Source organism: Streptomyces sp. SAI-170, assembly GCF_049739565.1.
Lineage (GTDB): Bacteria > Actinomycetota > Actinomycetes > Streptomycetales > Streptomycetaceae > Streptomyces.
On record NZ_JBMGQD010000001.1, the window covers coordinates 7,354,925 to 7,816,297 of the forward strand.

The 461,373-nt window shown below is 73.0% G+C and carries 380 protein-coding genes and 11 pseudogenes (2 of these 391 only partly in view); 201 read left to right on the forward strand and 190 right to left on the reverse strand.

Annotated elements, in window-relative coordinates; genetic code table 11:
* Together RKD23_RS33140 and RKD23_RS33145 are read right to left on the reverse strand one after the other, a co-directional pair.
* Nucleotides 1-169, reverse strand: partial view of a DUF5134 domain-containing protein gene (locus RKD23_RS33140; RefSeq protein ID WP_424857042.1) — the 5' portion only. It extends 380 nt beyond the left edge of the window; the window shows 169 of its 549 coding nt (coding positions 1-169); its start codon is at nt 167-169; its stop codon lies beyond the left edge, outside the window.
* 142 nt (nt 170-311) lie between these two features.
* Nucleotides 312-704, reverse strand: a complete 393-nt coding sequence (locus RKD23_RS33145) for a VOC family protein (RefSeq protein ID WP_424857043.1) — start codon at nt 702-704, stop codon at nt 312-314.
* 69 nt (nt 705-773) lie between these two features.
* Here RKD23_RS33145 and RKD23_RS33150 point away from each other — a divergent pair, with 69 nt between their 5' ends.
* Nucleotides 774-1,319 carry a GNAT family N-acetyltransferase gene (locus RKD23_RS33150; protein WP_424857044.1) on the forward strand — a complete coding sequence of 182 codons (546 nt, stop codon included), beginning with the start codon at nt 774-776 and terminating at the stop codon, nt 1,317-1,319.
* A 3-nt stretch (nt 1,320-1,322) separates the two neighbouring features.
* Here the strand turns inward: RKD23_RS33150 and RKD23_RS33155 are convergent, their stop codons facing one another.
* A complete protein-coding gene (locus tag RKD23_RS33155; RefSeq protein WP_424857045.1) occupies nt 1,323-2,006 on the reverse strand; it encodes a glycerophosphodiester phosphodiesterase in 684 nt (227 codons plus the stop codon).
* A 232-nt stretch (nt 2,007-2,238) separates the two neighbouring features.
* Here RKD23_RS33155 and RKD23_RS33160 point away from each other — a divergent pair, with 232 nt between their 5' ends.
* The 5 genes from RKD23_RS33160 to RKD23_RS33180 all read left to right on the forward strand — a co-directional run bounded on the left by RKD23_RS33160 (nt 2,239) and on the right by RKD23_RS33180 (nt 7,447).
* Complete coding sequence (locus RKD23_RS33160; protein WP_424857046.1) at nt 2,239-3,636, forward strand: DUF6421 family protein; 1,398 nt, start codon at nt 2,239-2,241, stop codon at nt 3,634-3,636.
* Nucleotides 3,637-3,674: 38 nt separating this feature from the next.
* Nucleotides 3,675-4,421 (forward strand): SDR family NAD(P)-dependent oxidoreductase, encoded by a 747-nt coding sequence (locus tag RKD23_RS33165; RefSeq protein WP_424857047.1) that lies wholly within the window; start codon nt 3,675-3,677, stop codon nt 4,419-4,421.
* Nucleotides 4,418-5,488: a threonine aldolase family protein gene (locus RKD23_RS33170; RefSeq protein WP_424857048.1), complete on the forward strand. Its 1,071-nt coding sequence runs from the start codon at nt 4,418-4,420 to the stop codon at nt 5,486-5,488. Before RKD23_RS33165 ends, RKD23_RS33170 begins: the two co-directional genes overlap by 4 nt.
* 85 nt (nt 5,489-5,573) lie before the next feature.
* Nucleotides 5,574-6,149 carry a transglutaminase-like domain-containing protein gene (locus tag RKD23_RS33175; protein ID WP_424857049.1) on the forward strand — a complete coding sequence of 192 codons (576 nt, stop codon included), beginning with the start codon at nt 5,574-5,576 and terminating at the stop codon, nt 6,147-6,149.
* A 104-nt stretch (nt 6,150-6,253) separates the two neighbouring features.
* A complete protein-coding gene (locus RKD23_RS33180; protein ID WP_424857050.1) occupies nt 6,254-7,447 on the forward strand; it encodes a hypothetical protein in 1,194 nt (397 codons plus the stop codon).
* Nucleotides 7,448-7,462: 15 nt separating this feature from the next.
* Here the strand turns inward: RKD23_RS33180 and RKD23_RS33185 are convergent, their stop codons facing one another.
* The 3 genes from RKD23_RS33185 to RKD23_RS33195 form a co-directional block, all read right to left on the reverse strand.
* On the reverse strand, nt 7,463-8,461 hold the full coding sequence (locus tag RKD23_RS33185) for a hypothetical protein (protein WP_424857051.1): 999 nt from the start codon (nt 8,459-8,461) through the stop codon (nt 7,463-7,465).
* A 156-nt stretch (nt 8,462-8,617) separates the two neighbouring features.
* Nucleotides 8,618-9,346: a lysophospholipid acyltransferase family protein gene (locus RKD23_RS33190; protein WP_424857052.1), complete on the reverse strand. Its 729-nt coding sequence runs from the start codon at nt 9,344-9,346 to the stop codon at nt 8,618-8,620.
* Nucleotides 9,347-9,534: 188 nt separating this feature from the next.
* Complete coding sequence (locus tag RKD23_RS33195; RefSeq protein WP_424857053.1) at nt 9,535-9,951, reverse strand: DUF4395 domain-containing protein; 417 nt, start codon at nt 9,949-9,951, stop codon at nt 9,535-9,537.
* Nucleotides 9,952-10,026: 75 nt separating this feature from the next.
* On the opposite strand from RKD23_RS33195, the gene RKD23_RS33200 reads away from it, so the two are divergent.
* From RKD23_RS33200 to RKD23_RS33230, 7 genes are all read left to right on the forward strand, one after another.
* Nucleotides 10,027-10,449, forward strand: coding sequence for a TlpA family protein disulfide reductase (locus RKD23_RS33200; RefSeq protein ID WP_424857054.1), 423 nt, complete (start codon nt 10,027-10,029; stop codon nt 10,447-10,449).
* Nucleotides 10,450-10,512: 63 nt separating this feature from the next.
* Nucleotides 10,513-10,593: a putative leader peptide gene (locus RKD23_RS33205; RefSeq protein ID WP_399644847.1), complete on the forward strand. Its 81-nt coding sequence runs from the start codon at nt 10,513-10,515 to the stop codon at nt 10,591-10,593.
* Nucleotides 10,594-10,636: 43 nt separating this feature from the next.
* Entirely contained in the window at nt 10,637-11,146 is a 510-nt protein-coding gene (locus tag RKD23_RS33210) for a flavin reductase family protein (protein WP_424857055.1), read from the forward strand.
* 219 nt (nt 11,147-11,365) lie between these two features.
* Nucleotides 11,366-12,154: an electron transfer flavoprotein subunit beta/FixA family protein gene (locus tag RKD23_RS33215; protein ID WP_404039303.1), complete on the forward strand. Its 789-nt coding sequence runs from the start codon at nt 11,366-11,368 to the stop codon at nt 12,152-12,154.
* A gap of 53 nt (nt 12,155-12,207) precedes the next feature.
* Nucleotides 12,208-13,170 (forward strand): electron transfer flavoprotein subunit alpha/FixB family protein, encoded by a 963-nt coding sequence (locus RKD23_RS33220; protein WP_424857056.1) that lies wholly within the window; start codon nt 12,208-12,210, stop codon nt 13,168-13,170.
* A gap of 163 nt (nt 13,171-13,333) precedes the next feature.
* Nucleotides 13,334-14,629 (forward strand): DUF6986 family protein, encoded by a 1,296-nt coding sequence (locus tag RKD23_RS33225; RefSeq protein WP_424857057.1) that lies wholly within the window; start codon nt 13,334-13,336, stop codon nt 14,627-14,629.
* A 95-nt stretch (nt 14,630-14,724) separates the two neighbouring features.
* Complete coding sequence (locus RKD23_RS33230; protein WP_424857058.1) at nt 14,725-16,491, forward strand: serine/threonine-protein kinase; 1,767 nt, start codon at nt 14,725-14,727, stop codon at nt 16,489-16,491.
* Here RKD23_RS33230 and RKD23_RS33235 read toward each other — a convergent pair.
* Entirely contained in the window at nt 16,437-17,240 is an 804-nt protein-coding gene (locus tag RKD23_RS33235; protein ID WP_424857059.1) for a hypothetical protein, read from the reverse strand. The two genes, RKD23_RS33230 and RKD23_RS33235, sit on opposite strands and share 55 nt — an antisense overlap.
* Before the next feature lie 7 nt (nt 17,241-17,247).
* Nucleotides 17,248-18,324 (reverse strand): LacI family DNA-binding transcriptional regulator, encoded by a 1,077-nt coding sequence (locus tag RKD23_RS33240; protein WP_424857060.1) that lies wholly within the window; start codon nt 18,322-18,324, stop codon nt 17,248-17,250.
* Between the two features lie 192 nt (nt 18,325-18,516).
* Between RKD23_RS33240 and RKD23_RS33245 the strand changes: the two genes are divergently transcribed.
* Both RKD23_RS33245 and RKD23_RS33250 read left to right on the forward strand, forming a co-directional pair.
* Complete coding sequence (locus tag RKD23_RS33245; protein ID WP_424857061.1) at nt 18,517-19,464, forward strand: ROK family protein; 948 nt, start codon at nt 18,517-18,519, stop codon at nt 19,462-19,464.
* A 161-nt stretch (nt 19,465-19,625) separates the two neighbouring features.
* The gene (locus RKD23_RS33250) at nt 19,626-20,780 is read left to right on the forward strand and encodes an MFS transporter (RefSeq protein ID WP_424858389.1); all 1,155 of its coding nucleotides are present in this window, start codon (nt 19,626-19,628) and stop codon (nt 20,778-20,780) included.
* 33 nt (nt 20,781-20,813) lie between these two features.
* Here RKD23_RS33250 and RKD23_RS33255 read toward each other — a convergent pair whose 3' ends face one another.
* Complete coding sequence (locus RKD23_RS33255; RefSeq protein WP_424857062.1) at nt 20,814-22,352, reverse strand: MFS transporter; 1,539 nt, start codon at nt 22,350-22,352, stop codon at nt 20,814-20,816.
* A 174-nt stretch (nt 22,353-22,526) separates the two neighbouring features.
* On the opposite strand from RKD23_RS33255, the gene RKD23_RS33260 reads away from it, so the two are divergent.
* The 3 genes from RKD23_RS33260 to RKD23_RS33270 all read left to right on the forward strand — a co-directional run bounded on the left by RKD23_RS33260 (nt 22,527) and on the right by RKD23_RS33270 (nt 24,922).
* Nucleotides 22,527-23,441, forward strand: coding sequence for an RNA polymerase sigma-70 factor (locus RKD23_RS33260; RefSeq protein ID WP_424858390.1), 915 nt, complete (start codon nt 22,527-22,529; stop codon nt 23,439-23,441).
* A gap of 86 nt (nt 23,442-23,527) precedes the next feature.
* Nucleotides 23,528-23,737 carry a hypothetical protein gene (locus tag RKD23_RS33265; RefSeq protein ID WP_404039277.1) on the forward strand — a complete coding sequence of 70 codons (210 nt, stop codon included), beginning with the start codon at nt 23,528-23,530 and terminating at the stop codon, nt 23,735-23,737.
* A 144-nt stretch (nt 23,738-23,881) separates the two neighbouring features.
* Complete coding sequence (locus RKD23_RS33270; protein WP_424857063.1) at nt 23,882-24,922, forward strand: NUDIX domain-containing protein; 1,041 nt, start codon at nt 23,882-23,884, stop codon at nt 24,920-24,922.
* Nucleotides 24,923-25,149: 227 nt separating this feature from the next.
* On the opposite strand, the gene RKD23_RS33275 is transcribed toward RKD23_RS33270, so the two are convergent.
* The gene (locus RKD23_RS33275) at nt 25,150-26,505 is read right to left on the reverse strand and encodes a dipeptidase (RefSeq protein ID WP_424857064.1); all 1,356 of its coding nucleotides are present in this window, start codon (nt 26,503-26,505) and stop codon (nt 25,150-25,152) included.
* A 133-nt stretch (nt 26,506-26,638) separates the two neighbouring features.
* Here RKD23_RS33275 and RKD23_RS33280 point away from each other — a divergent pair, with 133 nt between their 5' ends.
* Nucleotides 26,639-27,943 carry a geranylgeranyl reductase family protein gene (locus RKD23_RS33280; protein WP_424857065.1) on the forward strand — a complete coding sequence of 435 codons (1,305 nt, stop codon included), beginning with the start codon at nt 26,639-26,641 and terminating at the stop codon, nt 27,941-27,943.
* Here the strand turns inward: RKD23_RS33280 and RKD23_RS33285 are convergent.
* Nucleotides 27,933-28,394 (reverse strand): nitroreductase family deazaflavin-dependent oxidoreductase, encoded by a 462-nt coding sequence (locus RKD23_RS33285; RefSeq protein ID WP_424857066.1) that lies wholly within the window; start codon nt 28,392-28,394, stop codon nt 27,933-27,935. The genes RKD23_RS33280 and RKD23_RS33285 overlap by 11 nt on opposite strands.
* Nucleotides 28,395-28,548: 154 nt before the next feature.
* Between RKD23_RS33285 and RKD23_RS33290 the strand changes: the two genes are divergently transcribed.
* Nucleotides 28,549-29,280, forward strand: a complete 732-nt coding sequence (locus RKD23_RS33290; RefSeq protein WP_424857067.1) for a TetR/AcrR family transcriptional regulator — start codon at nt 28,549-28,551, stop codon at nt 29,278-29,280.
* Here RKD23_RS33290 and RKD23_RS33295 read toward each other — a convergent pair.
* Nucleotides 29,264-30,049, reverse strand: coding sequence for an AfsR/SARP family transcriptional regulator (locus RKD23_RS33295; protein ID WP_424857068.1), 786 nt, complete (start codon nt 30,047-30,049; stop codon nt 29,264-29,266). The genes RKD23_RS33290 and RKD23_RS33295 overlap by 17 nt on opposite strands.
* A 108-nt stretch (nt 30,050-30,157) precedes the next feature.
* On the opposite strand from RKD23_RS33295, the gene RKD23_RS33300 reads away from it, so the two are divergent.
* From RKD23_RS33300 to RKD23_RS33310, 3 genes are read left to right on the forward strand one after another with little or no spacing between them, the layout of a single operon-like run.
* Entirely contained in the window at nt 30,158-32,293 is a 2,136-nt protein-coding gene (locus RKD23_RS33300) for an MMPL family transporter (RefSeq protein WP_424857069.1), read from the forward strand.
* A gap of 52 nt (nt 32,294-32,345) precedes the next feature.
* Entirely contained in the window at nt 32,346-33,548 is a 1,203-nt protein-coding gene (locus RKD23_RS33305) for a sensor histidine kinase (protein WP_424857070.1), read from the forward strand.
* Nucleotides 33,545-34,210 carry a response regulator gene (locus RKD23_RS33310; RefSeq protein WP_424857071.1) on the forward strand — a complete coding sequence of 222 codons (666 nt, stop codon included), beginning with the start codon at nt 33,545-33,547 and terminating at the stop codon, nt 34,208-34,210. The genes RKD23_RS33305 and RKD23_RS33310 overlap by 4 nt, the downstream gene beginning before the upstream one ends.
* Here RKD23_RS33310 and RKD23_RS33315 read toward each other — a convergent pair.
* On the reverse strand, nt 34,171-34,455 hold the full coding sequence (locus tag RKD23_RS33315; protein ID WP_424857072.1) for a DUF6332 family protein: 285 nt from the start codon (nt 34,453-34,455) through the stop codon (nt 34,171-34,173). The genes RKD23_RS33310 and RKD23_RS33315 overlap by 40 nt on opposite strands.
* Nucleotides 34,456-34,553: 98 nt before the next feature.
* A pseudogene (locus tag RKD23_RS33320) lies at nt 34,554-36,048 on the reverse strand (MFS transporter).
* Between the two features lie 85 nt (nt 36,049-36,133).
* Between RKD23_RS33320 and RKD23_RS33325 the strand changes: the two are divergent.
* Nucleotides 36,134-36,535: a MarR family winged helix-turn-helix transcriptional regulator gene (locus tag RKD23_RS33325; RefSeq protein ID WP_424857073.1), complete on the forward strand. Its 402-nt coding sequence runs from the start codon at nt 36,134-36,136 to the stop codon at nt 36,533-36,535.
* Between the two features lie 15 nt (nt 36,536-36,550).
* Here RKD23_RS33325 and RKD23_RS33330 read toward each other — a convergent pair whose 3' ends face one another.
* Nucleotides 36,551-37,291: a maleylpyruvate isomerase family mycothiol-dependent enzyme gene (locus RKD23_RS33330; protein WP_424857074.1), complete on the reverse strand. Its 741-nt coding sequence runs from the start codon at nt 37,289-37,291 to the stop codon at nt 36,551-36,553.
* Between the two features lie 270 nt (nt 37,292-37,561).
* On the opposite strand from RKD23_RS33330, the gene RKD23_RS33335 reads away from it, so the two are divergent.
* Nucleotides 37,562-38,014, forward strand: a complete 453-nt coding sequence (locus RKD23_RS33335) for a phospholipase (protein ID WP_424857075.1) — start codon at nt 37,562-37,564, stop codon at nt 38,012-38,014.
* A 41-nt stretch (nt 38,015-38,055) separates the two neighbouring features.
* On the opposite strand, the gene RKD23_RS33340 is transcribed toward RKD23_RS33335, so the two are convergent.
* From RKD23_RS33340 to RKD23_RS33350, 3 genes are read right to left on the reverse strand one after another with little or no spacing between them, the layout of a single operon-like run.
* Nucleotides 38,056-39,561 carry an amidohydrolase gene (locus RKD23_RS33340; protein WP_424857076.1) on the reverse strand — a complete coding sequence of 502 codons (1,506 nt, stop codon included), beginning with the start codon at nt 39,559-39,561 and terminating at the stop codon, nt 38,056-38,058.
* A gap of 21 nt (nt 39,562-39,582) precedes the next feature.
* Nucleotides 39,583-41,415 carry a glycoside hydrolase family 15 protein gene (locus RKD23_RS33345; RefSeq protein ID WP_424857077.1) on the reverse strand — a complete coding sequence of 611 codons (1,833 nt, stop codon included), beginning with the start codon at nt 41,413-41,415 and terminating at the stop codon, nt 39,583-39,585.
* 60 nt (nt 41,416-41,475) lie between these two features.
* Nucleotides 41,476-42,255, reverse strand: coding sequence for a DeoR/GlpR family DNA-binding transcription regulator (locus RKD23_RS33350; protein WP_424857078.1), 780 nt, complete (start codon nt 42,253-42,255; stop codon nt 41,476-41,478).
* A gap of 147 nt (nt 42,256-42,402) precedes the next feature.
* Here RKD23_RS33350 and RKD23_RS33355 point away from each other — a divergent pair, with 147 nt between their 5' ends.
* On the forward strand, nt 42,403-43,284 hold the full coding sequence (locus RKD23_RS33355) for an SIS domain-containing protein (protein WP_424857079.1): 882 nt from the start codon (nt 42,403-42,405) through the stop codon (nt 43,282-43,284).
* Between the two features lie 651 nt (nt 43,285-43,935).
* The gene (locus RKD23_RS33360; protein ID WP_424857080.1) at nt 43,936-44,793 is read left to right on the forward strand and encodes a class II fructose-bisphosphate aldolase; all 858 of its coding nucleotides are present in this window, start codon (nt 43,936-43,938) and stop codon (nt 44,791-44,793) included.
* On the opposite strand, the gene RKD23_RS33365 is transcribed toward RKD23_RS33360, so the two are convergent.
* Complete coding sequence (locus tag RKD23_RS33365) at nt 44,783-45,916, reverse strand: methyltransferase (RefSeq protein ID WP_424857081.1); 1,134 nt, start codon at nt 45,914-45,916, stop codon at nt 44,783-44,785. The genes RKD23_RS33360 and RKD23_RS33365 overlap by 11 nt on opposite strands.
* Nucleotides 45,917-45,983: 67 nt before the next feature.
* Here RKD23_RS33365 and RKD23_RS33370 point away from each other — a divergent pair, with 67 nt between their 5' ends.
* The gene (locus RKD23_RS33370) at nt 45,984-46,640 is read left to right on the forward strand and encodes an alpha-ketoglutarate-dependent dioxygenase AlkB family protein (RefSeq protein ID WP_424857082.1); all 657 of its coding nucleotides are present in this window, start codon (nt 45,984-45,986) and stop codon (nt 46,638-46,640) included.
* 25 nt (nt 46,641-46,665) lie between these two features.
* Nucleotides 46,666-47,907 carry an ROK family protein gene (locus RKD23_RS33375; protein WP_424857083.1) on the forward strand — a complete coding sequence of 414 codons (1,242 nt, stop codon included), beginning with the start codon at nt 46,666-46,668 and terminating at the stop codon, nt 47,905-47,907.
* A gap of 33 nt (nt 47,908-47,940) precedes the next feature.
* Here RKD23_RS33375 and RKD23_RS33380 read toward each other — a convergent pair whose 3' ends face one another.
* The 3 genes from RKD23_RS33380 to RKD23_RS33390 all read right to left on the reverse strand — a co-directional run bounded on the left by RKD23_RS33380 (nt 47,941) and on the right by RKD23_RS33390 (nt 50,966).
* A complete protein-coding gene (locus RKD23_RS33380; RefSeq protein WP_424857084.1) occupies nt 47,941-48,705 on the reverse strand; it encodes an SDR family NAD(P)-dependent oxidoreductase in 765 nt (254 codons plus the stop codon).
* Nucleotides 48,706-48,709: 4 nt separating this feature from the next.
* Nucleotides 48,710-50,305: an MFS transporter gene (locus RKD23_RS33385; protein ID WP_424857085.1), complete on the reverse strand. Its 1,596-nt coding sequence runs from the start codon at nt 50,303-50,305 to the stop codon at nt 48,710-48,712.
* Nucleotides 50,306-50,381: 76 nt separating this feature from the next.
* Nucleotides 50,382-50,966, reverse strand: a complete 585-nt coding sequence (locus tag RKD23_RS33390; RefSeq protein WP_424857086.1) for a TetR/AcrR family transcriptional regulator — start codon at nt 50,964-50,966, stop codon at nt 50,382-50,384.
* A 206-nt stretch (nt 50,967-51,172) separates the two neighbouring features.
* On the opposite strand from RKD23_RS33390, the gene RKD23_RS33395 reads away from it, so the two are divergent.
* The gene (locus tag RKD23_RS33395; RefSeq protein WP_424857087.1) at nt 51,173-55,732 is read left to right on the forward strand and encodes a DNRLRE domain-containing protein; all 4,560 of its coding nucleotides are present in this window, start codon (nt 51,173-51,175) and stop codon (nt 55,730-55,732) included.
* Nucleotide 55,733: 1 nt separating this feature from the next.
* Entirely contained in the window at nt 55,734-56,177 is a 444-nt protein-coding gene (locus tag RKD23_RS33400) for a hypothetical protein (protein ID WP_424857088.1), read from the forward strand.
* 51 nt (nt 56,178-56,228) lie between these two features.
* Here RKD23_RS33400 and RKD23_RS33405 read toward each other — a convergent pair whose 3' ends face one another.
* The 3 genes from RKD23_RS33405 to RKD23_RS33415 form a co-directional block, all read right to left on the reverse strand.
* Nucleotides 56,229-56,414: a DUF1272 domain-containing protein gene (locus RKD23_RS33405; protein ID WP_404039205.1), complete on the reverse strand. Its 186-nt coding sequence runs from the start codon at nt 56,412-56,414 to the stop codon at nt 56,229-56,231.
* A gap of 112 nt (nt 56,415-56,526) precedes the next feature.
* Nucleotides 56,527-57,111: a DUF4865 family protein gene (locus RKD23_RS33410; RefSeq protein ID WP_424857089.1), complete on the reverse strand. Its 585-nt coding sequence runs from the start codon at nt 57,109-57,111 to the stop codon at nt 56,527-56,529.
* A gap of 1 nt (nt 57,112) precedes the next feature.
* Nucleotides 57,113-57,691 (reverse strand): TetR/AcrR family transcriptional regulator, encoded by a 579-nt coding sequence (locus RKD23_RS33415; protein ID WP_424857090.1) that lies wholly within the window; start codon nt 57,689-57,691, stop codon nt 57,113-57,115.
* Nucleotides 57,692-57,829: 138 nt separating this feature from the next.
* Here RKD23_RS33415 and RKD23_RS33420 point away from each other — a divergent pair, with 138 nt between their 5' ends.
* Genes RKD23_RS33420 through RKD23_RS33430 form a run of 3 tightly spaced genes read left to right on the forward strand, consistent with a single transcriptional unit; the run spans nt 57,830 to nt 61,421 of the window.
* Nucleotides 57,830-58,117 carry an SHOCT domain-containing protein gene (locus RKD23_RS33420; RefSeq protein ID WP_424857091.1) on the forward strand — a complete coding sequence of 96 codons (288 nt, stop codon included), beginning with the start codon at nt 57,830-57,832 and terminating at the stop codon, nt 58,115-58,117.
* A complete protein-coding gene (locus RKD23_RS33425) occupies nt 58,114-58,863 on the forward strand; it encodes an ABC transporter ATP-binding protein (RefSeq protein WP_424857092.1) in 750 nt (249 codons plus the stop codon). Before RKD23_RS33420 ends, RKD23_RS33425 begins: the two co-directional genes overlap by 4 nt.
* Complete coding sequence (locus tag RKD23_RS33430; protein ID WP_424857093.1) at nt 58,860-61,421, forward strand: ABC transporter permease; 2,562 nt, start codon at nt 58,860-58,862, stop codon at nt 61,419-61,421. The genes RKD23_RS33425 and RKD23_RS33430 overlap by 4 nt, the downstream gene beginning before the upstream one ends.
* Before the next feature lie 175 nt (nt 61,422-61,596).
* On the opposite strand, the gene RKD23_RS33435 is transcribed toward RKD23_RS33430, so the two are convergent.
* Nucleotides 61,597-62,139, reverse strand: a complete 543-nt coding sequence (locus tag RKD23_RS33435; RefSeq protein ID WP_424857094.1) for an ATP-binding protein — start codon at nt 62,137-62,139, stop codon at nt 61,597-61,599.
* A 361-nt stretch (nt 62,140-62,500) separates the two neighbouring features.
* Nucleotides 62,501-62,824 (reverse strand): hypothetical protein, encoded by a 324-nt coding sequence (locus RKD23_RS33440; RefSeq protein WP_404039189.1) that lies wholly within the window; start codon nt 62,822-62,824, stop codon nt 62,501-62,503.
* A gap of 438 nt (nt 62,825-63,262) precedes the next feature.
* Here RKD23_RS33440 and RKD23_RS33445 point away from each other — a divergent pair, with 438 nt between their 5' ends.
* Nucleotides 63,263-64,387 carry a PLP-dependent cysteine synthase family protein gene (locus RKD23_RS33445; RefSeq protein WP_424857095.1) on the forward strand — a complete coding sequence of 375 codons (1,125 nt, stop codon included), beginning with the start codon at nt 63,263-63,265 and terminating at the stop codon, nt 64,385-64,387.
* Between the two features lie 7 nt (nt 64,388-64,394).
* Here RKD23_RS33445 and RKD23_RS33450 read toward each other — a convergent pair whose 3' ends face one another.
* Both RKD23_RS33450 and RKD23_RS33455 read right to left on the reverse strand, forming a co-directional pair.
* Nucleotides 64,395-64,865, reverse strand: a complete 471-nt coding sequence (locus RKD23_RS33450; protein ID WP_424857096.1) for an SRPBCC family protein — start codon at nt 64,863-64,865, stop codon at nt 64,395-64,397.
* Between the two features lie 59 nt (nt 64,866-64,924).
* Entirely contained in the window at nt 64,925-65,770 is an 846-nt protein-coding gene (locus RKD23_RS33455) for a DeoR/GlpR family DNA-binding transcription regulator (RefSeq protein ID WP_424857097.1), read from the reverse strand.
* A 279-nt stretch (nt 65,771-66,049) separates the two neighbouring features.
* Between RKD23_RS33455 and RKD23_RS33460 the strand changes: the two genes are divergently transcribed.
* Nucleotides 66,050-68,449: a hypothetical protein gene (locus RKD23_RS33460; RefSeq protein WP_424857098.1), complete on the forward strand. Its 2,400-nt coding sequence runs from the start codon at nt 66,050-66,052 to the stop codon at nt 68,447-68,449.
* 29 nt (nt 68,450-68,478) lie between these two features.
* Here the strand turns inward: RKD23_RS33460 and RKD23_RS33465 are convergent, their stop codons facing one another.
* The 4 genes from RKD23_RS33465 to RKD23_RS33480 all read right to left on the reverse strand — a co-directional run bounded on the left by RKD23_RS33465 (nt 68,479) and on the right by RKD23_RS33480 (nt 73,885).
* Nucleotides 68,479-70,908, reverse strand: coding sequence for a right-handed parallel beta-helix repeat-containing protein (locus RKD23_RS33465; protein ID WP_424857099.1), 2,430 nt, complete (start codon nt 70,906-70,908; stop codon nt 68,479-68,481).
* Nucleotides 70,909-71,804: 896 nt separating this feature from the next.
* Nucleotides 71,805-72,407 (reverse strand): Rv1733c family protein, encoded by a 603-nt coding sequence (locus tag RKD23_RS33470; protein ID WP_424857100.1) that lies wholly within the window; start codon nt 72,405-72,407, stop codon nt 71,805-71,807.
* 172 nt (nt 72,408-72,579) lie between these two features.
* Entirely contained in the window at nt 72,580-73,401 is an 822-nt protein-coding gene (locus RKD23_RS33475) for an MOSC domain-containing protein (protein ID WP_424857101.1), read from the reverse strand.
* A gap of 43 nt (nt 73,402-73,444) precedes the next feature.
* A complete protein-coding gene (locus RKD23_RS33480; protein WP_424857102.1) occupies nt 73,445-73,885 on the reverse strand; it encodes a DUF6643 family protein in 441 nt (146 codons plus the stop codon).
* A 319-nt stretch (nt 73,886-74,204) separates the two neighbouring features.
* Between RKD23_RS33480 and RKD23_RS33485 the strand changes: the two genes are divergently transcribed.
* On the forward strand, nt 74,205-75,530 hold the full coding sequence (locus RKD23_RS33485; protein WP_424858391.1) for a TerD family protein: 1,326 nt from the start codon (nt 74,205-74,207) through the stop codon (nt 75,528-75,530).
* A gap of 16 nt (nt 75,531-75,546) precedes the next feature.
* On the opposite strand, the gene RKD23_RS33490 is transcribed toward RKD23_RS33485, so the two are convergent.
* A complete protein-coding gene (locus RKD23_RS33490; protein WP_424858392.1) occupies nt 75,547-76,740 on the reverse strand; it encodes a glycosyltransferase in 1,194 nt (397 codons plus the stop codon).
* Nucleotides 76,741-76,779: 39 nt separating this feature from the next.
* Here RKD23_RS33490 and RKD23_RS33495 point away from each other — a divergent pair, with 39 nt between their 5' ends.
* Both RKD23_RS33495 and RKD23_RS33500 read left to right on the forward strand, forming a co-directional pair.
* Nucleotides 76,780-77,574 (forward strand): glutamate racemase, encoded by a 795-nt coding sequence (locus RKD23_RS33495; RefSeq protein WP_424857103.1) that lies wholly within the window; start codon nt 76,780-76,782, stop codon nt 77,572-77,574.
* Between the two features lie 106 nt (nt 77,575-77,680).
* Nucleotides 77,681-78,226, forward strand: a complete 546-nt coding sequence (locus RKD23_RS33500) for a hypothetical protein (RefSeq protein WP_424857104.1) — start codon at nt 77,681-77,683, stop codon at nt 78,224-78,226.
* Between the two features lie 5 nt (nt 78,227-78,231).
* On the opposite strand, the gene RKD23_RS33505 is transcribed toward RKD23_RS33500, so the two are convergent.
* Nucleotides 78,232-79,278, reverse strand: coding sequence for an O-antigen ligase family protein (locus RKD23_RS33505; protein WP_424857105.1), 1,047 nt, complete (start codon nt 79,276-79,278; stop codon nt 78,232-78,234).
* A 201-nt stretch (nt 79,279-79,479) separates the two neighbouring features.
* Here RKD23_RS33505 and lnt point away from each other — a divergent pair, with 201 nt between their 5' ends.
* From lnt to RKD23_RS33525, 4 genes are all read left to right on the forward strand, one after another.
* Nucleotides 79,480-81,090, forward strand: a complete 1,611-nt coding sequence (lnt, locus tag RKD23_RS33510) for an apolipoprotein N-acyltransferase (RefSeq protein WP_424857106.1) — start codon at nt 79,480-79,482, stop codon at nt 81,088-81,090.
* Nucleotides 81,091-81,147: 57 nt separating this feature from the next.
* Nucleotides 81,148-81,627, forward strand: coding sequence for an NUDIX hydrolase (locus tag RKD23_RS33515; protein ID WP_424857107.1), 480 nt, complete (start codon nt 81,148-81,150; stop codon nt 81,625-81,627).
* A 54-nt stretch (nt 81,628-81,681) separates the two neighbouring features.
* A complete protein-coding gene (locus RKD23_RS33520) occupies nt 81,682-82,491 on the forward strand; it encodes a 3-hydroxybutyrate dehydrogenase (RefSeq protein ID WP_424857108.1) in 810 nt (269 codons plus the stop codon).
* A 76-nt stretch (nt 82,492-82,567) separates the two neighbouring features.
* A complete protein-coding gene (locus tag RKD23_RS33525) occupies nt 82,568-84,511 on the forward strand; it encodes a helix-turn-helix domain-containing protein (RefSeq protein WP_424857109.1) in 1,944 nt (647 codons plus the stop codon).
* A 46-nt stretch (nt 84,512-84,557) separates the two neighbouring features.
* Here the strand turns inward: RKD23_RS33525 and RKD23_RS33530 are convergent, their stop codons facing one another.
* Complete coding sequence (locus RKD23_RS33530) at nt 84,558-85,946, reverse strand: MFS transporter (protein WP_424857110.1); 1,389 nt, start codon at nt 85,944-85,946, stop codon at nt 84,558-84,560.
* A 247-nt stretch (nt 85,947-86,193) separates the two neighbouring features.
* Here RKD23_RS33530 and RKD23_RS33535 point away from each other — a divergent pair, with 247 nt between their 5' ends.
* Nucleotides 86,194-87,114 (forward strand): universal stress protein, encoded by a 921-nt coding sequence (locus tag RKD23_RS33535; protein WP_424857111.1) that lies wholly within the window; start codon nt 86,194-86,196, stop codon nt 87,112-87,114.
* A 137-nt stretch (nt 87,115-87,251) separates the two neighbouring features.
* On the opposite strand, the gene RKD23_RS33540 is transcribed toward RKD23_RS33535, so the two are convergent.
* Nucleotides 87,252-89,375 (reverse strand): SpoIIE family protein phosphatase, encoded by a 2,124-nt coding sequence (locus tag RKD23_RS33540; RefSeq protein WP_424857112.1) that lies wholly within the window; start codon nt 89,373-89,375, stop codon nt 87,252-87,254.
* Nucleotides 89,376-89,768: 393 nt separating this feature from the next.
* On the opposite strand from RKD23_RS33540, the pseudogene RKD23_RS33545 reads away from it, so the two are divergent.
* The 3 genes and pseudogenes from RKD23_RS33545 to msrA all read left to right on the forward strand — a co-directional run.
* Nucleotides 89,769-89,855, forward strand: a pseudogene (locus tag RKD23_RS33545) (oxidoreductase); the annotation flags it as partial.
* Nucleotides 89,856-90,158: 303 nt separating this feature from the next.
* Nucleotides 90,159-91,349, forward strand: a complete 1,191-nt coding sequence (locus RKD23_RS33550) for a S8 family serine peptidase (RefSeq protein WP_424858393.1) — start codon at nt 90,159-90,161, stop codon at nt 91,347-91,349.
* Between the two features lie 204 nt (nt 91,350-91,553).
* Complete coding sequence (msrA, locus tag RKD23_RS33555) at nt 91,554-92,075, forward strand: peptide-methionine (S)-S-oxide reductase MsrA (protein ID WP_424857113.1); 522 nt, start codon at nt 91,554-91,556, stop codon at nt 92,073-92,075.
* A 7-nt stretch (nt 92,076-92,082) separates the two neighbouring features.
* Here msrA and RKD23_RS33560 read toward each other — a convergent pair whose 3' ends face one another.
* The 4 genes from RKD23_RS33560 to RKD23_RS33575 form a co-directional block, all read right to left on the reverse strand.
* Entirely contained in the window at nt 92,083-92,946 is an 864-nt protein-coding gene (locus tag RKD23_RS33560) for an SGNH/GDSL hydrolase family protein (protein ID WP_424857114.1), read from the reverse strand.
* 29 nt (nt 92,947-92,975) lie between these two features.
* Nucleotides 92,976-94,031: a rhamnogalacturonan acetylesterase gene (locus RKD23_RS33565; RefSeq protein WP_424857115.1), complete on the reverse strand. Its 1,056-nt coding sequence runs from the start codon at nt 94,029-94,031 to the stop codon at nt 92,976-92,978.
* 70 nt (nt 94,032-94,101) lie between these two features.
* A complete protein-coding gene (locus tag RKD23_RS33570; protein WP_424857116.1) occupies nt 94,102-95,145 on the reverse strand; it encodes a glycosyl hydrolase 53 family protein in 1,044 nt (347 codons plus the stop codon).
* Nucleotides 95,146-95,212: 67 nt separating this feature from the next.
* Entirely contained in the window at nt 95,213-96,295 is a 1,083-nt protein-coding gene (locus RKD23_RS33575; protein ID WP_424857117.1) for a cellulose binding domain-containing protein, read from the reverse strand.
* 438 nt (nt 96,296-96,733) lie between these two features.
* On the opposite strand from RKD23_RS33575, the gene RKD23_RS33580 reads away from it, so the two are divergent.
* The gene (locus tag RKD23_RS33580) at nt 96,734-98,578 is read left to right on the forward strand and encodes a rhamnogalacturonan lyase (RefSeq protein ID WP_424857118.1); all 1,845 of its coding nucleotides are present in this window, start codon (nt 96,734-96,736) and stop codon (nt 98,576-98,578) included.
* 63 nt (nt 98,579-98,641) lie between these two features.
* On the opposite strand, the gene RKD23_RS33585 is transcribed toward RKD23_RS33580, so the two are convergent.
* From RKD23_RS33585 to RKD23_RS33635, 11 genes are all read right to left on the reverse strand, one after another.
* Nucleotides 98,642-99,781: a cytochrome P450 gene (locus RKD23_RS33585; protein ID WP_424857119.1), complete on the reverse strand. Its 1,140-nt coding sequence runs from the start codon at nt 99,779-99,781 to the stop codon at nt 98,642-98,644.
* A gap of 95 nt (nt 99,782-99,876) precedes the next feature.
* Nucleotides 99,877-100,635: an FkbM family methyltransferase gene (locus RKD23_RS33590; protein ID WP_424857120.1), complete on the reverse strand. Its 759-nt coding sequence runs from the start codon at nt 100,633-100,635 to the stop codon at nt 99,877-99,879.
* Between the two features lie 14 nt (nt 100,636-100,649).
* The gene (locus tag RKD23_RS33595) at nt 100,650-100,859 is read right to left on the reverse strand and encodes an MbtH family protein (protein ID WP_424857121.1); all 210 of its coding nucleotides are present in this window, start codon (nt 100,857-100,859) and stop codon (nt 100,650-100,652) included.
* A 41-nt stretch (nt 100,860-100,900) separates the two neighbouring features.
* Complete coding sequence (locus tag RKD23_RS33600) at nt 100,901-103,591, reverse strand: amino acid adenylation domain-containing protein (RefSeq protein ID WP_424857122.1); 2,691 nt, start codon at nt 103,589-103,591, stop codon at nt 100,901-100,903.
* Nucleotides 103,588-104,304, reverse strand: coding sequence for a thioesterase II family protein (locus RKD23_RS33605; RefSeq protein ID WP_424857123.1), 717 nt, complete (start codon nt 104,302-104,304; stop codon nt 103,588-103,590). The genes RKD23_RS33600 and RKD23_RS33605 overlap by 4 nt, the downstream gene beginning before the upstream one ends.
* A gap of 25 nt (nt 104,305-104,329) precedes the next feature.
* Nucleotides 104,330-107,518, reverse strand: a complete 3,189-nt coding sequence (locus RKD23_RS33610) for an amino acid adenylation domain-containing protein (protein WP_424857124.1) — start codon at nt 107,516-107,518, stop codon at nt 104,330-104,332.
* Nucleotides 107,511-109,322 (reverse strand): non-ribosomal peptide synthetase, encoded by a 1,812-nt coding sequence (locus tag RKD23_RS33615; RefSeq protein ID WP_424857125.1) that lies wholly within the window; start codon nt 109,320-109,322, stop codon nt 107,511-107,513. Before RKD23_RS33615 ends, RKD23_RS33610 begins: the two co-directional genes overlap by 8 nt.
* A complete protein-coding gene (locus RKD23_RS33620; RefSeq protein WP_424857126.1) occupies nt 109,319-110,956 on the reverse strand; it encodes a PhpK family radical SAM P-methyltransferase in 1,638 nt (545 codons plus the stop codon). Before RKD23_RS33620 ends, RKD23_RS33615 begins: the two co-directional genes overlap by 4 nt.
* 55 nt (nt 110,957-111,011) lie before the next feature.
* On the reverse strand, nt 111,012-112,037 hold the full coding sequence (locus tag RKD23_RS33625; RefSeq protein WP_424857127.1) for a TauD/TfdA family dioxygenase: 1,026 nt from the start codon (nt 112,035-112,037) through the stop codon (nt 111,012-111,014).
* Nucleotides 112,034-112,729 (reverse strand): thioesterase II family protein, encoded by a 696-nt coding sequence (locus RKD23_RS33630; protein WP_424857128.1) that lies wholly within the window; start codon nt 112,727-112,729, stop codon nt 112,034-112,036. The genes RKD23_RS33625 and RKD23_RS33630 overlap by 4 nt, the downstream gene beginning before the upstream one ends.
* A gap of 218 nt (nt 112,730-112,947) precedes the next feature.
* Entirely contained in the window at nt 112,948-114,726 is a 1,779-nt protein-coding gene (locus RKD23_RS33635) for a condensation domain-containing protein (protein WP_424857129.1), read from the reverse strand.
* Nucleotides 114,727-115,155: 429 nt separating this feature from the next.
* Here RKD23_RS33635 and RKD23_RS33640 point away from each other — a divergent pair, with 429 nt between their 5' ends.
* Entirely contained in the window at nt 115,156-118,347 is a 3,192-nt protein-coding gene (locus tag RKD23_RS33640) for an amino acid adenylation domain-containing protein (protein WP_424857130.1), read from the forward strand.
* A gap of 107 nt (nt 118,348-118,454) precedes the next feature.
* Entirely contained in the window at nt 118,455-119,306 is an 852-nt protein-coding gene (locus tag RKD23_RS33645; protein ID WP_424857131.1) for an alpha/beta fold hydrolase, read from the forward strand.
* Between the two features lie 45 nt (nt 119,307-119,351).
* On the opposite strand, the gene RKD23_RS33650 is transcribed toward RKD23_RS33645, so the two are convergent.
* Nucleotides 119,352-122,558, reverse strand: a complete 3,207-nt coding sequence (locus RKD23_RS33650; protein WP_424857132.1) for a non-ribosomal peptide synthetase — start codon at nt 122,556-122,558, stop codon at nt 119,352-119,354.
* 242 nt (nt 122,559-122,800) lie between these two features.
* Between RKD23_RS33650 and RKD23_RS33655 the strand changes: the two genes are divergently transcribed.
* Nucleotides 122,801-124,069 carry an MFS transporter gene (locus RKD23_RS33655; RefSeq protein ID WP_424857133.1) on the forward strand — a complete coding sequence of 423 codons (1,269 nt, stop codon included), beginning with the start codon at nt 122,801-122,803 and terminating at the stop codon, nt 124,067-124,069.
* Nucleotides 124,070-124,186: 117 nt separating this feature from the next.
* Here the strand turns inward: RKD23_RS33655 and RKD23_RS33660 are convergent, their stop codons facing one another.
* Nucleotides 124,187-125,011, reverse strand: a complete 825-nt coding sequence (locus RKD23_RS33660; RefSeq protein WP_424857134.1) for an SDR family oxidoreductase — start codon at nt 125,009-125,011, stop codon at nt 124,187-124,189.
* 192 nt (nt 125,012-125,203) lie between these two features.
* Between RKD23_RS33660 and hchA the strand changes: the two genes are divergently transcribed.
* From hchA to RKD23_RS33690, 6 genes are all read left to right on the forward strand, one after another.
* Complete coding sequence (gene hchA / locus RKD23_RS33665; RefSeq protein WP_424857135.1) at nt 125,204-126,079, forward strand: glyoxalase III HchA; 876 nt, start codon at nt 125,204-125,206, stop codon at nt 126,077-126,079.
* Nucleotides 126,080-126,151: 72 nt separating this feature from the next.
* Nucleotides 126,152-127,327 carry a MalY/PatB family protein gene (locus RKD23_RS33670; protein ID WP_424858394.1) on the forward strand — a complete coding sequence of 392 codons (1,176 nt, stop codon included), beginning with the start codon at nt 126,152-126,154 and terminating at the stop codon, nt 127,325-127,327.
* Between the two features lie 153 nt (nt 127,328-127,480).
* The gene (locus tag RKD23_RS33675) at nt 127,481-130,543 is read left to right on the forward strand and encodes a type 2 lanthipeptide synthetase LanM family protein (RefSeq protein ID WP_424857136.1); all 3,063 of its coding nucleotides are present in this window, start codon (nt 127,481-127,483) and stop codon (nt 130,541-130,543) included.
* A gap of 123 nt (nt 130,544-130,666) precedes the next feature.
* Complete coding sequence (locus RKD23_RS33680) at nt 130,667-130,867, forward strand: hypothetical protein (protein ID WP_404039032.1); 201 nt, start codon at nt 130,667-130,669, stop codon at nt 130,865-130,867.
* 95 nt (nt 130,868-130,962) lie between these two features.
* Nucleotides 130,963-133,983, forward strand: coding sequence for a helix-turn-helix transcriptional regulator (locus RKD23_RS33685; protein ID WP_424857137.1), 3,021 nt, complete (start codon nt 130,963-130,965; stop codon nt 133,981-133,983).
* A 196-nt stretch (nt 133,984-134,179) separates the two neighbouring features.
* Nucleotides 134,180-135,961, forward strand: coding sequence for a BTAD domain-containing putative transcriptional regulator (locus tag RKD23_RS33690; protein ID WP_424857138.1), 1,782 nt, complete (start codon nt 134,180-134,182; stop codon nt 135,959-135,961).
* A 19-nt stretch (nt 135,962-135,980) separates the two neighbouring features.
* Here the strand turns inward: RKD23_RS33690 and RKD23_RS33695 are convergent, their stop codons facing one another.
* From RKD23_RS33695 to RKD23_RS33720, 6 genes are all read right to left on the reverse strand, one after another.
* Complete coding sequence (locus RKD23_RS33695; protein WP_424857139.1) at nt 135,981-137,366, reverse strand: MFS transporter; 1,386 nt, start codon at nt 137,364-137,366, stop codon at nt 135,981-135,983.
* Nucleotides 137,363-138,280 carry a DUF6895 family protein gene (locus RKD23_RS33700; RefSeq protein ID WP_424857140.1) on the reverse strand — a complete coding sequence of 306 codons (918 nt, stop codon included), beginning with the start codon at nt 138,278-138,280 and terminating at the stop codon, nt 137,363-137,365. The genes RKD23_RS33695 and RKD23_RS33700 overlap by 4 nt, the downstream gene beginning before the upstream one ends.
* Before the next feature lie 2 nt (nt 138,281-138,282).
* Entirely contained in the window at nt 138,283-139,494 is a 1,212-nt protein-coding gene (locus RKD23_RS33705) for a radical SAM protein (protein WP_424858395.1), read from the reverse strand.
* 68 nt (nt 139,495-139,562) lie between these two features.
* A complete protein-coding gene (locus RKD23_RS33710) occupies nt 139,563-140,525 on the reverse strand; it encodes a DUF6895 family protein (RefSeq protein WP_424857141.1) in 963 nt (320 codons plus the stop codon).
* A complete protein-coding gene (locus RKD23_RS33715; protein ID WP_424857142.1) occupies nt 140,497-141,717 on the reverse strand; it encodes a glycosyltransferase in 1,221 nt (406 codons plus the stop codon). The genes RKD23_RS33710 and RKD23_RS33715 overlap by 29 nt, the downstream gene beginning before the upstream one ends.
* A gap of 119 nt (nt 141,718-141,836) precedes the next feature.
* Nucleotides 141,837-141,959 carry a hypothetical protein gene (locus tag RKD23_RS33720; protein WP_404039011.1) on the reverse strand — a complete coding sequence of 41 codons (123 nt, stop codon included), beginning with the start codon at nt 141,957-141,959 and terminating at the stop codon, nt 141,837-141,839.
* Nucleotides 141,960-142,244: 285 nt separating this feature from the next.
* On the opposite strand from RKD23_RS33720, the gene RKD23_RS33725 reads away from it, so the two are divergent.
* The 6 genes from RKD23_RS33725 to RKD23_RS33750 are packed head-to-tail and all read left to right on the forward strand — an operon-like array spanning nt 142,245 to nt 149,102.
* Entirely contained in the window at nt 142,245-143,327 is a 1,083-nt protein-coding gene (locus RKD23_RS33725) for a radical SAM protein (protein WP_424857143.1), read from the forward strand.
* On the forward strand, nt 143,324-143,971 hold the full coding sequence (locus RKD23_RS33730; RefSeq protein WP_424857144.1) for a hypothetical protein: 648 nt from the start codon (nt 143,324-143,326) through the stop codon (nt 143,969-143,971). Before RKD23_RS33725 ends, RKD23_RS33730 begins: the two co-directional genes overlap by 4 nt.
* Nucleotides 143,968-144,177, forward strand: coding sequence for an aroma-sacti cluster domain-containing protein (locus RKD23_RS33735; protein WP_424857145.1), 210 nt, complete (start codon nt 143,968-143,970; stop codon nt 144,175-144,177). Before RKD23_RS33730 ends, RKD23_RS33735 begins: the two co-directional genes overlap by 4 nt.
* A 32-nt stretch (nt 144,178-144,209) precedes the next feature.
* On the forward strand, nt 144,210-147,668 hold the full coding sequence (locus tag RKD23_RS33740; protein WP_424857146.1) for an ATP-binding protein: 3,459 nt from the start codon (nt 144,210-144,212) through the stop codon (nt 147,666-147,668).
* The gene (locus tag RKD23_RS33745; protein WP_424857147.1) at nt 147,665-148,498 is read left to right on the forward strand and encodes a S8 family peptidase; all 834 of its coding nucleotides are present in this window, start codon (nt 147,665-147,667) and stop codon (nt 148,496-148,498) included. Before RKD23_RS33740 ends, RKD23_RS33745 begins: the two co-directional genes overlap by 4 nt.
* 25 nt (nt 148,499-148,523) lie before the next feature.
* On the forward strand, nt 148,524-149,102 hold the full coding sequence (locus RKD23_RS33750) for a GAF domain-containing protein (RefSeq protein WP_424857148.1): 579 nt from the start codon (nt 148,524-148,526) through the stop codon (nt 149,100-149,102).
* 62 nt (nt 149,103-149,164) lie between these two features.
* Here RKD23_RS33750 and RKD23_RS33755 read toward each other — a convergent pair whose 3' ends face one another.
* From RKD23_RS33755 to RKD23_RS33780, 6 genes are all read right to left on the reverse strand, one after another.
* Nucleotides 149,165-150,067 carry a squalene/phytoene synthase family protein gene (locus RKD23_RS33755; protein ID WP_424857149.1) on the reverse strand — a complete coding sequence of 301 codons (903 nt, stop codon included), beginning with the start codon at nt 150,065-150,067 and terminating at the stop codon, nt 149,165-149,167.
* Nucleotides 150,024-151,808: an ABC transporter ATP-binding protein gene (locus tag RKD23_RS33760; protein ID WP_424857150.1), complete on the reverse strand. Its 1,785-nt coding sequence runs from the start codon at nt 151,806-151,808 to the stop codon at nt 150,024-150,026. The genes RKD23_RS33755 and RKD23_RS33760 overlap by 44 nt, the downstream gene beginning before the upstream one ends.
* 8 nt (nt 151,809-151,816) lie before the next feature.
* Nucleotides 151,817-152,233, reverse strand: a complete 417-nt coding sequence (locus tag RKD23_RS33765; RefSeq protein ID WP_424857151.1) for a lasso peptide biosynthesis B2 protein — start codon at nt 152,231-152,233, stop codon at nt 151,817-151,819.
* A gap of 14 nt (nt 152,234-152,247) precedes the next feature.
* Nucleotides 152,248-152,523 carry a lasso peptide biosynthesis PqqD family chaperone gene (locus RKD23_RS33770; protein WP_424857152.1) on the reverse strand — a complete coding sequence of 92 codons (276 nt, stop codon included), beginning with the start codon at nt 152,521-152,523 and terminating at the stop codon, nt 152,248-152,250.
* Complete coding sequence (locus RKD23_RS33775; protein WP_424857153.1) at nt 152,514-154,361, reverse strand: asparagine synthase-related protein; 1,848 nt, start codon at nt 154,359-154,361, stop codon at nt 152,514-152,516. Before RKD23_RS33775 ends, RKD23_RS33770 begins: the two co-directional genes overlap by 10 nt.
* A gap of 81 nt (nt 154,362-154,442) precedes the next feature.
* Entirely contained in the window at nt 154,443-154,553 is a 111-nt protein-coding gene (locus RKD23_RS33780) for a keywimysin-related RiPP (RefSeq protein ID WP_399644456.1), read from the reverse strand.
* A gap of 305 nt (nt 154,554-154,858) precedes the next feature.
* Between RKD23_RS33780 and RKD23_RS33785 the strand changes: the two genes are divergently transcribed.
* The 6 genes and pseudogenes from RKD23_RS33785 to RKD23_RS33810 all read left to right on the forward strand — a co-directional run bounded on the left by RKD23_RS33785 (nt 154,859) and on the right by RKD23_RS33810 (nt 159,699).
* On the forward strand, nt 154,859-155,290 hold the full coding sequence (locus RKD23_RS33785) for a tetratricopeptide repeat protein (protein ID WP_424857154.1): 432 nt from the start codon (nt 154,859-154,861) through the stop codon (nt 155,288-155,290).
* Between the two features lie 181 nt (nt 155,291-155,471).
* Nucleotides 155,472-156,023 (forward strand): annotated as a pseudogene (locus RKD23_RS33790) (family 43 glycosylhydrolase); the annotation flags it as partial.
* A gap of 118 nt (nt 156,024-156,141) precedes the next feature.
* A pseudogene (locus RKD23_RS33795) lies at nt 156,142-156,243 on the forward strand (hypothetical protein); the annotation flags it as partial.
* A 33-nt stretch (nt 156,244-156,276) separates the two neighbouring features.
* Entirely contained in the window at nt 156,277-157,023 is a 747-nt protein-coding gene (locus tag RKD23_RS33800) for a hypothetical protein (protein ID WP_424857155.1), read from the forward strand.
* Between the two features lie 119 nt (nt 157,024-157,142).
* Nucleotides 157,143-158,900: a hypothetical protein gene (locus RKD23_RS33805; RefSeq protein ID WP_424857156.1), complete on the forward strand. Its 1,758-nt coding sequence runs from the start codon at nt 157,143-157,145 to the stop codon at nt 158,898-158,900.
* Nucleotides 158,901-158,952: 52 nt separating this feature from the next.
* Entirely contained in the window at nt 158,953-159,699 is a 747-nt protein-coding gene (locus tag RKD23_RS33810) for a hypothetical protein (RefSeq protein ID WP_424857157.1), read from the forward strand.
* 18 nt (nt 159,700-159,717) lie between these two features.
* On the opposite strand, the gene RKD23_RS33815 is transcribed toward RKD23_RS33810, so the two are convergent.
* Nucleotides 159,718-161,499, reverse strand: a complete 1,782-nt coding sequence (locus tag RKD23_RS33815; protein WP_424857158.1) for a hydroxysqualene dehydroxylase — start codon at nt 161,497-161,499, stop codon at nt 159,718-159,720.
* A gap of 272 nt (nt 161,500-161,771) precedes the next feature.
* Here RKD23_RS33815 and RKD23_RS33820 point away from each other — a divergent pair, with 272 nt between their 5' ends.
* Together RKD23_RS33820 and RKD23_RS33825 are read left to right on the forward strand one after the other, a co-directional pair.
* A complete protein-coding gene (locus RKD23_RS33820; protein ID WP_424857159.1) occupies nt 161,772-165,152 on the forward strand; it encodes a S8 family peptidase in 3,381 nt (1,126 codons plus the stop codon).
* Nucleotides 165,153-165,336: 184 nt separating this feature from the next.
* A complete protein-coding gene (locus RKD23_RS33825) occupies nt 165,337-165,747 on the forward strand; it encodes an SseB family protein (RefSeq protein WP_404038958.1) in 411 nt (136 codons plus the stop codon).
* Nucleotide 165,748: 1 nt separating this feature from the next.
* Here the strand turns inward: RKD23_RS33825 and RKD23_RS33830 are convergent, their stop codons facing one another.
* The 7 genes from RKD23_RS33830 to RKD23_RS33860 form a co-directional block, all read right to left on the reverse strand.
* Nucleotides 165,749-166,576 carry an arylamine N-acetyltransferase family protein gene (locus tag RKD23_RS33830; RefSeq protein ID WP_424857160.1) on the reverse strand — a complete coding sequence of 276 codons (828 nt, stop codon included), beginning with the start codon at nt 166,574-166,576 and terminating at the stop codon, nt 165,749-165,751.
* Nucleotides 166,577-166,610: 34 nt separating this feature from the next.
* On the reverse strand, nt 166,611-167,024 hold the full coding sequence (locus RKD23_RS33835) for a MarR family winged helix-turn-helix transcriptional regulator (RefSeq protein ID WP_424857161.1): 414 nt from the start codon (nt 167,022-167,024) through the stop codon (nt 166,611-166,613).
* A gap of 69 nt (nt 167,025-167,093) precedes the next feature.
* On the reverse strand, nt 167,094-167,444 hold the full coding sequence (locus tag RKD23_RS33840; protein ID WP_424857162.1) for a VOC family protein: 351 nt from the start codon (nt 167,442-167,444) through the stop codon (nt 167,094-167,096).
* Between the two features lie 212 nt (nt 167,445-167,656).
* Nucleotides 167,657-168,688 carry a LacI family DNA-binding transcriptional regulator gene (locus tag RKD23_RS33845; protein ID WP_424857163.1) on the reverse strand — a complete coding sequence of 344 codons (1,032 nt, stop codon included), beginning with the start codon at nt 168,686-168,688 and terminating at the stop codon, nt 167,657-167,659.
* Nucleotides 168,685-169,590, reverse strand: coding sequence for a carbohydrate ABC transporter permease (locus RKD23_RS33850; RefSeq protein WP_424857164.1), 906 nt, complete (start codon nt 169,588-169,590; stop codon nt 168,685-168,687). Before RKD23_RS33850 ends, RKD23_RS33845 begins: the two co-directional genes overlap by 4 nt.
* Complete coding sequence (locus RKD23_RS33855) at nt 169,587-170,510, reverse strand: carbohydrate ABC transporter permease (RefSeq protein WP_424857165.1); 924 nt, start codon at nt 170,508-170,510, stop codon at nt 169,587-169,589. Before RKD23_RS33855 ends, RKD23_RS33850 begins: the two co-directional genes overlap by 4 nt.
* Nucleotides 170,507-171,835 (reverse strand): ABC transporter substrate-binding protein, encoded by a 1,329-nt coding sequence (locus RKD23_RS33860; RefSeq protein WP_424857166.1) that lies wholly within the window; start codon nt 171,833-171,835, stop codon nt 170,507-170,509. The genes RKD23_RS33855 and RKD23_RS33860 overlap by 4 nt, the downstream gene beginning before the upstream one ends.
* A gap of 183 nt (nt 171,836-172,018) precedes the next feature.
* Here RKD23_RS33860 and RKD23_RS33865 point away from each other — a divergent pair, with 183 nt between their 5' ends.
* The 8 genes from RKD23_RS33865 to RKD23_RS33900 all read left to right on the forward strand — a co-directional run bounded on the left by RKD23_RS33865 (nt 172,019) and on the right by RKD23_RS33900 (nt 179,709).
* Entirely contained in the window at nt 172,019-174,040 is a 2,022-nt protein-coding gene (locus RKD23_RS33865) for a beta-galactosidase (protein ID WP_424857167.1), read from the forward strand.
* A 154-nt stretch (nt 174,041-174,194) separates the two neighbouring features.
* Nucleotides 174,195-175,754 carry a glycoside hydrolase family 53 protein gene (locus tag RKD23_RS33870; protein ID WP_424857168.1) on the forward strand — a complete coding sequence of 520 codons (1,560 nt, stop codon included), beginning with the start codon at nt 174,195-174,197 and terminating at the stop codon, nt 175,752-175,754.
* Between the two features lie 190 nt (nt 175,755-175,944).
* Nucleotides 175,945-176,232: an ArsR family transcriptional regulator gene (locus RKD23_RS33875; protein WP_424857169.1), complete on the forward strand. Its 288-nt coding sequence runs from the start codon at nt 175,945-175,947 to the stop codon at nt 176,230-176,232.
* A gap of 32 nt (nt 176,233-176,264) precedes the next feature.
* Nucleotides 176,265-177,248 (forward strand): SMP-30/gluconolactonase/LRE family protein, encoded by a 984-nt coding sequence (locus RKD23_RS33880; protein WP_424857170.1) that lies wholly within the window; start codon nt 176,265-176,267, stop codon nt 177,246-177,248.
* A gap of 75 nt (nt 177,249-177,323) precedes the next feature.
* Complete coding sequence (gene crcB / locus RKD23_RS33885; RefSeq protein WP_424857171.1) at nt 177,324-177,776, forward strand: fluoride efflux transporter CrcB; 453 nt, start codon at nt 177,324-177,326, stop codon at nt 177,774-177,776.
* Nucleotides 177,773-178,135: a DUF190 domain-containing protein gene (locus tag RKD23_RS33890; RefSeq protein WP_424857172.1), complete on the forward strand. Its 363-nt coding sequence runs from the start codon at nt 177,773-177,775 to the stop codon at nt 178,133-178,135. Before crcB (RKD23_RS33885) ends, RKD23_RS33890 begins: the two co-directional genes overlap by 4 nt.
* Nucleotides 178,132-178,506, forward strand: a complete 375-nt coding sequence (crcB, locus tag RKD23_RS33895) for a fluoride efflux transporter CrcB (RefSeq protein ID WP_404038922.1) — start codon at nt 178,132-178,134, stop codon at nt 178,504-178,506. The genes RKD23_RS33890 and crcB (RKD23_RS33895) overlap by 4 nt, the downstream gene beginning before the upstream one ends.
* A gap of 183 nt (nt 178,507-178,689) precedes the next feature.
* On the forward strand, nt 178,690-179,709 hold the full coding sequence (locus RKD23_RS33900) for a LacI family DNA-binding transcriptional regulator (protein WP_424857173.1): 1,020 nt from the start codon (nt 178,690-178,692) through the stop codon (nt 179,707-179,709).
* Here RKD23_RS33900 and rfbB read toward each other — a convergent pair.
* Nucleotides 179,704-180,678: a dTDP-glucose 4,6-dehydratase gene (gene rfbB / locus RKD23_RS33905; RefSeq protein WP_424857174.1), complete on the reverse strand. Its 975-nt coding sequence runs from the start codon at nt 180,676-180,678 to the stop codon at nt 179,704-179,706. The genes RKD23_RS33900 and rfbB overlap by 6 nt on opposite strands.
* Nucleotides 180,675-181,736 (reverse strand): glucose-1-phosphate thymidylyltransferase, encoded by a 1,062-nt coding sequence (locus tag RKD23_RS33910; protein ID WP_424857175.1) that lies wholly within the window; start codon nt 181,734-181,736, stop codon nt 180,675-180,677. Before RKD23_RS33910 ends, rfbB begins: the two co-directional genes overlap by 4 nt.
* Nucleotides 181,737-181,999: 263 nt before the next feature.
* Here RKD23_RS33910 and RKD23_RS33915 point away from each other — a divergent pair, with 263 nt between their 5' ends.
* From RKD23_RS33915 to RKD23_RS33980, 14 genes are read left to right on the forward strand one after another with little or no spacing between them, the layout of a single operon-like run.
* The gene (locus tag RKD23_RS33915) at nt 182,000-183,295 is read left to right on the forward strand and encodes an aspartate aminotransferase family protein (protein ID WP_424857176.1); all 1,296 of its coding nucleotides are present in this window, start codon (nt 182,000-182,002) and stop codon (nt 183,293-183,295) included.
* Entirely contained in the window at nt 183,292-184,329 is a 1,038-nt protein-coding gene (locus tag RKD23_RS33920; protein ID WP_424857177.1) for an ABC transporter ATP-binding protein, read from the forward strand. The genes RKD23_RS33915 and RKD23_RS33920 overlap by 4 nt, the downstream gene beginning before the upstream one ends.
* A complete protein-coding gene (locus RKD23_RS33925; protein WP_424857178.1) occupies nt 184,326-185,129 on the forward strand; it encodes an ABC transporter permease in 804 nt (267 codons plus the stop codon). The genes RKD23_RS33920 and RKD23_RS33925 overlap by 4 nt, the downstream gene beginning before the upstream one ends.
* On the forward strand, nt 185,126-185,932 hold the full coding sequence (locus tag RKD23_RS33930; RefSeq protein WP_424857179.1) for an ABC transporter permease: 807 nt from the start codon (nt 185,126-185,128) through the stop codon (nt 185,930-185,932). The genes RKD23_RS33925 and RKD23_RS33930 overlap by 4 nt, the downstream gene beginning before the upstream one ends.
* 7 nt (nt 185,933-185,939) lie before the next feature.
* A complete protein-coding gene (locus tag RKD23_RS33935) occupies nt 185,940-187,370 on the forward strand; it encodes a hypothetical protein (RefSeq protein ID WP_424857180.1) in 1,431 nt (476 codons plus the stop codon).
* A 2-nt stretch (nt 187,371-187,372) separates the two neighbouring features.
* A complete protein-coding gene (locus RKD23_RS33940) occupies nt 187,373-189,469 on the forward strand; it encodes a glycogen/starch synthase (protein WP_424857181.1) in 2,097 nt (698 codons plus the stop codon).
* On the forward strand, nt 189,462-190,595 hold the full coding sequence (locus RKD23_RS33945; RefSeq protein ID WP_424857182.1) for a sugar phosphate nucleotidyltransferase: 1,134 nt from the start codon (nt 189,462-189,464) through the stop codon (nt 190,593-190,595). The genes RKD23_RS33940 and RKD23_RS33945 overlap by 8 nt, the downstream gene beginning before the upstream one ends.
* Nucleotides 190,592-191,512: a carbohydrate kinase family protein gene (locus tag RKD23_RS33950; RefSeq protein ID WP_424857183.1), complete on the forward strand. Its 921-nt coding sequence runs from the start codon at nt 190,592-190,594 to the stop codon at nt 191,510-191,512. The genes RKD23_RS33945 and RKD23_RS33950 overlap by 4 nt, the downstream gene beginning before the upstream one ends.
* Nucleotides 191,513-191,527: 15 nt before the next feature.
* Complete coding sequence (locus RKD23_RS33955) at nt 191,528-194,575, forward strand: Cof-type HAD-IIB family hydrolase (RefSeq protein WP_424857184.1); 3,048 nt, start codon at nt 191,528-191,530, stop codon at nt 194,573-194,575.
* The gene (gene malQ / locus RKD23_RS33960; RefSeq protein ID WP_424857185.1) at nt 194,572-196,773 is read left to right on the forward strand and encodes a 4-alpha-glucanotransferase; all 2,202 of its coding nucleotides are present in this window, start codon (nt 194,572-194,574) and stop codon (nt 196,771-196,773) included. Before RKD23_RS33955 ends, malQ begins: the two co-directional genes overlap by 4 nt.
* Before the next feature lie 7 nt (nt 196,774-196,780).
* Nucleotides 196,781-197,947: a sedoheptulose 7-phosphate cyclase gene (locus RKD23_RS33965; RefSeq protein WP_424857186.1), complete on the forward strand. Its 1,167-nt coding sequence runs from the start codon at nt 196,781-196,783 to the stop codon at nt 197,945-197,947.
* Entirely contained in the window at nt 197,944-198,315 is a 372-nt protein-coding gene (locus RKD23_RS33970) for a cupin domain-containing protein (RefSeq protein ID WP_424857187.1), read from the forward strand. The genes RKD23_RS33965 and RKD23_RS33970 overlap by 4 nt, the downstream gene beginning before the upstream one ends.
* Complete coding sequence (locus RKD23_RS33975; protein ID WP_424857188.1) at nt 198,312-199,391, forward strand: ROK family protein; 1,080 nt, start codon at nt 198,312-198,314, stop codon at nt 199,389-199,391. Before RKD23_RS33970 ends, RKD23_RS33975 begins: the two co-directional genes overlap by 4 nt.
* Before the next feature lie 41 nt (nt 199,392-199,432).
* A complete protein-coding gene (locus tag RKD23_RS33980; protein WP_424857189.1) occupies nt 199,433-200,419 on the forward strand; it encodes an SDR family oxidoreductase in 987 nt (328 codons plus the stop codon).
* 44 nt (nt 200,420-200,463) lie between these two features.
* On the opposite strand, the gene RKD23_RS33985 is transcribed toward RKD23_RS33980, so the two are convergent.
* A complete protein-coding gene (locus tag RKD23_RS33985) occupies nt 200,464-203,430 on the reverse strand; it encodes a carbohydrate binding domain-containing protein (protein WP_424857190.1) in 2,967 nt (988 codons plus the stop codon).
* Between the two features lie 482 nt (nt 203,431-203,912).
* On the opposite strand from RKD23_RS33985, the gene RKD23_RS33990 reads away from it, so the two are divergent.
* The 10 genes and pseudogenes from RKD23_RS33990 to RKD23_RS34035 form a co-directional block, all read left to right on the forward strand.
* Nucleotides 203,913-205,613: a carbohydrate-binding module family 20 domain-containing protein gene (locus RKD23_RS33990; protein WP_424857191.1), complete on the forward strand. Its 1,701-nt coding sequence runs from the start codon at nt 203,913-203,915 to the stop codon at nt 205,611-205,613.
* Nucleotides 205,614-205,847: 234 nt separating this feature from the next.
* Nucleotides 205,848-208,964 (forward strand): annotated as a pseudogene (locus tag RKD23_RS33995) (alpha-amylase family glycosyl hydrolase); the annotation flags it as partial.
* Between the two features lie 103 nt (nt 208,965-209,067).
* Nucleotides 209,068-212,151 (forward strand): annotated as a pseudogene (locus tag RKD23_RS34000) (alpha-amylase family glycosyl hydrolase); the annotation flags it as partial.
* A 267-nt stretch (nt 212,152-212,418) separates the two neighbouring features.
* A complete protein-coding gene (locus RKD23_RS34005) occupies nt 212,419-213,096 on the forward strand; it encodes a FadR/GntR family transcriptional regulator (protein WP_404040081.1) in 678 nt (225 codons plus the stop codon).
* Nucleotides 213,093-214,577, forward strand: coding sequence for an amino acid permease (locus tag RKD23_RS34010; RefSeq protein ID WP_424857192.1), 1,485 nt, complete (start codon nt 213,093-213,095; stop codon nt 214,575-214,577). The genes RKD23_RS34005 and RKD23_RS34010 overlap by 4 nt, the downstream gene beginning before the upstream one ends.
* A gap of 44 nt (nt 214,578-214,621) precedes the next feature.
* On the forward strand, nt 214,622-215,632 hold the full coding sequence (locus RKD23_RS34015) for an asparaginase (RefSeq protein ID WP_424857193.1): 1,011 nt from the start codon (nt 214,622-214,624) through the stop codon (nt 215,630-215,632).
* Between the two features lie 123 nt (nt 215,633-215,755).
* The gene (gene aspA, locus RKD23_RS34020; RefSeq protein WP_424857194.1) at nt 215,756-217,168 is read left to right on the forward strand and encodes an aspartate ammonia-lyase; all 1,413 of its coding nucleotides are present in this window, start codon (nt 215,756-215,758) and stop codon (nt 217,166-217,168) included.
* 36 nt (nt 217,169-217,204) lie between these two features.
* Nucleotides 217,205-218,146, forward strand: coding sequence for a glutaminase (locus RKD23_RS34025; RefSeq protein WP_424857195.1), 942 nt, complete (start codon nt 217,205-217,207; stop codon nt 218,144-218,146).
* Between the two features lie 178 nt (nt 218,147-218,324).
* A pseudogene (gene mptB / locus RKD23_RS34030) lies at nt 218,325-219,739 on the forward strand (polyprenol phosphomannose-dependent alpha 1,6 mannosyltransferase MptB).
* 236 nt (nt 219,740-219,975) lie between these two features.
* Nucleotides 219,976-220,515, forward strand: a pseudogene (locus tag RKD23_RS34035) (glycosyltransferase family 87 protein); the annotation flags it as partial.
* Between the two features lie 336 nt (nt 220,516-220,851).
* Here the strand turns inward: RKD23_RS34035 and RKD23_RS34040 are convergent.
* Together RKD23_RS34040 and rho are read right to left on the reverse strand one after the other, a co-directional pair.
* Nucleotides 220,852-222,048: a D-alanyl-D-alanine carboxypeptidase family protein gene (locus RKD23_RS34040; RefSeq protein ID WP_424857196.1), complete on the reverse strand. Its 1,197-nt coding sequence runs from the start codon at nt 222,046-222,048 to the stop codon at nt 220,852-220,854.
* A gap of 102 nt (nt 222,049-222,150) precedes the next feature.
* A complete protein-coding gene (rho, locus tag RKD23_RS34045) occupies nt 222,151-223,290 on the reverse strand; it encodes a transcription termination factor Rho (RefSeq protein WP_424857197.1) in 1,140 nt (379 codons plus the stop codon).
* Between the two features lie 261 nt (nt 223,291-223,551).
* Here rho and RKD23_RS34050 point away from each other — a divergent pair.
* Nucleotides 223,552-224,794 (forward strand): annotated as a pseudogene (locus tag RKD23_RS34050) (cytochrome P450 family protein).
* Between the two features lie 19 nt (nt 224,795-224,813).
* On the forward strand, nt 224,814-225,575 hold the full coding sequence (locus RKD23_RS34055) for a class I SAM-dependent methyltransferase (RefSeq protein WP_424857198.1): 762 nt from the start codon (nt 224,814-224,816) through the stop codon (nt 225,573-225,575).
* On the opposite strand, the gene RKD23_RS34060 is transcribed toward RKD23_RS34055, so the two are convergent.
* The 5 genes from RKD23_RS34060 to RKD23_RS34080 all read right to left on the reverse strand — a co-directional run bounded on the left by RKD23_RS34060 (nt 225,553) and on the right by RKD23_RS34080 (nt 229,570).
* A complete protein-coding gene (locus RKD23_RS34060; RefSeq protein ID WP_424857199.1) occupies nt 225,553-226,296 on the reverse strand; it encodes a GntR family transcriptional regulator in 744 nt (247 codons plus the stop codon). The two genes, RKD23_RS34055 and RKD23_RS34060, sit on opposite strands and share 23 nt — an antisense overlap.
* Nucleotides 226,297-226,420: 124 nt before the next feature.
* On the reverse strand, nt 226,421-227,389 hold the full coding sequence (locus RKD23_RS34065) for an acetylxylan esterase (protein WP_424857200.1): 969 nt from the start codon (nt 227,387-227,389) through the stop codon (nt 226,421-226,423).
* Nucleotides 227,390-227,499: 110 nt separating this feature from the next.
* Entirely contained in the window at nt 227,500-228,084 is a 585-nt protein-coding gene (locus tag RKD23_RS34070) for an Rv1733c family protein (protein WP_424857201.1), read from the reverse strand.
* Nucleotides 228,085-228,213: 129 nt separating this feature from the next.
* A complete protein-coding gene (locus RKD23_RS34075; protein WP_424857202.1) occupies nt 228,214-228,972 on the reverse strand; it encodes a ferredoxin reductase in 759 nt (252 codons plus the stop codon).
* Nucleotides 228,965-229,570: a sulfite oxidase-like oxidoreductase gene (locus RKD23_RS34080; RefSeq protein WP_424857203.1), complete on the reverse strand. Its 606-nt coding sequence runs from the start codon at nt 229,568-229,570 to the stop codon at nt 228,965-228,967. The genes RKD23_RS34075 and RKD23_RS34080 overlap by 8 nt, the downstream gene beginning before the upstream one ends.
* A 155-nt stretch (nt 229,571-229,725) precedes the next feature.
* Here RKD23_RS34080 and RKD23_RS34085 point away from each other — a divergent pair, with 155 nt between their 5' ends.
* Nucleotides 229,726-230,427 carry a GNAT family N-acetyltransferase gene (locus tag RKD23_RS34085; protein WP_424857204.1) on the forward strand — a complete coding sequence of 234 codons (702 nt, stop codon included), beginning with the start codon at nt 229,726-229,728 and terminating at the stop codon, nt 230,425-230,427.
* A gap of 11 nt (nt 230,428-230,438) precedes the next feature.
* Here the strand turns inward: RKD23_RS34085 and RKD23_RS34090 are convergent, their stop codons facing one another.
* A complete protein-coding gene (locus RKD23_RS34090; protein ID WP_424858396.1) occupies nt 230,439-230,834 on the reverse strand; it encodes a MarR family winged helix-turn-helix transcriptional regulator in 396 nt (131 codons plus the stop codon).
* Nucleotides 230,835-230,988: 154 nt separating this feature from the next.
* Here RKD23_RS34090 and RKD23_RS34095 point away from each other — a divergent pair, with 154 nt between their 5' ends.
* The 3 genes from RKD23_RS34095 (at nt 230,989) to RKD23_RS34105 (ending at nt 234,044) form a co-directional block, all read left to right on the forward strand.
* On the forward strand, nt 230,989-232,026 hold the full coding sequence (locus RKD23_RS34095; RefSeq protein ID WP_424857205.1) for a hypothetical protein: 1,038 nt from the start codon (nt 230,989-230,991) through the stop codon (nt 232,024-232,026).
* 174 nt (nt 232,027-232,200) lie between these two features.
* The gene (locus tag RKD23_RS34100) at nt 232,201-233,001 is read left to right on the forward strand and encodes a putative protein N(5)-glutamine methyltransferase (protein ID WP_424857206.1); all 801 of its coding nucleotides are present in this window, start codon (nt 232,201-232,203) and stop codon (nt 232,999-233,001) included.
* A gap of 137 nt (nt 233,002-233,138) precedes the next feature.
* Complete coding sequence (locus tag RKD23_RS34105) at nt 233,139-234,044, forward strand: hypothetical protein (RefSeq protein WP_424857207.1); 906 nt, start codon at nt 233,139-233,141, stop codon at nt 234,042-234,044.
* A gap of 6 nt (nt 234,045-234,050) precedes the next feature.
* On the opposite strand, the gene RKD23_RS34110 is transcribed toward RKD23_RS34105, so the two are convergent.
* Entirely contained in the window at nt 234,051-236,129 is a 2,079-nt protein-coding gene (locus RKD23_RS34110) for a SpoIIE family protein phosphatase (RefSeq protein ID WP_424857208.1), read from the reverse strand.
* Nucleotides 236,130-236,403: 274 nt separating this feature from the next.
* Here RKD23_RS34110 and RKD23_RS34115 point away from each other — a divergent pair, with 274 nt between their 5' ends.
* The 4 genes from RKD23_RS34115 (at nt 236,404) to RKD23_RS34130 (ending at nt 240,476) form a co-directional block, all read left to right on the forward strand.
* The gene (locus RKD23_RS34115; RefSeq protein ID WP_424857209.1) at nt 236,404-237,276 is read left to right on the forward strand and encodes a hypothetical protein; all 873 of its coding nucleotides are present in this window, start codon (nt 236,404-236,406) and stop codon (nt 237,274-237,276) included.
* Between the two features lie 148 nt (nt 237,277-237,424).
* Nucleotides 237,425-237,793, forward strand: coding sequence for a hypothetical protein (locus RKD23_RS34120; RefSeq protein WP_424857210.1), 369 nt, complete (start codon nt 237,425-237,427; stop codon nt 237,791-237,793).
* Between the two features lie 99 nt (nt 237,794-237,892).
* Entirely contained in the window at nt 237,893-239,908 is a 2,016-nt protein-coding gene (locus RKD23_RS34125; protein ID WP_424857211.1) for an FAD-dependent oxidoreductase, read from the forward strand.
* A gap of 22 nt (nt 239,909-239,930) precedes the next feature.
* Entirely contained in the window at nt 239,931-240,476 is a 546-nt protein-coding gene (locus RKD23_RS34130) for a PadR family transcriptional regulator (protein ID WP_424857212.1), read from the forward strand.
* A gap of 6 nt (nt 240,477-240,482) precedes the next feature.
* On the opposite strand, the gene RKD23_RS34135 is transcribed toward RKD23_RS34130, so the two are convergent.
* Both RKD23_RS34135 and RKD23_RS34140 read right to left on the reverse strand, forming a co-directional pair.
* Nucleotides 240,483-241,019 carry a hypothetical protein gene (locus RKD23_RS34135; protein WP_424857213.1) on the reverse strand — a complete coding sequence of 179 codons (537 nt, stop codon included), beginning with the start codon at nt 241,017-241,019 and terminating at the stop codon, nt 240,483-240,485.
* Nucleotides 241,020-241,215: 196 nt separating this feature from the next.
* Entirely contained in the window at nt 241,216-242,190 is a 975-nt protein-coding gene (locus tag RKD23_RS34140; RefSeq protein ID WP_424857214.1) for a fibronectin type III domain-containing protein, read from the reverse strand.
* A gap of 384 nt (nt 242,191-242,574) precedes the next feature.
* Here RKD23_RS34140 and RKD23_RS34145 point away from each other — a divergent pair, with 384 nt between their 5' ends.
* Nucleotides 242,575-243,291 (forward strand): glycoside hydrolase family 75 protein, encoded by a 717-nt coding sequence (locus tag RKD23_RS34145; RefSeq protein ID WP_424857215.1) that lies wholly within the window; start codon nt 242,575-242,577, stop codon nt 243,289-243,291.
* Nucleotides 243,292-243,310: 19 nt separating this feature from the next.
* On the opposite strand, the gene RKD23_RS34150 is transcribed toward RKD23_RS34145, so the two are convergent.
* From RKD23_RS34150 to dhaK, 3 genes are read right to left on the reverse strand one after another with little or no spacing between them, the layout of a single operon-like run.
* On the reverse strand, nt 243,311-243,721 hold the full coding sequence (locus tag RKD23_RS34150) for a PTS-dependent dihydroxyacetone kinase phosphotransferase subunit DhaM (RefSeq protein ID WP_424857216.1): 411 nt from the start codon (nt 243,719-243,721) through the stop codon (nt 243,311-243,313).
* Nucleotides 243,714-244,313: a dihydroxyacetone kinase subunit DhaL gene (gene dhaL, locus RKD23_RS34155; protein ID WP_424857217.1), complete on the reverse strand. Its 600-nt coding sequence runs from the start codon at nt 244,311-244,313 to the stop codon at nt 243,714-243,716. Before dhaL ends, RKD23_RS34150 begins: the two co-directional genes overlap by 8 nt.
* Before the next feature lie 40 nt (nt 244,314-244,353).
* Entirely contained in the window at nt 244,354-245,346 is a 993-nt protein-coding gene (dhaK, locus tag RKD23_RS34160; protein WP_404038784.1) for a dihydroxyacetone kinase subunit DhaK, read from the reverse strand.
* A 148-nt stretch (nt 245,347-245,494) separates the two neighbouring features.
* Here dhaK and RKD23_RS34165 point away from each other — a divergent pair, with 148 nt between their 5' ends.
* A complete protein-coding gene (locus tag RKD23_RS34165; protein ID WP_424857218.1) occupies nt 245,495-246,796 on the forward strand; it encodes a zinc-dependent alcohol dehydrogenase in 1,302 nt (433 codons plus the stop codon).
* A gap of 40 nt (nt 246,797-246,836) precedes the next feature.
* On the opposite strand, the gene RKD23_RS34170 is transcribed toward RKD23_RS34165, so the two are convergent.
* Nucleotides 246,837-247,457, reverse strand: a complete 621-nt coding sequence (locus tag RKD23_RS34170; protein WP_424858397.1) for a dihydrofolate reductase family protein — start codon at nt 247,455-247,457, stop codon at nt 246,837-246,839.
* Nucleotides 247,458-247,622: 165 nt separating this feature from the next.
* On the opposite strand from RKD23_RS34170, the gene RKD23_RS34175 reads away from it, so the two are divergent.
* The gene (locus RKD23_RS34175; protein ID WP_424857219.1) at nt 247,623-248,654 is read left to right on the forward strand and encodes a LacI family DNA-binding transcriptional regulator; all 1,032 of its coding nucleotides are present in this window, start codon (nt 247,623-247,625) and stop codon (nt 248,652-248,654) included.
* A 36-nt stretch (nt 248,655-248,690) separates the two neighbouring features.
* Here RKD23_RS34175 and RKD23_RS34180 read toward each other — a convergent pair whose 3' ends face one another.
* The 3 genes from RKD23_RS34180 to RKD23_RS34190 form a co-directional block, all read right to left on the reverse strand.
* Complete coding sequence (locus RKD23_RS34180; protein WP_424857220.1) at nt 248,691-249,905, reverse strand: cation:proton antiporter; 1,215 nt, start codon at nt 249,903-249,905, stop codon at nt 248,691-248,693.
* Nucleotides 249,906-250,396: 491 nt separating this feature from the next.
* Nucleotides 250,397-251,287, reverse strand: coding sequence for a Gfo/Idh/MocA family protein (locus RKD23_RS34185; RefSeq protein WP_424858398.1), 891 nt, complete (start codon nt 251,285-251,287; stop codon nt 250,397-250,399).
* An 83-nt stretch (nt 251,288-251,370) separates the two neighbouring features.
* Complete coding sequence (locus RKD23_RS34190; protein ID WP_424857221.1) at nt 251,371-252,288, reverse strand: NUDIX hydrolase; 918 nt, start codon at nt 252,286-252,288, stop codon at nt 251,371-251,373.
* A gap of 198 nt (nt 252,289-252,486) precedes the next feature.
* On the opposite strand from RKD23_RS34190, the gene RKD23_RS34195 reads away from it, so the two are divergent.
* The 8 genes from RKD23_RS34195 (at nt 252,487) to RKD23_RS34230 (ending at nt 264,400) form a co-directional block, all read left to right on the forward strand.
* Nucleotides 252,487-253,641, forward strand: a complete 1,155-nt coding sequence (locus RKD23_RS34195; RefSeq protein ID WP_424858399.1) for an MFS transporter — start codon at nt 252,487-252,489, stop codon at nt 253,639-253,641.
* Between the two features lie 20 nt (nt 253,642-253,661).
* Nucleotides 253,662-255,425 (forward strand): glycoside hydrolase family 35 protein, encoded by a 1,764-nt coding sequence (locus RKD23_RS34200; protein ID WP_424857222.1) that lies wholly within the window; start codon nt 253,662-253,664, stop codon nt 255,423-255,425.
* A complete protein-coding gene (locus RKD23_RS34205) occupies nt 255,425-257,785 on the forward strand; it encodes a beta-galactosidase (RefSeq protein WP_424857223.1) in 2,361 nt (786 codons plus the stop codon). The genes RKD23_RS34200 and RKD23_RS34205 overlap by 1 nt, the downstream gene beginning before the upstream one ends.
* A 52-nt stretch (nt 257,786-257,837) precedes the next feature.
* Nucleotides 257,838-258,890 carry a LacI family DNA-binding transcriptional regulator gene (locus RKD23_RS34210; protein ID WP_424857224.1) on the forward strand — a complete coding sequence of 351 codons (1,053 nt, stop codon included), beginning with the start codon at nt 257,838-257,840 and terminating at the stop codon, nt 258,888-258,890.
* Nucleotides 258,891-259,198: 308 nt separating this feature from the next.
* Nucleotides 259,199-260,179, forward strand: coding sequence for an ATP-grasp domain-containing protein (locus tag RKD23_RS34215; protein WP_424857225.1), 981 nt, complete (start codon nt 259,199-259,201; stop codon nt 260,177-260,179).
* Nucleotides 260,180-260,207: 28 nt separating this feature from the next.
* Nucleotides 260,208-261,488 carry a TerD family protein gene (locus RKD23_RS34220; protein WP_424857226.1) on the forward strand — a complete coding sequence of 427 codons (1,281 nt, stop codon included), beginning with the start codon at nt 260,208-260,210 and terminating at the stop codon, nt 261,486-261,488.
* A gap of 29 nt (nt 261,489-261,517) precedes the next feature.
* Nucleotides 261,518-261,976: an RpiB/LacA/LacB family sugar-phosphate isomerase gene (locus RKD23_RS34225; protein ID WP_424857227.1), complete on the forward strand. Its 459-nt coding sequence runs from the start codon at nt 261,518-261,520 to the stop codon at nt 261,974-261,976.
* A gap of 54 nt (nt 261,977-262,030) precedes the next feature.
* Nucleotides 262,031-264,400: a glycoside hydrolase family 65 protein gene (locus RKD23_RS34230; protein ID WP_424857228.1), complete on the forward strand. Its 2,370-nt coding sequence runs from the start codon at nt 262,031-262,033 to the stop codon at nt 264,398-264,400.
* 70 nt (nt 264,401-264,470) lie between these two features.
* On the opposite strand, the gene RKD23_RS34235 is transcribed toward RKD23_RS34230, so the two are convergent.
* On the reverse strand, nt 264,471-264,821 hold the full coding sequence (locus RKD23_RS34235; RefSeq protein WP_424857229.1) for a hypothetical protein: 351 nt from the start codon (nt 264,819-264,821) through the stop codon (nt 264,471-264,473).
* 15 nt (nt 264,822-264,836) lie between these two features.
* The gene (locus RKD23_RS34240; RefSeq protein ID WP_404038709.1) at nt 264,837-265,187 is read right to left on the reverse strand and encodes a DUF6479 family protein; all 351 of its coding nucleotides are present in this window, start codon (nt 265,185-265,187) and stop codon (nt 264,837-264,839) included.
* Between the two features lie 96 nt (nt 265,188-265,283).
* Here RKD23_RS34240 and RKD23_RS34245 point away from each other — a divergent pair, with 96 nt between their 5' ends.
* Together RKD23_RS34245 and RKD23_RS34250 are read left to right on the forward strand one after the other, a co-directional pair.
* Complete coding sequence (locus tag RKD23_RS34245) at nt 265,284-265,661, forward strand: ferredoxin (RefSeq protein ID WP_424857230.1); 378 nt, start codon at nt 265,284-265,286, stop codon at nt 265,659-265,661.
* Nucleotides 265,662-265,756: 95 nt separating this feature from the next.
* Nucleotides 265,757-266,935 carry an acyl-CoA dehydrogenase family protein gene (locus RKD23_RS34250; RefSeq protein WP_424857231.1) on the forward strand — a complete coding sequence of 393 codons (1,179 nt, stop codon included), beginning with the start codon at nt 265,757-265,759 and terminating at the stop codon, nt 266,933-266,935.
* Nucleotides 266,936-266,942: 7 nt separating this feature from the next.
* On the opposite strand, the gene RKD23_RS34255 is transcribed toward RKD23_RS34250, so the two are convergent.
* A complete protein-coding gene (locus RKD23_RS34255) occupies nt 266,943-269,078 on the reverse strand; it encodes an ATP-binding SpoIIE family protein phosphatase (protein ID WP_424857232.1) in 2,136 nt (711 codons plus the stop codon).
* A gap of 124 nt (nt 269,079-269,202) precedes the next feature.
* On the opposite strand from RKD23_RS34255, the gene RKD23_RS34260 reads away from it, so the two are divergent.
* Nucleotides 269,203-270,816 carry a phytoene desaturase family protein gene (locus RKD23_RS34260; RefSeq protein ID WP_424857233.1) on the forward strand — a complete coding sequence of 538 codons (1,614 nt, stop codon included), beginning with the start codon at nt 269,203-269,205 and terminating at the stop codon, nt 270,814-270,816.
* Nucleotides 270,817-270,852: 36 nt separating this feature from the next.
* On the opposite strand, the gene RKD23_RS34265 is transcribed toward RKD23_RS34260, so the two are convergent.
* The gene (locus RKD23_RS34265; RefSeq protein ID WP_424857234.1) at nt 270,853-272,598 is read right to left on the reverse strand and encodes a serine hydrolase; all 1,746 of its coding nucleotides are present in this window, start codon (nt 272,596-272,598) and stop codon (nt 270,853-270,855) included.
* A 151-nt stretch (nt 272,599-272,749) separates the two neighbouring features.
* On the opposite strand from RKD23_RS34265, the gene RKD23_RS34270 reads away from it, so the two are divergent.
* Both RKD23_RS34270 and RKD23_RS34275 read left to right on the forward strand, forming a co-directional pair.
* The gene (locus tag RKD23_RS34270; RefSeq protein ID WP_424857235.1) at nt 272,750-273,859 is read left to right on the forward strand and encodes an NAD(P)H-dependent flavin oxidoreductase; all 1,110 of its coding nucleotides are present in this window, start codon (nt 272,750-272,752) and stop codon (nt 273,857-273,859) included.
* On the forward strand, nt 273,856-275,400 hold the full coding sequence (locus tag RKD23_RS34275; protein WP_424857236.1) for an acyl-CoA synthetase: 1,545 nt from the start codon (nt 273,856-273,858) through the stop codon (nt 275,398-275,400). Before RKD23_RS34270 ends, RKD23_RS34275 begins: the two co-directional genes overlap by 4 nt.
* Before the next feature lie 15 nt (nt 275,401-275,415).
* On the opposite strand, the gene RKD23_RS34280 is transcribed toward RKD23_RS34275, so the two are convergent.
* Nucleotides 275,416-277,827: a penicillin acylase family protein gene (locus RKD23_RS34280; protein ID WP_424857237.1), complete on the reverse strand. Its 2,412-nt coding sequence runs from the start codon at nt 277,825-277,827 to the stop codon at nt 275,416-275,418.
* A gap of 112 nt (nt 277,828-277,939) precedes the next feature.
* Here RKD23_RS34280 and RKD23_RS34285 point away from each other — a divergent pair, with 112 nt between their 5' ends.
* Both RKD23_RS34285 and RKD23_RS34290 read left to right on the forward strand, forming a co-directional pair.
* Nucleotides 277,940-279,463: an acyl-CoA synthetase gene (locus RKD23_RS34285; RefSeq protein WP_424857238.1), complete on the forward strand. Its 1,524-nt coding sequence runs from the start codon at nt 277,940-277,942 to the stop codon at nt 279,461-279,463.
* 144 nt (nt 279,464-279,607) lie between these two features.
* Complete coding sequence (locus RKD23_RS34290) at nt 279,608-280,525, forward strand: hypothetical protein (RefSeq protein WP_424857239.1); 918 nt, start codon at nt 279,608-279,610, stop codon at nt 280,523-280,525.
* Between the two features lie 12 nt (nt 280,526-280,537).
* On the opposite strand, the gene paaK is transcribed toward RKD23_RS34290, so the two are convergent.
* The gene (gene paaK / locus RKD23_RS34295; protein WP_424857240.1) at nt 280,538-281,833 is read right to left on the reverse strand and encodes a phenylacetate--CoA ligase PaaK; all 1,296 of its coding nucleotides are present in this window, start codon (nt 281,831-281,833) and stop codon (nt 280,538-280,540) included.
* A 211-nt stretch (nt 281,834-282,044) separates the two neighbouring features.
* Between paaK and RKD23_RS34300 the strand changes: the two genes are divergently transcribed.
* Entirely contained in the window at nt 282,045-282,896 is an 852-nt protein-coding gene (locus tag RKD23_RS34300) for an alpha/beta fold hydrolase (RefSeq protein ID WP_424857241.1), read from the forward strand.
* Here RKD23_RS34300 and RKD23_RS34305 read toward each other — a convergent pair.
* Together RKD23_RS34305 and RKD23_RS34310 are read right to left on the reverse strand one after the other, a co-directional pair.
* Nucleotides 282,868-284,589 (reverse strand): sulfatase, encoded by a 1,722-nt coding sequence (locus tag RKD23_RS34305; protein ID WP_424857242.1) that lies wholly within the window; start codon nt 284,587-284,589, stop codon nt 282,868-282,870. The two genes, RKD23_RS34300 and RKD23_RS34305, sit on opposite strands and share 29 nt — an antisense overlap.
* 116 nt (nt 284,590-284,705) lie before the next feature.
* Nucleotides 284,706-286,334, reverse strand: a complete 1,629-nt coding sequence (locus RKD23_RS34310; protein ID WP_424857243.1) for an acyl-CoA synthetase — start codon at nt 286,332-286,334, stop codon at nt 284,706-284,708.
* A 167-nt stretch (nt 286,335-286,501) separates the two neighbouring features.
* Here RKD23_RS34310 and RKD23_RS34315 point away from each other — a divergent pair, with 167 nt between their 5' ends.
* The 8 genes from RKD23_RS34315 (at nt 286,502) to RKD23_RS34350 (ending at nt 293,025) form a co-directional block, all read left to right on the forward strand.
* Nucleotides 286,502-287,302 (forward strand): crotonase/enoyl-CoA hydratase family protein, encoded by an 801-nt coding sequence (locus RKD23_RS34315; protein ID WP_424857244.1) that lies wholly within the window; start codon nt 286,502-286,504, stop codon nt 287,300-287,302.
* Nucleotides 287,303-287,320: 18 nt separating this feature from the next.
* Nucleotides 287,321-288,262, forward strand: coding sequence for a Zn-ribbon domain-containing OB-fold protein (locus tag RKD23_RS34320; RefSeq protein WP_424857245.1), 942 nt, complete (start codon nt 287,321-287,323; stop codon nt 288,260-288,262).
* The gene (locus RKD23_RS34325) at nt 288,259-289,308 is read left to right on the forward strand and encodes a thiolase domain-containing protein (RefSeq protein ID WP_424857246.1); all 1,050 of its coding nucleotides are present in this window, start codon (nt 288,259-288,261) and stop codon (nt 289,306-289,308) included. The genes RKD23_RS34320 and RKD23_RS34325 overlap by 4 nt, the downstream gene beginning before the upstream one ends.
* Entirely contained in the window at nt 289,305-290,471 is a 1,167-nt protein-coding gene (locus RKD23_RS34330; protein ID WP_424857247.1) for a thiolase domain-containing protein, read from the forward strand. The genes RKD23_RS34325 and RKD23_RS34330 overlap by 4 nt, the downstream gene beginning before the upstream one ends.
* A gap of 83 nt (nt 290,472-290,554) precedes the next feature.
* Entirely contained in the window at nt 290,555-290,797 is a 243-nt protein-coding gene (locus tag RKD23_RS34335; RefSeq protein WP_404038658.1) for a DUF397 domain-containing protein, read from the forward strand.
* 109 nt (nt 290,798-290,906) lie between these two features.
* Nucleotides 290,907-291,824 carry a universal stress protein gene (locus RKD23_RS34340; RefSeq protein WP_424857248.1) on the forward strand — a complete coding sequence of 306 codons (918 nt, stop codon included), beginning with the start codon at nt 290,907-290,909 and terminating at the stop codon, nt 291,822-291,824.
* Nucleotides 291,825-291,845: 21 nt separating this feature from the next.
* Entirely contained in the window at nt 291,846-292,418 is a 573-nt protein-coding gene (locus RKD23_RS34345) for a CGNR zinc finger domain-containing protein (protein ID WP_424857249.1), read from the forward strand.
* 109 nt (nt 292,419-292,527) lie between these two features.
* Nucleotides 292,528-293,025: a hypothetical protein gene (locus tag RKD23_RS34350; RefSeq protein ID WP_424857250.1), complete on the forward strand. Its 498-nt coding sequence runs from the start codon at nt 292,528-292,530 to the stop codon at nt 293,023-293,025.
* 69 nt (nt 293,026-293,094) lie between these two features.
* Here the strand turns inward: RKD23_RS34350 and RKD23_RS34355 are convergent, their stop codons facing one another.
* Nucleotides 293,095-295,026: an N-acetylmuramoyl-L-alanine amidase gene (locus RKD23_RS34355; protein ID WP_424857251.1), complete on the reverse strand. Its 1,932-nt coding sequence runs from the start codon at nt 295,024-295,026 to the stop codon at nt 293,095-293,097.
* 266 nt (nt 295,027-295,292) lie between these two features.
* Nucleotides 295,293-296,471, reverse strand: a complete 1,179-nt coding sequence (locus RKD23_RS34360) for an aminoglycoside phosphotransferase family protein (protein ID WP_424857252.1) — start codon at nt 296,469-296,471, stop codon at nt 295,293-295,295.
* A gap of 245 nt (nt 296,472-296,716) precedes the next feature.
* On the opposite strand from RKD23_RS34360, the gene RKD23_RS34365 reads away from it, so the two are divergent.
* Nucleotides 296,717-298,210, forward strand: coding sequence for a hypothetical protein (locus tag RKD23_RS34365; RefSeq protein ID WP_424857253.1), 1,494 nt, complete (start codon nt 296,717-296,719; stop codon nt 298,208-298,210).
* Between the two features lie 33 nt (nt 298,211-298,243).
* Here the strand turns inward: RKD23_RS34365 and RKD23_RS34370 are convergent, their stop codons facing one another.
* The gene (locus tag RKD23_RS34370; protein WP_424857254.1) at nt 298,244-299,650 is read right to left on the reverse strand and encodes a PP2C family protein-serine/threonine phosphatase; all 1,407 of its coding nucleotides are present in this window, start codon (nt 299,648-299,650) and stop codon (nt 298,244-298,246) included.
* Nucleotides 299,651-300,055: 405 nt separating this feature from the next.
* Here RKD23_RS34370 and RKD23_RS34375 point away from each other — a divergent pair, with 405 nt between their 5' ends.
* A complete protein-coding gene (locus RKD23_RS34375; RefSeq protein ID WP_404040069.1) occupies nt 300,056-300,469 on the forward strand; it encodes an SsgA family sporulation/cell division regulator in 414 nt (137 codons plus the stop codon).
* A 24-nt stretch (nt 300,470-300,493) separates the two neighbouring features.
* Here the strand turns inward: RKD23_RS34375 and RKD23_RS34380 are convergent, their stop codons facing one another.
* The 3 genes from RKD23_RS34380 to RKD23_RS34390 all read right to left on the reverse strand — a co-directional run bounded on the left by RKD23_RS34380 (nt 300,494) and on the right by RKD23_RS34390 (nt 304,381).
* Complete coding sequence (locus tag RKD23_RS34380) at nt 300,494-301,507, reverse strand: Gfo/Idh/MocA family protein (protein ID WP_424857255.1); 1,014 nt, start codon at nt 301,505-301,507, stop codon at nt 300,494-300,496.
* Between the two features lie 70 nt (nt 301,508-301,577).
* Nucleotides 301,578-302,672 (reverse strand): chemotaxis protein, encoded by a 1,095-nt coding sequence (locus RKD23_RS34385; protein WP_424857256.1) that lies wholly within the window; start codon nt 302,670-302,672, stop codon nt 301,578-301,580.
* Nucleotides 302,673-302,740: 68 nt separating this feature from the next.
* Nucleotides 302,741-304,381, reverse strand: coding sequence for an alpha/beta hydrolase (locus RKD23_RS34390; protein ID WP_424857257.1), 1,641 nt, complete (start codon nt 304,379-304,381; stop codon nt 302,741-302,743).
* A 299-nt stretch (nt 304,382-304,680) separates the two neighbouring features.
* Between RKD23_RS34390 and RKD23_RS34395 the strand changes: the two genes are divergently transcribed.
* The 3 genes and pseudogenes from RKD23_RS34395 to RKD23_RS34405 all read left to right on the forward strand — a co-directional run bounded on the left by RKD23_RS34395 (nt 304,681) and on the right by RKD23_RS34405 (nt 307,697).
* On the forward strand, nt 304,681-305,385 hold the full coding sequence (locus RKD23_RS34395; protein ID WP_424857258.1) for a chaplin family protein: 705 nt from the start codon (nt 304,681-304,683) through the stop codon (nt 305,383-305,385).
* Nucleotides 305,386-305,543: 158 nt separating this feature from the next.
* Nucleotides 305,544-305,696 carry an LPXTG cell wall anchor domain-containing protein gene (locus RKD23_RS34400; RefSeq protein ID WP_424857259.1) on the forward strand — a complete coding sequence of 51 codons (153 nt, stop codon included), beginning with the start codon at nt 305,544-305,546 and terminating at the stop codon, nt 305,694-305,696.
* Between the two features lie 218 nt (nt 305,697-305,914).
* Nucleotides 305,915-307,697 (forward strand): annotated as a pseudogene (locus tag RKD23_RS34405) (glycoside hydrolase family 15 protein).
* Here the strand turns inward: RKD23_RS34405 and RKD23_RS34410 are convergent.
* The 10 genes from RKD23_RS34410 to RKD23_RS34455 all read right to left on the reverse strand — a co-directional run bounded on the left by RKD23_RS34410 (nt 307,669) and on the right by RKD23_RS34455 (nt 319,969).
* Nucleotides 307,669-308,433, reverse strand: coding sequence for a class I SAM-dependent methyltransferase (locus tag RKD23_RS34410; protein WP_424857260.1), 765 nt, complete (start codon nt 308,431-308,433; stop codon nt 307,669-307,671). The pseudogene RKD23_RS34405 and the gene RKD23_RS34410 overlap by 29 nt on opposite strands.
* A gap of 12 nt (nt 308,434-308,445) precedes the next feature.
* Nucleotides 308,446-312,774 (reverse strand): aminotransferase class I/II-fold pyridoxal phosphate-dependent enzyme, encoded by a 4,329-nt coding sequence (locus RKD23_RS34415; protein ID WP_424858400.1) that lies wholly within the window; start codon nt 312,772-312,774, stop codon nt 308,446-308,448.
* A 187-nt stretch (nt 312,775-312,961) separates the two neighbouring features.
* Nucleotides 312,962-314,062 (reverse strand): UDP-glucose 4-epimerase GalE, encoded by a 1,101-nt coding sequence (gene galE / locus RKD23_RS34420; protein WP_424858401.1) that lies wholly within the window; start codon nt 314,060-314,062, stop codon nt 312,962-312,964.
* A gap of 5 nt (nt 314,063-314,067) precedes the next feature.
* Nucleotides 314,068-314,346: a hypothetical protein gene (locus RKD23_RS34425; protein WP_424857261.1), complete on the reverse strand. Its 279-nt coding sequence runs from the start codon at nt 314,344-314,346 to the stop codon at nt 314,068-314,070.
* Between the two features lie 154 nt (nt 314,347-314,500).
* Nucleotides 314,501-314,887 carry a hypothetical protein gene (locus RKD23_RS34430; RefSeq protein ID WP_424857262.1) on the reverse strand — a complete coding sequence of 129 codons (387 nt, stop codon included), beginning with the start codon at nt 314,885-314,887 and terminating at the stop codon, nt 314,501-314,503.
* Between the two features lie 4 nt (nt 314,888-314,891).
* Nucleotides 314,892-316,337 (reverse strand): hypothetical protein, encoded by a 1,446-nt coding sequence (locus RKD23_RS34435; protein WP_424857263.1) that lies wholly within the window; start codon nt 316,335-316,337, stop codon nt 314,892-314,894.
* Between the two features lie 400 nt (nt 316,338-316,737).
* Nucleotides 316,738-317,091, reverse strand: a complete 354-nt coding sequence (locus RKD23_RS34440) for a hypothetical protein (RefSeq protein ID WP_424857264.1) — start codon at nt 317,089-317,091, stop codon at nt 316,738-316,740.
* A gap of 5 nt (nt 317,092-317,096) precedes the next feature.
* Complete coding sequence (locus RKD23_RS34445; RefSeq protein ID WP_424857265.1) at nt 317,097-317,825, reverse strand: vWA domain-containing protein; 729 nt, start codon at nt 317,823-317,825, stop codon at nt 317,097-317,099.
* Between the two features lie 57 nt (nt 317,826-317,882).
* Nucleotides 317,883-318,989, reverse strand: a complete 1,107-nt coding sequence (locus RKD23_RS34450; RefSeq protein WP_424857266.1) for a hypothetical protein — start codon at nt 318,987-318,989, stop codon at nt 317,883-317,885.
* Nucleotides 318,986-319,969: a protein phosphatase 2C domain-containing protein gene (locus RKD23_RS34455; RefSeq protein WP_424858402.1), complete on the reverse strand. Its 984-nt coding sequence runs from the start codon at nt 319,967-319,969 to the stop codon at nt 318,986-318,988. The genes RKD23_RS34450 and RKD23_RS34455 overlap by 4 nt, the downstream gene beginning before the upstream one ends.
* A gap of 435 nt (nt 319,970-320,404) precedes the next feature.
* On the opposite strand from RKD23_RS34455, the gene RKD23_RS34460 reads away from it, so the two are divergent.
* Nucleotides 320,405-321,181 carry a GNAT family N-acetyltransferase gene (locus RKD23_RS34460; RefSeq protein ID WP_424857267.1) on the forward strand — a complete coding sequence of 259 codons (777 nt, stop codon included), beginning with the start codon at nt 320,405-320,407 and terminating at the stop codon, nt 321,179-321,181.
* Between the two features lie 78 nt (nt 321,182-321,259).
* On the opposite strand, the gene RKD23_RS34465 is transcribed toward RKD23_RS34460, so the two are convergent.
* The 3 genes from RKD23_RS34465 to RKD23_RS34475 all read right to left on the reverse strand — a co-directional run bounded on the left by RKD23_RS34465 (nt 321,260) and on the right by RKD23_RS34475 (nt 324,657).
* On the reverse strand, nt 321,260-321,700 hold the full coding sequence (locus tag RKD23_RS34465; RefSeq protein WP_424857268.1) for an SPW repeat protein: 441 nt from the start codon (nt 321,698-321,700) through the stop codon (nt 321,260-321,262).
* 164 nt (nt 321,701-321,864) lie between these two features.
* Nucleotides 321,865-323,247 (reverse strand): cryptochrome/photolyase family protein, encoded by a 1,383-nt coding sequence (locus RKD23_RS34470; RefSeq protein ID WP_424858403.1) that lies wholly within the window; start codon nt 323,245-323,247, stop codon nt 321,865-321,867.
* A 114-nt stretch (nt 323,248-323,361) separates the two neighbouring features.
* Nucleotides 323,362-324,657: a PQQ-binding-like beta-propeller repeat protein gene (locus tag RKD23_RS34475; RefSeq protein WP_424857269.1), complete on the reverse strand. Its 1,296-nt coding sequence runs from the start codon at nt 324,655-324,657 to the stop codon at nt 323,362-323,364.
* 120 nt (nt 324,658-324,777) lie between these two features.
* Here RKD23_RS34475 and RKD23_RS34480 point away from each other — a divergent pair, with 120 nt between their 5' ends.
* Nucleotides 324,778-325,698 (forward strand): aldo/keto reductase, encoded by a 921-nt coding sequence (locus RKD23_RS34480; RefSeq protein WP_424857270.1) that lies wholly within the window; start codon nt 324,778-324,780, stop codon nt 325,696-325,698.
* On the opposite strand, the gene sph is transcribed toward RKD23_RS34480, so the two are convergent.
* From sph to RKD23_RS34495, 3 genes are all read right to left on the reverse strand, one after another.
* Entirely contained in the window at nt 325,671-326,660 is a 990-nt protein-coding gene (sph, locus tag RKD23_RS34485; RefSeq protein WP_424857271.1) for a sphingomyelin phosphodiesterase, read from the reverse strand. The two genes, RKD23_RS34480 and sph, sit on opposite strands and share 28 nt — an antisense overlap.
* A gap of 140 nt (nt 326,661-326,800) precedes the next feature.
* Nucleotides 326,801-327,259: a pyridoxamine 5'-phosphate oxidase family protein gene (locus RKD23_RS34490; protein WP_424857272.1), complete on the reverse strand. Its 459-nt coding sequence runs from the start codon at nt 327,257-327,259 to the stop codon at nt 326,801-326,803.
* A 967-nt stretch (nt 327,260-328,226) separates the two neighbouring features.
* The gene (locus RKD23_RS34495) at nt 328,227-328,643 is read right to left on the reverse strand and encodes an ester cyclase (protein ID WP_424857273.1); all 417 of its coding nucleotides are present in this window, start codon (nt 328,641-328,643) and stop codon (nt 328,227-328,229) included.
* A gap of 270 nt (nt 328,644-328,913) precedes the next feature.
* Here RKD23_RS34495 and RKD23_RS34500 point away from each other — a divergent pair, with 270 nt between their 5' ends.
* Entirely contained in the window at nt 328,914-329,306 is a 393-nt protein-coding gene (locus tag RKD23_RS34500) for a VOC family protein (protein WP_404038581.1), read from the forward strand.
* A gap of 47 nt (nt 329,307-329,353) precedes the next feature.
* Nucleotides 329,354-330,418, forward strand: coding sequence for an adenosine deaminase (locus RKD23_RS34505; protein WP_424857274.1), 1,065 nt, complete (start codon nt 329,354-329,356; stop codon nt 330,416-330,418).
* Here the strand turns inward: RKD23_RS34505 and RKD23_RS34510 are convergent.
* Nucleotides 330,406-330,915, reverse strand: coding sequence for a mycothiol transferase (locus RKD23_RS34510; protein ID WP_424857275.1), 510 nt, complete (start codon nt 330,913-330,915; stop codon nt 330,406-330,408). The genes RKD23_RS34505 and RKD23_RS34510 overlap by 13 nt on opposite strands.
* Nucleotides 330,916-330,932: 17 nt before the next feature.
* The gene (locus RKD23_RS34515) at nt 330,933-331,826 is read right to left on the reverse strand and encodes a LysR family transcriptional regulator (RefSeq protein ID WP_424857276.1); all 894 of its coding nucleotides are present in this window, start codon (nt 331,824-331,826) and stop codon (nt 330,933-330,935) included.
* Between the two features lie 120 nt (nt 331,827-331,946).
* Between RKD23_RS34515 and mgrA the strand changes: the two genes are divergently transcribed.
* From mgrA to RKD23_RS34540, 5 genes are all read left to right on the forward strand, one after another.
* Nucleotides 331,947-332,939 carry an L-glyceraldehyde 3-phosphate reductase gene (mgrA, locus tag RKD23_RS34520; protein ID WP_424857277.1) on the forward strand — a complete coding sequence of 331 codons (993 nt, stop codon included), beginning with the start codon at nt 331,947-331,949 and terminating at the stop codon, nt 332,937-332,939.
* A gap of 200 nt (nt 332,940-333,139) precedes the next feature.
* The gene (locus tag RKD23_RS34525; RefSeq protein WP_424857278.1) at nt 333,140-333,550 is read left to right on the forward strand and encodes a hypothetical protein; all 411 of its coding nucleotides are present in this window, start codon (nt 333,140-333,142) and stop codon (nt 333,548-333,550) included.
* Nucleotides 333,551-333,608: 58 nt separating this feature from the next.
* Nucleotides 333,609-335,957, forward strand: a complete 2,349-nt coding sequence (locus RKD23_RS34530) for an FHA domain-containing protein (protein ID WP_424857279.1) — start codon at nt 333,609-333,611, stop codon at nt 335,955-335,957.
* A gap of 6 nt (nt 335,958-335,963) precedes the next feature.
* Nucleotides 335,964-336,587, forward strand: coding sequence for a hypothetical protein (locus RKD23_RS34535; RefSeq protein ID WP_424857280.1), 624 nt, complete (start codon nt 335,964-335,966; stop codon nt 336,585-336,587).
* The gene (locus tag RKD23_RS34540) at nt 336,577-337,551 is read left to right on the forward strand and encodes a serine/threonine-protein kinase (protein ID WP_424857281.1); all 975 of its coding nucleotides are present in this window, start codon (nt 336,577-336,579) and stop codon (nt 337,549-337,551) included. Before RKD23_RS34535 ends, RKD23_RS34540 begins: the two co-directional genes overlap by 11 nt.
* A gap of 65 nt (nt 337,552-337,616) precedes the next feature.
* On the opposite strand, the gene RKD23_RS34545 is transcribed toward RKD23_RS34540, so the two are convergent.
* Nucleotides 337,617-338,879 (reverse strand): streptophobe family protein, encoded by a 1,263-nt coding sequence (locus RKD23_RS34545; protein WP_424857282.1) that lies wholly within the window; start codon nt 338,877-338,879, stop codon nt 337,617-337,619.
* A gap of 190 nt (nt 338,880-339,069) precedes the next feature.
* On the opposite strand from RKD23_RS34545, the gene RKD23_RS34550 reads away from it, so the two are divergent.
* From RKD23_RS34550 to RKD23_RS34560, 3 genes are all read left to right on the forward strand, one after another.
* On the forward strand, nt 339,070-340,188 hold the full coding sequence (locus RKD23_RS34550) for a DUF6777 domain-containing protein (RefSeq protein ID WP_424857283.1): 1,119 nt from the start codon (nt 339,070-339,072) through the stop codon (nt 340,186-340,188).
* Between the two features lie 91 nt (nt 340,189-340,279).
* The gene (locus tag RKD23_RS34555) at nt 340,280-340,735 is read left to right on the forward strand and encodes an ATP-binding protein (protein ID WP_424857284.1); all 456 of its coding nucleotides are present in this window, start codon (nt 340,280-340,282) and stop codon (nt 340,733-340,735) included.
* 125 nt (nt 340,736-340,860) lie between these two features.
* A complete protein-coding gene (locus tag RKD23_RS34560; RefSeq protein ID WP_424857285.1) occupies nt 340,861-341,286 on the forward strand; it encodes a helix-turn-helix domain-containing protein in 426 nt (141 codons plus the stop codon).
* A 6-nt stretch (nt 341,287-341,292) separates the two neighbouring features.
* Here the strand turns inward: RKD23_RS34560 and RKD23_RS34565 are convergent, their stop codons facing one another.
* Both RKD23_RS34565 and RKD23_RS34570 read right to left on the reverse strand, forming a co-directional pair.
* Nucleotides 341,293-341,895, reverse strand: coding sequence for a ClpP family protease (locus tag RKD23_RS34565; protein ID WP_404038544.1), 603 nt, complete (start codon nt 341,893-341,895; stop codon nt 341,293-341,295).
* 2 nt (nt 341,896-341,897) lie between these two features.
* Entirely contained in the window at nt 341,898-342,536 is a 639-nt protein-coding gene (locus RKD23_RS34570; protein ID WP_424857286.1) for an ATP-dependent Clp protease proteolytic subunit, read from the reverse strand.
* A 169-nt stretch (nt 342,537-342,705) separates the two neighbouring features.
* On the opposite strand from RKD23_RS34570, the gene RKD23_RS34575 reads away from it, so the two are divergent.
* The gene (locus tag RKD23_RS34575; protein ID WP_424857287.1) at nt 342,706-343,188 is read left to right on the forward strand and encodes a VOC family protein; all 483 of its coding nucleotides are present in this window, start codon (nt 342,706-342,708) and stop codon (nt 343,186-343,188) included.
* A gap of 8 nt (nt 343,189-343,196) precedes the next feature.
* On the opposite strand, the gene RKD23_RS34580 is transcribed toward RKD23_RS34575, so the two are convergent.
* The 4 genes from RKD23_RS34580 to RKD23_RS34595 all read right to left on the reverse strand — a co-directional run bounded on the left by RKD23_RS34580 (nt 343,197) and on the right by RKD23_RS34595 (nt 348,323).
* Nucleotides 343,197-344,090 (reverse strand): SGNH/GDSL hydrolase family protein, encoded by an 894-nt coding sequence (locus RKD23_RS34580; RefSeq protein WP_424857288.1) that lies wholly within the window; start codon nt 344,088-344,090, stop codon nt 343,197-343,199.
* A 157-nt stretch (nt 344,091-344,247) separates the two neighbouring features.
* Complete coding sequence (locus RKD23_RS34585; RefSeq protein ID WP_404038534.1) at nt 344,248-345,120, reverse strand: geranyl diphosphate 2-C-methyltransferase; 873 nt, start codon at nt 345,118-345,120, stop codon at nt 344,248-344,250.
* A gap of 55 nt (nt 345,121-345,175) precedes the next feature.
* The gene (locus RKD23_RS34590) at nt 345,176-346,462 is read right to left on the reverse strand and encodes a family 2 encapsulin nanocompartment cargo protein terpene cyclase (RefSeq protein ID WP_424857289.1); all 1,287 of its coding nucleotides are present in this window, start codon (nt 346,460-346,462) and stop codon (nt 345,176-345,178) included.
* A gap of 418 nt (nt 346,463-346,880) precedes the next feature.
* On the reverse strand, nt 346,881-348,323 hold the full coding sequence (locus RKD23_RS34595) for a family 2B encapsulin nanocompartment shell protein (RefSeq protein ID WP_424857290.1): 1,443 nt from the start codon (nt 348,321-348,323) through the stop codon (nt 346,881-346,883).
* A 354-nt stretch (nt 348,324-348,677) separates the two neighbouring features.
* Between RKD23_RS34595 and RKD23_RS34600 the strand changes: the two genes are divergently transcribed.
* The 4 genes from RKD23_RS34600 to RKD23_RS34615 all read left to right on the forward strand — a co-directional run bounded on the left by RKD23_RS34600 (nt 348,678) and on the right by RKD23_RS34615 (nt 352,126).
* A complete protein-coding gene (locus RKD23_RS34600) occupies nt 348,678-349,478 on the forward strand; it encodes a VOC family protein (protein ID WP_424857291.1) in 801 nt (266 codons plus the stop codon).
* A 33-nt stretch (nt 349,479-349,511) separates the two neighbouring features.
* Nucleotides 349,512-350,198, forward strand: a complete 687-nt coding sequence (locus RKD23_RS34605; protein WP_424857292.1) for a ribonuclease H family protein — start codon at nt 349,512-349,514, stop codon at nt 350,196-350,198.
* Between the two features lie 149 nt (nt 350,199-350,347).
* Entirely contained in the window at nt 350,348-351,568 is a 1,221-nt protein-coding gene (locus RKD23_RS34610) for an FAD-dependent monooxygenase (RefSeq protein WP_424857293.1), read from the forward strand.
* 69 nt (nt 351,569-351,637) lie between these two features.
* On the forward strand, nt 351,638-352,126 hold the full coding sequence (locus tag RKD23_RS34615; protein WP_404038519.1) for a DUF6328 family protein: 489 nt from the start codon (nt 351,638-351,640) through the stop codon (nt 352,124-352,126).
* Nucleotides 352,127-352,138: 12 nt separating this feature from the next.
* Here the strand turns inward: RKD23_RS34615 and RKD23_RS34620 are convergent, their stop codons facing one another.
* On the reverse strand, nt 352,139-352,795 hold the full coding sequence (locus RKD23_RS34620) for a DUF2238 domain-containing protein (protein ID WP_424857294.1): 657 nt from the start codon (nt 352,793-352,795) through the stop codon (nt 352,139-352,141).
* Nucleotides 352,796-352,889: 94 nt separating this feature from the next.
* Nucleotides 352,890-354,002, reverse strand: a complete 1,113-nt coding sequence (locus RKD23_RS34625) for a hypothetical protein (RefSeq protein WP_424857295.1) — start codon at nt 354,000-354,002, stop codon at nt 352,890-352,892.
* 69 nt (nt 354,003-354,071) lie between these two features.
* On the opposite strand from RKD23_RS34625, the gene RKD23_RS34630 reads away from it, so the two are divergent.
* Nucleotides 354,072-355,520, forward strand: a complete 1,449-nt coding sequence (locus tag RKD23_RS34630) for a serine hydrolase domain-containing protein (protein WP_424857296.1) — start codon at nt 354,072-354,074, stop codon at nt 355,518-355,520.
* On the opposite strand, the gene RKD23_RS34635 is transcribed toward RKD23_RS34630, so the two are convergent.
* From RKD23_RS34635 to RKD23_RS34650, 4 genes are all read right to left on the reverse strand, one after another.
* Nucleotides 355,498-357,078 carry a protein kinase domain-containing protein gene (locus RKD23_RS34635; protein ID WP_424857297.1) on the reverse strand — a complete coding sequence of 527 codons (1,581 nt, stop codon included), beginning with the start codon at nt 357,076-357,078 and terminating at the stop codon, nt 355,498-355,500. The two genes, RKD23_RS34630 and RKD23_RS34635, sit on opposite strands and share 23 nt — an antisense overlap.
* Before the next feature lie 115 nt (nt 357,079-357,193).
* The gene (locus RKD23_RS34640) at nt 357,194-358,171 is read right to left on the reverse strand and encodes a threonine/serine dehydratase (protein WP_424857298.1); all 978 of its coding nucleotides are present in this window, start codon (nt 358,169-358,171) and stop codon (nt 357,194-357,196) included.
* 36 nt (nt 358,172-358,207) lie between these two features.
* On the reverse strand, nt 358,208-359,482 hold the full coding sequence (locus RKD23_RS34645) for a CAP domain-containing protein (protein ID WP_424857299.1): 1,275 nt from the start codon (nt 359,480-359,482) through the stop codon (nt 358,208-358,210).
* A 174-nt stretch (nt 359,483-359,656) separates the two neighbouring features.
* Complete coding sequence (locus RKD23_RS34650) at nt 359,657-360,901, reverse strand: serine hydrolase domain-containing protein (RefSeq protein ID WP_424857300.1); 1,245 nt, start codon at nt 360,899-360,901, stop codon at nt 359,657-359,659.
* Nucleotides 360,902-361,100: 199 nt separating this feature from the next.
* Between RKD23_RS34650 and RKD23_RS34655 the strand changes: the two genes are divergently transcribed.
* Nucleotides 361,101-362,846, forward strand: coding sequence for a M4 family metallopeptidase (locus RKD23_RS34655; protein ID WP_424857301.1), 1,746 nt, complete (start codon nt 361,101-361,103; stop codon nt 362,844-362,846).
* A 452-nt stretch (nt 362,847-363,298) separates the two neighbouring features.
* Here RKD23_RS34655 and RKD23_RS34660 read toward each other — a convergent pair whose 3' ends face one another.
* The 5 genes from RKD23_RS34660 to RKD23_RS34680 form a co-directional block, all read right to left on the reverse strand.
* Entirely contained in the window at nt 363,299-366,262 is a 2,964-nt protein-coding gene (locus tag RKD23_RS34660; protein WP_424857302.1) for a helix-turn-helix transcriptional regulator, read from the reverse strand.
* 84 nt (nt 366,263-366,346) lie between these two features.
* On the reverse strand, nt 366,347-366,697 hold the full coding sequence (locus tag RKD23_RS34665; RefSeq protein ID WP_424857303.1) for a UBP-type zinc finger domain-containing protein: 351 nt from the start codon (nt 366,695-366,697) through the stop codon (nt 366,347-366,349).
* Nucleotides 366,687-368,183 carry an ATP-binding protein gene (locus RKD23_RS34670; RefSeq protein WP_424857304.1) on the reverse strand — a complete coding sequence of 499 codons (1,497 nt, stop codon included), beginning with the start codon at nt 368,181-368,183 and terminating at the stop codon, nt 366,687-366,689. The genes RKD23_RS34665 and RKD23_RS34670 overlap by 11 nt, the downstream gene beginning before the upstream one ends.
* On the reverse strand, nt 368,180-369,859 hold the full coding sequence (locus tag RKD23_RS34675) for an FAD-dependent oxidoreductase (protein WP_424857305.1): 1,680 nt from the start codon (nt 369,857-369,859) through the stop codon (nt 368,180-368,182). Before RKD23_RS34675 ends, RKD23_RS34670 begins: the two co-directional genes overlap by 4 nt.
* A gap of 111 nt (nt 369,860-369,970) precedes the next feature.
* Nucleotides 369,971-370,324, reverse strand: coding sequence for a VOC family protein (locus RKD23_RS34680; protein WP_424857306.1), 354 nt, complete (start codon nt 370,322-370,324; stop codon nt 369,971-369,973).
* 60 nt (nt 370,325-370,384) lie between these two features.
* Here RKD23_RS34680 and RKD23_RS34685 point away from each other — a divergent pair, with 60 nt between their 5' ends.
* A complete protein-coding gene (locus RKD23_RS34685) occupies nt 370,385-371,254 on the forward strand; it encodes a universal stress protein (protein WP_424857307.1) in 870 nt (289 codons plus the stop codon).
* A gap of 13 nt (nt 371,255-371,267) precedes the next feature.
* On the opposite strand, the gene RKD23_RS34690 is transcribed toward RKD23_RS34685, so the two are convergent.
* The 3 genes from RKD23_RS34690 to RKD23_RS34700 all read right to left on the reverse strand — a co-directional run bounded on the left by RKD23_RS34690 (nt 371,268) and on the right by RKD23_RS34700 (nt 374,003).
* Nucleotides 371,268-372,503 carry a DUF4032 domain-containing protein gene (locus RKD23_RS34690; protein ID WP_424857308.1) on the reverse strand — a complete coding sequence of 412 codons (1,236 nt, stop codon included), beginning with the start codon at nt 372,501-372,503 and terminating at the stop codon, nt 371,268-371,270.
* Between the two features lie 43 nt (nt 372,504-372,546).
* The gene (locus tag RKD23_RS34695; protein ID WP_424857309.1) at nt 372,547-373,314 is read right to left on the reverse strand and encodes an MBL fold metallo-hydrolase; all 768 of its coding nucleotides are present in this window, start codon (nt 373,312-373,314) and stop codon (nt 372,547-372,549) included.
* Nucleotides 373,315-373,382: 68 nt separating this feature from the next.
* Nucleotides 373,383-374,003 carry an alpha-ketoglutarate-dependent dioxygenase AlkB gene (locus RKD23_RS34700; RefSeq protein WP_424857310.1) on the reverse strand — a complete coding sequence of 207 codons (621 nt, stop codon included), beginning with the start codon at nt 374,001-374,003 and terminating at the stop codon, nt 373,383-373,385.
* Nucleotides 374,004-374,109: 106 nt separating this feature from the next.
* Between RKD23_RS34700 and RKD23_RS34705 the strand changes: the two genes are divergently transcribed.
* Together RKD23_RS34705 and RKD23_RS34710 are read left to right on the forward strand one after the other, a co-directional pair.
* Nucleotides 374,110-374,739: a TetR/AcrR family transcriptional regulator gene (locus tag RKD23_RS34705; protein WP_424857311.1), complete on the forward strand. Its 630-nt coding sequence runs from the start codon at nt 374,110-374,112 to the stop codon at nt 374,737-374,739.
* 31 nt (nt 374,740-374,770) lie between these two features.
* Nucleotides 374,771-376,444, forward strand: coding sequence for an FAD-binding dehydrogenase (locus RKD23_RS34710; protein WP_424857312.1), 1,674 nt, complete (start codon nt 374,771-374,773; stop codon nt 376,442-376,444).
* A 72-nt stretch (nt 376,445-376,516) separates the two neighbouring features.
* On the opposite strand, the gene RKD23_RS34715 is transcribed toward RKD23_RS34710, so the two are convergent.
* Together RKD23_RS34715 and RKD23_RS34720 are read right to left on the reverse strand one after the other, a co-directional pair.
* Entirely contained in the window at nt 376,517-376,870 is a 354-nt protein-coding gene (locus tag RKD23_RS34715) for a DUF488 domain-containing protein (RefSeq protein ID WP_424857313.1), read from the reverse strand.
* 90 nt (nt 376,871-376,960) lie between these two features.
* Nucleotides 376,961-377,215, reverse strand: coding sequence for a WhiB family transcriptional regulator (locus RKD23_RS34720; protein WP_424857314.1), 255 nt, complete (start codon nt 377,213-377,215; stop codon nt 376,961-376,963).
* 207 nt (nt 377,216-377,422) lie between these two features.
* Between RKD23_RS34720 and RKD23_RS34725 the strand changes: the two genes are divergently transcribed.
* The 5 genes and pseudogenes from RKD23_RS34725 to RKD23_RS34745 form a co-directional block, all read left to right on the forward strand.
* Complete coding sequence (locus RKD23_RS34725; RefSeq protein ID WP_424857315.1) at nt 377,423-377,896, forward strand: carboxymuconolactone decarboxylase family protein; 474 nt, start codon at nt 377,423-377,425, stop codon at nt 377,894-377,896.
* Nucleotides 377,897-378,122: 226 nt separating this feature from the next.
* Nucleotides 378,123-379,088, forward strand: a complete 966-nt coding sequence (locus tag RKD23_RS34730) for an alpha/beta hydrolase (RefSeq protein WP_424857316.1) — start codon at nt 378,123-378,125, stop codon at nt 379,086-379,088.
* Nucleotides 379,085-381,136 (forward strand): hypothetical protein, encoded by a 2,052-nt coding sequence (locus RKD23_RS34735; protein WP_424857317.1) that lies wholly within the window; start codon nt 379,085-379,087, stop codon nt 381,134-381,136. Before RKD23_RS34730 ends, RKD23_RS34735 begins: the two co-directional genes overlap by 4 nt.
* Nucleotides 381,133-382,062 carry an AAA family ATPase gene (locus RKD23_RS34740; RefSeq protein WP_424857318.1) on the forward strand — a complete coding sequence of 310 codons (930 nt, stop codon included), beginning with the start codon at nt 381,133-381,135 and terminating at the stop codon, nt 382,060-382,062. Before RKD23_RS34735 ends, RKD23_RS34740 begins: the two co-directional genes overlap by 4 nt.
* A pseudogene (locus RKD23_RS34745) lies at nt 381,977-384,766 on the forward strand (SAV_2336 N-terminal domain-related protein); the annotation flags it as partial. The gene RKD23_RS34740 and the pseudogene RKD23_RS34745, both read left to right, overlap by 86 nt.
* 386 nt (nt 384,767-385,152) lie before the next feature.
* Here the strand turns inward: RKD23_RS34745 and RKD23_RS34750 are convergent.
* Nucleotides 385,153-386,079, reverse strand: coding sequence for a LysR family transcriptional regulator ArgP (locus tag RKD23_RS34750; protein WP_424857319.1), 927 nt, complete (start codon nt 386,077-386,079; stop codon nt 385,153-385,155).
* Between the two features lie 66 nt (nt 386,080-386,145).
* Here RKD23_RS34750 and RKD23_RS34755 point away from each other — a divergent pair, with 66 nt between their 5' ends.
* Nucleotides 386,146-386,760: a LysE/ArgO family amino acid transporter gene (locus tag RKD23_RS34755; protein WP_424857320.1), complete on the forward strand. Its 615-nt coding sequence runs from the start codon at nt 386,146-386,148 to the stop codon at nt 386,758-386,760.
* Between the two features lies 1 nt (nt 386,761).
* Here the strand turns inward: RKD23_RS34755 and RKD23_RS34760 are convergent, their stop codons facing one another.
* The 5 genes from RKD23_RS34760 to RKD23_RS34780 form a co-directional block, all read right to left on the reverse strand.
* Nucleotides 386,762-387,217 carry a cyclic nucleotide-binding domain-containing protein gene (locus RKD23_RS34760; protein WP_424857321.1) on the reverse strand — a complete coding sequence of 152 codons (456 nt, stop codon included), beginning with the start codon at nt 387,215-387,217 and terminating at the stop codon, nt 386,762-386,764.
* 258 nt (nt 387,218-387,475) lie between these two features.
* The gene (locus RKD23_RS34765; RefSeq protein ID WP_424857322.1) at nt 387,476-388,942 is read right to left on the reverse strand and encodes an aminotransferase class I/II-fold pyridoxal phosphate-dependent enzyme; all 1,467 of its coding nucleotides are present in this window, start codon (nt 388,940-388,942) and stop codon (nt 387,476-387,478) included.
* A 244-nt stretch (nt 388,943-389,186) separates the two neighbouring features.
* A complete protein-coding gene (locus RKD23_RS34770; RefSeq protein WP_424857323.1) occupies nt 389,187-389,441 on the reverse strand; it encodes a hypothetical protein in 255 nt (84 codons plus the stop codon).
* 31 nt (nt 389,442-389,472) lie between these two features.
* Nucleotides 389,473-390,855 (reverse strand): NAD(P)/FAD-dependent oxidoreductase, encoded by a 1,383-nt coding sequence (locus RKD23_RS34775; protein ID WP_424857324.1) that lies wholly within the window; start codon nt 390,853-390,855, stop codon nt 389,473-389,475.
* A 247-nt stretch (nt 390,856-391,102) separates the two neighbouring features.
* Entirely contained in the window at nt 391,103-391,567 is a 465-nt protein-coding gene (locus tag RKD23_RS34780; protein WP_424857325.1) for a MarR family winged helix-turn-helix transcriptional regulator, read from the reverse strand.
* 67 nt (nt 391,568-391,634) lie between these two features.
* Between RKD23_RS34780 and RKD23_RS34785 the strand changes: the two genes are divergently transcribed.
* Nucleotides 391,635-392,138: an SgcJ/EcaC family oxidoreductase gene (locus RKD23_RS34785; RefSeq protein ID WP_424857326.1), complete on the forward strand. Its 504-nt coding sequence runs from the start codon at nt 391,635-391,637 to the stop codon at nt 392,136-392,138.
* A gap of 16 nt (nt 392,139-392,154) precedes the next feature.
* Here the strand turns inward: RKD23_RS34785 and RKD23_RS34790 are convergent, their stop codons facing one another.
* On the reverse strand, nt 392,155-394,059 hold the full coding sequence (locus RKD23_RS34790; protein ID WP_424857327.1) for an AMP-dependent synthetase/ligase: 1,905 nt from the start codon (nt 394,057-394,059) through the stop codon (nt 392,155-392,157).
* Between the two features lie 152 nt (nt 394,060-394,211).
* Between RKD23_RS34790 and RKD23_RS34795 the strand changes: the two genes are divergently transcribed.
* The gene (locus RKD23_RS34795; protein WP_404038431.1) at nt 394,212-394,445 is read left to right on the forward strand and encodes a DUF6480 family protein; all 234 of its coding nucleotides are present in this window, start codon (nt 394,212-394,214) and stop codon (nt 394,443-394,445) included.
* A gap of 16 nt (nt 394,446-394,461) precedes the next feature.
* Here the strand turns inward: RKD23_RS34795 and RKD23_RS34800 are convergent, their stop codons facing one another.
* From RKD23_RS34800 to RKD23_RS34825, 6 genes are all read right to left on the reverse strand, one after another.
* Nucleotides 394,462-395,547 carry a glutamate--cysteine ligase 2 gene (locus tag RKD23_RS34800; protein ID WP_424857328.1) on the reverse strand — a complete coding sequence of 362 codons (1,086 nt, stop codon included), beginning with the start codon at nt 395,545-395,547 and terminating at the stop codon, nt 394,462-394,464.
* 57 nt (nt 395,548-395,604) lie between these two features.
* Nucleotides 395,605-397,824 carry a 1,4-alpha-glucan branching enzyme gene (glgB, locus tag RKD23_RS34805; RefSeq protein ID WP_424857329.1) on the reverse strand — a complete coding sequence of 740 codons (2,220 nt, stop codon included), beginning with the start codon at nt 397,822-397,824 and terminating at the stop codon, nt 395,605-395,607.
* Between the two features lie 5 nt (nt 397,825-397,829).
* Nucleotides 397,830-399,212: a maltokinase N-terminal cap-like domain-containing protein gene (locus tag RKD23_RS34810; protein WP_424857330.1), complete on the reverse strand. Its 1,383-nt coding sequence runs from the start codon at nt 399,210-399,212 to the stop codon at nt 397,830-397,832.
* A 28-nt stretch (nt 399,213-399,240) separates the two neighbouring features.
* Complete coding sequence (gene treS / locus RKD23_RS34815) at nt 399,241-400,959, reverse strand: maltose alpha-D-glucosyltransferase (protein ID WP_424857331.1); 1,719 nt, start codon at nt 400,957-400,959, stop codon at nt 399,241-399,243.
* Complete coding sequence (locus tag RKD23_RS34820; RefSeq protein WP_424857332.1) at nt 400,956-402,935, reverse strand: alpha-1,4-glucan--maltose-1-phosphate maltosyltransferase; 1,980 nt, start codon at nt 402,933-402,935, stop codon at nt 400,956-400,958. Before RKD23_RS34820 ends, treS begins: the two co-directional genes overlap by 4 nt.
* A 101-nt stretch (nt 402,936-403,036) precedes the next feature.
* Nucleotides 403,037-403,339 (reverse strand): DUF5133 domain-containing protein, encoded by a 303-nt coding sequence (locus RKD23_RS34825; RefSeq protein WP_424857333.1) that lies wholly within the window; start codon nt 403,337-403,339, stop codon nt 403,037-403,039.
* Between the two features lie 263 nt (nt 403,340-403,602).
* Here RKD23_RS34825 and RKD23_RS34830 point away from each other — a divergent pair, with 263 nt between their 5' ends.
* Both RKD23_RS34830 and glgX read left to right on the forward strand, forming a co-directional pair.
* On the forward strand, nt 403,603-404,115 hold the full coding sequence (locus tag RKD23_RS34830) for a pep a2 (RefSeq protein ID WP_404047707.1): 513 nt from the start codon (nt 403,603-403,605) through the stop codon (nt 404,113-404,115).
* Nucleotides 404,112-406,259 (forward strand): glycogen debranching protein GlgX, encoded by a 2,148-nt coding sequence (gene glgX, locus RKD23_RS34835; protein ID WP_424857334.1) that lies wholly within the window; start codon nt 404,112-404,114, stop codon nt 406,257-406,259. Before RKD23_RS34830 ends, glgX begins: the two co-directional genes overlap by 4 nt.
* A gap of 34 nt (nt 406,260-406,293) precedes the next feature.
* On the opposite strand, the gene RKD23_RS34840 is transcribed toward glgX, so the two are convergent.
* Nucleotides 406,294-407,091, reverse strand: a complete 798-nt coding sequence (locus RKD23_RS34840) for a VOC family protein (RefSeq protein WP_424857335.1) — start codon at nt 407,089-407,091, stop codon at nt 406,294-406,296.
* A gap of 126 nt (nt 407,092-407,217) precedes the next feature.
* Here RKD23_RS34840 and RKD23_RS34845 point away from each other — a divergent pair, with 126 nt between their 5' ends.
* Nucleotides 407,218-407,550 (forward strand): ANTAR domain-containing protein, encoded by a 333-nt coding sequence (locus RKD23_RS34845; protein ID WP_424857336.1) that lies wholly within the window; start codon nt 407,218-407,220, stop codon nt 407,548-407,550.
* Nucleotides 407,551-407,560: 10 nt separating this feature from the next.
* Here RKD23_RS34845 and RKD23_RS34850 read toward each other — a convergent pair whose 3' ends face one another.
* Nucleotides 407,561-408,355, reverse strand: coding sequence for an RNA polymerase sigma factor SigF (locus tag RKD23_RS34850; protein ID WP_424857337.1), 795 nt, complete (start codon nt 408,353-408,355; stop codon nt 407,561-407,563).
* A gap of 438 nt (nt 408,356-408,793) precedes the next feature.
* Here RKD23_RS34850 and RKD23_RS34855 point away from each other — a divergent pair, with 438 nt between their 5' ends.
* Nucleotides 408,794-409,309 (forward strand): hypothetical protein, encoded by a 516-nt coding sequence (locus RKD23_RS34855; protein WP_424857338.1) that lies wholly within the window; start codon nt 408,794-408,796, stop codon nt 409,307-409,309.
* A gap of 28 nt (nt 409,310-409,337) precedes the next feature.
* Here the strand turns inward: RKD23_RS34855 and hemC are convergent, their stop codons facing one another.
* The 5 genes from hemC to RKD23_RS34880 form a co-directional block, all read right to left on the reverse strand.
* On the reverse strand, nt 409,338-410,279 hold the full coding sequence (gene hemC, locus RKD23_RS34860; protein WP_424857339.1) for a hydroxymethylbilane synthase: 942 nt from the start codon (nt 410,277-410,279) through the stop codon (nt 409,338-409,340).
* 200 nt (nt 410,280-410,479) lie between these two features.
* The gene (locus RKD23_RS34865; RefSeq protein ID WP_424857340.1) at nt 410,480-411,496 is read right to left on the reverse strand and encodes a questin oxidase family protein; all 1,017 of its coding nucleotides are present in this window, start codon (nt 411,494-411,496) and stop codon (nt 410,480-410,482) included.
* Between the two features lie 86 nt (nt 411,497-411,582).
* Nucleotides 411,583-412,359 (reverse strand): NPP1 family protein, encoded by a 777-nt coding sequence (locus RKD23_RS34870; RefSeq protein ID WP_404047683.1) that lies wholly within the window; start codon nt 412,357-412,359, stop codon nt 411,583-411,585.
* Nucleotides 412,360-412,473: 114 nt separating this feature from the next.
* Nucleotides 412,474-413,454, reverse strand: coding sequence for an ATP-dependent DNA ligase (locus tag RKD23_RS34875; protein ID WP_424857341.1), 981 nt, complete (start codon nt 413,452-413,454; stop codon nt 412,474-412,476).
* A gap of 116 nt (nt 413,455-413,570) precedes the next feature.
* Nucleotides 413,571-414,680: an MFS transporter gene (locus RKD23_RS34880; RefSeq protein WP_424857342.1), complete on the reverse strand. Its 1,110-nt coding sequence runs from the start codon at nt 414,678-414,680 to the stop codon at nt 413,571-413,573.
* A gap of 105 nt (nt 414,681-414,785) precedes the next feature.
* On the opposite strand from RKD23_RS34880, the gene RKD23_RS34885 reads away from it, so the two are divergent.
* Both RKD23_RS34885 and RKD23_RS34890 read left to right on the forward strand, forming a co-directional pair.
* Complete coding sequence (locus RKD23_RS34885) at nt 414,786-415,529, forward strand: AraC family transcriptional regulator (protein ID WP_424857343.1); 744 nt, start codon at nt 414,786-414,788, stop codon at nt 415,527-415,529.
* 44 nt (nt 415,530-415,573) lie between these two features.
* Nucleotides 415,574-416,032, forward strand: a complete 459-nt coding sequence (locus tag RKD23_RS34890; protein ID WP_404047671.1) for a peroxiredoxin — start codon at nt 415,574-415,576, stop codon at nt 416,030-416,032.
* 6 nt (nt 416,033-416,038) lie between these two features.
* Here RKD23_RS34890 and RKD23_RS34895 read toward each other — a convergent pair whose 3' ends face one another.
* A complete protein-coding gene (locus RKD23_RS34895) occupies nt 416,039-416,476 on the reverse strand; it encodes a cupin domain-containing protein (protein ID WP_424857344.1) in 438 nt (145 codons plus the stop codon).
* A gap of 110 nt (nt 416,477-416,586) precedes the next feature.
* On the opposite strand from RKD23_RS34895, the gene RKD23_RS34900 reads away from it, so the two are divergent.
* On the forward strand, nt 416,587-417,621 hold the full coding sequence (locus tag RKD23_RS34900; RefSeq protein WP_424857345.1) for an alpha/beta hydrolase family protein: 1,035 nt from the start codon (nt 416,587-416,589) through the stop codon (nt 417,619-417,621).
* Nucleotides 417,622-417,624: 3 nt separating this feature from the next.
* Here RKD23_RS34900 and RKD23_RS34905 read toward each other — a convergent pair whose 3' ends face one another.
* Nucleotides 417,625-418,236: a DNA polymerase ligase N-terminal domain-containing protein gene (locus tag RKD23_RS34905; RefSeq protein ID WP_424857346.1), complete on the reverse strand. Its 612-nt coding sequence runs from the start codon at nt 418,234-418,236 to the stop codon at nt 417,625-417,627.
* Between the two features lie 119 nt (nt 418,237-418,355).
* Here RKD23_RS34905 and RKD23_RS34910 point away from each other — a divergent pair, with 119 nt between their 5' ends.
* Nucleotides 418,356-419,420, forward strand: coding sequence for a LacI family DNA-binding transcriptional regulator (locus RKD23_RS34910; RefSeq protein WP_424857347.1), 1,065 nt, complete (start codon nt 418,356-418,358; stop codon nt 419,418-419,420).
* A 44-nt stretch (nt 419,421-419,464) separates the two neighbouring features.
* On the opposite strand, the gene RKD23_RS34915 is transcribed toward RKD23_RS34910, so the two are convergent.
* Genes RKD23_RS34915 through RKD23_RS34930 form a run of 4 tightly spaced genes read right to left on the reverse strand, consistent with a single transcriptional unit; the run spans nt 419,465 to nt 424,065 of the window.
* Nucleotides 419,465-420,841, reverse strand: a complete 1,377-nt coding sequence (locus RKD23_RS34915) for a glycoside hydrolase family 32 protein (protein WP_424857348.1) — start codon at nt 420,839-420,841, stop codon at nt 419,465-419,467.
* Nucleotides 420,841-421,695, reverse strand: coding sequence for a carbohydrate ABC transporter permease (locus tag RKD23_RS34920; RefSeq protein WP_424857349.1), 855 nt, complete (start codon nt 421,693-421,695; stop codon nt 420,841-420,843). Before RKD23_RS34920 ends, RKD23_RS34915 begins: the two co-directional genes overlap by 1 nt.
* 13 nt (nt 421,696-421,708) lie before the next feature.
* Nucleotides 421,709-422,659 carry a carbohydrate ABC transporter permease gene (locus RKD23_RS34925; protein ID WP_424857350.1) on the reverse strand — a complete coding sequence of 317 codons (951 nt, stop codon included), beginning with the start codon at nt 422,657-422,659 and terminating at the stop codon, nt 421,709-421,711.
* On the reverse strand, nt 422,656-424,065 hold the full coding sequence (locus tag RKD23_RS34930) for an extracellular solute-binding protein (RefSeq protein WP_424857351.1): 1,410 nt from the start codon (nt 424,063-424,065) through the stop codon (nt 422,656-422,658). The genes RKD23_RS34925 and RKD23_RS34930 overlap by 4 nt, the downstream gene beginning before the upstream one ends.
* A 161-nt stretch (nt 424,066-424,226) precedes the next feature.
* Between RKD23_RS34930 and RKD23_RS34935 the strand changes: the two genes are divergently transcribed.
* Nucleotides 424,227-425,795, forward strand: coding sequence for a glycoside hydrolase family 32 protein (locus RKD23_RS34935; protein ID WP_424857352.1), 1,569 nt, complete (start codon nt 424,227-424,229; stop codon nt 425,793-425,795).
* An 80-nt stretch (nt 425,796-425,875) separates the two neighbouring features.
* Nucleotides 425,876-426,496, forward strand: coding sequence for a hypothetical protein (locus RKD23_RS34940; RefSeq protein WP_424857353.1), 621 nt, complete (start codon nt 425,876-425,878; stop codon nt 426,494-426,496).
* A 106-nt stretch (nt 426,497-426,602) separates the two neighbouring features.
* Here the strand turns inward: RKD23_RS34940 and RKD23_RS34945 are convergent, their stop codons facing one another.
* The 4 genes from RKD23_RS34945 to RKD23_RS34960 all read right to left on the reverse strand — a co-directional run bounded on the left by RKD23_RS34945 (nt 426,603) and on the right by RKD23_RS34960 (nt 431,593).
* Nucleotides 426,603-427,370, reverse strand: a complete 768-nt coding sequence (locus tag RKD23_RS34945; RefSeq protein WP_424857354.1) for a GNAT family N-acetyltransferase — start codon at nt 427,368-427,370, stop codon at nt 426,603-426,605.
* A 323-nt stretch (nt 427,371-427,693) separates the two neighbouring features.
* Nucleotides 427,694-429,196 carry a metallophosphoesterase family protein gene (locus RKD23_RS34950; RefSeq protein WP_424857355.1) on the reverse strand — a complete coding sequence of 501 codons (1,503 nt, stop codon included), beginning with the start codon at nt 429,194-429,196 and terminating at the stop codon, nt 427,694-427,696.
* A gap of 98 nt (nt 429,197-429,294) precedes the next feature.
* The gene (locus RKD23_RS34955; protein ID WP_424857356.1) at nt 429,295-430,590 is read right to left on the reverse strand and encodes an MFS transporter; all 1,296 of its coding nucleotides are present in this window, start codon (nt 430,588-430,590) and stop codon (nt 429,295-429,297) included.
* 301 nt (nt 430,591-430,891) lie between these two features.
* Nucleotides 430,892-431,593, reverse strand: a complete 702-nt coding sequence (locus tag RKD23_RS34960; protein ID WP_424857357.1) for an ArsR/SmtB family transcription factor — start codon at nt 431,591-431,593, stop codon at nt 430,892-430,894.
* 61 nt (nt 431,594-431,654) lie between these two features.
* Here RKD23_RS34960 and RKD23_RS34965 point away from each other — a divergent pair, with 61 nt between their 5' ends.
* Nucleotides 431,655-433,010: an MBL fold metallo-hydrolase gene (locus RKD23_RS34965; RefSeq protein ID WP_424857358.1), complete on the forward strand. Its 1,356-nt coding sequence runs from the start codon at nt 431,655-431,657 to the stop codon at nt 433,008-433,010.
* Nucleotides 433,011-433,021: 11 nt separating this feature from the next.
* On the forward strand, nt 433,022-434,293 hold the full coding sequence (locus RKD23_RS34970; protein ID WP_424857359.1) for an MFS transporter: 1,272 nt from the start codon (nt 433,022-433,024) through the stop codon (nt 434,291-434,293).
* On the opposite strand, the gene RKD23_RS34975 is transcribed toward RKD23_RS34970, so the two are convergent.
* Both RKD23_RS34975 and RKD23_RS34980 read right to left on the reverse strand, forming a co-directional pair.
* Nucleotides 434,266-435,465, reverse strand: coding sequence for a glycoside hydrolase family 64 protein (locus RKD23_RS34975; protein ID WP_424857360.1), 1,200 nt, complete (start codon nt 435,463-435,465; stop codon nt 434,266-434,268). The two genes, RKD23_RS34970 and RKD23_RS34975, sit on opposite strands and share 28 nt — an antisense overlap.
* A 126-nt stretch (nt 435,466-435,591) precedes the next feature.
* Complete coding sequence (locus RKD23_RS34980; RefSeq protein ID WP_424857361.1) at nt 435,592-436,350, reverse strand: dienelactone hydrolase family protein; 759 nt, start codon at nt 436,348-436,350, stop codon at nt 435,592-435,594.
* A gap of 233 nt (nt 436,351-436,583) precedes the next feature.
* Between RKD23_RS34980 and RKD23_RS34985 the strand changes: the two genes are divergently transcribed.
* Complete coding sequence (locus tag RKD23_RS34985; protein ID WP_404047627.1) at nt 436,584-437,204, forward strand: L-threonylcarbamoyladenylate synthase; 621 nt, start codon at nt 436,584-436,586, stop codon at nt 437,202-437,204.
* Nucleotides 437,205-437,233: 29 nt separating this feature from the next.
* On the opposite strand, the gene RKD23_RS34990 is transcribed toward RKD23_RS34985, so the two are convergent.
* On the reverse strand, nt 437,234-438,289 hold the full coding sequence (locus tag RKD23_RS34990) for a LacI family DNA-binding transcriptional regulator (RefSeq protein WP_424857362.1): 1,056 nt from the start codon (nt 438,287-438,289) through the stop codon (nt 437,234-437,236).
* Nucleotides 438,290-438,440: 151 nt separating this feature from the next.
* On the opposite strand from RKD23_RS34990, the gene RKD23_RS34995 reads away from it, so the two are divergent.
* The 4 genes from RKD23_RS34995 (at nt 438,441) to RKD23_RS35010 (ending at nt 442,161) form a co-directional block, all read left to right on the forward strand.
* Nucleotides 438,441-439,085: an LppU/SCO3897 family protein gene (locus tag RKD23_RS34995; protein ID WP_424857363.1), complete on the forward strand. Its 645-nt coding sequence runs from the start codon at nt 438,441-438,443 to the stop codon at nt 439,083-439,085.
* Between the two features lie 78 nt (nt 439,086-439,163).
* The gene (locus RKD23_RS35000; protein WP_424857364.1) at nt 439,164-440,642 is read left to right on the forward strand and encodes a PucR family transcriptional regulator; all 1,479 of its coding nucleotides are present in this window, start codon (nt 439,164-439,166) and stop codon (nt 440,640-440,642) included.
* Nucleotides 440,643-441,069: 427 nt separating this feature from the next.
* Nucleotides 441,070-441,306 carry a hypothetical protein gene (locus tag RKD23_RS35005; RefSeq protein ID WP_404047616.1) on the forward strand — a complete coding sequence of 79 codons (237 nt, stop codon included), beginning with the start codon at nt 441,070-441,072 and terminating at the stop codon, nt 441,304-441,306.
* 114 nt (nt 441,307-441,420) lie between these two features.
* Entirely contained in the window at nt 441,421-442,161 is a 741-nt protein-coding gene (locus RKD23_RS35010) for a Type 1 glutamine amidotransferase-like domain-containing protein (RefSeq protein ID WP_424857365.1), read from the forward strand.
* Between the two features lie 2 nt (nt 442,162-442,163).
* Here the strand turns inward: RKD23_RS35010 and RKD23_RS35015 are convergent, their stop codons facing one another.
* From RKD23_RS35015 to RKD23_RS35030, 4 genes are all read right to left on the reverse strand, one after another.
* Nucleotides 442,164-442,991, reverse strand: a complete 828-nt coding sequence (locus RKD23_RS35015; protein WP_424857366.1) for a chitosanase — start codon at nt 442,989-442,991, stop codon at nt 442,164-442,166.
* Between the two features lie 122 nt (nt 442,992-443,113).
* Complete coding sequence (locus RKD23_RS35020) at nt 443,114-445,918, reverse strand: SpoIIE family protein phosphatase (protein ID WP_424857367.1); 2,805 nt, start codon at nt 445,916-445,918, stop codon at nt 443,114-443,116.
* Between the two features lie 289 nt (nt 445,919-446,207).
* The gene (locus tag RKD23_RS35025; protein ID WP_424857368.1) at nt 446,208-448,787 is read right to left on the reverse strand and encodes a SpoIIE family protein phosphatase; all 2,580 of its coding nucleotides are present in this window, start codon (nt 448,785-448,787) and stop codon (nt 446,208-446,210) included.
* A 425-nt stretch (nt 448,788-449,212) separates the two neighbouring features.
* Entirely contained in the window at nt 449,213-450,067 is an 855-nt protein-coding gene (locus RKD23_RS35030; RefSeq protein ID WP_424857369.1) for a fructosamine kinase family protein, read from the reverse strand.
* 172 nt (nt 450,068-450,239) lie between these two features.
* Between RKD23_RS35030 and RKD23_RS35035 the strand changes: the two genes are divergently transcribed.
* Both RKD23_RS35035 and RKD23_RS35040 read left to right on the forward strand, forming a co-directional pair.
* The gene (locus RKD23_RS35035; protein WP_424857370.1) at nt 450,240-450,812 is read left to right on the forward strand and encodes a hypothetical protein; all 573 of its coding nucleotides are present in this window, start codon (nt 450,240-450,242) and stop codon (nt 450,810-450,812) included.
* Between the two features lie 136 nt (nt 450,813-450,948).
* The gene (locus RKD23_RS35040) at nt 450,949-452,328 is read left to right on the forward strand and encodes an FAD-binding oxidoreductase (protein WP_424857371.1); all 1,380 of its coding nucleotides are present in this window, start codon (nt 450,949-450,951) and stop codon (nt 452,326-452,328) included.
* Here RKD23_RS35040 and RKD23_RS35045 read toward each other — a convergent pair.
* Nucleotides 452,325-452,756, reverse strand: coding sequence for a DUF4440 domain-containing protein (locus tag RKD23_RS35045; protein WP_424857372.1), 432 nt, complete (start codon nt 452,754-452,756; stop codon nt 452,325-452,327). The two genes, RKD23_RS35040 and RKD23_RS35045, sit on opposite strands and share 4 nt — an antisense overlap.
* A gap of 173 nt (nt 452,757-452,929) precedes the next feature.
* On the opposite strand from RKD23_RS35045, the gene RKD23_RS35050 reads away from it, so the two are divergent.
* A complete protein-coding gene (locus RKD23_RS35050) occupies nt 452,930-454,219 on the forward strand; it encodes a phytase (RefSeq protein ID WP_424857373.1) in 1,290 nt (429 codons plus the stop codon).
* A 16-nt stretch (nt 454,220-454,235) separates the two neighbouring features.
* Here RKD23_RS35050 and RKD23_RS35055 read toward each other — a convergent pair whose 3' ends face one another.
* Entirely contained in the window at nt 454,236-455,309 is a 1,074-nt protein-coding gene (locus RKD23_RS35055) for a DUF6745 domain-containing protein (RefSeq protein ID WP_424857374.1), read from the reverse strand.
* A 91-nt stretch (nt 455,310-455,400) separates the two neighbouring features.
* Nucleotides 455,401-455,727, reverse strand: a complete 327-nt coding sequence (locus tag RKD23_RS35060) for a hypothetical protein (RefSeq protein ID WP_424857375.1) — start codon at nt 455,725-455,727, stop codon at nt 455,401-455,403.
* A 171-nt stretch (nt 455,728-455,898) separates the two neighbouring features.
* Here RKD23_RS35060 and RKD23_RS35065 point away from each other — a divergent pair, with 171 nt between their 5' ends.
* The 6 genes in view from RKD23_RS35065 to RKD23_RS35090 are tightly spaced (at most 31 nt apart) and all read left to right on the forward strand, a layout consistent with a single transcriptional unit that may run on beyond the window.
* On the forward strand, nt 455,899-456,858 hold the full coding sequence (locus RKD23_RS35065) for an STM4015 family protein (protein WP_424857376.1): 960 nt from the start codon (nt 455,899-455,901) through the stop codon (nt 456,856-456,858).
* A gap of 7 nt (nt 456,859-456,865) precedes the next feature.
* Nucleotides 456,866-457,816, forward strand: a complete 951-nt coding sequence (locus tag RKD23_RS35070) for an STM4015 family protein (RefSeq protein WP_424857377.1) — start codon at nt 456,866-456,868, stop codon at nt 457,814-457,816.
* Complete coding sequence (locus tag RKD23_RS35075; protein WP_424857378.1) at nt 457,797-459,071, forward strand: STM4014 family protein; 1,275 nt, start codon at nt 457,797-457,799, stop codon at nt 459,069-459,071. Before RKD23_RS35070 ends, RKD23_RS35075 begins: the two co-directional genes overlap by 20 nt.
* 31 nt (nt 459,072-459,102) lie before the next feature.
* Entirely contained in the window at nt 459,103-459,915 is an 813-nt protein-coding gene (locus RKD23_RS35080) for an STM4013/SEN3800 family hydrolase (RefSeq protein WP_424858404.1), read from the forward strand.
* Entirely contained in the window at nt 459,912-461,240 is a 1,329-nt protein-coding gene (locus tag RKD23_RS35085) for an STM4012 family radical SAM protein (protein WP_424857379.1), read from the forward strand. The genes RKD23_RS35080 and RKD23_RS35085 overlap by 4 nt, the downstream gene beginning before the upstream one ends.
* Before the next feature lie 10 nt (nt 461,241-461,250).
* On the forward strand, nt 461,251-461,373 hold the 5' end (the start) of the coding sequence (locus RKD23_RS35090) for an STM4011 family radical SAM protein (RefSeq protein WP_424857380.1). 738 nt of this gene lie beyond the right edge of the window; 123 of the gene's 861 nt are visible here — the first part of the coding sequence; the start codon lies at nt 461,251-461,253; its stop codon lies beyond the right edge, outside the window.

The window sequence follows — 461,373 nt, forward strand, 5'->3', positions numbered from 1 at the left end:
ACACCGCGGCGGGCACCGCCATCGCGGCCATCCCGAATCCCATGAGCGCCTCGGTGCCCGCGCTGCGGCGCTGTTCCTCGACCCCGCTGCGCATGCGCAGCAGGCAGTACGCGCCGGTCGCGGCACACAGCGCGACGAGCAGCCAGCCGGGCGACGCCGGTCCGTGCACACGTACCCCCTCGCTCGAAGGTCGCTCCAGCGAAGCGATGCCCGAGCCGTGCGGGGCGTACGCAAGCGCAAGGGTGTACACGGGGAGCACGCGAGGGAGCGCGGCGCCTGTCTTCCTCCCGCGGCCGGCGGCGCAGGCCGCCTCAGATGCCGGGCCGCAGGCGCAGCGGATGCTCGGCGGGTACCTCCACCAGCACGATCTCGGTGCCGTCCGGGTCCCTGATCCACATCTCGACCAGGCCCCACGGCTCGGTGACCGGAGGCCGTACGATGTCGACGCCCTTGGCGCGCAGTTCCTCGTGCGCCGCCGCCACGTCCGCGACCTGGAGCCACAGCCGCACCGCCGGCGACGGCCCCTCCTCGGTGCGCCCGGACACCTCCAGGAATCCGCCGCCGAGGAAGTAGACGGTCCCGCGCTCCGGCCCCGTACCGAACTCGCGGTACACGGCGAGGCCCAGATCACCGCCGTAGAAGGCCCGTGAGCGCTCGGGGTCGTGGGGGCGCAGGAGGATGCGGCTGCTCAGTACATGCACCATGGCCTCGGAGCGTAGTGGTGGAGTTAGGCTCGTCCTGCCTCAGCCGCGCCACAGAACGGAGCCGCCTCCATGGAATCCGCCGTCACCGCCACCGGACTGACCTTCCGCGACGCCACCGACGCCGATGTGGACGCCCTCGTCGCGCTGATCGAGTCGGCGTACCGGGGGGACGCCAGCCGGGCGGGGTGGACGACCGAGGCGGACATCCTGGAGGGGCAGCGGACCGATGCCGAGGGCGTGCTCGCGGTGATCAAGTCGCCGGACAGCAGGCTGCTGACGGTGGAGCGGGACGGCGAGGTCGTCGCCTGCTGCCAGCTCGAACACCGCGGTGATCACGCCTACTTCGGGATGTTCGCGGTCAGCCCCCGGCTGCAGGGCGCGGGTCTGGGCAAGGTGATCATCGCGGAGGCCGAGCGGCAGGCCCGCGCGACCTGGGGCGTGACCGAGATGCACATGACCGTGATCTCCGTGCGCGACGACCTCATCGCCTGGTACGAGCGCCGCGGCTACCGCCGTACGGGCCGGATGACTCCCTTCCCGTACGGCGACGAGCGCTTCGGCATCCCGCAGCGCGACGACCTCCAGTTCGAGCTGCTGGTCAAGCCGCTGGGGTGAGTCTCACGCGGTGAAGCGGCCGGTGCGTTTGATGTCCGGGTGGTCGGTGGTCGCGCCGTCCAGCTCCAGGGCGCGCACCAGCCGCAGATGGTCCTGGTTGTTGACCACCCAGCCGAAGATCCGCAGATGCGCCGCGCGCGCCCGCTCCACGACCTCCAGGGTGATCCTGCGGATGTTCAGACAGAGGGTCGGGGCACCGGCCGCCACCGCGCGGTCCACGATGTCGGTGCCGTAGTGGCTGCCGATGAGGGCGGTACGGACGCCCGGTACCAGGCGCGCGATCTCGGTGACCGCCTCGTCGTGGAACGAGGACACCTCCACGCGGTCCACGAGGCGCCGCTCGCGCAGCACCTCGGCCAGCGCCCGCGCCGCCGCCACGTCCTTGATCTCGGCCTGGAGCGGTGAGCGCACCGCGTCCAGCACCTCCTCGAAGACCGGGATCCGCTCGCCGCGCCCGGCGTCCAGGGCCCGCAGCTCGGCGAGCGTCTTGTCGGCCACGGCGCCGGAGCCGTCCGTGGTGCGGTCCACGTCCTCGTCGTGGATGACGACGAGGGCGCCGTCCTTGCTCAGATGCAGATCCAGCTCGATGACGTCCAGGCCGGCGTGCTCGGCGGCGACGAAGGACCTCAGGGTGTTCTCGGGCTCCACGCCCATGACTCCGCGGTGACCGATGGTGAGGAAGTTCAAGGCAGACCTCGCTTCCGTCGACGGCAGTCGGGGCCGCAGCCTAACCGCCCGCGCGCGCCGTGCACCCGGACGTGCAAGGAAGCGCGGAAGCATCCCTTCCCGGGCCGTGATGCAGAAAAACCTACGGTGACCAAGGGGGGTCGACAGAAGAATTTCCCGAGGTCCTCTTGCTGGACGCAACCGCATATGCCTACGGTGTCCTTACGCGAGGTTCTCCCGTGGAGGATGGGACATGACGGAAATTCTTGTGCAGGCGGCGACGGGGGAGCAGCTTTCTCCCACGGCCAGGGTGGTGGAGCACCCGGCATGGCCGGTGCTCAAGGATGCCGTGGAGCAGATCCGGCCCTGGCAGTCGAAGGACGGCTCCATCGACTTCGAGGCCGAGGGTGCCCCCGGGCGTGCCGACGCCGAGGCCGCGGTGCGCCGGATCACGGACGCCGTCGAGGCGCTCTCCCCGCTGCTCCCGCACGACGCCGAGTACCACAAAGCCCTGGTCACCGACCTGAGCCGGTGGGCCGCCGAGGGCTTCCAGGTGCCGGACTTCCTGGACTCGCTGCTGGCCTTCCACCCCGCGGCGACCCGCGCGGACGGCCTGCAGCACCTGGTCGTCTTCCCGATGTACACGCAGAACGGCAACCCCGACCGCAACCTCGAAGCGGTCGTGCTGCGCATGGTCTGGCCCGACTGGCTGGCCGAGTTGGAGCGCACCCGCTACGACAACCCGCTGTTCTGCGGCATCAAGTTCGAGGACTTCACGGCCGGCTACGACACCAACTCCGCCGTGCTCTTCCCGGAGACCATCGCCGTGCGCGAGGCGCCGGAACGATTCACCTGGGGCGGTATCTTCTGCGACCGCGAGGCCGCCCGCTTCCGCCGCGTCACCGACGCCGCCGTGGACATCCTGGGCCTGGAGCTGCCCGAGGACATCGCCGCGATGGTCCACGACCAGAAGCGCTGCGAGGAGGCCTTCGTCCTCTGGGACATGGTCCACGACCGCACCCACAGCCACGGCGACCTGCCGTTCGACCCCTTCATGATCAAGCAGCGCCAGCCGTTCTGGATGTACGGTCTGGAGGAGCTGCGCTGCGACCTCACCGCCTTCAAGGAGGCCGTGAAGCTGGAGGCCGACGGCGTCCCGCAGGCCCGTGACGTGCAGTACGCCGTGCTGTTCGACCGGATGTTCCGCTTCCCCGTCACCGGCGACCGCAACCGCAACTACGACGGCCTCGGCGGGCAGCTGCTCTTCGCCTACCTGCACAAGCACGACGTGGTGCGCTGGACCGACAACAAGCTGTTCATCGACTGGCAGCGCGCCCCGCAGGTCACCAACCAGCTGTGCGCCGACATCGAGAAGCTCTACCGCGACGGCATCGACCGCCCCAAGCTCGTGCACTGGTTCGCCGGCTACGAGCTGGTCTCCACCTACCTCGCCCCGCACCCCGGCTCCAAGTGGGCCAAGGGCCCGGACGCCCTGGACCTGACCCAGCCGCCGCGCAAGCTCGTCGATGACGTGCTTCCGGACGAGTTTCCGCTCAGCATGTTCTATGAGGCACTGTCCAAGAAGCTCAAGAACGTCATCGCGTCGACCCGCGGCATCACCGCGTCCGGCGCCGAGCGGGTCGCCGCGTGAGCGACCGCCTCCAGAACACGGCCGTGAAGGGGAAGAACATGGGGAACGGGGCTCTCGACGGTGCGGTGATCGCGGTGGCCGGCGCGGGTGGACCCGCCGGCCGGGCGGCACTGCTCCGCCTCGCCGAGGCCGGCGCCACGGTCATCGGCGCCGACAACGACCCGGAGCGGCTCGCCGAGGCCGTGGACGCGGCGCGCTACGCGTCCGGCGGCGCCACGGTGACCGGCGAGACGGTCGACCTGCTCGACCTGCAGTCCACCCGCGACTGGGCCGCGCGCACCGAGAAGGAGTTCGGGCGCGTCGACGGCCTGGTCCACCTGGTGGGCGGCTGGCGCGGCAGCGAGACCTTCACCAAGACCAGCCTCGACGACTGGGACTTCCTGGAGCTGCTGCTGGTGCGCACCGTGCAGCACACCTCGCTCGCCTTCCACGAGGCGCTCCAGCGCAGCGACCGCGGCCGCTACGTCCTGATCAGCGCCGCCGGCGCCACCAAGCCGACCGCGGGCAACGCCGCGTACGCCGCGGGCAAGGCCGCCGCGGAGGCGTGGACGCTGGCCATGGCCGACTACTTCCGCAAGGCCGGGGGCGAGCAGGGGGCGACGTCCGCTGCTGCGATCCTGGTGGTGAAGGCGTTGGTCCACGACGCGATGCGTGCCGAGCGGCCCAATGCGAAGTTCGCGGGCTTCACGGACGTCAAGGACCTCGCCGAGGCGATCGTGGGCGTCTGGGACAAGCCCGCCGCGGAAGTGAACGGAAACCGTCTGTGGCTCACCGAGAAGCCGTGAACCCGCCGAAGACCGACGCGCGTCGCCACCACGACCCCGAGGTCCGCGGTTTCGCCAGCGACAACTACGCCGGGGCGCATCCGGAGGTGATGGCCGCCCTGGCGCTGGCCAACGGCGGCCATCAGGTGGCGTACGGCGAGGACGACTACACCGAGAACCTCCAGGGCATCGTCCGCAGCCACTTCGGGCCCACGGCGGAGGCGTTCCCGGTCTTCAACGGCACCGGCGCGAACGTCGTCGCGCTCCAGGCGGTCACCGACCGCTGGGGCGCGGTGATCTGCGCCGAGAGCGCGCACATCAACGTCGACGAGGGCGGCGCACCGGAGCGGATGGGCGGCCTGAAGCTGCTCACCGTGCCCACGCCGGACGGCAAGCTCACCCCCGAGCTGATCGACAAGCAGGCCTGGGGCTGGGAGGACGAGCACCGCGCGATGCCGCAGGTCGTCTCGATCACCCAGAGCACCGAGCTGGGCACCCTCTACACGCCCGACGAGATCCGCGCGATCTGCGAGCACGCCCATGCGCACGGCATGAAGGTGCACCTGGACGGCTCCCGGATAGCCAACGCGGCCGCGTCCCTGAACGTGCCCATGCGCACCTTCACCAACGCGGTCGGCGTCGACATCCTCTCCCTCGGCGGCACCAAGAACGGGGCCCTGTTCGGCGAGGCCGTCGTCGTGATCAACCAGGACGCCGTCCGGCACATGAAGCATCTGCGCAAGCTGTCCATGCAGCTCGCCTCCAAGATGCGCTTCGTGTCGGTCCAGCTGGAGGCGCTGCTCGCCAAGGACCTCTGGCTGCGCAACGCCCGTCACGCCAACGACATGGCCCAGCGCCTCGCCGAGGGCGTCCGCGCGGTGCACGGCGTGGAGATCCTCTACCCGGTGCAGGCCAACGGCGTCTTCGCCAGGCTGCCGAACGCGGTCAGCGAGCGGCTGCAGAAGAAGTTCCGGTTCTACTTCTGGGACGAGGCCGAGGGCGTCGTGCGCTGGATGTGCTCCTTCGACACCACGGAGGAGGACGTGGACGCGTTCCTCGCGGCGCTCAAGGAGGAGATGGCCCGCTAGACGGCGCCCCACACGAGCGCATAGATATGCGGTCACCTGAAAAGTCATTGACTGTCGGGTGATCGCATTTCTATGCTCTGCAGCCATGGAGCTGATCCAGAACACGCCTGACCTGTCCGCGTACTTGGCCGCTGACGAGGTCATCGACCATCACCACCCGCTCGTCCGCGAGACAGCGGCACGTCTGGCCGACGGTGCCGACGACTCGTATGACTATGCGCGGAGGGCCTTCGATTTCGTCCGCGACACCATCCCCCACTCCGCCGACACCGGCGATCCTCGAGTGACCTGGCGCGCCTCCGACGTCATCGAGCAGCGCACCGGCATCTGCTACGCCAAGTCCCACGCTCTGGCCGCGCTGTTGCGCGCCGAGGACATCCCCACGGCCCTGTGCTACCAGAAGTTCGAGGCGGTCCACGGCCTGGTGGCGGTCCGGTTCAACGGTGCCTGGCATCGACTGGACCCGCGCGGCGGAGAGGCGGGGTCGCGCGCCCGCTTCTCCCTCACCGGGGAAGGACTGGCCTTCACGCCGGATGCCGAGGCCGACGAGGTCGACTACCCGACCCTGTACGCCGCCCCGCATCCTGACGTCGTCCAGGCCCTCAAGGCCGCCCCCGACTGGCCATACCTCTCAAGGACGCTCCCCACAGAACTCCCCTAGGGGCGCGGGGAACTGCGCGACCAGCCACGAACCACCCGCACCCGGCCACGCACACCAGACCCCCCGACGAAAGGCCGAAAAACCCTCCCGCTAGGGTCCACCGCATGAACGACGGGGGAGCGACACAAGACGTGGTGACGGTCGACGAACAGGGTGGCGGCCGGTGGTCGTGGCTGAGACGGCACCGACTGATGGCCTCGGCCATCGCCCTCGCCGTCGTCGCAGGAGGCACCACCGCCACGATCACGCTCGCCGCAGGCGAAGACACCCCGCCCTGCCAGACCGTCCCGGAATCCACCCGCACCCTCGCCGACCGGCCCGCGGCAGCGACCCGCGCACTGGACCCCGGCGACGACCTCTCCCGCTTCGACGCGGTACGCGAACTCCTGCGGTACGACAACCCCTGCGGCGACGGAGCCGAGGTGCTCGGCGCGGTCGTCGAGGCCGCCACCCGGGCGCCCGGCCCCGGCACCCCGCACAGCCTCGCCCAGGCGCGCGCCGCGTACGGGGTCGCCGCCGCCCTGGACGGCGCCGAGGTGCCCGAGGGCATGGCCCCCGCGGTGGCCCGGATGCTCGCCGACTATGTCGTGGACGAGGCCCGATACCTCATGCACGACGACGAGTCCGGCGGCCCCGCGGTGTCCGCCGAGGCCGCCGCGCCGGACCCGTACGGCTGGACGTCGTACGGCCGTTTCCTCGCCCCCGGCGAGGCCCACACGGACTTCGAGTACGACCAGCCCTACGGACCCGCCGAGGCCGACCCGGAGATGCTCGTGGCCGAACTCGCCGAGGACCCCGAGGCGTTGGCGATCCTCTACGACGCCGAGCGCGCCTACTTCGCGCACTACCTGGAGCGCCTGACCACCCAGGGCGGCGACCCGGCCTTCCGCCCCGACCCGAAGGAGAAGAGCGACTACGCCAGCACCCCGACGACCTGGCCGGACAACGACCTGGAGGACATCGCCGAACGCGTCGGCAACCTGATGAAGCACCGGGCCGCCCTGGCCCGGGAGGGCACGACCGACGACCTCGCCGCGTACGACGACGTCGTACGCCGGCATCTGCGCGGCACCTACCGGGCCGCGCCGGACCAGGTCACGACCCGTCCGCCGATGGCCGCCATCGCCGCGCGGCCGGTCGGCGGGCCGCTCGAGGGCGACCCGATGGACGGCCGGCACCAGCTGTTCACGGTGTTCGACGCCTGGGCGAAGGACCGTGGTGTGCCCGCGGGGCGGGCCGCCGCGATGCGGCAGATCATCGACGACGCCTATGTACGGGGTCTTTGGATGAGGTTCTGAGGCACCGCTCGGGTCTCAGCCCGTCACGCGCAGCCCGGTGCAGTCCCGCTCCCGGACCTGCGCCTGAGCGAACGCCTCCAGCAGCTCCCGCTGTTCGACCTTGCCGACGCCCGGGATGCCCTTGTCGGCGGAGAGGGCGAAGCTCGCGGTCTCACCGTCGCAGGTGGCGGTCGCCGTCAGGCTGCGCGGCACGCCCTCGTAGGTGACCAGACGCCCGCTCCAGTCGCCGTACCAGGCGGCGAACGTCATCCCCAGCTCGCCCTCGCCGTTCTCGTCGTCCTGTCCGGTGAGCAGATCACAACGGCCGGTGGGCGCGGCGGCGTTGAGCCCGTCGGCCAGCCGCCACTCGGACGGCCGCGGCAGTACGGCCTTCAGCGCGCGGGCACAGGCGCTGTCGGCCGCCTCGCCGAAGGGGACCGTGCGCAGGTCGTCCTCGGGGTCGGGCGGTGCGGCGTCGCCCTTCGGCGCGTCGAGCGGCTCGGCACCGCAGCCGAGCCGGTCGGAGGCGGCGGCGACCAGCGCGACGGCGGTCTCGTAGGCGGCGCGCTGCCCGGCGGCGGCCTCCCGGCCGAACGCCGTGCGCACCAGCATGCGGCGCTGCCGTCCGTCGTCGTCGCGGCCCAACTCCGGGCAGGGGACGAGGAACTGGAGGCTGCCGAAGCGGTCGGTGAAGCCGGGCAGTCCGTCGGGCAGGGCCGCCTGCGGGGTGAAGCCCTCCCCGTCGAAGAGGGACCTGTACTCCCGGTCCTGGTCGTCCCGCCGGGTGTACGCCTCGGCCCTCAGCAGCAGTTCGCTGTCGCCGTCCTCGTCCTCGAAGGACACGGAGCAGCTGAAGGAGCCCAGCCGTTCGTGCGTGGCCGACTCGGCCTCGGTGAAGTGCGAACCGTGCACAGCCAGTTCGCGGACCGCGTCACCGGGCAGGCCGCCCGCGCACGCGCTGCGCAGCAGCATCCAGTCCTGGACGTACGGCTCGGCGATCCAGCCGCCGATCCCCAGCACGGCCACAGCCGCCACCGCCACTTTGACCCAACGCCGCATCGAAGCGCCCCCGTCAGCCGCCGACCGTCCGCCTTACCGCGGGGACCCTACCGGCCGCACTCGGGCGGTACGGACGCGGGGTCGGCCGCCCGAACATTGCGCGCCGAGGTATCCGGGGTCCGCCGGCGCGGGTCAGCCGGCCTCGGCCGCGCGGACCTCTTCGGGCGTCGGCGCGGTGCCGCCCAGGTGGGCCGGGAGCCACCAGCTGTCCTCGGGGCCCTTGGGGCGGCTCGGGTAGGCGCGCTGGGCGGCCTCCAGCAGTTCCTGCACGCGCCCGCGCAACTGGCGGGTGATCGCGCCGGCGTACTTGTCCTTGGGCGCCTCGACCGCCTCGCCCACGCGGATGGTGACCGGGAGGTGGCTGCGCCGGAAGTTGCGGGGGTGGCCCTTGGTCCACAGCCGCTGGGTGCCCCACACGGCCATCGGGATCAGCGGGACGCCCGCCTCCTGGGCCATGCGCGCGGCACCGGACTTGAAGCTCTTGAGGGCGAACGACTGCGAGATCGTCGCCTCGGGGAACACGCCGACCACTTCGCCGGAGCGCAGCGAGCGCAGCGCGTGCTCGTAGGCCGCCTCGCCCTGCTTGCGGTCCACGGGGATGTGCTTCATGCCGCGCATCAGCGGGCCGGACACCTTGTGCCGGAACACCGACTCCTTGGCCATGAAGCGCACCAGGCGCTTCTGCGGCAGCGCCGCCAGGCCGTTGAAGACGAAGTCCAGGTAGCTGATGTGGTTGCTCACCAGCACGGCGCCGCCCGACCGCGGGATGTTCTCGGAACCCTCGCAGTCGATCTTGAGGTCCCAGACCTTGAACAGCGTCTGGGCGAACCCGATGACGGGGCGGTACACGAGCTCAGCCATAGGTGGGACGGGCCCTTTCTGCTCTGCCTGGGAAAGGGGGCTCCCGGCGGGAAGTTACGCAGCCGTAGGTTTTACGGCATGTCGCAGATCGTGCCCCAAGAACGCGTGGGGAGCCAGCCCGCGTGCCCCTCGAGGGCGAGATCCTCGTCACGTCGCCCCGTGATCCACCTCGGTGTTTTAACGGCCCTTTACTCCGGGCGTACCGTCAGCCTCCGGAGCAGCAGGTACATCTCGCACCCCAGGCAGTAGCCGAACGCCGCGTTGAGGAAGGCCGCCGCGAGCGCCGCCCCGGTCGCCGTGAGACCCAGCCATTCGACGCCCGCCGCGTACCCGGCAAGCCCCACGCCGGCGAAGACCAGCCCCACCGCCTGCGCGAACCTCGGCGGCTCGGGCGCCTCGAAGTCCGTGGGCGGCCCGAGCCGCGGCCGCACCAGCCTGCGGAACACCCAGCCGTAGGGCGAACGCCCCACCCCGCCCGCCGCGCCCAGCGCGAACGCCAGCGTCTGCCAGGCCAGCAGCCAGGCGCTCCCGGTGACCAGAACGGCCGCGAGCACCACGGCCGTCACGGCCGCGCCGAACCGCGGCCCCCTCACGTCGATGTCCATGAAGCAAGCATTCCGTATGCCGGACCGTGCCAGGGCCCGGGAATCTTTGCGGTCGTGTGAACGCTGCACCCGAGGATGACCGGACTTGTGGTGTGCGTGGCGGTGCTCGCGGCGGCGAGCGCCTTCGGAGTGCTGCATCGGCGGCGGAACGGGAGAGTACGGGTGCGCGGGCGCGACGAGGGCAAGCTGCTCGGGCCGGCCGAGCTGGGCGAGGAACTGGGCGAGCGCGCCACGCTGGTGCAGTTCTCCAGCGCCTTCTGCGCGCCCTGCCGGGCCACCCGAAGGGTGCTCGGCGAGGTCGCCGCGCTGGTGCCCGGTGTCACCCATGTCGAGATCGACGCGGAGGACCGCCTGGAGCTGGTCCGCGCGCTGGACATCCTGAAGACCCCGACCGTGCTGGTCCTCGACGCGAGCGGCCGCGTGGTGCGGCGGGCCGCGGGACAGCCCCGTAAGGCGGACGTCATCGCGGCCCTCGGGGAGGCGGTCGGGGCGCAGTGAGGCCGCTCCCATATCCCGGGACGTACTTGACTGGGCGTACCACATATCGCCAGCCTGGCCGGTATGCCTTCGGAACTCCTTCTCCACGGACGGGTGCACATCGACCTGGTCCGCACCGCGAGCGCACGCTGTCCGGGTTGCTGAGCACCCGCGACCCGCTCGTCCCCTCCAGCAGAAGGACAACTCCATGACGGCCACGTCCGACCTCGGCACCGTCCAGCTCGCCTCTCCCGACCTGCTGCGCTCCGTCTTCCGGCGGCACGCGGCGGGTGTCGCGGTGATCACCGCGCGCGGTGCCGCAGGCCCCGTCGGCTTCACCGCCACCTCCCTCACCTCGGTGTCCGCCGAGCCCCCGCTGATCTCCTTCGGCATCGGCACCGGTGCCTCCAGCTGGCCCGCGATCGCCGAGGCCGAGCACGTGGGCGTGCACATACTCGGCGAGCACCAGCAGGCGCTCGCCACCACCTTCGCCCGCAGCGGCGCCGACCGCTTCGGCCCCGCCACCGCCTGGCACGAGGGCCCCGAGGGCGTGCCGGTCCTGGACGACGTGCCGGCCTGGCTGATCGCCCGGGTCGTGAGCCGCGTACCGGCCGGAGACCACCGGATCGTGCTGGCCGAGGTCGTGCTCGGCGACCCCTCGGGCGCGGGCCGCCCGCTCCTCTACCACCAGGGCCGGTTCACCGCTCTGCGGGATTGATCACGCCTCGCCGCTTCTGCGAAGCCGTCCGATTCCGGTTACGCTGCGTTGCGAAGGTCACAGTTCAAAGCGCTTGCTTAGCGGGCAGGAACTGGGTGTACTGACGAGTAATATTTCGGTCGGAGCGCGGTGTCGCCCCGACCGGGATCGGCCACTTGAGGCGCCTATGCTGCCTGCAAGAGGCAGCCGAAAAATGACGATTGCAGTAGGAGAGCCGGCGTGAGCTTGAGGATCGTTGTCACTGTGAAGTACGTGCCCGACGCCACTGGCGACCGGCACTTCGCCGATGACCTGACCGTCGACCGGGACGACGTGGACGGTCTGCTCTCCGAGCTCGACGAGTACGCCGTCGAGCAGGCGCTGCAGATCGCCGAGAACTCGGACGACGACGTCGAGGTCACCGTCCTGACGGTCGGCCCGGAGGACGCCAAGGACGCCCTGCGCAAGGCGCTGTCCATGGGCGCCGACAAGGCGATCCACGTCGAGGACGAGGACATCGAGGGCACCGACGCCATCGGCACCTCCCTGGTGCTGGCCAAGGCCATCGAGAAGGCCGGCTACGACCTGGTCGTCTCCGGCATGGCCTCCACCGACGGCACCATGGGCGTCGTCCCGGCCCTGCTGGCCGAGCGCCTGGGCGTCCCGCAGGTCACCCTGCTCTCCGAGGTCTCCGTCGAGGACGGCACCGTCAAGGGCCGCCGCGACGGCGACGCCGCCTCCGAGCAGCTCGAGGCCTCCCTGCCGGCCGTCGTGTCGGTCACCGACCAGTCCGGCGAGGCCCGCTACCCGTCCTTCAAGGGCATCATGGCGGCCAAGAAGAAGCCGGTGGAGTCCTGGGACCTGTCCGACCTGGACATCGACGCGGACGAGGTCGGCCTGGAGAACGCCTACACGGTCGTCGAGTCGGCGGAGCCGCGCCCGGCCCGCACGGCCGGCACCATCGTCAAGGACGAGGGCGAGGGCGGCAAGCAGCTCGCTGAGTTCCTCGCGGGCCAGAAGTTCATCTGAGCCCGATCAGTCGCTGACCGCCCCTCAACTTCGTTACGCAGGAGAGCATTCCCATGGCTGAAGTCCTCGTCTACGTCGACCACGTGGACGGTGCCGTCCGCAAGCCGACCCTCGAGCTGCTGACCCTGGCCCGCCGCATCGGCGAGCCCGTCGCCGTCGCGCTGGGCAACGGCGCCGCCGACACCGCCGCCGCCCTCGCCGAGCACGGCGCGGTGAAGGTCCTCACCCACGACGCGTCCGAGTACGCCGACTACCTGGTCGTGCCGAAGGTCGACGCCCTCCAGGCCGCGGTCAAGGCCGTCGAGCCGGCCGCCGTGCTGGTCCCGTCCTCCGCCGAGGGCAAGGAGATCGCCGCCCGTCTGGCGCTGCGCATCGGCTCCGGCATCATCACGGACGCCGTCGACCTCGAGGCCGGCGCCGAGGGCCCGGTGGCCACCCAGTCGGTGTTCGCCGCGTCCTTCACCACCAAGTCCCGTGTCTCCAAGGGCACCCCGGTCATCACGGTCAAGCCGAACTCGGCTGCCGTTCAGGCCGCCCCGGCCGCGGGTGCGGTCGAGGCCCTCGCCGTGACCTTCTCCGACAAGGCCACCGGCACCAAGGTCACCGCGCGCACCCCGCGTGAGTCGACGGGCCGCCCGGAGCTGACCGAGGCCGCGATCGTCGTCTCCGGCGGCCGTGGCGTCAACGGCGCGGAGAACTTCGCGATCATCGAGGCCCTCGCCGACTCCCTCGGCGCGGCCGTCGGCGCCTCGCGCGCCGCGGTGGACGCCGGCTGGTACCCGCACACCAACCAGGTCGGCCAGACCGGTAAGTCGGTCTCCCCGCAGCTGTACATCGCCTCCGGCATCTCCGGCGCGATCCAGCACCGCGCGGGCATGCAGACCTCGAAGACCATCGTGGCCATCAACAAGGACCCCGAGGCCCCGATCTTCGAGCTGGTCGACTACGGCGTCGTCGGCGACCTGTTCGACGTCGTCCCGCAGCTGACCGACGAGGTCAAGGCCCGCAAGGGCTGATCGCCGCCGCCCGGCTGTCCGAGGCCCCCGTGACCCACGCCGGTCACGGGGGCCTCGGCGTGCCGGGGTGCTGTACTGAGGGTGTTGACCAGTCGGAGGTCCCCGGATAACTTTCATTCAACGGATTATTGATTCCGTACAGTGGAAAACAGGAGGGTGTGGGATGGGTCAGGGCCAGCAGGAGAAGGTGCCGACGAGCCTCGCGGGCACCGTCAGCGAGGAGATCAGCGCCTCCCTCGCCGAGGTCGACGCCGAACTGGAGCGCGTGTACCCCGGAGACCCCGGCACCCGCCAGCCCGTCCACACCGTCTACGTCCCCGGTGACGTCTTCGCCGCCGACACCCTGCGCACCTGGGGCGACCAGGCCCTCGCCGCCCTCGACGAACACGCCCCCGACGCGGCCTCCTTCGCCGCGGTGCTGGGCCTCTCGGACGAGCTGGCCGAGCCGGTGTACTCCCGCGTCCGCGCCAAGCTGGAGCGCGAGCCGATCGAAGACCTGCGCGTCGACTTCGAGGACGGCTACAAGGGCGCGGACGAGGACCAGGACGCGGCCCGCGCCGCCCGCCTGATCGCCGAGGCCTACGCGAACGGCACCGCGGCCCCGTACATGGGCATCCGCATGAAGTGCATGGAGGCCCCGGTCCGCGACCGCGGCATCCGCACCCTCGACATCTTCCTCACCGGCCTGATGCAGGCGGGCGGCCTGCCCGACGGGCTCGTCCTCACCCTGCCCAAGGTGACCTACCCCGAGCAGGTCACCGCCATGGTCCGGCTTCTGGAGTCCTTCGAGAAGGCGCACGCCCTGGAGCCCGGCCGGATCGGCTTCGAGATCCAGATCGAGACCAGCCAGTCCATCCTCGCCGCCGACGGCACCGCCGCCGTCGCCCGGATGATCCAGGCCGCCGAGGGCCGCGCCACCGGCCTGCACTACGGCACCTTCGACTACAGCGCCTGCCTCGGCGTGTCCGCCGCCTACCAGGCCAGCGACCACCCCGCAGCCGACCACGCCAAGGCGATCATGCAGGTCGCCGCCGCGGGCACCGGCGTACGCGTCTCCGACGGCTCCACCAACGTCCTGCCGGTCGGCTCCACCGCCAAGGTCCACGACGCCTGGCGCCTGCACTACGGCCTCACCCGCCGCGCCCTGGCCCGCGCCTACTACCAGGGCTGGGACATGCACCCCGGCCACATCCCCACCCGCTACGCCGCCGTCTTCGCCTTCTACCGCGAGGGCTTCGAGCAGGCCGCCGCCCGCCTCGCCCGCTACGCCAGCCACACCGACGGCGACGTCATGGACGAGCCCGCCACCGCCAAGGCCCTCAGCGGCTACCTCCTGCGCGGCCTGGACTGCGGCGCCCTCGACATCGCCGAGGTCGCCCGCCTCACCGGCCTCACCCGCGCCGACCTGGAAGGCTTCGCGGCGCCGAGGCGCGGTGACCTGACGGCTTCGGCGAAGTAGCGGAATCGTCACAGCAGCCACCGGCGACTGCCGCTGTCACCCCTGCCCCGTAGTCTGTACGGCACTCATGGACGTGTCACAGGAACGGGGCAGCGGTGTCTTCGGGGGAGTACGGCGAGCACGGCCGGTACGGCCACAGGGACGGGGTCGGCAGACTGCTGGCCGGGCGCTACCGGGTCACGGCGCGGCTCGGGCGCGGCGGCATGGGCGTGGTCTGGCGGGCCGTCGACGAGGTCCTCGGCCGTGAGGTCGCCCTCAAGGAACTGCGCACCTACACCGACTCCGGCGGGCCCGAACTCGCCGACCTGAGGCTGCGCATGCAGCGCGAGGCCCGCGCCGCGGCCCGGGTGCGCCACCCCGGCGTGGTCGCCGTGCACGACATCGCGGAGGTCGACGGCCGCCCGCTGATCGTCATGGAGCTGGTGGACGGCCCCTCCCTGGACGACGTCCTGCGCGAGCGCGGCACCCTCGACCCGCGCGAGGCGGCCGGGATCGGCGCCAAGGTGATGGACGCCCTGGCCGCCGCCCACCGCGTCGGCGTCCTGCACCGCGACGTCAAGCCCGGCAACATCCTCCTCGACCGTTCCGGCCGGGTCGTCCTCACCGACTTCGGCATCGCCGCCATGGACGACCCGGGCGACGGCTCCGCCACCCACCTCACCCGCAGCGGCGAGATCATCGGCTCCCTGGACTACCTGGCACCCGAACGCGCCCAGGGCGGCGATCCCGGCCCGGCCTCCGACATCTGGGCCCTCGGCGCCACCCTCTACGCGGCCGTGGAGGGCGACTCCCCGTTCCGCCGTACCTCGACGTTCTCGACCCTCACCGCCATCGTCTCCGAGCCGCTCCCGGAGCCGCGCAGGGCCGGCCCCCTGGGCCCCGTCCTGGCCGCCCTCATGGCCAAGCACCCCGACGCCCGCCCCGACGCCGACCGGGCCCGCGAACAACTGGAGTCGGTGGCAGCGGGGCCCGGCACGGACGTCCCCACGTCCTCCCTGCACGGCAGCCCGGCTTCCCCTCGCACCGAGACGGAACTGAGCGTGCCGTCGGTGCCGCCGGGGTTCGGGCCCGCGCAGCCATGGCCGGGTGCGGCCGGGCACACCCCCGCCGCCCCGACCGGTGTCCCGGCGACGAACCCCACCGCCACGACCACCCCGCCGCCCCGTCGGAAGCGCGGCCGCGCCCTTCTGGCCGCCGCGGCCGTCACCGTCGTACTCGCCGCGGCCGGGATCACGGTGGCGCTGCTGGACAGACCGGGCGACGCGGAGCCGGGAGCCGCGCCCGGCGCGTCGGCGGCGGCCATCAGCGGGTCGGCGTCGGTGGCCGGCGCGCAGTCGGCGAGCGCACGGGCCACCGACGCGAGCGCGAAGGCCGAGGCGTCCGAGAAGGGCGAAGCGGCGTCCCCGAGCGCTTCGCAGACACGGGCGGACAAGGACAACAAGGGGGACGAGGAGGACGAGCAGAACAAGGACGAGACGGGCGCAGGCACCTCCACCGGCCGGACCGCGAGCCCGGCCCCCTCCAAGACTCCGACGAGCGGTACGGGCGACGGCGGCGGCACCGCCACCCAGGAACCCGCCCCCGTCTGCCACCCGATCGACGGCGGCAAGTACAACTGCCAGGTCTGGCGCACCGCCAAGTCCTACACGGCGTCCGGCACCGAGGTCGGCATCCTCGGCGCGGGCACCAACTATTTCTACTGCCAGCAGAACCTGGGCCGCCGCGAGACGTACGGCGAGTGGACGAACGTGTGGTGGGCCAGGACGGACGACGACAGCGGCAACACGAACGTGTACGTCAGCGACGTCTACATCCAGGGCGGCGACAACGACGCCCCGGTGCCCGGACTGCCCGTCTGCTGAGGACGGACGTACGCCTCGAGGCCGGACGCCGTCACCAGCTTCTCCTCGGCGAACAGCAGCGTGCCGGCCTCGCACAGCGCCGCGTCGGCACGCGCCCGGGTGACGAACTCCTCGGGCGTCATCCCGAACAGCTCCCGCAACCGCGGGACGGCGAGGAGGAGTTCGGTGATCAGCGCCCGCTGACCCGGGTGCGAGCGCGGCGCGCCGGTGCCGTTGTGCAGGACGCCGCGCCGGTTGACGTACGAGTACACGCCCGGCAGCGCCTGCCCGTCCTCCAGTTCCACGCGCACGACGGAGTCGGGCAGCCAGGCCCGCCGGAAGTTGCCGGCCGGCAGCGGGACGCCCTCGCTGGCGTCGACCACCGCGAGCTGCTCGGCGTCCAGCCACGTCACGAACAACTCCCGTACCGCGTGCGGCACATGGACCGGCGAGGCGGAGACGTAGCCCATGCGGCTGACATGCGCGGAGACGCCCACGGCGATCCCGCTGACGCGCGCCCTGACCATCGGCAGGGGAGCGCGAATGCCCGACAGGGCCATCTTGCGGCGCAGTTGGGCGGGGGAGGCGTTGGAGCCGACGGCGAGCACGGGGGTGCGCTCGGGGTGGACCAGACGGTCCAGCGGTAACAGCCGGTCCCCGTCGAGGAGTCCGGACCGTGAAGGCCATACGCCCGGGTAGCTCAGCGGGTCGTCCCGCGGCACGCCGGCCAGCCCCAGGGCCTCCAGCGTGTGCACGTCCGGCTCGTCCATGGGCCGCTCAGTCCGCGGGCGGCAGCTCGCCGGAGCCGCGGGTGACCAGCCGGGTGGGCAGTTCGATCCGCTCGGGCGTGACCAGGGTGCCGTCCAGCTGGCGGAAGAGCCGCTCGGCGGCGGTACGGCCGAGCGCCGCCGCGTCCTGGGCGACCACGGTCAGTCCGGGCTGGAGCAGGTCGGCCAGCTCGATGTCGTCGAAGCCGACGAGGGCGACACGCCGGGTGTGCTCGGCGAGCACCCGCACGACGGTGACGGTCACCCGGTTGTTGCCGGCGAAGATCGCGGTGACCGGGTCGGGCCCGGACAGCATCTCCTCGGCCGCCCGCCGCACCCGCACCGGGTCGGTGACGCCCAGGGACATCCAGGACGCGGCGACCGGTATCCCCGCGTCCTCCATGGCGGCCCGGTAGCCGCGCAGCCGCTCGGCCGCGGTGTGGATACGGGGCATGTCACCGATGAACCCGATCCGGCGGTGCCCGTGCGCGATGAGGTGGGCCACGCCGTCGCGGGCGCCGCCGTAGTTGTCCGACAGCACCACGTCCGCGTCGATGCGCCCGGCGGGCCGGTCCACGAACACCGTGGCCACCCCCGCCCGGATCTCAGGCTCCAGATAGCGGTGGTCGTCCCCGGCCGGGATCACCACGAGCCCGTCCACCCGCCGCGCGCACAAGGCCAGCGCCAGTTCCTGCTCGCGGTCCGGGTCCTCGGCGCTGGAGCCGTTGATCAGCAGCGCGCCATGGGCGCGGGCGACCTCCTCGACGGCGCGGCTGAGCGGGCCGTAGAAGGGGTCGGCGAGATCCTCCAGGACCAGGCCGATGCTGGCGGTGCGGCCCTTGCGCAACACGCGCGCGCTGTCGTTGCGGCGGAAACCGAGCGCCTCGATGGCGTCCTGCACACGCCGTTCGGTGTCGGGCGTGACGCCCGGCTCGCCGTTGACGACCCGGGAGACCGTCTTCAGGCCGACCCCGGCCCGCGCGGCCACGTCCTTCATCGTCGGGCGGTTTCCGTAGCGGGCGGCGGTGAGTCCGTCTGCTCGGCGGATGGCATCGGCCACGGTGCGGTGTCCTGTCCTGTGATCCACGGTGATCACGTTCGATCTAGGGCGTGCGTCGATCCGAGGATTGTATGAGGATGTGGCGTCGAGCATAGAGCCTGGACAACGTTGTCATACGCAGGGGAGACTGTCCACCGCACTCTGCGGCCCCGCGCGCCCCACATCCGGACGGGACTGCACCTTTCCTGCACTGTCCCAGGTTGACGGGGAGAACTGACCTTGACGCACACCGCCCTCGTGGCCGCGCTCGACATCGGCGGCACCAAGATCGCCGGCGCGCTGGTGGACGGCGACGGCCGCCTTCTGGTGCGCGCTCAGCGCCCGACGCCCGCCCGGGAGGACGGTGACACGGTGATGGGCGCGGTCCGCGAGGTGCTGCGGGAACTGAGCGCCTCGCCCCTGTGGAGCCGCGCGAACGCCGTCGGCATCGGCAGCGCGGGTCCGGTGGACGCCTCCACCGGCACGGTGAGCCCGGTGAACGTGCCCGGCTGGCGCGACTATCCGCTGGTCGAAGGCGTCCGGGAGGCGACCGGGGGACTGCCGGTCCGGCTGATCGGCGACGGCGTGGCCATCACGGCCGCCGAACACTGGCAGGGCGCGGCCCGCGGCCACGACAACGCCCTGTGCATGGTCGTCTCCACCGGTGTCGGCGGCGGCCTGGTCCTCGGCGGACGCCTGCACCCCGGCCCCACCGGCAACGCCGGGCACATCGGCCACATCAGCGTCGACCTCGACGGCGATCCGTGCCCCTGCGGCGCGCGCGGCTGCGTGGAGCGCATCGCCAGCGGCCCCAACATCGCCCGCCGCGCCCTGGAGTCGGGCTGGCGGCCCGGTCCCGACGGCGACACCTCCGCCGCCGCGGTGGCCGCCGCCGCCCGCGCCGGTGACCCCGTCGCCGTCGCCTCCTTCGAACGCGCCGCTCAGGCCCTCGCCGCCGGCATCGCCGCCACCGCGACCCTCGTCGAGATCGACATCGCGGTCGTCGGGGGCGGCGTCGGCAAGGCGGGCGAGATCCTCTTCACGCCCCTGCGCAAGGCCCTCGCCGACTACGCGACGCTGTCCTTCGTCCAGCGCCTCACGGTCGTCCCCGCCCGCATGGGCACGGACGCCGGTCTGGTGGGAGCGGCGGCCGCCGCCCTGACGGGCCGTACGGCAGCGGGCGTCTGACACTCCGGCCCTTATTTCGGTTGCGGCTCGATCGATCCGCCCGCTGAGGTGGATTCATGGACCGGGCCACCGAGCAGGCGCAGCGGACGAGACCACGACGTGACCGCAAGGGCGTGCTGCGACCGTCTCCGTCGGCCAGGGTGGCTGTGCTCGGGGCGCTGATGCTCGGCGCGTTCACGCTGAACACGGCCGAGAGCCTGCCGGTCGGTCTCCTGGAGCAGATCTCCGACAGCCTGCGGGTGCCGGAGGCGGCGGTCGGACTGCTCGTCACCGGATACGCCGTGACGGTGGCTGTCGCCTCCGTGCCGTTGGCGCACGCGGTGCGGCAGGTGCCCCGGCGGCAGGTGCTCATGGGGCTGCTGGCCGCGCTGGTCGTGGCCAGCCTTGTCGCCGCCCTGGCCACCTCCTACGGGCTCCTCCTCGCCGCGCGGCTGCTGACCGCGCTCGCGCAGGCCCTGTTCTGGGCCGTGATGGGGCCGGTGGCGGTCGGGCTGTTCCCGGTCGAGGTGCGCGGGCGGGTCGTCGGGGCGCTGTCCATGGCCGGCTCGCTCGCACTCGCGCTCGGTGTGCCGGCCGGAACATGGCTGGGCAGGCAGAGCGACTGGCGGGTGCCCGTCGGGCTGCTCGCCGTCCTGGGCCTCGTCTCGCTCGTCACGATCGCCGCGCTGCTGCCGGCCTCCCCGCCGGAGGAGGAGCCCGCCGCCTACGGCACCCGCCCCGACGCGCGCCGCTTCAGGACCGTGCTGGCCGCCGGGACCCTGTCCGCCGCGGGAGCCTTCGCCGGATACACCTACGTCGTGACGTTCCTCGGCCGGGTGAGCGGCTTCTCCCCGGGCGCGGTCGACGTCCTGCTCGTGGTCCTCGGCGCCGCCTGCCTGGCCGGGGTGAGCCTCACCGGGTCGCTGCTGGACCGCTTCCCGCGCTCCGCGCTGACGACGGCCGTGGCCACCCAGACCGTGGGCCTGCTCGGGCTGTACGCGGCCGGCTCCCACCCTGTCGCGGCGGTGGTCTTCCTGGTGCTGACGGGCGGGGCGCTCGGCCCGGTGTTCATGGCCATCCAGAACGAGATGCTGCACTGCGCTCCGGGCCGCACCGACCTCGCCCTCGCGGCCAACTCCGGCCTCTACAACGCCGGTATCGCCGCGGGCGCCGCTCTCGGCGGACTCGTGCTGTCGCTCGCCGACGTGCGGGGCGCCTTCCTCGCCGGCGGGGTGCTGGGCGTGGCGGCCTGCGCGGTGCTGCTGGGGCCCTTCGCGAGGCCACGCCGGTCTGTGTCGTCGTACGGCAGGAAGGCGCCAGTGGGGCCCGTGCGCTGACGGCGTCTCGGCGCACGGGCCCCACGCCTGGGGTCAGCCCGCGTGGACCGGGGTCTCGAAGGCCTTGGTCCCGGGGCCGGGTTCAGGTGCTCCGGCCTGGCGGCCCGGTGCCTTGGCGTTGATGAGGACGCCCGCGACCAGCGCGGCCAGCAGCATGATGCCCGCGGAGATCCAGGTGGCCACGGAGTAGCCGTGCACCGTGGCCTCCGCGAGTGCCGCCCTCACCTGCGGGGTCTGCCGCGTGGGGTCGATCCGGTGGTCGGTCAGCCAGTCCGAGGTGGCGCCGGCCGCGATCGTGTTGAGCAGCGCGGTGCCGACCGAACCGCCCACCTGCTGCATGGTGTTGAGCGTCGCCGAGGCCGCCCCCTGCTCCTGCGGGGCGACCCGCCCGGTCGCCGTGGAGATCGCCGCCATGAAGGTGACACCCAGGCCGAGGCCCATCATGCAGATGCCCGGCAGGACACGGCCTGCGTAGGGCGCGTCGACATCGATGGTGGCCAGGACGGCCAGCCCGCCGGCGGCCAGCGTCAGACCGGGCACGATCAGCGTCCGGGCCGGCACCTTCTGCAGCAGCCGCGCCGAGATCTGCGTCGACCCGATGATCATCGACGCGGTCATCGGCAGGTACGCCACACCGGTCCGCAGCGGCGACCAGCCCTTGATGCCCTGCAGATAGAAGGTCAGGAACAGGAAGACGCCGAACATGGAGATGGTGACCAGGGCCATCGTCACGTAGGCGCCCGCCCGCTGACGGTCCCTCACGATGTGCAGCGGCAGCAGCGGCGTCCGGGCGCGGGTCTGCCACAGGGCGAAGAGCCCGAGGAGCGCCACGCCGCCGATCAGCAGCGTCAGCACCAGACTGTCGTCCCAGTCACGGGACTCGGCCTCGCTGAAGCCGTAGACGATGGACAGCACCCCTGCGGTGCCCAGCAGGGCGCCCACGATGTCCAGCCGGGCGCCCGCCGTGCGGCCCGGGTCCTTGAGCAGCACCAGCGCGCCGACCACCGCGACGGCGGCCACCGGCGCGTTGACGTACAGGCACCAGCGCCAGTCCAGGTACTCGGTCAGGGCGCCGCCCACCAGCATGCCGATGGCCCCGCCTGCGCCCGCGATCGCGCCGAACACACCGAAGGCCTTGCCGCGTTCGCGCGGGTCGGTGAACGTCGTGGTCATCAGCGACAGCGCGGCCGGGGCCAGCAGCGCGGCGAAGACGCCCTGCAGGGCCCGGGCCGCGAACAGCATGCCGGGCCCGGTGGCGGCGCCGCCCAGCGCGGACGCCACGGCGAAGCCGATCAGTCCGACGACGAAGCTGCGCCTGCGTCCGAACAGGTCACCGAGGCGGCCGCCGAGCAGCAGCAGACCGCCGAAGGCGAGCGTGTAGGCGGTGATCGCCCACTGCCGGTTGCCGTCGGTCATGCCGAGGTCCTGCTGCGCGGACGGCAGGGCGATGTTCACGATCGTCATGTCCAGCACCACGATCAGCTGGGCGAGAGCGATGACCACCAGCGCCCACCAGCGGCGGGGGTCGGGGGAGGGCGGGGAAGAGGCGCCTGTGCTCAGGTCTGTGCTCATGTCCATGCTCCTGTCCGTGCCTTTCGTGCAGCGACAACCACGAGACGTCGCCCGTGCCGCCCCTGTGACACCGCCGTCGTGTGACGTGGGCCACCCGCCGCGATGTCACAAAGCGGCGGCCACCGGCGTCTTGTGCGCATGGCAGTGCTGAGGACCGACAGTCAGGAGCGGGGCATGGGCAAACGCGGCGAAGGAACGACGGCCGAGCGGGTGGACCGCGCCACCGAGGCGTTCGTCACCCACCGCAACCTGCTCTTCACCGTCGCCTACGAGATGCTCGGCTCGGCCACCGACGCCGAGGACGTCCTTCAGGAGACCTGGCTGCGCTGGGCCGGCGTCGACCCCGGCGGCGTGCGCGAGGAGCGCGCCTATCTGGTGCGCATCGTCACCCGGCTGGCCCTGGACCGGCTGCGCGCGCTCGGCCGCCGCAAGGAGTCCTACGTCGGCCCGTGGCTGCCCGAGCCGCTGCTCACCGCGCCCGACGTCGCCGAGGACGTCGAGCTCGCCGAGAGCGTCTCCATGGCGATGCTGCTGGTTCTGGAGACCCTCACCCCGACCGAGCGGGCGGTGTTCGTGCTGCGCGAGGTGTTCGACCTCGACTACGAGGACATCGCCGAAGCCGTCGACAAGAACCCCGCCGCCGTACGCCAGATCGCCCGCCGGGCCCGCGCCCACGTCGCCGCCCGCCGCCCCCGGGGCACCGTCTCCCCGGCCGAGACCCGGGCCGTGATCCAGGCCTTCCAGCGGGCGGTCGAGACCGGCGACCTCCAGCGGCTGCTCGACATCCTCGCCCCGGATGTCGTCGCCCTCAGCGACGGCGGCGGGGTCAGACGCGCCATCCCGCGGCCGATCCGCGGTGCCGAGCGGGTGGCCCGGCTGCTGGCCACCGGCTGGTACCGGCGCGACGCCGCGAGGTCGCTGGAGCCCGTGCAGGTCAACGGCAGCCCGGGCCTGCTCGTGCGGCTCGACGGCGAACTCGACGGCGTGCTGGCCCTGCGGATCGACCACGGCCGCGTCACCGGCCTCTACCACGTGCGCAATCCCGAGAAGCTGTCGTGCGTGGGCAGGGAGACATCGGTGAGCCGCTGAGAGTCGTTTTGAGCGCCGCTTGGCTTGGAGCCGCCGCACGGGGCCTCGGGCGTGACCATCCCGGCCCGGACGCCGTTGGAACGGGCATGAAGAAGCGCAGCATGCTCGCCATCGCCTCCCTCGCCACCGGGTTCGTCGTCGCGGCGGTGAGCCCCTCCCACGCCCTCGGCGACTCCCCCCTCGGGGACCTCGACGTGCAGGACACCCTCAGCACCCTCGACCACACGATCGCCAGCGAGAGCCTGTCGGGCGTCGACGAGTCCGCCCTCGGCGGAGAGGCCGGCGCCGACGGCTGACTGCCCGCACGCCCCGCCCACAGGGTCCCGGACCCCGCAGAAGGGGCCCGGCACCCTGCTGTGCGTACACCCTCAACTGCGCCTGGTTTCCATGGCAGGGTGTTGCGGGCAAGCCACAGGGGGCCGAACTGAAGAGGGGGCAACGTGACCGTCGTCTGGATCAACGGCGCGTTCGGTGCGGGAAAGACGACCACCGCACGGGAGCTGATCGACCTGATCCCGAACAGCACGCTCTTCGACCCCGAGCTCGTCGGCGGGGCACTCACCCAGCTGCTCCCGGCCAAACGCCTGGCCGAGGTGACCGACCTCCAGGACCTGCCGATCTGGCGCAGACTCGTGATCGACACCGTGGCCGCGCTGCTCGCCGAACTCGGCGGCACCCTCGTGGTGCCCATGAGCCTGCTGCGCCAGGAGTACCGCGACGAGATCTTCGGCGGACTCGCCGCCCGCCGGATCACCGTACGCCACCTCGTCCTGACCCCGGCGGAAACGATCCTGCGCGAGCGGATCGTCCAGCGCGAGGTCCCGCCGGACCGGCCCGACGGCGAGATACCTCTGCGCCAGTGGGCCCTCGACCACATCGAGCCCTACCGCGCCGCCCTGGCCGGCTGGCTCGGCGCCGACGCCCACCCCGTCGACAACGGCACCCTCACCCCGTACGAGACCGCCGTGCGCATCGCCGCGGCCGTCGCCTCCGAGGCCGCGCCCGCCTGCGCCATCGTGCAGACCGCCGAACCCACCGCGGAGACCGTCGCCTCGGGTGTGCTGCTCTTCGACGAGCACGACCGGGTGCTGCTCGTCGACCCCACCTACAAGCCCGGCTGGGAGTTCCCCGGCGGCGTCGTCGAACCCGGCGAGGCACCCGCCCGCGCCGGCGTGCGCGAGGTCGCCGAGGAGACCGGCATCCGCCTGGACGACGTACCGCGACTCCTCGTCGTCGACTGGGAACGCCCCGCGCCGCCCGGCTACGGCGGACTGCGCCTGCTCTTCGACGGCGGCCGCCTGGACCGCGCGGCCATCGACGGACTCCTGCTGCCCGGCCCCGAACTGCGCGCCTGGCGCTTCGTCACCGAGGAGGAGGCCGCCACCCTGCTCCCACCCGTCCGCTACGAACGCCTGCGCTGGGCCCTCCGGGCGCGGGAACGGGGCGCGGCGCTCTACCTGGAGGCCGGGGTGCCCGTGTAGCGCTTCCTGAGCTGTGACCGAGCTGAGGGCCGGCGCTGTTCGGGGGTGGTTGCCGCCGTCCCCGGGCTGCGGCTGATCGTGGGTTGCTCGCGCAGTTCCCCGCGCCCCTGGGTGCGTCGCCCTAGGGGCGCGGGGAACGGCGCGACCGGCCACGACGGGCCCGCAGGCCCGAAACGGTCGGTCACCACGCAGCTCGGACCGGCCGGCGGCTCAGCGCGCAGCGGGCGTCAGCTCGCCGCGTAGTTCCGCAGGAACAGCGCCTCCGCCACCGACAGCCGCTCCAGCTCCTGCGGGGACACGCTCTCGTTCACGGCGTGGATCTGCGCCTCCGGCTCGCTCAGGCCGATCAGCAGGATCTCCGCCTGCGGGTACAGCGCGGCGAGGGTGTTGCACAGCGGGATCGAGCCGCCCTGACCGGCGTACTGCATCTCCTCACCCGGGTACGCCACCGCCATCGCGTCGGCCATCGCCTGGTACGCCGGGCTTGAGGTGTCCGCGCGGAACGCCTGCCCCTGACCGACCTGCTCCGTCACCACCCGCGCGCCCCACGGCGTGTGCGCCTCCACATGCGCCTGCAGCAGCTTCGTCGCCGCGGCCGCGTCCACGCCCGGCGGCACCCGCAGGCTGATCAGCGCACGGGCGCTCGCCTGCACCGACGGCGTGGCACCGACGACCGGCGGGCAGTCGATGCCGAGCACGGTGACCGCCGGCCGCGCCCAGATCCGGTCGGCGACCGTGCCGGAGCCGATCAGTTCGACCCCGTCCAGCACCTTGGCGTCCTCGCGGAACTGCTCCTCGTCGTACTGCAGCCCGTCCCACGCCGCCCCCTGGCCGAGCCCGTCGACCGTCGTGGAGCCGTCCTCCGACCGCAGCGAGTCCAGTACGCGGATCAGCGCGGCCAGCGCGTCCGGCGCGGCGCCGCCGAACTGGCCGGAGTGCAGGTTGCCCCGCAGCGTGTCCATCTGCACCCGCAGCAGGGTCATCCCGCGCAGCGTGTTCGTCACCGTGGGCAGGCCCACGCGGAAGTTGCCCGCGTCGCCGATGACGATGGTGTCGGCCTCGAGCAGCTCCGGGTGCGCCTCGGCGTACCGCTCCAGACCGCCGGTGCCCATCTCCTCCGAGCCCTCGGCGATGACCTTCACATGCACCGGTATGCCGCCGTTCGCCTTCAGCGCGCGCAGCGCCAGCAGGTGCATGATCACGCCGCCCTTGCAGTCGGCGGCACCCCGCCCGTACCAGCGGCCCGCACGCTCGGTCAGCTCGAACGGCGGGGTGTCCCAGCCGGCCTCGTCCAGCGGCGGCTGCACGTCGTAGTGCGCGTACAGCAGCACCGTCTTCGCGCCCGCGGGCCCGGGCAGGTAGCCGTACACCGACTGCGTGCCGTCCGGGGTGTCCAGCAGCGCCACGTCCTCGAAGCCCTCGGCGGCCAGCGCGTCGGCGACCCAGCGCGCGGCGCCCTCGCTCTCGCTCTTGGGGAACTGGTCGAAGTCCGCCACCGACTTGAAGGCCACCAGCTCGGCGAGCTCCGCCTTCGCCCTGGGCATCAGGGAGGCGACGGTCTCGGCGACCGGATTCGACGACATGGGCACGCTCCTCATGGGTGCGACGTCGGACATGTAGGTAACGCGATCCTCCCACAGTGGCCTGCGGTGATGTCGGTCGTAGGATGCGGGGGACAGATGCGGCAGGCGGCTGGACCGGGAGCGGTAGACCATCGTGAGCAGCGAGAACTCTTCGGCGGACTCTTCGGCGGACTTTTCGGCGGATCACGAGCGGCAGGTGTGGGACGTCGTCGTGGTGGGCGCGGGACCCGCGGGAGCCTCTGCCGCGTACGCGGCGGCGGTCGCGGGACGGCGCGTACTGCTGCTGGAGAAGGCCGACCTGCCCCGCTACAAGACCTGCGGCGGCGGCATCATCGGCCCCTCGCGCGACGCCCTGCCGCCCGGTTTCGAACTGCCCCTGCGCGACCGGGTGCACGCGGTCACCTTCTCCCACAACGGCCGCTTCACCCGCACCCGCCGCTCCAAGAACATGCTGTTCGGGCTGATCAACCGCCCCGAGTTCGACCAGCAACTGGTCGAGCACGCCGAGAAGGCGGGTGCCGAACTGCGCACCGGCGTCACCGTCTCGCGCGTCGAGCAGCACGGCTCGGCGGTGCCCGACCGGCGCACGGTCGCCGTGGTCCTCCAGGGCGGCGAGACCCTGCTCGCCCGGGCCGTGGTCGGCGCCGACGGCAGCGCCAGCCGTATAGGGGCCCACGTTGGCGTCAAGCTCGACCAGGTCGACCTCGGTCTGGAGGCGGAGATCCCGGTGCCGGAGACGGTCGCCGAGGACTGGAAGGGCCGGGTGCTCATCGACTGGGGCCCCATTCCCGGCAGTTACGGCTGGGTCTTCCCCAAGGGCGACACCCTCACCGTCGGTGTGATCTCGGCGCGTGGAGAAGGCGCCGCCACCAAGCGCTACTTGGAGGACTTCATCGGCCGGCTCGGCCTCGCCGGCTTCGAACCGAGCATCTCCTCCGGCCACTTGACCCGCTGCCGCGCCGACGACTCGCCGCTCTCGCGCGGGCGTGTGCTGGTCTGCGGGGACGCGGCCGGGCTGCTGGAGCCGTGGACCCGCGAGGGCATCTCCTTCGCGCTGCGCTCCGGGCGGCTCGCGGGGGAGTGGGCCGTCCGCATCGCCGAGGCGCACGACGCCGTCGACACCCGCCGCCAGGCCCTCAACTACGCCTTCGCCGTCAAGGCGGGCCTCGGCGTCGAGATGGCCGTCGGCAAGCGCCTGCTCGCGGCCTTCGAGCGCCGCCCCGGGCTCTTCCACGCCGCCCTCACCGGATTCCGCCCCGCCTGGCGCGCCTTCATGGACATCACCCGCGGCTCGACGTCCCTGGGCGAACTCGTCCGCAACCGCCCGATCGCCCAGCGCGCGCTCACGGCCCTGGACCGGCGGCCGGTGGCCGACCCGGCGAGTGAGCCGGTGACCGGTCCGGACAGGCCCGGTGACGCCGAGGACGTCACTTCCTGACCGTGATCCGGAAGACCGGGTGGTCCTGGGCCGCCGCGAGCAGCTCCTCGTCGGACGACTTCGCGGTGACGCCCTGGAAGTACTGGTCGACCTCCCAGCCCCACTTCTCCAGATAGGTCCGCAGGATCGGGAGCTTCTCGGCGTCGGGAAGCTCCCGCGCGGTGAAGGTGCGCACCTTCCGCCCGACGCGCAGCTCGCCCTCGCCGGCCGCGCGCATGTTGCGCACCCACTGGGAGTGCCCGCGGGCCGAGACCAGGTACTGCGCGCCGTCGTGGCTGTGCGGGTTGACGGGCAGACGCAGCATGTTGCCGCTCTTGCGTCCGCGCACGGAGAGCTCCGCGGTGCCGGCGAGGCTGATGCCGTGCCGGGCGAGCCAGCCGATGGCGCTGTTGAGGCGGGTGGCGACGGGGCCGGCCTTGAGGTAGTAGGGCGTGGGCGCTGATGACGACATGGTGGTCCCCCTGAGACCGGAGCCGATGAGAGCGGTGCTCGGTTTCGTGAGCAGTGCTCTCGCTTGAGAGCAGTGTGCACGGGAGCGGCACTCCAAAGCAAGAGCGGTGCTCTCGTTTGTGTGCACTGCTCTCCCCCTGTGGCAAACTGCCCCCATGAGCACCGCACAAGGAGCCCGCGCTCGCGCCAGGATCGAGATCACCGCGGCCATCAAGGACGAGGCGCGCAGGCAGCTCGCCGCGGAGGGTGCCGCCAAGCTGTCCCTCCGGGCCGTCGCCCGCGAACTCGGCATGGCCTCCTCGGCGATCTACCGCTACTTCCCCAGCCGGGACGACCTGCTCACCGCGCTGATCATCGACGCGTACGACTCCCTCGGCGCAGCGGCCGAGGCAGCGCACGACGCCGTCGCCGACGCCGGGCCCGTGCGCCGCTGGACGGCGGTCTGTGAGGCGGTGCGCGCCTGGGCGCTCGCGCATCCGCACGAGTACGCGCTGATCTACGGCTCCCCGGTCCCGGGGTACGCCGCGCCGCAGGCGACCGTCCAGCCCGCCTCCCGGGTCGGCCTGCTCCTCATCGCCATCGTCCGCGACGCCCACCACGGCCTCGGCGTGGCCCGCCCGAAGCTGCCGGCCGAGCTGCGCGCCGAGGCGGACCGGATGGCCGCCGATCTCGCTCCCGACCTGCCCGCGGAGGTGGTGGCGACGCTGGTCGCGGCCTGGGCGCAGCTGTACGGGCTGGTGGGGTTCGAGCTGTTCGGGCAGTTCAACCGGATCGTCGAGGACCGCGAGCCGTTCTTCCGCCACGCGGTGACCCAGCTCGCGCACTCGGTGGGACTGGTCTACCCGCAGGAAGGCCGCTCGAAGGGCGCGGTCAGCCCGCGGCCGTAGCCAGCAGCACCGGGTCCTGGCGCAGCACCCGCGCGTGCAGGGCGCGCAGCGCGGGCCCCGGGTCGGCGCCCAGCGCGTCGGCGAGCCGCCGCCGGGCCGCCTCGTAGGCGGTGAGCGCGTCCGTCGGGCGCCCGGTCCGGCACAGGGCGAGCATCAGCAGCTCGACGAGCCGCTCCCGCAGGGGGTGCGCGCTGACGAGCCGCATCAGTTCATGGACGTACCCGAACGCGTGGCCCAGCTCGATCTCGCCCGAGAGCCGTTCCTCCAGCACGGTGAGCCGCTTCTCGGTCCAGCGCAGCCGTTCCGCCGCGAGCCAGGGCGCGCGCAGTCCCTCGGCGAACTCGCCCCGCCACAACTCCTCGGCACGCCGGGCCAGTTCGACGGCACCCGCGGTGTCCCCGGCGTCCCGTGCCGCCAGGGCCGCGTCGACCAGCAGCCGCCGCTCGCGCAGGTCGGCGACGTCCGTGCCGGTCAGCCGGTACCCCGTGCCCGTCCACACCAGCTCGGGCCCCTCACCGAGCGCCCGGCGCAGCCCGGAGACGTACTTCTGCACGAGGTTGCGCACATGGACCGGAGGGGCGCCGCCCCACACGGCCTCGACGAGCCCGTCGTAGGAGATCGGCCGCCCCTCTTGGAGCAGCAGGACCGCGAGCACCGCGCGCTGCATGGGCGGGCCGAGCGGGATCTCCACGCCGTCGCGCAACGCCCGCAGCGGGCCCAGCAGTTCGAAACGCAGGCCGTGCGCCGCCCCGGTCGTCCCCTCACCCATGTGCCGAGCCTAACCCGCACTCCGCGTTCCAGTGGATCTTCCAGCGGACGTTCCAGCGGGCCGGGTGACGGTGTCCGCCACCCCGAACTCCCGGCGAAAGGCCCCCTCATGCTCACCCGGCTCGGCCGACTGGCCGTGCACCGCAGCCGTGCCGTCCTGATCGGCGCCCTGCTCACCTTCCTCGGCCTCACCGCGTACGGCGCCGGCGCGCAGGACGATCTGGACCTGTCGCGGTGGAGTTCGCCCGGCACCGAGTCGGTGCGTGCCGCCGACGAGCTGCGCGACTCCTTCCGCACCGGCAACCCCAACCTCGCCCTGCTGGTCACGCCCCGCGACGGCGACGTGGACAGCCCCGCCACCGAGCGGGCCGCACGCGAACTCGCCGTCGAGATAGGAGCGTTGCCGCTGGTCACCGACGTCACCTCCTACTGGGACGCCGACAGTCCCGCCCTTCGCTCCACCGACGGCCGCCGCGCTCTGATCCTGGCCCGCCTCGAAGGCACCGCCACCGAGACCCGCGAGGAACTGGCGGAACTCTCCCCGAGGTTGACCCGTACGACGCCCGCGATCGACGTCCGTGTCGGTGGTCAGGAGGAGATCTCCCGGCAGGTCGGTGAGGAGGCCAGGGCGGACTTCCTGCGGGCGGAGGCGTTCGCGCTGCCGGCCGTGCTGCTTCTGCTGATCCTGGTGTACCGGCGCACGGTCGCCGCTCTGCTGACCGTGGCGGTCGGACTGTTCGCGGTGGTCGGCACCCTGGCCGGGCTGCGGGCGATCGCGCAGTTCACGGAGGTGTCGACGTTCGCCGCGAACCTCGCGCTGGTTCTCGGACTCGGCCTCGGCATCGACTACAGCCTCTTCGTCATCACCCGCTACCGCGAGGAGCGGGGGGCCGGTCACGACCAGCCGCGGGCAGTGGTCCGGGCGACGGCGGGGGCGGGCCGTACGGTCGTCTTCAGCGGCGTCACGGTCGCCGTGTCGCTGTGCGCGCTGCTGGTGTTCCCGTTCTTCTTCCTGAGTTCCTTCGCCTACGCCGGAGTCCTCGTCGTCCTGGCCGCCGTCGCCGGGGCGGTGCTGTTCCTGCCCGCCGCGCTGGCGCGCTGGGGGCACCGCGTGGAGCGTTCCGCGGTCCCGGCGTCCGGCTTCTGGCATCGCACCGCGCTGCGCGCCATGCGCCGCCCGCTGCTCGCCGGCGCCGGGGTCCTCACCGTGCTGCTGCTGGCCGCCTCCCCGGTGCTCGGGCTCCGCTTCGGTCTGCCCGACGAACGCACGCTGCCCGAGGGGACGTCCTCGCGGACCGTCTCCGCGACCGTGCACCGGGAGTTCGCGGCCGAGCCGACCGACACGGTCCAGATCGTGCTGAGCGAGAAGGCCGACACGCGCGCGTACGCCGCCGAACTCTCCCGGCTCTCCGGTGTGTTCCAGGTCGACGCACCCGAGGGCACCTACCGCGACGGCCTGCGCAGCGGCGTCCCCGGCCAGGACCGGCTGACCGCGCCGGACGGCCGGGTGCGGCTGGCCGTCGTACCGACGCAAGGGGCGATGTACGGCTACGTCCCGGGGTTCGTCGAGCGGCTGCGGGACACGCCGTCCCCGGCGCCCGCGCTGGTGGGCGGGTACCCGGCCGAGACCACCGACTTCCGGGCGACGCTGCTGGACCGGCTGCCGCTCGCGGTCGGGATCGTGCTGGTGGCGACGTACGTGATCCTCTTCCTGATGACCGGCAGCGTGCTGCTGCCCGCGAAGGCGACCGTGCTCAATCTGCTGAGTCTGTCGGTGATGTTCGGCTGCCTGGTGTGGGTCTTCCAGGACGGGCATCTGTCCGGGCCGCTCGGGTTCACGCCGACCGGCGCGATCGAGCCGAGCATCCCGGTGCTGATGTTCTGTGTGGCGTACGGCCTGTCGATGGACTACGAGGTGTTCCTGCTGGCCCGGATCAAGGAGGAGCACGACCGCACCGGAGACACCGGCCGGGCGGTGGCGGAGGGCATCCGGCGCAGCGCGCCGCTGGTCACGGCCGCGGCCGGAATCCTGGCGCTGTCCTTCCTGTCGTACGCGACCTCGGGCGTCGTCTTCCTCAAGGAGCTGGGCATCGGCACGGCCCTGACGATCCTCGTGGACGCCACCCTGATCCGGGTCGTGCTGCTGCCTGTGACGATGCGGCTGGCGGGGCGGGCCAACTGGTGGGCGCCGCGGTGGCTGGCGAGGTGGCGTGTGCGGGACGTACTTCCTGGGGAGTACGTGTGATCACCTCGCCCGGCTGACGCCCCGGGCGGTGGGCGCGGTCTAGCGTGGCGGCATGGAAGAACAGCCCGTCCGTCAGCCGTGGGCCCACGACCGTGAAGTCCGGTGGCCGTGGCGTTCGACCCTGCTGATCACCGTGTTCGTGCTGGTCGGCTCGCACTTCGCGGCCCAGCAGCAGGAGGGCGAGCGGGCGGCGCTGGACGTCTTCGCGCGGGTGCTGCTGGTGCTGGCCTGCGGACAGCTGCTGTGGCGGCTGCGGCATCCGGTGCCGGTGGTGTTCGGCACGGCGGCCGCCGCGGCCGTCTACCTGGGTGCCGGGTATCCGTACGGGCCGGTCTTCGTCACGGTCGCCGTGGCCGTCTTCAGCGCGGTCGTCGCCGGTCACCGGCGGGCCGCCTGGACGGCCGTGGGCATGCTGTGGGCCGCGCATGTGCTGGTGGCGCACTGGCTGTACCGGTGGCTGCCGCCGTCGGGGGACTCGGCCGCGTCCTGGGGGCAGGAGGCGGTGATCGCCGCATGGGTGGCCGCGATCGTGGCGCTGGCGGAGCTGGCCCGCGTACGGCGCGAGCAGTGGGCCCGTGAACGGGCCGAGCGCGCCCAGGCGGCCCGGCGCCGCGCCGACGAGGAGCGGCTGCGCATCGCCCAGGAACTCCACGACGTCCTCGCCCACAGCATCTCCGTGATCAATGTGCAGGCCGGAGTGGGGCTCGCCCTGCTGGACACCGACCCCGAGCAGGCGCGGGCCGCGCTCACCACCATCAAGTCAGCCAGCAAGGAGGCGCTCGGCGAGGTCCGCCAGGTCCTCGACACCCTGCGCACCCCCGGCGACGCGCCCCGCGCCCCCGCGCCCGGCCTGGACCGGCTGCCGGAGCTGGTGGAGCAGGCGGCGAGCGCGGGCCTCACCGTCCGGGTCGAGGGCGAGGTGCCGCACCTGTCGCCGGGCGCGGACCTCGCCGCGTTCCGGATCGTGCAGGAGGCCCTCACCAATGTCGTACGGCACTCGGGGTCACGGCACGCGCGCGTGCGGCTCGATCACGGCGACCGTACGACGCTACGGCTGTGTATCGACGACGACGGACCGGCGACGGGCGCCGACGCGGGCGGCAGCGGCAACGGGCTGGCCGGAATGCGGGAGCGGGCGGCCGCGCTGGGTGGCACGATCGAGGCGGGCCCCCGGTCCGACGGCGGCTTCCGGGTGCTCGCCGTGCTGCCGTTGCGCACTGAGCCGAGGTCGAGTGGTGAGGAGGCCGACCGGTGATCCGAGTGCTGCTCGCCGACGACCAGTCCCTGGTGCGGGCCGGTTTCCGCGCGCTGCTGGACGCGCAGCCGGACATCGAGGTGGCCGGTGAGGCCGCCGACGGCGAGGAGGCGCTGCGCGCGGTGCGCGAACTGCGCCCGGACGTCGTGCTGATGGACATCCGCATGCCCGTCCTCGACGGCCTGGCCGCCACCCGGGGCATCACCGCGGACGCGGATCTGAAGGACGTGAAGGTGGTCATGCTGACCACGTTCGAGCTGGACGAGTACGTCTTCGAGGCGATCCGTTCCGGCGCGTCCGGCTTCCTGGTGAAGGACACCGAGCCGGACGAACTGCTGCGCGCGGTACGGGCGGTGGTCGCCGGGGACGCCCTGCTCTCGCCGGGCGTCACCCGCAGGCTGATCGCCGAGTTCGCGGCCCGCTCCAAGGAGCCCGGCGCGGCGGGGGAGTTGGCCCGGCTCACCGAGCGGGAGCGGGAGGTGATGGCCCTGGTCGGCATCGGACTGTCGAACGAGGAGATCGCCCGCCGCCTCGTCGTCAGCCCGCTCACCGCGAAGACCCACGTCAGCCGCACGATGGTGAAGCTCGGCGTGCGCGACCGGGCCCAGCTCGTGGTGCTGGCCTACGAGTCCGGGCTGGTGCGGCCGGGCTGGCTGGGCTGAGCCGGGCGCCGGAAACGTACCAGCACGGAGATCACGCGGGCGGCGAACAGGACCGCCGCGACGGCCGTACCCGTGCGCAGGAGGAGTGTCTCCACTCGGCCCGGCAGGTCGAAGAACAGCACCGGCCCGGCGATCGCCCCGAAGACGACCGCGGCCGCGAAGGCCGCGCTGAACAGCGCATAGCCGATCTCGACGGTGATCGCGTCCCGTTGGGCCTGCGTACGCCGTGCTTCGTGTGTGGTCATGTGGCTTCCCCCGTACATGGTCATGACCGCAGTGAAACAGGCGAGTGCCCGGCGGGGCAAACGGCCCCGCCGGGCACTCGTGGAGGCGGTGCCCCCGTTCAGTCGCGGACCGCAACGCGCTCCGCGTCCGCCTCCTTCACGGTGGACCTGGCGACGACGACCGAGTGCGCCTGCGGCCGGCGTCGGGTGAGCAGACCCGAGAGAGTGATCAGCAGGCCGAGCGCGGCGATCCCGGCGACCACGAGCAGGCCGGGCCGGTAGCTGTCGAGGACGGCCTGCGGGGTGGCGTCCTCGGGGGCGCCCGCGGTGACCACGGCCGTCACGACGGCCAGGAAGATCGCGCCGCCGACCTGCACGGAGGTGTTGAGCAGTCCGGAGACCATGCCCTGCTCGTGGTCGTCGACGCCGTTGGTGGCCTGGATGTTGAGCGACGGGAAGACCAGCGCGCAGGCCGCGCCGATCAGCAGCATGCTCGGCAGGATCGCGACGGCGTACACCGGGTCGAGGTCGACGCCGAGGAACAGCCCGTAGCCGACGACCATCAGGGCGAACCCGGCCGCGATCAGCCGCTGGGTGCCGAACCGGTCCACGATCGCGCCGACCTTCGTCGCGGAGATCGCCACCAGGGCGCCCGCGGGCAGGAAGGCGAGCGCGGTGTGCAGCGCGGACCAGCCGAGCAGCGACTGCATGTACAGCGTGACCAGGAACTGGAAGCCGACGTACGAGCCGAAGAAGGTCATCGCGCCGAGCTGGGCGCGGATCTGGTTGCCGGAGCGCAGTACGCCGAGCCGGATCAGCGGTCCGGCCGAGCGCCGCTCGACGAGGACGAAGACGGTCAGCAGGACGGCGACGGCGAGGAAGGACAGCAGGGTGCGGGCCGATGTCCAGCCGACCTCGGGGGCCTGGACGACGGTGAAGACCAGCAGCAGCATCGAGGCGGTGCCGAGGACGGCGCCGGGGACGTCGTAGCCGTTGTGGTCCTTCTCGCGGGTGGTGCGCGGCAGCAGCTTCAGGCCGGCGGCCAGGGCGATCAGGGCGATGGGCGCGGGCAGCAGCATGGTCAGGCGCCAACTGGCCTCGGTGAGCAGGCCGGACAGCACCAGGCCCATGGAGAAGCCGGTGGCGGCGCAGGGTGGTGTAGATGGACAGGGCGCGGTTGCGCAGCGGGCCCTCGGGGAACGTGGTGGTGATGATCGACAGGCCGGCCGGGGCGGTGAAGGCCGCGCTGAGGCCCTTGATGAAGCGGCTGGCGATCAGCAGGGGGCCGGAGTCGACGAGCCCGCCGAGCAGCGAGGCGAGCGCGAAGACGCCGAGGGCGACCAGGAAGACCTGGCGCCGGCCGAGCAGGTCGGCCGTGCGTCCGCCGAGGAGCAGCAGGCCGCCGTAGCCGAGGATGTACCCGCTGACGATCCACTGCAGCGTCGAGGTGGACAGGCCCAGGTCGGAGCCGATGGACGGAAGGGCGACGCCGACCATGGACACGTCCAGGGCGTCGAGGAACATCGCGGCGCAGAGCACCAGCAGGGTGCCCCAGAGCCGGGGAGTCCAGCGAGCCGTCGACGCGGCCGCCGAAGTGGTGAGCGGAGAGGTCATGGCGACGACACTACATGCATGTGCATGAGATGCAAATGCATTTAATTCCGATGCAACAAAGTCGTTTCTCTGCTACGGTGCGCCCATGTCGGCGAAGAATGCCCAGCAGGCGCTCGTGGACCAGTGGCGCGCCATCCTGGCGCTGCACGCCCGCACCCAGTGCGAACTCGACCGTGCCCTCGGGCAGCACGGCCTGTGCGCAAGCGACTTCGAGGTGCTGGACGTGCTCTCCGAGGGAGGCTCCTACCGGGTCCAGGAGATCTCCGAGCGCGTACACCTCAGCCAGAGCGCGCTGTCCCGGCTGGTCGCGCGGCTGGAGAAGGACGGCCTCGTCGAGCGCGGCCTGTGCCCGGAGGACCGCCGCGGCGTGCGGGTGGCGCTGACCGGGAAGGGGCGCGCACTGCACGGGGCGGTCCTGCCGGAGCAGCGCGCTGTGCTGACGAGGATGCTGGCAGCCGAAGAGGGCGAGGGCCTGCAGTCGGCCTGATCCGGCAGGCGGGCCCTAGCCGATCGCCGACCGCTCGCGCCACAGGGTGGCGAGTGTCGCGTCACCGGTGATGTGCGGAACCGGCAGCCGGTTCCACAGGGCGAGGTACAACTCCCGTGCCGGACCGGAGAGTTCGGCGTCCGCCGGGCCGTGCTCGTCGAGCGTGGTCACCGGAGGCGCCGCCGCCGACAGCCGTACGCTCCACACCGCGTCCGGGTCCGACGCCCGCACCCGCAGCAGGCGCGGCTCGTCCGTGCGCACCCGGCTCCTGTCGCGGGCGTGGAAGCCGCGCAGCAGCTCGTCGATGCCGTCGGCCGCGAACTCCTCCTCCACCGGGGCCGGTTGTCCGCCGAGCGCGCTCTGTGCGTCGAACCGGTGCACGGTCGTCTCATGGGCCTGGCGGCGGGTCCAGAACGCCAGGGGCGAGGGGTTCGGCGCCGGGTGGAAGGTCCAGCACTCCACATCGGCCGGCGCCTCGGCCAGGGTGTCCATGAGCCGACGGTGGCTGTCGCGGTACCAGGCGACCAGCTCGGCGCCGTCCAGACCGGGCTCCTCGCCCATGGGGCGGGGCTCGGTGATGCCTTCCCGCACGAACGCGGCGGCCCACACATGCACGGCCCCTGTGTGCCGCAGCAGGTCACGCACCTGCCAGTCCGGGCACGTGGGCACCTTGGCGTCCACCCCGGCCTCCGCCGCGGCGTCCGCGAGCATCCGGCCTTCGGCGTCCAGGGTTGCGAGGTGTCGGGCGATCTCCATGGCAGGAGTCTGCCTGATGGAGTGCGCTCCAGCGCAAGCCGTTTGCGCCGCCGGTGAGGGCGGTCCCGTCAGCGCGCCCGAGACGGACGGTGCCTCGGCGTCGCACCTGCCCCTGCGCGCGACTTCCGCCTTGCCGTCAAGTGACGTACGGGGCCCCAGAGTTCACTGAGCATTGGGGTGAGGTAGGGGTATGCGGAGGCCGTCCCGGCGAATCATCTTGGCATGAACCTGCGGCCCGATCGGCGGGCCGCAGCCTCATGGAGGTGTGGGATGCACCGCAGACTCGCCACCGGTCTGGCCGGCTCGGCTCTCGCCCTGGCCACCGTCGTCGGCACCGCGACCGCCGCCGACGCCGTACCGGCCGACAAGCCGCAGGTCCTCTCCAGCTGGACCCAGACCAGCGCGTCCAGCTACAGCCTCTGGGCGTCCGCCCGGGCGAACCAGTCCGCCTGGTCCGCCTACGCGTTCGACTGGTCCACCGACTACTGCTCCTCCTCGCCGGACAACCCGTTCGGCTTCCCCTTCAGCATGTCCTGCGCCCGCCACGACTTCGGCTACCGCAACTACAAGGCGGCCGGGACGTTCAGCGCCAACAAGGACCGACTGGACAGCGCCTTCTACGAGGACCTCAAGCGCGTCTGCAACAACTACAGCGGCGCCACCAAGACCGCCTGCAACAGCACCGCCTGGACGTACTACCAGGCGGTGCGGGCGTTCGGCTGACACTCCGCCCGGGCGCGGCGGCCCGCACCGCCGCCGCGCCTTCAGCAGGGGCCATGGGTGAAGCGCCCCGCCAGCAGCGTGGCGTGCACGGGCAGCTCCCGCAGTGTGCGCGCGTCCGCCTCCAGCGGGTCCACGTCCACCACCACCAGATCCGCCGGGTCCCCGGCCCGCACCGCCACGCGCCCGCCCGTCGACGCCGCGAGGGCCGCCCGCACCGGGAGGCACTGCTCCGGATGCCAGGCCGGGCGCTCGTCCCCGGTGCGGCCGACCGCCGCCGCGATCGCCGACCACGGGTCCAGCGGCGCCACCGGCGCGTCCGAGCCGAACTCCAGCCGGGCGCCGGCCGCCACAAGGTCGGCGTAGGCGAAGGCCCGGCCGGTGCGCCCGGCCCAGTGCCGTTCGGCCACGTCACGGTCGTCCGGCGCGTGCGCGGGCTGCACCCCGGCCGTCACCCCGAGCGCCGCGAACCGCGGCACGTCCTCGGCCGTCAGCAACTGCGCGTGCTCGATCCGGCCCCGGCAGCCGACCTCCGCGAACGCGTCCCGTGCCAGGGTGTTGGCCCGGTCCCCGATCGCGTGCACGGCCGGCTCGATGCCGTGCGCCCAGGCGTGCCGCATCAGCCGCACCAGCTCCTCGTACGACGTCTCCTGCACGCCGTACGCCTCCGCGGTGCCCTCCAGGCCGGGATAGGGGTCGCGGCACAGGGCGGTACGGGTGTTGAGGGAGCCGTCGGTGAACAGCTTCAGCGGGCCCACCCGCAACAGGCCTCCCGTGCCCGGCAGTTCGTCGCCGGTGCGCAGGCCGCGCTCGATCGCCGCCTCGAGGTGGGCCGGGTACACCGCCGCGTCCACGCGCACCGTGAGAGGGCCCGCCGCTGCGCGCCGGGACCAGTCGGTGAGGTTGTCGGCGAAGTGGAAGTCGATCAGGCCCGTGACCCCGCGCGCCGCGGCGGCCCGGCACGCCTCGGCCACCCAGCGGTCCACCACCTCCGCGGGCACCTCCGGCAGCGCGGCCACCGCCGCGAAGCACTCGCCCTCGCGCAGCAGCCCCGTCGCATGCCCGGCCCGCCCGACCAGCGCCAGCCCGGCCGAGTTCAGCCATGCCGCGTGCAGATCGGCGCTCACCAGCGCGACCGGCCGCCCCGGACTCACCTCGTCCAGCAGCGACTTGTGCGGCGCGTCCGGCCACAGCCCGTCCCGGAACCCGTACCCGACGAGCACCTCCCCGGCAGGCAGCGCGGCCGCGTACCGTCGTACGGCGTCGGCGGCCGCGCGCGCCGACTCCGCGCCGGCGAGATCCAGCCGGTGCCGTACGCTCGCCCACTGCGCGGCGTGTACGTGCGCGTCCCGCAGGCCCGGCAGCAGGGTGCGTCCTTCGAGGTCGAGGGCCGGACCCGCGGGGGTCTCCGTCATGACCGCGGCCACCCGCCCGCCCTCGATCCGCACCGAGCCCAGCGGACCACCCGGCCCCAGCCGTACCCGCGTCAGAGTCAACCCCTCAAGGGGTTCGTCGGGCCGGGGCGGCAGGGCTGTACCGAGGCTCGTCATCCAGGCTCCAGGTCGGGGTGGTCAGCCGAGGGCGCGGTCGAGGTTGAAGGCGGCGCTGATCAGGGCGAGGTGGGTGAACGCCTGGGGGAAGTTGCCCTGTTGCTCACCGGTGCTGCTGATCTCCTCGGCGAAGAGGCCGAGATGGTTGGCGTACGTCAGCATCTTCTCGAAGGCGAGGCGGGCCTCGTCCAGCCGTCCCGCCCGCACGAGCGCCTCGACGTACCAGAAGGAGCAGATGGAGAAGGTGCCTTCGTCGCCGCGCAGTCCGTCGGGGCTGGCCTGCGGGTCGTAGCGGTAGACCAGCGAGTCGGACACCAGGTCCTGGGTGAGGGCGTCCAGCGTGGACAGCCACTTGGGGTCGGTGGGCGCGATGAACTTGGCCAGCGGCATCATCAGCACGGCCGCGTCCAGGACTTCACCGTCCTCGTGCTGGATGAAGGCCTGCCGGGACGCGGACCAGCCGCGGCTCATGATGCGCCGGTAGATGGTGTCGCGGGCCTCCCGCCAGCGGTTGAGGTCGGCGGGCAGCCCGCGCCGGTGGGCCATCCGGATGGCCCGTTCGATGGCCACCCAGCACATCAGGCGCGAGTAGAGGAAGTTCTTGCGCCCGCCCCGCGTCTCCCAGACGCCCTCGTCCGGCTGGTCCCAGTGCGCGCACACCCAGTCGACGAGGGCGCACACGTCGTCCCACTGGTCGCTGGAGACGGGCTTGGCCCACTTGTCGTAGAGGTAGACGGAGTCGATCAGCGCGCCGTAGATGTCGAGCTGGAGCTGGTCGGCGGCGGCGTTGCCGACCCGGACGGGCGCGGAGCCGTGATGGCCTTCCAGGTGGGGCAGTTCACGCTCCGTCAGGTCGGTGCGGCCGTCGATGCCGTACATGATCTGCAGCGGTCCGGAGGCGCGGCCGTCGCCGGGGGTGATGTGCCGGGTCACGAACTCCATGAACGCCTCGGCCTCGCCGGTGAACCCCAGCCGCAGCAGGGCGTACACGCAGAACGCGGCGTCGCGCACCCAGACGTACCGGTAGTCCCAGTTGCGTTCGCCGCCGAGCTGTTCGGGCAGGCTGGTGGTGGCCGCGGCGACGATCGCGCCGGTGGGGGCGTAGGTGAGCAGCTTCAGGGTGAGGGCGGAGCGGTGCACCATCTCGCGCCAGCGGCCCCGGTAGCGGGACTGGGCGAGCCAGCGCCGCCAGTACGCGACCGTCGCGGTGAACTGCCGTTCCGCCTCGGTGCGGGCGCAGCCGCGCGGTTGGACGTCGCCGCCGACCTGGTCGAGGGCGAACACCGCCGACTCGCCCTCGGCGAGCTTGAAGTCGGTCCGCGCGTCCGGGCCCCGGACCTCCAGCGGGACGGTCGCGGTCAGCGCGAGGGAGAGCTTCTCGGACTCGAACACCGCCATGTCGCCGACCGTGCGCAGGGTGTGGGGCAGCGCGCCGTAGTCGAAGCGGGGCGCCACCCGCACCCGGAACGGCAGCGAACCGCGTACGCACACCACCCGCCGGATCAGCCGGTGCCGGTCCGCCTCGACCGACTCACCGCCGACCGGCATGAAGTCCTGCACCTCGCCGACGCCGTCCTCGGTGAAGAAGCGGGTGATCAGCACATTGGTGTCGGGGAAGTAGAACTGCTTGGTACGGGCCGGCCCGATCGCCGCGAGCTCGAAGCAGCCGCCCCGGTCGGCGTCCAGGATCGAGGCGAAGACGCTGGGCGCGTCGAAGGCCGGGCAGCAGTACCAGTCGATCGTGCCGTTCGTGCCCACCAGGGCCACACTGCGCAGGTCGCCGATCAGGCCGTGGTCGGAGATCGGCAGATACCGGCCCTCGCCGACCGCCTCGAACCTCGGTGTCCCGGCCATCGCAGCCTCCCTCACGGGCTCGCACAGCGCGGCTACCAGCTTAGACACGAACCCCGTGGGTCACACGGCGCGGACGGTGATCCCGGCCTCCTCGAAGCGGCGGACCGTCTCCTCCTCCACCGCCGAGTCGGTGACCAGCGTGTTCACGGCCTCGGCCGCGCAGATGCGGGCGAAGGCGCGGCGGCCCAGCTTGCTGGAGTCGGCGGCGACGACCACGCGCTCGGCGCGCTCGCACAGCAGCCGGTTGATGGCGGCCTCGGCCTCGTCGTGCGCGGCGGCCCCGTGCGTCACGTCGAAGGCGACGACTCCGAGGACGGCGACATCGAGGGTGATCTGGCCGAGCACCCCGTCCGCGAGCGGCCCGATGAGCTCGTACGACTGCGCCCGGGCCACCCCGCCCGTCACCACGATCTTGAACTGGGGCCGCACCGCCAGCTCGTTGGCGATGTTCAGCGCGTTGGTCACGACGGTCAGCGCCGGCGAGCCCGAGGTGAGGTCGGCCCGCACCGCCAGCGCGCGCGCCACCTCCGTCGTGGTCGTCCCGCCGGTCAGGCCGACCGCCTCGCCGGGCGCGATCAGATCCGCGACCGCCCGCGCGATGCGCTGCTTCTCCGAGGCGCGGCGGGCCGTCTTGTAGCGCAACGGCAGCTCGTACGACACCCCGTGCACGACCGCGCCGCCGCGCGTGCGCACGAGCATCTGCTGCTCGGCGAGCTGGTCGAAGTCGCGCCGGATCGTCGCGGCCGACACCTCCAGCTCGGCCGCCGCCTCCTCGACGTCCAGCCGGCCGCGCTCCACGAGCAGCTCCAGCAGCGTCTTCCAGCGGGCGTCGCGCGACATCCGCACCTCCAGCCAATCCCAAGGTCACCGGCGTTCCGGGCGACCCTAGCGCACCCGCCGCCAGCAGGAATGCCCGCGAAATGCTTGAAGATGCTTGAAAGCTCGCGCTATCTTGCATGAACAATCACCGCTCGGGAGGGGTACGGCATGACCCATGTCGAGGACGAGCTCAGCAGCCAGCCGGAGTGCTGGACGCGGGCCGCGCAGCAGGCACCGGAGCACCGCGCGGCGCTGCCCGCGGCGGGGGAGCGCGTCGCGATCGTCGGCTGCGGCACCTCGTACTTCATGGCGCAGGCGGCCGCGGCCCTGCGCGAGGGCGCGGGTCAGGGCGAGACGGACGCCTTCGCCGCCTCGGAGTTCCCGCGCGGCCGGTCCTACGACCGCGTCGTCGCCCTCACCCGGTCCGGCACCACCACCGAAGTCCTGGAACTGCTCGCCGAGTTGCGGGGACGCGTGCGCACGACCGCGATCACCGCCGACCCGCACACCCCGGTCATGGACGCCGCCGACGACCTGGTCGTCCTCGACCACGCCGACGAACGCTCCGTCGTCCAGACCCGGTTCGCCACCACCGCGCTGACGTTGCTCCGCGCCCATGTGGGCCTGCACCGCGACTCCGCCGTGACCGACGCCCGCACCGCACTCACCGAGCCGCTGCCCCAAGGCCTCGTCGAACGCACCCAGTTCACCTTCCTCGGCCGGGGCTGGACCGTGGGCCTGGCCAACGAGGCCGCGCTCAAGATGCGCGAGGCGTCCCTGTCCTGGGCGGAGGCCTACCCGGCGATGGAGTACCGCCACGGGCCGATCAGCGTCACCGGGCCCACCACGGCGACCTGGATGTTCGGCCAGGCGCCCGAGGGGCTCGCCGACCAGGTACGGGCGACCGGCGGCCGCTGGCTGGCCGGCGGCCTCGACCCGCTCGCCGAACTCGTCCGCGCCCAGCGCCTCGCCGTCGCGATCGCCACCGCACGCGGCCTGGACCCGGACAACCCGCGCCATCTGACGCGGTCGGTGATCCTCACGCCGTGAGCCGGTGCTCGGTGATGCTCGCGCCGGGGGGCAGGGGGTCAGGGGGTCAGGGGGTCAGGGGGTCCGGGGGTCCGGAGGCCCGGGGGCGCAGGGGTCCGTGGTCCGTGGTCCGTGGGTCGTGCGCCGTGGGCCCTGAGTCTGTGAGTCCTGAGCCCCGAGTGCCGACTCCCGATCCCTGAGCCCCGAGTCCCGAGTCCTGAGCCCCGAGCCCCGGGTCCTGAGCCCTGAGTCCCAAGCCTTCAAGCCCCCGAGCCCCGACCCCGAACCCGTGAGCCCTGAGCCCCCGAGCCCTGACTCCCGAGCCCGGGCCCCGAGCCCCTGAGCGCCGAGCCCTGAGCCCTGAGCCCCGAGTCCGAGAGCCCTGAGCCCCCGGGCCCTGAGCCCCCGGGCCCTGAGCCCCCGGGCCCTGAGTCCCGGGTCCCGAGTCCTGAGCCCCGAGTCCCGAGTCCTGAGCCCCGGGTCCCGAGCCCTGAGCCCGCGAGCCCTGAGCTGCGGCCCCCGAGTTCTGAACCCCCGAGCCCCCGAGCCCCCGAGCCCGAGCCCCAAGCCCCCCAGCCCCGGGCCGAGCCCGTGAGCCCTGACTCCCGAGCCCCGGGCCCTGAGCCCTGCCCCCCGATCCCCCCGACAGCCCTCGCCCCAGGGAGAGCCCGCGTGTCCCTCTGCACCACCGGTGAGCTCGTCGCCCGCGCCGCCGCGGACCGTCGTGCCGTCGCCGCCTTCAACGTCGTCACCCTGGAGCATATCGAGGCCGTCATCGCCGGTGCCGAGAGCGTCGGCGCGCCCGTCGTGCTCCAGGTCAGTGAGAACGCCGTCAAGTTCCGCTACGGGCGCCTGCTGCCGCTGGCCCGCGCTGCCGTCGCCGCGGCCGAACGGGCCGATGTGCCCGTGGCTCTGCACCTGGACCATGTGCAGAGCGACGCACTGCTGCGCCAGGCGCCCGAGGCGGGGTTCAGCTCGGTGATGTACGACGCCTCACGGCTGCCGTACGCCGAGAACCTCGCCGCCACCCGAGCCGCCGCCGACTGGGCCCACGCCCAAGGCCTCTGGATCGAGGCCGAGTTGGGCGAGGTCGGCGGCAAGGCAGGGCGTCCCGCGCTGGACGCGCACGCGCCGGGTGCCCGGACCGACCCCACTGAGGCCCGGGCGTTCGTCGCGGACTCCGGCGTGGACGCCCTCGCCGTCGCCGTCGGCAGTGTGCACGCCATGACCACGCGCACCGCCACCCTCGACCACGACCTGCTCAAACGCCTGTCGACCGCGCTGGACGTGCCGCTCGTGCTGCACGGCTCCTCGGGCGTCCCCGACGACGAGCTGACCGCCGCGGTCACCGGCGGCATCACCAAGGTCAACATCGGCACCGCCCTCAACGTGGCCATGACCGGCGCCATCCGGGAGTTCCTCGCCGCCCACCCCGAAGCCGTCGACTCCCGCACCTACCTCAGCGTGGGCCGCGACGCGATGGCACAGGCGGTCGCGGGCCTCGTACGACTGCTCGGCGCTACCGTCTGACCGCCTTCAGCACCACGAACTTCGGGTCGCTGGCGACGAGTTGGCTGTTGCCGAACACCTTCCGCAGCTTCACGTGGTACCCCAGGTGCCGGTTGCCGATCACCCACAGCTCGCCGCCCGGCCGCAGCACCCGCCGAGCCCCGCTGAACATCCGCCACGCCGTCGAGTCGGTCGTCGCCTGGTGGGAGTGGAAGGGAGGGTTGTTCAGCACGAGGTCGACACTGCCCTCCGCCACTCCCGCCAGCCCGTCCCCGACCCGGAACTCGGCATGCCCCGGCACGCCGTTCGCCCGGTACGTCGCCTCCGCGGAGGCCACCGCCTGGAACGACTCGTCGGTGAACAGCACCTCCGCCTCGGGGTTGGCCAGCGCCACCGCCGTACCGACCACGCCGTTGCCGCAGCCGAGGTCCACCACCCGGCGGGCGCCGCGCGTGGCGGGCAGGTGGCCGAGGAAGAACCGGGTGCCGATGTCGAGGCGGTCGGCGCAGAAGACGCCCGCGTGGTTGACGACCGTACGGCCCGAGACGGGGCCGACGCCCGCGGGCAGGTCGTAGCGGTACGGCCACGGGTTGGCGGGCCGCTCCAGCGCGGCGTCCGGCGTGCAGAAGATCAGCCGTGCCTTCTTCTCGGCGAGCGAGGTCCGGGTCGGGCCGACGATCCGCTCGAACAGCTGGAGCGTGGAGGTGTGGATCTCCTTGACCATGCCGGTACCGACGACGACCGTGCCCTCGTGCAGCGCGGGCGCCAGCCGCTGGAGCTGGTCCTCCAGCAGGGCGAGGCTCTTGGGCACCCGCACCAGCAGCACGTCGATCCTCGGCGGCGGCGTGTCCTGCGTGGTGAGCAGCTGCACCGCGCCCGGCTCCACACCGGCCCGCGCCAGGTTGGCCCGGCTCGCCTCCTGGCCCAGATAGGAGTCGGTGATCTGCACCGGCCGGTGCGCCGCCAGTGCCGTCACCAGCGCGCCCCACCGGTCGCCGAGCACCACGACCGTTCCGGACAGGTCGACGCCCGCGTCGGCGAGATGCCGCAGCAGGTATTCGTCGGAGGCGTCCCAGGCGCGCAGCCTGTCGCGCGGGTCCTCGGGGAAGCGGGCCAGCTGAAGCTCGCCCCAGGGAGTCGTCATACGGTCGTTCATCGTGCGTCCAGGCTAGCCGAGCCGCAGCTCAGCACGGGTGGGGGAGGATGGGCGCATGGACGCCGAGCTGTTCCCCCGCGTGCGTACGGAGCCGGCGCCGGGCGCGGTCCATGTGCCGGACTGGCTCGACGAGGCCCGCCAGCGCGAGCTGCTGGCCGCCTGCCGCGCGTGGGCGCGCCCACCCGCCGGCCTGCGCACGGTCCGCACCCCCGGCGGCGGCACCATGACCGCCCGCCAGGTCTGTCTGGGCTGGCACTGGTACCCGTACGCCTACGCCCGCACCGTCGTCGACGGCGACGGCACCCCGGTCAAGCCCTTCCCGGCCTGGCTCGGCGAACTGGGCCGGCGGGCGGCGAGCGAGGCCTTGGGGGAGCAGGCGCCGCCGTACGACATCGCGCTGATCAACTTCTACGAGGGTGACGCCCGCATGGGCATGCACCGCGACGCCGACGAGCGCTCCGACGCGCCGGTGGTGTCGCTGAGCCTCGGCGACACCTGCGTCTTCCGCTTCGGCAACACCGAGACCCGTAACCGGCCGTGGACGGACGTCGAGCTGCGCAGCGGGGACCTGTTCGTGTTCGGCGGGCCGTCGCGGTACGCGTACCACGGCGTGCCGAGGGTGCTGCCCGGCACCGCGCCCGCCCGGCTGGGCCTGACCGGACGGCTGAACGTCACCCTGCGGGTCAGCGGCTTCCCGGTGGCCGGCCCCTGATGGGGATCATGGGAGACTCGCCCTCATGAGCGGCAAGGCGGACCCCCGGCCGGCGGGGGAAGGGACCACCTCGAGGACGCGGTTGGACCGGGGGCGCGGTGCGCTCGGGCCCGCGTTGGAGCTCGTGCACACCGGACGGGCGCCCACCCGCGCCGTGCTGACCGCGGAACTCGGCGTCACCCGCGCCACGGCCGGCGCGGTCGCGGCCGAGCTGGAGGCGCTCGGCCTGATCCGGGTCGACGCCCGGCCGGGAGCCGCCGCCGGTTCGCAGGGCCGGCCCTCGCACCGCCTGGAGGTCGCCGAGGACGGCCCCGTGGCACTGGCCGCGCAGGTGCACTCCGACGGGTTCCGGGCGGCGCTGGTCGGCCTCGGCGGGCGGATCGTGGCGACCGCGCCGGGCTGCGAGGTCGTCGACGCCGACCCGGCGAAGGTGCTCGGCTCGGTCGTGGAGGCGGGCGCCCGGCTGCTGCGGGAGACCGGGCGGCGCTGTGTCGGCGCCGGGCTCGCCGTGCCGTCCGCGATGGCCGAGCCGGAGGGCCTCGCCCTCAACCCCCTGCACCTGGCCTGGCCGGCGGGGGCTCCGGTGCGGGAGATCTTCGCCGACTGTGTGCGCGAGGCGGGCATCGAGGAGCCTGCCTTCGCCGCCAACGACGTCAACCTCGCCGCCCTCGCCGAGCACCGGCACGGAGCCGGACGCGGCGCCCGTGACCTGCTGTGCGTGGCCACCGGACACCGCGGCGTCGGCGGCGCCCTGGTGCTCGACGGCCGGCTGCACACCGGCAGCGGCGGCCTCGCCCTGGAGGTCGGCCACCTCACCGTCAACCCCGAGGGCCGCCCCTGCCACTGCGGCAGCCGCGGCTGCCTCGACGTCGAGGCCGACCCGCTGGCCCTGCTCACCACCGCCGGACGCACCCCCGGCCCCGAGGTGTCCCTGCTCCAGCAGGCCAACGACCTGCTCCGCCGGGAGTACGCCGACCCGGTCGTGCGCACCGCCGCCGAGGCCCTCATCGACCGCCTCGGCCTCGGCCTCGCCGGGCTGGTCAACATCCTCAACCCGGACCGCATCATCCTCGGCGGCCTGCACCGCACGCTGCTGGAGGCCGACCCGGACCGGCTGCGGGCCGTCGTCGCCGACCGCAGCCTGTGGGGCCGCAGCGGTGGCGTCCCCATCCTGGCCTGCTCCCTGGACCACAACAGCCTGGTCGGCGCGGCCGAACTGGCCTGGCAGCCGGTCCTGGACGACCCGCTGGGGGCACTGGCCGCCTGAGGACGCCGCACGACCACTGCTGTGCTGTACGAGTTACAGCGTGGCCCCTCCGTCGATCACCAGATCGGTGCCCACCATCGCGCCCGCCGCGTCGGACGCCAGGTACAGCACCGCCTGGGCAACCTCCTCCGTGGCCGCGACCCGGCCCAGCGGCGACTCGTCCTTCATCCGGACGACACGCTCGGCTTCGCTCTCCCCGGGCCTCAGCGACATGGTCGTGGCGGTGGCGCCGGGGCTGACGGTGTTGATGCGCACGCCGTCGGCGATGTACTCCAGGGCCGCGCCGCGGGTCAGCGAGGTCACGGCCGCCTTGCTCGCGGCGTACGCGGTGGCGCCGGGCCGCTGCATGTGCGCGCCGAGCTGGGAGGAGACGTTGACGATCGCGCCGCCGCGCGGCTGGCTGCGCATCTGCGCCACCTCGGCCCGCAGAGCGAGGAAGACGCCGGTGACGTTGATGTCGAACAGCTCCCGCCAGTCCTCCTCCGGCATGTCGGCGACCGGCCCGCCCCGGAAGACGCCGGCGTTGTTCACGGCCACGTCCAGCGACCCGAACTCCTCGGCCACGCCCCGCACGAGCGCCTCCACCTCGGTGGCCCGCGACACATCGGCGACCCGGGCGACGGCCGTGCCGCCGGCCTTCTCCGCGAGCGCGACGGTCTCCTCCAGCGGTCCGATGCGGCGCCCGGCCGCCACGACCCGGGCCCCCTCGGCGGCGAACGCGAGGGCGATGGCCCGCCCGATGCCGGAGCCGGCGCCGGTGACGAGGACGGTACGTCCGGAGAAGCGGTTGTCGGACATGAGATCAACTTCCTTTCGGTGAACGGAAATCCGAGGGCGCGAACGCGGCGCAGGCGAACAGGACGGCCGCCGCGGCGAGGCTGGACCGGTCGCCGCCGACGGCGAGCAGGAGGGCGAAGACGACGGTCGGGCCCGTCTCCATCGCGGCGTTGTGCACGCTGCCGGCGAGCCCGGTGCGCTCGGCGGGCACCCGGTCGGTGGCCAGGACGGCCGCCCCGGCGAAGGACGCGGCCGCCCCGGCCGGCAGCAGCAGGAACCCGGGCAGCACCCCGACGGCGTACGGCACGCCGGTGTCGAGCCCGAGCAGGGCGAGCAGCCCGAGCCCCGCGGCGGCCACGGCCAGTCCGCCGCCGGTGACGACGGCCGGGCCCAGACGCCCGACGAGCGGTCCCGCGAGGCGCCCGGCGGCGAGCAGCGCGAGGGCGAACGGCAGGAAGGCGGCGGACGTCCGCAGCGCCGACCAGTCGCGCACGTCCTGGAGGTGGAGGGAGAACAGCACGAACACCGTGCTGGTCCCGGCCGCCGTGAGCGCGGTGGCGGCGAGCCCCCGCACCCGCCGGCCGTCGCGCAGGAACCCGGGCGGCAGCAGCGGGTCCCGCACCCGCCGCTCGACCAGCGCGAACCCGGCGAGCAGCACGACCCCGACGGCCAGCGGGACCAGCACCCGGACGGACGTCCAGGGCCAGGCGTCGGTCAGCACGAGCCCGTAACTGACCGCCACGACCCCGCCGGTGCCCAGCACCGCCCCGCCGACGTCGAGTCGACCGCGGCTCGCCGTACGTGTGGGGCCGGCTGGCAGTGCCCCGGTGGCGTCGAGACCTCCACAGCCCGCCGCCCGCGCGGGGCCGGGCGGCCGTGCCCCGCCGATGTCGAGTCCACCGCGGCTCGCCGTCCGTATGGGGTCGGCCGGCAGCGCCCCGGTGGCGTCGAGTCCACCACGGCTCGCCGTCCGTGCGCGGCCAGCCGGCCGCGCCCCGCCGACGTCGAGTTCACCACGGCCCGCCGCACGCGCGGCGCCGGTCGGCAGCACGCGGGGGGCGAGCAGCAGCGCAGCCATGGCGGCGACCGGTGGCAGGGCCAGGGCCCAGCGCCAGGACAGCAGTGCCGACGTCACCCCGGACAGCAGGTTCCCGGCCGTCGCGCCCAGTACGGACAGACCGCCCCAGGTCGCCATCGCCCGCCGGTACGCGGCGCCTTCGGTGAACAGCGTCCGCAGCACGGCCATCGCGGCCGGCGCGGTCAGGGCCGCCCCGGCGCCCTGCGCGAACCGTGCCGCGAGCAGGGCACCGTAGGTCGGGGCGAGCGGCGCGGCGGCCGACGCGACCGCGAAGAGCCCCAGCCCGGTCAGCAGCGCGCGCCGCCCTCCCCAGCGGTCCGAGAGCCGGCCGCCGAACAGCAGCAGCCCCGCGAAGGTCAGCCCGTAGGCGGCGCTCAGCAGCACCAACCCCTCGCGGTGCAGGGTGAATCGGGCCCCGATCTCGGGCAGCGGCACGGCGATCGCGGCCAGCGTGAAGATCAGCGTGACCTGGACCGAGCCGAGCAGCGCGAACGCGCCGCGTGTGACGGACCGGGTCTGCGGGACGCAGGCGATCGCGGTCATGAGTCCCCCCTTTCTTGACCGATCGGTTCAGTATTTGGGCGTGCGAAACCCCGCCATGGCTATGGACGGGGCCGGCTCAGTCCAGCAGTCGCAGCGCCTGTTCCGCCGCGTCCCGCACCCGGGCCGGGTCCGTGGAGGCCTTGCCGACCACTCGCAGCCCCTGCATCAGCACCAGCAGCATGCGGGCCAGGGCCGCCGGATCGCGGTCCCGGGGGAGTTCGCCCTGCTCCTGGGCGCGTACCAGTGCCGAGTGCAGCAGTGTCTCCACGTGCTCCCAGCTCAGCTCGACGCGGCGGGCCATCGCGCTGTCGTGCGGGGCGAGTTCGGCGGCGGTGTTGGTCATGAAGCAGCCGGTCTCGCGGCGGGAGTCGTCGGCGGCCTCCGCCGCGAACCGGCGCACCACCGAGCACACGGCCGGCAGTGCGGGCCCCGGCTGTGACAACTCGCGCAGCAGACGCGGGTGGGACTGCTCGCCGTACCGGTCGAGCGCCTTGAGGTACAGGTCGCGCTTGTTGCCGAACGTGGCGTACAGGCTGGCCCGGCCGATGCCGAGGTGCTCGACGAGGTCGGCCATCGAGGTGGCCTCGTAGCCGCGCCGCCAGAACAGCTCCAGCGCGGACTGCAGAACGGCATCGGGGTCGAACTCCTTGGTGCGGGCCATGAGTTGAACTCTAAGCAATTCAAGAACGATCGGTCAACTAAGACCGAGGGAACCGGACTTGCCGATTCCCTTTGTGGGTGTGACATGTGCAGGTCTAAGCTCAGCCGATCTTCAGCCAGGATGACTTGAAAGGACCCCCTGTGCCTCACTCCGCGTCGGCCGGCCCGGCCTCGGGCGGGCGAAGACCCCGCCGCAAGCAACGAGCCGTGACCGCAGCGCTGTTGGCCGCCCTCGTGTGCGCCCCGCTGCCCCTGCTCACCGTCCCCGCGGTCGCCGAGGACACCGACCCGGCCACCGAGGCCGCCGCAGCGCCGGAGGCACCCCCGGCCGCGCGGACCGAACTCGTCTCCGAGCGCACCGAGTCCACCACCACCTGGGCCAACGCCGACGGCACCACCACCGTCGAGGCGTACACCGGCCCGATCCGCGTCAAGCAGCCCGACGGCACCTGGAAGCCCGTCGACACCACCCTCGTCGCCGAGGACGGCGTGGTGCGGCCGAGGACCGCGGCCGCGGACATCGCCTTCTCCGGCGGCGGTTCGGGCGAACCGCTGGCCGAGGTCTCCCGCGGCGGCCGCACGCTGGGCCTGGACTGGCCCGGGAAGCTGCCCGAGCCGCGCCTCGACGGCCCGACCGCCGTCTACCCGGGCGCCGTCGAGGGCGGCGACCTCGTGGTGACCGCCCTCAAGGAGGGCTTCTCCCACTCCGTCGTCCTCAACGAGCGCCCCGACGGCCCGGTCAGCTACCGGCTGCCCGTCTCCGCCGACGGCCTCACCCTGCACGAGACCGCCGACGAACGCCTGCGCTGGAGCGACAGCAGCGGCCGTACGGTGGCCACCGCGCCGCTGCCGGTGATGTGGGGCGCGGGGGAGAGGACCGCCTCCGGTGAGCCCGAGGACCTCGCGGCCATCGACGTCACCGTCGAGCGGGACACGGCCACCGGCGACCAGGTGCTGGTCCTGGAGCCCGACGACGAGTTCCTCTCCGACCCCGGCCTCGAGTACCCGGTCACCATCGACCCGACCGACTCCCTGCTCGGCCCGGTGACCGACACCTGGGTGCAGTACGACGACTACCTCACCTCGCAGCGCGGCTCGACCGAGCTGAAGGCCGGTACCTACAACGGCTCCGAGAAGGCCCGCTCGTACCTGAAGTTCGACGTGGCGAAGTACACCGGCAAGCACGTCCTGGACACCGACCTGCGGCTGTACTCGTACTACTCGTCCACCTGCAACACCGACAACGCCGGCAACCAGGTCCGCCGTATCACGTCCTCCTGGGACCCGTCGGCCATCACCTGGGACGCACAGCCGACGACCACCTCGACCGGCGCCGTGACCTCCACCGCCGCCAAGGGCTACAACTCCACCTGCCCGGCCGGACATGTCTCCTGGGACATCGACGGCATCGTGCAGGCCTGGGCGGACGGCCAGCCCAACCACGGTGTGCGGATCGCGGCCGTGGACGAGACCGACCCGCTGACCTGGCGCCGCTACCACTCGGCGAACCAGACGGACGGCTCGCACAACGCCGCCTACGAACCCTCCCTCACGGTCACCTACAACTCCAAGCCCGGTACCGCGACGGCCGTCTCCCCGCTGTCCGGCACCTACACCGCCGACACCACGCCCACGCTGTCCGCCAAGGCCACGGACGCCGACGGCCAGCAGCTCACGCTGAGCTTCGAGGTGTGGGCGGCGAACGGCACCGCGGCCCTGCAGACCGGCACCTCCGCCTCCGTCGCCTCCGGCGCGGTCGCCACCCACACGGCAGCCACGCTGACGCCCGGCGACTACAAGTGGCGGGCCCGAGCGTCGGACGGCACCGACACCGGGGCCTGGTCGGCGTTCCAGACGTTCACCGTCGACACGACGGCCCCGTCCACCCCGGCCCTCACCTCCACCAGCCACCCGTCCACGACGGCCTGGTACGGCGCCACCACGTTCACCGGCACGCTCGCCGCGACCGACGCCTCCGGCGTGACCGGCTACGCGGTCAAGCTCGACCAGAGCCCGACCACCGCCGCCGGGACCACCGTCACCCAGACGACCCCCGACGTGACCTGGTCCGGGCGCACCGACGGCACCTGGTGGGTGCACGCGGCCGCCCAGGACAAGGCCGGCCTGTGGTCGCCGACCCGGCATCTGTCCTTCAACGTCGACACCACCGCCCCCGGCACGCCCGGCGGCCTGGCCTCCTCCACACACCCCGTGACGTCCAGCGCGTACGCCAACCGCACCGCGTCCTTCAGCTGGTCGGCACCCACCGACCTGTCCGGCGCGGCCGGGTACGCGGTCACCGTCGACCGCGTCGCCGACACCCTGCCGGCCACCACCGGCACCGTGCAGACGGCTACGGGCCTCACCACCACCGTCGACGCGGACGGCACCTGGTACCTGCACGTACGGGCCAAGGACCGGGCCGGCAACTGGTCGGCCGGCGCGGCGCATCTGCCGTTCCGGGTCGACATGACGCTGCCGCCGAGCCCGGTGATCAGCTCCACCACCCACCCGGACCAGACCGGCGCGTACAAGAGCGGTTCCTTCAGCGCCACCTGGACCGCGCCCACCGGGGCCTCCGCCGGCTACAGCGTCGTCGTCGACGCCCTCGCCGACACCGTCCCGGACACCACCGCCGAGACCACCACGACCTCGTACAGCACGACCCGTACCGAGGGCACCTGGTACCTGCATGTGCGCGGCATCGACGGCAACGGCACGGGCGGGGCGGCCTCGCACTACCGCTTCACCGTCGACACCACCGCACCAGGCGCCCCGGCCGTGAACTCCGCGGCCTACCCGGCGGACGCCTGGGCCGGCGGCGCGAACGTGACCGGCACCTTCACCCTGACGCCCGCGGGCACCGACACCCGCAGCCTGACGTACACGCTGGACGGCGGTGCCGCGCAGATCGTCACCACCACCGGCGGACCCGTGGACCTGCCGGTCACCCCGGCGACCGAGGGCAGCCACCGGCTCACCGTCACGGCCACCGACCGGGCCGGCAACGTCTCGGCCGCGACCCAGCGCGCCTTCCACGTGGGCCGGGCCGTCGTGACCGCCCCCGCCAACGGCGAGGTGCTCGTCGGCACGGTCGACCTCGCGGTCGCCGCCCCGGCCTCGCTGACGGACGTCACCTTCCTGCAGCGGGCCTCGTCCGCCGACCCCTGGCAGGTCATCCCGGTCGCGCAGGTCACCCGGGTCGACGGCACCGCCGTGACCTGGCCGGTGGCGCTCACCGGCGGCAGCGCGCCCAAGCTGCTGTGGGACACCTCGTCCCTGTCCGGCAGCGGCGGCCTGCAGATCGGCGCACGTTTCGGCGGCGCCTACGCCCCGCCCGCGGCCGAGCCGGTCTCCGTGGTCGTCGACCGTGTTGAGGTCATCGACGGCGGCGGCGCGGGCGACGTGCCGGAGGCCGAGCCCGCCCAGGCCTACGCCCTGCAGCAGGCCGAGGCCCGCGCCGCCGAGGCGCCCGACGCCTACGCCCCTCCTTACGTCGACCCGGTCTCGGGCGACCTGGTCGCGCCGGTCGTCGAGCAGACGTCCGCCGACGAGGCGGCCGCCCCGATCCAGGTGACACAGGTCCCCGCGGACGAGGGCACCGGTCTGCCCGCCGAGGACACCGAGGAGGGCACCAAGCCGGACACCATCACCGACGAGTCGGAGGTGGCGGTGCCGCCCGCCGACGGCTCCGCGGAGACCACCGGCGAGGAGTCCTACCCGATGCCGGAGGACGCCCCGGAGACGGCCCCCGCGCCCACCGGCACGACCGTCACCGAGCAGATCACCCCGCACACCGAGGTCGTGGAGAACAGCGTCACCGCACTGCAGTCCGTGCGCGACGAGGTCCTTCTGCTGCCGGAGACGGAGCTGCCCGGCGCCGGGGATCTGCATGTCGCCTATGTCGACGCCGTGGAGAACCGGGTCGTCGTGGAGACCGAGACGGCCGCACCGGCCCTCGTCACGGCCCTCGGCGAGCGCTACGGCACCGACGCGGTGGCCGTGGAGGTGGCGCCCGGCACCGCCGCCGTGGAACAGCAGGCCAACCGCCAGTACGACACCTCGCCCTACTACGGCGGTGCGCGCATCAAGTCGTACGTCTCCAACACGTCGGCCAAGTGGTGCACCGCCGGCTTCTCCTGGCGGTACGACGGCAAGTGGTACATGGTCACCGCCGGCCACTGCACCTCCGGCAACGGCACCATCCTCGACCCGGCCGAGAAGGACTACATCGGCCCCGTCGTCCGCGACAACTGGAAGAACGGCTCGGGCTCGGTGAAGCTGTCCGGCCAGAGCTACTACTCCGGTGACCTCTCCCTGTACCGGGTCCTTCCGGGCAGCACGGCGTCGGCCCGTATCTACAAGGGCGGCAAGACGTCCAGCACGTCGCGGGAGGTCCACGACTACTGGCGGCGCTGGGCGCAGAGCGGTGACCAGTTCTGCACGGGCGGCATGATGACCGGCGAGAAGTGCGGCTGGAAGGTGAAGTCCACCCAGGCGACCATCAAGTACGACGACGACGGCTCCGTCGCCAGGAACATGGTCGTCGCCAAGAAGACCTCCGGCACCTGCACCATCAAGGGTGACTCCGGCGGTCCGACGTACACCGTCGACGGCAGCGGCCGCGCCTACGCCAAGGGCATCATCTCCGGCGGCGGAGGCGGCGGCGGGGACAACAGCGGCGGCCTCTTCGACCCGTGCTGGCTGTACTTCACGGACATCGGGCTGGCCAACAGCGCGTTCCCCGGCACGGTGGCGAGGTACTGACATGCGCCGCGCGTTTCTCCCGCCCCTGCTGGCGCTGGTCCTGACCGGGTGCTCGTTCCTCGGTCAGGACACGCCCTGCACCCAGGCCGACGGGGAGTCGGCGGTCTCGCTCGTGTGGCGGCCGTCGGACTTCGGCGGCCGGGACGCGGCGACGATCCGGCTGTGCGTGAACGACGCCTGCGAGGAGCGGACTTCGGGCGATCCCGCGGACCCGTTCATGTCGGTGTCGGTCCGGCTCGCCGACGACATCGGGGCCACCACGGTCCCGGTGCGGCTGCTCGTCGACTTCGCCGACGGCCGTCCCCCGCTCGCGCGGGACAGCACGGCGAGCCTGAAGGAGCAGCACCCCAACGGCTCCGCCTGCCCACCCACCGTCTGGACGGCGACCTACCGCGTCGACCCCGACAAGGGCCTCACCTCACCGAAGGGCCTGTCCCTCCAGTAGCGGCCATGTGCCCGTCCCTCCAGCCGGCTTGGGGGGACGGGCACCCGTCGTTCAGACCTCGACCGCGCGCCGCGGCCTCGCGACCAGCTCCCCGCCGCAGTTGGGACACACCCCGGCCATCGCCTCGGTGCACGGCACACAGAAGGTGCACTCGTAGGTACAGATACGGGCCGGCGCGTCGTACGGCAGCTCCGCCGTCGTACACCGCTCGCATCGGTCGCGCATCTCCAGGGCCATGGCCGTTCTCCTCGTCTCACGCTGTGCGTACGCCCTCATCGTCGGCGCACGGCACCCGCCCGTCAGCGCCCGCGAGGGCCAGAGATCCTCAGGATCGGGCCACCGGCCGGGCTCACCACTGCCGGCCCCTGGGCAGCAGCTCGCGGCCCGGCGCCGACAGATGCAGCACCTGGAAGACATCACCCTCCGCCTCCGGCCGCTCCCGCGCCCACAGCGAGAAGTGCACCGTCTCCCAACGGCTCGGATCGACGGCCGCCGCCGCGCACACCGCCCCGTCGCGCCCCGCGAGCCGCCCCGCCTCACACGCCGCGTCCTCCATCACCTCCGCCAGCACCGTTCCGTCCGGAACCGGCCGGGTGTGCCGTACGGCGACCAGGGCGGGCGCGTCGGCCGCGCCGCCCTCCTCGTACGCGAGGCCCGTCCACTGCCGCACCATCGGCCGGCCGAAGTCGTCGGGGATGCCCTGGAACGGGCCGCCCCACAGGAAGGAGTTCATGCCCTCGACCGTGTTCCACAGGTAGAAGGGCGCGTACTCGTTCACGGGCGACCCTGCCACGCCGCGCTCCCGCATCAGATACGCCTTGAAGCCCAACCCCTCGAAACCGTCCATGAGATGGCCGCGGGTGGCGACCCGGGTGCGGATGATGTCCATGTCGTAGTCGGCGGGCAGGGTGACGGGGTAGTGCAGTGCGTGCATGTCATCTCTCCTCAGGGGCCAGCAGGGTGAGCAGACCTCGGACTCCCGCGTCGAAGGCGGCGGTCGAACCGGAGGCGCGGGCCAGGACGTAACCGCCCTGCACGGTCGCGACGACCGTCGCGGCGATCTCCTCGGGCACCAGAGCGGGCCCGAACTGCCCCTGGTCCTTGCCCTCCTGGACGATCCCGGCGAGCCGGGCATGGAGCCAGGCGAGCGTCTCGTCGACCGGCGCCCGCAGTTCCTCGCTCGCGATCACGTCCGGGTCCATGGTCAGCCGGCCGACCGGACAGCCCCGCAGTACATCGCGCTCACGCAGCAGATAGGCCCGGACGCGCTCGTACGGCGTGCCGGGCCCGCCCAGCACCGCCTCGGCGGCCCCGCGCATCTCCTCCGCCGTGCGCCGGATGGCGGCCAGGGCGAGATCGGGCTTGCCCTTGAAGTGGTGGTACATGCTGCCCTGCCCGGCGCCGGCGCGCTCCAGGATCGCCTTGGGGCTCGTGCCCACGTACCCGCGCTCCCAGAGCAGCTCCTGGGCGGACTCGATCAGACGCTCGGAGGTGCTCATACCGCCACTGTACATACTAGTAGTTACAGATGTCAGTACTCCCCGGGAGGTATCCGCACTGCCCCCGCCCGTACGACGACCCGGACCCCCTCCCGGAGCCAGGCTCGAGACATCACTCGAAGTCCGTTCCTTGCAAGAGGGAGTTGAACCGCCATGCAGACACTCGCCCACTGGGACGGCGGCCCCGGGCCGTGGATCCTGCTCTTCCCCGTGATCTGGGCGGCCGTGGTCGTCACCGCCGTCACCCTGCTGCGCCGCACCGTGTGGCGCGGGCGCCGCGCCCCCTGGCGGCTGCCCGAGGACCGCACCCCCTCCGGCGACTCGCCCATCGCGATGCTCGGCCGCCGGTTCGCCTCCGGCGAGATCGACGAGGACGAGTACTGGCGCCGGCTGTCCGTCCTCGACGAGCAGTTCGGCCGTACGAAGGGCGGTGCGGCATGACGGTGACCACCGAGGTGCGCACCGCCGCCCGGGTCGTCGACGCCGTGAAGGTCTACGGCCGCGGCGACACCGAGGTCAGGGCCCTGGACGGGGTGAGCGTCGGCTTCCCGGCCGGCCGCTTCACCGCGATCATGGGGCCCTCCGGCTCCGGCAAGTCCACCCTGATGCACTGCGCGGCCGGCCTGGACACCCTCACCTCGGGCGCCGCCTTCGTCGGCGACACCGAACTCGGCGCCCTCGACGACCGCAGGCTGACCCTGCTGCGCCGCGACCGGGTCGGGTTCGTCTTCCAGGCGTACAACCTGGTGCCCACGCTGACCGTCGCCGAGAACATCACCCTCCCGCTGGACCTCGCGGGGCGCGGCGGTGACCCGGAGTGGATCGACACGCTGATCGACGTCGTCGGCCTGCGCGACCGGCTGCGGCACCGGCCCGCCGAACTGTCCGGCGGCCAGCAGCAACGCGTCGCCGTCGCCCGGGCGTTCGCCGGCCGCCCCGACGTGGTCTTCGCCGACGAGCCGACCGGCAACCTCGACTCCCGCAGCGGCCAGGAGGTCCTCGGCCTCCTCGGGCGTGCCGTCCGCGAGACGGACCGCACGGTCGTCATGGTCACCCACGACCCCGTGGCCGCCGCCCACGCCGACGAGGTGCTGTTCCTGGCCGACGGGCGCCTCGTCGACCGGATGCAGGACCCGACCGCCGACAAGGTCCTGGACCGCATGAAAGCCTTCGAGGTGCCCTCATGAACGCCTCCCTGCGCCTGAGCCTGTCGTCCCTGCGCGCCCACAAACGGCGCTTCGCCGGTACGTTCCTCGCCGTGCTCCTCGGCGTGGCGTTCCTGGCCGGCACACTCGTCATGGGCGACACCCTGCGGGCGAGTTTCGACTCCCTCTTCGGCAACGCGACCGCCGGCACCGACGCGGTCGTCCGCAGCGCCGACGCCATCACCACACCGGGCGAGAGCCAGGGCGTGCGCGAACCGCTGGACGCCCGCCTGACCGACCGGATCGAGGAGGTGCCCGGCGTCGCCGCCGCCGCGCCCGACATCCAGGGCGCGGGCCAGCTCGTCGGCAAGGACGGCGACCCCGTCGGAGGCCAGGGCCCGCCCACCCTCGCCGGCAACTGGATCACCGACCCCGACCTCAACCCCTACCGGCTCGCCGAGGGCCGCGCGCCCGAGAGGTCCGGCGAGGTCGTCGTCAACCGCGGCGCCGCCGACAAGGGCGGCCTGCACATCGGCGACACCACGACACTGCGTACGCCCGACCCCGTACGGGTCACCGTCGTGGGCCTCGCGACCTTCGGCGGCGAGGACGGCATGGCCCAGGTGACCTTCACCGGCATGACCCGCTCCGACGCGGAGAAGTACCTCACCGCCCGACCGGGCGAGGCGGCGTCGATCCTGGTGCGCGCCGAGCCCGGAGTGGGCCAGGAGGAACTGGTCGACCGGCTGACCCCGGCCCTGCCGAAGGGCGTCGAGGCCATCACCGGCCAGGACGCGGCCGCGGAGAACACCGACATGATCTCCAGCCAGTTCCTGACCCTGTTCACCACCTTCCTGCTGGTGTTCTCCGGCATCGCGCTGCTGGTCGCGACCTTCTCGATCCACAACACCTTCGCCATCGTCGTGGCCCAGCGCACCCGCGAGAACGCCCTGCTGCGCGCCCTCGGCGCCTCCCGCCGTCAGGTCACCGCCACCACTCTCGCCGAGGCGACCGTCGTCGCGGTGACCGCGTCGGCGGCCGGCCTCGCGGGCGGCATCGGCATCGCGGCCGGACTCCAGGCACTCTTCCCGGCGATCGGCTTCCCCTTCCCGGACGGCGACCTCGTCGTCACGACCCTGTCGATGGGGCTGCCCCTCGCGGTCGGTGTCGTGGTCTGCCTGCTCTCCGCCCTGCTGCCCGCCGTACGCGCCGGACGCACCGCGCCCCTGGCAGCCCTGCGGGAGACGGCCGTCGACACCTCGGGCGCCTCACGCGCGCGTGCCGTCCTCGGCGCCGCGGTGCTCGCCCTCGCACTGGCCGTGACCCTCACCGGCGTACTGCTCTCTCCGTCCCTGTGGCTCGCGGGCACCGGCGCGGTCCTCGCCCTGGCAGCGTTCGTGATCCTCGGCCCGGTCGCCGCCGGTTCGGCCGTACGGGTCCTCGGCGGGCCCCTCGACCGGCTGCGCGGCATCACCGGCTCACTCGCCCGGCGCAACGCCCTGCGCAGCCCCAGGCGGACCGCCGCCACCGCGAGCGCGCTGATGGTCGGCGTGGCCGTGGTGTCGCTGTTCACGGTGTTCGGGGCCTCGCTGAAGGCGACCATGGACCAGACGGTGTCCCGCTCCTTCGCGGGCGACGTCGCCGTCAGCACCCCGTCCTTCGGCGCGGGCGGCAGCGGGCTGAGCCCGAGGCTCGCCGGAGCCGTCGCCGCCCTGCCCCAGGTGGACACGGCCGTCGGACTCGGCCGAGGCGTCGCTCTGGTCGAGGGGGAGGGGCGGGCCCTGACCGTCACCGACCCGGTGGCCCTGGAACGCACCTTCGACCTCGGCCAGGTCCGGGGCTCCCTCGGCGACCTCGGCACGGACGGCATCGCCGTCACCGAGAAGGAGGCTTCGCGACAGCACCTCGGGGTGGGCGACCCCGCCCGGCTGACCTTCACCGACGGCGAGCGGCGGACCTTCACCGTCCGCGCGCTGTACGAGCAGTCCGAACTCGCCGGCGACTACATCGTCACCCGCGCCGCGTGGGCCCCGCACCGCACCCAGGACGCCGACTCGCTGGTCGCCGTCTCCTTCGAGGACGGGGTGGACACGGCCACGGGCAAGGCGGCGGTGGAACAGGTCGCCGAGCACTACGGCAATCCCGAGGTGCAGACCCGTGACGAGTACGCCGAGTCCTCCGCCGGCGGCATCGACATGATGCTCACCCTCGTCTACGCGCTGCTCGCCCTGGCCGTCCTGATCGCGCTGCTCGGCATCGCCAACACCCTCACCCTGGCCGTCCACGAGCGCACCCGCGAACTGGGCCTGCTGCGTGCCGTCGGCCAGACGCGGTCCCAGCTGCGGGCCATGGTCCGCTGGGAGTCCGTCCTGGTCGCCGCCTTCGGCACAGCCGGCGGCCTGGGCCTCGGCGCCTTCCTCGGCTGGGTCCTGGTCAAGTCCTCCGACGCCTCCAGCGACAGCGCGTTCGCCTTCGCGCTGCCGCCGGTGCAACTCACCGTGGTCGCACTGGTGGGCCTGGCGGCGGGCGCCCTGGCGGGCTGGAGGCCGGCGAGGAGGGCGGCACGGCTGGACGTACTGAGGGCGGTGGCCATGGAGTGACCTGCCTTCGGGGGCAGGGTGGCAGTGCTTTGTACGAGGCTCGGAGCAGTGCCCCAAGGGGCGCGGGGCTGTATCGACATGCGGCTCCGCCGCGTGGGCGCGACAAGCCACGACGGACACGCAGCCGAAGGACGACCTCGCCGCTCCTGCCGGCGAAGCGTTCCTCACCGCCCGGTCAGCCGACAACGGCCGACCGGGCGGGAGCGTGTTCGACCAACGGCGCGTCGGCCGCGACAGCGACAGGCTCGACGGCGACGGCGTCCACCTCAGGCAACCTGCGCACCGACTTCTGAGGATGTGCGGGCTTGCCCTGCTTCCCCGCGACAGCAGTCGGCAGGCTGAACCACACCACCTTGCCGTCCTCACCGTCCGGCCGCGCGCCCCAGCTCTCGCTGACCGCCGCCACCATGGCGAGCCCACGCCCGCAGGTCGCGAGCGGATCGGCGTCTTCCACGACGGGAAGCCGTGGGTCGTGGTCGCGCACCGACACCGTCAGCCGGTCGAGCAGCAGCTCGATTCGCACGGTGCACGTCTTGTCGGGCTGGGCATGGCGGTGGACGTTCGACAACAGCTCGGTCACACCGAGCGTCGCCCGGTCTATCAAGGGATCAAGATGCCAGTAGCGCAACTGCGCAGAAAGGATTCTGCGGACCTGGCCGATCCGCGACGGCAGGGCTTGGAGCTCCACCGTGCAGTGTCTGCTTGGGTGACTGATCACGGCTGCGACTCCCCGACGTTGAGGTCCGGAAGAACACGGAGGACGGATCCAGCAGGGGTCCGAGTCGAGACGACCGCCTGCTGTCGTGCCCGGCGGGCTGGTTCGCAGCGTTGTCGCCGGTAAACCCAGAGTGACGTGAGACCAGAGTGGCGCAAGGGGTGGAGAGCCGCAACTCGCCGTGCCGCAACGGTCACACCGCGCAGCTCTTCCGGAGGCCCGGGGGCCGCTGCGCGAGGCCTCGGTGGAGGCTCGCCGGTCACCCGGCGTGGCTTCCGCGGAGGCTCGGCGGTCGCGCCGCGTGGCTTCCGCGCAGGCTCGGCACTCACTCGCCGCAGCACCCGCCGCGGCTTCGGCGGAGGCCTCAGCGGTCGCGCCCCGTGGCCCGGCGCACGGCCTCGACGAACCGGCGCGCCGCGGGTGGCCCCGACTCGCCGGGAGCGGGGTCGTGGTCGCCCAGCGTCAGCGTGTACCGCTTGCCGCCGAGGTCGGCGACGGCCCGGTCCTCGGACCCGAACCACGGCTTCGACGCCCGCACCGTCTTCAGCGGCGCGCTGTCGATCTCGCTGCCGTAACTGGTGAGCAGCTCCAGCCTGCCGTCGTTGATCCGGACCTGCCCGGCGCGGGTGAGCGACCGCAGCCCCTTCCCGATCCGCACGCCCGTCGCCGTGAACTCCGGCTCCGCCATGGCGCCCTGCCCCCTTGTCGCATGTGCCGTATGCGGCCGTACGCCCGAACGGGTCGCCGGCCGCGTGTCGTGAACCCCTGTCGACACCGACGGGACACCCTTCGGGTACCCCGCGCGTGCAGTCTGCCTCCACCCGGCGCCCCGCACCAGTGCGCGCGTGGGGCTCGCGCCGGGCGCGGAAGCACTCGGCCGAATGCGCCCCGGTCCGGCAGGCCGGCCGCGGCGGGCTTGCCGAGGGGCTCGCGCCGGAGCGTCGCAGGGGCGTGCGCCGGTGCCTCGTACGCCCGTGAGCCGGTGCTTCGTACACCCGTGCCCCAGGGCGTCTTTGGGCGGCTCAAAGATGCGTTTATGCAGGTGGGAAGCGTTCGGAGAGATGCTTATGATCGAAGGGACGGCACCGCGCGGACGCGGGTGCCGCGCAGCGTGAGGAGCGACGCCGTGAGCACCATCCAGCAGATCCCGACCGGCGCGACCCTCGATGTCGACCGCACCGACGCGCGCTACCGCGACTGGCTGAAAGAAGCCGTCCGCAAGGTCCAGGCCGACGCCAACCGGTCGGCCGACACGCACCTGCTGCGCTTCCCGCTGCCGGAGAAGTGGGGCATCGACCTCTACCTCAAGGACGAGTCCACCCACCCCACCGGCAGCCTCAAGCACCGGCTCGCCCGCTCGCTGTTCCTCTACGGGCTGTGCAACGGCTGGATCCGCCCCGACCGCCCGGTCATCGAGGCCTCCAGCGGTTCGACGGCCGTGTCCGAGGCGTACTTCGCGAAGCTGATCGGCGTGCCCTTCATCGCCGTCATGCCGCGCACGACCAGCGCCGAGAAGATCCGCCTGATCGAGTTCCACGGCGGCCGGTGCCACTTCGTGGACGACCCGCGCACCATGTACGAGGCCTCCGCACGCCTCGCGGCCGAGACCGGCGGCCACTACATGGACCAGTTCACCTACGCCGAACGGGCCACGGACTGGCGCGGCAACAACAACATCGCCGAGTCCATCTTCCGCCAGCTGGAGCTGGAGCGGTTCCCCGAGCCCGCCTGGATCGTCGCCACGGCCGGCACCGGCGGCACCTCCGCGACCATCGCGCGCTACGTCCACTACATGCAGCACGACACCCGCATCTGTGTCGCCGACCCCGAGAACTCCTGCTTCTTCGAGGGCTGGACCGCGGGCGATCCGGACGTCACCTGCGACTGCGGCTCGCGCATCGAGGGCATCGGCCGGCCGCGCATGGAGCCGAGCTTCGTGCCCGGCGCGATCGACCGCATGATGAAGGTCCCCGACGCGGCGAGCGTCGCCGCCGTACGCGCCCTGGAGCGGGCCATCGGCCGCAAGGCGGGCGGCTCGACCGGAACCGGGCTGTGGAGCGCGCTGAAGATCATCGCCGAGATGGTCGCCGCGGGGCGGACGGGCAGTGTCGTCACCCTGCTGTGCGACCCGGGCGACCGCTACCTCGACAAGTACTACTCCGACGACTGGCTCGCCGCCCAGGGCCTCGACATCGCCCCGTACGCCGCGGCCATCGACACCCTGCTCGACACGGGCGTCTGGCCGCACTGAGCGAGGTTCAGCGGGCCAGCCGCCGGTCCAGCGCCGTCATCGCGCCCCGGAAGGAACGGTCGAGGCCGGGGCGGGCCAGCCGCAGCGCCAGCAGGAAGGGCGCCGTGCCGTCGGCGGCGAAGGTCCAGCACACGCGCGTGCCCGCCCCGGCGGGTGCCAGCCGCCACTCCTCGACCAGGGCGTGCGCCCCCGGCGCGTTGGTGACATCCACGCGATAGACGTACAGGTCGGGCTCCTTCGCGACGAGGACCGTCTCCTCGAACCGCGTACCGCCCCGCAGCCGGACCTCCCGCCCGGCGCCCTCCCGCAGCGACCGGGCGAGTGTCACCGCACCGAACCACTCGCTCCAGCCGGGCACATCCTCGGCGAGCGCGCGGTAGACCTGCTCGGGCGCGGCGGCGATGTTGCACGCGAACACATGACGTACGGGCGCGTCCCGCACGAAACCGGCCTCGACCGGACGCAGACGGCGAGCCATACGAACCCCCAGGGCGGTGCACGACGGCAGGACGGCCGCCCACCCTACCTGACCGATCGTCAGGCGTCTGCCCCGCCCGGCTCGTTCAGCACCTCGTCCTCGCCCGCCACCACCAGGCGCCGCAGATGCTCCGACACCTGCGCGCGTGCCTCGGCCGGCAGGCCCGCGTCGGTCACCAGCGTGTCGACCTGGTCCAGCGTGGCGAACGAACTCAGGCCCACCGTCCCCCACTTGGTGTGGTCGGCGACCACCACCACCCGGCGCGCCGCCTGCACGAGCCGCCGGTTGGTCTCCGCCTCCGCGAGGTTCGGCGTCGACAGACCGGCCTGCGGCGATATCCCGTGCACACCGAGGAACAGCAGGTCGAAGTGGAGCGTGGAAATGGCCTGATCGGCCACCGGGCCCACCAGCGAGTCCGACGGAGTGCGCACCCCGCCGGTCAGCACCACCGTCGCCGCGCCCTGCCGGGGACCCGTCGACCGCTGCGCCGCGTGGAACACGTCCGCCACCCGCACCGAGTTGGTGACGACCGTCAGATCGGGCACGTCCACCAACTGCTGCGCCAGCGCGTACGTCGTCGTACCGCCCGACAGCGCGATCGCGCTGCCCGGCGGGACCAGGCGGGCGGCGGCCCGCGCGATGTCCTCCTTGGCCGTCGGCTCCAGACCGGACTTGGCCTCGAAACCCGGCTCGTGCGTGCTCGCCTCCACGACCGGGACCGCGCCGCCGTGCACCTTCTCCAGCACACCCTGACGCGCCAGCGCGTCCAGATCACGGCGTACGGTCATGTCCGACACGCCGAGCTTGCGGGTCAGCTCGTTGACCCGGACCCCGCCGCGGCGCCGGACCTCGTCAAGGATCAGGGCGCGCCGCTGCTCCGCGAGGAGGTTCTGATTCTCGCTCACGTACGCTCCGGTCCTTTCGTCCACTGCCGTCCGACCCGTCCTCACACCTGCTCCGACAAGGACGTTTCCCTGTCGTCGCGCGCGCGGGCGTCCCATCCTCGCACGACCCGGCACCGGTCGCGCCACCGGCCGTGCGGTCGCGCACATGCCACTCACGACCCCTGTTCCTCGCACGGATCGGGGAGATTCGGTGACGAGGGGTGTACGCAGAAGGCCCTGTCGAGATCCTGATGCGTGCACGAACAGTTGCCGACGCAGCGTCACGGGGGAAGTGGCACAGTGGAACGCACTCAGGAAAAGACCCTCACGGAGGACCCGGCGACCGCCCTGGAGCTCCTGGTCCACGGCGTCGGCGGCACCACGCCGGAGCAGATGCTCGACGATCCGCGCACCGTACGGATCACCGGGGACGACACCGCGGCCGTCTTCCGGCGCGCCGCCGACACCGCCCCCGAGGCCGACGCCGACGCCACGAGGCGCCGTCCGGTCCCCGAGGCGTACGTCTGGTGCAACCTCACCTCCGGCAACGGCACCCGCGCCCTGTGGCTGCTGTTACTGCCGTTCATGGTGGTCAACCTGGCGCACTGGATGCGGCCGGGCGCCCACGGCCGGGTCCGCACCGTGCGCCTGTACGGACTCCTGGTGCGGCTCGCCGGCCTCACCCTGACCGTGCTGCTCGTGGCCGGTGCCTGCGAGGTGGCGCTGGATCTGGCGGCCTGGCAGTGCGCGGGCACACGCGCGTGCGCCGAGCGGCACAGCTGGCTGGGCTTCCTGTCGCCGGCCGGCTCCGACGGCGGCTGGTGGAGCCGCCCCGGCCGCAGGCTCGCGCTCGCCGCGCTGCTGCCCGCCGCCCTCACCGGCCTGCTGTGGTACCTGTCCCACCGCACCTGGAACGCGTACGAGTCCCAGCGGCCCCTGGCCTTCGACGGCGGACGCGGCGAGGACAGCGGCGGCACGGTGCTCGGCGGAGGCGGCGAGGACAGCGGCAGCACGGCACTGGGTGGACGCGGCGAGGACAGCGGCAGCACGGCGCTCGGCCGGCCCGGCTTCTGGTACGGCCGCCGCCTGGTGGCGCGCCTGCGCGCCGCGCACACCGCGGCCGGGCTGCTGACGGTCGCCGCCGTGCTCACCGCGGCGGCCTCCGGACACGACCGCGAGCCCGGCGGCCCGGCCGCCCTCGACCTGCTGGGCCGGCTGCTCGGCGCGGGCCTGCTCGCCGGGGCGCTCGCCGTGGTGTGGGTGGTGTGCCGGCGGGGCCGCAGCGAGCGGCGCCTGGATCGCGAGCTCGATGCCCGCCTCGCCAGGCTCCTGCCGCTCGGCGCCCTCGCCGCTCTCGTGCTCGCCCTGGTCTACGCCGGCTGGGAGCGGCCCGGCTGGCAGTCGGCCGGCCGGCTGCCCGGCGACGCGGCCTTCGGCGGCATCGCCCTCGCCCAGGGCCTGTTGGTGATCGCCCTCGCGGTCGTCGCGCGCGTGCTGCACCGGGCCCTGCCCGACCCACGCGCCGCGCTGCACGGGCTCGGCGGGCCCGTCGTCGCCCTGCTGGGCTGCGCGCTCGGCGGAGTGATGGCCGGCGGTGTCTCGCAGCGGGTCGCGGACTGGCTGGACGGCACCGGCGCCTCCATCCCGGGGCCGCCGGTGCTGCTGACCTGGCAGGCCTCCGTCATCCCGCCCCTGCTGCTGGTCCTCCTCGCCGTCTGCGCCCTGCTCGGGTGGCGCACCGTGCGGCTGGCCCGCGCCGAGCGGGCGGCGGTCGAGCGCGACTACCCCGACGAGATGCGCGAGCCCGCGCGCACCCGCCGTATCGCCCGGGTCCGTGCCCTGGCCACGCTCACCGACAGCGCGCCGCTGATCGTCGCCGTCACCGCCGTCACCACACTGCTGCTCGGTGCCGGGGCCCTCGTCGGAGCCTGGCTCAGCGACCGCACGCCCGGCCGGGCCGCCGAGCACGCCCACCCCTTCGTCCAGGGCGCCGCCGAGACCGCGCAGGCGCTGGGCTCCTGGCTGATCGGCCTCGGCTTCATACTGTTCGTCACCTGGGGCCGACGCGCCTACAAGGACGCCTCCGCGCGGCGCACCATCGGCATCCTCTGGGACGTCGGCACCTTCTGGCCGCGCGCCGCCCACCCCTTCGCCCCGCCCTGCTACGCCGAGCGCGCGGTCCCCGACCTGACCTGGCGCATGACCAGCTGGACCCGCGCCACCGGCGGGCGCCTCGTCATCTCCGGGCACTCCCAGGGCAGCGTCCTCGCGGCCGCCGCCGTCTGGCAGCTGAGCCCGGCCGACCGCGGCCGCGTCGCCCTGCTGACCTACGGCTCCCCGCTGGAGCGCCTCTACGGCCGCTGGTTCCCGGCCCACTTCGGGCCCGCCGCGCTCGGCGCGCTGCACCAGGAGCTGGACTGCTGGCGCAACCTGTACCGGCGCACCGACCCGATCGGCGGGCCCGTCCGCCTGCCGGGCGACTGCGGCCCCGAGGTGGACCGCCCCGCGCTGAAGGACCCCCTCGCTCACGGTCGTACCGACCGGCATCCGCTGCCCGCGCCCGTCCTCGGCCACTCCGACTACCAGGCCGACCCGGCCTTCGCCGAGGAACGCGAGCGGCTGCTGGCCGACCTCGGGCCCGGCGGCGGTGTGCCGACCCCGCGCCACACGCGTGCGCGGCGGGAGGCGCAGGGCATCTGAGGCAGCTCTGCTGCCGCCTCGCAGGAGGCTCAGGGCAGCTGAGGCAGGTCCTCCTCGAAAAGCAGCGTCAGATCGTCCGTGCTCGGCTCCACCACCTGCGCGACCCGGCCCGCGTGACGCTCCACCATCGCCTCGAACGTCTGCCGCGCGGTGCGGCCGTTGCCGAACGCGGGCCCCTTCGGCAGGTCGGTGAAGTACTTCAGCAGCGCCTCCGGAGTGCCCGGCGCCAGCCGGTACTCGTGCTCCTCGGCCTGCTGCTCCACGATCCGCAGCAGTTCCTCGGGCCCGTAGTCGCCGAAGGTGATGGTCCGCGAGAAACGGGACGCCACACCGGGGTTGACGGACAGGAAGCGCTCCATCTCGGCGGTGTAGCCGGCGACGATCACCACGACCGCGTCGCGGTGGTCCTCCATCAGCTTCACCAGCGTGTCGATGGCCTCCTTGCCGAAGTCACGGCCCGCGTCCTCCGGCGACAGAGCGTACGCCTCGTCGATGAACAGCACACCGCCACGCGCCCGTTCGAACGCCTCCTGGGTGCGGATCGCCGTCGAGCCGATGTGCTCGCCGACCAGATCCACCCGGGACACCTCGACCAGATGGCCCTTCTCCAGCACACCGAGGGAGGCGAGGATCTCGCCGTAGAGGCGGGCGACGGTCGTCTTGCCCGTGCCGGGGGAGCCGGTGAAGACCAGGTGCCGCTTTACGGACGCCGCCTTGAGGCCCGCCCGCTGGCGGCGCCGGCCCACCTCGATCATGTCGGTGAGGGCCCGGACCTCCTGCTTGACGCTCTCCAGGCCCACCAGCGCGTCCAGTTCACCCAGCACTGCCTTGGAGGTGCGGGCCGGCTCCTCCACCGGGGCGGGCTCGGGGGTCGCGGGACGCTGGTCGGGAACTGCACCGAGCAGCCCGGTGGTCTGCGTGACCGTCGCGACGGCCGGTTCCGACGCGGCGGCCTGGCGTCGGACGCCCGCGCTCTCGTCGCTGGTGCAGTCCTCGACGACCGGCCCGGAGCCCGACCCGGTGTCCGGGCCGCCGTCCGCGAACTCGTAACCGCCGCGCGCGCACCGCTCCGTCCGGCACTTCCTCAGCGTCGTACGGCAGCCGTCGATCACATGGAAGCCGTAGCCGGCACTGCCGGTCACCCGGCAGCCCAGGAAGCTGCCCCGGCCACCGGCCGACACATAGAACCCGGCCTCGGTGGGGGAGTCGACCGTGCAGCGCTCCACGGTCGGGTCGGCGCCCTTGGTGACGATCACGCCGGTCTGGGTGCCGTCCAGCGTGCAGTTGCTGAGCGTGCCGCCGCTGCCGTGGTCGCGGAACCACGCGCCCGTCGCCGCGTCCCGGATCCGGCAGTCGTCGAGCTGCGCCGTCGCCCCGTCGCTCACGGACACGGCCGTGTTGCGCACCTGCGACAGGTCGGTGTCCACCACGTCGGCGCGCGAGCCGCGGTCCAGCACGAACAGCGCGTCCGGTACGTCGTGCACCCGGCAGGAGTCCAGCACCGCGGTCGCGCCGTCGCTCACCCACACCGCCGGGTAGTCGCCTGTGCTGTCGAAGATCTCGCACTGATGGGCGTCCACCCGGGTGCCCGGGTCCCACACCGACAGGCCGTTGCGCCCGAACTGCCGCACGCTGGTGCGGGTCAGGGTGAGGACCGAGCGGGAGCGCAGGTCGACCGCGTTCTCCGGGATGTCGTGGATCCGGCAGTCGGCGAGGGTCAGCACGGCGTCCGTGTCCAGGGTGACCCCGTCGGCGGTGGTGCGGTGCACATCGCAGTTGACGAGGTGCCCGGTGGCGTGCGCCGTGACCTGCACGCCGCTGCCCCGTACCTCGTAGATCTCGCAGCCCACCGCCTCCAGCGAGGAGTTCTCGCCGGTCACCGAGAGGCCCGTGCCCGCCGCGTGGTGCACCCGGCAGCGCTCCAGCCGCGGATGGCCGCCGCCGCGCACGGCGACGCCCGCCTGCCCGGCCGCCAGCACCTCGCACTCCTCGAACACCCCGCCCCCGCCGTCGACCACCGCGATGCCGATACCGGCCGGATTGTCGACGGTGCAGCGCCGCACGGTGGGCCGCGCCGTGCCGCGCACCTCGATCCCCGCCGCGGACCGCGTCACGATCCGCAGATCGGAGATCTCCGGCGTGCCGTCCTCCACCAGCAGCGCGGGCGCCGCCGCGTCCTGCCCCTCCACATGCAGGTCCTGCACGACCGCGGACGCGCGCACCGTCAGCGGCACGCCCTCCGTCGGCGCGATACGCACCGAGCCGGGGGAGCCCTCCGGGCCGCGCAGGGTCACCGCCCGCTGGACGACGAGGTTCTCCCGGTAGGTACCGGGGGCGATGGTGAGCACGTCACCCTCGGCCGCGGCCTCCAGGGCGGCGGCGAGCGATGCGTACTCACCTGTGCGGCGCCGCCACCGCGAAGTGCCGGTGTGCGTCACCTGGACCGTGCCCTGTGCCATGGCGTTGCTGTGCCCCCACCTCGTCGTACTGATCGCTCGCTCGCGCGCATTGATGCCGAAGGGGTTCGGCCGGTCCACCGTAGCGTGCGGGAGGGCAGTGGGTTGACCGGAGCGGGAAGGCGACCTACGGCCGCCAACTGTCGGGCTCCGCCCGGGGGGAGGGGGTGCGGTGTGCTGGGTCGGTGTGCTGCGGGGGGGGGGCGGGGTTGGGTTGCGGGTGTGCGGCGTGCGGGTGTGCTGTGTGGCTGTGTGTCGCCTGCCGCGTGCGGATTGGGCGCGGGAGGCCGTTGCGCGCCGCGTGCCGTTGCTTGCGGGAGGCGGTCGGTGGTGTGTGCCGGTTCGGTGGGAGGGGCCGGCTCGCCTGGTGCAGGGCTGGTGCGAGAGGTCGTCGCCTGCCGCATGCTGGTCCGGCGCTGGATGTGCTGGCACCGCGATCCAGACTGGTGCCAGAGGTCGCCGCTTGCCGCACGCTGGTTCGGCGCGGGATGCGGCCGGCATCGGGAACTGGCCGGGTGTCAGGGTTGCCGCGTGCCGCGTGCCGCGTGCCGCGTGCCGCGTGTCGCGTGTCGCGTGCCGCGTGCCGGTCCGGTGCCGGGGCGTGTCGGCCGCACGTCAGCCCGGCGCGGCCGCCACCGGTGCCAGGAGCCGGGCTGGTGTGAGAGGTTGCCGTGTGCCGGGCCGGTGCCGGGAGCGTCGGGTGCCGCGCGCCGGGCCGGTACCGGACGCCGTCGGCATCAGGTGCAGGCCGGTGCGAGAGACCGCCGCCGTATGCCGGGCCGGGCCCCCGAAGGCTCCCCGGGCCGATCCCGTGTGCACCAGGCCGACGGCCGCCAGTGTTCCTCCTCTGCCCCCGCAAGCAGCCGAAGCCAACCCCTGCCCGTCCGCGCAGGACCTCGTCAGATGCCCGTGCCCGTTCGGCCCCAGTCCGGGCCCGCTCGGTCCCAGGCCCGGTCCCAACAGGCGTATCTGCGGCGGATCATGCGCCATAGTGCGAGGCGCCGGGCGAGTTCGACGAGGAGGGCCGCGAGGAGGGCGGCGCCGATGCCGGCGAGCGCGGCGTGGGTGGTGGCGGTGGCCGGGTCGAGGGGTCTGACGGCGGGACGGCCCTGCCGGTCGGTCCATATCGCGAACCGGTCACCGGGCTCAGGGTCGCGCAGCGGGGCGGTCACCGGGCCCCGCCGGTCGGTGCCGTCCGGGGCGGTCCAGGAGGCGAGGACCCGGCTGCGGGTGTCGCGTGAGGCGGTCTCCGGGTCCGCGGCCGGTGCGGTGTGCTTCAGCTCCTCGATCACCCGGGCCGTCACCTGATGACGGCGGCGCTGCTGCTCACGCACGGAACGCTGCAGGGACTCGTCCGCGGCGGAGCCCACCAGGGTGCCGATCACGGGCGCGGCGACCAGCATCAGCAGCAGCGCGGCCAGACACACCCAGGCCTCGGCCAGATCCGTCCCGCGACGCAGCGGGTTGTGCCGCCAACGCCAGAGACCAGAGATCGCCCGCACTCTTCCGCCCCCTTCCCCGCTCCGTGATACCTCCTGGCGGAGGCGTCCACCGCGGACCCGGCCGAAGAGAGAGTGACGTCACCTTCAAGGAAGGGCGACACCGCGTCGGCCGGGACCTCTCACGAACTGCTCACGCAAGCCCAACGTCCGGGCCCGGGGCGGGGGTTCCCGGCTACTCCAGGATCCGCACCTCGTCGCCGACCCGGATCGTGCCGCCCGACAGCGGGACCAGGTTCTGCCCGAAGGCGAGCGAGCCGGCGAAGCGCCGGTGCCGGCCGAGGGTGTGCAGGGGCTCCTTGCCCCGTACGGCGGTGTCCTGGTCGGTGGTGGTCACCACGCAGCGCCCGCACATCTTGGCGACGCGGAAGGTGACCTCCCCGATGGCGACGCGCGACCAGTCGTCCTCGGCCCACGGCTCGGTGCCGGACACGACCACGTTCGGCCGGAAGCGGTTCATCGGCAGGGGCCCCTCGGCGGCGTGCGGGCCCTCGGCGATCAGGGAGTTGAGGGAGTCGAGCGAGGACACGGTGGTGAGCAGCAGCGGAAAGCCGTCGGCGAAGGAGACGGTCTCACCGGGCAGCGCGAACTCGGGGTCGACGGGCCGGCGCGTGGCGGGGTCGTCCATGTGCACCAGCCGCACCGGGACACCGAGATACGCGCTGGCCCAGTCGTGCGCGCTCCGGTCGGCGAGGACGCCCTCGACCTTGTCGCCGAAGATGTCGAGCGTGACCGTGTCCCCCGGCTCCGGGACGGTGACGGTCAGCGGCTCGCCACCGGGCGCGGACAGCACGACGCCGCCGGGTACGAGCCCGGCGGCGGCCTGCGCGAGATGTGGCTGCTGGCGTTGTGTGACGACCTTTCCCCCGTCGTCGATCAGCACCCAGCGTCGGTCTCCGGCCAGCCCCCAGGGCTCCACGACAGCCTCCCGGGGTGCCAGACCCCGGAACGCCTTGACCGGATGGACGTGTATCGACTGCAGATTCGCGTTCCCCATGGGGCCATCGTGCCACTCGGCACCGACAGCCCGGGAGATCGCGTCAGTAGCCGCGGTACTGCTGGTTGTTGTACGGGTCCTGGTACGGCGTGGGGGCCGGACGGGGAGCCGCGGGACGCATCGACTCGTAGCCGGCGGCGCCCGACATCGGCGGACGCTGCGGCTGCTGCTGCGGGCCGGGGTACCCGCGTGGCGCGGCGGCCTGCTGCGGGATGTAGGCCGTGGGCGCCGCCTGGTGCAGCGGCGCGGGCTGCTGCATCTGCTGCGGGTAGCCGTAGGAGGGCTGGGAGGGGGCCGCCGGGAGGGCGGGCAGTGCCGACGGCAGCGCGGGCAGGCTGCCGCCCGGTGTGTCGTAGGCGGCGGGGACCCGGATCGGGGCGATCTGCGGGGTGCCACGCTCGGCCACGAGCGAGTCGTAGATCGGGGTGTCCGGGAAGGAGGCGGAGTAGTAGCCGCCGCCATAGGTGGAGCGGGGGGAGGTCATGGCACATAAGTTAAGCCCACGATGTGCTGGTTGGGGAGACCGATAAGAGGGTTGTTTTCCGTGTCCGTGGAGGCCCGTGTTCCCCAATGCGAGCGAATTCGGAGAAAAAGGGGCGGCGAACCTCGCCCGGATCGTGTAAAGCCTCAGCTCCCAAGGGGTTACCGACGGTTGGGCGCCCCCTGTTCCGGCCTTCCGAGAGGGCTGGTGGAGCGGTCCGCATAGGTTGTCCGCGGCGGTCCGCATAGGTTGGGCGGACACAGGCCGATGGAACTGCCGGGTGCGACCGGCACGGTGACCCGCGATGGGGGCGGACATGTCAATGCCGAAGGGATCGAACGTTCCGGTGCCGACGACGGCCCTGCGGGTCGAGCTGGGCTGGCGCGCAGGACCGGGCGTGCCCGACGCCGACGCCTCGGCCCTGCTGCTGACCGGCCGCAGGGTACGGTCCGACGCGGACTTCGTCTTCTACAACCAGCCGGCGCATTCCTCCGGAGCCGTACGCCACGAGGGCAAGCGCACCTCCGGCGGGCAGGTGACCGACACGCTTCTCGTCGACCTCGCGCGCGTGGAGCCCTCGGTGGAGACGGTGGTGCTCGCCGCGTCCGCCGACGGCGGAACGTTCGGTCAGGTGCCCGGCCTCTACATCGAGGTGCGGGACGCGGGCAGTGGCGCGGTGGCCGCGCGGTTCGACAGCACGGACGCGAGCGTCGAAACCGCCTTCGTGCTGGGCGAGTTCTACCGCCGCCAGGGCGCCTGGAAGTTCCGCGCCGTGGGCCAGGGCTACGACAGCGGCCTGGAGGGACTCGCCACAGACTTCGGCATCACGGTGGACGAGCCGCAGCACACGGCCCCGCCGGTGACGGTGACGCCACCCACGGTCACCGCGCCGCCTCCCGCCCCGCCGACGGCTCCCACTCTCGCCGCTCAGCCCGTCCCGCCCGCGTACACGCGCACGCCCCCGCCGCCTCCCGCCCCGCCGATGGCCCCGCCTCCGCCGGCCGCGCCGGTGAGCCTGTCCAAGGTCACGCTGACCAAGGCGGCCCCGTCCGTGTCGCTGACCAAGCAGGGCGGCACCTCGGGCGCGATGCGGGTGAACCTCAACTGGGAGGTGCGCAAGCAGTTCTCCGGCTGGTCCGGCAAGTTCGGCCGCCCGGTCGCGATGCACTCGGACCTCGACCTCGACCTGTGCGCCCTCTACGAGCTCTCCGACGGCAGCAAGGGCGTCGTCCAGGCTCTCGGCAACGCCTTCGGCTCCCTGCACCAGCCGCCGTTCATCCACCTCGACGGGGACGACCGCACCGGCGCGGTCGCGAGCGGTGAGAACCTCACCATCAACCTCGACCACAAGCGGTACTTCCGGCGCATCCTCGTCTTCGTCACCATCTACGAGGGCGCCCGCTCCTTCGCCGACCTGCACGCCACGGTGACCCTCCAGCCGCAGTTCGGCGCCCCCATCGACTTCTCCCTCGACGAGTGCACGGTCCCGTCGACCGTGTGCGCACTCGCCCTGATCACCGCCCAGGGCGACGACCTGATCGTCCAGCGCGAGGCCCGCTACCTGGTCCCCGAGCGCGGCGTCAGCCCGCAGCGCACCGTCGACTACGCCTACGGCTGGGGCATGAACTGGACGCCCGGCCGCAAGTGACGCCTCTACGGCGCCCTCAGCCCTCGTCGGCGACCGCGTCCGGACGTGCGTAGGTGCGGCCCTTCCAGGCCGCGCCGCGCCCCCGGTAGTGCTGCACCGCCGAGTCGACGGTCATCAGCAGATATAGCAGGGCCGTGAACGGCAGCAGCGGGGCGAGCCACAGCGGCTGCCCGTAGTAGCGGAGCATCGGCGTGTACGTCCCCGTCATCACCAGCCACGCCAGCCCGCCGCACACCGCCGTCGCCCAGCTCCCCGCGGCCAGGCCCAGCACAAGGGCCGCGGGCGGCACCAGGTACACCAGGGCGAGCCCCGCCACCGTGCCCGCCAGCAGCAGCGGGTTGTGCCGCAGCTGGGCGTAGGCGCTGCGCGAGACCATCCGCCACAGGTCGGCCAGGCGCGGATACGGCCGTACGCTGTCCACCCGGTCCGCGAGCCCCAGCCAGATGTGCCCGCCGCCCCGCTTCACCACCCGCGCGAGTGCCACGTCGTCGATCACCGCGTGCCGGATCGCGTCCGGGATCCGCGCCCGCTCGGCCGTCTCGGCCCGCAGCAGCACACAGCCGCCCGCCGCGGCCGCCGTACGCGACCCTCTGCGGCCGATCCGGCGGAAGGGGTACAACTGCGCGAAGAAGTAGACGAACGCCGGCACCACCAGCCGCTCCCAGCCGCTCGCCACCCGCAGTCGCGCCATCTGGGACACGGCGTCGAAGCCGCCGGTGCGCGCGGCCGCCACCAGCGTGCGCAGACTGTCCGGCGCGTGCGCGATGTCGGCGTCCGTCAGGAGCAGGAATTCCGGCTCACGCGCGCGTGCCAGCGCGATGCCGTGCCGCACCGCCCACAGCTTGCCGGTCCAGCCCGCGGGCGGCTCGCCCGGTGAGCCGACGGTGAGCGGCAGCCCGCCGTGCCGCCGCGCGAGGTCGCGCGCCAGCTCACCGGTGCCGTCCGTGCTGCCGTCGTCGACGAGGAACACCTCCGCGCGCCCCGGATAGTCCTGCGCGAGCAGCGAGGGCAGGCTCGCGGGCAGCACGGCCGCCTCGTCCCGGGCCGGTACGACGACACAGACGGACGGCCAGTCGTCGAGGTCGCGGCGCGGGGGGAGACGTACGTCCGTACGCCAGAAGAAGCCCTGACAGAGCAGCAGCCACAGCCAGGCGGCGAGTGATCCGGCGGAGATCCACACGAAGGCGCTCACCCGCGCAGTGTGCCCCACGCGGGCGGGCCGCCGGAGCACATCGTCTATCGTGGCCGGGTGAAGATCGCGCTCATGGACTCCGGAATCGGCCTGCTGGCGGCCACCGCTGCGGTACGGCGGCTGCGGCCCGACGCCGATCTCGTGCTCTCCCTGGACCCCGAGGGCATGCCCTGGGGACGGCGCACTCCCGACGACCTCACCGGGCGGGCCCTGCTCGTCGCCGAGGCGGCGGCCGCGCAGCGGCCCGACGCGCTGATCGTCGGCTGCAACACCGCGTCCGTGCACGCCCTGCCCACGCTGCGCGCCAGGCTGGAGCCCGGACTGCCGGTCGTCGGCACGGTCCCGGCGATCAGGCCGGCCGCGGCCGGCGGCGGCCATGTGGCGATCTGGGCCACCCCGGCGACCACCGGCAGCACCTACCAGCGCGGCCTGATCCGTGACCACGCCGACGGCGTCCCGGTCACCGAGGTGCCCTGCTGGGGTCTCGCCGAGGCTGTGGAGCAGGCCGACGAGGCGGCGATCGACACCGCTGTCGCCGCGGCCGCCGCTCTCACCCCGGCGGACGTCACGACCGTCGTGCTCGGCTGCACCCACTACGAGCTCGTCGCCGAGCGCATCCGCGCCGCCGTGCAGCGCCCCGGCATGCCGCCGCTCGTCCTGCACGGCTCGGCGGACGCGGTGGCCGCGCAGGCGCTGCGCCGCATCGGCGAGGCCCCGGCCCCCGACGCCCCCGCCTCCGGCACTCTCACCGTGCTCCTGAGCGGACACGAGGGCGCTCTGCCTCCCGCCGCGCTGGCGTACGAGGAGGGCCGGCTGCTGCCGACGGCGAGCCCGGCGGCGGACCTGAGGTAGCAGGCCCAGGAGCGCTCATCGCCCCCGGAATTCCGGCACGCCCATCCGGAGCAGTCACGCTCCGCGACCTGGTACCGGCGGAGCGAAACCTGAGTAACCTCGAACCATGAGGGAGCACCCCCACGGCGTCGACGCGCCGCATCCCGATGTCTGGACCGGGCGGGCGACCAACCGGTTCCAGTGGTTGCTGGCGCTGGTCGGCGCCGCCTGCGTGGCCCTCGGCATCCAACTGGCCGTGGCCTCTCCCTGGGACTTCGGGGCGGCTCCCCTGGTGATGGCCGTGGTCGGCTGCATCGCCGGCGGCCTGCTGGTGCTGTTCGGCACCGTCGCCTTCGTACATGTGGCGCTGAAGGTCGACAAGGAGTGCCTGGAGGTGCGCTGCGGCCACATGGGTGTGCCCCGCCGCCGTATCCCCCTGTCACATGTGGCCGGCGCCGACTTCGCCCCGCATGTCACGCCCCGCCATTGGGGTGGCTGGGGCTACCGCTGGCGTCCCGAGAAGGGCACCGCGGTCGTCGTACGCCGTGGTGAGGGCGTGGTGCTGCGGCTGTGGGACGGGCACACCTTCACGATCACCGTGGACAACGCCGAGGCGGCCGTCAGCGTCATCAGGGACCGGCTGCACGCGGGCCGGGCGGGCACCGCCCTCTGACCTCATCACCGCGGGTCGTACGACGGCTCCGCGAGCGGCTGTGCCGTGGCCAGGCCCGCCAGCAGCCCGGCTCCGACCGACACCGTGGTGAAGCTGAGCGCGTTGCCGACGGCGGCGACCGCCGCGAGGGCGGTCAGCGCGGCCCCGGCGGTGAGCGCGACCGGCGTCGGGCGGGCGGTGCGCCACAGCGCGTGCAGCACCCAGGCGAACACGGCACCCAGCAGCACCAGCCCCACCACGCCCTGCTCGGCCAGTTGCTGAAGCGGCGCCGAATGCGGCTTGCCGTCGGGAAAGGGAGCCGCGGCCGCCGCCGGGCTCAGTTCGCCGAAGCGGCCCGGACCCACGCCGAGCAGCAGGTCCTCGCCGCTCAGGCGCAGCGCGTCCTGCCACAGCTCGACGCGCTGCGCGGTCAGCCGGGCCTGGAGGGACACGGCGAGGCCGTCCGGCAGGGCGTGCTCGGCGACGGCCCAGATCGTGCCCGTGACCAGCGTCGCGGCCAGGGCGAGGCCCGCGATGCCCGTCCCGCGGCTGCGCATCGCGCCCGCGGCCAGCGAGCACAACAGCACCGCGGCGCACAGCGCTGCCCCGGCCGGTGAACCCAGCAGCGCGGCGGCCACGGCGACGCCCGCGGCCAGCACCCGCAGCGCCAGCCGCAGCGCCGGTACGGCGGTGCCCCACGCGGCACAGCAGGCCGCGCCGGTGCACAGCACGAGCAGGCCCGCGGTCGCGCCCGCGTGCCCGAGCGGTACGCCCGGCTCCGGTCCGGGCACGAGGTACGGCGTGCCGATGGCCAGGCCCAGCCCGGCCAGGGCGGCGCCACAGAGCGCGGCGACGGGCAGCAGCGAGCCGCAGATCCGCCCGGCCGCGTAGCCGGCGGCCACCGCCAGCACCGCGAGCAGCACGCCCTCGGGCCGGCCGCCGTGCACGCTCGCCGATATCACCGACCAGACCGCGCAGGACCCCAGCACCACCACGCCCGCGCCGTCGGACACCCGGCGTCTGTCGCCGTCGGCCTGCGGTCCGGCCGTGGACGTCGTCCTCGTCGCCCCCACCTGTCCCCCCGTACCCCGGTCGCCCCCGACCCGCGCCGCACCCCCTCGCCCCCGGCTCGGACGTGCGGCTGGGCACACCGTAACGGCTCGGGGGCCGAATGTGGATGACTGGGTGCGAGGGGTGCAGGAACGTTGCAGCAGGGGCGAGGGGGACGTAGCCGCCGCTGTCGGCGCTTGTGACGGGCGCCGTACACTCCGGGAGTGACCGTCACCGCAACCACCGTGGGTGAGTCGGACCAGGCCTCGCCGCAGACCGTGCCCGTTTCGGGTCGCACGCGGCTGCTGCGTCTGGTGCCGGCCGCCGTCGCGGCGCTCTCCGGAGTGCTGCTCTACGTCAGCTTCCCGCCGCGCACCCTGTGGTGGCTCGCCCTGCCGGCCTTCGCCGGCCTCGGGTGGGCCTTGCGCGGCCGTGGCTTCAAGGCGGCGCTCGGTCTCGGCTATCTCTTCGGCCTGGGCTTCCTGCTGCCGCTGCTGGTGTGGACGGGCGTGGAGGTGGGCCCCGGGCCGTGGCTGGCCCTGGTGGTGATCGAGGCGGTGTTCGTCGCGCTGGTCGGCGCGGGCATCGCCGCCGTCTCCCGACTGCCCGGCGGGGCCCTGTGGGCCGCCGCGGTGTGGACCGCGGGCGAGGCGGTACGCGCGCGTGCCCCCTTCCACGGCTTCCCCTGGGGCAAGGTCGCCTTCGGCCAGGCCGACGGCGTCTTCCTGCCGCTGGCCGCCCTGGGCGGCACCCCGGTACTGGGCTTCGCGGTCGTCCTGTGCGGCTTCGGTCTGTACGACGTCGTACGTCTCCTTGTGGAGAACCGCCGCACACGCGTGTGGCGGAAGGGCGCCGCGGCCGCCGCACTGATGAGCGTGGCCGTGCCGGTGGGCGGCGCGCTGGCGGCCCGCACCCTCGTCAGCGACAAGGCCGAGGACGGCACCCTCACGGTCGCGGTCGTGCAGGGCAATGTGCCGCGGGCGGGACTGGACTTCAACGCCCAGCGCCGGGCCGTCCTGGACTACCACGCGCGCGAGACGCGCCGTCTGGCCGCCGAGATCGACGCGGGCCGGGCGCCGCGGCCCGATGTGGTGCTGTGGCCGGAGAACTCCTCCGACATCGACCCGTTCGCCAACTACGACGCCCGCGCGGTCATCGACGGGGCCGCGAGGGCAGTCGGCGCGCCCATCTCCGTCGGCGGTGTGGTCGAGCGCGACGGCAAGCTGCTCAACGAGCAGATCCTGTGGGACCCGGACAAGGGCCCGGTCGCCACGTACGACAAGCGGCAGATCCAGCCCTTCGGCGAGTACCTCCCGCTGCGCGGGCTCGTCGGGGCCATCAACGACAGCTGGACCGGCATGGTCCGCCAGGACTTCAGCCGCGGCGACGAACCGGGCGTGTTCACGGTCGCCGGGACGAAGATCGGCCTGGCCACCTGCTACGAGGCCGCCTTCGACTGGGCCGTGCGCGACACCGTCACCGACGGCGCCCAGCTGATCTCCGTGCCCAGCAACAACGCCACCTTCGGCCGCAGCGAGATGACCTACCAGCAGCTCGCCATGTCCCGCATCCGCGCGGTCGAGCACAGCCGTACCGTGACCGTGCCGGTGACCAGCGGGGTCAGCGCGATCATCCTGCCCGACGGCACGATCACCCAGCGGACCGGGATGTTCGTCGCCGACTCCCTCGTCCAGAAGGTGCCGCTGCGCTCCTCCCGGACGCCCGCGACCCGGCTGGGCATCCTGCCGGAGATCGCGCTCGTGCTGGTCGCGGCCGGCGGTCTCGGCTGGGCGGGCGCGGCCGCGGTGCGCGGGCGGCGCGCGGGTGGCGTGTAGCGGTACACCCGGCGAACGCCCCCGAGCCCCAAGATCGTCTCGGTTAGGGTCAGGGGCATGCCTACTCCTGACTTCATCCGCTCGCTCAGGGCCTCGGTCGGTCATGACCTGCTCTGGCTCCCCGGTGTCAGCGCGGTCGTCCTCGACGACGAGGGCCGGGTGCTGCTCGGCCAGCGCTCCGACAACGGCCGCTGGTGCGTGCCCTCGGGGATACCCGACCCGGGCGAGCAGCCCGCGGAGTGCGCGGTGCGCGAGGTCTACGAGGAGACGGGCGTGCGCTGTGTCGTCGAGCGGATCGTGGCCGTCAGGGCAACCAAGCCGGTGACCTACCCCAACGGCGACCAGTGCCAGTTCATGGACGTCACCGTGCGCTGCCGGGCCGTCGGCGGTGAGGCGCGGGTGGGCGACGACGAGTCGCTGGCCGTCGGCTGGTTCGAGGTGGACGCGATGCCGGAGATGACGGAGTCGCAGCGCTTCCGGATCAAGCAGGCGCTGTCCGATGAACCCACATGGTTCGAACCTATGCCTTCTGAGTGAAGTGTGGTGTCTGACCACATGGGGCGGGGCGTGGGCGCTGCCTAGGGTCGATCCATGACCCCGCCCTCTCTCCTCCCGGGCCTGCCCGGCCACCACGCTCCCGCACCCGACCTCGGCGGCCGCACCGCCCTCGTCACCGGCGCCGCCGGCGGCATCGGCCGTGCCTGCGCGCTGCGCCTGGCGGCCGCCGGGGCCAAGGTCAGAGCGGTCGACCGCGACGACGCCGGACTCCAGGCGCTCGCCGAGGGGGCCGCGGGCCTGCCCGGCAGCATCGAGCCCCAGCTCCTCGACCTCACCGACCTGGACGCCGCCGAACTCGCCGCCGCGGGCACCGACGTCCTGGTCAACAACGCCGGACTGCAACTCGTACGGCCCCTGGAGGAGTTCCCGCCCGACGTCTTCCACACCGTGCTCACGGTGATGCTGGAGGCGCCGTTCCGGCTCATCCGCGGTGCCCTGCCGCACATGTACGGCCAGGGGTGGGGCCGCATCGTCAACATCTCCTCCGTCCACGGACTGCGCGCCTCCGCCTTCAAGTCCGCGTACGTCGCCGCCAAGCACGGCCTGGAGGGCCTGTCGAAGACCGCCGCCCTCGAGGGCGCCCCGCACGGCGTCACCTCCAACTGCGTCAACCCCGCCTACGTCCGCACGCCCCTGGTCGAGAAGCAGCTCACCGATCAGGCCCGGGCGCACGGCATCCCCGAGGAGCGCGTCCTTGCCGAGGTGCTGCTCCAGGACAGCGCCGTCAAGCGCCTGATCGAACCGGAGGAGGTCGCCGAGGCCGTGGCGTACCTGTGCAGCCCGCAGGCGTCCTTCGTCACCGGCACCTCGCTCGTCCTCGACGGCGGCTGGACCGCCCACTGAGCACGGCCGAGGCCGGAGCGCCCCGAGTTTTCCACAGGGCTGCCGGGGCGCCCGGGTCATGGGGAATCCTGTGAGCATGTCCCGCGATCACGTGCAGTCCGCCGACCAGGCCGTTCGCCACACGGACCTCGGCCCGTCGGCAGAGGCTCCCTTTCTCGAGCTGCTCGCCCGAGGCGCCTCCGCCGACGCCTACGAACAGCTCGTGCTGGCCGCCCGCGCCCTCGGGCTGCCCGCCGAGCGGATCGCCGAGCTGGAGCGGGCCAAGCTGCTCGCCCTGCGCGTGCGCTCCGAGCTGGAGGGGCGCCGCCGCCGGGAGGCCGAGCTGTCGGCGCTGTTCGAGACCGCGCACGACCTGGCGGGACTGCGCGACCTCGACGCCGTCCTCCAGGCGATCGTGCAGCGGGCCCGCTCCCTGCTCGGCACGGACGTGGCCTACCTCAGCCTGAACGACCCCGCGCGCGGCGACACCTACATGCGCGTCACCGAGGGCTCGGTCGCCGCCCGCTTCCAGCAGCTGCGCCTCGGCATGGGAGAGGGCCTCGGCGGGCTCGTCGCCCAGACCGCGCGGCCGTACGTCACCGACGACTACTTCAAGGACGCGCGCTTCCAGCACACCAGCAGCATCGACGCGGGCGTCCGCGACGAGGGGCTGGTCGCCATCCTCGGTGTGCCGCTGATGCTCGGCCACCATGTGATCGGCGTGCTCTTCGCCGCCGACCGGCGCGCCCGCGTCTTCGAGCGCGAGCAGATCGCCCTGCTCGGTTCCTTCGCCGCGCTCGCCGCGGCCGCCATCGACACCGCCAACCTCCTCACCGAGACGCGCTCGGCCCTCGCCGGCCTGGAGCGCGCCAACGAGATCATCCAGGACCGCAGCGCCGTCATCGAGCGCGCCTCCGACGTGCACGACCGGCTCGCCGAACTGGTGCTGCGCGGCGGCGGGGTGCACGACGTGGCCGCCGCCGTCTCCGAGGTCCTGGAAGGCACCGTCGAGTTCACCGAGGCCCACACCGCGCCCCCGTCCGCGCTGGAGGCCTCCCGCGCCGAGGGCCATGCCGTGCGGCACCAGGACGACTGGATCGCCGCCGTCGCCGCCGGCGGTGAGCTGCTCGGCGCGCTGGTGCTGCGCGGCCACCCCGGACTCGACCCCGTCGACCAGCGCACCCTGGAGCGCGCCGCGATGGTGACCTCCCTGCTGCTGCTCGCCCGCCGCTCCGCCGCCGAGGCCGAACAACGCGTGCGGGGCGAGCTGCTGGACGACCTCCTCGACGCCCGCGACCGCGACCCGCGTCTGCTGCGCGAGCGGGCCGCCCGGCTGCGCGCCGACCTGGACGCCACCCAGGTCGTCCTCGCCGCCCGCCTGGACGGCCCCACGGCCGACGCCGAGCAGGAGGCCGACGCCCGCAGACGGCTGTGGTCCGCCGCCTCCCATCTGGCCGCGACCCGCCAGGGCCTGGCCGCCGCCCGCGACGGAGGCACCGTCCTGCTGCTGCCGCTCGCCCCCGGCGACACCGCCACTGACCTGGCCCGCCGCACCGCACGTCAGCTCGGCACCGCCGTCCACGAGGCCGTCACGGTCGGTGCCTCCGCGCCCGTCGAGCACCTCGCCACGCACCCGGACGCGGTCGCCGCGGCCTACGCCGAGGGCCGCCGCTGCCTGGACGCGCTGCGCCTGCTCGGCCGTACCGGCGACGGCGCCGCCGCCGAGGACTTCGGCTTCCTCGGCCTGCTGCTCGCCGGGGACCGGGACATCGCCGGCTTCGTCGACCGTACGATCGGTCAGGTCGTCTCCTACGACGAGCGCCGCGGCACCGATCTGGTGCGCACCCTCGACGCCTACTTCGCCTGCGGTATGAGCCCCGCGCGCACCAAGGACGACCTGCACGTCCACGTCAACACCGTCGCCCAGCGGCTGGAGCGGGTGGGCCGGCTGCTCGGCGACGACTGGCAGAGCCCGGCCCGCGCCCTGGAGATCCAGCTCGCCCTGCGGCTGCACCGCCTGGCGTCGACCGCACAGCACTGACCCCCGTACGCGGGGAGCGCACGGGGGTCGGCCGGTACGGAGCGGGTCAGATGGTGTGCACGTCGGCGGGCCGGGCGGGCGCCGGGTCCGTGGCGTCCGCGTCTTCCTCGACCTCGGCCAGGTCCCGATGGCGGGTCTCCTTCGCCACCCCGACCGCGATCAGCGTGATCACGGCCGCCGCGATCACGTACAGGGAGATCCAGGTGGAGGTGCCGGTGCCGTCCAGCAGGGCGGTGGCGATCAGCGGGGCGGGCGCGCCGGCCGCGACCGAGGCGAACTGGGCGCCGATGGACGCGCCCGAGTAGCGCATCCGGGTCGCGAACATCTCCGAGAAGAACGCGGCCTGCGGGGCGTACATCGCGCCGTGGAACACCAGCCCGACGGTCACGGCGAGCAGCAGGCTGCCGAAGTCGCCGGTGTCGACGAGCGCGAAGAACGGGAACATCCACAGGCCCACGCCGGCCGCGCCCAGCAGATAGACCGGACGGCGGCCCACCCGGTCCGACAGGGCACCCCACATCGGGATCACCGCGAAGTGCAGTGCGGAGGCGATGAGCACCGCGTTCAGCGCGGTCTGCTTGGTGACGTCCGCGGCGGTGGTGGCGTAGACGAGGATGAACGCGGTGATGACGTAGTAGCTGATGTTCTCCGCCATGCGGGCGCCCATCGCGACGAGCACGTCACGCCAGTGGTGGCGCAGCACCGAGACGAGCGGCAGCTTCTCCGCGGCCCCGCCGCGCTCGGCCTTGCGCGCCTCCGCCTGCGCCAGCGCCTGCTTGAACACCGGCGATTCATCGACAGAGAGACGAATCCACAGACCGACGATCACCAGGACCCCGGACAGCAGGAACGGAATCCGCCAGCCCCAGGTGTTGAAGGCGGAGTCGGACAGCACGGCCGTCAGCAGCGACAGCACACCCGTCGCCAGCAACTGACCCGCCGGCGCGCCGGTCTGCGGCCACGACGCCCAGAACCCGCGCCGCCGCGCGTCCCCGTGCTCCGACACGAGCAGCACCGCGCCGCCCCACTCGCCGCCGAGCGCGAAGCCCTGGACCAGTCGCAGCACCGTCAGCAGCACCGGTGCGGCGGTGCCGACCGTCGCGTGCGTCGGCAGCAGACCGATTGCGAAGGTCGCCCCGCCCATCAGCAGCAGGCTCAGCACCAGCAGCTTCTTGCGGCCCAGCCGGTCGCCGTAGTGCCCGAACACCAGCGCGCCCAGCGGTCGCGCCGCGAACCCGACGGCGTACGTGAGGAAGGACAGCAGGGTGCCGACCAGGGGGTCGGAGTCGGGGAAGAACAGCTTGTTGAAGACGAGCGCCGCTGCGGAGCCGTAGAGGAAGAAGTCGTACCACTCGATGGTCGTGCCGATGAGGCTGGCGGCGACGATGCGCTTGAGGCTGTTCGGGGATGGGGGAGCGGATGCTGCGGAGGCCATGTGCGCCACTTCCTCGTGTGCGGTGGGGACGGGTGCGTGCTGGCACACCGTAGGAAGACGCAGGTCAGAGGCGTATGTGGTGGGGCACCATAGTTCTGGGGCCAGCTATGCGTGCGGCCACCATGCCTCGGGGGAGGGAGGCTGCGCGGTCCCTCGGCCGGGGCCGGGCGGTCCCTCTTGGGTCGGCGTCGACGGGGCACTCTGGGAGCAGGGCGTGGACCCGACGGTGACCTGGGAGGTGAGGGTCATGATCAGGTCGGTCGTGGCCGGTGTGGACGGTTCGCGCGACAGCGTGGCCGCGGTGGACTGGGCGGCCAGGGAAGCCCTGCGCCGAGGTCTTCCGCTGCGGCTGGTCCACGCCTGGGAGGCGGGCCTGCCGGGCGGCGGCGCGGCCCCCGCCTCCCCCGCCGCCTCCTCCTCGCCGGAGCTCAGTGCCGTGCAGCAGCACGCCCGTCAGGTACTGCGCAGCGCGCTCGACCGGCTGAGCCGGCGGTACCCGCCGCTCGCCGTCTCGGCCGAGCAGGTGGGCAGGCCGCCCGTGCCCGCCCTGCTCGCCGAGGCCGAGAACGCCGACCTTCTGGTGATCGGCGGTCAGGGGAGCAGCGGGCTGGGCGGATTCGTCTCCGGCACCGTCGCGCTGGCCACCGCGGCCCGCACGGAACGGCCGATCGTCCTCGTGCCGGCCGGTGAGAGCGCCGAGACCGAGCACCTCCCCGACGCCGACGGACGACCCTCGGTCGACACGCCCTTCCGTGACGTCACGGTCGCCGTCGACATCGACGGGACGTACGACGACGTCCTGGACTTCGCCTTCCGGGCCGCCGAGGTGCGCGGGGCGCCGCTGCGCGCGGTGCACGCCTGGCATGTGCCGTTCTCGCACAGCCGCCCCGCGACCGGGGAGCGCGCCCGCCTGCGGGGGGCCGCGGAGGACGAGCTGGCCCGGCTGCTGGAGCCCTGGCGGGTGAAGTATCCGGCCGTCGACGTCCGCGAGGACCTGCACGAGGGCCGCCCGGCCCACGCCCTGGTCCGCGCGACGGGCGGAGCGGGCCTGCTCGTGGCCGGCATCCGCCGCCACCGCACGTTGGCCGGACGGCCCACCCCTGGAGCGGTCGCGCATACGCTGATCCACCACGTGAGGTGCCCGGTCGCGCTGGTCTCGCACGAGTGAAGGCATCGGCCGCGCGCCCGGACTCGCGGTGCGCGCGGCGGGCCGAGGACAGCGCATGGGCTGCGCCAAGAGGACTGGATCCTCACCCACGCCACCGACCGACCTGACCTCGGCCCGACCGGGCCCGTCGCCGGAGGCTATCCGGGCGCGCCCATGTGGTGCAGCACGAGCAGCGCGACGTCGTCGGTGCGCTGCCAGTGGGTTCCCGCCTTGCCCACCAGGGTGTCGATGAGCCGGTCCAGGTCCCGGTCGTCGGCCTCGGCGAGGTGGTGGGCGAGCTCGGCGATGGAGTCGTCGATATCGGCACCAGGTGTCTCGACGAGACCGTCGGTGTAGAGGGCGAGCATGAACCCAGGGGTGAACGGGATCTCCGTCAGCGGGAAGACGGCATCGGGGTCGATGCCCAGCAGGGGACCGGGCGGCACGTCGACCGGCCGGGCGCCTTGCCCCGGGCGGCGCACGATCGGAGGCGGATGACCGGCGCTGGCCAGGGACACCCGGCGCGCGGCCAGGTCGAGGCGGACGTAGAGGCAGCTGGTGAACAGTTCGGCGTCCAGGTCGATGAGAAGGCGATTGGTGCCGGACAGCACCTGGTCCGGGGTCGCCCCGACGGCGGAGTGGGCGTGGACGGCCGTCCGGACCTGCCCCATGAGGGCGGCAGCCGCCGCGTCATGGCCCTGGACGTCGCCGATGACGGCCGCGACGGCGCCGGCGCCGAGCGGGATGAGGTCGTAGAAGTCCCCGCCGATGTCCATGCCCCGGGTGGCCGGAAGATAGCGGGCCGCCACCCGCAGGCCGGTGACCTGGGGCAGCGTCCGCGGCAGCAGCGCCTGCTGGAGGCTGTGCGCGAGGTCGTGCTTGGCGTCGTAGAGGCGCGCCCGGTCGAGCGCCTGGGCGACGAGCCCGGCCAGCGAGGTCAGGACGGCGCGCTCCTCGGCCGGGAAGTCGTGCGGCCGGTCGTAGGACAGGATGCAGCAGCCGACGGGCCGGCCGGAGACGATCAACGGCAGAAACGCCCAGGCCTGCTTGCCGCTGACCTGCGGCGCCTCGGGGTAGCCGCGCCGCAGCTCCTCAGGATCGGCGAAGAACGCGGGCGCGCCGGTGCGGAGCACCTGGCCGGCCGGGGTGAAGGCGGTGTCCAGGGGCAGGCCGTCGAGGCGCTCGATGGTCTCGGGGGAGTAGCCGCGGTGCCCGGTGATGCGCAGCCGCCCGGCCTCGGCGGAGGACAGCACCAGGCCCTGCGCGCCGAAGGCGGGCACGATCTGGTGGGCGACCAGATCGATGACGTCCTGCACGCCGACGACCTCCGTCAGCCCGGCGGCCAGGTGCGTCAGCTGGTAGAGCCGGCCCGCGCGCGACGGGGTGACCGAGTCCTGAGGCCGGTGGGGCGCCGGAGAAGGCGGCGGCGGTTCACCGCTGGGGACGATCCGTACGCTGATGCCGCTCGCGTCGGGATAGAGGTGGAAGTCCAGCCAGCGGTCCGGCGGACGGCATGCGGTGAACGCCACGGGCTCACGGGAGAGCACCGCCGCGCGGTAGCGGTCCTCGTACGACGCGTCGTCCAGCCAGCGCAGGGAGTGCCACGGCCGGGTGCCCAGCAGCTGATCGGCCTCCCGCCCGAGCAGCTCGCAGGCGCCTCGGCTGAGCAGGGTGAAACGGCCCTCCAGGTCCAGCGCGCAGCTGCCGCCGGGCAGCCGCTCCACGAAGTCCGCGGCGCTGTGCGCCGGGTCCGTCGACCAGCGCCACGAGCCGGCGGAGACCACCCGGGGCCCGTCGGCGGGCACCGGCGGCGGACCGCTGTGCAGGGCGTCCTCCAGCACCCGGGCGAGCCGTCCGCAGCTCGCCCTGATGTGTCCGCGCTCGCGCCTGGTCATGTACCCCGGTCGGGTGGCCGGCCACATCAGCATCAGGGCGCCCCATCGACGGACGCCCGCGACCGGCGCGGCGGCCAGCGCCAGCGGGTACGGCAGGGCCATCGCGGTACGCGGATAAAGGCGGGCCATCTCCTGCTGGCTGCCGACCCACACCATGCGGTCCTCCCGCACCGCCTCGGCCACCGGCGCGGGAGCGGTCATCGGAACCGTCTTCCAGGGGGCCGCCAGCTCCGCCGGCGCCCCGCACAGCACGTCCAGGAACAACTGCTGCCCGTCCGGCGTCAGCAGATACAGGGCGCCGACCGACGCCCCCGTCGCGCGCACGGTCTCCACGAACGCGGCGTCCAGGCCGTCCGCGTACGCCGCCGTCTCACCGGCTCCCGCCACGGCGCACCTCCCGCACAGTTCGGGAAGGCTCCGGACAGACACCACAGCGACCCGCCCCGGGCCACTGGTACACCCACGCCCGACTTCCCCTACGTGGACGCTACGCCCCTGCGCCGAGGTCGGCACCCTTGCCGGTGACCGGGGTCCGACGAGGTTGAGCTGGCCGGGGGCGGGGCGGCACTCGGGCCGGGGCACTGGGGCCAGGGCGATGGGTCGTGCGCAGAGGCGCGACAGGCACGGCTCAGGTGCTGCCGGGTTCCCCGGGGAAGCCACCGGCACGAAACGACGAGGCCGAGCAGGACGAGGCCCGGCCGGCGAGCCCGGGGTCCGGCGGGGCGGCGGGTATGCGGGGCAGCGGGCCTTGCGGGGCGGGCCGGCGGTGCCCGCTGCTTCGTCCACCTCGCCTCGCCGTACGCGTCCGCCACCACCGGCGGCGCCGTACGAGTGGACGGCGGCCACATGGACTCGATCCGGCCGTGAGGGGCGAAGGGCGCGTCGGCGTGTGCGGACGGTGAAGAAATCCGCACGGATCATTCGAGTCCGTTCCTTGGCGATTCAACCACCGTGAGGTGCTGGGGGTTTGCAGTCGGGTTGCTTCACCTTTGCGGGAATCCTGTGGAGATCACCCCGCGCGCCGAAGGACGACGCACGTCAGGGGATTGATCTGCTCGCGACAAGTCGGCAGGCTCCAGGGCACGCGCAGCGCTGCCGTTCGAACGCAAACCCCCCACGTCAACCCCCCACTTCACGAGGAGACCCCTCTTGACGGCGCATCACATACGCATGGGCAAGGCCAAGGTCGTCACCGCGATCGCGGCCGTCGCGACAGTCGCCGGCACGGCGCTGTTCGTCTCCCCCGCCGCTCAGGCGGAGCAGCCCGCGCAGGGCACGGTCTACGGCCTGAACGCCGAAGGCGCGGTGCCCGGCAGCTTCGTCGTCCTGCTGGACGAGAAGACCTCCGCGGCCGAGAAGCGAGAGCTGGCCGCGGAGTACGGCGGCAAGCTCAGCCGTACCTACGGCTCCGCGGTCAACGGCTTCTCCGCGGGCAGCCTCACCGCGACGGAGGCCAAGCGCCTCGCCGCCGACCCCGCGGTGTCCACCGTGGTCCAGAACAAGAAGTTCCACATCACCGCGACCCAGGACAACCCGCCGTCCTGGGGCCTGGACCGCGTCGACCAGGCGGACACCGCCGGCGACAGCAAGTACACCTACCCGGACAAGGCCGGGGAAGGCGTGACCGCGTACGTCATCGACACCGGCGTACGCATCAGTCACAAGGACTTCGAGGGCCGCGCGTCCCACGGCTTCGACGCCGTCGACAACGACGAGTCCGCCGACGACGGCAACGGCCACGGCACCCATGTGGCGGGCACCATCGCCGGCGCGTCCTACGGTGTGGCCAAGAAGGCCAAGATCGTCGCGGTCCGTGTGCTCGACGACAACGGCTCCGGCACCACCGAGCAGGTCGTCGCGGGCATCGACTGGGTCACCAGCCACCACCAGGGGCCGTCGGTGGCCAACATGAGCCTCGGCGGGGGCGCCGACCCGGCGCTCGACGCGGCGGTGCAGAAGGCCATCGCGGCGGGCGTCACCTTCGCGGTCGCCGCCGGCAACGAGTCGTCCGACGCGGGGCAGGGCTCGCCCGCCCGGGTCCCCGAGGCCATCACGGTCGCCTCCAGCACCAAGGACGACGCCCAGTCGGACTTCTCCAACTTCGGTCAGATCGTCGACCTGTACGCGCCGGGCTCGGACATCACCTCCGCCTGGAACGACAGCGACGAGGGCACCAAGACGATCTCCGGCACCTCCATGGCCACGCCCCACGTGACCGGAGCCGCGGCCGTCTACCTGGCCGGGCACCCCGACGCCACCCCCGCCGACGTCGCCGCCGCGCTCGTCGGCGGGGCCACCAGCGACAAGATCACCAACCCGAGCAGCGGGACCCCGAACAAGCTGCTGAAGGTGACCGAGTAACCGCTCCAGGTCACCCCCACGGTCCGGAACGGCTGTGAGGGCCCGGCGGTGCCACCCGCTCTCGCGCGGTGGCGCCGCCGGGCCGCTCGGGTTCGCGGCGGGCGTCGTAAGCTGGGAGATCTGCACTAGCTGGGGGAGCCGGGAACCGTACGGCCTGGACAGGCGTGCCCACGGAACAGCGGCTCGAATGTGAGGGAGCAACCGATGACGTCGCAGACCGAACGAGCCGTGCTGGCCGGCGGTTGTTTCTGGGGAATGCAGGACCTGATCCGCAAGCAGCCGGGCGTGCTGTCCACCCGCGTCGGCTACAGCGGCGGGGACACGCCGAACGCCACCTACCGTGACCACGGCGACCACGCCGAGGCGATCGAGATCCTCTTCGACCCCGCGGTGACGAGCTACCGCGACGTGCTGGAGTTCTTCTTCCAGATCCACGACCCCACCACCAGGGACCGCCAGGGCAACGACATCGGCCGCAGCTACCGGTCCGCCATCTACTACGCCGACGAGGAGCAGCACCGCGTCGCCCTGGACACCATCGCCGACGTCGAGGCGAGCGGCCTGTGGCCCGGCAAGGTGGTCACCGAGGTCGAGCCGGTCGGTGACTTCTGGGAGGCCGAGCCGGAGCACCAGGACTACCTGGAGCGCTACCCGAACGGCTACACCTGCCACTTCCCGCGCCCCAACTGGAAGCTCCCGCGCCGCAGTTCCTCCCAGGCGGGCTGAGCACCCCCTACTTGAGATACGGGGCGAGCGCCAGGTTCTGCCGGCGTACGTCACCCGCGACGAGGCCTGCGACGCGCTGGGCGCCGTAGGTCTCGAAGTGGGTGCGGTCGTTGCAGAAGAAGGCGCCGACGGGGCCCGAGCCCCAGTCGCCGTTGTGGGGGCAGAAGCGAAGGCCGTTGTAGAGGGACACGCTCAGGGTCTGCAGGTCGATGACCGGTGACCCGGTGGCGGTGCCGGAGGCGTAGGTCTCGGTGACGAAGCCGCGGTTCTTGGTGGCGGTGGAGCCGGAGCAGGTGAGGGCGGCGACCGGGGTGAGGAGCACCGGGTGGGCGCCGCGGGCCAGGGCGGCCCTCGCCATCATGGTCATCAGCTGCTGGTAGCGGGCCGTGCCGACGTGCCGGGGGCAGGTCGGGGAGGAGTCGTTGATGCCGAACTGGATGAACAGGTAGTCGCCGGCTTTCATGCCGGTGGTGGAGTTCAGCATCGCCTGCCAGCGCGACGAGTAGGTGGTGGAGGTCAGCACGCACTCGCCGTCGGAGCCCATCGTGCCGCTCACGGCCGACTCGTACAGCCATGTCTGGATGCTGCGGCCGCCCACGGCGAGGTTCCGGACGGTGACATCGCTGGTGAACAGGGCGTCGAACTGACTGCCCCAGCCGACCGGGCACGCCACGCCCGGGTTGGCCATGGTGGAGTCACCGGCCAGCCAGACGGTGACCGGCTCGGCCGCCCCCTGTACGGCCGGTGCCGCGGGGCGTGAGGCGTCCGCGCAGTGCGCCGCGGTGCTGTCGGCCGCCGAGGCGGCCTGTACGCCCAGGCTCGACAGGGCGAGCGCCAGGGCGGTGGTCAGGAGGATGCGGAGCTTCTTCATCGTCGTGTCTCCTGGGAAACGGGCGCCGGTCAGCGCAAGGAGGAGGCGAGCGGCAGGCCCTGCTCGCGGATGCTCTGGAGCACCAGCCCGGCCATCCGGGACGCGCCGTACTGCGAGAAGTGGGTGTTGTCCGTGACCCCGTCGACGGACGAGCGGAGGTAGAGCGCGGCGGACGCGGCCGGGCCGAGCGACTCGAGCAGCGCCCTGCTCCTGGCGGTCAGATCGACGACCGGCACCCGCTGCGCCGCGCCGACCGCGCGCATCTCCGCGGGCAGATCCACCCCGACGCCGTTGACGTGCAGGGCCGTTGCCGTGAGCCGGGTGCCGTCGAAGATCCGGCGGACCGGCGGCGTCACCAGCACGGGGACCCCGCCCTTCGCCCGCACCTGCGTGATCATGGACGTGAGATTGCCGCGGTAGACGGACGCGGACGTCTGCTTGTCGTTGTGGCCGAACTGGATGTAGACGGCGTCGCCCGCCCTGACCTTCGAGATCAGCGCTGGGAAGAGCGCCGGGTTGCTCAGGAAGCTGCCCGAACTCTCTCCTGAGTCGGCGTAGTTGGCGACGACCGCGCCCGCCCGCACCGCGGGGGTCATCATCTGGCCCCAACCGGTGTACGGGGCGGCCGGCTGGTCGCACACGGTGGAGTCGCCGGCCAGATAGGCGACCAGCGGCTGGGTCGCCGGTCGCACGGAGACGGCCGACACCTGCGGCGCCGACCCGGTGAAACGCAGGTCCAGGCCGGGAGTTCCGGTGCCGCCCTGGCCGGTGGGCTGGCCCTCGGGCTGTCGTACGTCGACGGTGAACGTGTACGTGCTGACGCTGCCGGCCGCGGTGCTCGTCACCGGCAGCATCAGGCGCCGGGCCTCCACCCACAGCTCGGTCTGCCCGGCTGAGGCGCCGCCGACGGAGACGGTCAGGTCGTAACGGCCCGGCGCGACGGCGTAGTGGCAGGTGATGGGGGAGTTGCCGGTGCAGCCCGCCGGCAGGGCCTGGGGTGCGGCGACGCCGGCCTGGGAGACGCCCGTACCGGCCAGCGAGGCAAGCGTCAGGAGGCCGGCCACGACGGGGCCTCTGAGTGTCATGCTCATTACAATCAACCATCCGTTCGTGCGGGTCCGCGAAATCGCGAAGGAGTGGGGAGGCCTCTGTCGCTCAGGCCTGGTGGAAGCCGTCCATGATCACGGTGGGCCGCTGCGTGGCCGAGTCCCACGCACCCATGGCGTAGCCGGTGAAGGGTGTCATGCACTCCGGCTCCCAGTAGAAGATCCCCTGACCGCCGGTGGCCTTCAGGGCCTTGATGTACGCCACCAGCGCGGCCTGGGTGGAGGAGGCCCGGTCCACCCGGCCGCCGAACTCGCTCTGCAGGAACGGCTTTCCGTACGCGGCGGAGATCTTCTGCATGTTGGCCACGATCCCGGGCGCGTACTCGGCGCTGCCGTAGGAGGAGAACACCGACATGTCCCACTTGCCGCCGTTCGCGGCGAAGCCGTTGAAGAACGTGGTCATCACGTCGTACTTCTGCGGCTGAGCCAGGTGGATGCACACGACCGTGCTCGGGGACACCGCCTTGACCTGGTCGTACGCGGCGTTCAGCAGCCCGGTCATCTGCGCCGGGTTGGAGACGCTGCCGACGGGGCGGCAGATCCCGCTGTTGATCTCGTTGCCGATCTGCACCCAGGTGGGCAGGACGTCGTGGTACTTCATGACGTTCATCGTGTGGAAGACGTACGAGCTCAGCGCGGACCGCATCTGGCTGTAGCTCATGTTCTGCCAGGCGGCGGGCGGGTTCTGCACACCGACGGAGTTCCAGGTGTCGCCGAACATGTAGTCCAGCATGATCGACATGCCGGCCGCCTTGACCCGCTTGGCGAAGGCGGCGACCTCCTCGATGCCGCAGTGGCCGTTGGCCGGGTCGCTGGAGGGGTTGACGAAGGTGCGCAGCCGGACCGCGGTGATGCCGTAGCCCCTGAGGACGGTCAGCAGGTCCTGCCGTACGCCACTGGCGTTCCGCCAGAAGTAGCCGCGCGCCTCCATCTGCGGCACCCAGCTGATGTCGACGCCCTTGACGAAGGGCGCGGCGGCCGCGGCCGGCTTCTCGAGCTCGGCGAGTGCGGCGGCGGTGGCGAGCGCGCCTGCGGTCGCGGTGCCGGCCTTGAGCAGGGTCCGGCGGCTGAGCTGCCCGGAACCGAAAGACATGATCACTCCTCTCGGTGCGCCGACCGCGTCGGAAGCAGCGCGCGGCCGGCGCACAACTGGTCGGCGTTCAGGGGCTGGTGCAGGTGAGCGGTGCGGTCGGCGGAGTGCCGTCGGCGGTGAATCCGAAGGTGGTGGAGGCGGACGCCTGAAGTGAGCCGTTGTAGGAGGCGTTGCGGACCGTCACGGTCGAACCGCTCGCGCTGAGCGTGCCGTTCCACACCTGGCCGACCGTCTGGCCGGCGGGCAGTGTCAGTCCGACGGTCCACCCGTCGATCGCCGCGTCGCCCGCGCGGACCGTGACCTCGCCCTGGTAGCCGCCGGACCACGCGTTGACGGTGCGGTAGACCGCCGTGCACGCGCCGCCGGGGACGGTCGGTGTCGGTGTCGGTGTCGGCGTCGGCGTCGAGCCGCCCGGCGGCACGAACGGGCAGGTGCTGAGGTACTTCGAGACACCCGTGGGGTCGGCCAGGGTCGGGCACAGGAACTTGGTGTAGCGGGTGTCGTCGTCCACGAAGGCCTTCAGCCAGGGGATCAGGATGCGCATCTCCAGCGTGTTGGCCCTGGTGGGGAAGAGGTGGTTCGCCCCGGCGAGCTGGAGGTACGCGCTCTGTGTCGTGCGGGGCAGAGCGGCGTGGAGGCCGTCGAGGTAGGACGGGGTGACCGTGGTGTCACGGTCACCACCCATGATCATGGTCGGCACCCGGAGGCCGGTCGGACTCCCGGACGGTTTGAACGGGGTGAGGCCGACGGCCGCCTTGAGTGTCGGTCGCCGCTCGGCCGCGACCAGCGCTCCGCCGCCGCCCATCGAATGGCCCACCACCGACAGCCGGTTGGGGTCCACCCGGTCCCGCACCGGGCTCCGCTGCGTCAAGTAGTCGAGCGCGGCGAGGAGTTGCGTGCCGCGAGCCGTGTCGAAGTCGGTGAGGCTGTTGGTCTCGACGCCGATCACGACGAACCCGAACGAGGCCAACCAGTGCCCCATCCAGGCCTCTTCGTCGGCGAACCGGGCCGTGTAGCCGGGCGCGATCGCGACCGCGCCCCAGGTGCCCTGGCTGGTGTCGGTCGGGTAGTAGATCGTCCCGCCGTTGAAGCCGTTACCCGGTGAGACGCTCGTCTGCGCGGTCGCGAAGGTGCCTCGCGCGGCCGCCACGCTTGCCAGGGTCGGGTCGGGGCCTCGCTGGTACGGATTGCCGGCCGCGGAGGCCGGAAGCATCGCCGAGACGGCCGCCAGCAGGCCCAGAACAACGGCGACAACTGAGGCGATCCATAAGGGAGTTCGTGCTCGGGTGTGTTCGTCCGACAGCAAGGTGAACCTCCTTGGCGGAGTGTTGTGAACGTTCCCAGGCAGTTCCCAGGTAAGGGGGTCCACCGTCCGACTGTCAATCGGTCGGAGCCAAGAAAGTAACGGATCCAAACATTGCCGAACACTGAACTCCGACAGAATCCTTGACGACACATCAGCGTCTCTCTACTCTCACACGCCGTGGGAGCGGTCCCACACTCTCCCCCGAGCGCACCCGCACCCGCACACCCCCTCGCATCGGAGGTCGTCGTGACCTACGCACGCCCCACAGCACACCCCCGGAAAGTGAGAAGCCGGCTCATCGGCGGCATCACGGCCGCCGCCGCGGTGGCCGCCTCCACGCTCGTCGGACTGCCGCAGAGCGCGCACGCCGCGACCGCCCGGCAGGTGGAACGCCTCGACCGGGGACTGACCAGCGTCCACACCAGCAGCGGCAATCTGGTGTCCTGGCGCTGGCTGGCCACCGACCCGAACGACGTCGCCTTCAACGTCTACCGGGGCACCACCAGGCTCAACTCCTCGCCGATCACCGCCTCGACGAACTACTTCGACTCCGGCGCCCCGGACTCGGCCGACTACACCGTACGAGCGGTCGTGGGCGGCACCGAGCAGCCCGCCTCCGAGCACGCGCTGCAGTTCAGGGCCGGCTATCTGGACGTGCCGATCTCACCGCCGGCCGGCGGCACCACCCCGGACGGAGTCGCGTACACCTACGAGGCCAACGACGCGAGCGTCGGCGACCTCGACGGCGACGGCCGCCTCGACCTGGTCCTGAAGTGGCAGCCGACCAACGCTAAGGACAACTCCCAGTCCGGCTACACCGGCAACACGATCGTCGACGGCATCAAGCTGGACGGCACCCGGCTGTGGCGCGTCGACCTGGGCCGCAACATCCGCTCCGGCGCGCACTACACGCAGTTCCAGGTGTACGACTACGACGGCGACGGCAAGGCCGAGGTCGCCATGAAGACGGCCGACGGCACCCGGGACGGCGCGGGCACGGTGATCGGCAACTCCTCGGCCGACTACCGCAATTCGTCCGGCTACATCCTGTCCGGCCCCGAGTACCTGACGATGTTCAACGGGCAGACCGGCCGGGCCATGCAGACGGTCGACTACGTCCCCGCCCGTGGCACGGTCTCCTCCTGGGGCGACTCCTACGGCAACCGCGTCGACCGCTTCCTCGCCGGCACCGCCTACCTGGACGGCGCCCGCCCCTCCCTGATCATGGCGCGCGGCTACTACACCCGTACGGTGATCGCCGCCTGGGACTGGCGGAACGGCCAGTTCACCCGCCGCTGGACCTTCGACACCAACTCCTCCACCAACGCGGGCAAGGGCTACGACGGCCAGGGCAACCACGCCCTGTCGGTCGCGGACGTCGACGCCGACGGCCGGGACGAGATCGTCTACGGCGCGATGACCGTGGACGACAACGGCGCCGGACTGTGGACCACGAAACTCGGCCACGGCGACGCCGCCCACCTCGGCGACCTCAACCCCTCCCGCGCCGGCCTGGAGTACTTCAAGGTCTCCGAGGACGCCGGCAAGCCCGGCTCCTGGATGGCCGACGCGCGCACCGGCCAGATCCTCTGGCAGACCGCCTCGGGCTCCGACAACGGCCGCGGTGTCTCCGGCGACATCTACGCCGGCAGCCCCGGCGCCGAGGCGTGGTCGGCCTCCGACACCACCCTGCGCTCCGCGACCGGCGCCTCCCTCGGCCGCGAGCCGTCCAGCATCAACTTCCTGTCCTGGTGGGACGGCGACACCGTCCGCGAACTCCTCGACGGCACCCGCATCGACAAGTACGGCACCTCCGGCGACACCCGCCTGCTGACCGGCTCGGGCGTCTCCTCCAACAACGGCACCAAGTCCACCCCCGCCCTGTCCGGTGACCTCCTCGGCGACTGGCGCGAGGAGGTGATCTGGCGCACCAGCGGCAACCGCGCCCTGCGCATCTACTCGACCCCGAGCCAGACCGGCACCAGGATCACGACCCTCCTGCACGACACCCAGTACCGCACCGCGCTGGCCTGGCAGAACACCGCGTACAACCAGCCACCGCACCCGAGCTTCTTCATCGGCTCCGGCATGCCCACGGCGCCGCGCCCCACCGTCCACACCCCCTGAACGACGACCGCGGCCGGGGCCTCGTGGGTGTGTTCCCGAGGCCCCGTGCGGGCGTTGCGGTGATCAGCGCAGGGTGACCGGCAGGCGCTCGATGCCCCACATGAAGTTGGAGCGCAGCCGTTCGACCGGCCCCGCCAGTTCCAGGTGGGTCACCTTCTCCGCCAGCACCTGGAGCAGCACCTTGAGTTCCGCCTTGGCCAGCGGAGCGCCGATGCAGAAGTGGGGGCCGATGCCGAAGGTGAGGTGGCGGTTCGGGGTGCGGCCGAGGTCGAAGCGGTCCGGGTCGGGGAACACCGTCTCGTCGCGGTTGATCGAGGAGTTCCACAGGGCGACGGTCTCCCCGGCGCGGACCAGCTGGTCGCCGACCTGGACGTCCTTCTTGGCGACCCGGGTGACATGCAGGGCGGGGCTGGTGTACCGCAGCACTTCGTCGACCGCGGACTCGATGTCCACCTCCCCGTCGCGCAGCCGCTGCCACTCGCCCGGGTTCTCCATCAGCGCCAGCAGCCCGGCGGCGGAGGCGTGGCGGGTGGTCTCGTTGGCCCCGGTGAGCAGCCCGTCGCAGTTGAGCAGGACCTCCTCGTCGGTGAGCCGGCGTCCGTCCAGGTCTCCCTGGATGAGCGCGCTGACCACATCGGCGCCGGGGTTGCGCCGCCGCTCCTCCACCAGCTCCGTGTAGTAGAGGAAGATCTCGGCGTGCGCCTCGGTCTTCTCCATGGTGCTCATCGGGCACTTGGCCTCGCCGCCGACCGAGGCGCCGAACGCCTTGCTGGTCAGGTCGATCATCATGGCCCGCTCGGACTGCGGGATCTCCATGATGTCGCAGATGATCGCCGCCGGCAGTACCGCGGCGATCTCGCTGACGAAGTCGACCACGTCCCTGCGCAGCGCCTCCTCCACCAGCGGCTCGATCACCCTGCGCATCGACGCCTCCAGTGTGGCGACGACCCTCGGCAGGAAGGCCGAGTTCATCAGCTGGCGCAGCCGGGGATGCGTCGGCGGGTCCGTGACGATGAGCATCTTCCCCGCGGCCGCCTCCACCGCGGCCGGATCGGAGTCGACGCGCATCCCCAGCTCGGAGGTGAACGCGTCGGTGTTCCGGTACACCTGCAGCGCCGGCTGGTACGCCATGACGGCCCAGAAGCCGGGCCCCGCGGGTGGTTGTTCCAGTGGACGGGCGAGGTGGCCCTCAGGTGCGCCCACAGGGCCACCGGGTCCCCGGACTCGTAGAGCGCCGGGTCCGCCACATCGATCGTGGCGGGGTCGGCCGCCGCGAAGCCGATCGTGTCGACCACGCCTCAGCCCGCCTTCCGTACGGCGAAGACCTCGTAGATCTCCGTATCCGCCAGCAGCGCGTCCTGCTCCACCGCCACGTCGAAGCCGTGCTCGTCCAGGAGCGACACGAAGGCCTTCAGAGTGCCGTGGAGGTCGTGGACCTCGGCGACGACCTGGCGCACCTTCGGCCAGTCGGACTCCGACAGGCCCCGCAGCACCTCCAGTTCGCTCTTCTCCACGTCGACCTTGAGCAGGTCGACGGAGGTGACGCCGCGCTCGGCGATGACATCGGACAGCGTCCGCACCGGCACCTCGATCTCCACGGTGTCGTGCCGGCCCGCCAGCATGTCCTCGACGTCCTCCTCGTCGAAGCCGCTGCGCACCAGGAAGGTCCGGGTCAGCGCCGCCTCCGACTGCGCGTCGGCGTGGAAGCCGGACATCACCGTGGAGTCGGGGTAGTAGGTCAGCCGGCCGGTGCCCGCGTGGTCGGACAGCGCGCACCGGGTTGCCGTGGCGTCGATGCCGTGCGCCGCGATGTTGGCGCTCAGCGCCGCGTACGGGTCCGGTGCCGGCTCGAAGGCGTGGAAGGTGAGCCCCGCGCACTCGGTGTGGAAGAACAGCGTCGACATACCGATGTTCGCGCCGACGTCGAACACGGTGGAGCCGGGGGTCAGCGTGATGCCGTGCTGCATGTAGCAGCGCTCGGCGAAGATGTCCCGGTAGAGCAACGCCGTCTCGCCCGTGCTGACATGAGACACCGTCAGGCCGTTGGGCAGTTTCATCGTCTCCATGGTCGTTACGCCGCCGAGCCGTCCAGAGCCTGGCGCAGGCTCAGCGGACGCATGTCGGTCCAGTGCTCGTCGACGTAGCGGACGCACTCCTCCTCGGTGCCGCTGAAGTCCGCGGACCGCCAGCCGGCCGGGGTGGGCAGCTCGGCCGGGAACAGGCCGTACTGCTCCTCGGCGTTGATCAGGACGGTCCAGCGCTCGGGGCCGTTGTCGCTCATGGTTCGTTTCCTCCGGTGTGCTGTGGTGGGGTGTAGGGCGGTCAGGGCGCGGTCAGGGCCTCGGCCAGTCGCCGGACGGTGGGGTGGCGGTAGAGCATCCGGACGGGCGCGTCCGTGATGCCCTGCTCCCGCAGCCGGACCATCACACGGATGGCCAGCAGCGAATTGCCGCCGATCAGGAAGAAGTTGTCGTCCGGGGCGACCGGGGTGCCCAGCACCTCGTGCCAGGCCCCGGCGATCCGCGAGGCGAGACCGGGCGTCTCGGGTGCCGGTGCGGCGGGCGCCGGTTCCGGAGCCCGGCCGGGCTCCGGCAGACGCGCCGTGTCCAGCTTGCCGTTGTCGGTCACGGGCAGCCGGTCCAGGACCGTGAGCGTGCTGGGCACCATGTACGCGGGCAGGGTCCGTTCCAGGTGCTCGCGCACCGCGGCCGGGTCGGCCGCCGGGCCCACCACGTACGCGTCCAGATGCGCGTCGCCGCCCTCGCCGCGGCGGCGCAGCACGACGGCCGCCGCACGCACCTCGGCCGCTTCCAGCAGACGGTTCCTGATCTCGTCGAGCTCGATGCGGTACCCGCGCACCTTCACCTGCCCGTCGAGCCGTCCCAGATGCTCGAGTTGGCCGTCGTGGCGCAGCCGCCCGCGGTCGCCGCTGCGGTACAGCCGGGCCCCGGGGACCCCGGACAGATGGTCCGGCCGGAACCGCTGCGCGGTCAGCCCGGGCCTGCCGTGGTAGCAGCGGGCCACTCCCGCACCGCCGACATGGATCTCACCGGGCACACCGGCCGGCAGCGGACGGCCGTACGGATCGAGGACGTGGAGCGTCCAGCCGGGCAGCGCGGTGCCGATGGACCGGCTGCCCGCGAGCGCGTCGCGCCGGGTGAGGTCGGTCCAGGTGCAGTGCACGGTCGTCTCGGTGATGCCGTACATGTTGACCACACGGCACCGGTCCTCCGGGTGCGCGTCGAACCAGGGCAGCAGGGTGCGCGAGTCCAGCGGCTCACCGCCGAACACCAGCAGCCGTACGTCGAGCGGCGACGCCCCGGCCGTCTCGGTGGACAGCAACTGCACGAACGCCGACGGGGTCTGGTTGAGGACGGTGACGCGCTGGGCGTGCAGCAGCTCCCGGAACTCCTCCGGAACCCGCGCCACGTCCTCCGGTACGACGACCAGCCGGCCGCCCGTCGCCAGACAGCCCCAGATCTCCCACACCGAGAAGTCGAACGCGAACGAGTGGAAGAACGTCCACACGTCACCCCCGCCGAACCCGAACTCATCGCGCGTCCCCGCCAGCAGCGCGGCGAAGTTGCGGTGCTCGACGACCACACCCTTGGGCCGGCCGGTCGAGCCCGAGGTGTAGATGACATACGCGGGGTCGGCGGGCACGGCGTCCTTGCCCACGGCGGGCACGTCCTCGGCCGCCGGCGGAGGCACCAGGTGAGGGCACCCGTCGAAGGCCGCGCGGGGCTCATGGGCCAGCACCAGCGACAGCCCCGCGTCCTGCGCGAGGTAGCGCAGCCGGTCCTCGGGGTACGCCGGGTCCAACGGCACATACGCGGCACCGGACTTGAGTACGCCGAGCAGCGCGGCCACCAGCTCCGCGCCCCGCCTGAGGCACACACCGACCCGGTCCCCGGGGCCGATGCCGCGCGAGCGGAGCGCATGACCGATCGTGTCGGCCCAGCAATCGAGTTGACGGTACGTCAGGTGGCCGTCGGGTGCTGTCACGGCGACGGCGTCCGGCCGCTCCTCGGCCCGCGCGGCGACCAGGCCGTGGATCGTGGCATCGGCCGCCACCTCGCTCACGCGCGGGGCGACGGCAGGCCCCGTCTCCCCGGAGACGTACCCGGCCACCTCCGCGAGCAGCGCCTCCACCGCCTCGCGCGCCACGACATCGGCGGCGAAGTCGCAGGTCAGCGTGGCTTGATCGGTATGGGTGCCGAGGTCGAAGGACAGCACGGCCGACACGGGCGCCGTCCGCAGCAGCAGCCGCAGCCCCGCCGCCTCCAGCCGGTCGGCGGTGGCCGGGGGAGCGGGGAGCCGCAGTTCCACGTCGTAGGCCGGGACCGGCCCCGACGACCAACTCGCGGCGGCGAGGACCTCCTCGGCCGCGCCCACCGAACCTCCGCCGTCCGGCCGTACGGTCGTGGCGCTGTCCTTCCTCGTCAGGTCGCCGTCGACCGGGCCGGGCCGACGCAGCGTCAGGTGCGGGGCGTCACCGCCCGTCCTGCGGGCCAGTGCCGTGGCCAGCGCCGCCAGCAGGGCCGCCTCGCCGGCCTCCGCGCCCAGCGGGACGGCGAGGCTGTCCCGGGTGCCGGGCCGGGCGCTCGCGCCCGACGCCCAGTCCAGGGGAAGCCGCTCGACCGGCTCCGGCTCCGCCTCGCCGGCAGGCCGGGGCAGCGACAGCGGCCCCGACGGCTCTCCGGCCAGCAGACAGGCCAGACTCCCCAGGCCGCCCTCGTCCAGCACCTCGGGGCGCGCGCTCACCACCAGGTCCTGGACGCGGTCGGCGTACGTCAGCAGGCACAGCCGGACGGCGGGACCGTCGCCCGGGGCGAGCGGACGCGTGGCCGTGCGCCGGCGGAGCCGGTCGGCGCGCGGGTCGTCGCTCGGGTACGGCAGGGCCTCGGCCCACACGACCGGGCCGCGCGCCCACGGGCCGGAGAGCCCGCCGAGCCGCTGCCGGACCGCGGCCGCGTCCACCCGCCGCAGCGCGCGGAGCACCAGGGCCCTCACAGGCGCTCCGGCAGGGGCCGGGCGGCGGCCACGTCGGCCATCGCGCGCAGCACGGGCACGGGGTCCTCCGCGAGGTACATGTGGCCGCCCGCGAACTCCACCTCGGAGCAGTCCTTCGTGGTCACGTCGGCCCAGCCCCGGCAGTCCTCCTCGGTGACCAGATGGTCGGCCGAGCCGCGGAACACGGTGACCGGCACCGGCAGCGGCTCGCCGTCCGCCGGCCGGTAGGACTCGTGCAGGGCGACGTCGGCCCGCAGCACCGGCAGCACCACCTCGCGCAGGTCGGGGTCGGCCAGCGCCGGGTGGACGTACCCGGCGAGCTGCTCCACCCGGGCCACGAACTCCTCGTCGTCCAGGCCTGCGGAGTGCCGGCCGAGCGGCACCCCGGGCGCGGCCGAGCCGCTGACCATGAGCCGGCCCGGCGCGGGCAGCCCGGCGGCGGGCAGGGCCCGGACCAGTTCGTAGGCGAGGATCGCGCCGAAGCTGTGCCCGAACAGGGCGTACGGCCCGGCCTCGGCGTACGGGGCGACCAGCCGGGTCAGGTCCGCCACCGCCGACTCCAGGTCGGTGTACGGGTCCTCGTGGTAGCGCTCCTCGCGGCCCGCCGGCTGCAGCGGGACGAGGTCGATGCCCGCGGGCGGCGCGGGCCAGCCGCGGTAGAAGGTCGCGCCCGCTCCGGCGTAGGGCAGGCAGAGGATCGGGGTCGGGGTCATGGGGTGCTCCAGTCTTCGAAGGGGCTCAGGAGGAGGCCATGCGCTCGCGGATGGCGTCCTCGACGTAGGCCGCCAGATCCCGCAGGACGGGGTTCTCGAAGACGGCGGTCATCGGGATGACGAGCTGCGCCTGGCGCTTGAGCCGGGCGACCACCCGGATGGCGAGCAGCGAGTGGCCGCCGACCTCGAAGAAGTGGTCGGTGGGGCGCAGCCCCTCCACCCCCAGGACCTCCTGGCAGATCCGGATCAGCAGCTCCTCGGTCGCGGTGCGCGGGCCGTCGTCCGCGGCCTGCGGCGAGGGCTCCTCCGCCTCGCCGGGCGCGGCCGGCTTGAGCTCGGCGAGCGCCACCCGGTCGAGCTTGCCCGCCGGGGTCAGCGGCATCTCGTCCAAGAGGGTGTAGCTGGAGGGCCGCATCCACTCGGGCAGCCGCTGCTCGGCGTGCTCGCGCAGCTCGCGCACCCCGGTGCCCGGGGTGGTGCGGACGTACGCCGCGAGGACGGCCTCGCCCTCGTGCTCCTTGCGGACGACCCCGCAGTCCAGCGTGCCGGGGAACTCGGCGAGCACCGACTCGATCTCGCCCAGCTCGATGCGGTAGCCGCGCACCTTCACCTGGTGGTCGGTGCGCCCCAGGTACTCCAGGCGACCGTCCCAGGTCCAGCGTGCGCGGTCGCCGGTGCGGTACATGCGGGAGCCGTCCGCCGCCCAGGGGTCCGGCACGAAGCGGGAGGCCGTCAGGCCGGGGCGGCCGAGGTAGCCGCGGGCCACCGAGGGTCCGCAGACGAACAGTTCACCGGGCGTGCCCACCGCCACCGGCCGCAGACCGGCGTCCAGCAGCCGTACGGTCCGGCCGGGCAACGTGGAGCCGAGGTGCGGCGCGTCGCCCTCGCCCACGGCTGCCCAGGTCGTGTCGACGGCCGTCTCGGTGGTGCCGTAGACATCGACGGCGTCGAGGACGCCCTGGGCGGTCAGCTCGCCGAGCCGCTGCCACAGCGCCGCCGGCAGGGCCTCGCCGCCGATCCACAGCCGCAGCCCGCTGCCGGGCCGCAACGCCTCGGCCAGCGGGCCGACCAGGTGCTCGGCGTGCGAGGGGGTGAGGTCGAGGTCGGTGAGGCGCTGCTCGGCGACGGACCGGGCCAGCTGCTCGGGGTCGCGGCGCACGGCCTCGTCCACGATCACGACCGTGTCCCCGCGGCAGACCCGGACCCACTGCTGCACCGAGGCGTCGAAGGACGGGCTGGCGTTCCAGCCGACCCGGCCGGCGGACGGGCGCACGACCCCGGCCTGCTCCAGGCCCGCCAGCAGACCGGCCACGGCACCGTGGCTGACCTGGACTCCCTTGGGGCGTCCGGTGGAACCGGAGGTGTAGATGACGTAGGCGCACCGGTCCGGGTGTATCTCGGCGACCGTGCCGGGCGTGGTCGCGGGGGCCTGCTCGGAGTCCAGCAGCACGACGGTGGCCAGGTCGTCGAACCGGCCGTCGTACGACGTCGAGGACGTGGTCAGGACCAGCCGCACCCCGCTGTCGCGGACCAGGTGGTCCAGGCGTTCGGCCGGGTACTGCGGGTCCAGCGGGAGGTAGGCGGCACCGGCGCGCAGGACGCCGAGGATCGCCGCCAGGAGTTCGGCGGAGCGCGGCAGGCACAGGCCGACCACCGTGTCGGGGCCGGCGCCGTGGGCCGTGACGAGCCGGGCGATGTCCTCGGCGCGCGCGTCCAGTTCGGCGAAGGTCAGGACGGTGTCGCCGTCCACGACCGCCGAGGCGTCCGGGCGTGCCTCGACCGCCGCGCGGAACCGCTCCGGAAGCAAGGGCGCCTCGGCGGCGGCCTCCGGCCCCGCACCGAGGGCCAGGACGCGGGCCTCCTCCTCGGCGTCCAGCACCGGCAGCACGGCCAGGGAGGCGTCCGGCCGTTCGGCGACCGTGCGCAGCAGGAACGCGAACCGGCGGGCCAGGCCCTCGATGCTCTCCTGCTCGAACAGGTCGCTGGCGTAGTAGAAGTCGCAGCGCAGGGCGCCCGACGGCTGCACGATGTAGTCGACCGCGAGGTCGTAGCGGGTGATGTCGGGCTGCACGTCCAGCGCCTCGACCGTCACGCCGTCGATGCTGAGCCGCGGCTGCTTCTCCATGTTGAAGGCGACCTGGACCAGCGGGTTGTGGGCCAGCGTCCGCTCCGGCGCGATCTCCTCGACCAGCCGGTCGAAGGACAGCCCCTGATGGTCGTAGGCGTCCAGGGACGACTCGCGGACCCGCGTCACCAGGTCGCGGAACGTGCCGGACGGGTCCACGGTGGCCCGCAGCGGCAGCAGGTTCATGAAGAAGCCGACCAGTTCCTCCGTCTCGGACGCCTCACGGTTCGCGGCCGGCATGCCGACGACGAAGTCGTGCTGCCCCGACCAGCGCGCGATCAGCAGCTGGAACGCGGCGAGCAGCACCATGTGCGTGGACGCGCCGCACTCCTTCGCCAGCGCGGCCAGCGCGCCCGCGTCGGCCGCGGGCACCTCGAACGACAGCAACCGCCCGTCGAAGGACTGCGTGGCCGGCCGCGGACGGTCCAGCGGCAGCGCGAGCACATGCGGACAGCCGTCGAGGTGCTCGCGCCAGAACGTCAGGTCCTCGGCGAACTCCCCGGCCGCGAAGCGCTGCCGCTCCCAGGAGGCCACGTCCACGAACTGCACGGCCAGTTCCGGGAATTCGGCCTCGCGCCCGGAGCGCAGTGCCTCGTACGCCTCGCCGATCTCCCGGAAGACGATCTCCATCGACCAGCCGTCGGTGGCGATGTGATGGATCACCAGCAGGAAGACATGCTCGTCCGGCCCGACCTGGAACAGCCTGGCCCGCAGCACCGGTCCCGTCGCCAGGTCGAACGGCTGGGCCACCGCGTCACGGATCGCGCCCTCCAGCGCCTCCGCCTCGACCGGTGTGGCCTCGAGTCCCAGCGAGAACGGCGCGTTGACCACCTGGAGCGGCTCGCCGTCACGGGAGACGAACGTGGTGCGCAGCGTCTCGTGCCGGGCGACGACCGCGTCGACCGCACCGGCGAGGGCCCGTACGTCCAGCCGGCCGGTCAGCCGCAGCGCGTACGGATAGACGAACTCCAGCCCGCGCCGGCCCATCTGGTCGGCGAACCACAGGCGCGCCTGGGAGAAGGAGGCGGGGGACGGACCGTCCTGGCCGAGGCGGGTCAGGAGGGAACGCTGCGCAGGCTGATCAGTCACGGGGCGGGATTCCTTCGTTGCTCGGTAGGGGGGACGGGGACAGCCGTTCGGTCTCGTGGCGTACGGCCGCGGCGAATCCGCGGAGCGTGGGGTTCTCGAAGAGTGCCCGGGCCCGCAGCCGCACCCCGAAACGCTCCCGGCACCGGTTGAGGACTTTTCCGACCGCCAGGGAGTCCCCGCCGAGGTCGAAGAAGTTGTCGGCGGCACCGATGCGCTGCACGCCCAGCACCTTCGTCCAGATCAGCGCGACCTCCCGCTCCGGCGGGCTCGCGGACTCCTCGGGGGCCGCCGCCGTGAAGGCGGGCCGGGGCAGGGCGGTGTGGTCGACCTTGCCGTGCGGGCCGACGGGCAGCGCGTCCAGCAGGACGACGACCGCGGGGACCGCGTGCCCGGGCAGCAGCGCGCCCAGCCGCTCGCGCAGCACGGGCCCGTCCACGGACGGCGACGCGCCCGCGGCCGGTACGGCGTAGGCGACCAGGCCCGGGCCCGCCGGGAGGTCGTCGCGCAGCACCACCGCGCCGCCCGCGACCTCGGGCAGCGAGGTCAACGCGGCCTCCACCTCGCCCAGTTCGATCCGATGGCCGCGTACCTTCACCTGGCGGTCGCGGCGCCGTACGAACTCCAGCCGGCCCTGGTCGTCGTACCGTACGAGATCCCCCGTGCGGTACATCCGGCCGCCGTCCCCGGCGAACGGGTCGGGCAGGAAGACGGCCGCGGTGCGCCCGGGCCGCCCGCGGTAGCCGCGTCCGACACCGGGCCCGGCGAGGAACAGCTCACCGGTCTCGCCGGCCGGTACGGGCCGCAGGGCGGCGTCCAGCACATGGCAGCGGACGTCCGGCAGCGGGGCGCCGAGGTGCGGGGTGTCGCCGTCGACGGGCGCGGTGGTGGCGTCGACCGTGCACTCGGTCGGGCCGTACATGTTCCAGGCGCGCAGCCCCTGCGTGTCCCCCAGGCGGCGCAACTGCGCCCACAGGGCGGGGGTCATGGGCTCGCCGCCGACCAGCAGGCGCAGCGGCAGGCCCGCGGCGGCCAAGGGCCCCGCCAGCAGCGCGAGGTGCGAGGGCACCACGTCCAGGTCGGTCACGCCGTGCCGTACGAGGTCGTCGACCAGGGCGGCCGGATCGGCGCGGACGTCCTCGTCCAGCAGGACCAGCGTGTCGCCGCGGCACAGGCGCACCCACTGCTGGACGGAGGCGTCGAAGCAGGCACTCGCGTTCCAGGCGACCCGGGCCGGGCCGACCCCGCTCAGCACCGTCGCCTCCAGGCCGCGCAGCAGGCTCGCCACATTGGCGTGCGTGACCTCGACCGCCTTGGGGCGGCCGGTGGTGCCCGAGGTGTACAGCACGTACGCCAGGTCGTCCGGGTGGACGGTTCGTACGGCGGTGTCGTCCGACGAGGGAGACGGGGGAGACGGGGGCAGCGGCAGGGCCACCTCCGTGACGGGGCAGTCGACCGGCCAGTCCTGCGGTGGCTTCAGGCCGGGCCCGGTGAGCAGCCGGGCGGCGCCGGAGTCCGTGACCATGTGGCGCAGCCGGTCGGCCGGGTAGCGGGGGTCGAGCGGCAGATAGGCGCAGCCCGCCTTCAGCACCGCCAGCAGCGCGACGACCTGCTCGGCGCCCCGCGCGAAGTGCAGGCCGACCACCGACTGCCGGGCCGTCCCGGCGCGCACCAGGTGTGCGCACAGCCGGTCGGAGAGGTCGTCCAACTCCTCGTACGTGAGGGTGACTTCGTCGGTGACGACCGCCGCGCGGCGCGGATGGGCACGCGCCGCGGCGGAGATCGCCCCGTGGACACCGGCCGTCATGAGGTGGTGTAGCCGAAGCGCGCGGGGGCCATGTCGAGGGCGGCCACGTCCTTGGCGAGCTGCTCGTTCAGCACGGCCAGCCGGGTCGGGTCCGGGCGCTGCCCGTCGCGCTCGCGCATCAGCTCCTGCGTGGTGCGCAGCAGCGGGACCAGCTCGTCGACACCGAGGCCCTTGCCGTCCAGGTACGGCAGCGACCAGAAGTCGAAGTCGTACAGCGGCAGCCACACCGACTCGGTCACCCGGTCGAACATCTTGTCGCACCAGGCGGCGGCCTCGGCCGAGTTCATCGTCGCGTGGCGCCAGTCGTAGGCCGCGCCCTCGATCCCGTACACCTCCTTGTTGCGGTAGACGGGCGAGCGCGGGTTGCCCCACCAGGGCTGGGCGCGCCAGAAGGTCGGACCGGTCTCGTTGACGAAGTCGATGGTGTTCTGCATCGTGCGCTCGTTCTCGCCGGGGAAGCCGACGATGATCGAGGCGAAGGTGGTGATGTTGCGCTCCTTCAGCCGGGCGATGCCGGCCCGGTACTGCGAGTCCTGCGCCAGCTTGTTCATGTTGGCGAGGATGTCGGCGTCACCGGACTCGATGCCGAGGAACACGCCCCGGCAGCCGCTCTGCGCGGCCAGGTCGAAGGTCTCCTCGTCGCGCGCGTTGGAACAGCGGAAGTAGGAGTACCAGTCGAGACCGAGGTCCTCCTCGATCATCATCCGGCACAGCTCCTTGAACCGCTTGGGCGGCACGTTGAACGTGTCGTCCACGAACACCAGGTTCTTCACGCCCAGTTCGGCCATCGCCCGCAGCTCGCGGCGGACCGTGTCCACCGACGCGGTGGTCAGCGCGCCGGCCCGGGTGGGGTAGTCGCAGAAGCTGCACTTGAAGGCGCAGCTGCGGGCGGTGCGCGTCTGCGCGGTCACCCCGATCTGCTCGGGCGTGAAGCTCTGCCAGTCGATCGCGCAGGCGTCCAGGTCGTTGGCCTCGGGCTTGCGCCGGTTGGCGACCCAGTCGTCCTCCGGGCAGGTGATCAGGTTGGCGACCTCCTCCAGCGGCTGTCCGCGCAGCACCGCCCGGCACAGCTCGGCCAGCGCGTGCTCGCCCTGCGACTCGCGGACGTAGGAGTCGGCGCCCATGCCGTGGAACAGGTCCTGCACCTCGTCGGTGATGCCGTCCAGGCACAGGTTGTCGATCAGCGGGCCGCCCACCACGATGTGCGAGGTGGGGGAGTGGCGCCGGACGAAGTCGACGATCGGCGTGACCGAAAGGATGTTGACGTAGAAGGTCGTGGTGATCGCCACGACCGCCGGGCGCCCGGCGAGCAGTCGCGCAAGCCTCTCCTGCTCGGCCCCGAACAGCGACACCGCGTCGGTGCGTATGCCGTGCCGGCGCAGGAAGTTGGTCAGATACAGGCCGGCCAGGTTGAAGACCTCACCGACGTGATAGCGGTCGTTGCGTCCGGTCGCCCTGTTGCGCAGGGTGCTCAGGACGTCCATCCACGGCATGGGGCGGCCGTCGATCTCCAGGTGTTCCTTGCGGTAGATCTGCCACTCGGGCGAGTTCGGGCCGCTTCGCTCGCACATCAGGCGGTAGTCCTGGAAGTCGCCCTCGTTGTAACCGATGACGACGCAGTCGAGTTCCGGCATCTGGTGGATGCTCCAAGTCTGGGGAGAAGAACGTTCGGGCGAGTGACGGGAACGTTCAGGCGAGGGGCCCGGGAGCCGGCCGCACGGTCGGTGCGCAGTCCTCGAGGGTCACCGGCTCGCCCATGGCGACCAGGATCTTCCGGCCGCCCTGGTAGGCGTCGCGTCCGTGGGCGGACAGGATGTTGTCGACGAGCATCAGATCGCCCGGCTGCCAGCTCTCGCGCCGGGTCGCCGCGTCATAGGCCGCGTTGAGCGTCGCCACGTCCTCGGCGGTCAGTTCGCCGCCGTCGCCGAAGGCGGTGTCGAAGGGCAGGCCGTCGTCGCCGTAGGTCATGGTCAGCACGTCGAGGACCTCCTCGTCCAGCGACCAACGGCTCCAGAACGCGGCGTGGTTGAACCACACCTCCTCGCCGGTCACCGGGTGGCGGACCAGCGCGGAGCGGCGCTGGACGGTGCGCAGGCCGGACTCGCCGGTCCACTCCCAGCCGATGAGGTTGCGCGCGCAGTACTCCTCCACCGCCTCGGGGCGGTCGGTGGCGAACGCGGTCGGCCAGGGCAGCCCGACATGGCTGTGGTAGTTGCGGGTGAGCAGCCAGCCCGCCTTCCGGAACCGCTCGACGAGGTCGGCGGGCAGCGCCGCGAGCACCTCACGGACATCCGCGACGGTGGTGGCGCCGCCCTTCTCGGGCGCCTCCAGACAGCAGAAGACCAGCAGCCCGGGGAAGTCGAGCGTGTAGCTGTTCTCGTTGTGCAGGTGGATGGGCTGCGCGGCCGGCAGGTCCGTGGAGGAGTACACGTCGTCGCCGTACGCGCTGCGCGGGGTGGCCTTCTCCTTGTAGGCCGCCCGCGACTCCACCAGGATGTCGCGCAGCTCGGCGAACTCCTCGGGCCGGGTGATCGGCAGCCCCCGGATCAACAGGTGCCCGTGGCGCAGCAGTTCGGTACGGATCGCCGACCGCTGCTCCGACAGCCAGGTGCGGGCCCCGGCGAGGTCCGGCAGCGCGGGTGCGGGGAGGACCGGCGGCTTGCCGGGCTCCAGGAGGAGGGGCAGCTCGGCGGGGGCAGTTGCGTCGGGATTCATATGAGGGAACTCCGCTCCTGAAGGTGCCGGCGCACCACCGCGGTCAGGGTGGCCATGTGGTCATGGAGGTAGAAGTGGCCGCCGGACAGGACGTGGATCTCGCTGTGGCCGGTGCCGAGTTCGCGCCACCGCTGGAGCCGGTCGACGGGGACGGCCGAGTCGCTGTCGCCGCCGAACGCGACCACCGGGCAGTCCAGGCGGCGGTCTTCGTCCCCGTAGGAGTAGCTGTCGGTGACGGCCATGTCCGAGCGGCAGGCGTCGAGCACCAGGTCGATCAGGTCGGGCTCCGCCAGGATGTCCTCCGGCATGCCGCCGCGCTCCTTGAGCAGCGCCAGCAGCTCGTCATCGGTGAGCCGGGCCGGGGAGACGGCCGCGGAGCGGTGGGCGTGCGCCGCGGCGGCGGCCGACGGGTAGAACGCGGCCGCCGGGCGCCCGGCCTGCTGGAGCCGCCAGCACACCTCGAAGCCGAGCAGCGCGCCGAGGCTGTGGCCGAAGACGTGCACCGGCGTGTCCAGTCCGGCCAGCACCTCCGCCAGCGGGTCGGCCAGGGCCGCGATCTCGGTGGCCGGTTCCTGCCCGTAGCGGGCGCCCCGGCCGGGGTACTGGGCGGCGACCACACGGACGCTGCTCGGGAACCACTGGCCCCAGTCGCCGTAGGCCTGGGCGGAGCCGCCGGAGTGCGGCAGCAGCACGAGTGTCTGGCCGACGGCTGCGGGGCGGGGGGTGACGTCCCAGAGCCAGTCTCGGGGCTGGGGTGTTCTCGTGTGGTCGGGTGCGGGTTGTGTGGGGTTGCTCGCGCCGTTCCCCTCGCCCCTCGGGGTCGTGGGGGGTGAGGGTGTGTGGTTCTGTGCGGGTTGTGTGTGGTTGGTCGCGCAGTTCCCCGCGCCCCTTGCTGATGCCGGCGTCGGTGTCATGTGCGGTCGGCCCCCTCGGACCCCATTTCGGCTGCGGCGGCCTCTCGGATCAGCTCGGTGAGACGGGCGGCCAGGGCGGCGAGGCCGCTGTTGCGGAAGACATCTCGTACGGGGACCCGTACGCCGAGTTCCTCCGAGAGGCGGTTGGCGACCCTGGACGCCGCGAGCGAGGTTCCGCCGACCTGGAAGAAGTTGGCCTCACGGGTCAGGGAGTCGCGGCCCAGGAGCTCGCTCCACACGGAGGCGACCAGTTCCTCCAGCACGCCTTGGGGCGCGGTGCCCGCCGGGTCGGGGGCCTGAGCGGTCTCGTCGGCGGGCGCGTGCCCGGCCGGTACGGCCGCCTCGGTCGCGAGCTGCTGGAGCGTCAAGTCGGGGTGGCTGGTGGCCCTTTCGAGGAGGCGCAGGTAGGCCTCGCCCAGCTCCTCCATCGTCGAGCGGTCGAACAGGTCGGTGCGGTAGGCGAAGTCGCCTCTGACACCCTGGGTGCCTGAGGTGAGGTAGAAGGTGAGGTCCTCCTGCACATCGAGCCCCCGTGGCGGCAGGTGCTCGACGGTCAGCCCGGACAGGGCCAGCGGTGCGGTGAGTTCCTGGTGCGAGGCGACCGTGACCTGGACCAGCGGGTTGTGGCCCGCGGCGCGCGGCAGCTCCAGCCGCTCCAGCAGCAGCTCGAAGGGCAGCTCGTCCTGCTTGTAGGCGTCGATCAGGCTCCGCCCGGTGCGGACCAGCACGTCGGCGAAGCTCTCGTCGGGGGAGAGGGCGCCGCGGATCGGCAGCACGTTGACGAAGAACCCGATCAGCTCCTCCGTCTCCGGCAGGGCGCGGTTCGCCGTCGTGATGCCGGTGATCAGGTCCCACTGCCCCGACCAGGCGGCGAGCAGCGTCTGGAACGCCGCGAACTGCACGGCGAAGGGCGTCGTGCCGCGGGCCGTCGCCAGGTCGGCGACGGCGGCCGAGACGTCCGACGGGACGGCGAAACCTATGCGGTCACCCGCGCTGGAACGGACGGCCGGACGCGGCCGGTCGGTCGGCAGCGCGAGCAGATCCGACGCCCCGGCGAGCACCTCGCGCCAATGCGCCAGGGCTTCCTCGTGAGCTGCCTCGTCGTCCGCGAGAGAACGTTGCCAGACGGCGAAATCCGGATACTGAACAGCGATTTCGGCCAATTCCGCGACGTCCGCCAGAACCTTTACATCGGTCACCGACGGCAGATCGGACGCGGCGTCGTAAAGCGCGGCCAGCTCCCGGTGGAAGACGTCCATCGACCAGCCGTCGTTGGCGATGTGATGGAACACCGCGACCAGCACATGCTCCCGCGCGCCGAGCCGGAACAGCCGGGCCCGCAGCAGAGGATCACGCTCCAGGTCGAACGGCAGCCGGGTGAAGTCCCGTACGACAGCGTCCAGTTCCTCCGGCCCCGCGACGTCCTCGGGGACCAGCCGGAAGGGCGTCGGATCGGCCACGACCTGGAACAACTCGCCCTGGCGGACGGCGAATCCGGTGCGCAGCACCTCGTGCCGGGCGAGGACCGCGCCCAGCGCGGCGGCCAGCGCGTCCACGTCGAGCGGGCCGGTCAGCCGGTAGGCGTGCGGGGCGGTCAGCGAACGGTCGTCGTCCCCGGCCACCTGCTGGGCGAGCCACATGCCCTGCTGGGCGTGCGACGCCGGCAGCGGCAGCTCCCGGTCCGCGCGGGGCACCGTACAGGCCGGAGCCTCCCCCGCCCGGTCGAGCCACGCCTGGAGTATGTCGACAGCCGGATCAGGCTGTTGGTCAGCCATGCAGAAGCGCCCTTTCCCCCGGGATAGCGGTGCGAAAACGCTTGGCGGTGAATTGACGGTCGGTCAATGCACCCGGATTGGTTGCTGGTTGAAGCCAGTATGAGGATGAACTCCGAACAAGATCCAGTCTTGACTCTCGCGATTTTTGAAGCATATGTTGCCGTGAGTATCGACCCGCACCGCAGATTTTTCGGACATCAGGCACCAGATCCGTCGCACCAGTGAGCACCGGTGAGCGCCGCTGAGCACCGGTGGGCACCGTCCATCGTCCTGGTGCCGCGCTGCGGCTCTCCGGCCCGGACGTGAGCGGACGTAAGGGCTCCGTCGACAGTTCCCTGACATTCCCGCCGAGCCGGGTCGGCCACCAGCGGGCGCACGGGCCGGGGTCACCGACCGGCTTCAGCCACACCGAGGAGAAGTGGGATCCCCATGAGCTCGTCCCAGCAACCGGCTGCCGACCCGGACGACCGGGCCCAACTGCTGCAGCGCTGGCTGGCCGGCCGGCGCGGATCTTCGGACGCGCCCGCCGTCCCGCGCGCCGACCGGTCGGCCCCGCTGCGCGCGTCCTCCGGCCAGCGCAGACTCTGGTTCCAGGACCACGCCGAGGACGTCTCCGGGGACCGCAACATCCCCTTCGCCTGGCGGCTGACCGGCTCCCTCGACACGGACGCGCTGTTCGGGGCGCTCGACCTGATCGTGCGACGCCACGAGGCCCTGCGCACCGCCTTCCGGGAGGACGGAGCCGAACTCCTCCAGGAAGTGCGCGACCCGTACGCGTTCGACCGTACGGTCGTCGAGGTCCCGGCGGAGGCGCTGGCCGGACCGGTCGAGACCGCCACCTACGAGCCGTTCGACTGGACCGAGGGCAGGCTGCTGCGCGCCCGGCTCTTCCGGCTCGCGCCCGACCGGCACGTCCTGCTGCTGGTGGCACCCCACCTGGTGGTCGACGACTGGTCGGCCGGCACCCTCCTCGCCGAACTGACCGCCGGATACACGGCCCTGACCGCGGGCGACGAGCCCGCGCTGCCCGAACTGGCCGTGCAGTACCCCGACTTCGCCGAATGGCAGCGCACCCGGCTGGAGAACGGGGCGCTGCAGCCCGGCATCGACTTCTGGCTGCGGGCCCTGGACGGCGCGCCCACCGTCCTGGACCTGCCCACCGACCGGCCGCGCCCCGCCCACAGCAGCCACCGGGCCGGCTGGACGCCGCTGCACGTGGACGACGCGACCGCACGGGCCGTCGAGGAGCTGTGCGCCCGGGAGAAGGCCACCTCCTTCATGGCCCTGCTCGCCTCCTACGCCGTGCTGCTCGCACGCCGCTCCGGCAGCCGGGACCTGGTCATCGGCAGCCCCGTGGCCGGCCGGAGCCTGTCCGAGCTGGAACCGCTGATCGGCTTCTTCGTCAACACCGTTCCGCTGCGCGTCCGCGTCGATCCGCAGCAGCCGTTCAGCGCCCTGCTGCGGCAGGTGCGGGAGACCGTGCTGTCCGCCATGGAGCACCAGGACGTGCCCTTCGACCATCTGGTGCAGCTGATCGCCCCGGAGCGCTCGACGGCCGCCAACCCGCTGGTGCAGGTGGCGTTCTCGCTGAACGCCGCCGCCGGACGGGCCCGCCCGCTGCCCGGCCTCGAACTGGCCGACCACCCGGTGGCCGGCCGCTCCAGCCGCTACGACCTCGTCCTCGCCCTCGCCCCCGAGGACGAGGGCCTGCACGGCGAAGTCGTCTACGACGCCGACCTGTTCGACCCCGAGACCGCCGAGCAGCTGGCCGCCGAGTACCTCGCGACCGTGCGCGCCCTCGTGGCCGAGCCGGAGCTGCCCCTGCTGCGCCTGCCGGGGGACGCGGCCGACGCGGCGCTCGACGGGCCCGCCGCCGACTTCGACGCCGGCCTGAACGTGGCCGAGCTGGTCGCCGAGGTCGCCCGGCAGGACCCGGACCGGATCGCCGTACGGGCACCGGACGGCGCGTTCGACTTCGCCGCACTGGACCGCCGGGCGAACGCGCTGGCGGCCGCCCTGCGCGAGCACGGCGCCGGACCCGAGCGTGCCGTGGGAGTCCATCTGGGCCGGTCGCGCGACCTGGTCGCGGCGCTGCTCGCCGTGTGGAAGACCGGAGCGGCGTTCGTGCCGCTCGACCCGGCCCACCCGGTCGACCGGCTGGCCGCCACCGTCCGGGACGCCGGTGTGACGGTGCTGGTCGCGGACGCCGCCGCCCCCCTGGCGCGGGCCGCCGACGGTGTGCCCGTGCTCGACCCCGCCACCCTGGCGGCGGCCGAGGCCCCCGAGGTGCGCCCGGAGCGCGGGCTGCCCGACGCACTGGCGTACCTCGTCTACACCTCGGGCACCACCGGCGAACCCAAGGGCGTCGGCGTCAGCTACCGCAACCTCGCCAACCTGGTCGCGGCCGTCGCCCCGCTCGCCCCGGCGCACCACGGCCTCGGCGGCAATGTGCTCGCCCCGGCCTTCGACGGCTGGATCTGGTCCACCGTTCTGCCGCTCGCCCACGGCCGCGGCGTCGTGCTCGCCGACCCGCTCGACGGGATGGACACGGTCCTCGACGGGACCGTGGACCTGATCACGGCGACCCCCTCGCTGCTGGCCGCGCAGCCCACGCCGGCCGCCGGATCGGGACCGCGGACCGTGGTCGTCGCGGGCGAGGCGTCCGCGCCCGCGCTCGTCGAACGCTGGTCGCGGGCACGGCGGTTCATCAACGCCTACGGGCCCACCGAGACGACCATCTGCGCCACCTGGGCCGACTCCGCCGCAGGCGACGACCCGGTCACCATCGGCCGGCCCCTGCCCAACTACCGCATCCGCGTGCTCGACCGCTATCTGCGGCCGGTCCCGGCCGGCACGCCGGGCGAGCTGTTCATCGCCGGAGAGGGCGTCGCCCGCGGCTACCGGAACCTGCCCGGCCAGACCGCCGCCCGCTTCCTGCCCGACCCGCTCGGCGACGGCGGCCGCATGTACCGCACCGGCGACCTGGTGCGCCTGCGGCCCGACGGGACACTGGAGTTCGTCGGACGGGCCGACCAGCAGATCAAGGTCCGCGGCTTCAGGGTGGAGCCCGCCGGCATCGAACGCGCCACCAGCGCGGTGCCCGGCGTCCGCAGCGCGGCCGTCTTCACCGTGCCCGGCCCGGTCGCGCCCGCGCTCGGCCTGGCCGTCGTCCCTGACGACACGGCCGGGGAGAAGCTGGAGACCGAGGTGCGCACCGCGCTGGAGGCGGCGCTGCCCGACTTCATGGTGCCCTCGTACGTCCTGCGCGTCGACCGGCTCCCGCTCACCGCGACCGGCAAGGTCGACGAGGCGGCCCTGGTGCTGCTGTGCGAGGAGAACACCGACCGCGACCGTGCGGGCGAGGCGCCCTCGACGCCCTCTGCGAAGCTCGTCGCCAAGGCGTGGAGCACCGTGCTGAAGAAGCCGGTGGACAGCGTCGAGGACAACTTCTTCGAGCTCGGCGGCCACTCGCTGGTCGCCACCCAGGTGGTGTCGACGCTGCGCAAGGAGACCGGGCTGCGGCTGCCGATGAGGCTGCTGTTCGCCCACCCGACCGTGGGCGCGCTGGCCGCCGAGCTGGACCGGCTCGCGGCCGAACGGGAGGCCACGCCCGAGGCGTGACCGCGCGCCGACAGGCCCCGGCGGCCGGCCGTACGCCACCGCCGGGGCCTGTCGGCATGCCCAGCACCCTTCACGGACCCCGCATCCCCGACCGAAAGGCAGCAGACATGCCCACGTTCACCGCGTCCGACGGGACCCGGCTCGCCTACCAGGTGCTCGGTGACGGGCCGCCCCTCGTCTGTGTCCCCGGCGGACCGGGCCGCGCGGGCACGTACCTCGCCGGGCTGGCCGGGGCCGCGGGCCGGCGGTCCCTGATCCTGCTCGACAACCGGGGCACCGGCGCCTCCGACGAACCCGCCGACCCGGCGTCGTACGGCATGGAAGGGCTCGTCGACGACATCGAGGCGCTGCGCATCCGTCTCGGCCTGGAGCGCATGGACCTGCTCGGCCACTCGTCCGCCGGGAACACCGCGCTGCTGTACGCCCTCCGCCGGCCCGAGCGCGTCGCGCGGCTGGTGCTCCTCGCGCCGAGCACCCGCGCCGTGGGCATCGGGGTCGACGACTTCGAGGAGGCGCTGGCCCGGCGGGCCGACGAGGACTGGTACGAGAGCGCGCGGGCCGGGATCAAGGGCTGGCTGGGCGCGCCCACGATCGCCGACAGCCTGCCCCACCGCGAGCAGGCGGCCCCCTTCTTCTACGGCCGCTGGGACGAGGCCGCCCGCGCGCACGCCCGCGCCGAGACGGAGGAACTGTCCGAGCCGGCCGCGGCCGGTTTCTACGCCGACATCACCCTCGATCCCGCCGAAGTGCGGGCCCTGGCCGCCGAGTCGGCGACGCCGGTGCTCGTGGTGACGGGCGAGCGGGACCCGTTCCCCACCCCGGCGACCGGGGAGCGGCTCGCCGCGCTCTTCCCGCACGGGGAGTCGTACGTCCAGCCCGGCGCGGGCCACTACATGTGGCTGGAGGACCCGAAGGCGCTGGGCGGAGCGCTCGACGCCTTCCTGGGCCGCGCGGTCTGAGGCGGGGGTGGTGCGGGCCGTGGACGGCGGCCCGCACCCGAGCGGCTACCCGTCCGCGGTGGCGGCCGCGACGACCGCCTCCTCCAGTTCACGGGCGAGGTCGGCCAGCACCGGATGGTCGAAGACGGTCCTCAGCGGCAACCGGCAGCCGCTGAGGTCGGTCAGCCGGGACAGCACGCGCGTGGCGAGCAGCGAGTGGCCGCCGATCCGGAAGAAGTCGTCCTGTGCGCCGACCCGTTCCACACCGAGCACCTCCTGCCAGACCTCGGCGACCAGTTCCTCGATCGGGCCGCTGGGCGCCCGGTAGGCAGCGGCGGCACGGAACTCCGGTGCGGGCAGGGCGGCCCGGTCGACCTTGCCGTTCGCGGTCAGCGGCAGCTCCGCGAGCACCGTGTAGGCGGCGGGGTGCATCCAGACGGGCAGCGCCCGCTCGGTGTGCGCCCGTACGGCGTCCAGGTCCGCACCGGCTCCCAGGCAGACGTACGCGCACAGCTGCGGCTCGCCGCCCGGCGGGGTGCGCAGGGCGACCGCGGCCTCGGTGACGCCGGGGTGGGCCGCGAGCACGGCCTCGATCTCGCCGGGCTCGATACGGTGACCGCGGACCTTCACCTGGGCGTCGGTGCGGCCCAGGTACTCCAGGCGCCCGTCGGCGCGCCACCGCGCCCGGTCACCCGTGCGGTACATCCGGCTGCCGTCCCCGGCCCACGGGTCGGGCACGAAGCGGCCGGCGGTGAGTCCGGTGCGGCCCAGATAGCCGAGCGCGACACCCGGCCCGGCCAGGAACACCTCACCCGGGGTGCCCACCGGGACCGGGCGCAGCCAGGCGTCCAGGACACGCACCCGCATCCCGCGCAGCGGGCCGCCGATGTGGACGGCCCCGCCCGGCTCCAGCCGGCCGCAACTGGCCGCGATGGTCGCCTCGGTGGGCCCGTAGAGGTTGTCGAGCGTGAAGGGCAGCTCCGGCGGGACGCCGGCCAGGCTGTCGCCGCCGATCTGGACGGAGCGCAGGGAGGGGGCGGCGGAGGGCAGGGCCTCGGGTGCGGCCGCCGTGGGTTTCGTTGCTGCCGCCGCTGCCGCCGCGAAGAGCGGCGTGGTCAGGAAGGCCACCGTGACGCCCGCGTCCGCCAGCCGGTCCCAGAGCCGGCCCGTGTCGAGCCGGGCCTCGTCCGGCAGCACGGTCAGCGTCGCCCCCGCGGCCAGCGCCGGAAGGGTGTCCAGCAGCCCCGCGTCGAAGCTGGGGCTGGCCAGTTGGGAGAGGCGGTCGTCCGGGGTGAGGGCGTAGTGGTCGACGTACCAGGAGACGAAGTTGCCGATGCCCTCGTGCGTCACCAGGACACCCTTGGGCCGGCCGGTGGAGCCGGAGGTGTAGATCACGTACGCGGGCTGCAAGGGCCGTACGTCCGGGCCGGGTTGGGCGGCGGACGACGGTGTCGACACATCGAGGAGTTCGACGTGCGCGGGCCATTCGGGCCGGGACCGGGTGGTGTCGTCGGTGAGCACCAGTGGGCAGCCCGAGTCGCGCAGCAGATGGTCGAGGCGCTCGGCGGGGTAGGCCGGGTCGAGCGGCAGATACACGGCCCCCGCGCGCAGTACGCCGAGCAGGGCCGCGATCTGGGCGGCCGAGCGCGGCAGACAGACCCCGACAGGAGTGGCCGGGGTCGTGAGGCGGGAGGCCATCAGAGCGGCGACACGGTCCACCTCGGCGTCGAGCTGGGCGTAGCTGAGCCGAGTGGCGCCGTCCACCACCGCCTCCGCGTCGGGGCGTTCGCGCACCTGCCGGTCGAAGAGGTCGAGGACCAGCGGCGGTTCACCGGCGGGCGCGCCGGTGGCGAACGCGTCGAGCTCCGCGGCCTCTCGGTCGGTGACCGTCGGGATCAGCGAGAGGCTCGTGCCGGGGGAGCGCGTCAACTCCTCCAGCAGGGCGACGAATCGCTGTGCCAGCCCTGCGATGGCGCGAGGTGTGAAGAGGTCGGCGGCGAAGTGCGCGTCGACGGCCAGCGCGCCCCCTTCGCCCGGCCCCGCGGCGAAGGTCAGGTCGAACTGGGTCCGGGTGGTCTCCCGGAACTCCAGCCGCTCACCCCACGCGGACTCCGTCCCGGGGACCGGCTCGGCCAGGGTGAACACCGCCTGCACGAGCGGGTTGTGTCCCGGAGCACGGGTGGGTGCGACGGCCTCGACCAGCCGGTCGAAGGACACGCCCTGGTGGTCGTAGGCGTCGAGGACGGTGTCCCGGGTGCGGGCGACCAGGCGCGCGAACGGCTCGGACTCGTCCACGCGGCCGCGCAGCGGCAGCAGATTGACGAAGAGGCCCACGATCGGCTCGGTCTCGGCGGAGCGGCGGTTGGCCGCCACCGAGCCCACGATCAGATCCGGCTGACCGGTCCAGCGCGCCAGCAGCACCTGGAAGGCCGCGAGCAGGGTCTGGAACACGGACGCTTCACAGTCCCGGGCGATCCGCTCGAGTCCCGCCACGGTGGCGGCCGGAATCTCGAACGGGTGGCACCCGGCGGCGAAGGTACGGTCCGCGGGCCGGGGCAGGTCGGTCGGGAAGGGCAGCGCCTGGGGCGCCCCGGCGAGGTGCTCCCGCCAGTGCGCGAGGGCGTCCGCGAACGCCCCGCGCTCGAACTCGGACTGCTCCCAAGCGGCGAAGTCGGCGTATTGATGGGCGAGTTCAGCAAGGTCCGCGGTGGGGGAGCGGTAGAGCTCGCCGAGTTCACGATGAAGCAGGTCCATCGACCAGCCGTCGGTGGCGATGTGGTGGATCACCAGGAAGACGATGTGGTCGCGGTCCGTCAGCGTGAACAGCCCGGCGCGCAGCAGCGGACCGCGCTCCAGGTCGAACCCGGCGGCGAAGAACTCCGCCATCCGCGCCCGACGGACCTCTTCGTCCCCGCCGCAGTCCTCGACATGCAGCTTCAACGGCCCGGCAGCGTCGACGAGTTGATGGAGCACACCGTCGGAGGCGAGGGAGTAGCGGGTGCGCAGCGACTCGTGGCGGGCCACCAGGGACTCCACGGCCGCCTGGAGGGCCGCCGCGTCGACCCCCTCGCGCAGGCGCAGTGCCAGCGTGGAGTGGTAGACGGTGCCGCCGTCCGGGTCCGCCTGGGAGCGCAGTTGGTGGTCGAACCAGAGCCGGCGCTGGGCGGTCGACGCGATCAGCGGACGGGACCGGTCCGCGTGCGGCATGGTCGCGCGGCGCGGGCGGGAACGGAGCCAAGCGGTGATGTCGTCGTCAGGAGAGTCAAGCGACACAGTGCCCTCCGAAGGGGCTGTTGCGACGGGATCCTTGGGGGTGGGCGGTGCCGTCGACGGCCCCGCACAGTTGATCAACTCGCGGCGGACGGCAGCAAGTCTCCCGGCAAGTGACCTGCGCCACTCGGAAGTTGGCCGACGCGGAGCATCTGTGGCCGGAACCGGAGGGCGCCGCAGCACCTACGGCCGCGGGGGCTCGAAGCGCAACGCCCTGCGGTGTCGGGCGACTGTAGAGTCCCCGCATGACCGGACGACGAGACCGGGCCACAAGCCCGCTGCCGCGCGCCTATTACCTCTGGCTGTCAGGAGCACTCGCCTCGATCCTGGGCGACGCGGTCCTGTATTTCGCCCTCGGCTGGGCGGCGGCCACGCACGGCGGCGCGGTGGCCGGTCTGGTGCTCACCGCGATCAACCTGCCCCGGGTGCTGTTGCTGATCGTCGGGGGCACGGTCGGCGACCGGTTCGGTGCCCGCCGGGTGATGATCGCCGGGGACGCGGTGATGCTGGCCGGCACGATCGTGCTCGCGGCGGTCTCCCACCGGACTGGGCCCGCCGTCTGGCTGCTCGTGGCCACCGGTGTGCTGGTGGGCGTGAAGGACGCCTTCTATCTGCCCGCCTCCGGCTCCATGCCGCTGCGGCTGGTCGGCAAGGAGCCGCTCCCGCGTGCGCTCGCGATGCGGCAGGGTGGCGCCCAGCTGGTGACCTTCGTCGCCGGCCCGCTGGGCGGCGCGCTCGTCGCCGCGGGCGGCCTGACCGGGACGGCCCTGCTGAACGCGGCGACCTTCGCCGTCATCCTCGTCGTCCTGATCGCCGTACGTCCCGTCTTCGACATTCCGCCCGCCCAGAGCAGCGGCAGCTTCCTGCGCGACGCGCTGGACGGCGTCGGCACCGGCATGAAGGACCCCGTGCTGCGCGCGGCGCTGCTCGTCACCGGCGGGGTGGCGGGCTTCCTGCTGCCCGTGATCCCGCTGCTGCTGCCCCTGCTGGCCCGCCAGGAGCACTGGAGCGCGGGCTGGACCGGCGTGATCTTCGGCGCGCAGAGCCTGGGGCTGCTCGGCGTCACCCTGGTGGTCATGGTCCGTGGCGCCCTGGGCCGTCCCGGCCTGGCCGCGGGCGTGGGCGTCCTGGTCGCCGCCGCGGGTCTGGGCCTGCTCGCCCTGGCCCCGGGCGCCGCGGTCCCGGCGGCCCTCCTGGTCGGCCTCGGCTCGGGGCTCTTCGCCTCCCACATCGGCCCGCTGGTGCTGATGAGCGCCCCGCACTCGCACCTCGCCCGGATGCAGGCGCTGCTCACCCTCGTGCAGAGCGTGGCGCTGCTCGCCATGAACAACGTCCTGGGCAACCTCTCCCGGCTGACCGGCCCCGGCACCGCGATCCTGGCCTGCGGGGCGGCTATCGCCCTGACCGGCCTCGCGGCTCTGGCCTCCCGGCCCCTGCGCACGGCGACCACCGCCGAGCCGGAGCCGGAGCCGGAGGAGGAGCTGAGCACGGCAGGCGCGGCCGACCCGGCGTGAGGGGCCGGCGGCTCGTCGAGCCGCCGGGGCCGGATCCCGTCGAGGGGCCTCAGCGCACCGTGAACCCGCCGTCCCCGGGTACGACCGCCCGCCGGGGCCGGATCCCGTCGAGGGGCCTCAGCGCACCGTGAACCCGCCGTCCACCGGCACGACCGCCCCCGTCACCTGACGGGACTCGTCACTGGCCAGCCACACCGCCGTGGAGGCGATGTCGGTGGCCTCGACGAGGCGGTTCATGGGCTGCGACTCGGCGAAGGTGCGCTCGTGGTCGGCGGTGGGCACGTCGAGGCAGCGGGCGATCTCGACGAGCATCCGGCCCTCCAGGGCGGGTTCGTCGCGCACCGAGCCGGGGCACAGGGCGTTGACCCGGATGCCGTGGGGGGCGTAGTCGAGGGCCGCCGCACGGGTGAGGCCGATCAGCCCGTGCTTGGCGGCGACGTACGCCGCGAAGTAGCGGTAGCCGACCATGCCCGCGGTCGAGGAGACGTTGATGACGCTGCCCGAGCGCTGGGCCACCATCGCCGGCAGCACCGCCCGCATGGCACGCCAGGAGCCGCTGAGGTCGATGTCGAGCATCAGGCCCCACTCGTCCTCCTCGATCTCGTGCACCGGGCGTCCCGACGGCGCGGCGATGCCGGCGTTGTTGACCAGGACGTCGATGGTGCCGAAGCGGTCGAGGGCGCTGTCCGCGGCCGAGCGGAGATCCTCGGCGGCCCGTACGTCTCCGGCCTGCTCGACGACCGAGGCGCCGGCGGCCCGGCACTCCTCAGCGGTCGCCTTCAACTGGCTGGCCGTGCCGAGGGGATACGGACAGCCCGGCGCGTCGGCGCAGATGTCGAGCAGCACCAGGTCCGCGCCCTCCTTCGCGAAGGCGACGGCCGTGGCGCGGCCTATGCCGCGCGCGGCCCCCGTGATCAGTGCCGTCTTGCCTGCCAGCCGCATGGGTGAACCCCTTTGGACGTAGGTCACGAATGGACGTGGGTCACGAACGTAGGTCCGAATCCTATGACGCATGATCACCTCGGCACCGGCCCCGCGGAACCCCGCCCGGCGTGGCCGTCCGGTCGCGTCCCCCCAGCGCCCCGGGCAGTATGGCCAGTGTGATCTGGAACACCTAGCGAAACGGGTCGTCGCATGTCGCAAGCCGCACCTGAGCCGAGCAGGGCCCCCACGCCGGACCCGGCCGAGGACGACGCCTACTTCCCGTCGCCGTACTCGCTCGGCCAGTACACCGCGCCCCGGACCGACTTCGACGGGGTGCGGCACAAGGGCGCGTACACGCAGGGCAGGTGGAAGGTGCTGGTGATCGCGGCGGAGGAGCGCTATGTGCTGATGCAGAACGGCACGCAGTTCTCCAGCGGGAACCACCCGGTCGAGACGCTGCTGCCGCTGCACCACCTGATGGAGGCCGGCTTCGACGTCGACATCGCCACCGTCGAGGGCTACCCGGCGAAGCTGGAGCTGTGGGCCATGCCGCGCGACGACGAGGCGGTCCTCGGCACGTACGAGGCCCTGAAGCCGAAGCTGAAGCGGCCCCGGAGGCTCGCCGACGTGGTCGCCAAGGAACTGGGCTCGGACTCGGACTACCTCGCCGTCTTCATTCCGGGCGGACACGCGGCCATGGTCGGCCTGCCGACCAGCGAGACCGTGGGCCGAACGCTCGACTGGGCCCTGGCCGAGGACCGCTTCATCATCACCCTGTGCCACGGCCCGGCGGCGCTGCTCGCCGCCAAGCTGGGCAAGACCGAGTCGCCGTTCAAGGGCTACTCGCTGTGCGTCTTCCCCGACGCCGCCGACGAGGGCCCGAACGTCGACATCGGCTACCTCCCCGGCCGGCTGCCCTGGCTGGTCGCCGATCTGCTGAGCAAGCAGGGCCTGAACATCCTCAACGACGGCCTGACCGGCAGCACCCACCAGGACCGCAGGCTCCTCAGCGGCGACAGCCCCCTCGCCGCCAACAAGCTCGGACTGCTCGCGGCGGACGCCCTGGTCGAGGCGGCCGCGGGATAGCGAAACCGGCGGACCTGCGGGGAAGCCGCACCTTCCCGGCCCGGGCTCGCCTACGTTCGGCCCATGGACAGGATGACGCGTGGCACCTTCGCGGCGGACGGCACCGGCCCGCTGTCCCGGCTCACTCTGACGCAGCTGCGGCGGCGTACGAGCATGAAATGGCGGACCTACCCCGAGGACGTACTGCCCCTGTGGGTGGCCGAGATGGACGTCCCGCTGGCCGAGCCGGTCGCGCGGGCCATCACGGATGCGGTCGCGCTGGGCGACACCGGCTACCCGGCCGGAACGGCGTACGCCGAGGCGCTGGCCCGGTTCGCCCGCGCACGGTGGGGCTGGGACGGACTCGCCGTGGAGCGCACCGCGATCGTGCCCGACGTGATGCTGGGCATCGTCGAGATGATCAAGCTGCTGTCGGGTCCGGGCGACCCCGTCGTGGTCAACTGCCCTGTGTATCCGCCCTTCTACCAGTTCATGGGCAGCATGGGGCGGCCCGTCGTGGAGGCGCCGCTGGATCCGCACGGGCGGATCGACCTCACCGCCCTGGAGGACGCCTTCCGGCGGGCCTCCCGCGGCACGGGCCGCCCGGTGTACCTGCTGTGCAGCCCGCACAACCCGACCGGCACCGTGCACACCGCCGCCGAGCTGACGGAGGTCGCGCGGCTGGCCCGGACGCACGGCGTGCGCGTGGTGGCGGACGAGATCCACGCCCCGATCGTGGCCTCGGGCGTGTCCTTCGTGCCGTATCAGAGTGTGCCCGGCGGCCAGGACGGGATATCGCTGATGTCGGCGTCCAAGGCCTGGAACCTGGCCGGGCTGAAGGCCGCCCTCGCCGTCGCCGGGCCCGAGGCGGCCGGCGACCTCGCCCGCCTCCCCGAGGAGGTGAGCCACGGCCCCAGCCACCTCGGGATCATCGCCCACACGGCGGCCCTGGACGAAGGTGGTAACTGGCTCGACGCCGTGCTGTCCGGCCTCGACGACAACCGCCGTCTGCTGGCCGGCCTGCTCGCCGAACACCTGCCCGCCGTCCGCCACTCGCCCGCGCAGGGCACGTACCTCGCCTGGCTGGACTGCCGCGGACTCGGTCTCGGCGACGACCCGGCGGCCGTCTTCCTCGACCGCGGCCGGGTCGCCCTGAACTCCGGGACGCCGTTCGGCACCGGCGGCACGGGATTCGTCCGGATGAACCTGGCCACCTCACCGGACCTGATCACCGAGGCGGTGCGCCGGATGACCGCTGCCCTGCCCTGACCTGCCCGTGCTCCCGGTGCACGGAGGCCTCTGCGCGCACGCCCCGAAAACATGGGGGGTTGTTCCCCATGTGGCCATGGGGGTCCTCGTACGAGGATCAGGTGTGCCGGGGGGAGCACACCGGCGGGGGGAACGGGAAGCGGGGGAGGGACGATGGCGGCAGAGGCCGGACAGGCACGGGCGGGGGCGCCGCTGTCGGAGGCCGGGCGGTGGTGGGAGGCCGGCCTGGTCAGCGGGGACGGGGGCGAACTCCCCCCGGACTGGGCGGAGTTCGCGGAGGAGGCCACGGCCGCGGCCCCGGTGGAGGCCGTCGCCCCCGAGGGGGACCAGCCGGGGCTGAGCGGCTTCGAGTGGGTGCTGCGGCCCTTCACCGCCCGTGCGGGGGAGCGCCTGGAGCAGCGCGTGTCCGACCGGGCCCGCGCACTCGCCGACATCACCGCCGTACGCCAGGACCTGGAGCGGCAGCTCGCCCGCAGGCTGGCCCGGGCGGCGGCGCGGACGCTGGTGCTGGAGCTGCACGAGGCGCGGACCGCCGAGCGGCTCGACGGGGACGACCCCCGTACCCGGTTCCGCGACTTCCTGGGACGGGTCGGCTCCCGGAGCGGCCTTTCCGCCCTGCTGGCCGGACGGCCGGTGCTGGCACGCATCCTGGGACGGACGGCGCTGGACGCGGCGGACGCGACGACGGAGATGCTCGAGCGGCTGGCGGACGACCATGCGCTGCTGACCCAGGGAACTGGCCTGTTGGTGCGAGCGGGGCACGGCCCCGGGCTGCTCGTCGGTGTCGAGGCGGGAGCCGGTGACGGGCACCGGGGCGGGCGGGGTGTGATGCTGCTGCGCTTCGCCGACGGCACCCGGCTGGTGTACAAGCCGCGGCCGCTCGCCGCGCACCGGCACTTCAACGACCTCGTCGGCTGGTTCAACGGGCTGCCCGGCTCCGTGGACCTGCGCACCCTGCGCCTGCTGGACCAAGGTGCCTACGGATGGGTGGAGTTCGTCGCCGCGCAGCCCTGCGGCTCGGCCGCGGACGTCGAGACGTTCTACCGCCGTCAGGGCGCCCTGCTGGCACTGCTGCATCTGCTCGACGGGACCGACCTGCACCACGAGAACCTCATCGCGGCCGGCGCCCACCCGGTGCTGGTCGACGTGGAGACGCTGTTCCACCCACCGTTGGCCGACGCCGCCACCCCGGACCCGGCCGCCCGCGCCCTGCACGACTCGGTGTACCGGGTCGGCCTGCTGCCGCAGCTGCTGGTCGGCGACCACACCGCGCTGGACGTGTCCGCGGTCGGCGGTGGCCACGAGGCCGTGTCACCCGTCGTACGCGCCGACTGGGCCGACGCCGGCACCGACCGGATGCGCCTGGTGCGCCGGGCCGGCCGGTTCGCCGAGTCCGCCAACCGGCCACGCCTGGCGGACGGCGAGTCCGTCGAGCCGGGGGCCCATGTCGAGGCGCTCTGCGCCGGGTTCCGCGCCGGGTACCAGGCGATCAGCGCGGCGAGGAACGAACTGCTCGGTGCGACCGGGCTGTTGGCCGCGTTCGCGCAGGACGACGTACGGGTGGTGCTGCGCCCGACCTGGGTGTACAGCATGCTGCTCGACGAGTCGACCCACCCCGATCTGCTGAAGGACGCCGACGCCAGGCAACGCGTCCTGGAGACCCTGCGGACCGACCTGCTCGGCACGGCACCCGGGCCCGGCCTGGTCGACGAGGAGATCGCCCAACTCTGGGCGGGAGACGTGCCGTTGTTCACCGCCCGCCCCGGCCGGGACGAGCTGTGGGGCACCCTGGGGAGGGGGCCGGCCGGGCGCACGGAGCGTGCAGGGCTCGACCGTGTCGCCGCGAAGCTCGCCGCGCTGGACACCGTCGACCGGCAGGACCAGGAGTGGATCGTGCGGGCCGCGATGGCGACGACCTCCCGCGAGCCCGCGCACCGGCCCGCCGAGGGCCACCGCAACCGTACGGCGGACCGCGCCCCGGAACCCGACCGGCTGCTGTCGGCGGCCCGGTCCGTCGGGGACCAGCTCGTCTCCCTCGCCTACCGCGAAGGCCCCCGCAGCAACTGGATCGGCCTGGAACTCCTCGACGACCGCTATTGGCGCATCGGCCCCATGCCCGCCGACCTGGCCGGCGGCTACACCGGACCGGCCCTCTTCCTGGCCCAGTTGGCCGCGCTCACCGGCGCCGGACACTACGCCGAAGCGGCCCGTACGGCCCTCGCGCCGGTGCCCGCGCTGCTCGACATGCTCCGGGCCCGGCCCGGCGACCTCGGCGCGGTGGGCTCGGGCGCCTTCTGCGGCCTCGGCGGCATCGCGTACGCCCTCACCGAGACGGCGCGGCTGCTCGACGACCCGGAGATCGGCTCGTGGGCGTCGGCCCTGCTCCGGCTCGTCGGCGGGGCGAGCCGGTCCGAGCGCGAGTACGGGGTCGGCACGGGCGTCGCGGGCGGGCTCGTCGCCCTGCTGGCCGCGCACGAGGGCGGCGCGGGGGCGGGGGAGGACCGCCAGGGGACGTGGCTCGCGGCCCGTGCCTGTGCGGAGCGGCTGCTCGCCGCCGACCTCAGCACCGTCGGCCGCGACTTCGCGACAGGGGCGGCCGGGATCGGCTGGGCGCTGCTGAGGTTCGCCGGCACCGCCGACAGTGCCGCGGCTACGGGCTCCGATGACGAGCTCGCCGGACGCTGCCGTACCGCAGGCTTGACGGCCCTGAGGGTCGCCACCGGCGGGGGACCGGAAGGGGCGCGTGGCTCGGCGGAGGGCCGGAACGAAGAGACCACCGACCGCGACGCCCGGCCCTCCGCCTGGTGCCGGGGTCGGGCCGGGATCGCCCTCGCGGTCCTGGACGCGCCGGGCGCGCTGGAGGAACCCCGGCTCGCGGACTGGTCCCGCGCCACTGTCGAGGAGCTGGGCCGGGACCGGCCGGCTCCGGACGACAGCCTGTGCCACGGCGAGGCCGGACTGTGCGAACTCCTGGGCCACGGCGCGCTACCCGAGGCACGCCCGCACTGGGTCCGCCGGGCCGGAGCCCTCCTCGCCTCCGTCGAGGAGAACGACGCCCGCAGCGGCGCCCCCGACGGGGTCCCGCACCCCGGCCTGCTCACCGGCCTCGCGGGCATCGGCCACGGACTCCTGCGGGCGGGCTTCCCGGAGCACGTACCGCCCGTGCTCCTGCTGCGGACGCCCGCGCCCGAGGCCGATCGGGTGGACCGGCCCTAGCCCGGTCCACCACAGGACCACCCTTCCGCACCACAGTCGCACCACTACAGGACCACCCATCCGCACCACCGGCACGGCTCGCACCACCCCACACCCCTGCGGACAAAGGACGAGCGAGGACCCATGCAGATCAGTGACTCGGTGAGGTACGTCGACGGCGCCACCGGCCCGGACACCGCGGCCCAGGACCACCCGGTGGGCGAGGTGACTCTCGGCGCGAGCGCGGCGCTGGGGCTGCGCAGCCGTCTGCTGAGGACGGTCGACTGCGACGCGGTCGCCTCGCTGGACATGCCCTTCACCACCGGCACCATCACGGTGTGCTGAGGCAGGAGCACACGTAAGGCGAGCAGGACGAACAGAGGGCCGGGGGACTCCCCGGCCCTCTGCCGTGTACGAAAAGGATCACGTAGCCTGCGCCCATGCGAGCGACGTCGTCGGTCATCGTGGGGCGGGACGCCGAGGTCGGGCTGCTGGACCAGGCCCTGGACAGTGCGGGGAGGGGGGCCGGACGGGCGGTGTTCCTGGTCGGCGAGGCGGGGATCGGCAAGTCCCGGCTGGCCGGCGAGTGCGCGCTTCGCGCGTACGACCGGGACATGCCGGTGCTGCGCGGCCGCGCCACGTCCACCGGGCTCGTCGTCCCCTTCCGGCCCCTGGTCGAGGCGCTGTCGTCGCGGTTCCGCGCGGCCGGCGCCCCCGACGACCCCGAACTGGACCCGTACCGGCCCGCGTTGGCCGGGCTGGTACCCGAGTGGCGGTCCGGCACGGCGGCGCCCGGTTACACGATCTCGCTGGTCGAACTGGCCGAGGCGCTGCTCAGGCTGCTTGCGGTGCTCGGCCGCGAGCGCGGCTGCGTGATCCTGCTGGAGGACCTGCACGACTCCGACACCGAGACGATCGCGGTCGTCGAGTACGTCGCCGACAACGTGGCCGGGCTGCCGGTCCTGCTCGTCGGCACCCTGCGCCCCGACCCCGGCCCGGCCCTCGACCTGGCGCTCGCCGCGGAGCTGCGCAACACCGCCGCGTTACGGGAGTTGACGCCGCTGGACGAGACCGCCGTACGGGACATGGTGGAGGCCTGTCTGGACGCCGGGCCGGGTGAGGTGCCCCCGGCCGCGCACCGGCACCTCGCGCAGCGGGCGGGCGGCAACCCCTACCTGGTGGAGGTGCTGCTGGCCGACCTGCTGGACACGGGACGGCTCAGCCGGGCCGAGGGCGGCTGGCGGATCGCCGACCAGGGCGGGGCGAGCGTGCCGACGGGTGCCGTCCGCAGTTGGGCGCGCCGGCTGAGCCGCCTGGACGAGCCCGTGCGCGAGCTGCTGCTCCTCGCGGCGACGCTCGGCGGCCGGTTCTCCGTCGAGGCGCTCAGGGCGGTGACCGGGCTCGACGACCGCGCGCTGTTCGCCCATCTGCGGTCGGCCTCCGAGGCGGGGATCATCGCCCCGGACGGGGCCGCCCACGACCACTACACCTTCCGCCACGTCCTGACCGCGGACGCCCTGAGGGCCTCCCTGCCACCCGCCGAACAGGCCGCGCTGGCCCGCCGCGCGGCCACCGCCATCGAGGAGTCCGCCGGGGAACTGACCGGCGAGCAGCGCCAGTTGGTGGCCACGCTGCGCTTGGCGGCGGGGGACAAGGTGACGGCGTCCCGGCAGTTCGCCCAGGTCGGCCAGGAGTTGCTGGACGCCGGTGCGTCCGGCTCGGCCGCCGTGCTGCTGGAGCGCGCCCGCGGCCTCGCCGCCGACGAGGACCGCGACGCGATCACCGTCCATCTGGCCATCGCCGAGGCCGAGTCCGGGCGGCTCGACGCGGCGTCCGCACTGCTCGACGACCTGCCCCCGGCGCCCGCCGGGACGCGTGCGGCGCAGGAACGGGCCCAGGCGCACACCCAGGTCGCGTGGGTCGCGACCATGGCCGAGCAGCAGCAGGAGGCGCACCGCCGCATCCGCGCGGCCCGCGCCCTCCTCGGCACGGCCCCGCGCCCGGAGCAGGAGGCGGCCCTCGTGGTGGTCGAGGGCCATCTCGCCCTGCTCCCGGAACCCGACGGCGCACGCGACTCCCGGCATCGGCTGCCCGATTCCGCCCCCACTCCCGCCGACAGACGGCGGCTTGAGGAGGCGGAACGTTCCGCCCGGGCCGCCGCGCTCACCGCCGAGGAACGGGGGCGGCCCGTCGTGGCGTGCCGGGCCTGGCAACTGCTGGCCCTGCTGTCCCGGGCGCGCGGATTCGACGAGGCCGACGCCTGTCTGGTGCGGATGCTGGAGGTCGCCGAGAAGCACCGGCTCGCGCCCTGCCGGGCCGAGGCGCTGGTACGGCTCGGCACCAACGCGTTCATGCGCACCGGCGAGGCCACCTCCCTGGAGACGGCCCGTGCGGCGGCCCAGGAGCTCGGACATCTGGCCCTGCTCCAGACCACCGACGGCCTGCTCGCCATGCAGAGCGTGCTGGGCGCGCGCTGGGACCGGGCCCGGGAGATCGTCGAACGGTCCCTGGAGGCCAGCGCCCGTCTGCAGAACCTGTCGGCGCACCGCTATCTGCTCCTCGTCGACGCCACCCTCGCCGCCCACCAGGGCCGCGCCCGCGAGCAGGACCGCGCCCTCGCCCGGTTCCGCCGGGCGGGCGGCGAGGAGTCGATGCTCGTGCCCCTGCAACGCGGACTGTGCCAGGCCATGGGCGCCCTGATGGCCGAGGACCGGCCCCGGGCGAGGGCCGAACTCGACGCCGCCCTGGCCTGGGAGCGCCGGCACCCCAGCTTCTTCTACCTCAGCGGCCGCTACGGCCTGCGCCCCCTGCTGCGGGCCCTCGACGGCGACGCCGACAGCCGCGACGCCCACCAGGAGGCGCTCGCCTCGCCCGGAGGCCAACTCGCCTGGAACCGCATGTTCCTGAGCCTCACGGACGCGGTCCTGCGCGGTCGGGCGGGCGATCCGGACGGTGCCCGGCACGCCGTGGCGGAGGCCGCCCGGTCGGCGGCGCTGTTCCCGCAGGCCTGGCACCTCGCCCTGCGGCTGACCGCGGAGGGCGCGCTCGCGGACTCCTGGGGCGAACCCGTCGCCTGGCTGCGCACCGCCGAGGAGTACTTCCACGAGGCGGGCGTCCAGCCCGTCGCCGGCGCCTGCCGCGCCCTGATGCGGCAGGCCGGCGTCAGCGTCCCGCAGCGCCGTGGTGGCCGCGAGCGCATCCCCGCCGAGCTGCGCACCGCGGGTGTCACACCGCGCGAGTACGAGGTGTTCGTGCTGCTCGCCGAACGCCCCGGCAACCAGCAGATCGCCCAGCGCTTGTGCATCTCGCCCCGCACGGTGGAGAAGCACATGGCGAGCCTCATGGCCAAGACCGGCTCCGCGGACCGCTCGGCCCTGTGCAAGCTGTCGGCGGACCGGGCGGAGGACCAGGCAAAGGACCAGGGGCGGCCCGGCGCCGCCCGGCCGGTGACCCCCGCCTGACCCGCACGGACGGCCGTTCCTGGGGGCTGTGCAGGCCCGGCATGGGGGACGCCCCCGCCCGTATGGGGGTCCCTTCCCCAGGAGACGCGTGAGCGCGGCGTGACTCTGCGGGCCCGGCCCCGATGCGGGCCGGGCCGGGGCGGCGGATCATCGATCCGACCGACCAACCCCCCTCGCCTTCACGGAGGTTCGCTCGATGCCGCGTCCGCCCGCGCAGCCCGCAGCGTCACCCGGCCCGCTCCGGTTCTCCGTCCTCGGCCCGCTCGCGGTCCACCGCGACGGCCACGCCCTGCCCCTCGGCCCGCTCAAGCAGCGCGTCGTCCTGGCGACGCTGCTCGGCTCCGCCAACTCCCCGGTGTCCGTGGACGCGTTGACCGACGCTGTCTGGCCCGAGGAACCCCCGCGCACCGCCCGCAAGAACCTCCAGGTGTACGTCAGCGCCCTGCGCGCCCTGCTCGGCGAGGCGGACGGCGGGCCACGGCTCACCCACACCTGCGGCGGGTACGTCCTGCGCGTCACCGAGGACGAGGTCGACCTCCTGCGGTTCCGCTCCCTGGTCCGCGCCGCCGAAGGACAACCCCCCGGCTCGGCCGCCCCGCTGCTGCGCGAGGCCCTCGACCTTTGGCAGGGCCCGCCGTTCGGCGACGACCTGCGGCACTCGCCCCGGCTCGCCGAGGAGGCCGAGCGCCTCGAACTGCGCCACGTCACGGCGTACGAGAGCTGGGCCGAGGCCGAACTGGCGGTGGGCGACGCGTCGGCCGTGGTGGAGGGGCTGCGCGATCTCGTGGAGCGGCATCCGCTGCGCGAGCGGCTGCGCTCCGCCCTGATGTGCGCGCTGAGCCGCTGCGGCCGGCAGGCCGAGGCACTCGCGGTGTACGACGACTACCGCCAGCTCCTCGCCCGCGAACTGGGCCTGGAACCGAGCCGCGCCATGGCCGCCCGCTACCGCGCCGTCCTCGCGGACGAGGACCGGCCCCGCGCGCGGACCCCGTCGGGCCGTGACGCCCTCCCGCCCGACGTCGTCGACTTCACCGGCCAGGCCGACGAACTCGCCGACGTCCTGCACCTTTTGGACGGCCCCGGGGGCGTCGTCCTGCTGTCCGGCCCCGCCGGAGCCGGGAAGACCACCCTCGCGGTACGCGCCGCCCATCTCCTCGGCGACCGCTTCCCCGACGGCCGCCTCTGTGTGAGCCTGCGCGACGCCGACGGCACACCCCGCCCCCTGCCCGACGTGCTCGCCGAACTGGCCCGACGCATCGGCCGCACCGGGCCGTTGACGCCCGAGACCTGGCGGGAATGGCTGGCGGCCCACCGCGTGCTGGCCGTCCTGGACGACGTACCCGGGGAGAGCGCCGTACGCCCCCTGCTGCCGTACGGCGGTCAGGGCCGGGTCCTGCTCACCGCACGCGGCCAGCTCGGCGGACTGGCACCGGTGCACCGGGTCCCCGTGCCCCCGCTCGGCACCGCCGAGGCCCTGCACCTGCTCACCGGGCTGGTCGGCGGCAGCCGGGTGCGGGCCGACCGGGAGGCGGCGCTGCGCATCGTGCGCGCCTGCGGCGGCTCGCCCCTCGCGGTCCGGGTGAGCGGGATGCGGCTCGCGGTGCTGCGCCATGTGCCGCTGCGGGAGTTCGCCGACCGCCTCGCCGACCCGGCCGGCGCGCTGGACGAACTGACCTCCGGAGACGTGTCCGTACGACGCCGGCTCGCCCGCGGCTGGCAGGCACTGCCGGCCGAGTGCGGGCGGCACGCGTCCCGGCTGGCCGAGGGCACCGGGGACGGCCCGTTCGGCCTGACGGAGGCGGCCGAGGCCCTCGGCTGCGACGAGCGGCACGCCGTACGGGTCGTGGAGACGCTGATCGACGCCGGGATGGTCACCTCACCGGGCGGCGAGGTGACGGCCCACGCGGCACAGTACGAACTGCCGCACCTGATACGGCTCTACGCTCGCGGCGCCCTGGCCGGCACCACTGCTCCCTAGAGGCCGTCGGAGCGTCGAGTCACTCGTCGTCGTCGCTGTGGGCAACGACCTCGGTGTCCTGGTTCTTGCCCCTGCTCGGTGCCGGGTCGGCCTCGTCGGCACTCTCGGTGCTCTCGGCGCTCTCTGTACCGGGCAGCGCGATCCAGGCGTAGACCCCGGCAAGCACGACGATCACCCCGGACGCGGCGAAGACCAGGTCGACGGGCCCGAACCGGAGCCCGCCGAACGAGCCCCCGGCGTCCCGCAGCAGCGAACCGGCGAGCCAGCCCGACAGCACCGCGGAGAGCATCGACGCGAGCTTGGTCACCGGATAGAACACGGCCATGACCCGGCCCCGGTACTCCGCGGGAGCCGCCGCCAGCAGCAGCGGGGACATCGCGGTGTTCAGCACGGTGAGCGGGACGGTGAAGACGAAGAGCAGGGCCAGACCGCCGAGGAAGCCCGTCTGCCGCGAGTAGGCGACCAGCAGCACACCGCTCACCAGCAGACCGGCCCACGTGGCCCGCCGCGCCCCGAACCACTGCACCACTCGGCCCCCGCACAGCGCGCCGACGATGCCGCCGACCCCCATCGCCATGCCGAGGTAGCCGTACAGATGGGCGTCCGCGTGCAGGTTGTCGGTGGTGAAGAAGACGTTCAGCGTGCTCAGCGCGCCGACCCCGAACTGCCCGATGACGGTCAGCACCAGCAGCGCGACCAGGAACCTGCTGCGGGCGAAGAAGCGCAGCCCGTCCACGAACTCCCGGCGCAGCCCCCGCCGTTGGGGAGGGGTCGCCCTGCGCGGACCCGGCGTGCGGACACCGATGGAGCGGATCGCGAGGTACGACACGACGTACGACAGGCCGTTGCACAGCAACGCCCACTGCAGTCCGGCGGTGAACAGCAGCGGCGCGGCCAGCGGCGGCCCGACGATCCAGGCCGTCTGCCCGGTCGCCTGGCCGATCCCGGCGGCGCGGGCACGGTCGGCCTCCCCGGTCACCAGGTCGGCGAGGACCGCGAAGCGTGCCGGGTTGAAGAACTGGCCCGCCGCGTTCAGCAGCAGCACGGTCGTGTAGAGGACAGCGAGCCAGACCCCGGCCGGCAGGGCGTCGCGCGGCAACAGGGTGACGGCGGTCAGCACCGTCACGAGCCCGGCCCGGAACCACTCGGTGCGCAGCATCGTGGCGCGCTTGTCCCAGCGGTCGACGAAGACGCCCGCGAGCGGCCCGATCACCAGCACGGCCGCGCTGGACGCCATGAGGATGCCGCTGACCGCGACCGGCGCCCACGGCTCGTCCTTCGCCAGCACGGTCGCCACCCACAGCACCAGCGTCGTGCCGAACACGGCGTCCCCGACCGACGACACCGCCTGACCGAACCACAGCCGCGTGTAGTCGCGGTTGATCAGCGTCAGCCGCGGGCTCATGACGGCCTCGGCGAGGCGACGATCAGCGCCGCCAGGGCGGTGACGAGGGTCGTGTGGTACGCCTTGGCGAAGAACTCCCCTGGCGAGGCAGACGGCTGGGCCGCGAGCGCGGCCGACCGTCCCGGGAGCGCCCCGTCGGGCCGCTGGGCCCGCACCAGGCACTCCACGGCAGCCGCGCCCTGCGGGGTGTCCAGCGGCTCGCTCCCCAGGACGAACTGCGTGAGCACCAGCTCCGCCGCCAGGTCCCACAGCTCGTGCTCGACGCAGTGTCGCAGCAGCCGGCCCACCAGGTCCCGGGCGTGGACCAGCGCGCCGCCTCCGAGGCCGGGCGATGTCCGGCCGAAGTCCCCCAGGTAGAACGCCGTGTGCGTCAGGGCGTACGCCTGCGGCATGCTCAACGGCGCCCAGTCCTCGGCCGACTCGTCGGCCCGGTACGCCACCAGCGGGCTGTGCGCCAGGAGTTCGGCGTACGGCTCGACGGTGTGTCGGACCCCCGCCTTGTCCGCGTAGTGGCGGATCTCGATGCGCTGGTAGGGCGACTTGCCCCGGGGCGAGAGGAACTCGGGCTCCAGCAGGGCGAGTCGGGCGCGGACCTGTGCGCTGTCGATGCCGTCGGGGGCCAGGGCGGCGTAGATCAGCCCGTACGTGGAGCCGTGCCTGGGCACGTCGTCGAAGAGGCGGGGGAAGTCCGGGTCCTGCCAGAGCTTGCGGACGAGGGCCGTCGCCCCGACGAGCGTGTCCGGGGGCTCGTCCAGGCGGGCCGCGCAGTGGCACAGCAGCGCCAGCTCCAGCGCGGCCTTCGCCGTGCCGTGGGTCGCCGGCCGGCCGCTCGCCGAGAACGGGTCGAAGTGGTCGAGGTTCCCGGCCAGCCAGCCCAGCGCGCCGGCGGCCAGCCGCTCCAGGGGCTCGGCCATGGCTACAGCCGTCCCGTCGCGTGCAGATGGTCCAGCAGGGCCGTGTCGACGGTGTCCCGGAACCGTGCCAGGGTCCGCGCGTCCTCGTCGTAGCGGTAGAGGTCCTGGCAGCCGATCCAGCGGTCGCGGGTCACCGTGCTCGGCAGATAGCCGTCGGTGACGGTGCCCACCTCCCAGTCCGGTTTGCCCGCGGTCTCCCAGCAGCTGGCCAGGGTGCCGTCCGCGCTCACCACCGCGCCGTAGCGCCCGTCGGTGTGACCGCAGGTGACACAGGTCTTCCGGGCACCGGGGCGGCTCACGGTGAAGCCCAGTTCGAGCGCCCGGCGCTGCCAGCGGGTGAACGCGGCCGCCAGGTCGCCGTTGTGCAGCAGGCTGTTGGCGTAGCCGACGCCCACGTCGCCGATCCGGGCGAAGTACAGCGAGCAGCGGGCGGGGTCGAGTGTGCCGGCGAGCCGGTCGATCAGCGCGTCGACGCCGTCGAAGGTCTCCTGCGAGACGTTCACCCGCAGGGTCCAGCGCAGCGGGGAGACCTCGGAGGCCCGTGCGATGTTGCGGACGATCTTGTCGAAGGTGCCGCCGCCGTCCGCCCTGCCGACGCGGATCCGGTCGTGGTCGGGGCGGTCGCCGTCGAAGGTCACCTGGACCGAGCTCAGCCCAAGTTCGGCGAGCCGGCGCGCCAGGCGTGGGGTGAGCAGCGTGGCGTTGGAGATCATCCAGGCCGAGGTGGGCGCGATCTTCCCGGCCCGCTCCAGCAGTTCGACACAGCCGCGCGGGTTGAGCAGGGGCTCCCCGCCGAACAGCAGGACGCTGAGCTTCTCCAGGCCCGAGGCGGCCATCTGCCGCTCGGTGAAGCCGAGGATCGAGGTGATCGTGTCCGAGGTCAGCCGGGTCCGCGCGATGCGGGGCGGCCGGCTGCCGCCGCCCTGGTCCTGGGCGGTGTTCTGGAAGCAGTATCCGCAGCCGAGGTTGCAGTGGGTGCTGGTGAGGACGGTCAGCGCGTACGCCCCGATCCGGGGCGTCGTGAACAGGCCGCTCTCGTGCAGCCGGCGCTCCGCCTCCGGGCGCAGGCCCCCGTCGGCCGTGACATGCCGGTCGGTGAGGCGAGCCACTCCGCCAGGCCCCAGGAACCACCAGTTCCGCTCGCCCTTGAGCAGCCGCGCCCCGGAGGGCAGACGGTCGGCCGGCTCGGGCGCCGCCGGCCTCGCCGGACTCACCGCTGTGCCGATGCTCACTGCTGCGTCGATGCTCGCCGCTGCGTCGACGCCCACCGCTTGGTCGATGCTCACCGTGTCTCCCCTGCTGCCGATGCTCCCGTCGTGGTCAGTTCCCCGGCCCGGCCGCTGATGACGGTCAGCGTCATCAGCGCCACGATCAGGGTCACCTTGTACGCCTTGCGGAAGTACTCCACCGGCGTCGCGTCCGCCGGGGCCCGCTCGGCGGCGGAACGACCGGGCATCGAACCGTCGGCGGCCTGGGCCGCGGCGAGCATCCGCAGGCAGGCCGCGCCGGACGGGGTGCGCCGCGGGTCCGCGCCCAGGCAGCACTGGGCCAGCACCAGCTTCGCGGCGATGTCCCAGTCGTCGAGCCGTACGAAATGGTCCGTCAGCCGCTCCACGACCCGCAGCGCCCGGTCGCGCTCGTCCTCCGTCAGGCCGGGGTCACGGGTGCCGAAGTCGCTGAGGTAGAAGAGCGTGTGGGCCACCCGGCAGCCGTCCAGATCGGCCACGGGCAGCGTGGCGGCCGGCGGCAGCGGACTCGCCTCGTACAGCTCCCGGTACGACGCGAACCGGTGCTCGGCGCCGGCGAGATCGGCGTAGAACCGGGCCTCCAGATGAAGGAACGGCGGCTTGCGGCCGGGCGTCAGATAGCCGCTGGACGCCAGCCGGGTCAGCACGGCGCGCGGCGCGTCGCCCAGGGTCCCGCCCGGTGCGAGCGCCGCGTACATCAGCTCGAACTGCGGTGCGTACCGCGCCTCCAGAGTGAGCAGGCGCACGAAGTCCGGCCGCCGCCAGGCCTGTTCGACGACCGAGGTGACCTCCGCCAGGGCGGGGTCGCCGGGCGCGCACCTCTCCCACTGGCGCCGGAGCGTCGCGAGCTGCAGCAGCGCCTTCACCCGCGGAGTCACCGGCAGTTCGGCATGGGCGGCCGGCGAGTCGAGGTAGGCCGCGTGCAGCCGCATCCACTCCCGGGCGCCCGCCGACAGGCTCGTCACGGCCTCATCGAGGCCCGCTGGTCGCGTACTCATGGTTCTCCTTCGAGAAAGCGGAGGCCTGGACCGGGAGAGCGGACGCCCCGGCGACCTGCTCGACGACGTCGGCCGCACGCTCCGCGCCGTCCGCCGCGGCCAGCCTGCCGCCGAGCGCCCGCGCGTGGGACCGCAGGCCGTCGTCGCGCCAGGCGGACTCCAGCAGGGCCGAAGCCGGCACAGAAGGACTCTTCGGGAAGTGCAGGGCCACACCCGCGCGCAGACAGGCGCCGGTGAGCAGGGGTTGCTCGGAGCCGTTGGGGGACAGGGCGAGCGGCCGGCCGCGCAGCAGCGCCGCCAGCACCGGGGCGGAGGTGCCGTTGCTCAGCACCAGCCCGGCACGGTCGACGAGCGGGCCCAGCCACGGCTTGCGGACCAGCAGGATGTCGGCGTCCGGCGCGGGCCGCGGATCGGTGGACCGGCCCTGTTCGACCACGGCCTGGAACCGGCCTCCGGTGAAGGCCTCGTTGAGCCGGGGCCACAGACTCCTGCCCTCGAAGAAGCGGCCCAGATGGACGTAGACGACCGGCTTGCCGGACCGGGCCAGGTGCTCGTCGACCGCCGCGACCTCCCCCGGGTCGGGCGTCGGCTCCCAGGACAGCGGCCCCACATGCCGGACCCGCTCAGGCAGTTGGGCGCCGGGGTACTCGAGCGCCGGGTCCCCGCGCAGCAGCAGCGCGTCCCCCAGCAGCGCGCCGTCCCCCCACCGGCAGGCGCGCCCGGCCAGACCGGCCTGGTCCCGTACGGCGGCGTGGAGCAGCAGGCTGTCGCGGGTCCGGCTCTCCCGGGTCCGGCCCAGCTGCGGCTCGCCTTCGCCGCCCGACCGGTAGTCCCACAGATGGACCGAGAGCCCGACCACCACCACCGGCAGATCCAGCGCCTCGGCGGCCACCAGGGCGCCGTTGCAGAGTACGGAGGTGACCAGCAGGTCGGCCCCCGTGTCCCGGGCCGCGTGCAGGACGGCCCGGTACTGGGCCGGCCCGGTCTTCCCCCACCACGTGGCGGAGAACGCCCGGCGTCCGCCGAACTCCTCCGCCGCCGCGAACGGCAGCCCGGCCTGCGCCACGACGGGCGCGACGGATTCACGGCCCAGGACATTGATGTCATGTCCCCGCAGCCGCAGTTCACGGCCCACGGCGAGCACCGGGTAGAGATAGCCGCCGTCGCTGAGCGGGCAGAGCAGGACCTTCACGACGAGCCGCTCCCTCTACGTGTCCGGTGCCGGGACGGATGGCCGCGGGCCCCCGGCTCCGGCAGAGGACTGCCGGGAACCGGGTGGCCCGCGCGGTGCTCAGGTGCGAGTCCGCCGTGTCAGGAGAGCTCGCTGGAGTTGTTGATCACGCAGCCGGAGTCGACGACCTCTTCGGTCTCGCCGTGCGCGACGACCTCGATGTCCTCGTTCTCGGTCGGCTCGGGGTTCGTGTTCTCGGGCATGTGGATCCTCCTTGGTCGACGGCGTCGCTGCGCCGGCTGAGAAAGAACGTACGGACGCCCGGTATGGGAACGCCTGACCGGCGGTTCGATGCCGGTAAAAGCCGACCGTGCGCCGCCGCGCCGCCCCGCAAGCCGCCCCCGCATCCGGCCGTACGACCCACCCGACCTGCGAATTAACCGATCGCCAGGCGACCACGAACCGGAACTGTGCCGACCGCGGACACGATCCGGGGCATGCTCCGCGCGCGGCACGAGCTCGCGGGGAGGAGACCCGGAGGAGACGACGTGGACCTGGCGGAGCTCATCGGCCTGCGGCCCGTGCCCTGCGGCGGCCTCCTGGTGGCGCTCACCCGCCGCTGTCCCCTGAGCTGCGCCCACTGCTCCACGGACTCGTCCATGGCGGCCACCGAACGTCCTGCCCCGGATCAACTGCTCGACTTCATCGGCTCGTTCGGTGCGGACGACCGCCCCGAAGTGGTGCTGCTGACCGGCGGCGAACCCCTGCTGCTGCCCGGACTCGCCGCCCGGATCGCCGGTCTCGCACACGCCGCCGGCTCCCGGGTCGCGCTGCTCAGCGGGATGTTCTTCGCCCGCGACGGACACGTACCCGACCGGATCATGCGCACGGTCGAGGCCCTCGACCACTTCTCCGCGAGCCTGGACGTCCACCACGAGCGCGAGGTCCCGCGCGCGCAGACGCTGCGCGCCCTGCGGACCGTGCTCGACGCCGGCGTCCCCGTCAGCATCCACCTCACCGGCACCGGCCCCGACGACCCCTACCTCGCGGACGCCGTCACGGACATCCACCGCACGTTCGGCCGCCAAGTGCCCCTGCTGGTCAACGAGATCAGGCCGCTCGGCCGCGCCGCGGGCCTCGTCCCGGCGACACCGCCCGGACCGGACGGCACCCGCGCGGCCCCCTGCACCCTCGCGGCCTGGCCGGTCGTCGCCTTCGACGGGACCGTCGCCGCCTGCTGCAACCAGTGGACCGTGGACCGCCGCCCCGTCCCCGCGCATCTGCGGCTCGGACACATCGCCGACGACGACTGGCCGACCGTCCGCGCCCGCTCCCTCGACTCCCCGGTGCTGCGGATGCTGCGCACCGTGGGACCCCGGCGGCTGCACGCCCGCTACGGCGGTACGCCCGCCCCGGACGGCTACTGCCGCAGCTGCCACGCCCTCGCCGACCACCCCGACGTCCTCGCGGGCGCGGCCCGGGACGCCGGCGGCCGGGTGGGGGAAGTCCTCGACCGGCTCGGCGCCGCACAGCAGCGCGCCGCCGGACCCGCCGCCCTGGTCCGCCGCCTGGGCTGCGCCCGCTACGCGCACCTGGTGGAGTCGCCCGTGCAGGACGGGAGCCTTCGATGACGGCCCCCGCGTCCCTCGCGCTGCGGACCAAACTCACGCCCGTCACACCGGTGTTGCGGGCGGCGACCGCGGCCCTGTGGCGCCCCGACGGACTGCGGCAGCGCTACGTCCGCTATCTGACCGCCATGCATCCGCTCGTACGGGCCTCCGTGCCGCTGCTGGAACGCGCCGCCGAACGGTGCGCCGAGTCGGCCGACCTCGCCGCGTACTACATCCGGCACGCGGAGGAGGAACGCGACCACGACACCTGGCTGCTGGAGGACCTCGCCGCCGCCGGTGCCGGACCGGCCGCCGTGCCGCACCCCGTCGTCGTCGAGCTGGCCGGGGCGCAGTATTACCGCATCGAGCACGAGCACCCCGTCGCGCTGCTCGGCTACATCGCCGTCCTGGAGGGCAACGCTCCCGGGCCCCGGCTCGCGGACCGGCTCACCGAGGCCACCGGGCTCCCGGCCGGGGCGTTCCGCACCCTGCGCGAGCACGCGGAGCTCGACGGCGGCCACCTCGCCGACCTGCACCGGCTGCTCGACGACCTCGCCCTGACCCCGGACCGGCAGACCGCCGTGTCCGTCAGCGCCCTGCACACCGCCCAGCTGCTCACCCGGCTCTTCCTCGCCCTGGCCGCCGACCCTGGAGGACATCCGTGACCGACAACGACCCGTCCCGGCCCACCCTGGCGACGCTCGCCGCCGCCGGGTTCAACGTCGACGCCCTCAGCGACGAGCAGCTGGAGGTCGTGGCCGCGCTCACCCCGGAGGAACTGGCCCTGCTCATCGAGATCCGGGGACGGCTCGACGCGGCCGCCCCCGAGGTACAGGCCCACGCCGACGTCGCGGGCGGCGCCCTCTTCTGACCCCCACGCCCCGCGCCCACCCGGAGGAACCCATGCCCTGCGCCTCGTGCCGCGCCGCGCTGCCGCCCGACGCCCGGTTCTGCCCCGCCTGCGGCAGCCCGTGCGCGACCCGGCCGGTCACGGCCAGGCCGACCGGCCGCAAGGTGGTGACCCTCCTCTTCTGCGACCTGGTGGGCTCCACGGCACTGTCCGGGGCGCTGGACGCGGAGACCCTGCGCTCGGTGACACTGCGCTGGTTCGACCTGATGCGGCAGCGCATCGAGGAACAGGGCGGCACCGTCGAGAAGTTCATCGGGGACGCCGTGATGGCCGTCTTCGGCGTGCCGACCGTGCGCGAGGACGACGCCCGCCGGGCCGTCGCCGCCGCCCTGGCCATGCGTGAGGCGCTCGCCGCCTTCAACGCCTGGCTGGAGGAAGCCGTCGGCGTGACGCTGGAGATGCGCATCGGCGTCAACACCGGTCAGGCCGTGACCGGTTCGGCCACCCTGCGCCAGGCGATGGTCTCCGGCGAGGTCGTCAACATCGCGGCCCGCCTGGAGCAGAACGCCGCCGCCGGGGAGATCCTCATCGGCCCCGACACCCTGGCCGCCGCCGGACCGGGCGTGCGCACGACACCGACCGGGCCGCTGCTGCTCAAGGGCAAGCGCGACCGGGTCACCGCCCACCGCCTGCTCGGCCTGGACGAGAAGGACGACCCCGAGGCGCTCCGCCGTTTCGACCTCGCCTTCGTCGGCCGTACACGTGAACTCGCCCTGCTCGACGAGGCGTTGGACCGGGTCGTCCGAACCCGCCGGGCCGGCCGCCTGGTGATCGGCGGGGAACCGGGCCAGGGCAAGACCCGACTCGTGCGCGAATGGCTCCAGCGCGCCGGAGGCTCTCCCGGCGGCGGCCCCCGCAACGGTGTCGGACGCTGTCACGCCCGAGGTGAACAGCCCAGCCTCGGACCGCTCGCCGACGCCGTGACCGACCTGCTGAACACCGGCGCCCCCGCCGAGCCGACACCCGAACTCGACCTGCTCCGCCAGGGGTTGCTCCTGGACGGCACCCCCAACCCCTCACCCGCCGACACCTGCGCGGCCCTCGCCAAGGTCCTCGCCGACCTGTCCCGCACCCGCCCCGTCGTCCTCGTGCTCGACGACTGCCACTGGGCCGCACAGCCGCTCTTCGACGCCCTCGACCGGCTGCTGCGCGCCCTCGCCGACGCGGCCGTCCTGATCGTCCTGCTCACCCGGCCCCCCCTCTTCGACGCACGCCCCGAACTGGCTCAGGACGCCGTACCGCTCGGCGGGCTCTCCGACGCCGACGCGCGGCTCCTCGCCGCCGAACTGACCGGCCGTACGACGGACGGCGAACCGCTCGCCGCCCAGATCCTGGCCAGAGTGGGCGGAAACCCGCTGCACCTGGAGCAGCTCCTGCTCGCCGGACAGCCCGTCGACGCCGACCACGTCCCGCTCCCGCTCCAGGCCCTGATCGGCGCCCGCATCGACGCGCTCGACCCGCCCGAACACCGCGCCCTGGGCCTCGCGTCGGTCCTCGGCGGCGACTTCACCGCCGCCGACATGGCCGCGCTCGCCGGGCGCCCCGAGGAGACCTGGACCCCGTCCGAGCTGCGCTCCACGCTGCACCGGCTGGTCCGCCACCGGCTGATCCGCCCGCACGGCGACGCCTTCCGCTTCGCCGGAGGGCTCATCCAGGAGGTCGTCTACGCCAGCCAGTCCAAGCAGGACCGGGCCGACCGGCACGAACGGGCCGCACGGCTGGACTCCGTCCGTGGCCGAGGCGACGCCGCGGTCGGCGCCCACCTCGAACAGGCCCACCGCTACCGCGTGGAGCTCGGCGCCCAGGACCCGCACACCGACCGCCTGCGCCGCCGCACCGCCGACGCCCTCGCCGAGGCCGGCCGCCTGGCCCTCGCCCACGCCGACCCCGCCTGGGCCGCCGACCTCCTCTCCCGAGCCGCCTCCCACTACACCCCCGGCGAACCGGGCCGCACCCCGACCCGCCGCCGCCTCGGCCAGACCCTGCTCGACCTAGGCCGCGGCGAGGAGGGCCGGGCCCTGCTGGAGGAGGTCCTCACCGAGACGGGTGCCTCCGGCGGTGGGGCGGGGGCGGGGGCTGACTTGAGGGGCGGGGTCGCGCTGGAGGGCGTGGAGGCCACCGCCGGTGGCTCGGGCGACATCGAGGTCACCGACTGCGGCTCGGGCGCCGTGGAGGTCACCGGCCGTGGCTCGGGCGCCGTAGAGCCCTCCGCCCTTGATGCCGACTCCGTAGCGGCTGTCGCCCGCGGTGCGGACGCCGTAGAAGCCTCCGCCCGTGACGCCGACTCCGTAGAGGTCGTCGCCTGCGGCGTGGACGCGGTGGAGGCCCCCGCCCGTGGCTCCGGTGCCGTAGAGCCACCCGCCCACGACGCGCACGCCGAAAAGCCCACCGCCCACAGCACCGCCCCCACCCCCGACGCCGTAGAAGCCGCCCACGCCCGGCTCGCCCTCGCTTCCGCCGGGCCCGTCGCGGGGCGGGAGGGCGAGTCGCCCGCCGAGGCGGCTGCGGCGGCGTTGCCGGTGTTCGCCGCGGCCGGGGACGAGCTCGGTCAGGCGAGGGCCTGTCTGCGGCTCGCGCAGGCCGCGCAGGAGCATGGGCGGCACCGGGCGGCGGAGCGGCTGCTGGATCGCGCGTTGCGGCATGCGGTGCGGGCCGATGCCGAGCCGGAGCGGGCTGCGGCGCTCGGGGCGGTCGGCGTGTCGCTCTGGCGCGGCCCCCAGCCGGTCGAGGACGCCGTGGCCCGCTGCCGTGCGCTCCTCGCCGACCAGGGGCCCGGCCGCCGGGCCGTACGGCTGACGCTCAACTGCCCCCTGGCGGTGGTGCTCGCGCTGCACGACGACCGCGACGGCGCCCTGGCGTGTCTCGCCGAGGCGGAGCACCTCGCCAAGGGGCTCGGCTACGCCGAGGCCGACGCCTTCCTGCCGATCTTCACCGCGACCGTGGCCGACCTCGCCGGCCGCGCGGATGAGGCGCTGGCGTGTCTGGAGCGGGCAGCCTCGGCCGCGCGGGACCTGGGCGCGACGGCGCTGCTGCGCAGTGCCCTGCTGGACGCCGCCCGTATCAGGCTGGACCTCGGTGACGTGCCCGCCGCCGAGGCCGCTCTCGCCGAACTGGCCGGCCCGGCCCGGCCGCGTGCCGAGTCGGCCGACCTCGACGGGCTGCGCGCCCGGATCGCCGCCGCGCGCGGACACGACGGGACCGCGACCCGGCTGGCCGCGAGGGCGTCGGCCACCGCGGCCTGCACCGACTCACCCATCGTGCAGGGCCTCGCCGCCCTCGACCTGGCCCGCACCGCCCTCGCGCTGGGCCGCCCGGCCGACGCGGCCCCGGCGGCCCTGCGCGCACGCCGGCACTTCGCGGCCAAGGGCCACCTCCCGGCCGTACGCCACGCCGAGGCCGTGGCCGCCGGATGCCACGGCGTCACCGCAGCCGGACAGGAGGCACGACGATGACCACCGCGCAGCGACCGGCGCCCGGACTCACCTGGGGCCTGCGGGGGCGCGGCCCCGCCGACGTACCCGTGGAGGCCGACGGGCCGCCGGACGCGCCCCCGCAGGGCCTGGTCGGCGGGACCGGCCGGGGTGTGCGCGTGTGCGTGGTCGACTCGGGCGTCGAACCCGACCACCCCATGGTCGGCCCGCTCGACGGCTCCTGGCGCGTCTTCAAGGACGACGACGGCGTCCACGTCGAGGAGACCGACGAGGGCGACGCCTGCGGCCACGGCACCGCTTGCGCCGGGATCATCCGCCGCACCGCGCCGGAGTGCGAGCTGACCAGCGTACGGGTGCTCGGCGAGCGTTTCTCCGGCAGCGGGGACGTCCTCCTCGAAGGCCTGCGCTGGGCGGTGCGCCAACGGTTCGACGTGGTGAACCTGAGCCTGTCCACCAGCCACGCCCGCTTCGTGGAGGAGCTGCGCCGGCTGGCCGACGAGGCCTACTTCCAGCAGACCGTGATCGTCGCCGCGGCCCACAACACGCATGTGGAGAGCTTCCCCTGGCGCTTCTCCTCGGTGATCTCGGTCGGCAGCCACCAGGAGGACGACCCCGACCTGCACCTGTACAACCCCGACCCGCCGGTGGAGTTCTTCGCTCCGGGGCAGCGGGTCCAGGTGGCCTGGCTCGGCGGTACGTCGATCCGCAGCTCCGGCAACAGCTTCGCCACCCCGTTCGTGGCGGGCCTGTGCGCACGGATCCTGTCGAGCCGGCCACGGCTGACGCCGTTCCAGCTGAAGAACGCCCTGTATCTGTCCGCAGCCAACGTCCGTGTCCACGGACGCCGGTAACGACCGGCGCCGGAAGGGAAGCCCCATGGCCCAGACGATCGTCCCCGCCGTGTCCGTGAGCCCCAGGCCCGATCCGGCCCTGGCGGAGCTCCTGCAGTCGGTGGTGGACACCGCGCGCGCCATCTTCGGCGCCCAGGCGAGCTCCATCATGCTGCTGGAGGCCGCGGCGGACGAGCTGGTCTTCGAGGCCGTCTCCGGGCAGGGCCAGGAGTTCCTGGTCGGCCGGCGCTTCCCGGCGGGCCGGGGCATCGCCGGCTGGGTCGCCGCCTCGGGCGAGCCGATGGTGGTCGACGACCTGCGCGACAACACCGCCTTCGACCGGGACATCGCCGAGTCCACCGGCTACGTCCCGAACGCCCTGATGGCCGTCCCCCTCCTGCACGGGGAGCGCGTCCTCGGCGTCCTGGAGGTCCTCGACCCGTCCCCGCAGGCCCGCGCCGGCCTGCCGGAACTCGACCTGCTCTGCCTCTTCGCCCGCCAGGCCGCCGTGGCACTGCACCTGCTGACCCGACAGGCCCCCCGCCCCCCGCTCCCGCCCGCCCCCGAGGACCGCACCGAACTCCTGCGCCTGCTCGGCGAGGCCCGCCGCCTCCTCGGCGGCTGACGCCGACGCGGCAGGTGCGCGTGCCGGGCCCCGCGACGCCGGCATGATCCGGAAGACAGGCCCTACCCGCGCGCCGCCCGGCGTTCCCGCAACAGCGTCCGCACCGTCCCGACCGGCGGCGGCGACGCCGGGCCCCGCAGCAGACCCGCTCCCCGCTCAAGTGCCGCGTCGGCCGTACGGAGTTCGATGTCGACCAGCGCCCGCATCAGCGGCCGTCCCTCGGGCGCGGCCAGCTCGCTCTGCCGTCCGGCTGCCAGCAACGCGGCCCGCGCCAGCCGTACTTCGTGCGCCACCAGCTCACCGAGCCCGGCCGGCCGGCGGCCCTCCTTCAGCTCCTCCACCGTCACCGAGAAGCGCTTCAGCGTCTCCTCGGGGATGCCGAGCCGGCCCTCCCGCAGGTCCTCGGCGAGGTCGTTGACGAAGTCCAGCCGCTGGCTGCCGTCGATGAGCGTCCGGCATGCCGCGCGGAACCGGCCGTCGTCGTCCTGCGGTCCCAGCAGCGTGGCGACCATCATGAACGCGGGATGCGAGTAGGCGTCGACATACGCCTGGTAGTCGTCCTCGGTGGCGAAGCCCTCGAACTCCGACTCGGCCGTGGCGGTGGACAGATACTCCGTCACGACCGGGCGGAGCCGCGGATACGAGCCGATCGTGTGCAGCAGCGTGTGGATCAGCGGGTCGTCGGCACGCCCGGTCTCCAGCGCTGTGCGCACCTGCCCCTCCCACGCCGCCCACGCGGTGGCCCGCTGTGAGGTCGTGCCGGTGTCGAGGAGGTTGTCCCCGTGGTGCATGAAGGCGGTGGCGGCCATCGCATGGGGGAGCACGGCCGGTGGGAGCAGGACCCGGGCGGCCAGATAGGAGCTGCGGCGGAAGCGGCGTACCACCTTGCGCTGGGCGGAGTAGGCCCGGCGCAGCCCGGGTTCATGGATTCCCGCGGCGTCCAGGCCCCGCTTCCACACGCTCATGCGCCGATCGTAGGCGGCCGTCGGAGTGGAGCAGTTCGGCGGGGCTGCCGGTGGCGACGACATGGCCGTCGGCGAGGGCGATGAGATGGTCGGCCGCCTGGACGGTGGAGGGCCGGTGGGCGATGACCAGGAGGGTGCACTCGCGGCTGATGCGGCGCACCGTCCGGCGCAGCGCGGCCTCGCCGACCGGGTCGAGCTGGGAGGTGGGCTCGTCGAGGAGCAGCAGCGCGGGCCGGGCGAGCAGCGCGCGGGCGATGGCGACGCGCTGCCGTTCGCCGCCGGACATACGCATGCCGCGCTCGCCGACGTCCGTGTCGAGGCCTCCTGGGAGCCGGGCCGCCACGGTGTCGAGGTCGGCCAGGGCCAGGGCGCGGCGCAGTTCGGCCTCGCCCGCGTCGGGGGCGGCGTACAGGAGGTTCTCCCGCAGCGTGCCGTACAGCACCGGCGCCTCCTGCTCCACCAGCGCCATCCGGCCGCGGGACTCCGACCGGTCCAGGCCGCGCAGGTCCTCGCCGCACAGCAGGATGCGGCCGCGGTCGGGGTCGTAGAACCGCTCGGTGAGCGCGAAGACCGTCGACTTGCCCGCGCCCGACCGCCCGACGAGCGCGGTGGTCCGCAGCGCGGGCACCTGGAACGACACCCCGCGCAGCACCGGCCGGCCCGGCTCGTAGCCGAACCACACGTCCCGGAACTCCAGCGCGACGTCCCCGCGCCGCGGCCTCGGCGCCACGGACACCCGGCCGGTCCCGCCGGACCCGGGCTCCGGCGGCAGCCGCAGGGCCTCCTCGATGCGCTGCAGGGCACCGCTGCCCTGCTGGAGCGCGCTCATCGCCTGGAAGACGGCGTCGATCGGCATCACCAGATACGTCATGTACAGCAGGAACGCGACCAGGTCGGCGACCGAGCCCTCGCCCTGCGCGACCCGCAGACCGCCGACCAACAGCACCACCAGGAAGGAGCCGTTGACGGCGAGCCGGGTCGCCGGGCCGATCACCGCCTCCAGGCGGGCCATGCGCAGGCTCGCCGTGTACGCCCCGCGCGCCTGGACGGCGATGCGGTCGCACTCGCGCTCCTCGGCCCGGCTGGCCCGCACCGTGCGGATCGCGCCGAGGGCCCGCTCCAGATCGGCGGCCATGGCGCCCACCGCCGTCTGCCGGTGCAGCGAGGCCCGCCGCAGCCCGCGCAGCGCGCCGGCCACCGCGAGCCCGCCCACGGTCACCAGCACCAGCACGATCAGGAAGAGCACCGGGTCGAGCCACACCATCAGCGCCACGGCACCCGCCACCCCCACCACGCCCGTCACGGCGTCGGCGAACGAGTCCGCCACCAGCCGGCGCACCTCCGCGCCGTCCGTGCCGAGCCGCGAGATCAGATCCCCGGTGCGCTGCCGCTCGTACACCGGCATCCGCAGCCGCAGCAGCCGGCCGATGAGGCCCAGCCGCAGCCCGAGGGTGACCTGTTCGCTGGTGCGGGCCAGCACATAACGCGCGGCCGTCTCCACCGCGGCCTCCGCGACGAACAGCCCGACCAGCGCCACGACGAGGCCGGCGGAGACGCCGCCGGCGCCCGCGTTCTCGATGACCTGCCGGACCAGCAGCGGCTGCGCGAGCGCCAGACCCGCCCCGGCGAGGGTCAGCGCGCAGGCGAGAAGGACCCAGCGGCGGTACGGGCCCAGCAGCCGCAGCACATGCCGAAGCCCCGCCGGGCCGTCCGGCGGCCGAGGACCCTCGGGTGCGGCCATGGCGTCCTTCACGGGACGGTGAACAGGGTCCGGAAATAGCCGGGCGGGAAGTCCTCGCCGACGGCCTCCCCGTCGGCCTCCACCCACGCGTGCGCCCCGAACGGCGAGGTGTAGCGCACCCCGAGGCACCAGGCGGGCCAGCTGCCGTGCAGCCGGCACAGCAGTGCGGTGGCCAGCGACCGGGCCAGACAGCCCTCGGGCCCGCCGCAGGCGAGACTGACCGCGACCACCGTGTCCCGCGCCTCTTTCGTCTCGGCGGTCCCGGCGGGCCGGGCGCCGCGCCGGAGCAGTCCGAGGACGCCGCGGATCCGGCGCGGCGAGCGGGTGGCCAGCAGCCGCGCCGCGCCCACCACCGCATGGGCCTCCAGCCGCCGCGGAAGGGGCACGGCCCGTGGATCGTGCGGGACCGCCGCCTGCATCGTCATCGCGGACCACCTCCCTACGGTGCGCCGGGCGTCGTCGTCTCGATCAGCCCGGCCGTGCGCAGCGCGGCGACCAGTTGCTCGACGTCGTGTTCCGCGGTGGCGGTGTCGACGGCGTACTCCTCGGCGATCCGCCGGGTCGCCTCACCGGACGTGCCGCCGTCGAGGAGCGTGCGCAGCACGACCGCGCCGGTCGGGTTCAGCGCCCAGTAGTCGCCCGAGTCCTCGTCGAGCAGGGCGATGCCGTCCTCGGTCGGGGCGAGCGACACATGGCCCCGCAGCCTCACATCCATGTCTCCTCCTGGTTCGGTACTCCGGTGGCCTGCCGCTCGACGGAACGCAGCCAGGTCTCGCAGGCGATCGTCTGGTAGAGCACGTCCATGCCGAGCCGCGGATCGAGCGGCCGGGCGCACACCTCCCGTACGGCACCGGCGTCGATGAGACCCAGCCGCGCGAGCCGCGAGTCCTCCCACAGGGCGAGCAGTTCGGCCCGGTGACGGCGCAGGCCGGGCGCCTCGTCACAGTCGGCGGTGGCCTTGGTCTGCCGGGCGCGGCTCTCCTCGGGGACGACCCCGCGCATGGCCTCGACGATGAGCGGCTTGTACCGCCAGGGGGTGATGCGGTCCTCGGGCCGTACGGCGAGACCTGCCTCGACGACCCGGTCGTCGTAGTACGGCGAGCCGACCCTCACCCCGATGCGCGCGCCCAGCTCCTCCACCTCGGCGGCGACCCGGGACACGGCCTGCATGGCGGCCAGCTCCCGGTGCTGCCCGCGGCGTTCGGCGAGCGGCGCCGCCTCGCGCGCGGCCCGGCGCAGAAGATCGCGTACGGCGCTGACGGCGTCCGGCGTCGTCCAGGGCGGCAGCCGCGGGCTGAAGCCCCAGGCCAGCAGCGGTTCGTTGAGCGGCGGGGGCGGCTCGGTGAGATGGCCGGCGACGGAGGCCAGCCAGGCCCCGTACGGGCGGCCGTCGGCGAGCTGGCGCAGCACGGCGGCACGCGGCCAGCGGTACTTGGCGGTGAACCCGCGGACCAGCCGGGCGGCGAACGCGGGGCGGGTGCGCGCCAGGGTGTGCAGATGGGCGAGCGACCCGTACAGCAGCTCGTCGCCGCCCATCCCGGTCAGATGGGTCCGCGACCCGAGCGCGGCGGCGCGGCGCACGGTGACGAGCCCGCGCTCCCGCTCGCCGCCCAGCGTGGGCTCCTCCAGCGGATCGTCGAGGCGGTGCACGCCCGCGTAGAACAGCGGCACGTCCTCGTGCGGGATCACATGGTGCTCCACGGCGTCGAGCGCGGCTGACGTGCGGCCGGCCCACAGGACGTCGTCGCCGCGGGCGTCGCGCAGGGCGACCGTGCAGGCGATCACCCGCGGCGTGCTGCGGGCGGCGAGCGAGCAGACGGCGGTGGAGTCCAGACCGCCGAGGTCACAGCTGACCGTGGCGTGGCCGTCGGTGCGTACGGCGACCGCGGCGGCGAGGGCGTCCCGCAGGGCGGGTGCGCCCTGTGCCATCGGCACCACCGGCTCCGGCGGTGTCCACCAGCGGACCTGCCGGGGCCGCCCTGCCGTGTCGAGGAGGAGGTAGCTGCCGCCGGTCACCTCCGAGACCGCGCGCCAGACGGGCGTACGGGTCAGCGGCGGCAGGATGAGCGGTTCCAGCAGCCGCAGCGCGAGCCGGGACTCGTCGGGGGGAGCGCCGGTCAGCCGGGCGAGGACGTCGGCCCGGTCCGCGGCGACGGTCACCTCGCCCACGCGCGCGTGGCAGACACGGCGCATCGACGTCACGCTGCCCTGGACGCGTACGACGCCGTCCACCGACGCGATCAGATGGGCGCTGCCGGCTGTGCTCCGGGCCAGGCCGTCCAGTGCGGCGGGCCCGTGCAGGCGCGCGGCGGCGTCGGACAGCTCCTGCGCTGTGCGGGAGTGCTGGCCGAGGAGGGCGATGCGGTTGCGGCCCGCGCCGCCGAGAGCCAGCGCGTGGCGGGGCCAGCGGCCGAGGAGCCAGGGGCGGCCGGAGGGATGGTCGATCCGCTCGGGGGCGAGATCCCGCAGGACCGTCGCGGCGGGCTCCGCCGACGGGGAGTCGGGCAGCACCGCGAACCAGCTGGGTGTCGGTTCCGGGGACGTGCGCGTCACCGCCCTCCTGCGCCAGGTGGCGGGCCGGGCCGCAGCGACCTGCGCCGCCCGGTCCGCCGGGTGGGATGCGATCCTTCGGCGTCAGAGAAGCTGGTGCCGGAAGAGCAGGTCTCTCGGACCATGCCCGCCGAGACCGGTGAGGCTCCTGAAGGAGCCCGCCAGGGTCAGGGTCGGAGGCTCGTACGTACGCATGCCATCCACCTCCCTTCTCCACGCTCTCACGTACCCTTCCCATACACCCTAATCACCAAATATGCGGATTTCTCTGGGAATTAAGATAGGCGAAGCTTCAACTACTCAGTCGGGGCGGGTGACTTGGCCGACCACGTTTGCCCGTCGTCGGAACGCCTGACACTTTTTGCACACTTTCTGCATGGGGTCCGGAATAACCCGGCCAGGGGTGGTGTTCCCGGGGCTGTAGTTGATGGATCAACTAACAGTGCTAGCTGTTCATCGTCGACGGCGGAGGGGTGCCGATGGCCCCGAACGGAGGAAAGATGACCACCGACTTCAACGGGTACACGCCGAACGACGGTGTGGCGCCCGACCGTTGGGCCAGCGCCCTGCACCTCTTCGACAACGGCCCCGGCGCGCCGCGCGAGGAGACCACCGCCGAGCGCTGGGAGCGCGCGCGGCTGCTGTTCGAGGCCAAGGACTACGCCGGTGCCGCACGACTGCTCGCCGCCGTCGTCGACGAGGTCCCGGAGCAGACCGGCCCCCGGCTGCTGCTGGCCCGCGCCTACTACCACTCCGCCCAGCTCGGCCGCGCCGAGGAGCAGTTGCGGATCGTCGTCGAACGCGACCCGGTCGAGCACTACGCCCACCTGATGCTCGGCCGCACGCTGGAGCGCCAGGGGCGCGCGCAGGAGGCGGAACCCTGGCTGCGGATGGCCGCCGCGTTCGCGGGAGAGTTCCCGGCCGACGACTGACCGCGACACCGATGCCCGGCCCTGAGGGGAGTCCCCCGTCAGGGCCGGCGGTTGCCCGCGAACACGTTCGACACTACGGTCCGCTGTGATCAAGCCGGCCGGAGGGGGAGTCGCGGTGGCGGAGCGCACGGCAGGGGTCATCCACAATCCGGTGCTGACCGGCTCGCATCCCGACCCGTCCGTGCTGCGGGTCGGGCCGGACTTCTACCTGGCGACGTCCACGTTCGAGTGGTGCCCCGGTGTACGCCTGCACCACTCGACCGACCTCGTGCACTGGCGACCCCTGGGCGGCGCCCTCGACAGCACCCGGCTGCTGGACCTGACCGGCTGCCCGGACTCCGGCGGCGTGTGGGCGCCCAACCTCACCTACGCGGACGGCCTGTTCCACCTGCTCTACAGCAACGTCTCCACATACGAAGGCGGTTTCACCGACTGCCCCAACTATCTGATCACCGCCCCTTCGGTCGAAGGCCCCTGGTCCGAGCCGCGGTTGCTGCACGCACGGGGCTTCGACGCCTCGCTCTTCCACGACGGGCCCGACTCCTGGCTGCTCAACCTGGTGCACGACTGGCGCCCGGGGCAGGGCGGTTCGGCCGGCCTGGAGGCGCACCGCCTCGACCGGGCCACGCGCCGTCTCGTCGGTGAGCCGGTCCGGATCGCGCTGCCGCCGCAGGCCGGCTGGATCGAGGGACCCAACCTCTACCGCCGGGGCGGGTGGTACCACCTGCTGACCGCGGACGGCGGCACGGGCTACGCCCACCAGGTCACCGTCGCCCGGTCGCGCACCCTCACCGGGCCCCTACGAGCGCGACCCGCACGGCCCGCTGATCACCGCCCGCGACCACCCCGAGCTGCCGCTGCAGAAGGCCGGGCACGGCAGCCTGGTCCAGGCCGGGGACGACGAGTGGTACCTGGCCTACCTCGCCGCCCGTCCGCTCGGCCGGCGCGGACCCTGCGTACTCGGCCGCGAGACCGCTCTCGCGCCCGTGACCTGGACACCCGACGGCTGGCCCCGCACCCAGACCGGCCTGCCGGCCACCGAGGTGCCCGCCCCCGCGACGCTCCCGCCGGCCGGCCGGGACACGCCCGCGGAAGACGGGGCCGACGGCTTCGACGCCCCCGTCCTGGGCCCCCACTGGTCGACACTGCGCCGCCCTGCGACCCCCGACTGGCTGTCCCTCACCGCACGCCCGTCGCATCTGCGGCTGCACGGCGGCCGCTCTCCGCAGAGCCTGGTAGGCCCCAGTCTGGTGGCCCGCCGGGCGACCGCGCCGCGGCTGTCGTTCGAGGCGACCGTCGAGTACCGGCCGCTCACCTTTCAGCACCTCGCGGGCGTCACGGCGTACTACAACACCCGCAACTGGCACTACCTCCACCTGACCGCCGACGACGACGGCCGGCCCGTGCTGCGGGTCGCGAGCTGCGACCGGGGCGTGCTGAGCGTCGATGAGGCCGGTCAGGTGCCCCTCGGGGATCTCACCCGGCTGCGGCTCGGGCTGGAGACGGACGGGGCCGAGCTGCGGTTCCACCACGACGCGGGCGCCGGCCGGCGGCCCATCGGCCCGGTCCTCGACGCGACCGTGCTGTCCGACGAACACGCCGAGGAGATCGAGGACGGCCGCATCCGCTCCCTGGGCTTCACCGGGGCGTTCGTCGGCCTGTGGGCCTGGGACCTGACCGGGCAGGGACGGTACGCCGACTTCGACGAGGCGGAGTACCGGACCCTGCCGTGAGCGGGTGCCTCGCGGCGGTGGGGCGTCCGGGCGGCGCGACCGAGTGATTCCCGCGGGGATCGCGCTCCGCCCGGCGTGGGCGCGGGCCGATCCGGCGCGGTCGTGAAGATCATGACCATATGCTTTTCGAACGTATCCGCTCACGGGCGGCGTTACTGCTGCTCGGCCTCGCGGCCGCCGCTGCCGCCGCGGGCCCGGCCCCGCCGGCCGCCGCCGACGGCACGGGGACGAGCGGACTCGCGCTGGAGGTGTCGGTGAACACCCGCCCCGGCCTCGGCGCGCTGAACCCGGGCATCCGTTCCGGGCGCCCGGTCCTCAGGACGTACCGCCTGATCAACCGCGGGGGAGCGGACCTGTACGACGTCCGGGTGACCGACCCGGGTATGCCCGGGGTGCGCATCCGCTGTCCCGGCGGCCGTGACCACATCCCCTTCCTGCGCGGGCTGAGCTCGACGGCATGCATGGCCCAGACCGTTGCCCGGCAGGGGACTTGGGTCACCGACGTGACGGCCCGTGGCCGCATCCCCTATCTGCACACCGAGTCCCGCGCGCGGGCCCGGTCGGGTTACGCCGGTGTCGGCGGTGCCCTCGTCCTGTCCGAGTCGGTCCGGGTGAGCGGCACCCGGGCCGTCGTCACGTACATCACGAGCAACCTCGGCAACCGTGCCGTTTACGGCGTCCGAGTCACCGACGCGGTGCTCCGGCCGGCCCGGATCGACTGCGGCGGGCGCGGCGCCGTCGTGGCGCACCTGGCCCCCGGCCGGTCCGCGCGGTGCACGGCGGTGGTACGGCGACCGCCCGGCACCTACCCCAGCGCGGGCCTCGCCCGGGGTGACGACCGCCTCCATACGCTCGGGCCGTACGGGCGGAGCGAGCCTCCGCCGCTGCTCACGGCACGGGACGGGGTGCGGTTCACGATCCCGAAGCGGCCACCGCCACCGCCTCCGCCTCCGCCCCCGCCCCCGCCTCCGCCCCCGCCTCCGCCTTCACCTCCGTCCCCGCCTTCACCTCCGCCGGGCGCGACCGTGCCTGTGCAGCCGACCGCCTCGGTCCCTCCTCCGTCCGCTCCCACTCCCTCGGCCCCACCCGCGCCGGGGGCCCCGCCGCCGCCCGCCGGTCCACCGGTCGGACTGCTCCCTCCGCCCGTGCTTCCGGTCCCGCCCGGCGTGGCGCCACCGCCTCCGCCACCGCCGCCGGGGATCGCCGCACCCGGGGTGGCCGGGGCGGGGGAGGCGGCGGCGCCGGGGGCGGCGCCGGGGGCAGCGGCGGAGGCCGGTGAGCTCGGGGCAGCCGCCGGCGGCACGGCCGCCGGACCGGGCGGCGGTGCCGCCGCAGGGGCCGGAGGCGGGACCGCCGCGGGTGCGGGCGCGGGAGCCGCCGGGGGTGCCGGTGCCGGTGCTGCGGCCGGTGCCGGGGCTGCCGCGGGTGCCGGGGCTGCGGCGGGCGCCGGGGCTGCCGCGGGCGCTGGGGCTGCGGCGGGGGCGGGGGCGGGAGCTGCCGCAGGCGCGGGCGCCGGGGCTGCCGCCGGTGCTGGTGCGGATGCCGGGGGTGCCGGTGCCGGTGCTGCGGCCGGTGCCGGGGCTGCCGCCGGTGCCGGTGCCGGAGCCGCCGCCGGCACTGGCGGCGGGGCCGTCGCCGGGCAGGGCGAAGCTCCTGCCCCACCCGACCGACCCGATCAGGGCACCCCTGAGACACCCGGCGCCCGGGCCACCCCGCCCCGCGACCAGGCGCACACCCCCGCCACCCCGCTCCTGCGCCGCCTGATCCGCGCCAACGGCGAGCCCACCGGACTGGGCATTCTCTCCATCCTGTTGCTGCTGCTCCTGCCCGCCGCCGTGGCGGCCGCGGTCATCGGATCGCGGCGCCTCGGCCCCTAGGGCCCGAGGCCCCAGGCATGTACGTCCGCACCCAGAGGAGCCACTGACCCCGATGACCGAGACCTTTGCCATCGTCCTCGGCTGCGCCCTGCTCGCCGCCGCAGTCGTCCTCGTGAAGAACCGCCTGTGGCCGCTGGGCGCGGACGAAGAACCGCGCGAGGACGTGGCGGAGTACATCTCGATGATGGTCGGCGTGCTGTACGCGCTGGTGCTCGGGCTGTCGATGGTCTCGGTCTGGGACACGCGGTCCGGGGCGGAGGAGCATGTGCAGGCCGAGGCGAGCGCCGCGCACCAGATCCGGATGCTGTCCGAGGGCCTGCCGCCCGCGCAGGCCGAGCACACCCGCCAGGGCATCGAGGCGTACGTCCGGCATGTCACGAAGGCCGAGTGGCCGGCCATGGAGGAGGGGTCCTTCCCGGCCCAGGAGGGCTGGGTGCTGCTGGACCGCCTGCGGGCCGAGGGGCAGGTCCCGGCGGGCGCCACCGCGGCCCAGCAGATCACCGCGCAGGAGTCCCTCGCCCAGCTCAGCGCCCTGGGCGAGGCCCGGCGCGGACGGGAGACGGACGCCGGGGAGTCGCTGTCGCCGGTGCTGTGGTTCGGGCTGATCGTCGGTGGACTGCTCACCGTCACCTTCATGTTCATGTTCGGCGTGAAGCGCAACCTCACCCATGTCGTGATGGTGATGGGCCTGACCGCCCTGATCACCTTCACGGTGCTGCTCATCCACCAGATGAACACCCCGTTCAGCGGCCTGTTCGCGGTGGACGACGGCCCGTTCACGCGCTACTTCGGCACCTGACCGCACGCACCCGGTGTGTCAGCCCAGGTCGAACAGGTTGGGCAGGCCCAGCCGGTACCGGGTCAGATCGTGCCGCCGCAGCGGCGCCAGCTCCGGCGCCTGGAACAGCGGCGTGACGGTGCAGCGCGGAGCCGTCGAACCCGTGCGGTCCAGCAGGGCGTTGACCGCCTGGCGGGCGGAGGCGTTGGCGCCCTCCATGGTGGCGAGGTCGATGTCGACGGCCACATAGTCGCCGGCGAGGTAGAAGTTGGGGACGCGCGTGCGGGCCGAGGGGCGGTGGTGGAAGGTGCCGACCGGGTGGATGAGGAGCTCGTCGTCGTTCACGGGGTTCGGGGTGCCGAGGCCGGAGACGCCCGGGTCGAGGTACCACGAGTGCAGGGCGCTGTCCTTGAGGACCGTGCGGCCGGTGTCGTTGAGCGCGGCCTTCAGCTGGGCCCACACCTCGCGCGCCACCTGGTCCCGGGTGCACTGCTTGGCCGTCCTGCCGTAGAGGATGCCGGGACGGTCCCACTCGGAGATGTCGACGGACAGGCAGTTCACCGCCGTACCGTCGCCGTAGTCGGTGGCGAAGTCGCGGTCCGGCCAGTGCTCGGCCTGCTGGATCGCGGTCAGCGACCAGGGGGAGTCGATGAGGTTGAGATGGCCGTGCAGGAGCGGGGCCGACTCGGTCAGATAGAACTGGATGCCCGTCATCCAGTCCGTGCGCAGCGCGTCGCAGCGCGCGAGTTGGGGGTCGGCCGCGCGCAGGGCGGCGCCCCAGGTGCGGCGGGCGTGCTCGACCGGCATCGCCGAGATGTAGTGGTCGGCCGTCACCCGCTGCCGTACGCCCTGTGGGTCCTCGATCAGCGCGGCGGTCACCCGTCCGTCGCCGTACGCCACCTCTCGTACCGTCCAGCCGATCCTGAACTGCACGCCGAGGGAGGTGAGATGGGCGGTCCAAGGGTCGATCCAGGCCTCGTTGGTGGGGGCGTCGAGGATGCGGTCGAGCGGGCCGTCGGCGCCGCGGCCGAGCGCGTTGAACAAGAACACCTCCAGGAGTGAGGCGACCGTTCGGGTCGAGGCCTCCTCGGCCTTGGTGGCGACGATGTTGCGGGTGACACCGACGGCGAGGATGCGCTGGTAGTCCTTAGACATCCGGGCCGCGCCGGTGAACTCCCACCAGGGCCGCGCCTCCCAGGTGTCGTCGCGCCGCTCGGCGCAGCTGGTGAGGAAGACGACGAGCCGGTTGACGAAGTACGCCACCTCGTACGCGGGGATCGCGGTGACCGTGTCCAGGAGCGCCGTCAGCGCGCGCCGGATCTCGTCGAGGGTCAGCTGCGCGCCCCGGTGGCCCGGCCAGGGCAGTGGCGCGCGCAGATCCTCGCGGCCGGTGCGGGCGAACGCCATCTCGGGCGGCGCCACGAGGTTGTCCCACACCCCGTTCGGATTGCCGGGGAAGGGGATGCGCCGCATGGTGTCCGGCAGGTTGTGATAGATCCCCGGGATGAACCGGAAGCCGTGTTCCGCGGGCAGCGGCCGACGCCCGCCCCGCGCGCTGTCGGGTACGTCCATGGAGCGCGCCTTGCCGCCCAGCGCCCGGCGCTCGTACACCGTGACGCGAAAGCCGCGCTCCGCCAGCTCATGAGCCGCCGTCAGGCCGGCGACGCCACCCCCCAGTACGGCCACCGTGGGTGCCCCCGAGACCTCGGCGCCGCCCGTCGCCGCCACCGCGGGTCCCGCGACGGGAAGCCCGACCGCTGCCGCGGCCGCTCCCGCACCGGCCCCCGCCAGAAACGTCCGCCGCCCGCTGAACCGCCCCATGATCCGGCCCCCTTACCGTTGGTAACCCAGTGGTAGGCGCAGGAGCATACGGACGACACCCGAACCCCGGAAGACACGTGCGACGCTCTGGCCGAATTACGGCGCTTGCCGGCGGCTCTCCCCGTCCCGGTCTCTGACCAGCGGCTTCGACCCGCCGGTGGCGGATAGCGGCCATGGCGGGAATCCGTCAGTCCGCGGGGCACCGCGGGGCGTGCGCGTCTGTCAGTGTCACCGGTCAAAGCACTTCCGGCTCACGTGAATTGGGGATACGCATGCGTGCGACTACGCGCCTGGCCCTCGGTGCGGCGACCGCCGTGGCCCTGGCCGCCACCGCGGTCGTGCCGTCCGGCGCCGCACCACAGGACGACGGACCGGTACACAGACCCATCGTCGGCAGCACCCCGGACGGCAGGAGCGCGGCCACGGTCACGCTCGTCACCGGCGACCGTGTCGCCGTGGCCACCGACGCCGCCGGACACAGCACGGCGGTCGTACTTCCGGGCGCCGACGGTGAGGAACCGCTGGTGCAGACCCGGCAGTACCGAGGCGACCTGTACGTCTACCCGGCGACCGCGGCCGAGGCGCTCGCGGACGGTCTGGTCGACGAGGAACTCTTCAACGTCACCGGCCTGATACGCCAGGGCTACGACGACGCGCACTCCGCCACGCTGCCCCTCATCGCCCAGTACGACTCTCAGGCCGGCGCCGCCCGCAGCACACCGGCCACGCCCCGTGGCGCCGAGCGCGGACTCGCCCTGCCGGCCGTGAACGGCGTCGCCCTTCAGGCGGACAAGGACACCGCGGCGGCCTTCTGGCGGGACGTCACCGAGCCGCGCACGCGGGGCACTTCGGCCCTGGAGCGGCTGTGGCTGGACCGCAAGGTCACCGCCACACTCGACCGCTCCACCCGCCAGGTCCACGCCGACCGCGCCTGGGCCGAGGGCCTGGACGGCACCGGCACCAAGGTCGCCGTCCTCGACACCGGTGTCGACGCGGACCACCCGGACCTGACCGAACGTGTGGCCGCCGCCCACGACTTCACCGGTTCGGCCTCCGGAAGCGAGGACCACGTCGGCCACGGCACGCACGTCGCCTCCACCGTCGGCGGCTCCGGCGCTGCGAGCGACGGCCGCAACAAGGGCGTCGCGCCGGGCACTTCGCTGCTCGTGGGCAAGGTGCTCGACGACTATGGTTCCGGCCAGAGCTCCTGGATCATCGCGGGCATGCAGTGGGCCGTCGACCAGGGCGCCGATGTGGCCTCCATGAGCCTCGGCTCCAGCGTGATCGGCGCCTGCGACGACCCGATGGCCCAGGCGGCCCGGGAACTCGGCTCCTCCACCCGCACCCTGTTCGTCGTCGCCGCGGGCAACTCCGGGCCGGGCACCGAGACCGTCTCCTCGCCGGGCTGCGTCCCCGAGGTGCTCACCGTCGGCGCCGTCGACCGCGACGACACCACCGCGCCCTTCTCCAGCCGCGGCCCCGTGGCCGTCACCCACACCCTCAAGCCGGAGATCGCGGCCCCGGGCGTCGCCGTCTCCGCCGCGCGCGCGGGCGGCCGCGGGGTGTACGCCTACACCGGCATGTCCGGCACTTCCATGGCCACCCCACATGTCGCGGGCGCCGCGGCGATCGTCCGCCAGGCCCACCCCGACTGGACCGCCCAGCAGGTCAAGGCCGCCCTGGTGGGCTCCGCCCGCACCGGCGGCGAGGTCGCGGACGCGGGCGAGGCCGGCGCCGGTGTCCTCGACGTGGCCGCCGCCGCCCACCAGCGGGTGACCTCCGTCCCGGCCGTGCAGGCGGGCACCTACGCCTGGCCGCAGACCTCCGCCGACCGCACCGGTGTGGACGTGCCGTTCACCAACACCGGCCGGAGCCCGGTCACCCTCGACCTCGACCTGGACGGCGTCCGCGGCAACGACGGCAGCCGCGTCACCACGCCCGTCGCCCGCCTCGGCGACCGACGCGTCACCGTCCCGGCGGGCGCGACCGTGCGGGTGCCGCTGCGCATCGACCCGACCGCCCGGCTCAAGGACGCCCAGTACGGCGCCGTCACCGGCCGCGTCCTCGCCACCGGCCGCGGCACGCACGTCTCCGTGCCCTTCACCCTCTACGTCGAGCCGGAGACCGTCACCCTGGACGTGAAGGTCCTCGACCGCGACGGCGAGCCCGCCACCGGCGCCTCCTCCCTCGACGTCGTCTCCCTGGACGCCGACCGCGGCGAGCGCCGCCCGACCGACGGGGCCGTGCAGACCTACCGCGTCCGCCCCGGCGACTACCTGATCAGCGCCTTCGCCGTCGGCTACGACGACACCGACGCCCCGGCCTCCGTCACCTACCTGGGCCGCCCGCAGACCCGGATCACCAAGGACACCACCCTGGTCCTGGACGCCCGCCGGGCCCACCGCATCCAGGTCGCGACCGACCGCCCGTCGACCGTGGCCCGCACGGCACTGTCGTACGCCCGTGTCTGGGACGACACCTGGCTGCTGAGCGGCGAGCTGTCCGCGACCTCGGCCGTGCGGGACTACTACGCGTCCGTCGACCGGCGGGCGACGCACGGCACCTTCGAGTTCCGCTCGACCTGGCGCGCCCTCGGCACGGACGACGACGGTGGCGCGTACGTCTACAACCTGTCCTTCCCGACCGCCGGCCCGCTGACCGGGCCCCGCACCCACCACCCGCGCGACGGACAGCTGGCCCGCGTCACCGAGAGGTGGAACGCGGTCGGCAAGGAGGCCGACTACCGCGACGCGCTGAGCCTGCGACCGTCCTGGAGCGGCGACACGTACGTCACCGTCGGCCTGCTCGACCCGGTCCATGTGCCCGCCACGCGCACGGCGTACTACACCACCGGCGACGACGCCTGGGAGCACGGGGTGATGAGCAGCTTCCCGTGGGGCGCCTTCCTGTTCGACCAGGACCGCACGTACGCGCCCGGGGACACCCGCACCGAGGAGTGGTACCGCGGGGTGCTCCGCCCGGCCGCCGCCCGCGACCAGGACGGCGAGCCGACGCTCGCGGCCGAGCGGCAGGGCGGTCTGATGGGCTTCCAGAGCGCCTTCTGGGTCGACGGCTCCGGCGACCACTGGTCCGGCGGCGCCTCCTTCGGTGACATCGGCAACCTCGTCCTGAAGCGCGACGGCGAGGAGATCGGCACCAGCAGCTGGCCGTTCGGCGTGTTCGAGGTCCCGGCCGGCGACGCCCGCTACGAGCTGACCCAGAACCTGCTGAAGCTGCCCAGCTCCGACCGCAACTGGCACCGCTCGACCGCGATCACCACCACCTGGGGCTTCCGCTCCCACCTGGAGGAGGACGTCTTCTCCCGCGGCCTGCCGATCCTCTTCCCGTCGTACGACGTCCCGGTCGACGGCCTGAACACGGTCCCGGCCGAGAACGGTGTGCGCATCGGCGTCACCGCCGAGGGACACGCCGGGTACACCCCGGGCGCCCTGACGGAGGTGTCCCTGGCGTACTCCTACGACGGCGGCACCACGTGGACCGAGGCGCGGACCGTCCGTGAGGGCGGCGCCTGGACCGCGGTGCTCGACCACACCGGCGCCTCCGGCAAGCCGGTCACCCTGAAGACGGAGATCACCGACGAGCGGGGCAACACGGTCGCGCAGACGGTGACGCGCGCGTACGACGTGCGCTGACCCGCCGCCCGCAGGGCCGCCCGCCGACCCCGGCGGGCGGCCCTAAGCCGGTTTCCGGCGGTGGCCCGAGGCGGGTCACCGGCGGGTGGCATGGTCCGGGCCGCACCGGGTACGCGGGGGACACCGCATCGGGGCCGATCTTGGCCCGGGCCGCTCCCCGACCGCCGTCACCAGGGAAGACGTCATGGACACACCCGCGCACCGCAACAACTACACGCCGGCCCAGCGCGCTCTGGACGCGCTCGCCGAGAACACCGAGGACGCGGCGGCACTGGACACCCTGGCCGGAAGCCACGTCCTGGTGCCCGTGCCCGACGACGCCACCGACGCGGAGGCCACCGACCCCACGACGGTGACCCTGCCCGTCATCGAGCATCCGGGCGGCTCCCCGGTGGTGCCGGTGTTCACCTCGGAGCCGGAGATGGCCCACCTGCTGCCGTACGTCTCCCGCTACCGGCTCGTCCCGCTGGGCGCCCTCGCCTCGCAGTGGCCGACGGACGAAGGACTGTCCCTGACCATCGACGCGGCCTCCGAGCACGGGCTGACCCTGACCTCGGAGGGCGTCCGCACCCTGCTGGCCCGCCCGCAGGGCTGACTCAAGGCAGCAGCGTCACGTCGTCGGGCGCGGTGATGCCGAAGAGCTCGTCCAGGACGCGGCGGGCCTCCTGCTCGTCGGTGAGCTCGCGCTCGGTGACGGTGCCGTCGGCCGCCGTCTCGCTGAGGAGGGACCCGGACAGCAGCAGATGGCCCTCGGCGGTGGTGCGCTGCACATAGGCGGTCCCCGTGAACGGCGAGCGGGGGTGCGTGCCCACGTACCAGTTGGCGACCTCGTAGTCCTTCTCCACGACGGTGTCGAGGGTGAAGGCGTACTGATCGGTCCACTGCTCCTTCTCGTACGCCTGGAGCGTCCACAGCGGCAGCGGGCCCCAGTCCGGCCTGAGGAGCAGACGATTGCGGCGCGTGCCGGACCGGAACTCGGTGTCCGCGACCAGCGGCACGGACTCCAGCAGCGCACCGGGGCTGCCGAAGCCGGCGTCGGCGAGGTAGGGCTGCTCGTCGCCGGGCACCCGCACCTCCAGCAGCATGTGGGTGCGGGGGCGGCTGGTGATGTCGTCGGCGCCGACCACGACGCGGCCGGCGATCTCCCGCACCGCGAAGCCCAGCGCGCGCAGCGCGTCGCGCAACAGCGCGTTGTGCTCGAAGCAGTAGCCGCCGCGTCTGCTGTGCACCAGCTTGGCCATGAGGTCGGCCCGTTTCAGGGACGGGGCCCGGCCGGCCAGCGGGTCGAGGTTCTCGAAGGGGATGGACCGGACGTGCGCCTGCTGCACGCCGCGCAGTGTCGTCACGTCGGGGTGACGGGGCCCCTCCCAGCCGATCCGGCGGAGATAGGCGTCAAGGTCGAAGTCAGCGGTGTCATCGGACATGGAGCCGACTCTAGGCACACCGCCGAGCCGATGATCACTCTTTTTCGGCGAGGTCCTGGGCGGCGCCCAGCATGCGGGACAGCACGGACCGTTGCAGCGGCAGCACCTCGGCGTGCAGATCGCGGCCCTTGCGGGTCAGCGACACCCACACACCGCGCCGGTCCTCGGCGCACACGGAGCGCTCGACGAGCCCTTCCTTCTCCAGGCGGCCGATGAGCCGGGACAGCGCGCTCTGGCTGAGGTGCACCCGTCCGGCGAGGTTCTGCACCCGGCACTGCTCGCCCTCCTCGCCCAGATCGGCGGCGAGGAGGTCGAGCACCTCGAAGTCGCTGGCGCCCAGGCCGTGCGGATGCAGGGCCCGGTCGATCTCGCACATCGTGCGCGCGTGCACCGACAGGATGTCCCGCCACCGCTCTTCCAGCCGGGCATCGGCCGTGTTGACTGCCATACCCGCACGGTAACACCGTTCCGGCCATTGTTGACTGTGCAACTATCACCGGTGGCCGGGTCGAGGCGGTCAGGCCGTGGGGTCCTGGAGCAGCCCGACGAGGTTGCCGTCCGGGTCCTTCACGGAGGCGATCAGCCGGCCGCCGCCGACGTCCCGCACGTCCTGCAGCGGCGCGGCCCCGGCCTCCAGCAGGGCCGCGAGCCTGGCCCGGATGTCGGTCACATGCCAGTAGGGCACCGGCCCGGTCAGGCCCTGGGCGTGGCCGTGGGGGTCGAGCCCGACGTCCTGGCCCGCGTCCTTGTACCCGACGTAGTAGGGCTCGTCCGCGTACGGCTCCACCCCCAGCAGCGCGCCGAACAGGGCCTTCGCCCGCTCCAGGTCCTTGACGGGGTAGATGATCGTCTTCAGGCCGGCGGTCATGGCGTACTCCTCGTGACGTTCCGCGTGGCCCGGCGCCCGTTGCGCGCCGGTGACCCCACGCTAGGACCGGGCGGGCCAGGGCGGCTTCTCCGATCCTGACCGGTTGCTCCGGCCGAGCGCGTACGGCACCGGGAGGGTGACCACCGCAGACGCGGCAGGGGGCAGGTCACCGGGACCCGGGGGCAGCCCCCGGACCCGACCCGCCCCCTCCGTCACGTCGACGCGCGCTTGACCAGCTCCGTCGGGAGGATCACCGCCGCCGGGTCCTCGCCTCCTATCTGGGCGAGGAGTACGCGGACCATCTCGGCGCTGATGCGGTCCCAGGGCTGTCGTATGGTCGTCAGCTCGGGGCTGGCGGCCAGCGCGGCGGGGGAGTCGTCGAAGCCGCCGACGGCGATGTCCTCGGGTACCCGCCGCCCGGCCCGGTGCAGGGCCGTGAGCACGCCCTGGGCCATCAGGTCGGAGGCCACGAACACCGCGTCCAGGTCGGGCGCCTGGGCGAGGAGCCGTTCGGCGCCCGCCTCACCGCTGGCCCGGCTGTAGTCGCCGGGGACGATCAGACGGTCGTCGATGTCGATGCCCGCGGCGGTGAGCACCTCCTTGTAGCCGGCGAGGCGCTCGACACCGCCCGGGGTGTCCAGCGGACCGGTGACCACACCGATCCGGCGGCGGCCCAGCGACAGCAGATGCCGGACCATGTCACGGGCGCCGTCGCGGTCGTCGGCGGCCACGTAACTCACCTTCGAGGCCAGCCCGATCGGCTTGCCGCAGGCGACCAGGGGTACGCCCGCCTCGCGCAGTCGCTCGGCGACCGGGTCGCCGGAGTGGCTGGAGACCAGCAGCACCCCGTCGACGTGCCCGGCGGTGATGTAGCGCGTTATCCGCCGCCGTTCGTCCTCCGTACCGGCGATCATCAGCAGCAGCGGGATGTCGTGCGCGGCCAGCGCCTGCGTGCAGCCGCGCAGCAGGACGTTGAAGTTGGGGTCCTCGAAGAACCGCTCCTGAGGCTCCGTCAGCAGGAAGCCGACCGAGTCGGAGCGGCCCGTGATCAGCGAGCGGGCGTGCCGGTTCACGACGTAACCCGTCTTGCGGATGGCCGCGTTGACGGCCTCCGCCGCCGCCGGGCTGACGTAGTGGCCGCCGTTGAGGACGCGCGAGACGGTGCCGCGCGAGACACCCGCCTCGCGCGCCACGTCGTGGATCGTCGGCGGCTTGCGCCGGCCCCCCGTGTTGCTCATGGTCATGACTTTACGGCTCCGGACAGCAGATCCAGGCTCCAGAACCGCTGAATGACCAGGAACAGCGCGATCAGCGGGAACACCGCGAGGAACGCGCCGGTGATCACCAGGGTGTACAGGGCAGGTGTGTTGGCGCCCTGCTCCAGCAGCGTGTGCAGACCCACCGTGATCGGGAACTTCTCGTCGTCGCTGAGCATGATGTACGGCAGCAGGAAGTTGTTCCAGATCGCGACGAACTGGAACAGGAACACCGTCACCATGCCCGGGACCATCATCGGCAGCGCGATCCGCGTGAAGATCCGCCACTCGCTCGCCCCGTCCATCCGGCCCGCCTCGACCACATCACCGGGCACGGCCGCCGCGGCGTAGATCCGCGCCAGGTACACGCCGTACGGCGAGAGGATCTGCGGCAGCAGCACGGCCAGGTAGGAGTCCGTCAGGTTCACCTCGGCCATCAGCAGGTACTGCGGGACGGCGAGGATGATCGGCGGCATCAGCACGCCCGCGAGCAGGACGTTGAACATGGTCTCGCGGCCGCGGAAGCGGTACATGGCGAGCGCGTAGCCGCTGAACGCCGAGACCACCGTCGACAGCAGGGCGCCCAGGACGGCGTAGAGGGCGGAGTTGCCCATCCACTTCCAGTAGACGCCGTCGCGGTAGGCGTTGAGGTCGGACAGGTTCTGCGTGAAGCCCGTGCCCGGCAGGAAGGTGAACGTGGAGAACAGCTCGCTGCCGGACTTGGTGGAGGCGATCACCACCCAGGCCACCGGGAGCAGACAGTAGACCGCGCCCACGAGCAGCGTGACCGTCGGGACGAGCGCGATCCGGCTGCGCAGCGGCGGACGGCTGTGCCGGGCACCGGCGGTGCCGGCCGTTGCGGGGGCCTTCTGTACGGCAAGAGAACTCATCGTGCTGCCCCCTGCTTGTTGCTGCGGTTCGCGGTGCGCAGGAAGCCGAAGCTGAGCACCAGCGTGACGATCGCGATGATCACGGCCTCGGCGGCCGCCGCGTAGATGTCACCGGTGCCGAAGGCGTCCCGGTAGACCTTCATCAGCGGGCTCCAGGTCGTCGACATCGCGTTGGTGAGCGGCTTGAGCGTCATCGGCTCGCTGAACACCTGGAGCGTGGCGATGATCGAGAAGAAGAAGGTCAGCACCAGCGAGGGCGCCACCATCGGGATCTTGATCTTCAGGGCGATCTGCAGCGGGGTGGCGCCGTCCAGCTTGGCCGCCTCGTACACCTCGGCCGGGATGGCCTGGAGCGAGGTGTAGATGACGATCATGTTGAAGCCGGTGCCGCCCCAGACCGCGATGTTCGACAGGGCCAGGTACAGCGGACCGCCGTCCAGCAGGTCCGGCTGCGGCAGGCCGAGCTTCTCCAGCACGAAGTAGAACGGGCTGACGTCCGGCAGGTACAGGAAGCCCCACAGCAGCGCCGCCACCACGCCGGGGATGGCGTACGGCAGGAAGATCGCGAGGCGGGTGAAGGGGGCGAGCCTGACCTTGTCGGAGTCCAGCATCAGCGCGAACAGCAGGGCGAGGCCCAGCATCACCGGCACGACGATGCAGCCGTAGCCGAGGACGCGCAGGGCGCCGTCGAGCAGCTCGCTGTCGCTGAGGGCGGACGTGTAGTTCTCCAGCCCGGCCCAGACCTCCTTGCGGGCGCCGGACCCGAGGCCGAGCCCGGAGACCTTCACCTTGTGGAAGCTGAGCCAGACCGCGTAGCCGATGGGCAGCGCGAAGAACAGCGCGAACAGGAGCGTGGCTGGGAGGAGGAAGGCGTACGGGGCCCCCTTGACCCCGTACGACTTCCGGCGTGCGGTCGTCACTCGGAAACCTCGAAGCCCTGCTTCTTCATGTCGGCGACCGTGTCGTCCTGCATCGTCCTCAGGGCGGCGCCGAAGTCCGACTTGTTCTTCGCGGCGGCGCCGAAGGCGTCCTTGAAGCTCGTGTAGGCGACGTTCACGTTCGGGCCCCACGCGGCGGGCGCGGTGGTCTTCGCGATCTTCGCGGCCTGCTGGTAGAAGTCGGGCTGGTTGGCGAAGTACTCCGGCGGGGTGGTGAAGGCGCCGCTGAGCTGGGCGGCGGAGGAGGCCGGGTAGATGCCGCTCTCCTTGGCCAGGGCGTTCAGGGCGTCACCGTCGGTGTTCAGCCAGGTGGCGAACTTGGCGGCGGCCTCCTTGTGGCCGGAGTCGGTGGTGACCGCGGTGGAGGAGCCGCCCCAGCTGCCGGTGACGTTGTCGCTCTCCGTCCACTGCGGGAGCGGGGCCATCGCCCACTTGCCCTTGGTGTCGGGCGCGGCGGTGGTCAGGGTGCCCGGCGCCCACACGGCGCTGACCCAGGCGATCTGCTTGCCTGTGTTGAGCGCCTTGTTCCAGGCCGGGGTGTACATCGGCTGGTTGTCGATGGCGCCCTCCTTGACGAGGTCGCCCCAGAACGTGGCGACCTTCTGGGTGGCGGCGTCGTCGATGCCGACCTTCCACTTCTCGCCCTCGGTGGTCCACCACTTCGCGCCGGCCTGCTGGGCCAGGCCCGCGAAGAGGCCGGAGTCGTTGGCGGAGAACGTCGTCAGGTCGGTGCCCGGCGCCTTCTTCTTCAGTGCGCGGGCGGTCTCGGCGAACTGCTCCCAGGTCGTGGGGACCTTCAGGCCGTACTTCTTGAACAGGTCCTCGCGGTAGTAGAACATCATCGGGCCGATGTCCTGCGGGACCGCGTAGACCGCGTCCGTGCCCAGCGTGGTCTGCTGCCAGACACCGTCGGCGAACTTGTCCTTGACGTCGTCCACGTCGCCGGAGATGTCCGCGAGGGCGTCATTGCTGACCAGCGTCGGCAGGGCCTGGTACTCGGCCTGGACCAGGTCCGGGGCCTTGCCGGCCTTGTGCGCGGTGAGGATCTTGGTGACGAGCGTGTCGCCGGAGGCCTGCTTCTTCACCGTGACGGTGATCTGCTGCTCCTTGCCCGGGCCCTTGTTCCACAGGTCGACGACCTTGTCCATGCCGGGCGTCCAGGTCCAGTAAGTGAGCGAGACCGGGCCGGACTGGGCCTCGTTCTCGTCGTCGGACCCGCCGCAGGCGGCGAGGGCGGTGGTGCCGAGTGCGACGGCGACTGCGGTGGCTGTGACCCGACGGAGCCCGCGGCGCTTCGTGATGGGCATGGATCTCTCCCCTGACCTGGGTCTCCGCCTGTTGCGAAGACCTGCCATGCTTCTGTGAGCGTTCACAGTAGAGAAACATCCCAGACACTTGTCAATGGTTGTTGCTGTGCGGTTATGTTGGGCTCGCACCGCTGAGCATGTGTGTGCACGTTCCCAAATGATCGACTGACCGGGAGAAGATCCATGCCGGACGCCACCCCCAGGGGCCTCACCAGGCTCGCCTTCGGCGGGGACTACAACCCCGAGCAATGGCCGGAAAGCGTCTGGCACGAGGACGTCCGGCTCATGCGTGAGGCCGGCGTCTCGATGGTGAGTGTGGGCATCTTCTCCTGGGCGCTCCTGGAGCCTTCACCCGGGGTGTACGACTTCGCCTGGCTCGACCGGCTTTTCGATCTTCTGCACGAGAACGACATCCGGGTCGACCTCGGCACCCCCACCGTCGTCCCGCCGGTGTGGTTCTACCGCGCCCACCCCGAGGCCCTGCCGGTGACGGCCGACGGCACCCGCTACGAGTTCGGCTCGCGCGGCGCCATCTGCCACAGCAACACCGATTACCGCGCCGCCGCGGCGAACATCGCCACCAAGCTCGCCGAGCGCTACGGCGACCACCCGGCGCTGGCCATGTGGCACGTCCACAACGAGTACGGCGTCCCCGTCTCGGCCTGCTACTGCGACTCCTGCGCGGGCCACTTCCGCCGCTGGCTGCTGGGGACGTACGGCACGATCGAGTCGCTGAACGAGGCCTGGGGCACCGCCTTCTGGGGCCAGCGCTACGGCGACTTCGAGGAGATCAACCCGCCGCGCGCCACCCCCACCGTGGGCAACCCGGCCCAGGTGCTGGACTACCGCCGCTTCGCCGACGCCACCATCCGCGAGAACTTCCTCATGGAGCGGGACATCCTGCACCGCCTCTCGCCCGGCGTCCCGGTCACGACGAACTTCATGACCGCCCTCAGCCAGTGCGACTCCATCGACTACTGGGCGTGGGGCCGCGAGGTCGACATCGTCACCAACGACCACTACCTGATCACCGACGGCCGCCGCACCCACGTCAACCTCGCCATGGCCGCCGACCTCACCCGCTCCGTCGCCGGCGGCGCCCCCTGGATCCTCCTGGAGCACTCCACCTCGGGCGTCAACTGGCAGGCCCGCAACCCGGCCAAGGCCCCCGGACAGATGGCCCGCAACTCCCTCGCCCATGTGGCACGCGGCTCCGAGGGCGCCATGTTCTTCCAGTGGCGCCAGTCCCGCCGCGGCGCCGAGAAGTTCCACTCCGCGATGGTCCCGCACGGCGGCACCGACACACGCGTGTGGCGCGAGGTCGTCGAACTGGGCGCCACCCTCGACACCCTGAACCCCGTCCGCGGCACCCGCACCGTCGCCGACGTGGCCGTGCTGTGGGACTGGCAGTCCTGGTGGGCGCAAGCCCTCGACTGGCGGCCCAGCGAGGACCACGACGCCCGCGAGCGCGCCGACAGCTTCTACGAGGCCCTCTACGACCGCCACCTCACGGTCGACTTCGCTCACCCGGAGGCCGACCTGTCGGCCTACCCGCTGGTCGTCGTCCCCGCGCTGTACCTGATGACGAAGGCCGCGGGCGACAACCTCCGGCGCTATGTCGATCAGGGCGGCACCCTCGTCGTGTCGTACTTCTCCGGCATCGTCGACGAGCACGACGCCGTCCACGAGGGCGCCTACCCGGGCGTGCTGCGCGACACCCTCGGCCTGACCGTCGAGGAGTTCTCGCCGCTGCTGGGCGGCGAGCGGGTGCGCCTGACCGGCCCCGACGGTGCCGAGCTCGACGGCGACGTGTGGACGGAGTTCGTGGTGCCGCGCGGCGCCGAGACCGTGTGGACGTACACCGACGGCCTCACCGCCGGCCGCCCCGCCGTCACCCGGCACCGCCTCGGCGAGGGCACCGCCTGGTACATCTCCACCCGCCTCGGCACCGACGGCATCGACGCCGTCCTCGCCCGCGCGGCCCAGGACGCGCGCCTCGCGCCGCGCACCGAGCTGCCCCGGGACGTCGAGGTCGTCCACCGCACGGGCGAGCAGGGCAGCTACCTGTTCGCGATCAACCACACCGCCACCGAGGCGAAGGTGCCGCTGGACACGCCCGGCACCGAACTGCTGACGGGCGAGCGCGCCGCGGGCCGGCTGGCCGTGCCCGCGGGAGCCGTACGGGTCGTCCGACTCGACGGCTGAGCCGACTCCCCTCCGCCCGCGCGAGCCGCACGAGCCGCGGGCGGAGGGGCCGCCTCCACCCGAGGTCCTTCCAGGGAGCCCCGGGAACCCCCGGTCTCACCGCCGCGGCGGAGGCACCCCCATCCCCATCACGTCGAAGGGACGACGGACGACGATGTTCCATCCCAGACGCACCATCAAGGCCCTGCTGCTCCCGCTCGCCGCGGGCCTCGCCCTCACCTCCCTGCCCGCCCAGACCGCACAGGCGGCGAGCACCCTCACCAACGGCGGCTTCGAGACCGACGGAGCCGGCACCGGCACCCCCAGCGGCTGGTCCGAGTACGGCGACACCGGCGCCTCCTTCTCGGAGTCCGGCGGCCACGGCGGCAGCTACCGGCTCAGCCACTGGGCGTCCACCGCCTACAAGGTGGAGACCTACCAGTACCTGTCCGGGCTGACCAACGGGAACTACAAGCTCACCGCCTGGGTGCGCTCCGGCGGCGGCCAGAACGCCGCCTACATATCCCTGAAGAACTGCGGCGGCACCGAGCAGCGCACGAACCTGCCGGTCTCCGCCAGCGGGTGGATCCGTGTCGTCGTGCCGGTCAATGTGACCAACAACCAGTGCACGATCAGCGTCAACAGTGACGCGAACGCCGGCAACTGGATCAATGTCGACGACCTCACCTTCACGTCCGGCACGTCCGGGACGTCCATCCATGGTGCCGACATCTCCTCCCTCGCCAAGAGCGAGGCCAAGGGCGGCGTCTACAAGAACAGCTCCGGCACCACCGGCGACCCGGTCGCCATCCTGAAGTCCGCCGGCATGAACTACGCGCGCCTGAAGGTATGGGTCAATCCGGCCGACGGCTACAACACCAAGACGCAGGTCCTGGCGACGGCCAAGCGCATCAAGGCCCAGGGCATGAAGCTCCTGGTCGACTTCCACTACTCGGACTTCTGGACCGACCCCGGCCAGCAGGCCAAGCCGTCCGCCTGGGCCGGCCACTCCTACAGCCAGCTCAAGACCGACGTGTACAACCACACGTACGACGTGCTGAACGCCCTGAAGGCCCAGGGCACCACCGCCGACATGGTCCAGGTGGGCAACGAGATCAACGGCGGCATGCTCTGGAACGAGGGCTCCACCGCCAACTGGTCGCAGCTCGCGGGCCTGCTCAACTCCGGCTACGACGCGGTCAAGGCGGTCAACTCGTCGACGCAGGTGGCCCTGCACCTCGCCAAGGGCGGCGACCTGGCGGGCACCCGCTCGTGGTTCGACAGCGCCCTCGCCCAGGGTGTGAAGTTCGATGTGATCGGCCTGTCCTACTACGGCTACTGGCACGGCTCGCTCTACGACTTCCAGACGACCCTGGACGACGCGGCCGCCCGCTACGGCAAGCCGGTCTACGTCGCCGAGACGGCCTACCCCTTCCGGCTGGGCAGCGAGGACTCCCACGAGGACGTCATCGACCTCAGCAGTGAGCTCGTCTCCGGCTACCCGGCCACCGTCGCCGGACAGACCAGGTGGATGAACGACGTCGCGAGCATCGTGGAGGCCGTCCCGAACGGCCGCGGCCTCGGCGTCTTCTACTGGGAGGCCACCTGGACCGCGGTCACCGGCAACGGCTGGGACCCGACCGACGCCTCCTCCGGCAACGCCTGGGAGAACCAGGCCCTGTTCGGCTACGACGACAAGGCGCTCGCCTCGATGTCCTGGTTCAGCCACCGCTGACCGCCCTTGACGAGGGGCCCGGCCGCCACCCCGGCGACCGGGCCCTTGGCGTGCCCGGGTCGGCGAACACCTCGGTCCCGTACGGCAGTTCGATACCGGACAAGAGTGGCGAAGTGCCGGACGCCGCGGCGTGTGCGGCGCCAAAGTGGGAATGCGCTGTACGAGCGCGCCCGTAGTCGAGGGGGACGAGATGCTGAGGACTCCCACCAGCGAACTGCGCCTGGAGATCCTGGAGGTGCTGAAGGACCCGGTCGCCCATTTCCCGCCCGGCCGCCAGGGCGACCTCCTGGAGGACGGGGTCACCTGTGAGGCCGTCGCCGCCCGGCTCGGACTGCGCCGCGAGGTCGCCGCGACCCACCTCGGCCTCCTCGCCGACCTCGGCCTGCTGCGCACCCGCCGGGTCCGGCGCGCGGTCCACTACCGGCGCGACGAGGTGCGCATCGCCGAGGTGGCCCGGATGTTCGAGAAGGGCTGGTAGCGTCACCTCCCCGGCGGAAGGGCAGGGCGTCGATGACCGCACCCCAGGCACTGGCACCCCAGGCACTCGCACCGCGCAGACTGATCGCCCTCGGCGCGCGGGGGCCCGAGGACGTCGTGGCCGACGCACGAGGACGCGTGCTGACCGGCGTCGAGGACGGCCGCATCCTGCGCCTCGACGGCCTGACCAACCCTGCCGGAGGCCCCCGCGTCGAGGTGCTAGCCCGGACCGGCGGCCGCCCCCTCGGCCTGGAACTCCTCCCCGGCGACGACACGTTGCTCGTCTGCGACGCCGAACGCGGCCTGCTCCGCGTCGACCTCGCCTCCGGCGCCGTACACGTCCTCACCGACACACTGGCGAGGGAGCGGCTGCGGTTCTGCAGCAACGTCGTCGCCCTGTCCGACGGCAGCGTCTACTTCACCGTCTCCAGCACCCGCTACCCCCTCCGTCAATGGATCGGCGACCTGGTCGAACACACCGGCACCGGACGCCTGCTGCGCCTGGCGCCCGGGGCCTCCGTGCCCGAAGTCGTCCTGGACGGGCTGCAGTTCGCCAACGGACTCGCGCCCGCCGCCGACGAGTCCTTCCTGGTCGTCGCCGAGACCGGCGCCCGCCGGCTCACCCGCGTGCCGCTCACCGGGCCGTCCGTAGGGCAGGCGCACCCCTTCGCCGAGAACCTGCCCGGCATGCCGGACAACCTGTGGCGCGGCGGACCGGACGGCCCGATCTGGGTCGCGCTCGCCGGACCCCGCGTCCCGCCCCTGGACCTGCTCCACCGCGCCGCCCCCGCCGTCCGCCGCGCCGCCGCCCGGGCCGCCGTGCACGCCCCCTTCCGCCCCACCGGCACGACCGGCGTCCTCGCCTACGACGACCAGGGCCGCGCCCTGCACCACCTCACCGCCCGCCACTCCCGCTTCCGCATGGCCACCAGCGTCTGCGAGGCCTCCGGCCTGCTCGTCCTGGGCAGCCTGTGGGAGCGGGGCGTGGCGGTGTGCGAGCGGCCCGCCGTGAAGTGACCCGGTCCGTCCGGCGGCGTTACCCTTTGACGGTCCGCGATCACCGCGGAGCGGCGGCGCAGGAGACGTACGACCATGACAGCCCAGGGCACCGGCACGGACGCCACCGTGCGCCGCACGGCGCGCCGGCACGGCCAGGCACCCGTGGTCGCGGCGGTCGCCGTGGGCGGGGCGATCGGCGCCACCGCGCGGTACGCGGCCTCCCTGCTGTGGCCCGCGCACAGCGGCGGCTTCCCCTGGACCACGTTCTGGGTCAATGTCACCGGCTGCGCCGTGATCGGCCTGTTCATGGTGCTGGTCGTGGAGGCACGGTCCGTCCACCGCCTGGTGCGCCCCTTCTTCGGCACCGGTGTGCTCGGCGGCTACACCACCTTCTCGACGTACGCCGTGGACATCCAGAAACTCCTCGACGACGGCCGCACCGCCACCGCACTGGCCTACCTGGCCACGACCCTGCTCGCCGCCCTCACCGCCGTATGGCTGGCGGTGACGGCCGCTCGCCGGCTGCTGCTCCGGAGGCCCCGATGACCGGACCGACCGCCACCCCGGCCCTGCGCCTGACCGTGTTCGTCGACGAGGACGACACCTGGCACCACCGGCCCCTGTACTCCGAGATCGTCCACCGCGCGCACGAGGCGGGCCTGGCCGGCGCCAGCGTCTTCCGCGGCATCGAGGGCTTCGGCGCCTCCTCCCTGATCCACACCTCGCGCCTGCTCTCCCTGAGCGAGGACCTGCCGGTGGCCGTCGTGATCGTCGACACCGAGGAACGCGTACGGGCCTTCCTGCCGCGCCTCGCCGAGCTGGTCGGGGAGGGGCTGGTGACCCTCGACGAGGTGGAGGTCGTCCGCTTCCCCCAGGGCGGCGCGGACGGGCAGGCCGGCCGATGAACTGGCTGCTGGTGGCCGTCGGCGGCATGATCGGCGCCCCCCTGCGCTACCTCACCGACCGCGCGGTCCAGTCCCGGCACGACTCCCTCATGCCCTGGGGCACCTTCGCGGTCAACGTCACCGGCTCCCTGATCCTCGGCCTGCTGACCGGCGCGGCCGCGGCGGGCGTCACCGGCTCCCACACTCGACTGCTGCTCGGCACCGGCCTGTGCGGCGCGCTGACCACCTACTCGACCTTCTCCTACGAGACCCTCCGCCTCACCGAGGACGGCGCCCGGGGCTACGCCCTCGCCAACGCCGCCCTCAGCGTCCTGGCCGGACTCGGCGCGGCCTTCGCGGGCGTGGCCCTGGCCCGCGCGGTGTGGGGCTAGGGCCCTGGAGCCTCGGCCGACCTGATCCGGACGACAGGCCCCGGCCCCCTGTCGCGGCGGACCGGGCGCAGGGTGGCGCGCCGCCACACGTCAACTCCCGCGGCCGCGGACGTCATTCAGTACCGCCGCACGACCCGGTGCCGTGTGGGCAAGACCGTCGGCCGGCAGGTACAGTCCACAGCCATGAGCGCGCGACTTGCCGACATCGCGGCCGCGGCGGGGGTCAGCAAAGCCACGGTCAGCCGGGTGATCAACGGCACGCGCGGCGTCGCCTCGGACACGCGGGCCTCCGTGCTCGCCGCGCTGGACACCCTCGGCTACGAACGGCCGTCACGGCTGCGGCCGAGGGCCTCGAACCTGATCGGCGTCATCACCCCGGAGCTGGACAACCCGATCTTCCCCGCGATGGCCCAGGTCGTCGGGCAGGCGCTGACCCGCCTGAGCTGCACACCGGTGCTGGCGACCCAGAGCCCGGGTGGGTCGACGGAGGACGAGCTGACCGAGATGCTGGTCGAGCGCGGGGTGTCCGGGATGATCTTCGTGTCCGGACTGCACGCCGACACGACCGCCGACACCGCCCGCTACGCCCGGCTGCGCGAACAGGGCGTGCCGTTCGTGCTCGTCAACGGCTTCTCGCCGGCGATCAGCGCCCCCTTCGTCTCCTGCGACGACCGCTCCGCCATGGCCCTGGCCGTGACGCATCTGACCGCCCTCGGGCATGAGCGCATCGGACTCGCCGTCGGACCCGCCCGGTACGTTCCGGTGCAGCGCAAGACCGAGGGCTTTCAACGGGCCGTCGATGAGCGGCTGGGGCTGTCGCCCCGTGAGTCGGCGCGGTGGATCCGGCACACCCTGTTCACCCTGGAGGGCGGGCAGGCGGCCGCGGCGGAACTCTTCGACCAGGGCTGTACGGCCGTGGTGTGCGCCAGCGACATGATGGCCCTGGGCGCCATACGCTGCGCACGCCTGCGCGGGCTCGCCGTCCCCGAGGACGTCTCCGTGATCGGCTTCGACGACTCGCCGCTCATCGCCTACACCGACCCGCCCCTGACCACCATCCGGCAACCCGTGCGGGCCATGGGGCAGGCCGCCGTCGACGCGCTGATGGAGGAGCTGTGGGGCACGCCCGCCCCGCACACCGAGTTCGTCATCATGCCCGAGCTGGTGGTCCGGGGGTCGACCGCGGCCGTACCCCGCTCATAGCCGCGCAGGCAGCGCCCGCCACCAGTGCGCGTGCTGCTTGTACCAGTCGGCCGTCGCCGCCAGCGCGGTCTCGAACGGACTGCCCGGGCGGTAGCCCAGCTCCTGAGTGATCTTCGTGTGGTCGACCGCGTACCGGCGGTCGTGGCCCTTGCGGTCGGCGACGGTGACGATCCGCTCGGGACCCGCGCCGCACAGCGCGAGCAGACGGCGCGTCAGATCGAGGTTCGTCAGCGAGGTCCCGCCGCCGATGTTGTAGATCTGCCCGGGCCGGCCCGACACCCTGACCAGCTCCAGCGCCCTGATGTGGTCGTCGACATGGAGCCAGTCCCGTATCTGCAGGCCGTCGCCGTACAGCGGGACGGTACCGCCGTCCAGGAGCGCGGTGAGGAACCGAGGGACGAGCTTCTCCGGGTGCTGGTACGGCCCGAAGTTGTTGGAGCAGCGCGTCACCCGGACGTCGAGGCCGTGGGTGTGGTGGTGGGCCAGGGCGAGGAGGTCGGAGGCCGCCTTGGACGCGGCGTACGGCGACGAAGGCCGCAGCAGGTCGCTCTCCTTGGCCGCGCCCTCGGGCAGCGAGCCGTAGACCTCGTCGGTGGAGACGTGCACGAAGGTGCGCACCCCGCTCTCCAGCGCCGCGTCCAGCAGGACCTGCGTGCCGAGGACGTTGGTCCGGGTGAACTCGGCGCCGGCCGCGATGGACCGGTCGACGTGCGACTCGGCGGCGAAGTGCACGATCTGGTCGTGCCCGGCCACCAGCGCCGACACCAGCGACGCGTCGCACACGTCGCCCTGCACGAAGGTGAGGTCGGGGTGCGAGCGCACCGGGTCGAGGCGGGCGAGGCTGCCCGCGTAGGTGAGCTTGTCCAGGACGGTCACGGTCGTCCCGCGCGGGGCCTGCGGGCCGAGCAGATGGCGGACGTAGGCGGACCCGATGAAACCGGCTCCGCCGGTGACGAGGATGCGTGTCATGGCGTGAGATGCACCTTGCTGTGGTCGCCGATCACGAGACGGTGGGCGTGCGGAGGGCGCGGGGCCTGACCCACCACGGCCCCGCGGCCGATCAGGGAGGACTCGATCCGGCCGGCCCCCTCGATCTGGGCCCCGCGCAGCAGCACGGAGTACTCGATCGCGCTGTCCTCGACCCGGCAGTCGTCGCCGATCGAGGTGTACGGGCCCACGCTGGAGTTGCTGACGACCGCGCCGGCGCCGATGACGACCGGGCCGACCACCCGGGAGGCGCGCACGACGGCGCCCTCGGCGACGCGGACCCGGCCGACGAGGGTGCTGGCAGGGTCGACCTTGCCCTCGACACCGCCCTCGATGCCGTCCAGCACCTCGCGGTTGACCTCCAGCATGTCCTCGACGCTGCCGGTGTCGCGCCAGGGCCGGGTGGTGACGGTGGCGCGCACCGGATGCCCCTGGTCGATGAGCCACTGGACGGCGTGGGTGATCTCCAGCTCGCCGCGCGCGGAGGGCCGGACGGCGCGCACCGCCTCGTGCACGAGGGGAGTGAAGGCGTACACGCCGATGAGCGCGAGATCGCTGCGCGGGGTGTCGGGCTTCTCCTCCAGCGCCAGCACCCGGCCCTCGGCGTCCACCTCCGCCACGCCGAAGCGCGACGGGTCAGCGACGGGGGTCAGCAGCAGCCGGGCCGCGGCGGGACCTCCAGCGCGGAGGAGTTCGCCGACGCCCTCGGGCAGGTAGTTGTCGCCGAGGTACAGCAGGAAGTCGTCGTCGGCGAGGAAGTCCCGCGCGATCAGCACCGCGTGGGCGAGCCCCAGCGGCCGCGACTGGGCGATGTAGGTGATCCGCAGCCCGAACTCGCTGCCGTCACCGGCCAGTTCGCGGATCGCCGGGCCGTGTGCGCCGACGACGATCCCGACGTCCTCGATGCCGGCCGCGGCCAGCGACTCCAGGGCGTAGAACAGCACGGGCTTGTTGGCGATCGGCAGCAGTTGCTTGGCGCCGGAGTACGTGAACGGTCGCAGGCGGCTGCCGGTGCCCCCCGCCAGCACCAGTGCCTTCACCTGGGCCTCCGTGCTAACGAGGCCGGTCGGGAATGTTGTGGTCTCAACGGTCTCTCCTCGGTCAGGAGGCGTGGTGCGGCCGGAAGGCCGTATCGACTCAAGCAGACCGCCCCCCGGCAGTGCAAGGAATTCCTGAAAGTTTCAGAACGCTTGCGAACCGTCTCGCCAGGGTGTTTGACTCAGCTCTCGCACGGCCAACGCCCTTGCCCTGCAAGGCGTTTCAGTCGACCGCAGGGAATCCGTCCGTATTCCAGGGGGCTGTAGTGACAGGTATCCGGCAAGCCCGGCAACTGCGAAGAGAGGCCCGTCATCTGGCACCCGGCGCCTCCGAGGAGGCCGAGCACGGGCGCCGGGTGTTCGCCGAGGGCCGGGGACCCGTCCTGACCGACCTCGACGGCAACCAGTACCTCGACCTCGCCTCCGGCACCCTCACCCAGTCGCTGGGCCACGGCCACCCGGAGGTCGTCGCGGCCCTGACCGCGCAGGCCCAGCGGCTGTGGAACGTCCACGACAGCGCCACCCCGGACCGCGCCGACCTGCTGGAACTCCTCGCCCGGCTGCTGCCGGACCACCTCGACACCTACGCGTTCTTCTCCACCGGCGCGGAGGTCGTGGAGGCGGCGCTGCGAGTCGTGCAGGCCACGGCCGAACCGGGCCGCAATCGCATCGGCGCCCTGCGTCACGGCTTCCACGGCAAGACCATGGGCGCGCGGATGCTGGTCCACTGGGACATCGGCCACCAGTCCTTCAGCGGCAACAGCGTGCTCGGCTACGCGCCCTACTGCTACCGCTGCCCGCTGGAACTGGAGTACCCCGGCTGCGACTTACGCTGCGCGTCCCTGGTGCGCCGGCACATCGCCGCCAAGCCCAGCGTCTCCGCGCTGGTCTTCGAGCCGGTCCTCGGCGCGGCAGGCGTGATCGTGCCCCCGCCGGGCTACTGGGAACGGGTCGGCGAGGCCTGCCGCGAGGGCGGGGTACTGCTGGTCGCCGACGAGGTGCTCACCGGCGGCGGCCGCACCGGAGCCTTCCTCGCCAGTGAACTGCTCGGCGTGGAACCCGACTTGACGATGCTGGCCAAGGGCACCGCCAACGGGTTCCCGTTCGCCGTGCTGGCCGGCCGCTCCGAGCTGCTGCGCAGGCCCGAGGCCGCCGCACCGGGCGCGTACGCCTCGACGTTCGCGAGCAACCCGCTCGGCATCGCCGCCGCCCGCGCCACCCTGGAGGTCATCGAACGCGACCGGCTGATCGACCGCGTCCGCGTCCTCGGCGACCTGATGGAAACCCGGCTCACCGCACTGCACCGGCGCTTCGACGTCCTCGGGCAGGTCCGCGGCCTGGGACTGCTGTGGGGACTGGAGTTCGTCACCGACCCGCACAGCCGCACCCCTGCCCCGGACCTCGCCCGCGCCGTCTACACCACGGCCCTCGACCTCGGCCTCAGGGTCGCGCTCGGCGGACACATCCTGCGCCTGGCACCGCCGTTCACGATCGACGAGGCCCTGCTCGACGAGGGACTGACGCTGCTGGACACGGCGATCGAGCAGGTGGTCGCGGCATGATCGTCGCCGAGCACCTCGTCAAGGAGTTCCGGCTCGCCGAGCGCGGGCCCGGACTCCTGGGCAGCCTCTCCACCCTGTTCACCCGGCGCCACCGCATCGTCCGGGCCGTCGACGACATCTCCTTCGAGATCCCGGCGGGCACCAAGACCGCCTACCTGGGCGCCAACGGAGCCGGCAAGTCCACCACCATCAAGATGCTCACCGGCATCATGACCCCGACCTCCGGCCGCTGCCTGGTCGGCGGCATCGAGCCCTACCGCCACCGGCAGCTCAACGCCCGCCGCATCGGCGTGGTGTTCGGCCAGCGCAGCCAGCTGTGGTGGGACCTGTCCGTCCCGGACTCCTTCCGCATCCTGCAACGCATCTACGACATCCCCGAGCCGGTGTACCGGCGCAACCTCGCCCTGTTCCGGGAGCTCCTCGACATCGACGCGCTCGGCACCACCCCCGTACGGCTGCTCAGCCTCGGCCAGCGCATGCGGGCGGAGATCGCCGCCAGCCTGCTGCACGACCCGGCCGTGCTCTTCTGGGACGAGCCGACCATCGGCCTGGACATGGTCCTCAAGGACGCGGTGCGCGAACTGGTCAACCGCGCCCACCAGCAGCTCGGCACCACCGTGCTGCTCACCAGCCACGACATCGCCGACATCGCCGCGATCTGCGACAGCGTCCTGGTCGTCGACCACGGCCGGGTGGTGCACCAGGGGCCGCTGCACGAGCTGTTACGCACCGCCGCCCACCGCTCGGTCGTCTTCGACCACCGCGACAGCACCTCCACCGCCCAGGCGCTGCGCGGCATCGAGACCGGACTGCCCGGCGTCCACGCCACCGCCGACACCGACGGCCGCATCCGCGTCACCTACCCGACCGGCCGGTACACCTCCCGCCAGGTCCTCTCCTTCCTCCTCGACCGCTTCGACCTCGCCGACTGCTACGCCCCCGAACCCGACCTCGAGGACGTCCTGCGCCAGATCTACGGCCGCCCCCTGGTGCCGCAGGGCGCCGACGGCACGACACCGGGCGGCACCGCATGACCGGCCGGCTGCGCGTCTACACCCCCTTCGCGACCGGCGGACTGCAGTCGCTGCTCCAGTACCGCTCCACCTTCGCCATGACCGCGATGACCGCCGCGGCCGGCGCCGCGGTCACCGTCTTCCTGTGGCGGGCCGTGTACGCCGCCGGCCCGGGCCCCGGCGGCTTCGACCGGGACAGCATCACCACCTACCTGCTGGTGGCCCAGTTGCTCCAGGTGCTGCACAGCAACCGGGTGGACGACGAGGTCGCCGCCGAGGTGTACCGCGGCGACGTGGCGGTGATGCTGGTGCGGCCCGTCAGCTACCCGGTGATGCGGTTCTTCGCCTGTCTGCCCCTGGTGGGCGCCAACGCGGTCCTGGTCGGCGTACCGGTGCTGGGGCTGTTCGCACTGCTCGTGCCGCTCACCGTGCCCCGGCCGCTGGACCTGGCGCTGTTCACGCTGTCCACCGCCGTGTCGGTGCTGCTGGCGTTCTGCGTGAACCTGCTGACCGGCATGACCGGCTTCGTCACCACCAACACCTGGGGCGTGCGCATGGTCAAGCAGGCCGTGACCGCCTTCTTCGCCGGCCAGATGGTGCCCATCGCCCTCATGCCGGAACCACTGGCGACCCTCGCGCGGGCCCTGCCCTTCAGCGGCATGGTGGACGGACCCCTCACCCTCCTGCTGGGCCGCTACGACGGCTGGACGTCCGCCGCCGCCGTACTGGCCGGACAACTGGCCTGGGCGGCCGGACTGACCCTGCTGTGCGCGGTGCTGTGGCGGGCGAGCCTCGGCCGGCTGGAGGTGCTGGGCGGATGACCCGTACGCGTACGGCGGGGCGCTATGTGCGGCTGGCCTGGTTCCTCGGCGGAGTGGGACTGCACCGGCTGACCGCCTACCGCATGGACTTCCTGATGGGCGCCGGAGCCTTCCTGGTCCGGGTCGGCATCCAGACCGCGGTCGTCGGACTGGTCTTCCGCCAGGTCCCCGCCGTCGGCGGCTGGTCGTACCACGAGGTGCTGTTCCTGCTCGGCTTCTCCCTGCTGCCGAGGGGACTGGACCATCTGTTCACCGACCAGCTGTGGGAGCTGGGCCGCAAGCTGGTGCAGCGCGGGGAGTTCTACCGCCATCTGATCCGGCCGGTGAACCCGCTGTTCTCCCTGCTGTCGGAGCGGTTCTTCCACCCCGACGGGCTCGGCGAACTCGCCGTCGGCGTCGTCCTGGTCTGCTACGCGGGCTCCGGACTCGGCCTGTCCCTGGCCCCCGAACAGTGGCTGCTGGCACCCCTGCTGGTGCTGTGCGGCGCGCTGATCCACACCGCGGTGAAGCTTTTCTTCGCCTCACTGTCCTTCTGGACCGTCACCAGCATGCCGTCGATGTACGCGGCGAGCCAGGTGTCGGAGCTCGCCGCCTACCCGCTCGACCTCTACCACCCGAGCCTGCGCGGACTGCTGACCTGGGTCCTGCCGTTCGCCTTCACCGCCTATGTGCCGAGCACCTATCTGCTGCACGGCTCGACGGACCTCCTCGGCTGGCTGCCGGTGGTGACCGGCGCGGCCCTCGCGCTCGCCCTGACTGTGTGGCGGCGCGGCATCGACACCTACGAGATGACCGGGAGCTGACTCGGCCGTGACCGACGACGACACACTGGACGCCCTGCTGCGCACGGCGCCCTGGATGGACGAGGACGGCCGCCGGGCCGCCCGGTACGAGACGACCGACGAGGTGGCCCTGGACGACCGCACCCGCCTGCTCGTGGTGGCCGCGGCCGGACGCCGGTACGTCGTGCCGGTACGCCCCACGGACGGCGGCGGTCTGCAAGAGGCCCACGGCGAGCTGGAATTCGACCGACTGGTCTGGCGAAAGGCGCAGTCCGGGGCCGAGTTGACGACCGTACGCGGCGGCAGCCTCCGCTTCCGCGGCACCGGCGCACCGGCCGGCCCGATCGGCCGGCTGCCGTTCGACCGGGGCTGGTCCTCCAACGCCCTGTCCCTGCTGGACGCCTCGGGCACCCCGTACGTCCACAAGACCTACCGGCGGCTGGACGAGCCCGTCCGCGAGCCGGAGCTGCTGCGCCTGCTGGACGGCACCGGCCGTACGCCCGAGTGGGCCGGGGACTACGTCTACACCGACCCGGCCGACGGCTCCCGGCACCCGCTCGGCGTGTTCTACCGGTACGTCCCCGGCGACGGCCTGGACACCCCGCTGCGGCACAACATGCGCTCCCTGTGGCCGAAGATCACCGCGGGATGCGACATCGAGCGCACGGTCCGCGGCCATCTGCGGCCGCTCGCCGCCGACCTGACCGCCGCCGGACGCTTCCTGACCGGTTTCCACCACGACCTGGCCGCACGCCTCGGCGGCGCCCCGCAGCCCTACCCGGTGCGGGACGCGCTGGACCGCGCCGAGGACCGGGTGGCCGTTCTGGAGTCCGCCGCCGTCGCGCTCCCCGAGCGGGCGTGGAAGGCGGCCTTCGCGGCGCTGCGGGCCGAGACCGCCGCGCTGCGGACCGCGTTCGGGTCCCGCCCGGGTGCCTTCCTGTCCGGCCCCGCCCACGGCGACCTGCACCTGTCGCACCTGCTCTGCCGCACCGGCGAGGACGGCGGCACGACGATGACCGTCATCGACATGTCGACCCCCGCGCTGAGCCCCCGGGAGCCCGGCTGGGCCGCCCAGTCGCCCGTGCAGGACCTCGTCGCCGTCGAGCGGGCCCTGGAGTACTTCGCCGCCGACGAAGCCGCCTTCGAGAGCGCCGGACGGCTCGGCGTCGACTCCCTGCGCACCATGACGGACGCCCTGGACGACACCGCCGGCCGGCCCCAGGTGCTGCGCCTGGTCTTCCACGCGGCGGACGTCTGGCGGACCCAGGTGCGCCGGCTGCTGCTCGGCCCGCCGTCCGCCGACCCGCCGCACCGGCTGCTCTACCTGGCCCGGCTGCTGCACGAACTCGCCTACAACTGCGACCACGCCCGCCCCTACCACGCCGCGATCGACCTGCGCCACGCGCTGACGCTCGGCGCGCACGCCCCGGCCCCGACCACCACCTCAGCGAGGACGTGAACGTGACCGTGCCCGAACCCCGTATGCACATCGTCGAGACCTACTTCGAGTGCTGCGGCTTCGACCACACCTTCCTGCAGGGCGGCACCTCGGTGTACCTGTGGAACCTCTCCAAGGCGTTCGCCGCCCGCGGCCACCGGGTCTCCATCGTCACCCCGGCCCACGGCCGCCTCGACGACCTGCGCGGCCGCTACGACGTCGAGGACCTGCCCTACACCGACCCGTACACCCTGCCCCTGGTCCTCGACCCGGACGTGTGGCGGGACTTCCCCGCCGAGGTGCGGGTGGAGCTGACCACCACCGCGCACCGCATCCGGCTGGACGGCGTCGACCTGTACTTCCTGTCCGACGACTACCTGGACCGGCTCCCCGACACCTTCTACCCGCCGTACTCCGCCAAGGGCCGCGACCTGGACTTCTTCAAGCCCCTGGCGTTCCAGGTCGCCGCCGTCCGCTTTCTGCGCGGCTGGTTCGGCGACGAGAAGACGCTCGTGCACGCCCACGAGCCCTACTACCACTACCTGGTGCCCGCCGCCCTGCGCGACGACCCCCTCAAGCCGGTGGTCGGCACGGTGCAGAGCAACATGCCGATCGACAAGAAGGTCTACGCCCCCGAGGTGCGCCGGCTGCTCGCCCTGCTGGACGCCGACATGCCGCTGCCGCTGGACCCACCGCCCGCCGCCGCCCGCCCCGACCCGGTCCGCCAGTACCAGCAGCTGACCCACCTGCACTACGACTACCCGCCCGACCACGTCTCCGTGTACCGGCTCGTCCTCGAGCACGCCGGCCTCGTCGACTTCCTCTCCCCGGGCCAGCTGGACTTCTACGCGTCCTTCGCCGACACGCCGTTCGAGTCCCTCTTCCGGGAACTGCCCGTCGCCGGGGCGGTGCGGGACAACGCGCACAAGATGTTCGTCGGCGGCTGCGCGATCTCCGACCAGTGGCTGGCCTGGGACCCCGCGGAGGTCGACCGCGCTCAGGTGCTCTCCGGCCTCGGCCTCGACCCGGCCCTGCCCACCTTCTTCCACAACGCCCGCTATGCCCTGCACCACAAGGGCCAGCTGGAACTGCTGCGCGCCGTCGACCGGGTCCTCACCGAGGGCCTCGCCGCGAACTTCGTGCTGCGCTGCATCTCGGGAGCCCCGCTCGACGACCCCTGGTTCCAGGAGGTGGCCGAGCGGCACAAGGGCCGGCTGCACCTGGAGTCGCAACGGGTCGACGAGCGACGGGTGTTCGAGTACGCCGCCGCGAGCGACTTCTGCCTCTTCCCGTCCAAGTTCGAGATGGACACCTTCCTCATCGCCCAGGGCGAGGCGATGGTGTGCGGCGCCGTGCCGATCGCCACGGCCCAGCAGGGCATGGCCCACTTCGGGCACGCCCGCACCGGGGCGGACGCCACCGGCTTCGCCGTGAACCGCTCCTTCGCCGAGGACGACGCGCTGCTCACCGACGCCCTGGCCGCCCGGATCCACGAGGCGGTCACCCTCTGGCACACGCACCCCGCCCGATACCGCGAACTGTCCGAGCGCGCGGCCACGGTCGCCCGCCAGTTCACCTGGGAGCACTGCGCCGACCTGCACCTGGCGGCCTTCGCCCCGCTCTGGCGCGGCGAGACGCCCCGGCTGCCCACGGAACGCGCCCTGCGCCACGGCTGGTTCGACCTGGTCGCCGACGACGACCTCACCGAGGAGGCGCTGCTGCGCCACGGCGACCTGGCGGCCTACGAACGCCTCGCGCCACTCGACGCCCCGGCCGCCCGCCGGTTCTACGAAGCCGCCTGGGAGCGGGCCGACTTCGCCACCTGCCGGCACATCCTGGACCGCTTCCCCGACGCCGTGCCCGACGACCTGACCCGCCTGCTGCACGACCGCCACCACCTCACCGACGGCACCCTCACCTACCGGCTGCCGCACGCCGACCGCGTCGAACTGGTCACCCCCACCGAGCCGGAGGGCTCCGCCCGCGCCCTGCCGACGGTCCAGCGGCTGCGCCGCACCGCCCCCGGAGTGTTCGAGGGCCCGGCGCCACAGCCCGGGGCCCGGCTGCTGCTGACCCTGAACACCGGCCGCGTCACCTGGGACGAGGTGCGCCATGACTGAGCGCGACACCGTCCGCGCCGTGCTGCTCGCGGGCGGCGAGGGCCGGCGCATGGGCCCCCTCGGCACCGGCCGGCTCAAGCCGCTCGTGCCGTACGGCGGCGCCTGCCGGCTCATCGACTTCAGCCTGGCGAACGCACGCGCCTCGGGCCTGGGCGAGGTGCTGCTGCTCTCCCAGTACGAGGAACGGCAGCTCATGGACGACCTGCACCGGGTGTGGAACACCGGCAGCGGCTTCCGCGTGCACTTCGGGCCCTACGACCGGGCCTACCGCACCGCGGGCGACGCGCTGCCCCGGGACCTGCCCGAGCGGACCTGGCCGGCCGAACGGGGCACCGCCGACGCGCTGATCCGCAAGGCCGAGTACGTCTTCGACGGCGACCCCGAGCAGCTCCTCGTCCTGCACGCCGACCACGTCTACCGCTTCGACCACCGGCCGCTGATCGCCGCCCACCGGGCCTCCGGAGCCGCGCTGACCCTCACGTACCAGAGGATCGAGCGGCGCTGGGTGCACCTGTTCGGGATGGTCCGCTTCGACCGCGCGGGCCGGCTTGCGGAGTTCGTGGAGAAGCCCGCCGAGCCCACCAGCGACCTGGTGTTCGCCGCGTTCTGCGTCTTCGACACGGCCGTGCTGCGCCGCTACCTGGAGAAGCTGGACGGCACCGACTGGCAGCACGACATCAGCCGGGACGTGATCCCGGCGATGCTCGCGGCCGGGGAGCACATCCGCGGCTACGAGGTGAGCGGGCACTGGGAGGACATCGGCACCGTCGAGCGCTACCACCGCGCGCACCTGCGGCTCGCCGCCGACGGCCCGCGCTCCCGGCTGCCCGTCGAGAACATGCCCTGGACCGTCCGCCCGGACGTGGCCCGCGCCTGGTTCGCCCATGCCCCCGGCATCACCTCGTCGTTGGTCCCGGCGGACCTGGTCAACGACGGACTGGTCGAGGACAGCGTGCTCTTCCCCGGCGTACGGATCGGGGCGGGCGCGCGGGTGCGGCGCAGTGTGCTGCTGCCCGGCACGACCGTCCCGCCCGGCAGCGACATCGACTCCGCGGTGGTCCTGGAGAACGGCCGGGTCCAGCAGGTCCCGCACACCCCACCCGCAACGGAAGGAACCCGCGCATGAGCCTGTCCCCCTACGACGTCCTGGTGGTCGGCGGAGCCGGCGTCGACACCGTCGTACGCGTCGAGCGGCTGGAGGTCCCGCCGGGCGACTCGCTGCACGTGCCGCCCGTGTACGACTATGTCGCGCACACCGGCAACGGAGTGGCGCTCGGCTTCCACACGCTCGGACGCCCCACCAAGTTCATCGACTACCTCGGCGACGACGTCCAGGGCCACGCGGTCCTCGCCGCGTACGCCGGGCACGGCCTGGACTTCAGCCACCTGGTGTCCCCGCACGGCACCCCCCGCGGCATCAACCTGGTCGACGCCCAGGGCCGGCGCTTCTCCTTCTACGACTCCCGCCACCCGGCCGACCTGCGGCTGCCGCGCGAGTTCTACCTGCCGCACCTGGAACGGGCCCGCCACGTCCACCTGTCGATCACCGGCGTCAACCGCGACATGTACGAGGACATCCACCGGCTCGGCGTCACCTGCTCCACCGATCTGCACGACTGGGACGGCGTCAACCCCCACCACCTGACCTACGCGCTCTCCTCCGACCATGTCTTCCTCAGCGCGGCGGGCCTGGGCGCCCGGCTGGAGGAAGTGCTGCACCGCATCGTCGACGAGGGCCGGGCCCGGTTCGTGGTGGCCACCGCCGGCGCGGACGGCTGTCATCTGCTGGTGCGCGGCGAGGAGAAGTCGCGGCACTTCCCGGCGGTGCGCCCGGAGCGGCCGGTCGTCGACAGCAACGGCGCGGGCGACGCGTTCGTCACCGGCTTCCTGCACGCGCTGATGGAGGGACAGCCGCTGGAGGACTGTGTGCTGGCCGGTTCCGTCTCCGGCGCGTTCGCCTGCGGCAGCGCCGGCACCCACACCGAGTTCATCGATCTGCCCGGTCTGCGCGCGGCTGTCGCCCGCGCCGTACCGGCCGGGTGAGAGGGATCCCCTGGGATGCACATCATCGCCTTCTCCTTCGAGTGCGGCGGCTTCGACAACCGGCTGATGCGCGGGGGACTGTCCCCGCTGGTGTGGAACCTGTGCCGCCAGTACGCGGCACGGGGCCACCGGGTGTCGCTCGTGACCCCCGCGCACGGCCATCTCGACGCGCTCCGCGAACGGTTCGACCTCGAGGAACCGCACGAGGCCGTCACGGACACCGTGCCGCTGGTGCTCGACCCGAAGGTCTGGCCCGCGCAGCCGCCGACGGTCGAGCTGCGGCTGACCACGCGGGCCCACCGGGTGCGGCTGGACGGAGTGGACATCCACTTCCTGTCCAGCGAGTACCTGGACCTGCTGCCGGACCGGCTGTATCCGCCGCCGGGCCTGGAGGGCCGGGACCTGGCCCACTTCAAGCCCCTGGTGTTCCAGGTCGACGGACTGCGGTTCATCCGGCGCGCCCTGGCCGGCGAACCGGCCGTCGTGCACGGCTTCGAGCCCTACTACCACTACCTGCTGCCCGCCGCCCTGGCCGGCGACCCGCGCTTCCGTACCGTCAGCACGGTCGCGGCCAACGCACCCATCACGCAGAAGGTGTACCGCCCCCAGGCGGAGCGCCTGCTGGAGCTGCTCGGCGCCGACGCCACCGGCCTGGACGACCTGGACGGGCCGCCGCCCGCCGAGGACTCGCCCACGGCCACCATGGCGCGGGCCCTGGCCGGCACCCGTATGCACACGGAGTACGGGCCCGACCATGTCGGCCTGTTCCCGCTGGTGGCGCAGTACGCGGACCTGGTCGACTTCGTCTCACCGGGCCAGCTGCGGCACTACACCACCTTCCAGGACACCCCGATGGAGGCGCTGTTCGCGACGCTGCCGGTGGCCCGGCGTCTGCGCGAGCAGTCGCACAAGCTGCTGGCCGGCGGCTGCGCCGTCGCCGACAGCTGGCTGGCACGCGACCCCGCCGCCGTCGACCGGGACGCCGTACTGCGCGGACTCGGCCTGGACCCCTCCCGGCCCGTCTTCTACCACGCGGCCCGCTACGCGGTGCACCACAAGGGCCAGTTGGAGCTGATGCGGGCCGTGGAGGACGTCCTGGCCACCGATCCCGAGGTCAGTTTCCTGATCCGCTGCTCGGCAGGCGGCGGGGCGGACGGGCCGGGGACCGTGGCGAACGCCGCGTTCCAGGCGATCGCCGACCGCCACCCGGGACAGGTGCGCCTGGACTGGCGACTGGCCGACGAGGACACCCTGTTCACCGAGGCGGCGGCCGCCGACTTCTGTCTCTTCCCGTCCAAGTTCGAGCTGGACGGCTTCCTCATCGCCCAGGCCGAGGCCATGGCGTGCGGCGCCGTACCCATCGCCACCGCGCAGCGGGTGACCGGGCACTTCGGCCACGCCCTCCCGCCCGGCGACCCCGACGCGACGGGCTTCTCGGTGCGCGGCTCGTTCCGCGACGACGACCCCGGCCTGGCCGTCGCGCTCGCAGAGCGAATACGCGAGGCCGTGGCGGTCCACCGCACGGCCCCCGACACCTACGCCCGGCTGTCGGCGAACGCCCGGCGCGTCGGCCGCTCCTTCACCTGGGCCCGCAGCGCCGAGACCCGCCTCGCCGCCTACGAACGGGCCCTGCGCGACGCACCGCGCCCGCTGCCCGTCGAGGAACTGCTGGCCCTCGGCTGGCTGGACCGGCTCCCCGAATCGGCCTGGACCGAACACCGCGACCAGGTCGAGCGGGTGGCCCTGGAGCGCGGGGACGCCGACGCCTACGCCCGCGTGCTCGGCGTCGACGTCACCGACCTCGACGCCGACGCCTGCGAGCGGCTCTTCGAGGCCGCCCATGCCCGTGCCGACTTCGCCCGCTGCGCCGAACTGGCCCGCCGGTCCGGCCGGCGCGACCTGACGGCACGACTGGCCGGACGCTGCCGGCTCACCCGAGAACCGGACGGCACCTGGCGGGTCGACTACGCCCATCCCGAAGCCGACCACGTGGAGGTGGTCGTCGAGTCGGCGTCCCCCTCGGACGAGGAGCGAACCGGCGCCACGGACCCGGTCGGCGAGTCCGCCACCGAGGCGCTGGCCTCCGACGAGCCCGCCCCCACCGGCAGCGGGGCCGCCCTGAGGTCCCTGACGTCCGACGGTGCCGGCCGCTTCACCGGCGTCCTGGACGGGCCCCCGGTCGGCCGGCACCTCGTCGCCCAACTGACGCTGCGCTCGGGCCGGGTGGCCTGGGACGCCGTGCCCGTGACCGTGCCGCCCTTCCTGCTCGTCGCCACCGACCTGGACGGCACGCTGCTGCGCAGCGACCTGTCCGTCTCCGAACGCACCCGCCGGGCCCTCGCCCTCGTCAGCGCGTCCGGCGCCCGGCACCTCGTCGTCACCGGCCGCCCCGCGGTCGCCTGCCGGCAACTCCTGCGCACCATCGGCTACCAGGGGCTCGCCGTCTGCGGACAGGGCGCACAGCTCTACGACGCCGGCGCCGACCGGCTGCTGTCCTCGCTGCCCCTCGACCTGGACCTCGCCCGCGAGGTCGTCGCCCGGGTCGAGGACGTGCTCGGCCGGGTGGAGCTGGGCATCGTCACCTCGCCACCGGACAGCCGGTTCAAGGTCACGCCACGGTTCGGGGAACGTGTCCGGCACGGCTGGGACGTCACCACCGACCCGGCGTTGCTGTGGAGCGAGCCGATCGACAAGCTGATCCTCCATCACCCCGAGGTGGACGAGGACCGGCTGGCCGTCACCGCGCGCGAGCTGATGGGGGACGCGGTGACCGTCGTGCACTCGGTCAAGGGCATGGTGGAGATCCTTCCCGCCGGCACCGACAAGGGCACCGGCGTGGCCCGCGCCGCGCGCCTGCTCGGCTTCACCGGCACCGACACCGTCGCCTTCGGCGACATGCCCAACGACATTCCGCTGCTGGCCTGGGCCGGCCACGGGGTGGCGATGGCCGGAGGCCACCCGGACCTGCGGGCGATGGCCGACGAGATCGCGCCCGGCAACGACGAGGACGGTGTCGCCGCCGTCCTGGAACGGCTGTTCGGCGCCCCGGAGGTCCGCTCATGACCGCCGCACTCCGGGAGCTGGCCCGTCTGCGCGGCATCGCCACCGACTACACCACCGACCGGGGACACCGGGTCACCGTCCCGCCGGACACGCTGGTCGCGGTCCTGGCGGCGTGCGGGGTGGACGCCGCCACGGACGCCTCGGCCCGCGCCGCGCTCGCCGATCTGCGTGGGGGCGTCAGGGGCGCAGGGGGCGTCAGGGAAGGCGGGGTCGCCAGGGACGGCGGGGGCGACGGGGAAGCCCGGGCTGGCGGAGAAGCCAGGGTTGGCGGGGTCGCCGGGGCCGGCGGCGTCGGCGGCGACGCCGGGCGCGGCGAAGGCGCGGGGGCTGGCGGGGGTGGCGCCCTGCCGCCGTGCGTCGTCGTCCGCGCCGGCTCGCCCGCCCGCCCCGCACTCCCTTCGCACGCGCAGGCGTACGTCGCCCTGGAGGGCGGCGGCCGGGCCGCACCGTCCGACCCGCTGCCCCCGGGCCACCACCTGCTGCACGTCACCCACGCCGGGCAGGACAGGGCCGTCCCGCTGCTGGTCGTGCCCGACCGCATCCCCGTACCGCGCCGGCGCAGTTGGGGCTTCCTCGTCCAGCTCTACTCCGTCCTGTCCCGCCGCTCCTGGGGCATGGGCGACCTCGGTGACCTGGCCGGCCTCGCCGCCTGGTCGGGGTCCGCGCTGGGGGCCGGTTTCGTGCAGCTCGGCCCGCTGCACGCGATGGAGCCCGGCCCCCTGCCGGACCCCTCGCCGTACCGGCCCAGCTCCCGCAGGTTCCCGGACCCCATGCACGTACGGGTGACGGACGTACCCGAGTACCGGCAGCTCACCGGGCACGCGCGGGCGGAAGCGGAGTCCCTGGCGGCCCGCGCGCGGGAGCTCAACGACGGGGTGCTGAGCGGTCGGACGCTGATCGACCGCGAGACGGTGCGCGCGCTCAAGCACCGGGTGCTGCGGCTGGTGCACGCGGTGCCGCTCACCCCGGCCCGTCGGGCCGCCTTCGAGGCGTTCACCGTCCGCGAGGGGCAGGACCTGACCGACTTCGCGACCTGGTGCGCGCTGGCGGAGGTGCACGGCGGCGCCTGGCGCTCCTGGCCCTCCGCCCTGTGCGACCCGCGGTCGGCGGCCGTGGCCGCGGCGCGGCAGGAACTCGCGGACGCCGTCGCGTTCCACCGCTGGCTGGCCTGGATCACCGACGAGCAGCTCGCCGCGGCACAGCGCACCGCCGTAGAGGCGGGCATGGACATCGGCCTGATGCACGACCTCGCGGTCGGGGTGGCCCCCGAGGGCGCCGACGCATGGGCGTTGCAGCACTGTCTGGCGGCCGGGATGAGCGTGGGAGCGCCGCCCGACGACTTCAATCCGCACGGCCAGGACTGGGGCCAGCCCCCGTGGCGGCCCGACGCGCTGGCCGCCGAGGGATACCGGCCGCTGGCCGCGCTGCTGCGCGCCGGCATGCGGCACTCCGGTGCCCTGCGGGTCGACCACGTCATGGGCCTGTTCCGGCTGTGGTGGGTCCCCGAGGGCCGGCCCCCGTCGGAGGGCACCTACGTCCGCTACGACGCCGAGGCGATGCTCGGTGTGCTGCTGCTGGAGGCACACCGGGCGGGCGTGCACGTCATCGGCGAGGACCTCGGCACCGTGGAGGCGGGCGTCCGCGAGGAGCTGGCGGCGCGCGGGGTGCTCGGCACGTCCGTGCAGCGCTTCGAGTACCTGGGCGGCTCCGAAGGACGGCACGGGCCGCTGCCCGCCGACCGGTGGCGCACGAACTGTCTCGCCACGCTGACCACCCACGACCTGCCGACGACCGCGGCGTGGCTGACCGGCGAGCACGTCGAACTGCGCGCCCGGCTGGGCCTGTCGACCCGCCCCGAGGCCGAGGAGAAGGACGAGGCGGCCGCCGAGCGCGACGGCTGGCTCGCCGAGCTGGAGCGGGAGGGACTCCTCCCGGACCCGGACGGCGAGACCGTCGCCCTGCACCGCTTCCTGACCCGCACCCCGTCCCGGCTGCTGGGCGTGTGGCTGCCGGACGCCACCGGCGACCGCCGGCCGCAGAACCTGCCCGGCACGGCCACCGTCCACCCCAACTGGCGCCTGCCCGTGGCGGACCGGGACGGCAGGCCGGTACCGCTCGACGAACTGCCCGGCCGTCCCGGCGTCCAGGCCATCGCCCGTGTGTTCACCTCCGGTGCACCGCACCGAACCGACCGCTAGGAGAAAGATGTCAAGCCAGGCCCTTGTCCGGGTCGAGGGGGTAGTCGAGGACGCCGGAGGTTTCGACCTGCTGGCGCCCGAGGGCACGCGCTACCGCGTGGACGTCACCGACGCGGTGTTCGACCCCGGCAACAGCCTGCTCGCCGAACGCCTCGAAGGACGCCGTGTGGTGGCCTTCGTCGGCCCCACCGTGCACCGGCTGTACGGCGAGCGCCTGCGGGCGTACCTCGACGCCCGCCTCGCACCCGGCAGTTGGAGCGTCCATGTGATCGCCACCGGGGAACGGAACAAGACCCTCGCGTCCGTGGAGCAGGTGTGCGCCGTCGCCAAGGCGGCCGGGCTCGACCGCCACGGCGTGATGCTCGCGGTGGGCGGCGGCATCGTCGCCGACGTCGTGGGCTTCGCCGCGTCGATGTACGCCCGCGGCATCCGCTACATCAAGGTCAACACCACCCTGGTGGGGCAGGTCGACGTGGGTGTCGGAGTGAAGACCGGGGTCAACGCCCTGCACTCCAAGAACATGTTCGGCGCCTACCACCCGGCCCACGCCTCCCTCAACGACCCGTCGCTGCTGGCCACCCTGCCGCCGCGGGAGATCCGCTGCGGTCTCGCGGAGATCGTGAAGATGGCGGTCATCCTCGACGGCGACCTGTTCGCCACGCTGGAACGGCACCCCGACGCGTTCCTCCACACCCCGAACGGCGACGTCGAGACCTACGTCCTGCGCACCTCGATGCGGCTGATGATGGAGGAACTCTGCCCCAACCTGCGCGAGTCGGAGCTCGCCCGGCTGGTCGACTTCGGCCACACCTTCAGCCCGGTCGTCGAGACGGCCGGCGGACACCGCCTCGAACACGGCGAGGCCGTCGCCGTCGACATGGCGCTGTCGGCGCACATCGCCCGGCTGCTGGGCCTGGCCGACGCCGACACCTGCGAGCGCATCGTGGCCCTGCTCACCCGGATCGGGCTGCCCGTCCTCGACCCGGCCACCTGCACCGAGGACCTCATGACCCAGGCGCTCCAGGCCTCCTGGCAGCGCCGCGGCCGCAAGCTGCACCTCGTCGTGCCGACCGGCATCGGCAAGGCCACCTTCGTCGAGGAACTCACGGACCTGCCCGCCGAGGTGCTGCGGGAGGCCCTGCGGGCCCTCGGAGCCGGGGGAGGCGCACAGTGACGTCGTACGACGTACCGAAGGACGTGACGAACCTCGTCGAGCTGTTCGCCGCCAAGGAACACGACCACGGCGGGCTGGGCACGATCCTGGCGCACCGGCTGTTCACCCGCATCGAGGGCGGCGAGGGAGCCGAGTTCGTCGACCTGGCCGTGCTGCCGCCGGGCACCTCCATCGGCCGGCACCGGCACGGCCGGGACCGGGAGACGTACGTCGTGCTGCGCGGCAACGGCCTGATGCACCGGGACGGCGCGGAGTTCCGCGTCGGCACCGGGGACGTCGTCGTCAACCGCCCGCACGGCGAACACGGGCTGCTCAACGACTCGGCCGACGAACTGTGGCTGCTGGTGTTCGAGGAGGTGCTCCGATGACCGTTCCGCGTTCCGGCCGGCTCGTCCCGGCGCGGGCGGCCGGCACCGAGGGCACCGGCACCTTCACCGTCCTCGACGTCGGCGGCACCACCCTGCGCACCGGCACGTACGACCCGGTGACGGCGACCCTGTCACGGGTGCGCCGGGTGCCCGTGGAGGGCATCGCCCGCCACCCCGGAGACCCGGTGCCCGTCCTGCAGGACAGGGTCGTGGAGCAGATCGTCCACGAGATCACCCGGCACGCCGGTGGCCGGGGCACCCGCGCGGTCGGCGTCGCCTTCGCCGGGCCTATCTCGGCGAGCGGCCTGGTGCTCGCGGCCCCCACCGTGTGGGGGCGGCGCGGTGCGCCGCTGCCGCTCGGGCAGCTCCTGGCGCGGCGGATCGGAGCCCCGGTCGTCGTGGTCAACGACCTGACCGCGGCCGCCTGGCGGTACGCCGCGACCGAGGCGGAACCCTTCTGCCTGCTCACCGTCAGCTCCGGGATCGGCAACAAGGTCTTCCGGGGCGGCGAGGTGCTGCTGGACGCCGACGGGCACGGCGGCGAACTCGGCCACTGGGTGTGCGACCCGTCGCCCGACGCGCCGCTGTGCGACTGCGGAGGCCGCGGCCATCTCGGCGGCATCGCCTCCGGACGCGGCGTGCTGGCCGCGGCCCGCCGCGCGGCGGCGGCCGACCCGGCGGGCTTCGCGCGCTCCCGGCTCGGGCAGCTGTGCGACGGCCGCGCCGACGCGCTGGACAACCCGGCCATCGCACGGTCGGTACGCGAGGGCGATCCCTTCGCGACCCGGGTGCTGCGCGGCACGCTGGTGTATCTGGCGCAGGCGATCGGCGCCGTCTTCACCTCCATCGGGATCTGCCGGTACGTCATCATGGGCGGCTTCGCCCTGGCCGTCGGGGAGCGCTACCGCGAACTCCTCGTCGAGGAGCTGGTGCGGCTCGGCTGCTTCGGGCTCGACGCCGCCGCGGTGGACGCCTCGGTGGCGCTGGGCCGCGCGGACGACGACCACGGACTGATCGGCGTGGGACGGCTGCTGGCCGACCGCACGGCCTCACTGGCCCACCAGGAGGCGGGATGACGATCTCGCGTACGGCATCGCAGATCCGAGGGGAGGCGCGAATGACGGCCGGGCGCACGCTCGTCGTCGGCAGCGGCTTCGTGGGGACCGGCATCGCGCGCCGCCTGGCGGCGGACGGCAAGGAGGTGACGCTGGCCTCGCGGACCCCGGTGACGCCGCCCGACGGGGCCGGCTGGACACCGCTCGACGCCATCGATGCCGGGGCGTGCGGGCGTCTCCTTGACCGGCTGCGCCCGGACCGGGTGGTGCTGGTGCACGGGCCCTCGGACGTCACCTGGTGCGAGGAGCACCCGGACCGCGCGGCCGCCGCGCACACCGGCATCGCCGCGCACTTCGCCGCAGGCGCGGGCGGGGCGCGGCTGGTGCTGATCTCCACGGACAACGTCTTCGACGGCACCCGGGCCGACAACACCGAGGACACCCCGGTCCGACCGGCGAACGCCTACGGGCGGGCCAAGGCCGCCGCCGAACGGGCCCTGCTGGAAGCCGCGGACGCCCTGGTGCTGCGGGTCAGCCTGGTCTACGGCCATGAGCCCGCGGACGCCGGCAAGTGGCTGAACTTCTTCGCCGCGTGCGCCCACCGCCTCGTCCGCGGTGAACCGGTCACCGCCCCGGCGGACCAGTGGACGACTCCGGTGCTGGTCGACGACGTGGCGGAGGTGACCGCCGCCCTGCTGGACTGCCGGGACCCGCTGCCGCCGGTGCTGCACCTGGGCGGCCCGGACCGGGTCGGCCGGGCCGCGTGGGCATCGGTGATCGCCGACGCGCTGGGCGCCCGTCCCGGCCTGGTCGTCCCGACCGCCAGGGCGGGCACCCGGTACGCGTCACGGCCGGAGAACACCTGCCTCGTCAGCACCCTGCTCGGCCGGCTGCCGGCCACCAGAGGCATCCGCGTGCGCGGGGTGCAGGAGGGGGCGCGACTGCTGGCGCGGGACTTCGGGGAGCGGGACTTGGGGGAGCGGGACTTGGGGGAGCGGACCTACGGGGAGCAGGCCTTCGGGGAGCGCGCCTTCGGGGAGGCGGTCTGAAGGCGCCGCCGGCCCCGGTGTCCGGGGCCGGCGGCGCCGTCGTGTCACTTCAGGTAGGGCCCGTCGGCGCCGATCTTGCCGGGGCCGTCGAGGACGTAGACCCGCAGGTTCCCCTTCCCGGGTGCGGCGACGGACAGCGTCCCGCCCGTGACGGTCCTGACATCGCCGGTGACCGCGTCCCGGTAGGTGCCGTTGGGGATGCCGGTGTAGGTGGCGCCGCCCGAGACGGTGACGAGGGCGAAGCTGTCCGTGCCGCCGCTCGTGTAGCGCCGCTTGTAGGCCATGCCGCCCGAGATCCCGTCGGTGGAGTACTGCCCCATCTGCAGCGCGGGGATCGCCCGCCGGATCTGGTTCAGCCGCTGGACGTGCTTGACCAGGGGCCGGCTCAGGGTGGTGGCCACCTGGCCGGAGGCCGAGTCGACCTTGGAGAAGTCCGACACCGTCAGGCTGCCCTTGAGATGGTCGCCGAAGTAGGCGCGGCCGGTCGTGGCGAGCGGACAGGTCGGCCCGCAGTCGATCCGCGCGCCCTTCTGGAACTCGATCTCCGAGCCGTAGTACAGCGTCGGGATGCCGCGGAACGTCCACATCAGCGACATGTTCTCGGCCCAGGCGTCGGTGCCGCCCGTGTAGCGCGTGCTGCTCTTGTTGGGGCCGTAGTCGTGGCTGTCGACATAGACGACGTTGTAGGTGGCGTCGTTGTAACTGTCGTCCGAGTCCTTGCCGTTGGAGAAGGCGTTGTACGCGTCACCGAAGTTCATGTGCATCCGCATGTCGATGACGTTCATGCCGGAGAACTTGCTGTGGTCGGGCGCGTGGTAGCTGTTGCCGTTCAGGAAGGCGTTGGTGGACGTCGGCTGGTTGCCGGTGCCCTGCTGCTGCTCGTAGTCGTACTGCTCCAGCGCGGCCGCGGTGTCGTCGGCGCTGTACTCGCGGCGCTCCTTCCAGGTGTAGAACTGCGCGGAGTGGTTGGGGGAGCCGCGGTTCCACTTGTCGTTGACGAACGCGGCGACCTCGCCGAAGACGAAGAAGTTGTCGGCCGCCTGGGCACCGAACCGCTGGGCGACCCGGTCGTGGATGGCCGGCAGGAAGCGGCGGTTCCAGGTGACGCGCGGGATGTGCACCGCGGTGTCCACGCGGAAGCCGTCGACGCCCATGTCGATGTACTTGTTGTACGCGCCGATCAGGTAGTTCTGCACCGGCGCCGACTCGGTGTTCAGGTCGGCGAGGTCCTCGTGCAGCCAGCAGGAGCGGGAGTCCTCGCCCTCCCAGTTGCCGATCCAGCACTGGTGGTAGTACGCCTTCGGGAACATGCCCGAAGTCGGGCTCGGCCACTGGCAGTTGTAGACCGTGTAGCCCTCGGCGCTCTTGCCCCCGGTGGGCTTGCCCCAGTTCAGACAGGTGTTGCCGGTCGGCTCGGCGGTGGACCACAGGTCGCCGTTGTAGTACGACTTGCCCGACTGCGGGTCCACGGTGAGGCCGTCGTACTCGAAGCCCTCGTTCTTCGCGTCGTAGTACCAGCTCCACTGGCTGTCGCGCACGCCGTACACGGTCGGCGTGAACAGGCCCTTGGCGCCCCAGCGGGAGGAGTGGTTGTAGACCACGTCCTGGTAGATCTTCATGCCCTTGGCGTGGGCGGCGTCGATGAGGTCCTGGTAGGACGCGCCGGCCGACTCCAGGCGGGCGTCGACCTTGTAGAAGTCGTAGCCGTGGTAGCCGTGGTAGTCGTAGTCGGAGCGGTTGAGCACGACCGGGGTGATCCACACGGCGGAGAAGCCGAGGCCCTTGATGTAGTCGAGCTTGTCGACCAGGCCCTTGAAGTCGCCGCGGAACATGGGGTCGTCGTTCGCGGCGTTGCCCGACTTCACGTGCTGGCTGCCGCCACGGTTGTTGGAGCTGTCACCGTCGTTGAAGCGGGCGGTCAGCACGAAGTAGATGGGGTCCTTGCGCGGGTCCGTGCCCAGCGGGGTGCCGGTGGTGGGCTCCGGGGCGCTCCCGGTCGTCACCCGGGCCGCCGCGGAGGCCGCGGAGATGTTCCCGGCGGCGTCCACGGCCCGCACCGTGTAGCTGTAGGCGGTGTTCGCCTCCAGGCCGGTGTCGGAGAGGACGGTCGAGGTGACGTCGGTGACCGTCGTGCCCTTGGTGCCGCCGGTGCGCGTCACCTGATACCCCGTCACTCCCACGTTGTCCGTGGACGGTTGCCAGGACGTGACGACCGAGGTGCCGGTGGCCGAGGCCGTGACGCCGGACGGCACGCCGGGGGCCTGGGTGTCCGGCTGCTGCGGGGCGCACGGGTCGGCCGCGCCGGCGGTGACGGCGTTGTTCTTCACCGTGCTCGTGCCGGAGGGGATGGTGTAGTCGGCGCCGTTGTTGTTGTCCCAGGTGCCGTTGCCGTTGTTGAAGGCGGCCTTCAGCGAGGTCGCCGAGCCGAGGTCGACGGTCTGCTTCCACCAGCCGGTGCAGGCCGCCTGCATGCCGATGCCGGGCACGGCCGTCCAGGAGCCTCCGGCCGGCTGGTAGTGGAGGTTCACCGTGGTCCAGCCCAGCGACTGGGAGGAGTAGTAGACCGTGGCCGACTGCCCGGTGCCCGGGCCCGGGTCGGCGCAGGGGTTGCTGTGGGCCACGACGCCGTCCTTGACGGTGATGTCGCCGGTGCCCAGGGCGTAGTTCTGCCCTCCGTTGTTGTCCCAGGTGCCGACGCCGTTGTTGAAGGTGGCCTGGAGGCCGGTGGCCGAGCCCAGGTCGACGGTGAGCTTCACCCAGTCCGTGCAGGCGGCCTGCATCCGGGTCCCGGGCACCGTGGTCCAGGAACCGCCGTTCGGGGCGTAGTGCAGGTAGGTGGAGGACCAGTTGCGGGTCTTCGTCGAGTAGTAGACCGTCGCCGAGTTCGCGGTGGCGGCCGCCGGCTCGGTACGGGGATCGGCCGGGGGGCCGGTGACGGCCGCCAGGGCCAGCAGCCCTCCGGCCAGGGCGCCCGCGGTCCAGCCGCGGACGGGGGGTCTGTCGCGTCTCATGTGCGTCTCCGGTGGGGGTGGGGAGTACCGGGCGGAGCAAGCGCTTCCATTCCTGACATGCGCATGCCATGCCAGAGCCGGTGGGTGTGCGCCCGAACCGCCGCGGGTGCCTGGAGCTGGGCAACCGGCCCGGGAGGTCCGGGCGCGTGAGGGAACGGAGTCGGTGCCGCCCCACCGGATCCCGGGCCGGAAGTGTGGGTGAACGTAACACCGTTGCAATGATTGCGAAAGAGTTTTCAGTCACCCAACTCGGGCCCAACTGGCTGACCTTGGGCTTCCGAAAGACTGGAACAGGTGTTGTTTGAAGGGTTGACCAGCGACGGCGGCAGCTCGTACCTTCACGACCGCAAGATGTTCCGTCGAGTTTCAGCAAGAAACGACAACAGGCCCCCTGGCATGGCGCGTTGCTGCGTGAGGCCTCTCATCCGCATGTCCGCTTCGTGGATCAGTTCATGGATCAGTTCGTGGATCAGGGAGGAACCATGGCCAGCACAACCGTGGCCGCTGCACTCGCGCTTGTCGCGGGAGCCGCTGTGGCCGTCACGGTGCCGGGCACCGCTCAGGCGGCACCGCCCGGTGTCAAGGACGTCACTGCCGTGATGTTCGAATGGAAGTTCAGTTCGGTCGCCAAGGCGTGCACGGACCGACTCGGCCCGGACGGCTACGGATACGTCCAGGTGTCGCCGCCGCAGGAACGTATCCAGGGCAGCCCCTGGTGGACCGCCTACCAGCCCGTCAGCTACAAGATCGACACCAGGCTGGGCGACCGCGCCGCCTTCAAGGCGATGGTGGACACCTGTCACGCCGCCGGCGTCAAGGTCGTCGTCGACACGGTGATCAACCACATGGCGAACACCTCCGGAACGGGCTCCGGCGGCTCCAGCTTCTCCAAGTACAACTACCCGGGCACCTACTCCGCGTCCGACCTGGACGACTGCACCACTTCGGTCGGCAACTACCAGGACGCCTGGAACGTCCAGCACTGCGAGTTGGGCGGCCTGCCCGACCTGGACACCGGCGAGGAGTACGTCCGCAGGACGATCGCCGGGTACATGAACGACCTGCTCTCCCTCGGCGTCGACGGCTTCCGCATCGACGCGGCCAAGCACATCGCCCCTGCGGACCTGAGCAACATCAAGAGCAGGCTGACCGACCCCGGCGTCTACTGGAAGCAGGAGACCATCGGCGCGGCCGGTGAGGCCGTGCAGCCCGGCCAGTACACCGGCACCGGGGACGTCCAGGAGTTCGGCTACGCCCGGGACCTCAAGCGCGTCTTCAGCGGCGAGAAGCTGGCCTACCTGAAGAACTTCGGCGCGGCCTGGGGCTACGTCCCGAGCGCCACCTCCTCCGTCTTCGTCGCCAACCACGACACCGAACGCACCGGCGCCTCCCTCAGCTACAAGGACGGGGCGAACTACACCCTCGCGCACGTCTTCATGCTGGCCTGGCCCTACGGCTCGCCGGACGTCCACTCCGGCTACGAGTTCAGCGGCCACGACGACGGCCCGCCCAACAGCGGCCAGGTCAATGCCTGTTTCACCGAGGGCTGGAAGTGCCAGCACGCCTGGCGCGAGATCGCCGGCATGGTCGGCTTCCGCAACACCGCCGGCACCGCCGCGGTCACCGACTGGTGGGACAACGGCGCCAACGCCATCGCCTTCGGCCGCGGCGACAAGGCCTTCGTCGCGATCAACCACGAGTCGTCGTCACTGACGCGCACCTATCAGACGTCCCTGCCCGCGGGCACCTACTGCGACGTCCAGAGCGACAAGCCCGTCACCGTCGACGGCTCCGGCCGCTTCACGGCGACACTCGGCGCCCACAGTGCGCTCGCCCTGCACATCGGGGCGAAGGAGTGCGGCGACAGCGGCAATGAGAACCCCGTCGACCCCGCCGGCGCGTCGTTCGACGTCAACGCGACCACCGCCTGGGGCCAGAACATCTACGTCACCGGCAACCAGGCCGCCCTCGGCAACTGGAACCCGGCGAACGCGCTGAAGCTCGACCCGGCGAGCTACCCCGTTTGGAAGCTCGACCTCGACCTCCCTGCCGGAACCACCTTCGAGTACAAGTACGTCCGCAAGGACGCCTCCGGCAACGTCACCTGGGAGAGCGGCGCCAACCGCACCGCCACCGTCCCGGCGAGCGGCAGGATCACGGTGAACGACACCTGGCGCAGCTGAGCCGGCCCACCGCGGTCTCGCCCCCCACCGACACCCCCGCCCGTCGCCCCGCGGCGACGGGCGGGGTGACCACGCACCACCCATGCCGCCCGCGCCCGCGGGCGGCACGTCCCATGTGAGACCGTTCAGGAGAAAGGCCCCGTGACCTTAGCCCCAACCCGGCGCCGGACCGCCGGGTATCTCGCCCTCGCGCTGGCTGTACCGGCGTTGACCGTCCTCGCGCCCACCGCGCCCTTGGCGTCGGCCGCAGTATCGGAATCGGCCGCAGTATCGGAATCGGCCGCAGTATCGGAGTCGGCCGCCGTATCGAAGGCGGCCGCTGTATGGGAAGCGACCACCGCGCCTGAGTCGGCCACCGCGCCCGAGCCGCCCGCCGACGCGGTGCTCGCGCGTGAACCGGCCCGCCCCGCCCCCTCCCGCGAGCAGTTCTATCTGCTGCTCCCCGACCGTTTCGCCAACGGCACCCCGGCCAACGACCGGGGCGGCCTGCCCGGCGACCGGTCGCGCACCGGGTTCGACCCCACCGACAAGTACTACTTCCAGGGCGGCGACCTGAAGGGGGTGATCGACAGGCTCGACTACATCAAGGGCCTCGGCACGACCGCCCTGTGGATGGCGCCGGTGTTCAAGAACAAGCCCGTGCACACAGTGGGCCGCCACCAGTCGGCCAACTACCACGGATACGCGATCACCGACTTCACCCAGGTCGACCCGCACTTCGGCACCGACACCGACCTGAGAGAACTGGTCGACCAGGCCCACGCCAAGGGCATGAAGGTGTTCTTCGACGTCATCACCAACCACACCGCCGACACCGTCGACTACGCCGAGAAGCAGTACGGCTACCGCTCCAAGGGCGCCTATCCGTACCTCGACACCGAGGGCCGTCCCTTCGACGACAGCAAGGGGATGCGCGAGGTCGACGCCGACAGCTTCCCCTACACCCCGCAGCCGCGCACCGGCGAGCACGACCGCATGGTCCCCGACTGGCTCAACGACCCGACCATGTACCACAACCGCGGCGACTCCACCTTCGCCGGCGAGAGCGCCCTGTATGGCGACTTCCTAGGCAACGACGACCTGTGGACCGAGCGCCCCGAAGTGGTCGAGGGCATGGCCCGGATCTACGAGAAGTGGGTCGACGACTTCGGTGTGGACGGCTTCCGCGTCGACACCGCCAAGAACGTCAACATGGAGTTCTGGACCGAGTGGGCCACCGCGCTGGACGCCTACGCGGCCCGGCAGGGACAGCCCGACTTCTTCGTCTTCGGCGAGGCATTCTCGGCCGACCCCGTGGTGATGGCCCCCTATCTGGTCCAGGGCCGCCTCGACGGCACCCTCGACTTCCCGCTCCAGGCCGCCTTCCGCAACTACGCCTCCCGAGGCGCCCCGGCCACCGACCTCTCCCACGTCCTCGCCCAGGACTACCGGTACACCACCGACAAGGCCGACGCCTACGGTGAGGTGACCTTCCTCGGCAGCCACGACATGGGCCGCATCGGCAGCTTCATCGCGCAGGACAACCCGGGCGCGAGCGACGCGGAACTGCTGAAGCGCGACCGTTTCGCGCACGAGTTGCTGTTCCTGTCCCGGGGCAACCCGGTGATCTACGCGGGCGACGAACAGGGCTTCACCGGCCCCAGTGGCGACGTCGACAGCCGCCAGACGATGTTCGCCTCGCAGGTCCCGGACTATCTGGACGACGATCAGATCGGCACGGACCGCACCCACGCCTCGGACGCCTACGACACTGGGCATCCGCTGTACCGGTCGATCGCCTCTCTGTCGCGGCTGACCAAGGCGCACCCGGCCCTGCGCGACGGTGTCCAGACCGAGCGTTACGCCGACCCCGGGCAGGGCGTGTACGCGTTCTCGCGCACCGATGCCCGGCAGCGCGTGGAGTACCTGGTGGCGGTCAACAACGCCGCTGAATCCAGGACGGTGGAGCTGGAGACCGGTTCGGCGCGGACCAAGTTCAAGTCGCTGTACGGCAGTTCGGCGAGCGTCCGCAGCGACGCCGCCCGCAAGGTTCGAGTCACAGTCCCGGCACTCTCGACGGTCGTACTGAAGGCCGACCGGCGCCTCCCCTCCCCGGCCGCCACGCCCACGGTCACACTCAAGGCCCCCGCACCGGGCGCCACCGGCGACGTCGAGATCGACGCACAGGTGTCGGAAGGCCCTCTGAACCGCGTGGTGTTCGCCGCACAGGTCGGCAACACCCCCTGGCAGGTCCTGGGTTCTGCCGACCACGCTCCCTACCGCGTCACCCAGCACCTCGCGGACACCGTTCAGGCCGGAACGCCCCTGCGCTACAAGGCGGTTGTCGTCGACAGCCGAGGCCGCACGGGCAGCGCCCTCGCCGTCACCACCGCCGGACAGGTCCCCCTCCCCGAGAAGCCCACGGTGAAGCGGTCCTACGGGGTCGTCCACTATCAGCGCGCCGACGGCGACTACGAGGGGCTCCGGCTGAGGACGACGACGGGAACGACGGCCTCCTTCGACGGACGGGACGCCTACGGCGCCTTCGCCTGGATTCCGTCGGTCGGCGGCCCGGTCCGTTTCACCGTGGAGAAGGACGGCGTCGCGGACGGACCGGAACGCTCGGTCGACTTCGCGGTGGCCGGCGAGGTGTGGACCAGCGAGGGCACCGACACGGTCCGGACCGACCGGCCCCAGCAGGCGCGGCCTCCGCAGGACACCACCAAGGCGGTGCTGCACTACCACCGGCCCGACGGCGACTACGACGGCTGGGGCCTGCACACATGGACCGGCTCGGCGAACCCGCCGGAGTGGAACGACCCCATCAGGCCGGTGCGCCGGGACTCCTTCGGCCTCGTCTTCGAGGTGCCGCTCAAGGAAGGCGCCGCCTCGCTCAGCTACGTCCTGCACAAGAAGGAGGAGAAGGACATCCCCGTCGACGAGGCCCTCGACTTCTCCCTGTACGGACACGAGGTGTGGCGTGTCGCTGGTGACCCCGTCTACCTGGCCCCGTCCCTCAGCGGCGCCTTCGGCCTGGACCTCGACGCCTCGGCGGCCACCTGGCTCGGCGACGACACCGTCGTATGGCCGGGGGAGGGCACCGGTGTCGCGAGCCAGCAGCTCGTGTACGCGCCCGAGGGCGGCCTTGAGCTCGTGCGGGGCGCGCTGCGCGACGAGGGCCGGTGGCTGCGGCTCGTGCCCGCGGAGCTGACGCGCGCGCAGAAGGAGGCGTATCCGCAGTTCGCGGACGCTTCCGTGTTCCGGGTGGACCCGCGCGACCGCGACCGGGTCCCCGAGGCGCTCAGGAGCGAGCTGATCGCCACACAGCGGGCCGACAGCGGTGCCCTCCTGGGCGCGACCGGCGTCCGCACCCCAGAGAACTGACCGGAAGGACCGAGTGGTGACTGCTTCACCCCGACATCTGACAGACCCCGACGACACTTCGACGCGGGCGCACCGGACCCGCCGAAGAGCCCTGCCCACGGCCGTGGTGGCCGTCGCCGCCGCGCTGCTCGCCGGTTCCGTGCACGCCGCCCAGCCCGCGACGGCGCGCCCCCGGCCGCAGGACCCGCCGTCGGACGCCCGCCTGGCCGCCGAGCCCGCCCGGCACGACCTCACCCGGGAGCAGGCCTACTTCCTGCTGCCCGACCGGTTCGCCAACGGCACCCCGGCCAACGACCGGGGTGGCCTGTCCGGCGACCGCACCGAGACCGGCTACGACCCGACCGACAAGGGCTTCTACCAGGGCGGCGACCTGAAGGGGGTGATCGACAGGCTCGACTACATCAAGGGCCTCGGCACCACGGCCATCTGGCTGGCGCCCATCTTCAAGAACAAGCCCGTGCAGGGTGGCGGCGAGTCCGCCGGCTACCACGGCTACTGGATCACCGACTTCACCCAGGTCGACCCGCACTTCGGCACCAACGCCGACCTGGAGAGGCTCATCGACCAGGCCCACGCCAAGGGCATGAAGGTGTTCTTCGACGTCATCACCAACCACACCGCCGACACCGTCACCTACGCCGAGAAGACGTTCGGCTACCGCCCCAAGGGCGCCTACCCCTACCTCGACACCGAGGGCCGCCCCTTCGACGACAGCAAGGAGACGCGCGAGGTCGACGCGGACAGCTTCCCGTACACGCCCGTGGTCACCGAGGGCGAGGAGACGACGAAGGTCCCGGCCTGGCTCAACGACCCGACCATGTACCACAACCGGGGCGACTCCACCTTCGCGGGGGAGAGCGGCCTGTACGGCGACCACACCGGCCTCGACGACCTGTGGACCGAACGGCCCGAGGTCGTCCGGGGCATGGAGCGCATCTACCAGAAGTGGATCAGGGACTTCGACGTCGACGGCTTCCGTGTGGACACCGTCCGCAACGTCGACATGAACTTCTGGACCCAGTGGGCCACGGCGATCGACGCCTACGCCGCGAAGAAGGGCCGCGAGGACTTCTTCGTCTTCGGTGAGACGCTGTCCTCCGACCCGGCCGTCATCGCGCCCTACGTGACCCAGGGCCGCCTCGACGCCACCCTCGACTTCCCGCTGCAGAACACCGTCCGGGGCTACGCCTCCCAGGACAGGCCCGCTACCACGCTGTCGGCCCTGTTCGCGCAGGACTACCGGTACACCACCGACAAGGCCAACGCCTACAACGAGGTCACCTTCCTCGGCAACCACGACATGGGCCGCATCGGCAGTTTCATCGCGCAGGACAACCCGGGCGCGAGCGACGCGGAACTGCTGAAGCGCGACCGTTTCGCCCACGAGTTGCTGTTCCTGTCCCGGGGCAACCCGGTGATCTACGCGGGCGACGAACAGGGCTTCACCGGTCCGGGCGGGGACAAGGGCGCACGCCAGACGTTGTTCGCGTCCAAGGTTCCCGACTATCTGGACGACGACCAGATCGGCACGGACCGCACCCACGCCTCGGACGCCTACGACACTGGGCATCCGCTGTACCGGTCGATCGCCTCTCTGTCGCGGCTGACCAAGGCGCACCCGGCCCTGCGTAACGGCGTCCAGACCGAGCGTTACGCCGACCCGGGTCAGGGTGTGTACGCGTTCTCGCGCACCGATGCCCGTCAGCGCGTGGAGTACCTGGTGGCGGTCAACAACGCCGCTGAATCCAGGACGGTGGAGCTGGAGACCGGTTCGGCGCGGACCAAGTTCAAGCCGCTGTACGGCAGTTCGGCGAGCGTCCGCAGCGACGCCGCCCGCAAGGTTCGAGTCACGGTCCCGGCCCTCTCGACGGTCGTGCTGAAGGCGGACCGGCGCCTCCCCGCCCCGGCTGCCACGCCCACGGTCACGCTCAAGGCCCCCGCACCGGGCGCCACCGGCGACGTGGAGATCTCGGCCGAGGTGCCCGGAGACGGCCTGAACCGTGTGGTGTTCGCCGCACAGGTCGGCAACGGCCCCTGGCAGGTGCTCGGTTCGGCCGACCACGCTCCCTACCGCGTCACCCAGCACCTCGCGGACACCGTGCAGGCCGGAACGCCCCTGCGCTACAAGGCGGTTGTCGTCGACAGCCGAGGCCGTACGCGCAGCGACCTCGCCGTCACGACCGCCGGACAGCCGCCGAAGCCGGCCCGGCCGCGTGCCGTGGAGCGCGACTACGCGGTGGTGCACTACCGCCGGCCCGACGGCGACTACGACGGCTGGCAGCTGACGGCCGGGACGGCGACGACGGACTTCACCGGGCGGGACGCCTATGGTGCCTTCGCCTGGGTCGACCTCGACGAGGACGCCGCCGACGTGACGTACACCGTGCGGAAGAACGGCGTGGCCGACGGCCCGGCCCGCACCATCGAGCTGGCCAGGACCGGCGCCGTCTGGATCGAGCAGGGCCAGGACGGCCAGGCGGAGACCGCGCCCGAGGGCACCTATCCGCCCCAGGACGCCCGCAAGGCTGTCATCCACTACCACCGCTCCGACGGCGCCTACGACGGCTGGGGCCTGCACGCCTGGACCGGCGCCGCCGCACCCACCGACTGGACCAAGCCGCTGCTGCCGGTCGGCCGGGACTCCTACGGCGTCACGTTCGAGGTGCCCCTCGCGGAGAACGCGACCTCGCTCAGCTACATCGTGCACAAGGGCGACGAGAAGGACCTCGCGAGCGACCGGTCCCTGGACTTCGCCACGTACGGCAAGGAGGTCTGGCTCGTCGGCGGGGCGGACAGCTATCTGCTGCCCACGGTCGGCAGCGCCCCTGATCTCGATCTGTCCAGGTCCGAGGCGCACTGGATCGGCGCGGACACCCTGGTGTGGGACGTGAAGGCCACCGCGGCGACGACGCAGCAGCTGGTCTACCCCGACCGGGGCACGCTCAGCATCGTGGACGGAGCCCTCTCCGACGAGGGCCGGTGGCTGCGGCTGACGCCGGCGGAACTCACGGCCGCCCAGAAGGCCGCCCACCCTGACCTCGCCGGTCTGCCGGCCTTCACCGTCGACCCGCGCGACCGCGACCGGATCGCCGAGGCGCAGCGCGGCCAGCTCGTCGCGACACAGCGCGTCGGCAACGGCGCCCTGCTCGCGGCCACCGGGGTGGACGTGCGCGGCTGAGGCCTGACGCCTGCCGAGGGTGCGGGAACGGCCTTCGGTCGTTCCCGCATCTTCCCGGGGAACGGCCTTCCGGTCGCTCCCGCACCCTCCCATGACCTGGCCTTTCGCCCCGCGCGCGGCCGCAACCCGCCTTACATGGCCCCTGCACCGCTGAAACTTTCCTTTCACCCGCCTTGACAGCAGCCTCGGCTCACCCGGAACATCTGTCCCGTGAACCTGTCAGACAGCCAGACAGGTGGAGCCATCCCGCGGCGCGTCAGCGCCATGGAAGCGGTGCTGGCCCATCTGCGCGGTGCCATCGAGCGCGGTGAGTACGCCATAGGGGACAAGCTCCCCTCCGAGGCGGAGCTGTGCCGCACCCTCGAGGTCTCCCGGCCGGTCCTTCGCGAGGCGCTGCGCGCCCTGCAGACCATGGGCCTGACCAGGTCCCGGACCGGCAGCGGCACCTTCGTCGTGGCGAACGCCGTGGAGGACCCCACCTTCGGCGACTACGCGGCCAGCGACCTGCTGGAGGTACGCCGCCATGTGGAGATCCCGGTCGCCGGGTACGCGGCCGTGCGCCGCACCCCGGAGAATCTCGACCACCTCGCGCACCTGATGGAGCGCATGGAGCGGGAGACCGACACCACCGCGTGGGTCGCGATGGACACCCTGTTCCACCTGGCCGTCGCCGAGGCCGCGCAGAACCCGGTCTTCCGCCGGGTCATCGAGGAGATCCGCGACGCACTGGCGCGTCAGTCGGCGTTCCTCAACGAGCTCGGCGGACGCCGCGAGCAGTCCAACCGCGAGCACCGCGCCATCGTCGAGGCGCTGGTCGACGGTTCCGAGCACGACGCGATCGAGGCCATGAGCCATCACCTGGACCGCGTCGAGACCACCCTCACCGACATCGTGCGCTCCCCTCGCACGAGCAGCCCCACGGAAGGCGGACCCGAGGCGTGAGCGAGCAGTCCCTGCACAACGACGTGCAGATGCAGAAACGTTCCCGCGGGCGTGACGAGCTTGCCGGAACCAGTGGACATCACGGGCATGTGGACGCCGGAGACGCTGGCTACAGCAAGTCCCTGAAGCACCGGCACGTCAACATGATCGCCATCGGCGGCGCCATAGGCACCGGCCTCTTCCTGGGTGCCGGCGGACGCCTCGCCGACGCGGGACCCTCCCTCTTCATCGCCTACGCCGTCTGCGGCGTCTTCGCCTTCCTCGTCGTCCGCGCGCTCGGCGAGCTCGTCCTGTACCGCCCGTCCTCCGGCGCCTTCGTGTCGTACGCCCGTGAGTTCCTCGGCGAGAAGGGCGCGTACACCGCGGGCTGGATGTACTTCCTCAACTGGGCCACCACCGGGATCGCCGACATCACCGCGGTCGCGACGTACACGCACTACTGGGGCATGTTCTCCGACATCCCTCAATGGTTGATCGCATTGATCGCCCTCGCGATCGTGTTGACCGTCAACTTGATCTCGGTCAAGATCTTCGGCGAGCTCGAGTTCTGGTTCGCGATCGTCAAGGTCGGCGCGCTCGTCGTCTTCATGTGCATCGGCATCTTCCTGCTGGTCACCCAGCACCCCGTCGACGGCACCACCCCCGGCCCGTCCCTGATCACCGACAACGGCGGCATCTTCCCCAACGGCCTGCTGCCCATGCTGCTGATCGTCCAGGGCGTCGTCTTCGCCTACGCCTCCGTCGAGCTGGTCGGCGTCGCCGCCGGTGAGACCGAGAACCCCGAGAAGATCATGCCCAAGGCGATCAACTCGATCATGTGGCGCGTCGGCCTGTTCTACGTCGGCTCGGTCGTCCTGCTGTCGATGCTGCTGCCCTGGTCGTCGTACCGGGCGGAGGAGAGCCCCTTCGTCACCGTGCTCTCCAACGTCGGCATCCCCGCGGCCGGCGGCGTCATGAACCTCGTCGTCCTGACCGCGGCCATGTCCTCGCTCAACTCCGGCCTTTACTCCACCGGCCGCATCCTGCGCTCCATGGCCGTCCACGGCTCCGCCCCCGGGTTCACCGGCGTCATGAGCCGCAGCCAGGTCCCCTACGGCGGCATCCTGCTCACCAGCGGCATCTGCGTCCTCGGCGTCGGCCTCAACTTCGTCGTGCCCGAGGACGCCTTCGAGATCGTGCTCAACTTCGCCGCCCTCGGCATCCTCGCCACCTGGGGCATGATCATGGTCTGCCACCTCCTCTTCTGGCGGAAGACCGAGAAGGGTGAGCTGACCCGCCCCGGCTACCGGCTGCCGGCCTCCCCCTGGACCGAACTCGTGACGCTGGCCTTCCTCGCCTCCGTCCTGGTCCTCATGTACGCCGACGGCGGCGCGGGACGCACCACCGTGCTGTGCCTGCCGCTGATCGTCGCCGCGCTGGTCGCCGGGTGGTACGCCATCCGCGGCCGCCTGAAGCGCACCTCCACCGGGGCCGACGCGTGACCCGCGCACCGGCCGACGCCCACCCACCAGTGATCCAGGCAGTGATGTACAGCAACGCCCTCGCGGACGCACCCGCGATCCGTGAACCCCTGCACGCCCCCGTCGCCCACCTCGTCCGCGGCGGCGTCGTCGAGGGCATCCACCACGGCTCCGTCGTCGTCCTCGGCGCCGACGGCCGGGTCGAGTTCCAGCTCGGCGACATCGAGGCCGCGTTCTACCCGCGCTCGGCCCTCAAGCCCGTCCAGGCCGTCGCCATGGTCCGCGCCGGGCTGCCGCTGGAGGGCGAGCTGCTGTCCCTCGCCGCGGCCAGTCACTCCGGCGAGGAACGGCACATCGCCGGGGCCCTGCGCATCCTGGACATGGCCGGGCTGAGCGAGGGCGACCTGCGCAACACCCCCGACATGCCGTTCGGGTCCGAGGTCCGCGACAGCTGGATCCGCGACGGCCGCGGGCCCTCGCGGCTCGCCCAGAACTGCTCCGGCAAGCACGCGGCGATGCTCTACACCTGCCGCCTGAACGGCTGGTCCCTGGAGGACTACCTCGATCCCGGGCACCCCCTCCAGAAGGCCGTCGCCGAGATCGTCGAGGACCTCACCGGGCAGCGGATCGCCCGGGTCACCGTGGACGGCTGCGGGGCGCCCCTGTTCTCCGTCTCCCTGCACGGGCTCGCCCGCGCCGCGGCTCGCATCGTCACCGCCGCGCCCGGTACGCCCGAGGCGCGGGTCGCCGACGCGATGCGTTCTCACGCGGAGATGGCGTCCGGGGCCGGGCGGGACGTGGCCGCGCTGATGGCCGCCGTGCCGGGGCTGCTCGCCAAGGACGGGTTCGAGGGGGTTCAGGTCGCGGCGCTGCCCGACGGGCGGGCCGTCGCCGTGAAGATCGCCGACGGGGCGAACCGGGCGCGGATTCCTGTGGCCGCGGCGGCGTTGGCCCGGGCGGGCGTCGACCCCTCGCTGCTCACCGCGTTCGCGGGGGAGCCGTTGCTGGGCGGGGGCGTGCCGGTGGGTTCTGTGCGGCCGGTGCGGGCGCTCGACCCTGTTGCTGTGACGCCCTGATCGCGGTTCGAGGGGGGACTGCCGGTCGTCGTCGGTCTGCCGGCCGTCTGCGGCTTGTCGCGCAGTTCCCCGCGCCCTTGAGGCGCATCCCCCAAGCTTCCTTGAGAAAGTAGAAGACCTTTCATGACCTCCGTCGCCACCCGTAGCGAGCACGATCTCCTCGGGGACCGGGACGTTCCCGCCGAGGCCTACTGGGGCGTGCACACGCTGCGCGCCACCGAGAACTTTCCGATCACCGGGACGTCGATCTCCGCGTACCCGCATCTGATCGACGCCCTGGCCGCCGTCAAGGAGGCCGCCGCTCTCGCCAACGAGGAGCTCGGGCTGCTGGCTCCCGAGAAGGCGCGGGCGATCGTCGCCGCCTGCCAGGAGATCCGGGCCGGCAAGCTGCACGACCAGTTCGTCGTCGACGTCATCCAGGGCGGTGCCGGCACCTCGACGAACATGAACGCCAACGAGGTGATCGCCAACCGGGCGCTGGAGCTGCTCGGACACGCCAAGGGCGAGTACCAGTACCTGCACCCCAACGAGGACGTCAACCTCGGGCAGTCGACGAACGACGTCTACCCGACCGCCGTCAAGGTAGCGACCGTGTTCGCGGTGCGCGGGTTGCTCAAGGCGATGGCTGTACTGCAGGACTCGTTCGCCCGCAAGGCCGTCGAGTTCCGCAATGTGCTCAAGATGGGCCGTACACAGTTGCAGGACGCGGTGCCGATGACGCTCGGTCAAGAGTTCTCGGCCTATGCCGTCATGATTGACGAGGATCGCAACCGTCTTGACGAGGCCGTCGAGTTGATCCATGAGATCAACCTGGGCGCCACGGCCATCGGCACGGGCCTCAACGCCCCCGCCGGATACGCCGAGGCCGCCCGCCGCCACCTCTCCGCCATCACCGGCCTGCCGCTGGTCACCGCCGCGAACCTGGTCGAGGCCACCCAGGACTGCGGCGCGTTCGTGCAGATGTCCGGCGTGCTGAAGCGGATCGCGGTCAAGCTGTCGAAGAGCTGCAACGACCTGCGGCTGCTGTCCTCCGGCCCGCGCGCCGGCCTCGGCGAGATCAACCTGCCGCCCGTGCAGGCCGGTTCGTCTATCATGCCCGGCAAGGTCAACCCGGTCATCCCCGAGGTCGTCAACCAGGTCGCCTTCGAGGTGATCGGCAACGACGTGGCCATCACCATGGCGGCCGAGGCCGGTCAGCTCCAGCTGAACGCCTTCGAGCCGATCATCCTGCACTCCCTCTCCGAGAGCATCACCCACCTGCAGAGGGCCTGCGTGACCCTCGCCGAGCGCTGCGTGGACGGCATCACCGCCAACACCGAGGCACTGCGCGCGAGCGTGGAGAACTCCATCGGCCTGGTCACCGCCCTCAACCCGCACATCGGCTACACGGCCGCCACCGACATCGCCAAGGAGGCCCTCGTCACCGGCCGCGGCGTCGCCGAACTCGTGCTGGAGAAGGGCCTGCTGCCCGCCGACAGGCTGGCCGCGCTGCTGCGGCCCGAGGTCGTCGCAGGCAACGGCTCGCCCCTCGCCTGAGCCGCGGATGCGCGCCAGGACCGGCCCGGAGGCACAATGGTGATCATGCCCGTCGCGTCATCGTCCCTGTCCTTCCAGCCGGTCCTGGAGCGCATCGCCGAGGAGATCGAGCACACCCCCGGCCGGGGCCGCCCCGCCGACTACATCCCGGCGCTCGCCGCCTGCGACCCGCGCCGCTTCGGCATGGCCGTCGCGGAGGTGGACGGCACGGTGTACGGCGTCGGCGACTGGCGCGAGCCGTTCTCCACACAGTCCATCACCAAGGTCTTCACCCTCGCCCTCGACCTGGCCCGCGAGGGCGACGAGCTGTGGGAGCACGTGGGCCGCGAGCCGTCCGGCAACCCGTTCAACTCCCTGGTCCAGCTGGAGTACGAGAACGGCATCCCGCGCAACCCGTTCATCAACGCGGGCGCGCTCGTCGTCACCGACCGGCTGCACACCCGTACCGGCGACGCGGCCGGCGAACTGCGCGCCTTCCTGCGCGCCGAGAGCGGCAACACGGACCTCGACTTCGACCACGAGGTCGCCGCCTCCGAGTCCGCGCACGGCGACCGCAACGCCGCCCTCGCCCATTTCATGGCGTCGTACGGCAACATCGACAACCCCGTCCCGGAGCTGCTGGACCAGTACTTCCGCCAGTGCTCCCTGCGCGCCTCCTGCGCCGACCTCGCCCTGGCCACCGCCTTCCTCGCCCGCCACGGCATCCGCGCCGACGGCACCCGCCTGCTCACCCGCAGCCAGGCCAAGCAGGTCAACGCCGTCATGCTCACCTGCGGCACCTACGACGCCGCGGGCGACTTCGCCTACCGGGTGGGCCTGCCCGGCAAGAGCGGAGTGGGCGGCGGCATCATCGCGGTGGTGCCGGGCCGCTGCACCATCTGTGTGTGGAGCCCGGGGCTCGACGAGAGAGGCAACTCGGTGGCGGGGGTGGCGGCCCTGGACAGATTCACGACCCTGACCGGCCTGTCGATCTTCTGAACGCGGCCGGTCCAGCGACCGGTCCCAGCGACCGGTCCCAGCGACCGGTCCCACCGGCTGATCGCCACCGGGGTGCGCGACTATCCCGACAGCCGCCCCACACACCCGTCACGAACAGGCGACCCCCGCGAGAACCCCCCGTCGCCTTCCGGCCACCGAGGATCGACACGCTGCCGAGGTGCCGGCCCTCACCCACCCAGGACACCCCCTCCACCCAGGACACCTCCGCCACTGCCAGGTCATCGGCCTGACCGGCAGCGCCACCGTCGCGGTGGGCGGCGAGAGGGCCGGTGCCCTGCCCGTGCGGGACCTGCCCGCCTCGGCCGGTGCGGCGCTCGGCCTGGTCGTCGTGTACTTCGGCGTCGTCCTGCTGATCGCGGCCTGGGCCCTGCTGGGCCGCCTGATCCGAGGCCCCCGGCCACCCTCCCCGCGCGCTCTGCTGCTGGTCCTGGCTCTCTGGACGGCACCCCTGCTGCTCGCCCCGCCGCTGTTCAGCCGGGACGTCTACAGCTACCTCGCGCAGGGCGCCATGGTCGACGCGCACATGGACGTCTACGCCCACGGCCCGGCCCACCTCGGCGGCCCCCTCGCCGACGAGGTCGCCCCGGTGTGGCGGCACACCGCGGCGCCGTACGGCCCGGTGTTCCTCGCCACCGCCGCCGCGCTGTCCGGGCTCACCCGAGGGGAACTGCCCGCCGGGCTGATCGGCATGCGCCTTCTCGCCCTGCTCGGCGTGGCGCTGATGGCCGTCGCGCTGCCCCGCCTCGCCCGGCACAGCGGAGCCGACCCGGCCGCCGCGCTGTGGCTGGGCGCCCTCAACCCGCTGGTGCTGCTGCACCTGGTGGCTGGCGCGCACAACGACGCGATGATGCTCGGCCTGCTCGGCGTCGGCCTGGTCGCGGCGTCCGGCCGCAGGCCCGCCCTCGGGGCGGTGCTGGTCACCCTTGCCGCCCTGGTCAAGGCGCCCGCGCTGCTCGGGCTCGCCGCGATCGTCGTGCTCCAGCTCCGCGCGGGCCGCCGTACCGCCCAGGCGGTGCTGACGACCGCCGCCGCGGCCACGGGCACCACGGTCGCGGCCACCGCTCTCGCCGGCACCGGCTACGGCTGGATCGGCGCCCTCGACACGCCGGTCTCGCCGCACAACTGGGCTCTCACCAGCCTCCTCGGCCGCGCCACCCGGTCCCTGCTGGAACGTCTCGGCAGCGACCTCGCCCCGCTGGCCGTGCCGGCCTGGCACGCGGCGGGCTTCGCGTTCACCGCCGTGGCGCTGCTCGCCATATGGGTGCGGCTGCGGCCCCGCCCGGTGTACGCGCTGGGCCTGAGCCTCGCCGCCGTTGCGGCCTTCGGCCCGGCGAACCGCCCCGGTACGCGCTGTGGGGTCTGTTCCTGATCGCGGCCGCCGCGCCCAGCACCTCCGTACGGCACCGTGTGGCGGCTGTGACCGGGGTCCTCGCGCTGTCCGTGCTGCCCAGCGGCGGCCCGGCCGACCTCGGCCGGCTCGTCCTGGCCGTCTCCGGCGGCACCCTGGCGGTCGTCGTCCTGTGGCAGGCCCACCAGGCCACGCGGGCCCCCGCCCTGGAGCGCGCCGCGTGACCCCACGGCTCACAGGCCCCCGACGCCTCCTCCTCCTCCTCCTCCTCCTCGTCCTCGCGCTCGCCGCCGCCGTCACCGTCTTCACCGCGACGGTGCCGCTCCTGCGCGACTGGTTCGACCTGCGCGTCTACCACGGAGCCCTGCACAACTGGCTGCGGGAGGGCGGCCGTCTGTACGACTACAGGGTGCCGGGCACGCCGTACGGCTTCACCTATCCGCCGTTCGCGGCGCTCGCCATGCTGCCCCTGGCCTGGCTTCCGTTCGGCGCGGCGGTCGTGATCGCGCTGCTGCTCGATCTGGCGGCCCTCGCGGTGGTGCTGCGGCTGCTGACGGGCCGGGCCTGGCGGCGCCACGGCTGGTACGGGTGTGCGCTCGCCGCGTGCGTCCTGGCGCTGTTCGAACCGCTGCGGGACACCGTCAGCTTCGGGCAGGTCAATCTGCTGCTGCTCGCCCTCGTCCTGGTCGACGGGTGGCTGCTCGCCACCGGCCGTGACCGGTGGGCGGGCGTGGGGATCGGGCTCGCGGCGGCGATCAAGCTGACCCCGGCCCTCTTCGCCGGCCTGCTGCTCCTCGCCGGACGGCGCCGCGCGGCGGGCGTGGCGACGGCGGTCGCCGCGGGCGCCACGGCCCTGGCGGCCGCCGCCGCACCGGACGCCTCACGGTTCTACTGGACGCAGGCGCTGTGGGACACCAGCCGGGTCGGCCGCCTCGACTATGTCTCCAACCAGTCGCTCCAGGGCATCCTGGCCCGTCTCGGCGAGACCGACCGGGCCGTGTGGGCGGCGGCAGTCGTGGTCGTCCTCGCCGTCTGGGGCGTGCGGGCCCGCCGGGCGGCACTGGAGGGGGGACTGGCGGGCCGCGTTCGCCCTGACCGCACTGGCGGCCTGTCTGGTCAGCCCGGTCACCTGGGTGCACCACCTCGTCTGGCTGCTCCCGGCGTTCGCCGTGCTGGCCGGGGCCGGCCGGGCCCGGGTCGCGGCCGGCCTGTACGCGGTGCTGTGCACCAGCGTGGTGTGGCTCTGGACCGACGACGCGTCCGGCGTCGAAGGCTTCCTCGGCGCCAACGCCTACGCCTGGATCGGGCTCGGCCTGCTGCTGTGGCTGCCGGCCGGTCAGCCGCGTGCCGCCGAGCGGCGGTTCAGCAGCCGGATCACCCACGCCGTCAGGGCCGCGCCGAGGACGGCGGCGCCCGTGATCGCCGGCCAGGCCGGAGTCCCGCCGCCGGACCTGGCGGGAGCGACCGCCGCCGCCACCGCCGCGGGCCTGGCCCGCGGGCCGGGCAGGGGCCGTGGCTTCAACGCGTCCAGCGAGCCGACCGGTTCGACGTGCCCGGCCGCCTCGAACCCCCAGTCGAGCAGTGAGCGCGCCTCCTCGTAGACGGTGAAGCCACCGCCCGACTGCGGGTTCATCACGGTGACGACCAGGGTGCGCCCGCCCCGGCGGGCGGCGGCCACGAGCGTGTGACCGGCGTTGGTGGTGTACCCGTTCTTCACCCCGATCAGCCCGGGATAGCGGTCCACTCCGTCGGCGCCGGTCAGCAGCCGGTTGGTGTTCTGGATGTCGTACGACCATCCGCCGCCCCGGCCCGGGAACTTCGCCTCGGCCGTGCCGCAGTACCGGGCGAAGTCGGCGTTGCGCAACCCCGCCCGGCCGAACACCGCGAGGTCGTAGGCGGACGACACCTGGCCCGGTGTGTCGTATCCGTCGGGCGAGAGCACCCGGGTGTCGCGGGCGCCCAGGGCGCGGGCCTTGTCCTGCATACGGGCGGCGGTGCTGCGCCAGCCACCGCCCAGCGAGGCCAGCACCCGCACCGCGTCGTTGCCGGAGCTGAGGAACACCCCGCGCCACAGGTCGGCGATCCGGTAGGTGTGGTCCTCGGCCACGCCGACCAGGCTGCTGCCGGCCCCGATGCCCGCCAGCTCCTCCTCCCGGACCCGGTGCCGCAGGCCCGCCGGCAGGGCGGGCAGCACGGTGAGGGCGAACAGCGTCTTCAGGGTGCTGGCGGGCGGCAGCCTGCGGTGGGCGTCGTGCGCGGCCAGCACCGCGCCGCTGCCGGCGTCGGCCACCACCCAGGACAGGGCGGAGACGTCCGGCACCTCCGGTGCCCCGGACCTCGGCCGCACCTGTGTGCCCGAGCGGTACAGCAGGGACGCCCGGGGCGCGGAGGACCGGGGCCCGCTCGGAGCGCCGGGGTCCGTCCCGGCCGGGACGGCCGCCGCGACGGGTCCGAGCACGAGCACGCCCGTGACGCACAACGCGCAGGCCGACACAGCCGACCGGGAGCTGAAAGAGGATGATCCGATCTTCATACAAGAAACCTAGGAACGCGCCCCCGTCACACCGCGCTGCCCTCGCCGTGCGACGCACGCGAGCACCCGGATGCCCTAAGGGCTGCTCCCGGTCGACGGGGTCTAGTCGGTGGGCAGCGTCGGCAGGACGCGGCGCAGGAACGTCGCGTTGTCGGGGGTCGCCCGCAGGCGCTCCAGGAGGGTCTCCAGGTGCGTGTGGCCGTCGCGGGTGGTGACGGCCCGGCGCAGGGCGCGCACGGCGGCCGTCTCGGCCGGGCCGAACAGGAGTTCCTCGCGGCGGGTGCCGGAGCGCTGGATGTCGACGGCGGGGAAGACCCGGCGGGAGGCGGGCTCACGGTCCAGGCGCAGCTCCATGTTGCCGGTGCTCTTCAGCTCCTCGAAGAAGAACTCGTCGGCGCGCGACCCGGTCTCCACCAGAGCCGTGGCGAGGATGGTCAGCGAACCGCCCTCCTCCGCCAGGCGCGCCGCGCCGAAGAACCGCTTGGGCCCCTGCAGCGCGGCCGCGTCGACACCGCCGCTGAGGGTGCGGCCCCCGGAGGCGGCCGCGTTGTTGTGCGCCCGGCACAGCCGGGTCAGGGAGTCGAGCAGGATCACGACGTCCTCGCCCGCCTCCACCAGCCGCTTGGCGCGCTCCACGACCAGCTCGGCCAGCGCGATGTGCTGCCGGGGCGTGCGGTCGAAGGTCGAGGCGTACACCTCGCCGCGCACCGAGCGCCGCATGTCGGTGACTTCCTCGGGGCGTTCGTCGAGCAGCACGACCATCAGCCGGCACTCGGGATGGTTACCGGCGACGGCGGCCGCGATCTGCTGGAGCAGGACGGTCTTGCCGGTCTTGGGCGGCGCCACGAGCAGCCCGCGCTGCCCCTTGCCGACGGGCGCGAGCAGGTCGAGGACCCGGCCGGACAGTCCGGAGGCCGGGTGTTCCAGGCGCAGCCGCTCACGCGGGTGCAGCGGGGTGAGGTCGCCGAAGCGCGCCCGCCCGCTCAGTTCCTCGGGTGGACTGCCGTTGACCAGCCCGACCTCGGCGAGGGCCTGCCGGTCGCCGAGGAGACCCTCGACGACGTCGCCCTTGCGCAGGCCGTGACGCCGGATCAGGGCCGCCGGGACCTGCGGGTCGGCGGGTGTGGCGAGGCAGTCCAGGGGCCGCAGATGGCCCTTCCCGTTGCCGTCGACGTCCAGGACGCCTACGCAGAGCCGGGCCGGGGACTGCCGGACAGGGGGGTGTTCGATGGTGGTGGTCATGAGAGGCGGTCCTTTCGCGGACGGCGGCATGAGGCATGCGTGGGGAAGGGGAGAAGCGCTCGCCCGGAGGCGGCTAAGGAACGACACCTGGCGCACGACAGGAAAAGCCCTGGTCACGAGGTGTGCTGGGAAACCGGATGCCGGTCCGTGCGGACGGGCTGGTCGGTGTACCGAGAAGAAACTGGCACCCGCGCCCCGGACGGGGCGTACACAAGTGCTGTCTGCACCGTACCATGCGCTCAGCCGAAAAGGAGTTCGCCGGTGACTGTCCCGCCCGTCACACCCCATCGCCTCGACCCCGCCGGCGGCTGCCCGCACGCGGACAACGCCCGGCTCCTCGCACACGGCGCCCTCGCGACGGTCGAACTGCCCGGCGGGATCGAGGGCGTGGCCGTCCTCGGGCACGAGGCGCTGAAGGAGTTCCTCGCCCACCCCGAAGTCGCCAAGGACGCACGGCACTTCACCGCCCTCACCGAGGGCCGCATACCCGAGGGCTGGCCGCTCGCCACCTTCGCCACCGTACGCGGCATGACCACCGCCGACGGCGACGACCACCGCCGGCTGCGCTCCCTGGTCAGCCGCGCGTTCACCGCCCGGCGCGTGACGGAACTGCGGCCCCGCGTGGAGGAGTTGACTGAAGGCCTGCTCGACGACCTGGCGGGCGCGGCCGCCGAGGGCGGGGGAGTGGCCGATCTGCGCCGTCACTTCGCGCTGCCGCTGCCGATGGGCGTGATCAGCGAACTCCTCGGCGTCGCGCCGGAGTTCCGCGACCGGCTGCACCGGCTGTCCAGCCAGGTCGTCGCCACCGACATCGCCCCCGAACAGGCCGTCGCCGCCAACCGTGAGCTCGTCGCCGTCCTCGCCGCGATCGCCGCGGCCAAGGACCGGTCGCCCGGCGACGATCTGACCAGCGCCCTGATCGCCGCCCGAGAGGAGGACGGCGACCGGCTCTCGCAGGACGAGCTGATCGGCACCCTGGTGCTGATGATCATCGCCGGGCACGAGACCACCCTGAACCTGATCACCAACGCCGTACGCGCCCTGTGCGGCCACCGGGACCAGCTCGAGCTGGTCCGCGAGGGTGGCGCGGACTGGGCCGACGTGGTGGAGGAGACCCTGCGCTGGGACGCCCCCGTCAGCTACTTCCCGTTCCGCTACCCGGTCCGTGATCTCGCCGTCGGGGGTACCGTCGTCCCGCGCGGCACGCCCGTCCTCGCGGGCTACTCCGCGGCAGGCCGGGACGCCTCCGTGCACGGCCCGGACGCCGACCGCTTCGACGTCACCCGGCCCCGCCCGCCCCGACGCCGTACGGCATCTCTCCCTCGGGCACGGCGCTCACTACTGCCTGGGCGCCCCGCTGGCCCGGCTGGAGGCGGGCGTGGCGCTGGAGCGGCTGTTCACCCGCTTCCCCGACCTGGACCTCGCGGTCCCGGAGGGCGACCTCACCCGCCACTCCAGCTTCGTGGGCAACAGCGTGCGGGCCCTCCCGGTGCGGCTGGAGTGATCGGTCTACGCTGACGGGGATGTTCAGTCCCGAAGGCCCCACCTTCCGCGAACTCGCCGTGCAGGCCCTGTCGTCCGTCGAGCGCGGCTACGACCTGCTCGCGCCGAAGTTCGACCACACCCCCTTTCGTACACCGGACTCGGTGCTGCGGTCGGTCGCGACCGCGCTTCGCCGCGACGGCGGGTACGACGACGGGCTCGATCTGTGCTGCGGCACGGGTGCCGGGACGGGCGCGCTGGCCGGCGTGTGCCGGCGCAGTGTCACCGGGGTCGACTTCAGCGCCGGGATGCTCGACGTGGCCCGGCGCCGGGTGCGGGCGGCCGGGCCACGCCTTGCCTGGGTGCGGGCCGACGCGCGGGCCCTGCCGTTCGGGCGCGCCTTCGACCTGGTGGTGAGCTTCGGCGCGTTCGGGCACTTCCTGCCCCGTGAGCTGCCCGGACTGTTCGACGAGGTGCACGCCGTGCTGCGGCCCGGCGGATGCTTCGCCTTCCCGGTCGTCGCGCCGCCCCGCCCCGGCACACGCGCGTACTGGATGCTGCTGGGCTTCGACGCCGTGATGCGGGTGCGCAACGCGCTGTGGCGGCCTCCGTTCGTGATGTACTACCGCACCTTCCGGCTCGGGGATGTCACCCGCGAGCTCGAACGGGCCGGTTTCCGCGTCGAGTTGACCGACCTGCTCGAGTTCGGGCGGCGCCACGACGGCAGCCCCCGCGTCCGGCTGGTGCTGGCCCGGCGCGAACCGGACGGCGCGCCCCGGGTCAGCCCGCCGCCGGGACCGTGAACTCGTAGACCAGCGCGTCCTGTTGGGCGTCCACCACCAGGTCGGTGATCTCCAGCGGCCGCGCGTACTGGTCGTGCACCAGCCGGGTCACCCGGACCGACGGCGTGTCCGGGAGCGGGGTGATGCTGTCGCGGTGGTGCAGGGTCAGTCCGGCCCGGCGCATCCAGTCGTAGGTGCGCCGCAGTTGGGCGGCGCAGGTGCCGTCCGCGCGGTAGCGGTAGCGGGCCAGCTCCTCGACCTCGGCGAGCGCCACGGCCGAGAAGGAGGTCACCGCGGTGCGCCGGCCGTGTCCGCCGCTCCCCGCGGACTCGTAGCGGTGGACCAGGGTCGGCCGGTGCGGGGCGAGACCGAGGGCCTCGGCGTGCGCCGGCGGCGGCGCCTCCCAGGTGACGGTGGCCCGGTCGACGGCGCCCGGCCCGCCGGGGTCGCGGGAGCCGACCGGGAAGGCCAGCGCGGAGGGCGGCTCGACCGGCGCGGCGGGCAGGGTGGCGTGGCTGCCGCGCCGGTCGGTGGCGACGTGGCCGTCGCGGCGCAGCAGCTCCAGCGCCTGCCGTACGGTCTCCCGGCTGACGCCGAAGTGCTCGGCCAACTGCCGTTCGCCCGGCAGTCGTTCGCCGGGCGGGACCGTGCCGTCGCGCAGCTCGCCGAGCAGCTCCGCCGCGATGCGCTGGTAGAGCGGTTCCCCTGCGGGAAGGGGGTCGTGCGGGGTGGTGCGGGCCATGCCGCGCCTCCTGTGGTGACGTACCGTAGCCGTGCGGGCTCATTGTGCCACCAGATCTAGCATTGGTCTAAACCACCAGGGAAGGGCGTGCCGCCGGTTCGGCCGAAACCGTATGGTCGCGCTCTCAGGCGTACGACCGCAGCCAGCGCAGCTTGGCCGCCTCGTGGAAGGGTCCGCCGCCCTCGTGGTCGTTGAAGTCGTAGACCTCGATGGCCTTGTCGTCCGCGCCCCAGGCGTTGAACGCCGCGAACACCGTCGACGGCGGGCACGTCTGGTCCTCCAGCGCCACCGAGAACAGCGCCGGCGCCCGGCCGCGCGCGGCGAAGTGCACCCCGTCGAAGTAGGACAGCGTGCGCAGCGCGTCCTCGGTGCGGCCACGGTGCGTCTTCAGGTACAGGCCGATCTCACGGTAGGGGTGACGGTCCGTCAGCGTCGTCGCGCGCGGGAAGTCGCACAGGAACGGCACGTCCGGCGCCACCGCCACGAGGTCGGGCACCAGACCGCCGACCGCGAGGGTGATGCCGCCGCCCTGGCTGGCGCCGAGTGCCACGGTCCGCGAGGCGTCCGTCAGCGGGTGCGAACGGGCCGCCTCCACCGCGCGCACGGCATCGGTGAACACCCGCCGGTAGTAGTAGTTCTCGGGGGCGTCGAGGCCCCGGGTCATGAAGCCCGGGTACTGGGGCGCCCCGCCCACCGGGTCGGCCGTGCCACCGCCGCCGCCCCAGGCGCTGCCCTGGCCACGGGTGTCCATCACGAAGTGCGCCCGGCCGCTGGCCGCCCACAGCAGGTTCTCGTGGGGCAGCCCGCGCCCGCCGCCGTAGCCGACGAACTCCACGACCAGCGGCAGCGGTTCGTCGGCCGCCGCGGGCAGCCGCAGCCAGCCCTTCACCGGGTGGCCGCCGAACCCGGCGAACGTCACGTCGTACACCCTGACCGCCGACAGGCCGGTGTCGACCGGCTCGAACGTCGCGTCCAGGTCGAACTCACGCGTCTCCTGAAGGGTCTTGGCCCAGAACGCGTCGAAGTCCTCGGGTGCCACGGAGGTGCTCCGGTACTCGTGGAGCTCGTCGAGAGGAAGGTCGAACAAGGCCATGCGGGACCGCCCTAGCTAGGAGTCGATGATCGATCACACCGTACGTGGGAGCGTGCACAGCCGCCAGAGCCTGTCCGACGGGCGGGCGTTGGACGCCGCCGCCCCGCGGGTCACGCCCGGCGCCGGGTCCACTGCGGCTCGGTGCGCGCCCAGTCCCGCTCCCACTCGGCCAGCCGGTGCCGCTCCGCCGTGCGGCGTACGACGGAATGGCCGAGCAGCACCACGGAGGCCGCGCCCGCCGTGCCGCAGATGCCGAGCGCGAGGGAGTGCTGCCACACCACGGAGTCGTCCGGCGGCGGCGGTACGGCCCGGCCGCGGGAGTCCAGCCACAGATCGACCACGTCGCCACGGCGGGCCTCGGCCGGGATCGCGGCCCGGCCGGAGTGCGCCGAGCCGTCCTCGTCGGTCCAGCGCACCATGACCCGCTGGGTGACCGGACGGCCGCCCTGCACCGACGGCGCCGCCGCCCGGGCCTCGCCCACGACCTCGGCCCGTACGGTGTGCCGGTCCGCCCGCAGCGCGTCCGCGTGGGCGCTCGCGTCGCTGTACGCCCACCAGGCCGCCGCGCAGCCCGCCAGGGGAGAGCCGATCAGCAGCAGCACGGCGACGGCCAGCACGGTCCAGGCCTCGACGACGTCCGAACGGCGGCGCAGTTCGTTCGGCCGCCATCGCCAGTCGCACCGCCCGCTTCGCATGCCGACCTCCTCGCCGGGGACGCGGAGTGCCCTCACCCTTCGCGTACCCCGAACGGGCCGCGTCGTTCACCACGAGCGGGGAACGACGCGGGAGGTCGGCCGGAAACGGCCGGTCGGACCGGCCGCGGCTCAGCCGAAGCGTTCGATGCGGATGCGGTCCACCGGCTGACCGGCCGCGACCAGCAGCCGCGAGGCGTGCTCGGCGAAGGAGTTCGAGCCGCAGACGTACGCCTCCCAGCCGCCGGCGGGCGCATCGGCCAGGAACCCGGCCAGATGGTCACCGGTCAGCCGCCCCACCGGCACGCCCTCGGGGGCGCGGCGGGTGAACACGGGCAGGGTCTCCGCGCCGTACTCACGCGCGTAGATCAGGTCCTCGGGGCTGCGCGCCGACACCACGAGCCGCAGCGGCACGTCGAGCGCCTGCGCCCGGTGGTGGCGGAGCATCGACATCAGCGGTACGACACCCGAGCCGGCGCCGATCAGCAGCGCGGGCCGGTCACCGGGCCAGGCGAAGAACCCGCTGTGCGGGCCGCGCACCTCGACGGTGTCGCCGGGACGGGCCTCGGTGTGGAACCAGCCCGAGACCTCGCCGCCCACGACGTGGTCGAGGGTCAGCTCGACATGGCCGCTGTCGTCCGGCGCGGAGGCGAGGGAGTAGTGGCGCTGGGCGGTGTAGCCGTCCGGCGCGGTCAGCCGCAGTTGCAGATGCTGGCCGGGCACATGGCCGGCCCAGGCGGGCACCGCGAAACGGAAGGTCGCCACGCGCGGCGTCTCGCGGCGGATCTCGGTGAGCGTGGCGGTCTGCCAGGCGGTCGCCACGTCCGAGGGCACGGAGATCCGGCCGGGGATCGCGAACCTGGTCAGGGGTGCGAAGGTCGTGTCAGTCACCGGAGAACCTCTGCTCCTCCCAGGGGTTGCCGCGCTGGTGGTAGCCGTTCTGCTCCCAGAAGCCCGGCTCGTCGTGGTCGAGCAGGCGCAGGCCCGCGATCCACTTGGCGCTCTTCCAGAAGTACAGGTGCGGCACCAGCAGCCGGGCCGGCCCGCCGTGCTCCGGCGCCAGCGGCTGTCCGCCGAACTCCCAGGCGATCCACGCCTTGCCGCCGGTCACGTCCGCGAGCGGGAGGTTGGTGGTGTAGCCGGTGTGCGCGTACGCCACCACATGGGTCGCGGAGGGCAGCGGTCCGGCCGCCTCCAGGAAGGCGTCGAGCGACACCCCGCCGAAGCGCACACCGAACTTGGACCAGCTGGTCACGCAGTGGATGTCGCCCTCGTAGACCGAGCCGGGCAGCGCGTGCGCCGCGTCCCAGTCCCAGGTCAGCGGCCGCTCCACCAGGCCGTCGATCCGGAAGGTCCAGTCCGCGGGCGCGAGGTCGGGGGTGACCTCGGCGGACAGGACGGGCCAGTCGTCGCCCGCGTCGTACTGGCCGGGCGGCAGCCCGGGGTTGTCGACGCGTGGCCGCCCGGAGAAGCCTCGGGTGACGTTCATGGAGGTGGTGCCTGCCTACAGGAGACGCGTGCGGATTGCTTACACATTCAACCGTACGGGGTGAGCGGGGCCGTCCCCGCCCTCGGCCATTAAGGCCGTATGAACTCTCCTGAACTGCGGGAACAGTGATCCCCGGACGCGAGATCGTAGTGACCATGACCGCACACGTCCTGGACAACCCGGCCCTCGCCTCCCTCACCGGCCCGCACGCCCGCTTCGCCGAACGGCGCGGCCGTGTCCTGCGCTACCCGCGGGACGTCTCGCCCTGGCTGGCCCTGCCCGACGACCCCGACGCCCAGGACTGGGCGGACCTGGCGGCGCTCGCGGGCCCCGGGGCGGAGGTGCCGCTGTCGGGCTTCGCCGGACAGGTGCCGCCCGACTGGGAGATCACCTTCGAGGCGGAGGGCGTCCAGCTGGTCGACGACGGCCTGGCCGCCGCGCCCGACCCGGAGGCGGTGCCGCTGGGCCCGGCCGACGTCCCGGAGATGCTGGAACTGGTCGAGCGCACCCGGCCGGGCCCCTTCCTGCCCCGCACCGTGGAGATGGGCACCTACCTGGGCATCCGCCGCGAGGGCACGCTGATCGCCATGGCCGGCGAGCGCCTGCACCCGCCGGGCTGGACCGAGATCAGCGCCGTCTGCACCGACCCGGCCGCCCGCGGCGAGGGCCTCGCCAGCCGCCTGGTCCTCGCCGTCGCCCACGGCATCCGTGCCCGCGGCGAGACGCCCTTCCTGCACGCCAGCGCCCGCAACACCGACGCCATCCGCCTGTACGAGTCCCTCGGATTCCGCCTGCGCCGCCGTACGGCGTTCCTGGTGGCTCTCGCCCCGGCAGAGCGGGCGGTGGGGGTGGCGTAGGCGCGGCGTGGTCAGTCGTCCTGCGGAGGCGGCCACGCGTTGTAGCGGACCAGGAAGTCCGCGAACCGCTCCAGGTCGTCCTCGGGCCACTGCGCGAGGCGCTCGCGGAACGCGGCCCGGCGGCTCTCCGTGACGCGGTCCAGGATCGTGCGGCCGGCGTCGGTGAGGTGGAGGAGCTGGACGCGGTGGTCGTCCGGGTCGACGCGGCGCTCGATGAGGGCGGCGCGCTCCAGGGCGGCGACCTGGCGGCTGACCGTGGACTTGTCCAGGGCGTAGTGCGCGGCGAGGTCGGTGGCACGGCAGCCGCCGACCTCCTCCAGGTGGCCGAGGAGGGTGTACGCGACCAGGGACAGCTCCGGGTGCATGCGCCCGGCCGCCGCCCGGGCGCGCCGGGCGAAGCGGGTCATCTCGCGCTGGATCGTCTCCACGGCGGTCGTCCGGGCTGTCACCGGGTGTCTCCCTCGTCTCATCTGCCCCGCGCCGGCCCCACCGCGCGGATGTAGTTGTATAGTACAACTTGAAGTAGGAGTTGTATAAGCCAACTATTTGGAGGTCGCCCGCATGAGGTCGCCGGCGCTGCGTCATGTGCTCACGCACCTGATCACCCCGCTCCTGATGTGCATCGGCATGGGGCTCGCCTACATGGGGGCCTTCGTGACCCCCGAGCCGCACCATCTGCCCGTGGCCGTCGTCGGCTCGGGCGCCGAGGCCAAGACGTTCGCGCAGACCGTGAAGGACCGCGCGGGCGACAAGCTCGACGTACGGACCGTCCCGGACCGCGCCACGGCGGTCGGCCTGCTGAAGTCCCGCGACCTCACCGGCGCCTACCTGCCGGATGCGAAGTCGCCCGAGCTGATAGTCGCCACCGCCTCCTCCGACATGGGCGCCCTCGCCGTCGAGAAGGTCTTCACGCCCGTCGCCGCCGGGCAGGGCCTCCCGCTGAAGGTCACCGACGTGGCCACACCCGTCGACGACGACCCCAGCGGCCAGGGCCTGTTCTTCCTGATGATCGCCGTCAGCATCGGCTCGTACGCCTCCGTCGCCGTGCTCGGCGCGGCGGGCGGCGCCCTGCCGATGCGCGTCCGGGCCCTGCTCACCGTCGGCGTCTGCGCCGTCGTCAGCGGCATCGGCGCCCTGCTCGCCGGCCCCGTCTTCCACCTCGCCCACCACGACCTGGCCGGCGTGTGGGCCATGGCCTGGCTCTACTCGGCGGGCATCCTCTTCATCGGTGTCGGCCTGCACACCTTCCTCAAGCGCTGGACGACCCTCGCGATGATGGTCCTGTTCGTGATGCTCAACTTCACCAGCTCCGGCGGGTTGTTCCGGCCCGAGCTGCAGAACGGCTTCTTCGGCGGCCTGCACGCCTTCTGGAACGGCGCCGGGTTCGTCGAAGGCCTGCGCGGCCTGCTGTACTTCGGCAACGAGGGCCTCGCCCGCAGCGTCTGGACCCTGGTCGCCTGGCTGGCCGCGGGCCTGGCGCTGACCGCCGTCGCCGCCCGCCACGAGCGCTCCACGCAGACCGCGGCAGTGGAGCCGACGGCCGCGCAGCACACCGTGGAGGACGTCGAGGAGGAGGTCGAGGAGGCCGTGGGCGTGTGATCGACAGGGTGTAGGGTGAACCCGGCCGTGGGCGTTCCCGGCCGGGTGAGACCGAGGAGGTGAGACCCATTACCGCTGTTCAGGTCGGGTGCTCTCACCTCAACCCACCGCGGGCCACCGTCACCCGGTGACCCCGAGAGCGCCCTTCGGCTCGTCGAAAGGCTCTCGGCTTCCATGCCTTCCTCACCTTCCCTGTACGACTCCTCGTCCCGCTCCTCGTTGGTCTCCGCGCTGCGCGCGGCCGGCTGTGTCTTCGCCGAGGACGAGGCGGAGCTGATCCTCGCCACCGCGCGCACCCCGCAGGAGGCCGCCGCCATGGCGGACCGGCGCGTGGCCGGACTTCCCCTCGAACTCGTCCTCGGCTGGGCCGAGTTCGCCGGCCTGCGGATCACCGTCGAACCCGGCGTGTTCGTGCCGCGCCGGCGCACCGAGTTCCTGGTGCGACAGGCCCTCGCCGAAGTCCCGGACGCCCGGGTCGTGGTGGACCTGTGCTGCGGCTCGGGCGCGCTCGGCGCCGCCCTGGCCGCCGCCCTCGGCCCGGTCGAACTGCACGCCGCCGACATCGACCCGGCCGCGGTCGCCTGCGCCCGCACCAACACCGCCGCCGCGGGCGGCCGCGTCCACGAGGGCGACCTCTTCGAGGCGCTGCCCGCCCAACTGCGCGGCCGGATCGACATCCTGGCGGCCAACGTGCCCTACGTCCCCACGGGCGAGGTCGGCCTGCTGCCCGCCGAGGCCCGCGAGCACGAACCCCTCGTCGCCCTAGACGGCGGCGCCGACGGCCTCGACGTCCTGCGCCGCGTCGCCACCGAGGCACCCCAATGGCTGGCCCCCGGCGGGCGGTTGCTGGTCGAGACGAGCGAACACCAGGCGCCGGCGGCCATCGAGGCCTTCACCGCCGCCGGGCTCACCACCCGCCTGGCCGTCGACGAGGACCTCTACGCCCGGGTGGTCATCGGCACGCGCACGGGCTGAGCCCGCACTTCACCGACAGGCCCCGCTCGGCGAGGCCGGACGCTCCCGCCGCGGGCGTCCTTCCTCGCCCCGGAGGTGAACGACGTACCGCCCCTGTGCGTCGTAGAAGCACCACACCGCCGGTCCCAGGGGGAACCATGCGCACCCGTACCGCTCAACTCCTGTGTCTCATCGCTGTACTGGCCGCCGGGTGCGGCCAGGGACACTCCAGCGGCGGCGGCGGCGGTGACGACGGCGGCGGCCAGGCCGGGAATGGGGACGCGGACCGGCGGGCCCGGCAGGTCGCCGCGGCCTGGGACGGCTCGGACGCCGCCGAGGCGTGGCGGCGCGGCTTCCATCCGATGGCCGACCTGGTCCAGCTGCCCGACCACGCCTTCCGCACCGCCGCCGACAAGGAGGCGTACCAGATGCAGAACTTCGCGCTGCGCGGCCGACTCCCCACCGCCGCGGCGCAGAAGGGCACGGTGAAGTGGGGCGACGGCCGTGCGCTCACCCTGCCGATGATGGACGCGCGCGAGGGGTTCGGGACGCTGGACCGCTACAGCGGCGAGGGCCCGGAACTCGTGGTCACCGGGGCGCGGCTCGGCCGGACGGAGCTGGCCACCAGCCGGGGCCCGGCGACCGTCCCCGCCTGGCTGTTCACGATCCGGGGCTACGGCACTCCGCTCGAGCGCGTCGCCCTGGCCCCCTCCGAGGCGCCCGAGTCGCCGATCGGGCCCGCGGCGGAGGTGCCGTCCGACGTCCTGTGGCCACTGGAGCAGGTGAAGGAGACGGCGCAGGACGGGCGGTCCGTCACCGTGCTCGCCGGGCACGGTGAGTGCGACGACGGACCGGCCGTGGACGTGCTGGAGACCGGCGGGTCCGTCGTGCTGTCCGGGTCGATCCGCAATCCGAGCGAGGGGGACTGCCCCGACGTCCTCAAGATCACCAAGGTGACCGTGACGCTCGCCCGGCCGCTCGGCGACCGGGTGCTGCTGGACGCGTTCACCGGGCGTCCGGTGCCGTACGGCACCGAGTTCGGGCGGAACCCGAGCTGGGACTGAACCCTCTCACTCCGCCTCGCGCGCGCGGGCGATGAGCAGCGCCACGTCGTCGTGGTTGTCGGGGTGGTGCAGGGTGCGCACCAGCAGGTCGCAGACCTCGTCCAGCGGGCGGGTGGGGCCGTGCAGCAGGGCGAGCAGGGTGTCGAGGCGCTCGTCGAGGGAGTGGCGGCGCGTCTCCACCAGGCCGTCGGTGTACAGGACCAGTTCGTCGCCCGGGCAGAAGTCGAAGGTGGTCGTCGTGAAGGCCACGCCGCCCACGCCGAGCGGCGCCCCGGTGGGCAGGTCCAGCAGGACGGGGTCCGTTCCCCGGCGCACCAGCGCGGGCGGCAGATGGCCCGCGTTGGCGATTCTGCACTGGCCGAGCTCCGGGTCGTGGACGGCGTACTGGCAGGTGGCGATCGCCTGGTCCAGGCCCGCCGTGATGCGGTCGAGGTGCTCCAGGAGCAGCGCGGGGTCGAGGTCGAGGCCTGCGAGCGTGGTGGTGGCCGTGCGCAGCCGGCCCATCGTCGCGGCGGCCGAGATGCCGCTGCCCATCACATCGCCCACGACGAGCGCGGTCTTGCCGCCGCCCAGCGGGATGACATCGAACCAGTCGCCGCCGACCTCGGTGGTGGCGCCCGCCGGCTGGTAGCGCGAGGCGACCTGGAGGCCTCCCGTCACCGGCGGATGGCTGGGCAGCAGACTGCGCTGCAGGGTCAGCGCGGTGTCGCGGGCGTTCTGGTACCAGCGGGCGTTGTCGATCTGCACGGCCGCCCGGGCGGCCAGTTCCCGGGCGAGCAGCACGTCGTCCTCGGTGAACGGCAGCGGGTTGCGGGTGCGTTTGAGGTCCAGGGCGCCCAGCACCTCACCGCGGGCGATCAGCGGCACCGCGAGGTAGGAGTGGACGCCCGCGCGGGCGAGCTGCACGGCCGCCTCGGGGGAGCGGGCGATCCTCGGCAGGTCCGCCGCCTCCACGTGCGGCAGCAGCACGGGATGCCCTGAGCGCACGCACTCGGTCACCAGCCGGTCGGGGCCGTAGCGGGCCACCTGCCCGGGCGGGTCGGCCGCCTCCAGCGCCAGCGGTGAGCGGTCGGCGCGCACGGCCAGCGCCCGGATCACGGCCGCCTCGGACGGGCCGAGACGGGTGCGCCGGCCCGCCACCACCGCGTCCAGCAGATCCACGGCCGCGACATCGGCCAGCTCGGGGACGGCCACGTCCGCCAGCTCGCCCGCGGTGCGGTCCAGATCCAGCGTGGTGCCGATCCGGGCCGAGGCGTCCGCGATGAGGGCCAGCCGCCGCCGGGCCGCCTCCGCCTCGACGCCCGCCCGGTGCTGCTCGGTGACGTCCACGACCGACACGGCGACGCCGAGGACCGTCTCCAGGGCGTCCTCCAGCCGGTACAGCGACACCGACAGGACGTGGTCCTCCTCCGGGTCGGCCGGGATCCGGCCCACGACCGTCCGGTCCACCACCGGCCGCCCGGTCGCCAGCACCTCGCGGGCCGCGGCGTGCAGGCCCTCGACGTCCATGTGGGGCAGCACCTCGCGGGCGGTGCGGCCCAGGTGCTCCTCGGCGGGGACACCGTTGATGCGCTCCAGCGCCGGGTTGACGGAGACGTAGCGCAGGGTCGTGTCGAGCACCGCCAGACCGATGGGGGACTGGGCGACCATACGGGTGGACAGCGCCACGTCCCGCTCCAACCGGCGCACCGTCGTCTGGTCCGCGCACAGGCCCAGGGCGTAGGTGTCGCCGCGGTCGTCGAGCAGCCGCATGTTGCGGAACTCCACCAGCCGGGTCGAGCCGTCCTTGTGGCGCACGGGGAAGGCCCCCGCCCAGCCCTGACCGGTGGCCATGACGTCGGCGAACAGCTTGACGACCACATCCATGTGCTGCTCGTGCACCATGACCTGGGCCGCGTAGCGTCCGAGCGCCTCCTCGGCCGAGTAGCCGAACAGCTCCTCGGCCTGCGGGCTCCACAGCACGATGCGGCCCTCGTCGTCCAGGACGATCGAGGCCACGCCGATGACGTCCAGCAGTCCGCTGGGCCGCACCGGACCGCGGACCGGTTCTCCGCCCGCTGTCACGGGAGGTCCGGCTGCACCCATCGCACGCACCGCCTTCGCCCGTCCTCACGGCACGTAGTCCCCCGTGCCGACTCCCCATGCCGTACCACGCTCAACCATCTCTCTTACGCCACCGCGTCCCTCTCCACCATCCCTCAGGATCGGCCGAGTCGTCCTGGGATGCACGGGCCGGGCGCGTCGGAGGGGCTTCCTTCGGGTCTCGGTGGTCTGCGTTGTTGGTCTGTACATGACCACCGACCGCGGTCAGACTGTCCGCCGAGCGGAACTCCACCCCCCTACCGAGGAGCCGACGCGCATGCGCCTGCCTGCCCGGCAACGCCGCCACGCCCTGCTGACCGGACTCGTAGCCCTCACCACCACCGCCGTACTGTCCGCGGCGCCGCCGGCCGCCGCCGCGGACACCTGGACGGAAGCCGGCTCCGACCGCGCCCGTCCGCTGACCGAGAGCCAGGGCCTGACGTCCGTCGAGGTCCCCGCCGGCAGCCCCAACCGCTACACCGGCATCGGCACCATCCCGCTGGACGTCTCGAGCCGGGGCTGGAACCACGTCGGCGACCCCGACGCCTCCTACGACGGCTTCTACGTCGAGCCGTACCAGCGCGACTCCGGCGGCGCGAAGATGTTCCGCGTCCAGGCGCCCGGCGGCACCTGGTCGGAGTACGTGCATACGCTGAGCCCCGGCGAGGCCGCGAACAACTCCTGGGCGGCCATCGCCCCGGACGGCCAGTGGATGCTGTCGGGGGAGTGGGGCACCATGACGCGCCTGCTGGTGTTCCCGACCCCCGGCGTCAACCCGGCCACCTCCCCCTCGGCGAACCTCCCCCAGGCGGCCACCGTCCACCTCGACCACGCCGTACGCGACCTCCAGGGCTGCGACTTCTCCGGCCCCACCACCCTCCTGTGCTCCTCCGACGACCCCGAGGGCACCCTCTTCGGCCTCACCAAGCCCCTGCTCCAGATCGACCTCTCCGCCCCGGCGGGCCCTTCCGACATCTCCGGCCACGTCACGGCCCTGCGCCAGCTCCCCCTGCGCAGCGGCTGCTCCGGCTCCTTCGAGACGGAGGGCATCGACTACGACCGCCGCAGTGGAACCCTCCGGGTGATCGTGATGTCCCCGGGCTTCTGCATCCTCACGGACAGCAAGACCTACCGATTCGTGCGGGGTTAGAGCAGAGGCGCCCTGAAGGGGCGCGGGGAACTGCGCGAGTAACCACCACGGACCCGCAGCCGCCGGAAAATGGTGGTTTTCTAGGTGATGCGGCGCATATCGCGGGGAACCCGCGACCGTGCCGCCGCCCACGAGAGGAGCCCCCACGATGGACCGCGAGCGACAGCACGAGGAGTCCGTCTCCGTAGAGATCAGCGGTTGCAGCAAGGAAGACGCCCGCATCGTCTTCGACGCCCTCTGCGCCTGCTTCGAGTCGGACCGCGGCAGCGACGACGTGCCGCAGCAGCTGCACGAGACCCGCCCCATGGTCTGGCTCGGCACCTTCGAGGTCACCGACGCCCACACCTGCCCGGCGCCCGCCCGGCTGTCGTCCACCGTCGAGGTCGACGCCCAGGGCGGCTACTGGGCGATCGACCGCCTGCGCAAGACCCTCGACCCCCTGTTCACCGTGCGCGACCTGTCCACCGCCTCCGGCGACCAGGAGCGCGAACTGCACGTCCTGCTCGAAGGGCGGTGACCTCGGCCACAACGCACCCGGCCCTGTTGTGCAACTAGTTGCATAATCCGTGCGCGGTCCTCTACAACTACGAGGACGACACCGCGCACGGAGGGCCCGATGAGCCGTTTTCCCCACCTGCTGAGCCCGCTCGACCTGGGTTTCACCACGCTGCCCAACCGCGTCCTGATGGGCTCGATGCACGTCGGCCTGGAGGAGGCCGAGAACGGCTTCGAGCGCATGGCCGCGTTCTACGCCGAGCGCGCCCGCGGCGGCGTCGGCCTCATCGTGACCGGCGGCATCGCCCCCAACGAGGAGGGGCGGCCCTGGGGCGGCGGCGCCAAGCTCACCACCGCGGCGGAGGCCGAGGAGCACAAGGTCATCACGGACGCCGTGCACCGCGAGGGCGGCCGGATCGCCATGCAGATCCTGCACTTCGGCCGGTACGCCTACCACGAGGACCTGGTCGCCCCCAGCCCCCTCCAGGCGCCGATCAGCCCCTTCCCGCCCCGCGAGCTGACCGACGCCGAGGTCGAGCGGACCATCGACGACTACGCCCGCGCCGCCCGCCTCGCACAGCAGGCCGGCTACGACGGCGTGGAGATCATGGGCTCCGAGGGCTACCTCATCAACGAGTTCATCGCACTGCAGACCAACCACCGCACCGACCGCTGGGGCGGCGCGTACGAGAACCGCATGCGCTTCCCCGTGGAGATCGTCCGGCGCGTGCGCGAGGCCGTCGGCGAGGACTTCATCCTCATCTACCGGCTCTCGATGCTGGACCTCGTGCCCGGCGGCTCCACCCTCGACGAGGTCATCACCCTCGCCAAGGCGGTCGAAGAGGCCGGTGCCACGATCATCAACACCGGCATCGGCTGGCACGAGGCCCGTATCCCCACCATCGCCACCTCCGTGCCGCGCGGCGCCTACACCTGGGTCACCAAGCGGCTGATGGGCGAGGTGTCGATCCCGCTGGTCACCACCAACCGCATCAACACCCCCGAGCTGGCCGAGCAGTTGCTCGCCGACGGCACCGCGGACATGGTGTCGATGGCCCGCCCGATGCTCGCCGACGCCGCGTTCGTGAAGAAGGCCGCCGAGGGCCGCTCCGAGGCCATCAACACCTGCATCGGCTGCAACCAGGCCTGCCTGGACCACACCTTCAGCGGCAAGATCACCTCCTGCCTGGTCAACCCGCGTGCCTGCCACGAGACCGAGCTGGTGCTGTCCCCGACCCGGCGGCGCAAGCGTGTCGCGGTCGTCGGCGCCGGCCCGGCGGGCCTGGCCTGCGCGGTCTCCGCCGCCGAACGCGGCCACGAGGTCACGCTGTTCGACGCGGCGAGCGAGATCGGCGGCCAGCTCAACGTCGCCCGACAGGTCCCCGGCAAGCAGGAGTTCGACGAGACCCTGCGCTACTTCCGCCACCGCCTGGCCGAGGAGAAGGTGGACGTCCGCCTCGACACCCCTGTCGCGGAGGACGACTTGGGCGACTTCGACGAGGTCGTCGTCGCCACCGGCGTCACCCCCCGCACCCCTGAGATCCCCGGCGTCGACCATCCGAAGGTCGTCGGCTACCTCGACGTGCTGCGCGACCGTGTGCCCGTCGGCGAGCGGGTCGCCGTCCTCGGCGCGGGCGGCATCGGCTTCGACGTGGCCGAGTTCCTCACCGACGGCGGCGACAAGGCGAGCGAGGACCCGCAGACGTACTTCCGCCAGTGGGGTGTCGACATGGACTACCAGGGCCCCGGCGGCCTCGCCGCCCCCGAGCGGCCCGCCCCGCCGCGCACGGTCCACCTGCTGCAGCGCAAGACCAGCAAGGTCGGCGCCGGACTCGGCAAGACCACCGGCTGGATCCACCGCGCCGAGCTCAAGCACCGCGGCGTGACCATGGTCCCGGGCGTGCGCTACGACCGTATCGACGACGCCGGACTGCACATCACGGTCGGCGAGGAGAGCACGGTCCTGGAGGTCGACACCATCGTGCTGTGCACCGGGCAGGAACCGCGCAGGGACCTGTACGAGGCGCTGGTCGCGGCCGGCCGCAGCGTGCATCTGATCGGCGGCGCGGACGTCGCGGCGGAGCTGGACGCCAAGCGCGCGATCCTGCAGGGCACCGAGGTCGCGGCCGCCCTCTAGGGGGCGTCCCTAGGATGACCTCATGTCACTCCCGCACGCGATCCTGACCGCCCTGGTGGAGAAGCCGTCCTCCGGCCTCGAGCTGACCCGCCGGTTCGACCGGTCGATCGGCTACTTCTGGTCGGCGACGCACCAGCAGATCTATCGCGAGCTGGGAAAGCTGGAGGCCGAGGGATACATCCGGGCCCTGCCGAGCGAGCAGCCGGCCCGCGGGCAGAAGAAGGCCTACGAGGTCCTGCCCGCGGGCCGCGCCGAACTGGCCCGCTGGACGGCCGCGCCGCAGGAGCCGAAGGCGCAGCGCGATCCGCTGCTGCTCAGGCTGCGCGCCGCGGCCGTCGTCGGCACCGACGGCATCGAGGCCGATCTGCGCCACCATCTCGTCCTGCACCGGCGGCAGTTGGCCGAGTACGAGGAGATCGAGAAGCGCGACTTCCCGCCCGGCAAGGACAGCACGCAGGACCGTCTCCAGCATCTGGTGCTGCGGGCCGGCATCGAGTTGGAGACCTTCTGGACGCGGTGGCTCACCGACGCCCTGGAGGAGTTCGAGCGGCTGCCCGAGGGGGAGTGACCGCGCTCAGAGCCGGTACGGCTTCGAACGCCGCCGCAGGAACCACACCGTGGCCCCCGCGCCGAGGGCGACGAGCGCGCCACCGCCGACGAGGGTGATGGTGCCGTAGTCCCTGGAGCCGCCGCCCAGACCGCCCATCACACCGCGCGACGGCGAGGCCGTGGCGGAGATGGTCGGCGTGGAACCGGACGAGACGATCACGGACTGGGTGCCCGCGGTGGAGCCGTTGGCGCACACCACGATCACCGTGTAGGTGCCCGGGCTGACGCCCGACCACGCGGCCGACTGCAGGGCGCTGCTTCCCGACAGCGCCACCTGCCGGCCCTGGGCGAAGTTGGCCTGGCTGCTGGTGAGCAGCGAGGCGTTGCCCCAGCTGCCGTTGATCTGCTGGGCACAGGCACTGGTCGTGACCGACACCGTGGAGCCGTTGGTGCTCACCGAGATGCCGGTGCCGGCCTCGGCGGGCCCGGCGGCGAGGGCGAGTGGCAGCGCGGCGGCGGCTGCCGCTGTCAATCCGCGCAGAAGGGGCGTTGAGTAGGGCATGGAAGTGTCCTCCGGCGGCACGGTTGGCGGTACATCCCTTGCGCCGCCTGGGGTCGGGGAACGCCCGTGCTGCCTCAGGGTCAGCCAAGGCCCGACCGGCCCGCACCGCACTCCGGCCGCCGCCGGCCAGGTGACGGATTACCCCGTCCGGCCCACAGCCGCCGAAGCCGGGCAGGGCGCCGGCCCGCGTCGTCTCTCAGTCGTTCGACTCCGTGATCACCGTGCGCTCCGCCGACAGCGCGCCCCAGGTGCCGTCGGGCAGCCGCGCCCGCAGGCGCACCCGGTGTGCCACGCCCGCCGTCCGGCCGACGTAGAAGCTGTACGACGCCCGGTCCCGGGGCGCCTGCCCGCCGAAGACGAGCGAGGTGGCCGCGCGGCCGTCCAGCTGGACCTCGTACTCCGTGACCACCCCGTCGGCGCGCGGCGGCAGCCACGACAGGTCGAGGTAGTACGCCCCGTCCTCCGCCCGGTGCGTCACCGCACGGAAGCCCGCCGGGGCGGTCGCAGCGCCCTCGTCGGCGCCCGGAGCGGTGGTGAGCCGTACGGCACCGCTCGCGGGGGAGAGGTTGTCGGCGGCGTCCCGGGCCCGGACGGTGAAGGTGTAGCGGGTGCCGGGCCGCAGCCCGGTGACCACCGTGGCGGTCTGGTCCCCGCCGACGCTGTGGATCTTCGTCCCCGACTGGTGGACGTCGTACGACACCACCTCCCGGTCGTCCGTCGAGGCGCTCCAGAACAGCTGGACCGCCCGGCTGCCGACGGCCTTGCCGCGCAGCGAACCCGGGCGGGAGGGGGCGGAGGTGTCGGCCGCGACGGCGGCGGGGGTCGTCGCCCGGACCTGCCGGCTGCTGGGGCCGAGGCGCCCGTCGCCGTCGCGGGCGCGCACCGAGAAGACGTACGACGTGCCCGGCCTCAGCCGCGTGACGTCCACCATGTGCCGGTCGCCGGGGACCTCCTGGACCTTGGTGCGGCCGCGGTACACCTCGTACGCCGTGACCGGGGGCTCCCCGGCGACCCGGTTCCACATCACGTGCACGCTGGTCGCGCTGCCGGCCGCCGCGGTGACGCCCGTCGGCACACCCGGGGGCCGTTCCCCGCCGGTCTCCCGCGCACAGGCGCTCACCAGCAGCAGCGTGCCGCACAGCAGCGCGGCGGGAACGGGAACGCGTCGCACGGCTCTGCCTCCCGGGACGGGCACGCGGCAATGGTACGGACCAATATGGCGTGCCTGACGCGACCACATCAAGAGGGGGGTGTTGGCGGGCCCGCCCGGGAGTTACGTATGCTGTGCCTCCTTGTGGCCGAACTCTCCCTACAGGACGGGGAGTTCAGGTCCGTGGCGCGGAACCGCTGTCGTCGCTGATCCCCGCGCCGGCGGCCGGGGCCCGCGGCCGTCGACAGGCCGCGGGCACCCGGTCCCCGCCGGACGCCGAGCCGTATGGTCCGTTCCCTGCCGTGCCGTACACCCCGTCCGGCCCCCTCGGAATGGCCGCGTCCCCGAAACGGCATCAGATTGGGCTGAGTGTCCGTCAGACCGCCCAGGAGAGGGACCTCTATCGTGCGTGTCCAGTCGCTGACGCTGGCCGCGGCGAGCGCCGCTCTGCTCGCCCCGACGACGCAGCCCACCCCGGCCACCGCCCCCGTGGGCCTGCCCGGACCCTCGGCGGTGCGCGCCGACGCCCCCGTGCGGGCCGCCGACCTGCTGGAGCGGGTGCGCGTGTGCGAGGCCGTCTCGCGCGGCCGCTACCGCACCGACAGCGGCAGGCCCGCCACGGTCCCCGTCTGCGGCACGAAGGAGGCCGTCTTCTGGAAGGCGGACCTGGACATCGACTGCGACGGACAGCCCACCCCCCACTGCAACAGCCGTACCGACCCCTACTTCTCGCCCAGCACGGCCTACTCGCAGTCCGACGGCCGCCCGCTGGACGCCGAGCGGCTGCCCTACGTCGTGGTGCCGGTGCCGAGCCGGATCTGGGACCACCGCGACCACGGGGTGCGCGGCGGGGCGGTCGCCGCGGTGATCTACCGCGACCGTGTGCAGTACGCCGTCATCGGCGACGCGGGCCCGTACGACCTCATCGGCGAGGCCTCCTACGCCACCGCCCGGGCGCTCGGCATCAACCCGGACCCGCACGGCGGCGGCACGCCCTCGGGCGTCACCTACATCGTCTTCAAGAACTCCCGGGCGACGCCCCTGGAGAGCCGGGACGCCGCCGTGGAGACGGGGGAACGGCTGGCCCGGCAGTTCGTGCGGGGGAGCGGGGGCCGGGAGTGATCCCCGGCCCCGTCCCGTGTCAGGCCTTGCGGTAGTCGTACGCCTCCGAGGCCGCAGCCGCGACCGCGTCCAGGCCGGCGCCCGTCGAGGCAGTGACCACCGCCGCGACCGCGCCCTCGACGAACGGGGCGTCGACCAGCCGGGTGCCGTCGGGCAGTTCGTCGCCCTCGGCGAGCAGCGCCTTGACCGTGAGCACGGCGCTGCCCAGGTCGGTGAGGACGGCGACCCCGGCGCCCCGGTCCACCGAGGCGGCCGCGGCGGCGATCAGCTCGCTGCTGGTGCCGAGGCCGCCGTCCTCGGTGCCGCCCGCCGCAGCGACGGGCACGGACGCGCCGCCCCCGGCCAGCCCGCGCGCCAACTCGGCCACCGACGCGGCCACCTGCGCGCTGTGCGACACCAGCACGATGCCGACCAGCTTCTCGTCACTCACCGGCGGCCTCCACGAGTCCCGCGATCAGCAGGGACGCCGAGGTCGCCCCCGGGTCCTGGTGCCCGATGCTGCGCTCCCCGAGATAGCTGGCCCGGCCCTTGCGTGCCTGGAGCGGAGTCGTCGCCTCGGCGCCCTGCTCGGCGGCCGTGCGGGCCGCGGCGAAGGACTCGCCGAGCGCCTCCACCGCGGGCAGCAGCGCGTCGATCATGGTCTTGTCGCCCGGCGCCGCACCCCCGAGCTGCATCACCGCCTCGACACCGGCGCGCAGGGCGTCGGCGAATTCCTGCTCACCGACCTCCGGCGCGTCCCCGAGCGCCTTGCCGGTGCGCCGCAGCAGCGTGCCGTACAGCGGCCCCGAGGCGCCGCCGACCGTCGAGATGAGCTGCCGCCCGGCGAGGATCAGCACCGCGCCGGGTGTGCCGGGCGCCTCCTTCTCCAGGGCGGTGTCGACGGCCCGGAAGCCGCGCTGCAGATTGCTGCCGTGGTCGGCGTCCCCGATGGGGGAGTCGAGGGCCGTGAGCCGCTCCGCCTCCCGGTCGACGGACGCGGCCGTCGCCGTCATCCAACGGCGGAAGAAATCGGCGTCGAGCACAAGATCTCCTTGCCTGGTAGGTACGTTGCCGCCCGCTGTCTCACATGCCCCAGCGGAGCGCGGCCGTGCTGACGGGGGCGTCCCACAGTCGCAGCAGCTCCTCGTCGACCTGACACAGCGTCACCGACGCGCCCGCCATGTCCAGGGAGGTGACGTAGTTGCCGACCAGGGTGCGCGCCACGGGGACACCCCGCTCGCCGAGCACCCGCTGCACCTCGGCGTTGAAGCCGTACAGCTCCAGCAGCGGCGTCGCGCCCATGCCGTTGACCAGGACCAGCACCGGATTGCGGGGCCGCAGGTCCTCCAGGACCGCGTGCACCGCGAAGTCGGCGATTTCCCCGGAGGTCATCATCGGCCGCCGCTCCCGGCCCGGCTCGCCATGGATGCCGATGCCCAACTCCAGCTCGCCCGGCGGCAGATCGAAGGTGGGGCTGCCCTTCGCGGGCGTGGTGCACGCGCTGAGCGCCACACCGAAGCTGCGGGAGCACTCGTTCACCTGCCGCGCGATCGCCTCCACCCGCTCCAGCGGCTGCCCCTCCTCGGCGGCCGCGCCCGCGATCTTCTCCACGAACAGCGTGGCGCCCGTACCGCGCCGCCCGGCCGTGTAGAGGCTGTCGGTGACCGCCACGTCGTCGTCGACGAGCACCTTGGCGACCTGGATGCCCTCGTCCTCGGCGAGTTCGGCCGCCATGTCGAAGTTCAGCACGTCACCGGTGTAGTTCTTCACGACGAACAGCACGCCCGCCCCGCTGTCGACGGCCGCGGCCGCCCGCACCATCTGGTCCGGCACCGGCGAGGTGAACACCTCCCCGGGACACGCCGCCGACAGCATCCCCGGCCCCACGAACCCACCGTGCAACGGCTCATGCCCCGAGCCGCCCCCGGACACCAGCGCGACCTTCCCGGCGACGGGGGCGTCCCGCCGTACGATCACGCGGTTCTCCACGTCGACGGTCAGCTCGGGGTGAGCAGCGGCGACACCGCGCAGGGCGTCGGCGACGACTGTCTCCGGAACGTTGATCAACATCTTCATGGGTACCTCCTAGTGAACCCCGCCCGTCCGCAGTATCGACCTTGAGGCAGCGAAGGTCACGCCGCGGGCGGTTTCGACGCCCATGGGGAGGAAACCCCGGGAAACGGAAGATGCCCGTCACCCCGCGATGCGCAGATGGGACATGCACATGAAGGCTGTGGTGTGGCACGGAGTCGGGGACATCCGTCTCGACAGTGTTCCGGAACCCAAGATCCAGGACCCGTACGACGCGATCGTGCGGATCACCACCTCTGCCATATGCGGCACCGACCTGCACTTCGTGCGCGGCACGATGCCCGGGATGCAGGAGGGACGCATCCTGGGACACGAGGCGGTCGGCGTCGTGGAGGAGACAGGCGCGGGAGTGCGCAACTTCCGTCCGGGCGACCGCGTGGTGGTGCCGTCCACGGTGGGGTGCGGGACGTGCAGCTACTGCCGTGCGGGCTACTACGCCCAGTGCGACAACGCCAATCCCCAGGGCCCGCAGGGCGGCACCGTGTTCTTCGGCGGGCCGGAGGCGGCGGGCGGGCTGGACGGCCTGCAGGCCGAATACGCCAGGATCCCGTTCGCGCACGTCGGACTGGTGCCCCTGCCGGACACCGTGGACGAGGCGCAGGCGATCCTGCTGTCGGACATCTACCCCACGGCCTGGTTCGGAGCCCGGCTGGCGGAGGTCGGGGACGGGGACACGGTGGCCGTCGTCGGCGCAGGCCCCGTCGGGCAGGCCGCCGTCGCCTGTGTCCGCCTTCAGGGAGCGGGACGGATCATCGTGGTCGACGGCGTGCAGGACCGGCTGGAACTGGCCCGCGCCCAGCACGCCGAGGTGATCGACTTCAATGCCGAGGACCCCGTCGAGGCGGTGCGTGACCTGACCGGAGGCATCGGCGTCGACCGTGTCATCGACGCCGTGGGCGTGGACGCCCAGCGCCCTTCGCAGGGACCAGCCGCCGACGCGGCGCGCGAGCAGTCCGAGCAGTTCGACCACGAACGCGCCGAGGCCGCGCCCGACCAGAACCCGGACGGGGAGACCTGGGTGCCGGGGAACGCGCCGACCCTGGCCGCGCGGTGGTCGGTGCAGATGGCGGCGAAGGCCGGGACGATCGGGACCGTCGGCGTCTATCCGCCGCAGGTGCAGCACTATCCGTTCGGTGAGGCGTTCATGAAGAACCTCACCCTGAAGTCCGGCAACTGCAACCACCGCCGCTACCTGTCCGAGCTGGTCTCCCTGGTGGCGGAAGGCCGGCTCGACCCGACCCCGCTGGTCACCCGCTGGGGCGGCGTGGACAGCGCGGTGGAGGCGTACCGGCGCTTCGACCGGCGGGAGGCGGGCTGGACCAAGGTGGCCCTCGGCGTGGCCGACGAGGGCGCCGTCGCTCCCGGCCTCGGCGAGGCCGCCGGCACCGGCGCGGCCACCACCGCGGGCACGCCCGGCCCGTCCGCCGAGGAATGACGGACCCGCGGGACGATCGGCTTCAGGCCACGGGCGCGGCTCAGGACAGCACGCGATAGGTCACGTGCGTGACCAGGCTCGACGCACGCGACGACACCTGCTCCAGCCTCAGTGCGGGCACGCCCTCGAACAGCCGTGTGCCGGCGCCGAGCGTGAGCGGCACGATGTGCAGGCGCACCTCGTCGACCAGTCCGGCGGCCAGGTACTGATTGATGGTGGTGGCGCCGCCGAGCACCGCGACGTCCCCGTCGCCGGCCGCCGCGCGTGCCCGCGTCAGCGCCGAGGCGATCCCGTCGGTGACGAAGTGGTACGTCGTCCCGCCCCGCATCGGCTGCGGCTCGCGGGCGTGGTGGGTGAGCACGAACACCGGCGAGTGGAACGGCGGATCGTCGCCCCACCAGCCGTTCCACGGCCGATCCCACGCGCCCCGCACGGGGCCGAACATGTTGCGCCCCATGACGAACGCGCCGGCGGCCGTCATCTCCTCGACCTCCGCCCTGTTCTCGTCGGGGGTGTCGAACATCCAGGCGTGCAGCCGGTCGCCCGAGCCGTCGCCCCCGTCGTCGCCGAACGGGCGCTCCTCGGTCTGGTTCAGGCCGGCGGAGTACCCGTCGGCCGAGATCGTGATGTTGCAGATCACCTTGCCCATGCCCTCGGTCATCGCCCCAGCATGGAACACGTCCACGGGCTCGGGCGGTACTGCCGCGCCGCGGGCGCTTCCCATGTTATCGATGCCATCTGATCGCACGCCCGCGTGGCAGCGGCCTCCCGTCAATAGCGATGTGGTCGATATCATCGACGGCACACCGGAGGCGGAGAGGCACTCATGAGCAAGCGCAGCGACGGCAAGGAGACGCGTCCGCCGGGCATGGTGGACGTCGCCCGGGCGGCGGGTGTCTCGCCGCAGACCGTCTCGCGTGCCCTGGCCGGCCACCCCAACGTCCAGGAGAAGACCCGCGCCAAGGTGCTGGCTGCCGTCGAACAGCTCGGCTACCGCCGGAACAACGCCGCGCGCATGCTCTCCTCGGGCCGCAGCCGCACGATCGGCGTCGTCACCCTCCAGACCAACTTCTACTCCCGGGCCGCCGTCACCACCGGCATCGAGCACGCCGCCCACGACGCCGGCTACACCGTCAGCACCGCCACCACCACGTCCCTCGACACGTTCGCCATCGAGAACGCCCTGTCCCGGCTGGTCGACCAGGACGTCGAGGGGATCATCCTGTCCGTCCCCCTGATCCACACCAGCCGCCGCATCGAGCAGCTCACCCGCGCCACGCCGACCCTCACGATCGACGGCTCGCGCACCGACGCCACGGAGGTCGTCGCCGTCGACCAGACCCTGGCCGCGCGCCTGGCCACCGAGCACCTCCTGGACCTCGGCCACGAGACGGTCTGGCACATCGCAGGCCCCGACGAGTGGCTCGAGGCAGGGCAGCGCCGGGACGGCTGGCGCGCGGCACTGGAGGCCGCCGGGCGCCCGGTGCCGCCGCCCCTCGAAGGCGACTGGACTCCGGCCTCCGGCTACCGCAACGGTCTCGTCCTCGCACGCATCCCCGACCTCACCGCGATCTTCGTGGCGAGCGACGAGATGGCCTTCGGTGTGATCAGGGCGCTCCACGAGGCGGGGCTGCGCGTACCGGAGGACGTCTCCGTCGTCGGCTTCGACGACATCGAACTGGCCGAGTACTGCTCACCCTCCCTGACCACCATCGCCCAGCCCTTCCAGCACATGGGCCGGCTGGCCGTGACCCACCTGCTGCGCCACATCGAGGACCCCGGCACGGTCCCCGAACCCCACACCGTCGCACCGCGCCTCATCGTCCGCGCGAGCACCGCTCCCGCGCCCGCCCGCTGACCCCTCGGAGCGGCCCTCCGAGGCGCCCCGCGTGCGTCACCACGTCTCCTCTTCGACGGCGCTCTCCCGAGGCGCCCCGGTGCCCGCCACCTCGGCGCGCGACCGCTGGGCGAGCAGCGGGAAGACGAGGACGGAGATCATGGCGGCGCCGACGAGTGCCGCCGCCTCCGAGGTCCGCAGGACCTTCTCGTCCAGGCCGATCGTGGTGATGGCCACGACGAGGGGCAGACAGGTCGAGGCGTACAGCGCGAGGGCCTTGCGATCGGTGCGGCCCAGGTCCCGGGGTGCGAGGACGTACGCCGGGAGACCGCGCACCACGAGGAACAGGAGAAGGAAGACCGGCAGCAGGAGCAGCGCCCGCCCGCCGTCGAGCAGCGCGGCGAGGTCGAACTCGATCCCGGTGACGACGTAGAACAGCGGCACCAGGAAGCCGAAGCCCATCGCCTCCACCTTGCCGAGCACCTCCGTGCTGCTGTCCGGCGCCGCGCCGTGCAGCACCAGACGGGTGAGCAGGCCCGCGGCGAAGGCGCCGAGCAGGATGTCGAGGCCGAAGGCGTGGGACAGGGCCAGCATCGACACCAGCAGCAGCATCACGAAGCGGACCGCGAACTGGCCGCTGGAGTGCAGCGTCTTGGCGATGACCTGAGAGAACCACGGCGGCCGCGGCCGCATCGCCCAGAACAGCGCGGCCGCCGTGACCAGCGAGAACCCGATCAGCAGCAGCGAGGACCGGCCGATGTCCCGTCCGCTCAGCAGCAGCGAGACGGCCAGGATCGGCCCGAACTCGCCCACCGCGCCGAAGGCCAGCATCACCGTGCCGAACCGGCCGTGCAGCACGCCCGAGTCCCGCAGGAGCGGCAGGACCGTGCCGAGGGCGGTGCTCGTCAGGGCCGTACCGACGACCATGCTCTTGGACACGTCGGCCCCCGTCACCGCCAGCGCCAGGGCGAGCCCCGCGACCAGCGCCACCAGCCACGCCCACACCGCTCGCCGGAGGGTGTCGCCGCGCACGGCGGCGAACTCGATCTCGTACCCGGCCAGGAAGATCAGCATCGACAGACCGAGATCGGACAGGGAGTCGATCAGCTGGTCCTCGTGCGCCCAGTCCAGCAGGTGCGGTCCGATCAGGATGCCGAGGACGATCTCGAAGATCACCAGGGGGACGCGGATCCAGCGGCCCACCGCGTGGGCCAGCAGGGGCGCGAGGACCGCGACGGCCATGATGAGGATGAGGGTGGCCGGATACGACATGACGCTTCAGCCGCGCTCGCCCGCAGCCCTGCCCCGCACCAAGGCGCACGGGCCGGCTTGCTTCTCCCGACCCTGGCCGAGAGGCCCGACGACGCCGCGCGGCGCGGAGAAGCGGGGCGAGCGGGGGGCGCGGCACCGGGCGGGCACCCCCTCGGCGGAGGCCGGCGTACGGGTCCGGAGGGGAGGGCAGCGGCGCATCACGCGGGCACCTTTCACCGGGAGACGGGGCCAGACCGGTTCCACGCACCTCCACCCTCCCGGTACGCCACCGGCGGGGCCAACCGGGACTGGGCCGGGGAGGTGACGCAGGGACCGGCCGCACGGAGCCCGGCCGGCAACGCCGACCGTGGAGGTGACGCCAGGCCCGGCCGCACGGAGCCGCCGACAACGCCCGAGCAGATCCGGGCGAGAGGCGAGAGGCGAGAGGCGAGAGGCGAGAGGCGAGAGACGAGAGGCAAGAGACGAGAGCTGAGCGCAGCGCCCCCGCGGACTCACCCCTCCACGAGCCGCCCGATGACCTCCTCGCACCACTCATGGCTGACCAGCGCATCCCCCGCGTCGAGGCGCTCGCCCGTCCGCACCGCGTCCAGGAAACGCCGGCACATGCCCTCGAAGCCGCGGCGCCGGCCGACGGGCTCCCAGTCGGAGCCGCGGCGCAGGGCGGGTGCGCCGTCGTGGTCGATGACGTCGGTGAGGTTGACGACGTCGAGGCGGTGGTCGGCCCCGGCCGTCTGGAGGACCTCGCCCGCCGAGCCGCCGGCCCGGTTCATGACGGCGAGGCCGGTGAAGCCAGGAGCCGTGGCGCGCAGGACCACATGGTGCAGCAGCCCGTCCTCGACCTTGCCGTGAGCGTCGAGGCCGACCTCCTCGGGGGCGAGCATGCGCAGAGTGTCGACGAGGTGGATGAAGTCGTCCAGCACGATGGTGCGTACGTCGCCGGTCCGGGCCCGCCGGTCCTTCTGCAGGACGACGAGATCGCGCGGGTCGTCGAGGGCCGCCAGGTAGGCGGGGGCGTGGCGGCGGTTGAAGCCCACCATCAGGGACCGGCCGCGTTCCCGGGCCAGTTCCACCAGGCGGCGGCTCTCGTCCAGCGCGTAGGACAGCGGCTTGTCGACCAGGACGTCGACGCCCGCGTCGAGAAGCCGGCTCACGATGGCGTGATGCTGCTCCGTGGGCGCGTGCACGAAGGCGGCCCGCACGCCCGAGGCGATGACCGCGTCCAGGTCGGTGAACAGGTGCCGGACCCGGTAGGCGCCGCCGAGCCGGGCGAGCTTCTCGGGGTCCCGGGTCATGAAGTGCAGGTCGATGTCCGGCAGCGCCCCGAGGACGGGCAGGTACGCCTTCTGCGCGATGCTGCCGAGACCGATCACCGCCACCGGCAGAGCGCCGTCGGCCGGCGTGTGTGCCTTCGTTCCCACTGTGCGACCCCTTCACTGACATGTCTAGACCACTGGGCACCCTATCGTCACGCCTCCTCCCACCCCAGCTCCGTGTACGGTCGGCCCTCCCGGATGCCCTCGATCGCGGCGCGCGTGTACGCCACCAGCGGCACCGGCAGTGCGTCCACGGGCCACCACGACCAGCCGAGGCACTTGTCCGGCTCCATGACCCGCGGTTCGCCCTCCCAGTGCCGCGCCCGGAAGACGAGCTGCATCCGGGGCTGCGTACCGGGGCCGTCGGTGACATGGACGGCGTGCACGAACTCCACGTCCCGCGCCGTGACGACCAGCCCGGCCTCCTCCTTCGCCTCCCGGATCAGACAGGCGACGGCGGACTCCTGCTCGCAGTGGCCGGCCAGGAAGTGGTACGTCGACGGCGCGTAGGGCGACTCGGGGTGCCGCAGGCCCAGCAGGGTCTTGCCGTCCCGCTCCAGGTAGAGGTGGACGCCGATGACGTTCGGGACGGTCCGTGAGCCGACTCTGCGCACGTGGATCACGGGCAGCGGGTCCTCGGTACGGCCGCCCGCCGCCTGATGGTGCCGGAGGACCGCCGTGGTGCCGGGGTCCATCGTCAGCCACCGGGTCTGCTCGAACTCGGTCCAGCGCAGCATGATCCCCTCGGTGAGGGGGAGCGCGGCGGCATCGCCGTTCCAGGTGCCGAGGTAGACGCGGACCCGGCTGACGGTCAGGTCGCTGTCGTCGGTGATCTCGACCGTGGCGAACGGCGCCAGATCCGCGACGCGCAGTCCGGCCTCCTCCAGCAGCTCGCGCGCGATCGTCTCGTCGAGGCTCTCCCCGGGCTCGGGGTCCCCGCCGGGCAGGCCCCACTGTCCGGCGCTGTCGATGTTCTTGTGGGCGTCGCGCAGGTGCAGCAGATAGCGGCCGTCGTCATCGACCAGCAGGGCGGCGGTGGTTGTGCGCACATGCGGTGCGGTCAAGGTCATCCTCCTGGGTCCGGGTCGCGGTCCATGATCCCGCTTCGGCGTGGGAGGGAGAAGTGCCTTGACGCGTCTCGTGTTACCGGTAACACTGCGCGGGTGACCTCACCCCCGACCCGGCCGCACCCCGGCCCTGCCGCCGCCGCCCCCGTGGACAGCCCAGCCCCCGTGGACAGCCCGTCCCCAGGGGACAGCCCGGCCCCGGTGTTCAGCCCGGCCGCCGTGGTCGCCTCCTGTGCCGGCTTCGTGCTGATCGGCGCGCTCCAGGCGCTGTACGGCCCCGCGATCCCCGCGCTGCGCAGGGAGTTCGGGCTCTCCCCGTCGGCCGCCGGGCTCGCGCTCAGTGCCCACTTCGTGGGCGGTGTCGCCGGCGTGCTGCTCTTCGACCGGCTCCACGGCAAGCTCACGGCCCGGCGCATCCTGGGCGCCTCCTACGCGCTGATGGCGATCGGCGCGGCAGGGTTCGCCCTCGCCCCGAACTGGCCGCTCGCCCTGGTCACCGCCCTCCTGGCGGGCCTCGGCTTCGGCGGCATCGACTACGGCCTCAACCAGCTGTTCGCCACCGGCTTCGGCCGCCGCTCGGCGGCGATGCTGAACATCCTCAACGCCCACTTCGGCATCGGCGCGATCCTCGGCCCCGCCCTCATCGGCGCGGTCGGCGCGAGCCACTACCCGGCGGTGTTCCTCGCGTTCGCGCTGGCCAATCTGCCGCTGCTGCTGTGCCTGAACGGCGTACGGGACCGGGCGCCCGGCCCGGCCGACGACGGGCCGGGCGAGGCCGCCGGACCCGGTGCGCTGCGCCGCAGTCTCGCCTCGGTGCTCGGCGTGTTCGTGGCCCTCTACGTCCTGCACGTCGGCATCGAGGCGGGCGTCGGCGGCTGGGAGCCGACCCATCTGGAGGCCGTCGGACACGGCGCGGGGGCCGCCGCGACCGCCACCTCCGTGTACTGGCTGATGATGACCGTCGGCCGGTTCCTCGTCGCGCCCCTCGCGCTGCGCTTCAGCGCCCCCGCCCTGATCACCGTCTCCTGCACGGGCATGACCGGCTGTCTGCTGCTGGCCGGTGTGCCCGCCCTCGCGCCCTACGCGTACGCCGGCGTCGGCCTGTTCATCGCGCCGATCTTCCCCACCGGCCTGCCCTGGCTGCACCGGGCCGCGCCGCGCGCCCGCCGGGCGGGGGCGGTCGTCATCGCCGCGTCCATGACCGGCGGGGTCGCCGCCGGACCCGCGCTCGGCAAGGCCATCGAGTGGTCCGGCATCCGCTCGGTCCCGCTGCTGCTCGCCGCCGTGTCGGCGGTGTGCCTGGCGGCGACCGGCTGGCTGACGTACGCCACCAGATCCCCTCGTGCCACCCACTGACCCTTGGAAGGACTTCTCCCATGCCCGCCCTGACCACCACCGCCGACGGCTTCCTGCTGCACGGCGAACCGTTCCGGATCGTCTCCGGCGCGCTGCACTACTTCCGCGTCCATCCCGGCCAGTGGGCCGACCGGCTGCGCAAGGCCCGGCTGATGGGCCTCAACACCGTGGAGACGTACCTGCCCTGGAACCTCCACCAGCCCGACCCCGACGGCCCGTTGATCCTCGACGGCATCCTCGACCTGCCGCGCTACCTCGCCTTGGCGAAGCAGGAGGGCCTGCACGTCCTGCTGCGGCCCGGCCCCTACATCTGCGCCGAGTGGGACGGCGGCGGGCTGCCCGCCTGGCTCACCGCCGACCCGGACATCCGGCTGCGCAGCAGCGACCCGCGCTTCACCGGCGCCATCGACCGCTACCTCGACCTGCTGCTGCCCCCGCTGCTGCCGCACCTGGCCGCGAACGGCGGCCCGGTGATCGCCGTACAGGTGGAGAACGAGTACGGCGCGTACGGCGACGACACCGACTACCTCAAGCACCTGCACGAGGGCTTCCGATCCCGCGGCGTCGAGGAACTGCTGTTCACCTGCGACCAGGCCGACCCCGCCCACCTCCAGGCGGGCGGGCTGCCCGGCACCCTCGCCACCGGCACCTTCGGCAGCCGGATCGAGCAGAGCCTGGCCCGGCTGCGCGCCCACCAGAGCGAAGGCCCGCTGATGTGCACCGAGTTCTGGGTCGGCTGGTTCGACCACTGGGGCGAGCCGCACCACACGCGCAGTGCCGCCGACGCGGCCGCCGACCTGGACCGGCTGCTGTCCGCGGGCGCCTCCGTCAACATCTACATGTTCCACGGCGGCACCAACTTCGGCTTCACCAACGGCGCCAACCACGACCACGCCTACGCGCCCGTCGTCACCTCCTACGACTACGACGCCCCGCTCACCGAGCACGGCGACCCCGGCCCCAAGTACCACGCCTTCCGTGAGGTCATCGCCCGCCACGCCCCCGTCCCGGCCGAACCGGCCCCCGCACCCGCCCCCAAACTCGCGCCGTTCACGGTCGAGTTGACCCACCGTGCGCCCTTCCTGCCGTACGCCGTGCGGACCACGGAACCCGTCGGCGCCGAAACCCCGCTCACCATGGACGAGTTGGGACAGCCGGCCGGATACGTGCTGTACCGCACGACCGTCCCCGAGGCGGGGGACGGGCTCCTGCACTTCACGGGCGGCGTCGGCGACCGTGCCCAGGTCTTCCTGGACGGCGCGCCCGTCGGGGTCCTGGAGCGCGAACGGCACGACGAGACGCTGGCCGTGCGCGCCCCGCGCCCCGGCGCCGCACTGGACGTGCTGGTGGAGAACCTGGGCGGCGTCAACTACGGGCCGCGCATCGGCGCCCCCAAGGGACTGCTCGGACCGGTGACGTTCGACCGGACCCCGCTGCACGGCTGGTCCTGCCACCGGCTGCCGCTCACCGACGTCACCGGGGTGCCGTTCGAGCCGTCCGACCGGGCCGACGACCATGAGCCCGCCTTCCACCACGGCACCTTCGAGGTGACCGAGCCCGCCGACACCTTCCTCGCCCTGCCCGGCTGGACCAAGGGCCAGGCCTGGATCAACGGCTTCCACCTCGGCCGCTACTGGAACCGTGGACCCCAGCGCACCCTGTACGTCCCCGCGCCCGTCCTGCGGGCCGGGCGCAACGACCTGATCCTGCTGGAACAGCACGCCACCACCGCGCGCCGCGCCCAGTTCACCGACACGCCCGACCTCGGACCGGAGAAGCCCTGATGCCCCACCTCGTGCGCGTGCCCGCCCCCGCCGGACCCCCGGCGACCGGTCACCTGCCCTTCGCCGACGCGCCCGGCGTCGCCGACCCGATCGAGGTCACCAGCCGCTGGCTCACCCGCGGCGGACGCCCCTGGTTCCCCGTGTCCGGCGAGTTCCACTACTCCCGCCACCCCGCCCGCGACTGGGAGGAGGAGCTGCTGAAGATGAAGGCGGGCGGCGTCACCGTCGTCGCCTCCTACCTCGTCTGGATCCACCACGAGGAGCGCGAGGGCCGGCTCCGCTTCGACGGCGACCTCGACGTGCGCCGCTTCGCCGAACTGTGCGCCCGCCACGGCCTGGACTTCGTCCCCCGCATCGGCCCCTGGGTGCACGCCGAGGTCCGGGGCGGCGGCCTGCCCGACTGGCTGCTCGCCCGCACTTGCGTCCCGCGCACCGACGACCCCGCCTACCTGGAGCCCGTACGGGCCTGGTTCACGGCGATCGCCGGCCAACTGCGCGGCCTGGACCGGGCCCACGGCGGCCCGATCGTCGCCGTCCAGATCGAGAACGAGCTGTACGACCAGCCCGGCCACCTCGCCACCCTGAAGCGGATGGCGCAGGAGGCAGGCCTGAGCGCCCCGCTGTGGACGTCCACCGCGTGGGGCGGCGTCCAGCTCCCCGGCGACGAGCTGCTGCCGCTGTACGGCGGCTACCCGGAGGCCTTCTGGACCGAGGCGGACGGCGGCTGGCCCGACACCTGCCGCAAGCACTTCTTCTTCACCCACCAGCGCGACGACGAGGGCATCGGCGCCGACCTGCGCCCCACCACCGTGCGCGGCGGCGACTCCGAGGCCCACGCGGACCGCTTCCCCTGGGCCACCTGCGAGCTGGGCGGCGGCATGGCCGTCGCCTACCACCGGCGCCCGCGCGTGGAGGCCGCCGACATCGGCGCGCTCGGCCTCACCAAGATCGGCTGCGGGTCGGTGTGGCAGGGCTACTACATGTTCCACGGCGGCACCAACCCGACCGGCGAGCTGAGCACCCTCCAGGAGTCCCACGCCACCGGCTACCCGAACGACCTGCCGGTCCTGACGTACGACTTCCAGGCCCCGCTCGGCGAGTTCGGCCAGCTCCGCGACTCCTACCACGAGCTGCGCCTCCAGCACCTGCTGCTGGCCGACTTCGGCGACCGCATCGCGCCGCTCGCCTCGGTGCTGCCCGAGCGGCAGCCGGCCGGACAGTCCGATCGGGACACCCTGCGCTGGGCCGTCCGCGCCGACGGCACCTCGGGCTTCCTCTTCGTCAACAACCACCAGCCGCACGAGCCGCTGCCCGCCCACCCGGAGGTGTCCTTCACCGTCGAGTTCGCCGACGCGCCCGCCCTGACCCTGCCCAGCACCCCGGTGACCGTCCCCCAAGGCGCGTACTTCTGCTGGCCGTTGCGACTGGACGTGGCCGGAGTGCGGCTCGACTGGGCCACGGCTCAGCCCGTCTGCCGCCTCGACGACGACGGCCGTACGGTCCTGGTCCTGGCCGCCACCGACGGCATCGCACCCGAACTCGCCCTGGACGCCGACACGGTGGACTCCGTCACCGCCCCCAGCGGGGAGGTCGTGCCCGTGGGCGACCGGGTCCTCGTCACCGGACTGCGGCCCGGCACCGACGCGCTCGTCGAGGTCACCACCCCCGGCGGCGACCGGGTCGGGCTGCTGGTCCTCGACGCGGCGACCGCCCGCACCGCCTACCGGGGACACGCCTGGGGCGCGGAGCGGCTGGTGCTGGCCGAAGGCGCCGTCGTCTTCGACCACGACGAGGTACGGCTGCACAGCCCGGCCGCGCAGCCCTCCCTCGCCGTGCTGCCCGCGCCCGGCAGGCCCCCGGCCGGCGCGCTGAAGGCCACGGCCGACGGGGTCTTCACGCGCTACACCCTGCACGGCGCCGAGGCCCACCCCGCCACCGAGCTGCCCGTCACCCTCGTACGACCGGCCGGTCCGGCGCCCGAGCCCCGGACCGGCGTCCAGGGACGGGCGAGCGCCCCCGCCGACTCGGCGTACGACACGGCCGCCGCCGAGTACCGCGTGGACGTGCCCGACGGCCTCCGCGACCGGCCCGGCCGCACGCTGCTGCGCGTGCACTGGAGCGGGGACGCGGCGCGTGCATACGTGGGGGATGTGCTGGTGGCAGATCAGTTCTTCTCCGGCCGTGTCTGGGACATCGCCCTGGACCGGCTCCCTCCCGGCCCGCTGCGGCTGAAGGTGCTGCCCCTGCCGGGCGAGGCCCGGGTGTACGTGCCCGGTCGTGAGCCCGGGACGCCGATCCCCGCCGAGGTCAGCCGGGTGGAGGTGATCACCACCCGCACCTGGGGCCTGACCGCCGGGTGACCGGCCTATCCTGTGGATCCGCCGTGACGAACTCGAAGGACAGCCACCCGCCATGACCGCCAGCACCCCCAAGGGGCGCAGCCGCCGCAGTTTCGCGGGGACGCGCCCGGTCATGGCCGATGTGGCCCGGCTGGCCGGGGTGTCCAAGCAGACCGTCTCACGGGTGCTCAACGACCATCCGGCCGTGCGCGCCGAGACCCGCGAGGCGGTGCTGGCGGCGATGCGGACCCTGGGCTACCGGCCCAGCCGCAGCGCCCGTTCGCTGGCCAGCGGCCGCACCCGGATGCTCGGCGTGATCTCCTTCGACGCCGCCCGCTACGGGCCGGCTTCCGTCCTCACCGCCGTCAACACCGCCGCGCAGGCGGCCGGTTACCTGGTCAGCTCGATCGCGCTGGACACCGCCGACCGGGACACCGTCGTCCGCGCGGCGGACCGGCTGTCGGCCGAGGGCGCGGACGGGATGATCGCCATCGCCCCGCAGGAATGGGTCGGCAGCGCGCTGGCCGAGGCCGGCCTCGACACCCCGCTGGTCGTGCTGGACAGCGACCTCGGAGACGGCACGCCCGTGGTCACCGCCGACTCCCGCACCGGTGCCCGGCTGGCCACCGAGCACCTGCTGGGCCTCGGCCACCGCACCGTCGCGCACATCGCCGGCCCGACCGGCTGGACCTCGGCCGACCGGCGCACCGAGAGCTGGCGGGCCACCCTCGCCGCGGCCGGCGCCGAGGTCCCCGAGCCGCTGTTCGGCGACTGGAGCGCCGACTCCGGCTACGAGCTGGGCCGCACGCTCGCCGCCCGGCCCGAGGTCACCGCCGTGTTCGCCTCCAACGACCAGATGGCCCTCGGCCTGCTGCGCGCCCTGTACGAGGCGGGCCGCCGCGTCCCCGAGGACGTCAGCGTCGTCGGCTACGACGACATCCCCGAGGCCGCGTATCTGCTGCCGCCGCTGACGACCGTACGGACCGACTTCGCCGAGCTCGGCGGGCGTTCGCTGCGGCTGCTCCTCGACCGGATCGACGCGGTGACCGACACACCGGTCGACCCCCTGGTGCCGGTGGAACTGGTGGTCCGGCGCAGCACGGGACCGGCGGCCCCAGGGGCCTGACTCGGCCGGGATGGCCGAGAGACCGCCGGGCGCACAGGGGATGCGGACGGCGCAGAGGCGGGAGCAGGAGGTACGGGTGCGTGCGCCCTGCCACGGGCGCCGTACCGGCGCCTACAGTGTGGCTCCCCACGGCTCTGCGCCCCGCCGCCAGAGCGTGGCCCACTGCTTCGGTCACCGGCCGCCCGGGCCCGGCGCGGCCCGCCCCGCGCACCGATGACCGCCCGCGTGTCAGGCACCACCCGTGAGACCGCCCGGTCCGCGCCGGCCAGTGCGCGCGGCCGGCGCGGCGACGACCGTTGGAGGCCGCTGTGTCCCGACCCCGTATCGCCCTGATCGCCGACCCCACCTCCACCGAAGGCTGCGCGGACGTCCTCGCGCAGGCGGTGGACCTGCTCACCGGCGCCCCGCCGGTCCGTGTCGACTCCCGGCACCTCGCCACCGGCGGCAGCGGGCGCGCCGTACCCGCCGGGGACCGCTTACGCCTGGTCGTGCCCGAACAGGGCCTCGACCTGATCCCGGACATCGTCGTGCTGTACGAGATCCCGCCGCACCGCAGGAGCGCCCTCGCCCCGTTCCAGCTCGACCTGGCCCGGCACGACGTGGTCACGCTCGCCGCGGGACCCGAGGCCTGGCGTGCGGCCACACAGAAGGACCTGACCGTCGAACGGCTGCGCCGGGACGGCATCGCCCACATGGAGACCCTGCTGCTGTCCCGGCCCGCCCCCGAGGAGGCGCGGGCCGCCCTGGACAAGCTCGGCGGCGACGCCTGGGCCCGGCCCGTCGTCGGCACCGGCGGCAACGACACCTTCCATGTCACCGACCCCGAAGCCCTGCTGCGCGCCGCGGACTTCTACGCGGGGCGGGGCACCGACTGGCTGCTGTCCCGCGACGCCGGGAACTTCACCGCGACGGGCGCCCGCCACCAGTTCCGGGTGTTCGTCCTCGGCGGCCGGGTCGTCCACGCCCGCGAGCACGTCCAGGCCTCGCCCGACGTCCCCTGCAACACCTGCCAGGGCGCCGTCCCGACGCACATCGCCCCGCCCGACCTGCCGTCGAGGCTGACCGAACTGGCCGTCGCCGCGACCGCGTCGATGGGGCTGCCCTTCGCCGGGGTGGACCTGGCCATCGAGCACGGCGGCGTCGTCTTCGAGGTGAACGTGCAGCCCGCCTTCGTCGACGGCGAACTGCACACCGTGGCCGTGCCGTACATCAGGGCCCACCTCGACGCGTACGCCGCCGCCCGCGGCGAAGCCCTGTGCGAGGCATCGCTGAACCCCGAACCGATGTGACATGGTGAGCCGAGGCCGACGGGGAGACGTGCTGGGGGTGGACGGCGTGGCGGAACTGGCCAAGGGCGGCAACACGGCGGTGGGCGAGGGGCGTGTCACGGCCGAACTCCACTTCCAGGGCGACCAGGTCGACCTCAGCGCACTGCTGGTGGGCGCCGACGGCAGGGTCCGCTCCGACGACGACCTGGTCTTCTACAACCAGCCCGAGGCCGAGTCCGGGGCCGTCCGCCACCGGCCCGCCGACGCCGCGGGCCCCGAGCGCGTCGAGCTGGACCCCGCCGGGCTGCCCGCCGACGTCGACCGGGTCGTCCTCGTCGGCAGCTGCGACCCCGACGACCCGTCCCGTACGTTCCGTACCGTCCGGGACGTGCTCGTGCGCGCCCGGCAGGACGGTGTCGCCGAACCCGTCGACTTCCGGCCGCCGCCCCTGGCGGACGGCGAACGGGCCGTGCTGCTGATGGAGCTGTACCGCCGCGGCACCGGCTGGAAGCTGCGCGCCATCGGCCAGGGCTACGCGAACGGCCTGGCCGGCGTCGCCACCGACTTCGGCATCGACGTGGCCGACGAGGAACCCCCGCAGCGGACCGCCCCTGCACCCCAGCCGCCGGCACCCGCCCCGCCGCCCGCCCCCATGAGCCTGCGCAAGCCCCCGCTCGGCAGCGTCAGCCTCGACAAGGGCAGCCAGGTCTCCCTCAGCCTCGACAAGCAGGACCAGGAACTGGTCGTCACCGCCGCCCTGGAGTGGGACGGCGGCACCGATGCGCGCCGCCGCCAGGGCGCCGACCTCGACCTGTACGCGCTCTACGTGCCCGCGTCCAAGGCGGTGCGGGGCACCAAGGAGCCCGGCACCCTCGTCAAGACCGGCCACAAGCAGCGGGGCAAGGACAGCGCCGACGTCGTCTACTACAAGCAGCTCGGGGGGCTGGCCGAGCCGCCGTACATCCAGCTCGACGGTGACGCACAGGTGCCCGGCCGCGAGACCGTGCGGATCGTCCGCCCGGACCAGCAGGGCTACGTTCTGCTGTGCGCGTACTCCGCGCTCAGCAACGGCTTCGGCTCCTTCCGCAGCTTCGGTGCCAAGGTCGTCGTCAGCGACGGCCGGGGCTCCACCGTCACGGTGCCGCTGTTCGAGAACACCAAGACCCGCTACTGGGTGGCGATCGCCCTGGTCGACTTCACCGACCCCGACGGCGCCGCCATCCGGCACATCGAGGCGTACAGCGCCCGCATGACCGAGCGCCGACCGGTGCTGCACCCCGACGGCACCATCGAGATGAACGCCGGACCGGTGGAGTTCAAGCGGCGCTGACCCGCTCCGGCACGGGTACGCTCCGAAGCATGCGGATCTCCGTCTCCTCCGACATGGACGAACCCGTCGCGCGGCGGCTGATGCAGGAGCTGCGCGAGCGCGGCCACGAGGTCGGCGCGCACGGGGCGCTGCGCCCCGGCGACGACCCGCAGTGGGCGGTGTGCTCCGCCGCGGCCGCCCGCGAGGTGGCCGACGGCACCGCCGACCAGGCCGTCGTGTGCTGCTGGACCGGCACGGGCGCGTCGATCGCGGCGAACAAGGTACCCGGCGTGCGCGCGGCCCTGTGCACGGACGCCGGCACCGCGGACGGCGCCCGCCGCTGGAACGACGCCAACGTCCTGGCACTGAGCCTGCGCCTGACCTCGGAGCCCCTGCTCACGGAGATCCTGGACGCCTGGTTCGCCGCCGCACCCAGCGAGGACGCCGAGGACAGGGAGAACGTGGCCCGCGTCGACCGGCTCGACGCGGCCAGGGGGACGCCCGGCTGACCCGCGGGGCACGGGGGGTCACGACCGTACGCAAGCCGCCGGCAAGGAGGCGCGGTGACGGACTGGACCTGGGAGTACAAGGGCTACGAGCCCACCGAGGAGCGGCTGCGCGAGTCGCTGTGCACCCTCGGCAACGGCTACTTCGCCACCAGAGGCGCGCTGCCCGAGTGTGTCGCCGACGACGTGCACTACCCGGGCACCTATGTGGCCGGCTGCTACAACCGGCTGACCTCGCGGGTGGCGGGCCGCTCGGTCGAGAACGAGGACATGGTCAACGTCCCCAACTGGCTGCCGCTGCGCTTCCGCCCGCACGGCGGTGCCTGGCTGACCCCCGACACGGCCGAGGTGCTGGAACACGTCCTGGTGCTCCACCCGCCCTCCGGTGTGCTGGAACGGCACACCCGCTACGTGCTGCCCGGCGGCGGCACCCTGGCCGTGCGCCAGCTGCGGCTCGTGCACATGGCCGACCCGCACCTGGCGGCGATGCGCACCGAGTTCACCGCCGAGGGCCACACCGGCGAGCTGGAGGTGGAGGCGGCCCTGGACGGCGGGGTGAGCAACGCCCAAGTGGCCCGCTACCGGGACCTGGACGGCCACCACCTCACCCACGTCCACACCGGCTCCTCCGACACCGACACGGTGTGGCTGCGCTGCCGCACCCGCACCTCCGACATCCGGATCGGCATGGCCTGCCGCCTCGACTGCGAGGCACCCGTGGCCGTACGGCACACCCGCCCGCGCACCGTCCAGTGCACCCGCCTGGACCTGACACCGGGCGACACCGTCACCATCGACAAGATCGTCGCCCTGCACACCTCGCGCGACCCGGCCATCAGCGACCCGCTGTTCGCGGCGGTCGCCCGCGTCGAGCGCGTCCCCGGCTTCGACGCGCTGCTCGCCTCGCACCGCACGGCCTGGGCCCAGCTGTGGCGGCGCGCCGATCTGGAGGTGCCCGGGGAGGCCGGCCGCATCCTGCGCCTGCACCTGTTCCACGTCCTGCAGACGCTGTCCCCGCACACCGCCGATCTGGACGTCGGCGTCCCCGCCAGGGGCCTGCACGGGGAGGCGTACCGCGGGCACGTCTTCTGGGACGAGCTGTTCGTGCTGCCCTACCTGGACCTGCACTTCCCCGAGACGGCCCGGGCCCTGCTGCGCTACCGGCACCGCCGCCTGGAGCAGGCCTGCACCGCTGCGCGGGCCGCGGGGCGGCGGGGCGCGATGTATCCGTGGCAGAGCGGCAGCGACGGCCGCGAGGAGACCCAGCAGCTGCATCTCAACCCGCGCTCGGGCCGCTGGCTGCCCGACCGCTCGCACCGGCAGTACCACGTGGGCTCGGCGATCGCGTACAACGTGCTCAGGTACTGCGAGGCCAGCGGCGACGCGGAGTTCCTGCACACCAAGGGCGCCGAGATGCTGCTGCAGATCGCCCGCTTCTGGGCGGACGCCGCCACCTGGGACGCCGGTCTCGCCCGCCATCGCATCAAGGGCGTCATGGGCCCCGACGAGTACCACGACGCCTACCCGGACGCCGCCGAGCCGGGCCTGGACGACAACGCGTACACGAACGTCACCGCCGCCTGGGTGCTCGCCCGCACCCTGGAGGTGCTGCGCACCCTGCCCGAGCCGCGCCGCCGCGAGCTGGGCGAGCGCACCGGCTTGGACGAGCGCGAGCTGGACCACTGGGAGGAGGTCTCGCGCACCCTGTACGTGCCGTTCCACGAGGGCGTCATCAGCCAGTTCCACGGCTACGGCGACCTCACCGAGCTCGACTGGAGCGGCTACCGCGCCCGCTACGGCGACATCCGGCGCCTGGACCGCATCCTGGAGGCCGAGGGCGACACCGTGAACCGCTACCGGGCCTCGAAACAGGCCGACGTGCTGATGCTCGGCTACCTGTTCTCGCCACCCGCGCTGAAGAGCCTGTTCGCCCGGCTGGGCGTGCAGCTCAACGACGACCTGTGGCGGCGCACGGTCGACCACTACCTGCACCGCACCAGCCACGGCTCCACGCTCAGCGGCCTGGTCCACGGCTGGGTGCTGGCCCGCGACCGGCGCGCGGAGGCCTGGGAGTTCTGTCTGGAGGCCCTGCGCGGCGACATCGCCGACGTCCAGGGCGGCACCACCGGCGAGGGCATCCACCTCGGCGCCATGGCCGGCACCCTCGACCTGGTGCAGCGCGGCCTGACCGGCCTGGAGACCCGCGACGGCGCCCTGTGCCTGGACCCCGTCCCGCTGCCGGAGCTGTCCTCCTACGGCTTCTCCCTGCGCTTCCACGACCACTGGGGTGTCCGGCTACGACTGCGCCACGGCCGCCTGGAGATCACCGTCCCGCCCTCCGACGCCGACCCCATCGACGTACGCCTGCCCGGCCGTGAGGTCCGCGTCGAGCCGGGGGAGACCGTGCAGCTGGCGCTGCCCGACTGAATCCCGTACGGAGGCATGAAGGGGCCCGGCGACCGAGGTCGCCGGGCCGTGGATGCCGGTCGTGCCGCTCTCAGGCGCGGTCTCCCTTCGGCCTGCCGCGCTGGTCGGGTGTGCCGTGCGGCGGCGGGCCGAAGGGCTGCGCCGACGTCGCGGGCGTCACCGGCGAACCGGCCCGGTGCCCGCCCTGTTCGGGGCGCAGCGCGGACGGGTCGCCGGAGGTCGGCCGCGCGCCGGAGCGCAGCTGGTCCAGCCGGTGGGAGAGCAGTTCGTTCACGGCGAGGCGGTCGGCGTGCTCGTGCTCATAGGTGATGAGCACCTCCACCTCGTCCGCGCTCAGGGCCCGTACCCGGCTCTCCAGACCGCCGATCGGCAGATGGTCGTAGTCGGGCAGCGGCAGCATGCTGCGGCCGGACTCGGCCATGGATCTCACATCCTCTCAATGGGCGCCCAGGCCGCCCCCGCCGAACGAGCCGCTGCTGCCCCGGCTCCAGCGCGGGCGTTCCTGCTTCTCGCTGGCCCGGGTCTGCAGGTTGGTCAGCTCGTAGGGAGTGAGCGGGCGGCCGTCCTTGTCGATCTGCGGGATCTCGTCGGGTTCGCGGTTCTCGCGGACCTCGCGCACGGGACCACCCGGCGGCATCTTCGGCTGCTCCTCCGGCGTCGGCCGGGGCAGCTCTCGGTTACGGATACGTGCGCCGAGCCAGAAGCTGCCGGCCAGCAGGACCAGGACACCTGCTGCGGCCGCGAACAGTCCCAGACTGAGGAGACCGCTCTCTTCGGCTAGCTGCATGGATGCGGTACTCATACCAGGCGAATACCCGCGTATCGGACGCCGAACCTGTCTGTGTGCGTGTTTGGTGCGCCCACGCCCGGCTACCCGCCCGGTGTGACTACGACGCCGCCAACCCAACAGGAGCTGTTCCGGTTCCTCGAGGACCGGTTCGCATGCGCCCAGGCGTGCACGGAGTGTGCGAGGGTGTGCGCGCTGCGCGCGAGCCTGGTGACCCCCGACGGAACCGCGGAGCAGGAACGACTGCGCCGTAAAGGCATCATGTGCGCCGAGGTGTGCGACGCCACCTGCCGCGTGCTGTCCGAGGAGAACCGGGTGGACGAGGAGAGCATCCTCGTCCAGCTGGAGTGGTGCCGCGCCATCTGCCTGGAGTGCGCCCACGCCTTCGAGGCGTGCGGCGGCTCCGAGGAGAGCGTGGCCGCCTGCCGCGCCTGCGCACGGGCGTGCTCGGACTTCATGGCCAGCCTCGGCTGACGCCGGCCTCGCGGCGCTGCCGCCATTCCCAATTTCTGGAACACGTTCTACGGTGTGCGCCGTCAGGACCGGACCGGCGGGACCCTGGAGGCGCCGTGCACCTGGACCACACCCCCGAGCAGCTGCGGCTGCGCAGCGAGCTGCGTGCCTACTTCGCCGAGCTGGTGCCCGACGAGGCCCACGCCCGGCACACCGACCCGGCCGCCCAGAAGCGCTTCTACCGCGAGACGATCCGCCGCCTCGGCGCCGACGGCTGGCTGGGCGTGGGCTGGCCGAAGGAGTACGGCGGGCGCGGACTGACCCCGACGGAACAGTTCGTCTTCTTCGACGAGGCCGCCCAGGCCGGGGTGCCCCTGCCGCTGATGGCCCTGAACACCGTCGGCCCGACGATCATGCGGTACGGCACCGAGGAACAGAAGGCCTACTTCCTGCCCCGCATCCTCTCCGGCGAGATCGACTTCGCCATCGGCTACAGCGAGCCGGACGCGGGCACGGACCTGGCGGCGCTGAAGACCCGGGCGGTCCGCGACGGCGACACGTACGTGGTGAACGGCCACAAGATCTGGACCACCAACGGCGACACCGCCGACTGGGTGTGGCTCGCGGTACGCACCGACCCCGACGCCCCGGCCCACCGCGGCATCACCATGCTCCTGGTCCCGACGACCGACCCCGGCTACTCCTGCGCCCTGATCAGGACCCTCGCCGGCCACGACACCACCGCCAGCCACTACGACGACGTCCGCGTCCCCGTCGCCCACCGGGTCGGCGCCGAGAACCAGGGCTGGCGGCTCATCACCAACCAGCTCAACCACGAACGCGTCACCCTCGCCGCCCACGGCACCATGGCGATCCGCGCCCTGCACGACGTCCAGCGCTGGGCCGCCGAGACCAAGCTCGCCGACGGCCGCCGCGTCCTCGACCTGCCCTGGGTACGCCGCCGCCTGGCCCAGACCCACACCCGGCTGGACGCCCTCAAGCTCCTCAACTGGCAGATGGTAGGCGCCCTCCAGAACGGCACCCTCACCCCCCAGGACGCCTCCGCCGTCAAGGTCTACGGCTCCGAGGCCCGCCGCGACGCCTACGCCTGGCTCCTGGAGGTCACCGCCGCCCCCGGCGCCCTCCAGGAGGGCTCCGCCGGCGCGATCCTCCACGGCGAACTCGAACGCGGCTACCGCTCCGCGGTCATCTTCACCTTCGGCGGCGGCAACAACGAGATCCAGCGCGAGATCATCACCTGGATCGGGCTGGGGATGCCTCGGGTGCGGCGCTGACAGCAGGTCAGCCCGGCGTCGCGGAGCGCCCCGTCGGCAGGCCCTGTTCGGCCCAGATGACCTTGCCCTCGCGGCCGTGCCGGGTGCCCCAGCGCTCGGCGAGCTGGGCGACCAGCAGCAGGCCGCGGCCGCCCTCGTCCAGGGTGCGGGCCCGCCGCAGATGCGGGGAGGTGCTGCTGGCGTCGAACACCTCGCAGGTCAGCGTGGACTCCAGGATCAGCCGGAGCTGCACGGGGCCCTTGCCGTAGCGGATCGCGTTCGTCACCAGCTCGCTGACCATCAGCTCGGTGGTGAAGGTCAGCTCCTCCAGGCCCCAGTCGGCGAGCCGGTCGTCGGTGAACTTGCGGGCCCCGGAGACCGCCGCGGGGTCCGACGCCAGCTCCAGCGTGGCCACATGAGCGGGGTCGAGCGCCCGGGTCCGGGCCACCAGCAGAGCGACGTCGTCGGCCGGCCGGCTGGGCAGGAGCGCCTCCAGCAGCCGGTCGCAGATCTCTTCCGGCGACTCCGGCGCCCGGGCGAGGACCCTGCCCAGCAGGGTGCGCGCGTCGTCCACGTCGCGGGTACGGCTGCGGATCAGGCCGTCGGTGAACAGGGCCAGCACACTGCCCTCCGGCAGCGCGAACTGGGCCGTCTCGAAGGGCAGTCCGCCCAGGCCCAGCGGCGGCCCGATCGGCACCTCCGGGAAGTCGACCGTCCTGCGCACCGGGTCGGCGCCGCTGCCGTCCACGGGGCTCGCCACGGCCGGGGCCACATGTCCGGCACTGGCCAGCGAGCACATCCGGGACACCGGGTCGTAGACGGCGTACAGGCAGGTCGCGCCGGTCTCGCCGTCCTCCCCGATCTCCTCGCGCTGGAGGCGGATGACCACGTCGTCCAGGTGCGTCATCAGCTCGTCGGGCATCAGGTCGATGTCCGCGAAGGCCCGCACGGCCGTGCGCAGCCGGCCCATGGTGGCGGCCGCGTGCAGCCCCCGGCCGACGACGTCACCGACGACCAGCGCCACCCGCGCACCGGACAGCGGGATCACGTCGTACCAGTCGCCGCCCACGCCCGTGCGCGAGCCGCTCGGCAGATAGCGCGCCGCCGTCTCCACGGCCGCCTGCTGCACCGGGCGCCGCGGCAGCAGACTGCGCTGGAGCGCCAGCGCGGTGGACCGCTCCTGGGTGTAGCGGCGGGCGTTGTCGATGGACATCGCCGCCCTGGCCGCGATCTCCCCGGCCAGCAGCAGGTCGTCCTCGTCGAACGGCGCCGCGGTGCCGTGCCGGAAGAACTGGGCGAGGCCCAGGGTGGTGCCGCGGGCCTGAAGCGGCAGCAGCATGGCCGAGTGGATGCCGGGGGCGTCCGGGCTGTCGGTGGGTGTCGTGGCGCGCAGCAGAGGCTGCCCCGTGGCCAGCGCGCGAGCCGGTTCCGACCTCAGCGGGTAGGTGTGCACCCGGCCCGTGACGACCGTGTCGTCCGGGCTGGCGTCCGGGACGGACCGCTGGGCGACGCGGCGCAGCGTCGGCGGCGGCGGCCCGTCCTCCCGCAGGACGTACTCGAAGAGGTCGACGGTGACCAGGTCGGCGAAGCCGTCGACGCCGACGTCCGCCAGTTCCTGAGCGGTGCGCGCGGTGTCCAGGGTGGTGCCGATCCGCCGGTCGGCCTCATGGGTGAACAGCAGCCGCCGCTGCACCCGGCGCTCACGCTCCTCCTGGTAGGCGGCGACGACCTCCTCCGAGCCGTGGTCGACGTACTCGAACCCCTTCGTGATCAGCCTGCTCCCCGCCGCGTTGATCAGCTCCCAGTCGTCGGTGAGCCGGGTGACCTCGGCCTGGATCAGCTGGAACAGGTTGACGTGCCCGAGGCGGTAGGCCCGCAGCAGTTTGCTGATCGGCATGCCCCTGCGGGCATAACCGCGGGCCACCTCGATGGCGATGGGAGGCGTCTCGACCCGGCTGGCGTCCAGGCCGTGCTCCAGCACGTCCAGGAAGGCGATGACGTGCGCGGTCGTCTCCTCCAGCGCCAGCGGGGCCAGGTCCTCCTCCCGCCACAGCTCGGGCAGTTCCGCGCGCAGGCGCTCCAGCACCACCCCGGCCGACCGGGTCGCCCGTGGCCTGAGTGCTCGGGCCAGGCGACGCAGGAAGGCGTCGACATCGGTCGCCATACCGGAAACGTACCCAAGGCCCCGCGCGGCCGCCCGTCAGGAGGCGGCCGGGTGTGCGCGGCAGGGGACGGTTCGCGGCAGCCGGGCCCTGGCCGACCGTGATCGGCTCGTGCTACGAAGAATCATGTCCGCACCCGAGGAAGCCCCCGCAGCCCGCTCCTACGACGCCGTGATCGTCGGCGGCGGGCACAACGGCCTGGTCGCCGCCGCCTATCTGGCCCGCGCCGGACGGTCCGTGCTGGTGCTGGAGCGGCTCGGCCACACCGGCGGCGCCGCGGTCTCCACCCGCCCGTTCGCCGGCGTCGACGCCCGGCTGTCGCGTTACTCCTACCTGGTCAGCCTGCTGCCCGAGAAGATCGTCCGGGACCTCGGCCTGCGCTTCGCGCTGCGGACCCGCGCCATCTCGTCGTACACCCCCGTCGAGCGCGCCGGACGGCCCACGGGCCTGCTCGTCGGCGGCGGCGAGCAGCGCACCCGGGAGGCCTTCGCGCGGCTGACGGGCGGCGAGCGCGAGTACGAGGCCTGGCGGCGGTTTTACGACCTGACGGGCGGGGTCGCCCGGGCGGTGTTCCCCACGCTCACCGAGCCCCTGCCCACCCGCGAGGAGCTGCGCCGCAGGGTCGGCGACGAGGAGGCCTGGCGGGCGTTCTTCGAGGAGCCGCTCGGCGTCACGATCGAGGACCGCTTCCGCGACGACCTGGTCAGGGGCGTGGTCCTCACCGACGCGCTCATCGGCACCTTCGCCGACGCCCATGACCCGGACCTGGCCCAGAACCGGTGCTTCCTCTACCACGTGATCGGCGGCGGCACCGGCGCCTGGGACGTGCCCGTCGGCGGTATGGGCGCGCTGACCGACGCCCTGGCGGCCGCGGCCCGGGAGGCCGGGGCGGTCCTCGCCACCGGCCATGAGGCCGTACGGATCGACACCGACGGCCGTACGGCGGAGGTCACCTACCGCACGGCCGACGGCGAGGGCGTCGCCGCCGCCCGGCACGTCCTGGTGGGCGCCTCCCCGCAGGCACTGGCGGCCCTGGCCGGCGACGAGCCGCCCGCCCCCGCCGAGGGCGCCCAGCTGAAGGTGAACATGCTGCTCAGGCGGCTGCCGAGGCTGCGCGACCGGGACGTCGACCCGCGCGAGGCGTTCTCCGGCACCTTCCACATCGCCGAGGGCTACGACCAGCTGGCCGCCGCACACCGGCAGGCCTCGGCCGGCGAGCTGCCCGCCGCGCCGCCCTCGGAGATCTACTGCCACTCACTGACCGACCCGACGATCCTCGGCCCCGAGCTCGCCGGACAGGGCTACCAGACGCTCACCCTGTTCGGCCTGCACACCCCCGCCCGGCTGTTCGCGCGGGACAACGACCGGGCGCGGGCGGACCTCCTGAAGCTCACCCTCGCCCAGCTCGACGCCCACCTGGCCGAACCCCTCGCCGACTGCCTGGCCACCGACGCCGACGGCCGCCCCTGCATCGAGGCGAAGACCCCGCTGGACCTGGAGCGCGACCTCGGGCTGCCCGGCGGCAACATCTTCCACCGCGCCCTGTCCTGGCCCTACGCCCAGGACCACACCGGCCGCTGGGGCGTGGAGACCCGGCACGCCAACGTCCTCCTCTGCGGGGCGGGCGCGGTCCGCGGGGGAGGGGTGAGCGGGGTGCCGGGGCACAATGCGGCGATGGCGGTGCTGGAGGCATCGGCTTCGGGACCTTCGGGACTTCAGGGACCTTCGGGCCGCCTTTGACAACGGCTTCCCGGTCGGCCCAACGGCCCCGTCGGCCTAGTCCGCCGACGCCCTCCAGCCCGTCGCCTCGATCCGCGCCCGGTCGGCCGGGCGGCCCTCGTCGAAGAGGACCTGGTCGTCACCGGCCTCGACCCGCAGCGCGTCGACATAGACACCGCGGCCGACGTACAGCCGGTCGGTCGCGTATCGCCACCGCAGGACCAGGTGCGGCTGGGCCGGCAGCGCCGCCGAGAGCCGGTGCCAGACGCGGCCCGACCAGCCGGAGACCGACCCGGCGGGGTGTTCCACCGTCTCCTCGCCGGGGCGGAGCGTGGCGAACGGCACCGGCCGCCAGGTCGCGCCCCCGTCCCCGGAGGCCTCCAGTACCAGCGGGTCCGTCTGCGGCTCGGTGTCCCACCACAGGGCACAGCGCAGCCGGGCGTCGCCGCCGGAGGTGTCCAGGGCGGGCAGGGCGAGGGTCGCGGTCGTCGCGTTCGCCATCCCCGAGAACCACGCCGTACGACCGTGCCGCGGGCGTACGGCAACGGCCCGCGCGAGGTTGTTCGCGGCCGCCACCCGGGGCGCGGAGCCGGAGCGCCAACTGCGCACCGGATGCACGGAGTTGCCGAGGACGATGAGGAAGGAGTCGGTCGTCGGGTCGAGGACCAGCGACGTGCCGGTGAAGCCGGTGTGGCCCGCGGTGCGGGGCGTGGCCATCGCGCCCATGTACCAGTGCTGGTACAGCTCGAAGCCGAGCCCGTGCTCGTCGCCGGGGAAGGCCGTGTTGAAGTCGGTGAACATCAGCTCCACCGACTCGGCCCCCAGGATGCGCGCCCGCCCGTAGGAGCCGCCGTTGAGCAGGGTGCGGCCGAGGACGGCGAGGTCCCACGCGCAGGAGAACACCCCGGCGTGTCCGGCCACCCCGCCGAGGCTGAACGCGTTCTCGTCGTGCACCTCGCCCCACACAAGACCCCGGTCCAGCCCCGACCAGGGCCGGCGGGCGACCTCGGTGGCCGCGATACGGGGCTTCCAGGAGGCGGGCGGGTTGTAGCGGGTGCGGTGCATGCCGAGCGGGGCGGTGATCTCGTCGTGGAGCAGCACGTCCAGCGTGCGGCCGGTGATCCGCTCCAGGACCAGCTGGAGCGAGATCAGGTTCAGGTCCGAGTACAGATACCGGGTCCCGGGCGGGTTGAGCGGCGCCTCGTTCCAGATGAGCCGCAGCTTCTCCTCGTACGTCGGGGCGCTGTACAGCGGGATCCAGGCCCGGAAGCCGGAGGTGTGCGTGAGGAGTTGGCGGATCGTGATGTCCTGCTTGCCCGCCGCCCCGAACTCCGGCAGATACGCGGCGACCTTCGCCTCCAGCTCCAGCGTGCCCCGCTCGATCTGCTGCACGGCCAGGATCGAGGTGAACAGCTTGGAGACGGAGGCGAGGTCGAAGACGGTGTCCTCGGCCATGTCGATCTGCTGCCCGGGCGGGAACTCCACGCCGGTGTCGGTCGCGGCGTCGTACTCCGCGTACCGCACGGCCTTCCCGATCGGCTGATGCAGCGCAACGGTCCCGCCGCGCCCGGCGAGCAGGACCGCGCCCGCGTACCAGGGGTGCTTGGGGGAGGGGCCGAGGAACGCCTCGGCGTCGGCGACGAGTTGACGCAGCGGCGCGGGGAGCAGTCCGGCCCGCTCGGGTGAGCCGTGCCGCAGCGTCGCGTGCCCGGAGGACGCGGCCGCGGGCCCCGCGGGGAGGGGAGCCAGGGCCAGGCCGCCGCCGAGAACCAGCGCGCCTCTGCCGAACTGACGTCTCGTCATGCCGTTCCTCACCACGAGCCCCTCTCGTCGTGCCGCCCGAACGTCTTCGCAAGTATGTCCACCGGGCAGGCCTCGTAAATCGGCCTCGCAAATCTGACGAACCGTCAGCTGGCCTCTTCCGTCCTCCGCCCGGCTCCGGCATCCTGCGCCCATGCAGACGGAGCTGAGCCAGCACCTGGGAATCGAGCACGCCGTCTTCGGCTTCACGCCGTTCCCCGCCGTCGCCGCGGCCATCAGCCGGGCCGGCGGACTCGGCGTGCTCGGCGCGGTCCGCTACACGGCCCCCGACGACCTCGAACGCGACCTCGACTGGATCGAGAAGCACACCGGCGGCCATCCCTACGGCCTGGACGTGGTGATGCCCGCGCACAAGGTGGAGGGCGTCACCGAGGCCGACGTCGAGGCGATGATCCCGGCCGGGCACCGGCGGTTCGTCGCCGACACCCTCGCCGAGCACGGCGTCCCCGAACTCCCCGCCGACGAGACGGCCGGCTGGCGGATCACCGGCTGGATGGAGGAGGTGGCCCGCACCCAGCTCGACGTGGCCTTCGGCCACCCGATCCGGCTGCTCGCCAACGCGCTCGGCTCGCCGCCCCCGGACGTCGTCGCCCGCGCCCACGACCAGGGCGTGCGGGTCGCCGCCCTCGCGGGGTCCGCCCGGCACGCGGTCAAGCACCAGGAGGCCGGCATCGACATCGTCGTCGCCCAGGGCTACGAGGCCGGAGGGCACACCGGCGAGATCGCGACCATGGTGCTCACCCCCGAGGTCGTCGACGCCGTCGCCCCGTTGCCCGTCCTCGCGGCCGGTGGCATCGGCAGCGGCGAACAGGCCGCTGCCGCGCTCGCCCTCGGCGCCCAGGGCGTATGGCTCGGCTCGGTGTGGCTCACCACCACCGAGGCCGACCTCCACTCGTCCGCCCTCACCCGCAAGCTCCTCGCCGCGGGCTCCGGCGACACCGTGCGCTCCCGCGCCCTGACCGGCAAGCCCGCCCGCCAGTTGCGCACCGCCTGGACGGACGCCTGGGACGACCCCGACGGGCCCGGCACCCTGCCCATGCCGCTGCAGGGCCTGCTGGTCGCCGAGGCGGTGTCCCGCATCCAGAAGTACGAGGTGGAGCCGCTGCTCGGCACGCCCGTCGGCCAGATCGTCGGCCGGATGACGAGCGAACGCAGCGTCCAGGCCGTGTTCGACGATCTCACCCGCGGCTTCGAGCGGGCCGTCGACCGCATCAACCGCATCGCCGGAAGGAGCGAGGGGTGAACCCCACAGGATTCTGGGCTCAGGCCACCGAGGACCCCGCAAGGACGGTCCTCGTCACCGCCACCGGCGAGGAGTGGACCGCCGGACGGCTGCACGCCGACGCGAACCGCCTCGTCCACGGCCTGCGCGCCGCGGGCCTGGAGCACGGCGACGCCTTCGCCGTGGTGCTCCCCAACAGCGCCGAGTTCCTCACCGCCTACCTCGCCGCCCAGCAGGCCGGGCTCTACCTCGTCCCCGTCAACCACCACCTGGTCGGCCCCGAGATCGCCTGGATCGTCTCCGACTCCGGCGCCAAGGTGCTGATCACCCACGAGCGCTTCGCCGACACCGCCCGTCCCGCCGCCGACGAGGCAGGCCTCCCGGCGACGCACCGCTACTCGGTCGGCGCCGCCGAGGGCTTCCGGCCGTACGCCGAACTCCTCGACGGACAGCCCGAGTCGGCCCCCGCCGACCGCACCCTCGGCTGGGTCATGAACTACACCTCGGGCACCACCGGCCGCCCCCGCGGCATCCGCCGCCCGCTGCCCGGGAGGCCGCCCGAGGAGGCCCACCTGGGCGGCTTCCTCGGCATCTTCGGGATCCGTCCCTTCGACGACAACGTGCACCTGGTGTGCTCGCCGCTGTACCACACGGCCGTGCTCCAGTTCGCGGGCGCGTCCCTGCACATCGGGCACCGGCTGGTGCTGATGGACAGGTGGACGCCCGAGGAGATGCTCCGCCTGATCGACCGGGAGCGGTGCACGCACACCCACATGGTCCCCACCCAGTTCCACCGCCTGCTCGCCCTCCCCGAGGAGGTGCGCGCCCGCTACGACGTCTCCTCCATGCGCCATGCCGTGCACGGCGCCGCGCCCTGCCCCGACCACGTGAAACGGGCGATGATCGACTGGTGGGGCACCTGCGTCGAGGAGTACTACGCCGCGAGCGAGGGCGGCGGCGCCTTCGCCACCGCCGAGGACTGGCTGAAGAAGCCCGGCACGGTCGGCAGGGCCTGGCCCATCAGCGAACTGGCCGTCCTCGACGACGACGGCAACCGGCTGCCGCCCGGCCAACTGGGCACGGTCTACATGAAGATGAGCACCGGCGGCTTCGCCTACCACAAGGACGAGGACAAGACCCGCAGGAACCGCGTCGGTGACTTCTTCACCGTCGGCGACCTCGGCCACCTGGACGAGGACGGCTACCTCTACCTCCGCGACCGCAAGATCGACATGATCATCTCGGGTGGCGTCAACATCTACCCCGCCGAGATCGAGTCCGCCCTCCTCTCCCACCCGGCCGTCGCGGACGCCGCCGCCTTCGGCATCCCGCACGACGACTGGGGCGAGGAGGTCAAGGCGGTCGTCGAACCGGCCCCCGGCCACACACCCGGCCCGGACCTCGCCGCAGCCCTCCTCGCCCACTGCGCCGAACGCCTCGCCGGCTACAAACGGCCCCGCAGCGTCGACTTCGTCGCCGAGATGCCCCGCGACCCCAACGGCAAGCTGTACAAGCGACGGCTGCGGGACCCGTACTGGGAGGGACGGGCCCGCGCCGTCTGACCCGGGCTCCCGCTGTCAGCGCCGCTCGCGCACGACCACCACCCGCAGCGCCGGCGACGCCAGGATGTCCTTCTCGCAGAAGCGCGACCTCACCCAGCGCTCGCCCGAGAACAGCCCGGTCTGGTCGGCGAAGTGGGCCGAGTCCGGGTTCGAGGACTGGGAGTACGACAGGACGGTCCGGGCCACCGGGCAGCGGCTGCCGTCCCAGCCGACGGCCTGGATGTAGCTGGAGCCGGTGGTGACCTCGGTGTAACCGCCGTGCGCCGGGTCCCACACGGGCTCGACCTTGTTCCACACGCCCAGCGACTCCGTCCCGCCCGGCACCGGGATGCGCTGCCCGCCCCGTACGACGAACTGGTGCGCCCCGAGCGGGGAGTCGAGGGCGATTCCTGCCGCCCGCAGCTCGGCGACCGCGTCCGCGAGGGCCGTCCTGAAGCCCGGCGCGGCGGTGTCGAGGGTGTTCGGCGTGCCGACCGGGTCGGCGGCCGAGAACGGCACCTTCCACAACTGGGCCGCCGGAACCCGGCCGAGCAGCTTCCGCCAGAACCGGTCGAAGAGCAGGGCACCCCGGCTGGAGGTGTCCGTCGTACGGTCCCACGCGGCCAGCACCCGGCAGGCCTCCGACACGTCGACGAGTGTGCCGTCACTGGCTGTTGCCGTCCCGCCCGGCAGCGCGGCGCACGCCGTCGCCGTGTCGGCGGCGGCGAGCGAGCCCGCCGGAACCCGGTTGGCGTACTGCTGCGCCTGGAGGTCGGCCACCGTCAGCCCGCCGCGCCCGGCGAGGGCGGACACGTCCTCGATCGCGCCCCGGGTGCGCATCGACCGCTGCGTGCCGACGGGGCCGAAGACCCGCTCGTACCCCGTCAGCGGCCGGTCCATGTTGGCCAGCCAGGCACTGTCGTTGGAGTTCTCCGCGTACGGCGCGTCCCGCAGCGTGGGCATGCGCGAGGGCCCGAAGATCCCCGGGCGCACGGCGTCGGCGTCCCGGCCGAGCGCGCAGTCGCCGCGCGAGCCGTCCAGCACGGCCAGACCGGAGGACGGGTAGGTGACCCGGCCGAGCGGGGTGGAGCAGCGCTGGGCCAGCTCGTCGGTGATGCGCGGCAGGACCTGCGACTGGGTGAACAGGGTGTGCCCGCCGGAGTCCGCCGCGATGGTGTTCACCCACGGCAGGCCCTGTGTGCGGTCCAGGGCCGCGAGCACGTCCCCGGTGTCCCGGGCCGTGCTGAAGCCGAGCGCGGTGTCGGCGGCGCGCAGGTTGTCGGCGTTCGGGTCGTTGAGCGCGTACGCGGTCGTCGCCGTCCACGGCAGCGGCACGGAGGCGCCGAGGGAGTTCACGACCGGGCCGTAGCGGGTCCACCACTGGGTGCGGACCACCGTACTGCCGTCTTGGAGAGTGACACTGACGGACCGTCGGGTCATGCGTTCGGGGCGGCCGTCCACCAGGTAGACCGTGGGGTCGGACGGGTCGAGGGTCAGCTGATGGAGATTGAGGGTGACGCCGGTGGCGACGGTGTGGCTCCACGCCACGCGCGCGTTGTGGCCGATGGAGATCGTGGGGGAGCCGAGCAACGAGCCGCCGGAGACGTCGAGTTCGCCCGGGATCGTCTGCTGCGACTGCCAGAAGCGGCGGCCGCCCTGCCACGGGTAGTGCGGGTTGCCGAGGAGCAGGCCGCGGCCGTTCGCGGTGGTCCGGCCGCTGAAGGCGACCGCGTTGGAGCCCATGTCGGCACTGTCCGCGGCGAACAGTTCACGGGCGGCGCGGGCGGTGTCGCGGGCGTCCGGGGCAACCGTGGTCGCAGGGGCGGTGGGCGGCTGGGCGGCCGTGATGCCGTCCACGGCCCGGCCCTGGCCGCCCAGCACCGCGAGGGCGTAGGAGCGCGCGGCCACGTCCAGCCAGGTGATCGGGCGCACCCAAGGGGCGTCCTTGCACGCCGGGTCGGTGATCCGGTTCCGCTTCAGCCAGGCGTTGTAGCCGGCCGCGAACCCGTCCATCAGCTCGCGCGCGGTCCGGCTCGGCCCGGCCGGCGCCGGCTGTGCGAGCAGCTTCTCCACCGTGCCCGCCTCCCGTACGCCACGGAAGTACAGGTCGCTGGAGAGGTTCCGGCTCGCCGAGGACAGCGAGAAGTCGGGCGCCGCGTCCGGCCCGAAGAACCGCGAGCGCTCACCGCGTACGGTGACGAACCCGTCGGCCAGCGTGCACACATGGTCGGCGGCCTGCGCCCACCCCGTGCCGAAGCCCAGGTCGGCGTGACTGCGCGCCACGATGTGCGGGATGCCGTACTCGGTGTAGCGGATGACGGCCGACAGACCGCCGTGCGAGGGGTGTTCCTGACGGGACTGCGTCTGGGCCGCGGCCGCCGGAAGCGCGGACGCGGCGGTGAGCAGGGCGACCGCGGTGACCATGAGCCGCCTGGCGCGGGTGCGCAATGGTGCCTCCCAACATCGTCGAGGGAAGGAGCGGTTGAGCGTACCAACGGGTATGTGACGTGGGGGCCGGGATGCTTGACCTCGTTCGGTGGCGGGCCGAGGATCCTGTGCCATGACGCCCGGACACGGCAGCACAGTGACACCCGCCCATGGCAGCACGGTCGACGGGGTGCTGCGCCGCAGCGCCCACCGCACCCCGGCACGCGTCGCGGTCGAACACCGCGACCGCACCTGGACGTACGAGGCACTCGACGACGCCGTCTCGCGTGCGGCGACCGTCCTGCTGGCCGAGGGCCTCGCGCCCGGCGACCGGGTCGCCGCCTACGGCCACAACTCCGACGCCTATCTGATCGCCTTCCTCGCCTGCGCCCGCGCGGGCCTGGTGCACGTGCCGGTCAACCAGAACCTCACCGGCGACGACCTGGCGTATCTGATCGGCCAGTCGGGCAGCTCGCTGGTGCTCGCCGACCCCGACCTGACCGGCCGACTCCCGGCGGGCGTACGGGTGTTGCCGCTGCGGGACGCCGAGGACTCGCTGCTCGCGCGGCTGGCCGAGGCGGCGCCGTACGACGGGCCCGAGGCGCGCGGCGACGAACTGGTGCAGCTGCTGTACACCTCGGGGACGACGGCGCTGCCCAAGGGCGCGATGATGACCCACCGGGCGCTGGTGCACGAGTACCTGAGCGCCATCACCGCCCTGGACCTGAGCGCGGGCGACCGGCCGGTGCACTCGCTGCCGCTGTACCACTCGGCCCAGATGCACGTCTTCCTGCTGCCCTACCTCGCCGTGGGCGCGACGAACATCATCCTCGACGCCCCGGACGGCGACATCCTCTTCGACCTGGTCGAACAGGGCCGCGTGGACAGCCTGTTCGCCCCGCCGACCGTGTGGATCGGGCTCGCCAACCGCCCCGACTTCGCCGGCCGCGACCTCGGCGGACTGCGCAAGGCCTACTACGGCGCCTCGATCATGCCGGTGCCCGTGCTGGAGCGCCTGCGCGAACGGCTGCCCGGACTGGCCTTCTACAACTGCTTCGGCCAGAGCGAGATCGGCCCGCTGGCCACGGTCCTCGGACCCGACGAGCACCGGGACCGGCCCGCCTCCTGCGGCCGGCCGGTGCTGTTCGTCGACGCGCGGGTCGTCGACGAGAAGGGCGACGACGTCCCCGACGGCACACCGGGTGAGATCGTCTACCGCTCGCCCCAGCTCTGCGAGGGCTACTGGGACAAGCCCGAGGAGACCGAAGAGGCCTTCCGCGACGGCTGGTTCCACTCCGGCGACCTCGCCGTCCGCGACGCCGACGGCTATCTCACGATCGTCGACCGCGTGAAGGACGTCATCAACTCCGGCGGCGTGCTCGTCGCCTCCCGTCAGGTGGAGGACGCGCTCTACACGCACGAGGCCGTGGCGGAGGTGGCGGTGATCGGCCTCCCGGACGAGAAGTGGATCGAGGCGATCACCGCGGTCGTCGTCCCCCGCGGCGAGGTCACCGAGGCCGCGCTGATCGCCCATGCGCGCGACCGGCTCACGTCCTTCAAGGCGCCCAAGCGGATCGTCTTCGCCGACTCCCTGCCCCGCAACGCCAGCGGCAAGATCCTCAAGCGTGAACTCCGGGACCGGCTGGGCGCTGGCTGAATCCGGACGATCGTCTGCCGTCCGGGCTCAGCCCGCTTTGAGAAGCGGCGCAGCGGGGATACCGCCAGTGGACCACCGCACCGGACGGCCGGCATCTGATCGGAGGCTGACCATGCGCCATGACCCGTGCCCCCAGAGCCCGTCGTGAGGACGGGACCCCAGCGCTATCCCGGCGCCTCGACCACCTACTGGTACCAGGACAACTACCCGGGCTCCGCGATGGAGACGAACGTGGTCCTGTGGCACTCGACCGAGGGCACCTCGCTGCCCTCCTACGGCGGCGGCGCGTCCGCGCCGAACCTGACCGCGCGCCCGGACTTCGCCAAGCAGCGGATGGTCTGGTACCAGCACTTCGACTTCGACGTCTCCAGCCGCGCCCTGCGCAATCTGCCGGGCGGCGTCGAGACCAACACCCTGAACGTGTGCCAGGTGGAGATCGTCGGCACCTGCGACCCGGCGACCCACCGCCGCTGGGGGAGCACACCGCATCTGTACATGCCGCAGCTGCCGCAATGGGTGATCCGGGACCTGGCCGCCTTCGCCCGCTGGGCCCGCACCGAGCACGGCGTACCCCTGACCTCGGGGCTCACCTTCAAGCCGTATCCCAGCTCCTACGGCGCCAACGGCGTGCGGATGACCGCCGCCCAGTGGAACCGTTTCACCGGCCACTGCGGCCACCAGCACGCCCCCGAGAACGACCACGGAGACCCCGGCAGCTTCCCGATGAACGCCGTCCTCGCCGCAGCCAAGGGAGAGACCATGGACCTCACTCCGGCCAATCTGAGGGCCATCGCCGTCGCGGTCCTCACCGCCGACGGCATCATCGACAACCCCAACCCGGCCACGGCCGACGACAACCCGTACGTCGCGCTGGAGACCGTCGTCCGCAACCTGGAGATCATCGCCCGCCGCACGGAGAAGAAGCTCTCCACGCTCCAGACCGCCGAGCTGACCGACGCGCAGGTGTCGGCCATCGCCGACCGGCTCGCCGCGCATCCCGCGCTCGCCGACGCCCTCGCCGAGAAGCTGGCGGACCGACTCGCCGCCCGCGACAGCTCCTGAAATCAGGGGCTTTCAGCGCGGCCGCTCGTCCACGATCCGGCGGATCTTGCCCACCGACCGCTCCAGCGTCTCCGGGTCGACGATCTCGACACCGACCGAGACGCCGATGCCGTCCTTGACGGCCGCGGCGATGGAGCGCGCGGCCGCCTCCCTGGCCTCCGGGGTCGCGTCCGCGCGGGCCTCCGCCCGGATCGTGAGGGCGTCCAGGCGGCCCTCGCGGGTGAGGCGGAGCTGGAAGTGCGGGGCGACCCCCGGGGTGCGCAGGACGATCTCCTCGACCTGTGTGGGGAAGAGGTTCACCCCGCGCAGGATGACCATGTCGTCGCTGCGGCCGGTCACCTTGCGCATACGGCGGAACACCCGGGCCGTGCCCGGCAGGAGACGGGTCAGGTCGCGCGTGCGGTAGCGCACGACCGGCATGGCCTGCTTGGTCAGCGAGGTGAAGACCAGTTCGCCCTCCTCGCCCTCCGGCAGCACCTCGCCGGTGACCGGGTCGACGACCTCGGGGTAGAAGTGGTCCTCCCAGATGTGCAGGCCGTCCTTCGTCTCCACGCACTCCTGCGCGACACCCGGGCCGATCACCTCCGACAGGCCGTAGATGTCGACGGCGTCGATCCCGAACCGCCCCTCGATCTCCCGCCGCATCTCCTCCGTCCACGGCTCCGCGCCGAAGATGCCGACCTCCAGCGAGGTGGCGCGCGGGTCGACGCCCTGGCGTTCGAACTCGTCCAGCAGGGTGAGCATGTACGACGGCGTCACCATGATGATCCGCGGCTTCAGGTCCTGGATCAGCTGCACCTGACGGGACGTCATGCCGCCGGACGCCGGGACGACCGTGCAGCCGAGCCGCTCGGCGCCGTAGTGCGCGCCCAGGCCGCCGGTGAACAGGCCGTAGCCGTAGGCGACATGGACCGTGTCGCCGGGCCGGCCGCCCGCCGCGCGGATCGAACGGGCCACCATGTCCGACCACATGGACAGGTCGTCGTCCGTGTACCCGACGACCGTCGGCCGGCCGGTCGTGCCGCTGGAGGCGTGGATGCGACGGATGCGCTCACGCGGCACGGCGAACATCCCGTACGGGTAGTTCTCGCGCAGGTCCGCCTTGGTGGTGAAGGGGAAACGCGCCAGGTCGGCCAGGGAGCGGCAGTCGTCCGGGCGGACGCCCGCCTTGTCGAAGGCCTCACGGTAGAACGGCACGTTCGCGTACGCGTGACGCAGCGAGGCGCGCAGCCGCTCCAGTTGCAGCGCCCGCAGTCCGTCCACGTCGAGACGCTCGCCCGCGTCCAGCAGCTCCGTCGTATCCGCCATGGGGACGTCTCCCTCACCAACCGCACCAATCCGGGCGACCGATCATTCGGTCGAGGTGTTCGGAGATCAGTAATCCAGGCCATCGGGGGCGAGGCAAGGGGTCGGCGCCGACTTTCTCGCCGTGTCCCGCCGCGGTGTCTCCTCCTCTCCCCACCTCCTGTCTCCCTATCTCCATTGCAGTCCCCGGTGCCGTACGTTCATGATCGACCGCATGCCGACCTTCACCGCCCCCGACGGGACCGTCCTCGCCCATCACTCGCTCGGCGACCGCGGCGAGCCCGTCGTCGTCCTGCCCGGAGGCCCGATGCTGCCCTCGGCCTACCTCGGTGATCTCGGCGGGCTCGCCGCCCACCGGCGGCTTGCCCTGCTCGACCTGCGCGGCACCGGGGACTCCGCCGAGCCCGCCGACCCGGCGACGTACCGCTGCGACCGGCAGGTGGACGACGTCGAGGCGCTGCGGATCCACCTCGGCCTGGAGCGGATCGACCTGCTCGGGCATTCGGCGGGCGCGAGCCTGGCCATGCTGTACGCCGCCCGCTACCCGGCAAGGGTGCGGCGGCTGGCGCTGATCACCGCCATTCCCCGGGCGCTCGGCATGGCCGCCACGCCCGAGCACCGGCTCGCGGCGGCCCGGCTGCGGGAGGGCGAGCCGTGGTTCGCCGAAGCCTTCCCGGCCTTCGAGAAGTGGCTGGACGGCGGCGACTTCGACGACGCCGTCCTGCCCTTCTTCTACGGCCGCTGGGACGAGGCCGCCGCCGCACACGCCGCGGCCGCCGACGGCGACACCGACGAGGCCGCCGAGATCTACGTCTCCGACGGCGCCTGGGACCCGCCCGCGACCCGCGCCGCGCTCGCCACACTCGCCGCCCCGGTGCTCGTGTACGCGGGCGAGCTCGACGGCGGCCCCCGCCCGGAGCTGGCCCGCCGCGCCGCGGACGTCTTCCCGCACGCCGAGTTCGTGGTCCAGCCGGGCGCCGGGCACTACCCGTGGCTGGACGACCCGGACGCGTTCGCCACGCGCGTGGTCGCGTTCTTCAGCGACCGCTCCCGTACGCCGTCATGAAGCGGTCGCGGAAGCGGTCCATGCCCCACACCGGGGCCGTCGGGGCGGGCTTGAGGCCCTCGGTCCAGCCCCAGTCGGCGATCCGGTCCAGCACGCGCGGGTCCTTGGCGACGATCGTGACCGGCACGTCCCGGCTGGTGCTGCCGGCGGTGACGGTGGGCACCGGCTGGTGGTCGCCGAGGAAGACCACGACCGTGTCGTCGTCGCCGTAACGCTCCAGCCACTCGGTCAGGCTGCGCAGCGAGTACTCGATGGCGTGCCGGTACTCGGTGCGGACGCTGTCCGCGTCCTTCCAGACCTCCTCGGGGTCCTTGCCCCGCTCCTTGATGCCGTGGAAGACGGAGCCGTCGCCGAGGTCGTCCCAGTCGATCATGTGGGCGATCGGGGCCCACGGGTTGTGGCTGGACGCGAGGATGATCTCCGCCATGATCGGCTCGCGTTCGGCCCGGCCGTGCTCCAGGCGCTCGAACGCCTCCAGGCTGAACTGGTCCGGCACCGGCGTCCAGCTGAAGTAGGGCCCGTGATAGCCCAGATGCTCGGAGTCGTAGATGTGGTCGAGGCCGAAGAACGTCCCCTCCGGCCAGGCCCGGCGCACCCCGGGGACGATGCCGACCGTGCGCCAGGCGCCGGTCCTGCGGAAGTAGTTCGTGAGGGTCATACGGTCGCTCGTGGTGAGGCTGCGGTAGCGCTGCTGGTTCTTGATCCACAGCCCGGACAGGAACGTCGAGTGGGCCAGCCAGCTCCCCGCTCCCGTCACGGGTGAGCGCAGCCAGCCGCTGCGCGCCTCGAACCCCGCCGCGCCCAGCGAGCGGGTGCCGTCCGCCAGCACCGCGCCGACCTGCGCCGCCATGTCGGGGTCCTCGACCGCGGTACGGCCGTAGCTCTCGATGAAGGTGAACAGCACGTCCTTGCCGCGCAGACCGGTCAGCAGGTCGTCCGGCGGGGTCGCGGCGAACGCGTCGACGGCCGCCTCCTTCTCGAAGACGCGCGCGTCCTTCAGCCCGTCCCGCACCATCGCCACGCGGTTGCCGAGCATCTCGGCCGTGCCCTTCGTGGCCAGCGGTGCGCCGATGCCCGGCACCCCGAAGGTGACGCACACGATCCACGCGGTGCCGAGCGCGAGCGTCGTACGGGCGGCCACCTGGCGGTGCAGGACCATCAGCCGCGTCAGCCGCAGGGTGGCGAGGGTCGTCAGCACCAGGACGACGACCACCAGCACCAGCACCCCCGCCACGGCCAGCACCTGGCCCGTCCGACCGAAGGACTCGCCCACGAAGTCCACCGCGTCGTCCAGCAGGATCCAGTCCAGGACCAGGTCGAAGGGCCGGGCCAGGACCTGGTGGAAGCCCATGTCCAGACACTTCAGGACGGTCACCAGCCCCAGGAACACACCGGTGACGACCGACGCGATCCGCCGCGCCCTCGGCGGCAGCGCGAGCAGCAGACCGGCCAGCAGCACACCCTCGGCGGGGATGCGCACGAACGCGCCGAACGACAGCCGCTCGACACGGTTCGGCAGCAGGAGCGCGACCAGCACCAGCACCCCGGCCGCCACACTGGTGCCGACGGTGACACCACGGGCCGTACGGGGACAGCGGTGCCGCCACCCGAACAGCCCTCGGCCGGCGCCCCGCGACTCCGGCTCCTCCTCGGCGGCTTCGGGCGGCCGGGTGGAGGGGCTCGTGAGCGACACGTGCGGGTCCTTCCGTACGGGCGGGGGGCGGGGCCGGGTCTGCCCTCACCAGTACGGTCGCACGTCGGACGGGGTTCAACTCCCGCGGGGGCACGGTTCACCCGTCCGGCTCGGCTTCAGTCTCTGCGGGGGCGCGGTTCGTCCGCCGCGCCCGCCACCTCCCTGGCCCACCGGTAGTCCGCCTTGCCGCTCGGCGAACGCCGGATCGTGTCGGTGACCACCAGCCGGCGCGGCACCTTGTACCCCGCCAGCTGGGTACGGCAGTGGGCCTGGATGTCCTCCAGCGACGGCCGCGCCGCGCCCTCGCGCAACTGCACCACGGCCGCCACCCGGTTGCCCCAGGTCGGGTCCGGAACCCCGGCGACGAGCGCGTCGTACACGTCGGGGTGGGACTTCAGGGCCTGCTCGACCTCCTCCGGGTACACCTTCTCGCCCCCGGTGTTGATGCACTGCGAACCCCGGCCGAGAACGGTGACGACCCCCTCCGCGTCGACGGTCGCCATGTCACCGAGCAGCACCCAGCGCTCGCCGTCCTGCTCGAAGAAGGTCTCGGCCGTCTTCGCAGGGTCGTTGTAGTAGCCGAGGGGCACGTGGCCGCGCTGGGCGACCCGGCCGACCTCGCCGACCGCCACCGGCTCCCGCGTGGCCGGATCGACCACCCGCGTACGGGCGTTGACCCGGATGCGGAACCCGCGCCCGGGTCCGGAGTCGGGGGTGGCGGTGCCGTTGAAGCCGGACTCCGAGGAGCCGAAGTTGTTGAGCAGCATCACATGCGGCACCAGCTCCAGGAACTGCCGCCGTACCGTCTCGGACATGATCGCCCCCGAGGAGGACACGCTGAACAGGGAGGAGCAGTCGGTGCCCTTCAGCGGCCCGGACAGCGCGTCGATCAGCGGCCGCAGCATCGCGTCGCCGACCAGCGAGACACTCGTGACCTTCTCCTTCTCGATCGTGCGCAGCACTTCCTCCGGCACGAACTTGCGGTGCAGCACGACCCGTTGGCCGAAGTCGAACCCGATGAACGCGGTCAGCGTGGAGGTGCCGTGCATCAGCGGGGGAGTCGGGAAGAAGGTGATCCCGGAACCGCCCGCCGCGACCCGCTCGGCCAGCTCCTCCGGCGTCTTCACGGGCTCCCCGGTCGGCGCCCCGCCGCCCAGCCCGGCGAAGAACAGGTCCTCCTGACGCCACATCACCCCCTTCGGCATCCCGGTCGTGCCGCCGGTGTAGATGACGAACTGGTCGTCGCCCGACCGGGCGGGGAAGCCGCGCTCGGCCGACCCCGCCGCCTCGGCCTCGGCGAACGCCACCGCGTCCACGGCACCCCCGGCGGGCCCCACCTCGACCAGATGCCGCAGCCGCGGGGCACGCGGCCGCGCCTGCGCCACGCGCTCCCCGAACTCCGCGTCGAAGACCACGGCCGCCAGATCGGCGTCCCGGTAGAGGTAGGCCAACTCATCGGCCACGTACCGGTAGTTGACGTTCACGGGCACGATCCGCGCCTTCAGGCAGCCCAGCACCGTCTGGAGGTACTCGACGCCGTTGTAGAGATGCAGTCCCAGGTGTTCACCGGGGCGGACGCCGCTGTCCAGCAGATGGTGGCCGATCCGGTTCGCGGCCGCGTCCAGCTCCGCGTACGTCAGCCGGCGCTCGGCACCGGTGCCCGGGTGGTCGACGTACACCAGCGCCTCGCGGTCCGGCACCACGTCGACGACCGACTCGAACAGGTCGGCAAGGTTGTACTCCACCGCTCCTCCTGACCCCGTCCCGCATCGGTTGCCGGTCATCAGAGCAAAGGCGGGCGCAAGGGGGAAGGGCCCGCGCGCCATAAATCTGACTACCTGTCAGAAACCCCTTGTCCTGTACGCCCCGCTCCTGCAACCTGTTCTCGTTCCGGCAGAGGGGAGAGGGCGTCATGGGCGGTACCGAACACCTCACCGTGCGGCGCGAGGGCGCCACGCTGGTGCTCACGCTCAACAGGCCGGAGGCCAGGAACGCGCTGTCGATCCCCATGCTGGTCGGCCTGTACGACGGCTGGCTGGAGGCCGATGCGGACGCCGAAGTCCGCTCGATCGTGCTCACCGGCGCGGGCGGCTCCTTCTGCGCCGGCATGGACCTCAAGGCGCTGGCCGGCCAGGGCATGGCCGGCCAGGAGCACCGCGAGCGCCTCGAGGCGGACCCCGACCTGCACTGGAAGGCGATGCTGCGCCACCACCGCCCCCGCAAGCCGGTCATCGCCGCGGTGGAGGGACCCTGTGTCGCGGGCGGCACCGAGATCCTCCAGGGCACCGACATCCGGGTCGCGGGCGAGTCGGCCGTCTTCGGGCTGTTCGAGGTCCGGCGCGGGCTGTTCCCCATCGGCGGCTCCACCGTCCGACTGCCACGGCAGATCCCCCGGACCCACGCGCTGGAGATGCTGCTCACCGGACGGGCGTACACCGCCCGGGAGGCGGCGGACATCGGGCTGATCGGGCACGTCGTCCCGGACGGCACCGCCCTCGCCAGAGCCCTGGAGATCGCCGAACGGATCAACGCCTGCGGCCCGCTGGCGGTCGAGGCGGTCAAGGCGTCCGTGTACGAGACCGCCGAGATGACCGAGTCCGACGGACTGGCCGCCGAACTCAAGCGCGGCTGGCCGGTGTTCGACACCGCCGACGCCAAGGAAGGCGCCCGCGCCTTCGCGGAGAAGCGACCGCCCGTCTACAAACGCGCCTGACCCGAAGGAGCGCAAGGGATGCCCGAAGTCCTCAAAGCCCCCCTCGTCGTCGAGTTCCCCTTCACCCGCTCCCTCGGCCCCGTCCAGAGCGCCTTCCTCACGGGCTTGCGCGAACGCGTCGTCCTGGGCGTGCGGACCGCCGACGGCCGCACCCTCGTCCCGCCCGTCGAGTACGACCCCGTCACCGCCGAGGAGATCCGCGACCTGGTCGCGGTCGCCCCCACCGGGACGGTCACCACCTGGGCCTGGAACCCGGCCCCCCGCCGCGGCCAGCCCCTCACCACGCCCTTCGCCTGGGTCCTGGTCCGCCTCGACGGCGCCGACACCGCCCTGCTGCACGCCCTCGACGTCCCCGGCCCCGACGCCGTGCGCACCGGCCTGCGCGTCCGCGTCCGCTGGGCCGCCGAACGCACCGGCGCCATCACCGACATCGCGTGCTTCGAGCCGTACGACGGCCCGGTCCGCGAAGTCACCCGACACAGCGGCGAGTTCGCGGACCCGGTCACCGGGATCGTCGCCCCCGCCCGCCTCGACTACACCTACGCGCCCGGCCGCGCCCAGTCCGCCTACCTCCACGGCCTCGCCGAGCGGCGCACCATGGGCGAGCGCTGCCCGTCCTGCCGCAAGGTCTACGTCCCGCCCCGCGGCGCCTGCCCGACCTGCGGCGTCGCCACCACCGAGCGGGTCGAGTGCGGGCCCCGCGGCACGGTCACCACCTTCTGCATCGTCAACATCAAAGCGAAGAACCTCGACATCGAAGTCCCGTACGTCTACGCCCACATCGCCCTCGACGGGGCCGACCTCGCCCTGCACGGACGCATCGCGGGCATCCCCTACGACCAGGTGCGGATGGGCCTGCGTGTGGAGCCCGTGTGGTCCGACGGCGCCCGCTGGCCCGACCACTACCGGCCGACCGGCGAACCCGACGCGGACTACGACACGTACAAGGAGCTGCTGTGACGCGGGACATCGCGGTCGTCGCCTTCGCCCAGAGCGACCACCGGCGCACCACCGAGGACGTCTCCGAGGTGGAGCTGCTGATGCCGGTGCTGCACGAGGTGCTCGGCCGGACCGGCCTGAAGACCTCCGACATCGGCTTCACCTGCTCCGGCTCCTGCGACTACCTCGCGGGCCGCGCCTTCTCCTTCACCCTCGCCCTCGACGGCGTGGGCGCCTGGCCACCGATCTCCGAGTCGCACGTCGAGACCGACGGCGCCTGGGCGCTGTACGAGGCCTGGACGAAACTGCTGACCGGCGACGCCGACACCGCGCTGGTGTACGCGTACGGCAAGTCCTCGCCCGGCTCCCTGCGGGACGTCCTGACCCGGCAGCTCGACCCGTACTACGTCGCCCCCCTGTGGCCCGACTCGGTCGCCCTCGCCGCCCTCCAGGCGCAGGCGCTGATCGACGCGGGCGGCACCGACGAGCACGAACTCGCCGCGATCGGCACCCGCAGCAGGCGCGCCGCGACTCTCAACCCGCACGCCCAGCTGAGGGGTTCGCTCCCCCAGGGCGAGTACGTCGTACGGCCCCTGCGCACCGGCGACTGCCCGCCCGTCGGCGACGGCGCCGCGGCGGTGATCCTCGCCGCGGGGGAGCGGGCCCGCGAGCTGTGCGACCGACCCGCCTGGATCAAGGGTATCGATCACCGCGTCGAGGCCCACTCCCTCGGAGTGCGCGACCTCACCGACTCGCCCTCCACCCGGCTCGCCGCCGAGAAGGCCGGCGCGTTCGAACGCCCCGTCGACACGGCCGAGTTGCACGCCCCCTTCACCGCGCAGGAGGTGATCCTGCGGCAGGCGCTGGGGCTCGACGACAGCGTCCGGGTGAACCTCTCCGGCGGCGCCCTCGCCGCCAACCCCATGATGGCCGCCGGGCTGATCCGCATCGGCGAGGCCGCGGCCCGCGTCCACCGCGGCGAGTCCGACCGGGCCCTCGCCCACGCCACCTCCGGCCCCTGTCTGCAACAGAACCTGGTCGCCGTACTCGAAGGGGATCCACGATGAGCAAGGAGCCCGTGGCCGTCGTCGGCATCGGCCAGACCAGGCACGTGGCGGCGCGGCGGGACGTGTCGATCGCCGGGCTCGTCCGCGAGGCGGCCCAACGGGCTCTCACGGACGCCGAGTTGACCTGGGCCGACATCGACGCCGTCGTCATCGGCAAGGCGCCCGACTTCTTCGAGGGCGTGATGATGCCCGAGCTGTACCTCGCCGACGCGCTCGGCGCGGTCGGCAAGCCCCTGCTGCGGGTGCACACGGCAGGGTCGGTCGGCGGATCCACCGCGCTGGTGGCGGCAAACCTCGTCGCCGCGCGCGTCCACGGCACCGTCCTCACCCTGGCCTACGAGAAGCAGTCCGAGTCCAACGCCATGTGGGGCCTGTCCCTGCCGATCCCCTTCCAGCAGCCCTTGCTGGCAGGCGCGGGCGGCTTCTTCGCGCCCCACGTGCGGGCGTACATGCGGCGCAGCGGCGCCCCCGACACCATCGGCTCGCTGGTGGCGTACAAGGACCGGCGCAACGCCCTGAAGAACCCCTGTGCCCATCTCCACGAGCACGACATCACCCTGGAGAAGGTCCAGGCCTCGCCCATGCTGTGGGACCCGATCCGCTACTCCGAGACCTGCCCCTCCTCCGACGGTGCCTGCGCGATGGTGCTCACCGGCCGGGCGGGCGCCGCCCGCGCGCCGCGGCCGCCCGCCTGGATGCTGGGCGGCGCCATGCGCAGCGAGCCGACCCTCTTCGCGGGCAAGGACTTCGTCTCCCCGCGGGCCGGCCGGGACTGCGCGGCCGACGTCTACCGCCAGGCCGGCATCACCGACCCACGCCGGGAGATCGACGCCGCCGAGATCTATGTGCCCTTCTCCTGGTACGAGCCGATGTGGCTGGAGAACCTCGGCTTCGCCGCCGAGGGCGAGGGCTGGAAGCTCACCGAGTCCGGCGTGACCGAACTGGACGGCGACCTGCCCGTCAACATGTCGGGCGGGGTGCTCTCCACCAACCCCATCGGCGCCTCCGGGATGATCCGCTTCGCTGAGGCCGCGCTCCAGGTGCGCGGCCAGGCGGGGGAGCACCAGCTGGACCGGGCCCGCCGGGTGCTCGGGCACGCCTACGGCGGCGGCGCCCAGTTCTTCTCCATGTGGCTGGTCGGCGCCGAGCCCCCCGAGTCCTGAAAGTCCTCCTCACGTGGCCTGTCGGGGGCGGGGGACGATCGATAGTCTGGCCGCGGACGACGCGAACCGGGAGGAGCACGGACGTGGCCGAGAGCACCATCCAGCAGCAGCCGCTCACGGGCTGGGACAAGCCGGAGCTGGACCTCAGCAACGCCGAGTGGCAGTCCAGCAGCCGGGGGCGGGGGGATGTCCAGATCGCCTTCGTCGAAGGTTTCATCGCGATGCGCAACAGCGGCCGGCCCGAGAGCCCTTCCCTGATCTTCACGCCTGCCGAATGGGGCGCGTTCGTGTCCAACGCCCGTGAAGGGGAGTTCGACCTGACCTGAGCCGCGCCCGACGGCACGCCGAACCGAGGGTGTTTCCGATCCAGGGGCCGAAGCCTGCGCCAGGCTGGCCCCAGCAAGCGGAAGGTCGCACTCCCGAGGTGAGGAACCCATGAGCACCCTGCCGGTCATCGCGGCGGTCGACGGTTCGGACGACAGCCTGCGCGCCCTGGACTGGGCCCTCGACACCGCCCGGCGCCGCGAGGCGCCGCTCACGGTGGTCCATGTACGGCACGAGACGGCGTGGACGCAGCCCGGCGCCCCGGTCGTCCTGCCCCCGCCGGCCGAGGACGATCCGGTGCTCGCCGACGCGCGCACCCGGCTCGCCGGGCACGCCGACGGGGTGGACACGCAGTACGCCGCGCTCGACGGCGCCCCTGGTGTCCTGCTGCCCGAACTGGGCGCAGAGGCCCAGCTGTTGGTGCTCGGCTCGCGCGGCCGCGGCGGCTTCGCCAGTCTGCTCATGGGCTCCAACGGCATCGCGGCCGCCCGCGACGCCGAGTGCCCGGTGGTCGTGGTGCCCCGGCCCGGCCGCGAGGTCACGGACGCCCTGCCGCAGGAGCCCGGGCCGCGGATCGTCGTCGGCCTGAAGGTGGAGGGCCCCGACGAGGCCGCGCTCGACCTCGCCTTCACCGAGGCCGCCCTGCGCGGCGCCCGCGTCCAGGCGGTCGCCGCCTACCCCTGGCCCGTCCAGGACTGGTCGATGTCCGCCGAGCTCGCCTCGGTGATGATCGACCGGGCGCCGATCGAGTCCGAGACCCGCACCCTCGCCGAGGGCTTCCTCGCCCCGCACCGGCAACGCCACCCCGACGTGCCCGCCGAAGCGCTCCCCGTCCCCGGCGACGCCGCCGGGGCCCTCGTCTCCGCCTCCCCGGGCGCCGAGCTGACCGTCGTCGGCCGCCACCGCCGGCGCCTGCTCGCCCCCGCCCGCATGCTCGGCTCCGTCACCCACGCCGTCCTGCTGCACGCGGCGAGCCCGGTGGCGGTGGTGCCCCCGGTCGCGGACCCCACCCCCGCCTCTAATGCCTGAGTGGCCGCCTATCATTAGCGCATGCAGGACGCGCAGCTCACCCTGGACCTCGCCCTCACCATCCGCCACGACGGCAACGGCGGCGTGGCCGACGACCTGACCGACCCCGCAGGCCTCACCGCCTGGCTCCACGCCCACCCCGGCCTCGCCCCGACCGGCCACACCGCCGACGCCACCGCCCTGACCGCCGTACGAGAGCTGCGCGCCGCCGTACGCACCCTGTTCGCCCACGCCGTCCCGGGAGAACCGAGCCGCGCCGACACGGGCCGCCTGCTGCCCCTGGAGGAGGCGGTGGCCCACCTCAACGCGGCTGCGGCGCGCACCCCCGTCGTGCCGGTCCTGGCCTGGCCGGAGGGCTCGGATCCCGTCGTACGTCACCGTCCGGCGCAGGGCGAGGACGACCTGACGGCCCTGCTGGCCCGCGCGGCCATGGCGTTCCTGGCGAGCCCCGCCCGATCGAAGCTCCGCGCCTGCCACGCCCCCCGCTGCGTCCGCTACTTCCTCAAGGACCACCCCCGCCAGGAATGGTGCAAGCCGAGCTGCGGAAACAGAGCGAGGGTGGCCCGCCATCACGAGAGACACAGGGCTGAGTAGCTGAAAGGGGCGCGGGGAACTGCGCGACCGGCCACGACGGAGCCGCACCCCGCCGACGACATCAGCCCCGCAGACGCTTCCCGGCCCGCGCCGCCGTAACATTGGCGGCATGTCGTTCCTCCGCCGCCGCAGCGCCACCCCCGCCGGCCCCGATTTCGACGTACTGGCCATGGACCCGGGCGACTGGCCCGGAAATCTGGGCGCCGGGCTGCTGCCCGCCCCCGACGGCACCTGCCAGGGCGTGTTCCTGCGCTACGACCTGTTCGGCGGCCGCGGCCCCGCGATGATCATCGGCAACCTCCCCGAGGGCTCACCGGCCCGCGAGGTCGCCGAGGACCAGATCCCCTTCGAGGTGGCCCAGCTCCTGCTCGCGCTGGAGAACGACGAGGACGTCACGGTCGTCGGCATGGAGGACGTGCCGGTGATGCAGGGCGACAACCTGCTGATCGTGCGCCGCCTCAAGCTCTCCGAGAGCCGCATCTCCTGCGTCCAGTTCGACCGCAGCGACAACGTCCTGGTGACCATCGCCGCCTGGGACCGCCCCATCACCGACGACCTGTACGCGCTGCTGAAGCCGCTCCCCGCCGAGCTGTTCCAGCAGGGCTGAGCCCCGAGAACCCCGGAGCCCGCGAGGGGCCAGGCCGGGTCACCCGTCGGGTGGCCCGGCCCGTCCCTGTCAGGAACCCGACGCGGTGACGGTCACATCGGCGGCCCGCACGAACGCCACCCGGTGCCCGAACTGGATCTCGTAGTACAGGTCCTTGCCGGTCACCACCCGGTGGCTCGCGGTGTCGAAGGTGACCGCGTAGTAGTACTCGCCCGGCACCTTGCCGCCCACCACGTACTTCTGCTTCTCCAGCAGCTTGTACGGCAGCGGGGACACCGCCTGCGCCGGAACCCCGGCCGGGTACGCGCTCGCCTCGGGGTAGGCCCGACCGTAGACCGGCACGCTCGCCAGGCCGGCCTTCGGCGTCACCACCAGGCCCTTGGCGTGCACGGCCGTCGGCTGCTGCTTCGGGTTCTTGAACCAGGCCTTCTGGCCCAGGTACCAGATCGCCGTCCAGTCGCCGTCGCGGTCCGCCACCGCGAACTGCTGGCCCGTGGAGACCCGCGACCCGATGTCGTTGACGTCGATCGTGGACGGCTCGCCGCCCGGCCGCAGCCCGATGTCCTTGATCAGCGGATACGACTCACCCGGCCCGGCGTACAGCCGCACCGCGCTCGACCCGTGCACCGGGCACGTCTCGCCCCGCCTCACGCACCCCGTGTACGCGGGACGGTTCGTCGCGTAGTCGGGCCGGATCGTCACCAGGCCGCCGTTCGGGCCCGCGGTCGGCGCGATCGGGCGGCCCAGCAGCTGGAAGTAGTGAGCCCAGTCCCAGTACGGGCCCGGGTCGGTGTGCATGCCCCGGACCGTCGCCGTGGTCGGGCCCGGCACCGTGTCGTGGCCGAGGATGTGCTGCCGGTCCAGCGGGATGTCGTACTGCTTCGCCAGGTGGCGCACCAGCCGGGCCGAGGAGCGGTACATCGCCTCCGTGTACCAGGAGTCCGGGTACGCCAGGAAGCCCTCGTGCTCCAGGCCGATCGACTTGGCGTTGACGTACCAGTTGCCCGCGTGCCAGGCCACGTCCTTCGCCTTGACGTGCTGGGCGATATGGCCGTCCGTGGAGCGCAGCGAGTACTGCCAGGACACGTACGTCGGGTCCTGCACCAGGTTCAGGACGCCCTCCCAGCCGCCCTCGGTGTCATGGACGACGATGTACTCGATCCGCTGGGACGCCGGGCGGTCGCCCAGGTCGTGGTTGCCGTAGTCGTTGTCGCCGAACTCCTCGTACGGCGCCGGGATCCACTCGCACGACACGGTCGGCGGGCACTCGGTGCCGGCCGCCGGGCGCGGGGCCCGCTCCTCGGCGGGGGCCAGCTCCGGCTGGGCCGCCAGCGCGATCCGCTGACCGTCGTCGGTGAAACGTTCCTCGCCGGTCCGCAGCACGTCGTAGACGTCATTGGCGTACGACACCCCCGTCGAGGTGTCTCCCGACCCCGCCTCCGCGAACCGGGCCACGGCCTCGTACCAGTCGGCCGGGTCCTCGCTCAGCGGCCGGCCCAGCTCCCGCTGCGCGGCGGCGAGCAGGGCGGCACCGCCCGCCACGTTGGCGGCCGGGTCGGTGCGCAGCGTCTCGGGGGACAGCCCGGTGAGGTCGGCCGCCCGGGGGAGGGTGCGCAGCCGGGCCGGGAATTCGGCGGGCTCGGGCAGGTCCGCCTCGGGCAGCAGGGGCCCACGGGCCTCGTCGCCGCGGGCGTCCTCGGTGCCCTCGCTGTGGTGGGGGGCCTCGGCCAGCGCCGTACGGGCGTCGGTGAGGTGCATCGGGCCGTAGCCGCCGGTCACGCTGGGCGCGCCGCCGTGCGTGTCCCAGCGGGACTGGAGATAGGACACGCCGAGCAGCACGCTCTGCGGTACGTGGTACTCGGCGGCCGCGGTGGCGAACGCCTGTTGCAGTCCGCCGTCCGCGGCGGAGGACTCGGGAACCGCGGCCAGCAGCGGCAGCAGCAGCGCGGCCGATGCGACGGCGCGGGCGGATCTTCGGGGATCGGTGACGGGTCGTCGCAAAGCAGCCTCCTGTGACGGTCGGGCGGAATGAGCCGTGCGGGGCCGGGCGTGTCAGTGGTACCGGCTGTCCGACGATCCGTCAATCATGCCCACAGAAGGGTGATTTCCCATGTCAGCGCGGGTGGCACGGAGTTTCGTGGCGGCGGGTGGCGGGCCTGGGTGGCGTCAGTGGAGTACACCAATGGGCTCTGCGCACCGGCCCCGCACACAGCGAGGTCCGTGGTGCGCCGCCCCGTCGTCGGGCGCACCACGGACCGCCGTCCCCGTCAGCGAGTGCCGACCGCCGCTCGAACGGCCCTGCGGGCCAGCTGGCAGTCGTCGTGCAGCCGCCTGAGCAGCAGCCGCTGTTCCTCGCCGGACGGCGCAGCACCCGGGTGGGCCGTGCCCGGTGCCGCCGGGGTCGGTTCGTGCATCGAACGCTGCACGGCCGTCTCGTAGGTCCGGATCTCCCGGGTGAGCACCAACATCAGGTTCACCAGGAAGGCGTCGCGCGAGGCGGGGCCCGCCGACTGCGCGATCTGGCTGATCTGCCGCCGCGCGCCGGGCGCGTCGCCGAGCACCGACCACAGCGTCGCGAGGTCGTAGCCCGGCAGGTACCAGCCCGCGTGCTCCCAGTCCACCAGCACCGGACCGGCCGGCGAGAGCAGGACGTTGTTCAGCAGCGCGTCGCCGTGGCAGAACTGGCCCATGCCGTGGCGGCCGGCGCCCGCCGCGATGCCGTGCAGCAGCTTCTGCAGGTCGCCCAGGTCCCGGTCGGTCAGCAGGCCCAGCTCGTGATAGCGGGAGATACGGGCCGCGTAGTCCAGCGGGGCGTCGAAGGTACCCGCGGGCGGCCGCCAGGCGTTGAGCCGGCAGATCGCGCCCAGCGCCGCCCGGATGTCGGCGCGTGGCGGGGCCTCGACGGGGTGGCGCAGCAGGGCCGCCGGCCGGCCGGGCATGCGCTCGATGACGAGGGTGCAGTTGTCCGGGTCCGCCGCGATCAGCCGGGGCGCCCGCACTGGCGGGCGGTGCCGGACGAACGAGCGGTATGCCGCTATCTCGTGCCGGATCCGCTCGGCCCACGCGGGGGACTGGTCCAGTAAACACTTGGCGACGGCGGTGCTGCGCCCGGTCGTGCCGACCAGGAGCACGGAGCGGCCGCTGCGGCGCAGCACCTGCACCGGGGCGAACTCCGGGCAGATCCGGTGCACCGTGGCGATCGCCGCCCGGAGCTGGGCGCCCTGAGGGCCGGACAAGTCGAGTCTCCCGCTGAGCGGTGGGTTGCCGAGTCCCGCTCCGCGGCGGGGCCGGCCCGCGCCGAGCACGGGAGCGGCCGGCCGCGCCGGGGCGAGGTAGGGGCCGCTGCCCTGCGGGGGGACTTCCCCCACTCGGGCGGAGCCGGGCGCCGGGGGGCGCGGGCGCAGCGACCGGGGCGGGGCGGACACGGAGGACGATGCTGCGTACATGGGCGATACAGATCCCTTCGTGAGCCCGACGACAATGCGCTGCCCGGCCCGGCCGCACACGGGTGCACCCTGGGGAGTGCACCGGCTCTGGCGAACCGGCGACCGGGTCGGGGTGGCGCGTTCCTACCTGACACCCGGTGTCCCGTGGCACACCATCTGGCGCACCCTGGCGAACCCTGGCGAATAGTCGCCCGGCAACTTTTCAGGGGCTACGGTCAACTCAGCCGAGAACCTGGGGGCTTGACGTGAGCGGACAACCCAACACCCGCCTTGCGGACCTGTTCGGCCTGGCCGGCTGGTCCAAGGGAGAGCTCGCGAGGCTGGTCAACCGGCAGGCGGCGGCCATGGGCCACCCGCAGCTGGCGACCGACACCTCGCGTGTGCGGCGGTGGATCGACACGGGAGAGATCCCGCGCGACCCCGTTCCGCGGGTGCTGGCGGCGCTGTTCACCGAGCGTCTCGGCCGTGTCGTGACCATCGAGGATCTCGGTCTGGTCCGGCACGGGCGCGCGGGGAAACGGCCGAGCGGCGGGAGTGAGGAACATCCCGACGGTGTGCCGTGGGCGCCCGAGCGGACCGCCGCGGTCCTCACCGAATTCACGGGAATGGACCTCATGCTCAACCGACGCGGCTTGGTGGGTGCGGGTGTCGCGCTCACCGCGGGATCCGCACTCAGCAGCGCCATGCACGACTGGCTGCACACCGATCCGGCCCTCGCCGCCGACGCCCCCGTCCTCGACAATCCCCTGCACGCCGACCCCGCTGGGTTCGACCGCTACGAGGCCGCCCCCATCGGGTCGCAGGAGATCGAGGAACTGGAGCGCTCGGTGGAGGTGTTCCGGGCCTGGGACGCCGCCCGCGGCGGCGGGCTCCAGCGCAAGGCGGTCGTGGGCCAGCTCAACGAAGTGGGCGGCATGCTCGCCTACCGCCACCCACCCCATCTCCAGCGGCGCCTGTGGGGCGTCGCCGCCAACCTGGCAGTCCTCGCGGGCTGGATGTCGCACGACGTCGGCCTGGAACCCACGGCCCAGAAGTACTTCATCATCGCCGCCCATGCCGCACGCGAGGGCGGTGACCGGCCCCGGGCCGGCGAGGCGCTCTCCCGGGCGGCCCGCCAGATGGTCCATCTGGGCCGGCCCGGTGAGGCGCTCGACCTGATGAAGCTCGCTCAGTCCGGCTCCGGCGACCGGCTGCTGCCGCGCACCAAGGCCATGTTCCACACCATCGAGGCCTGGGCGCAGGCGTCGATGGGCAAGGGGCAGGCGATGCGCCGCACCCTCGGCCAGGCGGAGGACCTCTTCGTCTCCGAGAAGAACGAGGTGGAGACCCCGGACTGGATGCAGACCTTCAAGGACGAGGATCTGTACGGCATGCAGGCGCTCGCCTACCGCACGCTGGCCGAGTTCGACGCGGGCGCGGCCACGCACGCCCAGCACTTCGCGGAGAAGGCGCTCGCCCTGCGGATCGACGGACGCGAGCGGTCGAAGATCTTCGACCATCTGTCCATGGCGTCCGCCTGCTTCATCGCGGACGACCCGGAACAGGCGGACCGCTACGCCCGCCTGGCGCTGATGTCGATGGGCTCCAACTCCTCCCGCCGCACCTGGGACCGGCTGCGCCAGATGTACCGGCTGACCGCCGAGTACGCGGAGTACCCGAAGATCAGCGACCTGCGGGAGGAGATCCGGCTGGCCCTGCCGAAGGCGAGGAGCAAGGGGGGCGGCACCGCACCGGCGTAGCCCCCTCGGGGCGCACGATCCACCCGTCTCCGGTCACGCGACGACCTTGGCGACGAGCACGCAGGCCTCACTCGCGCGCGCTCCACCGCCGCACTCCTCCACGACGACCCGCAGGCAGTCCTGTGCGGTGTCCGCCGCGCCGAGGCGCGGGGCGAGGCCGAGGAGGCGCCGCACCACGGCCGCCTCGTCGTCGCCGGGCACCAGCCCGGGGGTGTGCAGCAGCAGGACGTCGCCGGCCTCGAGGGTCTCCTCGGCCTCGCCGTAGGAGGCTGTCGTGGTCGCGCCGAGCAGGACGCCGTCCGGGGCGTCCAGCTCGCGCCCCGTCCCGCCGCGGAACAGCAGAGGGGCGGGATGTCCGGCCCGCGCCCACACCAGGGTGCGGTCGGCGGGCCGGTAGCGGCAGCACAGGGCGCTGCCGAGGGCGGGCTGGACGGTGGCGTCCAGGAGTTGGTTCAGCCAGGTCATCAGCGGGCCGGGCCGGGTGCCGGTCATCGCCATGCCGCGCAGCGCGCCGAGCAGCATCGCCATGCCCGAGGTGGCGGCGACACCGTGGCCGGCGAGGTCGCCGACGCTCAGCAGGGTCTCGCCGTCGGACAGTTCCAGCGCGTCGTACCAACTGCCGCCGATCGCCGTGTGGGAGGGCGTCGGCAGCCGGTGGGCGGCGAGGTCCAGGGCGGGCGGACCCTGGTGCGGGAGCCGCAGGGAGCCGCGCCACGGGGGGAGCACGGCTTCCTGCAGCTCGACCGCCAACCGGTGCTCGGTCTGCGCGCGATGCCGCTGACGCCGGAGCGAGTCACGGGTCTCGCTCACGGTCTCCAGGCTGCGGCGCAGTGCGCTGACGTCGCGCAGCACGGCCCACATGGAGGCGGTGCTGCCGTCGCCGCCGAGCACCGGCTCGCCCATCATGTGAACGGTGCGCGTCTCGCCGTCCGGCCGTACGACGCGGAACTCGCCGTCGATGCGCTTGGCGTCGACCAGGCAGTCCGTGACCATCGCCGTCAGGCGGGGCCGGTCCTCGGCCGGTACCACGGACGGCAGTTCGTCGAGGGTGAGGGGTGCGGTGGCGGGGTCGCGGCCGAGGATCTCGTACAGCTCGACCGACCAACTCGCCTCGTCCGTCAGGAGGTTCCACTCCGCGCTGCCGACCCGGCTGAGCAGTGACTCGCTCGGGGGCGCGGGGCGTGGCGCGGGCGGTGCCTCGGGCTCGGGGCCGTCGCGCAGTTGCGCCAAGTGCTCGTCGAGGTCGTTGAGCTGGTGCAGGGCGAGGTCGTACAGCGCGCGCTGCCAGCGGTCCTGCGGGTCCGAGCCGTCGCCGGGCACATCGCGCCGTACCGCGTCCACGTCGCCCTTGAGCCGCCGCGTCTGTGTGATCAACGCGTCGACCGCGCCTCGTCCGGGCGGCTGGGCGGCTGGGCGGTCCGCGGAGAGATGGGGCGGCATGACGCACTCCGATGGGGGGACGGAACGACCAAGGCTGTCGGTGGGACCGCTACGACTGTCGCACAGCCCGCGACGCCCTGTAAGGGATTTGGCAACACACGATACGGTGGTGCTTCTGGCATATGCCAGCGTCTTCACGGACCGGTCGCGGCACGCTTTCCGACTACCCGTCAGTGCGGGCAAGTCGTAGGAATCGTACGTGAGTTGAGGCAGTTCCGACCGCCGTACACCCGGGTTCATTCTCCTGTTCGACGGGCGTGTGTTCTGCCGCCGCCCGAAGTGATGCAGGTCACATCAATTCTTTCGGGTCTCGGTGTAATGCGAACGCCCCTTTCGGGGTCGTACTCACATGCCGGAAGGACCGGCCGACCGCTCGACCGCAGGGGGAACCGTATGGACTCGCAGATCCAGATCACGCTCCAGCAGCCCGCCGCCGCCCGGCTGATCACCGCCGACGAACAGGAACTGCCGGTGCCCGCCACGCTCCGGTACGACTCGCGGGATCCCCTCGCCGTGCACATCGACTTCCCGGCCGAGGTCTCCCTGGAGGAGCGGAGCGTCACCTGGACCTTCGCCCGGGGCCTGCTCGCGGACGGACTCCAGGGCCCGGCCGGGACCGGGGACGTGCACATCTGGCCCTGCGGCCGGGCCCGTACGGTGCTGGAGTTCCACTCGCCCCACGGCCTCGCCCTGCTCCAGTTCGACACCGCCTGTCTGCACCGCTTCCTGCTGCGGACCTACGCCGTCGTCGGCGCGGGGCACGAGGACGTCAGCGAGGCCGTGGACCAGGGCCTGAGCGCGCTGTTCGACGGGGTCTGAGCGCAATTCTCACGGGGCGTGTGATCACTCGTACAGGGCGGGGCGCGGGGCGAGGTCGACGGTGACCCGGGCGCCGCTCTCCTGCGCCCGGACCCCGGCCTCGGCGACCACCGAGGCCGCGTAGCCGTCCCAGGCGCCCGGGCCGGTGACCCTGCCCTGCCGGGTGGCGTCCACCCAGGCCTGCACCTCACGGTCGTAGGCGTCGGCGAACCGCACCAGGTAGTCCTGCGCGACCTCCTCGCGGGCGCCGCCCGCCGAGGTGACGAGCATGCCGTGGCCCTCGCCGATCCGGGCGCTGCCCGCCTCGCACACGGCCTCGCAGCGCACCTGGTAGCCGAAGCCGCAGTTGACGAACACCTCCACGTCCACCAGGGCCCCGCCGTCCGTCTCGAACAGCACGAACTGCGGGTCGAGCAGGCCCTCGGGGGCCCGGTCGGAGGAGCGGGGGCGCAGGACGGTCACCGCCGTCAGCTCCTGGCCCAGCAGCCAGCGGGCCGCGTCGATCTCGTGCGCGACCGAGCTGTCGATCAGCATCGCCGAGGTGAAGTCCGGCGGCGAGGACACATTGCGGTGCACACAGTGCAGCATCAGCGGCCTGCCCAGCCGTCCCTCGTCCAGTACGGCCTTCAACTGCCGGTACTCGGCGTCGTAGCGCCGCATGAACCCGATCTGGGCCAGCCGGCGGCCCAGCCGTGCCTCGGCCTCGACGACCCGCAGCGCGCCGGCGGAGCCCGGCACCATCGGCTTCTCGCACAGCACCGGCAGCCCGCGCGCGAACGCCGCCAGCAGCGCCTCCTCGTGCGCCGGACCGGGCGAGGCGATCAGCACCGCCTGCACACCGGGCGCGTCGAGAGCGGCCTCCGCCTCGGTGTGCGCGCTCGCCCCGGCGACCCCGGCCAGGGCGTGTTCCGCGCGGTCGGCATCGGGGTCGGCCACGGCGACGACCTTGGCGCCGCTCACCACGTTCTCCAGGCGGCGTATGTGGTCGGCTCCCATGTGCCCGGCCCCCAGTACCGCCACACCCAGCAGGTCACTCACTTGCGCACTCCCTCGTCGCCGCCTGTCCCGCCGTAGCGTAGGCCGGGGCGGGACAGGCGGCGACGAGGGGTCAGTAGCGCAGGACTCCCGCGATGCCGCCCGAGTCGCCGAGGGTGCCGTCCGGGACGAAGCGGACCTCGGCGCCGGTCTCCAGGCACTGCTCGACGATCTCGTCGACGATGTCCTCGCGGGCGTCGAGGTCACCGCTCACGGCGGGCACCAGGTGGGAGCCGTCGTCGCGCACGGTGGCGCGGTAGTTCTCCTCGACGGCGAGCAGCCGGACGCGCGCCTCGCGGGCGTTCTGCCACACCTCGTCGAGCCCGGCCGCGAACTCCCTGCGCCCGCGCGCCGCTTCCAGCTCCCGGGCGACCTCGTCGGTGCCGCGCCGGGCCTCCTCCTCCACGACCGGCCGCAGGGCCTGCCAGACGGCCTCGGCGGAGGCGTGCGCGAGTCCGCCGCGCGGCACCCGGGGCACGCCACGGGTGTGCAGGCCGACCTCGTCCAGCGCCGACAGCGCGGCCCGCTCGCCGGTGACGTACACCCGGCGCGGGGCGACCCGCAGGACCGCGCCCAGGGCCGTGTCGGCGTCGCGCAGGAAGCGGCGGGTGTCCTCGTCGCGGAAGGTGCTCGGGCTGTCCCCGATGCGCTCGCGGCGCTCGGGGTCGAAGTTCTCCACGCGCCTGGTGAACGGGAAGCCGCCGGAGCGCTCCTCGACGACCCGGTCCGCGCCGCCGTTCCACAGCGTGATCCGGTCGGCCGCGACGGACAGCGCCCAGAACGGCTGCTCGGCGGCCTGCGCGGAGACCAGGTTGCGGGTGAGGAACGTGTCCGAGAGCACGACCCGTTCGGGCACCTCCCGGGCGACCGACCACACCTGGTGCTCACCGGGAGCCGCGAAGATCACCAGACCGTCCTCGGCATGGGCGAGGTCGACCTCGGCGAGCGCCTTGTCGAGATGGGCGACGACATCGGCCCGCCGCTCCCGGGTGACCGACGGATCGGACTCCAGCTGTCGTTTGGCCTCGGCCACCACATTGCGCAGCCGGACCGGGTCCTGGGCGTTCTCGGGTTCGCGGCGATGGGTCGGCGTCAGCACGGACACCGCGGGATAGGGGCGTGGACGCCGCAGTTCGCTGAGGGTCTCGGGACTGAGTGCGTGCTCCATGACATCACCGTAAGTCCGTTTCGTCCTTCGGGCATTCGGGGTGACCGACCCCCCGGTTCGGCCGTCGCTCAGCGGTCCCGGTCGGGGCCGCAGGAACTGCCGTCGGCCGGCAGGGAGCCGTAGAGCAGGAAGTCGTCGACCTTGCGGTGCACACAGGTGGAGGAGCCGTAGCCGGTGTGGCCCTCGCCGCGGTGGTCGAGCACCACCGCCGAGGACCCGAGGCGCTTGGCGGTCTCCACGGTCCAGCGGTACGGCGTCGCCGGGTCGCCGCGCGTGCCCACCAGCAGCATCTTCGGCGTGTCGACGTTCTTGACCTTCTCGCGGATGAAATCGGTGCCCTTCGGGCGGCCGTGGCACATCAGCACCTGGGTGAGCCGGTAGACGCCGAAGACCGGTGAGGCACGCTCGTAGTCGGCGCGCAGCCGGGCCAGATCACGGGTGATCTGCCCGGCGGTCGGGCGGTCGGGATCGTCCGCGCAGTTGACCGCCATCAGCGCCGCAGGGAGGTTGTCCAGCGGGACGTCCTCCTCGTCCACGAGCGTGCCCCCGGTCTCCTCCCCGGCCTCTGTGTCCTTCTCACGTGTGTCCTTCTCGCGCACCGGCAGGGCGATGCCGCCGCCGGCGAAGGCCTCGATCGCCCGGGTGTCGCCGTCCTCGACCAGCGAGGCGAGCGCCCGCTCCAGCGACGGCCACAGATCCTCGCTGTACAGCGCCTGCCCGATCGCGCCGACCAGGTCCTGGCCGCTGAACGGCCCGTTGTACGCCGTCGGCACCGGGTCCTCGTCGAGCGAGTGCACCAGGCGTACGACGTCCTCGCGGGCGCTGCGGGCGTCCTGCCCGAACGGACAGGCGATGTCCTTCACGCACCAGTCGATGAACGCGTCCAGCGCGACCTGCTGCCCCCGCGCGCCCACGATGCCCTGCTCGGTCAGCGGCTCGGTCAGCGTGTCCACGCCGTCCAGGACGAGCCGTCCCACCTTGTGCGGGAACTGCGCGGCGTACACTGCGGCGAGCCGTGTGCCGTAGGAGAAGCCCAGGTAGTTGAGCTTCTTGTCGCCGAGGGCGTCGCGGATGATGTCCAGGTCGCGCGAGACGTCCACCGTGCCCATGTGCTCCAGCACCGGGCCGGAGTGCGCGGCGCACTCCTTCGCCACCTTGCGCAACTTCCGCAGCACGGCCTGCGGATCGCTGAGCGCGTCGTCCGTGCCGTCCAGGTCCACGGCGGTCTCGTAGCCGGTGTCGCCGCAGCTCACGGGGGAGGAGCGGCCGACTCCGCGCGGGTCGAAGGAGACCACGTCGTAGCCCTCGGCCAGGTCCATGAAGTCGTCGGCGCCCCAGGAGAGTTCGGCGACACCGGAGCCCCCGGGCCCGCCGAAGTTCAGCACCACCGAGCCCCGTGACGACTTGCCCGTGGCCCGGTAGCGGGCGAGCGCCAGCTCCAGCTTGCCCGCGTTCGGGTGGGCGTAGTCGAGGGGGACGGTGACCTTGCCGCACTGCAGGCCCTCGGGGCGCCCGGTCTCCTCGGGGCTCTCGCACGCCTTCGCCGACCAGGAGATCTTCTGGTCGTAGAAGCGGGACAGGCCGGGTCCGTCGCCGTCGCCGTCGTCAGCGGCGGTGGGCAGCCCCGCGCCGAGCAGCGCGAGTCCCGCGGTGCCGGTGAGTATGCATCGCCGGACCGCGGGCCAGTGCGGGGGCAGCTTGGTCGGCACGATCCCTCCAGTCCTCGGTCGGCACGATCCCTCCAGGCAGGGACGGGGAGACGAAGGCCCTCGGGCCACGATAAGCGGCCCCGTGGGGCGGCGCCCGCGGGCGGGCGGGAGGGCGACGGACGGCGTACCATGCGCCCGCTTCGATCGGACATGATGAGGATTTCGATCCTTTACCGCCTGTTCGACAAGCATGGCACTCGATGGGGTGAAAGGACGTTTAGCCATAACTCCGATCGGTCGCGCGCGTTTTATCCGGTGCGGGCGAGTGCCCGTGTCCATGTCTGGAAGGCAGGGAACCTATGAGACGGGTGACCCGAAACGGTGTGATCGCCGTCGTCGCAGTCTCCGGCGCGCTGGCCGCGACGGGAGCCGCGCACGCCGACTCCACGGCCGACGGGACCGCGGCCGGCTCGCCCGGCGTGATCTCCGGCAACGGCGTCCAGCTCCCGGTGAACGTCCCGGTGAACCTGTGCGGGAACACCGTGAACGTGGTGGGACTCCTCAACCCGGCCGCTGGCAACAGCTGCGTGAACGAGGCCGAGGAGAACAACCCGGACGGCCCGCCGCCCGGCGCGACCGCGAGCGGCGAGACCGCGGGCTCGCCCGGGGTGATCTCCGGCAACGGCGTCCAGCTGCCGGTCGAGCTCCCGGTCAACGTCAGCGGCAACTCCGTGAACGTGGTCGGCATCGCCAACCCGGTCTTCGGCAACCACTCCGGCAACAACTCCGGCGAGGAGCCCGGGGAGCCGGTGGAGCCGCAGCACCCGCTGCCGCCGAAGAACCCCGTCGAGCCCGAGCAGCCGACGAAGCCCGTCCCGCGGAACGTCCCGCCCGCCGGCCGGCCCGACACCCCGCCCCTCGACGAGGTCTCGGCCCCGCCCGCGCACTCCGCACTCGCCCACACCGGCACCGACGCCGTCCTGCCCACCGCGGCCGGCAGCGCCGCACTCCTCCTCGGCGGCCTGGCCCTGCACCGCGGATTCCGGCGCCGGCCGACGGACTGATCGCCTGCCGACGGGTGGAGTGACCGCCTGCCGGCGGGTCGACTGACCGCCCAGCCGCCCGTCGGACTGACCACCGCGGGCTGGTGGACTGACCGCCTGTCGGCCGACGGATCGACCGCTCGCCGGCCGTCCCGGACGGTCCCACCGGCTCCCGCCCGGTGGGGCCGTCCGGGACGTCGTCCGGGTCCCCGCACACCGGGCGCGCCCGCACCGGCACCGACGCCGTCCTGCTCACCGCGGCCGGCAGCGCCGCGCTCCTCCTCGGCGGCCTGGCCCTGCACCGCGGATTCCGGCGCCGGCCGACGGACTGATCGCCTGCCGGCGGGTGGAGTGACCGCCTGCCGCCCGTCCGACTGACTGCCGTCGGCCGGCGGACTGACCGCCCGCCGGCCGTCCCGCACGGCCCCACCGGCCCCCGCCCGGTGGGGCCGTCCGGGACGTCGACCGGGCTCCCGCCCGCCGGGCACCCCCGCACCCGCCGTCGTAGGCTGGAAGTACGGCGAAGTGCAGGACGGCGTGACCTTCGATCATGAGCAGTCTCATCGAGGACTACGCCCTCCTCAGCGACCTGGAGACCGCCGCGATGCTCGGCAGGGACGGGTCGGTGGACTGGCTGTGCCTGCCGCGGTTCGACTCGCCCGCCTGCCTCGCCGCGCTCCTCGGTACCGCCGACAACGGCTTCTGGCGCATCGCCCCGCGCGGCACCTCGGGCCCCTGCACCCGCCGCGGCTACCGGCGCGACACCCTCGTCCTGGACACCGAGTGGGAGACCGCCTCCGGCAGTGTCCGCGTCACCGACTTCATGCCGCCGCGCGCCCAGTTCCCCTGCCTCGTACGGATCGTCGAGGGCATGACCGGCACGGTGACCGTGCGCAGCGAACTCAGGCTCCGCTTCCATCAGGGGCGGGTCGTGCCCTGGACCCGCAGCGACGCCGAGCGCTGCCAGGTCGCCGTCGCCGGACCCGACGCCGTGTGGCTGGGCGCCGACGGGCCCGCGGCCGACCTCGGCGAGGACGGCACCACCGTCGCCGACTTCACCGTCACCGCCGGCCGCCGCCTCGCCCTCACCCTCGCCTGGACGCCCTCGCACCGCACCGGCGCACCCGGCGCGCTGTGCGTGCCCGCCGATACGGCCCTGAAGGAGACCGGCGACTTCTGGCGGCACTGGACCGCCCAGTGCTGCTACCAGGGACCCTGCGCGGGACGCTGTGATGCGCTCGCTGATCACCCTCAAGGCCCTCACCTACGCCCCCACCGGCGGGATCGTCGCCGCGCCCACCACGTCCCTGCCCGAGCGCATCGGCGGCGAGCTCAACTGGGACCACCGCTTCTGCTGGCTGAGCGACTCCGCCTTCACCCTGTCCTGCCTGCTGCGCAGCGGCTACCGCGAGGAGGCCGGCGCCTGGCTCGGCTGGCTGGTGCGCGCCGTCGCCGGCGACCCCGCCCACCTCCAGACCGTCTACGGCGTCGGCGGCCAGCGCCTGCTGCCGGAGACCGAAGCGCCCTGGCTGTCCGGGTACGAGGGCTCGACGCCCGTGCGGTTCGGCACCGCCGCCCCGGGCCGGGGCACCCTCGGCGTCCAGGGCGAGATCGGCGAGATCATGGCCACGCTCTGTCTCTCCCTGCGCGCCGGGATCGAGGTGCCCCCGCATGTGTGGAGCCTGGTCAAGTCGCTGATGGGCCACCTCCAGGCGCACTGGCACGAACCCGACCAGGGCCTGTGGCAGACCCGCGGCCCGGCCCGGCAGTTCGTCCACTCCAAGGTCATGGCCTGGGTCGCCGCCGACCGGGCCCTCGCGCTCGGGGCGCTGCTCGGCGCCGAGGTGCCCGACGGCTGGCGGGCCATGCGGGACCAGGTGCGCGCGCAGGTGTGCCGCCAAGGCTGGCACGGCGGTCTGCGCTCCTTCGTGCAGGCCTACGGCAGCGAACGCCTCGACGCCTCCGCGCTGCTGCTGCCCGCGCTGGGCTTCCTGCCCGCGAGCGACCCCCGGATGCGGGACACCGTGCACGCCCTGGGGGCCCTGGAGCAGGACGGCTTCCTGCGCCGCCACACCCCCGACGACGGTGAGGAGGGCACGTCGGTGGCCTGCTCGCTGTGGTACGCCGACGCCCTCGCCGCGCTCGGCGAGACCGGCCGCGCCCGCGACGCCTTCGAGCGGGTCCTCGCCATCCGCAACGACGTCGGTCTGCTGGCCGCGCAGTGGGACCCCGCCGCCGGGCGCCAGCTCGGCAACGCCCCACTCGCGTTCAGCCATGTGGCGCTGATCGGCACGGCGTTCGCCCTCAGGGACGCTCCGCCGCCGTCCCGGTGAGCAGCACCATCCCGGTGTCGCCGTAGTCCGGCAGGGTCGGATCGGCGTCGATCCGGGTCACCGACAGCTCCCCGGTCAGCGGCGCGAACACCTCCGTCACCACGTCCGGGTCGACCGGACAGCCCGGCCAGCGCGAGGCGGGCCCGATGCGGTAGGTCGGCATGTTCTCCATGAACGCGGCCACCAGATACCCGCCGGGCGCCACACACCGCACGAACAGCCCGCAGAACTCGGCGAACTCGGCGTAGTCCTCGGTCGCGCCCTCCGCCACGAAATGCATCGACGCCAGCCCGTACGTGCCCGGCTCCAGCTCCCGTACGTCGGTGTGGACCACGGCCACTCCCGCCAGCGCGGCCGCGAGCGTCGCCGGGACGTCCGGGTTCAGCTCCCGGCACAGCCGGTGGAACGGCTGCCAGCTCGCGTCCGGCGCGCACAGGATCTGCCGCTCCAGATAGGCGACGTTGCTCGCGCCCGTCTCCACCGCCTCGATCCGCCGGCACGCGCCCGACGCGAGGATCAGCGGATAGAGGTTCGGGCCCGCGCCGAACTCCACCGAGCGGGCCACGCTCCCGCGCGGCAGACCACGGAAGAAGGCCGAGTGATGGGCGATGACCGCGGCGTCCGAGGGGTGCAGCTCCCGGTAGTTCTCGGCGAGGTAGTCCGCCACCGGCCAGTGGTCCCAGTCGACGTCGTCGTTGTGGGTCGTCCGGGCCCCGGGCGTCCCGTGTGTCGTCATGGCCCTGCCCTCTCAAGCCTTCGTCCGCAGCGGAAAGCGCTCCCTCAGCCGGGTCAGCGTGTCGTTGAGCCGCTCGATGTCGGCGTCCGAGTTCAGCGCGGTGATCTGGACACGGAACCCCACCCGGTCCCGCGGCACCAGCGGATACGCGGCCAGCGTCACATAGATGCCCGCCTGCCACAGGAAGGCGCCGACCGCGTCGAGGTCCTCCGCGTCGGCCAGCGGCACCTCCAGGATCGGCAGCCGGTCGTGGTTGAGCGTGACCACCCCGAGCCGGTCCAGATGGTCCAGGACCCGCGCCGTCTTGCGGTACAGATCGGCCCGGATCACATCGCCACGCCGCTCGTTGACGTCCAGCCCGGCCAGCGCCGTCGCCAGTGACGCCGTGGGGGAGGGGCCCGAGTACAGATACGGCCCCGCCGCCGTCTTCAGCCGGTTCTTCAGCGCGGTCGGCAGCGCCAGGAACGCCAGCAGCGACGAGTACGCCTTGGAGAAGCCGCCGACCAGCACCATCCCCTCGTACGACTCCCCGGTGTGCCGCACCACGCTGTTGCCGCGCGTGCCGTAGGGGCACAGCTCGCCCGGCCCGCGCTCCCCGATCACACCGAAGCCGTGCGCGTCGTCGACGTACAGCGTGGCCCCCCGGGAACGGCACACGTCGGCGAGCGCCGGCAGGTCGGGGATGTTGCCGCTCATGCTGTTGACGCCGTCCAGGCACACCAGCCGGGGCGTGCCCGAGGGCGCGGACGACAGCAGCGCGTCCAGCTCGTCGATCCGCTCGGCGTGGAAGCGGCGCAGCGAGGCGCCCTGGGAGCGGGCCGCGACACAGCCGTCGTAGATCGTCTTGTGCGCGGTCGCCTCCACGAACACGCTGCCCTGTTCGGCGAGGACGGGGATGACGGAGGAGTGGATCAGCGTGATCGTCGGCAGCAGCAGCGAGTCCGGGGCGCCGAGCAGTTCCGTCAGCCGCTCCTCGATCTGCGGGTACAGGCTCGGGCTGCCCAGCAGGCGCGACCAGCTCGGATGGGTGCCCCAGCGGCGCACCGCCGGCTCGACCGCCGCGATGATCTCCGGCTCCCAGTCGAAGCCGAGGTAGTTGCAGGAGGCGTAGTCGATCAGCCACTGGTCGCCGCTGCGGATGTGCCGGCCGCGCACCTCGTCCAGGACCGCGTCGCTCATCGGGCTGGTGCGCCGCAGATGCTCCAGACCGGCCCAGCGGGCCGCCGGCCGCGAGGCGGCGCCCGCGTCGGCGGGGGCGCCGGGGACGGGCGCCGGGACCGACCCGGGTACGGCGAGGGTGGCGGGCGTGGCCGGGGCGGGCGGGGCGATCCGGGTGCCGTTGCCGTCGCGCAGCACCCGTTCGCTCTGCTCCACCGTCATCGGCCGCGCGAACAGGTACCCCTGCCCGAACCGGCAGCCCATGTTCGCCAGCAGATCCCGCTGCTCCGCCTCCTCGATCCCCTCGGCGATCACCTGAAGGCCCAGGGTGTCGGCGATCCGGACGATGCCCTCGACCAGCGCGACCTGCTGGGCGTCGCGGGTGAGGTCGTCGATGAACGTCTTGTCGATCTTCAGCACGTCGATGGGGAAGTCCCGCAGATAGCGCAGCGAGGAGAAGCCGGTGCCGAAGTCGTCGATCGCGATGTGCACCCCCAGCTCCTTCAGCGAGGCCAGCACCGACTGGATCTGCGCGTCCCGGCGCAGCAGCACCGTCTCGGTCAGCTCCAGCTGCAGCGAGCCCGGCGCGAGCCCCGGGGTGCGCAGGGCCTGCGCCACCTGGTCCAGGAAGCCGATGTCGCGGAACTGCCGGGCGGAGACGTTCACACTGACGTACGGCGGTACGGCCGGCCCGGGCAGCCGCTGCAGCCCGGCGATGTCGTGGACGGCGTTCTGCAGCACCCACGAGCCCAGCACCGCGATGTCCCCGGTCTCCTCGGCCAGGGTGATGAACTGCTCCGGCGCGACCGGCCGGTGCGCGGGGTAGGGCCAGCGCACCAGCGCCTCGAAGCCGACCACCTCGCCCGCGGTGATGTCCACCACCGGCTGGTAGCGCAGGGTGAACTCCCGCCCGGCCACGGCCTGGGCGAGCCTGCTCTGCAGGTCGTGCCGCTCGACCATGCGGGTGTGCAGCATCGGCTGGAAGCGCCGCCACTGCCGCTTGCCGGCCGCCTTCGCCGCGTACAGCGCGAGATCCGCGTGGCCGAGCAGTTCCTCCGCGCCTGTGCTGTCGCCGGCCGTGGCCACGCCGATGCTGGCGGACACGGTCACCTTCTCGTCGGCCAGGTCGAAGGGCCGGCTGAGGGTCTGCACCACCTGCGCCGCCAGCAGTTCGGCGTCCAGGGGCCGGCGGGCGTCCTCCATCAGCACCGCGAACTCGTCGCCGCCCAGGCGCGCCGCGGTGTCCGTACGGCGCAGCGTGCGGGCGAGCCGGCCCGCCACGGCGACCAGCAGATGGTCGCCCGCGGAGTGCCCCATCGTGTCGTTGACCAGCTTGAAGTCGTCCAGGTCGATGAAGAGCAGACAGGTCAGCGTCGACTCGCGGCGCGAGCGCAGCAGGGCGCGCTCGATGCGCTCCATCAGCAGCGTCCGGTTCGGCAGACCGGTCAGCGAGTCGTGGAAGGCGCGCTGGGTCAGCTCGTGCTCCAGGCGGCGCTGCTCGGTGACGTCCCGCAGCGTGATGACCAGGCCGCTCACGGTGCTCTCGGCGCGGAAGTCGCTGCACCGCACCTCCACCTCGACACGGCCCTCCCCGCGCCGCACCCACCAGTGGTCATGGGCGTGGCGCGGCCCGCTCTCCCGTACGGCCGTCAGCTGCCGGGCGGCGCGTCCCCGGTCGCGCGGGTCCAGCAGGCCGGGCAGGGCCCGGCCGATGAGGTCGGTGGTGCCGAACACGGACTGCGCCGACGGGCTGGCGTACCGGATCCGGTCGTCGTCCTCCAGGATCAGGATGACGTCGGAGGTGTTGCGCACCAGGGTGCGGAAATAGGCCTCGCTCTCCTTGCGGACCACCTCCTCGCGCAGCCGGACCCGCTCCAGGGCCAGGCCGGCGTGCGAGGCGAGGATCTCCAGGGACCTGCGGGTCTCGTTGAGCTGCCGGGTCGGGCCCGCGACCAGCAGGACACCGTGCGTCTGGTCGGCGGCCCGCTCGCGCGGTGTCAGCGGGCACACCAGCGCGGCCTCGAGACCGGCCAGCTGCTCGGCGAGGTGCGGTCCGAGCCCGTCGGGCCGCAGCAGCCGCGGGGCCCGCAGGCCCAGCTCGGCGGCGCGCTGCGCCGACAGCAGCAGGGTGCGGTGGCGCACGGCGGGTCCCAGCAGCGTGTCCACCGCCCCCTCGCAGGAGCGGGCCACCTCCTCCTCCCGTACCGCCGAGACCAGGGAGGCGGCCGCCCCGCGCAGGGCGTGCTCGCGGGCGACGGCCCTGCGGTGGGCCACCACCATCCCGGCGAGCCGCAGGATGACCAGCAGGAACAGCACACCGGAGAACGCGGCGATGACGGACGCGTGCCGGGGCCGGTCGCCCAGCCCCTCGATCAGCAGCACGGCCGGCGCGATCAGCGTGGTCGCGGCGAGCAGCACCAGCCGGCGCGGCAGCGGCAGCAGCGACTCGCGGCGCGGCTCCGGAGCGGTCAGCTCGGCCATGGACGGGTGCAGCGCGGCCAGGCCCCAGGCGGTGTAGAAGACGACCCACCCGGCGTCCAGCGCCGTACCGACCTGCCACATCGAGTTCAGCTGCAGGATGCCGTACGCGATGTCGAAGCCCAGGAGGGTGGCCGTGCCCAGGGCGAGCAGCTGCAGCGAGCGGTTGGACCCGGACTGCGGGCTGCGGATCAGCAACTGGGCCAGCAGCGCGAGCACCAGCACGTCCCCGAGGGGGTAGGCGACGCTGATCGCCCGCTGCTCCCAGGTCAGGCCCTCCACCTCCGACTGCGGCTGCACCAGGTACACCCACACGGGCAGGGCCAGGCCCGCGGTGACGATCAGGGCGTCCAGCAGGCTGGGCAGGTCGTGCCCGGACCAGCGGTAGCGCACCAGTCCGGCCAGGCCGATCGCGAAGAGGGGATAGGTGATCAGATAGCAGGCGTCCGCGGGGGAGGGGAACGGGTTGGAGGCGTCGAAGTACTCCTCCAGCACGTTGTAGTACGTGTCTCCGGTGACGAACATCAGCAGCCCGCCGGCCAGCACCCACCAGGGCCAGGCGTGGGCGGGCCGGTGGACGCGGGTGCCGGTGAGTACGGCCGCCACGCCGGCCAGTCCGATCACGGCCCACAGCGGTGCCCGGGTGGCGGGCACAATGAAGTAGACGGCCGTGACGGCGCAGACGAGGGTCAGATGTGCGGCCATGAGCCGCTGGGGCGGCACCAAAGGCGGTCGCCTCCTCCAAGGGGAGGGCGCCGGGCCGTCTGCGTGGTCCGGGCGGATCTCGATCGTAGGCATCGCCGCTCCGCGCCTGCATCTCGTACGCGATCAGGGCCCGCTGCGACAGGCCGGGGCCGCGTGCTCGCCGCCGTGCCACACGCACCGCATGTCGTCACTCCTCCTTGCCGGGGCGCCGGGCCGAACCGGCGTAGCCGTGCGGGTTGAGCTGCTGGAAGTGCCAGGCGTCGCGGCACATCGTGGCCAGGTCCCGGGTGGGGCGCCAACCCCAGGCCCGGGTCACCGCGCTCGCGTCCGCGACCAGCTCCGGCACGTCGCCGGGGCGGCGGCCGACGATCTCGAACGGGATCGCCCGGCCGCACGCCGAGCGGAACGCGGTGACCACGTCCAGCACCGAGCTGCCGGTGCCGGTGCCGAGGTTGAACACCCGCATGCCGGACTCGTCGGCGAGATGGTCCAGGGCCAGGCGGTGCGCCTCCACCGTGTCCATGATGTGCAGATAGTCGCGTACGGCGGTGCCGTCCGGGGTGGGGTAGTCGCCGCCGAACACGCGCAGCCGCTCGTGCCGGCCGACCGCGACCTGGGCGACGTAGGGCATGAGGTTGCCGGGCGTGCCGGCCGGGTCCTCGCCGAGCAGTCCGCTGGGATGGGCGCCGACCGGGTTGGAGTGGCGCAGGCACAGCACCACGAAGCCGGGCCAGTGGCGGCAGACGTCGTCGAGGATCCGCTCGCACAGCCATTTCGAGGACGCGTAGGGGTTGGTGGGGCGGGCGGGCGTCGACTCGTCGAGCGGGCCGCCGCCCGCGTCGCCGTAGACCGCGCACGAGGACGAGAAGACCAGGTGGCGGACGTGGTGCTCGTGCATGGCGGACAGCAGGGACGTGGTGCCACCGACGTTGGTGTCGTAGTAGGGCACGGGCATCCGTGTCGACTCGCCCACGGCCTTGTGCGCGGCGAGGTGCACGACGGCGTCCACGGAGTGGCGGTCGAAGACGGCCGAGAGGGCGTGCCGATCACGGATGTCCAGTTCGTAGACCGCGCCGACGAAGCGGCCGGCGATCCGTTCCACCCGGGTCAGGACCTGGGGGGTGCTGTTGGAGTAGTCGTCGACGACGATCACCTCGTAGCCGTGGTCGAGCAGATCGACACAGGCGTGGCTGCCGACGAACCCGGCGCCGCCGGTGACGAGGACCGTCGACGGGGTGGACGGCGCGCTCGCCGTCCGGGGCCCGTCGTACGGCGTCCTGGGGTCCACGGTGGTCACCGGCCCGGCGGGGCCGCCTCGCGGGGCAGCCGTCCCCGGGCTGTCCGCGAGGTGGCCGCGGTGGACTCCGGGGGCGCGCCGGTCACGACGGACGCGAACGGCAGAGCGGGGATCGCGCGGTCGGGGCACAACCGGCGCGTCGGCGGAGCGGGGAGGAAGCGGTGCGCGCACCCGGTGCCCGCGGACACCCGGCGCCTGCCCGGCAGCGTGCGCGGACCCCCGGCCGGCTCCCGGAGGGAGAGGGCCCGGCTGCCGCGTGGCTCGGTGCGCGTCATGGCGACGCTCCTGCGGGTGCGCTGTACGTCGACGGAGTATGTTTACGCCGTATATCTACGACTTTGCGCGCATCGCGGGCGTACGTCAAGGTGCGGGCCGGGCTCGTCCGGGCCCCGGTCTCCTCACGAGAGTCCCGGGGCCCGTGCGGCAGGCTCAGAACAGCCCGGCCACGCTCTCCTGGATCGCGGCCACGTCCGCCGCGACCGCGGCGCTGCCGGCCACGGCCGGGGCGAGGGAGCCGAGCCAGCGCAGGAGGCGGGTGCGGCGGGGCTCCTCCAGGGCGAGCTCCTCCTCGACCAGCTCGGCGGTCTCCACGAGGTCGTCGCCGTCCTCGTAGGCCTCCCGGTGCTCGCGCAGGTGCTCCACCAGCAGCCGGGCGGCGGTGCGCAGCTCCTCGACGGCGGCCGCGCGGTCGGCCGGGGCGGCGGAGTTCACCGTGGCCGAGGAGCGGTTCACCGCGACCGCGCTGTCGCTCATGCTGAGGTCGCCGCCGACGCTGATGCCGCTGTTGCCCGAACCGGTCTTGTCGTGCTCCGACATGTCGTCACCTTCCTCTGGGTGCCGCGGGCGCGGGCGGGACCGGCGCCGGGGCGGACTGGGCCGCCCGGGCGCCCCCGCCACCGGACTGGCCGCGCTGGAACACCCGGGCGATGCTGCCGCCGACGCCCACCGCGGAGCCGTTCAGTGTCACGTTGCCGCCCGCGTACAGGCCCGTGTTGTAGATGGTCGTCTGCCGCTGGACGAGTTCGCTGGAGTCGATGTCGTGGTTCTCCAGGAACTCCACCAGCGCGTCCAGCACCCGGTGTTCGACCGTCTTGGCGTACAACTCCCGGTCCAGCTGCTGGAAGTAGCGGTAGTAGCGCTGGTCGCTGGCGGCGTCACGGATGCTGAAGGACGCCCCGTAGTTGAAGGACCGGTGGCGGATCTCCCGCGCCTGCCGCCGCTGTTTGCGGAACTCGAAGAACGGCGAGAACACCCCCGCCGCCACCGAGAAGGGCGCCGAGAACATCAGCACGCCCGCGCGCACGCCGGCCCGCCCCACCAGTGACCACCACTGGCGCAGCGTCGGTGTGCTCAGCAGCCGGTCGGCGATGCGGTACTGCTCCCGCACCGGCGCCAGCAGCGCGCTGCTGCCCTCGACGAACAGCATCCTGCGGTCGGACAGCAGGGCGAACCGCAGGAACAGCGTGCTCACCAGCTCGCCGCTCCAGCCGGTCACCCTGATCGCCAGATAGGGACGCGCACGGCCCCTGCCGTCCTCGCGCAGATCGCGCATCAACGGGTCGGTGACCTTCTCCCGCGGCGGCCCCGCGGTGTCGGGCAGCAGCTCACCGCGGGTGCGATCGTCCACGCCGTACAGCAGGTCCTGCCCGTTGACCAGCAGTAGATCCTCGATGTTGACGCCGGGCAGCTTCAACTCGCCTATGCGCAGGCGCAGATGGTCGTTGAGGTCGTGGACCGTGAAGGGGCGCACCCGCTTGCCCTCCACCGGGCGCTCGGTGTTCAGCGGGAACGACCAGGTGCTCATCTCCTGGCCGTAGCCGATGAAGGGCGCGTAACTCGAGAAGACCACGACGTTGCCGCGGTCGCGCCGCTCGATCTCCTGGACGCGGCGCCGGTTCTCGGCGGAAAGGGGCTGCGGGGCGCGGGTGTGGTCGAAGTTCTCCCGCTTCAACTGCCGGGCGACGACGCCGTAGTGCACCGCCAGCGAGTCCACGGCGACGATCACCCAGGCCACGAGGACGCCGAGGAGGAGGCTCAGCCCGGCGGTGGGTCCCGCCGCGACCAGGACGACCAGCAGCAGCACGCTGAGGATCACGTCCCGGCGCACCTGCCGGCGGCGGGCCGCCAGCGCGTGCTTGAGCACACAGCCGAGGTCCACTCCGGGCGAGGTGGCGACGGCCCGCCGCGGCTCCTCGATGATCTCCTCCACGGCCCGCCGGGCGAACGCGGTGTCCGTGTGGACGGCCGTGCACAGGTACCGGGTCACGTCCCGCGCGAAACGGGGAGCGGGCGCCGGGGCGCCCGAGCCGACCGGAGCCGGTGAAGGTGAGGCTGCCTGCGCGGGCGAGGGCGAAGCTGTCCGGGCCGGCGCGGCTGCGGGAGCCGGGACGGTGGGCGGCGGGGTCCACCGGGGCGGGGCCGGCTTCGCGGCGGCCGGGGGTGAGGCGGGCCGGGGCGAACCCGTGCCTGAGCCCGTGCCGGAGCCGGAGCCCGTGCCGGAGCCCGAGCTCGCGCCCGGGTCGAAGACGCGCACGCTGCCGCAGCGTACGCACGCGGTGTAGTTGGGGTCGTTGTCGGCGCCGCAGCGTGGGCACCGGAGCGTCGGACGGGTCATGGGCGTCGTTCTCTGCTCGGCACGCCGGAACGTGCTGTGAGTTTCGGGCCCGTCACTGTCGGTCCGGTTCATGGTGCACCGGCGGCAGCTGGGGCGGGTCCGGGTACGAACGCGACGGCGACGTACCGGACTTGGGTGTGGTGGTGGCCGGGTCCGGCCGGTGCTCGGGGGGTGGCGGGTCGGTCCGGGAGCGGTCGGGCGAAGGGCGGTGCGAGCGGGTCGGGCCCGGGTCGGCGGGCCGCTCGGACGGCGCCGCCGTGGCGGACCTCGGCCCGGGCCCGGGCGCCTGCTCCGGCTCCGTCCCGCCGTCCGGGGACATCAGGCGCAGCAGGGCCGCCACGGCGACCAGGGCGGTGGCGAGGAACAGGAGCCGGTTCTGCGAACGGACCGAGTGGCGGGCGGACATCGGCCTCAGTCCATGTACTCCGCCGACACGGTCAGATACTCCGCGCTCACCGGCTGCTCGGTGAACCCGGGCGCGTGCCGCGGGATCTGCATCTCACCGGCCCGCGAGGAGGCGACCAGCGAGTTGAGCAGGCTGCCGAGGGCTTCGAGCAGCGCCCGGTCCTGGTCGACGCCCGCCTCGGCGAGGAACGCCGCCTTGGTGGCGACCTTGCCGAGCACATCGGGGTTGGCCGCCCCGAAGCCGTAGCTGATGACGTGAGGGTAGCGGTTCCAGGAACGGTCGACGAGCCGGCGGAAGGCGTCGTGCCAGTGCTCGTCGGTCGGGGCGCCGTCGGTGAGCAGGAACATCACCGGCCGCAGCACCGCCATGCCCTGCGCCCGAAGGTCGTCCACGTCCGTCTCGATGCGGCTGCGCACCAGGTCGAAGGCCGCGGAATAGTTGGTGAGGCCGTTGCACACGACTTCCGGCATCACCTCGATCCGGTCGAGGTCGGTCATTTCGATGATCAGATGCGCTTCGGTGGAGAAAGCGATCAGGGACATGTGTGCGAATTCCGATACCCGAGGGCTCTCGGAAATCGTGGCGTGCAGTTGCGCGAGGGTCCGATTCAGCGTGTTCTCGTGCGGTTTCATCGACGTCGACGCGTCGATCACGAGATAGGTCGGCAGGCATTTCTGCTGCAGCCGATAGATATCTGCACCCGATCCGGGAACCGCGTCGTGAGGAAAGTCCATGAGCGTCCTTTTTCCGATCTGCTTGTCGATGCGCGCGTGGCCGCCGGGCCGGGCGTATTACTGCGCCAGGACCACGAGGAGCACGAGCAGGGCGATGAAGGCGACGAGCGCCGCGACCTGCCAGGCCGCCGCCTTGTCCTGCTGCGGCTTGCCGGGCGCGGGCGGCCCGCCGGGGCGGGGCGGCCTGCCGGGTGCGGCGGGCCGGGTCAGCGCGGTGGGGCGGGGCTGCGTCGTGGCGGGGCGCGAGGCCGCGGGCCGGGCGGGCAGCGGGGAGCGGGTCACGGCGAACCGGACCACCGGCCCGTCCTGCAGCGCCGCGAGCAGGACCGAGGCCCGCGGCCTGGCCCGGCGCCGATCCGCCCACAGCATGTCCAGCAGCAGCTCCGCCGCCTCCCGCGGAACCCCCGGCGGCGGCGCGGCCAGCGTGTGCAGCAGCTCGGCGAGGGGCCGGGTGCCGGTCAGACAGCGGCCCGCCAGCAGGGCGACCCGGTAGCGGTCGGTGTACGGGTCGGCGGGCGCGCCGGCCCCGGCCAGCGGGTCCTCCCAGCCGGGCTGGTGGATGTCCGGCCCGGAGTCCTGCGCGCAGCCGTCCATGTCGATCAGGAAGACGGACCAGTCGACCGGGCTCCAGAAGGCGTTGGCGTAGTTCCAGTCCGAGTAGACGAGCCTGCGCTGCTCCAGCGCGGCGGCGACGCCCACCAGCGAGCGGCACACGGCGAGCCGCTGCGCGGGCGTCGGCGGTGTGCCGCCCCGGGCCATCCGGTCGTCGGGCCGTGCCAGCAGGTCGATCTCCCGGAAGCCGCCGCCGGGCACGCGGTAGGCGTCCGGGGCGAGCGGAATCAGACAGCCGACGGTCGCGGACATGGGGTCGGTGACCCGGGCCACCGGCCAGGACGTGCGGCTCAGCAGCACCTCACGGGCCGGGCGCCCGGCCTCGGCGGCGGAGCGGCCGAAGGCCACGAGCCGGTCCAGCCGCTGGGCGTCGGCGGCGTCGAGGGGCTTCTTGTAGCGCTTGAACAGCAGGTCGGGCCCGCTGCCGCGGCCGGCGATCCGGGTCACCTCGGAGCTCTGGCCGTTGTTCGTCGCGAGCTGCTCCCCGAGCGTGCCGAGGGCGGTCAGCGGGGTCACCGGCGGCAGCGCCCATGCGGAGGGGCCCGCGGTCATCTCGACCACCCGCCGAGGCCGCCGTCCCGCGCGGACGCGGGGGCGCCCGGCTCGACCCATACGGTGACCGCCGTACGGTCGTCCAGGAACCGTTCGGCGTCGTAGCCGACGTCGTCGATGTACGCGGCGACCGGCAGCGGCAGCCGCCAGCGCTCGGCCAGATACGCGTTCAGGTCGTCCAGCCCGGCGAGCCCGTCGCCGACCCCGTCGGACACCAGCGACACCGCGTCCCCGGCGCGCAGCTCGACCTCCGCCTCGCGGGCGGCGTGCGGGTCGGCGGGCAGGGTGTGCAGGACGGCGTTGGACTCGTAGCCGCCGCTCGGGCCCTTGCGGTCGCCGGCCGCGTAGTGCCAGCGCCGCTCGCCGAGCCGCCACAGCGAGGTGTCGCCGACCCACGCCGCCCATGCGGTGCGCTCACCGGAGGGACCCGCGGGCCGGGCGGGGACGACGGCGACGAGCAGCACCGCGCACACGTCGGACGGGTGCAGTCCGCGCCGCGCGGCCTCCCGTTCCATCGCCGCGGCCGTCTCCTCGAACAGGCCCAACGCCGACAGCCCCGCCGCCCGGTCGGGCTCGTCCAGCCGCTGCCGCAGCACGTTCACCGCAGTGGCGGCCGCCACCGCCGCCCCGAGTTCGGCGTGGCTGCTGCTGGACACCCCGTCGGCCACGGCCAGCAGCAAAAACTCCCCCGAGGCGTCCCGCGCGATGCGGTAGGCGTCCTGGCGCGCGGTGGCGGGCTCCTGACACCGATGGCCGGGACCGACCACCGACGCCGCGCGTACGACGAGATCGCCCAGCCGCGCCTCGTCCGCGGCGACCCCGGACGCGGCCGGGCGCAACGGCAGCAGCCAGGGAAAACGCTGGGCCTTGGACCCGGCCCCGAACCGGGGCACGCTCCCGACGCCGGGCGGCGCGGCCGGGGCCGGGGCGGGCGGACGCGGGCGGGACGGCCCGCCGGGCGCGACCGGCGCGACGGGCACGACGGACAAGCCCGCAGAGAGGGGTAACCCCCGTGAGGCCTCCGGAGGCACCGGCCGGCGCACCGGAGGAGGCGGACCGCCGGGGTAGGCCCCCATGGGCGCCGACGGGCCGGGGTGGCCCGCCACGGCCGCGGCCGGCGAGAACCAGCTGCGGACCGCCAGGAAGAGTATTCCGGCGGCGAACAGAACCAGGAGATCGATCACCAGCCGATAAAAGAGATGGTGCGCGGGGAAATAGATCACGAGAAAAATTCCCCCGAAAACAAACATCGCCCAGACCGGGCGCCCCCCTCGCAACCGCATGGCCGGAAAGGTAGCAGTCACCGGACGCGTGAAGCGAGGGGGACGGCATATTCTTCCGGTGCTTTTTCGGCATGCCGCTCCTGATTCGAAAATCTGTTGCGTCATGGGACATCAGATGCTGGAGTGACACGCATGGATCATGCCGAAGCCCTCGCCCTCTACGACCGGGAGATGCGCGAGAACGCGCGCCCCGACGGCCCCGACGCGCGGGTCGAACGGACCGGGCGGGTGGTGCGCCAGGTGGCCGGCCCGCTGGACTGGAACGGCATCCTCTGGTCCGGCCTCGACGGCTCCGACGCCGACGCGGCGATCGCCGAACAGGTGGCTCATTTCAGCCGGTTGGGCCATGAGTTCGAGTGGAAGGCGTACGCCCACGACCGGCCGGCCGACCTCGGCGACAGGCTCCTCGCGGCCGGCTTCACCGCCGAGCCCACCGAGACGCTCATGATCGGCGAAGCCGCCGAACTCGACCTCGGCGCCCGGGAACCCGACGGAGTCCGGGTCGTTCCCGTCACCGACGCGCACGGCATCGACCTGGTGGTCGACGTGCACGAGAAGGCCTTCGGCACGGACGGCTCCCGGCTGCGCCACCGCATGCGCGCGCAACTCGCCGGCACCCCTGACACGATCCTCGCCGTGCTCGCGCTGGCCGGGGACGAGCCGGTGAGCGCGGCCCGCATGGAGCTCGTGCCCGGCACGGGCTTCGCCGGGCTCTGGGGCGGCGGCACCCTCCCCGCCTGGCGCGGCCGCGGCATCTACCGCAGCCTGGTCGCCCACCGCGCCCGCGCTGCGATGTCCCGCGGCTACCGCTACCTCCAGGTCGACGCCTCCGACCAGAGCCGCCCCATCCTGGAACGCCTGGGCTTCGCCCCCCTGACGACGACCACGCCGTACGTCTACACGCCCTGACGCCGGGCGAAGCCCCGCCGTCAACGCGTAGGGGTCGGCCCCCGGACCGGCCCCTACGGTCGTCCTTCCGGCCGCCCCCTATGGTGCGGGGACACTCTTCGCAGCCGTGCCGGCGCACATCAGCCCGAGGATCACGGCCAGGGCGCCGATGATGACGTTGTTCAGCACCACGCCCGCGTCGGGGCTGTCGCCGACGATCCACGGCGAGACGATCATCCACACGCCCAGCGCGCACATGGCCCAGCTCAGGCCGTACATGCGCTCCGGGGCCCGGGTGAAGCCCAGCGCCAGCAGGCCGATCGCGATGCCCATGATCAGATTGTGCGGCACCAGGTCGGGCTGGCTGGTGGTGTAGTGGACGATCCACGGGGACACGGCGCAGTACAGACCGAGCAGGAACACCGGTCCGTCGACGAGCGCCACATCACGGCCGCCGAGCATGCGGGCGTAGCGTTCCCGCATCTCGGGGGCATCGGGATGGGTGCTGATATCACCTCTGGTGTGCGAGACGTTGGCCATGATGAGTCTCCTTCGACTGACATGCCCGACCGCGTCCGGTGCGGTGGCGGCGTGCGCCGCGTATCTGCATTTTGCGCTTATTTCGCCTTTATGTGTAGAGATGGCGCACAGGTGGGCTCGCCCGGCCCGCGCGGCGGCCCCCTGGGCCGGCGCCCCGCGGCTCTTCAGGACTGGTCCAGTCCACGGGCCCGCCGGAACCGGGCCAGAGCATCCGGCAGGCTGACGATCGGGTCGGGATACGCCGCCGCGGCCCGGTCCCGGCCGCCCAGCTTCCACGGCTCGTGCACCGCGGACCCCTCGACCTCGGCCAACTCCCGCACCCAGCGCCGTACATAGGCCCCGTCGGGGTCGAACCGCCGTGCCTGCGCGAGGGGGTTGAGGACCCGGTTGGGCCGGGTGTCGGTGCCGGTGCCCGCGACCCACTGCCAGTTCAGCTGGTTGGCGGCGACGTCCCCGTCGACCAGCAGGTCCAGGAAGTGCCGGGCGCCCACCCGCCAATCCACGTAGAGGGTCTTGGCGAGGAAGCTCGCGGTGAGCAGGCGGCCGCGGTTGTGCATCCAGCCCTCGTGCCGCAGCTGCCGCATCGCCGCGTCGACGACCGGGTAGCCGGTACGGCCCTCCCGCCACGCCTCGACGTCGCCGCCCGCGTCCCGCTCCGGACGCCAGTGGTCCTGCCGGGACCGGTAGTCGGCACCGGCCGTGGCCGGGCGCGCCGCGAGGACCTGCCGGTGGAAGTCGCGCCAGGCGAGCTGCCGTACGAACGCCTCGGCGCCCGCGCCGCCCGCCGCGCGGGCCCGGTGCACGACTTCGACCGCGGACAGCGTGCCGAAGTGCAGATGCGGCGACAGCCGGGAGGTGGCGTCGCCCGCCAGGTCGTCGTGCCGGTCCTGGTACGCGCCGAGGCCGCCGCGCAGCCACGCCGTGAGCCGTCTCCTGCCCTCCGTCTCGCCGCCCCGGGCCAGCCCCGGCGACACCCCGGGGACGTCCGCGCGGGCGGGCGGCTCCTCCGACCCGACGCCGTCCGGCACCCGCACGGTGCGGGGCGCGCCGAGCGGGTCGCGCGGCCGCTGCTGCGACCAGCGGCGGAAGTACGGCGTGAAGACCGCGAAGTGGTCCTTGGCCGCCGGGGTCAGTGCACCGGGAGCCACGGCCCCGGTCACCGTGTCGTGCACGTGCAGCCGCACACCCTCCGCCTCCAGGGCCCGCCGCAGCAGCCCCTCCCGGCGCTGGGCGTACGCGCTGACGTCGGCCGCCATGTGCACCTCGCCGGCCCCCGCCTCGACGACGACCCGGCACACCTGCTCCACCGGCTCACCGGACCGCACGACGAGCCGGCCACCCCGCGCGCGCAGGCTCGCGCCGAGATCGCGCAGGCAGTCGGCGAGGAACGCCAGCCGGTTCGGTGCCGCGAAACCGGCCCCGGCCACGGCACGGTCCCGCACGAACAGCGGCACCACCGCACGGGCGCCACCGTGCAGGGCCGCCCACAGCGGCGGGTGGTCGTGGACCCGGGGGTCGGCGGTGAACAGGACGACGGAGACGTTCATGGCGTGCAGCTCCGGAGCGGATGCGTCGGGCACGGACGGGACAGGAGATCCTTCCCCCGCACACGGTTCCCGTCCCGCTCTCCTGGAGACGCGGGGCCAGGCGCGCCTCGTCCCTCACGCCGGACCCAGCCGGACCAGCTCCGTGCCGTCGCAGTAGGTGACCGGGCCGGCCTTGCGGGCGGTCGGCCGGGCCCGGCAGTCCGAGCGGGTCTCCCAGCGCACCCGACCGTCGTAGGAGAGGAGGGCGAGGCGGGTGCCGTCCTGCCAGAAGTCGCCGGTCACGTGCTGTGCGGCCGGGCCGAGCCCCTCGGGGCGGGGACGGTCGTAGGCGGGGATCGTGGAGGGGAACAGCAGACGGTCGGGGCGGCCGGCGGCGCGCACGATCTCCTGGTCGGAGCCGTTGCCGACCAGGTACTCGCCGGGTGCCAGCCGATGGGTCCGGCGCAGCGGTCCCAGGGAGGGCTGCATCACGCGGGCGCCCCGTGCGTCGGGCAGGACCAGCCAGAATCCGACGACGAGCGGGACACGCCGGTCCCAGCGGCAGCCGGTGCGCGGGTCGCGGCGCGCCTGCGGCTGGTCCCACACGAACGCCGTCCGCCAGCCGCGGTCGTAGTACGTCGAGCCGCCGACGGCGAGGCTGCGGCACGTGCCCTCGGCGGGCGCGGTGACCAGGACCGTCCGCTCGCCGACCACGGCGATCCGGTCGACGACCGCACCCGCCGGGGGCCGCACGCCCTCCGTCCACTGCAGGGAGCCGTCCTCCGGGTCGACGGCGCCGACACGGGACGCAGTCACCACATGCGGCAGACAGCGCTCGGCCGGCTCCCCGCCGAGCGCGTCGGCCCGGCAGCCGTCCAGCACCCGCCCCGGCACCGTGCGCGACCACAGGCGCTGCCCGGACCGGACCTGGAGCCCGGTCAGACGGCAGGACTCGGACCCCTCGCAGACGGCCGTGACCACCACGCCGCCGTAGCGGAAGACGCGGCTGCCGGCCGGCAGGGCCTGCCGCCAGGTCAGTGCCCCGCGCTCGACGTCCAGGCCCGCGACCGACGCCGGGCCGGAGCGCCCGGGCCGTCCGCCGACCAGGACGGACGGGGAGAGCGCGGAGTGCGGATCGCCGGGCGTACGGGAGGTCAGGGCGAGGTCGTCCGGGAGCCGCAGCCGCCACCGCACCGACCCGTCGGCGCCGAGCCGCACCACGGTACGGCCCTCACCGAGCAGGTCCGCATCGCGCAGCGCCCAGGTGCCGTCGGCCCCGGGCCGCACCGGCAACGGCACCCGGAACACCTCCTCGGGCATCGACTCGCCGTCCCCGAAGTCCGGCGGCTGCGGAGCGAAACACCCGGCGACCGCCACCCCGCTCACGCACACCGCGAGCACCCTGCGCAGGAACTGCCTCACATCGGCCACGCCTCACGGTAGGAGCGCCACCGCCCGCGACGGCCGCCCCGGGAGTCATTCGTGATGGGCCTGTAGTCGAACTGCTATCCGATGCAGGGCCGTTGACCAGGTCCGTGCGAGACTCCGCTGATGACCAGCGAGATCACCGCGGCCGCCGCGGGCACCTGGACCCTCGGCGACCTGACCGTCCACCGCATCGGCTTCGGCGCGATGCGCCTGACCGGCAGCGCCGCCTTCCACCACGGCACCCCGAGCGACCGCGACCGCGCGATCGCCGTCCTGCGCAGGGCCGTCGAACTCGGCGTGAACCACATCGACACGGCCGCGTTCTACTTCTCACGGCTGCGCTCGGCGAACGAGCTGATCAACAGCGCCCTGTCGCCGTACGCCGCCGACCTGCTGATCGCGACCAAGGTCGGCCCCTTCCGCAACTACGCGGGGGAGTGGGCCACTTCGGCCCGCCCGGAGGAACTGCGCGGCCATGTCGAGGAGAACCTGCGCCAGCTCGGCCGCGACCATCTCGACCTGGTGTATCTGCGCCGGATGGGCCAGGAGTCGGTGGCCGAGCACTTCGGCGCCCTCGTCGAACTGCGCGAGGCCGGACTGATCCGCCATCTCGGCCTGTCCGACGTCGAACCCCGCCACCTGGCCGAGGCGCAGGCCATCGCGCCGGTGGTCAGCGTGCAGAACCGGTACGCGCTCGACCATGTCGACCCGCTCACCGAGGAGTTGCCGCGGATCTGCGGCGAACAGGGCATCGCCTTCGTGCCGTTCTACTCCATCGCCGGCGCGGCCGGTCCGCGCGGCGCGACCACCGCCCACGACGAGGCCGTCCGCGAGGTCGCCGACGCGCACGGGGCGAGCCCCGCCCAGGTCCGGCTCGCCTGGACGCTGAGCCGGGGCCCGCACGTCCTGGCCATCCCCGGCACCGGCAACCCCGCGCACCTGGCCCAGAACGTCGCGGCCGGCGCGCTGCACCTCACCGACGAGGAGGTGCAGCGGCTCGACGCCCTCAGAAGGGCTCAGCCCGTGAAGCCGGTCACGGGGTAGTGGTCGGAGAGGTTGGTGTACGTGTAGGACGTACCCCAGCTCGACACCGTCCAGGGCGCGCTCTGCTCCTTGACCACGTCGTTCTTCCACACCGCCGGGCGGGCGTGCCCCGCCCGGTGCAGGACATAGTCCAGGTCCTCGCGAGGGTCGTTCGGGTAGCGCTCGTGGGCGATGGAGTTGTCCTGCGTGTCGAAGGAGTACGGGTGCCCGGTGCGCGCGTCGGCACCCACGAGGCCGCCGTCGGCGAGCATCGAGGCGTACTCGGAGCTGCGCGAGTCGACGTTGAAGTCGCCCGCCACCAGCACCTGTTCGCTCGCGGGGATGTTCTTGGCGTCCAGGAACGCGTCGATCGCCCGGAACTGCCGGCTGCGCATGGCGGCCGCCTCACCGGGGTCGCACCCCGGGTCGGTCGACTGGGCGTGCGTGCCGACCACGTGCACCCGGCTGCCGTTCACGTCGAGCACGACGTACGCGAAGCCCTTGTTGGACCACCAGTCGGCGCCGCAGGCGTCCTTGTAGACGTACTGCTCCTTGCGCAGGATCGGCCACTTGCTGAGGATCGTGACGCCGCCGTCCTCCGGCGTGGTGGAGGAGTACGCCCCGCCCGTGGCGTTCCAGCCGGACGTGCTCCGGCCGACCACCGGGGTCTGGTACGGGTACCGGCCCGCCAGGGAGCTCTTGAGCGCGTCCGACGAGGAGTTGTCGAACGCCTCCTGGAAGACCACGACGTCGTTGCCCGCGACGAAGGGAGCCTTCGCGATCTCCGAAGCCCTGTGGTCCTGGCCCCAGTTGGGGTAGAGGCTCTTGCTGAAGAGGAAGACGTTGTACGTCAGAACCCTCAGCGGCGGCGGTGCCTGCTCGGCGGCCGACGCGGTCGGCGTCGCGCCCGCGAGACCGGCGGCGGCAAGCGTGAACGCGAGCACGGCTGCGCCCTGGGTGCGGCGCAGTGCGGAGTGCGTCACTGGATCTCCCTGCGGTGTAGGGGGTTGAGTGGCGCCGCACATGAAACCACCTGGAGCTACTCCCAGGTAACTACCTTGCGGTAAATGGATGTCGGGCAGAAGTACGAGGGTGTCGCCCGGGGCTGCGGTGCCCGGGGTCGTCACACGAGCCACGCCCCGTCCCGCATGAGCGTCCGCTGCGGCAGCTCGCGCACCTCGCACCAGGCCTGCACCTCGACCGGCCGCACCCGGTAGTAGGCATACGCCGCCCGCTCCGAGCGCGGATCCCAGCCGTGCTTCCCCGCGAACACCTCGGCCGCCGCCGACGGCACCTCCCGCGCGGAGAACACCTCCACCTCGCCGTCGATCAGCACGACGTCCCGTGTGTCCCCGAGCGCCAGCCGCGCCCGCCGGCCCGCCCTCAGATTGCGCCCGGTCGGATTCCCCGGCCGCGTCGCCAGCCACACATCGGCCCCGTCCCACGCGAACCACAACGGCACCAGATACGGCACCCCCGCCCCGTCCGCCGACGCCACCCAGACGTCCGTCTCCCGCTCCAGCCGCCCCAGCACATCCCGCATACGCTCCCCGGCAGCCCGAGGCCCCTTGTCGATCTTCATGCCCCGACGCTACCGACCCGTACGGGGTTCCACCTGGGGCTGCGGGACTACGTCAGGGGGCCTAGGACCGGGGGCGTGTGTCATCGGGCGGCCTGCCCGGTGCTGCGGACCTTGCGCTCTCGTGGCCCTCTGCTCCGGCCCGGGGTCGTGGTCTTGGTCTGGCTGATGGCTGCCGGTCGGCGTTGCTTCGGGGGAGCTGGGGCGTGCGGTTATCGCCAGGGTCTCCGCTGCGACTGACGACCGCCCGCGCCTGGTCCCGTGCCGACCGCCCGCGCCTGGTCCCGTGCCGGCCGCCCGTGCCTGGTCCCGTGCCAGGTCCCGTGGCGGCCGGCCGTTGCTCGTCCGGCTCGTCCCCGGCGCGCCGCTGCCCGGTCCTCCGTCGCGTCGCGCGGCGTCGGCCCACCGCGTCCGTGCCGCCGTGGTTCTGCGGGCCATGCCCGCGGTCTCGGTCGTGGGCATGGCTGCCGGTCCGGGGAGGTGCTTCGGGGGGCGGGGCTTGAATCTCGGCAGGGGTCTGGCGGTCGGCTGTCCCGTGGGTTACTGGGCACTGCCTGGTTCTCCGCCGCCTGTCGCGAGACCCGCCCACCGCGCCCGGCCCGCCGTGACTCGAGGGCCTACTCCCGCGGCCTCGGCCCCGCGCCGGGCGGTGCGTCGCCCGGGCTGGTGCAGCCGGTCCCGCGATGCTTCGGGTGGGCGGGCTTGCGGTTGTCGCGAGGGTGTCTGTTGCCCGGGCGCCTGGTCGTCCGGGGCCCGGTCGTTGCTCGTCCGGCGGTGCCTCGGTTCACCGCCGGCCTGAGGTCGCGGCCCGGTCCTCGTTCGCCACTCGCAGCGCCCGCCCCCGACCAGGACCGGAGTGGAGGTCCGCCTCCGCGGCCAGGCCGCACACCATGGCCCGAGTCGCCGAAGGCCGGGGCCAGGGACGGTCTCCCCCTCCGCCAAGCGTGATCACCGAGACGCGACCCGGACGTCAGGACGACGGAAGCAGCTCCAGCTGCTGGAGCATCGACAGCTGGTCGACCACGTGCCAGTGCTCGGCGAGCCGATCGTCGTCCATGCGGAAGATGTCGATTCCGGCGAAGCGGCATGAGCGTCCCGTCGGGGGGATGCCCAGGAAGGTCCCGGAGTGAGTCGCGTTGTTGGTCCAGCGGATGACGACGCGGTCCCCCTCGGCGATGAGGTCGTCGATGGTGAACGTGGGTGCCAGCCCCTCGATGAGCATGGTCATGCGATCCTTCAGCCCCTCACGCCCCTCACGCTGCCCGGGGAACGGGTCGTGCTCCTGGTAGTCCGTCGCGACCAGCTCGTCGATGACCTCCAGGTTCCGCCCGTTGAGCACTTCCTCGAAGAATCGGCGTACCAGCGCCTTGTTGGTCTCGGCAGACACGTGTCCATCTCCTCGTCGGTGCCGGTGGGAGCCGCCCTTCCCGACGGCACCCGCTCTTCGCCGGACAGCATCTCCGAGCAGGTCGCGTCGCGGCCGGGGCGCCGCGCGGGTGCCCCGTCGGCTTCACTCCACCGGCACTGCGGACACCGGGACCGTCTCCTGCGTCACACCCCCTCCCCGCAGGACTGGCATGCGCTACGTTTTACGTATAACCTCGTGCGTCAACCGGCCCCCGGCCCGCCCACCTCCCGGCCTCCCCGAAAGGTTCCGATGAAGCGCCTCGCCCTGGTCACCCTGGTCGTCGACGACTACGACGAGGCCATCCGCTTCTACACCGAGGCCCTCGGCTTCCGGCTCGTCGAGGACACCCCGCGCGGTGACGGCTCGCGATGGGTCGTCGTGGAGCCCGACGCGGGGGCACCCGGCACGGGGCTGCTGCTCGCTCGGGCGAAGGGTGAGGCGCAGCGGGCCCGGGTCGGGGACCAGGCCGGCGGGCGGGTCGGGTTCTTCCTGTACACGGACGACTTCGCCCGCGACCACGCCCGGATGCTCGCGGCCGGTGTGCACTTCCTGGAGGAGCCGCGGCACGAGCCGTACGGGTCGGTCGCCGTCTTCCAGGACCTCTACGGCAACCGCTGGGACCTGCTCCAGCCCGCCGGCTGAGCCCTCCTCCCACCCCCGAACAACCCCGCTCCAAGGAAAGCCCTGCCATGAGTGCTACGCGCGTAGACGCTGATGTGATCCGCCGCCTCCCCAAGGCCGTCCTGCACGACCACCTCGACGGAGGCCTGCGCCCCGCCACGGTCGTCGAGCTCGCCCAGGAGGTCGGGCACACCCTGCCGACGACCGACCCCGACGAGCTGGCCGCCTGGTACTTCGAGGCCGCCAACTCCGGTGACCTGGTCCGCTACATCGCCACCTTCGAGCACACCCTCGCCGTGATGCAGACCCGCGAGGGCCTGCTGCGCACCGCCGAGGAGTACGTGCTGGACCTCGCCGCGGACGGCGTCGTCTACGCCGAGGTGCGCTACGCCCCCGAGCTGAACACCAACGGCGGCCTGGCCCTCGCCGAGGTCGTCGAGACCGTGCAGGAGGGTCTCGCGGCGGGCATGGCGAAGGCCGCCGCGGCCGGTACGCCCGTCCGGGTCGGCACGCTGCTGTGCGGCATGCGGATGTTCGACCGCGTCCGCGAGGCCGCCGACCTCGCGGTGGCCTTCCGTGACGCCGGCGTCGTCGGCTTCGACATCGCCGGTGCCGAGGCCGGCTTCCCGGCCGCCGACCACCTCGAGGCCTTCGAGCACCTGCGCCGCGAGAGCGTCCCCTTCACCATCCACGCCGGTGAGGCGGACGGCCTGTCCAGCATCCACCAGGCCCTCCAGATCTGCGGCGCCCAGCGCCTCGGCCATGGCGTGCGCATCACCGACGACATAGTCGACGGCAAGCTCGGCCGCCTGGCCGGCTGGGTCCGCGACCGCCGGATCGCCCTGGAGATGTGCCCCACCTCCAACCTCCAGACCGGCGCCGCCACCTCCATCGCCGAGCACCCCATCACCGCCCTGAAGGACCTCGGCTTCCGGGTCACCCTCAACACCGACAACCGTCTCGTGTCGGGCACCACGATGACCCGCGAGATGTCCCTGCTGGTCGAGCAGGCCGGCTGGGGCCTGGAGGACCTGCGCACGGTCACGGTGAACGCCGTCAAGAGCGCGTTCATCCCGTTCGACGAGCGCAAGGCCCTCATCGAGGACGTCGTCCTGCCCGGCTACGCGCTCTGAAGCAGCCCGCGCACATACGCTGCCTGTCCGACGTGCTGAAGGTCGTCGGACAGGACGCTCACCAGCCGTACGCCCAGCGTGACCGGCGGGTCCCAGTTCTCGTCCACGACCCGCTCCAGGTCCTTGGCGGCCAGCGCGCGCAGACACTCCAGGGACTGCGCGTGCACGGCGTCGTAGTACCCGGTCAGCAGCTCCGCCGAGTCGACCCGCACCTTGGCGACCTTGGCGGAGCTGTGGCCGTACCCGGTGTCGCGGGGCGGCAGGCCGAGGCCGAACTTCTTGCTCCAGTCCTGGGCGAGCCACACCTGGTCCAGGCCGAAGGCGTCGGCGATGTGGTCGTCCTGGACGCGGGTGAGATGCCAGACGAGCCAGGCGACGGAGTTGGCGCCGTCGGCGGGGCGGGCGGCCAGCTCGTCGGGGCCGAGGCCCTCGACGCAGGCGTGGACCTCTTCCTGGATGCGGCCGAATCCGTCGATGAGGATGTCCTTGGCATGCATGGGTCCACCATCGCGCATCACCCGCAGTCGTGCGCCCCGGCGTCGAGCAGCTCCATCAGCGCCCGCGCCGCCGGGCTGGTCGCCTGCGGGGGCGGCAGCAGGGCCACCGTCTCGTAGACCACCTCGGCCGTGCCCTTCAGCGGTACGGCGGCCAGCGACTCGCGCTTGTGCCGGAAGTGCCGCGGTACGGCGGCCACGCCCAGGTTCTCGTCCACCAGGTCCAGCAGCGTGTGCACGTCGTTCACCTCCAGGCCGACCGTGCGGCGCACCCCCGCCCCGGCGAACGCGGCGTCGGTGGCCCGGCGCGGGCCCCAGTCGGGGTGGAAGTCGACGAAGACCTCGCCGGCCAGGTCGTGCGGCGCGACGGCCGGACCGGCCGAGGCCAGCGGATGCTCCGGATGGCACAGCAGGGTCATCGGCTCGCCCGCCAGGGACACCGAGCGCAGCTGGTCGGAGTCGTCGCGGGTGCGGTAGGCGAAGGCCAGGTCCAACCGCCCGGCGGCGACCTCCTCGGCCAGGGCGAGGGAGCCGGACTGCCGCAGCCGGATCTCCACGTCCGGGTGCCGCCCCCGGAACGCGGCCAGCAGCGCCGCCGCGTGCACCCCGGCGATGCACTGCTCGGTGCCCAGCGCGAGCGTGCCACGCAGCACGCCCTGCACCGCGGCCACCGCCTCGTGCGCGGCCCGCACCTGCGCCAGGATCCGCTCGGCCTCGCCCAGCAGCGCCCGCCCGGCCTCGGTCAGCGTCACCCGTCGGGTGGTACGGACGAACAGCGGCGCCCGCAGCTCCCGCTCCAGCGCCCGGATGGACGCGGACAGGCCCGACTGGGACACCATGAGCCGTTCGGCGGCCCGGGTGAAGTGCTGGTCCTCGGCGACCGCGACGAAGTGCTGGAGATGGCGCAGTTCCATGATTGAGCAGCCTATCCGCTCAATCCCATCGGATTCTTCTGTTGGACCACTGCCCGCAGGTCAGGGAAGAGTGGGATGCGGCTCACCCCTCTCATGACCCCTCCCATGCCAGGAGTCGCGTTGTACACCGCACACCCCGACCGCTACACGGACATGCCCTACCGGCGCACCGGACGCAGCGGCCTGCAGCTGCCCGCGCTGTCGCTGGGCCTGTGGCACAACTTCGGCCCCGACCGCCCGGTCGAGACGCAGCGCGCGATCCTGCGCCGCGCCTTCGACCTCGGCGTCACCCACTTCGACCTGGCCAACAACTACGGCCCGCCGCCCGGCGCCGCCGAAGCGGCCCTCGGCGAGTTCCTGAAGACCGACTTCGCGCCGTACCGCGACGAGCTGGTGATCTCGACCAAGGCCGGCTATCTGATGTGGCCCGGCCCGTACGGCGAGTGGGGCTCGCGCAAGTACCTGCTGTCCTCGCTCGACCAGAGCCTGAAGCGGCTGGGCCTGGACTACGTCGACGTCTTCTACTCGCACCGCTTCGACCCGGAGACTCCGCTGGAGGAGACGATGGGCGCCCTGCACTCCGCGGTGCAGCAGGGCAAGGCGCTCTACGTCGGCGTCTCCAACTACTCCGCCGAGCAGACCCGCGAGGCCGCCCGCATCCTCGCCGACCTGGGCACCCCGCTGCTGATCCACCAGCCGCGCTACTCGATGCTGGACCGGCGCCCGGAGGACGAGGGCCTGCTGGACGCGCTCGACGAGCTCCAGGTCGGCTCCATCGCCTACTCCCCGCTGGAGCAGGGCCTGCTCACCGGCCGCTACCTGGACGGCATCCCGGAGGACTCCCGGGCCGCGAGCGACAGCCCCTTCCTGAACCGCGACGCCGTCACCGAGGACCTGGTGGCCCGGCTGCGCGCCCTGGACGACATCGCCAAGTCCCGCGGGCAGACGCTGGCCCAGCTCGCCCTCGCCTGGGTGCTGCGCGGCGGCCGGGTGACCTCGGCGCTGGTCGGCGCGTCCAGCGCGCGCCAGCTCGAGGACAGCGTGGCCGCCATCGGCAACCTCGACTTCGACGCGGAGGAACTGGCCCGGATCGACGAGGTCGTCGCCCCCTGAATTCCACCGAAAGGCGCGGCGGGCGCGGCCCCCGCGCCTTTCGGCCAACTCGGGCCGTGAATATGCCAGGAGACTGGCTGGAAAGACATGGTGACAGTGGTTCAAGAGTGAAGATACTCGACCTCAGTGGGCAGTTCACCGCCCCGAGCCGCACGAGAGCGAGGCCCCACCGGCTGCTGAGCACATCGGGGGAGTGGATCGTGCACGACGAATTCCTGTGCCATGTCACCGCGTACGGAGTCTGCGACGGCCGGCGTATCGGAGTCCCGCTCGGCACCTACCGGGCGCCCACTCTGGCGCTGGCCCTGTGGTGGCTGCGCGACCGGGCCTCCTGGATCGCCGAGCGGCTCGACCCCGACCCCGAGGCGGGGCACTTACCCCCCAGCGCGTTGGTGCCGGTCGCGGACACCGTGCCCGACGTCCCCCAGCTGCTGCGCGCCTGGTGCGCAGACCCCGGCCAACAGGAGTTGTGTGCCGACGAGTTGGCCGCCGGCCGGCTGGTGCGCATCGCCGCGAGCGACGAGACCACCGAGTACGAACTGCTCGCCGAGTCCGTCGACGCCCTGCGCATGCAGCGGACCGGCCCCGCCCTGGTCATGCCCGTGGCCTAGCCGGCCACCGGGCCCCGCAGCCCAGGCGCACGAATGGACGTATCGGTAGAATTCTGGCATGGCGGAGCGGCCGGTCGCGTCGACTGCGCCCGAACTCGTGCTGGAGACCGACTGGGGCTCCACGGTGATGAGCCCGGGCCGCGACTACCACGTGGGCCGCGACCCCCTGTGCGACATCGTCATCGACGACGCCCGCGTCTCCTGGCACCACGCGGTCCTGCACCCGGCGGGCGACCACTGGACGATCGAGGACGAGCACAGCACCAACGGCACCTGGGCCGACGGACGCCCTGTCCTGGAGCGGGACATCGGCCCCGGCAGCGAGATCCGCTTCGGCAGCCCCTCCGACGGCCCCCGCGCCCTCATCCTCGGCAGCGTCCCGCCCGCCCCCGAGCGCCCCTCCATGATCGCCGCGGTCTCCCGGCCCGGTGCCACCGGCACCTTCCGGCAGCCCACCAGCGTCCGCCCGCTGCCCGCCCGCACCGTGCGCATCGGGCGCGCCGCCGACAGCGACCTCGTCATCGACGACCTCGTCGTCTCCCGCCGCCACGCCGAGCTGCGCGCCCTGCCCGACGGCGGCTACGAGATCGCCGACCTCGGCAGCCACAACGGCACGTACCTCAACGGCCGCCCCGTCACCAGCGCCCCCGTCGGCCCCGGCGACGTCATCGGCATCGGCCACTCCGCGTTCTGCCTGGTCGGCGACCAGCTCCAGGAATACGTCGACACCGGCGAGGTCTCCCTCGACGTCCAGGACCTCACCGTCGCCGTCGACCACGGCCGCAAGACCCTCCTCGACCATGTGTCCTTCCCCGTCGGGGAGAAGTGCCTGCTGGCCGTCGTAGGCCCGAGCGGCGCCGGCAAGTCCACCCTGCTCAACGCCCTCACCGGCCAGCGCCCCGCCGACCACGGCACCGTCCTGTACGACGGCCGCGACCTCTACCGCGACTACGCCGAGCTGCGCCAGCGCATCGGCCTCGTCCCGCAGGACGACATCCTGCACGCCCAGCTCACCGTCCGCAGCGCCCTCGCCTACGCCGCCGAACTGCGCTTCCCGCAGGACACCGCCAAGGCCGAGCGCCGCGCCCGGGTGGACGAGGTCATCCGGGAACTGGGCCTGGAGCAGCGCGCCGCCCAGCCCGTGCACAGCCTCTCCGGCGGCCAGCGCAAGCGCGTCAGCGTCGCCCTGGAGCTGCTGACGAAGCCGTCCCTGCTCTTCCTCGACGAGCCGACCTCCGGGCTCGACCCCGGCATGGACCGCTCGGTGATGCACATGCTGCGCGGCCTCGCCGACGACGGCCGCACCGTCATCGTCGTCACCCACAGCGTCCTCAGCCTCGACGTCTGCGACCGCCTGCTGGTGCTCGCCCCCGGCGGCCGGATCGCCTACTACGGCCCGCCCGAGGAGGCCCTCGCCTTCTTCGGGCACGCCGAGTGGCCCGAGGCCTTCGAGTCCTTCGAGCACGACCAGGACCGCGACTGGGCCGGCACCTACCGCGCCTCGCTCCAGCACCGGCGCTATGTCGCCGACGCCAGCGCCCAGCCCCGCGTGCCCCGCTCTGGGCCGGTGATCATCGCCCCGCCGCCGAAGCCACGCAGCCGAAACGCCCAGCTCGGCACCCTCGTACGCCGCTACACCGCGGCCCTGAGCGCCGACCGCACCTTCCTCGCCATCATGATCGCCCTGCCGTTCGTGATGGGCGCCATGGCCCGCGCCCTGGCCGGCGGCGAACTGACCCGCGACACCGCCATGAACGCGCTGCTCATCCTGTGCGTCGGCGGCGTCCTCACCGGCGCGGCCAACGCCGTGCGCGAACTCGTCAAGGAGCGCGTGATCTACCGGCGTGAGAGAGCCGTCGGCCTGTCCAGATCCGCCTACCTCATGTCCAAGGTGATCGTCCTCGGCACGATCACGGTCCTCCAGGCCGTCGTGCTCACCCTGGTGGCGCTGCTGGGCGTCGACCTCAACGCGCCACGCGACGAAGGCGTGTTGCTGCCGCCGCTGGCCGAGATCACCGTCGCCGTCGCCCTGTTGGCGTTCACCGCGATGATGCTCGGCCTGGTGGTCTCCGCGCTGGTGCGCAAGGAAGAGGTGACGATGCCGCTGCTGGTGCTGCTCGCCATCGTCCAAGTCGTCTTCTGCGGCGCCCTGCTGAAGCTCGACGGAGTGCCCGGCCTTGAGCAGCTGTCCTGGCTGGTGCCCTCCCGCTGGGCGCTCGGCGCGATGGCCGGCACCATCCAGCTGGCCCGGATCGTGTCCGGCGACCTCACCTCCGACCCACTGTTCGAGCACTCGGCCGGGGTGTGGCTGCTGAACATCGGCATGCTGCTGGTGCTGTCGGCGCTCTTCGGCTACGTCGTCTCCCGGCTGCTGCGCCGGCAGGAACCCGTCGTGATGCGGAAGTAGGCGCCGATGACGACCCCCGGTTTCCGGCCCACGCATGTCGTCCCGGGCGACGGCATGCCCGCCTGGGAGGCCCCCGACCCGGCCCGTCCCACCGTGCCCCTGGACCCGCTGCTCCCCGTCCAGCTCCTGGAGCGGAGCGGCGACTGGGGCCACGTCCTGTGCTCCAACGGCTGGTCCGCCTGGGTCGACGGCCGCCTCCTGGTCGTCGTACCGCAGGACCCGCCGCTGACCGGGCCGCCCGACGCCACCGCCGACCCGCGACCGCTGCTGGCCCGCGCCGAGCAGACGCTCGCCCGCTACCGGGCCGCCGTCGAGGAGCTGGCCGTCGGCACGCTGGACGGCGAGGCCTTCGCGGCCCGCACCCGTGGCCTGCGGGCCGGGATCGTGGTGGACGGGGAGTCGGTGTGGCTGTACGACACCGAGCAGGGGCGGTGGGTGTACGGCGAGGGCGTCCGTCAGGCCACCTACGCCACCGACGAGGGCCCACGGCGGGCCGCCCCGAGCCCCGGTCCCGAGGGGCCCGCGCCCACCGAGGTGGTCGCCGGGGACGACGGCTACACGCCCACGCAGGTCGTCGCCGGGGACGACGGCCACGCGCCCACCCAGGTCGTGACGCCTGATGGCCCGTGACACCGGCCCCTTCTCCGGCCGGCCCTCCGAGCTGATCGGCCGCCGGGTCGCCGGCTACCGCATCGAGGCCGAGATCGGCCGGGGCGGCATGGCCGTCGTCTACCGGGCCCGTGATCTGCGGCTGGAGCGCACGGTCGCGCTGAAGCTGCTGGCGCCGGAGCTGGCCCGCAACGACACCTTCCGCCGGCGCTTCACCCATGAGTCGCGGGTGGCCGCCGCCCTCGACCATCCGCACATCGTGCCCGTCTTCGAGGCGGGGGAGACCGACGGAGTGCTGTACATCGCCATGCGGTACGTCTCCGGCAGCGACCTGCGCCACCTCCTGGACCGCGAGGGGCCGCTGCCGCTGCCCGCCGCGCTGCGGATCGCCGCGCAGGTCGCCTCCGCCCTGGACGCCGCCCATGAGCACGGCCTGGTGCATCGGGACGTCAAGCCGGGCAACATCCTCGTCGCGCGCGGCACCGACAGCGACCATCCCGAGCACGTGTACCTCACCGACTTCGGACTGACGAAGAAGTCGCTGTCGCTGACCGGGTTCACCACCGTCGGGCAGTTCGTCGGCACGCTGGACTACGTGGCGCCCGAGCAGATCTCCGGGCGGCCGGTCGACGGGCGCTGCGACGTGTACGGGCTCGCCTGCGTGGTGTACGAGGTGCTCAGCGGGCGGCCGCCGTTCCGGCGCGACGACGACATGGCTCTGCTGTGGGCCCACCAGTACGACGAGGCTCCGCCGGTCACACAGGCTCGGCCCGGGTTGCCCTCCGGGCTCGACCCTGTGTTCGCCAAGGCGCTCGCGAAGAGGCCTGATGACCGGTACGGGTCCTGCCTCGCGTTCGTGGCGGCCCTGCGGGCTGTCGCTGTCGGCGTGCAGGGGGACCATCCGCCGACTCGGGTGGTGGAGCGCAATGCCGTAAAGGCGCCTCCGCCGTGGGCTTCGCCTGTGTTCGCACCGCGTCCGCCGTGATCCGCCGTATGGCGTCCTCGCGTTCGTCGCGGTCGGTCGCGCCGTTCCCCGCGCCCCCAAGAGGCCTACTGCAGCTCTCCCCGTCTTCTCACTCCACGTGCCGTCAGCGCGCCCAGGAAGCCGGTCACCAGCCCCCACAACAGGGCCAGGCCCAGGGCCTGCCACAGCCGGGGGCGCAGGAAGAGGTCGCCGCCCAGATCGCCGCCCAGGTCTCCGATGCCGAGGACCGAGAGGCCGTAGTGGGCGGAGACGCGGCCGACCAGGCAGATCATGAGGACGGTCAGGGCGAGGGCGACGGCCATGTGCAGGGCGTGCTGCCAGGCGCGGACGCGGGCGGGGGAGCGGGTCGCCATCACGAAGGCGGCCGCCAGGAGGAGGACGGCGTCGACCGCGACCAGCCACCACACCCGCCCGTCGTACTCGGCGAGCGTGGACAGGTTGAGGTCGGCCGTCTCGTCGGAGCGCAGCACCTGGTCCAGGACGTGCGGCATCGGCAGCCCGAACGGCCCCTCCACCCGGCCGTTCCAGGTCGCGCCGAGCCCGATGGTCAGCGTCAGCCACACCAGGTTCGGCAGACCGAGCAGGATCACCGCGAGCGTCTCGGCGGCATGCCCCCGGGTCACGGTGACGACCAGCCCGATGACGACGCCGAGGGCCACGTACGCCAGCAGGAGCAGGACCATCGCGTACGCGGCCGGGCGCACGGACGTCCGGAAGCGCAGCACCCTGCCCGGCAGCGGCGCCCCGCTGGACACCAGCAACGCCAGGACCAGGACCCCGGCCAGCCACAGCAGGCCGAAGAACAGCGTGGGCAGCAGCGCGGTCTCGAAGCCCACCTCGGGCGAGATGCCGAACACATCGCCGAGGTCGGCCAGCGTGCCCTCGCCCAGCGGGATCACGAAGGTCCGGCGCGCGCCGAAGGACAGCGCGAGCAGCACGACCAGCCACAGCACGGCGAACCGGGCGGCCCAGCCGGCCAGCTCCCACCCGCCGGCCACGGCCCGATGCCGCAGCGGCCGAAGAAAGCCGGCGGCGAGCACCAGCGCGCCCACGAGGGTGACGGACAGCGGGATCACGGTCAGCCCGGCGGAGGACTCGGCCAGTACTCCGGCGTTCCCGGACAGTTCGATCGTGCCGCCGACGGCCGTGACGAGGGTCGCCGCGGTCACCCGCGGGAACGCCCCCTCCGGGAGGTCGGCGGCTCCGGCGGCCCACAGGCCCAGGGCCGCGGTGACGCCCATGGCGACCGTCGCGAGCAGCACGGCGACACCGGCCTGTACCCAGCCGTGACGGGCGACTGCCTGGTCGGAGGGGGTCGGGGGGCTCACCCTTGCCACGCTAAGCAGGCCCCGCGGGAAGCGCCTGCCGGGAGGTCCGTCCGCGTCCGCCGAGGGGTTTTGCTCACATCTGCCGTTCGCTTGGCGGGCCGGCCGGACCGGCGCACACAATGAGAGCAATACGCCCGAAGCGGTAGAAGGCGGCGATTCCGTATGCGGTCGTCGCCGGGAAGAAGGGCCCGTGAGCGTCGAACCACCGTCGTCCGGCCGCCCCACAGGACCCCCCTCCGGCCCGCTCTCGGGCCCCGGACAACCGCCTTCGGGTCCGCCCTCGCCCCCTCCCTCGCAGCCGCCCTCGGGCCCGCCGTCCGAGCCGTCCGGCGGTGGCGGGGCGGCGCCGGAACCGCGCCGGCCCTGGTGGCGGTCCGTGCCGCGGATGGCCCTGCTCGCCGCCGTCGTGGTGGCCGCGGTGGTGGTGGCGGTGGTCCTGACCCGCCCCGACGACGGCTCCGGCACCCGCGGCGAGGTCTTCCTCCAGGCCGCCGGCAAGTCCGGCCCCGACCCGTTCACCGACTCCACGGCCACCGACAGCTCCGCGCCCCCGGTCACCCCCTCGCCGGCCACCGAGTCCGTCCCCTCCAACGCCGTGCGTGGCGTCGACGGCGGCGCCCCCGGGCTCTACGGCGGCACCCGCAACGTCTCCACCTGCGACGTGGAGAAACAGATCAGAGCGCTGCAGGCAGCGCCGCCCAAGAACCGGGCCTTCGCGTCCGTCGCCGGCGTCGACGCCTCCGGCGTCCCCGCGTATCTGCGCTCGCTCACACCCGTGCAGCTGCGCATGGACACCCGCGTCACCAACCACGGCTACCGGGACGGCGCCGCCACCGCCTACCAGGCCGTCCTGCAGACCGGCACCGCCGTCCTGGTCGACGGTCGCGGCGTGCCCCGGGTGCGCTGCGCCTGCGGCAACCCGCTCACCCCGCCGGTCCCCCTCCAGGGCACCCCGCGGCGCACCGGCGACTCCTGGGCGTCGTACCGCTCCTCGAACGTGGTGATGGTCAACCCCGCGCCGGTCGTGATCACCGTCTTCGTCATCTACGACCCCGACCACGACGAGTGGATCAACCGCCACAAGGGCGACACCGGCCACCAGGACGAGAAGGCCGACCGGCCGCCCGACGACTCGACCCCCTCGGCGAGCGTCTCCACACCGACCTCGACGCCTCCCTCCTCGCCGTCCACCAGCTCCGAGCCCCCGTCCTCGCAACCCCCTTCCCCCGAGCCCCCGAGCTCCGAGCCGCCCTCCTCCGAGCCCCCGTCCCCCGCGGGGCCCCTGGCCATGCAGACGGGTCGGCGTTAGGTTCACCACCCGCGGGGACTGCCGCGCCGCCGACTGGGTACGAGCATGATGCAGCAGTATCCGGCCAGGCCGGCCTCGGAGAGAGAAACGGATGATCGAGCACCGGGACGACACAGTCATGCCCACCGGCTTCGACGTGCCCGTCGAGCCCTTGCGGCGGGCGGCGCACTACACGGGCGAGCCGGGATGCATCGCCGAGGCACGGGCCTTCACGGCGGCCTTCCTCGAGCGGCTCAGGACCGAGTGGTGCGCCGGTATCGACGAGCGCACCGAGGGCGCCGTGCTCCTCGTGGTGAGCGAGCTGGTCACCAACGCCGACCGGCACAGCAACGGCCCGTACATCCTGGAGCTGGAGGGCACCGACGACGAGGTCTCGGTGTGCGTGTACGACAGCAGCGCCGCACTGCCCCTGCGCTTCCCCCGCGACCCGGAGCGCGTCGGTCGGCACGGCCTGGAGATAGTCCACGCCCTCGCGGCGGAGGTCTCCGCGGAACGCGTCCCCGTCGGCAAGCGGGTCCGCGCGGTGCTGGACCTCGTCACGGCGTGAGCCCCCGCGGAGTTCGGTGCGCGAGGCGGTGGTGCCGGTGCGGGATCAGAATGTGGCCCTCCGGTTCCACCCAGGGCGGAATGCCGTCCTCTTCCCTGCACGGTCAGGCCTCCTAGGCTGGGAAGGTGACCGATCAAGCGCCGAACGAAGCCCGCGTGATCCCCCTGCGACCGGGGAGCACCCGCCCGACGTCCGCCCGCCCCGCCACCCCGGCCGCCCCGCCCCGCACGGGGCCGAGGCCCGCCGAACCACTGTGGCGGGACCTGGTCGGCGATGTCCTGCGCCGCGAGCGCCTGGCACAGGAGCGCACGCTCAAGGACGTCGCCGACGCCGCCCGGATCTCCATGCCGTATCTGTCGGAGGTGGAGCGCGGCCGCAAGGAGGCCTCCTCGGAGGTCCTCGCGGCCGCCGCCCGCGCCCTCGGCCTTGGCCTGGGCGACCTGCTGGCCCAGGCCCAGGGCGAGCTGGTGCGGCTGACGAGCCGTCACCCCGGAGCCCACGGCCGGACCTCCACCTCGTCCTCGTACAACGGACTGTGCCTGGCCGCCTGACGCCGCTCAGACGCGGACGAGGCGCCGGCTGAGCACCTCGTCCGCGAGGCCGTACGCCACCGCCTCCTGGGCGGTGAAGACCTTGTCACGGTCCATGTCCGCGCGCAGGGTCGCGATGTCGTGGTGCGTGTGCCGCGCGAGCACCTCCTCCACCTGCCCGCGGATACGCACCATCTCCTTGGCCTGCAGGGCCAGATCGGACACCGTGCCCTGCCGGCCGCCCGCCGCGGGCTGGCCGAGCAGCACCCGCGCGTGCTCCAGCACGAACCGCCGCCCCGGATCCCCGCCGGCCAGCAGCACGGCCGCCGTGGAGGCCGCCTGGCCGACGCAGAAAGTGGAGATCGGTGCCTGCACGAACGTCATCGTGTCGTAGATCGCCATCAGCGAAGTGAACGAGCCGCCGGGCGAGTTGATGTAGATCGCGATCTCGTTCTCCGGCGCCGACGACTCCAGATGGAGGAGTTGCGCGATGACGACATTGGCGACCCCGTCGTCGATGTCGGTGCCGAGAAAGATGATCCGCTCGTTCAGCAGCCGGCTGAACACGTCGAAGGACCGCTCGCCCTGCGGGGTGCGCTCGATGACGTTCGGAATCGTGTAGCTCCCCATGGTCACAGCCCCATCCGTCGCTTCGTCGCGGCCGGGCGCACATCGGCGAACGACTCCACCACCCGGTCCACCATGCCGTACTCCCGAGCCTCCTCGGCCGTGAACCAGCGGTCCCGGTCACCGTCCCGGGAGATCGTCTCCGGGCTCTGCCCGGTGTGCTCGGCGGTGATCCGCTCGATGGTCCGCTTGGTGAACTCCAGGTTGTCCGCCTGGATCTCGATGTCCGCGGTGGTGCCGCCGATGCCCGCCGACGGCTGGTGCATCATGATCCGCGCGTTGGGCAGCGCGTACCGCTTCCCGGCCGTGCCCACGCTCAGCAGGAACTGGCCCATGCTGGCCGCGAACCCCATCGCGAGCGTGGCGACGTCGTTGGGGATCAGCCGCATCGTGTCGTAGATGGCGAGGCCCGCGTGCACCGAGCCGCCGGGGCTGTTGATGAACAGGCAGATGTCGGTGCGCGGGTCCTCCGCCGAGAGGATCAGCAGCTGCGCGCAGACCCGGTTGGCGGACACCTCGTCGACCTGTGTGCCCAGCAGCACGATCCGCTGCCCGAGCAGCTGGGCCGCGAGCTGGTCGTCGAACCGGGTGGGCGGGGTGTCGCCCTCCTCGGCCCGGGGAGCGAGCGGGGTGAGAGAGGTCATGGGATCTCCTCGTCGGTTCAGCGGATGCCGTCGACCTCACTGTTGCCCGGCCACCCCGCCCACCGGCGGTTTCTCTGCCCGCGGCAGATCTGCCACGGGCAGAGCGATGACTTCCACGGCCCGCGCCGGTCTCTATTGCCGACCGGTTCGAAACCTCCAGGAGGACGACATGACCGCCGAGGGATTCATCACCTGCCTCTGGTTCGACGACCAGGCGGAGGACGCCGCCCACTACTACGCCTCGATCTTCAAGAACTCCAGCATCCAGAACATCACCCGCTACCCCGAGGGCGGCCCGCAGCCGGCCGGGTCCGTCCTGACGGTCGAGTTCACGGCCAACGGCCACAAGTTCTGCGCGCTGAACGGCGGCCCCCAGTTCACCTTCAACGAGGCGGTCTCCCTGCAGATCTTCTGCGAGAACCAGGAGGAGGTCGACCACTACTGGACCAAGCTCACCGAGAACGGCGGCGAGGAAGGCCCGTGCGGCTGGCTCAAGGACAAGTACGGGCTGTCCTGGCAGGTCGTCCCGGAGCGGTTCCCCCAGCTGATCGCGGACCCCGACCCGGAGAAGGCCGCCCGCGCCATGCAGGCCATGATGGAGATGCGCAAGCTCGACATCGCCGCCCTGGAGAAGGCCTACGCCGGGGAGTGAGCGCGCTCTCAGCCGCCGGTGCGCTCCGCGACCGCCCGCGTGATCTCCCGGGCGATACGCAGGATGCCGGGGGAGCGCACCGGACACGGCCTCGGCGTGGACGTCGTCGGGGCCAGACAGAAGTGCAGGTAGTCGTCGTCGCGGTGCAGGGCCGTGACGCCACGGCCCGGCTCCGTGCAGTAGCCGGCGTGCGCCCGCTCGTACGCCGTGCACGGCAGGTGCTGGGCCCAGGTGTAGCGCCCGGAGGCGGGGCTGACCGCCCGGCCCGCGTCGGCGACGGCGTCGTGCGAGGCCGCCGCCCGCTCCTCGTAGAGACGGTTCACCCGGCGCACCCGGTCCGGGGTGATCGGGTCCGGGCCCTGGAGCACCCACAGGATCCGCGGCCGCCCGGCACCGCCCGCCGCGCCGATCTGCTCCGTGAGCCGCCGGGCGTCGGCGGCGTACCGCTCCAGATACCGCCCGGGTGAGCGGTCGTACGTGATGCCGTCCATGCACGGCGTGTAGCCCCAGGAGTTCCCCCAGAACTGCAGCACCACCACGTCCGGCCGCAGCAGGCGCACCAGCGCGGCCGCCTTGTCCGCGTCCGGCACCAGCGAGCGCGCGCCGGTGCCCTCCAGGTAGTCGCACAGCGTGGTGCCCGAGTACGGCGCCGCCGTGTAGCCGGCCCGCAGCTCGCGGCGCAGCTCACGCCCGACGACCTGCTGGTTCTCCATCGCCAGGGAGTCCCCGAGATACAGCACCACGGGCGGCTCCTCGGGCGGTGCCTGTACGGAGGGGGCAGCCTGCTGCCGGGTCGTGGCGGGCAGGTCCGCCGCGACGCCCTCCCCGGACGTCGGGTCCCCGCACCCGGCGAGCAGCAGCGCTCCGGCCAGCAGTGCTCCCGTCAACCACAGCCTGCGCATACGGCAACTCCCGCCCGGCCACCGAAAGGGTTCCCCAGGCAAGCACACCCGCGCCGCGCACGGAAGCCACACCTCGGCCATGGCGGCGTACAGCACAACGCGGGGCGTACGGCGACGAGTTGGTCACCGTACGCCCCGCCGCTCGGCGAGCCGAGCCTCAGACGCGGTCGGCCACGATCAGCAGGTACTGGAAGCTGCCGTTGCGGTAGGCGTCGAGGAAGGTCTCCTCGATCCCGGTGACGAGGTGGTCGGCCTGCCGGCGCATCTCCCAGTAGGGGATGGTCGCCTCCGTCAGGTCGGTCACCTGCACCGGCACCAGCCGGTTGCGGGACATCGCCCGGAAGTACTCCGAGCGGGGGTGGATGTCGCAGATGTAGTGGGCGTTGATCAGCGACACCTCGCGCGAGGCCCGCCCGTACGTGTCGTTGTAGCAGCCGGTGATCACCACATAGCGCCCGCCCCGGCGCAGCAGCCGGGAGTGCTCGGCGAACAGCAGGTCCAGCTCGACGTACATCGTGGACTCGTTGTTCCAGGACGCCGCGTACGCGCCGGACTCGAAGCCGGTGTCGAGCATGTTGCGGTGGTGGTAGCGCACCTTGTCGTCGATCCCGCGCTGACGGGCCTGCTCATTGGCGAACTCGCACTGCTTGGCGGAGATGGTGACGCCGTCGGCGTGGCAGCCGTAGCGCAGATGCGCCGTGACACTGCCGCCACCGCGCCCGCAGCCCGCGTCGAAGACCCTGTCCTCGGGCGTGAGCGGGCCGAGATGGCCGGCGAGCAGCTCCGCCTGGGCGTGCTCCAGCCGGTGCAGCTCGGCCGTGACGCGCTTCTGCCGCAGCTCCGGGTCCTCCTCCTCGAACACGGTCCAGTCGGGCTCGCCGATGCCGTAGTGGTGGTGGTAGAGGTCGTCGACCTTGCCGAGTTCGAGGTTGACCGGGTTCTCCTCGGCGTTCCAGTAGTCCGCGACGCGGTTCTGGTAGAGGGACTGGATCGGCAGCGTGCCGGTGCCGAGGTCGCGGGCGATGGTCAAGAGGTACTCCTAGAGTCGTACGTGTGACGGTGGGTCGAAGTAGCCGTCACGTCGGTCACCAGTAATCGGGCAGGTGGTATCGGTGGTGGTTGGTGGCGTGCCACTCGTGGTTGCCGGCCACCCAGTCCGCTAGGCCCTGGGCGTAGCGGGCGACGAGGGGCGAGCCGGCGGACAGCAGCGCCGACTCCGTCTCGAAGGCGTCCATGATCCGGTTGTGGATCTCGACGCTGCGCAGATAGGCGGCCTTCAGGCCGCACTTGTCGTTGGCGGCGACCACCACGGGCAGGTTGAGATGCGTCGGGTCGCCCAGCTCCTTGGTGAAGGAGTACAGGTCGTTGACGATCGTGGTGGCGTTGCAGGCCAGCGCGGTGATCCGCTGGATCTCGGGGCGGGCGTAGAGGGCCTCGGGCAGTTCGTAGCCGTCGACCGCGTCGACGATCGACAGACACGGCCGGAAGTTGTTGAACTGCCGCATCACCAGGTACTCCCACACCCGCGGCTTGAAGCCTGTCTCCGCCCAGGCCGCCTCCGCGAGGTAGCCCATGTGCAGCCGGGCCATGTCGTGCACGAACCGATCGGTCTGGCTGGGTGTGGCGACGGCGGCGAAGTCCGCGAGAGCGTGGTGGTACGACCTGAGCGGCCCGTCGGCCTCCATGCCGTGCCGCCACTCCTCCTCCAGCTCCGGCGTCCCGTGGTACGGGTCGAGCGCGGACTGCGCCATGATCAGACGGCCGCCGAGGCCCTTGTGCGAGGCGCCCCGGCCCTCGTCCACCTCGCAGTAGCAGCTGTCGACGAGGTTCTCGGCCAGCAGCAGCTTCCCGGCGGCCGTGAGCCGTTCCAGATCGGCCGCGCAGGGGTGCTGGAGCACCACGGCCCGCCCGAACTGGAAGCCGGAGAAGTCCCCCGACCACTTCTCGGGAAACAGGTCCAGCCGACGCGCCCAGTCCTCCAGCCTCCGGTCCACCTCCGCCGCCTTCGCGGGGTCGGCCGGCGCGACGGTCCGGTACTTGAGCCCGGGCACGGCGCCCCCGCGCCGCCCCGCCACGCTGCGGGCGAGGCTGGGCGGGCCCGGCAGCGAGGACCCGACCTGGGCGCTCGCCGACTCGGGCGGACGAGGTGGATCGGCCAGGCCGGGTAGATCCGCGAGATCGGGTACCGAGGGCACGTCCGAGACGGGCAGACCGGGCAGATGCGCCCGGAGCAGCGCGACGAGACTGTGCGGACCGGGCATCCGGAAGGGGGCGGGAGGCGGGGCGGCGGGCGCGGGCGCGGTCGCGTCCGCGGGAGGTGGGGTGGGTTGTGCCGGCGAGTCCGTCGGTGACGGTGCGGCTTGTACGGACACGTCCGCAGACGGTGCGACGGCTTGTACGGGCACGTCGGCAGGCAGTGGGGCGGTCGGTGCGGGCGCATCCGCGGGTGGTGTGACGGCTTGTACGGGCACGTCGGCAGGCAGTGGGGCGGTTGGTGCGGGCACGTCCGCGGGCCGTGCGACGGCTTGTGCGGACACGTCCGCAGGCAGCGGGGCGGCCGGTGCCTGCGCGTCCGTCGGCGACGGTGCGGCCGGTACCGGCACCTCCGCAGGCGGCGGCGTCGTGGCCTGTGCGGGCACCTCGGGCGAGCGGCCGGTTCCGAGTGTCTCGGCGAGTGTCGGTGGGCCGGGCAGCAGGCGGGGGGCGGGGGGTTCGGGTGCGGTGGCCGGCGGCTCCGGCGGGATCACCGGCGGCTGGGGTGTCGTGGTCATCGGTACGGTCTCCGCGCTGTCAGTCGGCCGTGCGGCCGATCTGGACGTTCTCCAGGATTCCGGCGGCGTCGGGGACGAGGATGGCCATCGAGTAGTAGGCGGTCACGAGGTACTTGATGATCGCGGCGGAGTCGATGCCCATGAACCGCACGTTCAGGCCCGGCTGGTACTCCTCCGGGATGCCCGTCTGGTACAGCCCCACCACACCCTGGTCGGCTTCACCCGTGCGCAGCGCGATGATGCTGGTGGTGTGCTGCGGGGAGATCGGGATCTTGGCGCACGGAAACATCGGCACCCCGCGCCAGGCCGGCACCTCGTGGCCGTTCACACTGGCCGAACCGGGCACCAGGCCGCGCCGGTTGCACTGCCGGAAGAACGCCGCGATGGCCTTCGGATGGGCGAGGAACAACTTGGTCTTGCGCCGCATCGACAGCAGCTCGTCCATGTCGTCCGGGGTGGGCGGCCCGGTGAAGGTGCTGATGCGCTGTCCGTAGTCGACATTGTGGAGCAGCCCGAACTCGCGGTTGTTGACCAGCTCCCACTCCTGACGCTCACGGATCTCCTCGATCGTCAGCCGGAGTTGCTGCTCGGTCTGGTTCATCGGGTCGTTGAAGAGGTCGGCGACCCGGGTGTGCACACGCAGTACGGTCTGGGTGACGGACAACTCGTATTCGCGCGGGGAGAGTTCGTAGTCGACGAACCCGCCGTTCAGGGTCGGTTCGCCCGTGTGCCCGGCCTGCACGGGCATGTCGGCCTCGCCCTTGCGGTTCATCGGCAGCCGCTGCCGCTCGTTGTACTCCGCCAGATGCGCGGCCAGCGAGGGGGACCGGTCGGCGAGCTCCCGCAGTGTGTCCCACGGCAGCGCCAGCACCACACCGGCCGTGTCGGCGCGCACCGAGGTCAGCCACAGCGGGTCGGGCCGGCCGAGGGCCTCGTCGCCCAGCTGACCGCCGTCGGTGACGGTGCCGACGACCTCCTCGTCGCCGTACTTGCCGTTCGCGTAGCGGGTGAAGCGGCCGTGCACCACCAGGTAGCCCTCGGTGACGGGCTGCCCGGCCTCGCACAGCACCTGCCCGGCGCGCACCTCGCGCACCCGGAAGCGGCCGGCGATCTCCTGAAGGACGTCCAGGTCCGAGTAGCCACGCAGCGCGGGGAGTTCGGTGAGGGTCTGGGGGATCACACGGACGTCGTCCCCGCCGTTGTGCTCGAACTGCACCCGGCCACGCCCGGAGCGCAGGTTCAGGCGCCGGTTCACACGGTACGCGCCGCCTCTGACGTCGACCCACGGCAGCGTCCTCAGCAGCCATCGCGAGCTGATGGCCTGCATCTGGGGGACGGTCTTGTGGGTGTGCGTGAGCTGCCGGGCCGCGTGGACGCCGAGGCTGGTGAGCTGGCCGTCGGCGAGTGGTCCGGGGCCTGGGCCCTCGGTGGCGACGTCGGTGAGGCTGTCCGGTGTGGACACATTCCCTCCCGGGAGATGGACGGGCATGGGAGACCAAGGTCATGTTCGGCAACAAGAGAAACAGGAGTGACGAAAGTCGGATACGGCGTAAAAGGGGCGGGTGCGCGCGCAACCGGTGGCAAACATTCCGGAGGTTGGTCACACCCGGCGTGCGACCGTTCCGCGCGCCGGTGGGGCGCTCCCGCGCGCCCTGGGGCACGCCGGCCCGGCGTGATCGCGCACCGACCTCGTCTCACTAAGATCCGCGCCCCGCCCCTGCGCGTCCCTCCCGGTCCGGCGCTCTCGGCGCGCGGGCTCGCCCCGCCATGGCTAGCGTGAGGAAGCGGACCCGTCCCCGATCCGAGAGGGCCGATCATGGCCGCACTACCTGAGGGCACCCCCTGTTGGGCGGACGCGATGTTCACCGACCTGGAGGGGGCCAAGAGCTTCTACGGCGACGTCCTCGGCTGGACCTTCGGTGAGGCCTCGTCCGAGTACGGCAACTACACCCAGGCCTACGCGGGCGGCAAGGCCGTGGCCGCCGTCGTGCCGCCGATGCCCGGCCAGGAGGGCACCTCGCAGTGGTGCCTGTACTTCGCCTCACCGGACGCGGCCGCGACCGCGCGGAAGGTCCGTGACAACGGCGGCGAGGTGCTGATGGAGCCGATGCAGGTCGGCGACTTCGGCACGATGGTGCTGGGCCGCGACCCGAGCGGGGTCGTCTTCGGCGTCTGGCAGGCCGGCGTCCACGTCGGCTTCGAGGCGCCGCCCGAGCAGCCCGGCGCGTTCTGCTGGGCGGAGGTCTTCACCCGCGAGCCCGAGAAGTCCGACGCCTTCTTCCCCGCCGTCTTCGGCTACAGCGCCAAGCAGATGCAGGACGACGCGATCGACTTCCGCATGTTCGACCTGGGCGGCACCACCGTCCTCGGCCGGATGAAGATGACCGAGGAGTTCCCGCCCGAGGTGCCGGCGTACATCAACGTGTACTTCACCGTCCCCGACTGCGACGCGGCCGTCGAGAAGGCCACCGAGCGGGGCGGCACGCTGCGCTTCGGCCCGCTGGACACGCCCTTCGGGCGGTTCGCGGCACTCAGTGACCCGCAGGGCGCGAACTTCTCGGTGATCGACGTCACGACGAGGGCGGGCGAGATGCCGCAGACCACCGACGTCACCTGAGAGGCAGGAAAAGGGGCCCCTGACGCCCATGGCATGATCGGACGCATGCGTGAACGTGTTGTGGCCGCGTGCGACGGGGCTTCGAAGGGAAACCCGGGGCCGGCCGGCTGGGCCTGGGTCGTCGCCGACGCGACGGAGACCCCCGACCGCTGGGAGGCCGGGCCGCTCGGCAAGGCCACCAACAACGTCGCGGAACTCACCGCGCTGGAGCGGCTGCTGGCCGCCACCGACCCCGCCGTGCCCCTCGAGATCCGCATGGACTCGCAGTACGCGATGAAGGCCGTCACCGCCTGGCTGCCCAACTGGAAGCGCAACGGCTGGAAGACGGCCGCCGGCAAGCCGGTCGCCAACCAGGACCTCGTGGTCCGCATCGACGAACTGCTCACCGGCCGCGAGGTCGAGTTCCGCTACGTCCCCGCCCATCAGGTCGACGGCGACCGGCTCAACGACTTCGCCGACCGGGCCGCCAGCCAGGCCGCGAGCGCCCAGGAGAGCGCGGGCAGCGCCCTCGGCTCCCCGGTGCCGCCGCCCGCGCCGGACGCCCCGGTGAAGGCCCCGCGGCGCAAGCCGGCAGCCCGTGGCGGCGGCTCCTCGCGCACGCTCAAGGCCAAGTTCCCCGGCCGCTGCGGCGTCTGTGGCCGTTCCTACGCGGCCGGTGAGTCCATCGCCAAGAACGCCTCCGGCTGGGGCCACCCGGAGTGCCGTACCGCCGAGGCCTGATCGGCAAAGGTGCGGGCGGGGAGTTCGGGTGGGACTCCCCGCGATCGTCGTCCCCCCGGCTCGCCGTACTCCGGCAAAGTGACGCCTTTCGCGATCCCGGTGACTGCTACCCTGCGTCGCACATCAACCGCTCTGAGTCATGACCAGGGGTGCGCGTGAAGGTCGCCATCGTCGGAGGCGGGCCCGCCGGCCTGTATCTGTCGATCCTGCTGAAGCTCCAGGATCCCGCCCACGACATCACCGTCCACGAGCGCGATCCCGAGGGCTCCACCTACGGCTGGGGCGTCACCTACTGGCAGGGGCTCCTCGACCGCCTCCACGCCCACGACCCCGAGTCCGCCCGGGCCGTCGACGCGGCCTCGGTGCGCTGGAGCGACGGCGTGGCCCACGTCCGCGACCTCACCACCCGCCACCGCGGCGACCAGGGCCACGGCATCGGCCGCCACCGGCTGCTGGAGATCCTCGCCGCCCGGGCCCGCTCCCTCGGCGTGCGGCTCCACCACCAGCACGAGGTCACCGACGCGCAGGCCGTCGCGGACGCCGACCTCGTGGTCGCGGCCGACGGCGTCCGCAGTGCCCTGCGCACCCGGCACGCCGACCACTTCGGCACCGAGGTCTCCGTCGGCCGCAACTCCTACATCTGGCTCGGCACCACCAAGGTCTTCGACGCGTTCACCTTCGCCTTCGTCGAGACCGACCACGGCTGGATCTGGGCGTACGGCTACGGCTACAGCGACACCCACAGCACCTGCGTCGTGGAATGCTCCCCCGAGACCTGGACCGGCCTGGGCCTGGACCGGGCGAGCGAGGCCGACGGGCTCGCCCTGCTGGAGAAGCTGTTCGCGGACGTCCTCGACGGCCACCCCCTCATCGGCCGCGACCGGTCCGACGGCGGCGCCCAGTGGCTGAACTTCCGCACCCTCACCAACCGCACCTGGCACCGCGACAACCTCGTCCTGCTCGGCGACGCCGCCCACACCACGCACTACTCCATCGGCGCGGGCACCACCCTCGCCCTGGAGGACGCCATCGCCCTGGCCGACGCCCTAAGCGAGCACGCAGCACTGCCCGACGCCCTCGCCGCCTACGAGCGCGACCGCAAGCAGGCCCTGCTGTCCGTGCAGAGCGCGGCCCGCTACAGCGCCCAGTGGTACGAGAACCTGCCCCGCTACATCCACCTCCCGCCCGAGCGCATGTTCGCCCTGCTCGGCCAGCGCCACTCACCGCTGCTGCCGTACGTCCCGCCCCAGCTGTACTACCGGCTGGACCGGGCGGCCGGACAGCTGGAGCCGCTGCGCCGCCTCAAGCGCTGGCTCGGACCGAGGCTGGCACGCGGCGTGCACGCCAGGAGGCTGGAGTCCCGCAAGTGACCGGGTCGCGGCGGGCCGTCGGGTGACGTGCCCGTTTGGAGGAGCCGCCGTGCGGATACCCGAGGGCTCATGACAGCGGAGGCGGCGAAACGGACGGGGCGTGACGAGACACCGGAGGAGCGCGCGGACCGGATGTGGGGCGAGCTCATCCAAGAGGTCCGGGTGGCCCAGATGGGCGTGCAGATCCTGTTCGGCTTCCTGCTGACCGTCGTCTTCACCCCGACCTACAGGCGGCTGTCGGACACCGACCAGACGATCTACATCGTCACCGTCGTCCTCGGCGCCTGCGCGACCGGCGCTCTCATCGGCCCCGTCTCGCTGCACCGGCTCGTCTCCGGCCGACGGGTGAAACCGCAGGCGGTGCGGGTGGCCTCCAAGCTGACGCTGCTCGGGCTGGTGCTGCTGCTCGCCACCATGACCGCGTCCCTGCTGCTCATCCTGCGGGTGGCGACCCACAACGGCTTCGTGCCCTATCTGGTCACGGCCGTCGTCGCCTGGTACGTGCTGTGCTGGTTCGGGATCCCCATGTGGACGCGTCATCGCCACACCTCGCGGTGAGGGCCGACGCGGTCAGAGGCGGCTGAGCTGCCGGTCGTGCACCCGGCTCAGCGCCAGCAGCGCCACCGTGGCCCCGATCAGCGCGCAGAACATGTCCCATTGGGTGTCCCACACATCGCCCTGCGTGGCGAGGAACGCGTCCGCCGAGTGACCGCCGATCACGGCCGCCGCCCACTCGAACATCTCGAAGACCGCGCTGAAGGCCAGACACGCGCACACCGTCAGCGGCGCCAGCCACCGGCTGCCCCGCAGCGGCGAGGTCCGGCCGAGCAGCTCCCGCACCAGGATCGCCGGCACGAAGCCCTGCATCAGATGCCCGAACCTGTCGTACGGATTGCGCTCCAGGCCGAACGTGTCGCGCACCCAGTCGCCGAGCGGCACCTCGGCGTAGGTGTAGTGCCCGCCCAGCGACAGCACCAGCGCGTGCACCGCGAGCAGCCCGCACAGTAGCCCCGTCAGCGGGAAGCGCCGCCAGGTCAGGGCGATCAGCGGCAGGCCGACGATCACCCAGAACGTCTCCAGGAACCACGTCATGCGGTCCTGCGGCGCCCAGGCCGAAACGGCGAGCCCGGCCACCGCCACCGCGGCGAACAGCAGGGGCGGCACCCGGCGACCGGCACGGGCGGTGGACTGGGCGGACAACGCGGTCGTCGCGGACGTCGCGGGCATGGGCGGGCTCCTCTTCGTGGGAGCACCATCGTGGCGGCGGCCGTCCGGCGGCGACATGAGTACGCGTACTCAACCGCCCCCGGCCGCTGGGACGTTACTCCCCGGAGCTCTCCTCGCGGGCCCCGCGCAGCGCCGTCAGGCAGCTGCCGATGGCCTGCTGGAGCTCCTCCAGCCGCTGCACCATGTCGTCCTCGTAGAAGTCCTGCGCGTCGTCGAAGGTCAGCTCCTCGAACGCCTTCGTCGCCTTCTGCAGACTGCTGTAGAACTTCGTCCGCCGCTCCCGCACCCGCAGCTCGGGATCGGCCTCCACGGCCTCGATGACCAGCGACTTCATCGAGTCGTAGGCCTCGCTCGCCCACTCGCCGGCGTCCTCGTCCGCCTCCAGCTCGTCGATCAGCGAAAGATGCCGCTCGGCCTCCAGCCGTACGTCCAGCGGCGCGTCGACGGTCTGCCCGGCCGGGGTGCGGATCTGGCCGGACTCGGCGATCTGCCGGACGTACCCGATCCGGTCGGCGGCCCGGCTCTCACCGGCGACGGCCTTCTTCAGCTCGTCCGTACGTACGACGTCCCGCGCCAGCTCGGCCTGGAGCTCCGGGTCCTCGCGCACCCGGTCGAGCAGTGCCTGGCGGGCCGCGCGGGCGGTGGAGGGGTCGGCGAGGATCGCGGCGCGCAGCGCGGTCGGGTTCTCGGCGACCTCCAGCGCCTTCGTCGGACGGATGCCCTCGGCCTCGGCGGCCTCCGCGATGGCGGTTCCCCGCTCGGAGGTCGCGCTGGAGCGTGCCACGTAGTAGCTCAACCACACGTCCGCGTCCGGCAGTTCGACCTCCTGCCCGGGCGTGAGCGCCTCGAAGTGCGGGACCATCCCGTCGTCGGCGGCCCGGTCCCAGGCCTTGTAGTAGCGCATGACCCGCTCCGCGGAGCACCCGGCCAGCTCGGCGAACTCCTTCGCCGACACCTTCGGCGTCTCCTGCGCGCCCTGGCCGCCCGGCCGTACGCTGCGCGCCACCATCAGTCCGAAGGCCCAGCCGCCGGTGCGCGCGTACGCGCCGAACTCGCGCGCGTCACGGGCCACGAGGTCGGCGAGCGGCGCGGGGGAGGCGGGGGCCGGGTCGAGCGAGGGGGGCGCCAGGGTCACGGACGGTCTCCTAGGAAGGGCTACAGATGCAGAGAGGAAGCCTATATGCACCGGTTGGCCGTGCTTTGCCATCCCTCGCCGTGGCAAGACGGCGCGTATGACCTCTCGAACTTTCGCGCCGAATCCGGTGAGGATGTCCCCATGACCGCGCGCCCCCTGCCCTCCAGCACCCCGGCCGCCCAGGGCGTCGACGCCGCCGGCGTCCTCGCCCTCCTCGACGCCCTTGAGGCCGAACCCGACATCGAGATGCACAGTCTGATGGTGCTGCGCCACGGCCATGTCGTGGCCGCCGGCTGGTGGGCGCCGTACGCGCCCGAGCGGCGCCATCTGCTGTATTCGCTGAGCAAGAGCTTCACCGCGACGGCCGCCGCGTTGGCGCTCGAGGACGGACTGATCGGCCTGGACGAGCCGGTGCTCGCCCATTTCCCCGAGTTCGAGGCCGACATCACCGACCCGCGCAGCCGGGCCATGCTCATCCGGCATGTGGCGACCATGTCCAGCGGCCATCTCGCCGAGACCGTCGACGACGCCTACGGCACCGACCCCGCCGAACCGGTCCGCGGCTTCCTGCTCCAGCCGCCGCAGCGCGACCCCGGCACCGTCTTCGCCTACAACCAGCCCACCACCTACACCCTCGCCGCGATCCTCCAGAAGGTCACCGGGCAGCCGCTCACCGAGTACCTGCGCCCCCGCCTGTTCGACCCGCTCGGCATCGGCGAGGCGGCCTGGCTGCGCGACGGGACGGGCCGCGAACTCGGCTTCAGCGGACTGCACCTGACCACGGAGGACGTCGCGCGGTTCGGCGAACTGTATCTGCGCGACGGCGTCTGGCAGGGGCGGCGGCTGCTGCCCGAGGGGTGGGTCGCCGAGGCGAGCCGCGCGCATGTGCCGACCGTGGGCGCCATGGGCGGCACCGACCGGCAGGACTGGGACCAGGGCTACGGCATCCAGTTCTGGCGCTCCCGCAACGGCTTCCGCGGGGACGGCGCCTTCGGCCAGTTCTGCCTGGTGCTCCCCGAGCAGGACGCCGTGATCGTGACGACCGCGGCCACCGAGGAGATGCAGACCCTGCTGAACCACGTGTGGCGGCACCTGCTGCCGGCCTTCCGTCCCGCCCCGCTGCCCGGTGCCCAGGACGCCGTCCTCGCGGACCGGCTGGCCCGGCTGGCGCTGCCGCCGGCGACCGGCAAGGCCGCCCCGCCGGAGCGGCCCGAGACCTGGGCGGGCGCGTCCTTCAGCCCGTACGGCGGTGTCTGCGCCGACCAGCCCGGGCTGAGCGGCGTCGAGGTGACCCCCGGCGCGGACGGCTGGACGGTCACCCTCAGCGAGAACGGCCACCGGCTCGAGCTGGGCCTCGGCACCGGCGGCTGGGCCGTCGCCGAGGAGCCGCTGCCCGTCGCGGTGAGCGGCGGCTGGACCGACCCGGACACGCTCGTCGTGGAGACGCTGTTCCTGGAGACCCCGCACCGGCTGGTGCTGACCTGCTCGCTCCCGGACCGCACCTTCACCGCCCGCTGGCGCCACGTACCGCTGCACCGGGCGCCGCTGGGACGGCTGCGGGCGCCGCTCACGCCGGGTCCGCCTGCCTGAAGGTCCGCAGGAAGGCGGCCAGCGCCGCGCGGTTCCCGGCGTCGGACCAGTCGGCCGCCGGGGTCGTCCAGCGCAGTGAGTAGCCGCGGCCGTCACCGAGGAGGAAGCCCCGGCCGAGGGTCCGCAGCCGCAGGCCGCCCGTCGTGCTGAGCCACTGCATGTCGGCGGCCCTGCGGCCCTGGTACGTCCGTGCCGCGATCGCCCCGACCCGGCGGAAGCCGCCCGCCCGGCGCAGGTCCTGCTCCACGCCGCGCCAGACGGCGACCGGGTCCGGGCCGACGCGCGCGCTGTAGGTGACGGTGAGCGTGCGCGGGTCGCCGGAGGCGCCGAGCACCACGCGATAGGCCAGGTCGTCCACGCGGGTCGTGTCCAGTGGGCGCCAGCCGTCGGGCAGGGCGACGGAGAAGCCCTCCGGGGAGCTGTACGTGCGAAAGCCGTCCGGCAGCCCTGTCGGGGAGTCGGTCGGCGTGGCCGTGCGTGTCGGTGTCGCGGGCGTGGCCGGCGTCGGGGGCGCGGCCACGGGTGCGGACGTACGAGGTGCGGCGCGGCGGTCGGGCGCGGAGGTGCCCGAGCCGGGGAACGTACCCGTCGCCGCGAGCACCGCGACCGTCACCGTGACCACGGCGAGGGCCGTGCCGACGGCGAGCATGCGTCCGCCGCGGCCCGAGACCGAGCGGCACACCGTGGCGGCGTAGGGGTGCCGCACGCGCGGCCGGGGCACCGGCGCCGTCGTGGCATCCGCCGACAGCACCCGGGTCAGGGCCTCGCGCACCACCGGCCGGGACAGCCGGTCACGGGACTCCTTGCGCAGCAGCCCCTGCACGGCCCGGGCGAGCGGACCGGCCCGCACAGGGGCGCGCAGCGGCAGCCGGTCCACGCCCTTCAGCGTGGCCTCGGGCCGGCCGCGCTCCCGGAAGGGCGGGCGGCCCTCGACCATCGTGTAGAGGATCGCGCCCAGCGCCCATAGATCCGCCGCCGGACCGATCCGCTCGTCGCGTGCCTGCTCGGGCGAGGCGTACGACGGTGCCGTGAGCCGCGGTGCGAGCGTCGCGCCCGCCAGCCCGAACCCGCCCACGACGGCCGGGCCGCGCTCCGGCACGAACACCTGCCCGGGGCTCAGCTCCCCGTGCGTGAGGCCCGCCGCATGTGCCGCGTCCAGCACGTCGAGCAGCTCCAGACCGATCCGCGCCGCCCGCACATAGTTGAACGCGCCCCGCTGGGCCAGGAGTTCCCCGAGCGGGGTGCCGCCCACCCACTCGGTGACCGTCCACAGGGCGTCCGCGTCCGTCACCGCGTCGAGCACCGCCGGGACCCGGTCCGGGCACAGTGTCCGCATGGTCTCCGCGGCGTGCAATACCCGGCTCACCGCCCGCCGCGCGGCCCGCGCGTCAAGACCGCCCTCGGGCAGCCCCACCCGCGTCAGCAGACAGGGGCGGCCCGTCTCGACGTCCTCGCCGTACCAGCCCACGCGGTTCGTCTCCTGCTGCACGACCTCCAGGGGCCGGTACCGGCCGGCGATCAGCTCTTCCGCGGAGAGGTGCGGCTCGACCATGGTCATTCCCTCGCTGGACCCGGATTGTCGGTCTCCCAGTGGTACGGCGAGCGAGAGGCTGTGCGTTCAACGGCGACGGCAACGCTGACTTGACGTCAGGAGAGATGGGCGGAAGGAGTCGTCAGGCGGGGTCCTCCGTGCTGTCCAGGCCGAAGCGGGCCGTCCAGCCCGCCATGTCCGCGGCCGACACATTGCCCCCGCACACCACCAGACCGAGCCGGGCCCCGTCGCCGACCCGCTCCAGCACCCGGCGGGCCGCGGGAAGCAGACAGCCGGCCGCCGGCTCGGCCCACACCTTGGCGTGCTCGGCGAGGTCCAGACAGCCGCGGACCGCCTCCCGGTCGGGGACCACCAGCACCTCGGTGACCAGGGACGCCACATGCTCGTAGGTCAGCTCGCTCACCGACGGGGCGCTCAGCGTGCTCACGATCGACGACAGCGGCACCGGTCTCGGCCCGCCTGCCGCCAGCGCCACCGACATCGCCTCGGCGCCCTCGGTCTCCACGCCCCACACCCGCACACCCGGGCGTCGCGCCTTCAGGGCCGCCGCCACACCGGCGATCAGGCCGCCACCGCCGATGCTGACCAGCACATCCGTCAGCTCGTCCGCGTCCTCGGCCAGCTCAAGACCCACTGTGCCCTGACCCGCGACGACCAGCGGGTCGTCGAAGGGGTGCACCAGCGTCATGCCCTCGCCGCGCAGCCGGTCCATCAGCGCGAACGCCTCGTCCATGGTGTCGGTCAGCCGCACCGACGCCCCCGCCGCCTCGGCGATCCGCACCGCGCGGGCCGGCGCCGAACGCGGCATCACCAGCGTGGCCTTCACATGGAAGGCCGCGGCCGTCACCGCGAACGCGATGCCGTGGTTGCCGCCGCTGACCGCCACCACACCGGCCGCGCGCTCGGCCTCCGTGAGCGACAGCAGCTTGGCCGTGGCGCCGCGGACCTTGAAGGAGCCGGTGTGCTGGAGCAGTTCCAGCTTCGCCGTGACCGGCACGCCGAGCAGCGCGCTCAGCCCCGGACTGGGCACGGTGGGGGTGCGGACGATGTGCCCGGCGATGCGCTCGGCCGCGGCCTCGATGTCCGTGATGCTGATCAAGAACTCACCTTTCCGTGTACTCGTGTCCCGGGTCGCTCACGCGCCGAACAGCTGTGTCCAGTACGTGCCCGCCCGGCCGCCACCCGCGAAGCCGATGCCTATGTGGGTGAAGTCCGGCCGAAGGATGTTCGCGCGGTGGCCGGGGCTGTTCATCCAGCCCGTGACCACCTCGGCGGGGGAGCGCTGGCCGCAGGCGATGTTCTCGCCTATGGACCGCCGGGCGGCCCCCGCGGCGGCGGCCCGGTCCCAGGGTCTGCTGCCGTCCGGCGCGGTGTGCGCGTAGAAGTCCCGGGCCACCATGTCCGCGCTGTGCGCCTGCGCGGCTCTGGTCAGGAGCGGGTCCGCGGCGAGCGGCGGCAGTCCGGCCGTGGCCCGCTCGACGTTGGTCAGCGCCACCACCTCCGCCTCCGTACGGGCCAGATCCCCGGGCCCGAGCGGCCGGGCCCACAGCGCCGTCCAGAACATGTCGGCCTGCCCGAGCCCGGCGTGGGTGAACGCGGCGTCCTGAAGGGTGCGCCGGGCCTGCGCGCTGCTCAGGCAGTGGTCCAGGAACTCCTCCGGGGTGCGCGGCCCGGACACCAGATGCTCGCCGACGCGCACATACGCGTATCCGGTCCGGGTCAGTCGCTGATAGACCGAGACGCCGTCCTGCCCCTCGACCCCGAGCCGCCCCGCGGCGGCCATCGCGGCGGCATGCCCCTGCGCGGCGGCGGCGAGGCGGGGGTCGAACGCGACGGAGGGTGAACCGGCCTGTGCCCGGGCGGCGTTGACGGGGGCCAGCCATGAGGGGGCATCCGGCGATGGACCGTTTCCCGCCGAGGTGCTCGTCCCCTCGTCCGTCACCTCGACGCCGAAGTCCCGGGCCAGGCCCGCCAGGCCCTCGGTGTAGCCCTGGCCGAGGGCGCGGAGCTTCCAGGCGGGGCCGCGGCGGTAGAGCTCGGCCAGGAGCAGGACGGTCTCCTCGCGGGGGCGGGGCGGGGAGAAGCGGGCGAGGAGGCGACCGCCCGCAGCGGTGAGAAGGAGGGTGGGGGAGGGGAGGTGGCTCAAGGGCGTACCGGGCTCGGCCGGGCTGACGGCCACGGTGACCCGGGTGGCCCCGGCACGCAGGGCTCCGGGGTCGACGGTGAGGGTGTCACCGGCGAGGCGGGCGCCCGGCGCGGACGGCTGGTTGAAGAACACGAAGTCGGCGTCGCCGCGCACCCGGCCGCCGTCGTCCGTGATCAGCGCGCACACGTCGAACGGCCCGGGCACCCGCACGGTCAGCGCACCCTGCGGCAGGGGCACATTGCCCCCGGGGACCAACTCACTCATCCCGCCCCCCCCGCTGTCGTGACCGGGGACCCCTCGCCCGGCCGTGGCTCTCGACCGCACAACGGCCGGGCCCCGGCCGGGGTTCCCGCGACACGCCGGGCCGACCCGCATCGAGCAGGCCGTCCCCGGTCGGGTCCGGTCAGGTCATCGGCCGGGTCGGGTCAGGTCATCGGGTCAGCCCTCGTCGATCAGCCCCGACCCCGCCCCTTGCGCGGCGTCCTGCTGTCGCTCGGCCGGCACGGTGGCGCGCCTGGCCGTGGTCTTCCCGCAGAACGCCGACTCCAGCGTGCCCAGCATCGTGTCGAGCACCTTGCCGTTGTTGGAGGTGTTGGCCAGAGCGGCGAGGCTGCGCCTGCCGTCCTTGGAGGTGAACGCGTACGTGTAGTAGCCCTGGACCGCGCCCGTGTGGCCGTACACCGAGATCCCGCAGGACAGAGTGCGGCGCCGCAGTCCGAGGCCGTACGCCTGGGTGCTGTTCACCGGGGTCCACCTGGTCATCTGCTGCAGCATCGCGGTGGAGGTGAGCTTCCCGCGCATGACGGCCGAGGTGAAGGTGTTCAGGTCCTGGGCCGAGGAGATCAGGGCCCCGGCGCTCTGTGCCCAGGACACCGTCTGCCGGGTGGAGTCGACGAGCCTCGCGCCCGCCTCGTCGGGGGTGAGATAGCCGCGCGCGTACCTGCCGGGCAGAGCCGTGTCCGGGTGGACGTAGAAGGTGTCGCGCAGCTTCAGCGGCTCGATGATCCGGGTGCGGTACGCGCTTGCCACGTTCTTCCCGGTGAGCTTCTCGATCAGCATGCCCGCGACGACGAAGTTGGTGTTGGAGTACGCGTACGCGGCCCCCGGCGCGCCCGTGCGCGGCCGGCTCAGCGAGCGGCTCACCAACTGCCGGTAGGTGAAGACCTTGTTGCGGACCGACTCGAAGCCGGGCACGGTCTTGGCGAACATGTCGTTGGTGTAGTCGTACAGCCCGCTGCGGTGGCTGAGCACATGCCGGACCGTGATGCGGTCGTCGGGCAGCAGGCCGGGCAGATAGCGGTTGACGGGCGCGTCCAGCTTCAGCCGGCCCTCGTCGACGAGCTGGAGCAGCACCACGGCGGAGAAGACCTTCGTGACGCTGCCGATGCGGAACCGGTCGTTGGTGGTGATGGTCCGCCCGGTTCCGCGGTCGGCGACGCCGGAGGACACCCGGTGCACGATGCCGTGGTCGTCGACGCGCGCCATCGCCCCGGGCGCACCCTGCCGTCGCGCCGTGCTCAGCACACTGCGCAGCCCCGCGAGGTCGGGCGCCGCCACGCTCTGCGGGACGTTCTGGGCCGATGCGGCGTAGGCCGATACCGCCGTCGCGGGGGCCGGCACCGCCAGGAAGGACAGCACCACCGCGCCGAGTACGGCGGTCCTGCTCACCGTGTTCTTCACCATCCGGCTCCGCTCCCTCTCCTGCCTGGGGGGTTGGTCATGTCTGCGCACGAGATGGGGGTTTTGCGTGCGAGATCGGTCACATCCAGGCGGGGCAACTTTCTCGCATCCCGTCACATCTCCACAGGCGACACACAGTTGGCGGCCGAACCTGCCTTTCCGGGCCTGTAGGGCCGCCCCTGGCGCTAAGGAAGCCACAACAGTGCGTAGACCCCACATACGCGGCCTGGCGGTCGCCGTCGCCGTGACGTCGGCCGCCACGGGCCTCACCGGCACGGCATTCGCGAACACCGCCTCGCCCTCGGTCGTCGACGCGGCCCGGGCCGCCGCCTTCGCCCACGCCGGTGCGACCGGTGTCGTCCGCGGCGACGAACTGCAGCCGCAGGACGTGCTGACCGACCCGGAGGGCGCCCGGCACGTCCGGTTCGTCCGCACCCACAACGGCATGCCCGTCCTCGGCGGTGACCTCGTCGTCCACCTCACCGACAAGCTGGCCTACGCGGGCGTGACCCGCGCCGCCGACCACGCGGTCCGCCCGGACACCGTCCGTGCCGAGCTCACCGCCGGCCAGGCCCGGGCCAAGGCCGCCGCTGCCGCGGACGGCACCGCAGGCGCCGCCGAGCTCGTCGTGGACGCCCGCGACGGCGACGCGACCCTCGCCTACCAGGTCCAGGTCACCGGCAGCGACACCGCCGAGGGCACCGGCACCAGCACGGTCGTCGTCGACGCCGTCACCGGCGAGATCCTCAGCAACACGCCCGACGCCGACGAGTTCCTGTCACCGAAGCTGGTGCGCACCCTGCGCGCCCGCGGCGAGCGCCTCGACCCCGCGACGGGCATCGCGCCGGCCACGCCCCGCCTCACCGGCGCGACGGCGGCCGCCAGCTACCCGGCGCCCGCCACCGGCACCGGCAAGTCGCTGTTCGCCGGCCAGGTCCAGCTCTCCACCACGCGTACGGCCGCCACGACGTACGTGCTGAAGGACCCCAAGCGCTGGGGCACCGAGACCCGCGACGCGCGGGGCCTGGAGCCGACCGCCTTCTCCCAGACCAAGCGGTTCACCACCAGCACCAACATCTGGGGCAACGGCACCGTCTCCAACCGGGCCACCGCCGCCGTCGACGCCCAGTACGGCGTCGCCGAGACGCTGGACTTCTACAAGGAGCGGTTCAACCGCAAGGGCATCAAGAACGACTCCAAGGGCGCCCGCGCGATCGTCCACTTCGGCAACAAGGTCGGCAACGCCTTCTGGGACCCGTACTGCGGCTGCATGCTGTACGGCGACGGGGACGGCGACCTGTTCAAGAAGCCGCTCGTCGTCCTCGACGTCACCGGCCACGAGCTGAGCCACGGCGTCGTGGACGCCACCGCCCGCCTCGAGCCCACCCGGGTCGACCGCCAGGGCAACCAGTACGGCGAGGCCGGCTCCCTCAACGAGTCGCTCGCCGATATCTTCGGCTCCGGCGTCGAGTTCCAGGCGAAGAACGCCAAGAACCCGCCGAACTACTTCATGGGCGAGAAGCTCGGCCTGTCCCAGAAGTTCCTGCGCCGCCTCGACAAGCCCTCCCTCGACGTGCTGGAAGGCGCCATCGACTACTGGTCGCCGGCCGTCTACGACGCCGAGGTCCACGCCGGCTCCGGCGTCTCCTCGCACGCCTTCTACCTGCTCGCCGAGGGCAGCGGCCGCAAGACCATCGGCAGCGTCACCTACGACTCGCCGACCATCGACGGCCTGCCCGTCAAGGGCATCGGCCGCGCCAAGGCCCTCGCCATCTTCTACCGGGCCCTGACCCGCTACATGGTCTCCACGACCGACTTCCACGACGCGCGCATCGCGACGATGAAGGCGGCCAGGGACATGTACGGCTCGGGCAGCGTCGAGTACAAGGCGGTCAGCCGCGCCTGGGCGGCCGTCAACGTCCGGGTGGCCAACACCCCCACCCGCTGACGCCGACCGGCACCCACAGGCGCCCCCGAGGACCAACCTCCGGGGCGCCTTCGCCGTCCCGGCGCGGTCCCTGGGGCCGGACCCTTGTCGCCCTGCGGTCGTCTTGCCGTCGCCACCGTGGTCGTCCAGGCGGTCGTCCCGTGGTCGTGCTGCCGTCGTCGCCCCCGCGGTCGTCCCCGCGATCGTGCTGCGGTCGCCCCCGCGATCGTCCCGCGGTCGTTCTGCCGTCGCCCCTGCGGTCGTCTCCCCGTCGTCCGGCAGTCGCCCCCGGGGCCGTCCCGCTGTCGCCCCCTGCGGTTGTCCTGCCGTCGTCCTGTGGTCCCCCTGCAGTCGCCCTTGCGGGCGCCCCGCCCTCGTCCCCGCGGTCGCTCCGCCGGCGTCCCGCATCGCCCGCCGGCATCCCGCATTGCCCCCCGCGGGCGCCCCGCCCTAGCCCCGCCGCACCGCGGCCGTCAGCCCGCGCGCCCCCCTGCGATCAGGCCCTCCCGATACGCGATCGCCACCGCCTCCGTGCGGCTCGCGGCGCCGAGCTTGGCGAGGATGTTGGAGACGTGGACGCTGGCGGTCTTGCCGGTGATGAACAGTTCCTCGCCGATCTGGCGGTTGCTGCGGCCGAGCGCGAGCAGGCGTAGCACGTCCTGTTCGCGGGCCGTCAGACGGGCGGGGCCGCTGCTGCCCGCAGGCGCCGGCTCGGCGAGGCGAGCCCGGCGCAGAAGGGCGTCGACACGCTCCAGCAGGGGCGTGGCGCCGAGCCGGGCGGCCGTCTCGCGGGCCGCCTTCGCCTCGGCGGCCGCCTCCTCGCGGCGGTCGGCCGCCAGCAGGGCCTCCGCGAACGGCACCCGCGCGCGGGCCTGTTCATAGGGGTCCCCGTAGTCGAACGCGGTGACGGCGGCCGCCCAGGCCTCCGGGTCGAGGCCACGCTGCGCCCGTATGCACTCCGCCTCGGCACGGGCCAGCCAGGCCAGCCCCTCGGGGCCCTGCCGCCGGCCGTTCACACCGCGTCCGGCGGACTGCCGTGCCAGGCCGACGAGTTCGGCCGCCGTGTCCGTCCAGCGCCGGGCCGCCGGCTCGTCGCCGGACGCGCGGCTCGCGACCGCCGCGTCGGCGACCGCGGACAGGGCGAGCGCGGCCAGCCGTACGGTGACGTCCGGGAGGGTGCCCGAGTCGTCCTTGAGGGTCTCCGCCAACGCCCGCATCCGCGCCACCGAGCCCTCGGCGTCCCCGCGCTGCGCGGCCGCGTCCGTCAGCACGATCCCCGCGACCAGCACCGACATCCACTCGAACGGCCCCCGCAGCAGCTCCTCGGCCCGCTCCACGGCCGACGCGTCCCCGCGCGCGAGCCGCACGAACAGCGCGGGCCCCACCGTGAACGCGCCCGCGGCGGGCAGCACCCCGGCGTCCTGCTCCGCCGCGCGGACGCAGTCGTCCCAACGGCCCACCGAGTACAGCGCCATCAGCCGCAGATAGCGCATCTCCAGCGGATACGGCGACGACAGCAGCCCGGCACCGCGCGCCCGGTCGAGCCCCTCGTCCAGCCAGGGCAGGCACTCCTGCAGCGCGCCCGCCTCGAAGGCGCCGATGGCCAGATGGAACAGGGCACGCAGCTCCACCGGAGCATTGCCCGAACCCCGGGCCAGCTCCCGCGCCTCGAGCAGCCGGGCCCGGCCCTCCGGGCTGCGGCGGCCGTCGAAGTAGGCGAGCGAGACCAGCAGGTCGGCCCGCGCGTCGGTGAGGTCCAGGGCCTCGGCGGCCTTCAGCGCCTGCTGCGCCACCCGCTGGGCGATCTCCGCCTTCCCGACCTGCCGGGCGGTCAGCGCATGCGTGGCCGCCGCCCACACCCAGGTCGGCGACGGCGGATCGGCCGGGATCAGCGCCAGTGCCTCGCTGCTGTAGGCGTAGGCGGCCGTGAGACTGTCGACGTCCAGCAGATTGCCCGCCAGGGTGTAGCGGACCCGGGCCGCCAACTCCGAGTCGGCGTCCCGGCCGACGCCCGCGAGCGCCGCCCGCGCGAGGGAGACGGCGCGATGCGACTCCCCGGCGTGCGCGGCCGCCGCCGAGGCACGCAGCATCAGGGTGATCCGGTCGCCCCCCTCACCCTCCGGCCGCGCCTCGGCCGGCACCGACACCCACAGATCGAGGGCGGCCTCCAGATGGCGCAGCTCCTCGGCGGGCGCGCCCAGCCGCTTGGCGTGGTCGGCGGCCTCCAGGGACGCGGTGAGCGCCTCCGGCAGGTCATGGCTCTCCCGGTAGTGGTGAGCACGCTCCGCGGCGGTCTCCGCGCAGCGGCCCCGACCGGCCAGCAGCCGGGCGAACGCCCCGTGCAGCCGCGCCCGCTCGCCCGGCAGCAGATCCGCGTACACCGCCTCGCGCGCGAGGGCGTGCCGGAACGAGTACGTGTCGCCGTCGGCGGAGACCAGCAGCCGGCGCTCCACGGCCTCGCGCAGCGCCGTCTCCAGCGCCTCCTCGGGCAGCCCGGCCGCCTCCCGCAGCAGCTCGTGCTCCACCCGGCGCCCGGCGACCGCGGCCGTGCGCAGCACCTGCTGCGCGGTGTCGGAGACCTGCTCGAAACGGATCAGCAGCACATCGGCCAGCGCGTCCGGCACCCCGCCCGCCCCCGGGTCCGTCGCCGCGAGCAGCTCCTGCGCGTAGAAGGCGTTGCCCTCGGCGCGCTCGACGATCCGGCGGACCGTGGCCTCCGGCAGCGTCCCCTGCTGGTCGTCCTGGAGCACCCGGACCAGCCGGGTCACCTCGGCGTCGGCCATGGGCCGCAGCTCCAGCCGCTCCACCGACGGCAGCCGCACCAGCTCCGCCAGCAGCGGCCGCAGCGGATGCCGGCGGTGCAGGTCGTCCGCGCGGTACGACCCCAGCACCGCGAGCCTGCTGCCGGGCGCGCCACCCGCGGGCCGCTGCAGCACCCCACGGCTGAGCAGGAACCGCAGCAGGTCCCGGGAGGACTGGTCGGCCCAGTGCAGGTCCTCCAGGACGATCAGCAGCGGCGCGCTCTGTGCCAGGTCCGTCAGCAGCCCCGCCACGTCCTCGAACAGCCGCAGCCGTCCGCCCATGTCCCGCGCGCTGTCCGCACCGCCGCCCAGCAGCCGCCCCAGCGCGGGCCGCGCGGCGAGGACCGGCGCGAACCGCTCGTCGGCGGCGAGAGCGCCCAGCACCTCCGTGAACGGCAGATACGGCAGCCCCACGTCACCGAGGTCGACACAGTGTCCCGTCAGCACGGTCACGCCGTCACGCGCGGCCCGCGCGGCCACCTCGTCCAGCAGCCGCGTCTTGCCGACGCCCGCGTCACCGGCCACCAGCACCGCACGCGCCTCACCCCCGCGGGCACGCTCCAGCACCCCGGTGAGCCGGGCGAACTCCTCCTCCCGGCCGACCAGAGGAGTCACAGTGAAGGCGCTGTTCGACACGCCCCCATCCTGGCACGCCCCACCGACAACACCCCGGCCGCGTCCCACCCGGTGGGACGCGGCCGGCGACGGCTTTCGGCGTGCTCAGCGCAGCGACTGCGCCCAGTTCGCCGGCACCCGTCCCGCGGGCCCCGGCACCGGCTGGTCCGCCGGGTGGCTCACCGGCGGGGCCAGCTGGGGGCCGGACGCGTACAGCTCGTCCGTGGCGAAGTCCCAGAACCAGTCCTCGCCGGGCTCGTAGCTCTGGATCACCCGGTGCCCGGTCTCCCGGTAGTGCGCACTGGCGTGCTTGGACGGCGAGTCGTCGCAGCAGCCGACATGCCCGCACTGGGCGCAGCGGCGCAGATGGAACCACCAGCCGCCGGCCGCGTCGCACTCGACGCAGCCGTCGCCGCTGGGCGGCACGGTCGGGTCGATTCCGTTCTCACTGGACATGCGCCGGCTCCTCGGGTGTCTCGGTGTCCTCGATGTTCACGGGCGCCGCCTCGCCCTCCTCGGCGGTCAGCGGCAGCAGGACCTGGAAGCGGGTGTCGCCCGGCACGGACTCCACCGTCAGGCTGCCGTGGTGCTTGTTGACCACGATCCGCCAGGAGATGTCCAGGCCCAGCCCGGTGCCCTCGCCGACCGGCTTGGTGGTGAAGAACGGGTCGAAGATCCGGTCGCGGATCTCCGCCGGGATGCCGGTCCCGGTGTCGCGGAACTCCACCAGCGCATGGTCGTTGTCGAGCGCGGTCCGCACGGTCAGCGTGCCCTGGCCGCCGGCGCTCTTCATCGCCGCGATCGCGTTGTCGATCAGGTTGGTCCACACCTGGTTCAGCTCCGCCGGATACGACGGGATCCTCGGCAGCGAACGGTCGTAGTCCTTGACGACCTTGATCTCCGGCCCGAACTTCCCGGCCAGCATCATCAGGGTGCTGTCGAGGAGTTCGTGCACATCGGAGTTCTGGTAGGGCGCCCGGTCCAGCTGCGAGTACTGCTTGGCGGCGTCCACCAGGCTGGAGATGCGCTTGGTCGAGTCCTCGATCTCGTCCATCAACAGCTCGGTCTCGACCGTGTAGTTGAGCCAGCCGACGGCCGCCTCCAGGATCTCCTCGCCGACCGACGCGGCCACCTGCTCCAGCCAGTCCACGTCGAGCCCCGCCTGCACGAAGGTCGGGGCCAGCCGCCAGCCGTCGGTGATGCCGCGGTCGTCGAGCCAGTCGGAGATCTCGTCCTCGCGGTCGGAGGCCTCCAGCGGGCTGAGCGAGGGTGCCTTGGCGACGCGTTCGGCGGTGCGCTCCTGGATCTCGATCAGGCTCGCGAGCTGCTCCGGCGGATAGGGGCCGGAGGAGATGATCGCCAGCTTGTGCCGCATCTTGGCGACCCGCTCGCGCAGCGACGCCGTGGCCCGTACGGCCGCCGCGGCCGGGTTGTTGAGCTCATGGGTGAGGCCCGCCGACAACGAGCCCAGCGCCAGCAGCCGTTCGCGCTGGCCTATCAGCCGCGCGCTGTTCTTCGACCCGAAGAACACGCCCTCCAGCAGATGCACCGCCATCGGGAACCACTCCCGCATGACGGCCGCGAAGGTGTCGGCCGGCAGCACGAAGAACCGCGTCGGCTGCGTCACCCGCATCGAGTTGTTGTACACCTGCTTCACACGGTCGCCGATGTACGCCTGCATGGCGCCGGTGTACGACCCCGGGTGCGAGCTGCGCACCACCTCGATGTCGTCGCCGCCGACCTTGCGGGACAGCACGACCTCGCCCTCTATCAGCACGAAGAAGCAGGTCGCCGGGTCGCCCTCGGAGTAGACGTGGCCGGGCTGGAACAGCTCCACCCGGCCCTCGGCGCACAGCCGCCCGAGCTGCTCGGACGTCAGCTTCTCGAACAGGAACAGCGAGCCGATCTCCTTGGGACTGCAGGGCATCCGCTGTCCGCTCATGACTGCTCCAGGTAGCGGTGGACGAGCATGACGGCCATGGCTCCCTCTCCGACGGCGGACGCGACACGCTTCGCGGACTCCGCGCGCGCGTCGCCCGCCACGAACACGCCCGGCACATTGGTCTCCAGGTGGTACGGCGGCCGGTCCAGCTCCCAGCCCGCGGGCGGCCGCCCGTCCGGGGTCATCAGGTCGGGCCCGGCCAGGATGAAGCCGCGCTCGTCACGCAGCACCGTGCCCTCCAGCCAGTCGGTCAGCGGGGCGGCGCCGATGAACACGAACATCCACTGCGCGTCGACCCGTTCGGTCTCACCGGTGACGGTGTCGCGCAGCGTGAGCTGCTCCAGCCGGTCGCTGCCGTGCGCGGCCTCCACGACCGTGCCGGTGCGCACGGAGATGTTGGGCGCCTCGGCGATCTGCTGGATCAGATAGTGCGACATCGACGCCGACAGGTCGGGCCCGCGCACCAGCAGGGTGACCGACTTCGCGCCCTTGGACAGGTACATCGCCGCCTGCCCGGCCGAGTTGGCGCCGCCCACGATGTAGATGTCGTGGCCGAGGCAGGAGGGCGCCTCGGTCAGCGCGGAGCCGTAGTAGACGCCCTTGCCGGTCAGTTCGGTCAGGCCCGGCGCGTCCAGCTGCCGGTAGGACACGCCGGTCGCCAGCAGGACGCTGTGCGCCGAGACCGAGGAGCCGTCGGAGAACCGTACGGTCCGTGCGGCGCCGGAGATCTCCAGGCCCGTCACCTCGCGGGCGGTGAGCAGCTCGGCGCCGAACTTGACCGCCTGCCGCCGGGCGCGCTCGGCCAGTTGGGCGCCGGAGACACCGTCGGGGAAGCCGAGGTAGTTCTCGATCCTGGAGCTCTGCCCGGCCTGCCCGCCGGTCGCCGACCGCTCCACGAGCACGGTACGCAGCCCCTCGGAGGCGCCGTAGACGGCCGCGCCGAGACCGGCGGGTCCGCCGCCGATGACCACCAGGTCGTAGAAGTCGGCGGTCGGCGTGGTGGCAAGGCCCACCCGCGCGGCCAGTTCGGGCGCCTCGGGCTCGACCAGCGGCGCGCCGTCGGGCGTGACCACCAGCGGCAGCCGCTGCCCGTCCTCGCCCGCCGCGGCCAGCAGCCGCCTGCCCTCGGGCTCGTCGGCCGAGTACCAGCGGTACGGCACCTGGTTGCGGGCCAGGAACTCGCGCACCTCCGAGGAGCGCGCGGAGAAACGGTGCCCGACGACCTTGGTGCTGGGCACCGGCCGGAAGTCGCTGGACCGCCACGCCTCCAACAGATCGTCCAGGACCGGGTACAGCTTCTCCTCCGGCGGGTCCCACGGCTTGAGGAGGTAGTGGTCCAGGTCGACCACGTTGATCGCGTCGATGGCCGCGTTGGTGTCCGCGTACGCCGTCAGCAGCACCCGCCGGGCGCCCGGGTACACGTCCAGGGCCTGCTCGAGGAACTCGATGCCCGTCATCTGCGGCATGCGGTAGTCGGCGAGGATCACCGCCACCAGATCGCCGCGCAGCTTCAGCTCGCGCAGCGCGTCCAGCGCGGACTCGCCGGACTCCGCGCGCACGATCCGGTACGACCCTCCGTAACGGCGTCTGAGATCACGGGCGACGGCACGGGAGACCCCCGGGTCGTCGTCCACGGTCATGATGACGGTGCGCGCCGCCTCGGCGACTTCAGTCATGCCTCTCCCACCCCGAGCGCTCGTACCTGCGGCGCGGTTCCCCGCCGCCGCGCCGGCTCCCGGCCCATCGTAATTTCGATCGTCTTCTTCCGCTCGGTCATGGGCGGGCCGTCACGGCCTTCTCTCGCGCAGGACGCAGAACTCGTTCCCTTCCGGATCGGCCAGTACCACCCAGGGCTGCTCACCCTGCCCGACGTCCGCGTGGCGGGCGCCCAGCGCGAGCAGCCGTTCCACCTCGGCGCTCTGGTCGTCGGGGCGGAAGTCCAGGTGGAGCCGATTCTTGCGGGTCTTGCCCTCCTTCACCGGCTCGAAAATGATTCCGGGAAGACTTTCTGAGGTCGGGCGGATCTCGAACTCCTCCCAGGAGTCGTTCAGCACCTCCCAGCCGAGCGCCTCGGCCCACCAGCGGCCCAGGGCCACCGGGTCGGCCGCGTCCATCACTACCTGCTCCCACGTGAGGCTCATGAACGCAGCGTAGTGAAGACTGACCGGGCAGCACATGAGCGACGAAGGAGGGCGGTCGGCATGACGAGGCCGATCACGGCAGGCGTCGACGGATCGGACGAGAGCCTCGCGGCCCTCGCCTGGGCGGCCCGGGAGGCCGTACGGCGGGGGCGGCCGCTGAGGGTCGTACAGGCGTGGGAGTACGAGCCGCACGAGGCGCTCGACGGGGACCGTGACACGCAGGCGCGCTGGGCGGGCGAGGCGGTGTCCGCGGCCGCGCGCAAGGCCGCCGAGCGCCACCCCGGCCTGGAGGTGACCGCCGACGCCGTGGAGGGACCGGTCGTCGACCTGCTGGTGGCCGCGGCCGCCGCGGCCGAGCTGCTGGTGCTGGGCTCGCGCGGACACGGCCCCGTGGTCGGGTTCCTGCTCGGCTCGGTGGGCCAGCAGGTGATCGCCGAGGCCGCCCGGCCGGTGGTGCTGGTGCGCGCCGGGGACAAGGCGTCCGCCGAGGTCGCCGGGCACGAGATCGTGGTGGGCCAGCAGGGCGGGGTGGAGGACAGCGCGGCCGCGCTGGGCTTCGCCTTCGAGACCGCCGCCGCCCGCGGAGCAACCGTACGGGCGGTGCGTGCCTGGACGCTGCCGCCGGTGTTCGCCTACAGCCCCGGCTCCCTGAAGCTGCTCGACGACGCCGGCGGCCCCGAGCCGTTCGAGCGCAAGGCGCTGGCCGAGGCGCTGCAGCCGTGGCGGGACCGTTTCCCCGATGTGCACGTCGTCGAGCACATCGAGATGGGCAGCGCCGGTCAGGTGCTGCTGTCCGTGGCCGCCCGGGCCCAGCTGGTGGTGGTCGGGCGGCGCGCCCACCGCACCGCCGTCGGCGCCCGCATCGGCTCGGTCGCCCACGGCGTGCTGCACCACGCCCCCTGCCCGGTCGCGGTGGTCCCGCCCGCCTGACCTCGCCCGTGCCTCACTCGTGCGAGGGGGACTCCAGGGTCTCCCTCGCCTTGGGCAGGATGTTGTCCACGTAGTCCTTGACCGCGGTGTCGATGCCGATGTCGTGCTGGGCGCGCTCGGACAGGAACCAGCGGTGCTCCAGGAGCTGGTGGTAGATCTCCGCCGCGTCCATGGTGCCGCGCAGCTCCAGCGGGACGGCCCGCACGGTCGGCCGGAACACCTCGCGCACCCACCGGTGCGCCAGCACCTCCGGCCGGGCCGCGAGAGGGTCGCCGGGCGCGTAGTCGTCCTGGGTCGCCATCCAGCTCTCCAGATCGTTCAGCAGCCGCCGCGCCTGGTTCTCCTCGGTGTCCAGGCCGGTCAGCCGCAGCAGCTGGCGCTGGTGGTGGCCGGCGTCGACGACCTTGGGCACGAAGGTGACCGTGTCGCCGTTGGAGGAGTGCTCGATCTGCATCTCGGCCACGTCGAAACCGAGGTCGTTGAGCCGGCGGATACGGCGCTCGATGTAGTGGTACTTGCCCGCCGGGTACACCGAGACGCGGGTCAGCTCCTTCCACAGCTCGCCGTAGCGGGCGCAGATCTCCATGCCGAACTCGATCGGGTCCACCGACGGGTGCAGCGCCCCCGACGCCTCCAGGTCCAGCAGCTCGCCGCTGATGTTGACGCGTGCCAGATCGAGGTCGTAGTCGCGCTGGCCGGGGCTGAGCCGGGCGTGCAGCTCGCCGGTCTCGGCGTCCACCAGGTAGGCGGCGTACGCGCCCGCGTCCCGCCGGAACAGCGTGTTGGACAGCGAGCAGTCGCCCCACGCGAACCCGGCCAGGTGCAGCCGGACCAGCAGCACGGCGAGGGCGTCCATGAGGCGGTGCATGGTGGCCGGGCGCATCGTCGTCTCGAACATCGAGCGGTACGGCATCGATCCGCCGAGGTGACGGGTGATCAGCACCGGCTCCAGCGGCTCACCGGAGGTGTCCTCCCGCCCGGTGACCACCGCGAGCGCGTCCACCGCCGGGATGCCGAGGCGGTCCAGGTCGCGCAGCAGCTCGTACTCGCGCAGCGCGGGCCGTTCGGCGAGCTCCTTGACGGCGACGACCTCGTCACCGGCGCGGGCGTAGCGCACGACGTGGCGGGAGATACCGCGCGGCAGCGGCACGAGGTAGTCGTCGGGCCAGTCCTCCAGCGGGGTGTGCCAGGGGAGTTCGAGGAGCAGGGCCGGGTGCTCCGGGTTGGTGGCGCTGATGTGCAAAGCCATGGCCCGACCCTAGACGCAGCCCGCCGGTCCCGGAACGGCCCGTTCACCTGCTGGAACGGGCCCCTGGTACGGCGTGTTCGCGGGCCCGGTCCGCGGCCGCCCGGACCGGGCCGCGGTGCGCGGGTCCGTGCCCGGGCAGCAACAGGTCGCCGTCCAGGGCCCCGATCCTCTCCAGCGAGGTAAGGGCGCGGGCGCTCTCGTGGTGGAACATGTCCAGCAGCATCTGCGGCCCCTCCAGGCGGGAGGTGGCGTGGCCCGTCACCAGGGCGTCCCCGCCGAGCACCGCGCCGCGGTCCGGCAGATGGAAGACGCTGTGGCCCAGGGTGTGGCCGGGTGTGTGCACGGGCACGGGCCGGCCGGGCAGGTCCAGCGGGCCGTCGGACGGGAAGGCCGCGGGGGAGGCGACCGGCACCTTCACGGTGCCGCCGGCCCTGAGCGCGTGCACCGCCCACGGCAGCACGCCCGGCCGCCAGCCGTTGGCCAGGACCGTGCCGACGTTCACCTGGTGCAGGAACTCCCGGCGTGCGTGCGGGACTTCGGCCTCGTGCAGATACACCGGCGTGCCGTAGGTGGCGCGCAGATACTCGGCGGAGCCCAGATGGTCGTTGTGGGCATGGGTGATCAGCACGGCCGCGACGGCCTCGGGCGCGCTGCCCACCTGCGCCAGCGAGTCCAGCAGCCGCTCGCGGTCGCCGGGATAGCCGGTGTCGACGAGCGTGACGGCGTCACCGTCCTTGAGGATGACCCAGTTGGTGTTGCTGCCGTGCACCAGGTAGGTGTCGTCGGCGACCTGCTGCACATCGGCGCGCATCTTCGTCCCGCGTGGTGAGGTGGGATCGGGCGGGGACAGCAAAGCAGATCGCCGTCGTCAGCGGCACCTCAGCGCACTCCCTGCGGCCGGAACTGGATGCTGATCCGCGGTCCCGCCGCGCGCGTGCTCTTCGGGATGCAGTGCTCCCAGGTCCGCTGGCAGGAGCCGCCCATCACGATCAGGTCGCCGTGCCCGAGCGGCCGGCGCACCGCCCTGCCGCCGCCCATGGGCCGCAGCAGCAGATCCCGGGGCTCCCCCACGGAGAGGATCGCGACCATCGTGTCCTCGCGTGCGCCGCGCCCGATGCGGTCGCCGTGCCAGGCCACGCTGTCCCGGCCGTCGCGGTAGTAGCACAGCCCGGCTGTCGCGAACGGCTCGCCGAGCTCCTCGGCGTAGTGCGCAGTGAGCGCCTCGCGCGCCTCGGCCAGCACCGGGTGGGGGAGCGGCTCGCCCGCGCCGTAGTAGGCGAGCAGCCGAGGGACGTCGACGACATGGTCGTACATCTGGCGGCGCTCGGCACGCCAGGGGACCTCGGCCACCAGCTGTTCGAACAGCGCGTCGGAGCCGGTCAGCCAGCCGGGCAGGACATCGATCCAGGCGCCCGAGCCGAGCACCGTCCGGCGCAGACCGTCGAGCGGGGCGAGGCCCAGCTGGTCGGTCTGGTCGAAGAGGGAGCTCTGGAGGTGCATGGATCCAGCCTACCCCCTGATTCGAAAATACGTTCTATGAGTGCGGGGTCTTTCGATACAGCGGTGTATCGGATACGTTCCTGTATCGAACGAAGGGCGGCGGACCATGGCGACGGAGCCGAAGACCGGCGGACGGACGACCAGACGCCGGGTGCACACACGGGCGAACCTGCTCGACGCCGCGTTCGCCGTGTTCGCGGCGAAAGGATTCGGGCGGGTCTCGATCGAGGAGGTCTGCGAGGCCGCCGGCTACACCCGGGGCGCCTTCTACTCGAACTTCTCCAGCCTGGACGAACTGTTCTTCGCCCTCTACCGGCAGCGCGCCGAACTCATCGCCGAGCAGGTCGCCGGAGCCCTGGCGCTCGACGGGCCGGACCTGGACGTCGCCCAGTCGGTGGACCGCGTCACCGAGGTGCTGCTGCTCGACGTGGACTGGCTGCTCGTCAAGACGGACTTCCTGGTGCACGCCGCCCGCGACCCGGCCGTCGCCGAGACCCTGCTGGAACACCGGGCCGGGCTGCGCCGGACCATCGCCGACCGGCTCTTCCGCGCGCGCGGCCACACCGAACTGCCCGCCGTCCTGGGAGACGTGGACTCCGCGGCCCACGCGGTGGTCGCCGCGTACGACGGCGTCACCGTCCAACTGCTGCTGGACAAGGACGTCGACGGCGCCCGCGCCTGGCTCAGGCAACTGCTCACCGCGCTGCTGACCGACGGCAGCGGCACAGCCCACTGAGGGCCCACTTCAGGGAAGGGAACGCTCGCCCATGGACGCGGACGTCATCGTCGTCGGAGCCGGCCTCGCCGGACTGGTCGCGGCGCACGAACTCACCAGCCGGGGCCGCCGGGTCGCCCTGGTCGACCAGGAGAACGCCGCCGACCTCGGCGGACAGGCCTACTGGTCCCTCGGCGGGCTCTTCCTCGTCGACTCCCCGGAACAGCGGCGCCTGAAGATCAAGGACTCCTTCGACCTCGCCTGGAACGACTGGCAGGGCAGCGCCCAGTTCGACCGCACCGACGACGAGGACTCATGGGCCGTGCGCTGGGCGCGCGCCTACGTCGAGTGGGCGGCCGGCGAGAAGCGCTCCTGGCTCGACGGGCACGGCATCAAGCTGCTGCCGACCGTCGGCTGGGCCGAGCGCGGCGACCTGCGCGCCGATGGGCACGGCAACTCCGTGCCCCGCTTCCACATCGCCTGGGGCACCGGCACCGGCGTCGTCGAGCCGTTCGTCGCATACGCCGAACAGGCCGCGCGCGACGGGCTGCTCACCTTCCACCACCGCCACCGCGTCGACGAGCTGGTGATCGAGGACGGCACCGCACGCGGGGTGCGCGGCACGCTCCTCGCCCCCGACGACTCACCGCGCGGCGTCGCCTCCAACCGGGAGACCGCGGGCGAGTTCGAACTGACCGCCCAGGCAGTCGTCGTCACCTCCGGCGGTATCGGCGCCAACCACGACATCGTCCGCCGCTACTGGCCCGAGCGGCTCGGCACCCCGCCCGCCGAGATGGTCACCGGCGTCCCCGCCTACGTCGACGGCCGCATGCTCGACATCAGCGCCGAGGCGGGCGTCCGCCTGGTCAACCGCGACCGCATGTGGCACTACACCGAGGGCCTGCAGAACTGGGACCCCATCTGGCCCGGCCACGGCATCCGCATCCTGCCCGGCCCGTCCTCCCTGTGGTTCGACGCCCTCGGCCGCCGTCTGCCCGACCCCTGCCTGCCGGGCTACGACACCCTCAGCACGCTCAGGTACCTGCGCACCACCGAGGACATCGCCGGATACGACCACTCCTGGTTCATCCTCACTCGGAAGATCATCGAGAAGGAGTTCGCGCTCTCCGGCTCCGAGCAGAACCCGGACATCACCGCCAAGGACAAGCGGGCCGTGCTGCGCGCCCGCCTCCTCGGCAAGGGCGCCCCGGCCCCGGTGCAGGACTTCGTGCGCCACGGCGCCGACTTCGTGGTCGCCGACACCCTGGAGCAGCTCGTCGAGAAGATGAACGCCCTGACGGAGAAGGCGCTGTTGGACGCGGGCGCCCTGCGCCGCCAGATCGAGGCGCGCGACCTCCAGCTCGCGGGCCCCTACAGCAAGGACGCCCAGATCCAGGGCATCCACAACGCCCGCCGCTACATCGGCGACCGCCTCGGCCGCGTCGCCGGCCCGCACCGCCTCCTCGACCCCGAGGCCGGCCCGCTCATCGGCGTCAAGCTGCACGTCCTCACCCGCAAGACCCTCGGCGGCATCCAGACGGACCTCGACTCCCGCGCCCTCGGCCTCGACGGACAGCCCGTCGAGGGCCTGTACGCCGCCGGAGAGGTCGCCGGCTTCGGCGGCGGAGGCGTCCACGGCTACAACGCCCTGGAGGGTACGTTCCTCGGCGGCTGCCTCTTCTCGGGCCGCGCGGCGGGCCGGGCGGCGGCCCAGCAGACGGGCTGAGCGGGGGTCGGTGCCTTCCGAGAAGAAGGCCGCGCGGCTTCAGCGCCTTTCGAGAAAGACAGCCGCGCGGCTTCAGCCCTGTCCGAGGAGCCGGGCCAGCACCGCCGCATGGCTGTGCTCCGGCTCCTTCGACGCAGTCAGCAGCGTCACCGGGCCCCGCTCCGCCGACTCCCTCACCCCGTCCAGGAGTTCGGCCGCCTCGGGCGCGGCCAGCTCCGCCTCGTAGCGGCGCGCGAACTCCTCGTACGACCCCTCGCCCGCGTGGTACCAGCGGCGCAGCTCGGTGGACGGGGTGAGGCCCTTCGGCCACTCGTCCACCCGGGCCGCGTCCTTGGAGACGCCCCGCGGCCAGAGCCGGTCGACCAGGACGCGCACGCCGTCGTCCGGCTCAGGGGGTTCGTAGATTCGGCGTACGCGCACGCTCACGCGGGACCCTCCTCGGCCGACGGCTGCTGTCCGGAGCGTAACCCGGCCGGTCCGAGCCCGTTCCGGCTCACTCGGCCGACCGGGTGTCCCTCACGCCTCCCGCCGCTGACCTGCGCGACGGCGCCGCATCAGAAGCCGCCGCTCGCTCTCACTGGTTCCGCCCCACACCCCGATTCCCTGCGCCGTGTCCAGCGCGAACTCCAGACAGGCCTCCCGCACGGGGCAGCGCGCGCACACGCCTTTGGCCTGTTCCGTCTGCAACAGCGCAGGCCCCGAGGTGCCTATGGGGAAAAAGAGGTCGGGGTCGTGGTGGCGGCACTCGGCACGCTCTCGCCAGTGGTCCATCGGTGTCACCGCACTCCTCCAAGCCCTCCCGAATGCATTTACTCGCTCTCGGGTGACCTGTCCACGGTGGGCGAAACCGGAATTTCGGGCGGCGGCACCGGAGGGGCCGGAACGAGACCCAGGTCACACTCGCCGATGTCACAGGGCGCCGGGGTCGTCTCGTCCTAGGGGTGTAGCCGACGAACAACGACGAAGGAGCACATCCCGATGGAACCCCGTATCGACGCCCGTGCCAGCAAGGTCGCCATGAACGTCGTCAAGCACCTGGTCGCGGCGAACAAGGCGCTCCACGACTCGGGGCTGCCCGTCTCGACGCAGGAGCTGATGAAGATCCGCGCCAGCCAGATCAACGGCTGCGGTTTCTGCCTCGACATGCACGTCAAGGACGCCGCTGCCGCCGGTGAGGACCCTGTCCGTCTCGCCCTGGTCGCCGCCTGGCGGGAGGCCACCGTCTTCACCGAGGCCGAGCGCGCCGCCCTGGAGCTGGCCGAGCAGGGCACCCGCATCGCCGACGCGGCCGGCGGCATCCCCGACGAGGTCTGGGCGAACGCCGCCAAGCACTACGACGAGGAGCAGCTCGCCGCCCTCGTCTCCCTGATCGCGATCATCAACGCCTTCAACCGGATGAACGTGATGATCCAGGTGCCCGCGGGCGACTACACGCCGGGCCAGTTCGGCTGAACAGGGCGCGGGTCCACGGCGGCCGGCCGAGCCTCGGCGACGTGTCCGGCCGCCCGCCCGACGCGCCTGACGTCGGCGGGCTTCGGCGGCCCGGCCCACGAAGGTGCCCCGGCTTGCTAGTGTCGGCCTTCCTCCAGGCCGCGGCAGGCCCTCGACTTCCCTTGCGCGCGGGGGAGTTGCGGGTGCACGGGTACGGCGGTACGGGGTGGGGGAGGAGGGCCTGGGCGTGGGACCTGCCTTGGTTTTCGTGCACGGGATCGGCGCCCCGCGCGACCCCGACGCCGAACGGGCCTCATGGCTCGCGGCGCTGGCCGTCGGCGCCCGCCGCGCAGGCCACTCCCGTCAGGCCGAGGCACTGGCCCGGCGCGACCTCGACGACACGGTGTTCGTCCACTACGCGGACCTGTTCACCACCCCGCACGCCCAGAGCGCGGCCCCGCCCGCCGACCCGGCGTCGGCCGAGCTGTCGGCACACCTGCTGCGGGAGCTGATCGGCACTCACCTCGCCAACGGCCGGGATCCCGCGGAGGAGCGGATCCTGCTCCACGCGCAGGCCGAACTGACTGCCGTGTCCCAGGCCCAGGGCGGCGGCGATCTCGTACGGCGGACGGTCAACGTCTGCACCACACTGCTCGGCCTGCCCGGACTGCGCCGCGCCGGGGCCTGGGCGAGCGGCCGGCTCATGGCCGGCCACCTCACGCAGGTGGCCCGCTACCTGGCGCGGGGCGAGCCCGACGGCGAAGGGCACAGCCTCGACCGGCGCGTCCGCGAACGCGTCCTCGACGCCCTGGACACGGAGCGCCCCGCGGTCGTCGTCGCCCACTCGCTCGGCAGCGTCGTCGCTCTGGAGGCGCTGGACCAACACGACGGACACGTACCGCTGTTCGTGACGCTCGGCTCCCCGATCGGCATGCGCACGGTCGTCCTGCCCCGCCTGCACCCCAGCCCGCCGGCCACCCCCGACTGCGTCGAGAGGTGGCTCAACGCCTGGGACCGGGATGACATCATCGTCCCGCGCCCCCTGCTGGAGCACGACCTGCTGCCCAACGCGTCCGGCTGTGTGCCGCAGAGCGAGCGGGTGGACTCCGACGGCGTCTGGACCCACACCGCGACCAAGTACCTGGCCCACCCCGGTGTCGCCGGGCCCGTCGTGGAGGCGCTCCGGCATGCCGGGGAGAGGGCCTCCGCGTGAGCGCGCCCCGGCTGCTGCTGGTCGTGGCACCCCAGAACGCCGAACTCGGCCGGCTGGCCGAACTGGAGGGCGCCGCCCACGCCCTGGCCGAGGCCCTCTTACGGGACGACCTCGGCGGGTGCGCCCCCGCCGGCGCCGAAGGAGCCGCCCTGCTGTACGGGGCGGACGCAACCCGGGCCCGTATCGAGGCCGCGGTACGGGCCGCCGCCGAACGGGCGGGCGAGAGCGGCGCGACCCTGGTCCTGGCGTTCCTCGGGCACGGGATGGCCGGCGGCCGCTCCGAGCTGTACCTGATGGGCAGCGACGCCCGGCCCGACGTCGTGGGCTCGGCCGTGAACGTCGGGCATCTCGTCCTCCTGGCCGCCGAACAGCCCGGCGTCGACGGGGTGATCGCCCTGGTCGACACCTGCCACGCCGCGGGAGCCGTGCCCGACGTCAAGTCCCTGGTGGCGGGCGTGCGCGGTGGGTGCACCCGGGTGTCCCTCCTCATGGCCTCCGGCGCGGACCAGCAGGCGTACGACCTCGTCTTCAGCCGACGTCTCGTCGACGTACTGCGCCAGGGCCTGCCCGGAGCGGGGGAGCGGGCGGGGGTCGCGGCGGTCAAGGAGGCGCTGCGGCTGGTCGTCCACGGCCAGGACGTGATCAGCCTGGAGCACGACGGCGACCACTTCGCCGCGGAGGGCCTCTGGCTGGCACACAACGCCCGGCGCACAGGCGGCGACCGCCCCGGACCCGGCCCGCTCGGCGCCGAGGACCTGCGCGCGGCCCTGGACGCGGCCGGGCCCGCCGTCGCCTGGCCGGACCCCTGGACCACAGGCGAACTGGACCGGGTCCGGCAGGAGCTCCAGCGCGTCGAGGCGGCCGGCCCCGCCCTGGCGCGCTGGGCGCTGAACGTCGTCGACGGCCTGCGCACCTGCCTGCTGACCCGGGCCTTCCTCACCTCCTGGGTGGGCGGCGGACTCACCACACCCCGGCTGCGCAGGGCCCTGCCCGCCCTGCCCACCGACGTCCACGCCGTACTCCCGGACAGCACCGGCAGCGCGCTGCTCACCGACCTCCTCGAACTGCTCGTCCTGCGCGCACCCCGGGTCGGTGACAGCGCCACCGCCCTGCTCACCCGGTTCGTGGCAGCGCTGGGTGCCGACGCCGGTCTCGACCTGGGCGCGCCCGAGGTGACCGCCTGGGCCGACTCGTGCGGTGCCCGCGTCGAACTCAACGACGCCCGCGAGGAGCTGACCCGGGGCCGGGCCGCCGGCCGGCTGCGGCTGGTGGTCGGCCTGCACGCGACGGTCGCCGACGACTGGCCCGAGTCGCTCGGCCTGTGGCTGCTGGACGGCGGAGAGGTGTGCGAGCGCGCGGAGGTCCCCTGCGCGCCGACCCAGACGGCGGTCGAGGCCGGCGTCGGCGAGGCCGTCGCCTGGGCGCGACGCCATGCCCGGCGGCGCGGGGCTCCCCTGCGCCAGGTGGACGTCGCCGTGCCCACCGCGCTGCTGCTGCGCTGGAAGCCCGAGGAGACCGACTTCGGGGTGCGCCTGGGCGTCAACCACGACGTGGTGGTGCGCTGGAGCGTACGGCTGAACCCGCCCGCCCACCTGTGGTGGATCAACGACCACGCCCGCGCCGGCCTGGAACGGATGCGGGCGTGCGCCGCCAAGGCACCCGTCGACTGGCTGGCCGACCACGACACCGCGCCACCGCAGGACCTGGGCGAGCGGCTGCGCTCGGGCCGCTACACCCGCGCGGTCGCCTTCGCGCAGCGCCCGGCGCAGTTCAGGCAGTTGATGGAGCTGCTGCTGGCCTACGTACCGGTGGTGCTGTGGCCGGACGACGACAAGGACTTCCCCCGCACCCAGCAGGAGCTCCTCGACCTGTGCTGGGACCGCCTGCCGGCGGAACTCGCCGAGGCCTACCGACGGCGCTGGCAGGGCGGACCGGGCACACCGGCCGACCGGCTCGCCGACCTGCGGTCCGTCTGGCACGACGAGGAATGGCTCGACTTCTGCAGCTGGTTCGACGGCCACGACTCCGTACAGGAGAGCGTCAGATGACCTGGAGCCCCTACTACACCGGCGACGGCGTCCCCCGCGACGTGGAGCTCGCGCCCCCGCCGCCATGGCGGACCTTCCCCCGCCGCCCCATGGCGCGCGAGTTCCAACCGCCCCCAGGGCTGGTGGAGTCCGTCAACGCCGCCCTGCACCTGCGGCGGCCGCTGCTCGTGACGGGTCCGGCCGGCTCCGGCAAGTCCACCGTCGTCGAGCAGGTGGCAGGCGAGCTGAAGCTGGGTGCCGTGCTGCGCTGGCACATCACCTCCCGCAGCACCCTCACGGACGCCCTCTACCGCTACGACGCCCTCGGCCGCATCCACGCCCAGCGCCTCGGCCTGTCCGACGGCGTCGACGACATCGCCCCCTTCCTGCAACTCGGCCCGCTCGGCACGGCCTTGCTGCCCGCGGACCGGCCGCGCGCACTCCTGATCGACGAGGTGGACAAGAGCGACCTCGACCTGCCCAGCGACCTGCTCGACGTCCTGGAACGCGGCGAGTACGAGATCCCCGAACTCGCCCGCTACAAGGACGACGTCGTCGAGGTCCGGCAGTGGGGCGACGACGAGCGGCACCCCGTCGAGCGCGGCCGGGTGCGCTGCACGCAGTTCCCCTTCATCGTGATGACCAGCAACGGCGAACGCGACTTCCCGGCCGCCTTCCTGCGCCGCTGCGTCCGCTACACCATGCCGCCGCCCGACGTGCCCCTGCTGCGCCGCATGATCCTGGCCCACCTGAGCATCGACATCGAGGACGGCGGTCCGGTCCTGGAGCTGGTCGAGGAGTTCGTCTCCCGGCTGGACCGCGGGGACAGCCTCGCCGTCGACCAGCTCCTCAACGCCGTCCATGTCCTTGCCGGCGACGCCGCCCCGGACGACGGCCGCCGCCGGCAGCTGGTCGACCTGCTCCTGCGCGAGCTCTCCCGTGCCTGACGTCCTGTCACGGCTGCTGCACCAACTCGGCGTGGACGGGACGGCGGACCTGGACGCCACGGCCCTCGCCGAGGCCCTCTGGCTGGCCGCCACGCTCCGCACGGAGCGAGACGCGCCACCACCGGACACAGAACGGCCCGCACCCCGGCCCGGAACCACCGCCGACCCCACCCACCACCCACCGCAGGACCCCGCGGCGGCGGCCTCCCCACGCTCCGGCGCGGCCGTGCACGAGCGACGCCCCGGCAGCAGCGGTGCCGTGCCCGGTGAACCGGTCGGCGTCGCGGCCGGACGCGCCCTGCCCAGAGCCCTGGACCTGTCGCGCGCCCTGCGCGCCTACAAACGGCCCTGGCCGGCCGGCCTGCGCACCGAGCTCGACATCGACCGCACCATCGACGCGTACGCCCGCAGCGGCGAACTCGTCCCGGCGTTCCGCGCGGCCCCGGAGCGCTGGTTCGACCTGCTGCTGATCGTCGACCGGTCGCTGTCCATGCGGGTGTGGCAGGACACCGTCACCGAGCTGGAGCGTGTCCTGGACCACCTCGGGGCCTTCCGCCGACTGCGCACCTGGGGGCTGACCTTCGAGGACGCGCGGCCGGTCCTCCACGACCACCAGGGAGCCGTCGTGGGGCCCGACCATGTGCTCTCCCCGCAGGGCAGACGGCTCGTCCTCGTCGTCTCCGACTGCGCGTCCCCAGGCTGGTACCGCCCCGAGGTCTGGCACCGGCTGCGCACCTGGGCCCAGTCCACCCCGGTCGCCCTGCTCGACCCGCTCCCGCCGAAGCTGTGGCGGCGCACCGCGCTGGACCTCCCCGGGGTCACCGCCACCCAGGCCGTGCCCGGCAACGCCAGCACGACCCTCGGCTTCGCCGTGCCGCCCCTCCTCGACGACCCCGGTCATGACCCGCAGTGGTGGACCCCGTTACCCATCCTGTCCCTCAGCCCCCACTCCCTCGGCCGCTGGGCCCGCACCCAGATGCGCGGCGACCCCGGCGGCTGCGACGCGGTGCTGGTCCCGCCGACCGGCCGCGTGCCTCGTGGCCGACCCCGGCACACACCCACCCCCCGGATCGACCCGGTCCGCGCCTTCGTCCGCACAGCCTCCCCCGAAGCCACCCGACTCGCCCTCCTCTGCGCCCTGATCGGCCGCGTAGGCCTCCCCGTGCTCCAGCTCGTCCGCCAGGAACTCGTCCCCGAGGCCACCGTCGCCGACGTCGCCGAACTGATCACGAGCGACCTGGTGACCCTGCACCCCCAGGACGACGGCACCTTCGTGATCACCTTCCGCGAAGGCACCGAGGAACCCCTCCGACGCCTCCTGCCCCAGCACCAGGCCTGGCGCCTGTGCGCCCTGCTGGAGAAACACGTCGGCACCTCCGGCGTACCGGCGGTCCTGCACGACCCCGACGCTCTGCGGCTGCTGCCCGCCGAGGCCAGGCCGTTCGGCCAGGCGGCACGGGACGCGCTGCGGGCGCTCGGTGTGGAGGGGGGCGTTCCGGGAGTGGAGGAGATGGTGCAGGCCATCGAGTCGGCGACGGCCCGACTCGCAGGGGAGGGCGACGTCGACGGGATCGCGCGTGCCCTGTACGACGCGGCTGTTCCGGCGTTCGCGGACGATGTGGTGTTGTGTGTGCACGATCGTCTGCCGGCCGACGAAAACGTGCTGCTCGCAAGGGTGCTGAGCCTGTTCCATCAGAGCGACGACTTCCCGCAGTTCGCAGCGGCCCAACCCGACAGTGCGTTGACCCGGGTGATGAGCACGTCGGACCCCCTCTTCGCGGACTCACCGAGCGGCGTCCAGGCACTGCGCGACCTGTTCGGCCCCGGGCGGCCGACGGCCGGCGGCAAGCGGGCCCTCCTGGCACCGCTGCACACCAAACACCACGTGGTGGGCCTCGCCGTCTTCCTGCGTGGGGAGTCCCGAGCGCCGTTCCGCACCGACGACCTGTCGACCGCCGCTCGGCTGGCCGCGCCCACCGCGGTCGGCGTCCACGTGACGACCCTGCCCCTTCCGGAGGCAGCCCGCGTGCTGCAACGTGGCGCGATGCCGCCGCGCCTTCCGCAGACGAGCGGAGTGGACCTGGCGGCGCGCTATCTGCCCGCGACCGGGGCGGCCGAAGTGGGGGGCGACTGGTACGACGCGATCCCGCTGCCGCGCGGTCGCGTGGGGCTCGTCGTCGGAGATGTCGCCGGCCGTTCGATGGGAGCGGTGATGGCCATGGGCCAGCTCCGTGCAGCCGTGCGCACCCTGGCGGCCATGGACCTGACGCCGCACGAGCTGCTGCGGCACCTGGACACGCTGGCCAGTCACATCGAGCCCGACCGCATGGCGACCTGCCTCTACGCCGTCTGCGACCCGGCCACCCGACGCCTGTCGATCGCCGCCGCGGGACACGTACCGCCGATCCTGCTGGAGCCGGACGGCAGAGCCGGGATCCTGGACGTGCCGACGGGCCCACCGCTGGGCGTGGACGGCGTCGTTCCGGAGGCCGTCGAGGTGGAGGCGCCCGCCGGGTCGACGCTCGTGCTGTACACCGACGGTCTGGTCGAGTCCCGGACACGGGACGTGTCGCTCAGTCTCCGGCTGCTGTGCGAGACCCTCGGCGGCACCGGTCCGCATGTGCCGTCGTCCCTCGAAGCCTTGTGCGATGAGGCGCTCAGCGCGCTCCCGGCCGGTGACCGGGACGACGACGTGGCCCTGCTCGCCGCGCGGTTCCCCGGGCCCGCGGCGGACCGTGTCGCGCAGCGGGAGCTGAGCGGCGGCGACCTCCGTGCTCCGGCCCGGGCTCGTCAGATGGTGCGGACGGCGCTCGAGAACTGGGGCCTGGAGGAACTCGAGGTCCCGATGCTGCTGCTCGTCACCGAACTCGTCACGAACGCCGTGATCTTCGCGCCGGGCCGCCTCACCTTGCGGCTGGTGTACACGGACGTGCTGCGCTGCGAGGTCGGCGACGGTCTTCGGAAGCCGCCGCGCTTGAAGAAGGAAGGGGGCAAGGGGCTGCACCTGGTCGAAAAGCTCTCGGGCGCGGTGGGGCAGCCGCCCGGCCGGCACCGGCAAGGTGGTGTGGTTCGAGTGCGACCTCCCCGAGGTCACGCCCCCCTGAACGGCCCCTGGCGCAGGGCCCGCGCCGCCTCCTCCACCACTGCCCCCGCCAGCACGGCCAGCGCAGGCGAGTCGAGCTTCCACTGCTGCCAGTACAGCGGCACGTCCACCGGCCGGTCCGGGGCGAGTTGGACCAGACGGCCCGCGTCGAGCAGGGGGCGGGCCTGGGACTCGGGGACCATGCCCCAGCCCAGGCCCGCCGCGACGGCCTCGGCGAAGCCCTCCGAGGTGGGGACGTAGTGGCGGTCCGTGCTCGCGGGCATGCCCACCAGGCGGTGCACGAAGCCGTCCTGGAAGTCGTCGCGCCGGTCGAAGACCACGACCGGGGCGTGCGGGAGCACCTGCGTGAGCGGGCCGGCCAGATGGCGGGCGGCGAAGTCCGGGTGCGCGGCGGCCAGATAGCGCATCCGGCCGAGCGGGCGCACCGAGCAGCCCGGCACCGGGTCGGGGGAGGACGTCACCGCGGCCATGACGAGCCCCTCGCGCAGCAGCGCCGCCGTGTGGTCCTCGTCCTCGCGGTGCAGCTCGAAGAAGAGCCGGGGCTCCTGCCGTACGCGGACCAGGGCCGGCAGGAACCAGGTCGCCAGCGAGTCGGCGTTGACCGCCACCGACACCCGGGTGGCCTCCCCGGCTCCACGCATGCCCAGTTCGGCGCGCGCGTCCCGCTCCAGCCGGGCCAGCTGACGGGCGAACCGCACCACCACCTCGCCCGACTCCGTGGGCCGCACCGGCTTGGTGCGCAGCAGCAGCACCCGGCCGGTGCGCTGCTCCAGCGCCTTCACCCGCTGGCTCACTGCGGACGGCGTGACATGCAGCGCAGCCGCGGCCGCGTCGAAGGTGCCCTCGTCCACCACTGCGAGCAGGGTGCGCACCTGGTCGAGGGGTAGTTCCGGCAACCCGGCGTCCGTCTTCATGAGCGCTAAAGATACGTAAGAATCTTTAGCTGTACGCGTAGTGATCGCTTATTTAACGTCGACGCCATGAGCAACGCATTGTCCGCCGCGGCCGCGGGTTTCGGCACCGGCCTCTCCCTCATCGTCGCCATCGGCGCCCAGAACGCCTTCGTCCTGCGTCAGGGCATCCGCCGGCACGCCGTCCTCGCCGTCGTCGGCATCTGCGCCCTGTCGGATGCGTTGCTGATCACGCTGGGTGTGGCCGGGGTGGGCGCGGTGGTGGTGGCGTGGCCGGGCGCGCTGACCGCGGTCGGCTGGATCGGCGGGGCGTTCCTGATCGCGTACGGCGTCCTCGCCGGGCGCCGGGTGCTGCGGCCGCAGGGCGCGCTGAGCAGCGAGGGAGAGACCACGGGGTCACTGCGGCGCGCGGTGCTCACCTGCCTGGCGATGACCTGGCTGAACCCGCACGTCTACCTCGACACCGTCTTCCTGCTCGGGTCCGTCGCCGCCGACCGGGGCCCGCTGCGCTGGACGTTCGGGCTCGGTGCCGCGCTGGCCAGCCTGTGCTGGTTCGCCGCGCTCGGCTTCGGCGCCCGGCTGCTCAGCAAACATCTGGCCCGGCCGGGTGCGTGGCGGGTCCTGGACGGCCTGGTCGCCGCCACGATGATCACCCTGGGCGTGCTGCTGATCGTAGGCAATTGACTCAGACGACGCCCCGGCGGTGCAGCGTGTACTGCTCCATCAGCTTGGTGCGGGTGGACTCCAGCCGGTGCGCGAGGATCTCGGAGACGATCCGCACCAGGGTCAGCCCTAGCTGCGGGTCCTCCTCGCACAGCGCGAGCACGGGCTGCGCCTCGAACTCGTACGCCCGCACGGGACTGAATGCCTCCGCGCCGAAGTCCCACTGGTACGGCGGGAAGAGCCAGGACCAGCCGAGCAGATCGCCCGCGCCCAGGCTGGCCACGGTCACGCGCTGGAGCGATGTCACCTGCTGGTCGAGGGAGACCGCGCCGGAGCGGATGACCCAGAACCGGTCGGCCGTGCCGCCCGCCTCGAAGATGCGGGTGTCCTCGGCGAAGGACACCTCCCGGGCGAGCGCCATCAGCCGCTCGCGCTGCGGCGGGGGAAGGGCGGTGAGCAGTTTCGTCGCTTTGGTCATGGCGCGGGGCTCCTGCCGGGAGACGTTCCGGTGTTTTCCCTACGCCCATTTCAGCCGCGGTCGGCCGGAAGAGCACCTCGACGGAACGGGTTTCCGCGTCAGGGCAGAAAAAAGCCCTGGCCGGACGGGGGAAACCAGCCAGGGCAGATCATGGAGCGGCGCGGAGGACTCGGTCGTCGACTCCGTGACCACTTATGAGTGAACGATAAACCATTCACGAGCGCGTAACCCTCTGGAAACCGGGTGGAGTGACGGATTTCACTTCGTGACCCGGATGTGCTCCAGGCTGGGATCGGCCGCGTCGGGCAGGTTCATGCCCGCCGCGAGGCCGGAGCGCAGATACCGCAGCACCGGCTCGGTCAGCCGCTCGCCCGGCAGCACCGCCGGAATCCCCGGCGGATACGGCGTGATCATCTCCGCCGCGACCCGGTCGGCCGCCTCCTTCACCGGCACCTCCTCGGCCGGGCCGAAGAACGCGTCCCGCGGCAGACACGCCTGCGCCAGCCGCAGCCTGGCCGGCTCCGGCACCTCGACGCCCGGCGCCGCGGGCAGCCCGGGCGCCGCCCCCGCGAGATCCTTGAGCGCCATGACCAGCTCGCCGGTCGTCGTCTCGTCGTCGGCGTGGGTGATCTGCGCGCCGATACGGCGGTGATCGGTCAGATGCGCCTCGATCTCACGGTGCTCACGCAGCCAGTCGGCCGCCTGGTAGCCGGTGATGCCGAGACCCGACACGTCGATCACGCCCGGCAGCGGATCGACGTCGTCGGCCAGACCGGGCCCGCTGTACTCCTCGCGGCCCTCCATGCGCAGCCCGTCGATGTCCTCCACGGCCTCCCGCACCCGCGCCGCCAGCTCCAGCGCGCCGCCCATCAACTCCCGGCCGCGCAGCATCATCTGACGGCGCCAGCCGTCCATGCCGGCGTAGATCAGCACCGACGGACTGGTCGTGCCCAGCAGGTCGGCGCGCATCTTCAGCAGCTCGGGGGGCACCAGATCGCCGCGCAGATGGAACACGGAGCCCTGTTCCAGACCGGAGCCCATCTTGTGGATGCTGGTCACGCAGATGTCCGCGCCCGCGTCCATCGCCCAGGACGGCAGATCCGGGTGGAAGGGCAGATGCGCGCCCCATGCCTCGTCCACGATCAGCGGCACCCGGCGCCGGTGACACGCCTCGGCGATCCCTCGCAGATCCGCGCACGCCCCGTACGGCGTCGGGCTCGTCACCAGCGCGCCCTTCGCGTCCGGCCGGTGCTCCAGGGCCTTCTCGAACTGCTCGGCGGACGGCGGGTGCGCCAGATGCCGCTCGGCGTCCCAGCGGGGCTCCACCCACACCGGCTCGATACCGGAAAGGATCAGCCCCGACACCACGGACTTGTGCGCGTCCCGCCCGATCAGCAGCGGCTCGTGCGGCCCCGCCACGGCCAGCATCGCCGCCTTGACCGACAGGGAGCTGCCGCAGGTCGTGAAGAACGTGTGGTCCGCGTGCACGGCGTCGGCCATCAGCTCCTCGGCCCGCTCGAGCACCCGGCCCCGCGTGAGCCGGTCGTCCAGCCCGCCCGACGCCAGGACGTCCCCAAGGAACACCGCGTCCCCGAGCACCGCCCGCACAGCGGGGTCCGCCCCGCGCGCCTGTTTGTGCCCGGGCGGGGCGAACGCCAGCCTGCCCGAACGGTGGTAGTCGGCCAGGGCCTCCAGGACCGGTGCGCGTGTGTGATCGGCTGTCATCCGCGGCGGGTTCCCGGAGGCGCCGACGCCAATCAGCCGACCTTGGCCTGGCCCCGGCCCGGGCCCCGGCCCGGGTTCCGACCCCGGCTCCGGCCCGGGTCCCGGCCCCGGCTCCGGTCCCGACTCCGGCCCGGGTTCCGACCCCGGCTCCGGCCCGGGTCCCGGCCCCGACTCCGGCCCCGGTCCCGACCCGGTTTCGACCCCGGCCCCGGCCCCGGTCCGGCAGGGCACCCCGCCGGACCGGTCAAGGGCTCCCGCCGGCCCCGCTCTGCACGCTCGGTGCGTCCATCGCGTGGCTGCCCGGTTTCAGGATCTCGTCCAGGACCCGCAGCACCACCTCGTACGCCAGCCCGCGCATCTCCGCCTCGCGGGCCGCACCCGGGTCATGGGAGCGCAGTTCCTCACCGCGCGCCCGCCAGGTGCGCAGCTCCTGCGTCGCACAGGTCCTGCTCCGCTGCATCCGCCGCAGCAGTTCGTCAGCGTCCACGACATCGGTCATACGGAGCGGGTACCCGGCTCGGGCAGGTTTCTCAGCCCTGTCCGCGGGCGTCTTCCCCGCTTTCCACATGGGCCCGGACCTCGTCCGGCGTCAGGTACGAGTCGGTGTACTCGAAGTCCTTCAGCTTGGCCGGCTTGCGGGCCTGGAAGCCGGTGCGGACGAAATCGTCGCCCGCGACCGCGTTGAGCATCCAGTTGGTCAGCACCCGGGTCTTGGCGACATTGGTGCGCAGCGCGCCCCAGTGGTAGCCGCGGGCCACGGCCTGGGCGGGCAGTCCGCGCAGCTCGATGCCGAGCGGCTTGGACACGGCGTCCTTGCCGCCGAGGTCGACCACGAGGCCCAGGTCCTTGTGGACGTACGGCTGGAGCGGCTCCCCGCGCAGGGTCGCGATGACGTTCTCGGCGACCTTGCGGCCCTGCCGCATGGCGTGCTGCGCGGTCGGCGGGCAGACCGCGCCCTCCTCGCCCTTGGCCACGTCCGGCACCGCGGCCGCGTCACCGAGCGCGAAGACGCCGTCGTGGCCCGGCAGGGTCATCTCGGCGTTCACCGCGAGGCGCCCGCGCACGGTCTCCGCGCCGAGGGTGGCGATGAGCGGGCTGGCCACCACGCCCGCGGTCCAGATCAGGGTGCGGGTCGGCACCACCCGGCCGTCGGTGAAGGTGACCTCCTCCGGGCCGGCCTTGTCGATGGAGACGCCGAGGGACACCTCGATGCCGCGCCGCTGGAGGACCTCCATGGCGCTGCGGCCGAGCTTGTCGCCCAGCTCGGGCATCAGCTTCGGCGCGATGTCGATCAGATGCCACTTGATCAGGCCCGGGTCCAGCCGCGGGTAGCGCTTCACCGCGGCGTGCGTCAGCTTCTGCAGGCACGCGGCCGTCTCCGTACCGGCGTAACCGCCGCCGACCACCACGAACTGCAGCCGCGAGGCCCGCTCGGCGGGGTCCTGGCTCGCGTCGGCGAGGTCCAGCTGGGAGATGACGTGGTCCCGGATGTACGCGGCCTCGGCGAGGGTCTTCAGGCCGAAGGCGTGGTCGGTGAGCCCGGGGATGTCGAAGGTGCGGGTGACGCTGCCGGGGGCCAGCACGATGTAGTCGTACGGTTCGTTCACGACCTCGTCGGTGATGGTGCGGATCACGCACACCTTGGCCTTCAGGTCCACGCCGATCGCGCCGCCGGGGATGATCCGGGTGCGGTACTTCTTGCTGCGGCGCAGCGACAGCGCGATCGACTGCGGCGTCAGCACGCCGGAGGCGACCTGGGGCAGCAGCGGCAGATAGAGCTGGTAGGCGAACGGCGTCACCAGGGTGACGTCCGCTTCGTTCGGGGCGAGCCTGCGCTCCAGTCGCCGTACGCACTCCACGCCGGCGAAGCCTGCGCCCACCACCAGGATCCTGGGTCGTGTCACGGTGTCCATCCCTTTCCGCGCTTCCAGGCGGTCTTTTCCGCTGACGCCATGCGCCTGCCCCTGGATCGCTGCCTCGCACCTCACTGATCCCACCGTGTCCCGAGCGGGCTCGCCAGCCGAGTGAGGCAGGCTGGCGAATCCGCGGGGCACCAGCATGCAACGCATGGGGCGTCCGCGTACCCGATCAACGGGATCTCGTACGGACTTTCCACGAGTCGATCATTCATGCCAACGGGCTGACGGCGCGGCTCGGCCGTCACTCCTGCTCGGTGATCGCGCGGATGGCCTCCCGCTGGATCCGGGCCGAGCGGCGGAGGAAGTCGAGCACGACGGCGAGCTCCGCGTCCGAGTACTCGGCGTACAGCCCCGCGAGTTCAGCGGCGAACGGCGCGAAGAGCGGCGCGAACCGGGCCTCCGCCTGCGGGTCGGCCTCCACGTTGACCCGTCTGCCGTCCTGCGGGTCCCTCACCCGGCGGGCGAAGCCCTTGCGCTCCAGCCGGTCGATCAGCCCGGTCACGGAAGCCGGTGCGAGACCGGTCAGTTCACCGAGCTCCCCGGCGCTCAGCGCGCCCGAACGCTGGAGCAGGTCGAGCGTCTTCTCCTCCACCGGGCTGAGCTCCATCCGGGCGCTGATCGCCGCGTGGTACATGACGGCCGCGTTGCTGTGCACGCGCCCCGCCTCCTGGAGTCCGGCGAGGAGTTCCTCCCTTGACGGCCCCATGCTGCCTCCTTATATTTAGTTCGGCCGAACGAAATAATAGCAGGCATCGAGAGGACGGGGATACGGCATGGACATCCAGGAAGCCCAGATCCGCGAGCTGTTCGCCGAGTACTGCCGGACATGGACGCAGGCGGACTCCGCCGGCTTCGGACGGCTGTTCACCGACGACGCCGACTACGTCTCCTACGACGGCAGTTGGGCGGCCGGTGCGGCCCGGCTGCGGGAGAACCACGACAAGCTGTTCCGCGGCGTGATCGCGGGCTCGGCCATGGTCGGCGAGATCGAGTCGCTGCGGTTCGTCAGCGACAGCGTCGCCGTGGTCGTCGGCAACGGCTCGGTGCTGATGCCCTGGCGCAGCGAGCTGCCCAGGCGACGGCTGTCGCGCCAGATCATCGTCTGCGTCCGCACGCCCGAGGGCTGGCGGATCGCCGCGATCCAGAACGGCCGGCAGCGACCGGTGACCATCCCCGAGCCGGACTCGATGCCGTCGAGAATGTCCCGGGCCCTGACCCGCCTGGCCCGGCGCCTCGGCCTGGGCAGGGCCCGCGACGTCACCCTGCCGGCGGTCTGAAGGCGCTCGGGAGGCCTCAGCGGAACACGTCGTCCCCCTCGTCCCAGGCCAGCGGGTCGTCCGGAGCGGGGACACGGGGCAGGGGAGTGCGCGCCTGGTACATGGCGTCGATCTCCAGGGCGTAGCGCTGGACGATCGCGTCCCGGCGCGGCTTCATCGACGGCGTCAGCAGCCCGCCGGCCACGTCGAAGGGCTCCGGCAGCACCCGGAACACCCGGATGGACTCCTCGCGCGACACCGCGCTGTTGGCCGCGGCCACCGCCCGCCCGATCTCGTCCTGCAGCGCGTTCTCCTCCCGGGCCTCCCGGCTGAGTGCGCCGCTCTGCCAGCGCTGCGCCGAGCGCCAGTGCGCCAGGAACTCGGGGTCCAGGGTGATCAGCGCCCCGACACAGGGCCGGTTGTCGCCCACGACGACCGCCTGGTGCACCAGCGGATGCAGCCGCAGCCGCTGCTCCAGCAGCGCGGGGGCCACGCTGGTGCCGCCGTTGGTGATGATGACGTCCTTCTTGCGGCCGGTGATCGTCAGATAGCCCTCGGCGTCCAGCCTCCCGAGGTCACCGGTGGCCAGCCAGCCGCCCCGCAGCGCGGCCCGGGTGGCGGCCTCGTCGCCGACATAGCCCTGGAACACCGACGGACCGCGCACCAGGATCTCCCCGTCCGGGGCCACCCTGATCTCGGTGCCGGGCAGCGGCCGTCCGACGGTGCCCGACTTCTCCCGGCCCAGCGGCTGCATGGTGATGCCGCCGCCGGTCTCGGTGAGGCCGTAGCCGTCATGGACGTAGATGCCGATGCCCTCGTAGAACAGGGACAGTTCGCGGCTGAGCGGTGAGCCGCCCGACGTGGCGCGCCGCACCCGCCCGCCGAGCGCCTGGCGCAGCCGCCGGTACACCGTCCGCTCGTACAGGGCGTGCTGGAGCCGGAGGTTGGGGCCGGGACCCGCCCCGCGGCCCAGCCGGTGGCGCTCGGTGGCCGCCGCGAAGGCCCGTGCCGTCTCCGCCGCGCGCTCGAACAGGGCGCCGTGGCCCGCCTGCTGGGCCGTACGAAGGAACGTCTTGTAGAGCTTCTCGAACAGGGAGGGGACGCCGTAGAAGTAGGTCGGCCGGAAGGAGCGCAGCGCCGCGGTCAGGGACGCCTCGCTCAGGTCGGGCTCATGGCCCATGACCACCCCACCGCGCAGGCAGATCTCCTGGATCATCAGGCCGTACACATGCGACAGCGGAAGAAAGGCGAGGATCCTCGGCTGCTGTCCCGGCGGCGCCGCGGTGTGGCCCCAGCCCGCCAGGATCGTGTCGCACGGGCTCGCCAGCGCCCGGTGGCTCAGCGCGCACCCGGTGGGCCGCCCGGAGCTGCCGGAGGTGTAGGCGACGACGGCGGTGGCGTCGGGCAGCACGATCCGGCGCAGCGAGTCGACCGTGGTGGCCGGCAGGAACGCGCCCCGCTCCACCAGCCGCTCCAGCCCCCCGGCGTCCAGCTGCCACACATGCCGCAGCCGGGGCAGCGTCGTGCACACCGAGCCGACGGTCATCACCGCGGGCTCGTCCTCGACCACCACGGCCACGCATCCGGAGTCCCGCAGGATCCACTCCACCTGGTCCCGCGACGACGACGGATGCAACGGCACCACCTCGGCGCCCACCGCCCACAGGGCATGGGCGAACACCGTCCACTCGTAGCGGGTCCGCGCCATCACGGCCACCCGGCTGCCCGGCGTGATCCCCGACGCGACGAGCCCTTTGGCGAGGTCGACCACCTGGTCCCTCAGCTCGACCGCGCTCACCTCCTCCCACTCCCCGGCGGGCCCGGCGGCGCGGCGGGCCAGCAGCGGCAGGGTGGGACTGTGGGCGGCCGCCTCGAAGACGCTGTCGGCGAGCCCTCCGGGCCGCAGCGTGCGGAAGTGCGGAGCGAGAGCGAGGTCGCGCATGCGCTGCTCCTGGTCGGTACGGGCTGTGACGGCGCCGACGAGCACTGTTATCGACGGTGGTCGAATGTAGCCCAGGAGCGGGCTGACCGGGCCGGGAACGGAATAACGGTTCGGCGCTGATGATCTCGGCGCGGGCGGGGGACTCGGGGCACATGACCCACATCAGCCCCGATCCCGAACCCGAGCGCAGCACCGGCCTGGAACCGGGCGGCGGCGTCCCCCCGGGCGAGACCCCGCCCGCCGAGAGCAGCCTGCCCGAGGCAGGACCCCGCGAGACGCACAACCCCACCAAGGGCTGGGGCAAGGCGCCCCTGGCCATCATCCTGGTGGTGGTCGTGCTCATCGCGGCGTTCTTCCTGGCCTACGCCCTGGCGCTGCTGCTGTGACCAGACGCGCCGGGCCTCACTCCTGGGTCCGGCGCACACACCCGGTGACCACCTCGCGCAGGCTGCCGGTCCGCTCCAGCAGGTCCCGCTGCACCTGCGCCCCGTTGCCGTCCCGCAGCAGCCGTTCGCACGCCTCACGGGCGTGTGCCAGGTCCCCGCTGTCCGCGAGCGCCTCGCCGACATGCTCCAGCAGCGCCCCGACGACCTCCGCCGCCGGGGCCGGCCGCAGGGTCGCCGGGTGCAGCAGCCGGTCCGTGAGCCCGAAACGCGCGGCCCGCCAGTTCGCCAGCCGTACCAGGCTCACGCTCCGATCCACCGGCGGCACACCCGCCCGCCACTCGCGGGCCGCCGTCTCCACCAGCCCCCGGGCCAGCATCGCTACGAGGACGGCCGAGTCCGCGTGCAGACACACGTCGGCGACCCGGATCTCCACCGTCGGATAGCGCTCGGACAGGCGCGCGTCGAAGTACACCATCGCCTCGTCGAGGATGACCCCCGTCGCCACCATGTCGGCCACCCTGCGGTGGTACTCCTCGGCCGACCCGAACACCTCCGTCGGACCGGCCGACGGCCACTGCTGCCACACCCGGCTGCGGTAGCTGCTGTACCCGGTGTCCCGGCCCTGCCAGAACGGCGAGTTGGCGCTCAGTGCCGACAGCACCGACAGCCACGGCCGCACCCGGTCGGCGACGGCGACCCCCTCCTCGTCGGACTCCACGCACACATGGACATGGCAGCCGCACACCAGCTGCCGCGAGGTGATGTCGTACTGCTCCGCCATCCACCGGTAGCGGTGGTTCACGCCGACGCTCGGGCTCAGCGGCAGCGGGGACGTGGCGAGCGCGGCCACCGCGCAGCCCAGCCCGCCGGCGTACCCGGCGGCCTCCTTGCGGCAGCGGACGATCTCCGCCCGCAGGTCGGCCATGTCCTCCTGCGGGTGCGTGGCGAACTCCACCATCTGGTCGTGCAGTTCCTTCTCGAAGACCTGCTCGCCGGTGACGTCCGCCGCGGCGCGTGCCAGCACCGCGGCCGACATCGCCCGCGGGTCCCCGTTCTCGGGATCCACCAGGAGGAGCTCCTCCTCCACTCCGACGGTGCGCAACGGTCACAGCCTCCCCGCGTCCGGTGATAGACACCCGACTGCCCCGTCGGAGGCCCTTCACACCGTGTACGGCCGCAGCCACACCGTCGCCAGCGGCGGCAGCGTGACCCTGAGCCACCCGTCCTCGGGCTTGACCGGGTCCGGCCGGGTGACCCCGGAGCCGCCGTAGCGCAGGTCGTCGGTGTTGAGGATCTCCTGCCAGGCGACCACGTCGTCCGGGACCCACAGCCGGTAGTCGTGCCGGACGACGGGGGAGAAGTTGCTCACCGCCAGCAGCGGGTCGCCCGACGCGTCGAAGCGCAGGAACGCGAAGACGTTGTCGTCACCCGCGTCCCCCACCGACCACCGGAACCCGGCCGGGTCCGTGTCCCGCTCCCACAGCGCCGGCGTCGACCGGTACGCGGCATTGAGATCACGGACCAGATCGCGTACGCCGCGGTGGTCCGGCTCGGCCGAGTAGCCCGGGTCCAGCAGCCACCAGTGCGGGCCCTCCGGCTCGGACCACTCCGCGCCCTGGGCGAACTCCTGGCCCATGAACAGCAGTTGCTTGCCCGGGTGGGCCCACATGAACCCCAGGTAGGCGCGGTGGTTGGCGCGCTGCTGCCACCAGTCGCCCGGCATCTTGGACACGAGGGCCTGCTTGCCGTGGACGACCTCGTCGTGGGAGATCGGCAGGACGTAGTTCTCGCTGTAGGCGTACACCATCGAGAAGGTCATCTCGTTGTGGTGGTACTTGCGGTGCACCGGCTCGTGCTGGATGTACTCCAGCGAGTCGTGCATCCAGCCCATGTTCCACTTCAGCCCGAACCCGAGCCCGCCGCCGTCCGTCGGCCGCGTCACCCCCGTCCAGGCGGTCGACTCCTCGGCGATGGTCACGACCCCGGGCACCCGCCGGTACAGCGTCGCGTTCATCTCCTGCAGGAACGCCTTCGCGTCCAGGTCCTCGTTCCCGCCGAACACGTTCGGCGCCCACTGGCCGTCCTCGCGCGAGTAGTCCAGGTAGAGCATCGAGGCGACCGCGTCGACGCGCAGGCCGTCGATGTGGAACTCCTCGCACCAGTACACGGCGTTCGCCACCAGGAAGTTGCGCACCTCCACGCGGCCGAAGTCGAACTCGTACGTCCCCCAGTCGGGGTGCTCGGCGCGCCGCGAGTCCCCGGGCTCGTACAGCGGCTCCCCGTCGAAGCGGGCCAGCGCCCAGTCGTCCTTCGGGAAGTGCGCCGGCACCCAGTCCATGATCACGCCGATGCCCGCCCGGTGCAGCGAGTCGATCAGGAACTTGAGGTCGTCGGGGGAGCCCAGCCGGGCCGTCGGGGCGTAGAAGCCGGTGACCTGATAGCCCCACGAGCCGCTGAAGGGGTGATGGGCGACCGGCATGAACTCCACATGCGTGAAGCCGAGATCCTTGACGTACGCGGGCAGCTCCTCGGCGAGCTGTCGGTACGTCAGGCCCGGCCGCCAGGAGGGCAGATGCACCTCGTACACCGAGAACGGCGCCTCGTGCACGGGCCTGTCGCCCCGGTGCGCCAGCCACTCGGCGTCGCCCCACTCGTAGGCCGAGGCGTGCACGATCGACGCCGTGTCCGGCGCGGCCTCCGCGCGGCGGGCCATCGGGTCGGCCTTGAGGAAGCGATGGCCGTACCGGGAGGTGATCTCGAACTTGTAGTGGGTGCCCTCGCCGACGCCCGGCAGGAACAGCTCCCACACCCCGGACGCGCCCAGCGAGCGCATCGGGAACGCCGTCCCGTCCCAGTAGGTGAAGTCGGCGGCCAGCCGCACGCCCTGGGCGTTGGGCGCCCACACCGTGAAGCGGGTGCCGGTCACGCCCTGGTGCGTCATCGGCTCGGCGCCCAGTGCCTTCCACAGCTCCTCGTGCCGGCCCTCGCGGATCAGATGCAGATCCAGCTCGCCGAGCGCGGGCAGGAAGCGGTACGGGTCGTGCACCTCCTGCCCGGGGTCGTCGTCCCCGTACGCCACCAGCAGGGTGTAGTCGGGGATCGCCTTCAGCGGCAGGACGGCCGAGAACAGGCCGTCGCCCTCGGACACCAGCGGATGCCGTTCGCCGCCCGTCACCACGCTCACGGCACGGGCGAACGGCCGCAGCGCCCGGAAGGCGATCCCGCCCCGCACCGGATGGGCGCCGAGCAGGGCGTGCGGATCGTGATGGGCACCCGACAGCAGCCGCGCACGGTCACCCGGGTCCAGGGCCGGCGCGGCCCGGCCCGCTTTCTTCGGCGGGCCGGACGGCTCGGGCAGCGACGTGTCACGCAGGGCCACGGCTCTCAGTCTCCTCTCACGGCCAGACGTTCGATCGCCGCCATCGGGACGGCGAGCCAGTCCGGACGATGCCGGGCCTCGTACACCACTTCGTACACGGCACGGTCGGTCTCGTACGCACGCAGCAGCGCGTGCTTCTTGCGCGGGTCCCAGCCGGCCCGCTCGGCATAGCCCGCGCAGTACGCCTCGCGGCAGCGACGCGCCCACTGCGGCCGCCACGGGCGGCGCTGACGGGCGGCGTAGTCGAAGGAACGCAGCATCCCGGCGATGTCCCGCACCGGGGACTCCGGGATGCACCGCTCGGCGAGCGGACGCGACGGCTCGCCCTCGAAGTCGATGACGAACCACTCCCGCCCCGCCCGCAGCACCTGTCCCAGATGCAGATCACCGTGGATGCGCTGGGCGGCGGGCCCGGCGTCGCAGGTGACGAGCATGCCGAACGCCCCCCGCAGACCCGGCAGATACGGCCGCAGCCCCGGCACGCTGTGCGCGGCCGTGTCCAGCCGCTCCACCATCGCCGCGGCCGTACGCCCGTTCTCGGCTGGCGGGCCGCCGGGGAAGGCCTTGGCCAGCGCCACATGGACGTCCGCCGTGGCCCGCCCGAGCGCGTACGCCTCGGAGGTGAAGTCCTCACCGGTGGCCAGCGCGTGCAGGGCGAGGGTCCAGCCGTCGGCCGCGTTCGGCAGGAACGGCTGGAGCACACCCAGCGTCGCCCCGTGCGGCTGCGTCGTACGGAACCACGCCACCGGCGCGGGCACCCGGCGGCACCCCTGACCCGCGAGCGCGCTCGTCACCTCCAGGTCGGGATTGACACCCGGCTGGATGCGCCGGAAGACCTTGAGGATGTACGCGTCGCCGTACACCAGCGACGTGTTGGACTGCTCGGCGTCCATCAGCCGCGGCGGCAGCCCGGACGGCACGGTCACCGTCGGGTCCGTCTCGAAGCGCAGCGGACCGAGGCCCCCGGGCCGGCGCAGCCGCTCCAGGAGCAGCTGGGCCGACCGGGGGTCGCGCAGCGCGTCGTAGACCGCCATCCCGGCCAGCGGGCCCTCCTGGGCACGGCCCACCAGCGCCCGGCCGAGGCGGGGCGACAGATGCTCCTGCACACCGAGGATCAGCTGGTAGCAGTCACCGGGCGGGGTCGCCGCGCCCGGCGCGGGCACGCCCGCGTGCCCGGACGGATTCGGCGCGTGCCCGGCGTGCACCAGCAGATGCAGACAGCCCGGGAACAGCTCGGTCAGCGACAGCAGCCGCAGTTCGGTGACCGGCCGGTCCTTGCCCGCGAACCAGCGCTGCCGCGGGAGCCACTCGCGCAGCAGGCCGTCCAGCGAGGCCATGGGCCGGAGGGGGCCGGTACTGTCCCGGTGCAGGGATGCGGTCTTCGGCATGGCGTCGCGTCCTTTCCTCGGAGCACGCTCACAGTCGCCGGCCGATGCGGGAAGCGACTCGGGTGAGCCGGAACCAGTAGAAGCCGTGGCCCCCGAGCGTCAGCAGATACGGCAGTTCGCCGATCGCCGGGAACCGCACCCCGCCGAACAGCTCCACCGGGTGGCGGCCGGCGAACTCGCGCAGGTCCAGCTCGGTCGGCTGGGCGAACCGCGCGAAGTTGCTGACGCACAGCACCAGGTCGTCCTCGTACTCGCGCAGGAAGGCCAGCACGGCCGGGTTCGACGACTGCAGCTCGGTGAAGCTGCCCAGCCCGAAGGCGGGGTTCTGCTTACGGATCTCGATCATCCGGCGGGTCCAGTGCAGCAGCGACGACGGCGACGCCATCGACGCCTCGACGTTGGTCACCTGATGGCCGTAGACCGGGTCCATGATGATCGGCAGGGACAGCCGCCCCGGGTCGCAGGTGGAGAAGCCCGCGTTGCGGTCCGGGGTCCACTGCATCGGCGTGCGTACGGCGTCCCGGTCGCCGAGCCAGATGTTGTCGCCCATGCCGATCTCGTCGCCGTAGTACAGGATCGGCGAGCCGGGGAGCGACAGCAGCAGCGCGGTGAACAGCTCGATCGTGTGCCGGTCGTTGTCCAGCAGCGGGGCCAGCCGCCGCCGGATGCCGATGTTGGCGCGCATGCGCGGGTCCTTGGCGTACTCCGCGTACATGTAGTCGCGCTCTTCGTCGGTGACCATCTCGAGCGTGAGCTCGTCGTGGTTGCGCAGGAAGATGCCCCACTGGCAGCTCGAGGGGATCGCCGGGGTCTTGGCGAGGATCTCGGAGACCGGGTAGCGGGACTCGCGGCGTACGGCCATGAAGATGCGCGGCATGACGGGGAAGTGGAACGCCATGTGGCACTCGTCGCCACCGCCCCGGTAGTCGCCGAAGTAGTCGACGACGTCCTCCGGCCACTGGTTGGCCTCCGCGAGCAGCACGGTGTCCGGGTACATCGCGTCGATCTCGCGCCGGACCCGCTTGAGGAACTCGTGCGTTGCCGGAAGGTTTTCGCAGTTGGTGCCGTCCTCGGCGTACAGATAGGGCACGGCGTCGAGCCGGAAGCCGTCGATGCCGAGGTCCAGCCAGAAGCGGAGGGCGGCGAGGATCTCCTCCTGGACGGCCGGGTTCTCGTAGTTGAGGTCCGGCTGGTGGGAGAAGAACCGGTGGAAGAAGTACTGCTCCCGCACGGGGTCGAAGGTCCAGTTGGAGACTTCGGTGTCGACGAAGATGATGCGGGCGTCCTGGTACTGCTTGTCGTCGTCGGCCCACATGTAGTAGTCGCCGTAGGGCCCGTCGGGGTCCTTGCGGGACTCCTGGAACCACGGGTGCTGGTCGCTGGTGTGGTTCATGACGAAGTCGATGATGACCCGCATGCCGCGCTGGTGGGCGGCGTCGACGAACTCCACGAAGTCGGCAAGGTCGCCGAACTCCGGCAGTACGGCGGTGTAGTCGGAGACGTCGTAGCCGCCGTCGCGGAGAGGGGACTGGAAGAACGGGGGCAGCCACAGGCAGTCGACACCGAGCCACTGCAGATAGTCGAGCTTGGCGGTCAGACCCTTCAGGTCTCCCACGCCGTCGCCGTTGCTGTCCTGGAAGGAACGCACCAGGACCTCGTAGAAGACCGCGCGCTTGAACCAGTCGGGATCCCGGTCCTTGGCGGGGGTGTCCTCGAAGGTGTCATGGACAGGCGAGTTCACGGTCATGACGCGGTGGACCCTCCGTGGTGCGGTGTCGACGGCCGGACGTGGAGCACATGAGCCGGTGACCGGCCGGGCTCCAGGCGCACGTAATTGGAGCTGCCCCAGTGATAGGTCTCACCGGTCAGTTCATCGCGCGCAGAGAGGGATGCGTGCCGGTCCAGACCAAGATGCGCCATGTTCAACGAAACGGTGGCTTCCTGGGTGTGGTGCGGGTCCAGGTTGGCCACAACGATCACCGTATTGGAGTCAGAACGCTTGCTGTACGCGATGACGGCGTCGTTGTCCGTGGCGTGGAATCGCAGGTTCCGCAGTTGCCGCAGGGCCGGGTTGTCCCTGCGGATCTGGTTCAGGCGGGTGATGAGGGGGGCGATGGTGTCGGGGGTGTCCCAGTCGCGGGGGCGCAGCTGGTACTTCTCCGAGTCGAGGTATTCCTCGGTGCCCTCGCGGACCGGGGTGTTCTCGCACAGTTCGTAGCCGGAGTAGATGCCCCACGTCGGCGAGAGGGTCGCGGCGAGGACGGCGCGGACCTCGAAGGCGGGGCGGCCGCCGTGCTGGAGGTAGGCGTGCAGGATGTCGGGGGTGTTGGCGAAGAAGTTGGGCCGCATGTAGCTCGCGGCCTCGCCGGTCAGCTCGGTGAGGTACTCCGTGAGCTCCTGCTTGGTGTTGCGCCAGGTGAAGTACGTGTACGACTGCTGGAACCCGATCTGGGCGAGGGTGTGCATCATCGCCGGGCGGGTGAACGCCTCGGCCAGGAAGATCACGTCCGGGTCCTTGCCGTTGATCTCGGCGATGACCCGCTCCCAGAACACCACGGGCTTGGTGTGGGGGTTGTCCACGCGGAAGATCCGCACACCCATGCTCATCCAGTGCCGCAGCACCCGGACGGTTTCCTTGACGAGGCCGTCCATGTCGGCGTCGAAGGCGATGGGGTAGATGTCCTGGTACTTCTTCGGCGGGTTCTCGGCGTAGGCGATGGTGCCGTCGGGGCGGTGGTGGAACCACTCCGGGTGCTTGTGCACCCACGGATGGTCCGGGGAGCACTGGAGCGCGAAGTCCAGGGCGACCTCAAGTCCGTTGGCCTCCGCTTCGCTGATGAACCAGGCGAAGTCCTCCGCCGTGCCCAGCGCGGGGTGGATGGCGTCGTGGCCGCCTTCCGGCGAGCCGATCGCCCAGGGCACGCCGACGTCGTCGGGGAGGGCGTCGAGGGTGTTGTTGCGGCCCTTGCGGTGGGTGGTGCCGATCGGGTGGATCGGCGGGAGGTAGACCACGTCGAAGCCCATCGCCGCGATCGCGGGGAGCCGGCGGGCGGCGGTGCGGAACGTGCCGTGCGGGTTCTCGGGCGTGCCCTCCGAGCGCGGGAAGAACTCGTACCACGCGCCGTACAGGGCCCGTTCACGCTCCACCAGCAGCGGCAACGGCTCCGAGGCCGTCACCAGATCCCGCAGCGGATGGCGGGCCAGGACCCGGTCCACGTCCGGTGTCAGGGCCGCCGCGAGCCGGGTCGCGACCGGGAGCGAGTCGTCGCGCAGCAGCTCCACCGCCTCCAGGAGCGTCGTGCGGTCCGGCCCCTTGGGCACGGCCGCCGCGGCCCGCTCGTACAGGTCGCCGCCCTCCTCCAGGACGAGGCCGGTGTCGATGCCGGCCGGGACCTTGATGCAGGCGGTGTGCCGCCAGGTGGCGACCGGGTCGCTCCAGGCCTCCACGTGGTAGCTCCAGCGGCCCGGCGCGTCCGGGGTGACGTCGGCGCCCCAGCGGTCGGTGCCCGGGGCGAGTTCGCGCATCGGCGTGAAGGGCCCGCGCCGTCCGGCGGGGTCGGTCAGGACGACGTTCGCCGCGACGGCGTCATGGCCCTCGCGGAACACCGTGGCGGAGACCTGGAACGTCTCGCCCTCCACCGCCTTGGCCGGACGCCGGCCGCGCTCCACCACCGGGTGGACGTCGCGAACCGGGATGCGGCCGATGGTCTCGGGCGCGCTCATGGGTCTCTCCTCCGCCGTGCTAGACGCCGGCCTGTCCGGCCGCTGCTGGGTCCTGCGCGTACTACGCCAATGCCGGGAAGGGGCTGCCTTCCCGTACGGGGCTACCTTCCCGCGGTGGTGCGCCGGGCCGTGAACGGCAGTCGGCGTGTCCCCCGGTGTGTGCGCATCCGGCCGTTCGGCTCCGGCTCGTGCAGGAACGCGGCCGCGCCCTGGCGCAGAAAGCGTTCGGCGGCGTCCGCGGCCTCCCGTGCGCAGCGCTTCCCCATCAGCACGCACAGCGTGTATCCCGAGTCCTCGAAAGTGGCACGCACCGTGCGGTCGGCCGGGGCCGCGAGCATCAGGCGCTCCCAGGCCCGGTACCGCCGCAGCTGCCGGGCGACTTCGGCTTCGGCGGGTAGCAGCATGGCGGGGTTCACCTTCCGGGGGCCGCGAACGGCGCCGTCCCGACGGTCGGGGGCGCTCGGGGCCTTCACTCATGGTGCACGCACGACGACCCAGCGTCTTGTTGGAGCTTCAACGAATCTTCGGCGTGTCTCGTGTTGCACGAATGGACTAGCCCGCTCACAGTGGAGGTCACTCAGAAGCGATCGGTGCTCACGCTTCGTGTTCGGGGCCGGTTCGCGAGAGCCGGAGCGGCGAGAGCCTGGCCGGTGAGGAGCAAACGACGATGAAGACCGCAGTGCCCTGCTACTACCACCTCGACGTGGAAGTCAGCCCGGAACGCGTCGGACAGGTCGGACGCATCCTGGCAGCCCATCTCCGCTACTGGGACCTGGACACGATCGTCGAGCCCGTCCGCCGCGCGGCCGAACTGCTGCTGACGGCGATAGACGAACACGCGACCGACAAGCGCACCTCCATCGAGATGTGGTGGAACGGCCAGCACCTGATCACCGCCATCGGTGAGAACGACTGCGACCTGCGCCCCGACCAGGACCTGCGCGACTGCCTGGAACACCTCGCCGCGACCAGTGACGGCTGGGGCTGCTGCGCAACGGACACCGGCAGCAAGGTGATCTGGTTCTCGCAGCGGGCCCGCGCCGGCGAGCGCGTGCCGCTGGTGCCGAGGGTGCCCGCGCCGAGCCTGCGCGAGGTGCTCCAGGTGCCCCGCGAGGTCCCGGCCGCGCTGCTGGCCGGCCTCACCCGCGATGCCGAGGGTGTCCTGGAGGACGCCCGGTGACCGCGCGAAGGACCCGCAGGGACGGGGTGCCCGCATGGAGCGGGCACCCCTACCCGTTGGGCGCCTCCTACGACGGTCAGGGCACCAACTTCGCGCTGTTCAGCGAGGTCGCCGAGCGCGTGGAGCTGGTGCTCTTCGACGACACCGGCAACGGTCGCGCAGTGCCGCTCACCGAGGTCGACGGCTTCGTGTGGCACGGCTACCTGCCGGGTGTCGGGCCGGGCCAGCGCTACGGCTATCGGGTCCACGGGCCCTGGCACCCCTCCCTCGGCCAGCGCTGCAACCCGGCGAAGCTGCTGCTCGACCCGTACGCCACCGCCGTCGACGGGCAGATCGACAACCACCCCTCGCTGTACGAGCGGACGGCGTCCGGACCCGACCCGGCGGACAGTGCCGGGCACACCATGCTGGGCGTGGTCACCGACCCCTGGTTCGACTGGGGCGAGGACCGCCCGCCGAGGCGGCCGTACGCCGACAGCGTCATCTACGAGGCCCACGTCAAGGGACTGACCCGCACGCACCCGGACGTGCCGCCCGAACTGCGCGGGACCTACGCCGGTCTCGCGCACCCTGCGATCGTCGACCACCTCGTGTCGCTCGGGGTGACGGCCGTCGAACTGATGCCGGTGCACCAGTTCGTGCAGGACGGAGTGCTGCGCGACCGGGGCCTGTCCAACTACTGGGGCTACAACACCATCGGCTTCTTCGCCCCGCACAACGCCTACGCCGCCCGCGGCACCCGGGGCGAGCAGGTCGCGGAGTTCAAGTCGATGGTGAAGGAACTGCACGCGGCCGGCCTGGAAGTGATCCTCGACGTGGTCTACAACCACACCGCCGAGGGCAACGAGAAGGGCCCCACCCTCTCCTTCCGCGGCATCGACAACGCCTCCTACTACCGTCTCGTCGACGGCGACTGGGGGCACTACTACGACACCACCGGCACCGGCAACAGCCTGCTGATGCGGCACCCCTACGTCCTTCAGCTGATCATGGACTCGCTGCGCTACTGGGTCACCGAGATGCATGTCGACGGCTTCCGCTTCGACCTCGCGGCGACCCTGGCCCGGCAGTTCCACGAGGTGGACCGGCTGTCGGCGTTCTTCGACCTGATCCAGCAGGACCCGGTGATCAGCAGGGTCAAACTGATCGCCGAGCCGTGGGACGTCGGTGAGGGCGGCTACCAGGTGGGCAACTTCCCGCCGCTGTGGTCGGAGTGGAACGGGCGCTACCGCGACACCGTGCGGGACTTCTGGCGCACCGGCGAGAACACCCTCGGTGAGTTCGCCTCCCGGCTGACCGGGTCCTCCGACCTGTACCAGCACAGCAGGCGCCGGCCGCGCGCGAGCGTCAACTTCGTCACCGCGCACGACGGTTTCACGCTGCGCGACCTCGTGTCGTACAACGACAAGCGCAACGAGGCCAACGGCGAGGGGAACCGGGACGGCGAGAGCGTCAACCGGTCCTGGAACTGCGGGGCGGAGGGCGAGAGCGCCGACCCGTCGGTGCGGGAGCTGCGCGGGCGCATGCAGCGCAACTTCCTCGCCACGCTGCTGCTGTCGCAGGGCATCCCGATGCTCTGCCACGGCGACGAGCTCGGCCGCACCCAGCGGGGCAACAACAACGCCTACTGCCAGGACAACGAACTGTCCTGGATCGACTGGGCGTTGACCGAGGAGCAGGGTGAACTGCTGGAGTTCACCCGGCGGCTGATCGAGCTGCGGGCCGGACATCCGGTGCTGCGCCGCCGCCGCTTCTTCCGCGGCGAGACCCTCACGCATGCCGGTCAGCCGCTGCCCGACCTGGTGTGGCTGGCGCCGGACGCCGGTGAGATGACCGAGGGCGACTGGCAGCGCTCCGACGCGCACTCCGTCGCCGTCTTCCTCAACGGCGACGCGATCGCCGAACCCGACCCCCAGGGCCGGCCCGTCGTCGACGACTCCTTCCTGCTGCTGCTCAACAGCTACTGGGAGCCCGTCGACTTCAAGCTGCCCGACCGCACCTACGGCGAGCGCTGGACGGCCCTCGTCGACACCGCCGACCCCCAGGGCGTGCCGGACGAGACGGAGTACAAGGCCGGCACGATCGTGCCGGTCGGCGCCCGCAGCCTGGCCCTGCTGTCCCGCCCCTCCCGCGGGACGGGCTGAGCCACCGGCCCCTCGCGGGGCCAGGGCTTGTGGCTCAGGGCTGGCGACGTGAGGTCACCGTGAACTGGGCTCCGTCCGGGTCGCGCAGGACGGCGTCGTCGGCGGTCTTGCCGAGGACGCTGCCGCCGTGCTGTTCGGCGGTGCGGGCGCAGGCGGTGACGTCCTCGACGGCGAAGTGGACCTGCCAGTGGGGCCGGATGGTGGGGTCGGGGGCGGCTTCGAGCGCGCCCGACTCGATGCGGGCGACGACGTCACCGCCGCTGCGCAGGACGACCTCGTCGCCCTCGTAGTGGACCTCGCAGCAGCCGGGCCGGGTGGTGGCCCACTCCAGGACCTCGCCGTAGAAGATCGCGGCGTCGAAGGCGTCGCGGGTGTGCAGCCGGATGAAGGCGGGGGCGGCCCGGCGCCAGGTCTCCCAGTCGGTGATCAGCTCGCCCTCCCAGATCCCGAACGTGGCGCCGTCGCGGTCGGCGAGCAGGGCCGCCCGGCCGGGCGGGAAGGAGATCGGTCCCACGGCGGTCGTGCCGCCGCGCTCCTGGGCGCGGGCGACGGCCTCGTTGGCGCTGGCGACCGCGAAGTACGGGGTCCAGGCGACGGCCATCTGCCACATCGAGGCGACTCCGGCGATGCCGGCGACCGGCGCGCCGTCCGCCAGAGCGATCCGGAATTTGTCGCCGAGCTTGGCCGACCGCCACCGCCAGCCCAGCACGGCGCTGTAGAAGGCCTCGGTGGCAGGCAGGTCGCGGCTGGTCAGGCTGACCCAGCAAGGGGCACCGAACACGGAGTGGGTGGTGACGACCTCTTTGGCGGAGGGTGTCGGTCGGTCGTTCATGGCACTCGTCCTGGGGTCGTGAGGGCGGCAGCCTGGATGCTGCTCCCAGTGTCCAACCGGAAACGGTCGAGCCGCCTGCCGAGTACCCCACTGGCGCCCGGCTGGCCGAAGCAGGAGGATGAATCCGTGGCAACCGGACCGGGTGAACCCGCGGACGAGACGGAACGGATCATCGAGCTGCAGGAAGAAGTCCAGCAGCTCAAGGAGGCCGTGACCTCCCACGCCGTGGTCGACCAGGCCATCGGGATGATGGTGGCGCTGGGGCGCGTCGCGCCCGACCAGGGCTGGACCGTCCTCCGCGAGGTCTCGCAGCACACGAACATCAAGCTGCGCCATGTCGCCGAGCTGATCCTGCTGTGGGGGCGTGCGGGGGAGATTCCGCCGCAGATCCGCGCCGAGCTCGAGGCGGCCCTCGACCGCCACGGCCCGACGCAGATCCCGGGCTCCTCCTCCGAGTGAGGACGACCGCTCACCGGACCTCGGCGAGCAGTTCCTCCCGCAGGTGCTCGAAGCAGCCGCTGAGCAGCCGCGAGACGTGCATCTGCGATATGCCGAGCTGTTCGGCGATGGAACTCTGGGTCATGCCCTGGAAGAACCGCAGGTAGAGAATGGTCCGCTCGCGCTCCGGCAGGGCTTCGATGCAGGGCTTGACGGCCACCCGGTCGACGACGACGTCGAAGCTCGGGTCGGGGCCGCCGATGGCGTCACCGAGGGCGTAGCCGTCGGTGCCGGGCATCTCCGCGTCGAGGGACAGCGCGGAGAAGCACTCCAGGGCCTCCATGCCCGTGCGGACCTCGCTCTCGGTGAGATCGGCGTGCTCGGCGATCTCGGCGACGGTCGGGGGTCGGCCCGGGGTGGTCTGGGACAGTTCCTTCGTGGCGCGCCGGACCCGATTGCGCAGGTCCTGCACGCGGCGGGGGACGTGGAGCGTCCACATGTGGTCACGGAAGTGACGCTTGAGCTCGCCGGTCACGGTCGGTACCGCGTACGCCTCGAAGGCGTGGCCGCGGGCCGGGTCGTAGTGGTCGACGGCCTTCACCAGGCCGAGGGCCGCCACCTGGTAGAGGTCCTCCAGGGCCTCGCCGCGGCCGCGGAAGCGGACGGCGATGCGCTCGGCCATGGGCAGCCATGCCCTGACCAGCTCGTCCCGGAGTGCCTCACGCTCGGGCCCGTCGGGCAGCCGCCGAAGCCGGTCGAAGGCCTCGCCGGTGTCGGGGGCGTCGTCGTGAGGGTGTCGCCTCGTTCTGCTGCCGGTGATACGCACGATGCGCACCTCCCTGGGCAGGTAGGTGCCGAATGGGGGACTCACCGTGGGAGGCGCGGGCTCGGACTCGCGGAGACACCGGGGTCCGGCGGGGGTCCCACGGATGTGCCTCCGTTCCGAAGCACTGAGATGCGGATTCCCTGTGGAAGTACAGACGAAACGCATTTCGTGAATAATTCTACGCCCAGCAATCGGTCGACTCCACATCGAAAGGTTACAAAAGGGTAGGAACCTTCGCGCGGCGTCCGGGAAAGGCGGGGAACGTGATGTGCAGCACGCCGCCGGTGGCGTCCCCGGCGGGTGCGGGAGCGTTCTGCCTGGGCAGCGCTTGATCGCCGATCAACGCCCGGAAGCCCCTGGCCACCGCGCATTGCGCTCATTTGACAGTGCGATCGGCCCACGGATAGGAAGCACCTCTGGGGAGTCGAGAGGTGCATTGTGTGCGAGCCGAACGTGGTCGGGGACTGGCAGGAGTACGACGAGCATGCCGGTCTGCGCGTCCGCGTCCACCGTCTTGAGCAGTCCGAGCCGCCGCGCGGACGCGACGACGCCGCCGAGGGGCTGACCTACTTCAGCGTCCGCGTGACCGTCGAGAACCGCGGCGAACGCACCTACGGCATCCACCTGGAGGACGGCCAGATCGACGTGCGCGTCGGCCCCGACGGCGAGAGCGCCTTCCTCGACTGGCGCAACTCCCAGTTCGTCGAGGGCTTCGACGTCTACCCGCTGCGCCGGGCGACCGCCGTGCTCTACGCGGCCGGGCCCGAGGCCGCGCTCTCCCAGGTCGACGTGCAGATCCAGCTGCGGGTGGACGAGGAGTGGACCGGGCGCCACCTGTGGGCCGGCGGCATCGGGCTGCACGAGAGCCACGGCACGCACACCGGCCCCGGCTGCGGCGTCGCCCACCAGGTGAGCATCTTCCTGCGCGACCAGGCCGAAGAGGGCACCGCCTGAGGCGTGCGGGGGTGCCCCCTTACGGGCCTCAGTGCGGGATGCCGTCGATGATCTCGCGCGCGCCCTGCCGCAGCAGCGCCACCGCGACGGACGTGCCGAGGGTGGCCGGGTCCAGCCGGCCCGCCCACTCGTGGGCGTTCAGCCGCGTCTTGCCGTCCGGGGTGAACACACAGGCCCGCAGCGAGAGTTCGCCGGTGCGGTCGACCTGCGCGTAGCCCGCGATGGGGCTGTTGCAGTGCCCCTGCAGCACATGCAGGAACATCCGCTCGGCGGTGGCCTCGCGATGCGTGGCCGGATCGCCGAGGGCGCTCACCGCGTCGATCAGGTCGGCGTCGTCCTCCCGGCACTGCAGGGCGAGGATGCCCGCGCCGATCGGCGGCATCATCGTCTCCGGCGAGAGCACCTCGCTGATCACGTCCCGCCGTTCGATCCGCTCCAGCCCGGACACCGCGAGCAGCAGCGCGTCCGCCTCGCCCGCTGCGAGCTTCTCCAGCCGCCGGTTGGCGTTGCCGCGGAACGGCACGCACTCCAACTCCGGGTGCGTGGCGGCCAGTTGGGCGATCCGGCGCACCGACGAGGTGCCGATCCGGGTGCCGGCCGGCAGCTCGTCCAGGGTCAGCCCGTCCGGGTGGACCAGGGCGTCCCGGATGTCGTCGCGCTTGAGGAACGCGGCGAACACCGTCCCCGCGGGCAGCGGCCGGTCCGCGGGCACGTCCTTGACGCAGTGCACCGCGAGGTCGGCCTCCCCGGCCAGCAGCGCCGCGTCCACCTCCTTGGTGAACGCCCCCTTGCCCTCGACCTTCGACAGATCGCCCAGCCACTTGTCGCCGGTGGTCTTCACCGGCACGACCGTGGTGCGGACTTCGGGGTACAGCGCGGCCAACTCGGCACGGACCCGCTCCACCTGAGCCAGCGCCATGGGCGAGTCACGGGAGACGATCCGGATCATTTCGGGTACGGACATGCGCACACGATAGTGCCCGCCCGCCGGACCACGCAGGCGCTCACCTCACGTCGCCCTCCAGTGTGTCGGCGTCCCACGCGGCCGGCCGCCGCACGAGCGGCCCCGCACCGTCCAGCACCTGACGGACGTACGCCCTAGGGCCGGCGCACAGCGGCGGGCAGCGGTGCGTCGTCCATGTCCCTGTCGGTCGCGGGGACATCATGTGCTCAGACCAGCGGCCGGCTCAGCTCGATCGCGCGCTGCGCCGAGGCCAGTGCCCGGTCGTCGCCGATGTCGAGGGCGGTGTCGGTGAGCTTGATGACGTGCTCGTCGCCGTGCGCGAGGGCGCGTTCGACGACTTCCTGCGCGGTGAGCCGGGCGGGCGGGGCGTAGTCGACCGGCGGCGCGGTGGCGTACATCGCGGTGACGGCCGCCGACGCGGTCCATGCCGCGTGCAGGCTCGGCGCCCACAGCTCGCGCGGCAGTGAATCCAGCGTGCGCAGCACGGCGTTGGGTGCGGTGGCCGCGTGCACGAGCATCGTCTCCTCGCCGTGGCCATGGGTCGCGTAGCGGTGGGTGGCCGCCCGGACCAGCTCGGTGAGCCGCTCCTTCGCCGTGTCCGCATCGCTCACCTCGTCCGCCCACAGCGGCAGCCGGCGTACGGCGGCCAGCCGGGTCAGATAGCCGCCCTCGGGCGGGTCGATGCCGGGCACGAGGTCGAGGCTCTGCGCGGCGCTCGCGGCGCCGGGCAGCGTCCGCAGGCCGGACACGGGGAGGTGGCGGGCGGCCCAGTAGCCGAGGGCCTGGGCGAGTTCGGCGCGGCGCGGCGCGTTCTCCTCGGCCTCCAGGGCCCGTACGGCGTGACCGGCCCGGATGACCCCGTGGGTGGCGGCGGCGTACAGGCCGGGCAGCAGACGCGGCCACCACTCGGCGAGCACGTCCCGCCACGGACGGTCGTCCAGGGCGCGGGAGAAGTAGGCGATCCAGTCGGCGGCCCGGCGCGGATCGCCCAGCGCCTGCTGCCAGTTGGTGTCGGTGACGCGTTCCGTGGGCGCCGGGAACTCCTCCAGCCGGTCGCTGTACAGGTCCAGCCAGCGGTGCACGGCCCCGGCCTGCCCGTGTGCGGCCAGTGCCTCGACCACCATGGGGGCGTGGTTGCTGAGCCAGCCCCGGAACTCGGGACCGCAGGTGTGGAGGCGTTCGAAGGCTTCGTCGAGCCGTCCGCTCGTGTCGTGGGCACTCATGGCGGCGATGCTAGGCGGCGCCGGTCCGCGGCGGCCTCGGGCCCGCGACCGAGAAGGACGCGGACCCGAGCCCTAGGCCGTACGGCTCAGGCGTACGGGTCGAACGGAATGCCCGACGGCTTCGCCGAGGCCAGATGGGAGGCGAAACTGCCGTCCTTCAGGCCGAAGTGGGCGCTGCCGAAGTCGTAGGAGACGAGCTTGTCGCGGATGCCGGCCGGGTAGCCGTTCCAGCCGACCAGCGGCGGGTACTGCCAGGTGTGCTCGTGGTTCTCCGGCGGCTCGTCATTGGAGTTGGCCGCCCGGAAGCAGTGGGTGCTGATGCCGTCCTTGTGGTAGACGATCTTCGCGTGGGTGCCGTCGAAGCGGATCTGCGAGGCCGCGTGCACCGTGAACGAGCCGTGGTTGGACGTCGAGACGTACTTCACCTGGTTGTCCTGCACCCACACCGCCACATGCTCCCAGTCGTGGCGGTGCCCGCCGATGCTGGTGCCGGCGAGGGCCTGGTCCTTCTCGAAGTACAGGGCGTACAGGATGCCGCACCAGCCGTTGTTGCACTTGTAGCGGGCGTAGCCGTTGGTGTTGTCCAGGTCCCAGGAGTCGCGGCACTGGCCGTTGAGGGCGCCGGTCGGGTTCAGGCCGCTGTTGACGGTGCCGTCGGGGCCGATGGCCGGGGTGGAGTAGCAGCCGTCGGTGTCGTAGTCGTAGGCGGGCTGGAACGTCTGCTCCAGTCCGTCGGCGTTCGCGGGCAGCGCCTGCGGCGGCGCGGCCAGCGCGGTGCCGGGGAAGGCGATGACGAGGGCGGCGGCCCCGGCCAGTCCGGCGAGCCATCTTCCGCGGTGCCGGGTGAACCTCGATGACGACACTACGTCCTCCTTCAACGGCCGTGGGGGGAAGGGCAGTTCAGAATGCCGCCGATTCCCGGGCGCGCCAAGGGGTCGCAGGCGTCACGGTGGTGAAAGACAGTCCAACACGTCATGTCAGACGAGATCGTCGGGCACGTCGGCCGAGGACTCCTCCGGCGTGAGATCGGGCCGCAGCCGCAGCCACGACGGCTGGCGCAGCATGCCCGAGCGGGTGCGGGTGCTGTAGCGGACCTCGCCGACCAGGCGGGGCCGCACCCAGTGGGCGCCCGGTGTCCGCGGGACGGGGTCGAAGGGGCACACGTCGGTGGCGTCGGCGCGCAGCAGCCCGGCCAGCTGCTCGCGCTCGGCCTCGCTCCAGCCCGTGCCGACCCCGCCGACATAGCGCAGCCGGCCCGCCGCGCGCTGGCCGACCAGTACGGCGCCCGGCAGACCGGTGAGCCGTCCCTTGCCGGGCAGCCAGCCGCCGATGATCACGTCCACGCCGGTCATGTTGCGGATCTTGATCCAGTTCCGGGAGCGCACGCCCGGCTCGTACAGCGAGTCCAGCCGCTTGCACACCAGGCCCTCCAGGCCGTGCTCGCGGGTCGCCCGCAGCGCCTCCTCGCCGTGACCGACCAGTGCCCTCGGGGTCGACCAGTAAGGGCCCTGGAGCGCGAGCTCCTCCAGCAGGGCGCGGCGGCGCCGGTAGGGCAGGCGCAGCAGGGAGCGGTCCTCGAGGTGCATCACGTCGAACAGGGCGAGGTGCACCGGGGCCGCGGCGGCCTTGCGTGCCGCGCGGGCCGGGGCGTGGGCGAGGCCCATCCGTGCCTGCAGCATCTGGAAGTCCGACCGGCCGCGTTCGTCCAGCGCCAGCACCTCGCCGTCCAGCACCGCGGCCGTGCCGCCCAGCGCGGTGCCCAGCGGCCGCAGCTCCGGGTAGGCGGCGGTGATCTCCTCACCCGAACGGGCACGCAGGACCAGGCTCCCGTCCCCGGGGAGGTAGATCACCGCCCGCTGTCCGTCCTGCTTCGTCTCGTACGCCCAGCGCATGTCCTGCGCGGCGGACGGCAGCGTGCCGGGCGTGGCGAGCATGGGGGCGATCAGCGGCAGGGTCACGGCTTGAGATGTCGACGCCGTGCGGGGTGGGCATACGCCCGGGAGGTGGGTTTCCCCTGAACGGGCGTTGCTGTCGGGGCCGGGGCGCGGTGCCCGATGGGGCGTGGCCTGCCCCCTCACGCGCCCCCAGGCTCGCCCAGTCGGCGCACCAGCAGCCACGCCACCGCCGGCAGGGCCACGAGGGGGAGCAGGGCGGTGCGCAGCGAGGTCGTGTCGGCGAGTGCGCCCAGGGCGGGGGCGGCGAGGCCGCCGATGCTGACCGTCAGGCCCAGGGTCACGCCGCTCGCGGTGCCGACGCGTCGGGGCAGGCAGTCCTGGCCGAGGGTGACGTGCAGGGCGAAGGGCACGTACAGGCCGGCCGAGACCAGGGCGACGCAGGCGTACACCGCCGGTCCCGGGACGAGGAGCAGTCCGGCCACGGCGACGGTCGTCAGGGCGTACGACCTGCGCAGCACGGACACCCTGCCGTACCGGTCGGCGAGGCGCGCGCCGGCCACCGTGCCGACGGCCCCGCCCGCGTAGAGCACGAACAGCGCGGCCGTTCCGGCGAGTTCGCCGCCTCCGGTGCGCTCGCGCACGTACAGCGAGACGAAGGCGCTCAGGCCGACGAACACGATCGAGCGGCACACCACCGCCCCGGACAGCCGCAGGAACGACGGCCAGTCGTCGCGGCCGGACCCCTGCGCGTCCCGCGCGGCCGGCGCCGGGAGGCGCAGCGCGCGTACCGCCGTCGCGCACAGCACCGCGCCCACCAGGGCGGGCACCACCAGCAGGGGAGAGGCGCGCAGGCCGCCGGTCGCCACGACGGCCGACACCAGCAGCGGGGCGAGGGCGAAGCCGAGGTTGCCGCCCAGGGCGAACCAGCCCATGCCCGCCTGGCCGCCCCGCGCGGCCTGCCGCGCCACCCGGGCGGCCTCGGGGTGGTAGGCGGCGACGCCGATCCCCGACAGGGCGACAGCCGCGAGGGTCGCCGCATAACCGCCGCCGACCCCGCTCAGCCCCGCCCCGGCCCCCGCCGCCAGCGCGCTCAGCGGCAGCAGCCACGGCAGGGCCCACCGGTCGGTGAGCACCCCGAACAGCGGCTGCACGACGGACGACAGCAGGGATGCGGCCAGGACGACACCGGAGGCGGCCGCGTAGGAGTAGGCGCGCTCGGCGACGAAGTACGGCACCAGGGCGGCGACCGCGCCCTGGTAGACGTCGACGCACGCGTGCCCCGTCGACATCAGCACCACGGGACGACGGGAGGGGGAAGGGGAGGGAGATTTCTGCAGCACACCGCGATCGTCCCGGCCCCGCCGCATGGCGCGCTTCCGATAATCTGCCTGACTGTGCCGAACATCCGCCACACCCCCGAGGCGCCCACCCGCGCCCAGCGGCTGGCCGCCGGGGAGCGCATCGACGCCCATCGGCACGACGAGCACCAGATCGTCTACGCGGGCTCCGGCGTGCTGGCCGTGACCACCGATGCCGGGACCTGGTTCGCGCCGGGCACGCGCGCCCTGTGGATCCCGGCGGGCACCGTGCACGCCCACCGCGCCCACGGGCGTCTCGACCTGCACCTCGTGGGCCTGCCCGCCGAGGACAACCCGCTCGGCCTGGAGGCCCCCACCGTCCTCGCCGTCGGCCCGCTGCTGCGCGAGCTCATCGTGGCGTACACCCGCGAACCCCCCGACGACACCCCCGAGCGCCGCCGGCTGCTCGCCGTCCTGCGCGACCGGCTGCGCGCCTCGCCGCAGGACCCGCTGCGGCTGCCCACGCCGAGGGACGCGCGGCTGGCCGACGTGTGCGACCTGGTCCACGCCGACCCGGCGGACCGGCGCACCCTCGCCGAACTCGGTGCCGCGACCGGAGCCTCCGAGCGCACCCTCAGCCGGCTCTTCCGCCGCGAACTCGGCATGACCTTCCCGCAATGGCGCACGCAGTCGCGCCTCTACCACGCTCTGCGCATGCTCGCCGAGGACACCCCGGTGACCGCGGTGGCGCACCGCTGCGGATGGTCCTCCGCGAGCGCCTTCATCGACGTCTTCCGGCGGGCGTTCGGACATACACCGGGGGCCCGTGACCGCTGGTAATACCGTCGAGTAATGTTGCGCGGCAGGCCACCGGAGGAGGAAGCATGGGCGCGCATCCCCAAGTCGGCGACATCGTCGAGGACTTCGCACTGCCGGACGAGACGGGCGCGGTGCGCAAGCTGTCGGAGCTGCTGGTGGACGGCCCGGTGGTGCTGTTCTTCTACCCGGCCGCCCTCACCCCGGGATGCACCGCGGAGGCCTGCCACTTCCGGGACCTGGCCGCCGAGTTCGCCGCTGTCGGTGCGACGCCGGTGGGGATCAGCGGCGACAGCGTGGAGCGGCAGGCGGAGTTCGCCGGGCGGCACACCCTCGGCATGCCGCTGCTGTCCGACACCGACGGGTCGATCCGCGACCGCTTCGGCGTCAGGCGCGGGTTCACCCTCGCCCCCACCAAGCGCGTCACCTTCGTCATAGGGCGTGACGGCAAGGTCCTCGAGGTCGTCCGCAGCGAACTGCGCATGAACACCCACGCCGACCGCGCCCTCGCCGTCCTGCGCGGTTGACGGGGTCTACTCGAAGGGACAGCCCGGGTTGGCCGCGTCCCGGGCGAAGGGCGACCCGTGCGGGAGGACGTACAGCACCTCCAGGACGAGCGTCGTGTCCCCCAGGTTCCGGCCGATGTGGACGTAGTCGGCCGGCTCCTGGATGGTCGTGCCCTGCCGGTAGACGCCGTCCGAGGCGCAGGTGGAGTCGAAGTGGCTGAGGGTGCCCTCCTTGACGTACCCGTACAGGGGCCCGTCGTGGAAGTGCCAGCCGGTCGCCCGGCCCGGCGGTACGGTCACCTCGCGCAGGATGTAGTCGGTGTTCCCGACGGTGGTCTGCGCGATGACCCGCCCGGTCACGCCGGGGCCCGGCGGGGTCGCCTCGGCGGCTCCTCCGGTGAGGACGGTGGCCGCGGTGAGCAGTGCGGCGGTGGCGAGGCGGAGCGCGGTGCGGCGACGGGGCATACGGGGCCTCCTGACCTGTCGGGGACACGCCGAGCAAGGGACGCAGCCCGAACATAGGCGTACGGCGGGCGTCTTCGGGCCGGATCGCGCACATCCGGGATACTGGCCTCATGCGGCTGCTGCGGAGCAAGGCCACGGTGACCGTCTGCCTGGTGCTGGCGGCCCTCGCGGGCTGCACCGGCAGCGACGGCGCCGCCGAGCCCACCTCCACTCCCACACCCACCCTCAGCCCGACCCGCACAGGGCCCCCGAGCCCCTCGCCCACCGCCTCCCCGGTCGACCCCGTCTCCATCCCGGGTCTCGTCGCCCGCGACCACCGGGGAACCGACCTGCGCACCCGTACGGTCCTGACCCGCACCGACGCCTACACGCGCTACGCCGTCACCTACCGCGCGAACGGCCTGACGATCTCCGGGATCATGAACGTCCCGCACGGCAAGGGCCCGTTCCCCGCCCTGGTGCTGGCACACGGCTACATCGACCCGGCCGTCTACACCAGCGGCCGAGGCCTGGCCCGCGAGCAGGACCGGCTGGCCCGCGAGGGGTACGTCGTCCTGCACACCGACTACCGCAACCACGCCGGCTCCGACCGCGACCCCGACAACGACGTCGATCTGCGGATCCGTTACACCGAGGACGTCATCGGCGCCGTGCTGGCGCTGCGCGGCTCCGGCCGCCCGGAGGTCGACGGCGACCGGATCGGCCTGCTGGGCCGGTCCATGGGCGGCGGGGTCGTCTACAACGTGCTCGTCGTGGCGCCCGGACTCGTCGACGCGGCGGTGGTGTTCGCGCCGGTCAGCTCACGCCCGGAGGAGAACCTCGAGCGCTTCGGGCGCGGCGCGGGCGACCCGCTGGTCGCCGAGACCGAGGCGAAGCACGGCAGTCCCGAGGAGAACCCGGCGTTCTGGCGGGCGGCCTCGCCGGTGACGTACGTCGACCGGGTCACCGAGCCTCTGCTGATCCATCACGGCACCGCCGACGTCGTATGCCCGCCGCGCTGGTCGAAGGAGACGGCGGCCGCGTTCGAGGCGGCGGGCAAGGACGTGGAGTTGTGGACCTGGCCCGGCGAGGGGCACACGTTCGGGCCGCGGTGGGACGACTCGATGGACGTCACGCTGGCGTTCTTCGCCCGGCATCTGCGCTGAGCGTCAGGCTCCCCGGGTCTCCTCCGCCTGGACCTGTCCCAGCGTCCGCCCCGTCCGCGCCGAGCGTGCCCGGCGCGGGTCGGGTGCGCCCTGGCCCTTCGGGCCCTTGGCCGCCTTCACCAGCAGCCACGCCTCGCGCTCGCCGTCGTCGCCGCCGCGGAACCGGGTCAGCGCGTACTCGCCGTGCAGTTTGGCGCCCTTGAGGCGGAAGGTGGCGTGCCCGCGCTCCAGGGACTCGGCGAAGTCGACGGGCCGGCCGCGCCGGTCGTGGCTGAGCGGCTCGTACGAACCGTGGTCCCAGACGATCACCGTGCCGCCGCCGTACTCGCCAGCCGGGATGACGCCCTCGAACTCCTCGTAGTCCAGCGGGTGGTCCTCCGTCGGCATCGCCAGCCGCTTGTCGTGCGGGTCGGCGGACGGGCCCTTCGGCACCGACCAGGACTTCAGCACGTCGTCGACCTGGAGCCGGAAGTCGAAGTGCATCGTGCTCGCGTCATGGATCTGCACGACGAAGTGCGGCTCGTCGCCCTCCGCCGCGCCCCGCCCCTCGGGCTCCGCGGTCCGGGAGAAGTCGCGCTTGCCGCGGTACTCCCGCAGCCGGTCCTCGTCAGCCACCGGAAAGCCTCCTTCCGCGCGCCGGGTACCCGGGCGACCTGTGCCGTACCCCTCGACCAGCGTCACGGATAGGGTGAGGACGATCAACCGGACGGGCGGGGACGAGGACGGCGGACGGCATGGCAAGCGCCGAGGAGAAGCAGACCACGGGACAGGCACGCCCCACGTCACGGGACGTCGCCCGGCTCGCCGGGGTGTCCCACACGGCGGTCTCCTTCGTGTTCAACGGCCGCGCCGAGGGCAACCTCTCGCCCGCCACCCAGGAACGCATCCGCCAGGCCGCCGCCCAGCTCGGCTACCGCCCCGACCCCGTCGCCCGCGGCCTGCGCCGCCGTCGTACGGCCGTGATCGGCCTGGTCACCGACGAGATCGCGTCGTCGCCGTTCGCCGGGCGGCTGCTGCGCGGCGCCATGGAGACCGCCTGGGCCGACGAGCATCTCGTCCTCACCGTCGACTCCGGCGGCGACCCGGCCAAGGAGGACGCGGCCGTCGCCGAACTCCTGGACCGGCGTGTGGACGGCATCATCTACGCGGCGATGTCCCTGCGCAGCGTGCGGGTCCCCGAGGGACTGCACCGCACCCACTCCGTGCTCGCCAACTGCCTGCCCGAGGACGACTCGCTGCCCGCCGTCGTCCCCGCCGAACGCGCGGGCGGCCGTACCGCGGCCCGGCTGCTGCTGGAGCAGGGGCACCGCAGGGTCGCGCTGGTCGGCGGGCTGGACGACATCGCGTCGGTGGAGCGGCTGCGCGGATTCCGGGACGCCCTGCGCGCGGAGGGCATCACCGTGCCCAAGGAGTGGGTGATACGCACCGGCGGCGAGATCTCCGGCGGCCACGAGGGCGGGCTGCGGCTGTTCGACGGCGTCGCGCCGCAGGACCGCCCCACCGGCGTCTTCTGCTACAACGACCGGGTCGCCGCGGGCGTCCTGCACGCCGCGGCCCGGCTCGGCATCGACGTACCGGGCGACCTGTCGGTCGTCGGCTACGACGACCAGGAGCACATGGCCGCGTTCCTCACCCCCGCGCTGACCACGGTCGCCCTGCCCCACCGGGCGATGGGCGAGGCGGCGGCGCGCCTGCTGCTGGACGCCATCGCCACCGGCCGCACCCCGCCCGCCACCGTGCGCCGCCTGGCCTGCCCGGTGGTCCCCCGCGCCTCCGTGGGCCCGGCCCCGACACGCTGAAGGGCCGCCCCGAACCCCGGGACGGCCCCTCCTCCGCCTCACCTCTACGGCACCAGCTCCCAGCCCGTGACCCTCGCCCCGGCGCCCGTCACGGACAGCTCCGGGACGTCGCCCGGCCGCCGGTACACCCGCTCGGTGAGCATCGCGTGGTCGCCCGCGAACACCTCGTAGAGCGAGCCGTCCACCAGGACCCGTACGGTCATCTCCTCGCCGGCCGGTATCCGCGCGACCACCGGAGCCGACCCCTCCCGGCCCACGCGCGGCCACGCGGACCGGTCCAGCGTGAGCGTGCCGCCGGCCGGGTCCAGCCGCAGGGTGACCTCCGCACCGGAGGCGGCCCGCAGCAGAGCCACCGTCGTCGGTGAACCGGCCGTCACCGTCAGGTCGTAGGCGTCCGGCAGCCCCGCCGGGCCGGGCGCGGTCACGAACGGCTCGGCCGCGCGCAGCAGTTGGAGCTCCGGCGCCGGTACGACGCTCAGGGTGCCGTCGGCCCGGACGTCGACGACCCGCGGCGCGGTCAGGACGCCCGCCCAGCCCGCGTCCAGCACCTCGGCCTCCTCGCGCGACTCCCACGACCAGCCCCACAGCAGGGCCCGGTCCTCCTCCTGGAGCACGGCCGGGGCGTAGAAGTCCCGGCCCTGGTCGAGGCGGCCGCCCGCACGCGCCTCGAAACGCAACCCGCCCTCTGCGGAAGGGATCAGACTGCCCGTCAGGTAGCCCGTGGAGTGCGGGTCCCCGTCCCACAGGGACACCACGAGCACCCACTCCCCGCCCGGTGTCGCCGCGAGCTGCGGGCACTCCCAGCCGACCGCCTTGTCGCCGAACGCGTCCAGCGCGCGCGGGTCGTTGCCGTCGAGGAGAACGCCCGCGAACCGCCAGTCGGCCAGGTCCTGACAGTCGTACAGCAGCACCGAGGGCGTGCCGTCGGCGTGGCCCGCGCCGACGAGCGCCCAGCGGCGGCCCTCGAAGCGGAAGACGAACGGGTCGCGGAACATGACCACGTCGAGGCCGGCCGGCGGGCCGGACACCACCGGCTCCGGCAGCGTGTGCCACTCGGTGAGCGTCTCGTCGTCCGGGTCGGCCGCGCGGGCCAGGCAGATGGCGCCGAGGCCGGCGTGGGTGCGGTCGATGCCGGTGTAGACGGCGGTCGGCACGCCGTCGTCGTCCACCACGCAGCCCGACCAGCAGCCGGCCTCGTCCGGGCTGTCCGGGGTCGGGGCGAGGGCGATGGGGTGGTGCTCCCAGTGGGCGAGGTCGGTGCTGGAGGCGTGGCCCCAGTGGACGTTCGCGTGGACCGGGGCGTCGGGGTTGTGCTGGTAGAACAGGTGGTGGCGGCCGCGCCAACGGAAGGGCCCGTTGGGGTCGTTCATCCACCCTGCGGGCGGACGGACCCGGAAACGCGGCGCGTCGGGGTCGTGCATCAACGGTTGACTCCTGCGGAGGTGATGCCCTCGCGGAGAGGGCGCTGGCCGACGACGAACACGGCGACGGCGGGGATCATCGAGAGGACGACACCGGCGAGCACCACGGAGATGGAGCCGGTGCCGAGGTTGCCCTGGAGGGAGACCAGACCCAGCGGAAGGGTGTAGTTCTGGCTGGAGGTCTCCAGGATCAACGGGCGGAAGAACTCGTTCCAGTGGTAGTTGAAGGCCAGCACGCCGACGATCGCGAGTCCGGGCGTGGCCAGCGGCGCGTACACCGAGCGGAAGATCCGCCAGGGCCCGGCCCCGTCCAGCATCGCCGCCTCGCCGAGGTCCTTGGGCATGCCGAGGAAGTACTGGCGCATCAGGAACGTGCCGAACGCGGTGGGGAAGGCCGGGATGATCAGGCCGAGCAGGGTGTCGGTCAGGCTCATCGACTTCAGCACCAGGAACACCGGCACGATCGTCACCTGCAACGGCACCATCATCGTCGCGAGGACCAGGCCGAACAGCGGCTTCTTGAACCGGAATTCCAGGCGTGCGAAGGCGTACCCGGCGAGCCCGGCGGTGATCATCTGGCCGGCCGCGATCAGCGCGGTCACCAGCGTCGAGTTCAGCGCCAGCAGCCAGACGTCGATCTGGTCGAACACCCCGCGGTACGCCTCCGCCGTCGGCGAGGCCGGGATGATCCTCGGCGGCAGGTCGAAGGACTCGGCCGGGGTGCGCAGCGAGGTGGAGACCGTCCAGATGACCGGGCCGAGGGTCAGCAGCGCGCAGACGGCCAGCGTGGCGATCCGCGCCCAGGGCGCGAAGGAGTGGCGCACACGGCTGAGGGAGAGGGTCGCTTGGCTCATGGGACTTCCCGGCTCACTGGTAGTGGACGAAACGCCGGCTGAGCCGGAACTGGAGGGCGGTGACCGCCATGATCAGCACGAACAGCAGCACGCCGACCGCGGAGGCCTGACCGAACCGCAGCTGTTCGAAGGCGTTCTCGTAGATCACCATCACGACCGTGCGCGTGGCGTCGCCCGGACCGCCGTTGGTGAGGACGTACGGCTGCTCGAAGACCTGGAGCGCGTTGATGATGCCGACCACCGACGCCACCAGCAGCGTCGGGGAGAGCAGCGGCAGGGTGATGGACAGGTGCTTGCGCAGGCCGGTCGCGCCGTCGAGGGCGGAGGCCTCGTGGACCTCCTTGGGGATGTTGTTCAGGCCGCCCACGAACAGCAGGAACGAGAAGCCGAACTGCTGCCAGACGTACACCAGGATCACCGCGGCCATCGCGCCGCTCTCCGAGGTCAGCCACGGCACCGGGTCGATGCCGACCAGTCCGATCAGCCAGTTCACGACGCCGAAGTCCTGGTTGAACAGGTACTTCATCACCACCGAGATCGACGCAGCCGACAGCACCAGCGGGAAGAAGAACGCCGAGCGGAACACCGAGCGCAGCCACACCGGCATCCGCCCGTTCACCGCCAGCGCCAGCACCAGCGCGATCAGCAGCTGGAGGGCTACGGCGAGGACCATGAAGAGCAGGGTGTTGCCGAAGGAGATCAGCACGGTCTCGTCGCCGAAGACCTCCCGGTAGTTGTCGGCACCGGCGAACCGCGGCGGGTCGATGACATTCCAGTGGAACAGGCTCAGGACGACCGAGCCGACGATCGGTACGACCGTGAAGACGACGATGCCGAGGACGGTCGGGGCCAGGAACAGGGCGGCGAGCAGCTTGGTGCCGCGCTCCCGCGCCGAGGGCCTGACCATGACGGGAGCCGGGGCGGCCTTCACGGGCGCCGCGGGGATCTGGGCGGTGTTCGTCATGCGTCACGCTCCATGGCCTTCTCCAGGTCGCCCTGGAGCCGGCGCAGCGCCGGGCGCACCGAGCGCGGTGAGGCGAGCGCGCTGCCGGTGTGCTTCAGCAGCACCTGCTCCACCTCGGCGACCTGCGGCGGCGCGGGGATCGGCCCGGTGTCGGGAAACCTGTCGAGGGTGTCGTAGAAGACCTGCCAGCGGCTCGGGCCGGTCTCGGCGTAGCGGGCGCTGTTCAGCATCGAGCGCCGGGCGGGGGTGGTCTGGTTGGTGCGGAACAGCCGGGTCAGGGTGTCGGTGCGGGCGGCGTACTTGATGAACTCCCACGCCTCGTCCTGCTTCTTCGACGTGCGCAGCAGGGCGTAACCGGCGGCGCCGTACTGCATGCGCTGGGTGCGCCAGCGCGGGAAGTACTGCACGTCGTAGCCGTCCGGCCGCATGCCCGCCAGGTGCAGGCCGCCCGCCCAGAAACCGCCGGCCGGGGTGACGCCGACGCGGCCGGTGGAGAAGACGCCGACCAGGTTGTTGCCGTTGCCGCCCTCGGGGCGCGAGCACAGGCCGTCACTGACGAGCGAGGCGAGGTATTCGTACGCCTCCTCGACGCGGTCGTCGGTGGCCTGCGGGGTGGTCCAGCGGAAGCCGCCGCCCCGGCCCTGACGCTGCTCGGCGGGGTAGAAGGTGTTCCACAGCCAGTCGCCGCCGGGCGCCTTGGACTCGGCGAGCAGGTTGGTGTCGTTGGCGAACAGCCAGGGCATGACGCCGCCCCACAGCCGGTTGGTCCAGAAGTAGGGGGTGAAGTGGGAGTCGCTGGACCGCTTCATCCGGCGCAGCAGCGCGGTGAAGTCGTCGCGGGTCCAGTCCGGCGGGGGGAAGTCGGCGTCCGCCCGGCGGAGGACCTGCTTGTTGAGGTAGATGTCGGCCGCGTTGAACTCCACGGGCAGCTGGTAGAGGCTGCCCTCGTACATCATCGACTCCACCAGCGAGGGGTGGACGTCGGCGAAGTACTCGCGCAGCTCGTCGGCGTCCCGCCTGACCCAGTGGTCGAGGGCGACACCGAGGCGCTGCGCGAAGAGCTGGACGCCTTCCGTGGCGACGTAGACGAGGTCGGGGGCGGTGCCCGCGGCGATCTGCGTGAGGATCTTCGCGAAGAAGTCCGACCAGTCGACGGCCTGCACGGCGTTGACCCGGAGCTGGATGTCCGGGTGGAGTTCGCGGAAACCCTCGCTCAGGTAGCCGACCGCGGTCTGGTCGAAGGCGGAGCCGAGGGTGGCGACGACGAGGGCGCCGTCGTCCCGGCCGGGGATGTCGGCCGCGGTCAGCCGGTCCCAGTTGGCGGCGGTGCCCGCCAGCGCGGCGGCTCCCGCGCCGTAGGCGCCGTACCGCAGCAGGGTGCGGCGGGTGGGTTGCGAGTCGGTCATCGAGCGGGGCCTAACTCGTGTTAGTCGAGATCTGATGCCGACGATGATGTGAAGCGGGTTACAGCCCTGTCAAGAGTCGTGAACCACTTGACCTTTAACGGGTTAGGTCTACAGTCCTGGTCTCACATGAGCCGCCGTCCCGACGAAGGGAACGATGTGTGATGCCGGGAATGTCGAGAAGAGCGCTCTTTGCGAGTTCTGTGGCGGGGGGTGCGGTGGCGCTGCTGCCGGCCGGGTCCGCTGCGGCGGAGCCTGCCGCCGGAAGATCGAAGGAGTCCGCCGAGGGCTGCGCGAGCTACCGGGCGGAGTACCACTTCACGGTTCCGGACCAGTGGAAGAACGATCCCCAGCGGCCGATCTGGATCAACGGCGAGTACGCGTACTACTACCTGTACAACCCGGACTACTTCACCGGCGGCACCCTGGCCGGCACGGCCTGGCGGCTGGTGACCAGCAAGGACCTGGTGGCCTTCACGGACCGGGGCATCGCGGTGCCGAAGGACACCACGCCGAACGGCGATGTGTGGTCGGGCTCGGCGGTCGTGGACGAGCGCGGCACGGCCGGGTTCGGCGCGGGGGCGGTGGTGGTCCTGGTGACCATGGAGCCGGTCGAGGGGGCGAACTCGCAGGCGCAGTACCTGTACTACTCCACCGACGGCGGCCGTACGTTCGTGAACTCCGGCACGTCGCCGGTGCTGCCCAACCCGGGCGTGCGCGACTTCCGCGACCCGAAGGTCATCCGCGACGAGGAGCGCGGCCGCTGGGTGATGGCCCTGGCGGAGAACAACAAGATCGGCTTCTACCACTCGGCGAACCTGCGCGCCTGGACGTACGCCGGTGGTTTCGTCAAGGACGGACTGGGGGTGCTGGAGTGCCCCGACCTGTTCCGCATCACGGCGGAGGACGGCGTCGCGAAGTGGGTGCTGGGCGCGAGCGCCAACGGCAAGGGGGCCGGGCTCCCCAACACCTACGCCTACTGGACGGGCACCTTCGACGGCTCGAACTTCACCGCCGACGCGCCCGATCCGCAGTGGCTGGACCACGGCTGGGACTGGTACGGCGCGGTCACCTTCGAGAAGCGGACCGCGGCCGGGGCGCTCGACCCCCGGGCGCGCCATGCCATCGGCTGGCTCAACAACTGGGACTACGCCAACATCACGCCGACCATCGACACGGACGGGTTCAACGGGACGGACTCGATCGTCCGCGAGGTCACGCTGAAGCGGGCGGGGACCGGCGGCTACTACCTGGCGTCCAGGCCGGTCGCCGGCCTGGACGCCCATGTCTCACGCACACTGAACCTCGGCGACATCGAGGTCGACGGCCAACGCCTCCTGGGCTACCGCGGCCGGGCCTACGAGGTCAGCTGCGAGATCACCTGGGACCAACTCCTCGGCGCCGGCCTCCAGCTGCGCCGCTCGCCCGACGGCACCCGTCACATCGACGCCGGCGTCTACCGCGACTTCGCCTTCCTCAACCGCCGGGGCACGGTCAACCCGGACGCGTCCGGCCGCTGGCAGGAGAGCCACAGCCCGTTCGACGCGGGGGCGCGGCGGGTGCGGCTGCGGATTCTGGTCGACCGTACGTCGGTGGAGATGTTCGTGGACGACGGGCGGTATGTGCATACGTCGGAGGTGTTTCCGTACCTCATCGACACGGGGCTCGCGCTGTTCACGATCGAGGGGAAGGCGGTGTTCCGGGATGTGGTGATTCGCGAGTTCATGGTGTGATCGACCGTCCGCCCCTCTCTGGGCTTCCGGTCATACGGTGAGGGTATGGGGGACGCGCGCCTGTCGCTGAAGGAGGAGTGATGCTGACCGTTCTGATCTCGGTTCTCGCGGTGCTCGTGTCGCTGGGCTCGCTGGCCGTCTCCTATGCGTCCGATCGGCGTTCCCACATGCCCGTGCTGCAGTTCATGTGGGAGAGCGGGCAGGGCGGCACCGGCCAGCCGAAGTGGTGGCTGGTCAACGTGGGGACAGGCCCCGCCAGCAACGTGGTTGTCGCCCAGACCGAGAGGACCGGCCTCACGCGAGGGCTCAACGGCGAGGTCTGGTTCAATCCGGTGCTGGTTCCGTCGATTCCGGCCGGTGGAAAGCTCGCGCTCACCTGGCTCGGCGGAACCATGGGGCTGGACTGCGGGTTGGGAGCCAGCTACACGGACGTCGAGCGCTACTTCTACACCACCAAGTGCGGGGACGACGTGTCCATGTTCTTCGTCGGCCTGCATCTTCCCCGCTGGCCGCTCCTGAAGCTGCACGGGGCGAAAGCCGTCAAGACCTGGTGGGGTGTGGAAGACCTGTCCGGCCCACCATGGTCGTCCGTGGCTCCCGCACGCGCCAGGCGGCGCCGGTGGCTGCCTCGGCGCTTCGGATTCGCACGCCGCATGGGCGGGTGGGCCGACCCGGTGCTCTTGTACCGGGGTGGTGAGTGATCGGCTTGGTCGGCGGTATGGAGGGCATCCCCAGATGTGAGGCCGGGTCACCTGAGGTCGGCCGCTCGGGGGCGGCAGGTGGCCGTCCCCGAGCGGGTCGGTGGCGTCAGGGTTGCTGGGTCCGGGGCAAGGAGACGTAGAGGCGGGTGCCTTGGGGGCGGTAGCCGGCGCGTTCGTAGACGCGGCGGGAGCCTTCTCCGGAGTACTCCAGCCAGACCGAACCGGCTCCGCGGGTGAACATCGCTTCGGTGAGTGCGGCGGTGACCGCGGTGGCGATGCCGCGGCCACGGTGGGTGGGGCGGGTGCCGACTCCGGACAGTTCTGCGGTGTCTTCGGCAGGCGGGGAGCACGACGCGCCGCCGGCGCAGCCGCCCTGGGGGTCACGGACGAAGCGCACGGCTCCGCCGTGCTGTTGGGTGCGGCGCAGGCGGGCCGCACCTTCGGCGGAAGCGGGGAAGACGTCGCCGAACGCCTCGGAGATTGCGGCATCGAGCGCGGCGTACTCCTCGTCGGTGGTCGGGGTCTCCACTCGCAGGGCGTCGTCGGGCTGAGGGGCCGTCAGCGTGCGGGGAGTGCAGAGGAGGTATTCGTGCACCGCCTCGATGCCGAAGCCCGCCGCCCGCAGGGCCGGTGCCACGGCCGGCGCGGCCTGCGGGGCGAACTCCAGCCGGGGCAGCAGGCCACGCTCCCGGAAGATCCCGATCAATGCCGCGACGTCCTTCCCGGTCGGCTCGGCGCCGGGCAGCGGAGTGGCGTAATTGAGGTACGGGTTGTCGGTGTCGGGGCTGAGGCCCGCCACGAAACCGCCGGTCTCGATGACCACGGGGCGGCGGCGGAGGTTGGTGACGGCAAAGCGCTGGACCTGGATGTCCATGGTGGGTGTCGACCTCACGAAGTCTCAGGGGGAACCGCCGGCGAACTCGGGGAGTTCGGGGCACGGGAGAGTGGCGGTGCGCCAGGCACCGCGTCGTGGGGCCGCCGTAGGGAACAGCGTGGCGGGCTGAGGCTGTTGCTGTGGAGCGCGCGCTCAGCGCCGACGGCGGCCACTGGGGGACGCCGAGAACATTGGCTTCGTTCCTCACCGTGAAGATGCCTGCAAGGTCGCAGAACGCGGCACACTGTTCCACGGCCGACCAGTGCGGACAAGTGATTTTTCCGCGATCCCAGCCGCGCGCCGACCTTGCCGGCCGAGCCCGCTCACGCCAGCGGGATCGTCACCTCGTCCTCCACCGGCGGGTCCGCCTCCTGGGCGCGGTTGCCCGTCGCGGCGTAGCAGCGCACGCGGATCTCGTCCGGGGAGACGTCCAGGCGCAGGAAGCTCTTGAAGAAGGGCGGGCTGTACGTCGCCGAACCCGGGGAGAGAAGGTCCGTGTACGCCTTGCGCACCGGGAGGCGGAAGCGGGTGCCCTTGTCCGGGCGGCGGCCCGTGCCCAGGAGGGACGCGACCAGCCGGGCGCGGCGGGTGACACGGGCCGCCGGGTGCGGGGCCCGGCCCGGGGTGATCTCCAGACGCTCGGCGACGACCGCGGTGGCCTCGGCCTCGGTGAGCGTGAAGAAGCGGGGCAGCCGCAGGCGGCGGCCGTAGAGCGTGCTGTAGAAGGCGAGCGAGTCGCCGCGCAGCGGGTAGCAGCGGAACTCCCGCTCGGTGACGCCGCCCACCGAGACCCGCGGGATGGTGTGCGTGGCGTGCATGAAGGCCCCGCCGCCGCCCGAGACGACGTACTGGATCGTGCGGCCGTCCACGTTCACCGGATAGCGCTGGTAGTTGTGGATGTCGCCGCCTATCGCCGCGACATAGCGGTGGGCCGGGTCGCGGACGATGTCGTCGACCGTCCCTCCGCCCTCGATCGGGCAGGGGTGGTGCTCGCCGTCCACGTACAGCGGCCGTCCGGTGATCAGGATCTTGGGGCGCGGGTCGCGGGACACCTCCCGCAGCCACGCGCCCTGTTCGGCGTCGAGTGTGCCCAGCAGCCCGGTGTCGATGCCGACGATCCGTATCGGCCCGGCGTCGATCGCCCAGTACGGGCCCGGCTGGACGGCCTGTTGGACGGTGTCCGGGCGCAACTTCCGTGCGGCGGCGAGGCGTTGCTCGTCGGCCGGGCTGGGGCGGTGCCACAGCAGGGTGCGCAGCCAGGCCCGGCTGAGGGGGCGGGGCGCGGGCTCGGCGGGGAGGGGCGGGGCGTCGTCGCAGAAGACACGCATGAAGCCGGTGAGGTCCTCGTACCAGTCGTGGTTGCCCGGTATCGCGTACACCGGCGCCCGGTAGTCCTGGTACGGGCGGAAGAACTTGGTGTCGTAGTCGTCCGTGGCGCCGACCGGATAGATGACGTCACTGGCGAGCACCGCGAACCGCGTGTCCTGACCCACCTGCAGCAGCCCTGGTACGACGGCGTACTGCGGCTCGTGGCCCTCGCCCGTGTCGCCGATCACCAGGAACGAGAAGCTGTCCGGGTCGTCGCGCCGGATCACCCGGTCCGCCGGGGCCCCCGCCGCCGTGCGCTGGGCCGTCCAGCGGGCGCGGGTGCGGCCCGTGGGGTCGCCGAACAGGGAGGCGAGCACGCCGTTGCGGGCGCCCCACATGGTGCGGGGGTCCAGCCAGAAGAGCTTCTTCGGCCTGGGCGGCATCAGCCGCTTGTACTCGCCCTGTTCGGCGGGGCCCCAGCCGGCGCCTGTGGCGGTATCGCGTGAGGATTCGGACACGCGTGCACCGTAACAACGGTGATCAGGTCAACGGGAGCCGGGTGGGCTCCAGTTGCTCGCCCGTGCTTGAGCACTCGTGCCGCTTCGGGCGGATTCCTTCACCGCCGGCCGCTCGCGGTCACGGCGATGAGGGGGAGGATCGCCAGGGCGAGGACGCCGCCGGTGAGGGCGAGGACCGGGTAGCCGGCGGCGGAGAAGAGGACACCGGAGGTGAGGCCCCCGGTGGCACCGGCGATCGCGATGGAGACGTCCACCATGCCCTGCGTCTTGGCACGCGTGGCCAGCGGCAGGGCGTCGGTGATCATCGCCGTGCCGGAGACCAGGCCGAAGTTCCAGCCCAGCCCGAGGAGCACCAGCGCGAGCGCGAGGAGGGCCACGGAGTCGTCGGGCGCGGCCGCGGCGAGGATGCCGGCGGCCAGCAGGGTGATGCCCGAGGCGGCCGCGATCTTCTTCCTGCCGTGGCGGTCGACCAGCCAGCCCGTCAGCGGCGACGGCAGGTACATCGCGCCGACATGGAGGGCGATGACGAAGCCGGAGGCGGCGGTGCCGTGTCCGTGGTCGTGCATATGGACCGGGGTCATCGTCATGATCGCCACCATCACCAGCTGGGTGAGGATCATGGTGAGGGCGCCGGGCATGAGACCGGGAGAGGGGGTCGCGGTCGGGGCGCTTACGAGGCTGGTCGAGTTGGCCGCCGTGTCGCTGTCGGAGGCCTTCGCCGCGTCGGCCGCCGCCCGCTCCGCGGCGTCGAGGCTGCGGGCGAGCAGCAGGGGATCGGGTCGCAGCCAGACGGCCAGCACGACAGCGGCCAGCGCGTAGCTGGCACCGGCCAGGAGGAACGGCCCCGCCAGGGCGGGAATGCCGAGCGTCTCCGCGAACTCCCCGGTCGGCGCCGCCAGGTTCGGCCCTACGACGCCGCCCAGGGTCGTGGCGACCAGCACGGTCGAGACCGCGCGGGCCCGGTGCGCCGGGCTGGCGAGGTCCGCTCCGGCGTAGCGCGCCTGGAGGTTGGTGGCCGTACCGGCGCCGTAGACGAACAGGGCGACGAACAGCAGCACGGCACTGTCCGCGACCGCGGCGGCGATGACCCCCGCACTGCCGACCGCCCCGACGAGATACCCGGCGGCCAGCCCCGGGCGACGGCCCCGCGCATGCGACAGCCGGCCCACCCCTACGGCGGCGAGCGCGGACCCCGCCGTGAACAGGGCACTGGGCAGCCCCGCGAGGTCGGCCGAACCCAGCATGTCCTGCGCGAGCAACGCCCCCACGGTGATGCCCGCGGCCAGCCCGGCACCGCTGAGGATCTGCGAGGCGACCAGCACGGTCAGGATGCGGCGCTGGGCAGCGGGGTGCGGGGATATGGCGGAGTCTGCGTCGGGGGCGGTGCTCGTCACGGGGTGGTTCTCCTGGTGAGGGCGGGGTCGGGGGAGGGGCGCTGTGTTGTAGGGCGGTGGGGGTGATGCCTGGGGGATCTGTCGGATGCTGGTGAGTGGCGTGGGCGGTGCCTGGGGATCTGTCGGATGCTGGTGAGTGGCGTGGGCGGTGCCTGGGGATCTGTCAGACGCTGACGAGTCGCGTGGGTGGTGCCCGGGGACCTGTCAGACGGTGATGAGCCGCGTCGCGGTCGGGTGCGTGCAGATCAGCCGTGCCTCCAGGCGCGTCCGGCTGGTGGTGGCGGGCCCACGCGGCCCCCGCTCACCCCGACCCCCCGGCATCCACAGGCAGTTCCGCCAGTCGCCACTCCAGCATCCCGTCGCTGAGGCGGATCGCCCGTCGGCCGTGATCGGTGAGCAGGCGTACGGCGTCATGGGCGAGGACGCAGTACTCCCCGCGGCAGTAGACGACGATCTCGGTGTCCTCGGGCAACTCCTCGATGCGGTCGGCGAGTTCGGTGACCGGGATGGAGAGGGCGCCGGGGATGTGGCCGGCGAGGTACTCCTCCACGGGACGGACGTCCAGGACGACCACGTCGCCCGTCGGGACGCGCGTGAGGAGTTCCTCGCGGGTGAGCTCGGGGGCCCCCTCGTCGCCGAGGTAGGCGTCACGGGCCGCGGGGACGGCGGCCTGGTGGTGCTCGGCGACCTTGCGGAGCAGGGCGAAGAGGTGGGCGACGTCCTCGCCGGCGAGCCGGTAGTGGATGCGGACGCCCTCGCGGCGGGTCGCGACGAAGCCGGCCTGTTTGAGGATCTGCAGATGCGCCGAGGCGGTCGTCAGGTTCAGCCCGGCCGCCTTGGCCAGGGCGTCGACGGTCCGCTCGCCCTGGGCGAGCAGGTCGAGCAGCTCAAGGCGCTTTCCACTGGCCAGTGCCTTTCCGCTGGCCGCGAAGGCGTCGTAGAGCCGCGTCTTGGAGCCGCTCGCGGTTGCTGTCGCTGTCCCGGTCGCTGTCCTGCCTGTCATCGCATCCTCCATAAATCCATGGAATAGTGTAGACGAAGAGCCGCACACCCTGGAGGCTCCCGTGAGTGTGATCCCTCTGGTCGACGAAGGCCTGGGCAACAGCGCCTACCTCGTCGACCTCGGTGACGGTCGCGCCCTCGCCGTGGACGCGCCCCGCGACCTGCGGGCCCTGCACGCCGAGGCGGAGCGGCGCGGGCTGCGGGTCGCCTACGCGGCCGACACCCATCTGCACGCCGACTTCCTCTCCGGCGCCGTCCAGCTCGCGCACGACCACGGCGCCACCGTGCTGGCCTCCGCGGCAGGGCGCCGGACGTTCGCGCACCAGGGGCTGGGCGACGGCGACGAGGTGGACCTCGGCGGCCTCACCCTGCGGGCCCTGGCCACCCCCGGCCACACCGACGAGCATCTGTCCTTCCTGCTGCTGGACGGCGCCCGCGAGCTGGGCGTCTTCACCGGCGGCTCCCTGATCGTGCGCTCCGCCGCCCGTACCGACCTTCTCGGTGCCGAGCGCACCGAGGAGCTGGCCCGCGCCCAGTTCCGCTCCCTGCGGCGGCTGTCCCTGCTGCCGGACGAGACGCCGGTGTGGCCGACCCATGGCGCGGGCTCCTTCTGCTCGGCCCCGCCCGGCGCCGAGCGCACCACCACCGTCGGTGCCGAGAAGCGGGCCAACCCGCTGCTCGCCGTGGCCGACGAGGACACCTTCGTCCGCCGGCTGACCGGCGGCCTCGGCAGCTATCCCGCCTACTTCGACCGCCTCGCCGAGACCAACCGGCGCGGCCCCGCGGTTCTCACCTCGGCGCCCGTACTGCCCGACCTCGACGTCGGGCAGGTCCGCGCCCTGCTCGCCCGGGGCGGTCTCGTCGTCGACGTCCGCCCCGCCGCCGACTACGCCGCCGGGCACATCCCCGGCTCCCTCTCGATCGCGCTGCGCGCCCAGTTCGCCACCTGGCTGGGCTGGCTCGTGCCGGAGGGCACGCCCCTCGCCTTCGTCGTGGGCGACGACCAGGACCCGGACGACATCGTCCGGCAGGCGTACAAGATCGGCTACGAGCGGCTCGCCGGACGCCTCGCGGGAGGCATGGCCGCCTGGACCACCGCCGGCCAGGACCGGGCCACGCTCGCGTACGTCACGCCCGAACAGGCTCCCCACGCCCCGTACGTCGACGTACGGCAGGAGGCCGAGTACACCGCCGGGCATGTGCCGGGCGCGCTCCACCTCGAGCTGGGCGACCTGGCCGCGCACGCCGACGACGTGCCCTCCGGGGCGGTCGTCGCCTGCGGGCACGGCGAGCGGGCCATGACCGCGGCGAGCATCCTGGAGCGTGCGGGTCATACCGATCTGGCCGTCCTCGCGGGCGGCCCCCGCGCCTACGCGGCCGCGCACGGCGAGCGGCTCGCCGAGGGCGCCGCCGGGTGAGGACGGCGGCCGTGACCGGGTCCGTGCGGCTCGGACTGCGGGAGAACCTGGCGCAGTTCACGCTGCTCGTCGTCGTCAACTGCTGTGTCGGCGCCCTGGTCGGGCTGGAGCGGACCACCGTCCCGCTCATCGGCACGGACGTGTTCGGGCTGACCAGCGATCTCGCCGTGTTCTCGTTCATCATCGCCTTCGGCCTCACCAAGGCGCTGACGAACCTCGCCGCAGGCGCCCTCACGGCCCGCTACCGGCGCAGGCAACTCCTGCTCTCGGGCTGGCTGTTCGGCCTCCCGGTGCCGTTCGCACTCGCCTGGGCGCCGTCCTGGGGCTGGATCGTCGCCGCGAACGTGCTGCTCGGCGTCAACCAGGGGCTGACCTGGTCCATGACCGTCAACATGAAGATCGATCTGGTGGGTCCCGCCCGCCGGGGCCTGGCCACCGGCCTGAACGAGGCCGCCGGGTACACCGCCGTCGGTGCCACCGCCCTGCTCACCGGGTATCTCGCCACCACGCACGGCCTGCGTCCGGTGCCCGAACTCATCGGCGCGGTCTTCGTCGCCGCAGGGCTCGCGCTGTCGCTCGTCGTGCGCGACACGGCCGCCCATGTCGCCCTCGAACTCGCCCAGCACTCACGTGAGTTGCCCGAGGGAGAGCACTCCACGCCGGCCGCCACGTTCGCCCGTACGTCCTGGCGCGAGCGGTCCCTGCGGGGCGCGAGCCAGGCCGGACTGGTCAACAACCTCAACGACGGCCTGGCATGGGGAGTCTTCCCGCTGCTGTTCACCGACCACGGCCTGGGCCTCGCCGCGGTCGGTCTCGTCAAAGGGCTCTACCCGATCCTGTGGGGCATCGGCCAGATTCCCACCGGCCACCTCGCCGACCGGATCGGCCGCAAGCCGCTCATCGTGTACGGCATGCTGGTGCAGGCCGTCGGATTCGTCCTCGCCCTGGCCCTGCTGGACCGGCCGCTGCTCGCCGGCGTCCTCTCGGCCGTCGCCCTCGGTCTCGGCACCGCGATGGTCTACCCGGCGCTGATCGCCTCGGTCTCCGACCACGCCCACCCGGCCTGGCGGGCGGGGCGCGCTCGGCACGTACCGGTTCTGGCGCGACCTCGGCTACGCGGTCGGCGCCCTGGTGGCGGGCGTCCTCGCCGACATCGCCGGTCTCGACGCGACCGTGCTCGCCGCGGCGGTCCTCACCGCGGGCTCGGGCCTGCTGGCCGCGTGCTGGATCACCGAGACCGGCGGGGCGCCCCGGATCAGGACAGCGGGTCGAGGGTGAGGTAGGCCTGGAGCGGGTTGCCGTCGTGGACCAGCGACTCGTGGTGGCCGACGTCGTCGAAGGCGAACGCGTACGCCTTTGCGTCCGCCATCCGCTCGTGGATGATCCGCGCGTAGTGGTTCGTCACGCCGTCCCGGTAGAAGCCGGTCGCGGAGGTGTCCGGCTGGTTGGCGTTGGTGAGCAGCGTCGAGCGGTTGAAGCCCGCGCACAGGGTGCGGGAGATCGGGCCGCGTACGGCGTCGTTGGGCGCGTCGAGCAGCCGGTGGCAGCCGAAGACGCTCGCCGCGTCGGGCTTGGCGAAGCTGGTGACCACGGCTCCGGAGGAGTTGGTGAAGTTCATGACGCCGCCCGAGACCCGGCCGTAGTACTTCGTCCCCGGCTGGTCGGCGAACGGCGTGACCGTGAGGGTCGTCGTGGCGTACTTCTGCCAGACCCGGTTGATGTAGTCGTCCAGGACGGATCCGGGCAGCGCCCCCGTCTCCAGGCCGTACGCGGGGGACAGGGCCCGCAGCACTGTGCCGTCGGACCGGGTCTGCACCAGGCCGCCCCAGCCGCCCGGTTGGGCGCGCAGTGCGGCGAACGTCCCTGTGTAACCGCCGGACTTGAGGCGGCCGGTGCTCGCCACGCTGCCGTCGGCCCGCTGCACGCCGACCGCGTACGGCGCGGAGAACATGTCCACCTGTGTGCTGTTGAGCCACAGGCCCGAGTCGTTGAGCGTGTACTCCGACCAGTTGAAGAGGATGTTGCGGTTCGGGTCGGTCGGGTTCTGCACGGCCGGCTGCACCAAACCGCCGGTGGTCAGCTTGAACACCAGCTTCTGGCCGTAGGAGAAGTAGATCCGCCCCGACAGCTTGGGGATTCTGATCGTCCTGGACTGTCCGGCGGCCGGTCCCGGGATGGCCGCGTCGGGTGCGGGTGTCGGCGGGTTGCCGCCGGCCGGCCAGGGGTGGAAGGCGCCGCTCGCGTCGGCCCAGCCCTGCTGACCCGTCGTCAGAGAGGTGCCCAGGACGTACACATGGACGGCGTCTCCCCGTCCGGAGTTGTTGGTGAGCTTCAGCGGGATCGTGTCGGGCACCGCCGCGTCCGCCGTCGACGGTCCGCCGACCGTGAGGAGGGTGCCGAGCAGTGCCGCCGCCGCGCCCAGAACGGGCAGGCGGCGTCGGAGGCTTGCGAACATGCTGCGTCTCCGTGCGTCGTGATCGGGTGGGGGGAAGTTGGTCCGGACCACTGTGAGAGCGCTCTCAGCGTGGCGTGAGGGCGCGAGCGTGTCAATGACTGCGGCAGGATCGCCGCCGTGCCGCCCCTACTTCAGGTTCCGCCCCAGCAGTGCGAGCAGCGCCGCCCAGTGCCGGGCGTCCGCGTCCGCGTCGTACGCGTGGCAGTCGGCCTGCGTGAAGCCGTGCGGGGCACCCGCGTACACCTCGCAGCGATGGCGTACGCCCGCCTCGGTCAGGGCGTCCTCCAGGCGCCGGATCTGCTCGGCGGGCAGGACGGGGTCGGCGTCGGCGTGCCCGAAGTACACCTCGGCGGTGATCCGGTCCGCGACCCGGTGCGGGCTGTCCGGCGTATCGGCCGCGAGCCGTCCGCCGTGGAACCCGGCCGCGGCCGCGACCCGCTGCGGGAACGTGCCGGCCGTCAGCAGGGACAGCCGCGCGCCCATGCAGTAACCGGTCACGCCCACGGGCCCGTCCGTGACCGCGGGGGACTCGGCCAGCGTGCGCAGGTACGCCTCCGCGTCCCGCATGCCCTGATCCGGGGTCAGGCTCCGCAGGATCGGGCCCAGATGCTCGAACAGCGCGTGCTCGGCGGCCGCGTCGATGAACTCGGGCAGCGGCACCACGGGGGCGCGGCCGTGCCGGTGGAACACGTTCGGCAGCAGGACCGTGTACCCGGCCGCCGCCAGCCGCTCCGCCATCGACAGCAGGTGCGGCCGGGGCCCGAACGCGTCCATGTACATCAGCACCCCGGGGTACGGCCCGCCGTCGGCAGGGTGGACGAGAAACGCGTCGGCGCTGCCGTCCTCGGTGGCGATGTCCAGGGCTGTTGTCTCTACGGCGGTCATGGCGGGCGCCTCCCTGCGCAGTCGACGGCGAGCGGCTCACCGGCCCGGGGGTGGCGCCGCGCTCCGACGATCATCGTGGCACGCGTGGCTGCCGGAGCCTGAGTGGGGTCAGGCCCTGCCGGAGCCGGTTCCCGACGGACCGCGCGGGACTCGAACGGGTTCCTGTCGCCCGCCCCGCTCTCGGCTCCGCGCAGATGCGCCGTCCGCGCTCCCGTCGGGCATAAGCTCGGGCAATGGCGAAGTACTACGACGTGCACCCCGACAACCCCCAGCCGCGCACCATCACCCAGGTCGCCGACAGCGTCCGCGACGGCGCGTTGATCGCGTACCCGACGGACTCCTGCTACGCCCTGGGCTGCCGTCTGGGCAGCCGTGACGGCATCGACCGCATCCGGTCCATCCGCCGGCTGGACGACCGGCACCACTTCACCCTCGTGTGCCAGGACTTCGCCCAGCTCGGCCAGTTCGTCCGCGTCGACAACGACGTCTTCCGGGCGATCAAGGCCTCGACGCCGGGCAGTTACACCTTCATCCTCCCGGCGACGAAGGAGGTGCCCCGCGCCATGCAGCACCCGAAGAAGAAGACCGTCGGCGTCCGCATCCCCGACCATGTCGTCACCCAGGCCCTGCTCAGCGAACTCGGCGAGCCACTGCTGTCCAGCACGCTGCTGCTGCCCGACGAGGACGAGCCCCTGACCCAGGGCTGGGAGATCAAGGACCGCCTCGACCACGCCGTGGACGGCGTGCTCGACTCCGGCGAGTGCGGAACGGAACCGACCACGGTGATCGACTTCTCGGGCGGCGAGGCGGAGATCGTACGCCGGGGGGCGGGCGACTGGAGCCGGTTCGAGTAGGCGGGGGCTGCGAGCCACCCCGACCCCGCTCAGTCCAGCGGCGCTCCCACCGGCTCCCCGGTCGACTCCCGGACCCGCAGCTCGGGCGTCAGGACCTCGGACGCGGTCTCCTCGCCGGCGATGCGCCGCAGCAGCAGGGCGACCGCGCGGCGGCCCTGTTCGGCCATGGGGGAGTGGACGCTGGTGAGCGGCACGGGGAGTTCGGCGGCCAGGGGCGTGTCGTTGAAGCCCGCGAGGGCCAGGTCCCGGCCGAGGCGCAGGCCCAGGTCACGGGCCGCGCCCGCCGCGCCGATCGCGGCGAAGTCGTTCACCGCGAACAGGGCCGTCGGGCGCGCGCCGGAGCCGCCGGACCCCGAGCCGGTGAGCAGGGCGGTCGCGGCACGCCGGCCGCCTGCCGTGTCGAACGCGCAGTGCACGACCCGGTGCGCGGGCACGGGCAGCCCCGCCTCCCGGTAGCGCTCGACGAAGCCCTCCGTGCGGTCGGCGCCCGTGCTGGCGAACGGCTCGCCCGCGAGGACGCCCACCGAGCGGTGCCCCAGCGCGAGGAAGTGCTCGGCGACCAGCCGCCCGCCCAGCCGGTCGTCACACGTGACGGACGTATGCCCGGCCCGGGTACGGCGATTGACCAGCACGAACGGCGTGCCGCGCAGCCCCGGCACGTCCAGCGCCGCCCCGTCCAGATGCGCGTCACCGATGACCAGGCCGTCCACCCGGCGGGCCAGCACCATCGCGATCCGGTCGCGCTGGAGGGCCGGATCGTCATGGGTGTTGGTGACGAACGCCGACAGCCCGTGCGCCGCCGCGGCCTCCTCGGCCCCCTCGTAGACGGTCGCCATCACGATCTCGGACAGCCGTGGCACCAGCACGCCGATGAGATTGCTGCGCCGCGTCCGCAGGCCCGCCGCCAGCGGGTTGGGCCGGTAGCCGAGTTCGTCGGCGAGCCGCCGGATGCGCTCGGCGGTGTCCCCGGAGGCGGCGCGCACCCGTCCGTCGCGCGGGCCGTTGAGCACCCGGGAGACGGTCGAGACATGCAGACCGAGCCGCTCGGCGATGCCCTGCAACGTCACCGGACCCTGCTCCACCACGACCCCGCCCTTCGGTAGTTCCGCGTCGCGCGCACATTGTTGCGCAACCCGCCCCGGCCGATCCGAGCAAACGATTGGCCCAAACGATTGGGTGGGGCATACTGACGGCCCGCGCAAGCGACAAGGCCGAGAAAATCAGAGGGAGTTGGACGTGACGGCGTTACGAAGAGCCGCTGTGGCCGTGCTGCTGGCCGGCGCCGTGGTCACCGGCTGCGGACAGGCGGAGGGATACCGGTCCGACGGCGCCGCGCCCACGAGCGCGAGCCCTTCGCCGGGCGAGGAGCTGGACGTCGACGACTGTGTCGCGAAGGACGACGCCCCAGGGTCGGCCGGTGACTACGAAGAGGTGCCGTGCACCGACCACCGGGCGGAGGCGACCGTGCTGGCGGTGTTCCAGGACACCGCCCCGGCCGACCCGCGCGACTGCCCCGAGCGGACCGACGACACCGTCGACGTACCGTGGGACGCGGGCAGCCGTACGGTCGCCCAGCTGGTCTGCGTCCGCAACCGCACGGCCCCGCACCCCGGGGACCCCGGCCAGGGCGGCGGCCCCCACCTGGTGGTGGGCGACTGTCTGCGCGTCGGCAAGGAGGGGTGGGTCTCGGAGGTGGTCTGCCGAGGCGGGTCGCCCGCGGACAGGGCCACGCACCAGGTCGTCGAGGTGCTGGTGGACCAACGGGTGAGCGACGGCATCCCCTTCGACGGCTGCGCCGCCGGTCTGACACCGGTGGTCCTGAAGAAGTGGGCCACGACGGACACCGGGGCCGAGGTCGCCTGCAGCCGGGAACTGGACTGACGTCCCCGGCGTCTTCCCAGGTCCCTGAGGTAACGTCCGGACGGATCAGGGGCGTACGACAGGCGAGGGGGAGGCGGCATGGCCGGCCGCGGCAGCGGAGCGCGGGACGGCGGGCGGTCCGCCTGGGCGGAGGAACTGCTCGGTCATCTGCGGCCGACGGGACGCGACCTCGGCCGGATCGCCGACTGGCTGGCGAGGACCGTGGAGGGCAGCGTCTGCCTGCGCGGCCACGACGGCACCCTGCTCGCCGGACGCCCGATCGCGCTGGACGACGCGCTCGCCGCGGACGTCGGCGCCGGACGTATCGCCACGGCGGCCGTGGAGGACGCCGGACGCCATCTGCGGCTGGTCCGGGTGGAGCCGCCGGGCCCGCAGCCCGCCGCCGTCCTGGCCGTGTCCCGCACGGCACCCTTCGACCGCCGGGCCTTCGACATCGTCACCCACACCGCCGCGGTCGTCGAACTCCTCCTCGGCGCGGGCGAGTCGGCACTCGCGTCCCGGCGCCTCGAACGCGCCGCCGCCGACCTGCGCCTCGCCATCCTGCAACTGCTCATGGTGGAGGACGCCGTCTCCGCCCGCCGGGTCGCCGCGGGCCTGTGGCCCGGCCTGCTGGACACCGACACCGCCCGCGTCTACGTCGTCGAGTGCCGGCCCGAGGACCGCGACCGGTTCGCCGAGGACTGCCTCGACGCCACCGGGGAGCGGGCGCTCGTCGTGCGCTGCCCGGCGGTCGACGCCCATGTCATCGTCGTCGTCCCCGACGACACCGCGGCCGAGCGGCTGCACGCGCTCGTCGGCGACCGCGCCGACACCTTCCTCGGCGGCAGCCGCCGGCACAGTCTCGCCCGTACAGCCACGGCGTACGGACAGGCCGTCAGCGCCCTGGCCGTGGCCCGCTTCCGCCCCGGCAAGGCGGCGCTCTACGCCGAACGCACCCACCCCGAACGGCTCCTGGACCCCCGGGCGCTGCACGGCTGGGCCGCGCGGCTGCTCAGCCCGCTCGACGCGCTCGCCCACCACACGCGGGCTGAGCTCCTCGCCACCACGCGCCTGGGGCTGGAGTTCACCGCCGTCAGCGCGGCGAAGATCCTCGGTGTCAGCCGCAACACCGTGCGCGCCCGCATGGAGCGCGTCGAGGCTCTGCTGGGCACCGACTTCTCCGACCTCGGGGTCCGCGCCGCCGTCCATCTCGCCCTGAACTCCCAGGCCGGGCTCACCGAGCAACCGCCGCCGCAGCCCGCCGGGGCCCACACCGCGTTCGGCGACCTGCTGACCGACGCCGCCCTGCGCGCCTGGTCCCGCGCCCTGCTCGGGCTGCTGGACGGCGACGGCCGCGACCTGCGCCGCACGCTGCGTGCCTGGCTCGCGGCCGGCGCCAACGCCGAGCGGGCCGCGCGGACACTGGGCGTGCACGCCCAGACCGTACGCGATCATGTGCGCGGAGCCGAGCCCGTGCTGCAGCGCCAGCTCCTCGCCTCCGGCAGCGACCTGTACGAGGTCGTCCTGGCCCACCTCGCCCTCGGTGACCTCGCCCCGCCGGCGCTGCCCGCCGCGTAGCCCCGGCGGCGACGAACCGGGACCATCCGGGCGGGCCTGTGCACGGTTGAGTCCTCGGGGCGCCGGACCGGGCATCGGCACGGTTCCCAACCGGCGGACCGCGCACGTAGGTTCGGCGGGCCGCAGGGGCGCGACCGGCACGGGGGACCGGTCGGCCCCTTCGGCACCTGACCGGCACGGTGGATCGAGTCCGGCCCTTTGGCGCCCGACCGACACGAGGGACCGGTCTGCCCCTTCGCCGCCCGACCGGGATACGCACGCGGCCACGCCCTGGGCCCGGCCGGGCCTTTCCGAGGCGATCTTCCGCGCAGGCGGTGTGTGCGGCCCGCGGGCGGGTACTCGGCCCGCGCCGACAAGATCCGTCACGCCCGGTGACCCGACCCGGGCCCCGCGGATCCGCACCGAGAACCGCGAAGTGGAGGGCCGCATGACGAGTGGCACCGAGACCGGCCAGGTGACCGGTACACGGGACAAGGACTACAACCTCATCTGGTACGTGGAGGCGTGCCTGAGCAATGCCCTGCGCCTGGAGACATACATCCAGGACGCCGAACGCGACAAGGACAGCGAGGTCGCGGACCTGTTCCGCAAGGCGCAGGCGGACAGCCGCAAGGGCGCCGAGCTGGGCAAGGATCTTCTGCGCTCGCGTCTCGCGGGCGGCTGACGCCACGGCCCGACGAGCCCGGCCGTGCAACCGGCACGGACCGGGCCGTCGCCCTGCCCGCACGGCCTCAGGCGCCCGGGACCGCACCCGGGGGACGGCCGTTATGATCACGCCATGACAGCACCGGAACCGACCGTCCTCGCCACCTCCGGCGGCCATCGCATGGGCCGGCGGACCCGGTTGCTGTTCGACTCCCTGGTCCACCACGCCGTCGAGCTGTCCGGCGCGCACGGCCGGCGCCCCCGCATCCTGTACGTCGGCACCGCGATCGGCGACGCCGAGGCCACCACCGCCCGCATGGCCGAGGCGGCCCGGGTGGCCGGCTTCGACCTCACCCCGCTGCAACTGTTCCCGATGCCCAACCTGGACGACATGGAGGGCGCGGTCCTCGACAGCGACGTCGTGTGGGTCATGGGCGGCTCGGTCGCCAACCTGCTCGCCGTCTGGCGGGTGCACGGCCTGGATCGCATCATGCGCCGCGCCTGGGAGGCGGGCGTGGTGCTCAGCGGGGTCAGCGCCGGTTCCCTCTGCTGGTTCCAGGGCGGCACGACAGACTCGTACGGGCCCGAACTGCGCCCCGTCACCGACGGCCTCGGCCTGCTGCCGTACGGCAACGGCGTGCACTACGACTCCGACGCGGGCCGGCGCCCGCTGATGCACCGGCTCGTCGCGGACGGCACCTTCCCCGAGGCCCACTGCACCGACGACGGCGTGGGGCTCGTCTACCGGGGCACGCGGCTGGTCGAGGCCGTCACCGAGATCCCCGGCAAGGGCGCCTACGTGGTGCGCCGCGAGGGCGGCGAGGCGGTGGAGGAGCGCATCGAACCGCGCCTGCTCCCCACCGCCCCGGGCTGACCTCAGTCGAGGTGGTAACTGTCCCCGTACACCCGCCAGTCCAGCGGGGTGTCGAGGTCGAGGTTGCCCGCGCGCAGGAAGACCCGCTGGGCGGTGTCCACCCGGCTGGTGTCGCTGTGCGCCTCCTCCTGCTTCATGGCCCACACCCGCGCGTCGAGGAACGCGTGCAGGTAGCGCACCTCGTCACCGCCGCGTGACGGCGGCTGGGCCGAGCGCAGCGCCCGGGCGCGGATGCTGCGGAACGAGGTGGGGTCCGTGCCGTCGCCGTGCATGACCAGGGCGTCGTAGTAGGCGAACTGGCCGAGCGTGCGCAGCCCGTCCGCCCTGCCCTGCCGTACGGCGGGGTCGAAGTAGACGCGGTCGCGTTCGTCGTTCTGGGCCTGCTGGAACGCCCCGTCCCGGGCGGCCCGGCGCCAGTCGCCGGGGTAGCCGGGGTCGAGGCCCTCGTGCGAGTCGGTGCCGTCGACCTCGCGCAGGGCGGGCAGATAGCGGGCCAGGACGTTGCCCGGGCGGCGCGCGGCGTACAGCTCGACCAGGTCGAGCATGTCGCCGGTGCCCGAGCAGAAGCCGATGATCCCGGCGGTGTAGCCGCGTCCGTCGCCGATGTCCTCGATGTACTTGTACTGGGCGCGCCAGTCGAGGGAGGAGTTCTCCGCGCTGGAGACCAGCTTCATGGCGATCTCCTTCTTCGCCGGGTCGTCCAGGCCGGCCGCCCGGTCGGGGGCGGCGTACGCCCGTGGGGAGCCGAGCAGCGGGGCCGACGCCATGGCGGCGCCGAACAGGGCGAGGAGGGTGCGGCGCGAGGCGCTCGCGGCGGTGAAGGGTTGCATCACGGGGCTCCGATTCCGTGTGGGGGGTTGGGGAGTTGAGCGTGGTTCCGTGTTGCCGAACTGATAGTAAGGTTTCCTATCAGACCTGCTCGCGCTTGACCACACCCCTTGCGAGAACTCCCTCACGGCAGCGGCTGCTCCGCCCAGATGACCTTGCCGTCGGCGACATAGCGGGTGCCCCAGCGCTCGGCGAGCTGCGCGACCAGGAACAGCCCGCGGCCGCCCTCGTCGGTCATCGCCGCGTACCGCAGATGCGGGGCCGTGCTGCTGCTGTCGAACACCTCGCAGATCAGGGTGCGGTCGAACAGCATCCGCACCCGGATCGGCCCGGCGCCGTAGCGGATCGCGTTGGTCAGCAGCTCGCTGAGGATCAGCTCCGTGGTGAACACGAGCTCCTCCAGGCCCCACTCGTCCAGCCTGCGGGTGAGCGCGGCGCGCACCCGGCCGACCTCCGCCGGGTCGGACGGCACCTCCCACTCCGCGATCCGGTCCGCGGCCAGCGCCCGGGTCCGCGCCACGATCAGCGCGATGTCGTCACCCGGCCGGGCCGGCAGCCGGGCGTCCACCACCGCCCGGCAGGTCTCCTCCGGCGACGGCCCCGCCTGCTCCAGAGCCTCGCCCAGCAGCTCGAGGCCGACGTCGATGTCGTGCCCCCGGTCCTCGACCAGACCGTCGGTGTACAGCACCAGCCGGCTGCCCTCGGCGAGCTCCACGTCCGCCGTCTCGAACGGCAGCCCGCCGAGCCCCAGCGGCGGGCCCACCGGCACGTCCAGGAACTCGACCTCGCCGTCCGGCCGTACCAGCGCGGGCGGCGGATGACCGGCCCGCGCGATCGAGCACCGGCGCGTGACCGGATCGTAGATCGCGTACAGGCAGGTGGCGCCCGTCACCGGTGCGCTGCCGCCCTCCTCCGCCTCGTCCTGGTCGATACGCGCGACCAGCTCGTCGAGCAGCGACAGGAGCTCGTTCGGAGCGAGGTCCAGCGCCGCGAAGTTGTGCACCGCCGTGCGCAGCCGGCCCATCGTCGCCGCCGCGTGCAGCCCGTGCCCGACCACATCGCCCACCACCAGCGCCACCCGGGTCCCGGACAGCGGCAGGACGTCGAACCAGTCGCCGCCGACACCAGCTTGCGCGGGCAGATACCGGTAGGCGATCTCCAGCGCGGACTGCTCCGGCAGAGAACGCGGCAGCAGACTGCGCTGCAGCGTCACCGCCATGGCGTGCTCGCGGGTGTAGCGGCGCGCGTTGTCGATGGCGACCGCCGCCCGGGCCGCCAGCTCCTCCGCCAGCGCCTGGTCCTCCTCGTCGAACGGCTCGGGCTGCTCGGAGCGCCAGAGAGTGACCAGGCCCAGGATCAGCGCGCCCGCCCGCAGCGGCACCGTGATCAGCGAGTGGATGCCGTACTCCACCACCTGCCCGGCCCGCTCCGCGTCCTGCTCGTGCCAGCCGTACGCCTGGTCCAGGTCGGGCTCCACCACGGACTCGCCGGTGGCCAGGACGCGGGCCTGCGGGGAGGTCGGCACGTACCGGATCCGCTCGCCCACCGGGTACAGCGGCACGTCCTTGCGGATGCCGCTCAGCGCCGTGCGGCGCAGCTCCGTGCCGGGCTCCGGCGGCTCACCGCCGAGCACCGCGTCGAACAGGTCCACGCTGACGAAGTCCGCGAACCTCGGCACGGTCAGCTCCGCCAGCTCCTCCGCCGTACGCGACACATCCAGGCTGCCGCCGATGCGCACCCCGGCCGCGTACAGCAGGTCCAGCCGCTCACGGGCCAGCTCCGCCCGCCCGGACAGGGCGCGCAGCTCGGTGGAGTCGCGCAGGGTCGCCACGCTGCCGGCCGGGCCGCCCGCCAGATCGGTGGGCCGCTGGTTGACCGCCAGCAGCCGGTCGCCGACCAGGTGCACCTCGTCCGTCGCCATCCGGGCCGAGCCCAGCAGGTCGGCGGTGTCCGGGTCCAGACCGAGTTCACGCACCTGCCGGCCCTCGGCGTCGACGGGCAGGTCCAGCAGCCGGTGCGCCTCGTCGTTGGCCAGCAGCAGCTCGCCCTCGGCGCCGACGATGATCACGCCCTCGCGCACGGAGTGCAGCACCGCGTCGTGATGCTCGTACATGCGGGTCATCTCGTCCGGGCCCAGGCCGTGCGTCTGGCGCAGCAGCCGCCTGCTCACCAGAGCCGTACCGGCCAGCGCGAGGGCCAGGGCGGCCGCCGCCGCGCCCAGCACCAGCGGCAACTGGTCGTTGGCCGTGCCGCCCACATGCGCCGTGGTGATGCCGGCCGACACCAGGCCCACTACCGTGCCGTCGTCCGCCGTGACCGGTACGACGGCCTGCACCAGGCGGCCGATGGTGCCGTCGACCTCCTCGACGACCGTGCCGCCGGCCTGCGCCGGGGCGATGTTCCCGACGAACTTCTTGCCGATGCGGTCCGGCTTGGGGTGGGTGTAGCGGATGCCGTCGGGATCGGTGACGACGATGAAGTCGACCTCGGAGGCCAGCCTGGCGGCCTCCGCCCGCGGCTGCAGCACGGCTGACGGGTCCGGGGCGAACAACGCCTCACGGACGCCCGGTGCGTTGGCGAACGTCTGCGCCACCGCGAGCGAGCGGTTACGGGCCTCCGTCGTGGTGTCCACGCGGCCCTGGAGCACCAGCGCCGCCACCGCCGCGACCACCAGCAGCAGCACGATGACGAACTGGAAGACGAACACCTGCCCGGCCAGACTCCGGCCGCCGAGTGCCGCCCGCAGAGCCCCGAGCCGGCCCGGACGACGCCCGCCCGCAGCGGGGGCCCGCCGCAGCCGCGGCCGGTCCGCCGCGTGCCGGGCGCGCCGCTCACCGATCGGACGAGCACCACCGGGCGCCCGCACCGCGCGCGCACTCCCGAGACGACGGGCCGGCCGAGTCCCGGACCGCCCCACAAGCCGGACCATGAGCCATGTCTACACTCCCGAGCCCCGGTAGGCGAGGGGTGTCACTGATCGGGACGAGCCGTGTCCGGGCGCACGGGGCGGGGGGTTGCGGAGACACGCGGGGCGGGGCTGATCGTGGTGCACGGGGCGCCGCTGCCGTCCCAACTGACCCGAGTGCTGCGGCTGCGGGCCGTGTGTGGCTGGTCGCGCAGTTCCCCGCGCCCCCTAGGGCGACGTACTCAGGGGCGCGGGGAACTGCGCGAGCAACCCACGATCACCCGCAGCCCGGTACGCGCCGAAACCAGCCCCCTCAGCCCTGGTCTCCCGCCCCGCCCCGGCGTGCCGCGAGCAGGAGGGCGATGTCGTCGGGGCGGTCGGCGGTGTGGCGCATGGTGGCGGTGAGGCGGTCGGCCACAGAGATCAGGGGGCGTCCGTCGGGCGTGCCCGCCCTGGCCAGGGCCACCCGCAGCGCGCCGATGCCGTCGTCGATGTCCACGCCCTGCCGCTCCACCAGCCCGTCGGTGTACAGCGCGAGGATCGCGCCGGGCTCCATCCGCACCTCCGTGACCGGGTAGCGGGCGTGGGTGACGACCCCGAGCACGACCCCGACGGGGGTCTCCACCACCTGCGTACGGCCGTCCGGGTGGCGCAGCAGCGGGGGTGGATGCCCGGCCCGTGCGATGCGGGCCACGCCGGTCGCCGGGTCGAGCCAGACGTAGCAGCAGCTGGCGAACTGGCCCGGGTCGAGGTCGATCAGCAGCCGGTTGGTGCCGCTCAGCACCTGCTCGGGCGGCCGGTCGTCCAGAGCGAACGCCCGCACCGCGCTGCGCAACTGCCCCATGGTCGCCGCCGCCTGCACCCCGTGCCCCTGCACATCGCCGATCACCAGCGCCACGCCGTCCCCGGCCTCCACGACGTCGTACCAGTCCCCGCCCACGTCCATGCCCTCGGTCCCCGGCAGATAACGTCCCGCCGTCTCCAGCCGCGGATGCACCGGCAGTCGGCGTGGCAGCAGGGCGCGTTGCAGGCCACGGGCGAGCGCGGCCTCGGAGTCGTAGCGCTGGGCCTTCTCCATGGCGTGCGCGATCAGCCCGGCGAGCGCCGTCAGCACGGTGCGCTCCTCCTGCGCGAAGCTGTGGGGCCGGTCGAAGCCGAGGATGCAGGAGCCGACCGGGCGGCCCGACGCGATCAGCGGCAGAAAGGCGCGGGCACCCTCGGGAGCGTCCAGCGCGATACCCGGATAGGCGGCCGCGAGCTGCTGCATGGAGTCGAAGAACAGCGGCTGACCGGTGGTCAGCGTCTCCACCCCGGGCAGCCGGGTGTCCAGGCTCACCCCGTCGAAGGGCGCGAGGAAGCCCTCCGGGAAACCGGTCTCCCACGCCAGGTACAGATGTCGGTCCTGCAGCAGGTAGATCGCCAGCCGCCGCCCGCCGAACGCGGGCAGCAGCTCCTGCATCACCACGGCGGAGACCTGGCGCGCGGTGACGGCCTCGGTGAGGGCGATGGCGAGGGTGATGGGCCGGTAGAACGACGCCGAGCGCAGCGCGTCCGTCGGGGAGCGCAGCACATCGGCGGGGTGGGGGAGCGGGGATGCCGCCGGTGCCTCGGTGTCGGGGGCCGCGGGGGGCCGGTGTGGTTCCGTGTCGGGAAGCGGGCCGGGTGCGTGGGTCGGCGGAGGGGAGGTGTCGGGCGGGGGCGCGGGCGCGTCGGCCATGCGGTTGGCCGGTACGACCGTGCAGGTCAGGATGTCGGGTCCGGGACGCACGGACAGGGCGAGCCAGTCGCCCTCGTAGGGATGCGGGCCGGGAGGCCGGCGGACGTGGAAGTGCACGGCCTCCGAGGCGAGCAGCGCCGCCCGCAGATGGTCCTCGCACACCGGCTGCTGCAACCACGGCACCGCCTCCCACAGCGGCTGCCCCACGAGCCGCTCCCGGGCCACGCCCAGCAGATGCGCGGCGCGCGGATTGGCGTACACCGCGATGCCGAGGCGGTCCAGGCAGAACACCCCCTGCGGCAGCAGTTCGGCCGCGGTGTCGGCCACCGGGTCCGCCTCCAGCACCACCCCGGCCACCAGACGCGCGCCGGAGGCGGGCCGCAGGTCCACCAGGCGCAGCGCGCCGTACGTGATCCGCACCGGCAGCGGGCGAAGGGGTGTGCGCCCGCGGGCCGTCTCCCGCAGCAGCGTCATCAGCCGCAGCGCGTCGCCCCGGTCCATGCCCCGGGCCAGCGTCCCGGCCGGGCCGGGCAGATCGCCGGGCGCCAGGTCCAGCAGCCTGCGCGCGCCGTCGTCCGCCGTGACCAGGTCGGCCGCCGGGTCCCAGGTGAACCGGCCCACGCGGGCCGTGCCCAGCCGCGCGGACGGGGGCCGCAGACACAGTGGCTCGTCCTCCCACACGGCCGGGGTGCCGGTCTTCTCCAGACCGTCCAGCCGCAGGGCGAGCCCGCCCGCGAGGGTGAGCAGCCGGTCCCGCTCGGGCAGCAGCTCGGTGACGTCGGCGCTGGACGGCCGCAGCACCGTCAGCACACCGGTGCGGGCCCCTCCGGTCGTCATGGGCACGGTGATCGAGCCGAGCGGGAACGGCAGCGCGGCGGCGAACTGGGGGTAGCGGCGCATCGTCTCCGTGGCGTTCGGCAGAACCACCTGCACGCCGGAGCGGAACGCGTCAGCGACCGGGAACTGGCGCTCCACATGCACCCGCCACCAGGGCCGGAACAGCGGACCGGGCACGCCCGCCAGCACTGCGAGCCGCAGCACACTGGGCACGTCCGAGGGCAGATACACGCCCGCGACAGTGCCGCGGACCGCACTGATGGCCTCGGCCGCGACCTCGGTGAGCAGCACGGCCAGCCGGCCCGGCATCCCGCTCCCGCTCTCGGCGCTCCCAGTCATCGGCCCTTACCTCGTCGGTGCCCTGCCGCGCAGGCGACACAGCCAGAATGCGCCTGTCCGGCGCGGGGGCGCACCTCCGGGGCGAGCTGCCGTCTCGGGTGGCGTGCAGCTCGGCATCGCGCGCGGGGCCGGGTGCGGGCGCGGCGCGGCATCTGCGCGGCCCGCGCTCCGGTGGGGGTGGGCGTGCCGGCTGGCGGCGCGGACGCACGTGTCGGCCGGCGGCACGGACTCACGTGCGGCTGGTGGCGCGGACTCACGCGGCCGGTGGATGTGTCGGCCGGCGGCGCGGACTCACGTGGCGGTGAATGTGCCGGCGGGCGGCACGGCCCCACGTGGCGGTGGATGTGCCGGTCGGCGGCGCGGACCTATGTGGCGGGGGATGTGCCGGCCGGCGGCACGGCCCCACGGGCCGGTGGGCGTTCCCGCTAGTGGCGCAGGGTCGCCCGGGCCGTCTCGACGGCCTGTTCGGCGTAGCCGCGGCCGAACAGCACGGCGTGCACGAGCAGCGGGAAGAGCTGGTGCACGCCGACGCGTGCGGCCCAGCCGTCGGCGAGCGGCGCGGTCTGCTGGTACGCCTCCAGTACGTCGTCGAGATACGGGCAGCCGAACAGGCGCAGCATCGCCAGGTCCGTCTCGCGGTGCCCGCCGTGCGCGGCCGGGTCGATGAGCCAGGCGTCCCCGTCGGCGCCCCACAGGACATTGCCGTTCCACAGATCCCCGTGCAGCCGGGCGGGCGGCTCCGCAGGACCGGCGAGCGCGGGCAGATGCTCGCACACCGCCTCGACCACCCGTGCCTCCGCCGGGCGTACCGTGCCGTCGTCGACCGCCCGGCGCAGATACGGCAGCACCCGCTGCTCGGCGTACCAGCGCGGCCAGTCCGTGTCCGGGCTGTTGCGCATCGGGGCGGCACCGATGAACGCGTCCCGCGGGCCCCCGGGCGGCGGCGCGCCGAACGCGGGCGCGCCCGCCGCGTGCAGCGCGGCGAGTCCCCGGCCGAGCCGGGCGGCCGTCTCCCGGCGGGCGGGGCCGGTCCGCACGCGCTCGGTGACCAGCCAGGTCCCGTCCTCGCCGTGGACGCGCGGCACCCTGAGGGCATCCGCCTCGGCCAGCCAGCGCAGCCCGGCCGCCTCCGCCCGTACGGCGTCCGGACCGTCGCCCCGCTTCACCATGACCACCGGCCCGCCCTGGAGCGCGACCTCCGCGAGCGTCCCGGACAGCGGCCGCACCTCGGCGACGGGCCGTCCCGTCAGCCGCGCGGCGGCGTCCCCCGGCCCGCTCATCCGCCCGCCCCCGCGCACGCGCGGAACGGACCCTGCACACGGCCGCTACGACGACACATGCGCCCAGCGTACGGCGCCCCGCCCCGGTCGGCCCGAGCGAACCCACCGGCGCAGGGCGCCCTTTGGCAGGATGTCGACTGCACCGCACCCCGCTGTGTAAGGAGCCCGCTCCGTGCGAAGACCGCTGCTCTACCTCGATGTCGACGGCCCCCTCAACCCGTACGCCGCCAAGCCCGAACGCCGCCCTCAGGGCTATACGACCCACCGCATGGCCCCCGAGGGATGGCTCGCCCGGCATCCCGTCGAGGACCGCGCCCGGCTGCGCCCGCTGCGGGTGTGGCTCAACCCCGAACACGGCGCCTGCTTGAGGGAGTTGAGCGACGTGTACGACCTGGTGTGGGCCACCACCTGGGGCCGTGACGCCAACACGCTGATCGCCCCGGTCCTCGGCCTGCCCGACCTTCCGGTCGTCGACTGGCCCGGCCTGTTCGACGCGGGCCCCGAGGGCACGTTCTGGAAGACCCGCCACGTCCTCGCGCACGCCGCGGGCCGCCCGTTCGCCTGGGTGGACGACGAACTCGGCGACGCCGACCGCGCCTTCGTCGCGGCCCGGCACCCCGGCAGCGCCCTCCTGCACCGCGTCGACGCCCGGCACGGCCTGCGCCCCACCGACTTCGCCGCGCTGAAGGCCTTCGCGCACGCCCTCACCGGCTCCGCGGAACCCGGTCCCGACGCACCGCTGTGAGCGGGTCCGGTGTCCAGTTCCCAAAGTCTTGGCCGAATCCTTCCGTGCAGGTCCCGCCTGCTGACCGGAGCCCTACTCTGCCGCTACCAGACGCTGCGGGCGGGACCGGCGGCGCAGACTCATCGAGAGGGTGGCCATGACTGCTGTGAGCGCGACCGCGCAGCTCGCCGAACGTCTGCGACGGACGACGGACCCGGGCCGGGTCACGACGGCCGGCCCCGAGTACGAGGCGTCCCGCACCGTGTGGAACGGCGCGGTCGAGAGCCGTCCGGCCGTCGTCCTGCGGTGCGCCGACGCCGGCGACGTCCAGGCGGGTGTCACGGCGGCACGTGAGCTCGGCGTGCCGCTGTCGGTGCGCGGCGGCGGCCACGGCTGGACGGGCGGCGCGATCCTCGACGGCGGGCTGCTGCTCGACCTGAGCGGCATGCGGCGGATCACCCTCGACCAGGACGCCGGCGTGGCCGACGTCCAGGGCGGCGCCCGGGCCATGGACGTGGCGCAGGCCGCGGAAGCCGCCGGCCGGATCGCCGTCACCGGCACCTCCGGCAGCGTCGGGATCGTCGGCTTCACCCTCGCCGGCGGATACGGACCGCTCGGCGGCCGGTACGGCCTCGGCATCGACAACGTGGTGGCCGTCGACCTCGTCCTCGCCGACGGAACCGCCGTCACGGCCGACGCCGAGCACGAGCCCGAGCTGCTGTGGGCCCTGCGCGGAGGCGGCGGCAACTTCGGCGTCGTCACCTCCATACGTGTGCGGGTGCACCCGCTGCCCGGTGGAGCCGCCGACCCGACCGTGGTAGGCGGCACGATCCTCTACCCGTGGGACCAGGCGAGCTCCGTGCTGAAGGCGCTCGGCGAACAACTGCCGACGCATCCCGACGAACTGACCGTGACCTGCGGGCTCTTCACCGGCCCGGCCGGCAGCCCGCTGATCTACGTCGCCCCCACCTGGTGCGGTGACCCCGACACCGGCCGCGCGGCCGTCGAGCCCCTCACCCGACTCGGCGACCCGGTGATGGCACAGGTGGGGCCCACCCGCATGACCGAGACCCTCGCCGCCACGGACACCATGGCCCCCGCGGGCCGCCACGTCGAGGTCCGCCCGCGCACGGTGCCCGGCCTCACCGACGGCGTCATCGACGCCCTCGTCGCCGGCGGTGACGCGCTGACCTCCCCGATGTCCGCCGTCTACACCCACCGACTGCACGGCGCCGCCGCCCGTGTGCCCGTCTCCGACATGGCCTTCGCCATGCGCACCCCGCACATGCTCGTGGAGAGCGTCGCCGCCTGGGCACCGGCAGAGCCCGCCGCCCGGCACCGCGACTGGGCCCGCGCCCTGTCGGACTCGCTGTCCGCCGAAGCGCTGCCCGGCGGATACGTCAACATGCTCGCCGCCGACGAGCACGACCAGATCGCCCACGCCTACGGCCCCAACCGCGACCGCCTGCTGGCCGCGAAGCGCACGTACGACCCCGACGGTGTCTTCCACGCGAGCCCGCTGCCCGTGGTCTCCTAGGGCCTGTCCTCCGGCTCGTCCAGGCGTCGCCGGGCCTGGCACCGGGCGACGTCCGCCGGCACCGGTGTGGCCTGGTGGTAGTACATGCGCCAGCCCGCACCGCCCTCTCCCCGGCGCCAGAGCGAACTGCGCCGCGCACGCTGCCCGTCCAGCACCGTCTCGTACGTCAGATGCACCAGACCGGGAGCCAGCAGCACCCCGTCGATGTCCGAGGGCTCGTACCGCGGCCCCTGCGCCGCGCTGCCCGCCATGCCGGGCAGCGCGGCGAGCATCTCCTCGTACGTCCAGCGCCGCCCCGACGCGCCGACCTCCACGAACTGCGGGTCCAGCAGCCGTGCGGCCTCCTCGGGCGACGTCCGCACGGTGGGGTCCATCAGCCGCAGCTCCGCCGCGATCGCCTCAGCGATGTGATCTTCGTCGTCAGTCATGGAGGGATCTTCACCACGTCCATCGCTCCGTCCGCAATCGCATTGTCCGGCCCACCGGACACACCCTCAGCGTTACCCTGCCGTTCACAGCCCCGTCGAAGAACCGTCCCCACCCGTCAGCCGCTCCCGGACAAGGTCGAGCCGTCCGAGAACATGCCTGGAAAGGACCGACTGTGACGACGCGTCAGACGCTGCGGGTTGCCACCTACCTGCTGGGAGTGGTGCTGGCCGCGGCCACCACCGTGCCGGCCGAGGCCGCCTCCCTGCCCCTCGTGCACCCGCGCGCCGAGACCTCCGCCCTCTACGACGACGAGGCCGGCGGCAACGCCAACGCCGACGACCCGGCCATCTGGCGCAACGCCGCCGCCCCGGGCCGCAGCCTGGTCATCGCCACCGCCAAGGAGGGCGGCCTGCGTGTCTACGACCTCGACGCGCACGAGGTCCAGTCGATACCGGCCCCGGCCGGCCCCGGCGAGGACGACGCCCCCGGCCGCTTCAACAACGTCGACCTGGTGCAGGGCATGCGCCTGTCCGGTGGCCGCGCCGACCTGGCCGTCGTCAGCGACCGCGGCAACGACCGGCTGCGGATCTACCGCATCGACCGCGACCGCCCCGGCGGCCCCCTCACCGACGTCACCGACCCGGCCGCACGCCCCGTCTTCTCCGCCGACCAGTCCGAGATCAACGACCAGCGCACCGCCTACGGCCTGGCCACCTGGACCGACAAGGCCACCGGCAGGTCCTACGCCCTGGTCAGCCGCCGCAACGAGACCCGGCTCGCCCTCCTGGAACTCACCGCCGGCCCCGGCGGAACCGTCGGCTACCGCACCGTCCGCACCCTGGACCTGCCCTCCTCCTTCCGCCTGCCCGACGGCACCTCCTGGTCCCCCTGCGGCGAGCCCGACGAGCGCCCGCAGGTCGAGGGCATGGTCGTCGACCCCGCCGACGGCACCCTGTACGCCGGACAGGAGGACGTCGGCATCTGGCGCCTGCGCGCCGACCTGACCGGCCGCCCCGAACTCGTCGACAAGGTCCGCGAGTACGGCGTCCCCGGCACCTACGACGAGGAGACGGAGGAGTGCACGCCCGGCGCCGACCCCGGCTACGGCGGCGAGCACCTCACCGCCGACGTCGAGGGCCTGACCCTCCTCACCGAGTCGGACGGCGACGGCTATCTGCTCGCCTCCAGCCAGGGCGACAACACCTTCGCGGCCTACGACCGCGAGACCGACGAGGACAACGAGTACGAGGCGGGCTTCCGCATCGGCGCCGCGTCGGCCACCCTCGACGGCTCCGAGGTCTGCGACGGCGCCGCCGTCCTCAACGCCCCGCTCGGCAGCCGCTACCCCGACGGCCTCCTCGTCGTCCAGGACGGCCAGGAGACCCCGGCCGACGGCGACCGGGAGAGCACCGGCTTCAAGTTCGTCGACCTGGGCGACGTCAGGGACGTCATCGACGACTGACCCGCGGGGGAGCCGCTCAGGTCTCCCGCAGCGGAGCGTAGGCGTTGACGTCGAGGCCGAACGTCCAGGCGACGCCCTCTCTCGCCGTCATCGTCGTCGGCGGCACGCGCAGCCAGTACGTGCGGTGCGTGCCGTCCGGCTCCGGCGTGGAGTTGACGACCTCCACCATCACCACCGGCTCGTCGCCGACCAGCGTGATCCGCCACAGGGTGCCCGTCTCGTCCTGGTGGACCGGGCGGGCACCGGAGTCCTCCAGGTAGCGCTCGTAGCCGTAGTGCTCCAGCATCACGCGGCGCAGCTCGGCGTTCTCCTCGTCGCGGATCCGCTCGGGCGTCAGCGTGCTCAGCTCGTCCAGGAAGGCCGCCGGCACCGGCATGCCCCGCCAGGCGTACAGGGCGAACCCGTCGGGGAAGGCGAGCGCCGGGCCGTCCCCGCGGTCGAGGCGGCCCGCCTCGTCCCGGTGCAGGGCGACGGGCCGTTCGCACACCACCGCCACCTTCGCCGACGGCCACCACCAGCCGGCGCTGCGGCACACCCGCGCGAGCCCGTCCAGCGGGGCCCGGTCGGTGGGCAACGCGGCGAGCCACGGCGCGTCGTGCTGCCCCAGCACCGCGTCCAGCAGGATCAGCCGGGTCTCCGCCTCCAGCCGGCGGTCGCCACCGGCCAGTTCCTCCAGCACGCCCCGGCGGACGCGGTCCACCAGCGCCTGCGTGACGTTCCACAGCCGCTCGCCGGTCGCCGACCAGTGGGCCGACCAGCCCGCCGGACCCAACTCCGCGAGCATCCGGGCGCGTTCGTGGGCCCAGGGACCCGTCCGCACCGCCTCCCGCACACTCGGCCCGGCGTCCGTCAGCCCGCGCACCACCTCGACGCCCTCGCGAGGCGAGGCGGCCCACACGATCCGCTCCGGCTCGGCGAGCCCCGCCCGCCGATAGGCCAGCCGGACGCCCGCCTCGGCCTCGGCGCGATCGGCCGGAACCGCTGCCGCGGCCCACTGCCGCCACGGTCGTACCGCATCAGCATGCGCATTCGCATCCGCGTTCACGTCAGGTGCGCCGGCCCCGTCCTCGTCCGTCGCGACCGCGTCCATCGTCCCTGTCCTCATCGTCCCCGCCCCCGTCGTCATCTCCCGCACCTCCACGAGCCGTTCCACTCAACCCCCGTCGTCATCCGGGGCAGCCTCAGTCCGCCACGATCCGCACCGACCCCGGTACGTACTCCCGCTGCCGGACCACCCGGAACCAGCCCTTGGGCAGCACGATCGCCGCGTGCTCCTCGTGGACCACCCGTCCGCCCTCCGGCAGATGCAGCACCATCGGCCCGAACGGCCCGGGTTCTCTGATCAGTTCGCCCGGCCCGACGACCGCATGGGCATGCCCGGTCACCTCGCCCAGGGCCAGCACCAACCGCCCCCGACCGTCCCGCGGCTCCCGCGGCGCCCGTTCCACATGTGGCGGCACCGCCTCCTTCGCCACGGGCACGATCAGCACGTCTCCTTGCCGGTACATGGCTCACCCCTCCCCGCCGGTGCACGGCGCACCGGCCACGAGATCGACAGTACGAGCCACCACTGACAACGGCCCCCGGCGAGCGGCCCCGCGACCGTCGATGTCAGTGCCGGTTGATACAACTGCTGGCATCTCACGGATCGCGGAACCCACACGTCAGGAGCAGCGCGCATGACCATCGGCGACCACTTGCAGGAGCTGTACGGCCTGCCCGCGTTCACGTTCCCGGGCCCGGGCGAGAAGGAGACGAGCCTGCCCGCGGCAGACGCCGTCGCCTGGCGGGTCACGAGCGATGTGTACGACGCCGACGAGGAGTGGGAGGCGGCCTTCGCCCGGTTCTGCTCCCAGGTCGACACCACACGGGTCCGCGCCCTGATCGTCGGCGCCTGGTCGGAGGCGTACGACACGGACTCCTCCGGCGTGGTCGCCGCGCTGTCGGCCGCCCGTGACCGGCTGCCCGCCCTGCGGGCGCTGTTCCTCGGCGACATGGTCATGGAGGAGTGCGAGATCTCCTGGATCAACCAGAGCGACGTCACCGACCTGCTGACCGGTTTCCCGGAGCTGGAGGAGTTCGGGGTGCGCGGCGGTTCCGGGCTCGCTCTCAGCGCCGTACGCCATGAGCGGCTGCGCAGGCTGACCGCGGAGACCGGCGGTCTGCCCGTCGGATTCGTGCGCGGCGTCGCCGCGAGCGACCTGCCCGCGCTGGAGCACCTGGACCTGTGGCTCGGCACCTCCGAGTACGGGGCCGACGCCGAGGTGTCCGACCTGGAGCCGCTGCTGTCCGGCACCCGCCTGCCGAGGCTGCGCCATCTCGCCCTGCGCAACAGCGAGATCCAGGACGAGATCGCCGCGGCGGTCGCCTCCGCACCCGTGGTCGCCCGCCTCGAGACACTCGACCTGTCCATGGGCGTGCTGACCGACGACGGCGCCGCCGCACTGCTCGGCGGCCAGCCGCTCACCCACCTCAAGTCCCTGGACCTGCACCACAACTACCTCAGCGAGCCCGTCCGGCAGCGCCTGCGCGAGACCCTCGAACCCGCCGGCGTGGCCCTGGACCTCGACCCGGACGACGCCGACCAGGACGAGGACGAGGACGGCACGGTCTGGCGCTTCGTATCGGTGGGGGAGTGAGGACGCCGTGCCGAGCTACTACCCGTCGCATCTCCAGGACTTCCACGACCTGCCGGTCCACACCTTCCCGGCCGACGAGGAGCACGACGCCCGGGCGTTGCCCGACGCCGCCTCCGTCGCCTGGCGGCTGAGCACCGAGTGCGAGTACGCCTTCGAGCCGATCTGGGGCCGCTTCCTGGACCAGGTGCGCGCCGAGGACGTCACCGCACTCGTCATCGGGCCCTGGTGGGAGGACTGGGACGCGTCCAGCGTCGACCCCGTGCTGGAACTGATCGCGTCCGACGCCCGCCGCCTGCCCAACCTGCGCGGCGTGTTCGTGGCCGACGTGGAGTCCGAGGAGACCGAGCTGTCCTGGATCGTCCAGGGCGAGGTCACCCGGCTGCTGCGCGCCTGGCCCGGCCTGCGCGAACTCGGCGTACGCGGCGGCGAGCACCTGGCGATCGAGCCCCTGCGCCACGAGGGCCTGCGCGACCTGTGGGTCGAGTCCGGGGGACTGCCCGCCGCACCCGTACGGGCGCTCGGCGCCTGCGAGTTCCCCGCGCTGGAGTGGCTCGAGCTGTGGCTCGGCACCTCCTGGTACGGCGGCGAGTGCACCCCCGAGGACATCGGCCCGCTGCTGGCCATGCTCGGCCGGTGCCCCGAACTGCGCCATCTGGGCCTGCAGAACAGCGACATCCAGGACGAGATAGCCGTCGCGCTGTCCTCCGCCCCGGTGGTCGCGGCGCTGGAGTCCCTGAACCTGAGCATGGGCACGCTCGGCGACGACGGCGGTGCCGCGCTGCTGGCCGGGCAGCCGCTCACCCACCTGCGCTCGCTCGACCTCGACCACCACTACATGGGCGAGGAGCTCACCGACCGCCTGCGCGCGGCCCTGGAACCGCACGGCGTACGCCTCTCCCTGGCCGCGGTCGACGCCCGGTACGACTCGGAGAACCGCTATGTCGCCGTCGGCGAGTAACGTCCCCGCGCGCCTCGCCGTCGTCGGCAACCCCGAGAACCGCCGCGTCACCCTGTTCGCCGACGCGGTGCGGGCGGCGGGGCTGCCCGCGCCCCGGGTCGTGCCCTGGGCGCAGGTGCTGCACGACGGCGGTGCCGACTTCGGTCCGGACGAGACCGTACGCCTCGACTCGCCCGGCGAGAACGCGGACGTGGACCGGCTGTTGCGCGGCACCGACGACCCCACCCGGGTCGAGGGGTCGGCCCGCTGGTACGCGGCCTTCACCGCGGCCGTGCGCGGCCTGCGCGGCGGCGTCCGGCTCGACGACCCGGACGAGCTGGCCGTGCTGTTCGACAAGCGCCGCTGTCACGGCGTGTTGCACACGGCCGGCGTTCCGGTGCCGTTCTCGCCCACGTCCGGCCCGGCGGGCGCGCAGGTGCGCGGCTGGGACGACGTACGGGCCCTGATGCGCGAGCACCGTATGCCGCGGCTGTTCGTGAAGCTCGCGCACGGCTCGTCCGCGTCCGGCGTCCTGGCCGTCGAGTCGGCCGCAGGAGGCCGGATCAGAGCCACCACCTCCGTCGAACTCGCCCCGCCGGGCGCCCTCTTCAACTCCCTGAAGGTGCGCCGCTACGACAGCGAGCGGGACATCGCGGCGATCGTCGACGCGCTCGCCCCCGACGGACTGCACCTGGAGCGCTGGCTGCCCAAGGCCTCCCAGCGGGGCCGCGCCGCCGACCTCAGGGTCGTGGTGATCGACGGCCGCGCCACCCATGCGGTGGTGCGCACCAGCGTCTCGCCCATGACGAACCTCCACCTCGGCGGCAGCCGAGGCGACCTCGACCTCGCTCGGCAGGCCGTCGAGGCGGCCGGAGCCCGGTGGGCCGACCTGCTGGAGGTGTGCGAGCGGGCCGCGGCCTGCTTCCCGCGCACCCTGTGCGTGGGCGTCGACCTGCTGCCCGCCGTCGGCTGGCGCCGGGTCGCGGTCGGCGAGGTCAACGCATTCGGCGACCTGCTGCCCCGTCTCACCGGCCTGCCCGGCAGCGGTGCGGAGGGCCTCGACACGTATGCCGCGCAGGTGGCCGCCCTCGCCCGTCCGGGCGGCCTTGCGAGCAACCGGACACCGAACCACCCGCAGGACCGCGCACCGAACCACCCGCAGGACCGCGCACCACACCACCCGCACGGCAGCACTCCGCACCACCCGCACGGCCTCGCGCCCGGCCGCGCACCGCACCACCCGCACAGAACGGAACCCGCCCATGCCGGCGCCTGACAGCACGCCAGAGGCCGAGAACGCGCTCGACATGAACGCGATCGTCGGCAGCCACGACCTGCTCCTGGTCACCCTCGACACCCTGCGGTACGACGTCGCCGTCGAACTCGCCGCGGCGGGCCGCATCCCGAACCTGGCCCGGCATCTGCCGGGCGGACGCTGGGAGAAGCGGCACGCCCCCGGCAGCTTCACCTACGCCTCGCACCAGGCGATGTTCGCCGGCTTCCTGCCCACCCCAGCCGCCCCCGGCCGACACCCGCGCCTGTTCGCCGCGAGCTTCGCGGGCAGCGAGACCATGGCCGAGCGGACGTACGTCCACGACACCCCCGACTTCGTCTCCGCCCTCGCCGAGGACGGCTACCGCACGGTCTGCATCGGCGGTGTCGGCTTCTTCAACAAGCAGGGCCCGCTCGGCTCGGTGCTGCCCGGACTGTTCCAGGAGTCCCACTGGGAGCCGGAGTTCGGGGTCGCCTCGCCCACCTCCTTCGAGGCCCAGGTCGCCCGCGCGGAGGAGGTCGTACGCCGACTGCCCCGCGAACAGCGGCTGTTCCTGTTCGTCAACGTGGCCGCGCTGCACCAGCCCAACTGGTTCCACCTGCCCGGCGCCACCCGCGAGGCAGGCGACTCGCGCGAGACGCACGCCGCCGCGCTGGAGTACGTCGACCGGCACATCGGCCGCCTGTTCACGGCCGTGAGCGGCAGACGCCCCGCCTTCGCCATCGTCTGCTCCGACCACGGCACCGCCTACGGCGACGACGGCTACACCGGCCACCGCATCGGCCACGAGTCCGTGTGGACGGTGCCGTACGCCCACTTCTTCCTGGAAGCAGGGGCCGCCCGATGAATGCACCCGTCCGCCCCTACCAGAGCTACGTCTACGCCTACCCGCACAAGACCGCGTACCGGAAGCTGCCCGACCGCCCCCTGCTGCGCACGGAGTGGGAGGCGGAGCCGAAGGACGCCCTCTCCCTCTACCTCCACATCCCGTTCTGCGAGATCCGCTGCGGCTTCTGCAACCTCTTCACCCGCATCGGCGCCCCCGACGGCCTCACCGGCGCCTACCTCGACGCCCTCGACCGGCAGGCCACGGCCGTACGGGAGGCGCTGGGCGACACCGAGCTCGTGCGGTTCGCGACCGCGGCCTTCGGCGGCGGCACCCCCACCTTCCTCACCGCCGCCGAGCTGGAGCGGCTGTGCGACATCGCCGAGCAGTGCATGGGCGCCGACCTCAGGGCCGTACCCCTGTCCGTGGAGGCGTCGCCCGCCACCGCCACCGCCGACCGGCTCACCGTCCTCGCCGAGCGCGGCACCACCCGGCTCAGCCTGGGCGTGCAGAGCTTCGACGACACCGAGGCCCGGTCCGCCGTACGGCCCCAGCGCCGCGCCGACGTCGAGGCCGCGCTGGGCCGCGTCCGCGACAGCCGCATCCCCGTCCTGAACATCGACCTGATCTACGGCATCGACGGCCAGACCGAGGACAGCTGGCTGAAGTCCCTGGACGCGGCCCTCACCTGGCGGCCCGAGGAGCTGTACCTCTACCCGCTGTACATCCGCCCGCTGACCGGCCTCGGACGCCGCGCGGGCGAGCACGACCCGGCCTGGGACGTGCAGCGCCTGCGGCTGTACCGCCTCGGCCGCGACCACCTCCTCGCCCACGGCTACACCCAGCAGTCCATGCGCATGTTCCGCCGCGCCGACGCCCCGCCCCAGGGCGCCGACGACTACGCCTGCCAGACCGACGGCATGATCGGCCTGGGCTGCGGCGCCCGCTCCTACACGGCGGGACTGCACTACTCCTTCGACTACGCGGTCGGCATGCACGAGATACGCGGCATCATCGACGACTACGTCGCCCGCCCGGCCGCCGACTTCGCGCACGCGGAGTACGGCCGCCGGATGGACGCGGACGAGTCCCGGCGCCGACATCTGCTCCAGTCGCTGCTCCAGGCGGAGGGATTCCGGATCGCCGACTACCGCGAGCGGTTCGACCGTACGCCCCGGGACGACTTCGGCGCCGAACTCGAGCGGTTCGCCGAGCGCGGCTGGCTGATGGACAGCCCTGACGTACTGCGGCTGACCCCGGAGGGCCTGGCCCACTCCGACGCGATCGGACCCGAGCTGTTCTCCCCGGACGTCCGCGCGGCGATGTCCGCCTACGAGCGGAAGTGAGCGGCCCGCGATGGACCTGACCCTCCTCTACCGCGGCCCGCTGGCCTCCTGCGACTACGACTGCCCGTACTGCCCCTTCGCCAAGCGGCGCGACAGCCCGGAGCAGTTGCGCACCGACCGGGCCTGCCTGGAA

Coding starts and splice junctions, on each gene's coding strand:
- RKD23_RS33145 (WP_424857043.1), bottom strand. CDS start 704: ATGGTGCATGTACTGAGCAGCCGCATCCTCCTGCGCCCCCACGACCCC.
- RKD23_RS33150 (WP_424857044.1), top strand. CDS start 774: ATGGAATCCGCCGTCACCGCCACCGGACTGACCTTCCGCGACGCCACC.
- RKD23_RS33160 (WP_424857046.1), top strand. CDS start 2,239: ATGACGGAAATTCTTGTGCAGGCGGCGACGGGGGAGCAGCTTTCTCCC.
- RKD23_RS33165 (WP_424857047.1), top strand. CDS start 3,675: ATGGGGAACGGGGCTCTCGACGGTGCGGTGATCGCGGTGGCCGGCGCG.
- RKD23_RS33175 (WP_424857049.1), top strand. CDS start 5,574: ATGGAGCTGATCCAGAACACGCCTGACCTGTCCGCGTACTTGGCCGCT.
- RKD23_RS33180 (WP_424857050.1), top strand. CDS start 6,254: ATGAACGACGGGGGAGCGACACAAGACGTGGTGACGGTCGACGAACAG.
- RKD23_RS33190 (WP_424857052.1), bottom strand. CDS start 9,346: ATGGCTGAGCTCGTGTACCGCCCCGTCATCGGGTTCGCCCAGACGCTG.
- RKD23_RS33195 (WP_424857053.1), bottom strand. CDS start 9,951: ATGGACATCGACGTGAGGGGGCCGCGGTTCGGCGCGGCCGTGACGGCC.
- RKD23_RS33200 (WP_424857054.1), top strand. CDS start 10,027: ATGACCGGACTTGTGGTGTGCGTGGCGGTGCTCGCGGCGGCGAGCGCC.
- RKD23_RS33205 (WP_399644847.1), top strand. CDS start 10,513: ATGCCTTCGGAACTCCTTCTCCACGGACGGGTGCACATCGACCTGGTC.
- RKD23_RS33210 (WP_424857055.1), top strand. CDS start 10,637: ATGACGGCCACGTCCGACCTCGGCACCGTCCAGCTCGCCTCTCCCGAC.
- RKD23_RS33220 (WP_424857056.1), top strand. CDS start 12,208: ATGGCTGAAGTCCTCGTCTACGTCGACCACGTGGACGGTGCCGTCCGC.
- RKD23_RS33225 (WP_424857057.1), top strand. CDS start 13,334: ATGGGTCAGGGCCAGCAGGAGAAGGTGCCGACGAGCCTCGCGGGCACC.
- RKD23_RS33235 (WP_424857059.1), bottom strand. CDS start 17,240: ATGGACGAGCCGGACGTGCACACGCTGGAGGCCCTGGGGCTGGCCGGC.
- RKD23_RS33250 (WP_424858389.1), top strand. CDS start 19,626: ATGCTCGGCGCGTTCACGCTGAACACGGCCGAGAGCCTGCCGGTCGGT.
- RKD23_RS33255 (WP_424857062.1), bottom strand. CDS start 22,352: ATGAGCACAGACCTGAGCACAGGCGCCTCTTCCCCGCCCTCCCCCGAC.
- RKD23_RS33260 (WP_424858390.1), top strand. CDS start 22,527: ATGGGCAAACGCGGCGAAGGAACGACGGCCGAGCGGGTGGACCGCGCC.
- RKD23_RS33265 (WP_404039277.1), top strand. CDS start 23,528: ATGAAGAAGCGCAGCATGCTCGCCATCGCCTCCCTCGCCACCGGGTTC.
- RKD23_RS33275 (WP_424857064.1), bottom strand. CDS start 26,505: ATGTCGTCGAATCCGGTCGCCGAGACCGTCGCCTCCCTGATGCCCAGG.
- RKD23_RS33285 (WP_424857066.1), bottom strand. CDS start 28,394: ATGTCGTCATCAGCGCCCACGCCCTACTACCTCAAGGCCGGCCCCGTC.
- RKD23_RS33290 (WP_424857067.1), top strand. CDS start 28,549: ATGAGCACCGCACAAGGAGCCCGCGCTCGCGCCAGGATCGAGATCACC.
- RKD23_RS33295 (WP_424857068.1), bottom strand. CDS start 30,049: ATGGGTGAGGGGACGACCGGGGCGGCGCACGGCCTGCGTTTCGAACTG.
- RKD23_RS33300 (WP_424857069.1), top strand. CDS start 30,158: ATGCTCACCCGGCTCGGCCGACTGGCCGTGCACCGCAGCCGTGCCGTC.
- RKD23_RS33305 (WP_424857070.1), top strand. CDS start 32,346: ATGGAAGAACAGCCCGTCCGTCAGCCGTGGGCCCACGACCGTGAAGTC.
- RKD23_RS33315 (WP_424857072.1), bottom strand. CDS start 34,455: ATGACCACACACGAAGCACGGCGTACGCAGGCCCAACGGGACGCGATC.
- RKD23_RS33325 (WP_424857073.1), top strand. CDS start 36,134: ATGTCGGCGAAGAATGCCCAGCAGGCGCTCGTGGACCAGTGGCGCGCC.
- RKD23_RS33330 (WP_424857074.1), bottom strand. CDS start 37,291: ATGGAGATCGCCCGACACCTCGCAACCCTGGACGCCGAAGGCCGGATG.
- RKD23_RS33335 (WP_424857075.1), top strand. CDS start 37,562: ATGCACCGCAGACTCGCCACCGGTCTGGCCGGCTCGGCTCTCGCCCTG.
- RKD23_RS33340 (WP_424857076.1), bottom strand. CDS start 39,561: ATGACGAGCCTCGGTACAGCCCTGCCGCCCCGGCCCGACGAACCCCTT.
- RKD23_RS33345 (WP_424857077.1), bottom strand. CDS start 41,415: ATGGCCGGGACACCGAGGTTCGAGGCGGTCGGCGAGGGCCGGTATCTG.
- RKD23_RS33350 (WP_424857078.1), bottom strand. CDS start 42,255: ATGTCGCGCGACGCCCGCTGGAAGACGCTGCTGGAGCTGCTCGTGGAG.
- RKD23_RS33355 (WP_424857079.1), top strand. CDS start 42,403: ATGACCCATGTCGAGGACGAGCTCAGCAGCCAGCCGGAGTGCTGGACG.
- RKD23_RS33365 (WP_424857081.1), bottom strand. CDS start 45,916: ATGACGACTCCCTGGGGCGAGCTTCAGCTGGCCCGCTTCCCCGAGGAC.
- RKD23_RS33370 (WP_424857082.1), top strand. CDS start 45,984: ATGGACGCCGAGCTGTTCCCCCGCGTGCGTACGGAGCCGGCGCCGGGC.
- RKD23_RS33375 (WP_424857083.1), top strand. CDS start 46,666: ATGAGCGGCAAGGCGGACCCCCGGCCGGCGGGGGAAGGGACCACCTCG.
- RKD23_RS33380 (WP_424857084.1), bottom strand. CDS start 48,705: ATGTCCGACAACCGCTTCTCCGGACGTACCGTCCTCGTCACCGGCGCC.
- RKD23_RS33385 (WP_424857085.1), bottom strand. CDS start 50,305: ATGACCGCGATCGCCTGCGTCCCGCAGACCCGGTCCGTCACACGCGGC.
- RKD23_RS33390 (WP_424857086.1), bottom strand. CDS start 50,966: ATGGCCCGCACCAAGGAGTTCGACCCCGATGCCGTTCTGCAGTCCGCG.
- RKD23_RS33400 (WP_424857088.1), top strand. CDS start 55,734: ATGCGCCGCGCGTTTCTCCCGCCCCTGCTGGCGCTGGTCCTGACCGGG.
- RKD23_RS33405 (WP_404039205.1), bottom strand. CDS start 56,414: ATGGCCCTGGAGATGCGCGACCGATGCGAGCGGTGTACGACGGCGGAG.
- RKD23_RS33410 (WP_424857089.1), bottom strand. CDS start 57,111: ATGCACGCACTGCACTACCCCGTCACCCTGCCCGCCGACTACGACATG.
- RKD23_RS33415 (WP_424857090.1), bottom strand. CDS start 57,691: ATGTACAGTGGCGGTATGAGCACCTCCGAGCGTCTGATCGAGTCCGCC.
- RKD23_RS33420 (WP_424857091.1), top strand. CDS start 57,830: ATGCAGACACTCGCCCACTGGGACGGCGGCCCCGGGCCGTGGATCCTG.
- RKD23_RS33425 (WP_424857092.1), top strand. CDS start 58,114: ATGACGGTGACCACCGAGGTGCGCACCGCCGCCCGGGTCGTCGACGCC.
- RKD23_RS33430 (WP_424857093.1), top strand. CDS start 58,860: ATGAACGCCTCCCTGCGCCTGAGCCTGTCGTCCCTGCGCGCCCACAAA.
- RKD23_RS33440 (WP_404039189.1), bottom strand. CDS start 62,824: ATGGCGGAGCCGGAGTTCACGGCGACGGGCGTGCGGATCGGGAAGGGG.
- RKD23_RS33450 (WP_424857096.1), bottom strand. CDS start 64,865: ATGGCTCGCCGTCTGCGTCCGGTCGAGGCCGGTTTCGTGCGGGACGCG.
- RKD23_RS33465 (WP_424857099.1), bottom strand. CDS start 70,908: ATGGCACAGGGCACGGTCCAGGTGACGCACACCGGCACTTCGCGGTGG.
- RKD23_RS33475 (WP_424857101.1), bottom strand. CDS start 73,401: ATGGGGAACGCGAATCTGCAGTCGATACACGTCCATCCGGTCAAGGCG.
- RKD23_RS33480 (WP_424857102.1), bottom strand. CDS start 73,885: ATGACCTCCCCCCGCTCCACCTATGGCGGCGGCTACTACTCCGCCTCC.
- RKD23_RS33485 (WP_424858391.1), top strand. CDS start 74,205: ATGCCGAAGGGATCGAACGTTCCGGTGCCGACGACGGCCCTGCGGGTC.
- RKD23_RS33500 (WP_424857104.1), top strand. CDS start 77,681: ATGAGGGAGCACCCCCACGGCGTCGACGCGCCGCATCCCGATGTCTGG.
- RKD23_RS33515 (WP_424857107.1), top strand. CDS start 81,148: ATGCCTACTCCTGACTTCATCCGCTCGCTCAGGGCCTCGGTCGGTCAT.
- RKD23_RS33520 (WP_424857108.1), top strand. CDS start 81,682: ATGACCCCGCCCTCTCTCCTCCCGGGCCTGCCCGGCCACCACGCTCCC.
- RKD23_RS33525 (WP_424857109.1), top strand. CDS start 82,568: ATGTCCCGCGATCACGTGCAGTCCGCCGACCAGGCCGTTCGCCACACG.
- RKD23_RS33530 (WP_424857110.1), bottom strand. CDS start 85,946: ATGGCCTCCGCAGCATCCGCTCCCCCATCCCCGAACAGCCTCAAGCGC.
- RKD23_RS33535 (WP_424857111.1), top strand. CDS start 86,194: ATGATCAGGTCGGTCGTGGCCGGTGTGGACGGTTCGCGCGACAGCGTG.
- RKD23_RS33550 (WP_424858393.1), top strand. CDS start 90,159: ATGGGCAAGGCCAAGGTCGTCACCGCGATCGCGGCCGTCGCGACAGTC.
- msrA (WP_424857113.1), top strand. CDS start 91,554: ATGACGTCGCAGACCGAACGAGCCGTGCTGGCCGGCGGTTGTTTCTGG.
- RKD23_RS33560 (WP_424857114.1), bottom strand. CDS start 92,946: ATGAAGAAGCTCCGCATCCTCCTGACCACCGCCCTGGCGCTCGCCCTG.
- RKD23_RS33565 (WP_424857115.1), bottom strand. CDS start 94,031: ATGACACTCAGAGGCCCCGTCGTGGCCGGCCTCCTGACGCTTGCCTCG.
- RKD23_RS33570 (WP_424857116.1), bottom strand. CDS start 95,145: ATGTCTTTCGGTTCCGGGCAGCTCAGCCGCCGGACCCTGCTCAAGGCC.
- RKD23_RS33590 (WP_424857120.1), bottom strand. CDS start 100,635: ATGAAACTGCCCAACGGCCTGACGGTGTCTCATGTCAGCACGGGCGAG.
- RKD23_RS33595 (WP_424857121.1), bottom strand. CDS start 100,859: ATGAGCGACAACGGCCCCGAGCGCTGGACCGTCCTGATCAACGCCGAG.
- RKD23_RS33605 (WP_424857123.1), bottom strand. CDS start 104,304: ATGACCCCGACCCCGATCCTCTGCCTGCCCTACGCCGGAGCGGGCGCG.
- RKD23_RS33615 (WP_424857125.1), bottom strand. CDS start 109,322: ATGACGGCCGGTGTCCACGGGGCGATCTCCGCCGCGGCGCGTGCCCAT.
- RKD23_RS33620 (WP_424857126.1), bottom strand. CDS start 110,956: ATGCCGGAACTCGACTGCGTCGTCATCGGTTACAACGAGGGCGACTTC.
- RKD23_RS33625 (WP_424857127.1), bottom strand. CDS start 112,037: ATGAATCCCGACGCAACTGCCCCCGCCGAGCTGCCCCTCCTCCTGGAG.
- RKD23_RS33635 (WP_424857129.1), bottom strand. CDS start 114,726: ATGGCTGACCAACAGCCTGATCCGGCTGTCGACATACTCCAGGCGTGG.
- RKD23_RS33640 (WP_424857130.1), top strand. CDS start 115,156: ATGAGCTCGTCCCAGCAACCGGCTGCCGACCCGGACGACCGGGCCCAA.
- RKD23_RS33645 (WP_424857131.1), top strand. CDS start 118,455: ATGCCCACGTTCACCGCGTCCGACGGGACCCGGCTCGCCTACCAGGTG.
- RKD23_RS33655 (WP_424857133.1), top strand. CDS start 122,801: ATGACCGGACGACGAGACCGGGCCACAAGCCCGCTGCCGCGCGCCTAT.
- RKD23_RS33660 (WP_424857134.1), bottom strand. CDS start 125,011: ATGCGGCTGGCAGGCAAGACGGCACTGATCACGGGGGCCGCGCGCGGC.
- hchA (WP_424857135.1), top strand. CDS start 125,204: ATGTCGCAAGCCGCACCTGAGCCGAGCAGGGCCCCCACGCCGGACCCG.
- RKD23_RS33670 (WP_424858394.1), top strand. CDS start 126,152: ATGACGCGTGGCACCTTCGCGGCGGACGGCACCGGCCCGCTGTCCCGG.
- RKD23_RS33675 (WP_424857136.1), top strand. CDS start 127,481: ATGGCGGCAGAGGCCGGACAGGCACGGGCGGGGGCGCCGCTGTCGGAG.
- RKD23_RS33680 (WP_404039032.1), top strand. CDS start 130,667: ATGCAGATCAGTGACTCGGTGAGGTACGTCGACGGCGCCACCGGCCCG.
- RKD23_RS33685 (WP_424857137.1), top strand. CDS start 130,963: ATGCGAGCGACGTCGTCGGTCATCGTGGGGCGGGACGCCGAGGTCGGG.
- RKD23_RS33690 (WP_424857138.1), top strand. CDS start 134,180: ATGCCGCGTCCGCCCGCGCAGCCCGCAGCGTCACCCGGCCCGCTCCGG.
- RKD23_RS33695 (WP_424857139.1), bottom strand. CDS start 137,366: ATGAGCCCGCGGCTGACGCTGATCAACCGCGACTACACGCGGCTGTGG.
- RKD23_RS33700 (WP_424857140.1), bottom strand. CDS start 138,280: ATGGCCGAGCCCCTGGAGCGGCTGGCCGCCGGCGCGCTGGGCTGGCTG.
- RKD23_RS33710 (WP_424857141.1), bottom strand. CDS start 140,525: ATGAGTACGCGACCAGCGGGCCTCGATGAGGCCGTGACGAGCCTGTCG.
- RKD23_RS33720 (WP_404039011.1), bottom strand. CDS start 141,959: ATGCCCGAGAACACGAACCCCGAGCCGACCGAGAACGAGGACATCGAG.
- RKD23_RS33730 (WP_424857144.1), top strand. CDS start 143,324: ATGACGGCCCCCGCGTCCCTCGCGCTGCGGACCAAACTCACGCCCGTC.
- RKD23_RS33740 (WP_424857146.1), top strand. CDS start 144,210: ATGCCCTGCGCCTCGTGCCGCGCCGCGCTGCCGCCCGACGCCCGGTTC.
- RKD23_RS33745 (WP_424857147.1), top strand. CDS start 147,665: ATGACCACCGCGCAGCGACCGGCGCCCGGACTCACCTGGGGCCTGCGG.
- RKD23_RS33750 (WP_424857148.1), top strand. CDS start 148,524: ATGGCCCAGACGATCGTCCCCGCCGTGTCCGTGAGCCCCAGGCCCGAT.
- RKD23_RS33755 (WP_424857149.1), bottom strand. CDS start 150,067: ATGAGCGTGTGGAAGCGGGGCCTGGACGCCGCGGGAATCCATGAACCC.
- RKD23_RS33760 (WP_424857150.1), bottom strand. CDS start 151,808: ATGGCCGCACCCGAGGGTCCTCGGCCGCCGGACGGCCCGGCGGGGCTT.
- RKD23_RS33765 (WP_424857151.1), bottom strand. CDS start 152,233: ATGACGATGCAGGCGGCGGTCCCGCACGATCCACGGGCCGTGCCCCTT.
- RKD23_RS33770 (WP_424857152.1), bottom strand. CDS start 152,523: ATGGATGTGAGGCTGCGGGGCCATGTGTCGCTCGCCCCGACCGAGGAC.
- RKD23_RS33780 (WP_399644456.1), bottom strand. CDS start 154,553: ATGCGTACGTACGAGCCTCCGACCCTGACCCTGGCGGGCTCCTTCAGG.
- RKD23_RS33785 (WP_424857154.1), top strand. CDS start 154,859: ATGACCACCGACTTCAACGGGTACACGCCGAACGACGGTGTGGCGCCC.
- RKD23_RS33805 (WP_424857156.1), top strand. CDS start 157,143: ATGCTTTTCGAACGTATCCGCTCACGGGCGGCGTTACTGCTGCTCGGC.
- RKD23_RS33810 (WP_424857157.1), top strand. CDS start 158,953: ATGACCGAGACCTTTGCCATCGTCCTCGGCTGCGCCCTGCTCGCCGCC.
- RKD23_RS33815 (WP_424857158.1), bottom strand. CDS start 161,499: ATGGGGCGGTTCAGCGGGCGGCGGACGTTTCTGGCGGGGGCCGGTGCG.
- RKD23_RS33820 (WP_424857159.1), top strand. CDS start 161,772: ATGCGTGCGACTACGCGCCTGGCCCTCGGTGCGGCGACCGCCGTGGCC.
- RKD23_RS33825 (WP_404038958.1), top strand. CDS start 165,337: ATGGACACACCCGCGCACCGCAACAACTACACGCCGGCCCAGCGCGCT.
- RKD23_RS33830 (WP_424857160.1), bottom strand. CDS start 166,576: ATGTCCGATGACACCGCTGACTTCGACCTTGACGCCTATCTCCGCCGG.
- RKD23_RS33835 (WP_424857161.1), bottom strand. CDS start 167,024: ATGGCAGTCAACACGGCCGATGCCCGGCTGGAAGAGCGGTGGCGGGAC.
- RKD23_RS33840 (WP_424857162.1), bottom strand. CDS start 167,444: ATGACCGCCGGCCTGAAGACGATCATCTACCCCGTCAAGGACCTGGAG.
- RKD23_RS33845 (WP_424857163.1), bottom strand. CDS start 168,688: ATGACCATGAGCAACACGGGGGGCCGGCGCAAGCCGCCGACGATCCAC.
- RKD23_RS33850 (WP_424857164.1), bottom strand. CDS start 169,590: ATGAGTTCTCTTGCCGTACAGAAGGCCCCCGCAACGGCCGGCACCGCC.
- RKD23_RS33860 (WP_424857166.1), bottom strand. CDS start 171,835: ATGCCCATCACGAAGCGCCGCGGGCTCCGTCGGGTCACAGCCACCGCA.
- RKD23_RS33865 (WP_424857167.1), top strand. CDS start 172,019: ATGCCGGACGCCACCCCCAGGGGCCTCACCAGGCTCGCCTTCGGCGGG.
- RKD23_RS33870 (WP_424857168.1), top strand. CDS start 174,195: ATGTTCCATCCCAGACGCACCATCAAGGCCCTGCTGCTCCCGCTCGCC.
- RKD23_RS33875 (WP_424857169.1), top strand. CDS start 175,945: ATGCTGAGGACTCCCACCAGCGAACTGCGCCTGGAGATCCTGGAGGTG.
- RKD23_RS33880 (WP_424857170.1), top strand. CDS start 176,265: ATGACCGCACCCCAGGCACTGGCACCCCAGGCACTCGCACCGCGCAGA.
- crcB (WP_424857171.1), top strand. CDS start 177,324: ATGACAGCCCAGGGCACCGGCACGGACGCCACCGTGCGCCGCACGGCG.
- RKD23_RS33890 (WP_424857172.1), top strand. CDS start 177,773: ATGACCGGACCGACCGCCACCCCGGCCCTGCGCCTGACCGTGTTCGTC.
- crcB (WP_404038922.1), top strand. CDS start 178,132: ATGAACTGGCTGCTGGTGGCCGTCGGCGGCATGATCGGCGCCCCCCTG.
- RKD23_RS33900 (WP_424857173.1), top strand. CDS start 178,690: ATGAGCGCGCGACTTGCCGACATCGCGGCCGCGGCGGGGGTCAGCAAA.
- rfbB (WP_424857174.1), bottom strand. CDS start 180,678: ATGACACGCATCCTCGTCACCGGCGGAGCCGGTTTCATCGGGTCCGCC.
- RKD23_RS33920 (WP_424857177.1), top strand. CDS start 183,292: ATGATCGTCGCCGAGCACCTCGTCAAGGAGTTCCGGCTCGCCGAGCGC.
- RKD23_RS33925 (WP_424857178.1), top strand. CDS start 184,326: ATGACCGGCCGGCTGCGCGTCTACACCCCCTTCGCGACCGGCGGACTG.
- RKD23_RS33930 (WP_424857179.1), top strand. CDS start 185,126: ATGACCCGTACGCGTACGGCGGGGCGCTATGTGCGGCTGGCCTGGTTC.
- RKD23_RS33945 (WP_424857182.1), top strand. CDS start 189,462: ATGACTGAGCGCGACACCGTCCGCGCCGTGCTGCTCGCGGGCGGCGAG.
- RKD23_RS33950 (WP_424857183.1), top strand. CDS start 190,592: ATGAGCCTGTCCCCCTACGACGTCCTGGTGGTCGGCGGAGCCGGCGTC.
- RKD23_RS33955 (WP_424857184.1), top strand. CDS start 191,528: ATGCACATCATCGCCTTCTCCTTCGAGTGCGGCGGCTTCGACAACCGG.
- malQ (WP_424857185.1), top strand. CDS start 194,572: ATGACCGCCGCACTCCGGGAGCTGGCCCGTCTGCGCGGCATCGCCACC.
- RKD23_RS33965 (WP_424857186.1), top strand. CDS start 196,781: ATGTCAAGCCAGGCCCTTGTCCGGGTCGAGGGGGTAGTCGAGGACGCC.
- RKD23_RS33975 (WP_424857188.1), top strand. CDS start 198,312: ATGACCGTTCCGCGTTCCGGCCGGCTCGTCCCGGCGCGGGCGGCCGGC.
- RKD23_RS33980 (WP_424857189.1), top strand. CDS start 199,433: ATGACGGCCGGGCGCACGCTCGTCGTCGGCAGCGGCTTCGTGGGGACC.
- RKD23_RS33985 (WP_424857190.1), bottom strand. CDS start 203,430: ATGAGACGCGACAGACCCCCCGTCCGCGGCTGGACCGCGGGCGCCCTG.
- RKD23_RS33990 (WP_424857191.1), top strand. CDS start 203,913: ATGGCCAGCACAACCGTGGCCGCTGCACTCGCGCTTGTCGCGGGAGCC.
- RKD23_RS34005 (WP_404040081.1), top strand. CDS start 212,419: ATGGAAGCGGTGCTGGCCCATCTGCGCGGTGCCATCGAGCGCGGTGAG.
- RKD23_RS34015 (WP_424857193.1), top strand. CDS start 214,622: ATGTACAGCAACGCCCTCGCGGACGCACCCGCGATCCGTGAACCCCTG.
- aspA (WP_424857194.1), top strand. CDS start 215,756: ATGACCTCCGTCGCCACCCGTAGCGAGCACGATCTCCTCGGGGACCGG.
- RKD23_RS34025 (WP_424857195.1), top strand. CDS start 217,205: ATGGTGATCATGCCCGTCGCGTCATCGTCCCTGTCCTTCCAGCCGGTC.
- RKD23_RS34040 (WP_424857196.1), bottom strand. CDS start 222,048: ATGAAGATCGGATCATCCTCTTTCAGCTCCCGGTCGGCTGTGTCGGCC.
- rho (WP_424857197.1), bottom strand. CDS start 223,290: ATGACCACCACCATCGAACACCCCCCTGTCCGGCAGTCCCCGGCCCGG.
- RKD23_RS34055 (WP_424857198.1), top strand. CDS start 224,814: ATGTTCAGTCCCGAAGGCCCCACCTTCCGCGAACTCGCCGTGCAGGCC.
- RKD23_RS34060 (WP_424857199.1), bottom strand. CDS start 226,296: ATGGCCCGCACCACCCCGCACGACCCCCTTCCCGCAGGGGAACCGCTC.
- RKD23_RS34065 (WP_424857200.1), bottom strand. CDS start 227,389: ATGGCCTTGTTCGACCTTCCTCTCGACGAGCTCCACGAGTACCGGAGC.
- RKD23_RS34070 (WP_424857201.1), bottom strand. CDS start 228,084: ATGCGAAGCGGGCGGTGCGACTGGCGATGGCGGCCGAACGAACTGCGC.
- RKD23_RS34080 (WP_424857203.1), bottom strand. CDS start 229,570: ATGAACGTCACCCGAGGCTTCTCCGGGCGGCCACGCGTCGACAACCCC.
- RKD23_RS34085 (WP_424857204.1), top strand. CDS start 229,726: ATGACCGCACACGTCCTGGACAACCCGGCCCTCGCCTCCCTCACCGGC.
- RKD23_RS34090 (WP_424858396.1), bottom strand. CDS start 230,834: ATGACCCGCTTCGCCCGGCGCGCCCGGGCGGCGGCCGGGCGCATGCAC.
- RKD23_RS34095 (WP_424857205.1), top strand. CDS start 230,989: ATGAGGTCGCCGGCGCTGCGTCATGTGCTCACGCACCTGATCACCCCG.
- RKD23_RS34100 (WP_424857206.1), top strand. CDS start 232,201: ATGCCTTCCTCACCTTCCCTGTACGACTCCTCGTCCCGCTCCTCGTTG.
- RKD23_RS34105 (WP_424857207.1), top strand. CDS start 233,139: ATGCGCACCCGTACCGCTCAACTCCTGTGTCTCATCGCTGTACTGGCC.
- RKD23_RS34110 (WP_424857208.1), bottom strand. CDS start 236,129: ATGGGTGCAGCCGGACCTCCCGTGACAGCGGGCGGAGAACCGGTCCGC.
- RKD23_RS34115 (WP_424857209.1), top strand. CDS start 236,404: ATGCGCCTGCCTGCCCGGCAACGCCGCCACGCCCTGCTGACCGGACTC.
- RKD23_RS34120 (WP_424857210.1), top strand. CDS start 237,425: ATGGACCGCGAGCGACAGCACGAGGAGTCCGTCTCCGTAGAGATCAGC.
- RKD23_RS34125 (WP_424857211.1), top strand. CDS start 237,893: ATGAGCCGTTTTCCCCACCTGCTGAGCCCGCTCGACCTGGGTTTCACC.
- RKD23_RS34130 (WP_424857212.1), top strand. CDS start 239,931: ATGTCACTCCCGCACGCGATCCTGACCGCCCTGGTGGAGAAGCCGTCC.
- RKD23_RS34135 (WP_424857213.1), bottom strand. CDS start 241,019: ATGCCCTACTCAACGCCCCTTCTGCGCGGATTGACAGCGGCAGCCGCC.
- dhaK (WP_404038784.1), bottom strand. CDS start 245,346: ATGAAGATGTTGATCAACGTTCCGGAGACAGTCGTCGCCGACGCCCTG.
- RKD23_RS34165 (WP_424857218.1), top strand. CDS start 245,495: ATGAAGGCTGTGGTGTGGCACGGAGTCGGGGACATCCGTCTCGACAGT.
- RKD23_RS34170 (WP_424858397.1), bottom strand. CDS start 247,457: ATGACCGAGGGCATGGGCAAGGTGATCTGCAACATCACGATCTCGGCC.
- RKD23_RS34175 (WP_424857219.1), top strand. CDS start 247,623: ATGAGCAAGCGCAGCGACGGCAAGGAGACGCGTCCGCCGGGCATGGTG.
- RKD23_RS34180 (WP_424857220.1), bottom strand. CDS start 249,905: ATGTCGTATCCGGCCACCCTCATCCTCATCATGGCCGTCGCGGTCCTC.
- RKD23_RS34190 (WP_424857221.1), bottom strand. CDS start 252,288: ATGACCTTGACCGCACCGCATGTGCGCACAACCACCGCCGCCCTGCTG.
- RKD23_RS34200 (WP_424857222.1), top strand. CDS start 253,662: ATGCCCGCCCTGACCACCACCGCCGACGGCTTCCTGCTGCACGGCGAA.
- RKD23_RS34205 (WP_424857223.1), top strand. CDS start 255,425: ATGCCCCACCTCGTGCGCGTGCCCGCCCCCGCCGGACCCCCGGCGACC.
- RKD23_RS34210 (WP_424857224.1), top strand. CDS start 257,838: ATGACCGCCAGCACCCCCAAGGGGCGCAGCCGCCGCAGTTTCGCGGGG.
- RKD23_RS34225 (WP_424857227.1), top strand. CDS start 261,518: ATGCGGATCTCCGTCTCCTCCGACATGGACGAACCCGTCGCGCGGCGG.
- RKD23_RS34235 (WP_424857229.1), bottom strand. CDS start 264,821: ATGGCCGAGTCCGGCCGCAGCATGCTGCCGCTGCCCGACTACGACCAT.
- RKD23_RS34240 (WP_404038709.1), bottom strand. CDS start 265,187: ATGCAGCTAGCCGAAGAGAGCGGTCTCCTCAGTCTGGGACTGTTCGCG.
- RKD23_RS34255 (WP_424857232.1), bottom strand. CDS start 269,078: ATGGCGACCGATGTCGACGCCTTCCTGCGTCGCCTGGCCCGAGCACTC.
- RKD23_RS34260 (WP_424857233.1), top strand. CDS start 269,203: ATGTCCGCACCCGAGGAAGCCCCCGCAGCCCGCTCCTACGACGCCGTG.
- RKD23_RS34265 (WP_424857234.1), bottom strand. CDS start 272,598: ATGACGAGACGTCAGTTCGGCAGAGGCGCGCTGGTTCTCGGCGGCGGC.
- RKD23_RS34270 (WP_424857235.1), top strand. CDS start 272,750: ATGCAGACGGAGCTGAGCCAGCACCTGGGAATCGAGCACGCCGTCTTC.
- RKD23_RS34285 (WP_424857238.1), top strand. CDS start 277,940: ATGACGCCCGGACACGGCAGCACAGTGACACCCGCCCATGGCAGCACG.
- paaK (WP_424857240.1), bottom strand. CDS start 281,833: ATGGCGGATACGACGGAGCTGCTGGACGCGGGCGAGCGTCTCGACGTG.
- RKD23_RS34300 (WP_424857241.1), top strand. CDS start 282,045: ATGCCGACCTTCACCGCCCCCGACGGGACCGTCCTCGCCCATCACTCG.
- RKD23_RS34315 (WP_424857244.1), top strand. CDS start 286,502: ATGGGCGGTACCGAACACCTCACCGTGCGGCGCGAGGGCGCCACGCTG.
- RKD23_RS34320 (WP_424857245.1), top strand. CDS start 287,321: ATGCCCGAAGTCCTCAAAGCCCCCCTCGTCGTCGAGTTCCCCTTCACC.
- RKD23_RS34330 (WP_424857247.1), top strand. CDS start 289,305: ATGAGCAAGGAGCCCGTGGCCGTCGTCGGCATCGGCCAGACCAGGCAC.
- RKD23_RS34340 (WP_424857248.1), top strand. CDS start 290,907: ATGAGCACCCTGCCGGTCATCGCGGCGGTCGACGGTTCGGACGACAGC.
- RKD23_RS34345 (WP_424857249.1), top strand. CDS start 291,846: ATGCAGGACGCGCAGCTCACCCTGGACCTCGCCCTCACCATCCGCCAC.
- RKD23_RS34350 (WP_424857250.1), top strand. CDS start 292,528: ATGTCGTTCCTCCGCCGCCGCAGCGCCACCCCCGCCGGCCCCGATTTC.
- RKD23_RS34360 (WP_424857252.1), bottom strand. CDS start 296,471: ATGTACGCAGCATCGTCCTCCGTGTCCGCCCCGCCCCGGTCGCTGCGC.
- RKD23_RS34370 (WP_424857254.1), bottom strand. CDS start 299,650: ATGCCGCCCCATCTCTCCGCGGACCGCCCAGCCGCCCAGCCGCCCGGA.
- RKD23_RS34385 (WP_424857256.1), bottom strand. CDS start 302,672: ATGGAGCACGCACTCAGTCCCGAGACCCTCAGCGAACTGCGGCGTCCA.
- RKD23_RS34395 (WP_424857258.1), top strand. CDS start 304,681: ATGAGACGGGTGACCCGAAACGGTGTGATCGCCGTCGTCGCAGTCTCC.
- RKD23_RS34410 (WP_424857260.1), bottom strand. CDS start 308,433: ATGACGACACACGGGACGCCCGGGGCCCGGACGACCCACAACGACGAC.
- RKD23_RS34415 (WP_424858400.1), bottom strand. CDS start 312,774: ATGGCCGCACATCTGACCCTCGTCTGCGCCGTCACGGCCGTCTACTTC.
- RKD23_RS34425 (WP_424857261.1), bottom strand. CDS start 314,346: ATGACGCGCACCGAGCCACGCGGCAGCCGGGCCCTCTCCCTCCGGGAG.
- RKD23_RS34430 (WP_424857262.1), bottom strand. CDS start 314,887: ATGTCGGAGCACGACAAGACCGGTTCGGGCAACAGCGGCATCAGCGTC.
- RKD23_RS34440 (WP_424857264.1), bottom strand. CDS start 317,091: ATGTCCGCCCGCCACTCGGTCCGTTCGCAGAACCGGCTCCTGTTCCTC.
- RKD23_RS34445 (WP_424857265.1), bottom strand. CDS start 317,825: ATGGACTTTCCTCACGACGCGGTTCCCGGATCGGGTGCAGATATCTAT.
- RKD23_RS34450 (WP_424857266.1), bottom strand. CDS start 318,989: ATGACCGCGGGCCCCTCCGCATGGGCGCTGCCGCCGGTGACCCCGCTG.
- RKD23_RS34460 (WP_424857267.1), top strand. CDS start 320,405: ATGGATCATGCCGAAGCCCTCGCCCTCTACGACCGGGAGATGCGCGAG.
- RKD23_RS34465 (WP_424857268.1), bottom strand. CDS start 321,700: ATGGCCAACGTCTCGCACACCAGAGGTGATATCAGCACCCATCCCGAT.
- RKD23_RS34470 (WP_424858403.1), bottom strand. CDS start 323,247: ATGAACGTCTCCGTCGTCCTGTTCACCGCCGACCCCCGGGTCCACGAC.
- RKD23_RS34480 (WP_424857270.1), top strand. CDS start 324,778: ATGACCAGCGAGATCACCGCGGCCGCCGCGGGCACCTGGACCCTCGGC.
- RKD23_RS34490 (WP_424857272.1), bottom strand. CDS start 327,259: ATGAAGATCGACAAGGGGCCTCGGGCTGCCGGGGAGCGTATGCGGGAT.
- RKD23_RS34500 (WP_404038581.1), top strand. CDS start 328,914: ATGAAGCGCCTCGCCCTGGTCACCCTGGTCGTCGACGACTACGACGAG.
- RKD23_RS34505 (WP_424857274.1), top strand. CDS start 329,354: ATGAGTGCTACGCGCGTAGACGCTGATGTGATCCGCCGCCTCCCCAAG.
- RKD23_RS34510 (WP_424857275.1), bottom strand. CDS start 330,915: ATGCATGCCAAGGACATCCTCATCGACGGATTCGGCCGCATCCAGGAA.
- RKD23_RS34515 (WP_424857276.1), bottom strand. CDS start 331,826: ATGGAACTGCGCCATCTCCAGCACTTCGTCGCGGTCGCCGAGGACCAG.
- RKD23_RS34530 (WP_424857279.1), top strand. CDS start 333,609: ATGGCGGAGCGGCCGGTCGCGTCGACTGCGCCCGAACTCGTGCTGGAG.
- RKD23_RS34535 (WP_424857280.1), top strand. CDS start 335,964: ATGACGACCCCCGGTTTCCGGCCCACGCATGTCGTCCCGGGCGACGGC.
- RKD23_RS34540 (WP_424857281.1), top strand. CDS start 336,577: ATGGCCCGTGACACCGGCCCCTTCTCCGGCCGGCCCTCCGAGCTGATC.
- RKD23_RS34555 (WP_424857284.1), top strand. CDS start 340,280: ATGATCGAGCACCGGGACGACACAGTCATGCCCACCGGCTTCGACGTG.
- RKD23_RS34565 (WP_404038544.1), bottom strand. CDS start 341,895: ATGGGGAGCTACACGATTCCGAACGTCATCGAGCGCACCCCGCAGGGC.
- RKD23_RS34570 (WP_424857286.1), bottom strand. CDS start 342,536: ATGACCTCTCTCACCCCGCTCGCTCCCCGGGCCGAGGAGGGCGACACC.
- RKD23_RS34575 (WP_424857287.1), top strand. CDS start 342,706: ATGACCGCCGAGGGATTCATCACCTGCCTCTGGTTCGACGACCAGGCG.
- RKD23_RS34580 (WP_424857288.1), bottom strand. CDS start 344,090: ATGCGCAGGCTGTGGTTGACGGGAGCACTGCTGGCCGGAGCGCTGCTG.
- RKD23_RS34600 (WP_424857291.1), top strand. CDS start 348,678: ATGGCCGCACTACCTGAGGGCACCCCCTGTTGGGCGGACGCGATGTTC.
- RKD23_RS34605 (WP_424857292.1), top strand. CDS start 349,512: ATGATCGGACGCATGCGTGAACGTGTTGTGGCCGCGTGCGACGGGGCT.
- RKD23_RS34615 (WP_404038519.1), top strand. CDS start 351,638: ATGACAGCGGAGGCGGCGAAACGGACGGGGCGTGACGAGACACCGGAG.
- RKD23_RS34620 (WP_424857294.1), bottom strand. CDS start 352,795: ATGCCCGCGACGTCCGCGACGACCGCGTTGTCCGCCCAGTCCACCGCC.
- RKD23_RS34625 (WP_424857295.1), bottom strand. CDS start 354,002: ATGGCAAAGCACGGCCAACCGGTGCATATAGGCTTCCTCTCTGCATCT.
- RKD23_RS34630 (WP_424857296.1), top strand. CDS start 354,072: ATGACCGCGCGCCCCCTGCCCTCCAGCACCCCGGCCGCCCAGGGCGTC.
- RKD23_RS34635 (WP_424857297.1), bottom strand. CDS start 357,078: ATGACCATGGTCGAGCCGCACCTCTCCGCGGAAGAGCTGATCGCCGGC.
- RKD23_RS34645 (WP_424857299.1), bottom strand. CDS start 359,482: ATGAGTGAGTTGGTCCCCGGGGGCAATGTGCCCCTGCCGCAGGGTGCG.
- RKD23_RS34650 (WP_424857300.1), bottom strand. CDS start 360,901: ATGGTGAAGAACACGGTGAGCAGGACCGCCGTACTCGGCGCGGTGGTG.
- RKD23_RS34665 (WP_424857303.1), bottom strand. CDS start 366,697: ATGTCCAGTGAGAACGGAATCGACCCGACCGTGCCGCCCAGCGGCGAC.
- RKD23_RS34670 (WP_424857304.1), bottom strand. CDS start 368,183: ATGAGCGGACAGCGGATGCCCTGCAGTCCCAAGGAGATCGGCTCGCTG.
- RKD23_RS34675 (WP_424857305.1), bottom strand. CDS start 369,859: ATGACTGAAGTCGCCGAGGCGGCGCGCACCGTCATCATGACCGTGGAC.
- RKD23_RS34680 (WP_424857306.1), bottom strand. CDS start 370,324: ATGAGCCTCACGTGGGAGCAGGTAGTGATGGACGCGGCCGACCCGGTG.
- RKD23_RS34685 (WP_424857307.1), top strand. CDS start 370,385: ATGACGAGGCCGATCACGGCAGGCGTCGACGGATCGGACGAGAGCCTC.
- RKD23_RS34690 (WP_424857308.1), bottom strand. CDS start 372,503: ATGGCTTTGCACATCAGCGCCACCAACCCGGAGCACCCGGCCCTGCTC.
- RKD23_RS34695 (WP_424857309.1), bottom strand. CDS start 373,314: ATGCGCGCCGATGTGCAGCAGGTCGCCGACGACACCTACCTGGTGCAC.
- RKD23_RS34700 (WP_424857310.1), bottom strand. CDS start 374,003: ATGCACCTCCAGAGCTCCCTCTTCGACCAGACCGACCAGCTGGGCCTC.
- RKD23_RS34705 (WP_424857311.1), top strand. CDS start 374,110: ATGGCGACGGAGCCGAAGACCGGCGGACGGACGACCAGACGCCGGGTG.
- RKD23_RS34710 (WP_424857312.1), top strand. CDS start 374,771: ATGGACGCGGACGTCATCGTCGTCGGAGCCGGCCTCGCCGGACTGGTC.
- RKD23_RS34720 (WP_424857314.1), bottom strand. CDS start 377,215: ATGGACCACTGGCGAGAGCGTGCCGAGTGCCGCCACCACGACCCCGAC.
- RKD23_RS34725 (WP_424857315.1), top strand. CDS start 377,423: ATGGAACCCCGTATCGACGCCCGTGCCAGCAAGGTCGCCATGAACGTC.
- RKD23_RS34740 (WP_424857318.1), top strand. CDS start 381,133: ATGACCTGGAGCCCCTACTACACCGGCGACGGCGTCCCCCGCGACGTG.
- RKD23_RS34750 (WP_424857319.1), bottom strand. CDS start 386,079: ATGAAGACGGACGCCGGGTTGCCGGAACTACCCCTCGACCAGGTGCGC.
- RKD23_RS34755 (WP_424857320.1), top strand. CDS start 386,146: ATGAGCAACGCATTGTCCGCCGCGGCCGCGGGTTTCGGCACCGGCCTC.
- RKD23_RS34760 (WP_424857321.1), bottom strand. CDS start 387,217: ATGACCAAAGCGACGAAACTGCTCACCGCCCTTCCCCCGCCGCAGCGC.
- RKD23_RS34765 (WP_424857322.1), bottom strand. CDS start 388,942: ATGACAGCCGATCACACACGCGCACCGGTCCTGGAGGCCCTGGCCGAC.
- RKD23_RS34770 (WP_424857323.1), bottom strand. CDS start 389,441: ATGACCGATGTCGTGGACGCTGACGAACTGCTGCGGCGGATGCAGCGG.
- RKD23_RS34775 (WP_424857324.1), bottom strand. CDS start 390,855: ATGGACACCGTGACACGACCCAGGATCCTGGTGGTGGGCGCAGGCTTC.
- RKD23_RS34780 (WP_424857325.1), bottom strand. CDS start 391,567: ATGGGGCCGTCAAGGGAGGAACTCCTCGCCGGACTCCAGGAGGCGGGG.
- RKD23_RS34785 (WP_424857326.1), top strand. CDS start 391,635: ATGGACATCCAGGAAGCCCAGATCCGCGAGCTGTTCGCCGAGTACTGC.
- RKD23_RS34790 (WP_424857327.1), bottom strand. CDS start 394,059: ATGCGCGACCTCGCTCTCGCTCCGCACTTCCGCACGCTGCGGCCCGGA.
- RKD23_RS34795 (WP_404038431.1), top strand. CDS start 394,212: ATGACCCACATCAGCCCCGATCCCGAACCCGAGCGCAGCACCGGCCTG.
- RKD23_RS34810 (WP_424857330.1), bottom strand. CDS start 399,212: ATGCCGAAGACCGCATCCCTGCACCGGGACAGTACCGGCCCCCTCCGG.
- treS (WP_424857331.1), bottom strand. CDS start 400,959: ATGACCGTGAACTCGCCTGTCCATGACACCTTCGAGGACACCCCCGCC.
- RKD23_RS34820 (WP_424857332.1), bottom strand. CDS start 402,935: ATGAGCGCGCCCGAGACCATCGGCCGCATCCCGGTTCGCGACGTCCAC.
- RKD23_RS34825 (WP_424857333.1), bottom strand. CDS start 403,339: ATGCTGCTACCCGCCGAAGCCGAAGTCGCCCGGCAGCTGCGGCGGTAC.
- RKD23_RS34830 (WP_404047707.1), top strand. CDS start 403,603: ATGAAGACCGCAGTGCCCTGCTACTACCACCTCGACGTGGAAGTCAGC.
- RKD23_RS34840 (WP_424857335.1), bottom strand. CDS start 407,091: ATGAACGACCGACCGACACCCTCCGCCAAAGAGGTCGTCACCACCCAC.
- RKD23_RS34865 (WP_424857340.1), bottom strand. CDS start 411,496: ATGAGTGCCCACGACACGAGCGGACGGCTCGACGAAGCCTTCGAACGC.
- RKD23_RS34880 (WP_424857342.1), bottom strand. CDS start 414,680: ATGTCGACGGGGCACGCGTGCGTCGACGTCTACCAGGGCGCGGTCGCC.
- RKD23_RS34890 (WP_404047671.1), top strand. CDS start 415,574: ATGGGCGCGCATCCCCAAGTCGGCGACATCGTCGAGGACTTCGCACTG.
- RKD23_RS34895 (WP_424857344.1), bottom strand. CDS start 416,476: ATGCCCCGTCGCCGCACCGCGCTCCGCCTCGCCACCGCCGCACTGCTC.
- RKD23_RS34900 (WP_424857345.1), top strand. CDS start 416,587: ATGCGGCTGCTGCGGAGCAAGGCCACGGTGACCGTCTGCCTGGTGCTG.
- RKD23_RS34910 (WP_424857347.1), top strand. CDS start 418,356: ATGGCAAGCGCCGAGGAGAAGCAGACCACGGGACAGGCACGCCCCACG.
- RKD23_RS34915 (WP_424857348.1), bottom strand. CDS start 420,841: ATGCACGACCCCGACGCGCCGCGTTTCCGGGTCCGTCCGCCCGCAGGG.
- RKD23_RS34920 (WP_424857349.1), bottom strand. CDS start 421,695: ATGAGCCAAGCGACCCTCTCCCTCAGCCGTGTGCGCCACTCCTTCGCG.
- RKD23_RS34925 (WP_424857350.1), bottom strand. CDS start 422,659: ATGACGAACACCGCCCAGATCCCCGCGGCGCCCGTGAAGGCCGCCCCG.
- RKD23_RS34930 (WP_424857351.1), bottom strand. CDS start 424,065: ATGACCGACTCGCAACCCACCCGCCGCACCCTGCTGCGGTACGGCGCC.
- RKD23_RS34935 (WP_424857352.1), top strand. CDS start 424,227: ATGCCGGGAATGTCGAGAAGAGCGCTCTTTGCGAGTTCTGTGGCGGGG.
- RKD23_RS34940 (WP_424857353.1), top strand. CDS start 425,876: ATGCTGACCGTTCTGATCTCGGTTCTCGCGGTGCTCGTGTCGCTGGGC.
- RKD23_RS34945 (WP_424857354.1), bottom strand. CDS start 427,370: ATGGACATCCAGGTCCAGCGCTTTGCCGTCACCAACCTCCGCCGCCGC.
- RKD23_RS34960 (WP_424857357.1), bottom strand. CDS start 431,593: ATGACAGGCAGGACAGCGACCGGGACAGCGACAGCAACCGCGAGCGGC.
- RKD23_RS34975 (WP_424857360.1), bottom strand. CDS start 435,465: ATGTTCGCAAGCCTCCGACGCCGCCTGCCCGTTCTGGGCGCGGCGGCG.
- RKD23_RS34980 (WP_424857361.1), bottom strand. CDS start 436,350: ATGACCGCCGTAGAGACAACAGCCCTGGACATCGCCACCGAGGACGGC.
- RKD23_RS34985 (WP_404047627.1), top strand. CDS start 436,584: ATGGCGAAGTACTACGACGTGCACCCCGACAACCCCCAGCCGCGCACC.
- RKD23_RS35000 (WP_424857364.1), top strand. CDS start 439,164: ATGGCCGGCCGCGGCAGCGGAGCGCGGGACGGCGGGCGGTCCGCCTGG.
- RKD23_RS35005 (WP_404047616.1), top strand. CDS start 441,070: ATGACGAGTGGCACCGAGACCGGCCAGGTGACCGGTACACGGGACAAG.
- RKD23_RS35010 (WP_424857365.1), top strand. CDS start 441,421: ATGACAGCACCGGAACCGACCGTCCTCGCCACCTCCGGCGGCCATCGC.
- RKD23_RS35015 (WP_424857366.1), bottom strand. CDS start 442,991: ATGCAACCCTTCACCGCCGCGAGCGCCTCGCGCCGCACCCTCCTCGCC.
- RKD23_RS35020 (WP_424857367.1), bottom strand. CDS start 445,918: ATGGTCCGGCTTGTGGGGCGGTCCGGGACTCGGCCGGCCCGTCGTCTC.
- RKD23_RS35025 (WP_424857368.1), bottom strand. CDS start 448,787: ATGACTGGGAGCGCCGAGAGCGGGAGCGGGATGCCGGGCCGGCTGGCC.
- RKD23_RS35030 (WP_424857369.1), bottom strand. CDS start 450,067: ATGAGCGGGCCGGGGGACGCCGCCGCGCGGCTGACGGGACGGCCCGTC.
- RKD23_RS35040 (WP_424857371.1), top strand. CDS start 450,949: ATGACTGCTGTGAGCGCGACCGCGCAGCTCGCCGAACGTCTGCGACGG.
- RKD23_RS35045 (WP_424857372.1), bottom strand. CDS start 452,756: ATGACTGACGACGAAGATCACATCGCTGAGGCGATCGCGGCGGAGCTG.
- RKD23_RS35055 (WP_424857374.1), bottom strand. CDS start 455,309: ATGGACGCGGTCGCGACGGACGAGGACGGGGCCGGCGCACCTGACGTG.
- RKD23_RS35060 (WP_424857375.1), bottom strand. CDS start 455,727: ATGTACCGGCAAGGAGACGTGCTGATCGTGCCCGTGGCGAAGGAGGCG.
- RKD23_RS35065 (WP_424857376.1), top strand. CDS start 455,899: ATGACCATCGGCGACCACTTGCAGGAGCTGTACGGCCTGCCCGCGTTC.
- RKD23_RS35075 (WP_424857378.1), top strand. CDS start 457,797: ATGTCGCCGTCGGCGAGTAACGTCCCCGCGCGCCTCGCCGTCGTCGGC.
- RKD23_RS35080 (WP_424858404.1), top strand. CDS start 459,103: ATGAACGCGATCGTCGGCAGCCACGACCTGCTCCTGGTCACCCTCGAC.
- RKD23_RS35085 (WP_424857379.1), top strand. CDS start 459,912: ATGAATGCACCCGTCCGCCCCTACCAGAGCTACGTCTACGCCTACCCG.